Source organism: Lacticaseibacillus zeae subsp. silagei (assembly GCF_030770335.1).
GTDB classification, from domain to species: Bacteria; Bacillota; Bacilli; order Lactobacillales; family Lactobacillaceae; genus Lacticaseibacillus; species Lacticaseibacillus zeae.
The window spans coordinates 2,593,807-3,046,355 of sequence record NZ_CP132484.1 but is presented as its reverse complement, the minus strand read 5'-3'; the positions used below and the strand labels follow the sequence as shown (position 1 = coordinate 3,046,355).

The following is a 452,549-nucleotide window of genomic DNA, read 5'->3' as shown; positions in this document are numbered from 1 at the left end:
AAGCGCCCCTCCTCTAAATAGCGGTTGTCATCAGCATCCAAAAAAGCCACTGATGACCAACATGTGATGATACGCGAACATCACATCAGCGCATAAAAAAACCACGGCAACTTCCATAGTTGTCAACAGGTGGATCAGCAAACGCTAAATGTGGTTTAACCTAAAATTGCCGACTTAAACACAGGCCGATCAAGATGGACAGGATTAAGTTCGGCTAACGAGTGGATATAATGGCTGGTTTTGGTTAGGTCGAAAAATGTTCTGCAGACATAAGTTTAGCATTGCGGAACTGAGTTTTCCACAGAAACCACAGTTTTCCACAAACAAAAATCCGCGAAATAAACAAGGTGCGAACAAATTATCCCCAGCCTTGAGGACACCCGCACCGAGCCAACAAGAAAAATGCAGTTATGCACATGATGTTTGTGGAACCAAAACCTTGTAGCAGTAAGTGTTTCACAAGATATGAACAGGCTTCTGACAGCCTGTGGATAACTATATTAACACCCATGTGATTCTGCGAATTAGCTGTGCGCTATTTGTGCATAACAATTAAAAGTGATTTTTGTGATACACAACTTATCCACAGGTCGACTAGCAACGGTGCGTAACCGTCAGAACAACGAAAAGTCCAAAAAAGATCCACCATGTCAGCGAAAAAACCTTGACGCAGCTTGCGTCCTCGTGTAAACTCGGATGATGTCTGATAATGCAAGTCATCTTAAAAAGATAAATCGGGTTTTATAGGAGGTGTCGTCAATGACAACCAAACGTACTTTCCAACCAAAGAAACGTCACCGCGAACGTGTTCATGGTTTCATGAAGCGAATGAGCACAAAAAACGGCCGCAAAGTTTTAGCACGCCGTCGCGCTAAAGGACGTAAAGTATTATCCGCCTAAGCCACTGACCGCGTCAGTGGTTTTTTTAAGAGCGCGAACAGGCCCGGTTAGAAACCGGAGCATAAGTGGCCTCGGACCTAAATGGCTGGGCTTTGGCCATTTAGGTCCGAGGTCCTTATGTGGAGGTTTCTGGGCCTGTGAGCGCGTTTCGGAGAGCATCAGCGAACGGGCTGGGCCTTGGCCATTTAGGCTTGAGGTCCTTATGTGCAGGCTTCTGGGCCTGTGAGCGCGTTTCGGAGAGCCTCGGCCACTCCCAATTAAGGTAGCCGCCGATCTTAACCGCAACGCCTCCCGAAACCAAACCCCACCAGCCATCCAATGAACGGCAATGACCCGATTGTTGGTCGTTGCCGTTCATTTTGTTCATCGCCTAATTCCCCATTTATCATATAAAATCGGCAGTCACCTGCTGATACATATAGGAAAACATCAAATCGTCTTGTATACTTAGAACCAGATTGTGAGGGAGCATCATTGCGCAAGTCGTATCGGATCAAAAAAGAAGCTGAATTTCAAAATGTGTTTGACCACGGCGATTCGGTTGCCAACCGCAATTTTGTGATCTATCACATGAAAAGGGATCAACCCCATTTTCGGGTGGGGATCTCTGTGGGCAAAAAAGTCGGTCACACCGCCGTGATGCGAAATCAGATTAAACGCTATATTCGCCAAAGCCTGCTCGAGTTAAAACCCGACATTGATCCGCAGACCGATTTTCTGGTCATTGCGCGTAAGTCCGCTAACCAGCTTGATATGGCTGAAACCAAGAAGAACCTGATTCATGTCATGCGCTTGGCGGGCATCCTGAACGAAGATATCGAGGTCATCTGACCATGCTTAGGTTAAGAGAGGGATTATTTGTGAAAAATCGTCAAATCAAACGCCTGCTTGTCATTGTGAGCATGCTGAGTCTGGTTTTCATTCTGACCGCCTGTGGCACGGCGCCAGTGTCAGAACATAGTACCGGATTCTGGGATCGTTATGTGGTTTACACGGCCGGCCAATTTGTTATCTGGCTGGCAAATCTGTTTGGCGGCAACCCCGGTGTCGGGATTATCGCCTTCACCCTGATCATCCGGATTTTGATTTTCCCGTTGAGCTACCTGTCCATCAAGAGTATGGCCAAGCAACAGGAACTCGCTCCGCAGATGAAAGAGCTGCAACAAAAATACAGTTCTAAGGACACGGAAACCCAGACCAAGCTGCGTGATGAAACCCAGAAACTTTATGCTTCTGCGGGCGTTAACCCAGTGATGGGCTGTTTGCCAATCGTGATTCAGATGCCATTTCTGATTGCGCTGTATCAAGCGATTCTGCGAACAACATCGCTGCAATCCGGAACGTTCCTATGGATGAACCTGTCCAAACCCGATCCATGGTGGGTGATGCAGATTCTGGCGACCTTATTTACGTTAGGCACCAGCATTTTATCCATGATGGCTCAACCAACTCGTAATTCAAGCAGTTGGATTATGATGATCATTTCGCCGCTGATGATTTTTGTTTTCTCAGTAACCTTACCAAGTGCGCTGGCCATTTACTGGGTTGTTACCAACGCCTTTTCAATGGTTCAGCAGTTACTGATTCAAAACCCATTCAAAATTCGGCGCGAGCGTGAAGAAAAAGCGCGGGCAGAGAAAGAAAAAGAACGGGCACTCAAAAAGGCGTATAAGAAAGCGACCAAACGGCGTAAATAACAACGGGAGGAAGCAAGATGCCAACCTTTCAAGGCAGTACGATTCAAAAAGCCATCGAAACCGGGCTGAAGCAACTTGGCCTACCACGTGATGCGGTTAGCGTTCAAGTCGTTCAGGAAAATAAGAACGGCTTCCTAGGCTTCATGCGTAAACCGGCCATTGTCAATCTAAAACCACTGGAGCCGCCTGAAGATCCTGCTCCTGATCCAAAAACCGACCATGATCCTGCAGGTAAATCAAGTCCGGGTAAACTTGCAGTGGCATTAACCGACACTGCCGGTAAAAAAATTGCCAGTGCGTTTAACGATATCACCACTAAAAAGCGCGACAATCAAACTGCGCTGGCGATGGTGCAAAGCTATTTGGAAGACATCACCACTGGCATGGGAATCAAAACGCAAGTCACCAGCGAACGTCAGGGCAACACCGTTACCTTCCAACTCAAAACCGATGAGGAAGGGTTGTTAATCGGCAAACACGGTAAGATTATCAATGCCATTCAATACTTAGCCCAAACCGAGTTCAACCATTATGCCAAAAGCAAATGGACGATCATGTTGGATGTTGGCGATTATCGCGAACGCCGCCAAGCCACCGTTACGCGCTTAGCCGAACGCACCGCGCGTGAGGTTTTGGCAACCGGCAAAGCGATCTACTTAGATCCAATGCCATCATTCGAACGCAAAGCCATTCACACGACCCTAGCCGACAATCAATACGTTGACACCCATTCCGAAGGCGTCGACCCCCGCCGCTACGTCGTGGTCACACCAAAACGACCGTAACTAACTTTTGACAAGTAGCCTTCATTTAAGTATGATGGTCACAGTTTAATAACGATGAAGTAGTCAAAGTGCTTTATCCAGTCTCTCCCAAACAAGGGCAGAGACTGGATTCGGCGCTTTTTTTGTGAAGTGAGCGTGAGCCAGCCCGGTTAGAAGCCGGAGTGTAAGTGGCCTCGGGCGTGATGGCGGTCTTTGCCATTGCGACCGAGATCCTTACACGCAGGCTTCTGGGCTGGGGAGCGCGTTATGGAGAGCGTCACGCGGGCTGGGCCTTGGCCATTTAGGCTTGAGGTCCTTACACGCAGGCTTCTGCGCCGGGGAGCGCGTTATGGAATGGCACAGTAAAAAATTCCCTCCGCAGCTTCACCGTCAACCATCCAAAACCTACCCAACACACAAACTATCAAAAAAGGAGTCGTCCGTTATGTCTACATCTATCACTGCTTACGACACCATCGCAGCGATTTCGACACCGCCTGGCGAAGGTGCGATCAGCATTGTCCGGCTCAGCGGCGAAACCGCCGTCACAACCGCCAACAAAGTCTTCAAAGGCAAAGACCTCACAAAAGTCAAAAGTCATACGATTCATTACGGCCACATTGTCGATCCGGAAAGCGGCGACTTGATTGATGAAGTGATGGTGAGTGTGATGTTGGCGCCAAAGACGTTCACCCGCGAAGATGTGGTTGAAATCAACTGTCACGGCGGCATTGTTGCGACTAATCGCATTTTGCAATTACTACTTGGCGAAGGTGCCCGCATGGCCGAGCCAGGCGAATTTACCAAACGGGCCTTTTTAAATGGCCGGATTGATCTCACTGAAGCCGAGTCGGTCATGGATTTGATTCGGGCAAAAACGGATCGCGCCATGCAGGTCGCCGTTAATCAGCTGGATGGGAATCTGCACACGTTAATTAAACGGCTGCGGCAGGAGATTCTCGAAGTGTTAGCGCAAGTCGAGGTCAATATCGACTATCCCGAATACGATACGGACGAAATGACGACCAAAATGCTGCTTGAAAAAGCGCAAACCGTCAAAAAAGCCATTGAACAGCTGCTGACAACAGCCAGCCAAGGAAAAGTGCTACGTGAAGGCCTGGCGACGGCGATAGTCGGGCGCCCGAATGTGGGTAAAAGTTCGTTACTGAACCATATGTTGCACGAAGACAAGGCCATTGTGACTGATGTTGCCGGCACCACGCGGGATGTGCTAGAGGAATACGTTAATGTGCGCGGCGTTCCGTTGAAGTTGGTCGACACTGCCGGCATTCATGACACCACCGATAAAGTCGAAAAAATCGGCGTCGAACGTTCGCGGCAAGCCATTACACAGGCGGATTTGATTTTACTGGTATTAGACCAAAGTCAACCGCTGACAGCCGAAGATCGCGAATTGGTCGCGGCCACCGCAGACAAAAAACGTATTATTGTCCTGAATAAACAAGACCTACCAAAACAGCTCGATACAGATGCTCTGTACAAGTTAGTAAAACCGAATGAAGTCATCAAAACGGCCATTCCTACCAGTGATGGGATGGACGAACTTGATGAGCGCATCGCTAAACTCTTCTTTGGCGGCATTGAAAACAGTCAGGGTACCGTCATGGTCTCGAATGCACGGCAAATCGGCTTACTGCGCCAGGCTAGCAAAAGTCTGGACGCGGTCATTGCCGGTATCGATGCCGGGATGCCGATCGATTTAGTGCAAATTGACATGACTGCGGCGTGGGACAAACTCGGTGAAATCACTGGTGAAAGTGCCCCGGATGAATTGATTACCCAGTTATTCAGTCAATTTTGCTTAGGTAAGTAACCTTTAATGTGATGAGAAACAGATTCGTGGAGGAAAACAGATGCCAGAAGTAAAGAAGTTTGAAGCCGGTAAGTATGATGTGGTGGTTGTCGGCGCCGGCCATGCCGGTTGTGAAGCTGCCTTAGCCGCGGCGCGCATGGGTCAAAAAACATTGTTGCTGACGATTAGCCTGGAAATGTTGGCATTTATGCCATGTAATCCCAGTCTCGGCGGTCCGGCCAAGGGAATCGTGGTCCGTGAAATCGATGCACTTGGCGGTGAAATGGGTAAGAATATCGACCGCACCTATATTCAGATGCGGATGCTCAACACCGGTAAGGGCCCGGCTGTGCGAGCATTGCGGGCGCAAGCAGATAAAGCTGCCTATCATCGCAGCATGAAGCATGTCATTGAAGACACGCCTAACCTGGATTTACGCCAAGGGTTGGCAACCGAAGTGCTGGTCGAAGACGGCAAAGCAGTTGGCATCGTGGCCGCAACCGGCGCGATTTATCGGGCTAAAAGTGTTGTGCTCACGGCAGGCACTAGCTCCCGCGGCAAGATTATCATCGGTGAGCTGATGTACAGTTCCGGTCCTAACAACAGTCTGCCAAGCATCAAGTTGTCGGAGAATCTGGAGCACCTTGGTTTTAAATTTCGCCGGTTTAAAACCGGAACACCGCCACGGGTTAATGGCAACACGATTGACTTCAGCAAAACCGAAGAACAACCGGGCAACACCACGCCGAATCATTTTAGCTTTACCACGCCTGATTCGGTCTATCTCAAAGATCAGTTAAGCTGCTGGATGACGTATACCAACGCAACGACCCACCAAATCATCCGCGAAAATCTGGATCGCGCACCGATGTTTTCTGGCGTCATTAAAGGTGTCGGTCCGCGTTATTGCCCATCCATTGAAGATAAAATCGTGCGCTTTGCGGATAAGCCACGCCACCAGCTGTTTCTGGAACCTGAAGGCCGCGACACTTCCGAGTATTATGTCGGCGACTTTTCCACGTCCATGCCTGAAGAGATTCAATTAAAAATGCTGCATAGTGTGGCGGGCTTGGAAAAGGCCGAGCTTATGCGTCCGGGGTATGCGATTGAGTATGATGTGATTGAGCCGTGGCAGTTGAAGGCGACGTTGGAGACCAAAATCGTTGAGAACCTGTACACTGCCGGCCAGATGAATGGTACCAGTGGTTATGAAGAAGCGGCTGGCCAGGGAATCGTGGCTGGCATCAACGCGGCCCGCCGTGCTCAAGGTAAAGGACCGTTCACCTTGAAGCGGTCCGATGCTTATATTGGCGTCATGATTGACGATCTGGTTACCAAAGGCACGAATGAACCTTATCGATTGCTGACTAGCCGCGCAGAGTATCGGTTGTTGTTGCGCCACGACAATGCTGACTTGCGACTCACGCCAATGGGTCACGAGCTGGGCTTAATTAGTGATCAGCGGTACGCTGACTTTTTGGCAAAACGCCAGGCCATTACGACGGAATTGAAGCGACTGGCGACAACGCGATTGAAGCCCAAGGATGTTAACCCGTGGCTTGAAGCCCATCACTTTGCGCCATTGAAAGATGGTGTTCTCGCCAGCGATTTCCTGAAGCGGCCGGAAATTGATTACCCAACCATGGCACAATTTTTACCCGACAATCCGGAACTGGATCATCGGGTCATCGAACAAGTCGAAATTCAAGTTAAATATGCCGGCTACATTGCCAAGGAAGAAGCCAGCGTTGCCAAGTTGAAGCGGCTTGAAGGGAAAAAGATTCCGACACGCATTGATTACGATGCGATCAATGGTTTAGCAACGGAAGCGCGGCAGAAACTGGTTAAAATCCAACCGGCAACCATCGCCCAAGCCAGCCGAATCAGCGGGGTTAATCCAGCCGATGTTGCGATTTTGTCGGTTTATATCGAACAGGGACGTATTAGTAAGGTGGCGCAATAGAAGCGTGGCCAGGAAACCTGAAGTTAAAGGTTCCCTGGCTTTTTTGATGCGAGCGAGAACCGAGGCAACCAGAAATCAAGGAACGCGCGTGATGGTATTGAGTAAAGAAATTGATGGATTGAAACTGTTCAAATAAATAAATTTATATTATGATAAGAACCATTAACCTGTAGATGCTTTGAAACTGACCTTGGATAAAACTGTCCCTCCCTCAATAAAGGAGTTTTAACTTATGAAGCAAAACCTGATCCAATCGTTGTGGTTTATTTTTCTGTTGTTTTTGGCATTTGTGGTACCGGTGTTCGGTCTTCTGCCGGCTATTTATTTATGGACAACGATGAAAAAAGTACCTGACTTGGCAGCCATGCGGGGATGGACAATGGGGGCGCTTGTGGTGCAGGGTTGCTACTTGCTCGCATTGGTCTTGATTTTTCTGTTTTTTGTCCCGGCATAAGTGGTACCCGCCAACATGCGATTGAAGCATAGACTTTGTGTTGAGGCAAAAACATTGATATTCTAAAAGCGGTCAGCGATGATCAACCGCGATCAATGGCTGATACATTAGCGTGAGGTATACCAGATGGATATTCTTTTGCCGCGGCTGCTACTAATCTTTTTGCTATTACTGATCTGTGTCATGTTGGTACTGTCCCTGATTGCGATTTTGTGGAAGAGCAAGTTTTCCAGATTGCTCAAAAGTTTGCTGGCAACACTTATTGGCGGTGCCTTAATTTTATTGGTTTATGGATCGTTATTTATTATTTTCTTTGGGGTTAATACGCCTTAATGTGAAGTTTAATGCGTGCAATAAGTGCACGGCTGAAAAAAGTGTCTGCTGCAGCGGGCGCTTTTTTCATTGGTTAAGCTGGGCAACTGATGAAAACTTGTTTTAGACACGATATGCTGTTTTTAAATGACTATTTTATGGCGGGTTGCTTGCCACTGGCGCTAAAAAAGCCGACAATTAGTAAAACGCAATGCGATAAGGAGCAGAAGCATGAGCCAACCGGATACAGAAGAAATTTTAGAAGTTTGCGGCAAGGTCGGTGAGATTTTGCTGAATGCGGGTGCGGAGACTTCGCGCATCGAAACGACGGTTGAATATATCGGGCATGCTGCCGGAGCGCGGGTTGCCTGTTATGCTACGATCACCGCGGTGTTTGTCAGTCTGGAAAATGAGAGCCGGACGCGGTTGATTAAGTCATCGTTAGGCGGGTTCAACTTGCAAAAGGTCGATGAGCTGAATCAGCTTTCGCGAGAGTTCGTCGCGCACCAAATTACGTTTGCTGATTTGAAGCGCGAGGTGGCCCGGATCGAACGGCAGGTCATCAATTTTCCCTGGTGGGCGCGTATTCTTGGTGCCGGTTGGGTTTCGGTGGCACCGATGTTGCTGTTTAAAGCGACGAACGGTGATCTGGCCTGGGCATTTTTTGTCGGGATCTTTGGGTATCTCGGAGCGGAATTTGTCGGTCGGCGCACCACAACGCCTTATTTCAAAGAGGCGACCGGGGCGTTTGTGGTGGCGATTTTGGCAGAGTTGCTCATGAATATTGGCTGGGGCGATAATGCCGGCAATATTATTATCAGTGCGCTGATGCCGTTGGTGCCGGGGGTTGCGATAACGAACGCGATTCGTGAAATTCTGTCGCGGCAGATTATCAGCGGCATCGTCCGAACCGTGGATGCCATTTTTGTCGCTGGGGCAATCGGTTCCGGCGTTGTGATTGCGATTGTCTTGACGCAAGTGTTGGGAGGGCGTTAACGTGCGGTTACTGGTTGAATTTATTATCAGCATCTTATCGAGCATCGGCTTTGGCGTCATCACCAATATTCCCAAGCGCGCGCTGCTGCCGGCGGGGATTACCGGCGGCGTTTCGTGGTGTGCCTATTGGCTGATCAGTTTGCAGGATCACAGTCTGGTGCTGCCGAACTTTACCGCAACGGTGATCATCGGGTTATTAGGGAATTATTTTGCCATTCGCCATCGGGTGCCGGTGAATACGATTTACATACCTAGCCTTGTGTCGCTGGTGCCAGGTGGGATCGCCTATCTGGGTGCCCGCAGTTTTACTATGGGAAAAGCAGCCAGTGCCGCGCAGCAGATCTATAATGTTATTTTGATCGCGATGGCACTGGCGGTAGGGTTTGTGGTGGCAGAGGTTATTTTCAAAGCCATCCGCCCATTTTTGATTCGCTTGATCGCCAAACTGCCTGAGGCGCAGACAAAATCAGGTGGTGGAAAATCAGCATGAGGTCACATTAAAATACGCCGTTACTCAACGCGATAAAGTTGGGTAGCGGCGTATTTTTCCTAGCTAGTTCTTAAGCAGCAGCTTCGCTAGTAACTTGTTCTACTTTTTTCATAGCGGATACAATTTGCTGCGGCGTTAGATTCTTGTCGATTAAAATAAAGGTTTCCTCGGGTTTGGCAGCAAATTCAGCCACTTGCTGCATCTTCGGACCAATATTTTCGGTGACGTGCAGATCCTCGAGGTTTAATGGCAGGCCGATTTTTTCATAAAAAGGCATCAGGCTGCGAATTTCATCGTCATCCCCAGTTGTGGCGAGTTGCACCAAAATGCCGTAAGCCACTTTTGAGCCGTGGAGAATCGCGTGGGTTTCCGGCAGGTAGGACAGTCCGTTATGAACGGCGTGGGCACCCGCAGCTCGGCCATCAACGCCGCCGAAGCCGCCAACTTCTCCGGCTAAGCCAATGATCGTGTCGGCAACGGCTTCAAAGGCAGGCGTGTCCCGACCGGCATCCAGATCAGCCAAGGCTTGCTCGGCATTTTTGAAGAGAATTGCCTGAATCGTTTTGGCAGATGCACGACTTAGTTGACCATAGGCATTGAGCTGGTCAACCTTATTGCGGGTGATGCCGTCCATTTCGTACCACTTCGCCAGCGTATCACCAATCCCGGCAACAAAGAAATCATGCGGCGTGCTGAGCAGTAAGTTATAGTCGACCAAGGTGATATAAGCCGACTTTTTAAAATACTCAACGTAACTAAACGTATGTCCCTGTGCGTGGTAAATCGCCGCTAACGGGGTGAATGGCGCACAGTTGGAAGCCAGCGTCGGAATGCTAATCAGTTCGGCACCCAACGTTTCGGCGGCGACCTTAGCCGTGTCGATCAAGCGGCCGGCCCCGATTCCCAAGACAGCATCAGCCTGACCGATAGCTTCGGCCAAAGCATGACCGTTCTCATCACTGGCTGATCCGTCATAGTGATAAACCGGTAAGTCCAATGTGCCCGGATAGGCTTTTTCAAATGCTGCAAAACTCTTTTCGCCGGTAATGACGACCGGTTGGGTGAAATCCTTCAAAATGGTATCCAAATAAGCAAGCGCGCCGGCCTCACTGACAAACCGATTGGCTCCAGGGCGTAAATCAAATTCCAGCTCCATCGACAAAACTCCTCTCATGTAAATCTCATCTTATGTGATAATTGTTAACATACGCGCAGTGATAAGCGAAGTCAACCAAAAAATAAAAAATATCCGGTTTTCAGAAAAAAGCTGGCATAAACGGCGGCATATTCACGTGGACAACTGGCGAAACAAAACAGTTGACATTTAACCCAGATGCAGATAAACTGCTTTCAACTTTAAAAATAACTGATAAAATGATGAAATGTCATGAAGCGGAGAGTAGTCAGAAACGCAGCTTAAGCGAGTCGATGGGTGGTGGAAATCGATGCAGGCGTCTGGTGAAAATGACCGCGGAATGGATCCGGCGACAAGTCGGGTACGCACTAGGCCTGCGTTAGACGGTCTCGATGTCAACAGGCATCGTTAAGGTTACACAGTAACGAACCAGGGTGGTACCCCGACATTGTCGGCCCTGCTGAATCATTAAATTGATTCGGCAGGGCTGTTTTTTTTGAGCGTGAGCCAGCCCGGTTAGAAACCGGAGTGTAAGTGGCCTCGGGCGTGATGGCCCGGGTTTAGGCCATTGCGCCCGAGGTCCTTACACGCAGGTTTCTGGGCTGGTGAACGCGTTATGGAGAAAGCGTCAGTCTTGGCTCCTGCACCAGGGAGCACCTTACGACAGTCAGCTCCCTTCATGCAGCTCATCATTTATCAGCCAAACAACCCATAACAGGAGGATTCTTACATGAAAAAATGGTTGAAGTTAAGCTGGGCAGCAGTTCTCGCGTTAAGCCTTTTGGTCGTTCTAACCGCCTGTGGCAGCAGTAGCGCCAGCAGCAAGGCCTCGGCGAATCAGTTGTCAGACAAAACGATTACGGTCGGTGTTACCGCCGGACCGCACGAATTAATCATGAAGCAGGTCGCAAAGTTAGCTAAAAAAGATGGCTTAACGATCAAATTAAAGCAATTCACCGACTACAACAGTCCCAATGTGGCTTTAAACGATGGCGATTTGGGCGCGAATAGTTACCAGACATTGCCGTTTTTGAAAGAACAGATTGAATCCAAGAATTTCAAGATTACCCAGGTTTTCAAAACCGTGGCATTTCCAATGGGCGTTTATTCTAAAAAGATTAAGGACTTGAAGGCACTCAAAAAGGGTGATTCGATCGCGGTGCCGAACGATCCGTCAAACGAGTTGCGGGCGCTGCAGCTTTTCGAAGCCGCGGGCGTGATTAAGCTTAAAGCCGGCATCAGCCAAAAGGCCACGAAAGCAGATGTTGTCGAGAATCCGCTGGGACTGAAGATTGAAGAGTTGGAAGCTTCTCAATTGCCGACGCACTTGCAAGATGTGACGGCCGCCGCCATCAACACGAATTTTGCGTTTGATTCCGGCCTCACGATTAACCAAGATGCGATTTATCATGAGAAAACCAAGAACAATCCTTATCCAAACTACTTTGTGGTACAGACCAAGCATCAAAATGATAAGGTCATCAAGCAAATTAAGAAATACTATCAGAGCAAAACCATTAAGGATTATATTGCCAAGGAATTCAAAGGATCCATCGTGCCCGCCTTCTAAGTCAAAGGTGGACGTGATTAAAAAAGAGGGATTGAGATGACTCAGTTAACACTTGCTTTAGCGCAAATCGACATTGCTTTTGGGCAACCAGAGCGAAATTATCAAACGGTGGCCGATGCGGTGGCCGAAGCAGCCCAAAAAAAGGCGGATGTCGTCGTGTTACCGGAAATGTGGAATACCGGCTATGACCTTGAGCATCTGGAGACGCTTGCCGATCCGGATGGTTTGCAGACGCAGACTTTCTTAAGCGATCTTGCCCGCCACTATCACCTGACGATCGTGGGTGGCTCGGTCGCCACGGCGGAAAATGAGCATTTTTTCAATCGCAGTTTGACGCTGGATGCCCAGGGTCACTTGCTGGCGTCATATGCGAAGGCGCATCTTTTTCGCCTGATGAATGAAGAAAAGTTCATTACCGCTGGATCCGAAGCCGACCACTTTACGCTGACAGTGCCTGCCAGTGTGGCGATTTGCTATGACTTGCGGTTTCCGGAGTGGTTCCGGCGCATGGCCAGTGATGGCACGCAGCTGTTTTTCCTGCCGGCTGAATGGCCGACGCCGCGCTTGCCACAGTTTGCGGCGTTATTGACCGCTCGCGCCATCGAAAATCAGGCTTTTGTGGTGGCGGTGAATCGGGTTGGGCAAGATCCCGATAACGATTTTGGCGGGCAAAGCCAAGTGATTGATCCGTTCGGCAAGCGCCTGTTGCAACTGGACGATCAGCCGCAAGTCGGCATCGTCACCATCGACTTGGATCAGATTGCGGCAGCGCGTCAACAAATCCCGGTTTTCACGGATCGGCGGCCAGAACTGTATTAAGCAAGCCAGGCACACTCACCATGCAAACTCATTAAAAAGGGGAATCAGACCAGTGACATTTTCAGAATCAGCGGTGCTTCAAGCGCTGCCTAAGCAGTTTTTTGCCAGCCTCGTCAAACATGTCAGTGCACGGATTGCGGCGGGCCATGACGTGATCAATTTAGGCCAGGGAAATCCGGATCAGCCGACACCGGCCAACATCGTGCAGGCAGCCCAACAGGCGGTGGCCAAGCCAGAAAATCATAAATATTCACTTTTCCGCGGCTTACCAACGTTTAAGCAGGCTGCGGCCGAGTTTTACGAACGTGAATATGGCGTTCAATTGGATCCGGAAACGGAAATTGCGGTTTTGGGTGGCTCAAAAATCGGCTTGGTGGAATTGCCGCTTGCCTTGATGAACCCCGGGGAGACGATTTTGCTGCCGGACCCGGGATATCCGGACTATCTGTCAGGTGTCACGTTGGCACGCGTGAAACTGGCTTTGATGACGCTGACCGCGGACCATGACTGGCTTCCTGATTATGCAGCTATTGATCCAGCGGTGGCCGATGCTGCCAAACTGCTTTATCTGAACTACCCGAATAATCCCACAACCGCGGTGGCAACTCCGGCGTTTTATGATCAAACCGTCACTTTTGCCAAGGCGCATCACATCGGCATTGTCAGTGATTTTGCTTATGGCGCGCTCGGCTTTGATGGTCAGCGGCCGGTGAGCTTTTTGCAAAGTTCCGGTGCGAAAGAGGTGGGCATTGAGCTTTACACGCTTTCAAAGACTTATAACATGGCCGGCTGGCGCTTGGCTTTTGCAGCAGGCAATGCCGATATGATCGAGGCCATTAATCTGATTCAGGATCATCTATTTGTCTCGGTTTTCCCTGCGATTCAGGAAGCAGGCATCGAAGCACTGCTTGGCGATCAGACATCAGTGCCCAAACTGATTGACTTATACCAACAACGCCGCGATGCATGGTTCTCGGCGACAGAGGCCATTGGGTGGCATGGGAAAAAATCTCCCGGCACGTTTTACGCCTGGATGCCCGTGCCTGCTGGGTACACCAGCGAGTCCTTCACCGAACTACTTTTGGAGCGGGCAGACGTGGCCGTGGCTGCCGGTAACGGCTTTGGCGACCATGGAGAAGGCTATGTGAGAATCGGCTTACTCACCAGTCCGCAACGTTTAGAAGAAGCAGCCCAGCGCATCGGGAAGCTGGGGTTGTTTTAGAAACGAAGCTGCAGTATTTGGTCAAAATGACTGGATACTGTGGCTTTTTTGAAGCAGCAAAAAAGCGCTAGTCATTTGATCGCTAGCGCTTGTAGGTTGAACGAAACATTATGACTTCAAAATATCAATCAGATTCTTATTAGCCGCACTCTTCGCAGGCAATAAGCCAAACACAATGCCGACAATGCTTGAAATGGCAAAGGTGCCGATGACGGAGCCTAATGTGACGACGGGTTTGAATGGTAGGAACATCGCGATGATCCAAGCGGTTAACGCACCCACAATCAATCCGACCACGCCGCCAGTCAGTGTCAGCATGACCGATTCTAAAAGAAACTGTTTCATGATTTCCGCGGGAGTAGCGCCGACTGCCATTCGGATGCCGATTTCCTGCGACCGTTCCGAAGCGGAAATGTACATCATGTTCATGACGCCAACACCTGCAATCAGAAGGGAGATGCCGGCAATGGCACTGACAAACAGCGTTAAGGCACTGATGACATTACCAATGCCTTTCAGTAATTCGCCGTAATCAAAATATTCATACTGGCCGCTGCGCCGTTCGCTGCCGGATTTTTTTAGCTGGCGAACAACATTGTTGGTTAACTTGCTAACGTCGCTGCCGGTTTTATACGTGATCGCCAATTTTCGGCCTTCCTGAGAAAGTTGGCCCGCACGATAGGCTTTTTCCGGCACTAAGACATCAACGTCCAGCGCGGAATACGCGGTTTTGGGTGGGCTGAAAACGCCGATAATGTTGTAGTTTTTGGTTCCGAGTTCAAGGGAAGAATTTAATGCTGCGGTATTACCGTGGAAAACCTTTTTGGCGAGCTTTTTGGAAATTAATGCATCCTCGCCATCTGTCTGTAGCGATTCTTGGCTAAAACCATGGCCGGCGTTTAGCTGAATGTTGGGTTTCGCCTTATTGACCAAGGTGACAGACATCATGGTATCGGCATTTGCCAGCTGACCGTTGACTTGCAGCCGTTCTTTGTCATGTTTAATGACGACTTTTTTGATTTTATCCGGCGCTGTTTGCTTTGCCAGCGTGATGTCGCTTTCTTTAAAGCCGGCATCGGTTTCGCTGCTGCTGGTGGGATTGAAGGTGATTTCGGCGGTTTGCTGGCCTTGGGTGTCGGCTTGCAGATTCTTCACGGTCTCGGCCTTGATGCCATTACCTAACGAAAGAATTGTGACGACAGACGCAATCCCAATGACAATCCCGATCATCGTTAAGAAACTGCGGCGTTTGTTAGCCGCCAGTGCGCGGAAGGAGATTCTGATGAGTTCACTTAGTCGCATGGGCCACCTCCGTATCACTGATGATCTGGCCGTCGAGGATTTTAATCATCCGATCGCTTTGCTCGGCAACGTGCTCATCATGCGTGACCATGATAATCGTGCCGCCTTTTCGGTGTAATTCTTTGAAAAGTTGCATAATGTCTGCTGAGGTATGACTGTCCAAAGCGCCAGTGGGTTCGTCAGCAATCAGAAACTGCGGCGAATTCGCTAAGGCGCGGGCAATCGCTACCCGCTGTTGCTGACCACCGGATAAGTTACGCGGCAATTTATTTTCCATACCCGTGAGGCCGACTGACTCAAGTAACTCGGAGATTTTGCCACGCACCTCCGATCGCCGGTGTCCGCCATAACTTAACGGAATCAGGACATTTTCAAAAATATTCAGGTTGTGAATCAGACTGAAGTTTTGAAAGACAAACCCGACATGGCGGTTCCGCATACGTGAAGCTTTAGTCGCGTTGAAGTCGGCGACATTTTCGTCTTGAAAAAAATACTTGCCTTCAAATGCCGTGTCGAGAAAGCCGATAATATTAATCAAGGTCGATTTGCCAGAACCCGAAGGCCCCATGATCGCCACGAATTCACCTTGGTCAATGTGCAAATTGATGTCTTTGAGGACGTGAAAAGCGGTCGCACCTTGACCGTAACTTTTGTTAACATGCTGAAGATCAATCATCAACGGTCACCTTCGCTCCGTCTTTGGTTGACTTGGTAGGATTTTCCAAAATGCGGTCGCCGCTGCTGAGGCCTTTCGTGACTTCATACATGTCGTCTTTTTTGGTGTAAGTGATCTTGGTTCGCACTGCGCGGCCATTGACAACTTTGTAAACGGCGCCTTGACGTACTGCGGTTTTAGGAATCTGCAGGCCGCTTAGAGGGATGATCATGCTGACCGACTGACCGTTCAAGAAGCCATGATCTAACTTAGCGGTGACATCGTACTTCGCCAGATTCGGCTTGCTGGATTTTGCCGGATCGCTGCTGATGAAGTTAATGGAAGTTGTCTGTTTCGTTTTGGTCGACAGTGCCTGCACCGTTACCGACTGATCAACTTTAACATCGGCATAATCAAATTCGGAAACCTGACCGACTGCTTCCATGTCCGAGGAGGTTTCGGTGATCGATTGCTGGCCGTTTGCTTGATAGTCAATATACAGGCGACCGGCAAACGGCGCCTTAACAATGGTGTTGAGGTTTTGTTGCAGTTTAGCCACATCTTGGTTGGCTTGGTCAACAGCCGCAGCCGAATCCTGACGATTGCTTTGTGCTTCATCCAATTGCGACTGCAGGTCAGACTTTTGCGGATCGTCAGCTGCCAACTGATTGAGTGACGACTTGAGTTGGTTGATTTTGTCATCCAATTGCTTGAGACTGCGTTGTTGTTTTTGGAGTGACTGGTTAGCTGTCGTGATTTTTTCCTGAACGTCAGGGTGGTAGACCGTTAGCAGTTGTTGGCCGGCCGCCACGGTATCGCCGTTTTTGACCGATTGATTCTGCACCGTGCCTTCAGGAACCTCGATTTTTTGCGTGCGGGTTGCCTGAGCTTGGCCGGACAACCGCAATTCGTGGCGCTTAACCTGAAAAGTCGCCACCACGTTCGAAGCCGTTGACTGTTGGGGCTGCTTATGTTGGGTCATAAAGAAAACAATGGTTACAACAATGATGGCTAAAATTCCGATGCCAATGATCACCATTCGTTGGGAAATACCTTTGTGCTTCGCCTGTCGCTTTTTCAAACTTCCGCCTCCGTGTAAACGTATTTTTGCCGTGCCGTTGGTGCAAGTATACGGATTGAATTGGTTTACGTCCAATCATAGATTTCGCCGAATTTTGTTGGTTTTCCGATTAAGAAACGAACTTTTTAAAATAAATGACAGTTTAAAGCTGAGTGGACAGTTTGTTACAAATATTGGCATACGGCAGACGAAGTAGGTTGGGGAATTAGGTTAATTGTTAACATGAGATAACAAACGGCTTATTTTTCGTGTCTTTGAATTTTGTCAAAAAGTTTCACGTGAAACAGATTGCGCTTAGTGAGCATTTTTCTCCATAAGAAAAAGCCGGTTATTAGCCGACTTTCTTAGGTGAACTGTTTTTATTCAAAAAGCGTTCACCTTACAGTCATGAGCGTTATGACTGTAAGGTAACAAGTCTTTGAAAATGCCGCCTTTTAAAACGGCAGCCACATCAAATGGAGGACTAGCGAACCGTCAACAAGCTAATGCCAATGGCTAATAGCAGGATGGCGACAACGGATTGGACACTGATTTGCCATGTCTTGAATGTTTTGGTGCGCCATTCTGCTACGATCACCGCCAACGTGATGATGAAGGCGACAACGACCATGATTAGTAATTGAACGACCAGACTATCCATGTGAACACCTCTAAACTTCTAAATCGAAATACGGATTGATCTTCTTTTGAATATTGTGAATTTGGATGAGATCAATCTGCGGAAAGAGTCGATAGATGAACCCGGCGAAATTATCACGATGATATTTGTAGTTCATCCGCGCCATCCGATGCTGCCGATTTTCGGCGGTAATCTCCCAGACTTCTAAATTATAGTCCGCATTTTTAACGATACTGATATAAGTATGTTTGTTGATCCAAACTACAGGATGCATTGTCGATTGTTCTAACATAACGAGACCCCTCCATCAGCAGATTTTGCGATGCCGCAACGTTACTGATCAGTGACACGATCACGCCCAAATAACGTGCAACATGCCTTGAGTATAGCAGAAAATTTGCGCTACTGCGGTCTTGACTTTGCGCGGCGAACACGTTATAGGGGTCGCTGAAGATGCTGATGTAACAACGTTTTAGACGCAAAAATTAAATAATTTTCGGGCATGAGTTTTGGAGAAAATGATGAGAACACGTGTTTGTAAAGGGGTATCAATGCCGCTATCAAATTTTTAATAATCGCAATGCTTTTTGAGTCCCGAGTTTGGTATGCAGATCAATTAAATCAAATTGAAGTGGGCAAGTGCGTTGGGAATGCCATTTTTGCGGTAGTCATCGGTTTGATAATCGGCAATTGCGGCAACCTTGGGATAGGCGTTTCCCATCGCGATGCCGGTATCGGCGGCTTGCAGGAGCGGAATGTCGTTGTAGCCGTCACCAAACGCATAGGTAGGCACACCGCGCAAGGCAGGTTGATTCAACAGAACCGACATGCCACTGCCTTTTGAAATGCCATGATTGACGACATCAAAGGAAAAGTGGGAATTGCGATAGAAGGTTAATTCCGGAAAGTCTTGAATGAACTGCTTACCTAACTGATCGCCAGTCTGATTCCAAGGCAAAAAGATGAGCAACAGCGACAAGGCTGCTTCCTGATAATACTTAGGATTGATCGGCGGCGGGGTTTGGTGCACTTGCGCGTAATTGTCGGTGGTGAGTTGATCATAGCCGGTTAAAGCAGAGGCCTCGCTGGAGTACATGGCCACCTGAATATCCTGCGCCGCGGTTGCATTGAGAAACCGCACCAGCTGAGGTTCGCCGATGACGCTTTGAAAAATATGCTCGCCATTAAGGAAAACATCCCCGCCATTAGCCGTAATTGCACTACGAATGCCGGTAGCTGCCATAATATCGGCTAATTCGTAATAGCTGCGGCCAGTAGCAATGACCGGCAGCACATCATTGGCCTCCAACGCCTTAAGCGCCTTGACGTTTTCCGGCGGCACTTGCTTTTCATCGTTGAGCAGGGTTTGATCTAAATCAAAAAATACAACGGCTTTATACATAATTTCCTCCGATATCCGAGTTTGTGATGGCTTCATTTTACCATGAATCCAGAGTAAGAATAGAAGCGCTTGCAGAGTGTGAACGGTCTTATGCCATAACGCGTTCGCCAGCGCAGAAGCCTGCGTATAAGGACCTTGGTCGCAATGGCCAAGCCCGGGCCCATCACGCCCAAGGCCGCTTATACTCCGGTTTCTAAGCGCGCTGGCTCACGCTCACATCAAAAAAAGCAGGCAATCAGCCCGCTTTCGTGTGGTACGTTAACTCGTTTTACTTGTTGCTCAACTTACTTGCAGCCGCCTTGTCCAAGATGACAACAACATTCGGATGTTTCTGCAAAATAGATGCAGGCACGTCGTTGGTAACCGGGCCTTCGATCATCTTTTGAACGGCGTCGGCTTTATTTTCACCAAAGGCCAGAAGCAAAATCTTCTTGCTCTTCATGATGGAACCGATACCCATAGAATAAGCGTAACGCGGTACATCGTCCTTATTTTCAAAGAAGCGAGCGTTGGCGTCAATGGTGTTTTGGGTTAACGGAACCTTCCGTGTTTCTGCGTCAAACGGTGAGCCTGGTTCGTTGAAGCCAATGTGACCGTTGCGGCCAATCCCCAGAACCTGAATGTCGATTGGGTGATCGGCAATGACTTTGTTGTAACGCTTGGTTTCTTCTTCAGGATCCTTGGCAAGGCCGTTTGGCACGAAGGTTTCCTTAAATGGCTTCTTGTCAAAAAGGTGGCTCTGCATGAAGTAGCGATAACTCTGATCGTTATCCGGCGACATACCAACATATTCATCCAAGTTGATCGATGTCATGTTGCTGAAATCAACATCACTGTTCACCATTGCCTGATACATGGTGACAGGTGTGCTGCCGGTAGCCAGGCCGAGCACCTTGGCACCGTTGTCCATCCCTTGCTTAATCAGTTCAAATGCGTATTTACCTGCTTCTGTATCGTTATCAAAAACTTTAACATCCATAATTGATATCCCCCTTATCTGGTCTAGTCCAATATAGCATCAAAAAGTAACCGTGTCAACAATGGTCTATACCTAAATTTGAATTTTCTAAGAAAGCTTCCGCTAATTCCTCAAGACACTCTATATAGAAGAAAAACCGGCTTCTGAAGTCGGCACCCTTGAGAAATGTCGCTGAAAGGCAGCAATATTCTCTTTTTTAAGATAACCCATGAAACAGTTAACGAATACTGTTATCGTCTATTTGGCGCTGTTTTGGCAAATAAATGTTGGAAAAGGCTTGGGGTGAATATTTGGCACAGCCAACTGTGCCAAAGTAGCTTTTGTCAGCGATTACATGAAGCGGTTACAATAATCTCCGTAAACAAGGGAAAGGAGTGTGTTTGCTTTGGAAGCTAAATCAGCAAACACGCCGGTAGCGGAGAAGAAGAAATTCAATCTGAAGGCCGGTATGCAATCATTCGGGACCAAGCTTTCCGGCATGGTGTTGCCAAACATCGGTGCCTTTATTGCTTGGGGCCTTATTACAACCATCTTTGTTAAAGGTGGCTGGTATCCAAACGCTAACCTAGCAAAGATGATTACGCCAATGGTTACCTATTTGCTGCCACTATTAATTGCTTATTCTGGCGGTTCCATGGTGCATGGGCATCGTGGTGGCGTTGTTGGCATGATCGCCACAATGGGGGTTATTGTCGGAACCAATGTGCCAATGTTTATTGGTGCAATGGTGATGGGTCCACTGGCAGGCTGGTGTATTAAAAAATGGGACGATAGGGTCCAAGACAAAATCAGACAAGGCTTTGAAATGCTGGTTAACAACTTCAGTGCTGGCATTATCGGCATGTTGCTAACTATTGTCGGATTTCTTCTGATTGGCCCCATTATTTCTGGTCTAACTAATGTTATGGCTGCCGGTGTTGACTGGATCATCAGCCATGGATTGATTTGGTTAGCGAATATCTTCATTGAGCCAGCGAAGATCTTGTTCCTAAATAATGCGATTAATCAGGGCATTTTAACACCGCTTGGCATTCAAGCGGCCGCTGCCCATGGTAAGTCGATCTTGTTCTTGCTCGAACCAGATCCGGGACCAGGGCTTGGGGTTTTGCTAGCCTTTGCGTTATTTGGTAAAGGGACTGCTAAAGGATCTGCTCCATCGGCGATCATCATTCATTTCTTCGGCGGTATTCATGAAATTTACTTCCCATATGTGTTGATGAAGCCAGCGTTGTTCCTGTCGGTTATGGCTGGTGGTGTTACCGGAACCACATTGTTCTCTATCTTTAATGTAGGTTTGAAGAGTTCACCTTCACCTGGTTCAATCTTATCCTTATTCGCTATGTCGCCTGTTAACATTTGGAACTATCTCGGCTTGCTCATCGGTGTTGCCGGAGCCACGACTGTTTCCTTCCTTATCTCAGCAGTCATCTTACGCCGAGACAAGAGCACGACCGGCGATGAACTGGCTGAAAGCGAAGCCAAGATGAAGTCTATGAAGGCTGAAGCCAAAGGACAAAATGTCGAAGCCGCCAAAGACGTGATGAATCAGGCTAAGGGCATCAAACAAATCATCTTTGCTTGCGATGCCGGCATGGGTTCAAGCGCAATGGGGGCTTCGATTCTGCGTGATAAAGTCAAGAAGGCTGGATTGGATCTTTCAGTTACCAACACGGCGATCAGTAATTTGCAAGACAAGCCGGGACTGTTGGTTGTGACCCAAGACGAACTGGCGGATCGTGCCAAGAAACAGACGCCGGGTGCTGCTCACGTTGCGGTTGAAAACTTCCTGAATAGTCCGAAGTACGATGAAATCATTGCCAGTCTGAAAGCAGAAGCAGTTGGCGGTACGGACGAAACAGCCACTGCAGAAGCGCCGAAAGCGCAACAGGATACACCGGAAGACGAATTGAACGAGATTGATTTTGATAAGATTACGGAAGTTGACTTCCTGCATCATGATCAAAACATCGGCTCTGCGACGATGGCACAGGCAACTTTCCGTTCCGAATTGCGGAAACTCAACAAGGATGTCAAGGTACGCAATGTCGCGATCGGCGAGATTGAGGACAAAGACAACGTGTTGATTATCGCATCAAAGGAAACGGCACGCCGTGTTAAATTGCAATTTGCCAATGTCCAAGTCTATACCGTCGATGGTCTTTTGAACGCAACGAACTATGATAAACTTATTGATAAAATGAAATAGGCGAGGTCGAGTTGCGGCCGTCTGGGGCGAAAAACATGTTACTAACGAATCGTGAACAGGAAATGATCAAACTGATGATGAGTCAGCCCGCCGGTGTGAGCCGTGACGAGCTGCAACGACAGCTGGGTGTCAGCCGCCGGACCATTTACCGTGAACTTTCGCAACTGGAACATGATATTACTGCCTTGAACTTACAGCTCGACAAAGGTGATGGCAGTTCCTACCGGTTAAAGGGCGCGACAACGGATCTGGCAAAATTGTCGGAGACGTTGGCCCAGCAACAACAAAACCTGACGTTCGATCCCAGTCAGCGGCAGAGTGCCTTGATCCTAATGCTGCTGAATGCGGGCGCACCCAAAACCATGACGGCCTTAGCAACCGATGTGGATGTCAGCGTGACCACCATTAAACAAGACCTTGATATTCTGGAACCGGCACTCAATGAATATCATCTCAAGTTGAATCGCCAAAAAGCTGCCGGTATCTGGATTGAAGGGCAGGAAGGCGATATTCGGCGGGTGCTTGTCGGTGTCTTGAATGCCGAAATTAACCCGTATGTGTTCTTTCGTTTCCTAAATGATCCGCGGCAAACCTTTGATCCGGTGACAGATTACTTCGTCAAACGGTTACCGCAAGAAGAGCTACTAGCGGCTAATACCGCATTATCTCGAATCAAGGCGTTAGCTGACCTGAGTGACAATCAACGCAAAGCAGTGTTACTCACCGTTGCCGTTAACACGCATCGGTTGCGCGAAGATCATCATGTGAAGGCCCAACCCCATTTTGACCAGGAACGGCTGTTTCAGGATCAACAACTGGCGCTTCAGTTTTTGGCTGAAATGGATCCGACCATCCGGGAAAAAGTGCGCGTTGGCGACTATCAGTTTCTGGCGGTTGAACTCAGTAACATTCGCGGCGGCTTGGCTGGCGAACAGGTTGATCCATTCGATTTAACCATCAACCTGGAAGTTCAAGAATTAATACGCGAAGTGGCGCGGAAATTTCCCGGGAAATTTTCCGGAAATACGCAACTTTATTCCTCGCTGCTTGCCCATGTTCAGCGGACAACTGGTGGCGATTGGCTGCCAGGAGTCACGATGACGAATCCGGTGCTTGCCCATTTGCGTGATGACTATCCGGAACTTTATCAGGCCGTTCAACAAGCGGCCGATGACGTTTTCGGACGCGGCGCCTTTACCGGTAATGCATTAGGTTATCTGGTTTTGTACTTTGCTTCGGTTTTAGACCATACGCGAACCGATGCACCAGTTGCGGTGTTGCTGATCACAAGTGATGGTCCCGGAACCGGCAGTTTGATCGCCGGGAAATTACGGGTCCAGGTGCCTGAGATTCGCAAGATCAAAATCATTCAGGTCAGCGATTTACCTAAGCAGCAACTCGAACATTACGATTTGGTTTTGGCAACCATGCCGTTACCGGGCTTCAAACACCAATATCTGGTGATTACCCCGATCTTGGGGCGCGAAGAAATGGCCGAAATTCGCCGGTTAGTCCAAAAGGCCACGCCTAAACAGGTGCGACCGGCGAACCAACCGTCGCTGGATCAGACGGTCACGGCGTTTGAAAGTCTGAAAACAATGGTGATGGCGGCAGATGGTTTATTGCAACACTTTGCCGTAACTGACATGACGGCGCCAGTCACAACGATTGCGGCGGCGATTGACGCGATACTCAGCCGGTTACCGACCGTTGTTGCCGAAGCACCGGTGGTTAAAGAAGCTTTGTTAAAGCGGCTGGAGTTGGCCCCTGTCGGTATTCCGGACACTGGGCTGGCAATGATTCACACCAGCAGCCACGGGGTCACCACCCCGTACATCGGTGTCTTTGATCTCACTAGTCCGTTACCATTACCGGCGATGGACATGGGGACAATCCAGTTACAGCGCGTCCTGTTACTGCTAACTCCGAATCCTGTTTCACAGGAAACATTAACGCTTTTGAGTGCGGTTAGCGCCAAGCTAGTCGCCTCGCCAGCTGACTTACGGCTTTTTGAAAAAGGCAACTATAGCCAGTTATATCAAGTAATGACAGAAGTCTTTATGCACGAAATCCAAAAAATTGATCGAAGGTGACATGATGAAAGGACTCGACGTAAACACGATCAAGCTTGGTCAGGAAGCAAAGACCAGGGACGAAGCCATTCGTCAGGCCGGCCAACTCCTAGTCGACAATGGCAATGTTGAACCGGCTTATATTGATTCAATGATTGATCGTAATCGTGACGTTTCGGTATACATGGGCAACTTTATTGCGATTCCCCATGGCACTGAAGCAGGCATGAAATATATTAAAAAAACCGGGATCTCGGTGGTTCAATATCCATGGGGTGTTGATTGGTCAGAAGATCCGGCTGATGAGAACTTGGTCACGGTGGTGTTCGGCATTGCCGGATTAAACGGTGAACATCTCAAACTCTTGTCGCAGATTGCGCTGTATTGCAGTGATGTGGAGAATGTCCAGAAATTAGCCGACGCACAAACGCCGGAAGAAATCGTCAATTTACTGAAGGAAGTTGAATAAATTATGATGGAAGCAGTACATTTTGGTGCAGGTAATATTGGTCGCGGGTTCATCGGTGAAACACTTGCCGCGAATGGCTTCAAGATCAATTTTGTCGATGTTAACGAGACGATTATCAATGCGTTGAATCAGCGTGGTGAATATACAATTACGCTGGCGGCCCCAGGCGAGAAAAAGATTCACGTGGACAATGTTGATGGTTTGAACAATGCCAAGGATCCTGAGGCAGTTGTGAAGGCAATCGCCCAGGCAGATTTGGTGACCACTGCCATTGGCCCGAAGATTCTGCCAATCATTGCGCCGCTCATTGCGCAAGGGCTGCAGGCGCGTGCTGCGGCCAACAACCATCAACCGCTAGACGTGATTGCGTGTGAAAACATGATTGGCGGTTCTCAGGCCCTTAAAAAGAGCGTATATGAACATCTCGATGACGCCGGCAAAACCTTTACCGATACGTATATTGGCTTCCCGAATGCGGCGGTCGACCGCATTGTGCCGCAACAAAAGCATGACGATCCGCTGGCGGTCAGTGTCGAAGACTTCAAAGAATGGGTTGTTGACGAAAGCCAGATGAAGAACAAGGATCTGAAGCTAAAAACCGTTGATTATGTTCCGGATCTGGAACCTTACATCGAACGGAAACTATTCTCGGTCAACACCGGTCACGCCACAACGGCTTACACCGGCAAGTATCTGGGTTACACCACCATTGGCGAAGCAATCAAGGATCCGAAAGTCTTCAATCAGGCAAAAGGCGCACTGGCCGAAACCCGGTCATTGTTGCTCGCTGAGTTCAAGAACTTTAACGAAAAAGACCTCGAGACTTATCAAAATCGGGTGCTGCAACGGTTCCAGAATCCCTACATTTCCGATGATATTTCCCGGGTTGCCCGCACGCCGATTCGCAAATTGGGTTACAACGAACGTTTCATCCGGCCGATTCGTGAATTAAAAGAACGCGGCTTGGGCTACAGCGTTTTGATGGACACTGTTGGCATGATGTTCCATTACGTTGAACCAAATGATGCTGAAGCAGTTAAACTTCAGGCAATGCTGAAAGATCAGCCACTGGTTGACGTGATTAAAGCGGTCACCGGCTTGAAAGATGCGGCTTTAATTGATGAAGTCGAAGCCAGCGTTAAGTCGAAGGATCGTTAAAAATTACAATGAAAATAAACGATTAGGTTGTCAGGTGCGTCACTGACAGCCTTTTTGCGTTAATATGGGAATAACCTTTTTAATGCGATGGTGACGAAAAGAAATAGGAGGCAATCTTGTATGGCTGATGAAGATGCAATGTTGGCGAAGATTCAAGCAGTCTGGGCACAAACCGGTGCGCGGGACAAGGCGCGGTATGCCGAAGAGCGGGTGCCCGAAAATGTTCACTGGGAGACGGAATATCGGTATGAGAATTCGGCTGATCCCCAGCAGACGCTGAATCTGTATTATCCGGCGAAACGGCGGAATGCGACATTGCCAACTGTGATTGATGTGCATGGCGGCGGCTGGTTTTATGGCGATCGGAACCTCAACCAAAACTATTGTCGTTACTTGGCGAGTCAGGGTTACGCCGTGATGGGAATGGGTTATCGGCTATTGCCGGATGTTGATGTTCGCGGTCAGATTCAAGACATCTTTTCAAGTCTGCGCTGGTTGTCACATTATGGCCCTCAGCGCGGGTTTGACCTTGACCATGTCCTCTTGACCGGCGACTCGGCAGGCGGCCATCTAGCGTCCTTAGTTGCCTGCATTCAGCAAAGCGAGGAGCTGCAAGAACTCTTCGGGGTTAGCCGGGTTAATTTTAACTTCACCATGGTGGCTTTGGTCTGCCCCGTGGCTGAGCCAAGTAAACTGCCAGAAGCGGCCGGTGATATGAGTGAGATGGCGTCGTTTTATCTGGATAAGCTCAGCGGCGGTGATCAGGCATTAGCGGCACATTTGAATTTCTCGCAAGTAGTTAAGGGCTTGGACTTGCCGCCATTCATGCTCATCGGCGGCCAAAATGATAGTTTTTACTTACAAAGTCAGGCCTTGCTGCAAGTCTTCGATGCCAATAAAGTCACCTACACGACCAAGCTATGGCCTGCCAGTGCTGGACCGCACCTCAAGCACGTCTTCAATGTCCAGCACTGGGAATGGCCGGAAAGCATTGAAACAAACCTGGCAATGTTGCGGGCTTTTGATGACCTGAGCAAGCAACATGATGAAGCCGAGGAAAACGAATTTGATTAGGTAACGTTTAGCGAATTGGTGAATCACTGGCCAATAGCCACGAAAAAACGCTTGGATGAGATTACGGCATCCAAGCGTTTTTTGCTGCGCAGATTGATTGAATGGGCTCTAAAAGAAAATATCCAAGAACCGCTTGACGTGCGCCTGATACGCCGCCGGATTGACCCAGTAGCTTTCCGCATGTGCAGCGCCGGGAACGATCCACAACGCTTTGGGGCCAGCTGAGGCAGCATAATTCTGACGGCCCATTTCGGTTGGCACGTAAACATCATTAGCGCCATGAATGACGAAAAGCGGCAGATGATTGTGCGTCAACGCTTGGCGAACATTCACAACGCGCAGGGGATAGCCCAGCCGTCGGTAATTGATAAAGCTTGCCAACGGAACCAACGGCATCGGTGGTAAGTGGAACTGCTTTTTGAGCAAATACGCTAACTCGGTTTCGACATCCGTGTAGCCGCAATCTTCAATCACGGCCTTGACTTGCTTAGGCAGGCTAGGCTCGCTGGCGACTAACGAAACGGTTGCGCCGCCCATGCTGGTGCCAAACAGCAGTAACTTCGCGTCATTGCCCAAGCGGTCGAGAATGCGTTGCAGCCAGCCGAGGTAGTCAAGCCGATCCAACCAGCCAAAACTGATGTATTCGCCATCTGACTCGCCATGGCCGCGATCATCCGGCAACAAAACGTTGAAGCCTAGATCGTAAAACATGTGGGCAAAGTTACTCATGGTGATGCCGGTGCCCTTGTACCCGTGACCGATAATGACGGCCTTTTTACTGCCGGGATGTGGTAGCCAGAGTGCTTCGAGACGCTGGTTGTCCGGGGCCGTCATGTGCCAGGCTTCGATATGGCGCTGACTTTCAACCCAATGGACGTGACTGTAATATAACGGGGCGTATTTTTGCATGGAGCTGCGTGCGTCCGGAATATAATTAATTCGGCGAAATGCATATTGATAAAAACGCTCAGCAGTTGCTAAGGTGCCCGCTGACAATAACAACGGGGTTGCAAGGCCGATCAAATGGCTTTGTTTCATGATAAAGAGGCCTCCATTTCCAAGTCTTGCAGTTGGATCAAAGCATGGCAAATGCTAAAGCTAACGTTGGCTGAAGCCTTGCTTATGAATCTGCAAATGTTCTGCTATCACTTTAACTCATTAGATAACCAGTCGCAATTTCTTGTTTTTTCTCGTATAATGACGGTGCAGACCGTTAAATATGAACAAGGGAGAAATCGATGCACGAATTAAAGTTGTTCAGTCTCAATGGTAATCGTCCATTAGCTGAAAAGATTGCGGAAGAAGTTGGATTACCGCTGTCGCCCGCGAGCGTTAATCACTTTGCCGATGGTGAAATTCAGATCGAATTGCCGGAAAGTGTTCGTGGTGCTGATGTTTATGTGATCCAGTCAGTCTCTGATCCGGTTAATGAGAACTTTATGGAACTCATGATCATGGTTGACGCTTTGCGCCGCGCCAGTGCACACCATATTAACGTGGTCATTTCATATTATGGATACGCGCGTGCTGATCGTAAAGCGCGATCACGGGAACCGATCACTGCCAAATTAGTCGCTAACATGCTGGAAATGGATGGCGTCGATCGCATTGTGGCAGTCGAATTGCATGCCGACCAGATTCAAGGGTTCTTTGATATTCCGGTTGACCATCTCAAGGCCCACCGGTTGATCGGAGACTACTTCAAGAAGCTGAATCTCGGCGACAATGTTGTGGTCATTGCACCAGATCACAGCGGCACCAAGCAAGCGCGGGCGTTAGCAGAAGAGTTACATACGCCCATCGCCATCGTGGACAAGCGGGATCAGGATCACATCGGCGTCATCGGGAATGTTGAAGGCATGCACGCCATCATCATTGATGACCTGATCGACACCGGTGACCGGATCGTTGACTCCTACAAGGCTTTAAGCGAAGCCGGCGCCCTCGACATCTACGCCGCCGCAACCCATGGCGTCTTCTCACGCGGCGCGGTCGACCGAATCAAACACCTCGGCTTGAAAAAGGTCGTCATCACCGACACGATTCAACTCGACCCCAAGCACCAATTCGAAGGACTCGCCCAAGTTTCCGTCGGGCCAATGCTGGGCAAGGCGATTAAGTTGATTAATAGTAATCAGTCGATTCATGTTTTGTTTTAAAAAGGCTAAGCTATCGGTTTCAGGAGATGCGTCCCGTCTTGCTGAGACCGATTTTTTTGTGCAAGCGTTAGTTTTTGACGATTTAGGGTTAATCGACAACTAGGAAGCGCAAAAAGGTGCTGCAGCCACAGAATGGGGACTATTGCGGCCGGAGAAACAGGCATTAAAGCAATTTTCCTTCAAAAAAGTTTGTAAAACACTTGCGCCAGTAAGGGGTACATGATATTATATTTAAGTCGTGAAGCGCGACAGGCATAAGTCAATGGGTGGTTAGCTCAGCTGGCAGAGCAACGGACTCTTAATCCGTGGGTCCAGGGTTCGATCCCCTGACCACCCAGAATAGCGTTATCAACCAGTAGCAAACGTTGTCAAAACAGCGTCGTTACTGGTTTTTATTTTAACCAGATTGTCATTGGTTGTCATTGATTATCAATAAAAGAAAACCACGAGAAAACCACGGAATTCATTTCTGCTAGGCAGGCGGTGGCCGTCCATTATGGGCGGCTATTTTATTATCTCTTGTTGCTACTGTATGTTATACTGTGTTCGTCTATAGAGACAATATAACCAAAAAGGAGGAATTATCATGCATTTTCTTTGGGCTTTAATTGTTGGTGCTATTATTGGTGCAATTGCTGGTGCTATCACTAGCAAGGGCAAATCGATGGGCTGGTTTGCTAATATCATCGCAGGGTTAGTAGGTTCTGCTATTGGTGAAGGGCTTTTAGGCCATTGGGGGCCACAACTGGCAGGAATGGCTTTAATTCCGTCAATTATCGGCGCAATTATTGTTGTTGCCGTAGTCTCCTTTTTTGTTGGCAGATCAAAAGACTGATAGGAGGCCATCTTTATGGACGCTTTAAAAGCTGCATTTAAGTTTATGGTTGCTAGTACTCTCATCGTTGGCGGTGTTTTAGTTGCAGGTACAGTCTTCGCAGCTAAGGGCATTGATAGTGCTGGAGATAAACTACAAGAAAAGCTACATGACTAACACAAAATAGCCACTTCATTATGAGGTGGCTATTTTTGTGCCAGTAACTGGTTCTGATATTCGTTGTCTAGTTCAGCCACGACCGTACCTCAAGGAACAGTCGTTGAATTTGTGTCAGAACGCGTCTGCCAGCGCCGTATTAAAAGTGGGTTTGAGCCGCTTAAAACTTTTTCAGCACACAAAAAACGGGCATCTCTGCCCGCCAATTGAAAACGACAAGTCACGTAGTCAGCTTCCAAAGCAGAACGATCTGCTAAACAAGAAACTGGCTATTTTTATGACCAAAGAGGTTAGTGTAATGATGATACTGTACTGCCTGGATTTCAGCGAGGCAAAAAGTAACCTGGTCTATAAAATGCGCCACCGGTTAGCTATGCCGTGCGTCGGTTAAAACGGATCTACCCGCTTATCGCCTAGGACTGTCTTAATTATATCATAACCTTTTGGCTATTGATACTATACGTTTTCCGTAAACAGTCCTCTTAACTGCTGGATCATGCTAACCACTGAATAAGGTGGCTCTTGGCTTGCTGTGGTAACTGCTCCACGATTCTGATACCAGAATTCGGTCAACATGGCCACGGCAATATCAAACTGCGAGTACGCTTGTAACTCATCAATTGCCGCTGTGCTGTCAACGGCATTGTGAACATAGTCTTGCGCCGCTGTCAGGTAGTTGCTGATCAAACTATCATCAGTATTAGTTTGCACACGCAGGCTATTTTTAATGTCATTAGTAGTTACAGTCATGTGCTCATCTCCTTATAAAAATAGGGGCGTACCCTAAGGCACACCCCCCACTAAATTATGCTTTTGGCGTGGCTGCTACCGGTGTGATGTCAACAATTCGAGCAGCGTCTGGATCAACCACTTCATAGTCGTTGCGGATGACCACGGCCAGTCCCTGAGAATAGCTATCGAACCGTTCCCATTGAGTGTTGACTTCGTTCTTTTGGGCTAAGAAGATTGCTTGAGCAAAGTCACCAATGATGATCCGATAGGTGCCAGCCTTATCAGTAGGAAGCACCTTATTAGAAATGACGATCACTGGTGCCCCGAACAGTTGCTTGCCTGATGGTGCCGTGATTGAAGGTTGTAACAAGTATCGGCCTTCGCTGTCTTTCAGGGTATCAAGGTAGTTAAATGCGTCCTGATTGACGATGACGGACAGAGACAGTGCTGGATCTAACTCAATATTGAAGGTTTGCTTGATGTCATCGAGACCAGTACCCGTGATGTGCTTGAAGTTATCGTTGGTTCCCGTCTTGCCAGTCAGAACGCTGATAATGTTGCTATTGTCCGTGTTTTGTACCAGCTTCTTGAGTTGATTCTTAACCTCGGCAACAATATCAACTTCACTGTCTTCTACCAGTTCATTAGACAGATAGATCTTGCCAGCACGGGTAGCAACCTTATAGTCAACACCGCGGAATATAGTTGAATCGATCTCTGGAATGTCTGCGAGTTCTGCCTTGGTGGCTAAGATACCATTGTTAGTGAGGGCAATCGGATATGTGCCGACTGGGGTACCGACCTGCTTAACCGTGACGTATTTAGCCAGATCGTAATCAGATTCTTTTAGATCGAATACGTCTTCGATGACTTCTTTAGGAACGACTGCACCGGCAGTGGTTGTCGTTAAGCCGTCACGTTGTTCACCCATGCTGCGGATGTAGTCTTCGTAAGCGCGAGATTCGGTATGTTCTTTGTTGTCGATAATTGTCTTTTCAGTCATGGTTTTATCTCCTTTTTCTGGTTGTTCAGTATTAGTTTTTAGCCACTCAGTGTAGCTGCGTTTGTCCACTTGGACGTTGGTATCGTCATACGCTGGAATAGCTACCAGTGAGACGTCAAACAAGCTCTTTACTTGCTTGATGGTACGGATAACTTGCCCGCTGTCGTCTTTAGTGAATGTGTCACCGTCTGGCGCAGCATTGAAAGTAAAACTCATGGCTGACAGATTACCAGCTTGGACGTTGTTATAGGCATCGTTGGCTGTGGTCGTATCGGGTAAGGTTGCTTCAAATTGCAAGCCTTTATCATCCACGTTTAAGGTCAAGGTGCCAGCCTTGGTGCTGGCTAAGACTTGGCTAAAATCATGGTTAGAAACCATATAGACGTCTGACAAGTCCACATTGTCGAACGCGTGTGGGTCAACGACTTCTTTAAAGCCACCTAGGTCTTTACTCGGGCTATTGAAAACTACTGCATAACCACTTAGTTTCTTTGGACCGCTAGTGGTGTCGTTCTGTTGCTGTGTGTCTGGATTGTCTTGGTCTTGACTGTCGTCTGCTGTGGTAGGATCAGCGGCAGTTAGATCAGCGTCAGGATTCAGGCGCTTTTCTACGTCATCTTGATTCATTAGACGTACTTCCTTTCTGTTTATCTTGATAAGTGACAAGGTTGCTTAGTGGCGTGTAGTTCAGACTGGCCATAATATCATCTCCACCGGTAACTGGGGGTAGGTTTAACCTAGCTCGTGCTTCATTAGTGGTCAGAATACCGCCTTGCAGCCCCTTAACTGCTAGTTCTTGCATCGTTGCTGGGTCTGCACTGAACAGCTTGTCAGTGTTGAAACTGAATCGATTATCGCCAGTCGAAAGTTTAGCGTCCATCTCACTTGTGAAGCAGGTAAAATACTGGATCAGTGTGTTTTGCAGATAAACCAAATTCGACTGTATGGCATTAGAGTGCTCGCTTTCGATACCCAGCCGATCCAGTGGTAACCCGAACGCTTTGGCAATCTGTTTCGTTGTCCAATCGCTAGAATTGACTAGATTCAGCACGTCAGTATTAACTTGGAGTTGCTTGTAATCCATATCATTGTCTAGAATGATGGTCTTGAGGGCATTATCACCACTGTTGGCAGCTTCAAATTTATTGCGGATGTTTTCTTTGGCCTTGGTGTCTAACTGGGTCTTGTTGACCTTAAGAATGCCTGTCCCTTGGACACCGGAGTTAAAGAAACCTTTCAGCAACGCATGCCCAGACTTTTGTACCCCAACCTCATCACGGAGGCTATACAGTGGCGATAGTCCTTTGTAACCGTCTTGTGTGAAGCACTTGAAGTGTAATACCTCGCTGGCATTTAAACGCTGTGAGCGGCCACTGTCAGACGTGTATTCGTAGCTGATAATGCCGGTTGCATTATCTTGCTTAACCACCATTTGGCTGTTGGGGACTAACTCGAATCCAGTGACTTGTCCGCTAGGATTTTTGGTAACCCGTGCAAAGCTGTTACCATTCAGCAGCATGTTAGCAGCTAGGGCAAACTTGAATGCCCACGCGGTCATGTGGTCATTGGGTGCTTTGTTAAGGAGCACGCTGATGCGCTTGTCACTGTACTCAATCGGATTGGTTGCAAGATCACTGGCAATCACGCGCACGGCCGTAAACACGTCCGAATTACGTAAAGCACCAATTCCCACATATAAGCCGCTGTCATTACTGGTCATGCTGACAAGCGCATCTAAGAACGGGTCGCTGTTGTCATCGCGTGGTTGTGTTGTGTCATTCGTGAAAAAGCTCATTGTTTCACCTCCCTTTGTTGAAGTTGATAATGACTGCGACGGAGATCAGAGCCGTGCCGACTGCTAACATACCAACACCAAACCCGAACAGCCACCAGATACCGACAACCATACAGATCAGTCCCAGTAGTAACAGAACGGTCTGCACATTAAAAACTAAAGTCATCGCTCGAATAAAAGTCATTGTCTGCTACCTCGCTTTCCTTGCTTTGATTCATTGCAATTGTGTAAGCATTCATTAGTGCGGCTATTGGATCGATCTTCGTAGCGTTGTGAGCCTTATCGATCAGTGGGTTGTTGTTGGAATCGTATTTCAGAATAGCGTTGTTCACCGCATAGGCCAGTAGTTGGTTGTCTGCATGCTTGATGAGGCCGTTAAAGAGATCATCACGGAACCGCACCGTTGGTATTGACAATGTGAGCCTACCTTGGCGAACTTCGACCATTGGCATATCTCGTTTTTCAAACTCTGGCAGTAGGTAATTAAACGACCATGGATCGTAACAGATGGCGCGCACGTTCCACTGGTTCCGTTCGATCAGGTCGAGAATGAAGCGCAAAACTTCGTCATAGTCGATCATGCCGCTATCAAGTTTGGTAATGCTACATTCGCCACGACTGGCACCACTGATGTAATCGAACCCGTCACGCTTTATCTTTTCTTCCAGTCCGTACTTCGTTCCCACGAATGAGTGGCTGTCGGCATACAGGTAGCCATCTTCTGGAACCAGCCACGAGATACTAGTCAGGTCGCTAGACTTGGAAAGGTCAAGCCCGATATACACGTCCTTGTCTCTGGTGTCTGGTGGCTCGATAGTGGCTTTCTCCCAGTCGTCCAGACTGATGTAACTGTCTGCTCTAGCTGATTGCCACATGTTGAAGTTCTTGACGAGAACTGGCCTTAGGGTTCCTTGCTTGGCTGCTAGATCAACATCAGCTTGCAAGCTAGGCCGCATTGTCTTCGCTCTTTCAGCATTAGCCAGTAGTGGATTTGACTTCTCCCAAGTCTCTGGCGCAAAGGCTTCATCCCGGTTGTCACTTTCGAATATGGCAATAAAATACCGATCTGCTTGTTCGCGACCGGTTAAGACTTTGGAGACAAATTTATATTCTTTATACATAGGGCCATTCAGGTCTGGCCCCGTGGTCGAGATGACGGCTAGTAAACTGTTGTCGCTGTTGATCTGGCCTGATTTGAGTGTTCGCAGAATCTCATCATTACGAGCCAAGGCGAGCTCATCGATCACGGCCAAATCGCTCTGCATGCCATCTAGGCTGTGCAGATTAGACGCAATCGGAAAGGCTCTGCTGTTGCTCGGCAAGTCAATGATCTCGTTGCGGTTAATCTTCAAACGTTCTCGCACAGAGGTAGAAACTTTCCAAACTTGACGTAAGCCGCTAGACAACATATCGAATGCTAAGTGTGCTTGATCGAATGCGTTGGCTGTATAGACGATCTCTCGGTTCATGGCTGGCTTGTTCTCCATGAGGAGATACAACGCGCCGAGGCAGGCCATTAGGTACGATTTACCGTTCTTTCTAGCCATCGATATATAGGCTCGATCATAACGACGATTGCCGGTTGCCTTGTCTCTCCAACCGAACAGCTCTGATACCAAGTATTTTTGGAAAAGTTCTAGTTTGAGTGGTGACCCATCACGTGCCGGCATCAGTTCGATAAACTCAATGGCTTTGTTGGCAAAGTCCTCATCAAAGTAATACGGCCACGGATTCTTTTTGCGCTTGCTGGCTTTCAAGTCTCTGCGATAACGTCTCGCTGCTTGCTTAATCTTTTTACAAGCAACAATCTCACCGCTTAGTACCTTGTCTGTGTATTCAGTCGCATAGTTCATGATGACATCAGATCCGCGAACGGATCGTAAGGCTTCTTCTTAGTCTCATTCTTCACTGCCAGCTTTGCCCGACTGTAGACTGACAAGCCAAGCAAGTCATCAATGCGGATCATCTGATTAGTGGCATCAAGTTTCATTTTGACTGCTGGGTTAGCTTTCACACTATCGGCGGTGTCAACCATCATGCCTTGTTCTTGAACCAGCTTGGCAGCTTTCTGAATGTCAGAATAGGCTTGGCAATGACTGGCAATCAGAGCAGCATCTAGTTCACTAACTGGAATGTCTTTTTTGAGCAATGGCACAATACGCTGCCATTCAGTCACTGCATAGTCATCAAGCCATGCGGGGGGCTGGTCAACTAATTCTTGATAGGTGAATAGTGATTCTTCCATTTCGCGCCGGTCTGCAAGCTTCTTTTTGCTCATTGCGCCGCGCATTTGCGTAATAGATTTCAGTGGTGCTCCCATCTCGATCACGTCCTTTCATTATATTTACTATTAGACTTATCTAACTTAATTATAACACATAGTACCAAATACCCATGATATATTACGGTTATCACGGATTTTCAACAACGAAACTCCTATGCTTGGTTCCCAAGACTAGATGACCTAGCCCCCGTATTTATGTGGGGGTAGCGTGCCGCGTCTTCTACTTTCGTTTTGGTTCCGTGGCAGGCATTACACAGACTTTGTAAGTTGCTCTCGTCCAGTCTGCGGTTCCAGTCCACACGTATCGGCACAATATGATCTACCACGTCAGCTTGCACGTATAACCCCTTTGCTTGGCATCGTTCACACAGTGGATGTGCTAGACGATACGAGTAAGACAGCTTGCGCCACGCTTTGGACTTGTAGAACTTAAAGTAACGACCACCGATTGCTTTGCGATATGCATAGCGTTCGTTGTCGGACGCTCGTGGTTCTGGCTGGTGTTTATCACAGTACCGTTGATTGAACGGCACCATAGTGTTGCACCCAGCATGGTTACACAGCTTCATAATCACGCCAACACGCCTGCCGTTTCTGGGTTGTGCTTATTGTCTCGATATAGGATCCGGACAGTCAGCATGTCATCAGGTGCGTTGTAGACAACGAAGCGCTCTATATCGTGCTTGTGTAGCAGCATAAATATTGCCACTGCATGATTGACCGTTGTACTGATACCAGTGTACTCAAATTCTTTCATCGTTCTAAGCTCCTTTGGTTGTCTTCTTTAGTGTCACAACATCGAATGCATTGGGATCATCATCGTAGGCAATAGACTGAATCGCGTACAAGGTGCCATTGAGTTTTACCTGTGTGCTGTCATCTATCGCGTCAGTGTGGCGTACTACGATCGATATAGTGTCCGCTAGGTCTGTGCCCGTGATCTGGTATGTCTGTGTAACAGTGCGGTTATATGACCCATAGAACAGGGTGCCAGTCGGCGTAAATGTAGAGATGTTAATACCTGCGCCAGTCCTGCGACTAACTGTCTTGCCGATTTCAGCCACCTTATTCAGGCGGGCAATTGAATAGTTCTTCATGTGATTAACGCTCCTTAATATCTCTTATCCTTGACAAGATCAATCATGCGGTCAATTGAACTAATAGTGTCACTTGCTGAGGAGCAAAGTTCATGGTATGCAATGTGGCTAATGCTTCCATATGAAGATCGTGTCAATAGATTAACGTGTGAGAATTGAAAACCATCTGACATTTCAAACGTTGGATATACTTCAATTTCATAGCCTTCACGTTGCTTAACAATGATGAACCAATCTTTTGGTGTCATGCTACGAACTAAGTAGCGTTCTTTTACAAGCGCCCCAAGTTCAGCCCATTTGTCTCGATCGTGTTTAACGTCTACAAGTGCTGCTTTGCGATATGCTGTTTTTGCCATTTCAATTTCTCCTTGTAAGTAGTTTTAAATTTGTTTGTTTTTTAAGTGTCCCACGTGTCCCGGGCTTATAAACGTTGATTTATAGGAGTTTGTCTGGGACAGCAGACATGTCCCACATATGTCCCGAGCTGTCCCGCACATGTCCAAATTAGGACTTGGGACAGTAGTGGGACACGTTGGGACAGCACTGGGACAGGTGACTTGTCCCAATAAAACGTTGATATACAGGCATTTGTAGCACTGGGACAGGTGGGACAGTAGAAAAACAAACACTTTACTTCCTGACGTATCCTCTTGAACGCTGACCATTGATTCGCACTCGTTCACGATCCCACCCATCCATGTTATCCATGATGAGCTTGATACGTTTTGCTTCCGATCCAGTACGACCCATCAAATAACGGTCAACTGATTTGTCGAACACCACTTCCATGATCTCTCTGGTCGTGGTTTGTTTCAGTGGTTGTAATTCTCCAGCATCCAAGTGCTGTTGTAACCAAGTGGCCACCTCGCCGTTATGGTCAATATGAGTGTGAAAGAAGCTGGCCTTCAGGCTCAATGACAGCTTTTCCCAATTTGATGGTACTTTCATGTTGAGGAAGTCTTCGATGGCCTCTTTCATAGGATCAACGGTCTCAGCTTCTTGTTGATATGGTTTAGCCAGTTGCATCAGCTTATCATCAGCAAAGACACTCTCACCTGCATCCACCCATGTTTTGACCTCTGCCAGTATCTGATGGATATCGTGGTCAATCTTCGGTACGCTTTCTTCATTGCGCCATACGGTCTTTGTGGGCTTTGTAACACCGCATTTGATAGGGAAGAAACGCCGCTCACCAGTTGCGTCCTTCAAGTAGTCCTGTTGATTAGTGCTGCCAATGAACACGCACTTGCGTAAATGTGGGTAAACATAATGGCTGTAACTCCCTCGGTATGAATCAGACTGGGCGCTGACGAAGCTCTTAGCTGATTCAATCTCGGTCTTTTTCATAGCGGAAAGCTCGCCTAGTTCCATGATCCAGTTACCTTGCAGCTTCTTATAATCTTCGTCCGTTTTGCCCATTGATTTTAATGAATCGCTGAACTTTTTCGGGAATAAGTTACGAGCAGCCGTACTCTTGCCAAGTCCTTGTTTACCTTCAAGAATTGGAACGATTTCAAACTTGCAACCGGGCTGATAGACGCGTTTTACAGCCCCAGCTAACCATTTACGAGTAACGGCACGGGTATATTCATTGTCCTCGGCACCTAGATAGTCGATGAAGTAACGTTCTGCTCTAGGGGTACCGTCCCATTGTTCAGCTTCGATCCAGTCTTTAACCGGATTAATTGAATGTTCCTTGCCAACAACAACCATGGCATCTTGCTCATTCTGCTTGCTAAACAAGAGATTATGCTTACGCTCCATATATGATCTGACGACAGCGTCATCTTCATCAGTCCAGAAACCCTTACGAATCGGCAATCCTTTAACGCCTTTTGTCTTGATAAGCATCTCTGAAAAGTCGTCCCAAGCAACGACATTGGCGAAGACTGGATCATTATCAAGTAACAGTTGAATATTAACGACTGAGTCTTTTCTAATGCCACCATTGCCGTCAAGTTTAAGGTCATTGCGCCATTGCTCTTGGCCTGTAAAATCAACGTTGACCACTTTATTGGCTTCTTGCTTAATATCTTCGGGCATCGCTTTAACCAACCGCACGCCTCCTCTCTTCGGCTTTCAATACTGACTTGAAAATCTTATTAACTTCGGCTTCTGCCAGGGGTGTATCTAGATAGTTATCATTAGTTGTAAACAGCAGGTTATATACTGTCTGCGGTTCTGCACCAGTGAAAAACATTTTGCCAGCAATCTTGGTCAGAAAGTCATTGCGATTGCCGGTACTAGTGCCGTTCACTATTTCATCTAGCAGCTTTCCTGTCCATCGTTTGCCTCGATAAACTGTTGATCCACCAAACACTGGGTTAGGGTGGTTGACACGTTGGATTTCATCTAGTAACCACTGAGGCGCTGGTGCTAATTTGGTGATCTTGTGCCCTTTGAGTGGCTGATACATGCCATTCTCGCGAATGCTAGGGAAAACTGGTACACCAGTCGCAACATAGTCGAGGCCGGTTTTTTCGCCATTCTTAGAGAACAGATCTGATCGACTGGTTAGCTTCAATTCCTTGGGATAGGTGAAGAAGATATGGAGTCCACCGTTTGGCGTTGTTTCTATATAGGTAGATGGAATTTGATCAGCACGACCATCAGCGCTCAATTTAGCCAGCGTCTCATTGCCATTAGCCTCGCTTTTATGCCCCATATCAATGTCAAACACCAGCACACCATCAAGTCCCAAGCCAATATTGTAGTTAGGATGTTCGCCCCACCATTTCTTGGCCTGTTCTGGGTCTTTGGTGGCATCTTTGTACCCATGCGAACCAGCAAGTGGTGTTCGTGTCTCTGGCGCAAGTGGATAGACTGCGAAATTATGCTGCTGATAACCAAGCGCTACTTTAAGCACGTCTACCATCGGCCGCATCTCCCTCCATAAGTAGACGGCGAGCATCAATAATCATGTCAGCGACTGTGTCGGCCAGTGCTGATTGCTGTTCATCGTTGATCTGATGTCGCAAGATATTCACCATTGCACTTGTATCGCTCAAAAGTGCCTGTGCGGTTGTATAGTAATCTTTCTTCATCATTTGTCTGCCTCATCAATCGTTGCCAAGCTGCTATCAACGTATTCTTGAATTGGTCTCAGGAGTGCCATCCATGTATAAAATGATCGATTAGCCTCATACGCGAGTCGCAATGCCTCTGTTTGTGTATGATTTTTTCTATAGTAGCAAACCAGTTCTTCAATACTATCTAACTGATCACGAAGGGCTTCTAGAAGTCCTTTTGCAGTGCTGAGGTTCAAAGACGCCATATCTAAATCAGGCGCTTTGGTGCTATTTGAAACATTCTTCATATTAATGCCTCCATTTTCCTTGACAAAAACATCGAATCGAGGCAAGCTAAAAGTCGATATAGATTTTTTCGCTTGTCTTCTTCTCGCCTTGAGTTGTCGCTCTTGGCGATTTTTTTGTGGCCTCAATTAGTGAACGTTTTTCGGCTTTTTGAGCTTGCCAATACCGATCACAATCAGCATCAGCCTTTACAAACTGCGGCCACGTCCACCCGAACTTGCTATTTATCATTTTTGCCATGGTCATAGTCCTTTCTAAACTGTATAAACGCTCCCAGCACGCCACCGTTCATGAAAACCATCAGCATGACGGGTATAACTGTCGGATGGGTAAATATCCACGTAATAAGGCTATTCATCGGCATCGTCCTCGTTTTCATACAGCTTTAGGATCTCCGATACCCGCAGCAGCTCTTTTGCAGTCGTAACGGCCAACTCGCTATTGGGAATATACTTGCCATCAACCGTGACAGTACTGTCTTCTGCAATGCCATGAACGTTAAGCTGAATGTCGTCAATCAAATTTCCAAGCTCGTGATCTAGTGCTATCTCTTCTTTACTAAACAAATTCATAATGTTTCCTCTCTGGCTTTATGTGCCTGCCATAAGTTGCTTACAATTTTCCGCCTGCCCAGCGTGATTACTTGCCATGGTTATTCATGTAATCGTCTATGTCTGCGGTATTGATCCGCTTAACGCCACCAACCACTTGCATCGGCAAACCTTTTCTAGTCCAAGACAACAGTGTGTTACGAGCCACACCGGCATAAACCGCTGCTTGACCGATGTTCAGCTTTTTAGGCTCATCATGTTGTGGTGCAAGCTTACTAACCGCTTGGATCACTTCCTGATGAATACGATCTTGTAGTTGCTTGTCGAAGTCCTCGGACAACAATAGTTCTGCTTTCATTGAAGCCATATTTGTACGCCTTCCTTCTGATTAGTATAAAATGTTCAGACATTTGAACAAATCAAGTATATCACGTGTGCTTGATATTGCAATCAAAACTAGTTAAATGTTCAAGATTTGTTCAGAGTGTTGTACAATGAATTCAAATAGGGAGGAATACTATGTTAATGTCAAATTTGGCCATATTGCTTGCTGAACGGAAATTGAGAATATCTCGCACTGCAACAGATACCGGCATTTCGAGAACAACGCTAACAGCTTTGAGTCAAAACGATTTTAAGGGGATACAGGTTGATACAATGAACACTTTGTGCCAGTACTTGGCTGTAACCCCTGGAGAGCTTTTCGATTTTGTGCCTTTTGATTTGACTTTTTCTATTGATCAAGAGGGCATTAGATCCTCAGGATTGGGAGAAAAGGGTGATCTTATAGACAAAGTGATCATACAAAAGTCCGACATGGATGCTTTTTTAAAAAGAAGCTCGATAAATGAAGCTGTAGGAAGAAATGAAAAAACATTTGATCTGACCGTAAGAATAACTGATGATGTAACAATACCCACAAAAGGAGGGTCTACGTTTGATAGCTCCGTTACAGATAATGAGCCGGTTAATATACCGATTGAAGTCCTCTTGGGACATTCTGATGACACCAAAACTTTTGAGAGTGAGCATGATGGATTTAATAAAATGTGGATGGATGAGCTCACGCCAGCATTTAGAGCACAAATTTCTAACTCCATATGCCGAATCATTAAAAACACTATTTCTACTAACGTTCGTGAATTCTTTTATAAATTCATATCAGTGAATTTATACAATCCAGATTGGGATAGATTGAAATACGTGTTTAGTGTGTCATTTAATGACGCATACACAAAAGAAAAGAATGGAGATCTTTCTCTTAAAATTAAGGTAGACAAACTTCCGTTCTAACGTTGAAAAAAATACAGCTCTAAATATTTGAAGGCCGAATTTTAGGCCGCCACCTTTTCGCCATTTTCGGCGAAAACTCTCCAATCTAACACCGCCTGCCCAGCGTGACGGATAGGAGAAAGCAAATGGCATCAATTAAAAAGTACGCAACGAAAGACGGCAAAGAGTTCTGGCGCGTTCAGGTCTTTGCTGGTAATGATCCACAGACTGGCCACAAGAAGTACAAGGTGCGGCGAGGGTTTAAGACAAAAAAAGAAGCCACTGTTGCAGCAGCTAGACTTGAGCTAGCAATCAGCAACGGTGACTTAGAAGAAGAGAAACCAAAGCCCGTGTTCTTTCGGGATGTGTATGAGGAGTGGTATGGAAACTACATTAACACAGTAAGGGAATCAACGTGGGCTCGAACTGCTGGTATGTTCAATAATCACATCCTACCGGCATTTGGTGGTAAGCGGATCGCTACTATAACCACTAAGGACGTACAGAAGGCTGTTAAGAGGTGGTTTGAGTTCACCTCTGCTAACTATAAGCGCTGGTATAACTATGTTTCATCGGTTATGGACTACGCAGTCCGACAAGGGTATATGAGTAAGAATCCCGCCAAAGCCGTTGTTTTACCGCACCATGACGATCTGGCTGGTGATAAGCCTGAAAACTTTTGGACTAAGGAACAAATGAATCACTTCTTTGCCTGTATCGACCAAGCGAACCACTTCGATATCTTCATTATGTTTAGAGTTTTAGCCTTTACAGGCGTTCGTCGCGGTGAACTATTAGCGTTGACGTGGAATGATGTAAGTTTCAAAGAAAACAGTATCAAAGTGAACAAAACGCTAACGCAGGGTGACAAAGGCCATCAGATCGTTCAGGCACCAAAGACACGCGCTGGAAGGCGCACCATTCCGGTAGACGGTCAAACGATGGCATACTTGAAACGGTGGCGTAGAATACAGCAGGAAACATTCCTACAGCTAGGTATTAATACGATGCAACCTAATCAGTTGCTTTTCACTAATACTAAAAACGGGTATCAGTCATTAAATACACCGTCTAAGCGACTGCATAAGCTGCAAGATGACAATGGACTTACACCTAGAATAACCATTCACGGGTTCAGGCATAGCTTTATATCTAATTTACTGATTGCTGGTGTTCCTGTTACGTCAGTACAAAAGCTGGTAGGGCACACAGATCCGACTATTACGCTTGGTGTGTATGCTCACGTCAGTGCAAAGCAGGAATCAGAGGCCACCGCTGCACTTGCAAAATATATGCAAAATTGAATTAGAAAACCACAGAGAAAACCACGGTGGTTTTAAGGCTGGTTGATAACGGCTCTAGGGCGCATGGTTAAGGCGTTTCATGTGAAATAGTTACGTTTCCCCTGACCACCCAGAATATAAACGAAAACGCGGTTCACAAGCTTAAATAAACGCTTGTGAACCGCGTTTTTTGTTACTTTCAAGAATGGGAGAGTTGTCCACAAAATATTAAGGAACCACCATTTAAACAACCAAAGACGACCGAGACAACCATAAAAAGTAATACTGAATCTAATTTCGACGCACAAAGTGGTTATCCCAGATTCTTTCGAGACGAATAGTATCATCAGTGGCGAACTCCTCATCAACCATGGAATCTTGAATAATCCCGCCATAGGCATTAACCAAATCGTCAAAATCATACTTTGAGCACAACGACATTGTGACCCGATCACTCTCTATTGAGGCCGTAAGCATTTTTTCTAGAACGTTATCAAGTTTCCCCTTAAGATAAAGCCAATCATTTATTGAGATTGTAAATTTCATCCACTTTCACCCAGCCTCTTTAGAACAATAGCAGCAATATCGATAGTCTTTAAGTTTATATGAATTGATGTATTACTTGTATTGTACACGATCACACCTAATTTTTCGTAATGGAAAGTATTAACCTTACATCCCAACCTAAAGTGTTAAAAATTTCAAAATGGTTTTTTGTAAATTTTGCCGGTTATTATACCTCCTGCAGCCGAAGTATAATGCTTAGTAAGAAGAACATTCACGTCAATTTGGAATGATTAAACAGGAGGTCATTGAAAAATGGTTAAACGACTTTTGAGTGCCAGTACCAGTGAAGTGATGCAATTTAACGGTCAGGAGCTTAAGGAAAGTATTAAAGCGAGTGAAGGGCGCATTATTGTTAGCGAAAATATTGTAACGCAGGAGAATTTAGATAGTATTACCACTGCCGAGATCGCCGCGGCGTTTGGGGCGGATATGATTCTGTGTAATCGGCTCGATGTGTACAATCCGAAAATCTTCGGACTTTATCCCGGTGAACGCGATTTATATAGCGCACCTAAGCACGATGGTAAGGCGAGCATTGCGCGGCTTCAGAAATTGGTGGGGCGGCCAGTTGGCATCAACATCGAACCGATTGGCGACCATCCGAACATGATGGAGAATCAAATTTCCATTTTGCCAGGGTGTACAGCCAGCGAGGCGGTTATCAAGAAGGCCGAGGAGATGAGCTTCCAGTTTATGGTTTTGACCGGTAACCCGGGCACCGGCGTCACGAATGCGGAGATCGCCCACAGTATTGCTTTGGCCAAAATGTACTTTAGCGGCTTGATCATTGCCGGAAAAATGCATGCCTCGGGCGTCGATGAACCGCTGATGAGCGAGGAAACCGCGAAAGGATTTATCGACGCAGGGGCTGATGTTATTTTGGCGCCGGCCGTTGGATCGATTCCGGGATTTGATGAGGCTGCTTTGAAGGCGGTGGTGCAGGTGGTTCATCGCGCTGGCGGTTTGGTCATGAGCGCGATCGGGACGAGTCAGGAAGGCAGCGGCAGCCGTGTGCTTCAGGAGATGGCTATTCGTAATAAGATCTGCGGCGTGGATATGCAACACGTTGGCGATTCCGCGTGGGGATTTGAGTCGCCAGTTGACAATCTGTACGCCGTCAGCAAGGCCATTCGCGGGGAACGGCACACGATCCAACGCATGGCAAGATCGATTAATCGTTAGGGTTGACGAACCTTTTTATCGTGAAAAAACGCAACATCTGCCTTTTGTGCCCGGAAGTTCGAAGCGGATTGAGACAACATCTTCGACAGTATACTGCTGGCCGAGCTGTTTGATTCTTCTTTTTGTCATTAAATTGTACACTATAGGTAACGCAAGACGGCCACTCTAATGCGAAGGCTGGATTGCCGCGATGACAGAAAGGCCGTGAGAAAATGCACGAAGATCTGGGTAGTTATGCATATGTTCAGCGTGTTTACAATGCCAATATGCGTCTGGCTGATTATCGGTTGCCGGCAGCGGCTAAAGACGGGACCGTTAAGTTTTTTGATGACGGCTTGATTAAGCTGACGATGCAGATCGCCAACGGACGCGTGACCAAGATTACGATTGTGACCACCAATCCGCGTTCCTCGGCGTACATGCAGGTTTTTGAAGGCTTCGAGTTTGGCTTTGATGCTGTCAGCACGTGGATCCAAAATTACGAGGAGACCACGCGAACTCATGGCCCTTCTAAAGGAATTGTGAAGGGTATTCTAGCCTCTTACAACACGACGGCCGATAACGTCTTGACGGTCAGCTTGACGCGTGTTGCAGGCACGGCGCCGGAATGACTTTTGGATGCGTCGATAACAGGCGCGTTTGGAAAAAGGCAACTAAGCGTCATGAAGCCGCGAGCTTTGTTATTGAAATCATTTTGTGATCATGCTAGGTTAAGGCGTGCGAGCGGATTAATACTGATTTTAATCGCAAGCAGTTGATAAAAGCTTTTTTGGTGTCTGAGTTAGTCAGAAACGACCGTGTTTTTTATATGCCGTTTTCAGTGCGGCATGCTTTTGTAACGGGAAGGAAGAAAAAACATGAAAATAACATTTATTGGTGTTGGTGATATGAGGAGTCACATGGTACCGCATCTGGCAAAAGCCGGTTATGACCTGGTGATCTGGGATAAAGTGCCCGCCAAGATGGCAACTTTGACGGGAGAGCACGTGACGGCGGCAAAATCGTTGAAGGACGCGGTAACCGCATCGAAAGTCGTGATCACGTCGGTCATGTCTGATGATGTGCCAGCGTTGCATATCGGTACCCCTGAGCAGCCCGGAATTGTTCACTATCTGCAGCCCGGCAGCACGCTTATCGTGACGTCTACGCTGGATCCGCGTAAGATTGCGGCCATTCAGGCAGTCATGCCGGCAAACACTAAACTCCTTGACGTGCCAATGATTGGCGGCGTGAAATATGCCCGTGAAGCTGGCTTGGTCCTGATTGCGGCTGGAGACAAGCAAGCGGTCGACGCGGTGCTTCCGGTCCTGAAAACGTTCGGTACCGTTAAATACGTTGGCGAGCAAGGTAATGGCGCCAAGCTTAAACTGATTACGAATGTCGCGATTATGGCGGCAGAAGCAGGGATTCGCGAAACGCTGGATCTTGCCGATGCGTATGGCATTGACTACGCCACGACCTTGGACTTATTACAAATGGGCCCACTTAAGCCAGTCGTCATTCGCGCTTTAGACGAAAGCAACCCGCGGCCGCTTAAAGACTCCGTAGCTGATGAAGTCGAGCTGGACAATGCGACCAAGGACTTTGTCGACTTACCAATCGCCAGCGCAGCAATGCGGCGACTGCAAAAAGCCGTTGATTCTGTCGTCGGCGAAGCGCAGTTTATTGATATCACGAACAAGAAGACGGCGTTGCCGGACGCCTCGAAGAAATAAAAACACTACGATACAAAAATGGATCGATTCACGGCGATGAAGGCTGTGATCGATCTATTTTTATGGTCAAAAGGTGTTTCACGTGGAACCAGTGTGGTTTCTCTGAATAAACAAAGTGGTTAGCGTTTTTGAACGGATTGTTTATTTTCTCGCGAGCAATATATAAAATCGGAAAGATTGCGGTTGAAATCTTGGCTTGCTATACTGAAAAAATCCGGTACGGGATGATACGAGCAAAATAAGTCGGGTTCAGTAAAGGTTTTGCATAGACATATACTTGGCGGTGGGAAAATGATTAAGGTGGCAGTTTGTGACGACGCGCCTGAAATAACGGGGAATATCGAAGAAACGCTGAAAGCATTCGATTCAGCGTTGTTTGATGTTGCGGTATTCTTTCGTGCTGACGCGTTAATTTCATCACTACAAAAACAGCGTTATGACTTTTTTGTTTTAGATATTGAATTGCCGACGTCTTCAGGCATCGATATTGCTAAGGCTATCAGAGAACAAGACTTAAACGTCCCAATTGTCTTTCTTACCAATTATGTGGAATATATGGAAGATGTTTTCCAAGTGCAAACCTTTGACTATATTCTCAAGCCTATAACTAAAGAGAAAATCTTTCCCGTCCTTAGAAAAGTAGTTAAATATTTGGAATTGGATGATGAATATTTCTCGTTTTCACACAGGAAGAAGACGTATCATTTAAAGCTTTCTGATATTATCTGTTTTGAAAAGCAGAGACGTAATGTTATCATTCATGACAAGAAACAGCAATATCAGGTGATTATGTCAACGTCGGAGCTGCTGGGAAAGTTAAATGATAACTTTGTTCAGGTACATACATCCTATGTTATCAACACAAAGTTTATTAAAGAAATTGGCGCTGGCTATATCATTTTGTCTGAAACTTCAACATCTATGGAAGTCCCTGTCAGTAGGAAATTTCGTAACATCGCAAGGGAACAAATCATCATGCAAATGAGGAGCAAGCTATGATCGATGCTGTTATCAGAATGTGCAGTTTTCTAGTCTACGTGTTTCTTTTGAACTTCTTTTTTGCAAGTTGGTCGGTTTCCGAAAGACGATCACTTATCTGGATGATGACATTGGCAGGTTTGGCAGGGATTGTTGCAGTAAGCTCGTATGCTGTTCCGTCTAGTGTCGAACCCTTCATCAATCTCGTTGTCACGCTAATTGCAATGACCACCATTGCATTACACCATGAAGTAGCGATCAAGGATATGCTCTTTTGGTTTATTATTTTGCTGGCCATTAATTTCATCAGCGAAGCTTTGTCTTTAGCTGTTTTCAGATCAATCACAGCGGCATCTTATGGTCCTCAGAGCTTCATTTTTGCGATTGCAACGACGAGCATTTCGATGATGCTGGAAGTTTTAATGATTTTCGGACTTAAGTTGGTGGTTTTCCGGAACCAAATGTATCTGGAATCGTTAAAACTTCCGGTACTGCTGGCTTTAACGTCAATTCCACTTGTCTCGATAGGCGTTCTATTCAGCTTTTTAATGGCGAACATCAATACTTCCGTCCATTCACCTTATTTTGTATTAATGATTACAGTAGGCGTTTTGTACATGAACCTTTGTGGTCTATATTTATACGGAAGTTTGACGAAACACTTACGAAAAATCAATCAGATTACATTACAAAACAAGTCGCTTTCTTTTGAAAGAAAATATCTCACTGAATTGAAAAAGTCACAAAATCAGCTTGCGGCAATGCGTCATGATTTGAAAAATCAATATATCGTATTGCTTGGACTATTGGAGAAGAAGCGTGTTGGAGACGCAAAAAGATATCTTTCAAAGTCTACAGATAGGCTGAATATGCAACAAAAGTTTTATACACGCGATGTGGTTCTAAATTATTTATTAAACGACAAGCGAGACCTGGCTGACAAGGCGGGGATTAGGTTTGACATCAAGGTGTTGCTTGCCGAACAAATAAATGTCGATAACGATGTTTTGGCTATTTTGATTGGCAATCTGCTTGATAATGCTCTTGAGGCGTCTAGGAGATTAGGAGACAGCCGTTCTGCAAAAATCACACTGGTTATTAAGCAGTTTGACAATAAATTGCTAATCGATATTGAGAACATTTTCGACCCTGCCGAAGCAATGACGCGACAACGGCGAAAAATAGAAGGGCTTGGAACAAGTAATGTTAAGAGACTTATTGCCCGTCATAACGGCCTTTATCGGCAATGGATGGAAGAAAATAAGTTCTTTGTTAGCGTCATTTTACTTGATATCGTTAAAAAAACTGTCGGAGAGATTTGACCGACAGTTTTATTCTATTTTCTCTACTTGAATTGCCTGTGTGACACAATAGATGATGCGTGTGGGCATTGTATCCAAAACGACCGAGGTCAAATAATCAAAACGTTTGGCGACAACCATATCAAAGAACTTCATCGTTTTCAATACCATTTCCCATGGTCAGGCCAACCAGAATAACAATCACCATTGACACAACAGCGACGATTAGCGTTATAAACTTGGACGACATCATCGTTATCGCTGCAAGGTTAGAAAAGAGGACAACTAAAACGATGCTAGCAATCATTGATTTTACTTTTCCGTTCAGTTTAATACCAATAAAGCTGGACAACAAAATAATCGCGATCGTTAAAAAGGTTCCAGCGAATACTGAAGTTAGTAAGTCTAGAATTCCTGTCGGCTGTTCAGTCATCAATTGGAAGAGGGATTCTAAAATGTTGAAGACTAAATTCGCAATAAATAGACCAACGATCATTGCTGAAGCGACAACAAGCGAAAAAGCGGCGAGTTTTGTATAAAATAGTGACTTTCGACCAACAGGCAATAAGTATGTTTGACTTTTGTTTGTCCCAACATAATTGCCAACGAGGACTTGGCAGGCGACCACCGTACCATAAATTGCCAATGCACACATGGTTCCGGTTGTTGCCAAAGCAAGGATGACATTGGGATGGGTCAGTATATTGCTGTCATCGCTGCGATCAAAGCGGCCAACTAAAGCAAAGAAATATAAGAACAATAGTTGAAGCACCATTGTCGTTAAGTTCAAAGAGCCAAAGAATTTACTCAAACGTGAGATTTCAAAGTGTAAATTTCGCATCATTCGCCTCTCAATTAAGTGAATTGGTATGACGGACAAACTCGCGATAAAAGTCTGCCAGTCCGTCAGTGAAGTCCGAGTTGATTGCCGCAAGCTTCTTTACGCCACTCGTTTGTCCATGGGCGATCACAACTGATTGTGTCATGATGTCGTTCAAATCCGCGAACGAATGGCTTGTGATGATGACGACCTTGTCTTTTGCAAGGTCGTTGATTAACTTTTTCGTCAAGTTAACCCCATCTGGATCTAAACCATTGAAAGGCTCATCTAAGATTAAAATGCTGGGATCGTGCGAAATAGCAAGAGCAAGTAGTAATCGTTGGCGCATGCCTAGTGATAGACTGCCGATTTTTTGCTTAGGTGTGATCTCTAATGCAACGTTTTGAAGAAGTTCATGCCAATCTTTAGGTCTTTTAAGACAAAAATAGTGATAGTGTTCTGTCAGCAAGGTATCAATGGTTAAATCAAAGATGCTGTCAGATTGTGCAAAAACCGAACCGATGTGTTTTAGGAAAGTTGACCTAGTACGTCGATCCAATACTAATTCGTTCAGTTGGATCTCACCGCCATCGGGAATGATGAGCCCACAGATGCATCTCAGTAAGGTTGTTTTCCCAGCACCATTTGGCCCCACCAATCCATAAATTTCGCCGCTTTCAAAACTCAGATTTTCAACTTGCAAGATGTTTCGACCGGAAAGTGATTTAGTAAGATGCTCAATCGTGATTCGTGTCAAATGATGGTCAACTCCTTTTTGATAGCGCCAAAAGAGACAATGCGAAGGCTGTCGTCAGCCAGGTCAACAGTACGAGTAGGTTTAAGTAAGAAAAGGGGGCAGCGTGAAACAGAGTAGCCCTAATTAAATTGCTGGCTGGAACGAAAGGGAGTAACTCGTAGACGGAGGTCAGCCAAAAAGGAATTCGATCAGCCGGATAGGTAATTGGTGAAAACAATAAACCGCCAATCATAATGACCTGTGTTGTCAATGCCATCGCGTTAGCAGAAAGCCAGTACGCTAAGGAAAAGTCTATTAAAACCATCGTTATTTGCGCCAAAACGATTACAGTTATACTGATTGGGGATACGTAGAGATCAACATGAAAGCGACTGGTAGCGGCGATACAAGACATGATCACACCTGGAATTGAAGCAAGGCTCCAAATAATGACGTCAGCTAATATAATCTTTGTTCTGGCGACCGGAAGTGTCTTTTGATAAGCCACGACGCCATCTTGTTTCGCCGTGCTAACAATTTGGGCAGCCAGTACGCAACCCACCGCAATGATGCCGATGGTAATAGCGCCTGAGGAAAGGTATAGGGTATCGGTATGGCTCATATTTGGCATTAATAAAGCTAAACCATAGACGATAGCTAGTGCTAAAACAACTTGGGTCATGCTAAAAGTAGGGAGTAAAACTTTATGTCTGATTAAACTCCACCCGATGAGTCCCCAAAATTGGCGTACTTGTTGCTTTGGAATCTTATCTACAAAATAGTTATCTTTTATTTCCATCGGTTAGTCCTCCATACACATCATTCAACGATGCTGGCGATAAGCGATAGTTCCGGATTTCTTCTGTAGCTACTTTTGCAGCCAGCCAAGAGACGGCATCTGTCATGTCATCGGCTTTTAAAAAGAGATCATATTGGAATTCGTCACTTGTGACGATACGATCAGCTTGTGGCAGTTCATTGTTTTTAAATGCATGTTTGGCGTTAATCGTCAAAACCGCAGAACTTAGTCGATCATGAGACAGTATATTGACTTGTTCGTCCTTGATTAGGCGACCATGATGCATCAATAAATAGCGATCTGCATACTGTTCTACTTCAAGTAAATTATGGGTAACCACAATAACAATGTGGTCTTGCAGCGCTAATTTTCTAAGGCATTGCCAGAGTAGTTTTCGCCTGACCGGATCAACATCATTTGTTGGTTCATCAAATAAAAGAATAGGCGAAGGTCGTACAACTGTCATGGCAAATGAAGTTAAGCGGCGGAGCCCCCCGGAGAGCTTTTCTCCTGGCATATCCGCCCACTCGTTCATGTGTAAAGTGTCAAGGATCTTGTCCACTTCCGTTCTTAGTGCTCGACCATGAGCTCCACGTATTCGCGCAATGGCTGAAATTGCTTGACGTAATGTGACGCCTGCAATGGGTGCATGTAATTGTGGCATCATCGAAATGACGTTTCGGGCGAACGCAGGCTCTTGCGCCAAAGAATGGCCTGAAAATGTTATTGAACCTCTATTCGGCTTCACAGTGCCCATGATTTGATTTAATAAAGTGCTTTTCCCAGCGCCGTTATGTCCAGTTAAAGCGGTAACTTCACCTGGAAGAAACTGGGTTGAAATATTGTCGTTGGCAGTTACTTTATGATGGTTAAATGTTTTTGTGATTGAATAAATATTTAATGTTGCGTTCAATGATTCACCTTCTTTGCTGCCGAATTGAAGAACCCATTGGTCAATGTAGATGGGGACCTGTGCGAAGACGTTAAAGCATTTATAGTTTATTCGTTTGATGACTAAATCGGAGGAGTTCGTCATGATCAACCAGTTTGATGTAACAAATAACCTGGTTTTGAATGCGCAAATAAAAATCTCTATAGGCCAAAAAAGTTTTAGCAGAGTGTCTATCAAGATAGTCTCTATTGGACAATGTGTTTCACGTGAAACAAATGCTGATGCTTAATGACCTTTGGATATTCCACTAAAAACATGAAATTACCTTAACTTTTTGGCCCAGACTGCCTGAATGTGCATGCAAGAATTATGCTAAAAATAGTTGGAATTTTTAGCAACCAATGTAGTTCATAGAAAAGTTGGGTGGTCATTTTGAAAAGGAAACACCTAGTATCACTTATCCTGATCGTCAGTGTATTGGCGCTTGTACTTGTAACTTTTGTTAGTCTTCGTCACCAAGGTCCTAAAAACAGACGCGATCCCGGCGTTGATGCCGAGGGCTTTTTGATTAAGTTGCCTGGTAACATGAAAATCGTTAAGTCGGGTGTTGGGCCTTTTTTGATTGAGCGAATTCCTAAAAAGTTACAGACAACGACTGATGCCAACACGCTGCTTTACCATGTTCAAGCTGCTGGGTGGCATGGTCAGACGATGATTGTGAAGGCGAAGGAAGATGACAACTACGACTTCCTGAAGTCTGGTGTAAGCGGTGAGGGCTATGCATTGATTAACCTACATACAGGAAAGCGAGTGTGGGCGCATCAGTTGGCTTCGTTACATCGTCAGTATCCGGAAACCCGCCGAATTCGGGTGAAGTCGTTGGATCACTACCACTGGCGGAATCCTTCCAAGCAGCTTCCTAAAAGCGAGGATAATCGGGTGATTACGTCACGGGTTTTTACTAATATGGTGACTAGTCATTAAGTTCGGGAAAGTTTGTGCCTAAATGTAACGTTGTGCTTGTCTTTTGGCGTTGCAATCGCTAATCAAACAAAGAAAATCCGTTAGCATCGGCGAATTAGGCTGGTGCTAACGGATTTTTTGGTCTCGATCTTTAAATTGGTAAAGTCGTTAGTAACTGGTAGGTTTTAAACGGCCGTCCGGTTTTGCGATAGATGGTGTCGCTTTTCAGAAAACGACGGGTTTCCAGAAAGTTTAAATATTTGCGGACGGAGACGTGGGACAAACCGGTTTTGGTGGTTAACTGAGGCACCGTGAACGGTTGCGGGAGTTGGGCGATAGCCTCTTGGATGATTTTTAGGGTAGCCATGCTTAGTCCTTTATCTAGTTCGAGCGGGGCCGATGCGTGCGGTTGTGGTTCAAGGTAGGCATCGAGCTGGCTTTGATTGAGTTGATCGCTGTCAAACATGCGGTTTTTGGCGTAAAAACGGTGAATGCTCTTTTCGAAACGTTTCAGCGTGAATGGTTTGATGAGGTAGTCGATGACGCCTAAGTGTAGTGCATCGTTGACGATTTCAACTTCATTGGCTGCGGTGATTAAAATGACGTCAACGGTTTGCTTGGTACGTCGCAGTTTGGTTAGAAGGTCAATGCCGTTACCATCCTTGAGCCGAATATCTAAAAGAATGAGTTGGATGGATCGAGCTGCTAATAAATTCCGGGCTTCAGCAATGGTGTCTGAAGAGTAAATATTGGTAAATGTACCGATCTTTTCCAAATAGTTACGGTGAATGAATTGCACCATCGGATCGTCTTCAACAATCAGAATGTTTGTCATGTGTTTTTACCTCTTTTGGTTGGGAATAGGGTCGCCGCCGTGATAGTCCACAGCTAACTTCAATACTAGCGGGCCATCTTGGTTGAAGGTTATGCTCCCATGTAAATCAGAAAGCAATTGCTGGAAGTAAGCTTGATGAACGAATGATAAAAGTGCATCACGATTTGTTATGGTGCCTAAATGATAGGTGATGGTTAGTCGATTGTCCGCATAGTCCAGTTGAATGAGCATGCTGTCCGGCAGATCGTGCTGAAGAAGGGCAAAGTGCAAGTAGCGGCTGAGCGTTAGCAGCGTTTTCGTTTCTGTTACATTGCGATTGGCCGGTAGTTCCGGGAAAATTTCGTAGTCGAGGGTGGTCTTTCGCTCCGAGAATTTTTCCCGTTCACCGATCATAAAGCCGGCGATAAGTGGATTTTTCACGAGTAAGGCGAGGCGGTTGGCAAATTCCTGTTCCGGTTTCAGCAGATCTTGCAGATAGATCGCCAGTTCGTCGTATTGTTCGATAGCAACCAAGCCGTAAATCACATGCAGTTTGTTCATGAATTCATGGGACTGACTTTGTAAGGCGTTGGCGTAAGTTGTGGTGTTGGCCAGTTGGTCGGCAACGAAAATCGCTTCAGTCGCATTTCGCAAAAAGATCACGTAACCAATTTTTTGCTTTTTAACCATAATCGGGGCGACCGAGAAAAGGTAGTCCTGACCGTCTTGTTGGTAGAACTGTTCGGTTTTGACCGTCAGCTTAACGTGTTCGGGATGTGTAATCAGTGCGGTTAGTGGTTGACCGATAAATGCGTTTTGCGGGATAAGATGGTTTTGCAGCTTGCTGGCAGCTTTGTTGACCAACATGATCTTTTGGTTGAGACCAATCACGATGACCGGATCTTTTGTTTCTTCGAGCATGGCATTTCGTTCCTCAAGCAAACGAGCGATTTCTCGCGGCTCTAAGTCGTGAAGTTGCCGTTTAATATAATAGGCGACCAAGAAAGCGATCAGGATGCCCATGACCAGGCCGACAAGCAGTGCCAAACGAAAGCCGATCTGGGAGTGGTGGATAAGCGTTTGCAGCGCGGTCACTTTGATGCCTAACGCGACAACCCCGATCTCTTTACCATCTCGATAGACCGGAACGAAGCCGCGGAGTGAACGGCCTAACGTTCCCCGGCGTACCGAAACATGTTCATGCCCACGTAAAGCCGTTACTTCGTCGCCGCCTTGAAAATGACGATCGATCTGGCTGGGATCAGGATGGGTGAGGCGGATGCCTTGCATATTCATCACGACTACGAAGTCCAGATTGAAGTTTTTCGCCAGTGTATTAGTGTATGAGCGGGTTGCTTGATCCGCATGATTGGCTTCAAGTGCCGTTATGACCCGTGGTTCTCGGGCTAACTGACGACCAATCGCAAGTAACAGTTGGCCTTCGCGGGTTTCAAACTGCTGCCGGTTTTCCAGCATGGTTAAGCCATAGACCGTGAAAACCGTCACTAACAGGGTTGAGGTAAAAATGAGCGAAAGCCAGCCCCACAGACGCCATCCTTTTATCTTCACGTTTTTCATACTCCTAAGTGGGGAAATAGTTTGTGAACGAGTTACTGAAGGCTTAAACAAATGATTTTATGCTTTAAAAAGTTAAATAATCTTCCCCAAATGAAGCGCTTACATTAAGCTGTCAATAAATAAGCAGTTGAAGGGGGAGAAAACAATGGCAAACAAATCCGCGCCAGCTACGACGAGTTCAGGGACACAAGGAAAGTGGATGGGTTTTAAAGTCGGTTCGGTGCCGCTGCCGGTTTATCTTGTGATGGCAGCTGTTATTGTCCTTGCGGGAGTGATGCAGCAGTTGCCGGTGAACATGCTCGGCGGTTTTGCAGTCATTTTAACGTTGGGGTGGTTACTAGGAACGATTGGCGCTAATATCCCGGTTGTCAAAAATTTTGGCGGGCCAGCGATTTTATCATTACTTGTGCCATCGATTTTAGTCTTTTATAACGCGATGAATCCCAATGTGCTAAAAGCGACCGATATGCTGATGAAACAAGCGAATTTTCTTTATTTCTATATCGCGTGTCTGGTCTGCGGTAGCATCTTGGGGATGAATCGAAAGATCCTGATCCAAGGCTTAATGCGGATGATCGTGCCGATGATGCTGGGTATGATCCTTGCGATGGGTGTCGGCACCTTGGTCGGCGTGTTGCTGGGGTTGGAGTGGAAGCATACCCTTTTCTTCATCGTGACGCCGGTTTTGGCCGGTGGCATTGGTGAAGGAATTCTACCGCTGTCTTTAGGATACAGTACGATCACCGGGACGACCAGCGGCGCGCTTGTGGCTCAGCTGATCCCAGCTACGATTATCGGTAACTTCTTTGCGATCATGTGTTCAGGTCTGTTGAATCGGCTAGGAGAAAAGCGGCCAGAGTTGTCTGGACAGGGGCAATTAGTGCGACTCAATGGCGCAGAAGACGATCTCGCTGATGCCTTAAAAGATGATACCGGCCCACTTGATCTCAAAATGATGGGCGCTGGCGTACTCACGGCTTGCACGTTGTTCATTTTAGGGATGCTGCTGCAGTCAGTTACAGGCTTTCCCGGACCGGTTTTGATGATTGTGGCCGCGGCGATTCTGAAGTATCTCAATGTGATTCCCGGAGAGACGCAGCGTGGCGCCAAGCAACTCTACAAGTTTATTTCCGGTAATTTTACTTTCCCATTGATGGCTGGACTTGGACTCTTATACATTCCGCTAAAAGACGTCGTGGGCATGCTGAGCTGGCAATATTTTATTGTGGTAATCAGTGTTGTGTTTACGGTTGTTGCGACCGGATTTTTCGTGGCGCGGTTTTTGAATATGAATCCGGTTGAAACGGCCATTGTAACGGCGTGCCAAAGCGGGATGGGCGGCACTGGCGACGTGGCGATTCTGAGTACGGCGAATCGCATGAATTTGATGCCGTTTGCGCAGGTTGCGACGCGATTAGGCGGTGCGATCACGGTGATTACGATGACCGCTATTTTGCGGATGGTGTTTTAGACAGACGTTTTTTCAGAATTGAGGAGGAGAACGAACATGGCTAAGAAGGATTTCAATCAACTAGCACTGGCTCAGGCCAAACAATATGGTGGCAAACTGAGTGTAACGCCCAAGGTGCCGATTGAGACGCGGGATGACTTGAGCATTGCCTATACCCCTGGTGTCGGCGCGGTATCTTCTGCTATTGCCAAGGATTCGTCGCTGGTCTATGATTTGACGACCAAGAAGAACACTGTTGCCGTCGTCAGTGACGGCTCAGCGGTTTTAGGCTTAGGCAATATCGGGGCTGAGGCAGCGATGCCAGTAATGGAAGGCAAGGCGGCGTTATTTAAGCGTTTTGCTAAAGTGGATGCGGTGCCGATTGTGTTGGATACGCAGGATACTGAAGAAATTATTGCGGCCGTCAAAGCCATTGCGCCGACTTTTGGCGGGATTAATCTGGAGGACATCAGTGCACCGCGGTGTTTTGAAATTGAAGCACGCTTGATTGATGAACTCAATATTCCGGTTTTTCATGATGATCAGCATGGGACCGCCATTGTGGTGCTTGCTGCGCTGTACAATGCTCTGAAAGTTGCTGGTAAAAGCATTGGCGATATCAGAGTCGTTGTCAACGGTGGCGGCTCTGCCGGATTATCCGTTGCGCGTCGCTTCTTGGCCGCTGGCGTTAAGCACATTATGGTTGTTGATAAGGTCGGCATTTTGGCGGAAAAGAGTGCCAATCAATTGCCACCACATCATGCTGCTATTGCTAAAATCACGAACCGGGAAAATCGTACCGGTACCTTGGAAGATGCTTTGAAAGGTGCTGATGTTTTCGTTGGTGTATCGGCACCGCATGTTTTGAAACCAGAATGGATCAAAACAATGGCTGATAAACCGATTATCTTTGCAATGGCTAATCCAGAGCCGGAAATTTTCCCGGATCAGGCCTTGGCCGGTGGGGCTTATATTGTAGGGACAGGGCGTAGTGATTTTGCGAATCAAATCAACAACGTTCTGGCATTTCCGGGCATTTTCCGCGGCGCCTTGGATGCTAGGGCGCGCAAAATTACGATTGAGATGCAGATTGCGGCAGCTAAAGGGATTGCGAGTCTAATTCCGGACGCTGAACTGTCGACAACGAATATTATCCCAAATGCGTTTGACGGGGATGTTGCCAAAGTCGTGGCTGAAAGTGTGCGGCATGCGGCTAAGGCAACGGTTGAAGGGTAGAAGTTTTGTTGCGAACCTTCTGACAGGGTTGATGTTGTAGACTTTGTCAGGGGGGTTTTGAATAAACGCGAAATTAATAAAGTTATGCATTATATCATCTGTTAATCTTTCTTTACATGCATAGGTCGGTTGGTTAAAAAAACCTCTATTTGACACAAACCCATCAAAGTCAGACAATAACACTGCGTTATCAAAAACACGGTCTGGTTGGTAGTCCAGACGCGGCTTAGGTCGTCAGTATCCTTCCTCCTTGGATGTCCGGATTGCGTGAAAATCTTAAAGGAGGTGTTAGTTTGACGATTCAAGGCAAGCTAACAGTTTATTTTGAACAGCCTTTTTATCGGGGGCTATTCGAGCAAGTAGTGGGTGACACGTATCGTGTTGCCAAGGTTACATTTGGTACGCAGGTTCCGACAGCGAATGAGTTGTTGTGTTTGATTCAACAACGATGGGGCAGCTTGCATTGGGTAGCGGCCCAAGAGAGCACTCTTTCCGAAGCACCACTGACGATGAACCCGAAGAGGCGCAGTCGGCAAGCACGAAAAGAAGTTCAGGACTCCAGAAAAGGCCGAGCATCAACACTTTTGAAGTTAGAACACAAGCATAACTTGCAGTTGAAAAAACAACGACGAAAGCGGTTAAAAGATCAGCATGCTCGTGAAGTTCGTTTGAAGAAACAGACCAAACGTTTGGAGAAGCATCGCGGTCATTGACTGCTGACGCTTAATCAAATTCAGGTTCTACGTAAAGTTTCCCTATTTACGTAGAATTTTTATTATTGACGCAGGTCAAAAAATCAGTATGGGAAGCAGAAAAGTTGGTAAAAAAGATTGTTAATCATTTAGCCGTTACTAATCGTCAGCAGTTTAGAAAATGGCTAGCAACTCATTATCAAGATGCGACTGAATGTTGGGTGGATGTTAAACGTGGTGTGCCCAAACCGGATGGCACATTTTGGTATGTTGATGCTGTTGAAGAAGCTATGTGTTTTGGATGGATTGATAGTACATACAAAAAATTGGCTCCGGATCAACCAGCTTCACAAAGATTTGTTCCTAGACAAACTGGGAGTGTTTGGTCGGAGCTAAATAAAGAACGATGTCGACGTATGATTCATTTGGGCCGGATGACGCCAGCCGGGTATGCCGTGTTGCCAAATATGGATCCTAATAGTTTTAAAATTGATGCTAGCATCGTTTGTGCTCTTAAGAGGCGGCCTGGTGCCTGGGCTTATTTTCAATCATGTCCGGCATTATATCAACGTGTCCGCTGTGACACCATTCAAATTAAACGTAATCAGCCAAAGCTTTTTCGCCAACGGTTGACTAAGTTTGCCAATGCGTGTCAGGAACATCGAATGATCGGTCAGTGGAATGATGGGGGAAGATTGCCTGTGTCCGATGTTTGATCATGAAATTTGTGGTAATTTTTAAAGCATTGGTATACTTTTTACTGTTTTTGTCAGACTACCTAACACTAAACGTTGAAGCCCGTTGTGACACGCATATACTGATAACGTAAATATTGGTATATGAAAGGGAGTTCACAATGCGTATCGAGGAAGATTGTATTGGCAAGTTGGCAGTAGACGAGGATGTCTTGTACGGGATCCACACCACCCGCGCACTGGCGAATTTTCCGATTAGTCATGAACGGACCGATCCGTTACTTTTCAAGAGCTTGATTATCATTAAAAAGTCCGCGGCTCAAGTTAATGCGGCGGCCGGAACGTTGGCGGTGCCGAAAGCCAAGGCAATTATTGCGGCGTGCAATAGTCTGCTGATGGGTGAACATAACGATGCGTTGGTTGCCCCGGCTATTCAGGGAAGTGCAGGGACATCGGTGAATATGAATGTGAACGAGGTTATTGCCAATCTGGCGAGCCGCCATACGACCGAACGGGTGCATCCTAATGATGACGTTAATCAATGCCAGTCGACGAATGACACTTATCCGACAGCCGGGAAAATGGCGGCTTTGCAAGCATTGCCGCCGTTGCAGCAGGCTTTGACATTTTTAGTGAAATCACTGTTGGCTAAAGCTGATGAATTTGCTGATGTTGTCAAAGTCGGGCGTACCCAGTTGCAAGATGCGGTTCCGACAACATTTGGCCATACCTTCCAAGCATATGCACATTTGTTTCAGCGTGATCAAGTGCGACTAACGCGAGCAGCTGAAGATTTGCGGGTTGTCAACTTAGGCGGAACTGCGATTGGTACCGGCTTAAATGCTTCGCCGTATTACCGGGAACACATTGTTCGGCAAGTCAATCGCTTGATTGATTTAAGCCTTGAGCAAGCGGATGACTTGGTTGATGCAACGCAGAATTGTGATGTTTTGGTCGCTTTTTCCGGTGCGATGAAAGGGTTAGCGACTGATTTATCGAAGTTTGCCAACGACTTGCGCTTATTGAGCAGTGGTCCCCAGGCTGGGTTGAACGAGCTCCATCTGCCAGCCAAGCAGGCGGGGTCCTCGATTATGCCAGGGAAGGTTAATCCGGTGATTCCTGAAGTGGTCAATCAAATCGCTTTTCAGATCATCGGACAGGATGTAACGATCAGCATGGCTGCCGAGGCTGGGCAACTGGAATTGAATGCCTTTGAACCGATTATTTTCCGTGATTTGTTGCAGGGAGAGCGGTACTTGGCCCGCGGTATCGATACGCTGACCACCAACTGTGTGACTGGCTTAACGGTCAATCAACAGCAGTGTGCCGACAATGTTGAGCATTCCGCGATTAGTGCCACGATTTTAAGTCCATATATAGGCTATGAAGCAACGATGAAACTCGTCAAAACCAGTCTTGAAAAGCATGTGGCGATTCCGGAACTGCTTAGGCGCCACCATCAGTTACCCGATACGTTGATTGCCCAGCTCTTTTCACCGGCTGTGATGACCAATGAAGAACCGGTTCAGAAGGAGGCAGCTGGGGAAAAGCGCTAAGGTGGACGGTTCTGGGGGAGCTGGTTGTTCCACATGAAACAGTTGAATCAGTATCTTGTGTTTCATGTGGAACTTTGTGTGTGGGAATTGGCGTTTCACGTGGAACGTAGCCCACAAGTGGTCTCGGTTAGTTACCGGACAAATCAAAAAGACGCTTACGGCATTTTTACCGCAAGCGTCTTTTTCATGTCATCATCGGCAATTTCTGGCAAGTATTAACCCGAAACCTTGGTTCTGGTTGGCTGGTGTTCAATAATTGGCATCCACTGCGACACAATGTTTTCCGGACTAAAGTGACTGGCGCGTTCCAGACTTTGATGAGCGTAGTGCTGACGCAGCTCGGGTTGTGCCATCATTTTTTTGAGATTGGCAACAAAGTCAGGAACATCCTGGGCTTTGGTGAGCAAGCCATATTGGTTATTGCCAAGGTATTCACGTGATCCGGTGTTTTCCATGGCAACGACCGGTAGTCCAGAGGCCATGGCTTCACCGATGACAAGAGGCATGCCTTCCCAACGTGAGGTTGAGACAAAAATGGAGGCGGCGCGATAGTGATCTCGAAGCGCTTGGTCCTTTAACGGTCCCTGATAAATGAGTTTATCGCTCACGTGGAAGTAATCGATCAGATCATAAAAGTTTTTCATGTCTTCATCAGTACCGCCACCGGCAATGGCGATTTTCCAATCGTCAGGTAAGGATGCAGCGGCCTCTAACAGGAAGTCGATACCTTTGTGGGCGATGGCGATGCGGCCGGTGAACGCGATCCGGTGGGCATCGAGGTCCGCCTCACCAGTTGGCACTAAGGTGAGGGGATTGTAGATTTTCACGGTGCGCGGATTAAAGCGTTTGTACGAGTTCAGATCGCTTTCGGTCAAGGTCACCAGTGTGTCGACAGCTTGAAGACCGCCTTCAAACTCGGCTTGCATCTGGACGTAGTAATCTTCCATGTAAGTAGCATAATTGTTGTGCATCCAGCCAATCAGATTCACATCCGGCAAAGCCCGTTTAATCAACGGCGCAAAACTAGTGGTCAAACCTGCAGGCAAGATGACGGTTTGGAAATGCTGGTCACGAATCGTCGCGATGAGATCCTCGATTTGATCCTGGTAATGGGTATAAGGATCACTGCCAAAAAAATTCAGCAACTTAGGATCGGTTGGGCGCCGGGCAATAATCAAAGGCGCATCCAAGTCAAAGTAGGCAGGTGCATCCGCCAAGGTGTAGAAACTGACGTCGTACTGTTTAACGAGATCATTACCTAAAACCGTTGAAGCGCGTTTAACGCCATCCATCACGATGTTTTCAAGAACGATCATAACTTTCATAAGTGTTCGCCGCTAACGATCCTAACGATCAGCGGCTCCCCCCTTTCTTCTGAGTACGTTACGAACTGACTGCAGCGTCCAGTCGAAGTGGCACGACTACTAAAAATAGTAGCGGGGTCAGAACAGCTTTTTAAAGGATATTCAAAACTGTTTATATTATCATACGCGCTTTTTATTAGTAAGTGCAAGTTTTTTCGCTGCAAGGTTGATACAACAGGGGTTAGCGCAAGGTGTGCTCGTCGAAAAAGGGGGACCATGAGAGTTGCATTAATCGTTCGTGTTTTGTTTCACGTGAAAATCAGCGTAACGTTAAGGAAGCGCTTAAGCAATGTATAATTTATTTCACAAATTGGGAAACTTTGGTGCTTAAATTCGGGTAGAAACATGTAACATAAGCTATCTGGAAACAGCTTAGAAACAAAACCAAGGAATCAGTAGCTAGCGGCGAAACAGAAGACGTGATTGTTTTGCGCAAAATTTTACGGGGTTGACATGTTTTGATCAGTTTCACGTGGAACACATGAAATGATTCATGAGGTTAATGACGTTTCACGTGAAACTTTTTCTGCGTGTAAGCGATAAGTTGCCGACGGAGCGCCTCTAGAAGTGAGGCTAAATTCCCCGGATTTACTGTCATTTTGCCGAAGATCATTTGTTCGTAAGCTTGGGTTAGCTTAGACATATTAGTCTGTCCACCCAAACGTCTATCAATTATTTTGGCATACGCACTTAAGGCTTGGCTGGCAGGACGATGTTGAATTCGCCGCAAGCTCCAAAGCAATAGCCGATAGCGGCTCGGGAAGTTGGTTGCCGTAAGTCCAATGCCAATGAGCCAGGCGACAAGCGCCGGGAGTTGCCAGAATCCAAGTGCGGTCAGTAATAAAATGATGACAAGGAGTAAAATGCCGAGCCAGGTGACGTTGCTGAGAGACGATCGAGAATGCGTTTTCGTTGCGGATGGCGAACCAGTTGATGGTGTACGCGATATAGAGGCGGACGATGCCACACTTGATGATGATGGCATGCTATTAGAGACGCTGTTATTAGCGGATGAAGAGGGTATATTTTCTTCTGGCGTTGCGGGATCATTAAAGCCGGGGGTCGGTTCGAATGGCAGCCAACCTAAATTGGTGAAATAAACCTCGGGCCATGAGTGAGCGTTGCTGTTGCGGATCACATATTGTTTGTGTTGACCTGATCCGCCAATAAAAGTCCCAGTATTAAATCCCTTGGCCCATCGAGCAGGTAAGCCGATGCTTCGGCATAGCACAACCATTGTCGAGGAGAAGTTATCACAATAACCGATTGGTGAATCGAAAAGAAAGTAATCGACATAATCGTGACCCGGTGGTGTCCGCTGCGCATCGGTTTTGGAGTACGTGAATCGGGGGTCGGACTTGAGATAGTTTTGAATCGCGAGCACTTTTTCATAAGGTGTCGGTGCTTTGGCCGTGATTTTTTCCGCCAACTGCTTAACGCGTCGTGGCAAGGTCGATGGTAATTGTAAGTAGCGGCTGGCAACTTGCTGGCGACTGCTGGTTGCGGCGGTTAATTGTGCGGCCGTGATTTGTTTTGCCTGCACCTGGATGTCTATGCGTTGAAATCGGGATTGATCTGTCGTGCTGACGCGGCGGGTGGCAGCATGGAGCAGGAAGTCAGTCGTGGGATCGGGTTGACCGCCTGTAAAAGTCAGCTGCCCATAAGGAAGCGGCAAAAATGATTTGCTGCCGTTGAAGGTCAAGGTTGTGCTTTGAGCAGGGCCATAGTCAACCGAGGCGTTTGGATCGCGCATGATGGCGCCATCCAGCGGCACGGTCTGACTTTGATCGACGCCAGGTTGCCAACCAGTGCCGGTGTATGCAGCATCAACCGCCACGCGATAGTAACTGGCTTCGGCGCTGGTAGCCGTAAAAACAGGCGTCGGATCGTCATAAACCGGTCCGCCCAACACGCGGCTGTTTTCCGTATAGCCGGTTCGGCCGGGACCGTTGACGTAAGTTTGAATACCGGCATAAAATCCCCGTTGATTTAAACGATCGCGAAATGGAACGGACATATCGGCTAATTGTTCATTCAGGGACGTTGATGAAGACAGCCACGCCAAGCCGAGCGTGACCCCGCTGATAAGTGTGCACCCAATTAAAAGTGGCCACCAATGATTGCCATACAGATGCAGCATTGCCATCAAGCCGGTAAGTACTGCAAGTTGAATGAATTGCGCCGTGAGATCATTGCCGTTAAAAATATGAACGGCTAGTAAATAGCTGAGCACAATCGCAATGGCGCCGGGATAAAAGCGGACGACAACCGTCAAAAGCAGGAGAAACGCTACTAAAGTAATAATTAGCGTCATGCTAAGCACGGTCGGGACGTCGACACCACCGACACGTAAAAACTTTGAGGTCGCTGCGGAAAAAGTCTGTAGATAGGCGGTGAACCAAGAGAGGCCAAATGGTTGTTTTAGCGGCACAATGGCCCAAAGCCCACCGATCATGGCAGCGACTGTCATGACACTCCACAAAGGCCACCATCGCGGCCAGAACGTGGCGACATAAAGAATGAGGCTAATGCCGATGACATAAACCACCAGTGCGCGCGGGTGGCCGATCGGATTGATATCGGCAAATGGCTGCAAAAAAAGAAATAAGAGCCACCATGTCAATAAAACCATGATGAGTCGTTGCAACCACTTAGGCATGATCGCCACCTCCTGACAAAGAAATCAAAGTGGCAGCAGCAGGCGAGAGTGTCTGCAAAAACGGTTTGGCTGTAGCTGAGTCCGCCGCCATCACGAGATAAGCCCGATGATGTTGTGGCGATGCCAAGTTGACTAAAGCTGCGGGATCGGCGACACCTTCAGGATGAAACCCCGCTAGTAGCGCATCTTGTCGGCCGCGGGGAATACGGGTTAGCCGCTGATCCAGCAAATAGCCGTCACCACTGAAAATGCCGGTATCCAGCAAACTCGCAAAAAGGCTCAAGGCCGATTCAAGTGGCAGCGAAGGCGTTACAACCAGCAGCAGCGTCCAAGCGGTTTGGCCTTCATACTCATCATCATGAACAATCAATGAATCTGCATGGGCGCTAATTTTCCACGCGATTTGTTGGATATTATCACCCGGGAAATATTCGCGGAAATTTTTAATCCGGTCGCTGGGCAAACCGGCGTCGGCCGCCGCCATTTTTTGTGAAAAATCCGTGGCAATTTTGGCAGCAGTCTCGGGCTGGCGAACCGGACCAACTGTTATCGGGGTTGTGAGTTGCATGGGGAGAGTTTTGCGGAACCAGCCGAAAAAGTCGGTGACAGTCACGGTGAACGGCAGCTGATCATAAACGCCCCGTGGCAACTGCAAGGTAACTTTGGCGGTGCGTTGACCAACCGGCAGATGCCAAGTGCTGGTTTTGGCGGCATCTAGTAAAAACAGGTTTGGCAGCCATTTGCCTTGCGTTAACGTCAAATGGCGGGTGGTGGGACGTTCTGCGATCATCGTCGAGTGATTAGGTGTGAAGCGCAAATGACCGCGCATCGGCCAAAGCAGAGGTAGTGCGAGCAACAGCAGAAGCATCATGGCAAATTCACTTACAAACCAGCTGGTCGACGAGTTAAACGTCATTCCGAAGCCGACGAGTAGGCCGAGTGTGACGATAAGTGCACTATTGATAAAGAAATTGCGCCAATGCATGGTGTCACCCCCGTACTGGTGTAGCGGTGTTTTGCAGAATATCGGTTAAAATGTCGGTTGGTGAGACGGTCGGATCCTTCATGATCAAGCGATGGCCAAATACAGGAATCGTTAGGGCTTGAATATCTTCAGGGGTCACGTAATTGCGGCCATTGAGCATAGCGAAGGCTTTTGCGGCGCTTACCAAGGCAATGCCACCACGGGGACTGATGCCTAAACGAATGCGTTGGTCTGTCCGCGTCGCTTCAACAAGCGCAAGGACATAATTGGCGATTGCATCCGTCACGGTGATGGTTGTGACAAGCTTTTTGCTTTCTGCTAAAGTCGCGGGATCGAGTCGTGGTTTCAAGGCAGCAATCATGGTTTGACGATCAGGACTCAGAAGCAGACTTTTTTCCGCGGTGGCATCTGGATAGCCAAGCGATAGGCGCAACATAAACCGATCCAGTTGGGCCTCAGGCAAGGGGTAGGTTCCTGCATAGTCAGTCGGGTTTTCCGTGGCCATGACAAAGAAGTCGGGCGATAAAGGGTAGGTGTGTCCGTCGGTGGTGACGCGACGTTCGCCCATTGCTTCCAATAAAGCCGCCTGAGTACGCGGAGTGGCGCGATTGATTTCGTCGGCCAGTAAGATGCTAGTAAAAATCGGACCGCGTTGAAATTCAAATGCATTCGTAGCGCGGTTGAAAATGGACGTCCCGAGAACGTCGCTAGGCAACATATCCGGCGTGAATTGAATCCGGGAAAACGGCATTGCCAGCGTTTTGGCGATGGCTTGCACTAAGGTGGTCTTGCCGACGCCGGGAATATCCTCAAATAAGACGTGACCGTTGGCTAATAAAGCCGTAAAGGCCAGTTGGATCGGCATCGGCTTGCCAACCACAATGGTCGCGACTTGCTGCTGCGCTGCCGAAAAGATTGATTGCGCTTCATTGATTTCCATCGTGATCCCCTCCATGCCGCCATTATTCAGGAAAAAGCACCAAACAGCAAGTTTCCTGCCGTGTCGTAAAAAAATATGAATATATTGGTTGCAGACAGGGCGATGATTGGTACGCAGTTGACGAGCAGAGGTACTGCAGCCTTCATTTTGGCACCGGAATCTTCTCAATAGCGACACATTTTTGCTTGCGGTATACTGTGACCATAGCCGGTAACCATCCAATGAGTGGGGGCAAGCAAATGAAGAAAAGACTGAAGTATCATCTGAATGTGATTGGGCATTATCTATTGATTGGCTGGCTAATTTTCATCATGATGACGATCCTGGTTGGCCTGTTAAGCTATATCGTCATGAAATCGAATCCGCATTTTGTCCGCGGCCTCATGAGCGGGTTGTCCGCTAAGTTCCCTGGAGCGACTGATAATTGGCACGCTTTCTGGGCGATTCTGCTGAACAACGAGCGGGTCACGTTCACCATAATGCTAGTGGGCATGATCCCAATTCCATTCTTATACTGGATTTCGTATGTGGTTACGTGTGCTTCGGTCGGTCTGGTTCTTGGTATCTATGCGGCCAAACTTGGCATCAGCGGTGCTTTCGGTGCGTTTGTGCTGGGCATTTTGCCACATGGGATCTTTGAGATGAGCGCGATGATCGTCGCTGTGGCGCTGGCGGCGCAAGTCAACAAGGCGTTACGCCAATCGATCAAACGATTTTTTGCCAATCCCCACTATGAAAAGTCGCCGCTGGATGCCAAGGCCATTGCGGTACAGTATGTCGCCATCGTGGTGCCAGTGATTGCTTTTGCGGCAATTATCGAAGGCTTCATTACGCCGGTACTTTTACGGTTGGTCGTACATTGACCTGCTTGCAGTTGGCACATGTTAAAGCAAGAAACGGATGAGTCAAATTTCTGTTTTGTGCTTAACCTTTCAAACTCCGGAAAAAGCGGGGCAATGAGTTCCGTTCCGTGCCAAACTCCGCAATCTCCGGCCAGCTGGAGTGGCGACGCGAAGCTAGAGCGGAGACGGCTGCTGAGCCTCATCTGGCCTACGATTGCTCCGCTTTGGCACTAACATCTCGACCTCCCAAAAGAATTATTCTTAGAAAACAAAGGACGAACATCGCGCGTTTTGCATGTTCGTTTTTATATTGCCGTTGTGGATTATGACCCAACCACTTTACTGAGAACCGGCCTGACCACAAAAATGTTTCTCATGAAACATTATGACCATTCTGAGCGTAACAACGAGTATGTATTCACATCGAAAAACCCACCACGTGGATTCGGATCCTCTTGGCGCAGGATGCCGTCCAGATGGAAGCCGGCTTTTTCGGCGACGTGGTTGCTGGCGTCATTGGTGACGGCGGCGTTGATAATCAGTTTGTTCAGGTGATAGTCGTGGAAGGCGATGTCTGCAATGGCCTTGACGGATTTGTGCATGACGCCTTTACCGCGTGCCGGTGTGGTTAACCAGTAACCGATATCGGCTTTATGGTGGACGAGTTGGTCAATGGTGTTTAGGGTGATCAGACCAACGGGAGCGTCGGCTTGATGAATGACCAAGGTTAATGACTTTTGCTCGCCGAAGGACTTCAGCTCGGTTGTTAAAAAGTTAATCTCATCGTCAGCGGTGAGCGTCGCGTCCACCCAAGTCAGATAGGCTGATAAGGTCTCACGGCTGGTTTCGATCTGTTCAAATAAAAGTGGGCCGTCAATTTCCGGGCGTGGCAGTGCGAGTTTAAGATCGTAGTCAATTAAGTAGCTAAACATCATTTCATCCCATTTTCTTTTTAGTTTCTCTAAGTATAAAACAATCTTGCGTTCTGCGCGCGTAGACAAGCTCTCATAAAATCGGTAGACTTGTTACCTGTGAATGTTGCCGATGCGAACTGTATTGCCCACAGCTTGTGATGGCGGCTTCACATTGAATGGTTTAGCGTTGCATTAGGATTCGAATGAGAAAGATGGTGTTTTTATGAGACGGGTTTGGAAGTGGTGCGTCGCCGGGGTAGCAGCGTTGATATTGGCGATTGGCTTGACCATGCCGGTATCAACGCAGGCGGCGAAAAAAACATATGTGATCGGCACAGATGTCACTTATGCACCGTTTGAGTTTGCAGACAAGAACAACCGCTACGTCGGGATCGATATTGATCTCATGCAGGCAGTAGCCAAGGCGGAAGGCTTTAAAGTGGACATTAAGCCGCTGGGATTTAATGCCGCGGTGCAGGCGCTTGAAGCTCACCAGATTGACGGGGTCATTGCCGGCATGCAGATTACGCCGGAGCGCAAGCAGAAGTTTGCCATGAGTGATCCTTATTACAAAACCGCGGTGGCAATGGCCGTTGCCAAAAATAGCGGCATCAAAAGTCTTAAGGATCTGCGGGGCAAGCGGGTGGCTTTAAAGACCGGGACAGCCGCGGCAGACTTTGCGATGAGTCTAAAAGACAAGTATGGTTTTCATACCGTGACGTTCGATGATTCCACTAATATGTACCAGGACGTGATTACGGGGAACTCGGTAGCCTGTTTTGATGACAAGCCGGTGCTGCAATATGCCATTGCAACCGGGCTGAAGCTGAAGCTTGCCGGGCCTGAAAGCAAGGCGAGTTATTACGGCTTTGCCACGCAAAAAGGCCGTAGCGACCAACTGGATCAGCGGTTCAATGCCGGACTGAAAAAAGTGAAGGCTGATGGCACCTATGCCAAAATTGTCGCGAAATACTTAGGCAACGGGACGCAAGCAGCCCAAAAGGAAACCAGCGCCAAGACCCAGGATACGGATCGCAGTTTTCTCGGTTTGTTACGGGAAAACTGGGGGACCTTAATGAATGGGCTGCGGGAAACGATGGTCGTGACTTTGGTGGCCATCATTTTTGCAACCATTGTCGGGATTCTGGTCGGACTGCTGGGCGTTTTACCGAATCGCTTCGCCCGGGGAGTTGCCACGACGTTTATTTACATTTTCCGCGGCTTGCCGCTACTTGTATTGGCATTGTTCATCTACACAGGCATACCAAGTCTGATTGGTTCTAAGATTCCGGCATTCGTCGCTGGGATTATCACGCTGACGCTGAATGAAGGTGCGTACACGGCGGCCTTCGTGAAGGGGGGCATCCAGGCGGTCGATGCTGGCCAAATGGAGGCAGCGCGCAGCCTGGGACTTCCGTTTGGCAAAGCCATGCGGAAAGTGATTCTCCCGCAAGGCATTAGAATTATGGTACCGAGTTTCATCAATCAGTTCATTATCACCTTAAAAGACACCTCGATTCTGTCGATTATCGGCATCTTGGAGCTGACCCAAACCGGGAAAATCATCATTGCGCGTAACATGGAAGGCTTCAAAATCTGGACCATGGTCGCGCTCATTTACTTGATTATTATCACACTCCTGACCTGGCTCAGTAACTGGGTACAACGGCGCATGAAGGTCTAGTCCGCTTGCGTAAAATAATGTGACAAATGTCAGAAAAGCTAACATCAACGCTGGACAGTCGCTATTCCATTCCGCTAGCATAAACAGTAGATTTAAAATCGACCAAAATGCGAGGAGATGAGCTGCGCTTAGCCGCGTACTTGAACGAAGACGTGGTTGAATCAGACCCGTGTCGATCAGACAAGACGCGGGCTTAGCGCACAACCAGTTGATCATCAACTGGCGCATGCAATAACGGCCTAATGGGCTTGTAATCATTAGAAAGCGTGGTGTTTAGGTTGAAGCGAAAGTGGCTGCTAGGTTTGCTGATCGCCTTGCCTTTAATGCTTGGGGCATTACTCCCCGGCAAGACGGTGGCGGCAGCACAGAAGACGTATACGATAGGGACGGATGTGACCTTTGCACCGTTTGAGTTTGCGAACCAGGATAATAAGTATGTGGGTATTGACCTTGATCTCATCAAGGCAATTGCCAAGGAAGAAGGTTTCAAGGTCGAGGTCAAGCCGTTGGGATTCAACGCCGCGGTTCAGGCACTTGAAGCCAAGCAAATTGATGGCGTGATTGCCGGTATGTCAATCACACCAGAACGAAAACAGAAGTTTCTGATGAGCGATCCGTATTATAAGTCCGGCGTTGTGATGGCCGTGGCGAAGAAAAGTACGATCAAGTCATTGAAGGATTTGCGCGGCAAGCGGGTTGCTATCAAAACCGGTACAGACTCAGCGGATTATGCCAACAGCGTCAAGCAAAAGTACGGCTTTTCAACGGTTACTTTTGATGACTCCAATAACATGTATCAAGATGTGATTACCGGTAACTCGGCAGCTTGTTTTGAAGATCAGCCGGTGATGCAATATGGTATTAATAATGGCATGGCATTAAAGATTGTCGGGAAGCCGGCGCGTGAAGGTGCGTATGGGTTTGCGGTTTCTAAGAACAATCAGGCGTTGATGACCAAATTCAACGCCGGCCTTAAGAAACTACGGGCCAATGGTCAGTACGATAAGATTATCGAACGGTACTTGGGCAACGGCAGTGCAAAATCACAAAAGAGCGCTGCCGGTAACAGTCAAACGACAGACCGCTCGTTCATCGGGTTGTTGAAGGCCAACTGGTCAACCTTGATGGGCGGCTTGCGTGAGACCATGGTGTTGACAATTGTCGCGATCTTCTTTGCAACATTGGTCGGGATTCTGGTCGGACTTCTAGGGGTTATCCCGAATAAGTTATGCCAAGGCACAGCAACAACGTTTATTTACATTTTCCGTGGCTTACCGCTGATGGTCCTGGCTTTGTTCATCTATACCGGGGTACCGAGTCTGATCGGGTCAAAAGTCCCGGCATTCATCGCCGGCATCGTGACGTTGACGCTTAATGAAGGAGCCTACACAGCGGCCTTCGTTAAAGGGGGCATCCAAGCGGTTGATCCCGGACAAATGGAAGCCGCGCGCAGCTTAGGGCTGCCATTCGGGAAAGCCATGCGCAAGGTTATCTTGCCGCAGGGTATTAAGATCATGATTCCAAGTTTCATCAACCAGTTTATTATTACCTTGAAGGATACCTCTATCCTGTCGATCATCGGTCTGTTAGAGCTGACCCAAACCGGGAAGATCATTATTGCCCGTAACATGGAAGGCTTTAAGATCTGGACGATGGTGGCATTGATTTACTTAATTATTATTACGCTATTAACCTGGCTAAGTAACTGGGTTCAGAAGAAGGTGAAAGCATGAGTCAGTATCGAGTAGAAATGAAAAATGTCCACAAGAGTTTTGGTGACAACGATGTGGTCAAAGGCGTCAACCTGAATGTCGCCAACAATGAAGTCGTCGTCATGATCGGCGCTTCCGGTGCCGGGAAAAGTACCGTCCTGCGCATGATTAATGGTTTGGAAACCGTCACAAGCGGCGAGATTCTTGTCGACGGCGAAGATATTGCCCATAAAGGCACTGATATCAACAAGGTGCGTGAAAAGATCGGCATGGTGTTCCAGCATTTTAATCTTTTCCCGAATATGTCCGTGATGGGGAACATTACCTTAGCACCCACTGAGCTGGGCATTGCCAGCAAAGACGAAGCCGTCAAGCAGGCCAAGGAAATGCTTGAAGTGGTTGGTCTGACAGACAAGGCCGATGCGATGCCGGCGCAGCTTTCCGGCGGGCAGCAGCAGCGTGTTGCCATTGCGCGGGCGTTGGCTATGCATCCGGATATCATGTTGTTTGACGAACCGACCAGTGCGTTGGATCCGGAAATGGTCGGTGACGTTCTGGGCGTTATGCGGCGGCTGGCAAAGCAAGGGATGACCATGGTGATCGTGACTCACGAAATGGGTTTCGCTAAAGAAGTTGCCGATCGGGTGGTCTTCTTTGATAACGGCACCATCCTTGAACAAGGCAAGCCTGAAGATATCTTTGAGCATCCAAAAGAAGAGCGAACCAAGAACTTCTTGAATAAGGTCTTGAATGCTTAGAATTTAGTGTTATGGCAACGCTTTGCCGGTGACACGACAAAAACGGTTCAGTGAGACAAATCTGTCTCTTCTGAACCGTTTTTTGATTGGCAATTTTTGAGAATTTCCCGGGAAATAATGTGCTCACTAGACTTACTTACAGAATCGCAGCATAACGCTTCTTTAAGAAGGTTTCACTGCGCCAACAAAATATAAAACACTGATGGAATGTGACACAGAGGTGCCGCTTTCAACGTACAAATTCAAGAATGATATCCGCAAATGCCTAATCTCAGTACTCATATCGGAACCGACCACGATGAGCACTAAGATTAGGCTCTTTGCGTCCTCTCGTCTATACATCAATTAGATTGTTTAAAGCTAGTTTCTAGGAACCTGTTTATGTTCTGCAACAAGCCAGCATAAGATTTAATCTGATAGTCTGCCAGATCGTGTTGGATTTTGTTAAGGTCATCCATACCAAAACCATTCATGACCAACGACTTCAGATGAAGAACATATTTCGCAAGAATGTACTCTATTACCTATTGATCAGATCAGGGATCAATCTCAAACTTGTCTTTCCATTTTTTCCAAAAGCTGGGCTAATCAAAGACAACACATCCAGGAGCTGTTTTAATTCGTTTTGGTTTTTTGAGTCGTTGCTGAGTTTAATTTGACACTGTTTCTGTAAGAGCTCGATTTGTATTCGGATGTAAAAGTAATCATCAGGAAGTCCGTGCCTTTGTAATTGTGCCAAAGTCAACAAAGTTCGTTCGTAGTCTTCTTGGTGGTAAAACATCACAGCGGTATTATACAGTGCCTGGTAAAAAAATTTTGATGGACATTTTGATGCTTTAATGTAAAATGAATTATCAGTAATTTTTCGTACAGCTTTTCAAAATATTCGCTCTCCAAAAAAGGTATACAGTCAATATACAGTGTATACTCAAGCGAATACCAAAAGGATCGATTCATCAAATAATTTATAACCACATCCGAATCTTCTTTTGAAAGATGATCGGAGGTGCCTTGGGTGTCAATTTTTACTGCAGTGACAATAATAGAACGCAATTTGAACAAAATGTTACGAGTGGTTAAGAACTTCTGGATTAATTTCTGCTTGAGTCGTTGCAATTCTCTAATTTTTTTGCAAAGACAACTGTAAAAGTCTCTGGTCAAAATCACGCTGAGGTAAATCAGCGTCATCAATATGAGATCGGTTCCTTTTTTCGAGAAGCTCGAAAAACTCTGTTGGTTCAACGCAGATATTACGGAGAAGTTTGAAGAGATTTTCAGCAGAAATTTCCGTGAGCCCGTTTTCAAACTTCGAAACCGTACTTCTGTTTAAAGGTTCAGATATATCCGAAATGCGACGGTTCCGTGCGAATCTCTTTAAAAAGTTGTCCCAGCTCACAGTCTTTCAATATGCTCGCCCCTTTCTAATTTTATTATAATCAAACGGATGCAATTATGGTAAAATAATTTTAATTTACGAAAATGCTGTAAGTTTGCTTGTTTGCCTTGGTAACATTTTTCGATGATGATGAAGCCTTTGTAAAATCACTCTTCGGGATGCTGTTGGGAGCATTTTTAGTGATCACACAATTCCGTGTGGGTGCCGGTTATGATGCACGTAATCTTTAACTATTTGTCTAGCAATATTAACAAAAAATCATCAAGGAGTGATGCTGAATGACCTTACTGCGGATAGATCACGCAAAAAAAGTTTACAAGAAAAGGACGGCTATTTTCGATGTCAGCATGTCGTTTAACGGAAACGGACTGTATCTGATTGCAGGGCCAAACGGAAGCGGTAAGACGACTCTTTTGGAATCAATCGTTGGACTGAGACGGCTAAGTTCGGGAAGTATCGTTGTTGAGCCGAATAGTGCCAAAATTGCCTTCTTGTTTCAAGAAAACAATTTGAGGAAGCTAAATACAGTTCGTGAAGAATTTCAACTAGTTTTGAAGCTCTATCAAAGAAACATTTCCGAGCGGCAGGTGGCTGATCAATACCAACTAACCGAATTCCTAGATACACGTACTGTCAATTTATCAGGCGGTACTAAACGCAGAGTTTTAATTGCCATGACTCTGATGACAGAGGCCCCCATAGTCATTCTGGATGAACCCGCATCTGGACTAGATACGTTTATTCGGAAGGAAATTTGGAACTTGATTAAACAATATGGTAAAAACCACCTTGTAATAGTCTCGGATCACTATCTAAATCAAGCGGCCGATTATTGTGACTTTGTATATATGCTACACGCTGGAAGAATCGTTGAGTCTGGTTTAATTCCAGAACTTGAAAGCCAGTTGAGAAAGTTTGTTTACACACCAATTGACATCAATCAATTGCGGCCAATTGAGAGGGATCTGAAAGAACAAGGAATTGATTATATCTCAAGGTCAACAGGTAAAAACTTTTATTTATATACAGATAGCTCTGTAAGAACCTCAAATATCTTGAATAACCACCATGTTAGCATACACAGTCTAACATTCGAGGATGGTTATCTCATGTATACTGGAGATGACGTAAATGAGTAGGATTGATAAATACACACCATTCCTAAAAGTCGAATTAAAAGCACTTTTCCGAGAACATACGTCAATGTTCTTTATGATTATTGTTCCTATTGCATTAACTGTTGTCTTTGGCGGAACCTTTGGTGATAGCCCGACTATCTTTGGCAAAAATGTCCTAGGAATTGACACGGTAGTTCCGATAAATGTTGTTTTCCTTTTAGCCAACACAGGTTTGATGGGAATCTCAATTACTATTTTAGACATTAAAGGCCAGGGTGTACTTAAGAGGTACATGACGTACCCAGTTACTTACTGGCAATATTTTCAATCGTTATTTGCCGCATTTCTGTTCGTTAGCATGATTTCAACTGCGATTTTTGGAGGGATGAGCTTTGTAATATATCATGCGATATGGCGCATGAATGTGTGGCAAACGCTACTGTTTATAATTTTTTACCTCCTAACTGCATTAATTTTCTTCTCAGTGGGATATTTGATTTCACTATTCATCACATCATCCAGGACTGCTAGTTTAGTTACCTCAGGAATTTTCATGATTTTTATTTTTACATCCGGCATTGCGATTCCCACAGATTCATTACCTAAATTTGTCCAGAAATTTGCACACATCTTTCCAATGTATCACTGCATCCAAGTCATGCAATACCTTTGGGTGGGCGATTTTGAGTTATCTAAAATTGGCAATAACATTGTCTATGTGTTGATATTGAGCGCCTTAATGGTGATCATTTTGCAGAAGGTGAGAATACAATGGGACTCAAAATAACTGTTATCAATCACAGAAAGATTTCAGAACCACAGCTAACCGATGATGCAGATTTTTTGAACTATTAAGAAACGCTTGATTGCACTGGTTACTTCAATGTTAATTAAAAAGGTCGACCTAGTTCTCGCACCATCCTCTGAATTGCCCTTATTCAATTGGTAATTGTGGGTATTCTCACGTGATGGTATTCATACTCTGACCAGCAATTTATTGATATTGTGGACACATACAGCGAACTACCGTGCACGGTTTCTGCCACTTGCATGTGTCGCTGTTGACCAGCCTCGGTGAAAATCCTCTCCAGATCAAAGAACTCTTGGGGCATGAGGACATCGAAACGACGCTCGGCACATATGATCATCTTTACCCCAACAGCAACTTTGAAGTCGCAAAAAAGCTCAACGGGATATTCTCCAAAGAGGTGCCCGATGAGCCAAAATAATTTGAAAAGGGTCAAAACTGTGCCGCCGTAAAATTAGTGGTGCTAGAAATGTTGAGACCACGAGACGGCCGCGAAAGGTACCATTGTTCCCGGGAAATAATGGGTGCTTAGTCAAAATGTTTTCCCATTCATGTTGGCATGCTACTCGTTTCGTTCCTGATTCTCCGGCACGCCATGGTCGAGAATGCGATCCATGACCGCTGCCACGCTGCCGGCGTAGGCCATGCCGAATTTGTCGAGATGCACCATTAGGTAATACAACCGGTAGAAATCGAGGCGAAATGGGTAGCCTGGGTCGAGTGGATAGGTTTCTTGGTAGCCGGCGTAGAACTCTTGGTTGAACCCGCCAAAGACAGTGGTCACGCCGATATCAAGTTCGCGGTCGCCGTAAACTGCGGCGGGGTCGATGAGTGCCGGCTGACCGTCTGCCGTGAACATGTAGTTGCCACCCCATAAGTCACCATGGAGCAGGGATGCTTCGCTGTGATGCTGGTTGAGGGTCTTGCTGATAATGGTGCGAACCTGGTCAAACGTTGCTTGATCGTCGGCCTGCCACAGGCCCTTTTTCAGTATGTGAGCGGCCAGTTTATCGAGCCGTTGGTGAATGAACAGTTCCGCCCACGAATCGGTCCAGTCGTTGGAAAATGATACGCTCGTGCCAGCGTATGGATAGTCGAAGCCGAAGCGGCCGGCGGGTTCGTGATGCTGATGCAGACGGGCAACAAGTCGCCCGAGTTCACGTTGCGAGCCATGGCCACTGGTCAGGAAGCTTAGTAATAGGTAACCATCGCCGTCAATGCTGCCGTTAGCGATCACGCGTGGCGCTAACACCTGTGCGGCTTCAAAGGCTTTTAAACCGGCAATTTCTCCGGCATAGAAGCTGGCGGGGTAGCCAGGTTGAACGAGCAGAAAGTATGGTTTTTCAGACGTATCGACCCGATAAGCTTTATTGACATCGCCTCCGCCAACCGGGGTGATCGAGGTGATATGATCTAACGGTAATTGCTTGGTCCAAGCTGATGTAAGCATGCAAATCTCTCCTCTCACAGGCATTTCCGGCAGTCATCGGTGCAAAAAGGGCGATAAATTCCGGATTTTCCAATGCCAGACAATGCCCTAGTGCCACCTTAAAACATTTTTGCCGTTAATGACAATGATTCAATCGTGCAAAAGATGATAAACGAATCGCTGCGGGTCATCCAAAAAGCTGCGGAGGAAAGTGATGTGCTCAATCTGGTCGTATTGAATGGGTGCAAGCGTGTTACCCAAGGCCAGCAGCTGCGCATCTGGATAGGCCATTAAAATGGGTGAGTGGGTGCTGATGATGAATTGTGCGCCACTCGTGACCGCTTCATGAATCAAAGCTAGCAAACTCAATTGATTTTCCGGGGTCAATGGCGATTCGGGTTCGTCTAGCAAATATAGGGCGTTCGCGTGTAAGCGGGCGCGAAATAAGGCGAGAAAGGCTTGGCCGTGTGATAGGGTGTCTAAGTCGACTTTATAAAGGTGGTGGACTTCTGCCAGTGTATTCAGATACGGCAGACGTTCCAGACTTTTGGGCGCTAAGTGTTCAAGCTGAGCCTGGGCATATTTGATGCGGCCGCGGGTGGCGCGAATGAATGAAATGAAATCGTCGGCGCGAAATAAAAAGCCGGACTTGGTGCGATAAGTCCACGTTAACTTGAGCTGGCGCGCCAATGCCCGGCTATTGTCGTATTCAGGACCATCTTCAAGGGACGCGCCGCTCATCAAGATGGCGTTGTAGTTGGCGGCGATCGCGTTTAGCAACGTTGATTTGCCGCTGCCGTTATCACCGGTCAAAATGGTCACCGACTGCGTCAGCTTTAGTTCACGGAAATGCGCTTGCCAAGGGAGGTTGAATGGGTAGGATGTTGCTTGAAGTGGCGGCGTATATTGAATTTTATTCAGTAGCATGGCAAGCTCCTAACTTCATGTACCTAGACTAAGACAGCGGCTGATACCAACTTAAAATTTCCTTGGCTAAGTCAGCCTTCATGTAGCGGGACGTAATCGTTTGATCGCTATTGCCTTTCCGCACATGAATGTTTAAGTGCGCAACGCCGCGCGGTTTCATCCAGATGGATTGCGCTAAGCTCATCGCCTGGATGTCTTTTTTCCGGACATAGTAGCGCTGGCGGGTCCAGACTTCGCCGACTTGGATGACGAGTTGATCTGGCGGCGCAATGGCGATAGCAGCGTTTGTTGCGGCGTACTGGCCTTGGAGTGCCATGATGATCAGCCACAGTCCGCCAACCGGCAGCAACCAGACCCACCAGCTGACGTGCAACCACAAAACACTAGCCAAAATAATCGGTGCGACAATAAAAGCGAGATTCCCTAGTACCATGTTACGCACATAGTACCAGCGATTTCGTACCGGAATCGGTTGCAGTTCCGGTATTGTTGTCGGCAACCAGCTGATGAATTTGCGCATATCGGTCATGGCCGAGCGCTGCCGGATCACCGGCATCAGGACCAGATCGTTATTTTGCTCATCATCAGCTGCGCCGGAAGCCAGTAATGCCTGAACGGTGGTGAGATGAAACCATTGGCGGAGAATGCTTTGTTTAAACCGAACAGCTTGCACGCGGGATAGACGGGCGCTGACCGTGTTGGTTTGGAGAAAGCCGCGACTGGTGCGCAGTTCGTTACCCGTGCGATCGAGCGTGAAGCGATAATATTTTTGCAGGATGTTCAAATAAGAAACAGCAAATCCCAACACTAAAACGATGATGCTTAAGCCGATCAAAAGGTAAATGGCTAAACCTGTGATGGCGTGTTCAGCTTGCTGGTACCAGCTGTCCGGCAGGTATTCCTGAGCCTTGTCCAACACCCAAAGGATCCCGGTAATGATGGGGATGAAACCAAGCGATGTGAGCGCATATTGATTAAGGTCGTGGGAGTTGATTTTGTAGGCAGCGTCCGGGACCGGGTCCGCGTTGACGACGCGGGTCCGGGTGGCGGCATCGGCATCAGTCGTCTCTGTAGTAGTGGATATTGCCGATTCCGGCTCAATTCCTTGGCGATAACGATTGATCGTATCGGCAACGGCGGTCGGCACAGCTGCCAGTTGGCCTTCCGCTTTTCTGGTTTCTTTTCCGGCTGTTTCGATGGAGACCTGTTCCAGCCCAAGTGGCTTCAAGAAGAACCACTGCTGGCGCTGGACGGTTTGAATCCGGTCGTACGGAATATGGTTGGTCTTACGGATGAAGACGCCACTGCGAATGGTTAAGCCATCAGGTGCCACTAAATAGGTGAAACGCAAATAACGCAGGATTGACCACGCGAGCATTAAGATGACGCTCCCAAGAATCAAGGCTAGCCAAAACAGCAGTTCTTTAAAACTCATTTTGGAACCGAACATCGAAAATAAGCCGCCGACAAATATTGGCCATAAAGCGATGACATTTTTGACCCATAGTATCAGTAATGCGACAGGGGCAAGGCGGTGCGGTTGTTCATTCATCGCGCGCCTCCTGTGCCAGTGTCAAAATCCGGGTCCGCAACTGATCGGCAACGGCTGCCGTTACGCCGTCAATGACATGGGCCGTGCTGGCGGTTTCGATGTTGACCTGTTGCAATTGTTGCCACCGGAGAAGCGGTCCCTGTTCCAACGTCACATTTTGAATGCGAGCAATCGGGATCGCTTCATTTTTACGGAAGAAGAACCCTTTTTGAAGGAAAACTGCGGTCGGGGTGATGTTGTAGCGCAAAAATCGATAGCGATAAGGCACGAGGGCCCGCCGGATAATATATTGCAGCACCGTTAACCCAATGACGCCAAAACCTAGCCATGAAGGCCAATGCCAAAAATGACTGGCAATGAGCAAAAGTAAGCCGACAACAAAAAAATTGAAAGACCAGATGAATATATCGGCGCGCCAGACAAATTTGATATTGGGTGGCAGGGCATGTCCTGTTTCGTTCATTTTTTCGCCTCCGTTTTCGTCAGGATAGCAGAAAATGGCGACAAACGAAACTGTTGTTGTCATAAAAATAAACTTATCACGATGCTTTTGCCACACGGATACGATCGAAGCGAGTGCGTGCGTTTTGAAATGGCTGTCGCTTAACCATAACGCGTTCGCCAGCCCAGAAGTCTGCGTGTAAGGACCTTGTTCGCAATGGCCTAAGCCCGGGCCATCACGCCCAAGGCCGCTTACACTCCGACTTCTAAGCGCGCTGGCTCACGCTCACCATACATAACGCGTTCGCCAGCCCAGAAACCTGCGTGTAAGGACCTCAGGCGCAATGGCCAAGGTCGGGCCATCACACCTGAGGCCACTTACACTCCGATTTCTAACCGGGCTGGCACACGCTCACACTAAAAAAGCCCACCTAATCTGGGGCAGCATTGATTGCTGGCAGAGGGGCGGGCTTGTTAAAATGAAACAGCAGAAGCAGTTGGCGCCGCTGATTCAAACGGTCGGCGCATAAATGAATTCGATCAACTGCTTTTTCATCGCAACGTTGATGCCATTGATGGGCTGCTCGAGAATTTTTTGGTATTCTTCGAGAACATCGTATGGCAGCGGCGTGAGTAGGTTGAGATCGTCAATAACATCACTGACGCGGTCGGTGGTGCTGAGATCAACGAAAATATCGATCTTGTTGAGGCAGTCGATTAATAAATCGGTCATGCCGGCATCAGGCTTGCCGCTTTGGTCGGTGACGACAACCTGCAAGTGATTGACTTGCGCATGATCGATCTGGATAAACTTTAAAGCCGAATAGATATTCATTGGCACACCTCGTCTTAACTGACAGAATTGCATCGTGGTTCATTAAACCAATTTTAGGCATTTCGTTAAACTTTTACAAGCTGGTTGTATCCTAAGGCAATCCGTTCCATAATGTGGGCGACAAGGATTATTATACTTGTGGGGGTGAAATATGGAGCTTAATATATCTGCACAGGCAGCAGCACGACTAGCGCCGCTTTTACACGCAGATCGGGTGTTGGTTTTGGATTTGAATGATGGCATTGGGCCTTACTCGCGGCAGTATCATGATACATCGCAAGCTAAATTCAGTCTCCTGATATTGCCACGCCGTAATGTGCCGGATGTATTTGATGCGCACCTTGACTCCCCAGTAGGACCGGTTTTAATCAAAAGCTATGCGGCCGGATTCTTCGATTCGAAAACCGAGTTAACCATAAGCGGTGATGAGTTTACGCTTTTGCAAGCGAAGCCGCACCTTAATCCGAAGGTCCCATTCAAGTTTGTATAACAAAATACGCTTTTCTGTTATGATATTCCCAGCAACTGTATGAGGCAATCACAGTTAAGGGGGAGTTGTCTGTGGACCGGACATCGTTAAAGAATCAAGCCAAGGCGGAATTGAATCCCAACTTTAGCTATTATCTGCGCATTAGTTTACCGGCATTACTTTTGATGGCATTTGCGACACTTGTACCGTTTCCTTCTGTTCATGAAGTACATCGCGGGGCATGGCATACATGGCACATGGTAACGCAGGGCGGACCGATCACGGTCACAGGCGGCCGCGTGAATGAATATTGGCAGATGTGGCAGTCAATTGTTATCTTTTTGAGCCTGTTGGGTGTGTTGCTGATGATTGGCGTCATGTTTGCGATGATCGATGGTCTTCGCGGTCGGTCGGATCATCAGTTTAGTTGGTTGCAGATGTTCAAGATTTTTGAACGGGGCGAATATTTTCTTGGGAGCTTGTTGATTGGGTTATTGCAATGGGTCTGGATTTTTCTGTGGATGTTCTTGCTGATTGTCCCGGGGATTGTTAAGGCGATGGCGTATTCACAGGCGCAATGGATTTATCGGGATGCGATTGACAGCGGCCAACCGATTGGCTATACCGAAGCTGTGACCCGCAGCCGGGAGTTGATGTCTGGCCATAAGTGGGATTACTTTGTGTTATTGCTGAGTTTTCTAGGCTGGTGGCTGTTAGAGTTGATTACCATGGGGCTGGCTTCCATCTGGGTCATCCCGTACCGCAGTATGACATTGGCGAATTTCTATCTTAAATTAACGGAAGAACAAGCATAATACCGCATGTGCAAAAAGAAGGGTTAAGCATTGTGTTCTATGCCGTGCCAAACTCCGCAATCTCCGGCCAGATGGTGCTGGAACGTGGTGGGCACGACTTTGAGCCTCAGCAAAACCGGCTGAGTCTCAAAGATCGGCCTCATTGTAGGCGGTAAACCGCCAACAATGATTTCACCACTGAGCCCCATCTGGCCTACGATTGCTCCGCTTTGGCACTAATATTTGAGTATTTTCAACGAACTGACTTCCATTTTTTTGGAACTTGGTTCGTTTTTACGTTGCTACCGAAAATCATGTCCCATCCTTCACATAAATGCAAAAAGAAAGCAGAGCAGCTTTCTTTTTTTGCGCAAAAGATACCGCTTGCGGTAAGTATTGGTATACTGTATATAGTTTTAAAAAGATGTACTGACAGCCGGATGGGATCGGCGGTTTGCGGGTCTTGTCCACAACGACACGATGCGTTCACGACAATAATGGGGGTACATATGATGAAGAGACGTTGGTTGCTTGGCGTTGCGACTGCATTGATGGTCTTGTTGCTGACCGCTTGCAGCAGTGGTAGTTCGGCGCAGAAGACTTCCAAAGGACCGGTGACGATTACCTTTTGGCACCGAATGACCGGTAATTACAACAAGGCGTTGGAAGGGTATATCAAGACATTTAACAGTAGTCAAAAGCAATACAAAGTTGTCGCAACATCGCAGGGTTCGTATGACAATTTGCAGAAGAAGTACCTGGCATCGGCGAAGTCCAAAACCTTACCGACGATCGGGCAGGTGACGGATACGATCATTCCGGAATACGTCCATGACGGGATGCTGGTCAACATTGATAAGCAGGTAAAATCTCAGTTTTCCGCCGCTGAGCTGAAGTCGATTTATCCCGGCATTGCCACGAACCTGAAGTATCAGGGGAATTATTATCAGATTCCGTTTGCCACCGGGACGCGGCTCATGTTTTACAACAAGGATATCCTGGAGAAATATCATCTGACTGTACCGAAGACTTGGGAAGAACTGACCAAAATCGGGCAACAGCTTAAAGGTGATGGCATCACAGGCGTCGCGTTTAATAAGAGTTATGATTTTGAATTCGAAACATTAGCGTATGATGCCGGCAATCGGTTGATTACGCCGCAGTACAAGGCGAAAATCGATACGCCCGCTAGCATCAAAGCCATGACGGCGATCACCAGCATGCTGCAGGATAAGACAGCTGTCACAGCAGGACTGGATAATTACTTTAATGTGCCATTTGTTCAAGGTAAAATTTTTGCCGGCTTCGGCTCTAGCGCCACGATTCAGCAGATCGCATCAACGGCACCTAAGAGCATGCACTGGGGAACCGCGGTAATGCCGAGCTTCGAGGGCAAATCCAGTTCAGTTCTGGGCAACAACGGTATTTCTGTCTTCAAAGGAGCTTCCGCGGAGCAAATCAAGGGTGCGGTTAAGTTCATGAAGTTTCTGATGAGCACCAAGATTCAGACTCAGTGGGCTAAAGCCAGTGGGTACGTGCCGGTTGTGTCGACCGCCACGAAGTCAAGCGACTATCAAGCCTATCTAAAAGCCAACCCGAACTACCAGGCCGCGGTCGATGCTTATGATGATGCGTTCTCGTCGACACCATTCATTGGCTATAACACTTACCGCAACAACCTGCTGGATGCTGTTGACCAGACCGTTTCCAAAAAGGCCGAGCCTAAAACCGTGTTAACCAAGCTCCAAAAGCAAGCCGAAACCATTTTGAAAGATAACCGTTAATTAACCAAAAGAAAGCAGGCGCGTCCATGACGACATTCAAACGGATTTTAAAACGAACCCTTATTTACACCGTGCTGGTACTGGGCTTAGCGGTGTTAATGACGTTTGGCTATGTCGGCTATCAAGACGTCACCGCCGGAAAAGGCTACCTCGCCTTGCGCTACCTTTTGCTAACGGCAGAGTCCGTGGTCGGCGGCTTTTTCCTGTTTTTCATCGTGGTGAGTCTGGACACATGGCGCGAACATCGGGAAAAGAAGCGGGAACAGAAGCCGGACTCGAAGAAATAAACTAAGCCACAACAAATGCGTTAGGCGGTGGCTGACGGGTATCGGCAGTCGGCCAATTGCACAAAAATACGGACCAGAGGGGATGAATTCTCTCTTGGTCCGTATTTTTTCTGTTTTTTTGTTTAAAATCCTTAGCGTTTAAACCCGGTTCAAGTAACGCTTCAGGAATTCCTTGGTCGCTGTTTGTTGTGGATTGCCGAAGATTTGATCCGGCGTGCCGGACTCGGCAATGATGCCGTTGTTCATGAAGACGACGCGGTCGGAAACATCGCGGGCGAAGGCCATTTCGTGGGTGACGATGATCATGGTCAGGCCGGTGTGTGCCAGGGCTGTCATCGTGTTCAGGACATCATCGACCATTTCCGGATCCAGCGCACTGGTCGGTTCATCAAACAGGAGCACTTCCGGATCCATTGCTTCGGCGCGGGCAATGGCGACCCGCTGTTCCTGCCCGCCGGAGAGCTGATCCGGTTTAGCGGCAATGAAAGGATCCATGCCGACTTGTTTCAACAGTTCCAACGCGTGAGTTTTGGCGGCAGCAGCGTCGCGTTTTAAGACGGTTTGCTGCGGCACCATCACATTTTGCAAGACGGTCATGTTGTTGAACAAGTTGAAGCTCTGAAACACCATGCCGACTTTGGCGCGGTAGGTGCTTAACTTCACGTCTTCACCTAAAATGCTTTTGCCGTGAAAAAGAATATCGCCGCCAGTTGGGGTTTCCAACAGGTTGATGTTGCGCAACAGGGTCGACTTGCCGGAGCCGCTGCGACCGATGATTGAAACAACTTCGCCGGCTTGGACGTTAAAGTTGATGTCAGTCAGGACTTCGTGGTTCCCAAAACTCTTTTTGAGATTCTTAACTTGGATTAATGGTTCGCTTGCCATGAGCTAGTCCCCCTCTTTTGCGGTGCCGATTTTTGGCGTTTCAACCTGCATTTGATTGTTCATCACGTTGTAGTCTTTGGGTCCGTCGAGATGTTTTTCGATGAGCCGGAAGAGGCGGCTGATGGTGAAGGTCATGATGAGGTAGATGCCGCTGACGATCAGGTAAGTGTGGAAGAACTGGAAGCTTTGCCCGGCAATGGTTTCGCCGCTGAAGAATAGTTCGGAAACCGAGATAACCGACAGCACGGACGTATCCTTAATGTTCACAATGAACTCATTCGTGACCGCTGGCAGGGAGTTACGAACCGCTTGCGGCAGGATGACTTTCATCATGGTTTGCAGATGCGTCATGCCCAGCGCACTGGCCGCTTCGAACTGTCCTTCATCAACGGAAATAATCCCGCCACGGATAATTTCGGAAATGTAGGCGCCAGTGTTAATCGAAACAATCAAAAGCGCGGCGGTGGTGCGATCCATGTTCAGGTGCCAGGCTTGAGCGGCGCCATAGTACAAGACCGCGGCCTGAACAATCATTGGCGTGCCACGGAAGACTTCGATATACAAGGAAAGCAGCCAATTGATAACGGCTCGCAAACCGCGCTGTCCCAACTTCTTGGGTTTTGGCGTGGTGCGAATAATGCCGACTAACAAGCCGATGATGAAGCCGACAAGCGTGCCGACCAATGCCAGCAGCAGCGTCATACCGGTACCACGCAAGAGCATCGGTCCATACTGTTTCATAATGGCCATGAACCAGTTGCCGCTCTTTTCGGTCGAAGGCTGATTATCGACCGCTTCGTTCATCAGACGAGCCCGCTCCTTACTGGAAATCGTGGCGAGCAGTTCATTGATTTTAGCCTTATTGGGATCGTTTTTCCGCAAACCGATTGCTAGGTTGGTGTCACTGGCATCGGTTTTAAACCCCTGACCCTTCGCAAAATGGATATACATCAGGTTCGGATTGGCGCGTTCTGCCGTGATCCCTTCAGGAACTTCGGAAACGTAGCCGTCAATGGTGCCGGACTCCAAGGCCACCCGCATCGCCGGAAAATCATTCATGGCCGGTTCCTTGACGACTCCCTTGATTTGGTTAATCGCCTGATAGTGATAAGTACTGAGTTGAGCTGTCACTTTGGCGCCTTTAAAATCAGCAATGCTCTTGGCTTTTGCATATTTGCTATCTTTGCGGACGACCATAGTCAGGTTGGAAATGTAGTACGGATTGGTAAAATCGATCGTTTTGCGCCGATCCGGTGTTGGTGACATCCCGGCGATAATGGCATCGATTTTGCCGGAAGTTAAAGCAGGTGGCAGGCCATCCCAAGAGGTTTTGACCACGACGACTTTCTTGTGCAGTGCCTTAGCAACTTTCCGCGCAATCTGAACATCGTAACCATTAGCGTATTCATGACTGCCTTGAATCTTGACCGCGTTATTGGCATCTGTGTTCTGTGTCCAATTGAACGGTGCATAGCCGGCTTCCATACCGACTTTGAATGTGTTGTCGTCGCTCGCAGCATTAACCGGCTTAGCGGCAAAACCGCCAAGCAATAGGCTCAATACGAGCCCCAGAACACCCAAACGTGCAACCCAGTGTTTTTTCATAAAATGACATTCTCCCTTCTTGTAGTGGGAAATAGAGCTGGAACCAAAAAATCGACCTTTATTGAACAAGCAATAAAGGTCGATTCCATCGATTTTAGTCATAAACCAGAATCATAGCGCCCCGAAGCAACTTGCTTCGACAGTCCATGAGTTATGTGCTCATGGCCCAATGCGGATCGTCCGAACACGGCCCGACATTTCGGCGGTGGCACTTACGACTGGTTCAACATGATCCGGCACTCCCCAGTTTTCGTTGCCCACCGCAACCTCTATTTCTTGGTGGTGTATTTAAATGTCAAGATCGAGTGTAGCGGAATGGGAGGTGGATGTCAATTGGATGTGAGCGTGAATTGGCGCGGTTAGAAGTCGGTGTGTAAGTGGCCTCAGATGTGATGGCCGGTTTTTGAACATTGCGCCTGAGGTTCTTACACGCAGACTTCTGCGGCAGTGAACGCGTTATGGTGGGAGAAGATTATATTTGCAGGCATACTTACGAGAAGCATTTTTGAACCTCTGTCAAAACATAGAGACAAAAGCTAAGACGTTATTAAGGATGTGCAGTGCGATGCTATAGCGTAAATCCCCAGTAAGCGCGTAAACGGAACCAAATAGCCATCCCATGGTGCAGTAAACTAAAAGATTGACGGTGAAATGAGGTTCATGAAGCAACCCAAACACAAAGCCAGAGACTAAGACAACGAAAATTTTGCTCATAATAGTGTTCTTGTTGAAAAAATAGTTAAAGAAAATACCACGTAATATAAATTCTTCAATAATTGGGGCCGCTAATACAGCGTCAACACTAGCTAATAGTGGCGCAGTTCGAATGAATTTGTTAACAAGCACCTGATTCGTGGCATTGTCCGCGTTGAAAGGCGTGAGAGATTCAACACACAGAAACCCGAAGAGAGACGCAACCCCAATGAGAAATATAAGCACGTTCTTTCTCGAAAGTGGCTTTAGGCCATAACCATTTGGATTAAAACGTTTTAATTGCCGGAAATACAGCCAATGAAGAAACCAAATGAATGCCCCCTTTAATATTAGTTCAATCACTAGAACTTCATATTGGTCTTGCTGCAATTTGCTGATTGTAAAAAAATCATGGAATTCGGTTAAGATATCAAGCAGTAAGATGCCTGTGAGGAGAAGAGAGTGCTTTAGCAGTGAACCGCCAATGGATATTATTTTCCCCAATTATCTGTCCTTCTTTAGACTTTTGAATGCTCTAAAAAACTGGGCTACATAAATACGCGCCCATTGTAACAATTAGCGTTAATGGTTAACAAGTTTAAAAATAGGCACAGACTAAAAATAAAAACATACAGATTAACAAATGCAAAGCACAGAAAAATATTTCGATTTTGAAAAAATGACAAAACGTGTTAAATTTGTCTAATAAACTTCTCATAAAAAGGGGCGGGTGCTGATGGCGGAGGAGCCTGTCAAAGTCGGGGCCTATTTACGGGCGTTGCGTCTTGAGGAAAATGACTCATTGGAAGAAATTGCGGCCGGGATTACGACAGCCGCTACTTTGTCACGCTTTGAACGGGGGGAGACCCAGCTCAGTGCAGCCGTTGTTTTAAAACTGTTAACGCGCTTTGACCAAGATGTTGAGTTGATGCAACAAGGCTATCGGGCATTGAATCCGGAGAATTTTTTCCAACAGGTTAATCGGGCCACGGTTGCCGGTAAGTCAGCGTTGCAGGCGTTAGCACAAAAGCAGTATCGCTTGTGGCGGCAAACCGGCCTGATTTTTTACCGACTGAATCAGATTAATATTCTGGCCCACAATGGATTTACGGACCCGAGTTTTCAGACAACGCCGCAGATGAAAGCCGATGTCATCAAGTATTTGAAACGGATTCGGTACTGGGGATTGTACGAGCTTGATCTCTTTGCCGCCACCTTGGTGATATACGACCATGAGCAACTGATGAGTTTGGTCATGGAGCTGGTTTTGGACTGGCCGGATGTGAAGGGCCATCCAACCCGGAACCAGTATCTGTGGGCGATTTTGACGAATAGCATCGCCTTGCTGATTCATCGTCGGGAGTTTGTGGATGCTGTGCGGCTGCTCAACGTCGCCAAGAACTTACCCATTCCGGCCGATGATCTCTATGCGCGGATCATGTTGCGCTATCAAGAGCAGCTGCTGACTTATCATCGCGGCCAGCATCGGGCGGCCAAAACTGCGGTTAAAAACTTACTTGCAACGCTAGCGTTATTGGACTCACCGTTTTTTGCCCAGTTATTGACGAAAAGTTGGCGACGATTCCTGAAGGAGGAGGCGCAGGCAAAATGACGATCGGTGAACAATTCAAACGATTGCGTAAAGAACGGCGGCTGACGTTAAAAGAAGCTGCTGGCGACATTGTTTCGGTATCAAGCCTTTCAAAATTTGAAAATGGCACCTCGCAGTTGGCCGCTGATCGCTTTTTCCTATTGCTGGATCGATTAAATCTGGACTGGGATGCGTTCACGCCTTCACGCTCGGATGCACCATTACCATTTTTGCACCGTTATCTGGTGGCGGCACAGCAGGCAGATGTTCAGGCGTTGGCAGGTATCTTACGCCAGTTGCCGCTGGCGAATACTAATCAACGGTTGCTGTTGCATTTGACGCTGCATAACCATGCGCCGGAACGCTTTTCCGTGTTGGCACGTGAACGTAAACAGGCGTGGTCGTTGTTGACGCATACAACGGAATGGTCGCTGTTGTTGCGGCTGATTGCGCTTCAATTAACCGGCATCATTGCGATGAAGGATTTGGAAGGGCTGGTCAAGGCTTTTGCAAACCAAGTGCAAACACCCAACACGCCACAGGATCATTTGAATCTGGCCAATCGCGCTTTTTTAACCGCCTCGCTTCGGTACATTGCTGCAGGGCAGCTGGACAGCGCACAGGAAACGCTCGCGTTAATTCGGCAGGCCACGGTTGGTGACATGGGGGTTGAGTTTCAGATTGCCTGCACCAAGCGTTTAGTGATGATTTATTCACCGGATAAAAGCATGGCAGTGCGCGGTTGGCAAGAGCTTGCCCAACTGAAGGCGTTGTTGAATGAGGTTGCGGCACCGGACTGGACAGCAAGTTGGCTGCCGGCTTTGGAGGCCTTGGCTGAGGCAAAGCGGTGTGGGAAGGAAGCCTGAGTTCGGTTTTTGGAAATTTAGGATAGTAGCAGTTTGTAACGGACTCGTGATCAGCGAAAATAAGTTGATTGTGGGTCCGTTTTTGTTATGTTCCACGTGAAACGTCCTGAGCCAAGAAAGCGGGGGCACCTTTTCTGACGCGATAAAGGGCTCTTAGTCAGAGAAAATATGCGCCACTCTGCGGATCTTTGATATTGATGCGGACGACTTTTAATAAGTACCGCAGCCACCGCTCTTGCGTCGGTTGGTCCAAAATATGCTCCAAACTGATGGCTTGTTGGCATAACTCATAGCCGGCCGTGGTTTGGCCGATGACGGCTTGGTACCAGCCGCGGAGAAATAAGAGGAGGGCGGAGTTTGAGAGGTCGTTTGTGTCATGCAAAATTTTTTCCGCAGTGGTGAGGACTTTCTTGGCATCGGTTAGGTGGCGTGTGTTGATGAACACGGTGAAGGCGGAGAAGAGCGTCTGAATCCGCAGATTGCCGATTTGATTGAAGGCGCGATATTTTTCCGAACGCTTCATCGCTATTGGCAACAAGTTTTGAATGGTTTCAGCAGGTAAGGCGACCATGAGATGACGGAACCAATAAAGTTCAAAGTAATTCCAGGTTTCAACCGAGTAGAGATAGCTGACCAGTGGTTTGGCGCGTTCCTGCAATTGGGCCATGGCGTCGGTCACATTTTTGAATGGTGATGGCTGGTCAGGCGGCTTGACGCGATCAATCATGGTGAGACGGAAAATCTGGATGCTAATGAGTTCAAATTGGGTTTGGCGGTTGTGGTCGTGCTCGTATCGTTTCTGCCAAACCTTTTCTTGCTTCAATAAATATTGATAGTCTGCTAACGTGGGATTTTCAACGTTAAAGCGATCCTGATAGGCGATAACCTCTTCAAAGTCGCGGTGAACTAAAGTGTTGTAAACAAACCGTGTGTGAGTCGTTGGCGGTACGGCGCCTGCCTGAAGATCGCGAATGAAGATGAATTCTTCCACCGAAATATTGATGCGGAAGAGCAGATGACTTAGGCGGGCAAAGCTGATATTGGAGCGGCCTTGTTCGAACTTACTAATGAAAGCAATGGAATTATGCGCATCGGCTACCTGTGCCAAGGTCAGATGATGGTTGCGCCGGAGTTGGCGGAAGACGGCGCCGTCAGTAGGATTGATTTTTTCTACCATAGTGGAATTTCACCTCGCCTTGAGTGTAGCCTGCTTACACTCAAAGTACAAACCAAGTACGAATCGAAAATGACATGCTTGGCTGCAGGGAGGTAGCAACATGCATGAATATTTCAATAATCGGGGTTATCGCGCCATTTTAAATGCCAGTTTGTTAAGCGGGATTGGCGATAGCCTGTATAACATCGTGTTTATCATTTACGCGGCCACGATGCCGTTTAAAAGTCTGGCCGTCACATTGGCAGCGATGGCCACCAGCTTGCCAACAATGCTGTCACTGGTGACTGGCAGTCTGGCCGATCGAACCCAGGCCAAAACCAGCCATATGGTGGCCACGCGCATTGGTCAAACATTGCTTTTCCTAGGGTTGGCAGGGATGATTTTGCTGCCTGCCAGCTTGCCATTGTTTTTGCTGTTGCTTGGCATCAATATACTTTCTGACACCCTGGGACAATATGGGAATGGTCTGGTGCTGCCACTGTTGCATCGGCTGATTCCCGCTAAAGAATTGAACACGGCGATTAGTTTTCAAAGCGCGACCGGTACGACAGTTCAAATGGTTTTTCAGGCAGTCGGTGCGAGCCTGATTGTGTTACTTAACCACAATTATGCGCTGTTTGGCGGGATTAATGCTGTTACGTTTTTACTCGCAGCTTGGGTTATAACCCGGGAAAAGAGTCGCTTAAAACAGGCCGAGCCACCAGTTGTTGCGCATACGCATCAGCCGATTCTCAAAAATATTGGCAATGTGCTCAAATTTCTTGCAACCAACCGTTTTCTTTTAGCAGTCATCATTTTCGCAATGTTTGTCAATACACTGGGCTCATCGGTGGATGGCTTAATGTCGGTATCCCTGGTCCAGCAACCTGGCATGTGGCTGCGTGATTTTGGTACGACAGTTGCGTTGTTGAACATCGTCTTCTCGGTAGGGCTGATTTTAGGCGCACTGTTTGCTCAGGATGGCCTGCAGCGGCTCAGTACGTTCAAACTGCTGAGTCTTTTGACAGCGGCGATGATTGGGCTTAGTTTTAGTTTCTTTCTTTTCCGTTCGCTTGCTGCCGTCATGGGATTTAGTTTTCTGACATCCTATCTCATGGGCAAAATCAACCCGCGGGTGTCGACGGTGATGATGCGGCTCGTTCCTGAACAGCAGATGGGGACAACAGCAGGAGTCGTTAACCTAGTGGCACTTTTAGGTATGCCGGTCGGTCAAGTGGTTTTCTTCACATTGGCAAATGTCGTGAGCGCTGCGGCAAGCTGGATGCTCATGGCGGCGTTGTCAGCCGTGTTATTATTAGTGCTCTTATTGGTAGGAACGCGCATTGCCGATCCAGTCTTTACCGATTCCGAAGGCCAGTCAGAAAAGGCTTAGTCAGACTTTAAATTAATTGGTATCGACCAATATACCAATTTTGATAGATACCAATTAGAAGTGCGTACTGAATGTATGCGCTTCTTTTTTTAAATTTCATTTTAAGTGAAAATGCTTGCATAGCGGCGCGGAGGAAGTCATACTAACTTATTGGGAAGCCTTGTATTTTTGATTATTTTTGTTTTTTGCAGATATTATTTTCGAGGCAACCACAAATTTTTAGGAGGCGTAATAATGGTCGGAATCATTCTTGCTAGTCATGGCCAATTCGCTGCTGGCATCAAGCAATCCGGTCAAATGATCTTCGGTGAGCAAGAAAAAGTCGAAGCTGTGACCTTCATGCCCGATGAAGGCCCGGATGACTTGCACAAGCACCTCGAAGATGCGATCGCTAAGTTCGACCCAGACGATGAAGTTTTGTTTTTGATCGATTTGTGGGGCGGATCACCATTTAACCAAGCGAACACGATTTATGAGGAACACAAGGATAAATGGGCGATTGTGACCGGACTGAATTTGCCGATGCTGATTGAGGCTTATGGCTCGCGGCTGTCAATGGATTCTGCACAAGACATTGCCGCACATTTACTTGAAGCCGGACGTGACGGTATCAAGATTAAGCCAGAATCACTGGACAAGGTGAAGAAGCCAGCTGCTCAAGCTGCCGCACCAAGTACAGCCAATGCTGGCCAACCGGGATCATTCCAGTATGTTCTGGCCCGGGTTGATTCACGTTTGTTACATGGTCAGGTTGCAACCACTTGGACTAAGACCACGAACCCGACGCGGATTATTGTTGTCTCTGACACAGTGGCAAAAGACGAGCTGCGGAAGAACCTAATTAAGGAAGCGGCACCATCTGGCGTCAAGGCACACGTTGTTCCGATTGATCAGATGATTAAGTTGGCCAAAGATGATAAGCATTTTGGCGGTCAACGCGCATTGCTATTATTTGAAACCCCTGAAGACGCATTACGCGCCATTCAGGGCGGTGTTCCGATTAAGGAGCTTAACATCGGTTCAATGTCGCATTCAGTCGGTAAGGTTCAGCCTAATAAAGTGCTGGCCTTTGACCAGAAGGACATCGATACCTTCCACGAACTGGCCAAAGATGGCGTCAAATTCGACGTTCGTAAAGTGCCATCCGATCATCCGGATGATATGAACGCGATTTTGAAGAAAGCTCAAGACGAACTGAATGCGCAGAAGTAATTTTTGAAATGGAGGAAGAAGACTTATGACTTTGAATTTTATTCAAATCATTCTGGTCCTCATCGTGTCATTCCTTGCTGGTATGGAAGGTATTTTGGATGAATTCCACTTCCATCAGCCAGTTATTGCGTGCACGTTGATCGGACTTGTGACCGGCGACTTGACCCCTTGCTTGATGCTTGGCGGGCAGTTGCAGATGATCGCCTTAGGCTGGGCCAACATTGGCGCGGCCGTCGCACCCGATGCTGCATTGGCATCAGTTGCATCAGCTATTATTCTTGTTCTTGGCGGTCAGGGCACTAAAGGCATTAGCTCAGCGATCGCGATTGCGGTTCCACTGGCCGTTGCCGGTTTGTTGCTGACCACTTTGGTTCGTACCTTGGCAACCGCGATTGTTCATATCATGGACCGCGCTGCTGAAGAAGGTAGTTTCCGTAAAATTGATTTCTGGCAATGGGTTGCGATCTGCATGCAGGGCTTGCGGATTGCCATCCCAGCCGGCTTGATCCTTGCCGTTGGTGCCGGCCCAGTGCGGGCATTGCTTGAACAAATGCCTGATTGGCTCACCAAAGGTCTTGGCATTGGCGGGGGCATGGTTGTTGCCGTTGGGTATGCCATGGTTATTAACATGATGGCGACCCGCGAAGTATGGCCATTCTTTGCTATTGGTTTTGTTCTGGCGACTGTCAAAGAAATTACCTTAATCGGCCTTGGTGCTATTGGTATTTCCTTAGCACTGATTTACTTGGCACTGTCCAAGCAAGGCGGCGGTTCAGGTAATGGCGGCAGCTCAAATAATAGTGGTGCCGGTGATCCTGTCGGCGACATTATTGACAATTATTGAGAAGGAGGTTGACAAACATGGCTGAAGAAGTTCATATCACAAAAAGCGACCGAATTAAGGTTTGGTGGCGGTCAACCTTCCTTCAAGGTTCTTGGAACTACGAACGTATGCAGAACGGTGGCTGGGCTTACACCTTAATTCCTGCGCTGAAACGTTTGTATCACACCAAAGAAGACCGCGCAGCTGCTTTAAAACGGCATCTGGAATTCTTTAACACTCACCCATATCTGGCATCACCGATTCTGGGTGTTACGATGGCGCTGGAAGAAGAACGTGCCAATGGCGCCCCGATTGATGACAAAGCCATTCAGGGTGTCAAAGTCGGGATGATGGGTCCGCTAGCTGGTGTCGGCGATCCAGTGTTCTGGTTCACGGTTAAGCCAATTATCGGTGCGTTAGCCGCATCGCTGGCGATGGCCGGCAACTTAATGGGGCCAATCCTTTACTTCGTACTTTGGAATGCGATCCGTATGGCGTTCCTATGGTACACTCAGGAATTTGGTTACAAAGCCGGGAGCAAGATTACCGAAGACCTTTCCGGTGGCTTGCTACAGGAAGTTACGAAGGGTGCCACAATCCTAGGTATGTTCATTCTGGGATCACTGGTCAATCGATGGGTTTCCGTCAAGTTCACGCCAGTTGTTTCGGATGTTCCGAACCAGAAGGGTGCCTACATTGACTGGAGTTCATTGCCAAGCGGTAAGGCAGGCATCCAAAAGGCTTTGGAATTGCAATCTCAAGGACTGTCACTAACAAAGAATAAAGTGACAACGTTACAAGATAACTTGGATATGCTGATTCCAGGCTTAATGGGCTTACTGCTCACCTTGTTCTGCATGTGGTTACTGAAGAAGAAGGTTTCTCCAATCGTCATTATCCTTGGCCTGTTCGTCGTCGGGGTTGTCTTCCACGTCATCGGTTTGATGTAAGACAAATTACCAAAATCGAACAAAACGCCCAAAAGCTCAGACACAAAGTCTGGGCTTTTGATTTATAATGGAAGAGCGTGAACAGGCCCGCTTAGAAACCGGAGTGTAAGCGGCCTCAAACCTAAATGGCTGGTCTTTGGCCATTTAGGTTTGAGGTCCTTACACGTAGGTTTCTGGGCCTGTGAACGCGTTTGTGGCGTTTCGGGCAACCCGCGTAAGATTTAGGCTCCAGACTCCCACACAGAACTTCTAACCACACCAAACAAGATCAGTCTAAAAGGATGGCAAAAAATGGTTCAATCAATCAACACCAAATCAGAATTAGTGATGGAAGGCACAGCCTTTATGGGAATGCCGGTCTACGGCAAGATCATGATCGGCGATAAAGGCTTCGAATTTTTCAACGAAAAAAATGTGCATGACTTTTATCAAATTCCTTGGGATGAAGTTAACTGGGTCATTGCGTCTGTCATCTTCAGGGGCAAATGGATTCCGCGTTTTGCCATTAAAACCAAGAAGAACGGGACGTATACGTTTGCGGCAAAAGATGCCAAGAAAGTCTTGCGCGCCATTCGTGAGCACATTCCTGCCGATCGGATTGTCAAGTCACTGACTTTCTGGCAAGTCGTGAAACGAGCGTTTACCCGCAAAAAATAAATTGCGTTTTCTATCAGAAGGCATCAAGAAAAAGCAGCCTGCCATTCCGGAGCAACGGAAATGGCAAGCTGCCTTTTTGCATGCTTAATATTTGTAGCGCGACATCGACATCAGTCTTGACCGCTAACGTTACTTAGGGCGAAATTCTTTAAACAGTTCATTGATAGAACCATATTCTGGATCGCGCAGTTGAACTTTCAAAGCGTCGGCGTTGCTAGCGGCTTGTTCCGGCAAGCGTGCGCCGGGGATGACCACGGCAATATCCGGATTTTTCATATACCAGGCCAGCATGATCTGGGCAATGGTTGCCTGATGCGCGTCCGCGATGCCGTCGACTTCGCGTAAGGGCGGCCAGAATCGTCTTGAACTGGGAAGCGGAAAAACGGCCGCTGAACTTTTCGGCGTCATTCGGACCATACTTGCCAGTCAATAACCCAGAGGCAAGCGGGAAGTACGGAACGAAACTGATGTGTTGTTCCCGGAGATAAGGGAACAGGGTGGTTTCGGCATCGCGGTGCACAAGACTGTAATTGTCTTCTACAACATCAACTTGCTGATCCTGATTCGCTTCTTTGATTTGATCAAGTGAAAAATTGGAAACCCCAATGGCGCGAACTTTTCCGGCTTTGCGGGCATTAGCGACAGCATTGACCGCTTCGGCTTTATCGGTTTTTTCATCAGGGAAGTGAATATAGAAAATATCGAGGTAGTCGGTTTTGAGCCGCAGCAACGCGTCATCAATTGCTTGGGTCAAAAACTTGGGGTCGTTGTTGGGCTTCAGATCTTGATGGGGGTCTTGTGCTGCTTTGGTCGCCAAAATAATTTTCGCACGATCATAACCTTGAATTGCCTGACCAATCAAGGTTTCGGATTGGCCCAGGCCATACATATAAGCAGTATCGAGCATGTCGATGCCGTGATCCAACGCTGTTTTCACAACTGCCAGTCCGTCTTCGTCATGTAAGTTGGGGAAAAGATTATGCCCGCCAACCTTATTAGTGCCCAACCCGAGCTTGCCGGTAACAACATTGCTTTTTCCGATGGTTGTTGTAAGTGCCATTTAGTAATCTCCTTATTTTTGAGTGAGCGTGAGTCGGCGCGGGTACATGCAATCTCCTGCGCCAGCGAGCGAATTAATATGAGCCTAACATAATGCCAGTTTAGAAAAAGTAAGCCTAATGTGCAAACGCTATTTTCGATCTGAAGAGCTGAAAATGCTGGGAGTTGCATTGATGACCAGCCCAACCACAAACATGATCAGGGTTAAGACCACGGTGACCCACAAAAGCAGATTCCACGATCCGGTGAGCGTCTGGATAAAGCCGTAAAGCATCGGACCCACTGCCGCGAATAAGTATCCCAAGCTTTGGGCGAAGCCGGATAGACTGGCAGTTTCGTATGCATCGGCCGTTTTCTTTTGGAAGAAGACGATGCAGATGGCAAATGCTGCCCCGGACGCAACGCCCATCAGCAGGGAGAAAATCACGTTTAAGCCGAAGTTAGCGCCGGGAATAAGAATACCCAAGGCGCCTAGCGCAAAGCCCAGCATAATGCCCCAGACGCTGTAAGCAAGGCCGTGGCGCCGTTCGGCAATAAATGGAATGGATAATGTCGCCGGCATGCCGCTCAACTGAAAAATCGTAGCCAGATTACCCGCGGTTAGTTGCGAGAAGCCGGCAGCCTGCCACAGACTCGGCAACCAGGTCAGGAGGGAGTAATAGAGAAAACTCTGTAGGCCGAAAAATAAAGCAATCCACCAAGCCAACAGTGAATGAGAGACAGCCACGTTTTTGCGGGCACTGCCTTGCCAGGTTTTGACCGGTGGCAAAGTGCGCAACGCCAATGCCCAGATCACGAGGCCGGCCACGCCGACGAGTGAAAAAGCCGCCATGGTCAGCTTCATATGAAATTGCTGGTTTAAGAGGCCAGCCAAGCCGGTCCCCAGCGAAGCGACCAGTCCCATGGTCACGGTATACAAGCTGGTTTTAGCGCCGATTGACTGCGGAAACTGATCTTTGATAATCGCCCGTAATAAGACATTCCCACCAGAGATCCCAAAGCCGATCAGCAACGTGCCAACGATTAAAGCGATTAAACTGGGAATAATCCGTAACAAACTGCCGAGTAACAAGATCACGAGCGCAACAAGCAAACTCCACTCGTTACCGCGGCGATTCCCCATTTTGGCGATAACAGGCGATGCCAAGGCAAACATCAGCAGCGGAATCGTCGTTAATAAACCGGCCATAGAAGCCGGTAACCCCAGCGTATGCTCAATCGTCGGCAGCAGCGGCGGAATCATGGTAATCGGCAAGCGCAAATTAGCCCCCACCAAAAGAATGCCCCATGTAAGCAAGGTGGTCGAATGATGCTTCTCCATGTGTCAAGTTCCTCCTCGAAAAGTGCTTAGCAGTCTAATGCTAGCACTTTTCCGAAAGAGCGTGAACTGGCGCGGTTAGAAACCGAAGAGAAAAGTATTGTAAGAACCTCAACCATCAATTCTTCTCATGTACCTGCCACGGCTTAATCGTCAACCCAATCGCAATGGCACCCAGCAATGCCAGTCCTGCAGCAACCAACATGGCGATCTGAAGGCCAGTGATAAAGTATTCCGGATGGTTCGTCGGATAAGTGGTGACCCGACTACCGGCCAGCTGGCTCATTGTTCCAAACAAAACTGTTGTCGCCACCGCGGTACCGCTGACCATGCCAAGGTTACGGGCAAGCGCGTTGAAACTGCCGGCAATGCCCAGCTGATCTTTTGGCACCACTGACATGACCACGTCGCCGATGGGAGATTGGAAGAGCCCACTGCCGATGCCGATCAAAAGGGTGCTGATGATATAAACCATGAGCGGTGCATCCAATTTTAAAAATGCACCGACAATGCTGCCGGCCGCAATGAGCAGGCTGCCCAGCAATGCAACAGCCGGTACCTGCCACTTATCGGCCAACCAGCCGCCGAATGGTGCAAAGAAGACCATCATCAATGGATAGAGTGACAGCAAGGTGCCTGCCGCGCCTGGCGTTAAACCGCGCGCATCTTCGAGGTAGAAGGGCATTAAAACGGTGCTGAAAAACTGAACCATGAAAATGAAGAAGACGGTTAGAACCCCTAAAGTGAAAATGCGAACCCGGAAAATACTCATTGGCAACAACGGCGTCTTCTGATGATTTTCAAAAATCAGGAATGCCGCCAGACTGATGATGGCCAAAGCAAAGGTCGCGAGTACAACCGGATCGCCGAAGCCGCTTTGCTGAGCCAAATTCAGTCCCCAGAAACCGCTGGCGATGGCTGTGGCTTGCAGTACCATTCCCCACTTGTCATACGTGCCGGGTTGCGGTTCTCCGTTATCCATTGACCACAGCGAGATCCCCAATGCGACAACGCCGATCGGCACATTGATCAGAAAAATCATCGGCCAACTAAAATGCGCCAAAATGAGACCGCCGAGACTAGGACCGGCCACACCGCCAAGCGCCACAAACGTGCTAACAACGCCCATAGCGCGCCCGCGTTCGGCCAGGGCAAACGTCGATGTCACAATCCCGTAAGTGTTTGCCAAGGTCATCGCACCCCCGATGGCTTGCACCATGCGGCCCACCATCAGAAAATTGAAACCAAGATTAATGCCAGCCATCAATGACCCGACCACGAAGGTACCGGTGCCCCACTTGAAAATCCGGCGTTTGCCAATCCGGTCGCCAAGTTTGCCAAACGGCAGCAGTAAGGCACTTAGAACAATCAGGTACAGTGAGACTGTCCACTCCATGCGGCTCGCCGAAACGTCCAGGTTCTTCGCCATAATCGGAATCGCAATATTGACGATCGAGCCATCAAGATTTGTCATAAAAGCGAAAAAACCTAATGCTATCAGTAACCACCAACGCTTGGATCCAGTTGAAAAACGCTGCATATAAATTCCCCCAAAATGCGTTCTCTGGCGCAGAAGTCTGCACATAAGAACCTCAGACCTAAATGGCCAAAAGACCAAGCGCCGAAGTTCTCCGATGCTAAACGCGCTCACAGTCGCAGAAATCTACGTGTAAGGACCTCACGCCTAAATGGCTAAAGACCAGCCATTTAGGCGTGAGGCCACTTACACTCCGATTTCTAAGCGCTCCTGTTCGCGCTCTTGAAAATCATAGGGGCAATGGCTAAGCACGCCATTGCCCCTAAGGACATTAATATTCGATTTTAAAAGACATCAACTGCTGTTGGCGTTAACCGCATCGTTTAAAAAAGATTAAGCGCCTAAGTTGATGAAGTCACCGTTTTCGAGCAAAATTTTAACGAAATCCGGCAAAGTATCGGTCCGGTTCCAGTCACGTTGCTACTCGCAAGCTAACTGGGCATTGGTAATCAGCTGCGCGCCAGCCTGTTCAACCCGTCGCAGCGTCGTTTCGTGGGCAATCTTTGAAGTGCCGCCAACGGCATCGACAACCGGATAAACCTGGAAGCCTTCCGCTAACGCATCAAGTGTCGGGAAGGTGAGACAGGCTTCGGTCCATAATGCGGCCATGACGAGCTTTTTCCGTCCGGTAGCTTTGACTGCTTCAACAAAATCCTGATCCTGCCAGGCATTAATCGAAGTTCGATCGATACTTGGTTGGTCGCCGAGAACTTTTTTCAGATCAGGAATCGTGTCCTTATTCCGACCACTTTTGACATTAACTGTTGAAAGCACGATCGGGACTTGATAAATTTTAGCCAATTTAGCGGTCATCACCACGTTCTGAATAAGCGCATGATGATTCATGGAGCCGATCGATTCGACCTGCGTTGGTTGATAGTCAATCAAAATCAACGCTGAATTTTCTGGTGTCAGTAGCTGATCTGTGACAGGATCACGCCGTGGATAACTTGTCATTTAAAATCACTCCTAATCTTAGTGAATGACGAATCTGAAAGTATCTCTACCAGATCATTCTAGTCCCATCTTGATGAAATCTGTAATATTTTGCCCAGAGCGTGAACTGGCGCGGTTAGAAGTCGGAGTGTAAGTGGCCTCAGGCGTGATGGCCTGGGCTTGGCCATTGCGCCTGAGGTCCTTACACGCAGACTTCTGCGCCAGTGAACGCGTTTTGGAAGAGCGTGAGCGTGGCCGGTTAGAAACCGGAGCATAAGTGGCCTTGGGCGTGATGGCCGGTCTTTGGCCATTGCGACCAAGGTCCTTATGTGCAGGTTTCTGGCCACGCGAACGCGTTTATGGAACAGCGTGGCCAGTTAGAAACAGGAGTGTAAGTGGCTTGAAACACTTTCAACTATTAAGATCAGCCAAAATATGCCCAACCACATCATCCTGTGACCAACTCGCAGGAATCGTCTGTTCACCTGGAACACCCAACAAGTCATGGGGCTGGAACCAGCGGCGCATGCTAGCGGCACCAAACTCATTAGCTTTAGCGCGACCGGCATGGCGATGAAGGGTTTCTTCAAATGGCAGATCATAATAGTAGATGAAACTACGATCGGCTGCGGCAATTAATCCTTGTAACATCTGGCCGTAACGCGACGCACTCAGAATGCCTTCAAGGATGACCACTTTTTCATGCTGCAGGCCGAAGCGAGCGATGAGTTCAATTAAGGCAATATTCGGGCTGTTAGGCTTATCTTTTTCCGCTAACATGTCGCGGCGGATGACATCTTGGGAGATCAAAAGTGTGTCAGTGAGGTGTTCACGCAAGACTTTAGCAGTGGTTGTTTTGCCACTACCGGAATTGCCGCGGAGAATGACGAGTTGATGCATCAGTCAAAATACCCGCTTTCTCCGGCGATGAAATGGGCGAGGGCCTCACGATGTTGTTGGTTAAACAAACGCGGGGCCGCTGCAGGATCGAAAAACTTTAGCGCTTCGGTTTCGTCATTATCGCTATTCAACTTGCCGCTTAATTGTTTCACGAGAAACACTGGACACAGCCACTGCGCAACATCGCCATTTGGATAGGTGAGGGTCAGATTGCCATTGACGCCGAGCAAGGAGACAACCGCGACCGTTAAGTTGGTTTCTTCTTTGAACTCGCGAACCATTGTCTGCGCAGGCGTTTCCCCATATTCAATTGTGCCGCTGATGAGCCCCCATTCACCGGTAAAATCGCTTCGCTGCTGAAGCAAAACGCGGCCAGCGTCGTCAGTTAAAATACCGATCGTGCCAGCCATAATCAGCGGCATATGCCCGACTTTTGCACGAACCTGCTTAATATAGTCTGCCAAAAAAATTCCTCCCCGAAAAATGAGTACTACCGTTTTAGATACGACAAAAGGCATGCTATGATTTAGGGTAACATAGTTGTCACTTAGATTATTTCCTGGGTAATAATTGTGGTATGTTTTAGACAAACATAAAATGCAAGCAGGAGCGTTTAGAAATTGGTGAATCAGTGGCCAGTAACCGCGTTTAGGAAACATAATGCGGCCTTTTACTTAAAGCTCCGCAAATCCCGTAACCAAATCAAGAAAGAGAGCGTGCCCGAACATGACAGTAACGTTAAAACATTTTCAAACTGAAGATCTCGAGACATTGTGGAAAGTTGCCTTTTCTGACCCTAATGCGGAATGGCACAAGTGGAATGGGCCTTACTTTAATGACGACATTCCTACGCTGAAACAAATGCAGGAGGATCAAGCTAATCAGACCGGCTATCAATGGGTTGCCAACCCCTTTGTTAACGGCATTTGGGAGGATGGCATTTTAATCGGCGATGTCTCCGCGCATTATGAAGACGGGGATTTGCAACGGTGGCTGGACTTGGGCATCGTGATTTACGATGAGAGCTACTGGGGTAAGGGCATTGGTAAGCAGGCGCTGGATCAGTGGATCGATCGGATTTTTGGTCTGATTGACTTGCCGCATCTAGGCATCACGACTTGGTCCGGGAACGAGCGGATGATCGGTCTGGCCAAAGCAGTAGGGATGAAGCAAGAAGCCCGCGTGCGCCAAGTTCGTTATTATCAGGATCGCTACTGGGATTCCATTAAATACGGCATCTTACGTGAGGAATGGCAAGCGTTGCGGCAACAGCAATAAGTTAAAGACCAGCAAAAGAGGCGGCTTAATCAAGTCGCTTTTTTGCTGGCCTTTTTAGGATTTGAATGCGTCAGCAGAGCAGTGGGGGGAAACAAAGAAAGCTTCACTGAAGCATAAGGAGCCGCATTTTTACCACAATAAGCCTTGGCCGGTTCACGTGACTGGCAAGGGTTTATTTATTTGGCTTCTTGGGCACTTAATCGCTTATAAAGTGCCACCATTTCGCCAGCTAGGTCGCAAAAGGTGATGGCGTTCATCAAATGATCCTGACTATGCACCATCAATAACGTGACCTTGGCGTGATCGCCTTGTGCTTCTGCCGTTAGCATGCCGCTTTGGACATTGTGGGCTTGGGTTAAGAACTGATCGGCTTCTTTAAGTTTCTCATCAGCCAGTTTGAAATCGCCGTCCTTAGCTGCGTGAATGGCTTCGAAAGCTGAACTTTTTGCATTCCCGCCATTGATAATCAAGCCCATGACGGTTTCTAGGCTTTGGTCTTCTTCACTCATGGGCTGCTCCTTTGCTGTCATCAATCGCCTTTAACGAGGCTTTTAATACTTTTTCGCCGTTCATTAAGCCATAGTCCTGCATATTAATGACGCTGACTGGGATGTCTAAATCTTTCTTGAACTGACCTTCAAGGTAGCGAACTTGTGGGCCGAGCATTAAAACATCTGGCTTTTCTGCCGCAAGTTTGTTGTCGGCATCGGAAGCCGAAGTGGCAAAAATGTTAACGGTGATGCCGTCTTTTTCGGCGGCTTTTTGCATGCGGGCAACCAGCATGCTTGTTGACATACCGGCAGCGCAGACTAACATAATTTTTTTCTCTGTCATTTTTATGACTCCTTTTTTAAAAAGTGTAACCGTTTTCTGTTTCTTGTGCTATTATAATTCGTAGGTACAAATTTTACAAGCGTTTTCAGGATTTGAAATTGGGGGAGGTTGTCGATGTATCACGATATTGCAGAGCAACTGATTCAAGATATTCTGGCAGGACAGTATCCGGTCAAACTGCCAACCGAGCAGGTGTTGATGGATCGCTATCAAGCCAGCCGCAACACGATTCGTAAAGCATTGGATGTGGTGTTTGCCCACGGACTGGTGCGCCGGGTTCAGGGCAGCGGCTATTACGTCATTGATCATTCGGCGCAGTCGGACGCGGTGCTTAATATGTCAATCGGTTTTGATCAGACAGCCATGGTAAAAGGTGGCCCGCTGACATCTAAAGTCGTCAAGTTTGCGTTGATCCCCGCAACGGCTGCGTTGGCTCAACGCGGTAATGTCACCCGCGGCGATCCGGTTTACCAAGTCGTGCGACTGCGGTACTTAAAGAAGCAGCTGTATGACTTGGAAGAATCGTATTTTCCGCAAGCCATTGTGCCGCATCTTTCGGCTGAAATTGCGCAGGGATCGATCTTTGCATACTTGCGCAACACGTATCACATGGTCGGCAGTACGACTGAGAACTATATTCAAACCTTGCCACTGCCGGCTGACTATGCTGACTTGATGGGGCTGCCGGTAGAAACCAATCATCTTTGTCTCGATGGGATTAACTATTTAGCAAGCGGCAAAGTTTTCAACTTTTCACGAACTTATTTTGTTTATCAGGGTCTGACACTGTATTACCACACGACGAATATCGATTTGGAGCGGTAGGGCTGGGCTGGCTCACGCTCAAAAAATTTGAGGGGTGTAAATAATGAATAAGCTTATCAATTGGCTCAATAAACATGTTGTCCCAATCGCGGCGCGGATCGGGTCGATTCGCTGGCTGGTCGCTTTGCGTGATGCGTTTATTGCTATCATGCCGGCGATGATGGCCGGAGCGATTTCGACTGTGTTGAATGCGTTGATTCGGGATATTCCAACGCAATTCGGCTGGACCGGATTCGTCAATTCGATGCAGTGGCTGATCGGGATTAACGCGGTTGTCTGGACGGGAACGTTGGCCATTCTCGGATTGATTTTCTCGTTTACGTTCGGTTATCAACTGGCGGTTCAATATAAGGTCGAGCCGGTGACGGCAGGGATCGTAACGCTGGGTACGTTCATTATGAGCCTGCCGCAAAACTTTACCCTGACCTTGAAAGCCGGCTTGGCAAAAGGGGCTGTCAAAACCCTGACCGATGCCGGGGCCGTTGTTTCCGGTAAAGACGTCAGCATGTGGGGCTTCTTCAACTTTGGTAAATTCTTTGGCGCGTACGGTTTCTTCACCGTCATGCTGATGGGCGCCATTGCTGCAACGATTTATATCTGGCTCATGAAAAAGCACATCACGATTAAAATGCCGGATTCGGTTCCACCGGCTGTTGCCAATGCTTTCACCGGTATTGTACCTGCCGCAGTCGCACTTTACGGCGTTGGTATTATCAATTATCTTTTCACCCAGTTTGGTACCACGGTGATCGAGTTTATTGCTAAAGTCTTGCAGGAACCGCTGTTGGGCTTGAGTCAAGGCTATGGCGCTGTGCTGCTGATGACCATTTTGGTTCAGGTTTTCTGGTTCTTCGGGATTCACGGGACCAATGTGTTGGGGCCGGTGCTTGATAGTATCTGGTTGACGGCTCAAATTGCCAACATCAACGCATTCTCAAAAGGGCAAGATCTACCATATTTATGGACCCGTAACTCCTTTGATCTGTATGCTTGGATTGGTGGCGCCGGTTCAACATTGCTGCTGTTAATCGCCATCCTGATGTTTTCAAAACGTGATGATCAACGGGCAGTGGCCAAGTTATCTATTGCCCCTGGGTTCTTTAACGTCAACGAACCAGTCATGTTCGGGATGCCAATCGTGCTTGATCCGATTTACTTCATTCCGTTCATTTTGGCGCCGGTCGTGATGGTCTCAATCGCTTATGGTGCTGTTGTCAATGGGCTCGTCTCACCAATTAAAGCGCAAATTGTTTGGTCCTTGCCGCCATTTATAAATGCTTTAGTGGCAACCATGGATTGGCGGTCAGTAGTCTTGCAGCTGGTTAATATGGTGGTCGGCTTCTTAATCTACGTGCCATTTGTCAAGGCCGCCAACCGCATCAAACCCGCGCAAATTGATGATTGATTTAACAAACACGTCATGGTGCTCAGAGAGGTGATTTTTAATTGGAAATTCAAATGATGTTCAAAGTGCCGGCAGCGTTCATGTACGGCCAGCTGATTCGGTCCGTTCAGGCAGATATCAAAACGCACACCGGCCGGGAAGTTCTGCCAGGCAGTCTGGATGGCTTTACGTATCAGAAAAAGTGGGCCAATGGCATGACCGGCAAGCTGACGATCACACATGCCATCGCCAATCAGCGTTACGCGTATGAGCTTGACACCGAACGCGATCATTATCAGGTGGATTATCAATTACGCGATCTCGGTGATCACAAGACAATGCTGCACTATACTGAAACAATTGAGGGTAAAACCGCTAAAGGCAAAGCTAATAATCGCACAGCCGGGTTTTTATTAAACTGGCAACGCAAGCATCGCTTTAAAAAGATGTCGCGCCAAATGGCTGCACAATATTTTAGCTAAGAAGGGATTTTTGTGAAATGAAACGATTAGGTATCTCGCTTTATCCGGATCAAAGCAGTTTCGAGGCGAACAAAGCCTATCTCGATCTGGCCCATCACTATGGCTATAGCCGCATTTTCACCTCGCTTTTGCAGCTTTTGGGCGAAGACGGGGAGGATTTGTTGGCGAAGTTTAGCCAAACGATTGATTATGCTAACCAGCTTGGGTTTAAAACGATCGTGGATATCAATCCGGCGTTGTTCAAGGAACTGAAGATCAGTTATGATGATCTCAGCTTTTTCAAGAATCTCCATGTATGGGGACTGCGACTGGATGAAGGTTTTACCGGGGCAGAAGAGGCGCGGATGACGCATAATCCCTATGGCTTGAAAATCGAACTGAATATGAGCCGGGGGACCAATTATCTGGCGAGTATCATGGCCTATGATCCTGATCGCGATAACCTAATCGGCTGCCATAACTTTTATCCGCAAGCCTTCACCGGATTGAGTGATGCCATTTTCGGCGAATATTCGCAGCAATACCGCCATTACGGACTGCACACAGCGGCATTTGTGTCGTCGGCTAACGGAAAAATCGGGCCGTGGCCGATTCATGACGGGTTACCAACGATGGAAAGTGACCGGCATCGGGATATTGCCAGTCAAACCAGTCATTTGGTGCTGACGGGTCAAATTGACGATGTGATCATCGGCAACGCCTTTGCCAGTGAGGCGGAACTTAAAGCAGTCGCCGCAACCTTTTTGGCGCCGTATCCGGTGCTGCATGCCGATATGCTGGCTGGCATGACGCCAATTGAGGAAAAGATTGCCTTTGCTGCGCCACATCTTTATCGCGGAGATGCTTCGGCTTATCTGTTGCGGGATACCAAGACACGTATTACGTACAGCACGGCAGATATTCCCGCTCATGACAATGGTCAAGCATTTGAGCGCGGGGATATTCTGGTGGTGAATTCAGCTTATGGCCGGTACAAAGGCGAGTTGCAAATCGTTTTGACCCCATTCAAGGATGACGGCCAGCGGAATCGGATTGGCCGTATCTGTGCGGATGACCTCGGCTTTTTGGAGCTGGTTAAACCTTGGTCGACTTTTGTGTTGGAAAAACGTGAATTGAGTGATTGAAGTAAAAACGTTTAGTTATAACTTACAGCAATACTATAAAAATAAGGATGAGACATAATCCACAACCATAAGAAAATGGCGAACATCAATTCCAATAGTGGGATTTTTGCTCGCCATTTGTTTCGTCATGGACAATTCATCAGAAGTCTTAAGATTTTAGTGCCAAAGCGGAGCAATTGTAGGCGGGGACGGGCTCAGTGGTGAGATTGTACTAGCCGGGTGGTCTTCCCGGCGTAGTACAAGGCCGAGCTTTGAGACCCTGCCGGTTTTGCAGAGGCTCAAAGTCGTGCCCACCACGTTCCAGCCCAGTCCCCGCCGGAGATTGCGGAGTTTGGCGCGGCAGAGAGTTGATTTCCTAAGACTGCTGTATCGTACTTATTTAAAAATAAAAGTCATGTAACAACTCATTGCGACGCTTGCTCCTTCTCATGCGCCGCGATAATTTTTTCATCTCGGGCCACTTCTTTCAAGACGTTGCTGACGGCGGTGCCGCCTAGTGACGTGCGGCGATTGACAGCGGCTTTGGAGGTGAGTTCGGCGTAGACGTCGTTTTCGATTTGCGGTGCGGCCTGCTGGAGTTCGCTTAGTGGCATTTCCTGCAGGGCGGTACCGGATTTGATGCCTTTTAGCACGAGTTCACCGACGATGGCGTGCGCCTGGCGGAAAGGAACGCCTTTTGTGGCCAGGTAGTCGGCGAGTTCGGTCGCGTTGCTGAAGTCATGCGTGGTGGCTTGAGCCATGCGCTTTTCGTGCACGGTGAGATCGCTGAGCATGCCGGTGAAAATATGCAGCGAACCGAGAATGGTGTTGTAGGTGTCAAAAATCGGCTCCTTGTCTTCCTGCATGTCCTTGTTATAGGCCAGCGGGATCGCCTTCATGGTGGTGAGCAGTCCCATTAGAGCACCGTACACCCGCCCGGTTTTGCCACGAATGAGTTCGGCGAAGTCCGGGTTTTTCTTTTGGGGCATAATCGAACTGCCAGTGGAAAAATCATCGCCGAGTTCGATGTAGTTAAACTCAAACGTGGACCACAAGATCAGTTCTTCGGCCATCCGACTTAAATGCTGCATCAAAATAGCACTGTTGCTGAGGAATTCAAGCGCGAAGTCCCGGTCGGATACGGCGTCTAGACTGTTATGGTACAGCTGATCAAAGCCGAGTTCCTTGGCGACCAATGTGCGATCGATCGGGAAGGTGGTGCCAGCCAGTGCGGCCGCACCTAATGGCAAGATGTCGGTGTGCTTTTGGGTAAAGTCAAAACGTTCCCAGTCACGCTGGAACATTTCGAAATACGCCAACAAATAATGGCCATAGGTGATTGGCTGGGCGTGCTGCATGTGGGTGTAGCCGGGCATGATCGTGGCGGCGTGGACTTTGGCTTGACCGACCAAAACCGTTTGTAAATTGGTCAAGGCTTCTTTGATTTCCGGCAGGCGATGTTTGAGCCAGAGGTGCAAATCGGTGGCAACCTGGTCATTGCGTGAACGGGCTGTGTGCAGCTTGCCGGCAACCGGACCGATTTCAGCAGTGAGCAACGCCTCCATGTTGAGGTGAATGTCTTCATTTTCCACGGTAAAATGCAACTTCCCGGCGGCCAGTTCTTTTTGCAGATGATGCAGGCCGGCAGTAATCTTGTCAGCATCACTTTGTGGGATGATGCCGGTTTTCCCTAACATTTTGACGTGGGCCAAGGAACCTTCCAGATCTTCTTTGGCCATTTGTTGGTCAAACCCGATGGAGGCGCCGAAAGCATCGACCCAGTGCGCGGCTTTTTCGGTGAAACGCCCGCCCCATAGCTTATCAGTCATGTTGCTTTTCCTCGGAGTGAACGTGGTTGACCTGCTCGAAAACGGTGGTCGGCAAGGTCCAGAGTTTGATGAAGCCGGCTGCTGCTTCCTGATCGAAGGAGTCGGCACTGGTGTAGGTGGCCAGATCTTCATCGTAGAGTGAGTTGTGCGCGGACTTGCGGGCAACAGCGACGGCATTGCCTTTGTACAGTTTCATTTTAACTGTCCCGTTGACAACCGCTTGCGTCTGATCGATGAAGGCCATTAAGGCGTCGAACAAAGGTGAAATCCACTGGGCTTCGTAAATCATGTTCGTGAGCTTGTTTTCGATCGTTGGCTTGAAGTGTTGCACGTCGCGTTCGAGCGTCAGATTTTCTAGGTCGTGGTGGGCGGCCATGATGACGGCAGCGGCCGGGGCTTCGTAAACTTCGCGGGACTTGATGCCCACAAGCCGGTTTTCGATTTTGTCAATCCGGCCGATGCCGTTTGCGCCGGCAATTTGATTGAGCTTTTTGATCATGGCGGCTAGCGGCATGTGCTCGTCATTTAAGGCAACCGGCACACCTTGTTCGAAGGTCAGATCAAGAAAAGTCGGTTCGTCAGGTGCTTCTTCTGGAGCGACAGTCATGCCCCAAGCATCATCAGGCGCCTGATTCCAAGGATTCTCGAGAATACCGGCTTCATTGGCGCGGCCCCAAAGATTGGCATCAATTGAATAGGGGGATGCTTTGCCGATCGGTACCGGAACGTTGTGCTCTTTGGCGTAGTCAATTTCCTCTTCACGTGACCAGTGAAAATCGCGAATCGGGGCCTCGATTTTCATATCGGGATCCAAAGCGTGAATCGCCGCTTCAAAACGGACCTGATCGTTGCCTTTGCCGGTGGAACCGTGGGCAATCGCGGTGGCGTTTTGCTGGTGGGCAATTTTGACCAAGTGTTCAATGATCAAAGGACGGGATAACGCTGAGACAAGGGGATAGTCGCCTTCATATAATGCATTAGCCTTGATGACCGGTGCGACATAGTGATCGGCAAATTCGTCTTGCGCATCAACGACGATTGAATCAATCGCGCCGACTTTAAGCGCCTTTTGCTGAATCGCGTCAAAATCGGCATGCGGCTGGCCGACGTTTAAAACCACGGCGATGACCTCGTATCCTTTATCCATCAACCAAGGAATCGCAACGGACGTGTCAAGGCCGCCTGAGTAAGCTAATACAATTTTTTCTGTCATAAATGAATATCTCCTTTTTTAATTCTAATTGAACCGCTTTTCGATTAAACGTAACAAACGCGACAAGGTGAAGGTCATGATGAAGTAGAAAATGGCGACGACAACCAGCGGCAGGAATGGCTTGAACGAAGCGCCTTGAACGACCGTGCCTTCAAACATTAATTCGGTGGCGCCAATGACGGACAGCACTGAACTTTCCTTGATATCGGTGACAAATTCGTTCCCGAGCGCTGGCCAGATGTTCTTCATGGCTTGCGGTAAAATCACGTAGCGCATCGCCTGGCGTTGGTGCAGCCCCAGCGAACGAGCTGCTTCGGTTTGACCAACCGGGACAGAGTTGATCCCACCCCGGATGATTTCAGCAACATAAGCGCCGGAGTTGATGGCCATCGCAATCGCACCGGCAATAAAGGCGCTAAGGTCCAATCCGAGAATCTGCGTGCCGAAGAAAACGATGAACGCTTGAACCAGTAATGGCGTGCCGCGAATGAATTCGATGTAGACATTGGCGATGGCCTTGGCGAGCCAATTGCGGCTGAGCTTCATCAACGCCAGCAAGGTGCCGATGATGGTGCCGAAGAAGACGGTTAACGCGGCGAAAATTAAGGTATAAATCGCGCCGCGGATGAAGTAATTCCCGTATTTAGCCCAGAAGCCCTGATTCTGATCCTGCAGTTTGTAGGCGGCTTGCAAATACTGCTTATACTTGGCGCCTTTGACCTTGCTGATGGTTTTGTTGACTTGCGCAAGGAGTGCCGGCGACTGCTTGTTAACCGCAATGGCAGTCGGCGCTTTGTCGGTGGCAAAATGCGGATCCAACACCATTAGGCTCGGCGTACGGGCCACATATGAATCGGCAATGGTGCTTGCCATGACGCCGGCGTCCAGTTTGTTGTAAGAAATCTGGGCGATGACGTCATTGGCCTTGTCGAGACTCGTGACTTTTGCGCCAGGCAGTTGGGTTTTGGCTAACTGCTCCTGCGTGGTTTGTTTCTGCGCGCCAACCCGCTTACCGGAAAAGTCGGCGATTGATTTGTACTTGGCTTTGTCGGCTTTGCGAATCACCATGACCTGAGTTTCGTATAGGTATGGTTGCGAGAAATTAACTTCTTTCTCCCGTTCCGGCGTTTTGGACATACCGGAGACAATCAAATCGATTTTGCCGGTTTTCAGTGCGCCGATCAGGGCAGTGAAGTTCATTTCTTTAATTTGCAGCTTCACGCCCATATCCTTGGCAATCTGCTTGGACATGGAAATATCCGCGCCGACGATGGTATCGGCTCCATTCAATGTCGCATGGAACTCCAAGGGGGCATAATCGGCAGACAGGCCAACGATCAGATAGCCGCGCTTTTGGATCGCTGCCAGATCATCGCTGGCAGCTGCAGTTGGTGTCGGTTGCTGAACGGTGAAGCCAATGAGCATGGCTAAAAGTGCAATGATGGCAACTGCCCAATGTTTGATTCCCCGCATATGACTCACTCCTCGCTAATGATTATGGACTGAATATATACTCATTTCAATGAATATGCAAGGAAAATGTTAAATATGCAAAATTAATTCATTTTTAGTCAGTTGCGCGAAGTCCGGCCAGGAACGGAGAGATGAGGTGCCAAAGCTTGGTATTATCGCGAATGTAGGAGTTGTGGGTTTCGCCGGGGAGGATATGCAGCTCGGCATTTTGAATATGCGTGGCAATGGTGAAGGTTTCTTTGCGGGCAATCAAGTCGCGACTTCCGGCCAGCACCAGCGTCGGCACGGAAATGGTGTGCAACATAGCTGGCGTGATTTGCGGTTCATGGAGCATCATGGCAAGCTTAGGCGAAGGTCGGTGTCCGGCAGCAATCCGAAAAAGAATCCGGGAATACCACCGCAACCCCTGAGGCGTCAGATTGGCACCGGCCACAATCAAGGCACCCGCCAATTCCGGATGCCGAATCGCCAGCAGCAAAGCGACAATGCCGCCATCCGAAAACCCAAGAATAATCGGTCGCTGCAGTGCCAACTCGCTGATCAACGCGGCGACATCTTCCGTCATGGCATCATAACTAAGCTGATCCGTGCGGGCACTCTGGCCGTGGTCACGACTATCAAGCGCAATCACGGTATAATGCGGCGCCAGGTAAGTGATCAAGTCGCTAAAAATCGTATGATCCTCGCCATTGCCATGCAGCAAAACAATCGCCGGCCCGTGCCCGCTTTTGTGATAGTAGAGTTTTAGATCGTTGTGATAGAAGAACATAGGGAACCTCCTAAAGAAAGTGAGCGTGAGCCGGCGCGGTTAGAAGTCGGAGTGTAAGCGGCCTTGGGCGTGATGGCCCGGGCTTAGGCCATTGCGACCAAGGTCCTTACACGCAGGTTTCTAGGCTGGGGAACGCGTTATGGTGAGCGCGAGCCGGCGCATTCCTCCTAAAACAAGGGGCAGACGTCAACTTTTGCGAAATTTAAAAATAGGGCAAAACAAGCGACAGAAGCGGCTTTGACGCGAGTTGCCGCTGCCACACAGCAGGCGGGTCGCACTCGTCTTACAAAACCGTTATACTATAGAAGAGTATCTTAAACCAAGGAGGGCCGATGATGGCGAAAAAAATCTTGGTCGTTGACGATGAGAAGCCGATCTCAGATATCGTCAAGTTTAATTTGGATAAAGAAGGTTACGATGTCGTAACCGCTTATGATGGCGAAGAAGCCTTAAAGAAAGTTGAATCAGAATCACCCGATTTGATTTTACTTGACCTGATGTTACCGAAAATCGATGGGCTTGAAGTCGCCCGACAAATTCGAAAAGAACATGACACACCGATTATTATGCTGACTGCAAAAGATTCCGAAATTGATAAGGTCTTAGGACTGGAGCTTGGTGCGGATGATTATGTCACCAAACCATTTTCCAATCGTGAATTAGTCGCGCGCGTGAAAGCCAATTTACGGCGAACCTCAGCATCAAGCGCCGCCAATAACGAAGAGGATGAGGCCAATCGCGAACTGCAAGTCGGCGATCTGACGATTCATCCGGATGCCTATACGGTTTCGAAACGTGGCGAAAATATCGAACTGACGCACCGCGAGTTTGAATTGCTGCACTATTTAGCGCGCCATTTGGGTCAGGTCATGACCCGGGAGCATTTACTGCAAACCGTCTGGGGTTACGATTATTTTGGTGATGTCCGGACAGTTGACGTGACCGTTCGGCGGTTGCGCGAAAAAATCGAGGATAATCCGTCCCATCCGGAATGGCTGGTGACCCGGCGCGGCGTTGGCTATTATTTGCGGAATCCTGATGCTGAATAATTAGGAGCACCACTCTTGAATAAAAAGATTCGCTTCTTTCAGTCGATTCATTTTAAAATCGCGATCGTCTTTATTCTTTTGCTGGTCGTGACGCTGGAAATGATCGGGGCCTATTTTGTGAAGACCCTGGAGCAACAAAACATCGAGCAGTTTAAAACAAGTGTGAACGTGGACAGCTATATTCAGGATAAGCTGGCCGCGGATTTGTTGCGCACTGATACGGATAATGCCAATGATGATATCAAAAGCACGCTGAGCCAAGCAGATATTGCCAACTCAGCTGATTTACAGGTGGTGGATTCAAAAGGGACGATTCGCGGCGACAGTGACATTAATGCCCAAACCAATGTGGGCCAGAAGTCAGCTAATTCCAACATTAAAAATACGTTGTACTCAGGTCAGCAATATGAAGGCTACGAGTATCGGGATCGAACCGGTTCGACTTATTACAAAGTGATTCCGATTAAGAATCCGAATGCCACCGGTGACAACAACTCGGTTATCGGCGCGATTGCGATTTCGGCATCCATGGAACAGGCCTATGACAGCATCAATAAGATTGTCGGCATTTTCCTGATTTCCAGTCTGGTTGCCGGGTTACTGGGTACATTGCTTTCGATTGTCATTAGCCGGGCGATTACGCGGCCGATCGACGAAATGAAGAAGCAGGCGATTCGCATGGCCCGCGGCGACTATTCCGGGCAAGTGCGCATTTATGGTCAGGACGAACTCGGTCAGTTGGCGGTTGCGGTCAATAATCTGAGCGTCCGGGTTGAAGAAGCCCAGGAAGCATCTGAGGCGGAGCGCCGGCGCTTGGACAGTGTGCTGGCGCATATGACCGACGGCGTGATTGCGACTGATCGCCGTGGTAACGTCATTATCATCAACCAGACAGCCTTAAACTTCCTCAACACCAAAAATGAGGATGTCATTGGCGTCTCGATTTTGAAACTGCTCAACATTGCCAAGGATTACACCTTACGTGATTTGCTGGAGCATCAAACCGAGTTGTTACTCGATTTTTCAGAAAAAATGGATCATGACCTGATTTTGCGGGTGGATTTTAGCCTGATTCAACGCGAAACTGGCTTTATTTCCGGCTTAGTTGCGGTTTTGCATGATGTTACCGAGCAGCAAAAGATTGATCGCGATCGGAAGGAATTTGTCTCGAATGTCTCGCACGAGTTGCGGACGCCGCTGACGTCGGTACGCAGTTACATTGAAGCTCTGAGTGATGGTGCCTGGAAAGATCCGAAGTTGGCACCGCGTTTTCTGAACGTGACCCAAGAGGAAACGGATCGCATGATTCGGATGATTAACGATCTGCTGAGCTTGTCCCGGCTGGATTCCGGCACCAGTAAGTTTAATCTGGAAACCGTTAATCTCAACGAATTCTTCAATTATGTACTGGATCGGTTTGACATGATGCTTAAGACCGACAACGAACACACTGGTGAGGCGCGCACTGCCCAGCCGTTGCCGCAACCTGATGGTCATAAGAAACGCTATTCGATTAAACGGGAAATTACCAATGAAGATCTTTGGGTTGAAATTGATACCGATAAGTTTATGCAAGTGATCGATAACATTATGAATAACGCGATTAAGTACAGTCCGGATGGCGGTGTGATCACGGCTCGGCTGTTCCAGACGCATGACCACGTGATTTTGTCCATCAGCGACCAGGGTCTGGGTATTCCGCGCCAGGATCTGGGCAAAATTTTCGACCGCTTCTATCGGGTCGACAAGGCGCGCTCACGCAAACAAGGCGGCACCGGCTTAGGCTTGGCGATTTCCAAGGAAGTTGTCGAAGCCTTGCATGGCCGCATCTGGGTTGATTCCCAAGAAGGTCGCGGCAGTACCTTCTACATTTCATTGCCTTACGAACCGATCACAGACGGAGGGGATGACTGGGATGAAGCTTAGTAATTGGATTTTGCGGGTCAGCCTGATTGCCATGGTCATTTTGAGCTTCGTCTTCACGTCACTAATTTGGCGGAACCCTTCACGGCAAGAACGGCGCAATACATCGAATGTGCAGGTGACAACCGAGAACGACCCGAACGTTAAAAAGCTGGAAGGAACTGTTTATCTGCCGAATCAGGTTTACTACACGCATGGTGGTCAAAAGCAGTTGCTGATGGAAGCCAATGCCAATATGAGTCGTCAGGTACGCCAAACCATGGCTGATTGGCACATGACGAAAATCAAAACGATTGGCAAGGTTTCTTCGACTAATTATGACAATTATTTGCAGCAGGACGACAGTTTACAGCTGATTTACCAAGACGTGATGAGTTTTAAACAGTTTGAACAGTGGTATTTCAACAAACAGCCAAAGCTAAGAGCGAGTGATTTTCATTTTAATCGCATCTTGCTGAATCTGGAGACTGGCGCTAATCGCCTGACGTTCATTAATGATGCAACGCGCACGGTTTATGAAGCAAAGTTGACGAATGTGACGACCGGACAGTTAGAAAATCTAGTTAAAAGGCGGAGCACCAAGGCTTTTCCAATTGAAGAAAAACGCCTGAGCGGTAATGAGGTTGCCTTTTTCACCCAGCCGATTAAATTGCAGCCGTATGCGTATCTGATGGATCAGCAAAGTGCTAATTATTATGTTTCCTTATTGATGCCGTCTAAAACTGCCAGCAATGTGGATGCCCGTGAAATCGGTGATAGTACGCTGTATACGGCCGGGTCGACTCGCCGGATGACCGCTGATTCGACGACCGGTGCCATTGAGTTTGAAAATTATGCGGCAGCTTTTCCCAATAATGGCCTAGCTAATTTCTTCCATGCGACGTTCAAAGGGCTTAGTGCCTTGCAGATGACGAATCTGTCCAGCATGCGGTATTTCCAGTATGATGCGAGTCGCGGCTCTGTCATTTATAAAACGTATGCGCAAGGGTTTCCGATTTTTAATGCCGATCAAAAAGGCGACGTGACGGTTCGGTACACGCAGACGTCTGAGGAGATTAACTTTTCCAATACCAATTTGACGGTGCCGATTCCGACCAACCAGCCTGCGCAAACCTTGCCGGCAACTGCTACGGTTGTGAATCAGTTGGTGGCGGCAGGTTACCACGCGAGTCAGATCACGGATATTCTGGTTGGGTATCAGTGGACTGGCAGCAGTAATGATCAGCAGGTGGTTGATTTGCAGCCAACGTATTATGTCGAGATGAAGGGCGAGTATCGCGACTATCAAAGTTGGTTGAATCATAGCAGCGCATCTTCTTCTAGTGCTGCTAGCAGCCAAACGGCAACCCCAAGTAATGATGCGACAGCTGGCAGTTCGAGTGATTCGGGGGCGTCGCAGTGACTGAAGGCTTACACTCCGGTTTCTAACCGCGCCGGTTCACGCTCAGCTCAGGAGGTGAGTACTGTGGATTTTCGACGAATTGAATGGATCTTTCTGGTTGTCTTTGTTGGCTTGAATATTTTTTTGGGCATTAGTTATTTTCAGGCCCAACAAGTCGATCTGGCGACGATTAAGAGCGGGGATGCGGCGACGATTACCGATATTACCCGCGATCAGATTAAGTTGCCGCATTTAAGCAAAAAGACACCTCAAGGCGATTATCTTGCCAGCCAAGCCAACACCGCCTTGTCAGCGGCGCGCAGTCTGCTGGTGAAGCAGCAGGTAACAATTAGCGAAGGCGACTATCAAGAGCTGCAGGCGAGTTTGGATGAGCCGATTACCCTGAAGAAAAACCAGGAACAACAGCAATTGGCAACATTTGTTAAAAACAACGTCTATCACGGCAAAGAGTATGAATATGCGCCGGCGCTTTCTAATGATGAGCGGGTCGTTTTTGCCCAGCATCCTAAAGCCGGATTGATTTATGATCGGCGCGCATCGGTGATCTTGCATGTTAACGATAATCGCCTCGTGAGTTATACCCAAACGTACCTGTCTAAGTTGAGTGTGTTGCGGGATCGCCTGAATTTAATGAGTGAGCAGGACGCCGTAATCGCCCTATATCGGGACAACGATATTCCAAACAATTCGGCGATTGTGTCGACTAAGTTAGCCTATAGTTACCTACTCGATGCAAAAGGCAGCACGGTTTATGTGCCTGCTTGGTATATCGGGGTTAAAAATCGGGCAACCGGAAATGTGACGGTCAAACGCGTCAACGCGATTACGCGGACAGTTATGAAGAATCGCAGTGACAATTAGTGTTAGAATGTAAAGCGATAACGGCTGGTTGCCAAAATAGGTAGTCAGCTGAATGGTAAAGTTGGGAGATGTTGATCGTGGGCGAAGATTTTGGGATGCGTGTCAGTGTCCTTGCCAGCAGCAGTTCCGGTAACGCAACCTACATTGAAACGCCTGGTCACAAGGTGCTGGTTGATGCCGGCTTGTCTGGTAAGAAAATTGAGAAGCTTATGCAAAGCATCGGGCGGGATCTGACCGATGTGGACAGTGTTTTCATCACGCATGAACATAGCGATCATGTGCGCGGTGTCGGCGTTTTGGCGCGACGTTATCCGCAAATTAGTGTGTACGCCAATGCCAAGACGTTTGCGGCGCTACCGAAAAGCGTCGGCAAGATTCCAGAAGATCAGTTGCGGCTCTTTGATATGGGGGCCACGCTGACTTTAGGCGATCTGGATGTTGAAAGCTTTGGCGTTTCGCATGATGCTGCGGCGCCACAGTTTTATCAGTTTCACCATGATGGCAAGACTTTCACGATCCTGACTGATACCGGTTATGTGTCGGATCGGGTGGCCGGGACGATTCGCGATGCCGATGCTTATGTGATGGAATGCAATCATGACCTTGAAATGTTGCGGACCGGTCCATATCCATGGCCGTTGAAGCAACGGATTCTGAGCGATCAGGGGCATTTGTCTAATGAAGACGGTGCCGATGCGCTGATGGATGTGATTGGCTTGCGCACCAAGCGAATTTATCTCGGACATCTATCGCCACATAATAATAATAAACCGCTGGCTCATTTAACCGTTGCCTCGTTATTGGCACAACAAGGGCTCGCGGTTGATCACGATTTTCATCTTTATGATGCTGATCCGGCCATCGCTGATCCGTTGTTCGTTGTGTGAGATGATTGGTGCAGTGTTTCGGATAGCAGTTGGTAAGAAAAAGCAGACGACTTGTGCAGGGTTGGCCGCTTTTTTATTACCGGTCTGCGTTGATTTAAAAAAGCCCTATGTTGTTCATAATTTCGTCAAAATCGCCACTTACAATAATGATTGTAAACAGGGTGAGTTAGAATTGCCCACAAGGAGGATCAAGTTATGGATAATGGAAGTCATAACTTTCAAGAGACACCGCAAGATCAGCAACCGCAACGGGGGCCGAAGAAGCCGAAGAATAGCGGCTGGAAACTGATTGCGATTGTGGCGGTTGTTGCTGCTTTGATCGGTGGCGGTGTTGGTGGTGGGACCGCCTACTGGGCGATGAACCACAATGCCAGTCTTGGCGTGACCGATACTTCCGGCAAGGCAGGGACGACAAAAATCTCTAATGTCTCGGTTAACCAAAGCAGCGCCTCGGAGCAGGCCTTTGCTAAAGTCAAAGGTGCCGTTGTCTCCGTTGTGAATATGCAAAAAGCCGAAAGTAACAGTGATGGCCTTGATACTTTTGGCGGCCTTGAAGGTATTTTTGGTCAAGGTAACCAACAGAGCAGCAGTTCGAGTAACAGTTCTTCAAGCCTGGAAGAAGCCAGCGAAGGTTCCGGTGTGATTTACCAAAAGAAAGACGGCAAAGCCTATATTGTCACGAATAATCACGTGGTTAGCGGCTCGGATAAACTTGAGGTCATTTTAAGCGATGGCACCAAGTTGACGGCTAGCTTAGTCGGCACCGATTCGACCTCTGACTTAGCAGTTCTGACGATTGATGGCAGCAAGGTTACCACCGTTGCAAGTTTTGGCGATTCAAGTAAGATTTCAGCCGGGCAGACCGTCTTAGCGATTGGCTCGCCGCTGGGTTCACAATACGCGACCAGCGTGACCCAGGGGATTGTCAGTGCCAAGAGCCGAACGATTGATGTCACAGATAGTAACGGCAACACAACCGGCCAAGCAACGGTTATTCAGACCGATGCCGCGATTAACTCAGGGAACTCCGGTGGCCCGCTGATTAACTTAGCCGGCCAGGTCGTTGGGATTAACTCGATGAAGCTATCCGGCAGTTCCAGCAGCAGTTCCGACAGTGCCACGATCGAAGGCATGGGCTTCGCGATTCCAAGTGACGAAGTGGTTTCGATCATCAACCAGCTAGTGCAAAACGGCAAAGTCGTTCGGCCGGCGCTTGGCGTCGAGGTTCGCGACTTATCCACCGTTTCAGCCACGCAGCAAAAGTCAGTCTTGAAACTGCCATCTAGCATCACCGGTGGCGTCGTGGTTGCCGGCTTTACCAGTGGCAGCAGCGCCAAGACGGCAGGGATGAAGAAGTATGATGTCATTACCGCACTGGATGGCGTCAATGTTACCAACACAGCTGAGTTACACACGCAACTGTATAAACACAAGGTTGGCGATACGATTAAGCTCACCGTGTATCGCGAAGGTCAGCAACAAACCGTTTCATTTAAGTTGACTCAGACGACCAGCGATTTAAAGAATTAAATTAGAAAATCCCCGATTGAGAATGTTCGGTTCTTGATCGGGGATTTTTTCGACTCATTTGCGTAGTTAGTCGGAAGCGGTTTCCCCAAATTTTAACGAAAGTTTAGCGAATAACCTGTGGAAAAGTTCAAGAAAAAGTTTTGTCAAGAGTGGGTAACTTTTTGGTAAAAGTGCCTGTCAACCTGTGGATAACTCTGTGGATACTGTTCATAACTAAGATTTTCGGGTGTGATTAAGTTGTCCACCGATCTGGGGATAACTTGTGGATAAACTTTTTTGACTTGTGACAAAACGTTTGTTCCCAGCCGTGGGAGCGGGATTGGTGCGCTGAAGTTTGTGAAATCGAACGATTAAAAACTGTGGATGACTGCGTTCGAAAAATTTTTTACTTGAATTTTTCGAATCGTCTATTTGGTGTCAATTTCAGTTCTTCATACTATATTTTGGGTGTCAAGTTGCGCACATGTGGATAACCCGTGTGGACAACCTGTTGTTGATTGCGAAAAACTCCGAATTTGACTTTGGGTGACAAACTGGCTACGATAAAGATGGTAAATAAGTTGTGCACAATGTATTTGAAAGGATGGTCCAACATGAAGATCACGATCAAACCAGCTGCTGTGACTTATTTGAACAACCATGTTGCCAAGGATCAACATTTGTTCCTGGCATTGGATGATGGTTCGAGTAAGTATTCCAAATTAGGCGGTTCCTGTGCCATTGGCAATAAGTACCAAATTGTCGTGACGGATACGGACGATCAGGATTATGCACTGCCGCTAGAAAACGACGCCGGTTTCAACTTAACGACCGGTGATCCGGAGACGGATTATTTCGGCAGCGGGCTAACACTTGATTTCAAGAATGCTTCGTTAGCCTTGCGCGATGATAGCGGCATTTTGGACGGCGCGGTAACGCTGAACCACGTGACGGCAAAACCGCAAACCGATGACAAGCGGCGTGAAGAAATGAAATCTTTGGGCGGCAAGATTTGCTAAATAGCGAATCGTTGTTGCGAGTACCAAGAGCAGAAACTGTGAGTTAGCAAAGGTTAGAAGAACAAAATTAGCACTCGGACATGACGAGTGCTAATTTTTGTGTTATACTTTAGGTGTTCTAAGGGAACAGTAATGATGTCAATGTCCATAACGCGTTCGCCAGCGCAGAAGCCTGCGTATAAGGACCTTGGTCGCAATGGCCAAGACCGGGCCATCACGCCCAAGGCCGCTTATACTTCGGCTTCTAACCGCGCTGGCTCGCGCTCACCTTTACTAAGAAAGGAAGTTTTCGATGATGGCTAATGATCTTATGCGGCGCAATGATTGGTTGGATGATCCATTCTTCAATGATTTAGGGCGGCATATTTTTGACAGCTTCACGCCGAGTCGTGGTGGTGATAGCAGTCGCCTGCTGAAAACGGATATTCAGGAAAATGACAAGTCATATGTTGTGAAGGTGGATGTTCCCGGTATCGAGAAGCCAAACATTAATCTGAGTTACGATCATGGCGTTCTGAGTGTTGCGGTTAAGCATGAAGAGCAAGCCGATCATTCAGACAACGAAGGCAACATGCTGATGTCTGAACGCAGCTATGGTCGGATGAGCCGCAGCTATCGGTTGCCAAATGTTGATGAGGGTAAGATCAGCGCTAAAGTCACTGATGGTGTCTTGACGATTGATCTGCCTAAGTTGACAGGTGATCAGGAAGGCAACCATCAGATCACGATTGACTAATTCGGATCTGTTTGCCTAGCAACACGATTCACACCAAAGGTTCCCATCGAAAAAATCGGTGGGAGCCTTTTTTTGGTGTGAGCGCGAGCCGGCGCGCTTAGGGGTCGGAGTGTAAGTGGCCTCAGGCGTAATGGCCCGAACTTAGGCCATTGCGACTGAGGTCCTTACACTCCGACCCCTGCGCCGGGGAGCGCGTTATAGCAAACAGAAGCGGCAGGCGTAAGATTCAGCGACCATCTTGGCAGCGGATTCTTTCAAATCATTCCCAATCCCATGTGAAATTGACGCACAAATAAGCTTAAATCCGCGAATCTTTCACCTGCAAAGGCGTATAATGGAAGTTAAATAGTAGGGATGCCAAAAAATAAACCATGTTCATCATTGCCGTTAAAACAGCAATAGGACGCGGTTTTAACGCGGATCTTTCCAGTAAGTTAGTCCAAACTGAATTGAACGTTGCATGAAAAACATTTTCCGAGCCAGATTATATTCGTTCTAAAAAAGATTGCTTTTTCAGATTGTAATGGTTATAATTAAGGTACTTAGGAAAAGGGAGTGGCAACAATGAAGAAGAACTGGCAGTTAATGATGGTGCTCGCTGTAAGTGCCGTTGCGCTGGTCTTTGCGTTCGTATTAAAACAGCCATTGATTGCTCAGGGGCTAATCACGGTGATGGGGTCGATTATCGCCTTGATTATGTTCGGGGGCATGGTGAAAACAATTCGGTCCGGTAACTTTGGGGTGGACTTATTAGCCATTACGGCAGTTGTCGCAACGTTGGCAGTCGGGCAATATTGGGCATCGATGATTGTGTTGCTCATGTTAACCGGTGGCGATGCGTTGGAAGATTTTGCTGCGACAAAAGCCAGCAGCGAATTGAAACAATTATTGGAAAATGCGCCGACAACGGCTCATCGCATGGTTGATGGTCACGTTGAAGATGTTGATGTTGATGCGGTCCAAGTCGGTGAAACGATTTTGGTTAAGCCGCGGGAAGTTGTTCCAGTCGATGGTACGGTTTTGGCAGGCGAGAGTTTGGTCGATGAAGCCAGTTTAACCGGTGAGTCTAAACCAGTTGCCAAAAACGCAGGTACTGATATCATGTCCGGGACAATCAACGGTGATGCTGCATTAACCGTTAAAGTTACCCAACGGGCCGAAGATAGTCAGTATCAAGGAATTATCAAATTAGTTAAGGAATCAGAAGCACGGCCGGCGCATTTTGTTCGGATGGCCGATCGCTATGCGGTACCGTTCACGTTGATCGCTTATGTGATTGCCGGTCTGGGCTGGTACTTGTCAGGCGATCCGGTTCGGTTTGCCCAAGTGCTGGTTGTTGCTTCGCCATGTCCGCTGATTTTGGCGGCACCGATTGCGATGGTCTCCGGCATGAGTCGCAACAGTCGTAACGGGATTATCGTCAAGTCAGGCACCACGCTTGAAAAGCTAAGCGATGCCCGGACGTTTGCTTTTGATAAAACCGGTACGGTGACGCGCGGTATTTTAAAAGTGGCGGCGATCTTGCCACAAGCAGGTTTTTCACAAGATGAATTGTTGAATTTGGCGGCTAGTGCAGAAGGTCAGTCAACCCACATTTTGGCACGGTCCTTGACCGACGCTGTGCCGGTGGCTGATCGTCTGCCAGCAACCGATGTTTCCGAAGCTACCAGTTTCGGGGTGAATGCGACGGTTGATGGTCACAAGGTTAAGGTCGGTAAAGCAGAGTTTGCCGGGACAACGGATACGATCAATACGACGGCGGTTTATGTCAACGTTGACGGTAAATACGCCGGTGCCATTACCTTCTCTGACCAGATTCGGCCAGAAGCAAAGGAAACAATGTCCAAGCTGCACGAATTGAATGATGCTAACTTGATCATGATTTCCGGTGACCAGCAGTCGATTGCCGATAAAGTCGCTGAAGAAGTCGGCATTGACCAGGTTTATGCAGAACAGTTGCCACAACAAAAAATTGAAGTTTTGGACAAGTTGCCAAAAAATGGCCGGCCGGTTGTCATGGTTGGCGATGGGGTTAACGATGCACCTTCATTGGCGATTGCCGATGTCGGGATTGCCATGGGCGCACACGGCGCAACGGCAGCTAGTGAATCTGCCGATGCCGTTGTGTTACGTGACGATTTGGCTAAGGTTGCTGCAGCCACTTTGATCGCTAAAGAAACGATGGTCATTGCCAAGCAGTCCGTGCTCATCGGGATTGCGATTTGTACCGGTTTGATGGTCATCGCCAGTTTCGGGGTTATCCCGACGATCATTGGCGCGATGCTGCAGGAAGTCGTTGATACGGTGACCATTTTGTACGCGCTGCGTGCTCGGAATGGCTTGCATCGTCAGGCTTTGGTCGATCCGGTTCGGGCAGAAGCTCGGGCTTGATGGTTGTTTGATAGGAAAATATAGATTTTAGCAGTATGTATACGGTGAAAGGCCAATCGGTTTCGCGATTATTCGCGGAGGCGGTTGGCCTTTTTTGTTTTGGGGTTGGTTTTTACGTTAGCGGGCGAGAAGGTTTGGAGGGAGGGGCAAGTTGGGGGCAGTTTTTTTCTATTGTTGGAAGTTAGGTGTTGAACTGTCGTGTTCTATAACGCGTTCGCCGGCGCAGGGGCCTATGTGTAAGGACCTTGGTCGCAATGGCCAAAACCGGGCCATCACGCCCAAGGCCACTTACACCACGGCCCCTAAGCGCGCCGGCTCACGCTCACCAACAGTAACTAGTTCAATGGTTGCAGAAAGTAGTTTATTGGAAGCGGTTACTGCAAGCGCTACAATCATCTTGTAATTAAGGTTCTAATATATCAGATCGCAGAAGTTGGCGAGTGCCTTATGACAACGGGTGCTTGCAGTATTGAGTTTCTTTAGCAGGTTTTACCGAGAGAAGGAGTTGTGTATGGCAAAACAAACATTTGTTATTTCCAGAAACACAAGTGTCATTACGGACAATATGGCGGATCCGGTTTTGAAAAATGCCGTCGATATTTTGCAGCGTGATATTCAGCGGGTCACAACTGATCAAGCTGATACAAATCAGATTGACTTGGTCTTGCAGCCTGATGCAGATCAAAAAGTCCCTGACGCGTTTGCAATTCATGATGTCAGTCCGCGAAAAGTTGAAATCACCGCAGCAACAACCCGCGGCTTGATGTATGGTGCGTTAGCTGTTTCCCGTGAGGTTCTGGGCATTGATGACTTTTGGTATTTTATGGATACACCAATTCAAAAGCAGCCAACTGTCATCTGGTCAGACTTCAGTCAACATTTACCGGACTTTCAAACCAAGTATCGTGGTTGGTTTGTCAATGACGAACTTTTAATAGCTGATTGGCAGGATCATGAGTCAAAGGCATATGTGTGGGATCGGATTTACGAAACGCTGCTGCGGGTCGGCGGCAACCTGATCGTACCCGGTACTGACAAAGAGAGTCGGTTCCATCGTGCCGGTGCGCGGGATATGGGCTTAATTATTGCGCATCATCATGCTGAGCCACTTGGCGCGGAGATGTTTGCCCGGGTTTATCCAAATTTGGAAGCTTCATATCTGAAGTATCCCGATCTCTTCAAAAAGCTCTGGCGCGACAGCATTTTAGAACAACGCGGCCATGAAGTTGTTTACGGTTTAGGGTTCCGTGGCCAAGGCGACCGGCCATTCTGGGCAGACGACACAACGCACGAGTGGACAGACGAAGAAAAGGCGAAAGTCATCAATGACACCATCAAGCTTCAATATGATATGGTGCAGGAACTTGATCCAGGCGCTCAATGCTCTGTCAGCATCTATGGTGAGTTAACCGGATTGTTCAATAAAGGTTTGCTGAAGTTGCCACAAGATGTCATTGAAATCTGGGCCGACAACGGCTATGGCAAAATGGTGTCGCGGCGGCAATGGGATGATGATCCACGGTCACCGGTTTTGACGATTCCTAACAAAGCGCATCGTGCCCGCGGGATTTATTATCATGTTACCTTCCATGATTTGCAGGCATCCAGCTTTTTGACATTATTGCCGAACAGTCCGCATTTTGTCGGGGAAGAGATTGCCAAAGTCAGAAAAGCGAACATGGATACGTTGGAATTGATCAATGTCGGCAATGTTAAACCGCATATTCTATTCATCCGCGAAATTGCCCGCTCCTGGCGCCGTGATTTTCAGGTTCGCAGCGAAGATGAGATCATCAAAGACTATGTCAACCATTATTATTCCGAGGCGCAAAAAGAGATTGCAGACATTTATCAAGATTATTTCAAGTCGCCTATTCAATATGGTCCGCATGATGATCAAAAAGCCGGCGACGAATTCGCAACGTATCTGATCCGAAAGGTTGTTAAAGCATGGATGGGTCATTACCCGCAACTTGAACAGATGGTTTGGTTGACAGGTGATGTTTCATTAGATGATCAACTGACCAAAGTCACGCAATTAATCGACACTAAGTACGCAGCATGGGATCGGTTGTATCGTCGCGCGGTTCAGGTTTACGCCGACATCATGGGTCAACAGCCGCAGCGGCTTTTCTATAATGACATGCTCATGGGAATCGCCGTTCACGCTTGCTCGCTGCATGCCTTGCGTGCCAGCATTGAAGCTTATCGTCACTACCAGAAGGCTGAGATTGTTCATGCGTTCTTGGGTGCTGATGAAGCGGTTCGGGCCAACGATGAAATCATGCGGTTGCGGCGTGACAATCCGTCTCCTAAGTGGGTTGATTTCTTCCACAATGACGCATACTCCAATATCGAGTTAAACGCCGTCAAGTTACGCCGCCTACGTTCGTATCTACGCGTCTTGGGTGACGGTCCGGACGAAGATCAATGGGAACGCAAGTACTTGATGGAACCGGCAGATGCACGGGTTATGCTGCTGTCCAATACGCACCTGGCGCTGTCGGATGACCAAATTGCGAAGAAGTTACGCGAACAATTGATTGATGAAAAATAATAAATTGAAAGTGTGAAAGAGGAAAAAACAATGGAAAATAAAAAAGCCGTTGTCCACGATGGTTGGGACGAATTCGCCTCGAAGAAAATTTACCATTCGCGTGGCAAAAAGATCGGTATCGGCCGGTCACTAGGATTCGGTGTTTTTTCGATGTTCAGTATTTCCATGCAGGGACTGGTTGGTGCATGGCTACTGTTCTTCTATACCACGTTTTGCGGTTTGTCAGCAGGCCAAGGTGCGACCATTTTCCTGATTGGCCGTGTTGCTGATGCGATTGCTTCTCTGGTTATGGGTAATATTTCCGATAACATTTACAAGTTCAAGATTGGCCGGAGGTTTGGTCGGCGTCATATCTTCATTCTAGCTGCAGCGCCCTCCGTATTATTCGCGATTACGCTCTGGGTTGCCGGAATGAGTTACTGGTACTATCTGATTACTTATGTGATTACTACGATTTTAATGTCAGTGCTCCAGATTCCTTGGGAAACACTGCCAAACGAGATGACCAAGGATTATAACGAGCGGACAACGATGTCAACTGTCCGGATGGTCATTGCCGGTTTGGGCAACATGTTAACCCAATTCGTTCCTGCTCAGTTGTTCCGGTTCTATCCAAAAACCTCACCGGTACCATATCTGATTATGCAAGTGATGTTCTCGGTTGTAACCTTTTTCTTGATCGTCATTACTTATAAAACTACTTGGGAACACTTTGTCACTAAAAAGGAAGCCAAGAAATTACAAGCTCAAGCACTTGAAGATAATGGCGGCAAGAAGAGTTCGCTCAAGTCGGAACTTCGTAACTACTTCTCCACATTTAGAATTAAAAGTTTCCGGACGCACATGGGCATTTATCTGAGTTCTTACTTTGCTGCTATTGTTTGGTCCACTACGTTTGTTTATTACATCGTCTTTGTGGTTGGCAAAACAACAAGTGTTTCCGGGATGTTGCAATCGTTGAGTATCGTCTCGGTGCCAGTTACGATTTTAGCGGGTTATATTGTTACAAAGATTTCACCGCGAGCTCTATACCTGTTCGGTTATTCGCTGATTTTGATCAGTGCTATTGACTGGGCGTTCATCGGCTTAGCCAAACCAGCAGGGGTCATGATCTGGTTGATTGTTGGTACCCTGCTTTATGAAATTGGTTTGTATATTCTCTACTTTGTTCCGTGGAATGTCTTTCCATTCATTCCTGATGTTGATACTTTGGTTACAGGAAAGAATCGTGCCGGACTATTTGCCTCGGTCATGGTCTTCATCAACCAAATCAGCCAAGGTTTAGCTTCAGTGATTGTGGGTTATATGCTTGATTTTTCCGGCTTCCGTCAATCCACAAGCGGTGCGGTTTCACAGCCGGCAAGTGCCACCAACATGATCTTATTCATTGTTTCTGGCGGCGTTGGTATTATGATCATCATTGCAATGTTATTTGCAAGTCGGTTCCACCTCAGCAAGAAGACATTCAATGTTTTGGCTGCTGAATTAACCCGTTTGCAAAAAGGTGGCAGTATGAAAGATGTCAAACCCGACACCAAACGGATTTGCGAACAGTTGACCGGTGTGCCATATGATTCCATTGAATTCTGGCGTCGCAACGATCAACAGCCAACAACACCGAATGATTCATCAACTAAAGCTTAATAGGATTTGAAGTTGGCATCCTTTAAGGAGGTGGTGTTGTCCAGCAGAAGCCATTTTTCGAGCTCATTGAATTCGCTTAAATCGTTATCGATGCCTAACAACTTTCACTCCCATGGTTGTTGGACATTTTTTGTGAGTGAGCGCGAGCCGGCGCGCTTAGAAGCCGGAGTATAAGTGGCCTTGGTCGCAATGGCCCGGGCTTAGGCCATTGCGACCAAGGTCCTTATACGCAGGCTTTTGCGCCGGGGAGCGCGTTATAGAACGCGACAGTCGAAGTCCAATTTACCCAAAATAGAACAACCCCACTCATCAACGCCACACAACAACCAAACAGAAAGGAAACCCAACATGCAAGATCCCCTTAATAAAAAAATGTTATACGCTTTTGGAACCAGTATCGTCGAAGGCCATGCTGCCCACGAAAGTTTTGTCGATGACATCGCCAGAGCCCACCACATGATCTATCACAAGTACGCCATTAATGGTGCCACGATGCGCGTGGTGCCCAATGAGGATCCAGTCATCAACATTGTTCATCAAGTCGAGCAGGCACCCAAAATAGTACCGGACTTGATCGTGTTTGACGGTATCGCTAATGACGCTTATGCCAGTGTGACTGATGATCCGAAAGTTCTTGGCAGCATCAGTACCGGATTTGCCGATGAGCTGGACACGGCTACTTATTGCGGTGCGTTCGAGACAGTATGCCGCATGTTATTGACCAAATACCAAGGGGCGCATCCGCTTTACATCACCACCCATAAAACGCCGGCGCGCACATTGGCGACTCAAGAAAAACTACATGACGTTTCACTTGCGATTTGCCGCAAATGGAGCATTCCTGTCGTGGACCTCTACACACAAAGCGGGTTTAACGCCTTTATTCCGGCTTATCAACATGATTATTCCTATGACAAAGTTGACGCTGACGGGCATAATCGCAATGCCGTTGGTGGAACGGGAACGCATCCTAATGCTGATGGATATCGGTTGTTTTACGAGCCGCGGATTACTGCGGCACTTGCAGCGATGTGTTAAGTCAGCGGTTAAAAACGATTAAAACACAGAGACGCCTTTTAAATGCCGGCCAGCATTTAAAAGGCGTCTTTACTATAGATTGATTTTAAAACAAACCGTGAAGAAGAAAGCGTGTCAGTAAAAAACTCATGAAGATAACTGCGCTGGGGATGGCCTGACGTCGCGTTAAACTCACAACCGTCCATGCAAGCCATTCTACCACCCAGACCACGATACTGATCCAAACAACGCGATTGGCGCATAAGATAAGGACATAGCCTTTGAGCGCGAGGAAAGGCAAAAAATAGCGCCAGGCCAACCGCCAGTAACTCGCGACAATTGGTTTAAACCGCGGCGTGCGTATGTGGACTAAAGTTTGAATTTCCCGGTATTCGGTTTGCGGCATGACCCAGGATAGATAGTCAAAAAAGAAACTTCCTGCGCTGACAAACATTAGTAGAAGCGGTTTTTGTTGATAGGCTACCAGCAAACTAGCCAGTTGTTGTGGTGAAAGCTGCGGAAATGAAGCAGGCACAGCCATGAAAACGAGTAAAATGACCAGGAAGTAAGCGGTGAAAATTAAGCCCTTACGCATTGGCAAGTTGCCCGTCTTTTAGGACTAAGGACTGATCATAATCGAGACCGGCGACGTGGTCATGACTTGCCACGATCACGGTTTTTTGCTCATGTTTTAGGGTTGTCATCAAATTGATGAACTGGTGGATACTGTCTGGATCAAGGCCGCGAGTGGGTTCATCAAGCAAGATGACCGTCTGATTTTCCATGATCGCTTGAATGATCCCGACCTTTTGGCGCATGCCGACTGAATATTTGCTGACTGGTTGGCGGCTGGCAGGATCTAAGTGGAACTGGGTTAATAATGCCTTAATACGATCGGCGTCAAAGCGATGATTCAATTCGGCTAGGAAGCGCAAATTTGTCATCACATTTTCGAATTCCAAAAATCCTGGGTTTTCAATTAAGGCACCGATAACGTCATCAGGATCGTGTTTGACGGTACCGTGATCTGCAGTTAGAAGGCCAGTAATAATTTTAAATAAAGTTGACTTTCCCGAACCGTTCTCACCGGCAATATGAATGAGTTCGCCAGGCTCAGCCTGAAGCGAAACATCGGTCAAAACGGGGGTGTGCTTAAACGCTTTGGCAAGATGGTTGATTTTCAACATGTGGCTTTCCTCCTTAGCCTTCGTATAGATGGTGAATTGCGCGATATACCGGATCGTAAATCGGACTGTACATGATCAATAGGACCTTCATTTCCAGCAAATAGTGGTAGGCGAAATTTCCCAGTAACGCAAGGGTCAAAATAGCTCCGACATGCCGATGCTGATAAGCAGCAGCGATCATAATCGCTAAGATGGCAATGAGTAAGAAACGCAGCAGTAAAATGAGGCTGCCGATCATTGCCGACCCGTCAATAAATGGGTTAATGCCACTGAAAACAAAAGTGACGGTGTAAATTGCAAAATAAAAAGTCGATTCAGTTAAAAGCATGAAGATGAGGTATCGTTGAATTTTTTCTGACTGCTGTCTGATCCCGACAAGTGGCGCAATTGGCTGGCATTGGGAAATTTGCCACGTGAAAAAGACTAACAAGAATGATTGTGAAATCAGAACCGGAAGATTGGATCGAATCAAGCTACCGATGATGTCTTTATGGGAATGATTCATTAATAAGCAAGTAACACAACTGGCAAAAGCCAACACCGCTACGACTAAAACTTGCCATTGGGGGATAAGCTTTACTTGTTTGCGCGTTAATTGCATCTTACTCAGCAACCTTCCTTCTTTTAAGCCATAACTGCATGACTAACCAGCTCATGCCAGCATACGCTAAAGCTGCCAAGAGAAAACTAATATAAACATTCGGTTGGTGATTTTGGAAAATATTAAGGCGAATTTGCCCAGGCGCGATTAAGGTTGGCAGAAAGATCACATAAAGAACGTGCGATACGATAAGATTTAAATTGCCGAGCAGTGCGATGCCGGTAATGAGGCCAATGCCAAGCACCGCACCGAGGACAATATAGATGCTATTTTTACGAACAAATAAGCCAATCGCAAAAATGAAGATTGCATAAATGCCCCAGCCAATGCTGGATAAAAGTACGAAGATGGCAAAGCTTAATAATGTGTTGTCATCGAAAGGACCATTACCAAATCGTGCGATTTTTGGCAAAACGACATTTGATGGTAGACGTCCTGCTGCAATGATGATGACAGTCAATTCATACAGCTTGGTGATGATTGAAAGCCCAAACGCGCTTAAAAAAGATGCGATCACGGCACGTTTGAGAAAAGCGGTATAGCCGATACGCTGTTGAACCATGTAAAAAGCGCGATTGTTTTTGATGTAAATAAATAAAAAAGCACCTGCACCTGTTAACAACATCATTGTTAGACTATCGAAAAGGACAGAGCTTTGTGAACCACCGAACTGCATATACAAAAAATCTGTTAAAGGTGTGTCACCGTGAATGCCGACGCCTAGGTTACTAGTAACGACCTGTACAGCAACCCACGTCACGACTGCGAAGTAAGCAATCAGCATAAACCCCACTATCTTCTTGCCGTTAGTTAAATACATGTCATCGCCTCTTTATAAAAAAAGGGCACACATGGTCTGCGGTCGGCCCTGTCAAGTTGACAGATGAAATAATATAAAATTTTGGTAGCTTTTAGACGGCCTTATTCCAGTATTCTTCTGGGGTAAGGCCGTCTCTTTGTCCTGAACGGTTTTCGTGATTGAAATAGTGGATCCCGTCTTCAACGAGCTTGACGAATTCCTTGTAAGTCTTTGCCATTGGATGACGATCCATCCACCGCAGTTTAAACTCGTTCCACCAGCGCTCTATCGGTGCGTTGTCATAGGGCGTTCCCGGCCGTGACATACTTCGTGTGACTTCAAATTGGTTGAGGTAGCGGTTGAATGCCTTGGATGTATAGGCGGAACCACGATCAGTATGAATGAGCGGATGGACGTTGCCAGCGCGAGTGAAAGCGCGCTGGAAGACCTGAATCTCGGCAGCGGTTGTTTCGGTTGCACTCAGGTTGTAAGCCAACAGATTGCGGCCATAGAGGTCAAGAACGCCACTGAGGCGCATCTTGTACTCGCCGTTGATACCGTATTTCAACTCGGTTGAGTCGGCTAGCCAGACTTGATTAGGGCGTTCCACGTAGAAGCATTGATTGAGCACATTGTCTTGCAGGTACTGTTCAGATTGCTTGACGCGCCTATGCCGTTTTTGGCGGATCTGACATCGAATGCCAAGCTCGCGCATGACGCGACGAACTTGTTTGATCGTGACCGGAAAGTCAATCAGCTCATCTTGTTGTAAGTTGATCAGGAGATTCCCAGCACCAATGCCTTGGTGATGAAAATCAAACCAATATTGAGTCCGCTCCTTAAGCCGTCGATCGTGGGCCTCCCACACTGTTTCCTCCCGCCTTAAGCCTTTGTAATAAGCTTGACGGCTGATGCCAATAACGTCCAATAACTTTGTGACAGCGCCATGTTGGCCTTGACTAACTTCTTCGATGGCACGGTAAGCTTGTCGGTGTTGTTTGATCACTCCTTGTGCTGGATTTCCAGTAATTTTTTTACAAAGGCCTCCACTAGCTCTTTGTCCTTGAGCTCAGCTTCTAGTTGACGAATGCGCAGTTTGGCCTTGTCTAATTCGGTTAGATCACGCTTGTCTTTGTGGTGACCACGGTTATCTACCAGCGCCTCATAACCGCCTTCGCGAGCCTTGATCACCCAAGACCGTGCCTGTTGATAAGACACATCAAAATGGGCTGCCGCTTCAGTATAGGAGTGCTTACCCTTAGTGACATATTCAACGACTTTAATGCGTTCTTCGAAGGTGGTTGTACGACTCATGGTGGGGACCTGCTTTCTAGACGGTGAAGCCGTCAAAGATTGATGATCCCTATTATACATGGCTATCCATCTTTGCAATTGTGTTGATGAGCGCAGACCAAATTGCATCGTGACTTCGGCTAATGACCCTTCACCACTGAGATAAGCAAGTACTGCTTCAAGCTTTTGTTCCTTGGTATAATGTTGATTCTTTCGAGCTTCCTCTAATCCCTTAATCCCATCGCGTTCATAGCGCGCCTGCCAACGTTGTAATGTACGATCACCAAGACCGTGTTGACGGGAGAAACTACTGATACTTATATTCGAATGTCTGAACTCCTCCAATATGAGTAACTTTTCTTGAGCTGTATGCTTAGATCTGGGCATAGAAAATCCCTCCATGATCATCAGATGAATTATGATATTTCATCTGACAACCATAAAGGGATTATCGCAGTCTGCGCCCTCTTGGATTTTGTGGTTGGTTTATAATTCGTCAGCACTAAAATGTAGTTTTACCGTTGACTGGTTTGGTTCATAGTATTGTGAACGAACATCAGCATAGTAACTGTAACCAGCTAGTCCACTGTTATTATCAGCATGCGAGGTTGAATTGACATACAGCCCCACCTGGTCTGATCGGAACTCACCAGCATTATTAATAAGACGCACATTATAGCCGAGACTATTAGGCAGTGCATCTCCATTAAATGATGCAACATTCGAATTGGTCTGTTTAACATTAGCCGACCCAAACTCGCTCCAGTCGCCATACGCAGACACACGTTCTTGGGATATTGTCCAATACCCCCCAGCAGCAGAAACCGTGGTCGCGCCTGTCAGAGCAAATAAAGCCAGACCAGTTACGAATGTTTTTGTCCAGACGCTTTTAAAAAGATACTTCTTCATGTGGAAATCTTCCTTTAAAAGTGGCAAAAGTGATATATCAGCATGGCCAAAGAATACCGGAAAGCGATTGTACCGTCAAGATAAAATAAACAAAAAGATTAAAAACAACAAATAAAAGTTTCAAATAAGCGGCACATCCGTTTTTTAACTATCAAGCGAATCATGGTATTTAGTGATGAAATCTCCTCTAAGTTGAATTGACTTGTAGTCGATGTATTGGGATTTGCAAACGTATAAATTATTACAACGAGTTAATTCTTCGGGCTTGAAATGTAAAATTAATCTAGTTATTAAAAATAACTGAATTTATAAAGGCCATTTGCTTAAATTTGTCAGAATTAATATAGACCAATTTGACGTGTAGTGCCATAATCGAGCTTGAAGGTTACTGAAACTCAATCTGAAGACCCGCATAAGCAATCAATAGTACGTATTTTCCAGCTCGATTATTCGGTATTGCAGCTGTCTTTCCTCCTGCATTATCTCAACGAAAAAAGCCCTGACACACTTCAGGACTTTCGATAAATATCTAACGTTGAATTAAGACCGCAACTGATGGGCAATCGTCCGAAACTCACCCGGCGTCAAGTGTTCCTGCCGTTTAAACGCCCGAATCATGTAGGTTTCGGAATGAAACCCTGATTGGCGGGCAATTTGGGAAAGCGGTAAATCAGGTTGTTCAATGAGTAGCTGTTTGGCCTGAATGACCCGATAGATCGTCAAAAGCCGACGTGGCGTGGTTTGGTACAAATCATGAAACGTTTGGAGCATGTATTGCACACTGTAGTTGGTCATTTCGGCCAGATGCTCGTTTGTCAGGTTTTCTTGAAAATGTTGTTGCAACAGGTTCAGTGTTTGTTCAGCCAGCGCTTGCTTGTTCGCATCTGATTTTAAACGCGCGGTGTAAGGTTTTAATTTGGTTAAAAAGTTTTGGACAATCGCGGCATTCTGATCGTCTTGATAGCGATGTGTCTGTTGATAACGCGTATGTTCATGAATGAAGCCTAGTACTTCTGTTCCTAGTACCGGAAAGAAAAGCGTGTTGGCGGTTTGCAGGCCAGGGATGAGATCATCGAGAATCGTTCCGCTGAAACTAAGATAGCTCGTCTGCCAAAGCGACGTTACTGGATGATAAGCGTAACTCGTATTCAGATTAATCAAAATGCCTTGCCCCGGGCGCAAATTAATTTGCTGATCGCCGATGGTCAGTTCGCCTTCACCAATATCACTTTGTAACCATTGGTAATCGCCGCTGCCCTCAGGTCGGGCTATCGCTGACTGAGCCCAGTTAAATCCGATTTTATTAAGCGTGAATGGTTGCTTGCTAGCATGATATGTAATGACGGCTTTTGGATGCTTGTTTGTGGGATGGTCAATATGATAGCCAGTGATGGTCACACGATTACCATTGCTGCCATAACGGCGGCGCGCTTTATCATACCAATCGCCGTGTGCACCGAGCGCTTCGATGGTTAGTTCATAGTGACCAAGTGGTTCTGTTGGTGACCGGTAGCACGGTGCATCCTCATGCAGGAGGCTGTAAAAATCCGTGTACACTTGAGTTTTGACTTGGCCAGCTTCATCACGTAACGTTATTTTGGCAAAACCGCCGTGCGTACCAGTTTGTCCGGTCATCGTAATGCCCGTGCCATGGAATTTGAGCGTCATCCTAGCGTCATTGGTCTGTCCGGTCCAAGCCAGTGGGGTCAACGTCAGCGGCTGTTCGCGTTGCTGGTACCAGTCCCACGCAGGCCAGTAATGGGGAACGGACAATGTGGTTTCATGAACACTCAAAGGTAACCAGACGTGAGTGCTATTTTCCAGTTGCGGGTAAGTATGGCGATCACCTAAGTACAAAGGAACGGTACCCTTGGCAGTGGGCAGAAGCGCGACATCGGCAGTTTGGGAGTTATACGTCAGCGTTCCCGGCGGACAAAATGGGCCATGTGCTGTCCATGGGCCGGTTAATTGGTCGGCAGAAAAATAAACGTTGTCGTTGTGCTCCCAGCTGGTCTTTTGGGATGCCAACAAGAAATAATGATCATGAAAGCGAAACATCGCCGGTGCTTCGGTTCCGGGTGCGATGTTGCTGATGATTTTGGCCTCCGCGGTTGTACCGTCAGCTGCTAACCGATAGATATCGCCTTCATGTGTTAGCAAATAATTCGTACCATCATCGTCGGTGAAACTGCCAATATGCCACATACGAATGGATTGGTTGTTGAGAAGCAGTGGACCCTTAAAAGTGAACGTGTCGGTTAGCTGATCAGCCGTGGCATACGCGACAACCGGATCGAAAGTACGTTCATCATCGGTGTGCATGAGCATGATGTACTGACCGGTTTGGGCGCGGACAACCTTCACCCGATCGCCGACTCGATGCGGCCCTAATAGACCAGACGGCTGAACCGGCAAAGCAAGTCCCGTGAAGGTCCAGTTTTCTAGATCGGTTGAAACATAGCGCGAGAATCCGGCGAATTCCGTCGATTCCGCTTGCCGATATTCACCGAATAAATAAAACTTGCCACTTTCCTGAATCAAACAACCGCCAACAGCATTAACGACTTGCTGGTGTTGATCATACCAAGGAACCCCATTGAAAATGGTTGGCATTGACGCAACCTCCTTGTCTTGACGAATCCCCACTGCACCAATCATAACAGACGTCATGAATGATATGCTACGTCGCTTATGGGAAAACTCGCGGAAGAACATGGCGGTTTGTCAGCGAAGATGTTGGCAGTGGATGATGCACACAAAAAAACTGAAGTCCGCGTTTTGGGACTCCAGTTCGCTCAAAAAATATTAAGATTAATTGTTTTGGCTAGATGATTGGGCATTATCAGAACTTGTGGTTGGTGCAGAGCTGCTGGTGCTTGAGGAAGAACTTGTCTTACTGCTGCTGCCACTGTCACCATTTGGGCCCCATGTCCACTGATAAGAACCATCACTCATCGTTACGGATTTTACCGTCATATCATCAACAGACTTACCTTGAACTTTGATGGCTGCGACAGCGTCATCATAAGTCTTATACAGGCCACCACTGAGAACCGTCGTCATCGGTTCCAAGCTACTAGAAGCAGTCGGAGCAGATGATGGTTGCGGCTGATTGTCTGACTTGCTTGAGGAACTGCTACTTGTCGCCGCGGAGGAGGACTGATCGGTTTGGTTTGACTGACTGGCGCTGCTGGTCGGTGCCTGACTAGATGAGTTATCCTTCTTGCCGACGCCACTCGCCGGTTCCGAACTGGTGGTAGTTGCGTCTTGTTTTTGCGTGCTTTGACCGCTTGATGTCGTGTTACCCAGCGCAACGTTCGAGTCGTTGCTTTCCTGTGACTTACGGGCAACTTGAACTAATGGCAAAACATTCTTGGCAAAGTCCTGGTTCTCGACATTTTCAACAGCGTTAACGGCTAAGTCGACACTACTACTGCTGAGGTCGGACTTAGGGTGCTGCAGGTTTTGATCCTTATAGAGTTTCTGAATCTGGGAAATTGCCAGCGACTTTCTGTAAAGTTGACTGACTGATTGCTGGTAATCAGCAGCAAATTCAGGCTTAGTCGACGCAATGGCCTTGTAAGCCTTATTGGCCTGCGAACCATCTTGGGCAATTTGCGCCAGATTGCTGCTCTGAGCCTTCGTGGTTTCTTCAATCGTCAGCATGTAACTGGCTGCATCAGCGTCTTGTTTATCTTTCAGAATCGTTTTCTTTTGCTTGCGATCATCAACATTGTTGGCCAGTTGCTTCAACTTTTCTTGAGTTGAAGTTACCGCGGCCCTAGACAAATGTTTAGCTGGAAAAGTTCGCTTTGCGGATGTGTATAGTTGATTGGTTTGTTGCGTTGCCGCTTGAACCGCGTGTTGCGCAAATGAGGTATCGATCGTGCTCCGCATCCCGTAGAAAACGGTCAGGTACCCAGCGATCAAGGTGCCGACCAGGATTTGGAAAATATGTTTCTGTTTCATTGATGCCACCTCCAATAACCTAATGGTACGGGCTGGACTTAACAGGACCATTGCAAACAGGTCACGAATTGAATCTTTTTTGTTACACATTAATATATTCGTAATATAAGGGGTTTACTAAATGAATGCAACCCCTGCCAAACCGAAAAGACGCCGCGGTGACGATAACAGCAACAATGAGCGCCGATTAAGATTATTTTTGCCTGTTTGGTTATTTAATGACGAGATGCTTGACAAATAACCGAGCAGTCGGTTAACGTTGGTGTCAATCAAATAAACCGTTCATGCAAACCTTTGAAGTGGAGATCAAGCTGATGGTGCACGCACAGAGAGCCGGCGATGCTGAGAGTCCGGCCGAACGCAAGTCAGTAAATGGACCACTGAGGGTTCCCCCGAAAGATCATCGAGTACGGGGAAACGTGTTGGCATACGTCAGTTGTCGCCGGGGTGTTGGCCCCGGGCTAAGCGTGATCATCAACTGCCAAGGGCAAAAACCCTAGGCGCAGTCTCATGATCAAACTAAGGTGGCACCGCGGGAAACCGTCCTTAACAAGAATGTTTGTTATGGACGGTTTTTTTGTGAGCGTGAACTGGCGCGCTTAGGAGCCGGAGTGTAAGTGGCCTTGGTCGCAATGGCCCGGGCTTAGGCCATTGCGACCAAGGTCCTTACACGCAGGCTCCTGCGCCAGTGAACGCGTTATGGAGTGCAACAGCATCGGCCAAATTTCCCTTTCTCCAACTCCAACGCCAAGCCCTCCAACCAAAAATACTCTCACGAGGTGGCACAAAATGAAAAAGTATAACTCCCTGGGACTAACCTGCATAACCCTAACCTTGCTCCTAGCCGCATGCGGCCAATCAACCAAAGCGGCAACTAACCAACGTACCCTAAACGTTGCCGTCAGCACCGAGGCCAGCTCCCTTGATCCGGCCCACGCAGTCGATGCAACCAGCGGCGCCATCCTGCAGCAAATCATGACGCCATTGTATGACCATGACAAATCCGGCAAAATCATTCCGGCCATGGCCACTAAGGTCGTGAAACCAACCGACAATGGTAAAACCTACACGCTCACACTGCGCAAAGATGTCAAATGGAGTGATGGCACCCCGGTAACGGCCAAGGATTTTGTCTATTCACTCAAGCGAATTGTGGATCCAAAAACCAAAACCGAATTCGCCTACCAGTATGACGCCATTGCCAATTATCAGGATATCGTGGATGGTAAAAAGTCGCCCGATACGCTTGGCGTTTCCGCTCCAAGTAAATATGTCCTGAAAATCCAACTCAGTCAGCCGACGCCCTATTTTTCCAGTCAGATGACCGGTTATTACCCGACCAATGAAGCAGCGGTTAAACGCTATGGCAAGAAATTCGGTTCAAGCGCCGACAAAATTGTGACGAACGGCGCGTACAAAATTAAAAACTTCAGCACCACCAGTGATAGCTGGGACTATGTGAAAGATCCAAACTTCTACGCGGCTAAAACCGTCAAGATCAATCACGTTCACGTCAATGTTTTGAAAGATTCCAGTACAGTCGACAACCTTTTTGCGACTGGCAAGTTAGACGATGCGCCGCTATCTGGCAACTTGATTCAAAAAGAAGCGCAAAACCCAGCCTTGACGAAGACACCGGCCGCCAATATGAACTATCTGCAACTCAATACCAAAAATCCGCAGCTTAATAATGTGAACTTACGCCGTGCCATTTCGGCTGCACTCGATCGGCAGGCGCTTACAAGGAAAGTTCTGCAGGATGGCTCCCAACCGGCCAAAGCCTTTGTACCTAAGGGCCTTAAAACCAATCCGACGACCGGCAAAGACTTTACTGAAGATGCCAAGACGCCGCTGACATATTCGCCAACCAAGGCCAAAGCGTATCTCAAGACGGCATTGAAGGAGCTGAACACTGATAGTATCAGTTTCTCGATTCTCACTTCTGATGTCGATACAGATAAGCAGGTCGGTGAATACATTCAGAGCCAGCTAACCAAGGTATTGCCACAGCTGAAGGTCACAGTCAGCAGCCTGCCAAAAATGACGCGCATTCAGCGATCGCTTGATGGCAAGTTTGACGCGGTCTTGATGGGCTGGAACTCAACGATTCAGGATCCGTCAGATTATCTGAACACGGCGACGGCGGATAACATTTCGAACTTTTCGAAGTTTAGCGATGAGCAATTCACCGCGTTGATGAAAAAGGTCAACACCACCACGGGTCAAAGTGCCACCGCCCGCTATCAGCAAGAACTAGCCGCTAATGCCCGCGTGATTGACGTAGCTGGCTACATTCCGGTCTTCCAAAGTGCCAATAGTCGCTTGATCAACACTAAGGTCGGCGGCTTGCACTACAGCATGTTGCAACCGGCCGAATATCGCTATGCGTATTTCAAATAAGGTAATAAGAAAGCAGGCTTGAAAATGAATCTTCCGATGCAAGCATTTTTAACTCAATATCTGAAGCTGCGTTCGGTTTCGTTGGCTGCCGACAATGAGATTGATGAAACGGCTGCCTTTTTGAAGGAACAATTTACTAAACTTGGCGCGACCACCAGTCGGATTTTAACCACCGACGCGGCGAATCCAGCGGTTTACGCGGTTTTCCCAGCTCAATCCGCGGATGCACCGACGTTACTTTTCTATAATCACTATGACGTTCAGCCGGCTGAACCCTTGGATTTATGGAAAAGTGATCCATTCAAATTAAAAATGACGGACACTCACCTGTATGCTCGCGGGATTAATGATGACAAAGGCGAGTTAGCTGCACGGCTGGCCGCGATCCAACGGTTACAGGCGCAAGGTGGCTTGCCTTGTACGATTAAGTTTCTTGTTGAAGGTGGGGAAGAACAAGGCAGTCCGCACTTGGAAGACTTGTTGAAGCAATATGCTGACTTGCTGGCGGCGGATTTCTGTTTGTGGGAATCCGGCGGGCGCAATGAGCAAGGCAAGTTTCAAATTTCGCTCGGCGTCAAAGGTGGCGTGGCGTTTCAGCTCAGTGTCAAGACGGCCGATTTTGATCTTCACTCCAGCTTAGGCGCGATCACCGAGAATCCGGCATGGCGCTTGGTGCAGGCGCTGGCGACCTTGAAGAATGCCAATGATGAGATCACGATTCCGCATTTTCTTGATTCCGTGAAGCCTCTGACCACCACCCAAAAGCAGTTGATCGACAGTGCGGTTTTTGATTACGCGGCATTTGCCAAGAATTATGGCATCACCCGTCCGGCAACGGTGCCTGCAGACGAGATTAAAGAAGCGTTGTATAACCGACCGAGCATGACGATCAACGGTTTTTCAAGCGGGTATGAAGGTCCGGGGATCGGCAAAACGATTCTGCCGCATACCGCTCTGGCCAAGATCGATCTACGGCTGGTTCCGGACCAAACGCCAGCCGAGACTGTGCGCCTAATCAAAGCGGCATTAACAGCCGGCGGTTATGATGACGTCACGGTGTCGGACTTTCTGGGCGAACCACCTTTCCGAACCGATCCGGACGACCCGCGCGTGCAAGAAGCAGTGGCGCTGGCAAGGAAGACTTATGGGGATGACGATGTTCAGGTCGAATTAAACTCGCCCGGCAGTGGTCCAATGAAGTATTTTTATGACATCAATCACGCCCCGATCATCTCCTGTGGCATCGGCAATGCCAACTCAGCAGCGCACGGGCCCAATGAGAATGTGGCGATTGCGGATTACTTGAGTTTTATTGATTATCTGACGCAACTGGTGGGTGAGTTGGCGGCATAAAGCAGAGAAACTAACGAATCCCCCCTATTTGGCCTAAAAAGGAAGCTCAAGTTCCGGGACAATCTTGCTAAAAAAAGAAGTTATAAAAAGCTTTACTCTAAAGTGAAAAATATAGCTGGATACCCAGAGCGATTTTGAAATAATAAAGCTCAAAGATCTGATATATTAGTTTATGACGGCGATGTAGTATGTACATTTGAACTTGAATTCTTAAAATCTTTTCCAAATGCCGGAAAAGATTTTTTGATTGTCGCTGTTATTCTATAACAAACGTTTCAAAAAAGTGTTGACTGGAAAACTTTTGGCCCTGTACACTGTTACCACATCTGGTATACGTACAATATCACAAGAAGAACATGTTCTTTAGATGAAGGAGAGACATGATGGCCAAAGTTATCTACCTGGGATTAATCGCTTTTTTTCGACAAAAGTTCCATCATTCCAGGCTTCTTAGCTTACGATAAGCTCTTAACACCGTATGACGAAGACAATGTAAAATAATCTCGGCAAAAGAGGTGGAAATAATATGTCTTTTGGGAACTCAATTAAACAAAAGCGTGAAGCAATGGCCTTAAGCAGATATCAGTTAGCGAAGTCAATTCATACGACGGTGACTCAAGTTGCGATCTGGGAATCTGGACGCAAATATCCCAACATAAAACAGCTCATCATGATTAGTGATGAATTGAGACTAACTTTAGATGAATTGATAAAAGGAGATCCATCCTTTCAAAAGAAGATTATGATAGACAAAAATAATCATGATGCTGATATAATTGTTAGGTTTTCTATAATTCTCGAAGTTATCTTGTTTGTTGTGGGTCTTCTCCTTATTTTTCATTTTGCTTAATAGTTTAAGAGATCCAGCAATTCCAAACGCAAAGCAAAAAGAAAGAGGCCGCACGCTATTTTACGCGCAGCCTCTTTCTTTTGGAACAGCTTAACCTTGCGAACTCGAAGAACTAGCAGAACTTGCCGACGATGAGTTGCTGGACTCCTGCTGGCTTTGATCAGATTCATTGCTGGTACTTGAACCGGAAGATGTCGACTGACTGTTCGTGGCAGATGACTCGGAGCCACTTGCTGAGGAACTTGGTACCGTCGAGGACGGTACGCTTGCCTCAGCGCTGGAAGTATCATCCGAAGCTGCTTGTTGGGCGGTGGCGATCGCCGGCAGCATTTGGTCAGCCAACTGCTGGTTATCAATATGTTTGAGTGCTGCCAAGGCGGCTTGAATCTCGCTGGTACTCAGGCCGGATTTGGGTTCTTTAAAATCAGCGTCAGTAAATAAGCTGGCAACTTTAGCCACGGCCGCTTCTTGATCGGATAGCTGGGCAACCTGTTTTTGATAAGTCTGAACGAACGTCGGCTTTTGTTTGGCCAGTTTGGCTAATGCTTGCTGCGATTCGCTCGTTAACGTCTGCAACTCAGTCAATTTGGTTGGTTTTTGTGCCACTGCGTTTTTGACAGTTAACATTTGCTTGGCGGCATCGACGTCTGCTTGGGCGCTGGCGAGCTGGTTAGCCTGCTCTGGCTCGGTGAGTTTGCGGCGTGCTGCTTGTAAACTGGCTTCAGCGGCAGCGATTTTTTCCTGACTAAGTTCCGCGGCAGGCAGTTGATGCGATGAGTCTTTGAACAAGGTATCAACTTGATTGGTAGCCGCTTGAACGGCATGTGCTGATTGGGTGTCGGTCCAGGTGCTGTGCGCGCCATAAAAAAGCGTGAAACAACCTGCGACTAGCGTGACGACGATGATCGAAAACAACGTCCTGCGCTTCATAAATAAATTCCTCCTGGTGAGCGTGAGCAGGAGCGCCTAGAAATCGGAGTGTAAGTGGTCTTGGGCGTGATGGCCCGGACTTAGGCCATTGCGACCAAGATCCTTACACGGAGATTTCTGCGACTGCGAACGCGTTAATGTGCGTAAGAATATGAAAGTTCAACTGAAAATCGCTGCGTCCAAGACACATGACCATGAAACCCAAGTATCATTGAACAACAGCTGTCCAGTTACAAAAGTTTTGTTTAAAAATACGTAATCTCTTTAGCAAAGCTTAATTCTAGCACGTTCCGGAAGAAAAGCAATGAAAACGGATACATAATTGTAGCGGCGGGATTCACACCCCCAAAAGAGCCCTCAAATTGCCAAATAAATCGCGCAATTTAAGGGCACTTTTCGAAAGCTAGGAAAAACAAAGCTTCATTTCAGAACGATCATGATTTATTCGACATTGACGTGTTCATGCAAAGCATCAGCGTTACTGGTGTCATCACGTTTAGCTAATTTCAACGTCAGGGCATCCAAGGTGATGTGGACGGTCTGGTCGAACAAAGTCGATAAGAGCTGGATTGATTTAACGCCGGCGCCGGTTTTGGTTGCACCGGGAACGATCACGACCGCATCGGCGAGTTTGGCCAGTGGCGAGTCGACCGCACTGGTAAAGGCCACAATGTTGAGGCCGAGTTTCTTGGCTGCCTCAGTATCGGCGACGATGCTTTTTGTGGTGCCTGAGCCGGAAACCGCCACCCAGGTATCGCCTTTTTGAATGGACGGGGTAATGGTTTCGCCCATCACATAGTCGGTGTAGCCAATGTGCATGAGGCGCATGGCGAAGCCTTTTGCCTGAAAACCGCTGCGACCGGCGCCGATGACGAAGATGCGTTTATCCTTAGTCAAGTACGGCATGGCCGCGTCTAATTGACTTTCATCGACGAGCGCCATGACTTGGTTGATTTCTGCCATAATATCCGGAATGACTTTCATGCGTTTATTGCCTCCATAAATTGTTGTGCCGTTGCGACTGGATCGGCTGCCTTGGTGATGGCGCTGCCGACGATGGCAATTTCGGTCAATCCTTGTGCAGCCAGCGCCGTTGCCCCGGCTAAATCAATCCCGCCGGCAATCGCCAGTCGCTTGAGTTGCGGAAAGGCGGCGTGAAAATCGGCCACCGTTGCGGTCGGGTCCAGGTGATCTTGGCGGTCAGTGCTATGGTGCAGCGCATAAATCGCATTTGGGAAAATACTGATGGCTTGCTGCTTGGCTGCATCAACCTCCATCAAGTCGATCATCATTTCCTTTTTTGCCGCATCCGTCGCCGCTGCCGTTGTTTTCAGAGTTGCCAGTGACGCCGCACCCATCACGGTTAAAATGTCGGCCCCTGCCGCAAAGCCCTGTTTGAATTCGTAGCCACCCTCGTCAATCGTTTTTAGATCAATGAGCAATTGTGATGTGCGAATCGCCGCACGCATTGCGCGAAAACCGGCGAGCCCGTCATCCTTCACTAGGCTAGTGCCCATTTCGATAATCGCTACTTTGCCATCTAATTGTTGCGCTAATGCAACCGCATCGGCTAATGGTACCCGATCAATTGCCACCTGTAATTTCATTAAAAATCGTCTCCCGTCACAGCCAGATTTTTGTCCAAAAAGGCTTGCAGTTGCTCAGGCGTTGGATAACCATCATTATCGCCAGGCGCCTGAACCGCGAAAGCGCCAATTGCGTTTGCCCGGATGACCGCGTCACGCTGGGTTTTACCTTCCATCAAGGCGGTAATCAATCCCAAGGCAAAACCATCGCCGGCGCCAACCGTATCAACCACCTGCGCTACCTTAAAGCCCTTCACCCAATAACCGGCTTCACCTTTATTTTTAACATACGCACCTTTAGGACCGACTTTGACGACCACCGTTTGCGTGCGCTCGCTTTGATTGAGGTAAAAATCGGCAATCGTTTCCGGATCGCGCGAGCCCACCAAAAGTTCCCCTTCGTTGTCGCCAGGCAAAATAATCTCGGCTTCTTTTGCCAGCTCATTGAGTGTTGCCGCCATTTTTTGCGGGCTGGACCACAACTGCGGGCGCAAGTTCGGGTCGAAGGTCGTCCGGATATTGTGTTCATGCAGCAGGTCAATTAAGTGACGAAAAGCAGCCAGTGCCTGTTCCGAAATCGCCGGGAAAATGCCGGAAAGATGGGCAAATTTCACCTCCGAAAAGTCAATGCGATCGAGCGTTTTGGCATCGAAGTGGGCAGCGGCAGAACCCCGCCGGAAATAGAAAATATCCGGATCGCCGGTTGAAACCTTATTTTTAAGCTGGAACGCGGTCCAATAATCAGGCGTACTATCAATATAATCGGTTTGGATATGATTTTCACGCAACTGGTCCTTGATGAAATCACCAAACGGATCTTCGCCCAGCCGCGTGATATATTGCGCCGAGTGGCCTAAACGTGAAACTCCGACAGCCACATTGACCTCGGCTCCGGCTAAATATTTTCGGAAGTTCAAGGCGTCCTTGAGTGATTGATCTGTATCCTGTGAAGCAAAAAGCGCAATTGGTTCTCCGATGGTAAGAAATTCTGACATGGTATGTTCCCCCTCTTTAAATGAACGCAGATATTACAACAACACATAAGCCGCCAACAAATTCAAAATCGTCGCAATCCAAGCCCAAGGCAGTCCGGTTAACAGAAATGTTTTGGTATCAAGCTTGGCATATTCAACCGACCAGAGATTCCAGGACTGGGTGATGTCGGCTGATACCGCCATCATGGTCGGGACAACGAGCAGACCGTATAAGAAGTAAGGCGGAAATAAGCCGGTGGCGGTAAAAATCGCCGCAGTCGCCGCGCCTGCTCCGTAAAGCATTAACGGGCCGCGGAAGTAGGACAGTGGTGCGATGACCATCATGATGAACACCATCAGCAAGCGGCTGTCAGGGATGATGTGTTTGAAAATCGTGGTGAACTGGCCCATGGTGTGGACAGCCGCGCTTTGAAACATGGTCAAGACCAGTAACATGATCAGCAAACCAGCGATATCACCAATAGCCGTTTTGGTCGTCGTGTTCATCATCTGGACAAAATGCACGTAAGATTTCATATTGCCGGTCATCGCAAACGCCAGGATCGTTGCCAGCAATAACGCCGGAATCGCATCCCATTTGAAGAAAATGCTCATGGCCACGGGCAACACCGGCAACAGATACGTGATTGGATTCACGTCAGGCGGCACGCTTGTTTCCGGCGTCTCTGACTCAACGACGAAAGGCTTGCCGTTCCTGATTTTCCGGGCATAGAAAAGGATCATAGCGATGACGACCAGCATCTGAATAGCCATGGCGACAAAGCCAAATCGCAGATAGTGATCGCCCCAGACAACGCCTTTGAAGAAAACGGTGAATTGGTTAAACAAAACCGGATTAATATACATGGCGGCGCCGATCGACAACGTGAAAATCGAGACCGCAATATTTTTTGGGACACCCATTGAAAACATAATCGGGAAAAGAATGACCCCGACTGCAATCGCTGAACCCACGCCATAAGCACTTGAGAAGATCAAGGCGGTGATAATGGCAATTAAAATGGTGGCAATCACCGGTGCCTTACTGCCAACGCTTTGGGTACGCCGGCTGATCGACCCGGCAATGCCGGTGTCCACCAGCACGCGGCCAAACCAGGAACCGAGAATGATATACAAAGCGGTTTTGCCATAATTCAGCACGGGATCGGTGAAAATTTCTTTAATCGCGACGTTGAGCGGTATCAGTCCGATGATGGTCCACACAATCGCCATGACGAAGAACCCGACCGTCAAGTTGCCACCGCGCATCGCAAACGTAATGAATAAAACGAAAGTCAAAACAAGTAAAATACCGGTTATTAGACTCCCCATGTGAAGCGCCCCCTCAATACTTGTTCAACTCGCTTAAAATGCGTTGGTAACTAGAACGAATGCCGCTTTGATCAGGATCCTCAAAGAACTTATTCTCAGTCGAGTTAAACCGCTCAGCGAGATAAAATGCCGACAAATACGCAGCTAAAGCTTCTTTACTGGCTGCTTCAATATCCACTTTTTCCGGGGATACCTGGATATTTAATGACTTGATGAAATTCAAGGCGAATTGTTCCGGATCAATTTGCAAACGTTGGTTATTCATGTGCGTGACCCCCTAGCTTGCTCATCTTGCAGCAGTTTTTTGCCTGCCAGGATGATGTCGTGATGTGCGGTCGGATATTCCAAGGCGATAGGCACTGTGTCTGGCAAGATCGTCAAAATATCGCGCCACGGCAGATCGCCTTGATCTAACGGAACGGTGAATGGATTTTCGCCGCCGGTCAGGTCGTCTTTCACGTGGATGTACCGCGTATACTGACGCAAAGCAGTTGCAGCCTTCAATGGATCTTCGCCAACGAACGGCCAGTTGCCTAAATCGTAAACATAGCCGATCGGAATATTCGCCGCCGTAACGGCCTGAAGAAATGTCAAAACCGGCTGTAAGCGGCCGCTTGTGGTGGTTTGATCATTTTCGATATTGATTTCGATGCCTTGCTGCGTGAGCGGAAGCAAAGCGCTGGCCAGATCACCGGAAAACTCGGCAAAAGCGCCAATGTTCCACTTGATCTTGGTCACACCCATGGCTTTTGCTTCATCCAAGTAACCTTGAAGTTTTGGATTAATCTGACCCCCAGCAACGAAAATTTCGTCTGGAACACTGTAGAAAAGCGTCAGCGAGTGATTCTTGGCAAGTTCGGTCACTTGTGGCAGTTCCCGGGAAATATCGCGAAAATATTCCCGCCTGACTTCAATGGTCGAAAAGCCCAAGTTGACCAACTCTGACACAAGATCAGCCTGTGATTGGCCGGCCTGCCATTCGGAAGCGAGCAATAAAAGATTGGCAACGATTGGTGCTGGCATGTTAAATCCCTCCCTAATGTGTGAGCGTGAGCCGGCGCGGTTAGAAGTCGGAGTGTAAGTGGCCTTGGGCGTGATGGCCCGGTCTTGGCCATTGCGACCAAGGTCCTTACACGCAGACTTCTGCGCCGGGGAACGCGTTAATGTGTGAGCGCGAGCCGGCGCGGTTAGAAACCGGAGTGTAAGTGGCCTCAGGCGTGATGGCCCGGTCTTGGCCATTGCGACCAAGGTCCTTACACGCAGGTTTCTGCGCCGAGGAGCGCGTTAATGTGTGAGCGTGAGCCAGCGCGCTTGGAAGTGGGAGTGTAAGTGGCCATTGCGTCCAAGGTCCTTACACGGAGACTTCTGCGCCTGCAAACGCGCTAATGAGTGACAACGATGTATTTGGGAAACCGGTTTCCTGAAAGGGTACATCGTCACTATACAAGCGCTTACAATCACGGTCAAGTAAAACGCCCGTTTTGTTTTGATTAAAATGTGCGGTCGAGGTAACACAGCCTAGGAACGCAAAAATCGCCCCTAGAGATTCCATTCATCTCTAGAAGCGATTTACTTTGGTGTCAATTTTCAGAATCAAAATGATGAGCGAATGCGCACTTCGGCGGGAATCTCCAGACGTTGAACCGCAACCGGTTCGCCGGCGATTTGTTGTGCCAGTAGTTGAGCTGCCGTTGTGCCGATGACATCGGGATGTTGTGAAACTGCGGAGATGCCCGGCGTGACCAACTCGGCCCAATCCCAGTCGTCATAGCCGCTGATGGCAATATCTTGAGGGATGCGCAGGCCTTTTGCATGCAGCCAGCGCAGCGTTGCCATTAACAACCGGCCGTTCGCGGCAAAAACCAGTGGATGTGTTTGGGGATGTGCTTCGAGCCAGGTGGCCAGCGGTGCGACACTATCGTTTTCGGTTTCCAATAATGTCACCGTGGTCGCCGTATTTTTAAACGTGTCCAAAAAGGCTTGGTAACGGGACTGGCGTGTGGAAACCTGGGCGATCGGATTGATAAGGATCAGGATATCCCGGTAATGACTTTTGTGGATGGCTTGTGCCAGTTTAGTGGTCGAGCGGTAGTCGTCGGCGGTGACAGTTGGCCAAGCGAGCGGTCGGGTCAAGCGGTCAACCAGAACCATGGGCGTCTGACTGTCACGAATCAGATCATAATGATGGGCCGCGGCGCTCAGCGGCTGCATGATAATCCCGTCAACATTCATACTCAGCAGCATTTCCAAAGCTTTTTCCTCGCGCTTCAAGTCATTGGCCGCGTCATTGATCAGAATCTGATCCATCGACTGCTGCGTAACCTTGTTGATGCCGCTGATGAGTAAAGTCGAATAAATGTTGGAGATATCGGCAACGACCACACCGATTAAGTGGCTGCGGTGGGTTTTCAGCGAGCTGGCTTGGCGGCTGGGGGTATAGTTGAGCTCCGCAATCACCGCAGCAATGTGTGCCTTGGTGGCGTCCGACATATGTTCAAACCGCCCATTCAAATAGCGGGAAATCGTTGCCTTGGACACACCGGCTTTTTGCGCCACATCTGTGATGGTGAATTTCAATCGGGCCACCTCCGTTTGCTTTTCATTATACGACGATTAGCGGACGGTTAACCAATAGCCGGCACATCCCAAAATGACCAGTGCAACCAAATTGAACACGGTGAACCCGACAAAGAAACGTGCGTGTGGGCGACTGCCGTAAACCAAATATTGTTTGAAAACCAGCAAGTTAGCCATCGAACCGACCAACGTACCCACACCGCCGATATTGGAACCATAAAACAGCGCTTCAACATAGCCGGTAAATCGGGCCAACAAAACGGTGGACGGAACGTTGGAAATAACCTGACTGGTCAGGACCCCGCTTAAGTAAACCGAATCTTCTGAATTTTCAAGACTGGCAATGAAGTGGGTGACCCATGGAATCTGACCGACTACGCTGACGATCACGAAAAAACCGGCGAAAGTCAAAACAACCGCATAGTCCACATCTTTCATGTCTTTTGGATCGAGCGCTACTGACAGCAGAATCGCTAATACCGCGCCGACCCAAGCAGGCACGATGCCAATGACTCCGGCGAAAACGACGCACGCAACGATGACGGCAAAAATTGTCGGCCGGATTTGGATATGAATATGTTCAGTGGGCACATTGGGTACTGGGACGTTGCGCAAAAATAGGCTCAGTAACACCAACACCAGGAAACTGCAGGCCAGCAACGGGATTGACCAGCTGAAGAATTCTTTTAGATTAATCTGGAATTGATGCATCAGGAAAATATTGTGGGTGTTACCGAACGGGGTGAAGGCGCTACCAAAGTTGGCAGCCATTCCGATCAAGGTTACTGGGAGAATTTCCGGCAGCTGATATTTCTTGGCCACGCGTAGATATAACGGTATCAGCGTTAAAACCGTAACATCGTTGGAAAGAAACATACTGGCAAAAATGGCAAGGAAAATAAACCACCACGTTAACTGGCGCGTGTTGTTCGCCCGGGACGTTAACCGATATGCCCAGTAATCAAGAATATGTAGGTGTTCGAAGATTTGAATCACCGTCATCATGGCAAGAATGGACCATAATGTGGCAAAACTTATGTCGCTTATTTTAGGCCGGCCTATGAATAGACTTATGACGACCAACAAGCCGGTGATCTGCAGGACCCGATCTCTGATCAGACGCCGAATAACAATCATCAATTTACCTCATTTGAAAAAAACTCAACCTGTACATTTTGCGCTAAAAACCGAACGATGACAATAGCTAAACCCAACAGAACGTCTGGTATACTTGAATTAAACTAAGATTGTGGCAAAAGCATGATGACGGGAGTAGCAAGCAGCGTGAATATTAAAATCATTGGTGTCGGTAAGTTGAAAGAAAAGTACTTTCGTGAAGGCATCGCGGAGTACTTAAAACGGATGGACAAGTTCGCCAAAGTCAAGATTGTCGAAGTGGCGGATGAAAAAGCACCGGAGAATCTTTCGGAAGCCGAAATGGCGGAGGTCAAGGACAAAGAAGGTAAACGTATTTTGGCCAAAATCAAGGACAAGGAATGGGTGATTGCCTTAGCAATTGAAGGTAAACAGCGTCCTTCCGAAGCTTTTGCCAAAGAAATTGCCGATCTTGGTACATATGGCCACTCGGATATTACCTTTGTGATCGGCGGCTCGCTTGGCTTGTCGCCGGCGGTCATGAAGCGCGCCAACGACACCTTGAGCTTCGGTAAATTGACCATGCCGCACCAGTTGATGCGCTTGGTGTTGATGGAGCAGATTTACCGCGCATTTATGATAAATATTGGTAGTCCGTATCATAAGTGAGGTAGTGCTAAAGGCAAGCATGCGTGGTTGCCGATAAGCGAAATCTTCAAGTTGGCAAAACAGCAATTAATCAGGTATGCTCAATCTTGAAAATATTTCTTCAAATTTTGGCCATTTCTAGCAGAAATATTTGCTTTGAAGTCATCTTCTCGGAGGATTAACAATGGCATACAAAACTTTGCGCGTTCTAAGCTATAGCCAAAGTATACCGAATATATCAGAAGAATATGAACGGCGTTTTAATGGAGAAAGTGCCGTTAAAACTAATTTATGGATGAGCCCCAATGAACGTGATCATAAGTCAATCGCATCGCACCAGATTTTTTGCGTTTTGACGCCGGATATATATAAAATGACGATCTCAATGATGCAACGTTCAGAAACCATTAAACGCCTGATTAGCGAGCTTCCTGACGTCGCCAGTGATCAGTTCTTTTTAGAGACGTTGGTCAACGAACTGATGAGTACAAATGAAATCGAAGGTGTTAGAAGCACACGCAAAGAACTTTATAGTGCGGTTATGAGTGCGCTGAAAAAAGAGAAAACGCCAATGCGCTTCCGTTCGCTTGCCAATATTTATCTCGGTATTTGGCGAAACCGTTCCATCAAGATTAATGACGTTACTCAAATTAGGACGGCCTGGGAATACGTCACGGCGGGAGAGATCAAAAAGTCCGATCTACCTGATGGCAAAGTTTTTCGTTCGAAAGAAGTTTATATCAATGACGCTGCTTCTGGTCAAGCAATTCACTGGTCATCGCCTGACGAAGAACAAGTTAGACAAGACATGGAAGCACTCATTCAATTCATGAACGATAACGAAACACCTTTTATCTTGAAAACACTGATTTCACATTTTTTCTTTGAATACGTTCATCCTTTTTACGATGGCAATGGACGAACCGGTCGTTACCTGGCGTGTGCGTACCTCGGGAAGAAGCTTGATTATCTGACCGGCATTAGTTTTTCAAACAGTATCAGCAAAGCAAAGAAGAAATACTATAAGGCATTTGCGGAAGTCGAGCATCCTAAGAATTTTAGCGATGTCACTTTCTTTGTCGAAGCGCTTATGCATATCATTGAAACAGGCCAAAAAGACATCATCGCGGCGCTTAAACAAAGCCAAGTTAAACTTGAGGACTGGTTTAAGCGAATTTTGGCAGCGGATTTTACGGACCATCAAAAAGCAATTTTGGCTTACTTGATTCAACCATACTTATTTGGATCAAGGGAGAATTCAACGATGGACGATAATGCCCTGAAAGAGCTTCTTTCAAGGCAAGGGTTTAACGGTCGCACCTATAGTCAAGTCAGTATTAAGAAAAGCATTGACCAGCTTGAGAAAGACGGCTGGATCGAACTGGTCAAACATCGTCCAAAGATTCATGCGGTGAGTCAGCGTTTTATTGCATATATGACCGAGAACCATAAGTTGCAGTAACAACTTTATATGCAATTGAATGCGCACAGCTAGTTTGATTTTGGTATTGCGTGGACAAATGTTTTGAATTAAAGAATTTAAGATGATTGTTCATCAGTTCACAATTTTTAGGCTACTTGAAAATATTTCTCTTAATTTTGGCCATTTCTAAGAGAAATATTTTTTAAGGCGGCTGTTTCTTCAAATCTTCGAGATATATTGGCCAAAATCGGCAAGTATTCGTCCGATTGAACCATCTAAACAAGGAGCAAGATAATGACACCAGAAACTTATTTCACCCAGGCAAAGCAGGCGTTGGATCTGCCGAGATCCACACCGTTACAAAGCGCCTATCAGTTTGGCGCTGAAGCAGATACATTGGCAGCGCTCGTGCTTGCCGGCAAAAAAACGGCAACGGCAAGTGCGCGTGATCTGTATGCTGTCGATGAACCGTTGCCGCAAGCAGGCGCGTATGATGTGATCTTAAATGCATCCAACGAGCCTATTTGCGTGACCTACACGGATGCTGTTGAAGTCCAGCCATTTTTAGCGGTGACTGCTGATCATGCGTTTCGTGAAGGTGAAGGGGATCGCAGCCTAGACTATTGGCGGCAGGTTCATGAAGCATTTTTCAAAGCCGAGTATGCGGAAGCAGGTAAACCCTTTGACCCAGCGACAGCGCGAATCGTTCTCGAATCGTTTCATGTTGTGTATCCGGTTTGACGATTAGTACGCAACAACATTTTGGCATCATCAAAAAGTCTCCGATATTGGAGGCTTTTTCTGTAAGTAAATATTCGTAAGTCAATAAATCTTAACTGCGGGCAGATCTAACTTTTTGCCCTCGATAATCTTCTGATCGATCAAGCAGTTGAAGACTTGGTTACCAAAGAACTCGGCGCTTTTGGCATCAAAATGATAGGCGTCCAGCAAGGTGCCGTTTTGCATGTCGATCATGTGGATGTTGGGGTCTTCCGATGCCAGTTGAATCATGCTCTTTTCGACTTGCGGGTCGTATTGTTCGGAGTGATGGCTGACGGTGCCGCAGATGATCGGTAAGGTAGCGTTGCCGACTAACTGGCGGCAGTAGGTGAAGACAGCCTTGAGATTGTCGTAGTAATGATCGGCGGCAACTTGCGAATAGGATCCGCGGTCGGCTTCGCCTTGATGCCACAGCATGGCCTTGATATCGAGGTGCTGCTGGCTCGCCGCAAGACACTGTTTGATGAGATGGGTGAATGCCAGCAGCAAGGAGTCATCAGGTGAAGCGAGTTCGGCAAAATGCGTGGTCCAGTGACGATCACCATCACCGGTTGGGTCGATCGATGTCCCGCCTTCGGAACATTTGATGACGTACAGACCTTGATAAGGCGTCCGCTGCAAAATGTTGTGATACGTCACCAAGTCGAAGCCCCAGCGATCCTGAGATAAATCGCTGGTCTTCAAACTGGGTTGAAAGACACCTTTATCGTGATTAGGGGTGTAGTTGCTGCAATAGTGGCAATCCGCCAGCGGCAAATGAATGTCGGCTGGCAGTTCCGCCACGGGTACCCGCCCGTCAATGTTGGATTGGCCGGCAGAGATAAGGGTGATCGGCGCTAGGTCTTTTTCCAAAATAATCGCTCCATTCCTAAAATTTGAATGTGGTCGAGTCGTTGCATCGAGCAGTTTTTACTGTCGCCGCGTTGTTTTTGGCCCGAGACAACAAAGAGCACTTCTATGGATTCGGTTTTAGAGCGAACAAAATCCATAGAAGTACTCCCGCGATTAAAGTACAACAAAAGGAACTGTATGGCAAATCGTTGAGCATCTACAAGCGTGTGGTATGTCACAACTAAGGCGATGTGGCTGAAGTCAAGCCCAGAGAAGGCCATTATATTGAGCGAGATCAAAGACAAGATACTTCACTGCCTTAGCAATTGATCGCGAGCAACACTTATTGAACAGAAAGATACCGGCTATCTTGGTTGGATCTCATCGCTCATAGATTTGGCCACGTTTGCCAGTCTTGACGACTAAGACGAGGAATTTTCCATCTCGGATATCTGCAATCACCCGGTAGTGGCCAACGCGATAGCGCCATAATGTGCCGAGTTTGCCTTCTAAAGCCTTTCCCCATGCACGTGGGTTATTATAGCCTTCGATATGGTCGTCCAGCCAACGAACGATCCGGCGCTGAACGGAGCGATCCAGTTTGCTAAATTCCTTGGCAGCTTTCTTATCGAATGCCCAATGATAAGACGGGGATACCATCAACTTAACCCAAGACGCTTGCGGATCTCAGCGCTAGAGACAGTTTCACCGTGGCTTGCGTTTAGGTTGGCCATTGCGTCATTGTAGTCTTCTTCATCTTCCATTCGTTCAAGAACGGCTTCACGCATATACTTCGTGACAGAGACGCCATGAAAGTCAGCCAATTCTTTAACTTTTTTGTACTGGTCATCTTTGAATCGCAATGAAGTTACAGTTGTAGCAGTCATTTTGATCATCCTTCCTTATTTCTAAAAACATTATACCACAAAAAGGCTTCATTTGAAGTCTAATGCCTGCAAGCATAACTGACCAAACCAATTTTTTGGACGCGCTGTAACAAAATTGCTGTTGAGGAAAATAAAAGAGCGGAATCACCTAGATGCAGTCAAAACTTATTCTGGATGTCATTATCCAATCTTATCTTCTTGTAAGATATCAAGTGAATTTGGGGTATGGGAGGCTCCTCATTGTGTTAAATTAGTAGCAAACCCTGATATTGAAGGCGGATCGAGGTGAATCGGATGAATGAAAAACGCGAATTGCAAGTCAAAGCGGCCATTGCTGGCGCTTTAGACGCCGAAGACTGTCTCCTCAGCTTTTATTGTGCGCGGAAAAGTCAATCAATCTATGTGATTCTGGGTCGTCCTATGAGCCAGTACTTGGCCATCCGAATCAGTAACCACCGGGCTTTCAGCGGGTTTCAAAAAGTGCCGACATTTTTCTTGCGTTCACAGGAGCAGCTGACTGAAGAGCTGACTGAATTTTTAAAGACGGCGAATTGGCTAACGTTTGATTATCAGGATTTCTTTGTGCTGTCACTGATTAAATACGGGCACCATCATGGGACAACGTTTCAAATTGATGATAGTTACGCGACCTTTTCCGAAGAATCGCAGGCTATGATTTTTTACCAGCTTATCCATTTAGGCAGGCGGCAGCAGGTGATGATGAATGCCCTGCCTGAGGATCTGAATCATGCGCTTGCTAAGCTTTATGCGTCGGATTTGATCGGCAGCTTCTCTAATCAGCAGTCGCTGCTGGTTTATCTTTCTGAAGGCGGTCGGCGGCTTTTGGACTTACATGCCGGTCAGTATATAGCCCAATTTATGGAAGATTATGAGCAAGTGAATTGGCGCAATTTGAATTTACCAGCGGTTGGGTCGTCGAATGAACAGCAGCAGGATCAGGCATGATGCTGGGTATCTTATTTTGACAAAGGCGATCGCAATGCAGCAAAGAATCCCGATTCAACGCAGCGACGTTTTTGGCACAAGGGGATGTGAACTTGAAAAAAATCACAAACTTCCGCGAACTTGGCGGTTATCGCAACAAGAACAAGCAAATGGTCAAAAAAGGGTTGTTGTATCGTTCCGGACAGCTTTTTGAATTGGATGATGCTCAGAAAAATTATCTAACCGCAACGGTAGGCATCCAGCACATCATTGACATGCGCAGCGAAGACGAACGTGCGCAGTTTCCCGACACGACCCTGCCAGGTGCGGCATACACGGTGTTGGATATTTTGAAAGACGCCACCACCAACGACGCCAGCTTGGGTCATATGATAACCGAACAAGGTGATGTGCGTGAAAACATGCTAGCGACTTATGAGCAGTTGGCGATGAGCGACTCGGCGCAGGCGGGCTACCACGCGTTTATCCGCGATTTGCTGGCAGCACCGGAACCTACTGTTTTTCACTGTTTTGCGGGAAAAGATCGCACCGGCGTCGGCGCCGCGATCATCTTGAAGTTGTTGGCAGTTCCCAATGAAACGATCATGGCAGATTATTTGTTGACCAATCAAGAGCGCAAGACCGCGAATCAGGTGATTCTGGCTGATTTGAAAAAGCAAGGCGTTCCGGTCTCGCAACTGCAGACCATTGCGGTGGCGCTGAAGGTGGATGCTGCGTATCTGGCGCACTATTTTCAGGTGATTGATACGAAATTTGGCAGCTTTGATCAGTATTTGCGGCAGGGATTGCAATTGACAGATGCGGATGTGGATACGTTCCGAGGGTTGTATTTGCAGGGTTAACAGGCCAATCTTTCGCTTCTTATTCGGTGTTTCTATTTATGAAGGGGCGCTACTTAATGCCGATAAATATTGTTTTCGTTGATCGTGACGGGACGATTGGCGGGGATGGCCACTTTACGCCTATAGCCGAATTTGTGCCATATGCTGGCAGTGTGGAAGGCATTCATGCTTTGCGTGCAGCGGGACTTCAGGTTTTTGCCTTAACCAATCAAACGCGGATCGCGGCTGGTGAGCTGGACGAGGCTGAATTGCGGCGCTCGTTCCTTGAACTGGGCTGTTCAGACGCTTTTATCTGCCCGCACGCTGAAAATGCCAACTGTGATTGCCGCAAACCGAAAACCGGACTCGTGACTCAGGCACACTTAAAGTATCATTTTTCTAATCAGGAAGCTGTGATTATCGGTGACAGTTATCAGGCTGATATGCAATGTGCCAATCGCGCCGGCATTTTGGGTATCCATGTTGCAACCGGTCGCGGAGCTGCGGGCCGAGCTGATGTTAGCGGTACATGGGTTGAATGTGCAGATTTAGCCGCTGCGGCAGATTGGATCTTAAGACATAATCGGCGGGAAAAAGAAGGTGACTAGGCATGGTGAGCATTCGCATTGTTAAAGCAACGCCGAAGACCGATTTTGCTGCCGTCAGCCAGGTTTATTACGACACTTGGCAGTCGGCTTATCGCCATCTGATTCCAGCAGATTTTTTAAAGCAACTCACACCATCATCGTGGCATCCCGAAGAACGGTGGCAGAACACGTTTTTGGCAATCACTGGATCTGAAGAGATTGTCGGTGTTTGCAGCTTTGGTCGTGCGCGCATGGCGGATTATGCAGGCTGGGGTGAATTATATTCGTTGTATGTTTTACCGCAATTCCAGCGGCAGCAGGTCGGCAGTCAGCTGATGGATCAGGCGCTGAAACGACTTAGCCAAACCTATGAAAACAATTATGTGCGGGTGCTGAACAATAATCTTGCGGCCCAAAAGTTTTACCTAAAGTTTGGTTTTATGAAGACCAACACGGTGCTGGAAGATGTGACCAGATTTGGCACGATTCGCGAATTGATGATGATTCGGGAAGGGTAGAATCAATTAGTGAGGACACAGTATGTCATTGATCACGACCCAGTTAGGACTTGATTTTCAATTGTCGGCGGCAGAACTGGAAGGTTCACGGAACCTTTTTATGGCTAAGCCACCTCAAGTTGCGGCACGTTTTTGGGCACGCGATGAAGGCGACATTGTGATTCGGGACAATCGCTTGTTTGTGCGTGTGATAAATCCAGAAGCCGCAACAGCTTTGAAGCAGGCATTTGGTGAAGAGGATGGCGCGTGGTTTTTGTCGATGGCCAATTTAACTAAATTGACAACAATTTTAGGCGGTTTTGGGCTAAAGGCGAGCAACATGGGCCCTTTTTTCGTGCCGAGTCAGCGGTTTGCGCCAAACCTCATGCCGGAGATGCATCTGATTGAAGCTAATGAAATTCCCGCTTATCGAGCAAATAAGGCAATCTCAATGGTGTTCGGTTATGATCGCCATTACCCGGATCAATTGGGCATTGCTTACCGCATTGATGGAGAATTAAAAGCCATAGCCGGTGCGAGCCAGAATGGGGATACTTGCTGGGAGATCAGTGTCGAAATTCTTGATCCGCGATATCGACATCGTGGCATTGCTGCTCAATTGGTTAAACAACTAACCGCTACTATTCAGAGTCGCCGGCCGGATATTTTGCCCGTCTATGGCACGCAGTTTTCACATGTTCAGTCAATGAATGTCGCGATTCGGGCAGGATTCGTATTTGGATGGACAGAATTAATGATCGGGAAATGTTAATCCGGTGTTGGAGCTATATGATGTGCCAGCACCGGGAACACTAGAAGTTTATGCAATGTCATTGAAAGAGGGGAAAATGTCATGTCTGATCTGCCGATTTCACCGCAAGTCATGGCCAGTCTTGACGCAGTTTGTTGATTTTATGACAAAAAGCAACTACATTCGGCCAGTTATTGGTAAACGTGTCCACGATGCCATTGCTGAAGCCGCGCCAAAGATGGTTGCATTGGCGCAAGATCCGGAAAACTATGGACCAGCTAAGAAGTTTGGCCTTGCCATCAAGAAAGCCGGTGTTGATCCCACTGATCCTGATGCGTTTGAAGCGTTTCAAGATAAATACAATGAGATTGAACAAACAAAACGAGCAGCACAAGGCTTATTTTATCGAAAAGAATTTGTCTACGAACCTGATGAAGCATATCGCACCCAAAACCATGTTGAGGAAATTGGGGATCGCCACTGGCAATTGGCAACAGCGACTAGAAATCACAATCAGGTGCTCAAGTTCAGTCGATTGACGTGGGCCGACGACGATAATCAAGACCTGCGTGACGCTTATACCCAAGAACTAGTAGTTAATGAGGTTGTGAAGATGGGCGATGCCTTGTACGCGCAATACTTAGAGACGCTCAAGAGATGGGAACCTAAGCATTTTTACAACTACATCAACGATAGCATTAAGCAGCAACCCGTATTTCGAGCACAGGCGCTTGTCACTAGTCTGACAGAGTTGCTTAAATACTTGATTCAAAATAAGAAGATCACAAGCAAGCGTGGCCATGAACTGTTAGCAGCGGTTGCGGAGGGGGCCGCGTTATTACCCAAGCCTGCTAAGCCAAAAGGTAGAACGATTTCGTTGTCTGATTATAAGCGGGGCAAGCGGAAGAATTAAGAAGCGTAGGAAGAAACGTTAAAAAGACGAACGGCGCATTCCCACTGCAGGGGAATGCGCCTATTTGTCTGGTGTTCACTGATTTGGAGCAGCAATTTTGCTTCCGACTTTCGCAGCTAACCATGCAATAAAAATGATGCTGCCAAAACGGAAATAAGGAGTTAGTTGACCAAACCAGCTACTTACGATATAGGCGATCGGACTACAGATGATAACAACCAGCAAAACTATGAACCAGTATTTTAAATTTACTCGATAATGCCATCGCATAATTGTCCTCCGAATACATGACTAAGAATAAACTTGTTATAGATCGTCCTTAGTAAGAAGCAATTCGATACTCAACATAGTTTGTGCCTGCAGTCGGATTTGTAACATCGACTTCTGTGACAACATAAACACCACGGTTTAAGGCTGCTGCCTTTTTAAAAGGGGTCATGTAGTCAGAAAAGATAGCTGAATAAAGCATATAAGCCGTGACGTATTGGCCTGCGCCTATATGGTTCGCAATTGCCTGGATTGCGGCGTCGATCCCCATTTTTGTAACATTATCAGTCGCTAAGAAATCTGGAAGGCCACCGATGTTTGCAATGTTTTGTACGTCACTAGGTGTTATATATTGAGCGAAATACCACTTGTTGCCTTCTACATAGCCATAATTTGCATTTGGGAGATCATCTGTTTGCAATTGCGCTGGACGATTTGCCATGCTTGTAACTTGATACTGAGATCCCTTTGTAGTACTTGCCGCACCGACACCGAGCGATGGCGTTATAACTGTTGCGAGTAGAACAGTAGCAACTGAAATTAATGCTACATAAGATATCTTGTGATGGTTAAAAGAATTCGGTTTTATCATTGATGAAGCCTTCTAGAATTAGCTTTTTAAAATTTTGATTATTTTAAATTAACTTAAATGTAATGATATTGCAAGGAAAAATTAAATTTTTAATTTATAACATCGGAATTTTGCTCTTATAAAGCTAGGCATCGAATTCTTCTTATCGGGTTTCTTGAGCTATGAAATTGACTGTTAGGCTCGCACTCATATCTATCTACAAGTCATGAACGCTATGTCTAATTTGACACCGCGGCAAATATGTGAAAAGATACCTAACAACAGCAATTTAAATAACCAGTCACTGCCGGGTGACAGTATCGCAACCGCATTAGGTCAATGTAGCGGTTGCGGGTACTGTCACCCTTTTTTGTTTGGCTGTGATGGTTGATGACTGGCATTTAATCACAGGAGGAAAAGAACATGCAGTGGTTTTATTTAGTTTTAGCGGGCGGTTTTGAAGTCGTTTGGGCAACGTTTATGAAGTTGTCGCACGGTTTTTCCCGATTAGGTTTTACCTTAGCTACGTTGGCAGGGATGATTTTAAGTTTTGGCTTTCTTGCGTTGGCGGTCAAGCATCTGCCGTTAAGTCTGGCATACCCGGTTTGGACTGGGATCGGTGCGGTTGGCTCGATCATTGTTGGTGTAATTTTGTTTAAGGATCAACTGCAGCCAGCAACTTGGCTTTTCATCGCATTGTTAGTGATCGGGATCGTCGGCATTAAAGTGACCAGTGGCGATTAGTCGCCAAATGAACCTTCTGAAATGATAAACTTAAGTCACATTAAAGGTGTGGTGTGCAGATGTTACCAGATCGTATCGTGTGAAGGCTGTAAGCATCCCTTGTCTGAGATATGGTGAAAGTAGCAGATTGGGTGGCAAACCATTATTAAGCGTGACATATATAACGGCTTTTGCGGAAAAGCTTGGTAATACAATCGAATCGGCTGAAAGCGATAGTGTAAAAGACAATGAATCAAAATGAAGAGGCTTGGATTGAAGAAAGTCACCAAGCGATGCATGGCTGGGATTTTAGCCACTTAAAGGGTCGCTGTGAGACTGCCGCTTTGCCATGGGATTATCGAGATTTGGTGAGACAGCATTTAAAACCGGCTGATGAATGGCTAGACATGGACACCGGCGGCGGGGAACTGATGAGTTCGTTTGAGCATCCCGTTGAAAAGACTTCGGTAACAGAAGGTTGGCAGCCGAATATTGATTTGTTGAAACGTACACGGGTACCACAGGGAATAACGTTGTATGCCGATCCGGAAGGCCAAATGGCGCAGGTGCCTAGTGGTCATTTCGAAGTGGTGACGAATAGTCATGGTGGATTACCGATCGCTGCAATTGCGCGTGTCTTACGTCCTGGCGGTATTTTTATTTCACAACAAGTGGGGGCAACTAATAATTACTCGTTATCGCGATTCTTGAATGAGAAGTACGCTCCCGCATTCCCTGACAACAATCTGTTGCAAGTTTTGACGCAATTACAGAACGACGGTTTCCGGATTCTAAAAGCAGATTCATCTTTTGTTAAAATGCGCTTTACGGATGTTGGTGCCATTGTATACTATGCGACGGTCATTCCGTGGGAGTTTCCTAACTTTGACGTTAACCGAGCCATGACGAAACTTCACCAATTACAGGACATCATTGCAAGTGTCGGTGCCATTACAACTTTTGAAGATCGCTTTATCATTGTGGCGAAGAAGGATGAAGACTGAGGTAGAAACGGCGACTTGCGATTAGCACCAGTCGCAGTATGCAAGTAATAAGTGAAGAAGGCTTAAAATCCGATCTAGTTTCGGATTTTAAGCCTTCTTTTACTTATTAAGCTGGTTAGCCTCAAACACGAGGTGGAATGTTTTCAAGACAGTTGCTTCAACAACCGGGTGCTTTATCAACTCGATGAGAAATGCCTTATTCTTTTTGTTAGCGAGTACTTTTAGAGTTTCCTCATCTTCCATGAAAGTTATTGTTGCGCTAATTCCTGAGTAATTGCCTGCACTTCAGCAAAATTATCTGCCACGGCGCCGCTTGCTAAAGGATGGCCACCGCCGCCATGGCGCACGGCTAATGTGTTGATTTCCTTGGTTTTACCCCGCAATTCAACGCGATATTTACCATCTTGACGTTCCGTGAACACTACCCAGCGGTCGATGCTGGCGAGCTTGCCGATATTGCCGACTGCGCGCTGTTCTTCGCCGTAAGCTAAGTCGAATTGCTGCAACACTTTTTGCGTGATGAGCAGTGATCCGGCACCGTTTGCAGTTATTTTAACATGCTCCAGCGCCCAGCCGATGAGTCGACCGACCTTTTCCGGGAACTGGTCTTCGCGGCGGCCGATCGCCGGTGCGTCAATGCCGGTCGCAAGCAGATCGGCAGCTGCCAGATGCGTGCGGGCTGTGGTTAAGTCGTAGAGGAAGCGGCCGGTGTCACCGATCATCCCCGTGTAAAGCGCCGCCGCAGCCGGTTGATTGAGCGTCAGGCGCTGGCTGTGTTGCACCAGCTCCCAAACCATTTCCGAAGCACTTGACGCGTTGGTGTCGACCCAACTGATGGCACCGAGTTGATCTTCATTCAGGTGGTGATCGATTTTAATCAGCATGGCGCCTTGGTCAAAATGCGTCCCGGCGATGCGCGAGCGATTGGCGGTGTCGATCACCACCACCAGTGCGTCCTTATAAGCAGCTGCTGGCACATCTTGCTGCGGCCCAATCCAAGCCAAGTCAGGCGCGGCCGGTCCGGCAGTGTAGACTGTCTTTTGCGGATAAGCTGCCCGCAACAGCAGCGCCAGCCCGGTTTGTGAACCGATGGCGTCTGGATCGGGATTGATATGACGATGAATAATAATGGTATCGAATTGATCAAAAGCGGCTAAAATGTGCTCGATTTCGGCTGACATAACAGGTTCCTTTCAATGCTAGGTTATGTAAAGTTGTGCATCCTGCTTGCGAAAATGGCCGGCGTGTACACATACTTAATCGTACCGGTCTCTGATGAAAAGACAACTGTTATAATGATTGAAACCAAACTTAATGGGGGAATATTGGTGAAACGCTTATTGAAATGGATTGCCATTGTTGTTGGCACCGTCCTGTTGGTCGCAGGTGGTTACCTGATTTATCTTTTCACGACTTATTATCGATTGCCGGATAATCAGGCGCTGAAAGTCAAAAATCAGCAAGATGCCCAACTCAAGCCAGGTCAGACGTATACGGCCATGACCTATAACATCGGGTATGGCTCTTATCCGCCGAGTTATAGTTTTTTCATGGACGGCGGCAAATATTCGCGGGCTTATAGTCAACAAGCGGTGCGTAAAAGTATCAATGGTGTCATTAAGACCACGCAGGCGCAAGATCCGGACATTGCCTTTTATCAGGAAATCGATCCGGATGGCGATCGTTCCCGTCACGTGAATGAAGTGAACATGGTAACGCAGGCGCAAAAACAATACGCCAATGTTTACGGTCAAAATTACGATTCCGCCTATTTGTTCTATCCGTTTACCCAGCCGATTGGGAAGGCAAAATCGGGGATTTTAACCCTGAGCAAGGCTAAAGTCGACAGTTCCCGCCGTTACAGTTTGCCAGTTGATACCGACTTCAACAAGATTATTGACTTGGATCGCGCCTTTACGGCCACGAAAACGACGGTCGCGAACGGCAAACAGTTCATCATGGTCAACATCCATATGTCCGCCTTTACCCCGAATGTAAAGGTGCAGCAGGCGCAATTTGCCAAATTGTTTAAGTATATTGATCATGCCTACAAGCAAGGCAATTACGTCATGGTCGCTGGCGATTATAACCACCGACTATTGAAAAATACCGCCGAAATTTTCCACACCAAAAATCTCGAAGAAACCTGGACGCATCTGTTTCCTAAGGCGAAATTGCCTGCCGGGTTTCACATCCCGACCATGGGCTTGGCTGAAGCTAAAGTGCCTTCCGTCCGCGCCCTTGATCAGCCGTATCGACCCGGAAAAAGTTTTGTGACGTTAATTGACGGCTACATTCTGTCCCCCAATATCAAAGCGGAAAGTGTACATGTGGTATCAACCGGCTTTCAGTATTCCGATCACAATCCGGTCGTGCTGAAGTTCCGGTTGCAATAGTCCGAACATCCTTAGTGGCCTGAAAATGGGGCCACTTTTTTATGCCTTCATTCGTTGCAGTGTCAGCGTGAAACACACCATTTCTTTGTACACGCTCATGCAGATACAGATGCAGCAATCTGTTTTGCTGGCAAACCAACCCGCAATTCCTTAATTGGTACACGTGACACTTTCCTGTTCCAAAAGAAACTGTATTTCAATGTTAACTTTTATAACGCAAATACTTGAAATACAGTTTCATAAGGCGCCATAATCAGGTTGATCGATGAAATCTTATTAGGGAGGGGAAACATCATGTCGATATCTGCTTTTGCACTTATTTTTCTGACGATCTATGTGGGCTTGGCACAACTCGATGCACTCTCACTGAAGATCGGATTATTTTCACCGGTGTTTGGTGGTGCGGCAACTGGTCTAGTCATGGGCAATCTCAAAACCGGCTTGATTGTCGGTGCGACTTTGCAGTTGGCAACGTTGGGGGTCGCGACTTATGGCGGCGCAACGGTGCCGGACTTTCTTTCCGGTTCGATTATGGGCAGCGCGTTTGCGATTATGTCCGGACGCGGGGCTGCTTATGGGATCGGGTTGGCGATTCCGATTGGCTTGTTACTGACGCAAATGGATATTCTGGCGCGGATGACGAACACGATTTTTCAGCATCATGCTGATCGCTTGGCACTCAAGGGTGATTATAAAGGCGTTGAGCGGAACAACCTTTACGGGATCATTCCGTGGACGGTTTCACGTATGTTACCGGTTTTTGTGGGTTTGTTCTTCGGCTCGGCGGTTGTTAAAGCCATCAATGCCTGGATTCCGGCGTGGCTGATGGTTGGCTTGAAGACGGCTGGGATTATTTTGCCTGCGATGGGGATTGCGATCCTGATGCGGTACCTGCCGATCAAGCGGTATTACCCTTATTTCATTCTCGGATTTGTCCTCATGGCTTACTTCACGAAGTCCTTCTCCTTGCTGGGCACAGCGCTGGTCGGCTTCGTCTTTGCGGCCATTCACGTGATGGAGGCCAACGAACGCAAGCACAATGGCGGCCACGGCAATGGCCCAAGCAAGCCTGACAATGGTGGTAACGACAGCGGCAGTAGCGACGACGAGGAGGTCGAGATCGATGTCTGACTTGAAATTAAACAAAATAACCAAAAAAGATCTCAAGCACATCTTCATTCAAAACGTCTTGGGATTGCAGTTGGGTTGGAACTACGAAAAGATGCAGGGCTTAGGCTACGCGTATTCAGTGATGCCCGCTTTGAAACGGTTGTATAAAGATGATCCTGCCAAAATGAAGCAAGCGCTGAACATGGAGATGGGCTTCTTCAACACCACCCCGCAAATGTCGCATCTGATTGTCGGCGCGGATGTTGCCTTGCAGGATCAATTGGGGATGAACGATGAAAATGAAAAAGCCATTGCCGGATTGAAAACCGGGTTAATGGGTCCTTTCGCCGGCGTTGGGGATACCATTTTTGTTGCGATTTATAATGCGATTATTTACTCCATCACGGCCTATATGGCACTTTCGAATCAACCAATCGGCTTATTGATTCCGGTGGTCGGCTGCCTGGCCATTTTATGGGTACGCTGGAAGTTGTTTCAAGTCGGGCTTGCGCAAGGCACGCGATTGGCAACGACCTTCGCCGACAGCATGGCGATTTTTACGGAAGGCGCTTCGATTCTTGGCTTAACGGTTGTCGGCGCCATGATTCCTGCCGTCATTAATTACAAACTTGATTTGACCTATAAAGTCGGCAAGGTCACGATGAATGTTCAAACCATGCTCGATAAAATTATGCCGGCGTTGATTCCGCTCGCGATTGCCTTGTTCTCGTACTGGATTCTGGGGCGGAAGCATATGAATTCCACGCGGCTGATTTTCGTTTTGATTTTGATCGGCATGGTGCTGGGCAATCTCGGGGCGATTTTTGGCTGGATTGGCAGCTTAGTATAATGACAGTGCTTTACTCTAATATGAGGAGAGGATTCCAATGACAATTGTGGCAGCACGGGTTGACGAGCGGATGATTCATGGACAGGTGGCGATGGTGTGGACGAATACGGTCGGCGCCAATCGGCTGATGGTTGTCAACGATGAAGTCGTACACGATGACATGGCGATTCAAGGTTTGAAAATTGCCCGGCCGGCGGGGAAAAAATTGGCCATCAGCTCAGTGGCCAAAGCCATCGAAAATCTGCAAAATGGCAAATTCGCCGCGGATCAAGTGTTTGTGATCACCCGCAATGTTCCGGACATGGCGAAGTTGATTGACGGCGGCGTGCCGATTAAGTCGTTTAATGTCGGCAACTTGTCTGAAAAACCCGGCACCAAGAAAATCAAGCCGTCTGTGGCGTTGTCGCCTGATGATATCGCGATTATTCGACGTTTGCTTAAACAAGGGGTAACCATTACTGCGCAAATGGTGCCCAACGAAAGCAAAACGTCGATCGCCACGTTTATTGACAAGGCCGAATGACGCCGCTTTTAACGAGAGTGGAGGCGCGGCTTGCGCAGTTGAGCCCGGTTAACCGCGCCTTGGCTCGCCATGTACTCACCGATCCAGAGGGTTTCGTCGCCGAGACAACGGCGCAGATTGCTCAAGCTAGCGGCGTCTCGGCGGCTTCCGTCATTCGATTTGTGCGCCTGTTTGATTTTGATGACTTACAATCGTTTAAGCTGGCTTTGGTGCGCGAAACCAAGACGGCAGACGATCCGCAACCGCTTGATCCGCTGGTACAGGACGACGATGATTTGCTGACGATGATGCGCAAACTCAGTCAAACAGCGATTGCGGCGGTGCGGGATTTGCCGGAAGCATTGGATCAAGATGCGGTTCAATCGGCGATCACCACGTTGCGGCACGCCCGGCATATTTATCTGGTTGGCATCAGCGCGTCGGCACTTGTGGCGCAGGATTTGTATTTAAAATTGATCCGGGCGGGCTATCTGGCCATTTTTGATCATGATGCGCACACAGCGTTGGAGCGGATGTATTATACGACTTCGGCTGATGCAGTGGTCGCCTTTTCCTACAGTGGCATCACCAAAGAAGTTGTTTTGGCAGCGCAACAGGCCCGGCGTAATCATACCCCGGTGATCGCAGTGACCCGTCATGAACCAAGTCCGTTGCGGGATGTGGCAAGTTGCGTGATTGCCTTGCCGCCGACGGAACCGCTCTTGCGAATCGGTGCCGTGACGTCTATGTTTACGGAAACCTATGTCGCCAATATTCTATTTTTAGGGGTGGTTCATGGCGAGATTAAGCGCACAGAGCAGAATTATCGCGCGACATCACAATTAACCGGGAAATTGAAAATTCGAGGTGAGGAAAATGGCAATCGCAGACCTAACAACCGAACAAAGAAATCCGGCCAGCATGCACATCGACACGATGACGACGCCTGAGATTGTGGCCTTGATCAACCATGAAGATGCCAAAATTGCACCGGCGATCGCTAAGGAAGATGCGCATATTGCCGCGGCCATTGATGAAGCCAGTCAGCGTTACAATCGCGGCGGGCGGCTGATTTACGCCGGAGCAGGCACATCTGGGCGTCTGGGTGTTTTGGATGCAGCCGAGCTGGTGCCGACTTATGGCATTCCACCAGAGCGGGCAGTGGGCTTGATTGCGGGCGGTATGTCGGCGATGTTCAAATCTGTGGAAGGGGCCGAGGACTCGGCTGAATTGGCCGAACATGACCTGAAGCAGTTGAATTTAAATGCCAATGACACGGTGATCGGCATTGCTGCGTCCGGCCGCACGCCTTATGCGATTGGTGCTTTGACCTACGCGCAGCAGATACATGCACTGGCCGTCTCCGTGACCTGTGTGGCCGATAGTGAGTTAGCCACTCACGCCGACATTGCGATTGCGCCAGTGGTTGGACCGGAAGTGATTACCGGCTCAACCCGTATGAAAGCCGGCACCGCCCAGAAAATGGTCTTGAACATGTTGTCGACGGGTGTGATGATTCGCGCCGGAAAAGTGTTTGGCAACTTGATGATCGATGTACTGCCGACTAATGCTAAGCTGGTCGATCGCGCCGAGCGGATTATCGTTGAAACCACTGGCGTTACCAAGTCCCACGCCGCTTCCTTATTGAGGGCAGCGGCGCATAAGGTGCCGGTAGCAATCGTCATGGCCAAAACCGGCATGGATGCCGCGACCGCCACCCAAGTGTTGGCTGCGCATGATGGCGTCGTGAGTGCGGTTTTAACGGCATGGGAGGCTGAGCATGGGCGACAATCCTGATTTAGTGGCGCCGATCACCCAAGCCATTCACGCGGGTGCCGTCTTTGGTGCTTCGTTTAGTTTGGTTGCGCCGGATGAAAATGCGTTATATTTTCTGGGTTATCAAGGTGCCGGCGCCGATCATCTACCGTTAATGCCACAGGACCGCTATGACTTGGCTTCGCTGACTAAAGTGGTGGGGACGACGACGCGGTTATTGCAGCTGCTGGTGGCGGGAGAAATCCACCTGAATCAGCCGATCGGGTCACTTGTAGATGGCTTGCGATATCCGCAACTGACGATTGAGCAGCTCATGTTACACCGCAGCGGGCTGCCGGCAGATGTGGCAAACGCGCACGATCTTGATCGCGACGGCTTGATTAATGCTGTAAAAACAATGCCGGCAGTTGCGCCCCCGGACACGACCACGATTTATTCAGATTTGAATTATATCTTACTGGGCTGGGCGGTGGCTAAAATGGACGGGTCATTAGCGGCCAGTCTGCAGAAGCACATTTTTGCGCCGTTGGGGATGACGGCGACGGGTTATCAACCCCACGGTGTCGCGGCACGCGATTTTGTTCCAACCGAAAAGGTGCCCGATCGCGGCGGTGTGTTGCGGGGGGCGGTTCACGACCAGAAGGCCTTTTTGCTAGATGGCGTTAGCGGGCACGCCGGGTTGTCTGCGACGTTAGGTGACTTGACGACGTTCACGCGGCTGTCGGCAGGGTTGCCTGTGCCAAACGGTGAGACGGTATTACCACCTGCTGCCTTTTCCTTACTGGATCGTTTCTGTGTCGGCGGACGCACGTTGGGATGGCGTTGCTGGTCGGCCAATCGCCACCAGTATTGGCACACCGGCTTTACCGGCACTTCCATTGCTTTTGATCGCGATACCCAGCGCGGATTTGTTTGCTTGACGAATCGGATCTATCCCAGTCGGACTAACCGTGCTTGGGTCAGCATTCGGATGCAACTGCTCACCCGGTTTTTCGGGCTCGCCACCTCATGGCCTGATGAATGACAAGCAGCGGTCGTGTTATCTTTTCTCAGCGAGGGTCATTGGCACGGCGAATGGGTGTATGATCGAAAGTAACTTGAGCTGAGTGTCTAGCTAATGCTTGTCTGGCGCTTGGTTTGCGATCGGAGATAGGTCTAGATGAAGCATGCCCATTTAGTTGAACAACTTAACCAATTGCACCGCCACTTTGCCGAGCCGCATGCGCTGTTGCTGGCGGATGACCACCACCTGCTTTATGGCGCAAAGACTGACACGTTGTTTCCCGCGGCAAGCTTGATCAAACTCGGCATTGCTGCTTACGTGAAAAAACGTGCTGAGGCGGATCCTTTTCAGTGGAATCGAATGGTTGAATTACCAGCAACTGTTGGTGGCGCAGGGGTGCTGCGCTTCATGACGGCGTCGTCTTGGTGCGTGCGGGATTTGGTAACGCTGATGCTAATGGTGTCTGATAATTTGGCGACGAATGCGCTATTGAAATTATATGGATTGCCGACCATTTCACGATGGCTGGCCGAACATTTTCCCGGCACCCGATTAAACCGAGCGTTAATGCAGTCGCATGCGGACACAGATAACTGGATCACGGCGGAAGCAGCTTGGCGGCTGTTGCGCGCTTTGTTAACGCCGACCCACCAGTCAGCCGACGGGGATTGGTGCGCGCAGGCGTTACGGCACCAGCAAAATCGTACGAAACTGTTGCTCGCCCCAACGATGCGGGCTTTTGTGGGTTGGACGGCCGGTAAAAGCGGTGAATTGTCAAACTGTGAACACGACGCGGCATGTTTTGCGGCAGAAGGTGAGCAGCTGTATGCCGTGGTGCTCACTACGTACAATCACCGGCGAGAAGACGCCATGCGTTTTAATCAGCAGGTTGGCGAGTTAATCGTGGACGACTTCCAGCAGCGGCGGGATCGGCTGTTGTGATTGGTCGCAAAGGTCGGATTCCTTAAGAGTTTCTAAGAGAGAATAGTTTGATGGACGCGAAAGTTGGTGAAAGCCAGTTTCGCGTTTTTTTAACGGTCTCGATGCTTGATCTGAGTTTTTTCTATGCGTGAAAAATTGACCATTTCAAAGTATCCCCAAATATTATAAAATGATTAATATTGTTAGAGAAAGATGAGCTAAGAAAAGAGACGATGATCGTTCATGCAAGCAGCACACGCCACTCACCCTGTCATGATTACGGACCGGGAATCGAATCGCCAAATTACCAAGGACTTTACCAGCAACCTGATCGGCGCATTGAGCGGCGGGATGTTTTCGTTCGGCATGGGGTTGATGTTGCTGAATCAAACTCATTTAGCTATTAGCTTTGGCCTCTCGACGATTGTCGGGCCGCTTGTCAGTCTGCTACTTTTTGTACCGATGGGAAGCATTGTCGATCGCTACCCGCATCGGTCGATTCTAATCGTCAGCAATCTTGTCAGGCTGCTCGGACTGGCGGTGTTCGCATGGGCCTTGCCTAACTTTTCCGGGGTGCAAAAGCTTATCCCCGTGGTGCTCTTTGCGATTATCGATTACATGTGCAGCGACTTCAGCTCGACCGCGTACTCATCTTCTGTACACGAGCTGGTGAACGAACAGAAAATTCAGAAACTGAGCTCACTGACGTCAACGGCTAGTTCGATTTCCTCGATTTTTTCACCGATGTTGGGGCTGGCGTTATACTCGTTGGTCGGATTTGAAACGTTTATTTTCATTGAAATCGTTGCGTCGTCGCTTTCTTTTTTCATCATGCTGATGATGAAATTCCACGTGACGCCGCGCCGTGTAAGTACCGAAACAGATGAGAGCGGCCGTTCACTGGCGATGTTTAAGGCAGGCATTGGGTATATCAAGACCCGGCCGTTGGTAAAAGGCGCCATCATGGTGGGCGTTGTGTTGAATTTTAGCTTCACCAGCGTGACGGTGGGGATGCCTTTCATCATTACCAACACGCTTCATTTCGGCAGTGCGCCGATCGGTTATCTGGAGACAGGCTCGGCGGTTGGTATTTTAATCGGCAGCCTGTTTATGAGTACCTTAGCCAGTCAGCGCCATATTCGCTTTAAAATGCTCGGCCCGGTGATCGCCGATTGTGGGTTGCTGGTGGTGCTGGGTGGCATCTTCAATATTGCCAAAACAGCAAGTGACGTGTCCATCAGCGGCACCATCCTCATGACCGTGCTAGGCTTTTTAATCGTGATTCCTAACATTGTCATGCAAGTGGCCATCCAAAAAACCGTCCCAACCAGCTTCCTAGGCCGCGTCAACACAACCTTGATGACCATCAACAACTCCGTCACGCCCCTCGCCACGTTCTTTTACACGTTCCTCTTCCAAAATATCGCCCAAAACTACCTCGTCTTTGTCGTCAGCGGCGTCGTGGCACTACTATACATGCTGGCCATTTTGCCACGAATTCTGCAGTTCTTTAAACAGGAAGAGATTGAGTAAGATTAAGATAGTACTCAAACTGAAACAAAGTCTCATGCTTGAAGCTAGATTTGTAGTGCCAAGGCGCAGCAATCGTAGGCCAGATGGGGCTCAGTGGTGCCCACCACGTTCCAGCCCCAGCTGGCCGGAGATTGCGGAGTTTGGCACGACAGTAGAACATTGTCCATAACCATTGATACTCTGGTTCTACAGCACCGCAAAATGCTATGTTTCATTTCACAACGTCTGTTTTTACAGAACACTTACATAATTAATACACCGGGTTGACATCGATCTTTACAAAGGCTTGTTAGGCTTTGTGTAAGGAGTTGATGAGGAATGAGTATTCGATTAGCGAATGTGTCAAAGGCTTTTGGTAACACCAAAGTACTTTCCAATATTTCCGTCGAGATCGAACCCGGTGAGTTTTTTGTCATGGTCGGGCCGTCTGGTTCCGGTAAAAGTACGCTCTTGCGGATGATTGCCGGCTTAACCAGCGTGACAGATGGGCGCATCTATTTTAACGAGCGCGACGTCACCGACTTGCCACCCAAGGATCGCAAACTGGCGATGGTCTTTCAAAACTATGCGCTGCTGCCATTCATGAGCGTGGCGCAAAACGTTCGGTTCGGCTTGGAAAACCAAGACCTGTCCGACGATGAAAAGACCAAGCGGGTGGACTGGGCACTGGATCTGGTTCACATGACGGATTTACGTGACCGGAAGCCAAAAGAGCTCTCCGGTGGCCAACAGCAGCGGGTCAGCCTGGCGCGTGCTTTGGCAACTAAAGCCCCGGTGGTTTTGATGGATGAGCCGCTATCGAATCTCGATGCGCAACTACGAACCGAAATGCGTGAAGAAATTGCCCGCTTGCATCGTGAAATCGGCATGACGCTGATTTATGTCACGCATGACCAGGTCGAGGCCATGACGATGGGCGATCGAATTTTGGTGTTGGATGATGAAAAAATCCAGCAACTCGGCACCCCGCTTGATTTATATAATCATCCGGCCAACGAGTTTGTCGCAAAGTTTATCGGCAGCCCGGAAATGAACCTGTTACCGATTACGGTCAATGACGAAGGCGATCGCTTCAGTATCGGCAATGCCTTTTGGACCGATAATGCCTTTGTCCTGCCATTCGATCTGCCAGCCGGTTCTTATCATCTTGGCATTCGGCCAGAGAAACTGGTGCCGGTTTCCATTGCCAATCCGGATACCATCACAGCGAAAGTCAAAAGTTTGCAGCAGCTTGGCAACGACACCTTGATTTTCTGCGATTATGACGGCCAGCCACTCGTGAGCCGGGTACCGGAACAGTTCACGGTCGCAGTGGGCGCTGAACTCAATCTGCTGCTTCCAGCCAGTGCCGATGAATGGCACCTTTTCAACGTTGACGACGGCGAACGGATTGTTGCGGCACCGGTAAAGGAGGCGGCAGGTTATGGAGCTTAATAAAGAACTCAATAAAACCACAACCGAATCAAAAGGCAAAGTGGTTGCGACGCTTCGCGAAAACAACAAGCCGGCCTTTTGGTTCTTAATGCCATCGCTGTTGATCCTGACCTTATTTACGTTTTATCCGATGATCATGACGGTTTACAACAGTTTCTTTGCGACCAACATTCGCGGTGAATCAGCTAAGTTTGTCGGACTCGGCAACTATCTCGATATTTTCAAAGATCCATTATTCCTCAAAAGCCTAGCCGGCACCTTAGTGTATGTCGTTGCGTTTGCATTGGTAACTATTATTCTCGGGGTTGTCTTGGCCCGGTTGGCGACGATGAAATTGCGGCGGATTAGCTGGTTCCAGACCGCCTTTGCTGGCACAATGGGCACCAGTGCCGCTGCGGCTTCGATTCTGTGGCTGTTCCTGTTCAACCCATCTGTGGGCCTTGCAAGCTTTGCCTTGAAGGCGATGGGCGTCACGAATGCCAACTTGTTAGTTGATCCGACCGGCGCCATGATTGTCATTGTGCTGGCTAGTGTCTGGATGGCGTTGGGCTTTGCCTTTCTGATTCTGCTCAGTGCCTTTCAGAGTGTCCCGCCTGAATACTATGAAGTGGCCGATATTGCCGGCTGGTCGCAGTTTAAGCAGACGTTGAAAATTACGGTGCCGATGATTTCGCCAACCTTGTTCTTCCTATTTGTTGTCGAAATTATCGATGGGTTCAAAATGTTTGCCCAGATTGACCTGATTACCGGCGGCGGCCCTAACAACGCGACGAACTTTTTGGCCTATAAGATTTATCAAGATGCGTTTGCCTTCCATAACTTCGGGACCGCAAGTGCAGAGTCGATTGTCTTAACTGTGATTATCGCGTTGGCAACCTGGGTTCAATTCCACTTCACAGAACGGAAGGTGTATTACGCATGACACATGTCAAAAATGGGACACGCTATCTGTTGTTGACCGTTGTGGCGGTGGTACTCCTGTTCCCGATCTTGCTGGGAATCTGGGCGTCATTGCTGCCGACCAAAGATATTGCGGCGGGGAACTTCTTATCGACCAATATTTCGTTAAACAATTACTGGCAGGCATTTGTGACCACGCCGATTATCCGTTACATGATCAATTCGTTTGTCACTGCCGGACTGATCACGATCGGCCAGCTGGTTTTATGTACACTGGCGGCTTACGCGTTTGCGTTCATGAATTTCCGGTATAAGAAACAGTTGTTCTTTGCCTTTTTGATCACGATGATGCTGCCGTTTGAAGCGCAGATCATTCCTAATTTCCAGACGGTGAAGGCGTTCGGTTGGTTGAACAATTACGCCGGCTTGACGATTCCATTCTTCACATCTGCCTTCGGGGTCTTCATGTTGCGGCAGGCCTTTTTACAGATTCCCACGGACCTCGTAGACTTTGGGAAGTATCTCGGCCTCAGTCGTTTGCAGTTTCTTTGGAAAATCGCGATTCCATACAGCCGCAGCATGTTGATTACCTTTTCGCTGTACACGTTCCTGACGCATTGGAACCAATACCTGTGGCCGTTGATTACCACGTTCTCGGACGACTTCCGGCCAGTGCAGGTTGGCTTGAAACAGTTACAGTCTGAAGACACCTTCGCTAACTGGGGCATGGTCATGGCCACGGCGATTATCGTCCTGTTGCCAACCTTGGCGTTGCTGCTGATTGGCCAGAAGTTCTTCAAGCGTAATTTGAATGCAGGGGGGACGAAGGGGTGAAAACCACATACAAGAAAATTATCGCGTTGATCGCGGCGCTTGCGGTCATTTTAGGCCTTGCCTTTTTCCTGACCGGGCAACAAAAAACCGCTGCGGCGTCGGATAATGGCCGGACCACTATCACGTTTTGGCATTCGATGAACGGTCCGAATGAAAAAGTACTGGAAAAGTTGGTCGATCAATTCAACAAAAGCCAAACCAAGTATACGGTTAAGCCGATTTACGCCGGCAGTTATGAATTGTCGATTATGAAGTACGCCAATACGGTCGGCAGCAATGTCTCGCCTGACTTAATTCAGAGTGACCAGGCCAACCAGTCGATGATGATCGGCCTCAACTCGACCGTGCCGGTGCAAAAGTTCATCGATCGCGATCATTATGATCTGAGTCAACTGTATCCCGGTGTGACGGCAGCCTATAAGATCAATGGCAAGCTAGCTTCCATGCCGTTTAACTCGTCCAGCTCGGTCATGTACTATAACAAGGCGCTGTTCAAGAAATATGGCATTGCGGACTTGCCGCTGTCGCCATCCTATAGCGACATCACCAAGGCTGCCGTTGCCTTAACCAAGAAAAGTAAAGGTGCCGTTAAAGGGATGACCATGCAGATCTATGGCTGGCTGCCGGAAGAATTGGTTGCTAACCAGAATTCGCTGGTGGTCAACCATGATAACGGACGTCAGGCAATGGCCACCCAAGCAACGTTGAATTCGCCAGAAATGGTCAAAAGTATGAACTGGCTGCAGGATGTCATCAAGCAAGGCGCTTTCCAAAACTTCGGTACCGGATCAGCTGCTGCTAACAACCAAAGCGCAGCATTCTTGGCGCAAAAGGTCGGTATTTTCATGCAAAGCTCGGCAATGCTGGGGCAGCTGCAGAAAAACGCCAAATTTGACTACGGCGTTACGTTCACACCGCATCCGGATGATACCAAGGCCAATGGGGTTGCAATTGGCGGGGCCAGTCTCTGGATCACCAAGAACAAGCCGACAGCCGTTCAAGAAGGCGCCTGGCAGTTCATGAAGTACCTCATGACGCCAAAGGCTCAGGCAGCTTGGCAACTCGGTACCGGTTACTTCGCGGTCAACCAGAAAGCCAACAAAGTTAAGACACTGGCCAATGCGATCAAGAAGAATCCTGCCTTGGCAGTGCCAATTGAGCAACTCAATCAAGGTAAAATCAATGCCGCCACAGCCGGCGCCTTTTTCAGCAATATCCAGGAAGAACGGCAAAATGTCGAGTTGGCCATGCAGCAGATTTACGGTGGAGCAGATGTCAAGAAAGCCTTAGATGAGGCCGAATCAAGCACCAATACCGCAATTTCCAAGACCAACTCTGTCAGCGGTAATTTGTTGGATTACAAACGCTGATCGTAAGTTTTAACAACATTGCCGAATGCATGGCGGACGCGTATGATCAAGACAATATTAATCGTCCTATTTTGAGGAGGTTGCGATCATGCCAAAAGTCTATTTTCTTTGTACCGGCAATGCCTGTCGCAGCCAGATGGCAGAAGGGTTTGCAAAAAGGCTGCTGGGTCAGCAGTGGCAGGTAAGAAGCGCCGGACTTGAAGCGCATGGACTCAACCCGTTTGCTACGAAGGTGATGGCAGAAAAAGGGATCGATATCTCCAGACAGCAGTCAAAAGTTATTGATAACGCCGCGTTGCAACAGGCAGATCTAATTGTGACATTGTGCGGAGATGCGCGTGATCGTTGTCCGTGGACACCGCCGTCGGTTCGCCGTTTGCATTGGCCGTTGCAAGATCCTGCTGCTGCAACTGGTTCACCGGCAGAAGTGTTGCAGGAATTTCGCAATGTGCGTGATGCAATTGAGATCCGTGTGCGTGCGTTGGCAGCTTCTGCCGATAACAAACAGGATCAGAATTGAATGTCATTAGGGATCAATGAACGGAGGGTAAGCATGACAGTAGCAATTTATGGACATCGCGGGTACCCTGCCCGTTTTCCGGAAAATAGCCTGCAAGGATTCGAATATGCCTGTGAGCATGGGATTGACGGCATCGAAACCGACGTGCAGATGAGTGCTGACGGTCACTTGGTCATCATGCATGATGAACGCGTCGATCGCACCACAGACGGGACTGGCTGGATCGCCGATTTGACCCGAACCCAGTTGAAGGGGATGCGGCTGGCCAATGGCGAACACATTCCGTCACTGCGGGAAGCACTCACGGTTTTGAGCCGTTATGACGTGATGGTCAATATTGAATTTAAGACCGGCAAAATCCGGTACCCGGGAATCGAGGCACTGACGCAGGACTATGTCGAGCAGTTCGACATGCAGGATCGCGTGATTTACTCTTCGTTTAATCACGACAGCATCAATGTGGTTCACACACTGGCCCCAAAGATGAAAACCGCTTGGCTAACCAGCCGGGTACTTATGGGTGCCACTTTACCATCCTACTTAGAAGCCGTGCATATTGAGCACTATAATGCCCACCTCGACAAAGCCCAGCGCGTCTGGACGGTTGACGACCCGCTGCAAATGAAACAACTGATGCGCGAAAAGTACGTTGTCGGGCTCATCACCAACCGTTTTGAGGAAGCCATGGACATGCGCGAGTTGGTGGCGAAAGAGAGTAAATCGCCGGTGTGAAGGGACAGGATAATCGATGTTATTTTCTCTGTGTCTATGCGTCGAGTTTTCAAAAACTAGCTAAGAGACATGAGCACAGTCTCGATCAAAATAAAGCACCTTGGGAATCTGAACTTCATCTGACTTCCAAGGTGTTTTTGTATGCGAACTGAAAAATCTGGTATGGTAATAGCATAGTCAAGGGTGGTTCGCTGGATAGAACACGAAGAACACCTTTGAACAACATCGACTTATAATAATCGCATGCAAAAAGTGGGTGCCAAAATGAAGAAAAAGTTTTTGGGAAAGCTCAATAACCCGGCTATGGGAATATTAATGGTCATACCGTTAATGTTTGCTGACGAATTTATTCACAACAAGACTGCAGAGTTTATAGTGGATGTTCTTGTCATTGTTGTGTGGTTTACTGGCATGATCTTAATTGGTAAACATTTTTACAAAAAGAATTCCAAATAAACCTCAACGTGTTGATGGGCGCTTTGGGAAACAAAATCATTATAACAACCGTGATTAATGCGTCGCGTTAGACACATGCGTATAATGGCGATTAAGGAGGCGAGGAAAGTGGCAGACACCCGAGTTCAAGTGAATAAGCGGCTAATTGACTGGGCATTGGCGACCACTGACTTGCCCAGTGACGTTTTAGCGGACATCCAGCAGCGCAATAAGTGGTTACAAGTCGACTTTAAACATTATTTACAGCCGACCGTCAAGCAGCTGGGGTTATTTGCGCGGCGCCTTCATGTGCCATTTGGTAATCTGCTTATGGATGAACCGCCCAAAGAGGAAGACATTCGTTTAGCTTTCCGAACCCGGGAAAAGGTGCCAGCGCAAGTCAGTCTCACGTTACGTGACATTATATATGAAATGCAACGTAAACAAGACTGGTTCAAACACGAGAGCGGCGTAGCTAATCAGCAGCTAACCTTTGTGGGCGCTGCTCGTGGTGCATCGGCATCAGAGACACAACGGATGATGGCTCGTTTCATTGCATTGCATCATGCTGAATCGCCAAGACATCTTTACAAGGATCAGCGTGCTCAGTTGTCCCAACTGGGTGTCTTAAATATGCAAAAAGGCGGTGCTGGTTTTGGTACTAACAGACCGCTGGACGTTTCTGAAGCCCGTGCCTTTGTCCTTCTCGATGACTATGCTCCCTTGATATTCATTAACCAAAAAGACAGTTACACCGCCCGTATTTTTTCACTTATTCATGAGTTTGGGCATATTTTACATGGCACTGACGAGCTGCTAATGAATCTTGATAGTAATAAACAGGAAGAACAGCTCATTAACAAGGCAACTACTGCATTTTTGATGCCTGAGCAAGACTTCATTCTTCGCGTTAAAGAATATAATATTCGTAAAGCCGCCCGTTTTTTCAATGTTAGTCCTTTAGCAGCCGCGATTCGTGCGCAAGGCTTAGGTCTTATTGATCATATTGTGCCCGAAGATTTTACGGAACAACCCGTAGCCAGTATGGATTCGACTGGGGGTAACCCATATAATAACGCACTGAGCTTAAATGACAATCGGTACATGAATACCTTGATCGCCGCTCAGGAACGTGGTGCAGTGCAGCCAACTGAGGCCGCTAGCTTGATGGGTATCAGTTATAAGATGATGGATCGTACTAGTCAAATGTTCATTGCTGAATGAACATTTTCACCCAAAATATCCCCTCAGAATTGGCAATGCCAAATTCAAAGGGGTATTTTTGTATTTGAAGCCGCGGTTTATCAGCGAATGACATGGAAGTCAAATCTACTGGCATCATTTAACCGCTGCTTTCAGAACTACCACTTTCAAAACGAGGAGATGACGCTATGGCCGATGAATTTGTCGCGCACCCACTAATTACCATAACCAATGTAATTTGGAGCTTTTCCCGCACTACGCATCAGTTGCAGATTTTGCTGATTCACCGGGCTGATGAGCCGTTTGCCGGATACTGGGCGCTTCCGGAAACCACACTACGAGTGAAAGAAAGTGCCGATGCGGCTGCGATTCGCCTTATTCGCGATAAAATCGGCATCCATGTCAATCGCGGCTCAACCGAGCAACTCGCCACGTTCACTGATCCGGCGCGCACGCCGGGTGAACGGGCGCTGGCACTTACCTATATGACGTATCTGCCGACAATGCCAAAATTACGGCCCGGCTATGGCGCCACCGATGCGCGTTGGTTTGCCTTCAATGCTGTGGCGGGGGATGAGCAGCTGCAAAATGGTCGACTCACGTTTCACATGAAACCGGAAGCAGCTGATTTAGCTTTTGATCATGCGCGTATTCTCAGCGTCGCCATTGGCCGGATCCGCAACAAACTCGATTATCAGCCGACTATTTTGCAAGTCCTCGGGCCGACGTTTACCTTAAAAGAAGCGCGCGAAGTTTATGCGCCGTTTCTCCATACCACTGCCGCAGCGATCGACAACTCGAACTTCAAAAAAACCCACCAGCGGCTGTTTATCGAAGTCGGGGTTGCCCATGACCGCAGTCGCAGCGGCCGGCCACCGAAACTTTTTAAGTTGGCATAGTTGAAAAAACCAACCAGACCGCGTATCGTTGTCACCAAATAAAAGTCTTCTGTACTTTTATGCAACCTTAGTTTAAGTAAAAAGTACTTTAATTAGAAAGGAACGTTTTTGATGGCACATTCAAATGAAGCACTGCTGATCATTGACTACACGAATGATTTTGTGGCAGAAAAAGGCGCCTTGACTTGCGGAAAAGCCGGGCAGGTACTTGCCCCTACGATTGTTGCTTTGGCTGATGAATTCTTGCAACAGGATGGCTGGGTCTATTTACCGACTGACGTGCACACGCCGCATGATCCGTATCATCCGGAAAGCAAGCTGTTTCCGCCACATAATGTTCGCGGTACTTGGGGACGGGAATTTTACGGGCCACTGGCTCCCTGGTATGCCGCGCATCGTGATGAGGAGCGCGTCAATATGTTTGATAAAACGCGTTATTCCGCGTTTGCCGGCACCCCGCTGGATCTGCGGTTGCGGGAGCGTAAAATCGACACGATTCATCTAGTTGGCGTCTGCACCGATATTTGCGTGCTGCACACGGCAGTCGATGCTTACAACCTCAATTACCAAATGGTGGTTCACAAAAATGGCGTGGCAGCGTTAACTCCGGCTGGGCAAGAATGGGCATTGGATCATTTTGCTCATGTGCTTGGTGCTACTGTTACTGAATAAAATCGCTCATGAATCAAAAGAAGGCTTATTAAATTATGAATATGAATCCGGCAATGTTGACAGATCTTTACGAATTTTCGATGGCGAACGGGTATTGTGCTGCCTTGCCGCACGAGGATCAAGCGGTTTTTGATCTTTTCTTCCGCACCGTTCCGGATCACGGCAGCTTTGTTATCGCAGCCGGCTTGCAGCAAGTCGTTGAGGCGTTGCGCAACTTTCACTTTGAGGATGCAGATATCAGCTACTTGCGGTCGCTGAAACTTTATTCCGAAACCTTTTTGGACTATTTGAAAAAGATGCGCCTGGACTGCACGGTGTTGGCCTTACCTGAAGGTACACCGGTCTTTCCGCGTGAGCCGTTATTAACCGTTCAGGGACCGCTGATGCAAGTGCAACTACTGGAAACATTACTGCTGAACATTGTCAATCACCAGTCGCTCATCGCCACCAAAGCACGGCGGATCACGGCAGCCGCAGAAGGCCGGCCGGTCATGGAATTCGGGGCGCGGCGGGCGCAAGGCCCTGATGCGTCGGTCTACGGTGCGCGCGCCGCGGTTATCGGCGGGTGCAGCAGTACCTCCAATGTGTTGTCTGCCCAGCAATTCAACATTCCGGCTGCCGGAACGATGGCCCACAGCTGGGTCGAGGCTTTCCCTGATGAGCTGAGTGCGTTTCGCGCTTGGGCAAAAGTCTATCCAGACAACAGCGCCTTGCTGGTCGATACGTATGATGTCCTAAAGTCCGGTGTGCCCAACGCCATCACGGTATTCAAGGAACTAAAAGCGGCCGGTCATCATCCGGTGGGCATTCGCATTGACTCCGGCGATATCACCCAGCTCGCCAAGCAAGCGCGCCAGATGTTAGATGCGGCCGGCTTCCCGGATGCCAAAATCACAGCCTCCAATGCCCTAGACGAAACCGTGGTGCAGTCCTTGCTAAAAGAAAGCGCGCCAATTGACAACTTCGGAATTGGTGAAAACCTCATCACGAGCGCGTCGTCACCGGTGCTGAGCGGCGTTTATAAAATGGCAGCCTTGCAAGCAAATGGTCAGTGGCTGCCGAAAATCAAAGTCAGCGCCAGTCGCGAAAAAACGACCTTACCGAGCCACAAACAGGTTTATCGACTGTACCACCACAACAGCAAGCAAGCCTTTGCTGACGTCATTGCCTTAGCCGATGAAACCCTGCCGCAAACAATTGCAGCAGTCAGCGCGAACCCACTGGCAACGCATCCGCAAGTTACTCTGAGCGACTTCTTCGCCCGTCCACTTCTGAAACCAGCTTTTAATCCTGGAAAAGAATTGTCAGTAACAACTGATGTCTTTGCGATTCAAAAATACGCTCGTCAAGAATTAGCCCAGCTGCCTGAAGCCACACAGCGGCTCGTCAATCCTGATCTTTACCCAGTCTACCTGACACCTAAGCTGGCAACTTTGCAACAACAACTCATTGATGAGCATCATCAAAATAGTCAAAAATAATTAGCATAAACTGATTCTTTGAACGTCATCCGCTCTAAGTTGGATGACGTTTTTTTTCGTCGGTTTAAGATAACGTTGGTGGCGTTAATGAATTGTAAAACCATGAAGTCTTAGATTGACTATGTGTTATTTTATTAGCGCTTTATGGAGGTCTGGACAATTCTGCTAGCACGAAGATTCCGTGAACATAGTGAACCAAATCGGACGACAAAAAGTGGCAAAAAAGTTGTCTCTTGTTGTTCTCTTAACAATTTGTAAGTAGATGCGCCAAAAATAAAAAGGCCTGTTTTTAGGCCATATTTTAGAGGCCGATGTCCTTTTTATGTAAAATAAATTAAATGATATTGTAATATAATTATTTAGATGTATACTAAATATGGATTCAAGATTTATGCGCTTTCTACCAAATGGGTCGTATTGATAAGTGGTCAACTTGTTTTGGCAGGAAACGTGTGGTTGTTACAATATGGAGGGGATACAAATGTGGAAACAGGCCAAGCTATATGTTTATAGCGCAGCTGTTTTATGCATGACAACCATTGCGTTGTTATGTGTGCCTGGAACCAGCGTGTCGAATGCGGCAAGCAATTCCAGTACCGGATCCGGTTCCGATCATGTTGCCACTCAGTTGAAGACAACGCAGGACAACAGTGTTACCAATCTAATACCGAATCCTACCAATGATAATTCTTCGAATGAGCGAAATGGTGTGGCGTTTAGCACTCAGTTCCAGACGACTTATAAGAATGGTACGAGTGTGATCACACCGGTATCCACTAACTCAAACTCAATCACAAACTTTACAGATTTGAGCAAAGTGGATGAAATCAGCACCTTGAAGAACAGCAATTCAACAGCTGAGAATATCAATGTTATTTTCGAAACACCTGATTTTAAAGGTGTCGATCCAAACAATATTGAAGCTGATGTTGCAGACGCACCGACCTTTAGTCAGGACATGGCTAAAGCGGGCTTGAAGGTGCTCTATAGTGGCAAGCCTGGCGTGTATGATTCACAAAGCGATTTTCTGAGTCAGTATAAGTGGAGCCAATTGATCGCCGTTCAAGTCATGGGTGATTTGCCAGCTAATAGCAAAATTACCATGACCATGCCGCTTACGTTGAGCAATACCACAGATAAAACGATTGGCGCAGGCGACTACAATCGTTCGACTTTGTTCGTTCAGACCTTGGCGTTTGGCGACAAGGGCTGGGGTTCAACGACAACGACTCGCTTCTCTGAACCTTACGATATGAACTTTACCGGATACTTTGCAGCCAAGAGAGATTCGGCGACACAATATACCGCTTTACCTGACTCAATTCAGAAATTGATGCCAACGACAACCCCTAATGCAGATTTCACCGCGTATAACTTTTCGAATCTGCTTGATCAACCGGATAAAACCGGCACTGTTTACAAGGGTGGCCTTATCAAACATGATTTGACGCGGATCATGAACGCGATCAAGGATCAGGGACTTTCCGTTGACGTTGGTGCGGATGGTCAATTCGTGAAGAGTTATCTGTATGATACCGTGTCTGACACCAAGGTTCAGATTGTTGATGAAAATGGTAAGCCGATCAGTATTCCTAAGACTGATTGCTACGTTGAAATCCATCAAGTGATTGATACCAAAGATACAACGATTAAAGAAGGCAGCACTTGGAATCCTAAAGACAATCTTGTATCGGCAGTTTCACCGAAGGATAGTAGCGACATTTCATCACAGATTAAGACAGATGGCACAGTTGATACTAGCAAGCCAGGTACTTATGCCGTTAAATACAGCTACACACTCGGCGGCGTGACGATTTCCAAGACCGCGCATGTCACGGTTACTGCGCCAGCTCCTGTTAAAGGCGGCAACGTCACGGTTTCTTACGAGACAACCGATGGCACCAAGTTGGCACCGGACGTTACCTTGAGTGGTAATGTCGGTGACACGTATACGGCAACTCAGAAGCAGTTTGAAGGTTACGAGTTTAAGTCAGTAACCGGCCAGCCTACAGGTAAGTTCACCAGCGATCCACAAACGGTCGTCTTCGTTTATGAAAAGCATGGGGTTCTGCCAAGCACTGGCGGCAGTGGCAGCAGCTCAACCGTTCCAAGCTCAGGTTCTAGCTCAAGCTCAGCTTCCAGCGAGAGCAGCAGTTCGAACGTTCCGAGTTCCAGCTCAGCTTCCAGTGAAAGCAGCGGTTCAAATGTACCAAGCTCCAGCTCAACACCTAGCGAAAGCAGCGGTTCAAATGTACCAAGCTCCAGCTCAGCTTCCAGCGAGAGCAGCAGCTCGAATGTACCAAGTTCCAGCTCAACTTCCAGTGAAAGCAGCAGCTCCAACGTACCAAGCTCTAGCTCAAGTGCCAGTGAGAGCAGCAACTCGAACGTACCAAGTTCCAGCGCAAGCTCAAGCAGCAGCTCGAACGAACCAAGCTCAAAAGCAAGTTCCAGCGAAAGCAGCTCAGTTGCCCCAAGTGCTAGCGACAATGGCAGTTCCAGTGCTTCCGGCGCCATCACCCCGGGCACCGGTATCAATGACAACAACAACGGTAACGGCGGCAATGGTGGTAACGGCTCGCAATTACCTAATGTGACAGGCAATGACAATGGCACCAACAACCATCGTTTGCCACAAACCAGCGATGCGGTCAACGCATTGGTTGGCATTGTCGGCGCCATGATCGTACTGACAGGCATTGTTGGCCTCGCAGCACGGCACTTAGCACATCAAGCAAAATAATGCGGTAGTTAAGATATGGTTCCAAAAGTAGCTTTTGGAATCGTGTTGATACGAGCTTCAAAGAAGAACGCGTAGACATTTAATCTGCGCGTTCTTTTTGTGCGCTCAGATGCCAATGCTTACATCCGTGAATGAAATGAGTCTGACTCTCATGAATATAAAAATTATAATTGAAAAAGTTCAAGAGCATTTTCTCAGTGGCCAAACCTAGCTGAAGCCGCTTGATATATAACGCGTGTTGCGACAAACTTAAGATAAATATATTTTTATTTTCAGAAAAATAATTCAAGAAACTGCTTTTTCCTTCTCATCGAAAGAACTTTCCAGTTGAAAGTAACTCATGAATGCGGTTACAATTCGCTCAGGTGGTACCAACCACCGAAATAATATGTTGTGCGAGGGTTATGCAAACGTTGAGGGGGAGTTTCTCGATGCACCAAGGGTTAAAGAAGCGGCAATATCGGGTTCCACGTTCACTGTTATACAGCAGCGCGGTTTTATCACTCACGGCCACGGCCGTTTACTTCACCAGCACGATTCCGGTGTCGGCGGTTAAGGCGGATCCAGGCACTAGCAAGGCGACGACCAAGGCAGCTACAAGCAACCTGCAAATCGTCAGTGTCACGAAACAGGCACATTATTTTGAAATTACTTATTCGAATAATCTCAAGGCGCGGTTATTTATTTTGGCTGACAATCAGTTTCGCTTTTATGCCGATCCGACCGGTAAGTTTGATGCACCGGCGCAATCCGGCGATGGGCTGAATGCAAAAATTTTCACCAAAACTGTCGATACCTCCGCCGCTAAACCATTTGACGCTGCTCAGTTGGCGAATGCAACGAAGGGCTGGCAGATTCAAACCAAGGCGATCACGATCGACTTTGATAAAGCCGCCGCGACGTTACAGGTTTTGCAAGGCAATAAAGTGGTCATGGCCGAACAGCAACCGCTGGAAATAACAGCCGATTACACGACGCAGATCTTGAAGCGCAGCGGTCAGGATCATTTCTTCGGCGGTGGCACACAAAACGGCAACTTCACTTTGACCGGCAAAAAGATCAAAATTCAAAACACCAACAACTGGGTGGACGGCGGGGTGGCGTCGCCTAATCCGTTTTACTGGTCCACAGCCGGTTACGGGGTGGTACGCAACACCTTTACGCCGGGAGCGTATGATTTTGATGCGGCTGGGGATGGGCAGGTTAAGACTACCCATCAAGAAGAGCGCTTCGATGCCGTGTATTTCTTTGATGCGAAGCCGGCTGATTTGTTGAAAGACTATTATAATCTCACCGGTGCACCGGCGATGATGCCGCGGTACGGCTTTTATGAGGCGCATCTGAATGCTTATAATCGCGATACCTGGGTGCCAGTCAGTGCTGACACGCCGGGTGCGATTAAGTTTGAAGACGGCAAGTATTACAAAGAGTATCAGCCAGGGAAAGTGCCGGCTGGCCAAAGTGGTATCAAGGAGTCACTGAATGGTGAACTGAACAATTACCAATTCAGCGCCCGGGCCGTGATTGACCGGTATGCCAAGAACGACATGCCATTGGGCTGGCTGCTGCCTAATGATGGCTATGGAGCCGGCTATGGGCAAACCGATTCGTTGGCGGGTAATCTGGCCAACCTCAAGGAATTTGCCGATTATGCCGACAAACATGGCGTCGCAACCGGTTTATGGACCCAGCAAAATCTGTCACCGGTCGATCCGGCGCATCCAAAACCGGATGATCGCGACTTTGCCAAAGAAGTGGCGAATGGGGTCAAAGCGTTGAAAACGGATGTTGCCTGGGTCGGCTCCGGCTATTCATTCGGCTTGGATGGCTTGGAAAAGGCCAACCAGATGCTGACTAAAGTCAAAGGCGATGACTTACGGCCGTTTGCCATTACCTTGGATGGTTGGGCCGGCACCCAGCGCTACGCCGGCATTTGGACCGGTGATCAAACCGGGGGCCAGTGGGAATATATTCGCTTTCACATTCCAACGTACATTGGCACCAGCTTATCCGGCCAGCCGTATGTCGGATCGGATATGGACGGCATTTTCGGCGGCGGCAATCCGATTGTCAACGCCCGCGATTTTCAGTGGAAGGCGTTCACCCCGATTCAGCTGAACATGGACGGCTGGGGCAGTAATCCCAAGACGCCATTTTCATTTGATGACCAAACGACCGCTATCAATCGGGCCTATAACAAGCAGAAAACGATGTTGATGCCATACAATTACACGGCTTCGGCGCAAAGCGTTTTCGATGGCAAGCCAATGGTGCGCGGCTTATTCCTGGACTATCCGGAGATTCCTGAAGCGTACACGGACTTGGTGAAGTATGAATACCTGTGGGGCGACAACTTCCTAGTGGCGCCGATTTACCAAAACACGGCTGCCGACGATAAAGGGAATGACGTCCGCAATGGCATTTATCTGCCGGATAAAAACCAGGTTTGGGTCGATTATTACACCGGCAAGGAATACCGTGGCGGGCAAGTGTTAAATAATTTTGACGCGCCGATCTGGAAGCTGCCGGTCTTCGTCAAAAAAGGTGCCGTGATCCCGACGATACCGGCGCACAATACGCCAAAAGCGTTTGATCAAACCAAGCGGCAATTCCAGATTTTCCCGGCAGCCGGCAAGAATGATTTTACCGTTTACGAAGACGACGGGATTTCGCAAAAATATTTGAAGGGTGCCCACGCCCAAACCAAAATCACGAGCGAACTGCAAAAGGATCAACTGGAAGTGACCGTTGATCCGCTCACTGGTGATTACAGCGGGCTGGATCCGGAACGCACTAGCGAGTTTGCCATTCGCACCAGTGGGCAACCGAAAAAAGTAACCGCGATGGTTGGCGGCAAGGCGGTCACGCTAAAGGCAGTTGATAATCTTCAAGACTATGAAGCCGGCAGCAATGTTTATTTTGTCAACAAACAGTATCATACCAACACCTACCTGGAAAAACTGGCAGATAAAAGCATTGACCAAAACTTCCTGCAGGTTAAGCTGGACAAGACCAATGTGAAAACCAATGCGATTAAGTTAACCGTATCAGGCATCGACGCTACCGATGATCCGACAACTGGCGACTTGCCGGAAAGCGATCAGGTTCCGGTACCGACCGACGTGAAGCAAGACGACAAAACCACCACGGACACGGCTGTCGGCATTAACTGGAGTCCAGTGAAAGACGCGGCAAGTTACGACGTGAAAGCAGATGGCGTCATTTATCGCAATCTGAACAAGCCAGCGTTTGTGCTGGATCAGGTCAAAGACAACTCGAAGCACACGTTCCAGGTCCGGACCGTCACGACCAAGGCCGTTTCAAAATGGAGCACCGAGCAGACGTTCAGTTCTAAAGAAAACCCGATGCGCCTAGCCGTGAAGATGCGCAATCCGAAAGTGACCTCGCCGATCAAGGACGCCCCGGTTTGGCAGGGTGACGATACCGTCGACAATCTTTTTGACCAGGATCTAGACACCATGGCGCACAGCAATTGGTTCTCGGACACGCCAAAACAGTCGCCGACACCGATGACGATCACCACCGAATTGGATGGCGTGTATGATTTGGATCACGTAACCTATGTCCCACGCGAAAACGGCGGCAACGGCAATCTGTCAGCGTTAACCGTTGAAACCAGTTTGGACGGCATTCATTGGCATCAGGCCGGCGAAGGCAAGGGCTGGAAATGGGACAGCACCGACAAAACCATTAACTTCAGCGAGAAGGAAAAAGCCAAGTATGTCCGATTTGTCATTCCGGAAAAGTCAACGGTCGGCGATTTTGTCTCCGGTCGCGAACTTCTGCTTTTCAAACGCGATGGCACGAACAAGGCGACGCTCGGCGATATTACCAATGACGGTCAGGTGAATGATGACGATAAAACGTCATTGATGAACTACGCTGGATTAACCGCCAATATCGACAGCGATTTTAACGGCTATGTTCAAAATGGCGACTTGAATCGTAATGGGGTGATTGATGCGTTTGATATCAACTATGTCATGACCAAGCTGGGTAAGCAGCCGGTGACCAAACCGGACGAAACGACGCCAGCGGGCACATTGGCCTTGCAGACTGACAAGCCGACTTATGTACCGGGCGATACCATCACGTTATCCTTAGTCGGCAATCATCTAGACAAGGTGAACAGCCTATTTGCCCGCCTGCCGTTGACCAATCCGAATGTGGACTTGGTCAAAGTCGAACCGACTAAAGCGACCGCCAACATGGTCAACTTCAGCAAAATCCGGACCCATGGCGACAACAGTCGGGATGTTTATCTGATTTTTGCCAATGAAGGCCAACAACCACGCTTATCTGGCGACCAGAAATTGGCAACGATCACGCTGAAAACCAAAACCCAGATGACCAAAGCCGACTTGCAGTTTGCGTTACGCGACCTGATGTTGACCAATCAATGGGGACCGGAAGCCTTGCCGCAAGACCCTTCACCTGTGACCGTGCAACAGTCAGCAAGCGAACAGGCGCAAGCGAAGACTAAGTTAACGGCACTGCTGGATGCGGTTCATGCCTTGGATCCTAAGCTGTTTACCACTAGCAGTTGGCAGGCAGTCGCAACCGCCAGTGACGCGGCCGCGCAGCTTGTGAAAGATGACAATGCCTCTACCGAAGCCCTCACGAAGGCGTATACCGATCTGCAAAAGGCTTTGCAACAACTGGAAGCCGACCGCGGTGTGACCCAGGCGCAGTTGAAAGGGCTCATCGACGCGGCGGAAGCATTGAAACCAGACGCCTACACGGAGGCCAGTTTCGCTAAATTGGAGGCTGCAGTTGCTGCGGCTAAGCCAGTCAACGCTGACGAACACGCGACCCAAGTGCAAATTCAATCGGCCATTCAGGCCATCACCGCTGCTTGGGTTGCGTTAGAACTCAAACAGCAACCAACGCCGGTCACCGATTTGGCGCAGTGGCTTCAGGTAGCGGCAACGCTTAAGGCAGACGACTATACACCTGCCAGCTATGCCAAACTAACCGATGCGATTGCCGCTGGTAAAAAGGTCGCGGCAGATCCAAACGCATCGACTGCTGCACAACAGGCGGCCGTGGATCAGTTAAAGGCCGCGATTGACGCGCTGGTGCCACGCGCCAACAAACAGTCGCTGGAGGCGGTCATTGCAACAGCCGACAAGTTAAGTGCCAGCGCTTATACCGCCAGTTCTTACGCGAAACTGCAAGCCGCATTGAAAGCGGCCCGTCCGCTTTTAACCGACCTGAACGCCACGCAGGCAGCAGTCGCGGAGCAAACTAATGCTGTTTTGACGGCACTTCAACAGCTCGTCAAACTGCTGGATAAAACCGAACTGGTCAAGCTGATCACGCAGGCGGCCGGACTTAAAAAAGACGCCTACACAGAGGCAAGCTTTAACGACTTGCAAACGGCTTTAGCGCAAGCCCGCACCGTCCAAAAAGACCCTGAGGCAACGGAAGCACAGGTTGCCAAGGCAGTCGCCGACCTCAAAAGCGCGATCGATCACCTTGTGAAGGCGGCGCCAGAGCCAGACAAGAAAGATCCGGCAACACCGCCAGCACCTGCACCAAAACCAACACCAGGCGGCGGGTTCCAAGGCGGGCAGCCAACGCAATCCGGCAAAACACCATCATCCGGGAAAGAAACGAATGATGCAAACGCCATTCCTAAAACGGGCGAGCAAACGCAGTCAGTCTTGGCTGTTTTGGGAGCTGCGTTAATTGGATTGCTGGGGTACGTTAAGTTGCGTAAGCATAAGCATGAATAGTCGATTGTAGTATTTAGTTGTGCGGCACCAATAGGCCGACATCTCCTGCGAGGTGGCGGCCTATTGTTTCAATTAAGAAGGGCACCATTTAGGCACCTTCTCGTAACGAAATTCAAATGGAGGTAGGCAAATTGAAGCATAAAATACTTTGGCTAGTAAACGGTATTTTGGCAATTGCAATAGTTGGTCTAACCATCACAGTCCTAGTGCGTCAAGTTGATGGGACGGGTCATGTGGAGACAATGCAGTCACGTTTAGCGTCACTGGCAGTCTTGGGGGTCGTGATATTAGTGATTGCTCTTGTGGAAGGGATTTATTTGTTGGTTTCCAACCGTCATTCATGAACAACGCTTACTTCAATAACGAGATTTATTTATTAAGTGTCTGTCTTTAGAAAAATCGCATTCTATGGAAATTAAAAAACCCGCGATATGATTGGTCGCGGGCGTAGCATCTGATAAGCTATGAATAAGCAGAAAGTTAAATAAGCGGTGGCGCTTCGCAATCGAAAGAAGGTGATGCCGATGGTTTTAGGACTATCGAACCACATTCCAACGAAAGGAGGTGCCAGTTTGTCGTCTGTGATTGACGCCTTTGCGGCAATCACGGCTGGCCTCGGCTCGGCCATTGTCATGGTCAACGTGTGTACACGTTTGATCAAGGCTTTGGAAAAACTGTGTCATGCAGTTTACGAGCTGAAGCAAGTGCTCGGAAAATTCCGAGGAAAGTAGGCAGACTAAAAGCCGCGTTGACTTTGGCAAGAAATCGCGGCTTTTAGTTGCGTAATATGCCACCGTGCTTTTAACGGTTCTGCTGTACCACAAGGGGCGTCTTGTTAGAGCAAGGCGCTCTTTGCTTACACATTTATTATAACAGGTTCAAATTCATAGTGGAACCCGTTTTTAACGATTCGGATACCGTGCTTGTCATCGAAAAGCAACGCCTTCAACTTTGCTTAAATTCATCACTAAATACGTTAGTCATGAAATGTCATCAACTACAATAGTAAGTGAGGTGATAGGGATGGCAACGAAGGACCTGAATCTGTTAATTGCGCAGCTGCAAGCGATTGCGCAGTCCGGGCGCTACTACACAAAGGATGTTTTTGACCGCGAACGTTACGATCAGCTGGCGGCGATCACCAAGCAGCTGGTGATGTTGCTAGGCGATGCGACTCCCGAACAGGCACGATTGTTTGTAGATCAGGATATTGGCTACGTAACGCCCAAAGTTGATGTGCGGGCCGTCACGTTTATCGATGATCGCCTTTTGATGGTTCAGGAGCGCGCGGGCAAAACGTGGTCCATTCCCGGTGGCTGGGCCGATTTGGGCTATAGTGCCAGTGAAATTGCGGTTAAAGAAACACGCGAAGAGGCAGGCTTGACGGTTAAACCCACTCAGCTTCTGGCGGTCTATTCGGTCCGCAAACGCGACTATGCGCCGCAGAGTACCCGTGACGTGTACAAGTTTTTCATTGCTTGCAAACCTGTAACGAACGTATTAAAGACAGGAATCGAAACTGAAAATGTCAAAACTTTCAGTCGTGAAGAAGCGCTGGCACTGCCGTTATCGTTGCAACGTAACCTTCCCGCTGATATTGCTATGGCGTTTGCGGCACACGTGGCTGAGCATTGGGAGACGCGGTTTGATTGATCGTTTGCTAATTAGTACGATAATTAAGCCTACCTGGGTATGTTGATACTCTTTAAGTGATGTCCAAACAAGCCTAGTCATACTTTCCTTCCAGATCGAGCAGTCAACTGGATTTCTTATTTGGACAACGCGCTGACACAAGTATAATTAAATAATTAATCTTCTTGTTTTTATATAATCATTAACTGTAAATTAGCCAAACAAGTAGAATTAAGTTGACTAAAAGAGAATTATGAGAATATACTAATCTTACGTTGTTTGCAAGCAGAGAATCAGTGCTGGCTAAACGGCGGGATTATGCTAATAGCCTCCATGTTGTTCTGTCTGTTGAGCGTATCTCATGACTTCTGGCACCTAGTTAATCGAAAAATAAGAACAAAGAAGACATCTAACGAGTGTCAGCCACTCAGAAATGTTAGGCGTAGGATGTCTGTTATTTTCTAAGTCAAGATGTTCACACAACGCTCTGCGGAAACTGATATCCCGATTCAAATTCAAGGCTTTTAAAAAAGGAGGTAAACACATAGAGTGAAAAAGTTGACCAATAATACAGTGGAAGCTCTTTATACTATTGGATTTGTAGGCGCATCGATACTGGTTGTAGTCCTGACTTTATGGTGGACTTCATACCGAAATGGCGGTGTGAACTACTACATGAAGGTGGACCAATCTGTTGGTGAATACGCTGTTGCCGTTCCTATTAATTTAACAAAGAAAGGTTACATCTATTGTGGAACAGCGAAAAATGCCGATGGCGTAAAGAGGGTACTTAAGTTTAAAACCGCTGCGCATGATCTTGGTCCTTTTTCTAGAGGACAAATGGTACGACTTGTGTATAACAATCGCTATGGCATTACCCATTATGAGAGGGTTTCGATCGAGCAAGTTCCACCTAAGGCTAGACACTAAATAGCCGAGTTGTTATTAAAAAAGTATTCTCAGTCAATGGAAACAGTTCGATTAATTATTTGCCAGCAAAATGGGTAAGATCGTTGAAATAAGAAGGTATTTGTAGATGCACTTAATTTCAACTGTGCATGATGGAATGATGCCAAGCTATTTGAAACCATGCAGATGGTACCCTGTAGCCTGGCTTTTTTATTGCCGTTTCACTGAGGGCGGTTTGCGGCAGTCGCCAAGCAAAAATTGCTAGGGGATCTATATGTATAAGAATGAACAGATTAAACGATTTCAACTGTTCAAGCAGCAGTTGGCGATTGCTGATAAGAAACCCTTTTCACAGCCGGCACTTTTCACGTTGCTAGGGAAAATCGGCTACATTCAACTTGACAGCATCAACGTCACCAACGCCAGAAGCCAGGACATCTTTTTGTGGTCCCGGTTTAAGAATTATCGGAACACAAGCTATGTCGACTCGTATACCAAGGGTGGTGCGGTCGAGGTTTATTTAAATGCCCTTTCGCTGATGTCAAAAGATTCGCAGTTAGTGAGAAATCTGTACAGAATGAACTTAGCCAAGCTTCAAAACGATGTCAATTACCCCGACTACATAAAGATATATCGCCAGCTAATCCAAGTCGGAAGGGTTTATAAAAAGGACTTTGTCTCCAATCACAATTTACCGCAGTGGGAAATGTCGAAAGAAGATAACGCAATCGACAAACTTTGGCGCGCGGGACTCATTGATATCCAGCGGGACCGCTCGTTTCGGAAAATATTGATCGCCGCTAAGGATGACTTCGCCGATTCTCCCATTGATGTTAACGAACTGGAAAAGCAGGTATATGCGGACTTGATTCTGTTAACATTCAATAATCTTGGGATAGCCACTAAAACAGACGTATTTAACGGAGCGCATTTTCGAAAGCGTTTATTCGATAGTGTTTTTGACGAGTTGCTCAAAGAAAAGCAGATAACAAACATCACGGCTGAAGGACAAGACCATTACATCTTGGCGTCTGATCTAGATGCCTTTCATCACAACGATATCTTTCCAAACATCGCCACTTTGTTGACGCCTTTCGACAATCTTATTCGTGACAGAGCTAGAACGTTGCGGGTATTTGGCATCAACTACAAGTTAGAAAGTTATACGCCGGCTGCTTATCGGAAGCTCGGCTATTTTGCGCTACCCATCCTGATTCAGGATGACATTGTCGGCACGGTTGATCTTCGATTTGACAGAGCCCGCAAACAACTTGGCGTGAACCGACTTGTTTGGAAAAATGAGAAGGTAAATAATCGAGCCAATAGCGCAATCTTGGACGATATTTTGCAGCGCTTCACTGAGTTTATCATGCATTAAGATTATTCACCTCATTGTGTCAAGAAGGCTGGCTGTAAACATTATCGCTGATACCAAAATATTATAATCTTGCAAGCCTAACCAGCAGCATAAAACCTACATTCACAACAAAATTTGCAGTCTGCTCCCGATAAGCATATAAATAACGGTGAAATGCTTAATAAACAAATCAATAGCAAGTCGGGAAGCCAGCTGGCCAAGAATGATGAAGTTAATGTTGTGTCTGTGTACGGCGGCAAATGCCAACGTCACGGCAGAAACTAAGGAGCAGGGTTTGAAATGAAAAAGTTGAAGGTCCGTCTTGATGCATTCAGCGATGCGGTGATTGCCATTATTTTGACCATCATGGTGCTGGATCTGACGCCGGTTATGAAGGATAACTGGGCGAACTATTTGGTGTTGTGCAAGGAGCTGGGGGTGTATTTGATCAGTTATGCTTTTGTGGCGAATATGTGGTACCAGCACAGCACACTGTTTAACGAAATCGATGACATGAGTTACCGCATCATGTTGTATGATTTTCTTTTTCTGATTCTGTTATCGCTTACGCCGCTGGCAACCAACATGATGGCGAGCAACACGACGCAGGTGACAGTGATGGGATATGGCGTCTTGCTGGCAGTTGTGTCGTTCTCTTTTCGGCTTTTGGCCCGCGCCATCATTCATTTTCAATACACCGCGGCTTCAGACATGCGGCAAGTTTATGGGAAAATTTTTGGTGAACACAATCGCATTTATACGCTGTTTAATTTTATCTTGATTGGGTTAGCTTACTTCTTCCCGCATTTTGTGATGTGGTTTTATTTGCCGTATCCGCTTGTTTATCTGTTACTTAGCAGCCGTGATCGCCAACAAATGTACGATGTCGCCCAGTTGACCCCATCACAGCGGGCAGACTATTTGAAACTGCCGCGGGAAAAGATGGCCGCTTTTCGGAAAATGATTGCCGATCAGGCTGCGACGGAAACGGGTAGCACCACCTCGCGCCCAGCCGATAGTGGCTCCCGGCCGGTACTCCCCTGGCTCGATCGGGTGGTAGGAAACGGTATCGAAACTGCCGCGCCACGCACGCCTGGTGGCCGTATCGATGTCGAGCAATTACGGGCATTGCGCCGGGAACAGTGGGCAACATTTTTGATGCAGCAAAAATCCCAACGCGCCAAGGGAAAAGATAGCCAACATGCTGACCATCACGAACAAGAAGATGCTGATAAAGCAGCAGCGCAACAGCTTGAGTTGAAAAAGAAGGCGCAGAAGCAGGCGGACAAAGAGCAGGAGCAGCAACAAGAACGCCAGGCCGATGCGGCCAAACAAGCGGCAAAAGAGCGTGAACGGCAACAAGAAATTGATGAAGATACCCAAGAAGCAGCCAGACACGATTTGGCAAGACGACAAAAGTTAGCCCAAGAAGCTAAAGAACATGAACAAAAAATGGCTGCCAAAGCTGCAGAGCAGGCCTTGGACTTGCAAAAACAACAGCTGCGGTTGGATCGGCGAACACAAAAGGCACGGCTCAAAGCCCAGCGAGAAGAAGTTAAGGCACAAGCGCAGCGGGCAAAGATAGCCAGGAAAGCTGGTATTCCGGTCGAGAAATCTAAAAAAGGAATGCCGACTTCGAAAGAGCAGGGAGAATCCACACATAGGCAAGATTAGTGTTTCTAGGCGATGCAATCATTTGGTTTGTAACTATCGGCAATGCCGGAAATTACATTTGCAACGAATCTTTTGTTACAATTGCTGTACACAGTCCTAAATTTCCTTTATACTTTTGTTATCGACGCAACAATCGTAGCCAAGGAGGACACTATGATTAAACTCATCGGTTTTGAAATATCCGGACATGCGTTGTTTGAAGATGGTACAAAGTTTTCAATTCAGGCAATCGGACAAAATAATGGTGCGACCGCTAATCGTGTCATTGATTATGGTTACGCATTGTATCTCAACAGAACTATTGGTGTTGTTGGTGTAAATGCTTCTGGTAAGAGCACACTTTTCAATTTATTTGATGGGTTGAGTGCCTTTTATTTAGAAGATCAATCAATTGATCAGACGGCATTACAGTACAGTTTACGCGGTACGGGCGATGTTACAGTGATCGCCGACATTGCTCTTACAAGCGGCGTTCGGTATCAGGTTCAAACCATTTTTACACAAGATAAAGATGGCCAGTGGGTTGTTGGTGAGGAGGAAATATACAGAAAGAAGCTAGGGATTTCGGCTCGAAAAAAAGATCAATTCGATTTTAAGGCTTCCCATTTAATACAGAAACGATCTGATTTGAGTGCTGATGTTAGCGCAATGCTTAGCCCTAAAGATTCTTCTTTCCGTGCGTTTAAGGGAGATGAGAAGGTTTCAGAGGTCATTTCTATGGTCAGTGAAGTCGACACAAATCGCGTTATGACGTTTATTGATGTGACGCCAATGAGTTTAATTCAGTATCTAGATGATTCAATCGAATATTTGCATTATAAAACCGACAAAAAAACGCACAGGGTGATTGATGTCCAGTTGAAGTTCAAAGGGCAAAAAGAGCCTTATGTTGCGCCTACCTTTCAGGGCATCATGCATTATTTGTCTTCAGGTACGGTTCGTGGCATTACCTTGTTTTATCAGATGTACAACGCAATCAGGTTTGGGGCGACTTTGCTCATCGATGAAGTCGAGCTACACATTAATAGACGTATTGTTGAAGACTTCATTTCCTTTTTCCAGAATCCGCGGATTAACATTGCAAAAGCAACGCTGGTATATTCAACACATTATCTTGAATTGATTGACGATTCAGAGCGTAAAGATGAAAATTATATTTTGGCGCGAAAACAACGAACACATGTTTATAGATACAGTGACCTCGATATTCGCGGAGATCTAAAAAAGAGCGAAGTGTTCAAGTCGAATTATATTGGTGGAACCGCGCCTAGCGACGAACATCTTGCTGCGCTTAAGAAGGAACTAGTCAAAAAGATGCCTTTCGAGGTTTCTTTGAGGGCTGCTAAATGACACGATCATTGATTGTTGCAGAAGGGACTGCCGAAACAGCAATCTTAGAAATTCTTTTGGAAAATGATTGCTTAACTGTCACACCGGATGATCTGATCTCGGATGAATGGGTTGTTCCAAGATTATTAAAGGGACAATTATTAGCAGAAAAATATTTACAAAGAGACTTTGGAGGGTTCTGGTGCAAAGTTTACTCAGGGAGAGTGCATCCTGTATCATGAATTGAAACTGGAGGTTTTCAGATGACTGATCATTTTAAAGGACGGCAATTCAATCAATCAGTGATTACTTTTGCCGTAGGCTACTACTTGCGTTACAACATCAGTTATCGAGATCTAGTTGAAATGATGCGCGACCGTGGTATTTTCGTGCATCACACAACCCTCATGCGTTGGGTACAACATTACTCACCGATTATGCGGGCTCTATGGCGTAAGCGCCATCGGCGCACTTCCAAAAGTTGGCGTATGGATGAGACCTATATCAAGATCAAAGGTCAATGGAATTACCTCTACCGTGCCATTGATGATCAAGGTCTTACGCTTGATTTTCAACTGCGCAAGAAGCGTGACTTTAACTCTGCCTATCGTTTTCTCAAACGCCTTTTAAAGACCTATGGTCTTCCACATCGATTAGTGACTGATCAGTACGGAGCGACCCTAAAGGCAATTAAAAAGCTTACTAGGGAAGGCTATCTGCACAAAGGTGTGCATCAGTGCTCCAAATATCGCAATAATCTGATTGAGCAAGATCACCGTTTTATTAAGCGGCAACAAGTTCGTTCCGCAAGTTATCAGAGCACTCGGACAGCAGCTAGGACATTATACGGCATTGAAACCATGCATGCGATACACAAAGAAAGCCGAAAGAAGCTAGGCCTCTTCGGCTTTTCAGGGTATCAAGAAGTCGACCAATTGTTAGCGGCATAGGCTACAACCACTAAACACAGTCACTTTGATCTACGCTTAATTTCAACTTTGCACCAGAACCATCATAATTATACTTCTGGAAGCGCTTTATTTCAAGCTGTTTGCTTGGTGAATTTTGTTCAAGGATATAAGTGCGAGGTTTTAATGGGGTCTAGAAGCCATAATTGATGGGCTTTTGATGAACTAGGGCGCAAAAAATAGCTGCCTAAAAGTTATTTCGAAAAATCTTCACATAACAACGGTCGGGGGACAAAAAAATCACTTGATTCCGCCGATTCTGAATCAAGTGATTTTTAAATTAAAGGTGGTTCCTAAATCTCATTGAAGTTTGAAATAAGTATGCACTTCACGTGGATTATTCAGCATTGTCAATAAAGGATATATCAGCCAAACGCATTTGTTGGGCGACTTTCTCATTGATCAAATGGTCTGTAATGACAATATCAACGTTCTGAACATCTGTGGTTTTATAAAGAGCGGTAAGTTCAAACTTGGTGTGGTCAGCAAGAACAATCTTTATGCGACAGTGGTCCATCATTTTCTTGGAAACATCAACCTGGGCGATGTAATGGTTAGTGATTCCGGTCTTTAAGGTGATTCCGCCAACGCCAAAAAATCCAATGTCACAATAAATGTTAGAAATGTTGTTGATTGTTAAAGGACCAGAAACAGCGCCTTCGCTTTGACGTAGGTTTCCGCCAAGAAAAATGATCTGAATGCCTTTCTGATATTCAAGAGATTTTAAGACATTTGTCGAATTAGTCACTACTGTGAGGTCTTTAAAATTTGCTTTCTTAATGGCCTCAGCGACTTCGTAGTTCGTTGTTCCGTAGTCTAAAAAAATAGAAAACCCGTCTTGAATGAAGTGTAACGCCATATTCGCGATTTCCTTTTTTTCCGCTACGTTCATTTTTTTGCGCTTGTCATATTTAGTTTCTTTAACGCTGATGGGCAAGACTGCTCCGCCACGAACAGCATTAACTAAGCCCCGTTGATTCAATGAGTAGATGTCTTTCCGAATAGTTTCTCGCGATATGCCAAGTTCTTCGCTGATTTTGGAAATTCTGACATTTCCATTTCGGTTCAGCTTGTCAACGATCCACTTCTGACGTTCCGTTATGTCCATTTGGAATACCCTAACCTTCCTAAATTCAAGAAAACAGCGCAGGTGTGAAGCTAGATAAGATATATTAACGCAATTGTAATAGAGATGGATTTAATTTGCAAAAAGTTTTTTTGACAATATTTGCAAAGGGCGCAGAGAACCCTCTTTTTTTAAAGTTCGTTTTTGGGCTGATGACGAATATCCATTAGTACATGTAAGCGAACTAACCAGAAAGAAAAAACAAGCCTAAAAGTAAATAAAATAACAATTAGGGATCGCGGACAGTCTGAAAAGTGCAGGAGCTCAAGAAGACGAGTGATGGAACTCGAAATAATGATTTGGCCGGTAAAAATAAAAGGTTCCTCAAGTCGTGGACTTTGCAAAACGCGTGAAACAGCAAACCGAATATTTATATTGAAAACATAGAAATCGATGATGATAAGGAGGCCTTCTAGCCAATCTAGTTCGGATATAAGGTCATATCATCGAGTCTAAACGAATCACAACAATGTATATATGAATTTAGTTCGTAAAAAACAATATAGGTCAAATTGTCAATAGGAATCAGGCGTAAGGGTTCACTAAAATTTTGAGATCCTGATCGGAACGTATCGAGGGGAGAGTTTGGCGTTTGTTCGTAAATAAAAATATTTGCAATGTTATGTTTGTCAGAAATGTAAAAAGCAAATGTCTTGCAAAGTTAAATATTCGTGATAGAATGGCTCTGTTGAAAACGTTTGCAAGACCTGCGTACCGTTTTTAAACTTTGAGACAGAATGGAAGGTTGATATCTTGACTGAGAAGACGGTTAAAGTGTCGGACTTTTTAAATGACAAACTAATTTTCTTGAATCAAACATTTAAAAATACCGATGAGCTTTTTGAAAAGGTGGCAGAAGTTGCCAAAAATTCGCAAATGGTAACTGAAGCTTTTCTGCCAAAAATTAAGGAACGAGAAGCGACATTTCCAACAGGCTTAGAACTCGAAGATAGGGGGGTGGCTATTCCGCACACTGATGCGGACACGATTAAAAGTGAATTCGTTGCTGTTATCACGAATCAGGAGGGCATTCCCTTTAAGAGAATGGACGACCCTAATCAAGATGTGTCAGCAAAGATTATCTTTGTACTAGGTTTAAATCAACCACATGCACAACTTGAGATGCTACAGGCTTTAATGGGCGTTATACAAGATACGTCAGTGTTAAATCAGATCCAGAACGCAACATCGGTGGACGAAATCAAAGAATTACTCAAATAAGAGGTGCTTGTCATGAAAAAGTTAAATGTATTAGTTGCTTGCGGTGCTGGAATTGCAACATCAACTGTTGTAATGAGCAAAGTAGAAGAATTGTTCAAGAAAAATAACATTGATGCTAACTTAGATCAGATAAAGATCGCCGAAGCCTCCTCAAAGCAGGATGGAGCTGACATGTTGATCTCTACAACTGTTTTACCAACAACGTATAAAATTCCGACAATCAAGGCTATGGGATTTTTAACGGGAATTGGTATGGACAAGTTGGAACAGCAAATTGTTGACACCGCAAAAGATATTCAATCAAAGAAATGACCACTTTAATACAAGACAAACGACTTAACATTTTGGAGGTTCCTTATGAAAACGGTTAGCGGAGTTGTTCAATACATCCTAAACATGGGTCCGAGCGTCATGCTCCCGATTATGATATTTATTATTGCGCTTATTTTCAGCGTGAAACCTGCAAAGGCAATACGTTCAGCTTTGACGATCGGCATTGGGATGGTCGGTATCAATCTTGTCATTGGTTTGTTAACTTCCAACATTGGGCCTGCTGCTAAAGCAATGGTCAAAAGATTTGGGTTCCATCTGACGATCATTGATGTTGGATGGCCTTCAGCTGCTGCAGGGGCTTGGGGGCAGCCGATTTCCTCAATATTGATTCCAGTGCTATTGGTAACCAATATCATTTTAATCATGTTGAAAGTTACAAAAACCTTAGACATTGATATTTGGAATTACTGGCACATGGTCGCTGCTGGATCTGTTGCCTTTATTGTTACGCAGAATTGGTGGTTCAGCATCTTATCAGCGATTATCTATATGATCTTCTGCTTGGTCATCGCTGACTGGACAGCAAAGGATGTACAAGAATTTTACGGATTAGAAGGAATTAGTTTTCCAACAGGTTCAAGTGACGCGTTTGGCCTTTTGGGAATTCCAATTTCAGCAGCTATTGCAAAGATTCCTGGAATTAAGAACCTGCATGCTGATTCTGAAACAATTCAAAAGCGTTTTGGTATCTTTGGTGAACCAATGGTAATGGGGATTATTATTGGCGCCGCCATTGGTGCACTTGGCGGTTACGATATTGCTGGTATTTTAAAACTTGGTATCAACATGGGAGCTGTTATGATGCTGATGCCGAGAATGGTCAAGTTGCTGATGGAAGGCTTAATGCCAATTTCTGAGTCTGCACGAGAGGTTCTTCAAAAGCGTTATGGCAAGGATCGTGAGATTTATCTTGGTATGGATGCAGCCTTATCAACAGGAGCACCAGCCACATTAGCGACAGGCTTGTTGTTGGTTCCTATTACTTTGTTTATAGCAGTGATTCTGCCTGGAAATAGGGTGCTGCCGTTTGGAGATTTAGCGACAATTCCATTTTATGTATCCCTTATCGTCGCTAGGAGGCGTGGCAATATTATCCATTCAGTCTTAGCAGGAGCCGTTGTCATCACATTGGCATTGTTTATGGCTACTGACTTTAGTCCTGTGCATACGGAGATGCTACGCGGAGTTGTGAAATTCCCTGCTGGTTCAGCACAAGTTTCTTCCCTCGATATGGGCGGTAATTTCTTAAACTGGATTCTCCTTAAATTCTCAGAGCTGGTAAAAGGATTCATTTAATGAGAGAGGTAAATTTCATTGAAAGCATCAATGTTGGAAGATCTAAATAAATTCTTGGTAAAAGAAATTGATATTCCTAGTCCAAAAAAGGACGAAGTTGTTGTTAAAGTCATGGCTGCTGGTACATGTGGATCCGATAGCCATAAGATGATTAGCGGATGGAAGTATGGCTATCCGGCCGTTATGGGCCACGAGTTCTCAGGTATTGTTACGCAATTAGGGGAGAATGTTTCAAATGTTTCAGTAGGTCAACATGTAGCTGTAGCCCCTTTTATACCATGTTTTAAGTGTCACTATTGTCAGATTGGCCTTTTCCAGATGTGTGAAAATTACTCAATGCTGGGGCAACAAAAGTTCGGTGGTTTTGAACAATATGTTAGTGTTCCTGCCAGAAACGTTCTTGATATCGGAAAGATGAGTTTTGAAGAGGGGGCGTTAATTGAACCAATGGCTGTAGCGGCTCACGCCGTAATGGGAATTAAGCCAGAATTGGGCGATACCGTTGCTGTCTTTGGACTGGGTACGGTTGGCGATTTAGTGGTCCGCTTATTAATTTCTTCAGGGGCAACTAATGTGATTGGAATTGATATCGATGATCAAAAGTTAGAAAAGGGCCTAGATGAAGGTTGCACCCACGTCATTAATTCTGCAAAAGAATCTTTAGAAGAAAAGATTATGGAATATACTGACGGTCTTGGCGTTGATATATCAATGGAGTGCGCTGGGTCAAAGATTACGGAAGAGCAAACATTGCTTTTTACAAAAAGACGCGGCAAGGTTGGGTTTGTTGGAATTGCCTACTCAGATGTTTTGTTACATCAAAGGGCTTTTGAAAACATCTTCCGACATGAATTAACTGTAACAGGTTTTTGGAACTCGTATTCTGCTCCGTTCCCTGGTAGGGAATGGACTAATTCAATTCAATTGGTGAATAGCGGTCGGATAAAAATCAAAGATCTCATAACTCACCGATTTGAGTTAGAAGATATGCAGAAGGCTTTTAACATGATTACGACTCGTTCGGAATCCTTTAATAAAGTGATGTTTTTTCCGAATGGCATAAATTGATGTTGTTTATATTTTGGTGAAATTGGAGGCATTTTATAATGGATGCAGTGAAAACTAAGACAATGAAAGCAGTAGTCAAATCAGAACCTGGATACGATCACATGAGTTTGAAGAATGTAGCAGTTCCAGAAGTTACAGGCAATCATGTTTTAATGAAAGTTGCATATACAGGAATCTGTGGCACTGACATTCACACTTTTAAAGGCGAATATGCTAATGCAGTGACACCTTTAACTTTGGGGCACGAATTTTCCGGTAAAGTTGTTGCCGTTGGTGACCAAGTTACCAAGGTACGTCCTGGCGACCGTGTAACTAGTGAAACGACATTTTCAACTTGCGGCCATTGCGTTTACTGTAAAGCGGGTGAATACAATCTTTGCGAAGAACGCGTTGGAATTGGCACAAAGGCAAATGGAAGCATGGCTAATTATGTTTTAACTCGCGAAGAAAGTGTTCACATCTTGCCTGACAATGTTAGTTATAAAATGGCTGCACTTTCAGAACCATTAGCTTGCTGCGTTCATGCTATGTATCAAAAGACGCCGTTTACTCTGCATGACAAATTGTTGATTATGGGCCCTGGACCAATGGGTTTGCTTTCTTTGCAAATTGCCAAGGAAATTGGCGCATTCACTATTGTGTCAGGAATCACTAAGGATACAGAGAGATTGCAAATTGCCAAAGAACTCGGCGCAGACATTGTCGTTGATACTCAAAAAGAGGATTTAGCTAAAGTAATCATGGATGCGACTGACGGTGTTGGCGTAACCAAAGTTTATGATTGCTCTGGTGCCATCTCCGCAGTTAACAGTGCCTTGCCGCTAATCCGTAAAGGTGGGACATTCCAACAGGTTGGACTCTTTGCAAAGCCGCTAAATGCTCTTGATGAGCGTACGATCATTCAACACGAAATCAATTACATTGGTTCTCGTTCGCAAAACCCATATGACTGGCCAATTGCGCTTCATTTAGAGAGCAAAGGTGCTATTGACCAAGACAAGATGATTACTAAGGTATTTGATCTTGATCATTGGCGTGATGCACTTGAAGCAATGATGGCAGGACAAGAACTTAAAGTCATGATTGCCTCAAATCCAGATGATCCTGATTTTGAAAATTGATTGCTAGACACTGATGCTTTTCACATGTTGAAGTCCTTCTTTAATATGTGATTGAAAAGGCCAAGAAATTCTGAAGTCAGAATTTCTTGGCCTTTGTCTTTGAAATAGAGACTTTGAACACTGGCTCTTGTCGAGTGAAAAAATGTAAATTGTTTTGTGAAAAGGGTTTCAATTATTGCCATTTGTGGTACTATGGTTTTGGAAACTAATGCAAAGAAATGCAAAGGAGATTGCCAATTATGGACCAAACAATTGAAAAAACCACCGACTATTCATCAAAAGAATATCTGGCTGAAGTCGATAAGTATTGGCGGGCGGCTAACTATCTGTCAGTCGGTCAGCTTTACTTGAAAGACAACCCGCTGTTGAAGCGGCCATTGAAGGCATCAGATGTTAAAGTGCATCCGATTGGTCACTGGGGAACGATTTCGGGTCAAAACTTTATTTACGCCCATTTGAATAGGGTCATTAACAAGTACAATCTGAACATGTTTTACATTGAAGGTCCGGGGCATGGCGGTCAGGTGATGGTCTCCAATTCCTATTTGGATGGCAGCTATTCGGAACTGTATCCGAAGATTGAACAGAACGCCCAAGGTTTACAACGACTGTTCAAACAGTTCTCGTTCCCTGGTGGGGTGGCGTCACATGCCGATCCAAAGACACCAGGTTCCATTCATGAAGGTGGCGAGCTGGGATACTCTATCCTTCATGGGGCCGGTGCCGTGCTGGACAACCCAGGTTTGATTGCGGCGGTTGTCGTGGGTGATGGCGAGTCGGAAACTGGTCCGTTGGCAACTTCTTGGCAAGTCAATAAGTTTCTCAATCCAGTAACCGATGGGACAGTTTTGCCGATCTTGAACCTGAATGGTTTCAAGATTGCCAACCCAACCGTTTTGTCACGTGAATCACATGAAGAGCTGGAAGACTACTTCAAGGGCTTGGGCTGGGATCCGCATTTTGTCGAAGGCAAGGATCCTGCTAAAATGCATGTGCTCATGGCAGCCGAAATGGACAAGATCATCGAAGAGATCAAGGCGATTCGGAAGAACGCTAAGGACAACGATGATGAAAGCCGTCCGGCATGGCCGATGCTGGTCTTCCGCGCCCCTAAAGGTTGGACGGGTCCGAAAGAATGGGACGGCGAACCGATCGAAGGTTCCTTCCGTGCCCATCAGATTCCAATTCCGGTGGACCAAGGCGATATGCAACATGCCGATCAACTCGTTGACTGGTTGAAGTCCTACCGTCCGGAAGAATTGTTTAATGACGATGGCACCCTGAAAGCTGACATTAAGGCAATCATTCCTAAGGGTGACAAACGCATGGCGATGAATCCGGTGACGAATGGTGGTCAGTTGGCCAAGCATCTGGAGAAGCCAAATCCATCGGATTACGCCCTGGATAACAAGGATCATGGCGCCATCGAAGGTCAGGACATGATGGTGCTCGGCGCTTACATTCGTGATCTGATCAAACTCAATGATAAGAACAAGAACTTCCGCGGCTTTGGACCGGATGAAACCTTGTCCAATCGGTTGAATAAGGTCTTTGAAGCCACGAAGCGGCAGTGGATGGAACCGACCGACCCGCCATATGATGCCCTGCTGGCATCACATGGCCGCATTATTGATTCGATGCTTTCCGAGCACATGGACGAAGGTATGTTAGAGGCCTACACCCTGACCGGCCGCTATGGCTTCTTTGCCAGCTACGAGTCCTTCCTGCGGGTGGTTGATTCCATGCTCACTCAGCACTTCAAGTGGTTACGCAATGCCCATGAAGAAGCTGACTGGCGTGCTGATGTGCCATCTTTGAACGTCATCGCTTCTTCCACGGCGTTCCAGCAGGATCACAATGGCTACTCGCATCAAGATCCTGGTGTCATCAACCATCTGGCGGAAAAGAAGACTAAGTACATCCGCGCTTATCTACCGGCCGATGCCAATACGTTGGTACGGGTCTTCGACAAGGCCGTTGATTCCAAACAACTGATTAACCTGATCGTTTCCAGCAAGCATCCGCGTCCGCAGTGGTTTACGGACACCGAAGCCAAGGATCTGGTTGAAAAAGGACTGGGGATCATTGATTGGGCCAGCACCGATCAAGGCACTGAGCCGGATCTGGTCATTGCGGCTGCCGGTTCGGAACCAACGCTGGAAAGTCTGGCCGCCATCTCCATCCTGCACAAGGCCTTGCCGGACCTCAAGATTCGCTTCATCAATGTCGTTGATCTGCTTAAGCTGAAGAAAGACGATCCACGTGGCTTGTCCGATGACGAATTCGATATGTACTTCACCAAAGACAAACCGGTCATCTTCGCTTATCACGGCTATGACGACCTGATCAAAGACATCTTCTTCGATCGGCATAACCACAACCTGCATGTTCACGGCTATCGTGAAGAAGGCGACATCACGACCCCATTTGATATGCGGGTACGGAACGACTTGGATCGCTTCCACTTAGTTAAGGAAGCGGTCCTGGATATGCCGGACTTCACTGAAAAAGGCGCTCATCTGATGCAGGAAATGGATGATCTCCTGCAGAAGCACCACGACTACATTCGTGAAGCCGGGACCGATCTGCCGGAAGTCGAAGAATGGCAATGGGAACCGTTGAAGTAAGTTTTATCCTCCTTGGGAAATAAGTAAGTATTCAAAAGGACGTCCTCTTGCGGAAGGGGACGCTCTTTATTCAAAAAACTTTAAAAACCTTTGTGCGGACTTTTCAGCACTTACCGGTTACAACACTTTACTTGACAAACCCAAATTTCCGCGTAAGCTGACAATTAAATTAATATTTCATGACAAGATGAGTAATCGTCTAACCGAAATACAGAGAATTGTCAGTTGGTGGAAGGCAGTGTGAAGTTGGCGATGAATATGGTCTTGGTATTGTAAGTGTGATTGCGGTCGAACGTTGGTAAGGCGGCAACGGAAACTTTCGTTAACAAGTAAGGATATTGATTTTGATGTATCCGGAGTGAGACATTTTGTCTAATCAAGGTGGTAACGCGGCTTATGGTCGTCCTTGTCGAGTGATCGGCAAGGATAACATAGGCCGCTTTTTTGTTTGGTTGATGATGGTGTTGTCGCAAGAGGCTATAGGAGGAGATTTTCATGAAACGAACGCAGCGGGTGGTTCATCTTTTCATTGTTTTGGCGGGATTATTTTTGGTTCTGGTCGGCTGCCAGAAGACCAGCAGTCAGCAAGCTTCAAGTAGCACGAGTAACGTTAAGCAGGAGCTTTTGGATCATAAGACGTTAACGGTGGGACTTGAAGGGACTTATGCGCCATTTTCGTATCGAAAGAATGGCGAGCTTGCAGGTTTTGAAGTCGATCTCAGCCGCGATATTGCCAAGAAACTTGGGGTCAAGGTGAAGTTTGTGCCAACCAAGTGGGATTCACTGATTGCCGGTTTGGGGGCGAACAAGTTCGATGTCGTTTTGAACAACATCACTAAGACACCGGAACGGGAGAAGGTTTACGACTTTTCAACGCCGTATATTTATTCGCGCTATGCGTTGATTACGCCCACGGCAAAGGCCGGCACGATTACAAAGTTGGCGGATATTAAGGGGAAGACGGTTGTGGAAGGTACTGGCACGAGTAATGAAGTTTTGGCCAAGAAGTTGGGCGCCGCTAAAATTCTTCCGTCAGGCGACTTTGCGACAACACTGGGACTTTTACGCCAGAATCGGGCGGACGCGACGATCAACTCCACGGCTGCTTGGTATTCGTTTGCTAAGAGCAATAGCACCAAGGGGTTGAAGTTCAGAGCGGTGCCTGATGCTCAGCAGAAGCCAGATGAAGTTTCGGCTTTGCTGACGAAGAAAACGCCTAAGCTTCGTAAAGCGATTAATCAAGCGATTCACGATTTACGTGCGGATGGCACGCTTAAGAAACTTTCCGAGAAATATTTTGGCGGGGACGTTACGACCAAGTAGTCGCCGTTCTTGAAATTAGAGCTTCTTTTATAGTCAGGAGGATCACGATGACAGATTTTAATACCAAGCTTGTCCATGGCATACCCGTTGGCGATAACCAAACCGGGGCAGTGGTGCCGCCGATTTATCAAAGTACCACCTTTGCTTATCCGCAAGCAGACGCTAAGGTGCGCTGGGATTATACCCGAAGCGGCAATCCGACCCGTGAATATTTGGAAAAGGAAATTGCTTATTTGGAAGATGGCGATGCCGGGTTTGCGTTTTCAAGTGGATTAGCGGCGATCTCAACCGTCTTTTCGATTTTTGACCGCGACGATCATATTATCATTGGTGATTCGGTTTACGGCGGGACTTATCGTCTGTTGAACGATTATTTTACCAAGCATGGCTTGTCGTTTACGACGGTGGATACGCGTGATCTGGATGCGATTGAAGTGGCTATTCAACCGAATACCCGCGCGATTTATTTTGAAACGCTGTCGAATCCGCTGCTAAAGATGACGAGCGTTAAAAAAGTGAGCGCGTTGGCTAAGGAGCACGGCCTTTTGACGATTGTAGATAATACCTTTTTGACGCCGTATCTTCAGCAGCCGCTTAACTTGGGTGCGGATATCGTGATTCACAGTGCCACTAAATATTTAGGTGGGCATAGCGACGTTTTGGCGGGCTTGGTGGTGACCAAAACGCCGGCGTTGAGTCAACAAGTCGGTTATTTGCAGAATGCGTTGGGGCCAACGTTGGCGCCTGAAGCGGCTAACTTGGTGCGGCGCGGGATCGAAACCCTTAGTTTGCGCATGGATCGGGAACAGCAAAATGCGCTGGCCATCGCCGAACACCTGGAGGCATCGCCGCTGGTTTCAAGCGTTCATTATCCTGGTTTGAAACAGGATCCAAATTATCAGATAGCGCAGGAAGAACTCAACGGAGCAGGAGGCGTCTTGTCCTTTGAATTGGCCGATAACGTTGATGCCGATCGCTTTGTGAACCAGCTGAAATTATTTACGTTGGCGGTTTCGTTGGGATCGGTGGCCAGTTTAGCAGAGTTGCCTTGGACAATGCCCCACGCCGAGCTGCCGGTTGCTGCGCGCAAGGCAAGTGGGCTTTCGCCGCAACTTATTCGGTTGGCGATTGGCGTGGAAAGTGTGCGGGATCTTATTGAGGATCTTGATCAGGCGTTGGCACAGGTGGGGTGAGGCGTGTTGGCTGATGGCAGGTGTAACGTTAGGAAAAAATCTTGATACAGTATAATTGCAAAGTAATCATCTTCATGTAAAAATGAGTAAGTCAGAGTTCGATGTTCCGTCACCAGGCCGTGATTGACTGCAAGCATCACGGCCTTTTTAAATACATTTGAACTTCGCCTGAAAAAGCTTGTGCAAGCGGTGTCGGTTTTGACATCATATGATCGGTCGAAAAAGTCAGCATGATAGCACAATGGTCACTTCCTCTGCTAGGGAAGTGGCTGTTTTTTCGCCCAATCACGCTTGGTCAGTGGGAATGATTGACCTGCAAAGTTTGTGGATAAGGCTTGTATAGAGCGTGTTGACTATGATATTATACAGGTAATCAAAGAAATCGCCATAACGGCACAATAGCCGCTTCCCCGGCCAGGGAAGCGGCTATTTTTTTCGCCCGGGCAGCGAGCCCCAACTGACCAGACGTGTGGGTTGACGACAACCGCGAGATTATCGCTGATCATTCAACCAATGATCAAGTAACAAGAGTATTACTCCCACAATGAGCGGGGCGATAATCAAATCAAAGAAATCACGCATAACGGCACCTCCCTTTTAGGCGGTTGCCTGTTACCAGTATATCAGAAATCAAAACTAAATAGGAATGGGTTTGTAGAAAAAGCAGCCAATATAACCCCCATATTTATTTTTAAAAGACCTCCAACTGAACTATATGCGCTTTATTAATCTTTTTAATAAAAATATTATTACTTTTGACAATGGTATGTGCAATAAAATAAAAAATATGAAAATGGAACAAATTTTGTGATCCACTTTTTATGCTGGCCTAATCAGAGAGCTGATTAAAGATACTGATAATGTGAGATTAGTTTTGAGACTGTGCGCAACTTTTTAATAATTGTGATCGCTCTATACTATGACCGGTACCAGTGGAGTGAGGGAACAAAAAACTCTGGACTGAATCACAAAAAAACAGGTAACGCACCAGCTGCAAAATGCCTGCCGGTACAATACCTGTTTCTTTGTATACATAAACGTTATATCTAGAAATGCCGAAATGAGAACCCGCCATCACCCAAGTTCATGAACGGTGCTTCTCATGCAAAACCTCAAGCTGATACCCATGCTGTTTGAGAGCCTCCGCATAGTTGTCAGGCAATTGCTGATCAAACCGAAAGCGGATGAGCGGTTTGAATTCACCGTTGTCTGTGCGGGTGCCGAAGATGTGGTCGGCGCCTGGTTCGCTAGGCACGCGTTCAACAACGGTTTGTTGGAGTTCGCCGCGTTGACGCGCCTGAATCAAGGCGGTTAAGAGCCGATCGAGATTCGTAATGGTCACTGGCTGCATCGGGCTCATCTCCTTCGATAGACAACATACTCTGTACTTCTAGCATTAGTCTAGACGCGTTTCTTCCGGGATGCAAAGCCCATGAAACTAAAGATGCTGACGATGGCGAGACCGATGACAGCTAACGGGCTCTGGGATTCACCGGCTTGTGGCATGGTTTTGCCGGTTGCAGCTTGTTTGGTGCCGTTGGCTGTCGTGCCATTCTTGGCAGCAGGCGTCTTGGTTTGGTCCTTAAGCTTGTTGTCAAGCGTCACTAACTCTGGACTCTGCTGACGGTTGTTGCCGTTACCGCCGTTAGTACCAGTGCCGGTTGTTGGCGTCGTCGGTGTGCCGTTGCCGGTAGCCGGGGTTTGGCCGCTACCGTTTCCACCTTGAGTACCACCGTTGTTGCCTTGATTGCCAGCATTGCCGCCCTGATTACCGGCGTTACCACCAGTTCCTTGCTGATTCGGGTTACCATTGCCTGAGTTGTCGGTACCCGAGGTGTTGCCATTATCACCAGGCGTTGGTGTTGGCGTTTTAACCTTAACGACATGGAAGACTTTGGTGACTTTATTGCCGACCATATCGACGGCTGTCACTGTGAAGTAGTTATCGCCGTCTTTGAGGGTGTAAGTCTGGTTGAAATCAGCGGCACCGTATGGGTTAGAGGTTGTCGATTGCGGATCGAGATGGTTGTTGAAGCCAGCCAGATTCTTTTGGTGGACAACGTTATCGCCATTGGTGTAAAGCCGGTAGCCGTTGATGTTGTCGTTAACCGTGCCGGAAACCGTGAACGTGTCACTGGTTGTCGTGATATCGTAGTTGCCTTGATCATCAACTTTCAACGTATCGGCTTGTGGCAGGTCGAGTGTCGGGAAGATGGTGTCGAGGTAGATTTGCAGTTCGCCATAAGCGGTTTTCGTTGATTTCGAGCCATCCGTGGCTGGTTCGGTCAGCCGGTAGCCAACCGATTGCTGTTCGGCGGCTTTGAATGGTACGGTGAAGCTGAACTTGCCATCTGCGCCGATTGCAACGGTTTTAGCCGGTTCGGTGGCATCCGTGACAGTTAACGTTTTACCAGCCGGGTTGTCAACGTGGCCGGTAATAGTTAGCTGGCCGGTTTGGGCATTGTAGATATCGGCGACTTGGTCAGCGCCAACCAGCGTGAAGGAATTGTCGTTGAATTTATCAAACTTCAGACCGGCAGTTGGCTGGGCGTGCGTCGTGATTTGGGAAAAGGCGCGGCCACCCAGTACTGGCGCACCACTAGTTTTGGTCGCGTTAGCCGCAGCCTTGGCGTTGTCTTGCAACGGAACGACAACGTGCACGTTCTTTTGGCTGAAGTGGCCGTAGCCAGCAGTGCCGTTAGCATCCAAAAAGACAATCATTTCATCGCCGTCTGCACGACCGGCTTCTTCATAAGTCCCGAAGTCTGCGGTCGGTGACAGGACGGTGCCGACAAAGTCTCCATATGGTGCGGATTCAGTCAAGTTGAAGGTGACTGTCCCGGTTTTGGTGTCGACCGTGCCTGGGAAGACTTTGCCGGTTTGCGCATCCGTGGCATAGACGATCCAGTCCACGCCAGCCGGTACCTGAGCGTATGCGGTAAAGCTGGTTTGGTCGGAAACCGCTTGGACGAAGCCTTCAGAACGCCAGAAGTTGTGCGGGCCATCGCCGACTTTCCAGGTGAATTGCGGGGCAACATCGGATGTTGGCGTGGTTGTATCGGTTTGATGTGTGCCAGCGGTTGCTTGTAGGCTGGCGCTGGTTTTATTACCGGCGACATCGGTTAACGTCAGGGTCAGGCTGCCGTCACTATTTTCCAGTGCGGCTTTTTGGGCGGCGGTTAATTCAAAGCTTAACGTGCCGTCGTTATTTTGGCCGTTGTTGTTTAAGTTGACGCCGTATGCCTTGTTACCGATTTTCAATGCCAAATCGCTGAACTTGGTGAAGCCAGCGCCTTGATCATCGTAATGAACGGAGACGCGGCCGTCTTGATAGCTTAGGCCGGTTAGCGTTGGCGCAACGGTGTCGACGGTGACCGGTAAGTCATAATCCTGATTCTGTTGGGCGCCTGTGTTGTATTGCTCGGTCACCAGTCGGTACGTGTACTTGCCATCCGGTGCGGTGACGTATTTGCCGGTTGCCTGATCGTAAACCTTGCCGTCCCAAGTGAAGGCATTTGGATCAAGGCGCATGTCGGTACTTAAGCCGAGATCGGAGTTAAAGCTGTTGCCATTTTGCAAGTAGGACTTGGAGGTGTTGTTTTCCTTATCCAGGATCCGAACAACATGGCCTTGAGCGTCAAGAATCTGGATGGTGACCGACTTCAGGTTTTGCTTAGAAAAGACGTATGGGAAAACCGTGTCGCTGGCGCCATCGCCGTTGGGTGAGAATGAGACTTTTTTGTTGTCGACGTAAGTGGGTACCAACGTCCATGTGTATTTACCGGTCGTGTCCGTGTTGACCAAGTTACTCAGCGATGCGGCGTCGGTGACACCAAGCGGATTGTTATTGTTATCCACCAGATAGCCGCCATTGAAAATGGACTCGCCGCTGTTGGCCGGGGCGTCGATGACCTGTTCATCAGTGAGATCACCATAGTAGCCGAGATACGGAACGCTGATGGTTTGCGCGGCATCGGTTGCTTTAAAGGTGAGGTAGCCTTCAACTAGTTGGTTGGCAGCAACGGAATCATCGAGTGAGAGTTTGAAGGTGACTTTCTTGGTCTCACCGGCTGCTAAAGTGAAGTTGGCGGTATCGGTGTTGACGGTTGCTCCGACAAGCGTTTCATCATGGACGGTGTTGCCGTTACTTGCATCGCGAACCTGGGTGAGCGGGCCACCATTGGTATCAACGGTATAGTTTTGCGCGGTTTTGCCGTGGTTCGTCAGGGTCACGGTGAATGTCGTGGTTTTGCCGATTTTTCCGAGTGAAACGGAACCGGCGTCGTTGCTGCCTTCAGCAGTGACGGTCAAATCGCCGGCTTTGGCGACATCGATTTGGCCAGCGCCTTGACGCCGTGGGGAAATGTAGGTGTCTGGATAATTGATATCTTTCATCGGTTCAGCCGCGTTCATGAGGGCTAACTTAACGGCTTTGACGAGATCAGCCCCAGTTAAGTCAGGCTGGGTTGCTTTGATTTTTTGCATAACGAGCAACGCCGCACCAGCGTTGAACGGGCCGGCCATGGACGTGCCGGACTCGACGGCATATGTTTGTGTGTTGGTGGCGGGGTCGATCGCGGTGGACGTGACGTTGTCGCCAGGCGCAGAAATGTCTGGCTTTAAGGTGTAATCGGCCATCGGTCCCCAAGATGAAAAGCCGTCCATCTGGGAATCCGCACCAGTGGCACTGGTTTCTGCGGCGACGGTCATGGCTGATGCAGCGGCACCGGGATCACCAATCGTTGAGTCGTTTTTGGGTGCATAGGCGGTGGAGATATCATTCGGCGTTTTAGACCCTATGATGCTACCGGCGATGGCGTTGTTACCGGCGGAAATCGAGACGAAAACGCCGTGCTCCGTGGCGTATTGCACCGCTGCTTGCTCTTCATCGGTTAAATCCTGTTCGGTAACACCGATGCCCAGTGACATTTGAATGGCATTGGCGCCGAGTGCCACCGCATCGCGAATCGCCCGAGAGATGTCGTTGGCATTTTCATCCGGAAATTCATCGATGACCTGCATGGCGAGAATCTGGGCTTCAGGCGCGACGCCTTTGACGTAAGTGGATGCTTTTTCTTTGCCGGTTGCGCCGTCTGCGGTGGTACCGTTAGCGGCAATGATCCCGGCAACGTGTTCGCCGTGGGTCGATCCGGCAACCGTTGTGCCAGTGTTCACACTGTCGTTGTTTACATAATCATAGGCAAATGGAATTTTACTGTTGACGTAGGTGCCATAGCCTAGTTTGGCGATGGCTGCTTCGGCTTTTTCTTTGGTCAGCGTAGCGGTGCTATCGTCACTAAGGCGCAAATCGGCATGCGGTTGCACCCCGGAGTCAATGACGGCCACGACCATGCCCTGGCCTTGGTAGCCTTCGTCCCATAGCCCTTTGACGTTGCCCTTGGTCAGGGTATCTTGGTTAGCTGGCCCGGGATCGGTTGTGGCAGCAGAACTGGCTTGGCTTTGATTGTCAGCTGTAGCCGTGCTGGTTGCAGTCGCCGCGGCGCTTGCTTGGCTAGTAGCCGTTGTTGCCGTACTTGTTGTTGCTTGGCTGGCAACGCTGCTGGTGTTTGTTTGCGTGGTTGCACCAGATGCCGGTGCGGTTGTTTTTGCTGTTGCAGATGAGGCTTGCTGGGTCGCGGCTTGCGGTTGACTAGCACTGCTTTGCGTATTCTGAGCAGGGGCTGCCTGTGTCTGCGCCGTGCTGCTTTTGGCGCTATTAGCCGCTGCAGTTTGCGTTGCGCTGCTAGTAGCATCGCTGGCTGTCGCCTGACTGGTCGTCGTTTGTGCGGCAGGCTGCGATTGCGCACTAGTTGACTGAGCCGTTTGACTCGTCTTTTCTGTCGGTGTTGTCGTTGTATCGGCGGCAACGGACTGGGTGGCGGTGCCGCCCAAGACAATCAAACTCGTACCAAAAGTAATGATCGCGGCAGTCATCCACTTGGAGCCTGCCTTATACATCTTGTAATGTCGCTTCATTTCGGTCGTCGAATTTTTATTCATGTACGCCCGTCCCCCTTAGATTTTGTATTAAGAAAAATGAGACTTAAAAGAAATGTCCAAAATACCCAAATTTTTCACATTTTAAAAACAATTTCTTCTCATTTATTCTTAATAGCAAAAAGCTTATAACCCGAGGTGGCTTCTGTCAAGACACTAGCCAGGTTTTTGGCAATGAAGCCATAGATTTTTCCGGCGTTTTTATTCTATGGAAGATTATTTTTCTTTTACTGACAGCAAGCAGAAGGAGAACATTTGTGGCTTTGTTAAACGCTTAAAAGGCCCGATATTGCGTGGTTTGAACGCAAGAATATCGGGCCTTTCAGAGGTGAACCATTCAGAAAAAATATTTTTTAAGCATTCCTAAATCATGAAGAAGAAACAAGATGCGTGAAACGACTACAGCTTGAACTGTTAACCCAATCTATTCTTATAACCGAATCGCGGTTGGACTGATCTGGAAGTAATCGACTAAGTAACTTGCAACCCCATCATCATCGTTGGATGGCACGGTAATATCGGCAATCTTCTTGATGGACGGGATGGCATTGCCCATGGCGACACCGATGCCGGCGTATTCGATCATATCCTTATCGTTTTCCTCATCGCCAAAAGCAGCAAGCTGTTCACGCGGAATTCGATAGAAGTTGAGCGCTGCTTTTAAGCCATTCATTTTGTTGACGTTTTCCGGCATGATTTCCAGCAACGTCCGGCGTGAACGGGCCACGTTGAGATTCTTCAGCGATTTTGCAGCAGTCGCGGCGGCGTCAACCATGTCAGGGTCACCGGCGATCACGACTTTGAAAATCGGCAACTTAGCCGGAACCTTATCAAAGGTCGTGTCTGTAAAAGGCATCAGCTTAGGAATTAGCGTTTGGTAACTTGATTTACCAAACTCGGTCAGTGAATAAACTTTATCTTCGCCGACAATATCCAGTTTGAAGCCATTTTCTTTAACCAGATCATAAACCGGTTCGACTTGTTCCTTGGTCAGGGCCGTTTCCTTAATCACGGTATGCTCGCGCACCAGTCGGACTAAGCCGCCATTGAAGCAGACGCAGACATCGTCATTTTTGGTGACATGCAGTTCCTCCAGAAATGGTTTCAAGGTGGCAAAAGGCCTGCCTGAACAAAGAATGATGCGGATACCTTTACGATTCAGGTAACGAAGCACGTCGCGATTTGTGACGCTGAGTTCCTTCTTGCTGTTAAGTAACGTGTTATCCATATCAAGTGCGATGGCTTTAAGCATAATTAACTCCCTTTCCAACTTTACGTGGTTAATCCTTATTATATCAGAGTTTCAAGTTCTAAAAGCGGTTTCAGAACTGACTAGGGGAAAATTACTTCTGGCCGGTTCTTTTGTTTACGCAAAAATGGTATGGCAATAGATTTTAGCCGATGCGTTGTGAATTTTTGACAAGTTGAAAAGTCCTTATACTAGTGTTCCTACATAACCTAACACACAATGTCTCCTACCATGGTGCACGATTTTTCATCCACAACGGAAAATCACTGGATTAAGATGCGTTCAAGTAACCGCTACCATGAGTATCGAAAGATGAAAAGGAGCGATATTTATGACTGATTGGTTAGGCTTGGACGGTAAGACGGTTATTGTGACAGGCGGTTCATCAGGAATTGGCGCTGCCATTGTTGAAGAGTTGATTCACAACGGGGCTAACGTCGTCAATGGCGACCTCAAGGAAGGCGACTTCAAAGATCCAAAACTGACTTATGTTGCGACCGACGTGACTGACCCGGATGAAGTTGAGAAGCTGGCAGCAACTGCCGAAAAGATCAACGGTGAGATTTGGGGCGTTGTCAATAATGCCGGCATTAATAAACCGCGGGTATTGGTTGATCCTAAAGCGCCGCATGGCAAATACGAGTTGGATGTGCCGACATTTGAACAAATTTTCAGCGTCAATGTCAAAAGTGTGTTTCTGGTCTCACAGGCAGTGGTGCGGCGGATGATCAAACAAGGTCATGGTGTGGTGGTCAACATGTCATCTGAAGCTGGCTTGGAAGGTTCTGTTGGCCAAAGTGTTTATGCTGCCAGCAAGGGTGCAATTAACGGATTTACCCGTTCTTGGGCCAAAGAGCTAGGCAAGTATCACATTCGGGTGGTCGGCGTTGCGCCAGGCATTATGGAAGCAACTGGCTTACGAACCCCTAGTTATGAGGAAGCCTTGGCCTACACCCGAGACACAACGGTGGAAGCAATTCGGGCAGGTTATAGTTCCACTACAACCACCCCACTTGGGCGCAGTGGCAAACTGAGTGAAGTAGCTGATTTGGTTAATTACTTCTTGTCGAACCGCGCCAGCTACATCACCGGCGTAACGACCAATGTTGCAGGAGGCAAATCCAGAGGGTAAGCATTTGTTAGGAGGAGGTAAACCTGATTGAATAGTTTGGATTATCGACTTTTGCGCTATCTTCTGGCAAATGGCACCTCCAGTTTGGATGAATTGGCTGAAAGCGAAAATGTTTCAACCCGAACGATGCAAAAATATATTCATGAACTCGGCGAGTCACTAGGAGACGCAGCGGAAATCCGCATCAACAAAAGCGGCTATTTTCTGCATATCCTGAATTATCGCAAATTTTCGCTCATTCAATCAGGCGTCTTCAAACAAAATATTGACAATAACGACAAGCAAAAGCGGCAGGCAGAAATCTTGTTTCGGCTGATTCAAGAGCGCGAGTTTGTACCAATGGACGACATTGCCGATCAACTAACGGTAAGCCGCGGGACTCTGCTGAAGGATTTAACGGCATGTCGTATGTGGTTGAAGCCTTATGATCTCAGCATCGAAAGCGCTACCAGTCGTGGAATTAAGCTTCGGGTTGGTTCGACCGTTGATTTAACGATGCTGATTTATAATCGGTTGTTTGACTATGTGCAGGCGCGGCTGTTCAGTGATCAAACGCTGGTGGCAGTCGTCATTGATCGTTTGAACGCAGCCAAAATCAAAACAAGTACCACCCAGATCTTTGAAAAGGTGATGCAAATTGTTGTGTTTCTTAAACAACATCATTATAAACTCAGCGGTATCAGTCCATACTATACGAACTTAATGGAAGCATCGCCGTTGTTCATTAATATCCTTGAAGATATCGAAGATCGTTGTCACGTGACGTTTACCCAAGAAGAATACAATTTTCTGGCTTTCCCATTTAACCTTTATGCCAACAAATTGCTGTCAGCGGAAAAGTTAAAGCAAAAAGTTGAGGCTAACAAAGTGATTTTCGATCAGGTTGCTGACGAGATCCGCAATTTGGTCGATGCCAAGATCGATTATGAGCAGTTTTATCAAGCAACCAAGTATCATCTAATCTTTTTGATTAATCGCGGCATTTTCCATATTTCTCCGTCTGACTATTTAACCAATAAAATGTTGCAGCGGTTTCAACTAGCGGCGGATATGGCGATGGTGATGATTGATAAGCTGGAAGAAATTCTAGGGATTCATATTGCCGATGTCGAGATTAATTATCTGACGGTTTACTTTGAAATGGCGTTGCAGCATGCGGATAATGTGTCGCCGGATCAGCCACAGGTCGGATTCTTTTCCAGTATGGGGCAAAGTGTTTTGCGCTATTTACAAAATCAACTGGATACGATGTTTGAATCCAAGGTGCGCATTCGCACTTTTCAGGATGAAACCGATATTTTGACGCATCAGGATCAACTGATCATGGTTTTTACCGATCGACCGCTGGCATTCCGGCTGAAGATTCCGGTGGTGATGATGGGCGATATTTTCCGCGATCGAGTGTTGGAAACGAAGGTGCGGGCTTCGGCGGTGCAACATGAAATTGATGCCGGGCGGATTATCTGGCGAGCGCAGACGTATGCGAACCAACAGAATCAATCCTATGAAGCGGTCTTACGCGCGACGTTGAAGGCTGACAGTGAAGCTGGTTTGGTCGACGCCGGGTTTATTGATCGTTTGATTCAACATGAATCCACAACGAAATTTGTGTTGGATAATGGTGCGGCTATTCCACATGCCATCGCTGACATTGATCAAAATCGCCTGTTTTTGCATCTGAGTGTGTTGACGCATGCGATGACGATTGGCGGAAAGTCTGTGAGTTACATTTTTGTAATTGGTATTCCCCGCGTGTTAGGCAAGAAGGCTTTGGAAGATTTATCGATGCTTTATGATTTACTTTTTTTGCTGGCAGTCAATGAAACCGCAATGGCAAATCTACGCAAGATTTCCGATAGCCACGATCCTTTAACCGTTGTGACGGAGGGCTTATAAAATGAATATTTTAATACTTGGTATTTTCGTTGCCGCAGCGTTCTTGTTGCAAGCTTTGATGGGTTATTTTCAAATTCGCAACTTTGCCCATAACTATCATGAGGTGCGCCAAGGCGGTCGCGTGTTGATCGGCAAAAATCCGCGGCGGTTTCGGCAAGGCAGCTTGATGTTAATCGGACTGGATCCTGATGATCGGATTCAGGAAATTCGGATTATGAAGGGGCTCACGGTTTTCAGTCGATTTCGCGAGGTCGATCGGTTCGATGGCGAATCGGTTGCTGAAGTCGGTGCCGATTACGCGACGTTGCATAAGCTGAGCCGCACCGAACGAGAATGCTTTCTAAACGCGTATCGCAATTATGTGAACTATAAAACGAATAATCTCAGTTTTGAAGACTTTGACACGAGTCGCGTCAGCATGTTTTCGTTGCCGATTTTTAGCGAAATCAGCATGAAAATGAAAGCGATTCCGCAGACGCTGACGCATGTATTCAAGAAAAAGATAATTTAGGGGGATGACATCATGCAATATATTTCTGATTTTGCCGCTGGCTTCATGAAACTGTTTCAAACTGGTGGGAAGACGTTTATTAGCTGGATGACCAGCATTGTGCCAGTGGTTTTGCTGCTGTTGGTTCTGATGAACACGATTATTGCGTTTATCGGGGAAGCACGTATCGAACGATTTGCGCAAAAGGCTAGCCGTAATGTGTTGATGCGCTATCTGGTTTTACCGTTTCTGGCGGCGTTTATGTTGGGCAATCCGATGTGCTTTACACTGGCCCGTTTCTTGCCGGAATATTACAAGCCAAGTTATTACGCAGCCCAAGCACAGTTTTGCCATACCAGTAATGGCGTCTTTCCCCACATCAATCCAGGTGAATTATTTGTTTGGTTGGGGATTGCGCAAGGCGTGCAGAAACTTGGCTTGAATCAAATGGACCTTGCCATTCGCTACATGTTGGTCGGCATTGTCATGAACTTCATCGGCGGTTGGGTCACTGATTTCACAACAGCCTATGTATCCAAGCAAACCGGAATTACGCTCAGCAAGACGGTTGACTTGTCAACGAGAGCATAAACGCGGCAATTACAATAGCACTTTCAAATCAAGGAGGCTTTATGAATTATGGCCGAACAAAAATGGCATAGCATTCAAGTAGTCAAAGGATCAGGTGGTTATGGCGGTCCATTGACGATCACACCGACTGAACAAAAGCATAAATTTATCTATGTAACCGGTGGCAACCGCCCCGCCATCGTCGATAAGATTGCGGAATTAACCGGGATGGAGGCCGTGGACGGATTCAAAACGTCCATCCCTGAAGACGAAACAGCATTAGCAATCATTGACTGCGGCGGTACATTACGTTGCGGTATTTATCCAAAGAAAAATATTTTAACGATTAATGTTTTACCGACTGGGAAATCCGGTCCGTTGGCAAAGTATATTGTGCCGAAATTGTATGTTTCAAACGTTGATGTCGATCAGATTACGGCATTGCCTGATGATGCTGTTCCTGATCAGTCCCTGAACGGCGTGCCGCTTGATCAACGCGCCGAAGCAGGTAAGCAACAGGAAGCCGCTGCTGAATCAATCGCCTCACCTTCTTCGACGAATACCACGTCAGAAGCAAAGGCAAACGAAGCGGCCGCTGAAGCCCGCGAAGCCAAGTTTGATACGGACAAGACGATTACGGCGCAAATGAAAAAGCCTAATTTCATCGCGCGAATCGGCATTGGCGCTGGGAAAGTAATCGCAACTTTTAACCAAGCCGCTAAAGATTCAGTTCAGACGATGTTGAACACGGTTATTCCATTCATGGCCTTTGTTGCCTTGCTTATTGGGATTATTCAAGGATCAGGCTTAGGTAACTGGTTTGCTAAGCTGATGACACCGCTAGCTGGCAATATTTTTGGATTGATTGCGATTGGCTTTATCTGCTCATTGCCATTTTTATCACCGATTCTCGGTCCGGGCGCAGTTATTGCCCAAGTTATCGGAACGCTTATCGGGGTCGAAATTGGCCGCGGTAACATCCAACCGCAATATGCGCTGCCAGCTTTGTTTGCGATTAATACGCAGAACGCGGCGGACTTTATTCCCGTTGGACTGGGACTTGAAGAAGCAGATTCAAAAACGGTTGAAGTTGGCGTTGTTTCCGTTTTGTATTCACGCTTCCTAAACGGCGTGCCACGTGTTGTTGTTGCGTGGCTAGCAAGTTTCGGGCTGTATGCAAAGTAAGCAGTATTTTTGAGAGGTGAGGATAGTGTCGTCAGTAGCAGAAAAAACAAAATATGAAACAAAGATTCTAGAGGTTGGTTCAGACGCGCGGGGGTTCAAAGATATAAACATGGCTATTCTTTTCGGTGATGAGGCGCCGGATGCGTTGCGCTCGTCTTGCTTCATCATTCAAGTCACCAAAATTCTAGAACCGATCCAGACGGGAGACGTGATGGTATTTGGTGATCAGGCTTATACTATTACGGCAGTTGGTGATGAGGTGAATACAAATCTAGGCAACCTTGGTCACACAGCAGTGGTATTTGATGGCTCAACCACCCCTGAGCTTGCCGGGTCGCTTTATTTGGAATCCAAACCGTATCCACAACTAGACGTGGGCACTGTCATCAAAATTATGAAGGGGGCCTAGGCCATGTTCATTGATACAGCCAATCTCGCACAAATTAAGGAAATGTTGAGCTTTAATCAGTTTGAGGGCGTTACCACAAATCCCAAGCTACTTCTAAAAGAAGGCAATCCACGATTTGAACAATTGACTCAGATTCGAGCGTTAAAACCGGGTGTTCTTTTTGTCCAGTTGGTAGGAGATACTGAAGCAGAATTATTGGCAGATTATCACGAATTACGTAAACGTTTTCCAGACACTGACGACACGCGAATGGCGTTTAAGGTGCCATTATTTGAACCGGGATACAGAGCGATTTCGACAATCCGCTCTGAAAAACCGGATGAGTGTCTATTAGGCACGGCCGTTTATTCCGTTCGCCAAGGTTTCATGGCATGCGTGGTTGACTGCGATTACATTGCCCCGTACGTGAACCGCATGGAGCAGTTGGACATCGATCCATATCGCATGATTGCCGAGACTCACGCTTTTTATCAGAAAACCGACACGCACATTAAGATTATGGGTGCAAGTTTTAAAAATGCGTCACAGGTGATGGCGGCAATTAAAGCTGGTGCAGAGAATGTTACAATCAGCTATGATATTTTCCAACAGTTGATGACCAATGCTGCAGCAGATGATGCCATCAGGGTCTTCAATGAAGAAGGCCGGCAGCTTGATCAAAAAGCAGGTGTCTAAAGCATAGACAGATGCGCTAAAAGAAAAAGGATTAAGCACCTGCAAGCATAAGAAAGCGCCGTGAAGTTCCGAGTAGTTGGGACTGCATGGCGCTTTTTGCGTGCCAGCATCAAGTTTAAATGGTCGGATCATATGGGAAGCGAATGGCGTTACCACCTTTGATAAACCAAATATTGACAACTACTCGATGGATTATAATTGTTATTTTATAAAATTAAAGCAAAAATTTTGCACGAATTGAACGGTCGCATTGTGAAACCGACAAAGCTGCCAATTTTTAATGTCCCAAAACAAAGACAATTCCGCCAACCTGTTATACGCCGGTTAAATGCCTATTTATAAGCATCTTAATAATAAACTACCGAACCATAATCAGACAGCTACTTTCATAAATGGAACAGACCAATCAATTTCTTGTTGACCCGATCACATATTCTTGCACGATTAATCGTGCAAACATTTCCTGTTGTTTCGTTTGAGAAAGCGCTTTACAGTAATGATAGACATTAACAACGAAGGGGGTGAACAGATGCCATTAAGTAACCGGCAGCGACAACTTGTTTTGCAGTTGTTGAATGCCGAAGGGGCGGTGACCGCTAAGCAACTAGCTGAATCGGCGGGGGTCAGCGTCCGGACCGTGAAGTATGATTTGGCCGACATTCGCGAGTGGCTGGCGGCGAAGGGCTCGGCGTTAAAGAGTGCGCCACGCAAAGGGATTTGGATTGAAGCCGGTGATGCTGCCAGAGTGGCCTTGCGTGAGAAAATCGATGAACAAATTGCCGATCATTATTTAGCGCCGAATGAACGTATCATCCGCATGGTTTTGATTCTTGCGCAAACCGGTGATTACACGACTCAGCAGCAGTTTCAAGCGCGGGTGAACGTCAGCCAGACAACGGTTAACAACGATCTTAAGAAACTGGCGGTTTATCTCCAACACTTTAACGTGAAGCTGACCAGTAAGAACTACTATGGCTACAGACTTAATGGCACCGAATTGGACATTCGCCGCTTGTTGGAGCAGTTGATCACCCAGCAGCTGAATCGGAAGACACTCATGGCGGAACTGGTTGATAGCCTGAGCACGCAAACCGAACCGAAACGGGCGATAATTTTGACCGGCGAGGCGACGTTTGACCACGCATTTAACACGATTTTGAAAGAAGCCATTCGTTTAGGCAAAACGGAAACACACATGCCTGATCCGAGCGAGCTGATTGCGACGATCATTCGGTTGACGATCGGTGTGATTCGTCAAGGTTTTAATCAACTGGTGAATAGTTATCACCGCGTTGCCCAGTCCCAAGCTGAGCAAGACTTCACTGGCAAGTTGATGATGAGCACGCTAGCCTTTTATAATCTACCGGCACTGACAGATGATATCGCGTATTACCTTGGCCAACGCGATCACGATCAGCCGGCTGCTCAGGATCACAACCTAGTGGCGATGACGCATCGCATCATTTTGGCGGTTGGCGCGTTGGTCGATCATGATTTCAGTCATGATAGCCAGTTGCAGGAGAATTTGTACCTGCACCTGAGCCAGTCGTTAGGCAAGCATAGTCAGCTTCTGGAATACAGTCCGTTCACGCAAGACATTAAGCAAGAATATCCGGATTTGTTTGCGGCCATTGAAAAGACCGTCAATAAGGAATTGGCCAATGATCAAGCCGTGTTGAGTGAGGCGTTTGTTTCTTTCGTTGCCTTGCATTTCATGGTTTCGCTTAATCGCGACAGCCAAATGCGGACGGTGCGGGTTGCGTATGTCTGTGCGACAGGTATCGGGATTACCAATCTGATTCAGCAGCGGATTGCTTCGGCCATTCCGAACATCGAGCTGGTCGGCTTTGCTTCCATTGATGATGCGCGGGCCTTGATTGCACGCGAACAACCGGAATTGGTCATCAGCGTTTTTCCGCTTAAGAATGTAGATGTTCAGGTGATCGAAGTGCAGCCGTTGCCTAATGCCACCGACATTGCGGCGATTCGCCAGGCAGTCGCCAAAAAGTTACAGGTACCGCTGGCACAAATCAAATCGCAGCATCCCGTCGTACCGATCAAACCGAAGCCAAACTTGGAGCAGCAAACGCAACAGACGATTTTGACCATGTTCAGCATCTATTCGGAACTCAAGCTGCAATTGCCGACCAAAATTGATCCGTATTACGGCGATGCGTTCATGATGCACGTTTTTCTAGCGGTGCAACGCATCATGTTTAACAAACAGTATCAAGGCAAGCCGAATCATGATGATCTAAGACTGGTCGGAACCGTTGAGCATGTCTTTTCGGATCATGGGCTGGCGATTAATCGGGCTGAGGTGCATGCGATTCTGGAATATTTGAGCTTAAGTCACGCAACATCAGAGAAAGGGGATGACACCACTGGAAGCCAACGATGAATTACCGGAAGAAGTTCAAACGATGATCCAACAAAGCAGTGATGCTCAGGCGGCAGAAGCGCTCGTTCGTTATGTTATTGGACTCGCGGCAGCCGCTGAGATTCGCTTTACCGATGTTCAGCTACAGGTGCTCACGAATCACTTAATCGAAATGCTGAACCGTTCTCAGTCTGGTGAACAACTCCCAGCGGTCGATCCGCAAATGTTTGCCGACGTTTCCCAAAAGTCGCTTGACTTGGCGGATCAGGTTGTTCGGCACATCGGGCATTTGGCCGTCGCCGAGAAGTATATTTTATCGATTCATTTTGAAGCAGCACAAAACAAAATTTGAAGACAGCAAGTTAACTTATTAGGAGGAATTTACAATGGTTAAAGTCGTTATTGCAGATCGAATGGGCAAAGGTCAAAACGTTGCTAAAGGTGTTGAAGCCGCTGGCGGTACTGCTGTTGTCGTACCGGGCATGGGCGCTGATATGCGTTTGGGGCAGGTCATGGACAAAGAAAAAGCGGATATGGGCATTAGTTTCTGCGGTTCCGGTGGTGCCGGTGCGATCACCGCGCATACACAATATGGCTGGCCGGAACGTCATGGCATGCGCTCGATTCAAGAAGGCGTGACCGCGATTGAAGAAGGCACCAAGGTTCTCGGCTTTGGGTTTATGGATCAGGAAGCATTGGGGAAGGCCTTGGTCGAGGCGTGGAACAAGAAGTATCCGGAAGCTTAAGGAGTGAGTAAGATGACGGTCGTGAATGAAACCAAACGTCAGGTGGTCACCGTTTCCGGCAAAGGCGAAACCAAACAACAGGCGTTTGCCGCCGCTTTTAGCAGCATCCAAAAGCAACTGGTTGGCAACGGCGATGAAGCCATTTTACGGATTATTCCGGAAAAAGTTGAGCCGCTTAAGTTAGTTAAATCCAGTTATACCGAGAAGTTCCTGTTCTTCTTTTTCAAGCGAACGCGAACGACTCATGCTGTTACGCTGGCCGTGACGGTTGCCGTGAGTGCGATTGATCTTGACGCTTTGACGTTTGAAGACATCACGACGCCGTCACCGGATGCACTTTCATTGCCAAACTTGAAAAATATGTTGAAGGGTGTGAAATGAATTGCCAATATTAACAATCTTATTCCAGTCGATCATTATTGGTGGACTGGTAGGTTTTGCGGCAGGCGTTGGGGCAGCGCGAATGTTTACGGCACCGAAAACCCAAGCCTTGGGCGCATTCCGTACCTTGGGGGAAATGAATGCGGCAGAAGGCGATCCGGCTTCGCATTTTAGCTTTGGACTTGGATTCTTCTTCAATGCGTGGGCATCAACGGTTGGTGCCGGCGCGTTTACCCAGGATATTACCCACCGTGTGATTCCGAACTGGGCAGCGGCGGGCTTGTTGTTGAAGAATCGCAATGTCGAGCAGACCATGCATAACCCGAAGAAAATGGGGATTGCCGGGGCGATTGTCGGCGCAGTGGTTGTGGTGTTCCTGAATGTCACTTCCAGCTCGATTCCGGAATCGTTGCAGGTGACGGCGGTTAAGGTGCTGGTACCGGCCGCCAACCAGCTGATTAATCTGATCATGCCAATTCTTTTCTGGCTGGCTGCAATTGATGCCGGCCGCCGCTCCGGATTATTCGGGACGGTCTTTGGCGGACTGTCCGCAATGATCATGGGCAATGCGGTGCCAGGCGTGGTGCTGGGCATTTTAATTGGAAAAGGGGTCGACGAACTCGGCTGGACGCGGATTACGAAGTCCATTTTGGCAGCGGCGATTCTGCTGTTCGTCTTGTCCGGCTTCTTCCGCGGCTTTGATCTTAACTTGTTGAAGTCGTTTAACCTGAATGCGCCAGGCTGGTTGTCGAATGTCCATCAAATGATAGGCGGAAAGTAGAGGTGTTGACGTATGGCGGATAAACAAACCACCGCAACTGCGGATGAAGAATTGAAGGCAGTTGCCAACGAACATGACTTTTGGCACGCAGACTGGGGCTTCGTTGTGATTGTCGCGTTGATGTCGGCAGGGGTCTTTGCCGGGACGTCCATGTATTACAACTATGGGGTCGGTGCCTTCAACGAAGTGGCGATCGTGGCGATGTTGAAGGCGGGGATGACAGGCGGTTCTTACGGTGCCGCCGCGGCGTTTGGCGCCAGCTTCCTGTTCGCCCGGATTCTGGAAGGCTCGCTGGTCGGAATTCTGGATCTCGGCGGCTCGATTCTAACTGGGGTCGGCATCGGGATTCCGGCCATCCTGCTTTCCGTTGGGGCTAAGCCTTTGGTTGCCAACTTCGGACTGGCGCTTTTAACCGGCGCTGTGTTGGGCATTATCATCGGGGTCATCATTTTCCTGGTTCGGAAATTTACCATTAATCAAAGTAATGCCACATTTGGCGCGGATGTCATGATGGGCGCAGGGAACCAAACCGGTCGTTTTCTCGGTCCGCTGATCATCCTGAGTGCCGTCACCGCCAGCATTCCGATCGGGATCGGCAGCACAATCGGCGCAGCACTTTTCTACGCGTGGAAAAAGCCAATTCCGGGCGGTGCGATTATTGGGGCTATGATTATGGGATTCTTTTTTCCGGTCAAACTTTAGAAAAAGTTTTAGAAAGGCAGGTCTTCACTTGTGTTTGATGTTTTAATCAAGAACGGCAAAACAGAACGCGAACAGCCGATTGAAGTCGGCATTAACGGCAATCGCATCGCGGCGATCGCGCCAAAGCTCGCAGGCGCCAGCGGGCAGAAAGAAATTGACTTGCATGGTCAGTCGTATGTCAGTGCAGGCTGGATTGACGATCATGTGCATTGTTACGAAAAACTGACCTTGTATTATGACGATCCCGATGCCGATGGTTACAAATCCGGGGTGACAACGGTTATCGACGCCGGGTCAACCGGTGCGGACAATATTCGCGATTTTTACAACATTACCCGCGACAAAAAGACCAACGTTTACGCTTTGATTAATATCGGGCGGACCGGCATTTTAGCGCAAGACGAATTAGGCGATATGGAGAAGGTCAGCAAAGAAGCCTTGTTTGATGCAGTGGTTGATCTGCCTGATTTTATCGTCGGGATCAAGGCACGGGAAAGCCATTCGGTGGTGATTGACAACGACATCAAACCGTTGCTGGCGGCACGGTCGTACGCGGCACTGCTCGGGCATCTGCCAATTATGGTGCATGTCGGTGCGAATCCGCCAGAGCTTCAGGACATTTTGCAGGCGATGGGTGCAGGCGATGTCTTGACCCACGCATACAATGGCAAGCCGAACGGGATGATTGACGAAAACGGCGAGATCAAGGATTTTGTCTACGATGCCTACGATCGCGGCATAGTCTTCGATGTCGGCCACGGAACCGATTCGTTTAATTTTAAAACCATGAAAATTGCCCGCGACCATGGGCTGGATCCAAAGTCGCTGAGCACCGATATTTATCACCGCAATCGGGAAAATGGGCCGGTTTATGACATGGCAACCACCATGGAAAAAATGCTTCAAGTTGGCTACACCTTGCCGGAAGTGATTCGGATGGTCACGTTTGCGCCGGCTGATACTTTCCACCTGCTGAACAAAGGGCGCCTGCGTCCGGGCAAAGATGCTGACATCACCATTTACAATGTCACGCCGGGTGATAAAGTATTAACGGATTCTAATGGCAATACGGAAACCGGCCATCAATTGATCACCCCGATCTGCACCATTGTTGGCGGGACAGTATATGACTTGGAGGCACAGCGAGCATGACAGATTATTACAGCACTTATGATTTAAAACACGTGATTAACGCCAGTGGCAAAATGACCATTTTAGGCGTTTCCAAAGTTCCGGAAGCCGCGATTCAGGCGCAGCAATTTGGCGACACCCACTTTTTTGAAATGAAGGATCTGACCGACAAAACCGGCGCCTTCATTGCCAAAAAGTTAGGGACAGAAGGCGCACTGGTGGTGAACTCGGCGTCTGCGGGGATTGCGGAAGCTGTGGCCGGGATCATCGGCCAAGGCAGCAAGTATCACGCCTACCATCCGTTTTCACCGCGTTATACCAAGCGCGAGATTATTCTGCCAAAAGGCCAAAATGTCGACTACGGCACGCCGGAAGAAGTCATGATCGAACTCGGTGGTGGCCAGGTGGTTGAAGCTGGCTATGCCAACATGTGCACGCCAGAACACGTGGAAATGATGATCAATGAAAACACCGCGGCTATTTTTTACGTGAAGAGTCACCACGCTGTGCAAAAGAGCATGTTGACGATTCAAGAAGCACTTGAAGTGGCGCATAAGCATGAGCTGCCGTTAATTCTTGATGCGGCGGCGGAAGAGGATCTGAAGAAGTACGTCGACATGGGCGTTGATGTGGTTCTGTTTTCCGGTGCCAAAGCGATTGAAGGCCCCGCCTCCGGTCTCGTTTTCGGCAAGGAACCGTACATTAGCTGGACCAAGTTGCAAGGACTGGGGATTGGCTGTGCGATGAAGATCGGCAAGGAAAACATTCTCAGCTTCACCACCGCACTCATTCAGTATCTTGACAATGGTCCGGAAGCCGGCGAAGCGATGAAAGCCCGGTTGCACCCATTTGTGGCGGCGCTTAATGACGTGCCACATCTGAACGTTAAGGAAGTGCAAGACGGTGCCGGACGGCCAATTTTCCGCGCGGCAGTGACCGTCGAAGCCTCCAGCCCGAAAGATGCCAAGCAAGTCACTGCCGAACTCAAAGCCGGTAATCCAGCAATTTACACCCGCGAATATCGCGCCAATGAAGGCATCATCGAGTTCGACATTCGTGCCGTCGATCAAGCCGAAATGGACTTGATTGTCAATCGCCTCAAGGAAATTCTCGCCTAGAAAGGATCGTTCCCATGAATCTAATCCCAAACTATTACAAAAATCGTGTTGCCCTGAACGTTTTAGCCGGCTCCGTTGAAAACGCCAAAGCGATCTACGAAGCCGCAGAAGGCCATGTGGTCGTCGGCGTTTTGACCAAAAACTACGACACCGACGAAGCCGCGATTGAAGACATGAAAAAATACCAGGAAGTCACCGCCAATGGCTTGTCAGTTGGCCTCGGCGCCGGCGACCCAAACCAAAGTGCCATGGTCAGCCGTGTTTCTAAGGTCTTGCAGCCGCAGCACGTCAACCAAGTCTTCACCGGCGTCGGCACCAGCCGGGCACTTTTGGGCCAAGCCGACACCGTGATTAACGGGTTGGTTTCGCCAACCGGCAAAGTCGGCGTGGTCAACATCGCCACCGGCCCAAAGAGCAGCCAAAAAGCGGCAGCCGAAGTGCCGGTTGAAACCGCCATCGCCTTGTTACAAGACATGGGCGGCACCAGTTTCAAGTTCTTCCCCATGGGCGGCTTGAAACATGAAGCCGAATTCCGCGCCGTTGCCAAAGCCTGTGCGGCGGAAGGCTTCAACCTCGAACCGACCGGTGGTATTGATTTGGACAATTTTGAAGCGATTCTTCAAATCGCGCTGGATGCTGGTGTTAAGCAGATCATTCCGCATGTTTATAGTTCGATTATCGATAAGGCGACTGGTTTGACGCGTCCGGGGGATGTCGTTGCGTTGTGGCGGATTACCAAGCGGTTGGTGGATGCGAGTGAGTTGGTGGCAGCGGAGTAGGAAGTTTTTATTTAATCATTAGAGAAAGTTAAAAGCCTACAGACCAAAAAAGCGGTCGGTAGGCTTTTTATCATGTTGATTTTTGAACATTGTCAGCTCACCTGTGAATGGACGGTGTGGTATCGATACCACACTGGCTGGAAAGTTTTAAGCAAGGCGACATTTTGTTCCATATCTGCTAAGGACAAATCCGGCACTTTACGAAGTGATGGAAATTTTCAATTTGAGCCCGAGTCCCTCTGCATAACGATTAAGGGGCGTAAACGAGGGCACAGAGTCAAGCAATTCAATCTTGGCTAATTGGGGTTGCGTCATACCAATCTTTTTTTTGCAAGCTCGCGTTGAGAAATGCCACGACGGATGCGTTCACTGTGCAACTTGGTGAGTGTATTGAGGATGAGTGATTCCTGTGGAGGTAGTGTTGCGTTCATTTTCTTTTCGAAGTCGGTCCAGGTTGGCATGGTTTGCGCTCCTTTCAGGGTAACTGATTGATACAAAGACAGTTTTAGTCATGGGGTGCATGCTTATCTTACCAATATCCGACGCCAAAGCACATTGATTTTCTGCATAAAAAAAAGCCGCCCCGCAAACGGCTAGCTTCCTTGGTGATGGCTTGTCCGCCTTCAACAAGTTAATTTTAACCTGTCAGCGAGCTCTTTGACAAATGGTTTGCTGGAGCGGAAGAACAGAACAGGCAGCTACAAATCCTCGTTTAGAGAAATTAGATCAATAAAAAACAATCGTTTCTATAAGAATTATACCATGTATAGCATGCTATCTGGTAGACTTAAAGGCGGTAGCGGCTCCGCTACTGCGTCCGCTGCCGGTGACCCATAATGGTACGCGACACAATTTCATCTTGGATTGCCGAGGTCATCACCAAGGCAATCATTACCGTTGCTGCCGCAGCAATTATCGCGACAGTTAAATATGCTTATAAGCGCGCTGCAAGGCGTTTGCGCAAGCGTAAAAAGCGGTAAGCTGTGCAGAGTTCTAGTGCTGACTACATTAGAACTCTGTTTTTATGAAATAAAAAAACGGCTCCCTTTCAGGGAAGCCGCCACCGTTCGAACGATCTTTTAACATGCGGTTGACTAGTCCGCGATGACCGTTAAATGGTACGCTTCAATTTCATCCTACAAAAAACTTATCACGTCTCAGCACTCTTGTCAATTACAAAGGAATTGACGTATTTGTCAAAAAGAACGGCTCCCTTTCAAGGAAGCCGCCACCGTTCGAACGATCTTTTAACATGCGGTTGACTAGTCCGCGATGACCGTTAAATGGTACGCTTCAATTTCATCCTACAAAAAACTTATCACGTCTCAGCACTCTTGTCAATTACAAAGGAATTGACGTATTTGTCAAAAAGAACGGCTCCCTTTCAAGGAAGCCGCCAACCGTTCGAACGATCTTACTTAATGCAGGTGGTTAATCTGCGGTGACCGTCAAATGGCGCATTTCATTCTCATCCTATAAAGAACGTATCATTTGCAACGCTTATTGGCAACCATAACTTAAGAATGGTATGTGGTGGTGTTAAATATATATGTGGTAGGTAAGCAGAAGAAAAAAGAAGCCGCCCCGCACGGCAGACTTCTTTAGGTGATTATAATGAGTGAGTTCGACCAAAAAAATCATAGCCTGTTTGCCGTCTTTTTGCAATAACATAATCTCGGAGATATGTGCTTTGAACATAGAATTAGGCGATGCAAAAGCAATGTAGCCACTTGGACTTTTCGTTGAGAAATCACCTATTAGCGTTTTTTGGGTCGCACTCAGATGTTAGTTGTTAGTAAGTTCTCATCATTAAAGTCATTTGGTTTTGCGTTCTCCATTCGGTTCATGACAACGGCCAACGCGTCTGTTCGGTGTAAGAAGTCCAATTCTTCCAGTTTTCTGTAACGATCTTTGCTGATCAAAATGACACCCTTATTGGAGTCGGAAAATCGATTGAGAGGCACCTCTATCTTCTCGTCGTCATTTGCCACTTTGTTCAGTAATTCAAATAAATTTTTTCGCAGAGCTTAGGGGGTATAATTCTTCATAATAATCCTCCTGGTTTGTCGACTTAGGGAGCTAGTATGGCATCAATGTTACGGGAATGTGAGCTGATCATCAATTTAAATGTACTGTAAACCGAAAAATTCTGATAAGATTAAAGAGGCAGGTAGCTCGATGTTGCACTATTACATTGACAGAGTGGAGAGAACCGGCGTATTCTACCTATTGTAGAGAGTAATGGTTACTATTTAATTGCTCAGAGTTGAACGCTTTGAAGACGCCCAACTCTAATGGTTGTTTCTGGCGTAAAAGCAGCTAACAAAGCGAGGGTGTTAAAAATGAAGGACTTATTAATCAGGCACCAACTGGAAGAAAGTCACCCGATTCGTGAATATAAGGCACAGATGATTCTTAAGGCATTAACAGCAACTGCAACAGTGTCCGAACCCAATGCAAAACTCGAAGCATTGCGTCAAGCCAATCAACGCACTAATGCGGTCATCGAGAGAGTTGTAGACGAAGTTAAAAAGGACCGCACCGTATTTTGTCGTGAACAATGTGGCCTTTATCAGCTGCGGGAACAGAAGGTTAATCGTATTCTTGATGACCTTACGGCGGAATCAAAGTAACCTGCATTGAGTGCGTTGTGTATTCTAGACGAGGAAAAGCAGCAGTCGTGCATACTTACATACACTGCTAGCTGGATCCAATTTAGAATTAAGTACTTAAATAGTTGCATTGAGGTGAACTTTATGGCGACTGCGAAACAGACTGCCATGACCATCCGACTTGACGCGACAACGAGAGACGCAGCTGAACAGGTGTTTGACGCGTTAGGCATGGACTTGAACACAGGCATCAATATTTTCTTGAAGCAAGTTGTTCACGATCAGGCTTTGCCTTTCACGCCGACAATGGGAGACTCGCTTGATCGAGCGACGGAGCAGTCGATTCAGGATTTAAAGGTTGGCAGATATCAGGACTTTGACAACTTGGGGGATCTTTTTGAAGATCTACACAATGAGAATTAACGAACGGATTAGCGGAGTTGTGCGAAATGCGCGACTCTTTTTTTTAAAATTCTGAATTAACTGAATCAAAATAGCGGCGAATCATTCCGGCGGTCGGCAGGGGCTATTTGAGCGTAGTGACAATGAAAGGGAAAAGACGATCGACTATTTTTTGCCAGTCAGCTGTTGAATGGAGGCGCGTTCGACAATTTTGGGCGGAAATTCAATGCTGTCAACTTTTTGATGGGCAATTTGCTTCAACAGCATTTCAGCCGCGGTACCTCCCATTTTACGTCTAGGGTGACTAGCTGTCGTCAGCTTGGGGGTAATATACGCTGACATGGTGTAATTGTCGAAACCGACAATTGAGATATCTTTTGGAATCGCATAGCCCTGGTCTTGCAACCAAGCGATCAATTGAATGGCTAATTGGTCGTTATAAGCGGCAATGGCCGTGGGTGGGTTGGTAGCATTGAGGAAACCCTGCAACTTGAGGGTGAGGTTTTCAAATGATTCTTCTGACTGGTAAAGAATCAGGTTGCTGAAGGTGGCTAACTCAGGATGGTCTTGATAGGCTCGGACAAAGCCGTGCATGCGGTCAACTCCTTGTTGATCATCAATTTGGAACATGCCGAGAATGTATCTGTGGTTGGCGTTAAAAAGCAGTTGTAATAGATCATACTCAGACTGTTCGTCAGCCGTTTTGATGACTGGCACATCTAGCTCGGGATATTTTGCATGAATAAAGATGATGGGGATGCGACGACGTAACAGTTCTCGATAGATATCGAGATTCGGACTTGGCGTCGCACTTTTGGTTGGTTCAACGATCAGGCCATTAATCGGACTATCCAGAAAAGTCATTAAACTTTGACGTTCACGGGCAACGTCATTATGGGTGTTGCTCAAGATAATCGAATAATCTTGTTTAGATAGAACCTGATCGATCCCGGAAATGATTTTAGGAAAGATATAATCGGCTAAATGTGTGGTCAAAACACCAATGAGCTTTTGGCTACTGGGCGGGACAATCGGTTGACTAGGATCTCCAACATAGAATCCACTCCCTTGACGGGAAACAATGTAACCTTCAGCTCTCATTTTCTTTAAGGCTTGTCGTAATGAATAGCGCGTCACTTTGAACATGCTTAACAGCTCATGTTCAGTTGGCAATTTGTCTCCAACTTGATAGTCACCAGAAAGAAGTTTTGCTTTTAGCGCTTTTTCGACCTTTGTGATATCTGATTTCATGATTTGATCCTTTCGGAAAAGGTTTATTTTTTGATTAATTCGAATTAATTTTAACACAATAAAATAATTCAATAAAGTTGTTGGGCTTTGTAAACGGTTACGTAAAATGTTTATATGAGAACGATGTTTCCTGAAGAGAAATAGGGGGATCTATTTGATTGAGATGGTGGGAATCGACGAGCGACTTGTTTACGGTCAGGTGGCGCTTGTCTGGAGTCGCAATTTGGGCGTTGACCGTATCTTGGTGGTTAACGATAAAGCGGCAGCCGCTCGGGTTCAAACTGCTACTTTCAATCACTTGGCCATGATCTGGCAGTCTGCCAGTGTCCGGAAGTTACACGATTGACTTTGCAAGGCTTTCAGTGGGCTGCGCGGTAATTACCTCGCAGCTACACTTAAGTTTTTGTTTTTGCAAATTTATTCGAATTAATATTAAAAATTATATTTGATTCGAACAAAAAGCTGCGTTAGGATAAATGAAAGTGCTTCAATATTTTTAGTGATGTAGCAGAACCATTGAGTATAGTTGCACTTTGATGAACACTGTCGAACGTTTTTCAGGCAAGTTCCGGTATACAGATGTCAATGACTAACGGCAACAATTTTCACGTTGACTGGAAATGTGTACGGCAGCTTGCAAAGGCTCGCGTGTAAAGGCTAACTGACCAAAGATCCACCATAAAATTGCCGAGTTACATACATTCCGTTACCTAAACATCCTGATTTGCGTTCTAAAAAATGGAGGTTTTCAGTATGATGACATTATCGCAAAACTATGAATTCTGGTTCGTTGTTGGCAGTCAGTCGCTTTATGGCGAAGAGACCTTGCGTGAAGTTCAATCTGATGGTCAAACGATTACAGATCGGTTAAACAGTGAAGGCAAATTGCCTTATCCGGTAGTCTTTAAAGGTGTCATGACAACGGCTGACGGCATTACCAAGTTTATGAAAGAAGCTAATTATCACGATGAGGTGGCCGGTGTGATCACGTGGATGCACACGTTCTCTCCTGCAAAAAACTGGATTCGCGGTACGGAGTTACTTCAAAAGCCGCTTTTGCACTTAGCGACGCAGTTTCGTAACAACATTCCTTATAGCACGATTGATTTTGATTATATGAATCTTAACCAAAGTGCTCACGGTGATCGGGAATACGGCTATATTAATGCTCGTCTCGGTGTTCATAACAAAATTGTTTATGGTTATTGGGATGATCCTGAAGTTCAGGAAGAAATCGGTCAATGGCAAGACGTTGCCGTGGCTTATGATGAAAGCTTCCATACTTCAGTTGCCCGATTTGGCGATAACATGCGTCACGTCGCTGTCACTGATGGCGATCGGGTTGAAGCCCAGATCAAGTTGGGATGGACCGTTGACTATTATGGAGTCGGTGATTTGGTTCAGGTTGTGAATGCGGTGAGCGACAAAGATATTGATGATGCTTATACCAAGTTGGCTGCTGAATATGACTTTGTACAAGGCGATAACAGTGCTGACAAGTTTACGCATTCGATTAAATATCAGTTGCGGGAATATCTGGGGATTAAAAAATTCCTGGATGACCGCGGCTATAACGCATTTACAACGAACTTTGAAGATTTGTGGGGTCTGGAACAGCTGCCGGGGCTTGCTGCACAGTTATTGATGCGAGATGGTTATGGTTTTGGCGCAGAAGGTGATTGGAAAACTGCCGCTTTAAGTCGCATTATCAAGGTCATGGCCCATAATGAGAAGACATCGTTTATGGAAGACTACACGCTTGATCTGCGCAAAGGTCATGAAGCTATCTTAGGCTCGCATATGCTGGAAGTTGATCCGACGATTGCCAGCACTAAGCCGCGAGTTGAGGTTCATCCGCTCGATATTGGCGGTAAAGCTGATCCGGCACGTTTGGTCTTTGATGGTTCTGAAGGGGACGCCATTGATGTGACGCTATCTGATTTTCGTAGTGGCTTCAAGCTAATCAGTTACCCCGTCAATGCACACAAGCCTGAAGCTGAAACTCCACACCTGCCAGTGGCAAAACAGTTATGGACACCCAAAGTCGGGTTGAAAAAAGGCGCCACGGACTGGATTCAAAATGGTGGTGGTCACCACACAGTTTTCTCGTTTGGCATTAATGAACAACAGATTCAGGATCTAGCAACATTGTATGGTATTGATTCGGCTGCCATTGATTAAGCCCAGAGCTTTTGCAACGTTTGTTGGATAGGCGTGTCGACGGCAACATGGAGCGGTTTAATGATGTTGAAGATAAAACCATCCACTAACATGCGGTGGCAGTCCACGCACATTGTAAGCGTCACATAGCACCGGTACCTATAACTGTTGGAATCCTCCATCTATACTTGGTTTATCAAGAAGATTGGAGGATTTTTTATGACCTAACCCAACGATATGGTGCCGATCCAAATGGTGAACCGCGATGGTGTCTCGGTTGTCGTAAAGCCAAAACTTGGCGCTAAGGTTAAACTCAAAGAAGCTGAGGTTCTTTTTTAAAACGGCATTAATAAGGTGATGGCACGCATTATTCTGCAGGAGTTGATGACCCATGATTCCCGCCCTGTCCAAAGCTAATAGCTACATCGTTTGTGGTCGCACTGGCTTACGCAAAGGCATTAACGGTTTGGCGGCGTTGATTACAGAAGAGTACAACATGTATGCTGCGGAGTTGTGCGAAATGCACGACTCTTTTTTCATTTCCAATATGATGTGTGGAAAAAACTCCGAATCTTTTCAAGGCAGCCGATAACCGTGAGAAGTGAACTATCCATCAAGTAATTTGTAAATTAATCAAGCAAATAAAAAAATTGATTTATATTTTCGCCAGCCGATGCAATATTAAAGGGGTTTTAAATCAACACTAGCATCCATATTGTTTGCGCTTTCAACATCTGCATGTTAACCTCACAAAGGTTATTTCATGACGCTCTCGGTGAATTCAACAGGTGATTCTTACCCCGAGATTGTCGTGAAGTAAGATGCTTTTGAAGGACAATAGGTGGGGAGAGGGCTATGAGAAGATACATATTGAGCATAAGTGTGGTGGCACTTACGCTGGGTTTGATTGGAATGCAACCTAGCCAAGCCAGCGCCAGTGACACGCTTGATCAGCAGTCTGCGGTGAATGTTAGCGACGACAATGGCCAGGGCACGAAAAAACTGGATCCGAATGTGGCAACTGAATTGCCAAAGCAGACAACAGTTACCACGAGCGATGAGCAGACTACGCGACCAGAATATGCTTTGATGCGGACACGTTGGCGGGATCGATTGATGGCGGCACATCCGGATTTGAACAATCCTAATGTTACTGCCTATTTGACCGATTTGGCGAAGCAAAGCCAAACCTTATGGGACACGATGGATCGCAGCACCAGCCGAACACGGTTGTGGCCCAAAAAGGCTGCCGATACAACGTCGGCGGATTACACAACGACGTTTACTAACCTCAAATTGTTGACGCTGGGGTACTATAATCCGTTGAGTGCCCAGTACCAAAAGCCGGAAGTTTACCAAGCCATTCTTGATGGTATCGATTTTATGATCACGGTTAAGAAGTACAATGGCGTATATTCAACCGGCAATTGGTGGGATTGGCAGATTGGCGCGGCTCAACAACTGGATGATACGTTGATCTTGTTATATGACGACCTGCATCAACAAGATCAACAAAAATTAGTCAAATTTGTGCAACCGTTGCTAGGCTATGCCAAAGATCCCAATATTCAATGGCCAAAATATACCGCAACCGGTGCGAATCTTACCGATATTTCAATCTCAGTGTTAGCTAGTGGCTTGCTTTTGGAAGATGATACGCGCGTTGCATTGGTCCAAAAGAATTTGCCTAAAGCGATGGGGTTAGTGACGTCTAAAGATGGTATTTATGCAGACGGTTCTTTTATTCAACATACTTTTTTCCCATACAACGGCAGTTACGGGAATGAAATGATTAAAGGCATTGCCCGTATCTCGTCCACACTTGTCGATACGCCTTGGGCCATTAGTGAAGTTCAATTTGCCAATGTTTTTAATTTGATTGACAAAGGCTTTTTGCAGCTAATGGTTAATGGGCGGATGCCGTCGATGGTTTCCGGCCGGAGCATTTCGCGAGCACCCGGAACCAATTCGGAAACAACTGAGTTAGAGACCGGTAAGGAGACGCTGGCGAATCTAACATTAATTGCCGATGCCGCACCAGCCACACTAAAGCAGAAAATTTATCAGGCAGTCGCAACGTGGGTAGGGCAAGTTGGAAAACAGTATAATTTTTATCACAATCCGCGTGATTACGCTGCCCTTAACGGGTTGCAGACAGCACTGAGTCATGCCTCTGCGCAACCTGACGATGTGAGTTCGTTGAATGTTTATGGCTCGATGGATCGCGTGATGCAGAAAACGCCAACCCACTCAGTCGGCATCGCGATGTACTCCCAGCGGATCGCCAATTTTGAGTTTGGCAATACTGAAAACGGTCACGCTTGGCACACAGCTGACGGGATGCTTTATCTATACAATCGCGATTTGAATCAATTTGGTGAAGGCTATTGGACAACAGTCGATCCTTATCGATTGCCGGGAACTACAGTTGACACCATCAAGCTTGCAGACGGAGCCAAGTCATCGTCGCGGAGTCCGGAATCCTGGGTTGGCGGCGCGACGGATGGACATACCGCCAGCATCGGCATGTCCTTGAACAAAGTAAATGAAGGCCAAAATCTCAAGGCTAAAAAATCTTGGTTCTTACTGAATGATCAAGTGGTGAACCTGGGTGCCAATATTACCGGCACCACCACAGCCGATATTGAAACAATTCTTGATCAGCGACAAATTGATCCGGCGACCACGAAGATAACGGTAGACGGTCGCAGCTATACGAACCAAAAAACAGTGGGGCAGTGGGCCAATTTGAATACAGCCGATCCTGCCAATAATGTCGGGTATATCGTGGCGTCCGGTAATAGTCCGGTTAACATCAGCCAGGCAACACGCACCGGAACGTATAAGGACATTAACGGCTATTTTCCATCCGACACCGTTTATCGACATCATTATGTCACATTGGCCGCCATGCACGGCTCAGTTGTTAATAACGGCCATTACGAATATGTCACAGTACCTGGTGCGAGTGATGCCAAAATCGCAGCCCTAGCCAAAGACCCAACCTATCAAGTCCTGGCCAACACCGGCGATGTTCAAGCCATTAAAACGGGAAATCAACTGATGGCTAACATCTGGACCAAAGTTTCACAACTGGATGGCTTGGTTTCTGTTGAGCAACCGGCTGCACTTGTCATTAAGAATCTTGGATCAAATCGTTATCAACTCACGATTGCGGATCCGCAACAAACCAATCAGCCGATTCACCTTGATTTCAATTATCCTGTACAAATTGACGGAAATGATGCAGTTAACTTTTTTACGAATGGACATCGGCTCGTTTTTGAAACATCAGGTTTGGCCGGTGCGAGTCGTACCGTGACATTCACGCTGGATGTGCCTGCCGATAAAACCGATCTGGATAACGTGATTAAGCAGGCTGAACAGATGAAAGCGGCCGATTACACGAAAACCAGCTTTGCAGCGTTCGCATCGGCATTAACAGCGGCCAAAGAGGTTCAGTCATCAGACAATGTTTCCCAAAAAGTCGTGGATGCGGCAAAGGCAAAACTAGTCGATGCCATGAACGCATTGGTCGAGGCTGCTGATAAGCACGCACTTGCAGCAGCTTTGGCAGATGCCGCGAAGTTGAATGAGAAAGACTATACCGACGATACATGGCAAAACCTAAAAATTGCTATTGCTGCTGCCAAACAGGTGCTGAGTCAGTATGAGCCGACGCAAACTGAAGTAGATAAGGTCACCCAACAGCTGAGGGATGCACAGGCCAACTTGGTGAAAATTGGAAAAGCCCCTGATATTGAACAAGAGCCTGGAGGGCAGGCAACATCAGCAAAATCGCATGCCTCTCAAAAGGGCCAACATCAACCGAAGAATGGCGATGAAATGCCGGAGACAGGGGAAACAAGTAGCGTGAATATGAGCTTTGTCGGCGTGGCAATTCTCGGGTTGATTGCCGGTGCGATGCTATGGCAAAAGCAGCGACGGGTATGAGCGGGTCAATATTGTTTGAATATCGGAACATTTCCGCATAACTGGTTAAAGAAAATTAGTACGCTCACGCGAGACAATCCTTGTGAGTGAAAAAACAGACGGTGCCACTTCATAAAAATGGAGGGTGCCGTTTTTTAATGCCAAATAATGCTGAATAGCCTATTATAACGGATCTTAGCGAAAACGTTGGTGCTCAACCAATAAGATTAAAAATAAAGATAGAAAGACGCAATTAGCACTCGTAAAAGTCGGCACATAATGTGTGTTGTTTCCTAATAAGAAATCCCATTACTAGATTAGACCAGTTCAACTTAACACGAAAACAGAAAAATGTAAGTGCCAAAATTTAGCATGAATTTGCCCTTGACATTATGTATGCGTTTGCAATAATATCAAGATGTTTGATAAATAAAAAACGTTATTTCTTTTTAGGAAATAAAGGCTCCTGCATTTTTAAAAATAAAAGGGGGCGTTTAGCTTTACTTGTGAAAAAATTATCAAATCAACACTGGCCAGTGTGTCGATAGACAGCTAAAGGAGGTTCCAAAACAGATGGGTGCATATACCAAGAATCAGCTAGAGACAAAGATTGATTTACTAATTGACAACGAGATCCATCTAAGCGACCCAACAGGTGAGTTCTTTGTGAAGGTTGCGGATGGTTCCCTAATTGACAACAAGAGCTTTAACTTCTGGGAATGGACGTCAGGAGTTGGATTGTACGGCATGATGAAATACTACCAGCTTAGTCGCAAACCAGAGGTGCTTAAAGTCATTAAAGACTGGTTTGACAGCCACTTTAAAGAAGCACCTGTTGAAAAGAATATCAATACCATGGTTCAAATGTTGACATTGGCATACTTATACGAAGAAACCGGAGATCGAGCCTATTTGCCTCATTTAGAAGCTTGGGGTGATTGGCTGTATTACCGACTGCCGCGAACAGAAAAAGGCGGGTTTCAACATGTCACATATGGCGACTTAAATCCGGGAGAAATGTGGGCAGACACTTTAATGATGAGTGTTTTAACACTTACGAAACTCGGAAAGGTGTTGGAGAAGCCCGAGTACATTCAAGAAGCCAAAAAACAAGTTTTATTGCACATTCAGTTTTTGCAGGATAAGCGGACAGGGCTTTGGTATCACGGCTGGTCATTCAAACGGCGTGATAACTTTTCTGGAGCTTTTTGGGGACGAGGTAATTCATGGATTACGATTGCTTTTCCGGAAATCTTGGAGCTACTGAATTTGCCTGAAGGTGATGCTTTCCGTGAGTTTGTCCGAATGAATCTTCAATATCAAATTGATGCATTGAAGAAGTATCAAGACAAAAGCGGACTTTGGCACACGCTGATTGACGATCCGACTAGCTATCTGGAAGGGTCAGCAACAGCAGGCTTCACTTACGGTATTTTGAAAGCGGTTCATAATCATCTGATCGATAACAGTTATCGAGAAGTGGCGCTTAAGGGTATTGATGCACTTTTCGCTAACATTGACGAAAATGGTGCGCTTGCGATGACGTCTGGCGGAACACCGATGGGCGAAACAAAGGATTTCTATAAGCAGGTCAAAACTTCAGTAATGCCTTACGGACAGTCGATGGCGGAGTTGGCACTGACTGAATATCTGAAGGAATTCTACTAAAAATTTAAAAGTGAGTTTTGCCTGATCTATTCATAATGACCAGACAAAACGGATGGTAAAGGAGCGTTTAATGATGAAAGCATCTTCGATTGACACACCGGCTGATGCGGCGTCTGGGCTTGAAATGGTGCAAACGCATGCCCACAGCTTTGATTGGCGCGACAAGATCGGCTACGCATTTGGTGATTTAGGCAATTGTTTTATTCTTGGCTTGGTTAACAGTTTTTTGACCATCTATTATACGAATGCACTCGGTATTTCTGGTGCGATCGTGGGTGGCTTATTTCTTTCGGCGCGTTTTATTGATGCCTTTGCCGATGTTACAGTTGGGCGCATAGCTGATATTACGCCGTTGACCAAAAATGGCCGGTTCCGTCCCTGGATTAAGTGGGTTAAATATCCGTTTTGCGCGATTACTGTCATCCTTTTCCTCCCGTTTGTCTCGAACTGGCCGATGATTTGGCGGGTCGTTTATATTTTCGTCACGTACCTAGTTTATGGGATCTTAAATTCTTGCATCAACATTCCTTATGGCTCAATGGCCAGCGCTATTTCGGAAAACCCTGATCATCGGGCATCATTGTCTACTTCTCGTTCAGTGGGTGCAGCGATTGGAGGCGCAGCAACTGGATTCATCATTCCGTTACTGGTTTATCAAACGGCTGCAAATGGCCAAAAAGTAGTTTCAGCGAATCGCTTCTTTATGGTTTCAATCATGTGTGCCGTCATTGCGTTCGCTTGCTACAACGTGATTTATCGGATGACCACGGAAAGGGTTCAGGTCAAGAAAACCGAGCGTGTTTCTGCTTCTAAGCTCATCAAAGGCTTGTTTACAAATAAAGCTTTGATGGCGTTGGTCTTCGCCGATTTCTTCCTAGTCATTAACCAAAACTTGTCCGGCACGTTGGCAACCTATCTCTTTACTGATTATTTCCAGAACAGCACGGCACTTTCGATTGCTTTGCTCTTCACTTATGGCACAGTGGTTGTACTGGCACCGTTTGCGACAAAGCTTATTAAGAGTTTTGGTAAAAAAGAGGCAAGTATCGCCTGCTTAGCGTTTGGTACCTTCATGTACCTACTGATGTATTTCTTACACCTCACGAATCCTTGGATCTATCTCATCCTTTTGTTCTTGGCAACACTTGGTTCCGGGATGTTCAACTTAATGGTTTGGGCTTTTATTACTGATGTTATCGACTATCATCAATACTTAACCGGCTTTCGTGAAGATGGTACCGTTTATGGCGTTAATTCATTTGCGCGAAAGTGTGCGCAAGCTGTCGGTGGCGGTCTTGGCGGATTCATGCTGACGGCAATCGGGTATATTTCTTCAACAACCGGCGGAGCAACCCAAAGTGCTGTGGTTATTAATCGTATATACGCGATCGGTAACTTGATTCCCGCTGCCTGCATGTTACTTGGCATGCTGACATTGATTTTCTTCTACCCACTTAACAAGAAAAAGATTGATGCTGTCGATGCAAAATTAGCCGCACGGCGCGCTGAGGAATTGAACGCTCAAGACCAAGAAGCTTAATGAGCTCAAGGAAAGAGGAACTGATGACGATGGCAAAAGATAAACTACAAATTGATCGAGAAAAATTTGCCTACGCGGTTGTTGCAAATTATCAACCGAATGAAAAGACTGATTTGAAGGCTTCAAAGGCTGTCCTTAGACGCTTTTTGATCGCATATTATTTGGCAGACCAGTTCAACACTTTGGAAAGTAATCATTTTGATCAGGATAAAGGCTGGGATTTCAGCTTACTGGCAAAAGGATTAGACCAAATCAGTTTACATTGATATTTAGAAATCAGAGGATAAGCTCCGATTTCTTTGCGTTAGGAAGGAGTTTATCATGCGAAAAGATTTTGCAGTTCGTGCTCACGACATTCCCGGAACAGATGATCTTGAATTGCTAACCCGAAATGTTAAAAAACGTCACATTCACACCTTGGCGTTTGCTCCGGCCATTAGTTTAGCGGCGACCACTCAAGGAGGTGATAAAGTCAGTACAGGGCTGGCTAATTACGTCCGGCGCTCATTTGCTGCAGACGATATTGAGATTGGCACCTTGAGTTGTTATGTGAACCTGATTGATCCTGACATTAATAAACGTACCAAGGTTATTAATCGATTCCAACATTACTTACAGTTGGCGCCGAGTTTTGGTACAAACATTGTTGCGACCGAAACCGGCTCCGTGGATCCCGCGTTTGCGTTCACCAAAGCGAATTTTGAACCAGGGCCGTTTGAAACGTTACTTGATACGGTTTCTCAACTATTGCCGGTTGCCCACGAATTCGGCACCTTGATTGCTTTAGAACCAGGCGTCAATCATCCACTGTATTCGTTGACGCGAACGGAGCAGCTATTGTCGCATTTCAACCACGATCCGGCATTAACGCTGATAATTGACCCGATTAACCTGATTTTGCCAGACAAAGATAATGTCAAGGCAATTTTAAAGGAAGCATTTGAACGGTTTAATTCGAGAATTGTTGCTGTTCATTTAAAAGATTACGCATGGACACCTGATGCTCCCCGTCTGCTTAAAACGGTTGTTCCTGGTACGGGTCAGGTTGACTTCCGGCAGTTGCTTGAGATAGCCGAGCACTATCAGCCATTCGGATTAAAATGTTTAGACGAATTACCAAACAGGCACCGGAGATGAGGATTATCTCCGATGCCTGTTGTCTATTTGTAATAAGGAACCAATCAAGTTGTGTGTTTACTTTGAAAGGCTGAAAGTTAACGGGTCAGATAACCACCATCAACTGGAATGATCGCACCGTTGATATAATTAGCAGCGTCACTCGCCAAGAAGACGGACACACCCATTAATTCATAAGGCTCAGCCCAGTGTCCAGCCGGGATGCGGTCGAGGATTTCTTGATCGCGGGCTTTGTCGGCGCGGATTGGGGCGGTGTTTTCGGTCTTAATGTAGCCTGGGGCAATGGCGTTGACCTGAACGTTGTAGGCACCCATTTCGGAAGCAAAGGCTTTGGTTAAGCCGGCCACACCGTGTTTACTTGCTGTGTAGGACGGAATGTATTTGCCGCCTTGGAAGGAGAGCATGGAGCCGATGTTGATGATTTTGCCGGATTTTTGCTTGGCGAAGACTTTTGAAGCGGCTAAAGACATGTGATAAACGGCGCTGAGGTTGATTGCAATGACTTGATCCCAGTCTTTATCTTTGGATTCGAGAAGGGGATTGCGCCGAATCATCCCGGCGTTGTTGACCAAGATATCGATGTGGCCCATTTTGTCGACGGCCTCGGCAACGACTTTGTCGGCGATGCCCGGCTCGGTTAAGTTGACCTGCATGAATTCAACTTTGTGGCCGCGTTTTTCGATTAGGCGGCGGGTGTTGTCCCACTCTGCTGTGCCGAACGTCGGGATGAAAATATCGGCGCCGGCTTCGGCCATCGCAACAGCGTAACCTTGGCCAAGGCCGGTATTGCCGCCGGTGACAATGGCAACTTTGCCGGTCAGGTCGAATTGCTTCATTTTAAAATGATCGAGTTCGGCTTCGTGTCGTTTGATTTCTTCTTCGGTTTGATGAATTTCTGCCATTTTTTAAACGCTCCTTTAATGAGTTTAAATGTTAACGTAATTCTGACATTGGTACCTGATCCATATCATCGTAGGTTTGGTTTTCACCGCACATTGCCCAAATGAAGGCATAGTTGGTGGTGCCGACGCCGCAATGAATGGACCAGCTTGGGTTGACCACTGCTTGTTCGTTAAATAGTGCGATGTGCCGCGTTTCGTCAGGTTCGCCCAGGAAGTGGAAAACGCGGGTATCAGGCTCAGCGAATTCAAAGTACATATAAGTTTCCATCCGTCGTGCGTGGGTATGTGCCGGCATCGTGTTCCAGGAAGATCCGGGTTCGAGGACGGTGTAGCCCATCTGCAACTGGCAGGTATCCATTTGCGAAGCGTCAATGTATTTGTAAATCGTGCGCTTATTCATGTGCGCCTGATCGCCCATCGGTTTTGCCAACGCATCGGCAAACGGCAATTTTTTATTCGGATAGGTTTTGTGTGCCGGAGTCGAAACGACATAGAACTTAGCTGGGTTAGCCGGATCGTTTGATTTGAAAATAACATGCTTGGTACCCATGCCCACATAGTAACCGTCGTGAGTCGTCATTGGCTCTTCGGTTCCGTCGATGGTGATGCTACCTTCACCGCCAATGTTGATGAGCCCTAGTTCGCGGCGTTGTAAGAAGAAATCAACCCCTAATTCTTTTGATAGCGCAATCTCCAGTGGCTGATCAGTTGGGGTTACTCCGCCAAAAATCATCCGATCGTTGTAAGTATAGGTGAGTAAAATATCGCCAGGCGCAAAGATCTTTGGCATCAAAAATTCCTCACGCAGCTTATCAGTATCGTAATGTTTAATGTCTTCAGGGCTATGCGCGTAACGCGTGACCATATTGAATGACAATGAAAAAGCCTCCATTTCTTTTAAAGAAACAATGTTTATTGTTTTGCACAAGTCCAATATAGCATGACTGGTTTAAAATGCAAGCGCTATTATGAAATTTCGGGCAACGTTTGACAGCGCATATTCACTTGCCATACGATACAGTTGCCTTTTGGTAAAAATGATCTTTCTTAATCGGAAATGTCGAGATGGCAAAAGGACGTGGCTTGCTGGACTTAACGTTCGGTTGCCCAGTTAACGGTTAATAACTTTGAGGAGGATACTATGACTGAAATAACCTTGCAATTAAGGCACGAAGATCAAACACTTAAAACTGCAACAAGTGAGGCTAGAACCTATTTGGCTTATCACAAACAATACGCATTGGGCGATTACTATCAGGTTCGGGTTGGGAAGGCACCCGCTTATGTCTGGGTGCAACTGGATGCGAGTGTGGCACCATCGCTGGTGTATCTGAAGCAGGCCACGTGGGATTTTCGGATTCCGTTTAACTTGCAGAAGGAATGGCCATATCCGGATGGAACATTTTTAGGAACAAACCACTATGCTTGGGTGCGAGTGGCTAATGAAGATGAGCTAACTGTTTCACGCAATTTGGCACTGAACACCTATGACCAGCATGAAGCAAGCGGTGCCTATCCCCATGCATCAGCCAATGCGGAGACGCGGGATGAACTCGTTTTTTATGCCAAGAATGTAATTGATGGGGTGATTGCTAACGAAAAGCATGGCAGTTATCCGTTTCAGTCGTGGGGAATTGCCGAGCGCCCTGACGCTGAATTGACATTGGACTTTGGTCGGGAAGTTTCGGTGAATCGCTTGGTGCTGATCTTACGGGCCGATTATCCGCATGATAGTTATTGGCAGGAAGTTACCGTCGAATTTTCCGATGGCAGCAGCGAAAAGCTTGAACTTAAGAAGACGGCAGCACCGCAGCAGTTTAACATCACGCCGCGTAAAGTGACGTGGCTGAAACTTACGCACTTGGTGAAGGATCAGGATAGCTCGACTTTTCCGGCGCTTACTGAGTTGGAGGCTTGGGGTAAAGAGGCGTTTGCAAAATAGTGGCGATCCAGAATATTCGGCATGAAAAATGGCAGTCGCTTTGCTTATGGTGATAAGCAAGGCGACTGCCATTTTTGCATCTTTAAAGTTCTTAGCTGAAATCTACAGCGTTTGTTCAATTGCATGCTGCGTATTCAGCAACAACCGAATGAAATTGGATTGGCGTTCTTTGTTAACCCGGTATTTAGGTGAGCTGATACTGAAAGCACCGTAAATGCGACCGGCTTTCATGATCGAGGCGCCGAGGCAAAGGACTTCCGGCTGATTTTCCTCGTTGTCGATGGACACGCCCATTTCCTGAATGGTTTTCAGGTTCTGACGGAGTTTCGGCAGGCTGGTGATTGTATTGGGCGTTAGCGGCTTGAGTTTATGCGTCTCAAGATAATCGTCTAAATGCTCGCGCGAATAGTTGGCCAGTAGCGCCTTGCCCATCGCGGAAGAATACATGTTCATGGTACCACCGATGATGGATTCTAGCTTGATGCTATTAGGACTTTCGAGTTTTTCAACCAAGACAATTTTGTCATTGCGCACAATGCCGAGATTAATGGTCTCGTTAGTTTCGTCGCGCAGATTCTCAAGAAACGGGCGCGCGACTTTGGCAATATCAAAACTGTCGAGTGCCTTTTGCGCATACGGGATCAGTTCGGTACCGAGATAATAGCGTTTGGTGCTTTCATCGCGGCGAACGAAGCCAATCATGTCAAGCGTGTTGAGAATTTTCAAAATCGTGGGCTTCGACGAACTTAACGCCGCGCTCATGTCTGCCAGTGACGGCGGATCGTCAGCTTTCATGAGATAGTCTAAAATATCTTTAGCTTTGATAAGCACCGTGCCATAAGGTTTTTGCTGTTTTGATTTTACTTGTTCCAATGCAAGGCCTCCAAACGAAATTTTTGCGAAGTTTATTATATAGAAATATACAATGATGAAAATGGTTTGTCCAGTTTTGATCCCGCGTAACTCAGACGAAATTGTGTAAAGTTGTGACCACCAATCACTGACATGCTGGCGCTTACATGATAAGTTAACAAAACCACGGGACTTTTTAAAATATTTTGTTTCATTTTTGGAAATCGGTAGACTGTTATAGGAAAAAGCCCTCAAGAAAAGCAAAAAATAATCGTTCAATTTGCCGACAAGTCTTGTGACCACCCGCTCATCTTCAGGGGAATCAGATATAATAGAGTTATTAAGCGAAAAGGATGGTTGGCCATGGATCAGAACAAGTTGAAGCAGGAAGCCGCTCAAAAAGCAGCTGAGTTTGTTGAAGATGGCATGACGATTGGCTTGGGCACCGGTTCAACGGTGTATTACCTGGTTGAAGCGATTGCGCAGCGGGTCAAAGAAGAGCATTTGAATCTGACTGGCGTTGCGACCAGTGTGCGGACACGCAAGCAAGCAGAATCACTCGGCATTCCTATGAAGGATCTGGATGAAGTTGCCCAGATCGATTTGACGATTGACGGCGCCGATGAAGTGGATAAGCATTTTCAAGGCATCAAAGGCGGCGGGCGTGCGCATTTGATCGAGAAGATCGTAGCGATTAATTCTGCGCGGAATATCTGGATTGTGGACGAGACCAAGTTGGTGGATACACTAGGTAAATTTCCGTTGCCGCTTGAAGTCATTCCGTTCGGCAGCGGCAAGTTGTTGCAACGGCTAAGGGATGAAGGCCTGAAGCCGGCTTACCGCTTAAATGACGATGGCACCAAGGCACTGACGGATTCAAAGAATTACATTATCGACCTGCATCTTGGCCGGATCGAGCATCCGCATTTGCTAGCAGAATGGTTGAATAAGCAGGTAGGCGTGGTCGAACATGGCCTGTTCCTTGATCTTGTCAAAACCGTGGTGGTCGGCACCACGCATGGTCCGGAGATCCTGGATGCGCACCGCGGCTGATTATTAGCTAAAGTAAGAAGTTGACAAGTTGAATAATCTAAATAGCGTCAATGCAAAACCTTCAAAGTTGCAACCTGACTTTGAGGGTTTTTCGTTGGCGTTTTTTGCTGGCATCATCAGTTTGCCTAAAGGGCGAACATCGATAACTGGCTTAAAAGTGATTATGAATGTTTATATTTGTCGCTTGTAAATCCCTATAAAAATAGCGTTTACAAGCCCTTATCGGTTTTTGAAGCTGTTAATTTGGGGAAAATTGTTCGTAAATGATTTACATTAAAGCGCTTGCATGTTATGGTCTCTTTGTAAATAAAAAGAAAGGACGTTTATTATAAAGAAATAAATGAACGGTTCAACAATGTCCTTTGCTTTTAACAATTTTATGAAAAAGGTTAGGTTTCCTTTGGTGACGCACGATTGATACATAGAATGAGTTTTTATGAATTTGGCGTTTCCTTGAGCCCTTATTTCTTAGAAACCCAATTTCCAAAAAGTACACTTTTCTTATACGTAGCTACGAGCCAAGGACAACTAACTAAAAGGCACCAGGGAGGCAAATATTGAAAATTGAAAATTTAACGAGTGCCCAGCGATTTTTCAACGCCGGGATTGTCGACAAGCGCATGGTGACCACGGCGTTGGATAATGCCGTTGCGCATCTTGATTTAAACATCAAGGTGTTCGGCGAGAATTTTCCCGAGCCGTCAACGGTCAACAATCGCTATGCACCGATGAAAAACACGGAATGGACCAATGGCTTTTGGACCGGGATGTTGTGGTTAGCTTATGAGTACACAGGCGAGCAAAAGTATCGCGCACTGGCCGAAAAGAATGTCGCCAGTTTTGCCGATCGGATTGACCGCAAGATTTCCGTTGATCATCACGATTTAGGCTTTCTGTATTCGCCGTCAGTGGTTAGCGCGTATCGACTAACGAACAGCCAGCTGGCAAAAGACACCGGGATCAAAGCGGCGGATCAATTGTTAACCCGTTTCCATGAAAAAGGCGGCTTTATCCAAGCCTGGGGTGCAAAAGGCGCTAAAGATGAAAATCGGCTCATCATTGATGCGTTGCTGAACATTCCGTTGTTGTACTGGGCAACGTCTGTGACTGGGGATGCCAAGTATCGGCAAGTTGCCGATCAACATTATCAAACGGTATTGAAAACGGTATTTCGTCCGGACGGCTCCACTTTTCATACTTATTTCTTTGACGATACCGGCAAACCATTGCGCGGGGCGACAAAGCAAGGGTACGCCGACGATTCCGACTGGGCGCGCGGGCAGGCATGGGCAATCTACGGAACAGCCTTGCATTACTATGACACGCATGATGCGGCCGCTTTTGACAGTTTCAAAGCCGTGACCAACTTTTTCCTGAATCGGTTGCCGCAAGATGATGTGCCGTATTGGGATCTTATTTTTCAAGAAGGCAGCGATCAAAGTCGTGATTCTTCTTCGGCGGCGATCGCGGTGTGCGGGTTGCATGAGATGCTGAAATATTTGCCGGAGTCAGATCCGGATAAGCCGGTTTATCGCGCGGCCATGCATGCTCAGCTGAAATCGCTGATTCAACATTATGCGACGCCGGTGGATGGCAAAACCGCCGAGCCGCTATTGCTTCACGGTGTTTATTCATGGCATTCCGGTCATGGCGTGGATGAAGGCAATCTATGGGGCGACTATTTCTACATGGAAGCGTTGATCAGGTTTTATAAAGATTGGCAATTATATTGGTAGGGGGCTTTTAAAATGACGGAACCAAATATTAAGGCAGTACGTCTGGATGAGCGGTTGATTCATGGACAAGGACGATTGTGGATTTCCAACCTTGGCGTCAACTTGGTGATTGTTGCCAACGATGAGGTCGCGAAAAGCCATATTCAGCAACAGTTGATGTCATCGTTAATGCCGGAGTCGGTGGGTATTCGTTTCTTTTCACTTCAAGAGACGATCGATAAGATTTTCAAGGCTTCGCCGCGGCAGACGATTTTCATCATTGTGAAAACGGCACAGGATGCGTTGACGTTGGCAGAAGGCGGCGTGCCGATCAAGGAACTGAATGTGGGCAACATTCATATGAAGGAAGGCAAAACGCGGCTGACGAATTTTATTGCGGTGGATGCTGACGACCTGCACGCGTTGAAGACGTTGCATGAAAAGTATCACGTGGATCTGAACACGCGCACGACGCCGTTGGGTAACGATGTTGGTTCGGATTTTGATCTGAATGATTATGTTGCTAAGCACTAACTGACACTAACGATAACGCGTTCGCCGGCGCAGAAGCTTGCGTGTAAGCACGCCGGTTCACGCTCAAAGGGGAGGAAAAGCATGACCTATTCTATAGTTCAAGCACTCTTGGTGGGTCTCTGGGCGGCATTTTGTTTTGCCGGTCAACAATGGGGCATTTATACCAACCGGGCATTATTTATTTCATTTGGTATCGGTTTGATTTTGGGTGATTTGCAAACGGCGGTTGTCTTTGGGGCAACGGCTGAACTGGCCTTCATGGGCTTTGGTGTTGGTCCTGGTGGCTCAACACCGCCTAATCCGTTGGGCCCCGGCGTGGTCGGCACGATTATGGCCATTTCGATTCATGGATTGAAACCAGCTGCAGCCTTGTCGCTATCTTATCCATTTGCGATTTTGATTCCATTCGTCATTACCTTTATCTTCTCCGTGAATGCCAATAACCTGGCTTGGTCACGAAAAGCGATTGAAGAAGGCAAGTATCGGCGGTTCCATTTCTTGGCAAACACGACCTTGTTAGGCTTCATTTTATTCGCCTTTTGCTTCGGTTTCGCCGCGACCTTGAGTACTTCGGCGTTGAAAGTGTTCGTTCAGGCGATTCCGCAATGGCTGATCAGTGGTTTGACCGTTGCCGGCGGGTTGCTGCCAGCAGTCGGGTTTGCGTTGATCATGAGCACGATGGTCAAGAAGGAATATATTCCAGCGCTGATTTTAGGTTACGTCTGCGTTGCCTATCTGAAGATGCCAGTCATCGGGTTAGCCTTCGCCGGCGCCGTACTGGCGTTCAACAATTACTACAATGGTCGCCGTGCCGATAAGAAGGATCATGGCACCAACGGCAATGATGACGGCAGTAACCAGGATGAAGGGGGTATTGAAGATGGCATCTAGTCGCAAACCGGTTTTAACCAAAAAAGATTATTTAAACTCCATTCTCCGTTCGTATGTTCTGCAAAATGCCCAAAACTACGGCACGATGCAGGGAACCGGGATGGCTAACAGCATCATGCCGCAGTTGCGGAAAATTTATAAAGACGATGACGCAGAATTTAAACGGGTCACAACATCTAACCTGGAATTCTACAATACGAATCCGCAACCATATCCATTTGTGACCAGCATCATGCTGGCGATGTACGACAGTGGTCAGGATGAAGACGATGTCCGGGCGATCAAGTTTGCTTTGATGGGACCTTTGGCCGGGATTGGCGATGCCCTTTCGCAATTCGGCTTGGCGCCGTTGTTCAGTTCGATTTTTGCCTCCTTGGCACTTCAAGGGATGACTTGGGCACCGATTCCATTCATTCTCTGCCTGTTCGGAATCACGTTTGGCGTCCGGATGCTGATGGGGTACTTAGGCTGGAAAGTTGGCACGAGCATCATCGATACGTTGTCGGATCGGATGGCAGCGATTGCCGATGTCGCCAGTATGTTGGGTTTGACTGTAATCGCCGGGCTGTCGGTTTCCTTTGTGAAAGTCAACCTTGCATGGCAGTATACGCAGGTCATTAAAGGCAAAACCCAAGTCGTCGCGATTCAGACGATCCTGGACAAGATCATGCCATACATGCTGCCGATTGCACTCACGTATTTTGTTTATTGGCTGATCACCAAGAAAAAATGGACCATTTACAAGATTGTTATTTTGCTTTTTGTCGCCGGGGTACTGCTATCAGTGCTGGGGATCTTAAAGTAATCAGATGATGAATTCGGCCGTCGCAAACCTTTGTCGACGGCTGTTTTAGAAATAAGCATGGCAAAAAATGGAGGATTTGAACACATGAATTATGCAATGGCAGTTGTTGGTCACGGGCGTTATCCAGAAGGGGTATTGTCCGCCTTGAAGTTGTTGATCGGAACCACAGATGGCATGACTGCGTTTAATCTGGATGAAACGACGACCCACGAGCAATTCGAGCAACGATTAAAAACTTTTCTTGATGAAAATGACCATGTTTTAGTCTTTGCCGACATGACCGGTGGCGCGCCGCATCAAATCGTTGCGCGGTTGATGCTGGAACAAAATCGGCCGCACCAATACATTATCTCCAGTGCGCCGTTGAACTTGATTTTGGATCTGTATGCCAAAAACATGGGCGGCTTTGACGATGCCAGCGTTGATGAAACACTCCGGCATACGGTTACCTTGTCAAAAGACTTGATTGAAATTTTGCCAGACAGGATGAAGACCAACTCTGACGAAGTGCCGGTGCCGGATATTAAGCACGAAGATGAAGGAGATGGCATCTGATGACAATATGGCAAATTGCATTGATTGTTCTGTTAGTCATCGTGTGTGCACTGTACCTGGTCGCAATTCCGTTGGCTAAGCGGTCGGCGATGCGCAAACAGGCCAAGATGGTTGATCAGATGCACGCAAACCTGAAACCCGGCGATCAGATTGTTTTGATTGATGGCATTATCGGTAAAATCAAACATTTGAATCAGGAAGACGTTCAAGTTGAAATTGCGGCGAATACCGTGATTACGGTCAAGCGGATGGGAATTGCTGGTGTTGTGAAGGAGGCGGCGACAGGTGACAGAAACGAGTTGGAGCACGTACATTCAGCAGTTGAGTCAGCAACAGCATCTCACGGATGATGCCCGCAAAAATGCCGACCGATTATTAAAGAACCAATTTTTATTTGATAGCCCCTATGCGATGGAGCCGACGCAGGTGAGTTACACCATGAATCCGATCACGTGGCAGCAGACGCCGAATGGTGATCCGGAGTGGTTGTACATGTTGAAACGTCAGGAATATTTGCTGGATCTTTTGGAAGCTTATTACGAAACCGGTCGAAGTGACTATCAGGCTAAAATGAAAGCTTTGCTGTTCAGCTGGATTGATGAAAATCTGGCAGTGCCGGCGACATGGCGGACGATTGATACCGGCATTCGGTTGCTGAACTGGACGGCCGTTGTGGCAAATCTGCTGGAAGATCAGCAGTTAAGCCGGGAAGAGCAAGCCCGCATTGAAGAAGCGGTCAATGTTCAGGCGACGTACTTGCAGCAGAACTATACGGAAAAGTTTGATATCAGTAACTGGGGCGTGTTAATCACCACGGGCATCTTGGTATATGCGGCACGCTTTTCCAAGGTTTTGCCCCCAGCAATTGTCCAGTGGGCGCAGCAAAAGTTTGAGACCGAATTGGATTTGCAGGTTGATGCGCAAGGGATGCAGTGGGAGCAGTCGCCGCTTTATCTGCTTGAAGTTTGGCGAAGCACCCTAGCTGTGATTGCCGCGCAACAGCGAGCCGAGGTGGCAGTTGCGCCGATTGTACTGACAAAAGCCCGCGCCATGCAGCAGATGATCACGCAGTATGTGAAGCCGGATTTATTGTTACTGCAGCAAGGCGACACTGATGCCATTCGGATTGACAGTCTGTACAATGCGTCAGCGGCTATTTTGCAGCAGGCGTCGCCGTTGGAGCAACGATTAGCGCCGATTGTTGATTTTGGATTATTGGAACTCGCTCATCAGCAGTGGCAGCTGCCAGCCAAAACCGAAACTAAAACACCGCTGCCGAAAGAGTTTGCCGCACCTACCAGTGGTAATTACTTTTGGCGCTCTGATTGGGGCGAGCATGCGGATTATTGGCATGTCTTTAATGGCGATTTAGGCAGCGGTCATGGACATGCGGCGCTGGGACATGTGGATTTGACGATCGGCGGTCAGGATGTCTTAGTTGATCCGGGTCGCTACACATACGTCGATGGCACTGAGCGGCGGCAGCTCAAGTCGGTGGCCGCGCATAATACGGTGATGCTTGACCATCGGGCGTTTAGCTTGCCTAATGATTCGTGGAAGTATCGGTACGTTGCAACACCGTTGAATCATGCGCTAGTGGATTTTGCCGGTGGTCAGGCGGTTAAGCTAACGTTTCTTGATCACTCGCAGACAGTTCCGGCGGTGGTCACCCGCTTGTTTATTAGCTTAAGTCAGGAGCGGCTGTGGCTGATAGTTGATATGATTCATCATCCCGGTCAGCATTCCCTCAAGCGTTTTTGGCAAGTAGCCCCGCAGTTAACCGTGACACAGTCCGACACTGTGTATCAATTAGGCGATATCGCGAATTTTGCGCTGACAGATGATCAGGTTTGGGCCAGTCAGCAATTATTTTCACCGCGGTACAACACGCTCGAACATTTGACGCGGCTGGAAAGTGAAACGATTTTTACTGATTTCACGGTTCAAGCAGCGGTTTTGTCACCACGGCAACAGCCTGTCACCATCACGCCGATCGCGGCACAGCAGTCTGGTGATCGCGATGCCGTGGTACCGCAGCGGTTGGCGACTGGGTTCCGGGTAGATTTGGACAGCGAGCGTAACTTTTTAGTGACGTTACAGCCGGAAAACACGATCGTCGGCCGCAAGCTTTACTGGTTCGACGGGACCGAAGCCTATGGTAGTTTGAACATTTTGGAACGGCAGGGGCAGCAGGTAGCACAACATTTTCAGGTGTTTTAGCAATGAAAAAGATGAAAGCGAAGCGATGGAAGTGGGTGCCGCTTTTTCTACTCGGCATCCTTGCCAGTTTAATTGGTGGTTGCCAGGCGCTTAAACCAGCCGACGCGCTATCCGTAGCGGGCACACCGATGTCGGCAAAAGTTTACCGCCTCTTTTTACAGAATGAAAAAGCGCTGACGGTCAATCGTTATGTGACGAAATATCACGCTAAGTACAACGCACAATTTTGGCAGACTAAGTACGGACGCCAGACGCCGCAGCAGGCCGCGCAAGCACAAGCGATGAATAAACTGAAGCAGTTTGTGATTGAGGATCAGGCGCTGGTGAAAGCCAAACTGCTGACGAAACCGTTGGCGGAGTTTGATGGCTTGAAGAAGACGCAAGGCACCGGTGCCGATCTGACGGGGATGGCGGCAGCGCAGAAACAACATCGCGAGTTGATGCTCAAGCTGCAGGCGCAATACGTCAAGACGCATCGCAAGTCGGTGACGAGTCAGCAGCAAACTGCTTTTTATCGGCAGCATAAAAGAAAGTACTGGGCGCGGCCTGATCTGATTCATTATGAGACGCTGACTTTTGAGCCCGGGAAGATCAGCGACCTTAGTGAGTTCACGGAATTGGTTCAGCGGTTTAACGGGCAGCAAACCGATTTGGCTAGTGTGCAAAAAGCGTTTGGCACAGCAGGTTTTCATGGCCAGCTTGGGCAAAATGACTCGCTGCATGATGCTGACCAATACTATGGTGCCTACTTAAGGGCCACCAATGATCAGACCGGTCATGTCGGGCAGATTTTTGCGGCGTGGTTGTCGGATCAAAAAATGAGTTTGGTGCGGGTCACAGCCTCAGCAAAGGGTGGATTTGTTCCTTTTTCTGATGTGAAAGAAGATGTGACGGCTAAGATTTTACAAGCGCAACTGGCGAAGACGTTAGAAAAGCGAGCTAAACAAGCCGAAGTGCAAGGCGATCCGGCGCAGCTTGCCAAGGAAACCTTTGCCTGAAATGGAGGGACATCATGAAACGATGGCGGGTGACACAAGGAAAAATTTTGGCTTTTTTGCTGGCGTTGCTGGGGTTGGCGGTGATGATCAACGGGCAGGCGCCGCAACGTTCGTTAGCTGCCGGGCCGCGAACATTTTATGTGGCCAACAACGGCAGTGACAGTCATGACGGGCTATCTGCCGATCAGCCGTGGCAATCGCTAGAGAAGGTAGCGGCGACGAAATTTCAACCGGGCGATCGCATTCTTTTTGATGCCAATGGTGTTTGGAATGGCCAGTTGATCCTGGATGGCGCCAAGAACGGTGATGGCACTAGCACAGCGCCGATTACCATTGGTAGTTACAACCAAGGCAGCACAGGCAAAAAGGCGATTATCAATGGCTTAGGGACAACAGCCAACAAAAATCCCTATCACGAGCGTAAGTTGAGTAATCTTAATTTAATGACCGGAACCGTTGAGCTGTGGAATGCGAATCACTGGACGATTTCTGACTTGGAGGTGACGAATGCTGCGGGCGACGGAAATCGGCAAGGAATGCGGATCGGTATTTTGGTTGCGTCAGATATTCAGACCGCATATCCGAGTGGAAACGATGCGGCGGCAGTTCAGCAAAAGTTGGCGATTTTTAAAGCATCACACCGCACGGGCATTACGATTACCAATAATAATGTGCACAACGTCGATGGCGCTTATCAAAGTGACTTGATTCCTGATCAGACGGGGAAAATGGTGGCGGCCGGTAAAAATTCCGGGGGTATTATTATAGTCGGCAATACCGATGCGACCGCAACCCATAACGTGATCACGGACGTTGCCAATGAAGGTTTACGTAACGATGCCAATGCCTCGGTCTTACCCGGCGGTTGGGATCAATACTCTTTTCAGGCCAGCGCCAAAACCATTTTTAGACATAATTACATCCGCAACAGTGCCGGTGACGGAATTGTCATTAGTTCCAGTGAAAATGGGACCGCCGAGTATAATACGGTGCAAGCTGCCAATAGTATGCCGAACTCCAAAAACGCAGCCGGTGCCAGCAAAAACTTTGCCGGATTGTGGTTCATGGGCGGGGAATACAATTTAGCCCAATATAATGAAGTGTTTGACATTCCCAACCATTACCTCGATGGTGCAGCGTTTGATTTTGATGGGTTTGCATCCAAAGGGGTCTATCAGTACAATTACTCGCATGACAATTCTGGTGGGTTCACGCTCTTTATGGGCGACCACCAAACGGACAATGTTTTTCGTTATAACCTCAGTGTGAACGATGTGAAGGACGTGCCATCGCCTGCATTGAATCATCTGATTTTCGTAGTTTCAGGTAAGGCTGATGGCATCAATGGCTTCCCGCTGTTCAACAACAACACGTTTATTGTCGGCAAAGCCGTGAAGAACCTGATGATTTCCAACAATGGCCAGACCGGAATTCGATTCGTTAATAATCTGGTTTACGCACCGGGTGGCAATGTGCCGCGCTTTGTGGTGAACCAAAATGGCACCAAACGACCGGTCTTTACCGAAGGACGTTTGGATCACAACCTGTTTTACCCACAGGCGCTGATGGACGAGAGCCATGCCGGAACCGTTGATGTGAGTGGCAATATTTTTGCCGATCCGCAGTTGGTGGATGCCGCGGCTAAGCCAAGCGGGGTGATTCAGCAGGTAGACGGCACTTTTGATCGCACTGGGTTGGCAGCTTTTGTTCCACAAGCCAAATCGCCGGCCGCCAATGCCGGGATCAATGTCGATGAACTGACGCCAGCGGCAGTGAAGGAGAAATTCCCGATTCGCCAAGACTTTGCCAGCAAAGCGATTGATTTCCAACACCCGACAATCGGTGCGTTTGAAGCAACAAAGGCGGTTCCAGTGGTGCAAAAAGATGATTTAAAAACGCTAATCGATCAGGCGCTTGATGCTAAGAAGACCGATCGTTATTCGTTGGCAAGCGTGGCCAAAAAGCAGGCGTTCGATCAGGCGTTACAGGAAGCTCAGCGGATTTTAGCCGATTCGCAGGCCAACCAGTCGGCTGTTGATCAGGCAGTAGACGCATTGCAAACCGCCTTTGATCAGCTTGACGGTCACAAAGCTGCGGAAACTTCGTCAGCCTCTCAGGAAGTGCCTTCTGGGCGGAAAACGGACGATGATAAAAAGTCGAAGCAGGATCACGAAGACCAAGTGTTACCGCGAGCTGGCGACTTGATCTTTGGGAGCCTACCGATCATTGGTGGCGTGATCCTCATGAGCGTCGTGATCGGCGGCCTGTATTTTAAGCATGTTAGAGAAAAGTAAAACCGCAAAATTGCGGTGAATAAAAAACGCCTGTAACCTTTGCGGCTGTAGGCGTTTTTGCAATTCATATGATATGATGGCTGTAACAGAGAAGTTAATATGACGGTTTGGCAAATCCAACGTATTGTGAGGTGGTCGCCTATGCGCGATGATCAAAATCTATACGGAAGGAGGTGCCCTGTTGTCCGTTGCTGACGCATTAATGCTGATGCTAACCTTTGCTATGTTTACGCTAGCACTGGCTGCATTCATCATTGATGTTGTGAAAGCGATTTTAGGCGATCAAAAAGACCGTCACTAAAACTTTTGGCGAAGTTTAACGGTCTTAATGGATTGTTCAACTAAATGCCAACCGTCGAAACGGCTCTGCCAGAGGAGTACCGGGTGGAAACCGGTGCTCCTCGTCTTTTTTATTTTAGCATGAAAAACAATTTAGTCACAACAATTTTTGACCATGATGTTGTAAAAGCAATTTTAGGCAATCAAAAAGACACTTCGATTTCTTAGCGCTCCTACTCACGCTCACACAAAAGCCCGCTGTCTCAGCAAACAGCGGGCTCTGTTATGTATTGGCCGACCGGCTGGGAGACCGGTCGGCGATTTCTACTTTGGAGGAGTAAAAATGAAAAAGTTGGGTTGGGGTTTGTAGGAATGAGTGGGTGGCTCATTTCTATGTTGTTAATACTACCGAGCAGTTGTGACGAAATTGTGACGTTGTTATGTTGTTTATGTTATTCATGTGGGGTGAAAGCGTGACGTTATGTGAGACAGCTTGTCGCGCCCGTGTTTTCGCCTTCAAGATCATTTTTTGCCCAGATATGCCTTAACTTCATAAGGCCGTAACGTATCACCGGCGTCATCAGCATAATTGCTTAGTAACAACTGGGCAGCTTGCGGCTGGCGGTCGGTGATGTTCCGCGTGAGTGTCTGGTCAGTGAAGTTGCTGACAACCAACAATTCCTGATCAGCGGCGTGACGTTGATACATATACACCTCGGCGTCATCCGGATCGAGTAAGGTGTAGTCGCCATAAACGATCAAATCCGGATACTGTTTGCGCAGACGATTGAGTTTTTGGTAAAAGAAGAACACCGAGTCTGGATCGGCTAAGGCCGCAGCAGCATTGATCGTGGTGTGATTCGGATTGACTGCTAGCCACGGGGTGCCGCGGGTGAAACCGGCCTGATTTTCCGCCGTCCATTGCATTGGCGTACGGGTATTATCCCGCGAACGGCGGTGGATTCTTTTCAGCATGTCGTCCGGCGCCAAGGCGTGTTGCTGTTCAACGAGTTCATGCCAGGCATTCAGTGTGTCAAGGTCGTGATAATCGTGAATGGACGGAAAAGCAACATTGGTCATGCCGAGCTCTTCGCCTTGATAAATGTAAGGGGTGCCTTCGAGAAAATGTAATGTGGCGGCGAGCATTTTGGCGGAATGTACTCGAAAAGCCGGGCGATCATCGCCGAAGCGGGAAACGGCGCGGGCTTGATCGTGATTGTCCCAGTAGAGGCTATTCCAGGCTTTCCCATGCAAGGCGGTTTGCCAATCGGACAAGACGCGCTTGAGGTCAGTCAACTTTGGCCGATGCAGCGACCACTTACCGAACTGCGGATCATTATCGAGGCCGACATGTTTGAATTGGAAGACCATCTCCAGTTCGTGGCGGTCAAAACCGGTATACTTGAGCGCCAGTGCCGGGGTGACACCAGGCGCTTCGCCAACTGTCATGAGGTCATACTTGCTCAGCACCTTTTGATTCATCGCCCGCAAATAATCGTGTACGTGTGGGCCGTTGGCAATCAGGCCGAGCGAGTTGCCATTGGGCTGTTCAAAGAGGTGCGGATCGTCTTCGAATACGTCAGGTTTGGAGATCAGATTAATGACGTCCATCCGAAAACCGTCAATGCCTTGTTGGCACCACCACGTCATCATATTGAACACGGCGTCACGGACGGCTGGATTTTGCCAGTTGAGGTCGGGCTGTTTGACGGCGAAAAGATGGAGGTAATACTGACCGACCTCCGGCACATAGGTCCATGCTGAGCCGCCGAAATCCGCGCGCCAATTGGTTGGGGCATGCCCATCAACCGGATCGCGCCAGATATACCAATCGTGGTGGGGATCCGTGCGGCTTTGTTTGGCCGCTTGAAACCAGGGGTGTTCGTCGGACGTGTGGTTGACAACCAAGTCCATCATGATTTTCAAGCCGCGCGCATGGGCTTCTTTCAGCAACCGCTTAAAGTCCGCCATCGTTCCAAACTCCGGCATGATCTGCTGGTAATCCGCAATGTCATAACCATTATCGGCATTGGGTGATTTGTAAATCGGGTTAAGCCAGATCACATCGGCACCGAGCTGTTTGATGTAATCCAGATGTTGAATGATCCCCGGCAAATCGCCGATACCATCACCGTTGCTATCCTGAAAACTACGCGGATACACCTGATAAACCACGGCTTCCTGCCACCAACTTTTATGCATGTAAGAGTACCTCCTGAGCGTGAGCCAGTCCGGTTAGAAACCGGAGTGTAAGCGGCCTTGGACGTGATGACCCGGTTTTGGTCATTGCGACCAAGGTCCTTACACGCAGGTTTCTGGACTGGCGAACGCGTTAATGTGAGCGTGAGCGTGAAACGGCGCGGTTAGAAGTCGGCGTGTAAGTGGCCTCAGGCGTGATGGCCCGTTCTTGGCCATTGCGCCTGAGGTCCTTACACGCAGACTTCTGCGCCGTTGAACGCGTTAATATGTTCTCAATTTCAGTATAAGGGTTTCATTCACCAACGCAGGTAAAAATGGTGTAAAACCAGCAGACTCAAGGAAGTTGCGCCCAGTCCCGTCCAAATCTTTTCAAAAAAAATCCGGCAAGCAACTGGTTAAAACCAGTCCTTGCCGGAACGTTACTTTGATAATTGAGGGGGGCATGCGGCGGGGCGTGACTTGACCGGGCTGAAACAAACAGATAAAACAGTCGGCACCGTCTTAATCACAGGTCTGCGCAGTTTGCATGCTAGCAGGTTTTTGTTTCAGCCACCGATCTTAGTGTTTAAGGAGCGCTTGATCAGATTATCCTTGATCGTTATGGAGATGCGGATCAGCCGGTTTGAATGTCGGCACACCGCCCATGGCTTCAGGATCTTCTTGGTAGGTGAACTTTTCGCCGTCTTTGGCGACTTGACCTTCAAAGGCCTTTGAGCCGTCACCGTCCGAGAAGTTCATCAACACGTGTGAGTACTTGGTGTGTTCGATGTCTTTCATGTCACCTGGTACGACGACACCGTACTTGTCCTCCAGCTCTTCCTGTGCCTTCATAAATTGCAGCTGATGCTGGGTTTCGCGGGCCAAAAGGAACTTGAGCATGTCGCGGATCCCTTCATCGCGGGTCATGTAATACAGGCGGCTGACTTGCAGGCGGGCTTCGGATTCACGGACAACGTTGAACCGCATATCCGCCACCAAGTTACCGCTGGAAGTGGCGTAACCCGCATTCCACGCAGCACCATTGGGGTTGTTCAAACTAGCGGTCATCCCATGCACAATGGCGTGCTCAGGATCCATGCCACCCATGACCGCAGCCAATGCGGGATCAGACTTGTACGCATCGGCTTCCGCATAAATCGGGGCGCCTTCCAGCAGCCGCGCGATCATTGTCGAAATCATTTCGACGTGGGCGATTTCTTCGGTACCGGTATCCAGCAGCAGATCCTTATACTTTTCACTGCCGGTAGACGACCAGCCCTGCGACAGGTACGACATCATCCCTGTCACTTCGCCCCACTGGCCACCGAGTGATTCCTGCAGCCGGCGAGCCATCAATGGATCCGGACGATCTGGTTTCGCGTTGTATTGCAACTTTCGAGTGTGCTTAAACATGAAATACCCTCTTTCTTGAAAGACCAAGGCAAATGTGAAAAATGTTTTGCACGACATCACGCGCATGCGATTTTTCATTGCCAAGATGACAGTTGCGTTCAAAAGAAAGCGAAAATTTCCCCGCCACATCATGCACAACGTTTACGCCATTAACATTGTACACAATTAAATATAGCACGTCATATTATGATGTCAATAAGGAAATTATTCATGGAAAGCTGAAAAAAGGCGGTGAAGCTTGTCAATTCGGCATCGGTTTGAAAAAGTTAAAAATATCTAAGGAAGCTAGAGAGACGAAAAAAGGCGAAGACATTTTTTGCCTTCGCCTTGTGTGTTCTCTTGAATATTTCGGAAACTTACCCCTCAGCATAATAGTCAAGCACTTTCTTTGTGCTGAGAAACATAGGATATTGTTGTAAGTCTGGGCCATTCTCAAAATCTATGCCATTAAGCACCCTAAAACCGGACTTTTGGTAAAAAATTACCGCATCTGGTAAAGCATATAAAAACACTCCACTAAAACCTAATCCATGATCGAGATACGCAGCTGCAATTTCGGATAAAAAGGTCCGCATCATTATTCTACCTAGACCGTTCCTCTGTCGATTTTGATTAATTGCAAAATACTGCAAATTAATTGCTGGATAGGAAAGCTCGTCGCCAGTCTCCATTGCGTCTAACTCTTCAGGTCTAAGCATTTCCTCACGAACAAAATCTTTAAAATCAGGGTATCTGATTTCAAAGGTTCTAACGCTGGATGAGTAGAATCCAACCAAATTGTGGTCAGCAAACATTAACGTTGTTTGTGTGTGGAACTCAGCATCAGACTGTTCTGCTTTTTCGTGAAAAAAAGCATCAATCACTGGCTCGCCGCTTGAAAACTTACGGTTATCAGCAATCGATGATAAAAGTGCGTTTGTCTCAAATTTACAATGATCAGCATCCAATTATTTGCTCCTGCCTCGGCGGTTGACCACAGTTACCTTAGGTCCAGCATTTAGAAAAGCTCGCATGCTTTTCACGGATTCCTTGTATTCGCGAGTTTCAGTTGGGTGAATTATTTTAATTGCATCTTCAAAAGACTGCCTGTCTTTGAACTTTAAAACGTGATTCACTGGTGTTCCTGCCATAGTCAAAACCTCCTTTGCAAACATTATACCATTTCAGATGTCAAGCATGTGGATAAGCCCTGTTGATAAGTCACATTGGTGCCAGTTTAACGGCATTTACACGATAGAGCTATTTTTATGGACATTGTTCTAAAACATTGATGCGATAAGGTTCTTCGATAATCTGCCAAAAACAGCAAAATGAGAGCATTCTAATGATAAGGGTGCTATGCTTTTGTAATTAGGCGAATGTTTTATTTGAAGTCGCACACAAATACCAGATCGTACTATACATCTAAGACCGTCCACATAGCGTCAGAAGTGCTATACTTCTCTAGTTTATCTGGGGTCTTCGCTTCTTTAAATGCCTGCAGAGTTTCGGCTGGTAAGCTGGTTGGCGTAAATGGCAAGGCGTGGTCTTTGACCATTTTGGCAAGAAACATATTAACGGCAGTGGATAAATCCATGCCCTTATCGTTCGCGACGTTTTGGGCAGCTTCCTTTAATGCCGGATCAATTCGGATGCTTAATCGAGTTTCTCTTTTTTCGGTCGACATAGGTGGTTGCCCCTTTCTGCCTGGTAGTCGTATTGCATCATCCGCATATGCCATCGCAAAGCAATTAGATGTGACAACTTCGCAATTATCAGGGAAGATTAATTCATCTGTGCAACATGGTGCTATCCCAAAAGGCGAAGATTTAGCGAAACCCAGGTCGCCACTACTTATTAACAAACTTGCTAACATAAGCCGTCACAAACAACAAAACCAAAAAAATCAAACCTAGCACCAAATCCCGCTTCAGATTAATCTTTTTCCCTGGTGTAAAGACGTGCGCGTCATAAGCAAAATAAGCGACGAAAGCCAGTCCTGAAATCACTAGTAATCGATATATGTATTGCAACATGGTTAAGCACCTATACCAGTTTTGTGCGAGGCGGCAAAACTGGTCTTCTCAGTGAACAATTGGTGAACTTCGAGCCTTACATTAGTTAACATAAATCATTGCCTCCGTTAATAAACAAAATTAAAATATTGAACCGATACTAACAAACGAAAATTATAAATGTCAACCGAATCCGTTAAATAAAAAAGGAAATCGAGTCACTTAAATTGACAAAATGAAAGCGCTGTTATAAGCTTCAATTGGTTAGAGAGAAGAAGAGAGATAACCGCTGGTATTTCGTGTATACCAGTTTTGGTTACCTCTCTTTTTTAATGAGCGCGAACCGGCGCGGTTAGGAGCCGGAGTGTAAGTGGCCTTGGGCGTGATGGCCCGGGCTTAGACCATTGCGACCAGGGTCCTTACACGTAGGCTCCTGCGCCGGTGAGCGCGTTAATGCCAAAGGTTTAAGAAAGAGGAGGATGTTAACCATGGCTAAGTTCAGTAAGGATACCAAGCTGTCGGAACTGTTGGCTGATAAGCGGTACATGAAGGTTGTCGATAAGTATGTTGCCGGCGCATCAACCAACCCTGGTGTTGTAATGGTGAAGAATCTGTCGCTGGAGCAATTGATTGCCATTCCGCAAGTGCACAGTGACGAAGCAAGCATGAACAAATTGATTGATGAACTCAACGAGACGTTTGGCTGATTCAGGAGGCGCGGATGATGCAAATCGATTTGCCGAAGATTTTTATCAGTCCATCGAATTATATTCAGGCTAAGAACATTTTGTTTAACGCGGATCCGTATTTAAGCCGGTACGGTTCCAAAGCGGTGATTGTCGGTGATGAGAATGTATACGGCTTGGTCGGCGATCGGTTCATTGACTATCTGAAGGACAATGACTATACCGTGACCAAGTTGATGTTCGGCGGTGAGGCTTCACCGGAAGAGATCCAAAAGGCGATTGATGAAATCAAGGATCCACCGGACTTTGTGATTGGCATTGGCGGTGGCAAAACGCTCGATACTGCCAAAGAGATTGGCCAGCATTTGAACATTTACACCGTGATTATCCCGACACTGGCGTCAACGGATGCGCCGATTTCCCGATTGTCAGTGCTGTACAACGAAGATGGTACGTTTAATGCCTACCAGTTCCACACCAAGAGTCCGGATTTGGTGTTGGTTGATCCGGCCGTTATCAGTCAGGCGCCTCCGCGGTTCTTGGCTTCCGGCTTTGGCGATGCGCTGTCGACTTATGTTGAAGCTAAGGCAGTTGGCGACATCCACGGCTTTACCAATGCGCAAGGCATCGGCACGATCACGGCGATGAAAATTGCCCAGGCGTCAACGGATACGATTTTTGAGTTTGGCGCCCAAGCCTTTGAAGCCAACAAAGCCAAGGTGGTCACACCGGCGCTGGAAGCGGTCATTGAAGCCAACATTTTAATGAGCGGCTTAGGCTTTGAAAGCGGCGGTACCAGCCTGGCACATGCTTTGCAAAACTCATTCCCGGCATTGAAGAAGGGCAAGCATTTGATGCACGGGGAAAAAGTGGCGTATTCACTACTGACGCAACTGCTGATGGAAAATGCCGAGACCGCTGTGATTAATCATTATTTGCACTTCTTCTTGCAGGTTGGCCTGCCAACCACGTTAGAAGATCTTGGTTGGGAAGATGCGACCGATGATGAGTTGATGCTGGTGGCCAACGACGCCGCAGCAGCTTGGACTGGCATTGATCAATTGCGGTTTGATACGTCACCGGAAGCAATCGTTGCGGCCATGCGTGCGGTGGATCAGTATTCCAAGGATTATCAGGCCCACGCATTAGCAGAGTAACCGCAGTCAGTCATGGGGGAAAGTTTAGCAACGTGGGGTATGCCATTTGGTGGCTTGAAGAAGGAGTAAAAGATGCAACTGCAAGATGTTGTCGCGGCTAATCCGGTGATTGCCGGGATTCAGGATGATAAAGGCTTAAACGCTGCCTTGACCGCAGATGTCAAAGTTGTCTTTACCTTGTATGGGTCAATTCTTAACATTGGGGATATCGTGGCGCAGCTAAAAGCAGCCAAGAAGATCGTGTTTGTCGATGTGGATCTGGTTGAAGGGCTGGCCAGCCGCCCCAGTGCCGTTGAATTCATTGCCAAAACAACCGATGCAGATGGCATTTTGAGCTCCAAGGGCCACTTGCTGGCCGTGGCGCGGCAGAAGAAAATGTTGACCGTTCACCGTTTCTTTTTAATCGATTCGCGGACGCTGTATACGATGCAGCGGCAGTATGATGTCGGGCATGCCGATATGATTGACGTGATGCCGGGCATTATGCCTCAGGCGGTTTCCTGGATTACCCATGAAACCGACGTGCCGCTCATCAGCAGTGGTTTGATCAGCACAAAAGAAGCGATTATGGCCGACTTGGCTGCTGGAGCAACGGGCATTTCCACCACGAATACCACCTTATGGCAAAATTAGCGCAGAGCAAAAAGAGCGCGCAATCCTTGAAAATAGGGAGGCGCGCTCTTTTTACGATTAAAAGCCGAAACGGACTGGCGGATTTGGTAATTTTTACGAGGCGTTTGCTACCGACCGAACATGTTTCGGCTATATCCGAAAGGGGCGAGTTGAATGGATCGCTATATACTGGCCATTGATCAAGGAACGCAGAGTAACAAATTGACGATTTTTGATTTGCAGGGAAATGCATTGTGGCAGGAACATCAGCCGCTAAAACCGTTGCATACCGCAGCTGGCGGGGTAGTTGAGCATCCTGATGATGATTTGTGGACGTCGCTGCAAGCCGCCAGTAAAGCATTGATGGCGAAGTTTGACGGGGACGTGAATGAAATTCTGGCGATTGGCTTAGGCAGCATTCGCTTTAATCGGTTGGTTTTAAAGGCAAATGGCGATTTGGCGCAACCGGCCATTAGCTGGATGGACGACCGGGCACATCAGATCTATGAAAAGACGACCGACGATGCGGTGTATGTAACCGCAAGTACCGGCTATCTGGCTTACCGACTGACCGGAAATCGCATTGATACGGCGGCCAGTTATATTGGCACGTGGCCAATTGATATGGACAAGTGGGACTGGACCGATGAGGACATGATGTTTGATTTCCTTAATCTACCGCGGTCTTCTTTGTTCAAACTGGTTAAGCCCGGCGGCATTTTAGGCAATGTGACGGAAGAAGCAGCCGCGGCAACCGGTTTGCCAAAAGGCTTACCGGTGATCGCCACCGCCAATGATAAGGCGGTGGAAGCACTTGGCGCAGGGCTAAAGACCGGTCCGGATCTCTTGCTGTCACTAGGCACCTATACCACTTCCATGTTGCAAGGCAATGAGAACCATCCGTTCGGGACAACCCGCTACTACTGGACCAATTTTGCGGATGTGCCAAATGAATATTTGTATGAAAGCAACGGCGTTTATCGCGGCATGTGGACGGTCAGCTGGTTTGCCAAGCAATTTCAGGGGATTGGGGATGCAACCCATGAATCTACCTTGGACGTGCTGACGCGCGAGGCGGCCACGGTTCCGCCTGGCAGTGACGGGTTGTTGACCATTTTGGACTGGCAGCCGGCTGCGGATCGCCCGTTTAGAAAAGGCGCGTTTATCGGCTTGGATGAACGCCATAACCGGGGGCACATGTTCCGTTCGATTCTTGAAGGACTTGCCTTTAATCTACTGGATTACTCAACGGCAATGCTGAAGGAATTGGATCGCAAAGTTGATCGGCTGGTAGTCACAGGCGGTGGCGCGCAGAATGACATTTTCATGCAGCTCATTGCCGACATTTTCAACTTACCAGCGCAGCGCAACGTGATTACTGACGCTGCTGGCCTAGGAGCGGCGATCAATGCGGCGGTCGGCATTGGCGAATATCGCACGTATGACGATGCCATTGCGGTGATGGTGAAGCCGGCCGACAGCTTTGTACCGCAAGCAGATGCAGTCGCACAATATGCCAAAGTATACGAAAAGTACAAGAATCTGCATCAATTAACCGATCCGGTGTTTAAAGACCTTCAAACCATTAACGGCGTTGCCGAACGCGGCAAGGTCGGCGAACCGTTGATTGCCAGTTGGGATTGAAAGTAGACGAGGTGAATCTAATGGATACCGTTACAAAAGATGCAATTGTGCAACAACTGATCCAGTTAACCAGCCGTGATCAGGTCAATGTGGATCCAGACCAGCTAAACTATGCCAGCCTTGACTTTTACCGGAAATATCCCCGGGCCCGAAAAATTTACCAGGCACCGATCCCGGTCGCGATTGTTTATCCGGAAAATGTTGCGCAGGTGGCGGCGGTGTTGAAATATGCCAACGACACAGGCGTCAACGTGATTCCGCGTACAGGCGGGTCAGAGATTGAGCGCGGATTGGAAAGTGCCCGCGAACCCCACATCATTGTGGATGGATCGCGCTTAAATCAAATTTTGAAGTTCGACCCGGAAGATATGCAACTAACCGTTCAGGCAGGAGTACCCTTAAAGCAGGCCGAAGATTGGCTGAACGAAAAAGGCTACACCACCGGCCACTTGCCGCAGTCGCAGCCGTTAGCCGATTTTGGCGGTTTGGTTGCCACCCGCAGCATTGGGCAACTATCGACCTTGTATGGCGGGATCGAAGACATGGTGGTCGGTTTGGAAGCCGTCATGCCAGATGGCCGCATCGTGCGGATTAAAAATGTCCCACGTCGGTCAGTCGGTCCCGACATTCGCCACGTGTTTATCGGCAACGAAGGCAGCATTGCGTTCATCACTGAAGTCACCGTCAAGCTGTTCCCGTATTTACCGGACACGTATCATTATCTGGCCTATACCGTCGACACCATGCGCGAAGGTTTTCGCTTGTTGCGCGACATTGTAGCAGCCGGCTATCGGCCATCGGTCATTCGCCTTTATGATGCGCAGGATTGGAGTCAATTTTATCCAAAACACGCCGAAAAGCCGGTGTTGATTTTCCGAACAGAAGGCCCACAACCACTCAGCGACGCCACGGCTGGCGCTATCAAGGCAATGGTCGAAGCATCCAGTCAGACGCAGCCATACGAACCGCTTGATGAGATCATTGACTGGTTCAAACATTTAACCTGGACGCAAAAAGAAGTCGACGCTGAAGTCAACCAGCTTGAAAAAACGCCATTCGTCGGCTTCACGACCGAAGTTGCTGCTAACTGGCATGAAATTGCCAACATTTTTGAAGCCGTGACAGCGCGAGTGAAAAAAGAAATCCCGAACCTATACGGCATCGGCGGTCACTCGTCGCACAGCTACGTCAACGGCACGAACCTGTACTTTGTCTATGCCTTCATCGATGCAGAAGACGACCCCGCCGGCGAAATGGCCCGCTACCACGATCCGATCAACAAAATCATCGTGGAAGAAACCCTCAAACGCGGTGGCACCATGTCCCACCACCACGGCGTCGGCAAAGCCCGCGCCCCATTCATCAAAGAAGAATACGGCAGCTCCTACTGGGTTCTTAAAACACTCCTAAAGAGCTTCGACCCCAAAAATACCATGAACGCCGGCAACATCATTCCACTAGAATTCTGGGATGAGCCGGATTAAGTTCATAACTAGAAAAATTAGAACAAAAAGCCTGTCATCTCGCAAAAGAAGATTTGCGAACATGACAGGTTTTTTGATTGGATTTGGATGAGGGGTAAAAATACAAGGATTAAATGTCTTCGCAGAAAGCTAAGAAACTTATCTAAAAGCCCAAGCGCCAAAGCGTAGCAATCGGAGGCGGGGCGGGCTCAGTGGTGAGATTGTACTAGCCGGGCGCTCTTCCCGGCGTAGTACAAGGCCGAGCTTAGAGCCTCTGCCGGTTTTGCAGAGGCTCTAAGTCGTGCCCACCACTCTAGCTTCGCGGTCGCCAGCCCTAGGCCCCGCCGGAGATTGCGGAGTTTGGCGCGATGATAGAACTCATAGCCTGATTTTTTACAGATTGGAGCGAGCCTTACTTCCCAGGCACATAATCCTTATCAATAATCAGCACTGGCTTGATCGTCTTACCAGAACGAGAATCCGCATTAGCTTCGTTGATCTGATCGAATGAATAGAACTTCTCGGTCTTGTCAAAGTCAAACATGCCTTGCTTGTAGAATTCAATCAACCGCGGCACATCAATTTGCGGAATCGAATCACCCATGTTAACGCCGACAATCTTCTTGTCATTAACGCACAGATCGTTCCAGGTATCCACATCAATATGGTGCGGCGTAACCGCAATCGTTGCTGTGGTACCACCTTGAGCCAGCATCTGGATCGTATCTTCCATAACCGCCTTAACACCAGTCGTATCAACAGCCCAGTCAACCCCGAGGCCGCCAGTCAGCTTCTTAACGGCTTCAACCGGATCTTCTTCTTTACTGTTAACAACATCCGTCGCACCCAGCTCTTTAGCCAGCTGCAACCGCGAATCAACAATATCGATCGCAATAACCTTGGTGCAGCCGGAAATCTTACCGGCCATCATCGCAGCCAAGCCAACCGCACCAGTACCGGTAACCGCAATCGTATCACCAGGCTTTGGTTTCAACGTGTTCAAAACGGTACCGGAACCAGTCACATAGCCGCAGCCCAACGGTCCAAGCTTACGTAAATCAAGATCCTTGTCGACTTTAACAGCGTTCCGTTCGCGAACAACGGTCGTGGTGGTGAAGGAGCTTTGGTCGAACATGTCAGCCACCGGTTTGCCATTTTCCGTAAAGTGCGCCGAACCGTCCGGACGGGTACCGGAAAGGTTGTTATGCGCATAATTCAAGCACTGCGTTGGAATGCCGCGTAAACAGTTCTTGCAGTTACCGCAAGCGTAGAAACTCAAGACAACGTGATCGCCCGGTTTAAACTGGGTGACTTCCGGGCCGACTTTCTCGACAATACCGGAACCTTCATGGCCTAGGACGATCGGATAGCCGATGACCGCGTCACCAATTCGCAACGCTTCGTCAGAATGGCAAATGCCAGTCGCAACCATGTGGACTTGCAAATCGTCGGGACCCATCGGCGCTAATTCGACATCATCCCGAATTTCAAAATCGGCACCTTTTTTATCAACAACAGCTGCTGTGATCTTCATAAAAATCGCTCCTTCAATCGCTATAAATTGATTACACGTTCATTCTTTCACAATTCATTTTTTTATCAAGAGCAACATCTAAACATATGAGAATATGTTCCGGAATTTAGTTGACTTTTTTCGTTTCACGGTGAAAACGGTTTATTTCAGGCTTTGTGGTGCCAAAATGTGAAACATTTCGGAACATATTTACAGAATGGTTAACGGTGGGTTGGTGTGGCTAGGTGAGATGTAGCCGTTGGTGTGCTGCCGATCATCTTTAGGCGTATTCCCGAAAAGATCATGGTACTTGTGATAAAAGAAGCTCTTGTTGCTGATGCCGACTTCGAGGCAGATTTCACTGATCGGCTTCTTGGTATTTTGAATAAGGCGCCGAGCATTGATTAGCCGTTCTTGAGTCAAGGCTTCGGAAAAAGTTTTACCGACTTCTTTGGAGAATAAGTTGCCTAAATAGTTTTTGTTATAGGCATATTTATTGGCAAGATCTTCTAGCGACAAGTCGCGGTAATGCTTGTGGATGTCATTAAGCAGCTTAACCGCTAGCTTTTGGGCCGGCGATGGGTCATCGATGGTCGGTTCATTGCCGCGAATCAATTCGGCAATCAGCACGGTTAATTCTGCTTGAATAATGGTGTCGGAAAATGGTCGCGGACGGAAGTATTCCTCGATGATGCGTTCCAGTGACGTGCGAATATCATGCATGCCGCTGCGGAAAACCATGTAGCGTTTCTCGGTTTTCTCTTTTCGTAAATGGTTAATCATGAAGTCATAAAGGACACTTTGCTGACTTTGGATTTGGTTAAGAAAGTCGAGCGAGATGTTGCGGTCACGGAAAAGGACGTTGATGAGGATGTCATTTTCCCCAAGCGCATCAATCGAGTGCTCGCTACCGATATCCAATAGGAGCAAATCACCTTGTGACAAGTGAACCCGATCGCCGTTGACGGTTTCGTTGGCGTTACCTTGCAACATATAATTCATTTCAAAAAATTGATGGGTGTGCATCGGATATGGGGCAAAGCGATTGTGCTTGCTGACGTAAATGGCGTGGTTGCGAAAAAAATAATCGTTTAAAACCGGAACATTAAACTCTTTTGACTCCTGCAGGTCGATGGCAGTCGGCGGGATATCGTCACTGAAGATCTGCCGGTTTTTTTGCTGCTTTTCGATTGTCGTTAGGCTTTCCAGTTGCTTTAAGACTGATAGTTCCATGATGGCCTCCTGTGTTTATGTTCCACTCCTGATATTTATCTGACATTGTGACCATACCATGTAAGCGGTTAAATGTTAACTGTAAGCGATGACAAAATTATAAATGTTCAGGAGGTAACACAATGGCTTCAGAGAAAAGCTCGTTAAAATCCACGGTTCGTGTTTCGATTACGAACTTCCTGGATTCTGGCAGCATCGTGGCCGGCGCCAGTGGCTTGACACTGTGGACCCAACATTTTGGGCTAAGCAGTTTTCAAGTCGGCTTGCTCGGGGCACTCTCGGCGAATGCGTTCGGGGCGGCACTAGGCGCGCTGATCGGCGGTCCGCTGTCAGATAAGTTTGGGCGTAAATTAATTTACACCTATGACATGTTGGTTTACATGCTTGGAACGATTTTAGTGATGTTTGCAGTTAGTTTTCCAATGTTGCTCACTGGATTTCTGATTACTGGTTTAGCAGTTGGTGCCGGTGTTCCTGCTAGTTGGACGTATATTTCCGAAACATCGCAAAATGATAATCGTGCTAAGAACATCGGGGTATCACAGTTTGCTTGGTCGTTAGGACCAGCCGTTATTTTCATTCTTGGAACCATTCTTGCACCAATGGGTCTTTTAGGTAACCGGATATTGTTTGGCTTGCTAACGGTGATTGCATTTGTTGCTTGGTTATTACAGCGTGGTCTTGGCGAATCCAAGGCATGGCAGGATCGCAAGGCATTTGAAAAGTCTTCCGGTCAAAAATCACATCCATATCGGACCTTGTTCTCCAATAAAACTTCGCTTAAGTGGTTGTTCTTCTTAATCGGTGTTTACATGTTCTGGAACTTGGTTGCCGGCGCGATGGGCTTCTTCATGCCGTATGTTTACGAAACGGCTGGCGGCTTGTCTAACCAGGAAGCCAACATGTTACAGGCAGTTCTATGGATCCTGACCGCGGTAGCAACCTACTTCGGCTTTGCTAAGTATGGCGACCGCGCTAACCACCGAATCTTCTTCTTCGTTGGTGCGGCAATGGCTGCCGCTTCATGGATTATCCTGACTTATGCCGGCATGGCACAGTCATGGAGCTTATGGGCATTCGTTGCTTTATGGGGCATCAGTGCCGGCATTGGTGCTCAGGCATGGTACGCACTGTGGGCAACCGAGCTCTTCCCGACCCAGTTCCGGGCAGGTTCACAAGGTGTGATGTTCTTCGTTGTTCGGGCGAGCGCCGGTGTCTGGTCCATTATTTTCCCGGCCATTCTCAGCAGCTTAGGCTTCACCGTCGCTGGTACTTTCATGATCGGTCTGTTGCTCGTCTCCTTGGTCATCGGGACGATCTGGACGCCCAAGACGCGGGGCAAGAGCCTTGAAGAAATCACCCGTGAACAATACGGTGATAAGTTCCTCACCGATGACGAGAAGTCCAAGGCTGATCGCGATACCGCAGCCAAAAATAAAGCTGCCGGCAACTCGGTCGCTCAGCAGATAATGAATCCAGACAAATAGTTTTGAAAAATGAACGCGTGCCGTATCAAGAAACGCGGTCGTCAATGTTGTTGGTAAGAGAGGTGCAATTTTATGAAAGCATACGTCGCAGTTGACATCGGTGCTTCAAGCGGACGCCTGATGCTCGGTGCTGTCGTTGACGGACAATTACAAATTAAAGAGGTCCACCGCTTCAAGAACGGTTTTAAAAAAGAAAACGGGCATGACCGGTGGCAAATTGATCACATTATCGATGAAATCTTTGCTGGCTTGGAGAAAGTCAAAAAGATGGGTTACACGCTGATTGATATGGGCATTGATACCTGGGCCGTTGATTACGTCTTGGTTGGTGCTGATGGTAAGAAGATGCACGATCCGGTAAGCTACCGGGATGCACGCACCAATAGCGCCATCAGTAAGCTCACGTCAGAATTGCCAAAGTCGTATATTTACGAAAAAACCGGCATTCAGTTCCAGAATTTCAATACGCTCTATCAGCTATACACCGAAGAACGTGATGATCTGGCCAAAGCCGACAAGATTTTGATGATTCCGGATTATATCGGGTACGTGTTAACCGGTAATGCGGTCACTGAAGTCACCAATGCGTCAACCACGCAGATGCTCAACTTGCGCCAAGGCCTGTTCGACAAGGATTTGCTAAAAGAAGTCAACGTCGCGCAAGATCAGTTCCCTGAATTGGTCGAATCCGGCACCCCGCTGGGCAAGATCAGTCACAAGTGGCACATGAAGTATGACATTCCAGACACGGATGTTATTACGGTTGCCACTCATGACACCGCCAGTGCCGTTGTTGGTACGCCAGGTCTTGGTGATCACTGGGCATTCTTGAGTTCCGGCACTTGGTCCTTACTCGGGGCGGAACTAAACACCCCAGAAAATGGTCAGGATGCCTTCAAAGAAAATTACACCAACGAATGGGGCGCCTATGGGACGTACCGATTCTTGAAGAACATCATGGGCTTGTGGATCGTGCAGTGCATTAAGCGTGAACTCAAGGATCAATATAGCTTCAATGAATTGGCGGAAATGGCTGATAAAGTCGCGCCATTCCGGGTCTTCATTGATGTCAACGACAAGCGCTTTGAGAATCCGAAGAGCATGATCAAAGAACTGCAGCAATACGTTGCCGAAACCGGTCAGGCTAAGCTTGAAACCCCTGGCGAACTCACCCGGGCGGTTTATGAAAACCTGGCACTGTACTATGCCAACGAGATTCAAAAACTCAGCACCATCATTGCCGATCCGATCGATACCCTCAACATTGTCGGCGGCGGCTCAAATGTCACCTTGATGAATCAACTGACGGCTGATCTTGCCGGCATCAAAGTAGTCGCCGGCCCTAGTGAAGCAACTGCGATCGGTAACTTGCTGGTTCAGATGATTACAACCGGTGCGGTTAAGGACGTGGTCGCAGGTCGCAAGTTAATCAGAGAATCCTTTGACTTGAAGACTTATCAGCCGAATGCGACTGCCTATCCTGATGTGTTGACGAAGTACAAAGCGTTTATGAAGACAGCAAAGCCGACAAAGGCAGCTGAAAAATCTAAGGAGGCGGTTTGATCATGGCACGCATTGGCCAAGTCATGTATGTCTATCCTGACAAGTACGATGAATACGAAAAGCGGCACCATGAGTTGTGGCCGGAAATGAAGGCAGCACTCAAGGAATACGGCGCCACCAACTATTCCATCTACCTGAACAAAGCAAACGGTGAATTGTTTGCTTATCTGGAAGTACCGGATGTTGATAAGTACAACCAGATTGCCAACACCGATATTTGCAAAAAGTGGTGGGCTTACATGGAGCCACTCATGAAGACCAATCCGGATAACAGTCCGGTAGCCGTTGATCTGCATGAAGTTTTCCACTTGGATTAACTCGGTTTTTCATTTTGGTAACAAGTAGTTTCAAATTATTTTCAAAAAAGGAGCGTTTATCACATGGTTAAACCAGAAGAAGTCGATAAGGCATATGAAGTTGCCAAGCAACGTTACGCAGAAATCGGTGTCGACACAGACGCCGCTATGAAGGAATTGGAAAAGGTACCTTTGTCAGTCCATTGCTGGCAAGGCGATGATATTCATGGTTTCTTGTTCCCGAACCAGGCACTGACCGGTGGCATCGGGGTTTCCGGTAACTATCCTGGCATCGCCCGCACCCCGGATGAACTGTCCGGCGACTTACACGAAGCTCTGAGCCTGATCCCAGGCAAGCACCGGGTTCAATTGCACGCTATCTATGCCGTTACCGACAAGAAGCGTGACTTGGATACTTTGGAGCCTGAAGACTTCGATTATTGGATTGACTGGGCAAAGCAAGAAGGCATCGGCCTTGACTTTAACGGCACCTTCTTCTCCCACCCAATGGTTAAAGACAACATGACCGTTTCATCCCCGGATCCTAAAGTTCGTGATTTCTGGATCCGTCATGGCAAGATCAGCCGGGAAATTTCAAACTACATCGGTGAAAAATTAGGCAGCCAGGTTGTCAACAACTTCTGGTTCCCAGATGGCTTCAAAGATAACCCAATTGACAAGAAGACTCCTCGTCTGCGCTTGATGAAAGCTTTGGATGAAATTATCAAGGACCCACTTCCGGAAAAGAATACGATTGAATCCTTCGAAGGTAAGCTGTTTGGTACCGGGATTGAATCCTACACCACCGGCTCACATGAGTTCTATCAAAACTACGCGATCAGCCGCAACAAACTCTGGACCATCGATGCCGGACACTTCCACCCAACAGAAGATGTGTCTGACAAGTTCAGCGCATTCTTCCCATTCGGCAAAGGTTTGTTCATGCACGTTTCGCGTCCGGTTCGTTGGGACTCTGACCACGTTGTTATCATGGACGACGCTTTGATTCGGATTACCCGTTCCTTGGTTCGTGACGGTTATCTGGATCGCACCCACATCGGTCTTGACTTCTTTGATGCAACGATCAACCGGGTTGCTGCTTGGGTTGTCGGCGCTCGCGCAACGCAAAAGAGCTTGCTGCAGGCAATGTTGGCACCAATCGATCAGTTGAAGAAGGACGAACTCAATGCGGACTTCACCACCCGTTTGATTGAAACCGAAGAATTGAAGTCCTTCCCATTCGGTGCTGTTTGGGACAAGTTCTGCCAGGATCACAACACCCCGGTTGGCTTCGACTGGATGAACAACATCCATCAGTATGAAAAGGACGTTCAGTTCAAGCGCGACACCAAGTTGGTTCACTAATTCAGCAGATTCTGAAAGGAATACCTCTAATGGATAATAAGAAACAATTTCTGAATCCGGAATATACCCAAAGTTTTACAGAATCCCCTTATGTGACACAGATGCGTAAAGTGACTTGGAATCTCTACCAACACGGCTGGGACGAACGCAATGGCGGTAACGTCAGCTATCGTCTAACTGAGGCCGAGATTGCTCCTTATGGCGATGTTCACGAGGTCAAGCGCAACATTCCGATCAAGTTTGATGCCAGCAAACTTGCCGGCCAGTATTTTCTGGTTACCGGAACCGGACGCTACTTCAAGAACGTGAAGGACTTCCCGGCACGTGATACCGGACTCGTTCAGATCGCCCAAGATGGTCACAGCGTTAATCTGTTGTGGGGTTTCAATGACGGCGGGCAACCAACCAGTGAGTTCCCGGCACACTTGATGACGCATATTCAGCGCCTCAAGAATGATCCTAACCAGCGCATCGTGATGCACTGCCACCCAACCAATCTTGTGGCCATGTCCTTTACCCTGCCGCTAGAAGAGAAACTGTTCTCCCGCATTCTGTGGAAGATGCAAGCCGAATCCATCGTTGTGTTCCCCGAAGGCATTGGCGTCTTGCCGTACATGACCCCGGGAACCAATGAAATCGGGCAGGCTACGGCTGATAAAATGGCCAAATTCCGCCTCGTGATGTGGCCACAGCACGGCATCTTCGGTGCTGGCGACTCCATCGACGAAACCTATGGCCTGATCGAAACTGTTGAAAAAGCGGCAACCATCTACACCGCCATTCAGGCACAAGGCGGCCGCATCATCAACGAAATCACGGACGAAAATCTGGAACAGTTGGCCAAACGTTTTGACCTTACACCAAATCCAGAATTTCTCCATGGTGATACCTTGATCAGCAAGGTGACACTCAAAGTCTGAACCAACAAGTTTATTTGCGATACCTCCCATGATCGTAAAAGGAAAGCACCTCGTAACCGCCATTTTAGGCGTGGTTGCGGGGTGCTTTTTTGTTGAGCGTGAACTGGCGCGGTTAGAAGTCGAAGTGTGAGTGGCCATTACGCCTGAGGCCCTTACACGCAGACTTCTGCGCCAGTGATTACTAATGATCGACGCTTAATGATGCTGCTCCGAATAGGTGAGCTGAATATGGTAGTTTTCAAACAAAGTTCGATAGGCGGCTGACGGCTGCTTGTCGGTGACGATTTCGTTGATTTGATCCATGTTGGTAATGCGGATGTAATCACTTTGGTCGAATTTGGTTGAATCGATGCCAAAAATCACACACTTGGCAGCATCAATCATGGCTTCTTTGACTGCTGCCTGTTCCGGATCGGCGACGTAAATGCCCTCTGCATCAATTGAACTGGTTGATAGCAGGGCAAAATCAGGGTGAAAACTTTGAATTTCGCGAACAGTGGTCGAGCCAAGTGTTGTGGCCGTTCGTGGCACCATTTTACCGCCAGCAATGATAGTCTCGACATTATTCAGCGAATTGAATTGGAGACCCATGTTGACGTTATTAGTGATGACGTGAAGACCAACCTGTTCATGGAGTAACTCGGGCAGACTGAAGAAGGTTGAACTGCCATCAATGAAAAAAGCGGCATTGCTGGGGATTCTGGCAGCAATCTGCCGACTAATCGTTCGTTTAAGACGCGCGTTTTCGTTGCGTCTTTTTTCATACGTAAATTCAAGGTTATTGCCTTGCAGCAGTTGAATCATCCCGTACTGCCGGCGAATGATGTTGCTTCTTTCAAGCTCGATCAGATCGCGGCGCAGTGTTGATTTGCTGGTGAACATTTGCTTGCTGAGATCAGCAATGCTAATTTGCGGCGTATCACGCAAAATTTGAATAATTTCGTTTAACCGCTCAAATTTAGCTGGAGTTTGTGACATGGTAAACGCTTCCCTCAATTGATTTTTGTTGAATCATTTTGGACCAGTTTGGCTGAGTTTCGTGAACGATTCTCAACCTCAGTGAACCTTGCTAAATACCGTAGACATAGGCCTGTAAGCGCTTTAGCATTAATAATGTGATGAGGGGAAAGATTCAAGAAGGTTCAAAACAATTGATTCAATTTTTCATATTGAGGGGAGCTAGTTATGGATTATAGCACAATGATTCACAAAGACTTGATTTTTTTGAATGAGGATGCTGCTGATCGCAAAAGATTGTTCAGAGATGTGGCGAAAAAGATTCAAGCCGCTGGTTACGTCAAGGATACGTATGAAGCGGCCTTGAACCGACGGGAGGACGCTTTTCCGACCGGCATTGTTTTTCCGGAAATATCCGTGATGTTGCCACATGCCGATCCCGAAAACGTCAACCGGCCGTTCATGGCGATTGTCAAAAATGCCCAGCCGGTGCGAGTTTTACAGATGGGCTATAACAAGCCGGAAGATGCGACGGCGATGTTCTTTCTAGGTATCACGGATTCAAGCCAGCAAGTCGGACTCTTGCAGATCTTCATGGATTTGTTACAGAACGGAAAATTTGTCGCCAAGTTCAAGGCGATCAATGATCCGGAAGCAATGTACGAGTTCTTTGTTAACACGTTTAAAGCACAAGTCGCAGGAAAATAATTTAAAAAGGAGCGTAATTATTATGGCAAAGATTGTTGTTGCATGTGGATCAGGCGTTGCATCAAGTGAGGCTACGGCCAGTCGAATCAAGGACTTCTTTGAATCGCATAATGTCAAAGGTGTGTCAGTTGACGCAACCGATTTTAAGCAGTTACCTGAAGTGTTGCACAACTATGACGTTTACGTTTGGATCGCCAAGCCGAATCAGCAATTAGAGGACTTAGCTAAAGAAAACCATATTGCAGTGGTTAATGGCATGCCGATCTTTATGAATATGAATCCGGAGAAGTCGTACAAACAAATCATTCAGGCTTTGAAGAATATGCAAAATGCTGGCAAGTGACGTCTTATGTCACGCACACCGGTGCAGCAGGTTTTGGCCTTTTAAGTGAAACCGTTACCTGCATCGCGGGTTAAGTTCTGAGGAGGTAAAAATCGTGACGATTCTAAAAGACGTCGTTAATTATATCCTGAACCTTGGGGGACCGGTGTTTGTTCCCTTAATCATGCTGATTCTGGGATTGATTGCTGGGTTGAAGTTCAAAAAGTCGATTGTGGCTGCGTTGACATTAGGGGTTGCCTTTTCCGGGATGACCTTGGTTGTGAACTACATGATGGATGCCATCTCGCCAGCTGCTAAATCCATGTCCAAGCTTTTCCACCTGAGTCTTAATGCGATTGATGCAGGGTGGACAGGCGTAGCGGCGATCACATGGTCGTATAAATCAGCTTTTCTGTTTTTCCCGTTATTATTAGCAATTAATTTTGTCATGTTGACCTTTAACTGGACCAAAACGTTAAACGTTGATATGTGGAATGTCTGGAACAAAATTTTCACTTATGTTGTCGTATTGTACTTTACGCATAATGCCTTCTTTGGTTTCCTGGTTGCTGGGATTCAGATCGTATTTGAATTGAAAGCCGGCGACATGTGGCATCGGCATATCGAGGATCTGACAGGGATGCCGGGAGTCACGGTGCCACATTTCATCACATTGTTTGCGGTGATCTTACAGCCGCTGAATAAATTGCTTGATTTTATTCCGATTATGAACAAGCCGTTTGATGCTGATGCTCTGCAGAAAAGAATCGGTGTCTGGGGCGACAACACCGTGATGGGTGCGTTGATTGGGGTGCTGCTTGGATTTGGTGCTGGGTATTCCATTTCCGGCTCACTCAACTTAGCGGTTAAAGCGGCAACCGCCATGACACTGTTCCCGATGATTTCCAAACTTTTCATGACGGCGTTGCAACCCATTGCCGATGCGATGAGTGGCTTCATGCAAAAGCATTTTAAAGGCCGTGAAGTTTATATCGGGCTTGATTGGCCGATTCTTGCCGGGCGCAATGAGCTTTGGGTCACCGTGATTATCCTGGTGCCGATTATGTTGATTTTCGCCATGATCTTACCGCATAACACAGTGTTACCATTTGCCGGCATCATCAATCTATCCTTTGTCAATGCGGCGCTGTTACTGACAGGGGCGAATCTGTTACGCATGATTACGCTGGGCATCATTACAACACCGATTTTCCTGTATGGCGCCACCTATTTTGCCCCGGTAATCACGAACCTAGCGAAGACAACCGGAACAGTTAAGGTTCAAGCTGGACAGCAGTTGTCATGGTCGACTTTTGAAGGGCCTGATTTCCGGCTCTTCTTTGCCCAAGCCTTTAATGGCAAATGGTGGGCGATCGCATTAGCAATTCTGTGGACACTCGGTTTCATCTGGTTGTATCGCGATCAAAATAAAATCAAATTGCCTAGTCAACGTTATGGCACCTTGGCCCCGGCTACTGCAGCGGCAGCGCCAGCAGGGTCAGATACGAATGACAATGCCGATGATGTTGATTTGAATGACTTGAGCGGCTTGGACTTCAGCGATGCCAAAGCTTCTAACGAAAGCAAGAAAACGTCATCCCCGCAAAATAATGAAGCAGACGATGTTGATTTAAATGATCTTAGCGGTTTGGATTTCAGTCAAACCAGTCACGAGAAGAATAAGGGTGATAAGCATGAGTAAAACCTCTGCGTCATTACTTGTTTTCCTAGATACAATTGGCGTCTCAATTGCCCTGTTAGGCGGCAATACCGTGTTATGTCTCTTGATGGGCCTCATTACTTTGATTCTGTACAGAAAAGTCAATCCAATCCTGTTCGGTGATTATGATCGAAAACGGGAAAAACGGTTGGCACAGCGCCGCAAAGTTTTGTTGGCGCAACGTACGAATAATGGAGGAAATACAAAATGACGGAACAATATGTATTTGAAGAAGAACGCAAGGATTTAGCGGCAGTTGCGCGGGAAATGTTTGTCCGCAAAAACACTAATGTGGCTGGTGGCAATATTAGTGTCCGGATTACTGCCGACAAGGATTTTGATTATGGCCAAATTCATATTAAAGCAGGCAAGAATTATCTGATCATGACGCCAACAATGATGTCAGAAGCTTGGTACGCAAAGCTTCAACCGACTCAGATTTTGGTGGTAGATCTTGAAACCGGCCAGCAAATTGATGGCGTTGGTCGCTTAACCCGCGAAATCAATATGCATGAAGAAGCTTATCGGGCTAATGACAAAATCCGCTGCGTGTATCATTCACACGCTGAAGAATCGATGTTCTGGGCAACGGCTGGATTGGACATGCCGAACGTTACCGAGGTCACCGGAGAAGTCGGGCCGATCCGCGTATTACCGTACGCGCCGGCCTGCTCCAAGGAACTTGCCGATACCGTTTACAATGGACTCAAAGAGATTGGAGATGCGGCAAAAGAGCATATTTTCCTGCTAAATAGCCATGGTGTCCTGATTACCTCTGAAGACTTGCATCACGCCACCGAAATCTTGGAGACCGTCGAATGGAACGCAAAGATTGCGTATCAACAAACCGTCTTCATGAAGTTGGGCTTGCTGGATAGCTATCAATCCTGCGGTAAGCCAACTGATGGGATGCTGAAGCAGCCGTTAAAGGCTTAGCTTTTTAAAATAAATTGGATAAATTAAAAAAAGCGCAGTCACAATACAGAAGCGGACATACTCTCTAACAAACTGGAGTATGTCCGTTTTTAGTTTTCCTAGAAAAATTGGCTAGAAGTATTCAGATGATAGTGCCAAAGCGGAGCAATCGGAGGCCAGATGGGGCTCAGGGGTGAAATCATTGTTGGCGGTTTACCGCCTACAATGAGGCCGATCTTTGAGACTCAGCCGGTTTTGCTGAGGCTCAAAGTCGTGCCCACCCCGTTCCAGCCGCAGCTGGCCGGAGATTGCGGAGTTTGGCACGGCTTGGAACTAATTGCCTAAGGTTTTTTATCGTTCGGAATTTATTAGTATATGAGCGTTATTACCGAATTATGGCTCAGATTGTTTTTGGCTTCTTTGAAGTGGCGTCATAATGGGACACCTATTCGACAAACTGTGACCTCAAACAACAGTATCACCCCAAAAAATCCGGCAATTTTCGGTGAATGTTTAAAACAAACCGGGAGTGATCGTGAATGAACCGCGAAACCGAGTATTCGAATGCGTGGCCTTTTTGGTCGTATGCTGTTTGTTCAATGACGAGTACCGGGCTGCCTTTTTTGATATCAAGGGCGTCGGCGGTTTCGGTGTCGGCTTCGGTGGCGTATAGAATGCGGCGGGCATCGGTTAGCTGGATGCCGCGGTTGCCGAGATAGTCGTAAATAGAACCCTTTAGGATATCCTCGTCTAACGGCGCGATGCTGGCGGGCATGATCGTGTGTTCAAGACTATAGTATCGGTCATTGATGAGGCGAACCCGTTTGATGTCATAAACGGGTTCATTACTTTTAATGGCAAGATTTTTCTGCTCGGTTTCATTGGGCAAGCGCGCATCAAAATACAGCAGTTTGCTGGAAATATTTTGATCGCGGTGGGAATAGGTCGCCCCAATTGGCGCATCGAGCGGCAGCAGTTCCTTGTCGTCTTCAGTTGTCCGGGCGCGCACAAAACTGCCTGATCCTTGTTGACTGTAAATCAGGCCTTCATCCTGTAAGAGTTTTAGCGCTTTTTTAATGGTTAACCGGCTGGTGTGGTAAGTTTCCGCCAGCTTTTTTTGCGTGGGCAGCGGCTTACCGGCGCGATAGTGGTTGGTTAAAATGTCTTTTTTAATGTCGGAATAAATTTCTGAATATAGATACAACACCGTCACCTCAATGGCTTACTTGTTAAGCGATTATAACATAAGCGAATGATTTGATAAGCCATATTTTCAAGCTAGTCAAGATTGAGCTAGCGTTATCTGACAACATCGTAAAATTTGTATATACAAAATATAAATAAGGCTTTACAAAAATTAGGGAAACCGGTAAACTGACGATGTTGGAAAACGTTTTCTTTTCAAAACTACTTAGGGGTGATGCATGATGAAGTTCAATGTGGATAAGCTTCAGGAGCCGTTACTGAAGGCTTCGATGTGGGTGCAGAACAACACGATTCTCCAAGCTGTTAAGAATGCTTTTGTTCGGACGATTCCATTCACGGTGATTGGATCGTTTTCGAACCTGATCAAGATGCAACTGGATGCGTTGATTAAGTCACAACATTTAAATTGGGGTTGGTTGACGAGCCTGAGTCAACTTTTTGGTTATCTCGGCGTCGCCACACTGGGGATTGTCGGCTTGATTGTGGTGGTTTCCAGCGCCTATTCCTACGCAGTTGAGTTAAAGCGGCGTGATGAAAACAAAGGTATGAATGTCATTATTGCCACCTTGTTGGCCTTTTCCGCCTATTTTGTCATGGTACCGAACAACGTCAACTTTGCCGATCCTAAAGCTAAAGTCATTGAAGGATTCGCGGCGTCGCTGTTCAGTTATGAAGGAATGTTTACCGGCTTGATTGTCGGGATGTTAGCTGTTGCGCTGTTTGCTTCCTTTAGCCGGTCCAAGTTCACCATCAGGATGCCGGGAAGTGTCCCGCAAAATGTGTTTGACTCGTTTTTTGCCTTAATTCCAATGTCCGAAGTGTTGCTATTGTTTGGATTGGCCCGGATCGGTCTTCAGGCGATGGGCTACACCAGTTTAATTCAGCTGATTTCAACGGTCATCATTAAGCCGTTACTGACTGTCGGCACCGGATTACCAGCTATTATTGTCGTCATTTTATTAGAACAGATCCTGTGGTTCCTTGGGTTACACGGTTTCAACATTGTTTGGGGGATTGTTTCCGCGTTCTGGCTACCGTTATTCCTGCAGAATGTGGCTAAGTTTGCGGAAACCAAAAGTTTTGCCGGTATCTCGATTGCGCCGAACACGATGACCAACGTTTACGCGATGATCGGCGGTTCAGGGGCAACATTTGGCCTCATCATCGCCATGCTGATTTTTACCAAAAAAGGTGAGAAAGAACGGGAAGTGGCCAAGTTAGCCTTGGTGCCGGGGTGCTTTGGTATCAACGAACCGGTTATCTTTGGCTTGCCGATTGTCTTGAATCCGATCATGTTCATTCCGTGGATTTTCGTGCCGCTATTTAACGCGATTGTGGCTTATGTGGTGACTTCGATTGGCTGGGTAGCGCCGCTCGTGGTTTTAAACTCGGGCAATGAGCCGATTTTTGTCAGAACTTGGATCCTTGGTGGGTTGCATATGAGTCCGGTGATTCTGACGGCCGTTTTGGTTGTCATCGATATTTTCCTTTACGCACCGTTTGTCATTATGAATCAACGCAGTGAACGACGACTAGCTGCGGCATAGTTGGTAGACACGGCATGAAGACAGAAAGAAGAATTTGATTAATGCAAAAAGTTCACGTGATTGCGCACACACATTGGGATTTTGAATGGTATTTCACGCGGCAGCAGGCCCGGGTTCAGTTTGCTTATCACATGGCAGAAGTGTTTCAGGCGCTCGAGACGAATCAACTGGATGCCTATTTACTGGATGGTCAGATGGCGATTGTCGATGATTATTTGCAGACCAATCCTGAACAACGCGCTCAGATGCGCAAATTTATTCAGGCGCGGCGGCTGTTCGTCGGTCCCTGGTATACGCAAATTGACGAGATGGTCACCAGTGGCGAATCGATTGTGCGGAATCTGCAACTTGGCCACAAACTGGCTGCTGATTTAGGCGGCGTGATGAAAGTCGGCTATCTGCCTGATTCGTTCGGGCAGGGGCAGGACATGCCGAAGATTTATCACGGCTTTGACATCAGGTCGACTGTCTTTTGGCGCGGCATGCCGCATGAAAAGAATGCGCGTTACTTTTACTGGACCGCCAATGATGGCTCCAAAGTGTTGGCGGCGAATATTAAAAACGGTTACTACGCTGGCGTTGAGCTGATTGAAAATGACGATGTGGCGAGTTTGCTCCACCGCATTGCCACGGATACGCAGGCACATGATTTGGTTTTGCCAGTGGGCGGTGATCAGCGCGCGGTTGATTTCAATTTGAAAGATCGGCTGCAAATCGCCAATGCGCAACAGGATGACTTTGACTTAGTGGAAGACAACTACCCGGACTTTTTCAAGGACTTGGCCAAAACGCCGGACTTACCAACTTATCAAGGTGAGTTTGTGGATCCGTCCGCCTCAAAAATTCATCGCGGCATTTACTCGTCACGAGCTGATTTGAAGACGCTGTATGATCGGCTCGAACATCTGATGGTTGATGTCGTTGAACCGCTGATGGTTGTTGCGGCGCACCACGGGATTGAAGCCCAGTCCGGCATCGTTGAGACCATCTGGAAAAGCATTGCCCGCGGTCAGGCGCATGATTCTTCCGGCGGTTGCAATTCGGATGAGACAAATCGCGACATTGCCCAGCGTGGCGCCGATGCCTTACAGTTGGCGGAATCGCTTCGTGACTATTTATTACGCAAGTTGGCTAGCAATGCCCCGGATTCATTGAATGTTTTCTTTTGGAACCCGACGATTCAACCGGTTCACCAGACTGGCCAGATCACGGTGGCAACGCGCGAACCGCATTTTAACCTGAAAAATGAAGCCGGCGAACCGGTGGCGTTTGAGGTGCTGAAGCAAGAGCAAGTCGATAATGCCGTTTTGCGCGGCGATCCCGCTCAAGAGACGCCGGACATCTATTATCGCACGACCATTGCGGTATCAGTGACCATTGACGCGCTAGACTGGGTGGGCTTGACGCTTGAGCCGGCGCACCAGCCGCTGCTGTTGCGAACCAAAAGTACCACGATTAGCAACGGTGTTTACACGCTGACTTTTGAGGATGGCAAGCTCTTGTTGACGGATCACCGTACGCAGCAAACCTTTGTTGATCCGCTTCACTTCGATGATGGCGGCGATGCCGGGGATACGTATGATTACTCGCCACCTGATCAAGACTGGCTGCTTGACTTGTCACTTGCGCAGGCCGAGGTGACCGGTCATCAAGGCAAGCTGATGAGTGAGCTAGTATTCCACGGAAGCTGGCAGTTGCCAGGCAAATTGGCCGATCGCAAGGCGCACAAGGCCGACGTCGTGATGCCATATACGCTGGTGTTGCAACTGGCCGCTGATGATCCCGTAATCCGATTTGATTTGACGGTCGAGAATACGGTACGCGATCACCGGCTGCGGCTGGTGCTTAAGACGCCGGTTAAGGCAAAAGATAGCTATGCCGATACGCCCTTTGGAGTCGCCAAGCGTCCGGTTGTTGATCCACATCTGAAGGACTGGCAAGCCATCGGTTATCACGAAGAGCCCACTGCGCTACGACCGCTGATTCATTTTGCCAATAGCCATGACCAAAAGACCAGCTGGACCTTCCTTGGCTTAGGTGAAAAAGAGTGCCAAATTGTCGGCGAGCAGTTTGATCAGTTAGCAGTGACGATGTTTCGTGGTGTCGGTTACCTCGGTCGGCCAGATTTGAAGCGCCGACCGGGGGATGCGTCTGGCTTGCAAACCCGGTATGTGCCAACGCCAGACAGCCAGCTGTTAGGAACACGACACATGTGCGGCGGTATTTGTCTGGACGCCACCTTTGATCCGGCTGAATTGCAACGCCGAGTGCAGGCACTGGCCATTGGCAGCCTGGCTTACCAAAACCAGACAATTGATCGCTTTACCACGCCGTTGCAATACTTCCCGATTAACGCGAATCAAACGTCACTGCGGCATCATTCAGCGATTGAGTTAAGCGGTTCGGGATTGGTTGTGTCCAGCGTGAGCGCCACTGCGGATGGAACCGGGTATTTCGTCCGACTTTACAATCCAACCGATCAAACTGACACGGAAGCAGCGACGCTTCATTTTGCCCAACCCGCCAGTGTTCGCTTGTTGAATCTCAATAACGAGGTTCGGCAAACAGTCGCAACCGATGCAACGATATTCGAATTGACTGCATTTAAGCCTGGTGAGATTCGGACTTATGGTATCTACCCGCGCCAATCGCCATCAGTGGCAGAAAGGGAGCACGCATAATATGGAAGAAAAGTCAGCGTTGGCAACAGCATTAATGGAATATGCTCAAGCCCATCCATTACCGGATGCCGCAACCCAGACAATGTTTCGGACATTATTACCCGATGCGCTGGTTAAAGCGACCCGCCGTCAGCCTGATGGTACGTATTTTGTTGCGACTGGCGATATTCCGGCAATGTGGCTGCGGGATGCAACGTTTCAGGTGCTGCCGTATGTGCGGCTCATCAAGGACATTCCTGACTTGAAGCCGATACTTGAAGGGGTGCTGCGTCGTGAACTGGCTTTTGTGCGGCTTGATCCTTATGCGAACGCCTTTAATGAAACGGCTAGTGGGGCGCATTGGCGGGCAGATGACGAAAGCGATCGGCCGATGTCGCCACAAGTTTGGGAACGAAAATTTGAAATCGATACTTTATGTGCGCCATTGCTGTTGGCGGTGAATCTTTACGCCGAAACCGGCGATGCCAGCATTTTTGACATCGACTTTTGGGCTACGTTCACGTTGATCCTGACGATTTTTGAACAGGAACAGCATCATGAGCGGTCGCCATATTTCTTTCGGCGGTCGGACACAGATGAAAACGATACGCTGCCCAACAACGGATTAGGCAATCCGATTGGCGATACCGGCCTGATCTGGGACGGTTTTCGGCCCAGTGATAATCGGTGTGAATATGGGTTTCATATTCCGGCCAACCTGTTAGCCAAAACGGTTTTGAACCACTTATTGCCGTTAATGCCAGTTGATGAGCGGTTACTGGCCAAGCGGACACAGACGTTGGTGGCAGCGATTGAGCAAGGCGTCATGACTTACGCGATTCAAACCTTGCCGAGCGGGGAACAGGGCTTGGCCTATGAAGTCGATGGTCTTGGACACGCTCGTTTCATGGATGATGCCAATGTACCAAGCTTGTTGAGTCTGCCATTTTTAGGTGCCATCGCCGCAGATGATCCGCTTTATCTGGCTACAAAGGCGTTCGTCCTCAGTCCGCAGAATCCTTATTACTATGAAGGAAAAATGTTGTCCGGCATCGGTAGCGAGCATACGCCGCCAGAATATGTCTGGCCAATCGCCGTGGCAATGGAAGGCTTGGTTGCAACGACAGCCGCGGATAAAATGGCCAAGCTGTTATTGCTGGTTGCGACAACTGGCGGAACCGGTCAATGTCACGAAGGTGTTCAAAAGGATGATCCGCTGCAATATACCCGCACGTGGTTTTCGTGGGCGAATATGACCTTTTGCCAATTGGCGCTTGATGTGATTCAGCAACAGGAACAGGAAGGATTGCGATGAGTTTAGCAGTGATCGATATTGGCGGGACCACGATTAAGTTTGGTGGCTACAGTGCCGAAACCGGCCTTTTTCAGCAAACCAAAGTTGCAACGCCGAAAACGTTGGCAGCTTTTTATCAATGCCTGCAACAACAGGTGGCGGCGTTGCAGCAGACGAGCGAAGTGACTGGCGTGGCGATCAGTAGTCCCGGCGTCGTGGATCAAGCGGCCGGCATCATTCAGGGTGCTAGTGCCGTGCCTTATATTCATCATTTTCCGATCGTGGCCGAGTTAACCAACCGCTTGAAGCTGCCGGTCACAATCGAAAATGATGCGAACTGCGCAGCGTTAGCCGAAGTGCAGGCAGGTGCGGCTGCCGATGTGCGCGATGCGATTTTTCTGGTGCTTGGAACCGGCGTTGGCGGGGCGGTAATTCTGAATGGTCAGCTGCATCGCGGCCGCCATCTGATGGGTGGGGAATTCGGTTATATGTGGCACGGCGATGACGATACTGTCAGCCATCTTGGCACGCTGGTGAACACGGTGGCGCGTTACAATCGGCGCCACGGGACCCACCTGGATGGCAAAACGCTATATGAGCAGGCGCGAAAAGGTGGCCAAGAAGCCAAAAAAGCCGTTCAGCGGATGTTTCATGTCCTAGCTACGACCATTTTCAATTTGCAGTATAGTTTTGATCCGGACTGTTTCGTCATTGGCGGCGGGATTTCCCAAAATCCACATTTATTGGCCGATTTGGAAGCAGCGCTGGATACCGTGATGGCGCAAACCGAATTGACGCCGGTGCGGCCGGTTATTCGGATCGCCAAGTTTCAAGCCGATGCCAATCTGTATGGCGCGGCGGTTCATTTTCAACAACAAAGTCAAGCCGGTTTGAGCCGCTTAGAAAGGAAGTGATGGTTATCCAATTTGCAGCTGATTTTACCTGGGGTGCAGCTACAAGCGGTCCCCAAGCAGAAGGCACGTTTCACAAAAAGCATGAAAATATCTTCGATTATCATTACCACACGCGGCCACAGGATTTTTATCACAATGTCGGCCCGGATGTGGCGTCAAACTTTTATAACGATTATGAACAGGATCTGAAATTGTTGAAGCAGGCGGGGGTTCAGGCGCTGCGGATTTCGATTCAATGGACGCGGTTGATTGATGATCTTGAAACGGGCACAGTGGATCCGGCAGGCGCTGATTATTATCGGCGCGTATTTGACGCGATGCGAGCGCTGGGGATCACGCCGTATGTGAACCTGCATCATTTCGATCTACCTATTACCTTGCAGCGGCGTTATGGCGGCTGGCAGTCCAAGCACGTTGTCGATCTGTATGTGAAATTTGCCCGGCGGTGTTTTGAGCTTTACGGCGACCAGGTGACGCACTGGTTTACGTTTAATGAGCCCAAGGTGATTGTGGATGGACAGTATTTATATCAATTTCACTATCCCAATCTGGTTGATGGTAAGGCGGCGGTTCAGGTTGCGTATAACCTCAATTTGGCCAGTGCCAAGGCGGTAGCGGCATTTCGCGAGATCAATCAGCATCCGGATGCGATCATCGGCACGATCATCAACTTGACGCCGGTTTATCCGGCTACCCAGTCTGATGGCGATCGGGAAGCGGCCCGGTTTGCGGAGCTGTGGGCCAATGACCTGTATTTGGAACCGGCCATTCATGGGCGTTTCCCGGAGGCGCTGGTCGAACGATTGAGGCAGGATCACGTTTTGTGGGCGTCAACGCCTGAGGAATTAGCGGTCATTGCGGCCAATCACATTGATGTGCTCGGCGTGAATTATTACCACCCCTGTCGTGTGCAGGCGCCCGATGTGGCACCTGACAGCCTGCAGCCGTGGTTGCCGGACATTTATTTTGACGAATACGATATGCCGGGACGCAAAATGAATCTCGATAAAGGCTGGGAAATTTATCCCGATGCACTTTATGACATTGCGATGACCATTAAAAATCGTTATGGCAACATCGACTGGTTTGTGGCGGAAAATGGCATCGGCGTTGCTGACGAGGAGCGCTTTTTGCAAGACGAGGTGGTGCAGGATGATTACCGGATTCAATTTATGACCGATCACCTACGCTTCCTGCACCAGGCGATTGAAGCCGGCGCCAACTGCCATGGCTATTTTGTCTGGACCGGCATTGATTGCTGGTCGTGGCTCAACGCCTATAAAAATCGGTACGGCTTGATCCGCAATAATTTGCGCAATCAAACGAAGTCGTTGAAGAAATCTGGCTACTGGTTCCGCCAAGTTTCCGCCACCGGTCATGTGCCGGATGCTGATTCCTGCTCGGTGCACGTTGAAAAATCAACCCAATAGAAAAGAGGAACTTGATCATGGCTGAAGATCCGAAAACCATCATGCTGGTTTGTGCGGCAGGGATGTCGACCAGTATGTTGGTTAGAAAAATGATGGATGCTGCTGAACAAACCAAGGCGAACGTCAAAATCTTCGCAGCCTCGGCAGCAGATGCGAAAGACAAGCTGACAGCCGAGCATCCTGACGTTTTACTGCTCGGTCCCCAGGTACGCTATTTGGAAGGCGACTTTAAAGCAGCCTTGTCGATACCAGTCGCTGTCATCAATATGTCTGACTACGGCCTAATGAAAGGTGATCGGGTCTTGCAGACAGCGCTTGATTTAATGGCTTAAGTGGACTGAGAAAGTTCCGAGCCGTGCCAAACTCCGCAATCTCCGGCGGTTTGGGGCTGGAACGCTGTGGGCACGACTTTGAACCCGCAAAGTGCGCGGTTTCAAAGCTCGGCCTTGTTGTAGGCGGGGCAAAAAGCGCCCCACCAACAACAATTCCACGGCTGAGCCCCAAACCGCCTCCGATTGCTCCGCATTGGCACTAAGATCTTAAGAGATTCGATCAATTATTCATGAAGAAAGAAACGAGAATTAAATCCATAGACCTGTGACCTATGCTTGTCGATGTTTTGATCATAAATTTTGAGCCATTAATGTTCAATAAAATAAAAGTAGTTATCTAGGGAAGAGGGGGACGAGGCTCATGGACGAACAACAACAACTGGTCGTGATGCAGCTGATTATGGCTGGTGGCAATGCGAAGAATGCCGCATTTGAAGCAATTAGAGCCGCGAAAATTAGCGACTTTAAACAGGCAAAGGCCAAACTTAAAGAAGCCGATCACTTCTTAGCCGACGCACATCAAGCCCAGACAAGCATGTTGACTGCGGAAGCAAACGGGCAGCATCAACCCGTGTCACTTTTGATGGTTCACGGCCAAGATCACGTCATGACAGCCATTACGTTTCGCGACTTGGCTGAGGAAATCGTGGCGTTGTATGAACGGTTGGGTGAGAAGTCAGCAAGCTGATTTTGCTTGATTGGAGGGTCATGACAATGAAAAAGGGTTTTAAGCTACGGTGGGTAGGCTGGCTGATCATCGCCAGCGGGATCTTTTTAAGTATGATGGTGAAGCCGCAGTCAGTGAGTGCCTCAGCGGAAACGCCGCAAAAGACGTTTATGGTTTATTATCGCGCGTGGCGGGACCAAGCCATGCACGGGGTTAATACAACAATTTTGGATCCAAATCCGCAAAGTATGCTGGACTTGCCATACGGGATTGATATTATCAACGTGTTCAGCTATGTTCCGGCCGGTCAAGAGGCCAAGGCGCAACCGTTTTTCGATAAGTTGAAAACCGTCTATGCACCGGAAATGCATCGTCGGGGCGCAAAACTGGTTCGTGCTTTGGATTATGGGCGCATGGTCGATGGCTTAATTCAGCAATATGGCAAAAATCCAACCGCAAGCGAGATTGATGATTATGTGCAGACATTGATCTATGAATTGTCCGGTCAATGGGGACTGGACGGCATCGATATTGATATGGAACAGTACCCTGACGCCGAAAAAGTTGCGTTGTCAGACCGTATTATTCAGACAATGGGGCAGTATTTAGGACCAAAAGCGGAAAATGGTACCTTATTGATTTATGACACCAATGGCAGTTATCTTGCTCCATTTGAAAATGTGATGGGTTACTTTTCCAATCTCGGTTATCAACAATATGGCAGTGGGCCAAATCGAACCGAGAAAATGCGTCAAACGTATACAGCAGCTGGCTTTCCACAAAATCGGTTGCTGGCAGGCTTAACCTTTCCGGAAGAGGGCGATCAGAATCGCTGGTATGACACCGATCCCAATCATTTTCTACGCTCAAATATGCATACTGTTGCAACGTTTGCGCGTGAAAATTTAGGCGGCATGTTTGTCTATGCCGTTGATCGCGATGGCCGAACTTATGAGGAGCCGGATTTCAGCCACATTCGCAAGACGACCTATCGCTGGACGAAAACCGCCATTCTAGAAACAAAGGGCTATCCGTTAAATGAGATTAAGGCAGCGGCATATCGCCACTTGAGAAAGATAGCGCCACAAATATCACCGATACAATATCAATTGCTTCACCGGCAAATTAACCAAGCAACCAATGCTTTTGAAGTCAACAGCGTCTTCATGAAAGATGACTTTAATGGTGCGGTTGATCCTACCTTTGATGCTGTGAAGGAGATGCAGACGGGCATGTGAATGCTTAGATAACTGTATCCAAGATTACATTTTCAATAGCGCAGAGTTATTGACGAGAATAGCGTTACATTTGCGTTGGATCAATAAGACGAGTGAATTTTCTGTAGATCGGAAAATTCACTCGTCTTTTGTTGTCTTAGAGGATATTTGGTCAACTTTTTTAAAGCAGTAAGTGCCAAGGCGGAGTAATCGTAGGCCAGATGGGGCTCAGGAGTGAAATTGTTGTTAGTGGGGCGTCTTTTGCCCCACCTACAACAAGGCCGAGCTTAGAGACTCTGCCGGTTTTGCAGAGGCTCTAAGTCGTGCCCACTCCGTTCCAGCCCCAGCTGGCCGGAGATTGCGAAGTTTGGCATGGCAATTCACATTCTCTGTCTCTTTTTCCACCCAAGCAAAAACCGATAACCACGCGCTTGATGCAGGCATAAGTTCACCTTGAACATTCCGGATCCGAATAGGGTGGACAAAAGCCGGAATGAAAGCGCCGTCATACGGGCGTTTTGTCCCGTACAATTGACATTGGACCTGGAGGTGAGGGTTGAGTGAAAAAACGCAACTTGCAAATCCTTTCAGAAATTATTCGGCATCCTAATTTGAAAAGTGGTGATTTGGAAAAACAATTTAAAATTACGCGGCGCCAACTTGCTTACGCCTTGGCTCAAATTAATCAGGAGCTAGTGGATCATCAGCTGCCGAAAATTACCCGGACCCCGCGCGGTGAGTTTGTCACTCCGAGCGAAGTAGCTGACTTTTTCAATGTCCAGGCAACTGAAGCGCCGCAACCTTATGTATATCGCGAAGAAGACGAGCGCATCTTGCTCATTTGCCTGTATTTACTGGTCAGCGACGAGTTGTTATCGCTGGTGCACATCTATGATTTCAGCGGCGTGAGTCGGACAACCACGTCAGCTGATTTAAAAGCAGTTGGCCGATTCCTCGAAGAGCGCCAATTGACGCTGAAGTACACGCGGCAAGCAGGCTATTTTATTGCCGGTTCCGAACAGGTGATGCGTAACTTGCTGAATTATCTGGTCACCCAGCTGCTGACCTATGACGATGGCCGCAGTTCAGTCGAGCAGCTAGGCAAGGTGCCCACAGAGCAAGTCATTCATTTTATTCACAAAATCGAAAATGTCCGGAATGTCACGTACTCTGATGAGTCGTTTAGCTTTTTAATGCTGGCGGTGTTGATGAACGTCACGCGCAACCTGTCGCACCGCGCCAAAGATACACCATACTTTGAGCATCAGATCAGCGATACGCAGGAGTTTGCCCAGCTAAAACCGCTGATTCCCCAGTCGTGGCTAACGAGTGATTCGGATGCGGAGTGGTTGGTGATTCTGCTGTTATCGGCCAACACAATTCGCGGGGATGTCGGGGTCGCGGATCAAGCGTTGGTTGCGGCGATTCGCACGATGGTTGCCAAGTTTGAACAGCAGACGTTCATCAAAGTGGCGGATCAGGATGACTTTGTGAAACGGCTCCTCGCCCACTTGCGACCGGCGATCTTCCGCGTGCGCTATGGCTTGCATCTGCGCGACATCGGCATCGGGCAGGTGATGGCCGCCGATCCCCGTCACCGGTTTCTGGTCGACACCATTGACGCGATTATCGAACCGCTCGAGAAGTTGACGGGTAAAACTATTCCCGAAGATGAACGCAACCTCATTGCCTTTTATTTCGACGGTGAACTGGAAAAGTCAGCCGATCTACATGTCAGCAAGGAGCGCGCCGCAGTGGTTTGTACCAACGGCCTGATTGTTTCCAAATTGATGATTCAGAATCTGCGCCGGCTTTTTCCGGAAATTAGCTTTTTATCCGCCACCTCGGCGCGCGAATTTGAACACTTTTCCGGTGACTACGATCTGGTTTTCACCACGGTACCGTTAAAAACGTCGGCGCGGCAATATATCATCCACCCGTTGTTAAGCGAAGATGAGCAAGTTCAGTTGCGGTACCGCGTGTTGAATGATATCGGCGTGAAAAATATCCAAACAGGCATTTCGGCGTTGACCGCAATTGTGCGCAAACATGCCAAAATTACGGATTCCGCCGGTCTGGATCATGCGTTGCGCCGGTTTTTAGCCGATCAAGGGGTTGAGGATCTGCCGGAAGTCCACCAGCCGCGCTTGTCAGCGTTGACGGCGCCGAATCTGATTCAGATCGGTCAAAGCCGTGATTGGCAAAACGCCTTGCAGCAAGCAATTGAGCCGTTGGAACGATTGGATTATGTGACCGATCCGTTTCGCCAAACGTTAATTGACGAGACGGCAGCTGCGGATAATTACAGCTTCATTGGAACGGAGGTCGCCATTCCCCACACAGTTCCGGAAAACGGGGTGCTCAACAATGGCTTTGCCTTTTATATTCTGAAACAGCCGGTGATTTATCCAAACGGGTTTCACATTCGCATGATCGTGCCGATTGCCGTTAAAGATACTGATCAGCATTTGCAAGCGATTCAGGAACTATCGGAGATCATTGCCGACACTACCACTTTGAAGCAGTTGTTGAACGCTAAAAGTGGCCAACAGGCTTACGAAATCTTGCAACGTTACGAAAGCAAATCAGGCGCAAACCTGAAATAAAAAATCAAGCAGCACGTTACGAAACACAAGGAGGGCACCATGGAATTATCTGAATATCCAACTTTTACCGTGATTATGCGCGGTTACACGCCGGAGCAGGCCGATGCGATCATGCAGGCCATGGCCGGTTTTGAAAATCAGTTCGGTGTTGAAGTCACGATGAATACGCCACATGCGCTCGACATTATTGAAAACGGCAATGCTGAGTATGGCGATCGTATCCACATCGGGGCAGGAACCGTCACAACGCTGGATGAAGCAAAGGCAGCGATTGCCAAAGGCGCCAAGTTTATGCTGAGTCCGATCAAATTCACGGATGACATTTTCGCTTACGCCAAAGCGCATGACGTCATCACGGTGCCGGCAGCGATGACCCCGACCGAAGTACACGACATGTTTGAAAAAGGCGCCGACATTGTCAAAATTTTCCCGGCAACCACGGTCGGGTCAGACTTTTTCAAAGCGATTCAAGCCCCACTCGGCAAGTTGCCATTAATGGCGGTTGGCGGTGTATCGCTGGCAAATGCCAAAGACCTGTTGACGCATGGGACTAGTTACCTGGGCATTGGGTCCAAGATGTTCAACGCTGAAGATTTGGCTAACCGGAATGTGGACGGGTTGGCGGCTTCTATGCAAGCCTTTGTCGATATCAAATACGCACTTTAGAAAGGGGCTTGGATCTGTGGCAGTTGATTTAGTCATTGATAAAAAATTATTACTGCCTCACTTGGAGGCAACGGACAATCTGGACGCTTTGAGTCAGATTGCCGACAACTTGTTTGCGCAAGGTTATGTCAAGGAAGGGTATAAACAGGCGATTCTTGATCGGAAAGCGACATATCCGACCGGCCTGCCATCACCGCGACCGACCGTAGCGATTCCCCACGCGAATTATCAGCTGGTGAAAAAGACCACCATTTCGGTCGCCACCTTGGCGCATCCGGTTAAGTTTCACGATATGGGGGATGTCGACAACGTCTTGGACGTGGACGTCATCATCATGATGGCCATTGGCGAACCGCATGGGCAAGTCGAGATGTTGCAGAAAATTGTCGATGTCATTCAAGACGATCAGTTACGCCACGCCATTGCAGACGCAGCGGATGTGGATGGTTTGTATCAATTATTGGCGAAAACATTTGAATAAAAAATGGAGGTACGGAAATTATGGCTGCTCATATTTTAGTTGCATGTGGTAATGGTATCGCGACGTCAACGGTGGTTGCGTCGAAGATTAAGAGTTTTTTGGCAGAAAAAGGGGTCGACGTTGAAACGACCCAGACAAAGTTAATGGAAGTGCCCGGCAAAGTCGAAAACTACGACTTGCTGGTGACGACTGGCCAGTTTGAAGGGCAAACACACGGGGTTCCGTATATTCATGGCCTGCCACTGTTAACCGGTGTTGGGGCGCAAGAGACCCTCAACCAGATTTACGAAACGGTTAAAGACAAGTGAGTAGGTGCGTCAACAAGGTCAGGGGAGCCTGACCGAATTGGAGGGATAACGTTTTATGAATATCGTAATGGACGTCTTTAACTGGTTGATTGCCGCCGGTCCAACGGTGTTATTGCCAGTTATCATCACGATTATCGGCATGATTTTTGGCCTGCGCATCGACAAAGCGTTTAAATCCGGGCTGACGTTGGGAATTGGTTTTGCCGGGATCAAATTGATTCTGGACTTCATGACTACCAATGTCGGACCGGCTGCCAAAGCCATGGTTGAGCGAACCGGTGCCCATCTGACCGCACTTGATGTCGGCTGGGGTTCCATTGCCGCTGTGACTTGGGCATCACCGATTATCGCGATTCTTATTTTTGCTATTTTGGCCGTCAATATTGTGCTTTTGATCATCAAGCGCACGCATACGCTTGACGTTGATATTTGGAACTATCACCACATGGCCATTGTCGGCGTCATGGTTTACTTCGTCACGAAGAACATCGCGCTTGGCGTGGGTTCATCGATTGTCATGGCACTGGTCACTTTCAAGCTGGCTGACTGGTCACAGCCGATGACCGAAAAGTTCTTCGGTATGCCTGGCGTGTCCTTGCCGACCGTCTCGGCGCTGTCGTCATTGGTGATCGCGTGGCCGTTGAATTGGTTACTGGATCGTATCCCATTTATGCGGCGCAATAAGTTTTCCATTCGTGATGCCCAGAAGTATTTAGGTTTCTTCGGTGATTCGATGATCATGGGGCTGTTAATCGGGATGGCCATTGGCTTTTTCGCCGGGTATAACCTCATGAAGATTATGCAATTAGGTGTGTCAATGGCGGCGGTTTTGGTCCTGATTCCAAAAATGACCTCGCTGTTCATGGAAGGCTTGATGCCAATTTCCGACTCCGCGCAAAAATGGTCAGAAAAGCGGTTCAAAGGCCGCAAGCTGTTCATCGGCTTAGACGCCGCCGTGGTTGTCGGCAATGCCGACGTTATCACGACCGCGTTGATCATCATTCCATTGACCATCCTGATGGCATTGGTTTTGCCAGGCAACCAGGTCTTGCCATTTGCTGACTTGGCAGTTGTGCCATTCCGAGTGGCCTTGGTTGTGGCACTGACAAACGGCAATTTGCTGAAAAACATCATCATCGGCTTGGTCGTCACCGCTTCGCTTTTGTGGTGCGGGACTTCGACAGCGCCGGTTTTGACGGAAATTGCCAAATCAGTCGGCATTAAACTTGGTGCCAACTCGCTGTATATTTCATCATTTGCGGCCACTTCGATGATTCAAAGCTTTGCGGTTTACTTCGCATTCACTTGGCATCCGCTGATTTCGATTCCGGTATTGTTAATTATTTTCGCCGGTGTCTGGTACTTCTTTGACGGGATCAAACATGTCAATGCGGCGATGGACGCCCAGAATCAGAAAAGTGCCCAAGCTTAATCGTTAACGTCGCTGAAACTGTTTTGAAGGGAGCATTTTTGAATTGAAACTGTCAGATATTAAAGTTTACAAAGTTAAGCCACGATGGATTTTTGTTAAATTGTCAACCGATGAAGGCATCACGGGCTGGGGTGAAATGATTTCCGGAACCAAAACGGAAACCGTTGTCGCGGGCGCCTATGAAATGGGGAAAAAGTTGATCGGCCGCGATCCGTTCGAGATTGAACGGCTGTGGCAGGAGATGCACCGCTCCTTCTTCCGCGGTGGCCCGATTAACGGCACCATTATTTCCGGTCTGGAGATGGCGCTTTGGGATATCAAAGGCAAAGCGCTTAATCTGCCGGTGTATGAACTGCTTGGCGGGGCGGCGCGCGATCGCATTCGGGTGTACTCCTGGATCGGCGGCGATCGCCCATCCGATGTTGCCGAACAGGCGCAAGCACGGGTCGACAAAGGCTTCACCGCGATTAAAATGAACGCAACCTCAGAACTACACTACATTGATTCCTACAACAAGGTTCAGGCCGTCGTTGATCGCGTCGCTTCCATCCGTGATCAGGTCGGCGATAAGCTGGAAATCGGCATCGACTTCCACGGACGGGTTCACCGGCCAATGGCAAAAGTGCTGGCGCATGCGCTGGAACCGTATCACCCGATGTTTCTCGAAGAAGTCGTGTTACCGGAAAACTGGGATTCTTTTGATGACATTGCTCGCGAAGTTTCCATTCCGCTGGCAACCGGCGAACGGCTTTACACGCGCTGGGACTTTAAGAATCTATTCCGCCAAGGGGCCATTGATATCGTGCAGCCGGATGTGGCGCTGTGTGGCGGCATTTTGGAAACCCGCAAAATTGCCGCGATGGCCGAAGCCTTCGACATGGGCGTCGCGCCGCATGCACCGTATGGACCGGTGTCACTTGCCGCAACCCTGCAAGTCGACGCCTGCACGCCAAATGTGTTCATTCAGGAACAAAGCCTAGGGATTCACTACAATCAAGGCTTTGACCTGCTCGACTTTGTGAAAAATAAAGAAATTTTCCAATACAAAGACAGTTATGTTCAACTACCAAAAGGCCCGGGTCTCGGCATTGATATGGACGAAGACAAGATCAAAGAAGTTGCCCAGGAAGGCTTGGTTTGGAATAATCCGTCTTGGAAGAATTATGACGGCACGATTGCCGAATGGTAGAAGTCGCGGATTGAAAGCTAGGGGGCATGTGAGATGACAGATGTAACGGCAACGGCACTCTTGTTAGGCGGATTGCTTTACCTTGAGTGGCAGCAGCAACGACAGCTGCAAATCAAAACCAAGTCCTCTTGGCTTAAAGTCGTGGTCGCCATCGTCGCAGCGCTGTTAATCGTTGCGCTGTTCTGGTCGGCAAACACCATCAGTAACCTCCGCCTCGTGATCTTGGCGATTCTGGTGGCCAGCGTCGGGCTGTATCGCCAAGGGTTAGGCAAAACCAAAGTCATCACGTATGGCTCGGTCGCGCATGCAAGTGACTACCAACGCTACGATCGGGTTATCACTGAAACCATCAAGCAAGGTACCATGGTCACCTTTTGGTCCAAAAAAGGCGGCAGCTATTCCTTGATGTTTGATCAGCCCGAGGCCGACATTCGCGAGTTCTTCAAGGAAAACTTGCCGCAAAACGTGGCACTGTTAACTGCAGAAGAATGGGCCACGTTGGAAAACCGCGACGCTCAAGATGATCGCCAGCGTCAGGCAGACATGTTGGCCGCGATTCGTAATCGGCCACAGCGCAATCGTTTGCCGTGGCAGAAACGAGGACGGCGGTCTGAGGTAACGCGTAAAGGTTAATAAACAAAGAAAGTCCTGAGCGATCGGGGCTTTTTGCTACGTTCAGTTTTCTTTACTTTACATTCAAAATGTTATATTGTCAGTGCATAAAAATCCGCCGATTAATGGTTTTTCCCCAGTAAAAAGCGAGACTTGTGGTCTGAAGTCAAGGGAGTGATTCAAATTATCTAGACTTGTTTCATTTTTCAGAGGGTATACTTCCCCCAGCCCAGGGATTTAGTAATTTCTCTAGGTGAATCTAAAGCCCTAACTTGACGCTTGGCGCGCTAGACCGCTTTGGCTGGTTTATACAACTCGTGGTTTTTAAGTAATGCATAGATCACGCGTACCAGCTTTCTTGCAGTCATGACACAAGCACGTCGGTGTTGATATTTTGGCACCTCCCGGTATTTCTTGTCGTAAAATCTGGCAAATGTGGGATCATGCGCTCTTACCGAGTTGGCAGCTTCAATTAGGTAATAGCGTAAGTACTGATCGCCGTTATGCGTGCGCGGCGTTAGTTGCCGCTCACCGTTTCCGGATTGACTTCTGCGCCAAACCAGTCCGGCATAGCTTGCCAAACTAGCTTCACTCGGAAACCGTTCAATCTGACCAATTTCAGCCAGTAGTCCAGCCGAGTAGACTGGGCCAACGCCTGGAATACTTTGCGTTGACTGTGAGCCATCAATGACGGCACACAGGTCGGTGATGCTCTTGTCTAGGGCTTTTAGTTGCTTTTGTAACATCCGGATCTGGTTGATGTAAATCGCCATGACCTGGTCAACAGAATCGGCAACCGTCTTGCTCAAGCGATAAGAGCTACGGATGGCTTTTTGTAAGGCCTTAGCGATCGCCTCTGGGTCACCAAAGCGACCGTGGGACAATTGGTTAAGATCTTGAGTAAGCGTCTGTAAGGGCATCTGAGCGATTTCGTCCAGTGTGTACTTTTCACCGCTAAGCACCGTCATCATCGTGTTTCCGAACACAGAAGTCGGTAGCTCAGCTTCCAGTGTGTTCAATCGGAAGTACAGATTGTTGAGGAAGTGGTTTTTGCCATCTGTAATTTGTTTGACGATGTGATACCGTTCGCGGGTGAGCCGCTGTAAGGCAATGTGTTTCTCGTCGCGGGTCACTGGCACTTGATACCGGCCAATGCGCAGAAAGTCTGCGATGTGGAAGGCATCAATGGTATCAGTCTTGTCGTCATCAAACAATTGGCTGTAACGATGAGTCATCTTGGGGTTCAACGTGACGACAGTGGCATCCAACGCACTGAGCGCTGAGCTTTGTTCAAAGTAAAGTGTGGGGTGGATGTTGTACACCGAGGTGGCTTCCATGCCAATCACGATCTTTAGTGAATCATCTTGGCGTTTAGCCCATTCCAGGATTAATTTCTCAATTTGGCCGGCCCCGTCAGGGGTATTCGTGGTCTTGTCCTGGAAAATAACCTTCTTGGCAGAATCCAAGCCACAGTAATCAAGCTTTGCTTTTGAAACATCAATACCAACATTCAAGTTCATCGAATTGGACCTCCTTTCTGTTCTGATTTATGGATAGGCTTGGGCGCTGCGCGATATTCCCTAATTATGAACCTACAGTACTTCCTCGCAGTATGAGCAGTCTGTCTGAGGATCAGTAGCTGCTCGGTGAAACGCGAGTCACCGAACTGATCTCCAGCCCCCGCAGCTTGTGGTTTGTGCTTGTTCGATTCATCTGGGCGGCAGTCTCGGGGTGAAGTCTAGCAATAGCTAGCAACAGGAGGGAAAAGCCTATACCAGTTGGACCCAAATCCAATGAACAACTAGAGAATATCACGCAACATCCAAGTACGGAGCTATCCAAGAACTTGGTTGTAATTTAAATATACGAGGAGGATGTAGCATGACGCTGCTTAGAAAAGTCATTTGGGTAGTCGTGTTTGTTATTTACGGTTTCGTGCTTTTTGCGGCTTCTTATTATGGCAACAGCGCTTTTCTTTTACCGGTGATCGTCGTTCCCGCTATTTTTTCGGGGATTTTTTGGCTGATTGAAAATGCTAAGAAAAATAAGAAGTAAGGATTGTGAGCTGCTGAAAAACGCAATAAAAGCAGGTATCATATCAGCAAGCTAATTCTTGAATTGGTATGATGCCTACTTTTTGATATTTTTGAAACTAGCTTAAATACCGTTGGAATGAAAAATCTTTTTATCGCCTTTTTAATGCCATCCATGTACAATTAAACTGCAAATGTTTTTCAGTTGGCTTCATTTTAGTGACACTCGATCAATTTTTGTAAGAGCTAACAGTGCAGACCTTGTCGATTAAGGAAGCTGTTGTTTCTATGCTTGGGTGACGACTTGGAATGTCCATGAATGATGTCGGAATTTGAACTGAGCTTTCGATCTAATAAACTGGAGAGGGATGGGGTCCTTGAAGAAACTTTTTATTGCCGTGTTTGCTTATATTGTTGTCATTGCGCTGAGTGTGCTTGTACAGGTCGTCATTAAAGTTCCTAACTTGCTGTTCTACATTGTCCTTGTTGCTACCTTCGTGCTGTTTACGTACATCACACGAAACGTAACTAAGGCGAAAAATGCCGTGAAATAAATGACATGCTGGATTCATACATAATGCATGAGCAGTTTGATCGGCGAATTTAAGGGCTCTGAAATTCCGGATCTAACGGGCTTTCGGGGCCTGTTTTGGTGGGAAACTTATTCCAGCAACAGCGAATATTTCACATAATGATTCGATTCCGGCACTAAAAAACTGAATCTCATCTTCTGATTGCGTAACGCATAATTTTCTTGCCTTGTCGTGAAATGCAACGTAATGGGTTGCTTAGCAGCTAAAAGATGCTCGGTTTTATGAATACGTTGGTTGTCTTTATCCGTGACATCAGCCGTTGCAGTGCTGATGCTATAGGGGGTGTTCAGCCACATGTTTTCCAAAAAATTGGGGTTATTTTTCTTATACCCATAATCGGCCGGGCCGGTTTGTTTGATTGTCAGTTCAACCGGTACCAAGATTTGGTCTTTGCTTCTTGAGACATGGGCGCTGCGAATCATGAAGTCGACGTTCTTGGCATGGACGAGTTGATTTTGATGAATGAAGACTTCTTTGGTAACGCCGAGTGATTTGGGGTTTGCATTGACTTCGTGGTAACGGAAAATACCGATTGACATCACTAAGATTAAGACCAGAAAAGTAATTATCAAAAGTTTATGTTTAGTGCGCATCACTGATCGTCCCTTCCTTCACCAAAAGCTTTTGCGTCGCCACCTCCTCCACAAAATCGTGGTCATGCGAGGCGATGATGAAAGTGGCACCTTTGGCATGATAATCATGAATGAGCTGGACTAACTTACCGATGGCGTCATGATCTAACGCATTGGTGGGTTCGTCCAAGACGATCAGCGGATAGCCGCCTAAAAACGCCTCCGCAATGCCCAGTTTCTGCTTCATACCTAAAGAAAACTTGCGTACTTTTTGCTTGGGAAATCTTGCGAGGTCAAAATAAGTCAGCAAATCCTGAATTTGCGATGATTGGATATTGGGATCCAGTCTAGCCAGTAGTTCCAGGTTTTTAGCCGCTGTGAAGTCCTCGATCAGGCTGGGGTTTTCGATTAAGATACCGGCTTTAATCGGGTAAGCATCTTGCGTCCGCACGGTTTTACCGGCGACTGTTACATTGCCGGTAACGGAAATGAGGCCCAGCAACGCTTTTAAAATCAACGTTTTGCCAGAGCCGTTGATGCCTTCAAGTGTTGCAATGTTGCCGCGGTCAATTTTGGCATTGACTTGGTGCAAGAGTTGCCGATGCTTGATGACTTTAGCTACCTGATGTAATTCGATAAATGTCATAAGGCCCTCCTCAAGCTAACTTGATGTTGCGGTCAATGATGATGTAACTTAGCGTCATTACAATGGCGATGCCGAGCCAAATTAGGATAGCGTTCCAAGTTCCTGTGGTTGGGGGTCGGCTGAGCATCAGGAAACTGAATGGGTTAAACCGATTTTCTGTATAGGCTGTCGCGATTAAGATGGTGGCAGGAACGACCAAGGCGAGTGGCGGATTGAATCGATTGCCAATGGCTTGAATCAACAGGAGCATGAAAACACCTAGCCAAGTGAGGCAAAGAAGTTCGCTGAAGGCCACTGGGGTGGTGGCATGCGCCGCTCGCGATGTTGCGATTGAGGCTAGAAACATTGAGGTCATTGTCGACGCACAATAGGACGTTGTGATGAAACCCAGCAATAGCAAATTGACATTGGCAAACTGCCGCGGGGGTATTTGTAATCCACGCAGGTGTATCGTGCGCGCCTGCCACAGCTGCTTGAAGCTGTTGAGCGAAATTAAAAGCGGGGCAAAGAAATAAACAAACCACAAGACCGGCAAGACAACATGATGGGTTTCAACCATGGCGTAACTGGTACCATCAAAAAACAGGTTGATGACGGATGTGTGGGGATTGTCAGCGATCTGGAAAGTGAGCGTGATGATGGCGAGATTCATAAAGATTAGCCAGAAAAGCAAGCGAATCCGAATAATGTGCCAGTAAAAGAGAAACTGATTTTGGAACAGTCGCCACACTATAAATCCCTCCTCCCGATAATCTGCGTCATGACCGTGACGAACAGCAAAGTAGCGCCTAACATGATGGCTTCTTTGCCAATCAAGACGATGTTTGTATCTGCACTGCCAAAGTCGAAGAGCAAAGAAGGTATATGGGCGGTGGCAAGGTAAAAAGATAACGCGCTAATGGAAAAGCTAATGAAAAATGCGATTAACTTGCTTTTGGTTGCGAATGTGAGTGTGGTCGCAATCAGTCCCAGTAGAAAACATGCCGTTCACAAGCAAACTGCGCGTACTAAGATTGCGAACCAGGTTGCCACTAAAAAGTAAAAGTGGTGGTTGATGGTAATTGTTAAAACGGTGCCAACAGTCCAAACGCCAGCCATGATGATGGTGATTAAGCAAAGCCGATAAATCACTTGAAGAACGACCACTTTTCGCGATTGATAAATCAGAATATCTTGCGAACGAATCTGAGTGGTGGCAAGTAATGCGAGCAGGTAGGTCGGAATCAGTCCGCAAAAGATTAAGTAGCGAGGGAAAATAATTACGATCAGATTCTCTGTTGACATGAGTTCTTGTTTTAAGCTGTTGCCATCGATTAAGCTGATGATGAATATGATCACCGCACAGACAACATAAATTTTGAGAAATGCATACGTGAGTAGATTCTGTTGACGGATGACATTACGGTACAAGATGCTTCACCCCGATTTGGGAAACGACAATGCAATAGATCAGCATCAGCAAAGTGACAATGCCAGTGACCGCGAGACTGACATTGGTTGGGGCCATTTCATGTAAAAAGTCAGCGGGAGAGTAACTGACAGAATTAGGTAACTTGATGAAGCTATTGAGCATCAACACAACAATTTGCGCAACCAGTCCTAGACTCATGGCAACAAAGGCGTTTTTGATCCAAATCGCCGTCACCGTAACAAAGACAGAAAAAAGGCCCGCCCAAGCGCTTGCAAAAAGAATCGAAATGGCAACGTGTAATAATGGGTGGGCATAATAAAGGCTGACCAACATCGTGTTTTGGTTAATTAACAGGATGTTACTGTTCAACAGGTTGTCTGGTTTTATGTTGGGTAAAACGGTAAAGTAGAACGCAAAATTAAGCAACAATGCCAATGCAATGATGGCAAAACCGGTTAAAAAGGCAATGCCGATATAGGACCACATAACTTTGTGCAACGAAGATTGCAATTTGACTTTTGCAAATAAACCGGAATCAACATCGTTTTTCAACAAGGTTCCGGCGGGGATGCTAGCGATCAAAGGCAACAAAATGAAAAAGATGATCGGTAAAAAACTGAAGGGGTCAATTGACAGCCAACGGGTATAAGGAGAATTGCCGACCGGGATCGGTTTTAGTAGTTGAATCATCTGTAATACACAGATCGATAAAGCGATGACAACGGCTAAAACCACTCGTTTCTTGGGTAAACGCAGCCATAAAAATGCCAATGTATAAACACCTCGTTAGGAACAAACAACGCTCGGCCGAACATTTTGATGAGATCTTGTCCGAGTGCCACTTGCCTAGGTTTTAGATTCACTTGTCGCGGTCTTTCTGCTCGCAAATTTCTTCATTGAAGCGTACGTTTATTGTGAAACGGGTAAATTTTCACTTATCATCAACACGTCCGCGATGCTAAAAGCATACGATGGGGCAATGACGATGACAATTTTTTTGGAGCTTCACTTGCATATATGAAAATCTGAAGAGGTGAATGCCGTGATAGATACATTTGCAAATTTGGGATTGTTGCTGGCAGCTATGCGCAAACGGCGACAGCTGCGGATGGCAGACATTGCCGACACCACCAGTTTGAGCACGATTTCGCGATTTGAACGAGGCAGTCAGACCATTTCGATTAAGCTTGCCAGCGACTTGTTCCGACGCGTTCATGCTTCATTGCCGGAAACTGCAGAACTTGTGGATGGTTCAACCGAAATTCCCGAGATGTGGCAAACATTAGCTGAGACTGCGCTTACCGAAGACACTCGCGAGTTAGACAAAGTGATTGTTGCGTTTGAAGAAAAGCCGGATACTATCAATGCAATGATCGTCACCGTTCTCAAAACTTATCGCAGCATGTTCAAACACGAAAAGTCGGATCGCGGTCACGCAATTGCGCCGGTGATTCATTATTTGCTCGGCAATGGCCGGTGGTTCCTGCTGGAGTTTCAACTGTTTGCGGCTTCAATTTACTTAGCCAATCCTGAAGACAGCAGGCATTGTCTGATCAGGGCCATTCATGAAATTGAACATGCTCATGCCCATATTTTTCTCGAACCATTCACCAGCGGCTTGTTCTACGCGGCAGTTGCAGCCATTGAGAAGCATGATGTACCAACGGCAAACGTCTTGTTAGGTAACTTGCGCGGACTGGTTGCCACCGCCGATACGATTTTCCTCAAATACCGCATCAGGATGATTGAGGCAGCATTACGGTGTTCACTCCGCAACGAACCGCACGAGTATCAACACATCGTGGAGATGCTCACTTTTCTACATACCATCGGCGCCGATAACTATTGTGTGGCCGATCGCCATTGGCTACGAAAGATGGGGATTGAGGTTCATTTGAGCTTTGATTAGTGGGTTGGCTTGGTTTAACGGCTTGTACCTAGCTGTTTCGGCATGCAGCACTGCTGACGCTAATCAATCGATTAAGTTCGACAAAAAAGGACACATGCACAATCCGAATGGGAGTGGATGCATGTGTCCTTTCATTGTTTTCAGCTCTACGATCAGCGAGAAACAACTGATAAATAAATTTTTTTCCGAGCCTTGTTACGAGATTGAGAGTCACCGATGTGGTTCTCAATCTGATGAGGACGCTTGGTCAGGCCGTTCTCTGTCTTTTCTTTGCAGAATGACGAACGCAAGCACAATAACTGCAACAAGATGAGCGATGATTGAAACGCTACTTCGCTCGATGCCAAAAAGTCCTCCTGTCAGCATCTGGGCAGTTGTCGTATTGTCAGATTTGATGATCAGTCCCACATTCGGTAAGCCCGAAACGACAGTGCCAAAGATTGTTCCTTCGGCAAAATTCCAAGCAGCATGTACAGCACCGCTTAGCCAAATATTATGGCTAAGGAGGCGTAGTTCAGACATCAAAATCCCAAATAAGAAAAGACCAATGGCAGCATACCAATCAAAATGCGGGTTGGCGATATGTAAGAAAGCGAAAAAAGCCGAATTGATGACAACTGCCAACAAAGGCCGCTTCTCTTTCAGAAAGTAGCCCATAACATAGCCGCGACACAGTAGTTCTTCAAACATTGACTGCACGCCATAGCCAAAAAGAAATAAAAGAACCAGAACGATGCTATTGTTACTGAAAACAAAATGAAGCTGATATCCACCTAGACCGGTAATCACTCCCCAGATCGCTGAAAAGAAGAGCAGACCGAGCAGCCAACCCAAGAGATAGCTTTTCAAGGGCCTTGCACTAAGTAACGGGATTAAGGCGTTGTCTTTGTGATAGTAAAGGTACATGCCGGAAATTCCAATCGCTTCAGCATATAAAAATAATACTTGATACCAGGGATTTCCAAGCAAAGCATCATTGTCCATACCGAACATGACCATAAGCGTTGGGACAATTTGTGCTAGGAATGACCAGCCGAATGCAATGACCAATACAACAAAGACTTGTGAGGCTAAGGGTTCTTTTTTCATTTGCACTCCTATGCTTTTGTGCTGACGATTATGTGCTCTGTGAAAGTTTGAATGTTCGCCGAGTTCCTTAGATTTGTTTGCAGCAATTGTTAGTTAAAGAAGTATGGCTAACACCGCGACCAGATTAGTGAGCGCATGCAACGCCATCGAATTTTGCAGTTTGCCACTTTTCCAATAGACAAATCCAAGGATGATGCCTATAAATGCATAGGTCAAGAAACTGAAAATTGTATTGCTTTGATGCGCGGATGAAAATAAGACGGCACTCAGTAGTATCTTTAGCCAGACTTGGTTCGAATTGAAAAATAAGTTAAAGGCCATTCCTCGATAGATCAACTCTTCCACGATGGGAGTTACAACAATCAGATTGATGATAAGAACAGCAACCATTAGCTGATGGTGGTTGAGTAAAGATTTCTCAATGGCCAGATTGTTTGGTGATTGTACCCGGTTATATATTGCATGATTCAAAAAGGTTAAAATGCCATTACTTATCAGAATCGTTGCATAGCCCCCGAAGACATATAGAAGGTCGCTGAGGTTTGCTTTTTGTAGAATGGGCTTTTGCGTGTATCTACAAACGAGTCGATATGCAATATATATAACGGCAGCATTTGCTAAAACCCAGGCTACTGTGAGTGCAATTAGTGTCACGATATTCTTTTTATAAGACATGATTAATACAAAGGACAGCGGGAGCGGTCCTATAAAGTACATTATTGCCATATAAACAATTCGCTTAATCAAAGAATCTTTTTTAATAGTCACAGGGTATCACCTTTCCTCATGTTTAATTGATTCTTTGGAAATGAACACCGATTAAATAAAGTTAACACTCTTGAAAGGCAAAGGAAAGGGTGGACTTATGGCTTTTCACCGTAAACGTTCCCTTTGGTATACCCACCTTAACGAAGAAATATTCACAAGCTTGATGAACTATGACGAAAATTGGCGCTTTTTTTGACGAAGTTTCAATCATTTTGCCAACCCTTGGCGCGTGGAATGAAAGCGCTTATCATAAAAGCCGTAGTCAGCTGATGAAATTAACGAGATGGTAACTAGACAAGCAGCACATTTGGAGGCAAGACAAATGACAAACATGACATTCCCGAAGATTGGTATTCGTCCGACGATTGATGGTCGGCGGCGTGGCATTCGTGAATCATTGGAAGATCAAACGATGAAGATGGCGCATTCGGTGGCGGATCTTTTGGCGGCGACGCTTAAATATCCTGATGGCTCGCCGGTGCAGACGGTGATTTCCGACACGACCATTGGCGGCGTTAAAGAAGCCGCAATGTCGAAAGAAAAATTCGATCGCGCCGGAGTTTGTGGCACGATTACGGTGACCCCATGCTGGTGCTATGGCAGTGAAACGATGGATATGTCACCGGATCTGCCGCATGCGATTTGGGGCTTCAATGGTACCGAGCGTCCAGGCGCCGTTTATCTGGCGGCCGTGTTAGCGGCGCATGCCCAGAAAGGGATCCCGGCGTTCGGTATTTATGGCCATGATGTTCAAGATGCCGATGATACCAGCATTCCGGACGATGTCAAAACCAAACTGATTCGGTTTGCCAAAGGTGCGCTGGCGACCGGCATCATGCGCAACAAGAGCTATCTGTCGATCGGTAGTGTTGCGATGGGAATTGCCGGTTCGACCGTTGACCCTGATTTCTTCCAGGAATACTTAGGGATGCGCAACGAATATGTGGACATGACGGAAATTGTTCGCCGCTGGGACGAAGGCATTTACGATAAGGAAGAATTTGAAAAGGCCTTGGCCTGGGCCGAAAAGAATACCCCGATTGGCCCGGATCTATACAACGAAGACGATCCGAACAAATTTACCGACGAGCAAAAACATGAGCAACTCGTTGCCTGTGTGAAAATGACCATGATTGCCCGTGACCTGATGGATGGCAATAAGAAACTTGCCGACATGGGCTTTAAGGAAGAAGCAGAAGGGCACAACGCGATTGCGGCTGGGTTCCAAGGGCAGCGGCAGTGGACAGATCATTTTCCAAATGGTGACTACATGGAAGCCTTCATGAATTCCCAGTACGACTGGAATGGCATTCATCAGCCACATGTTTTTGCAACTGAAAATGATTCGTTGAATGCGACCTCCATGTTGTTCAACTACCTGTTGACGAACACACCACAGATTTTTGCCGATGTGCGGACATACTGGAGTCCTGAAGCTGTTGAGCGCGTCACTGGCACCAAACTTGAAGGGTTAGCCAAGAACGGCTTCTTGCATCTTTCTAACTCTGGTGCCCAAACGCTTGATGCCACCGGTCAGGAGACGATTGACGGCCAGCCGGCGATTAAACCGTTCTATGACTTAAGCGAAGAAGAAGCCCAAGCCAATCTTGACCATACCCGCTGGATTCCGGCTAACATTGGCTACTTCCGTGGCGGCGGCTTCTCATCCAACTATGTGACCCGCGGCGGTGAAAAGGGCATGCCAGTCACCATGGCCCGCCTGAATCTGGTCAAAGGTGTGGGTCCGGAATTACAGGTGGCAGAAGGATATGCCGTTGATTTGCCGGAAAATGTTTTCGATATCATCAACAAACGGACCGATCCGGGTTGGCCATCAACATTCTTTGTCCCGATTTTGACCGGACATGGCGCGTTCAAATCGGTTTATGACGTGATGGACAACTGGGGTGCCAATCATGGAGCCATCAGTTATGGGCATATCGGTGCTGATTTGATCACCTTGGCTTCGATTTTGCGGATTCCGGTAAATATGCACAATGTTCCTGAAGCCGACATTTTCCGGCCACGGGCATGGTCGTCACTAGGCACGGAGAATCTCGAAGCGGCAGACTTCAATGCCTGCAAGAACTTTGGCCCGTTGTACAAATAGCTGGGAAATGAGTGATAACCATGGCAATAACAAATTTAATTGCCGTCGATCTGGGCGCGAGTTCCGGTCGCTTGATTTCCGGCCAGTTTGATGGTGACCAAATTCACTTAAAAGAGCAGTTTCGCTTTTCCAATCAGCCAGTGGCGGTGAATGGCCATCTGTATTGGGATTATTTGAAAATTTTCCAGGAAATCAAGTATGGCCTGGCCATTGCGCGGCGGGATCTCGGGCGGATCGACGGCATGAGTATTGATACCTGGGGCGTTGATTATGGCATTCTGAGTCAGCGCGGTGAGCTGTTATTTGCCCCGCACAGTTACCGAGATTCGCGAACCGACGCCGTCAAAAAGGCATTTTACCAGCGCATGAGTCCGTGCAAGCTGTTTTTGGAAACAGGCAATCAGGCGGCCATGATCAACACCAATGTGCAACTTTTTGCCGATGTGACCCGTTATCCGTTTTTGCTGACGGAAGGCGCGGATGTGTTGATGATGCCGAATCTGATTGGGTATTTCTTTACCGGTGTCAAACAGACTGATTTTACGATTGCCAGCACCAGTGGTTTGCTTGATGTTGCCAATCGTGACTGGGATGAAGCGGTTTTGCACAAACTGGGTATTCCGCGGAGCTGGTTTGGTCAGCTGGTGACAGGCGGCGCCGTTCTGGGACCATTGCGGCCGGAGATTCAGGCGGAGTTGCAGCTGAATGAGGAGATGCAGGTCATCAATGGTGTCGGGCATGATACCGCCGCGGCGGTGTTAGCACTGCCGTTGACGCCGGAAGATTGGCAACAAACCGCATTTATCAGTTGCGGTACCTGGTCCATCATTGGCCGCAAAACCGTCAAGCCGATTGTGTCACTGGCAGCAGCCGATGCCGGCTTGACCAATGAGGGCTGCTTTGACGGCAGCAATCGCCTCCTGCAAAATGTGACCGGCCTGTGGATCGTGCAGGAGTTACAACGGGAATGGTCGTATCAAGGTGAGATGGTTGATTTTGGCAAAATGACGGCAGAAGCGCAGGCGGCTCAATCCCTGCACAGCTACATTGACCCGAATCATCCGTTGTTCACCGGCCCGAGTCGGATGGAAGAAAAGATTGAAGCTTTCCTGCACCAAACCGGTCAGCCGGTGCCGCAAAGTCGCGGTCAGCTGGTGCGTACCGTTTTGGAAAGTCTAGCCATGACGTATCGGCAAACTATTTTCAACTTGGAACAGGGTGCGGAAATGCCACTGACGAAGATCCATATGTTTGGCGGCGGGATCCAGAATCAGTTGTTAGTGCAGCTAACGGCGGATCTGACCCAAATGCCGGTCAGCGCCGGGCCGATCGAAGCCAGTGTGACCGGGAATATTGTGTCACAGCTGCTGGTGCTGAAAAAATTAGCGCCGGAGGACGTGGCCGCAACCATGAAGCAGTCGTACACCGTTGCGACGATCCAGCCGCAAGTAGTGCCGGATCTTGACGCCCAATTCAAGGCGTTTCAACAGATGGTGGAAAAAGGCAAGGCAGTAGCGGCTGAGTTACCACCAAAAATGGAGGCGAAGTGATATGGGGACGACATCGAAGCAACCTGTTACCAAACCGGCAACGAAACCGATTGTGTACCTGTTTGCCATTCTGGGCGGTTTTGCCGGGCTGTTATATGGTTACGATTCAGGCGCCATTTCGCTGGCCTTGCCGTCGATTACCACCGCATTCGGCTTAAATTCAGCAGAAAAAGGCCTAGTTGTTTCGTTTCTGCTGTTCGGCGCGTTGCCGTCGATCGTTGTTTTTACCGCGATGGAAAAGAAAATTGAACGCCGCAATGTTTTAGTCCTCGGCGGGATCATTTTCATTGCCGGAAGCATTTTCAGCGCGTTATCAACGGATACGGTGATGTTGATGATTGCCCGCTTTGTCCTCGGGGTTGCGGCCGGGATCGCCAATATGTATGGTTTGATCTATCTTTCCGAATTGGCACCGGCGCATATTCGCGGATTAATGTCGTCGCTTTATCAACTAAGCGTCAACGTCGGGATTCTGGCGGCTTATGCTGTTGGTGCCTATAACCTGCCGACTGATAGTTGGCGGTGGACGCTGGGACTCGGGGCAGTACCGGCAGCGGTTTTTGCGATTGGTATGATGTTATCGCCGCAAAGTCCGCGTTGGTTGATTCGGGATCAGCAGGTTGGCAAAGCGCGTCAGGTTTTAAAACGGGTCCGTGCCACTGACGATGAAGTCGAATCGGAAATTCAGGATATTCAAGATAGCTTGAAGTCCCAAGAAGCGGGGATGCGTGAACTGTTTGGGGCTTTTAGACCGGCGATGTTGTTGCTGTTTACCTTGACCTTTTTCCAAGTGTTTACCGGTATCAACGCCGCGGTGTATTATGCCCCTGAGATTTTCCACAACTTAGGGATGGCCAATGCTAGTATCATTGCCGATTTTGCAGTCGGCAGCGCATTGGTGATTTCAACGTTGATGTCGCTACCGTTTATTGATCGGTTGGGGCGGAAGAAGTTGCTGGAAATCAGTCTCGCCGGTCAAGTGCCGCCTGCCATTGTGTTGTGTCTGTGGTCTAACGATGCCACGATTGCGATCATTGCGATCTTCGTGTATGTCTTTGCTTTCGGGTTCGGATTAGGACCGGTCTTTTGGTCATATGTGCCGGAGATTCTTCCATTAAAAGCACGGGCGTTGGGGATGGGGGTCATTACGTTTACGCAGTATTTGTTTAATGGCCTACTGTCGTTGATTTTCCCGATGATGCTGGAAGCGTTAGGGATTAACGTCTTTTACATTTTTGCGGCGTTGTCGGCGCTGGCGGTAGTTTATATTCATCGGAACGTCTTGGAGACCAAGGGGCGGACGTTGGAAGATATCGAACATTATTGGGAAACGAAGCATGCGTGAGAGGGTGAAGTGATGCTGAAGCATATTCCAAAACAGTTGTCACCGGCGCTGGTTGAGGCGTTGATGGAGATGGGGCATGGCGACGAGATTTTGTTGGCGGATGCTAATTATCCGGCGCGAACGAATAATGCGCGGGTGATTCGGGCTGATGGCTTGACGATTCCGACGCTGTTGCAGGGCATTTTGACGCTGATGCCACTGGATCCGTACGCGGATTATCAGGCGGTGGTGCAAGCGGTTGTGCCGGGTGACAAGAATGTTCCGGAAGGTGAGCCGCCGATCTGGCACGACTATCGCGCCGAGCTCGCCAAGGCGTTTCCGGACTTTCACCTGAAGTCGCTGGAGCGGTTTGACTTTTACGATCATTCCAAGCAGTGCTTCGCCATTGTGCAGACTGGTGAGCAGGCATTGTACGGGAATTTGATTTTGAAAAAGGGTGTCATTGCGTAGCACAAAAGTGGTGTACTGAAAAGTGTAGGCTATGGATTGCTTGCCGTGCCAAACTCCGCGATCTCCGGCCAGCTTGGGCTGGAACGTGGTGGGCACGACTTTGAGCCTCAGCAAAAATCGCTGAGTCTCAAAGCTCGGCCTTGTTGTAGGCGGGGCAAAGATCGCCCCACCAACAACAATTTCACCACTGAGCCCATCTGGCCTCCGATCGCTTCGCCTTGGCACTGCTTGATCTTTCTAGCTTCTTGAATTAGCAAGTGAAACTTTTGATAGATAATCAAAATAGCCGAACATTTCCATCTGGGAGTGTTCGGTCTTTTTGCGGCTTAGCCTAACTGAAGTATTAACCGTGAACAACAAAAAAGCCGCTTCATCCTAGTTGTCTTTTGATACAACTGGGATAAAGCGACGTTGGGTCTGGATCACAGCCTATTTTACGGTGCTGGCTGGTGCGACTTCGCCTGGCTGCATTTCGTTGGCTGGGCGTTGGGGATTTTTGGGTAATGGGACTTGCTTGGCTTTGATTGGGATGCCGGGGACGGCGATGGGTGGGACTTCTTTGTAGGGTTTTTGATAATTTTGGCCGCAGGAGTGGTAGTCGTCGAGTAGGCCTAGTTTGATGAAGATGGCTTGCTGATAGGCGATGCGGGCGTTCCATTCCAAGGTTTCCATGATGCGGGCCGCAATGTGGAGATCGGTGCTGGTGATGAGGATGCCGTGGCTGTCTAATAGAAAGACATTTTCCATTGCCTTATCGCCGATTTCTTTCAACGCCGTGTAGACGGTGTTGGCGAGTTCCATGGACGTTGCCGGGGCAAATGGTAGCACGCGGATACGGCCTAGCTCGCGGGTGGCTTCGGTGACGTTGGGCATATCGAGTCCGGCAGTGGCCCAAAACATGGACTCTTCTGCGTGCGAGTGATAGACGCAGCGAATGCCCGGGTGTGCGTTGTAGGCTTTTTCGTGCATGTTGACTTCGCGCGTCACATCGCCGACACCATCGATTTTTTGGCCGGTCTCGGCATCGATGACCAGAATCTGCGCCGGATGTAGTTCGGAGTAGTAAGTTTCGGACATAAATGTCGGGGTCATGAGGATGTAGGGATGTTCCTGTTCGTCAAAAACCTTGACCGACATGTTGCCGCCTGCGACGTTGGTATCTTTGCGATCGAACATGACTCTGACTGTATGGGCAAGATCGTCACGTTCCGCCTGAAACATCATTTCCATTTTGATTAACTTCCTTCCATGATTGATTACCGTCATTATAGTTGAAAACGCTGTCGTAGCGGCGCTTGGCGAACATTCTGGCTAAAGCGCGGGAAACGCGGCAAAGAAGCTTCATAATTCGCCACAAAGCGTCATTTCTTGCAACCGCTTTCTCAGCCCTTTAAACTGTGTAAGGGTGAATAGGGGGACGATATTGTGTTTAAAAATGAAAGGCTCAATCGGATCATGACGATTCTGGAGCATAAAAAAGTGGTCAGTACGACGGATTTGGAGAAAACGTTATTTGTCAGCAATTCCACATTGCGCCGGGATTTAATGACTTTAGAGCGACTGGATAAGGTGCACCGCAGTTTTGGTTATGTTGAGTTGGTGAAGGCAGACAATCTGGAATTGCCGTATCTGTTTCGGGGACAGGAGCGAGCGCCGGAGAAGCACCGAATTGCCGCCACGGCGAGCGTGTTTCTCGGCGATAATCAGGCTATTTTCATTGATTCAAGTTCAACGGCTTCTTTTCTGGCACCATTCCTTGCCAAGCTGAACCATGTCATCGTGATTACCAATGGATTGCGGATTGCGGTTGAACTTGACGGCTTGCCGAGTATCAAGACCTTTGTCACTGGCGGCCGGTTGCGCAATGGTGCCGGTTCGATTATCGGGGATGATGCGATTGGGTTTCTCAATAATTTTCGGGCGAACCTGTTCTTCATGTCGTGTGTCGGCTTAACCAACGATGGCGTCTTCATGTCCAGCCAGGAGCAGTCCAGCGTGAAGCGCGCCATGATGCAACATGCGGAAAAAACGATCCTGCTGTGCGACCACTCAAAATATAATGTGAAAAGTTATTACCGCCTGTGTCACGAAGATGAGCTGGAGGCCGTTGTTTCTGACGCGCGACCGGATCAACCACTGGCGACGAGTTTGGAAAAAGCAGGCGTTGAGGTGTTGGTTTAAAGGCGCGTTAAAATGGCTGCCAAGCGAGCTGTTTGCTTGAATAATCCTTATCATTGAATAACAATGATTGTGCACAATCTAATGACTGAATAATAGCGTCTAACCGGTTTCTAACCGGGCTGGTTCACGCTCAGGAGGGATTTTCATCATGACAGATAAATTAACCACAGGCGAAGGTCAGGCGTGGGCGGATAACAATCATAGTTTGACCGCTGGCGAACGCGGGCCAGTGTTGTTGCAGGATTATCAATTGCTAGAGAAACTGGCCCATTTTAACCGGGAACGCATTCCGGAACGTGTTGTGCATGCGAAAGGTGCAGGTGCCAAGGGTGTGTTTAAGCTGACACATAACATGAAGGCGTACACAAAGGCGGACCTGTTTAATGGCGTTGGCAAAGAAACGCCGATTTTATTGCGGTTCTCGCAGGTTGCCGGTGAAAGCGGGTATCCCGACACGATTCGTGATGTTCGCGGGTTTGCGCTGAAGTTTTACACGCAAGCTGGTAATTATGACATCGTCGGCAACAACACGCCGGTCTTTTTCGTGAACGATCCGTTGAAGTTTCCTGATTTCATTCATTCGCAAAAGCGGGATCCGCGCACACATCGGCGGGATAATAACATGCAGTGGGATTTCTGGGCGCATTCACCGGAAAGTACCCATCAAGTGACTTATCTGATGGGCGACCGCGGCAATCCCGCGAGCTATCGCACCATGAATGGTTATGGCAGCCACACTTTTAAGTGGGTCAATGCGCAAGGCGAGGCTTACTGGGTTAAGTATCACTTCATCAGCCAACAAGGGGTTCAGAATATGACCGATGAAGTAGCTGCAAAAATAGCCGGAACCGATACTGATTATCTGCAAAATGACTTGTTTAGCGCCATTGAAACGGGCAACTTCCCCAAGTGGACAGTCTACGTCCAGATTTTGCCGTATCAGGAAGGCTTGGATTATAAGTACGATATTTTTGATGTCACCAAAGTGGTTTCTCATCACGACTATCCGCTGATTGAAGTTGGTGAGTTTACTTTGAATGAAAATCCGGAAAACTATTTTACCGATGTCGAAGAAGCGGCTTTTTCGCCAGCTAACTTTGTTCCGGGGATTGAAGCATCTCCGGATAAGTTGCTGCAAGGGCGATTGTTTGGCTATAAGGATGCGGAGCGCTATCGACTCGGCGCCAATTACGAGCAGCTGCCGGTCAATCGGCCATTGAATCCGGTGCACAATTATGCGCGTGATGGTTTCATGGCTGCCAAGCAGGATCGGTCAGTTAACTACGAGCCTAATTCACACGGCGGCCCTGAAGAAGACCACAGCGCTCGAATCCATCAAGATGCTGTCAATGGCAAAATCGGCAACTATAAACCTTACGACGAAGATAACTTCTCGGCAGCCGGTCGTCTGTATCGGGTCATGAGCGAAGACGAGCGCACCCGGCTGGTCACCACGATTGTCAATAACCTCAATCAGGTAACGAGCCAGGAAGTTCGCATCCTCGCTGCGCATAATTTCTACCAAGCTGATCCTGAATATGGCAGTCGCATTGCGGAACAGCTCGGGCTGCGGATTGAAGACGTGAAGGCGGGAAAAGCCGAAGCCTAAAGCCAGGATTTACGCAACCAAGTGTCAGCGAATGATAGCAAAAGAAAAAGCTGAGATAAAAAGTCACACCTGCTCAGTTTCGACAGGGAGACTTTTCATCTCAGCTTTCTTTAGGTTTCGAGATTAGCCGCTATGACGATTAAGCATCGTGACTTGCGACCTGGTTTTGGGCATGTCTGGTTTTTAAGCCGATCGCAATTGCAATATCGCCCATGATGGCTAAGATCAGCAGGAACCAAAAGGCGTGCTGGGCGCCAATAGCTGTACTATGGGCAGTGGCTGTCGGAACCTGCGCCAGCGCAACGATTAAAGAAACGCAGGCCGTGCCTAATGCAGCGGAAAACTGCTGCATGGTGTTGAAAATCGCATTGCCATCGGTTGTTTCCGTTTGAGTTAGCTGGGCCTGGCCGCTTGTCATGATGTTCCCCATGGCAAAGCCAGTGCCTAGCATGACCGCTGCATAACCTAACATCAAGATGACCGGCGTTGCGGTTAAGGCGGTGGCCAGTAACAACAGAATACCGACCAGTTGTAAGGCTAAGCCAATAAAAATCGGCTTGCCGGGGCCTAGATTGTCATACAACTTGCCGCTCATCGGTGCCATACAAGCGCCTAATGCCGCACCGGGTAGCAGTAGCAAGCCTGCCGTAAATGAACTCGTATGGTTGACGAGTTGCAGATAGTTCGGCAAGACAAAGGCAAAGCCGACGTTGATGATCTGAATGATAAGGAACGTGACAACGTGCCAGTCAAATGACCAGTTTTTCAACAAACGCAGATTGATTAAAGGCTCTTTGACATGCAATGACCGCCATGCATAGCCAACGAGCCCCAAGACGGCAACCACACCGTAAATTGCAGCCTGGCCTGGCGCGTTTTCGATGCGATTAAGGCCTAAAATGGCGCCGGCAAAAAAGATCGCGATCAAGAGCCATGCGATAACGTCTAGATGAACATGGACCGGCTTGGTGACTTGCGTAATCGAAAACAGCCCGAGAAACAAGGCAATCACCATGACGACTAGCAGGAAAATAAAGATGAGATGCCAATTTAGATCCACCAAAACCCCGCCATAAGTTGGCCCGAGTGCTGGCGCAATGGCCGTTACCAACGTGCCAATGCCCATCAAAAACCCGATTTTATCCAGCGGTGCCTGTTCCAGAATAATGTTGAACATTAACGGCAAGGTAATTCCGGTGCCGCAGCCTTGAATCAACCGACCAATCAGTAAAAGCGCAAAATCATTTGCGACACTACAAATGGCTAGACCGAGGATGAAAAAAGCTGTTGCGGTTAAGAAAAGCTGCTTGGTGGTGAAGCGGCGTTTTAAGAATCCGGAAATAGGGACGATGATTGACACGACTAACAAATACCCAGTGGTTAGCCATTGAATCGTGCCTGTATTGACCTGAAATTGTTTCATTAAAGTCGGGAAGGTGACATTCATGGCGGTTTCGATGAGGACACCGCAAAACGCCATGAGGCCAGTGGCGAGAATCGAGAGATACAATTTAGCTGATACTTTTCTTGTCATAAAAACCTCCGTTGTGTATAGTTCTATATAGAACTATATGCTACTATAGCGACTTATTTTTCTGAAAGCAAGTTATTTAAGCAGATGGCTGGTTTTGGACCAGCAGTAATTCAGATAATGGAGGATATAATGACTGATTCGATAGGTATCTTGGTCAAGAAACTGAATAACGATCTGCAACGATATGCAGATCGCGAGGCCAAGCAAATGGGATTGACGCAGGTACAGATGAGCATCATCGATTTTTTGGCACGCAACGATTCGCACCGCAGTCTTTACCAAACCGATGTTGAGCGGGAATTCAATATTCAAAAGTCATCGGCGACGGCACTGCTACAGCTCATGGAACGTAAGGCGCTGATCGTTCGAACGCCTTCAAAAGAGGACGCTCGGTATAAAGCGATTCAGCTTACCCCTAAGGCGCAACATGATGCGGCGCATATTCGTGCGTACTTTGAACAGAATGATGCTTTTTTGCGGGAAGCTTTGGGTGAGAATGCGGATGTCGTGATGACGGCGCTAGTGCAACTGCAGCAGGTGATGGCAGGCAAGCTTGCGCAGGGGGACGGGTGATAACCTGAGAGCAGCAGGTGAAAGTTATCAAAAGGCTAGTTCACGGCAGATGCTTTTGTCGTATTTTCATCTATGCAAATAACGGGTCAAAAAATTGCAATTATCAATCAGCCATCATAGAATTTTAACAATAAGAAACTGAACCAAGTTTACGGACATGGTGGTATTTTGCGATGGTTACTGATTGGAAAAGGGGGACAATGAATCATGACGCGTACGAAGAAAATGCTAGTCGTTGTTGGCGCACTCATTGTTATGGGTGTGGTAGGGCTGCTTTCAGTCCACAATGAATGGACGGACCGAATCAATCCGTTTATCAGTGAAGAAACAAGTTATGCTAGGGTACCCGAAGACCCAGACCTATCAGGACGTTAAGATTTACTCGAAAACGGGCCAAAAGCTTTCTTATACGCTGAAGCATGTCAAAGGCTATGATGCCACGCAGCAATATGCTGCCATCCAACACAAAGGCCAGTATGTGAAGCATCTTTCGTACGTTGCTAAAGCGCCGTTCGTCGAGTGATTAAAGCAGCCACCTTGAAATGAAACAAGCCCCTTGGTCGAGTGCCGTTACGGCATCTCGATCAAGGGGCTTGTTGCGTTACTTATGGAGAATTTTCAGTTGGCCTGACTTTACACTTTAAGAACGTTTGCGTTTTTTGCCTGTCAGCGTAAAGCCGAACATGCTTAGGATAAACGCACCCAGGGCAGCTAAGCCGGTTGCTGGTTTATCGCCGGTTCTTGGCAATGAGGAGGTTGGCATTTGCGATGTTGACAGTGAGTGGGTTGTTGTTGGCCGTGGCGAAGTACTCATTGGATCTGGTTTAGGAGTGGGGGTTGGTGATTTTATTGTACCTGGCACGTACTGGGCGTCGATTTTCTTGATACCGTCAGCTAGTGCTGCATTTAAAGCGTCGGCGTTAACCGCTTTTGCTAGGGCTTCTTTAGCCAGTGTTGCTTCGTGATCCACCTTAGCTTTCTGGTCGGTTTTTTCCGTATCGGTCAGCAACGGGTCGTTGTCGATTTGCTGTTTGACTTTAGCCGCTTCTTTGTCAACTTTGGTAGTGGCAGTCGAGCGTTGATCGGCTAAAGATTTGCCAGGTTGGTGCTGGGCGTCGATGTTAGCTTTGCCAGTTTCAAAAGCCTGATTAACTTCATCAGGGGTTGTGGCAGCGTCAATGGCGGCCTGGCCGTCTTTGCGCGCCTTGTCAACGTTGTCGGCTTGTTGTTGTTTTTCAGTAGTCGTCAGCGTTGGGTCATTTTGGATGTCCTGCTTAACTTTGGCTGCTTCCTCATCCAGTGATTTCTTTTGGACGGTTTTTTGCTCATCAAGCGTTTTGCCCGGTTGATGGGCGTTATCGATGTTCACTTTGCCGGTTTCAAAAGCCTGGTTGATGTCGTCGGCATTGGTCGCGGCATCAATGGCAGCTTGACCATCTTTGTGGGCTTTATCAACGTTTGCGGTTTGCTGCTGCTTTTCAGCGGTTGTCAGGGTCGGGTCGTCTTGGATATCCTGTTTAACTTTGGTCGCTTCCTCATCCAGTGATTTCTTTTGGGCAGCTTTTTGCTCATCGAGCGTTTTGCCCGGCTGATGAGCGTTGTCGATGTTGATTTTGCCGGTATCAAACGCCTGGTTGATATCATCGACACTAGTAGCGGCATCAATGGCAGCTTGGCCATCTTTGCGCGCCTTGTCAACGTTATCGGCTTGTTGCTGCTTTTCAGTAGTCGTCAGCGTTGGGTCATTTTGGATGTCCTGCTTGACTTTGGCGGCTTCTTCATCAAGTGATTTCTTCTGGGCGGTCTTTTGATCATCAATCAGTTTGCCCGGCTGATGAGCGTTGTCGATGTTGGTTTTACCAGTGTCAAAGGCTTTGTTAATGTCGTCGGCGGTCGTGGCGGCGTCAATGGCGGCCTTGCCATCTGTTAATGCCTTGTCGACATTGGCACTTTGTTGCGTCTTTTCCGCGGCCATGAGTGTCGGATCATTTTGAATGTCCTGATTAACTTTGGCTGCTTCTTCATCGAGCGCTTTCTTGCGAGCGGCCTGCTGCTCATCAATCGCGGTGCCCGGTTGATGAGCGTTGTCAATGTTGACTTTGCCGGTGTCAAACGCCTGGTTGATTTCGTCAGTATTCGTAGCGGCGTCAATGGCTGCTTCACCGTCCTTGAATGCCTTATCGACATTTTCGGACTGTTGCTGCTTTTCGGCAGTCGTTAGCGTTGGATCATCTTTGATGTCCTGCTTCACTTTAGCAGCTTCATCGGCTAGTGACTTCTTTTGAGTAGCTTTTTGATCATCGATACTGGTGCCTGGTTGATGGGCGTTGTCGATGTTGATTTTGCCAGTGTCAAAGGCCTTGTTGATGTCATCGGCATTGGTGGCGGCGTCAATGGCGGCCTCGCCGTCTTTGAGTGCTTGATCAACATTGACGGCTTGCTGGTTCTTTTCCGCTGTCGTTAGGGTAGGGTCGTCTTGAATATCCTTTTTGACTTTGGTGGCTTCATCGACCAGTGACTTCTTTTGAGCGGCTTTTTGATCATCGAGACTGGTACCCGGTTGGTGAGCGTTGTCAATGTTCACTTTGCCGGTGTCGAAGGCTTGATTGATTTCGTCAGCAGTCTTAGCCGCATCAATGGCCGCTTCACCATCTTTCAGCGCTTGATCAACGTTTTCGCTTTGCTGCTGCTTTTCAGCGGTGGTCAGCGTCGGATCATCTTGAATGCCCTTTTTGACCTTAGCAGCTTCATCGACCAGTGACTTCTTTTGAGCGGTTTTTTGATCATCGATACTTGTTCCTGGTTGGTGGGCGTTATCAATATTGGTTTTGCCGGTGTCGAAGGCTTGATTGATGTCGTCGGCATTCTTGGCGGCGTCAATCGCAGCCTTACCATCTTTGAGCGCTTTATCGGCATTTTCGGTTTGTTGTTTCTTCTCAGCAGTGGTCAAGGTTGGATCGTCTTGAATCGCTTGCTTGACTTTAGTTGCTTCATCATCGAGTAGCTTCTTCTTAGCGTCTTTTTGGTCATTGATGTCCGTGCCGGATTTGTGGGCCTGATCAACATTGTTCTTAGCATCCGTGAACGCTTTGTTGATCTCGTCCGTGTTGGTTCCGGCGTCAATCGCAACGCCGCCATCCTTGACTGCTTTATCCACCTCAGCAATTTGCTGGTTTTTCTCGGCTGTCGTCAACGTCGGGTCACTTTGAATCGCCTGTTTGACTTTCTCGCCTTCTTCTTCGAGCGCCTTCTTTTGATCCTTCTTTTGCTCGTCAAGCGTTCGGCCCGGCTGATAGGCATTGTCGATATTCGTTTTGCCGTCTGAAAATGCCTGGTTGATGCTGTCGGCATCTTTGGCAGCGTCAATGGCGGCTTTGCCATCCTTCAGCGCCTTGTCAACGTCAGCGGTTTGTAGCTTTTTCTCGGCAGTGGTCAAGGTCGGATCGCCTTGAATATCCTTTTTAACTTTGGCGGCTTCATTGTCCAGCGCCGTTTTCTTGGCGTCCTTTTGGTCATCAAGCGTTTTGCCGGACTGATGGATCTTACCGATGGCGGTGATCGCGGTGTCCGCGGCAGTGTTGATGGCATCCGCATTGGTCGCGGTGTCAACAGCCCTTTTGCCGCTTTCGGCAGCTTTATCAACTGCATCAGATTGCTGCTGTTTTTCAGCAGTTGTTAAAGTTGGGTCGTCTTGAATGGCCTTTTTTGCATCGGTTGCAGCATTGTCAATGGCCGTTTTCTTATCCTTTTTTTGGTCATCAAGCGATTTGCCCGGCTGATGCGCGTTATTGATGTTGGTAATCGCGGTTTCAGCCGCAGTGTTCACGTCATCGGCGTTGGTTGCGGCATCGATAGCATCTTTGCCGACCGTGGCGGCCTTATCAACCGCATCAATTTGCTGCTGCTTTTCGGCGTTGGTTAAGGTTGGGTCATCTTGAATGTCTTTTTTAACTTTAGTCGCGGCATTGTCAATAGCCGTCTTCATGGCGGCTTTTTGCGCATCAAGCGGGGTGCCGGGTTGGTAGGCCTTATCAATATCAGTGATACCAGCGTCAGCAGCGGTGATAATGGCATCAGCGGTTTTAGCGTCATTGATATTTTTTAAGCCGTCTGTCAGGGCCTTATCAACTGCCACAGTTTGTGCGGTCTTTTGCGCTTTTGTCAGCGTGACATCATCTTGAATCTTTTTCTTGACTGCAGTGGCTTCATCCGTCAGCCGTTTTCGTTGGGCGTTTTTTTGATCCTCAAGTGGTTTGCCGGCTTGATGGGCGTTGTCGATGTTAGCTTGACTGGTTGTGGCTGCCTGATTAATTGCATCAGCTGTAGCGGCGTTATCAATATCTTGGTTACCTTGATTAAACGCATCAGTGGCATTCTTAATTTGTGGTTTTTTCTGTGCGGTCGTCAAAGTAGGGTCATTATTAATGTCATTAACAACTTGATCGTACTTGTCCTTCAAGGCTTTCTTTTGAGCCTTTTTCTGTTCTTCCAAGGAGAGGCCAGGCTGATGCGCTTTTTGAATATTGTCCAAGCCAGTGTCGGCAGCGGTATTGATGGCGTCAGCGGTATCGGCCTTATCAATCGCGTCTTTACCAGTGGTTAAGGCTGTGTCAACGTTATCGGTTTGGTCCTTCTTCTTGGCAGTCGTTAAGGTTGGATCGTTCTGAATGTCTTGTTTAACTTTTGTTGCCGCGGCTTCTAATGCCTGCTTTTTTGCGGTTTTTTGCTCATCAAGCGTGGCGCCGGGTTGATGGGCGTCGTCAATCGCTTTTTTGCCATTTAAAAATGCTTGGTCAATTTGGTCCGCATCAGTTGCAGCATCAATCGTAGTGTTAGCGTTGGCTAGCGCTGTGTCTGCGTCGCCAACTTGCTTCGTCTTTTGTGCAGTGGTTAGTGTTGGATCTTTGTTGATGTCAGCTACGATTTTGTCGTGCTCATCCTGTAACTGTTTCTTTTTATCAGCTTTTCGTTGATCTAGTGGTTGTCCGGGTTTATGCACGGCCTGGATCAGAGGTTTGTTGGTATCAAAAGCGTGAACTGCATCAGGCGTCGTGGGGGCGGCATCAATCGCATCCTGTCCGGTTTTGAGAGCAGTGTTAATGTCGGTGACTTGTTTTTCGCGTTCCGGAGTCGTTAACGTCGGGTCGGTATTTACTGCTGTTTTTTGAGTATCTGCTTCAGTTACTAATCGGTTTTTCAAATCAGTTTTAACCGCGTCCAGTCCTGGAGTGTACGTGAATGATTCAAAGTCGAACAGATGCTGATTGGACTTTTCGCCGGTTGAACCAATAATAAACATGGAGAGCTGATCGTTTTGAATATATGGCTTAGCATCAAATGAAAGTGATTTGTTACCATAAGCAACCGTCAACCGCTTAGAATCGCCATCGTAAGCGACGAGCAATGGTAAATATTGGCCCTTTGGATCCTCGAGTTTTTGATAAAATTCGCCTTCTGCTCCTTCGATGCTTTTAACTTTACCTAGTGTGCCTACTGTTTGAATAACGCGCATCTGAGGATAGTCCGTTTCAACACCTGGGTCTTTGAAATAAGCGCCGGTGTCTTCCTGGCCATTGTAATACTCGTCGAACTTGACCCCAAATGCGTTCTTCAATGTGCCGATGCCAAATGCGTTCCCGGCCTTACCGGTTACACCCGGGTCTGCATCAGCAAAGCCGAATGCAACGCCATCTGCCGCGTTAGCTTTGGTGCCAAGGAAAAGTCTGCCTTGAAATTTAAAACTTTTATTCATATCGATTCTCGTCTTTAACGCGGCAACTCCTATTTGGCCTGGTGCATCAGGGGTTAACTGAACCTGAAAACCTAATTGACCTGATGGATAGGCAATGGCGGAGCCTTGGCTTGGATCCGTGCCTCCTCCCAATTGGAAAAAGTTCAAGAACTCATCAGGTTTAACAGTAGCGGTAATATCAGTCGGTGTGGTATCCGCGTACACCGGTACAGCTTCAAAAATCTGCGGAATGGTGATAACCCCAAACGTTCCGAGTGAAATCGAAATCAAAGCGGTAGCCCAGAACTTACCACTCTTGTAGCGTTTATAGTGCACTTTACTTTCCATTTTTTCTACCCCTCATTAAAATTGTGATAATGCGTTGCTGTCTGTTTTTATACAAGTAGAATAGCACACATTATTTTTATATGGAAGCGCTTTATAATATAAAATATTATTAAGTAGTATATTTAGGAAACTATATTATGTGCTAATTTTCAATTAGATTATTTTGAAAACTGATATATTATAAAATACTCACAAGGGATTCTATTAATGTATATAATGAATAACTATAATTGAATACTGATTAACTGAGTTGCTATAAAATAGCTACAAGAATTTGGATAATAGGCGAGGTAAAGTTTTCAGAGTTGTTGGTGAAAATTTGCAGTCATTCACGATAATGGCCAGTATGCGAGGCATATTTCGTACGTTGCTAACGCGCCGTTTGTCGAATGATTGAGGCAGCAACTTGGAATGAAACAAACCCTCTGGTCGAGCGCCGATACGGCATCTCGATCAGGGGGCTTGTTGCGTTACTTATGGAGGATTTTCAGGTTACCTGACTTTTCTTAAGAACGTTTGCGTTTTTTTCCGGTCAGCGCGAAGCCGAACATGCTTAGGATGAACGCACCCAGTGCAGCTAAGCCGGTTGCTGGTTTATCGCCGGTTCGCGGCAATGGGGAGGTTGGTGCTTGCGAGGTTGACAGTGGCTGGGTCGGTGTCGGGCGTGGGTCGACTGTCATTGGCCCCGGCGCTGGATCGGGTGCTTGGGCTGTGCCCGGCACGTACTGGGCGTCAATTTTCTTGATGCCGTCAGCGAGTGCAGCATTTAAAGCGTCCGCATTCGTTGCTTTTGCCAATGCATCCTTCGCCAGTGCTGCTTCGCGATCCACGTTGGCTTTTTGCTCGGCCTTCTGTGTATCGGTCAGCAGCGGATCGTTGTCGATTTGCTGTTTGACTTTGGCCGCTTCTTTGTCAATTTCGGCTGCTGATGCCAAGCGTTGATCAGTTAACGATTTACCCGGTTGGTGCTGCGCATCGATATTGGCTTTGCCGGTTGCAAATGCCGTGTTGACGCTATCGGCATCCTGAGCTTGATCGATTGCCTTTTGGCCGTCTACCAGTGCTTTGTCAACATTCTCTGACTGTTGCTGTTTTTCCGCGGTCGTGAGGGTTGGATCAGCTTGGATTTCCTTTTTAACTTTGGCAGCTTCATCGGCCAGCGATTGTTTCTGGGCGGCCTTTTGTTCATCAAGCTTAGTTCCCGGTTGGTGCGCCTTGTCGATGTTGATTTTTCCGGTAGCGAACGCTTGGTTGGCTTCATCGGCATTGGTGGCGGCGTCAATGGCAGCAGTGCCATCTTTGAGCGCCCTATCGACGTTTACGGTTTGCTGTTTCTTTTCCGCGGCGGTCAGGGTTGGGTCATTTTGAATGTCCTGCTTAACTTTAGCGGCTTCTTCATTAAGTGACTGTTTCTGCGCGGCTTTTTGGTCATCGATCGTTTTGCCTGGTTGATGAGCGTTGTCGATGTTGATTTTACCGGTATCAAACGCTTTGTTGATGTCATCAGCGTTTGTCGCCGCATCAATGGCTACCTTGCCGTCCTTGAGCGCCTTGTCAACATCGGCGGTTTGTTTCTGCTTTTCAGCGGTCGTGAGTGTTGGGTCGTCAAGGATCGCCTGTTTAACTTTGGCAGCTTCCTCATCAAGGGCTTTCTTCCGGGCGGCTTGCTGATCGCTCACAGCGGTGCCTGGCTGGTGGGCGTTGTCGATGTTGATCTTGCCGGTGTCAAAAGCTTTGTTGATGTCATCGGCGTTCGTTGCCGCATCAATCGCCGCTTCGCCATCTTTGAGGGCTTTATCGACATTCTCTGACTGCTGTTGTTTCTCCACAGTTGTGAGCGTTGCGTCATCTTGGATATCCTGCTTAACCTTAGCGGCTTCATCGGCCAGTGACTTCTTTTGGGCTTCTTTTTGGCCATCGAGACTCGTGCCTGGTTGATGGGCGTTGTCGATGTTGGTTTTGCCAGTGTCAAAGGCCTTGTTGATGTCATCAGCATTGGTGGCGGCGTCGATCGCAGCGTTGCCGTCTTTGAGTGCCTTGTCGACGTTTTCGGTCTGTTGCTGTTTCTCGATAGCGGTTAAGGTTGGATCGTTTTGAATGTCTTGCTTAACTTTGGCAGCTTCTTCATCTAAAAGCTTCTTCTGGGCATTCTTTTGATCATCGATAGACTTACCCGGTTGATGAGCGTTGTCAATGTTGATTTTGCCGGTCTCAAACGCCTTGTTGATGTCATCGGCATTGGTCGCAGCGTCAATGGCGGCTTCACCATCTTTGAACGCCTGGTCAACGTTGGCAGTTTGCTGGTTCTTCTCCGCTGTGGTCAAGGTTGGATCATCTTGAATCGCTTGTTTAACTTTGGCTGCTTCTTCAGCAAGTGACTTCTTCTGGGCTTCTTTTTGGTCATTGACTGCTGTGCCTGGCTTGTGAGCATTGTCGATGTTGATTTTGCCGGTGTTAAAGGCCTGGTTGACTTCATCAGCGGTGGTAGCCGCGTCGATAGCAGCCTCGCCAGCTTTGAGAGCGTCAGCAACATCCTGTATCTGCTTTTGCTTTTCAGCAGTTGTCAAAGTTGGGTCGTTTTGAATTTCCTGGGTCACCTTGGCGGCCTCGTCGTTCAACGACTTCTTCTGAAGGGTTTGTTGTTCATCAATCGTTTTGCCTGGTTGGTGGGCATTATCGATATTGATCTTACCCGTGTTGAAGGCGTCATTGACTTCATCGGCGTTAGAAGCCGCGTCAATGGCCGCTTCACCATCTTTGAGCGCTTGGTCAACATTGGCAGATTGCTGATTCTTCTCCGCCGTGGTCAGGGTCGGATCGTCTTGGATTTCCTTTTTAACCTTGGCAGCTTCATCGGCCAGTGACTTCTTCTGGGCGGCCTTTTGATCATCGAGACTGGTACCCGGTTGGTGAGCGTTGTCAATGTTCACTTTGCCGGTATCGAAAGCTTGATTGATTTCGTCCGCATTCTTGGCCGCATCAATGGCCGCTTCGCCATCTTTGAGCGCCTTGTCCACATTGTCGCTTTGCTGCTGCTTTTCAGCGGTGGTGAGCGTCGGATCGTCTTGAATCGCTTGTTTAACCTTGGCAGCTTCATCGGCCAGCGACTTCTTCTGGGCGGCTTTCTGATCATCGATACTTGCGCCTGGTTGATGGGCGTTGTCGATGTTGGTTTTGCCATCAGAAAATGCCTGGTTGACGCCATCCGCATTCGTCGCGGCATCAATCGTATCTTCAGCATCCTTTAGCGCCTTGTCAACGTCTGCTGTCTGTTGTTGTTTTTCGGCCGTTGTCAGGGTTGGGTCATCTTGAATCGCTTTTTTGACGGCGTCAGCTTCGTCTTCAAGGGCTTTCTTTTGCGCAGCCTTTTGGTCTTCGAGCTTTTGGCCAGGCTGGTGGGTCGCATCAATGGCGGTTTTGCCATCAGAAAATGCCTGGTTGATGCTATCGGCATCTTTGGCGGCGTCAATCGCATCCTTTGCATCCTTTAAAGCCTTATCAACATTGTCCGTCTGCTGTTTCTTCTGAGCAGTCGTCAAAGTTGGGTCATCCTGAATGGCTTTTTTGACAGCAGCAGCCTCGTCTTCAAGTTTCTTCTTTTGATCAGCCTTTTGGTCGTCAAGCGAGATGCCCGGCTTGTGGGCGTTGTCGATGTTGGTTTTACCGGTGGCAGTGGCGGTGTTGATCTCGTCAGCGGTCGTGGCCTTATCAATGGCAGCTTCAGCGTCTTTTAGCGCGTTATCGACGTTATCGGTCTGCTGTTGCTTTTCGACCGTCGTCAAAGTCGGGTCATTTTGAATGGCCTCTTTGACGGTCTGGGCTTCCTTTTCAAGTGCTTCTTTCTGTGCCTTTTTCTGGTCGTCAATTGAAGTGCCAGGTTGATAGGCATTGTCAATGTTGGTTTTAGCAGTGTCAGTGGCCGTGTTGATGTCATCGGCGTTAGTGGCAGCGTCGATCGCCTTTTTACCAGCATCGAGAGCCTTATCAACCGCATCGAGTTGCTTGTTCTTTTCATCGGTGGTCAACGTCGGGTCGCCTTGAATCGTGGTTTTGATCTTGGCAGCTTCATTGTCAAGTTCCGTCTTCTTGGCGTCCTTTTGTTCATCGATGGATTTCCCAGGCTGGTGGATTTTGCCGATATTGGTAATGGCGGTGTCGCCAGCCGTGTTGATGTCATCCGCGTTGGTAGCGGCGTCGACAGCCTTTTTACCGGCATCAGCAGCGTTATCAACGGCATCGTTTTGCTGTTGCTTTTCAGCCGTCGTTAAGGTTGGGTCGTCTTGAATGGCTTTTTTGGCATCGGTAGCAGCTTTATCAATGGCCGTCTTCTTGGCGTCTTTTTGTTCATCGATGGATTTACCCGGCTGATGAGCCTGATTGATGGTGGTGATCGCCGTATCGGCCGCTTTGTTGACGTCATCCGCATTGGTAGCGGCGTCGATAGCTTTTTTACCGTCTGTGACAGCTTTGTCAACCACGGTGAGTTGCTGTTGCTTTTCGGCCGTTGTTAAAGTTGGATCGTCTTGAATGGCTTTTTTGGCAATGGCGGCCGCGTTATCAATCGCCGTTTTCTTGGCGGTTTTTTGGTCATCAAGGGGTGTGCCGGTTTGATAGACCTTATCAATAGCAGCAATTCCGTCATCGCCGGCTGCAATGATGCTGTCAGCGGTGGTCGCGTCATTGACGGCGTTTAAACCGTCTGTCAGTGCTTTATCAACGTTAGCGGTTTGTTGGTTTTTTTCCGCAGTTGTCAATGTGACATCATCTTGAATCTTTTTCTTAACCGCAGCTGCTTCATTGTTCAGACGTTGTCTCTGCGCGTTTTTTTGATCCTCGAGCGGTTTTCCGACTTTATGCGCATTGTCGATGTTTGCTTGGCTAACAGTCGCTGCCTGGTTGATCGCATCAGCTGTGGCGGCAGTGTCAATAGCGGCATTGCCATCGGTGAGGGCCTGATCCGCTTTAGTGATCTGCGTTTTCTTCTCGACCGCCGTCAATGTTGGATCTAGGGTAATGTCATTGACAACCTGATCGTGTTTAGCTTTTAACGCCTGCTTTTGGATGGTGCGCTGGTCAGCCAAGGACGGACCCGATTTGTGCGCATTTCTAATATTGGCTAAACCAGTATCCGCAGCGGCGTTGATCGTGTCAGCTGTTGTGGCATTGTCGATGGCGGATTTGGCATCGGTCAAGGCCTTATCAACGGCGTCTGACTGTGTTTTCTTTTCGGCTGAGGTTAGGGTGGCGTCGTCTTGAATGGCTTTTTTTACTGTCGCTGCCTCGGTATCTAGTACTGCCTTTTTAGCGGTTCGTTGCGCATCAAGAGTAGCACCTGGCTTATGGGCGGCATCAATCGCAGCTTTTCCATTCGAAAATGCTGAGTCAACATTATCCGCATCGGTAGCAGCATCAACTTTTGTGTTGGCATCGATTAACGCTGCATCAGCATTTTGGATTTGCTGAGTCTTTTCTGCAGAGGTCAAAGTTGGATCTTTGTTGATGTCAGCTACAATTTTGTCATGCTCGGCCTGTAACTTTGTCTTTCTGTCCGCTTTTCGATCCGCTAATGGTTGACCGGGCGTGTGTATAGCCTGGATGAGGGGCTTGTTGGTATCAAAAGCGGCGATTGCATCGGGGGTCTTGGTTGCTGCGTCAATTGCAGCTTGTCCAGTATTAAGCGCATTGGTGATCGCGGTGACCTGATCCTGACGTTCCTTTGCCGTTAAGGTCGGGTCAGCGTTAACCGCCGTTTTCTGTGTGTCTGCTTCAATGGCTAGGCGGTTTTTAAGGTCGGCTTTGACTGCTCTTAGTCCTGGTGTATATTCAAACGATTCAAAATCAAAGACATGTTGATTGAACGAGCCACCGGTAGAGCCAGTAAGGAACATGGCTAATTGACTGTTTTTAATGTACGGTTTTGCATCAAACGAGATAGTTTTATTGCCGCCGTAGGTTATTGTCATCTGATTGTTTTCGCCATTATAAACAATAACCAGATCTGAAAATGTACCATTCGGCTTGGGTAAAGTTTCATAAACTTCGCCTTTGTTTCCGTCCACACTCGTAACTTTACCCACTTGATCATCAGATGTTTGAACGAGTCGCATTTGAGGATAGTCGTTTTTAGTTCCAAGATCGGGTCCAGCAACGCCGTCTCCAGTGCCATTGTAATATTCATCGAATTTGACGCCAAATGATCTCGGCAATCCACCTATACCGAATGCATTACCAGATTGCCCCATCTTTCCAGGCTCGGCATCAGCGAAACCGAAAGCAACGCCATCTGCCCCAAACCCGTTTCTGCCGAGGTAGAGACGGCCTTTGAGCGTGAAACTTTGAGTCATGTCAATTTTTGTGAGTAATGCGACACTCCCTGTTTTAGATGCCACATTAGGTGTCAGTTCAACCTGAACACCCTTTGCTGGTTGCCCATCTGGTGAGTTGGTGAGGACTTTTGCGACACCGAACAAGCCGAAATATTTTGTGAGCTCATTCGGTCTGACCATGACGGTGACGTCAGTCGGACTGGAATCCGCATAGACCGGTACGGCGTCAAAAATCTGTGGAATGGTGATAACCCCAACCGTTCCGAGCGACACTGAAATGAGGGCGGCAACCCAAAACTTGCCACTCTTGTAGCTTTTATAGTGTACTTTTTTCTCCATTTTTCTTCTCCTTGTTTAAAGCGAGGGACAATGTTCATCTATTCACTTTCTCACAAGAAGAGTATCATGTTTCATTCTTTTGGGTAAAGTAATTTGCATCATAAACGATCTAAAATAGTACTATACAGAAACGCATTGGTATCCTAGGTTAATCAAAGTGGTAATTGTTAATAATGTAGCAGCCTAATTGTTCTAAAAGCTCATCATATTATTAGTTAACTATAAAAACAAGAGTGCCCATTGTTAGAAAACTTGACATTGACACATAAAAACGATTCCACGCATTTTGGCTAATCGTGCAAAGTGAGTAGAATCGTTTTTAGAAATTTGATGATTTACGGCTAATATTCGAGAATTTAAGACTTACCAATAATCCCGAAAGCACCTAAAACGATACCGAGAATCAATACCAAAACAATAAGACGCGTCGAGTTCATTTTTTTCTTGCCAAGCAACCAGTAACTTAACGCAACCAACGCCACCGGAACCAGCGACGGCATGATTTGGTTGAGTACCGTCTGTGCCTTCAAAACGACTTTGCCGGTTTTGAAAACAAGTGGCACGTTGGCGGAGACGACGGTGGGGATTAAGGCCCCGACAACGGTGACACCGAGGAGGATCGCTGCATCGGTGATGCGATTGAGCTTATCGCCAGCTGCGTAAATTAATTTTTCACCTTGCGAATAGCCCAGCGGCAGTAGAAAGAAACGGAGGATCAGAACGGCGAAGTTAACCAGTAACCATAAGATCGCACCGGTCGGGTTGCCTTTTAGACCCATGTAAGCACCGATGGAACCGAAAATGGTTGGTAGAATGACGCCGACAATGGTATCACCCACGCCAGCGAACGGACCCATGAGTCCAGCTTTCAGCCCGGCGACAGTTTCTTCGGCTTTGCGGCCTTTCTTTTCCTCAATGGCCATGTCCATGCCAACAATGAAGCCGCCAACATAAGCATTTGTGTTGAAAAATTGATTGTGCATCTTCATCATTTCGATGAGATCCTGATCATTTTTGTACAACTTCTTCAGCGTTGGCAGCATGGTAAACAGATAACCGGTTGACATCATCCGTTCGTAATTCCAACAAATCTGGCTGCTCCATAGCCAGCGCCAGTTCGCCTGAAAGAGATCGTGTTTGGTTAGTTTGACAGGCTGATCAGTCTTCGTATTCGCCGATGGCATTTTCAAAACCTCCTTTGTGTGTATCGTGTTGATCGTGATCGTTGCTCGCTGAATGACCGCTTTGCTTGTAGTAAATAATCGCTAACGCCAAACCGAGCAAGGCCACGCCGAGCATTGGAATTTTGAGATAGGCTGCGGCAAGGAAGCCGATCACTAAGTATGAAATGAATCTTTTTGTCGGCAAGAATCGTAGAAGAATGGCAATGCCGACCACCGGTAAAATACCGCCCGCAGCGGTTAGACCTTTAGAAAGCCACTCCGGCATGGCATTGACCACTTTTTGGACGACACTGTTGCCAACCAGCAACATCACGAAGACCGGAATCGCACGCGACAAGCCCCAAGGGAAAACCCCGTAGACAATATTCCGGGCAACGCGTTTCGTGTCGCCTTTTTCAATGTAGCGATCCACACGGTGCAGGAAGAAAGTGTTCGTGAATCGGGCAAGAACGTCTAGTTGAACCATTAATAAGCCAACCGGAATAGCGAGGCCGATGGCAAAGTTGATTCCTTTGCCGGAAATGACGGCGTAGGCGGTACCGATGATGGCGCCAGTCATGAAGTCTGGCATGCTGGCACCACCATATGTACCGACGCCTAACACCATCAATTGCAACGTTGCCCCGACAACGAGGCCGGTTTTGACATCTCCCATGATGATACCGGCAACAAAACCATAAAGTAGGGGATAGTTAGTTAAAATCCCAACCGTTATCTGATCAATGATCATCCAAAACGCGAGCATTGTCAGTAATAGAATTTGCCACCATGCGATTGCCATGTGGCTCACACTCCTTTTTTAAGTAATGGCATGAAATCAACTTTTGGATCATTGGGAACCATTTGGTGATAGAGTTTGACGCCATGAGCAGCCAGGTAATCGAATACGGTTGTATCTTCAGCAGTCACTGCGACACTTTTGGCAATTTGCTTGGCACCTGCAGCCATAGAGAGATTGCCAACATTGACGCTATCGAGCTTGACACCGGCCGCCACCATTTCTTGTAGAGCCTTGGGGTTGCGCACGATTAGAAAGACGCGTTGTCCTTGATATTGATCCGCCAAAATGCGTTTTGCAGCTCCGGCTGGCGTCAGGATGCTGAGATGAACGCCGCCGGGAACTGCGGTTTTCAGAGTCATCTTTTGGACCTCACTTTTGACGATCTGGTCATCAACGACCATGATGCGCGTGGCGTTGAGTGTTCGCGTCCACATTGTTGCAACCTGCCCGTGAATGAGTCGAGCATCGACGCGAATATTGATTAATGGGTTGACGGTCTCGTTGGCTACTTCGGCCGGATTGGCGGGCGTTTGCTTCAAAACATCGGCGCGATCGTTGTGCAGCGAAAGTTCTTTGATAATTGCCCTGGACTGTTCAAGTGCTTCTGCAATAGGCGTTCCAGTTGCCAGTGCCAGCAAAAGTCCTAACGATAATCCTGAAAAAACATGAATTTCAGGGTGCTGGTGCTTGAACTGTAAAGCGGCGTTCGCAGGCGAGCCGTTTGGAATATCTGTCACGATAATAAAGTCAGCAGGATCTTTTACTTTGGAAAAAGCGTTAGCGTATGCCGCGATTAGATCTGCTACACCCATTGGATCGTGAAAAGAAATGGTTGTGAAATTAGGCAGTTTGCCTGCAATTAGTTCACAACTTGCTAAAGTGGCTTCAGCGTAATTGCCATGACTCACAAGAACATACATATTGATCACCTCGTTTTACTTAATGTGTTAAGTCTGACTTACGCGCAAATCGTAGCATATTAATTTGCCGACTTCAATACTTTGGACTTGCAGTTAAAATACTAAATTTTAGGCAATGCAAGCGATTAACCCTAACAAAGGCATAATAGAACAAAAGCATTAAAAAATTCAACCTAATGTGTTAGGATATGTACCAAGGAAGACAAATGAGGTGACAAAATGACAGAACCATTACCACGAATCAAACGTTATGAAGATCTTGGTTTAGGGCTGTTTATCCACTGGGGGCTCTATTCTCAATTGGCAGTTGGCGAATGGACTGAATTCATTCATCAACGGCCGCAACCCGACTACGAAAAATTGAAAAGCAGTTTTACAGCAAATGAGTTTGACCCAGAAAAGATTGCCCACGCCGCCAAAATGATGGGGGCGAAATACATTGTTTTGACAACAAAACACCATGAAGGCTTTTTCCTATATGACACTAGAGGCTTGAGCGATTTTGATGTCATGCATACGCCAACAAAGCGAGATTTAATCGGTGAGTTCGTGACAGCGTGTCGAAAAGAAGGGCTATTGCCATTTTTCTACATGGCAACGTATGACTGGCATTCACCTTTATACGAAAAGGATTTTTCGGCGTATTTGCAGTACTTACAGTCTTCTGTCGAATTGCTTTGCCAAAACTATGGACTGGTTGGCGGCTTTTGGTTTGACGGCAACTGGAATAAGAAAGATGCAGACTGGCACTTACCCGAACTTTATGGCATGATTCGCAAATATCAGCCAGATGCCATTATCGTCAACAACACCGGACTCAAAAATCGTGGGCAAGTAAGCGATCCCGAAATTGACGTGGTGACGTATGAACGGCGAACGCCTGATGAGATTTATCATGGTGCGCCTAACGAAAAATATGTCGCGGGGGAGATTTCAATCACGTTAAATCAACACTGGGGCATTGCCGCGAATGATCTGAATTACAAATCACCGGCGGAAATCATTGAAACAGTCGCCCACGCACGACACATCGAGGCTAACATTCTGGTTAATATCGGATTGACCGGTCAGGGTGCCATACCAATGACTGCCAAAACATACATGGCGTTGTTGGGACGCTGGACAGCGATGGCGGCACCGGTTTTATACCGGGGACGTCCCACTGAAATTACCTCGGGACATGGCACACGAGATTTTGTTTTGAGAACGCATCAGCATGACTATCTTTGCGTTTTTGATTTGCAGGTTGTGGGGAACGACAATGTGGTTCTTGGTGGCGAAGGCGTTAATCCGCGGTCATTTGTTGGCGTTACACGACCTATCAAAGCCATTCACTGGCTGGATAACCAAGAAAAATTGACATTTACGCAGGATCTAAACAAAAAGGTTCTCACCGTTGATGCGACAGGGTATCCTTATGGCAGTGACTGGGTTATTAGAATAGCGCAAATCGATTATGCCGACAGATAGGTAAATTGAAGTGATTAGCAGGCAATGGGTTGGTCATTCTTTGCGTTCTAATTAATTTTCAAATCACTCAGTCCGAAACTGATAGGTTGAAAGGATGCTTATGTGTGGCTAAACCAAAGTATCAGGAAATTGTGGACGAATTGATCAAAGAACTTAATCGCGGCCGGTTGAATCAAGGCGATCGGTTTTATAGCGAAGCGGAAATTAAAGAGCGTTTTGGAGTCAGTTCAACAACTGCCGTTAAGGTGCTTAATCTGCTTCAATCGGAGAACTGGGTTACCCGAATTAAGGGACGTGGGACTTTTGTCGCCAAAGAGAACCATCGCCGCGTTGTTTATTTAATTGATCTCAATATGGCCAAAACGCAGCCAGAATGGACCAAGGTTTTAAGTGTCGAACTCGGGGACGACCCAGTGGTAAGAAAAAAGATGCAACTTGGTGACGATGACGCTTATATCGTGATTCAGCGGCTGCGGATGATTGGTGATCAACCGGTTCAATACACGATTAATAACATCAATGCTGCCTATCTTAAACAAGAATGGCTGCAGAAACTTGATGCGTTTGTATCGGTATATCAACGAATCCGCGATGACAGTGGACTGGATCCGTATAAGTTGCCGTATGCACAACGTAACTTGGCGGGCCCGGTTGATGCGGCGTTGGTGAAGCAATATTTTCCTCAACGTCCGATGAACCAAACCTTCATTCAGCAATTTCGATTAACGTATTTGCCTTTTGATCGCCCGGGTTTGTTAGAATACGCTGTTAGTTACAAACTACCGGAGTTTTGGGGGTTACAGACGGATTCGACTTATGGGTTTGTTGGTCTGGATGAGTAGTTGGCAGATCGTAAGCTATACAGTATTTTAGAAGGTGTAACAAGGTCAACGCACGCAAACAAAAGAAGCCTTCAGTCACGAACTGTTGCCAGTTCCGATTGAAGGCTTCTTTGTTTGGATGAAAAATGTTGACCGACCTTATGCTGTCACAATTTACACACGTTTGCGCTTTTTGCCGGAGGTTGTCATGCCTGCAATGCCTAAGATTAGGGCACCCATGACTGCTAACCCATGGGACTTGTTGTCGCCGGTTTGTGGTAAGGACGCGTCCTGATTTGTTGGTTTGGCCGGATTAACAAGTTCTGGGGATTCTTGAACAGGGAGCCGTTTAAGCTTCGAAAGGTTACGTGCTTTGTCGGTCTCAATCTCGGTTTTATGGTGCTTGGTGCTTTTGGGGATGTCTGTTTTCTGGTTTGTTTGACGTTCTTTTATTTCTTCTTGTACCTCTGTCAGCAACGGATTGGTTTTGAGCTGTTTCTTCTTATTGTCTGTTTCAGAATCAACTGTTTCTCCAGGATCGTGTTGTTTATCAGTTGAGGTCTTATCTAGTGAAGACTGATTAGCAAGCAAGATTTTAGCGGATGTTTGATTTTCGTGGTTCTGAACCGTATCATCTGTGATCCGTTCAGTGACTTGATCGTGTTCGGACTGTGTTACCTTTTCTTCAGCGGTTTTTTCAGGGGTTGATGATGCGTTCGGCTGATGCGGCTTATCCGGTGACGCTTCACTGACTGCTAGTGCTTTGTTGATGGCATCGGCTGGCGGTGTTGCGTCGATAGCGGCTTCAGCTTGTTGGACGGTTTGATCAACAGCACTAGGCTGTTCTGACTTCTCTGAAGCCACTAAAGTAGCGTTATCTGCAATGGCTTGATTGTCTGTGGCGATCGTTGCCACATCAGGCGCCGATGGTTGTGCCACTTTTTGATCGGCGATCGGCGTGCCGGCTTGGTGGATATTGTTAATGGCGATGATGCCAGCATTGGCTGCAGTTTTGATTGTGTCGGCGGAGGTGGCTGTGTCGATCGCATTTGCAGCAAGTGTTGCTGCATCGCCAACAGCCGCAATTTGTTGCTTTTTATCTGCAGTCGTGAGCGTTGGATCGCTTTGGATGGTTTGTTCAGCGTTATTCGCGGCATTTGCTACTGCTTGCTTTTGATGCGTCTTTTGGCTCTCCAACGGCTGGCCAACTCGGTGCGTGCTGTTAATACCGATTTTACCGATCGCAAAAGCTGCGTTGATGGCGTCGGCTTTCCTTGCTGCGTCGATGGCTGCTACGGCTATTTGAGTAACCTTATTAACATCGTCGGTTTGTGCTTTTTTCTCCGTTATGGTTAAAGTAACGTCGGCTTGGATGGTCTGAACGGCTTTTGCTGTCACAGCGTCTAGCTCTCGTTTGCGTTGCACTTTTTGATCGGTAAGAGAGAGACCAGCTTGATAGGCGTTAGTGCAGTTGGTTATACCGGCGGTGGTTGCTGTGTGCACGGCATCGGCTGTAGCGGCAGTAGTGAGAATGGCTTCAATGACGTGATCAATATTGTCAACAGCCGCGGTTTGTTGCCGTTTGTCCACCATTGTTAAGGTGGCGTCGTTTTCGATGCTTCGTTTGATGCGATCCACCTTTGAAACCAGCAGTCGTTTCATGGCCGTTTTCTGATCGGCGAGCGGGGTGCCAGTCTGGTAACTATTGGTGATCGCAACCTTGCCGGCAGCAAAAGCGGCCTTGATAGTATCTGCTGACTTGGCAGCATTGATAGCAAAAAGAGCCGTTGCCACCGCTTTGTCGACAGCAGTCAGCTGCTGCTGCTTCTCCGATGTGGTTAGTGTCGAATCAGCTTGAATGGTCTTTTTGACTTTAGAAGCTACGACACTGATGGCCTTCTTTTGGGCTGTCCTTTGCCCGTCAATGGAAGGTCCACTTTGATGTACCTTGGCTGCAGCGGCTGTTCCGGTTGTAGCGGCAGTGTTGATTTCGTCCGCGGTGGTTGCGACCTTGATGGCGGCCTGCGCTTTCTTTTCAATCTGATTGATTGCCGCTGTTTGCTGGCGTTTTTCCACAGCTGTGAGGGTGACGTCTGCTTGAATGGCTTGTTTGATAGTTGCGGCTTTATCAGCGAGTGCCTGCATCTGGGTGGTTTGCTGCTGGTCAACCGCAGTGCCGATTTGATGGGCATTGTTGATGGCGGTACGGCCAGCAACGGTTGCTGCATTGATCGCATCGGCGGTTTTGGCGCCCATGATGGTGGTTTGCGCCGTTTTCTGAGCATTGGCGACTGCAGCAATTTGCTGGTGCTTTTCTGCAGTTGTCAAAGTAGGATCTGCTTGAATGGCCTGCACAGTTTTGGCGGCTACCTGAGCCAGCGCTTGGATTTGCGCGGCTTGTTGATCGGCGATGGCGGTACCAGGTTGATGAGTTTTGGCGATGGCCATTTTGCCAGCAGCAAATGCGGTATTGATGGCATCGGCAGTTTTGGCCGCCTCAATGGTCTTTTTGGCCGTTTCTCCGGCTTTGGCAGCGGCATTGGCTTGCTGGCTTTTCTCGGTAGCCGTCAAGGTTGGGTCGTTTTGAATGGTTTGGGTAACTTTAAGAACCTCACTGGCTAGTGAGTACTTGCGGGTTACTTTTTGGTCAGCTATGGGTTTACCGGGTTGATGCGCTTGGGCAATGGCCGTCTTGCCGGTGGTAAACGTGTTGTTAATATCATCAGCGGTTTTGGCGGCATCAATGTTAGCTTGGGCAGCTTTATTGGCCGTGGTAACTGCCGCGGCTTGCTGCTTCTTTTCAGCAGCCGTTAATGTGGCATCATGCTGAATGGCTCGACGCGTGTTGGTCGCTTCATGATCTAACGTTTGCTTATGGGTGGCTTGTTGCGCGGCAATCGGGCTGCCAGATTGATGAACCCGGGTGACGGTAGCTTGGCCTGCAACGAACGCTGCCTTGATATCATCAGCGGATTTTGCCGCGTCAATGGTAGCTGCCGTTGTTTGTGCGGCCTTGGACGCGGCATTGGTTTGTTGTTGCTTTTGGGCAGCCGTTAACGTGGCGTCGCCTTGGATCGCTTGGATGACTTTAGCAGCTGCGTTATCTAGCGCTTGCTTTTGCGCCGCTTTTTGATCGTCCATGGCTTTGCCCGGTTGATGCGTCTTTTTAATGGCAGCTTGGCCACCGTTAAACGCAGCGCTGATTGTGTCGGCTGTTGTGGCAGCATTGAGGCTTGTTGTCGCGATTTTGCCGGCGTTATCAGCTGCGGCGGTTTGCTGCTGTTTTTCGGCAGCAGTTAGGGTAGGGTCATGCTGAATGGCTTGCTTGATTTTGGCGAGCTCACGATCCAGTGCCTGCTTTTTGGCTGCCTGCTGATCGGCAATTGCGGCGCCGGGTTGGTGAGTGGTGACTAGGTTGGCTTTGCCGGCGTCAAACGCGGCGTTGATCGTGTCGGCGGACTTGGCATTGTTAATGGCAGTTGCAGCTGTCGTTTTAGCTGCCTCTGCATGATCGCTTTGCTGCTGTTTATCGGCAGTGGTTAAGGTCGGGTCGGCTTGAATGGCTTGCTTAACCTTGGCGAGTTCATTAGCAAGTGCCTGCTTTTGGGCATTTTTTTGATCAGCTAACGGCGTGCCGGATTGGTGGACTTTTTCAATGTTAACTTTGCCAGTGTCAAAAGCGGCGTTGATAGCATCCGCGGTTTTAGCGCTATCGATTGCATCGCCAACCGTTTTGGCGGCATGGTCAACCTTGTCGAGTTGGTGCTGCTTTTCAGCAGACGTCAACGTCACGTCAGCCTGGATGGTTTGTCCCGCTTGGGTGACGGTGTCGTTGAGCTGCTTCTTTTTGTCGTCTTTTTGAGTATTCAAAGGGAGGCCGACTTGATACGCTGCTGCGATGTTGTTCTTGCCAGTCGCGGTCGCAGCGTTGATCTGGTCGGCGGTGGTGGCAGCATCGATGGTGTTCAGTCCGCTCGTTAAGGCTTTGGCAACTGCGTCAAGTTGGGTAAACTTTTCGGCAGTGGTCAAAGTAGGCGCATCTTTGATGGCTTGTTCAATTTGCTTGGCATGGGTAGTAAGCTGGGTCTTTTGTGCCGCTTTCTGATCGTCGATTGCCGCGCCGGATTGATGGGCTTTGTCGATGTTATCCTGACTGACGGTGGCGGCTTGCTGGATCGCATCAGCGGTCACCGCCGCGTCAATGGCATGCTTGCCAGTTAAAAGAGCCTGATCAACGAGCGCGGTCTGAGTTTTCTTTTCCGTGGCTGTCAATGTTGGATCGTGAATGATGCGATCGATCACGGCAGTTTGTTTGGCTTGTAGTGCCTGTTTTTGGCGTGCTTGTTGAGCAGCAATGGCAGCTCCAGATTGGTGGGCGTTGGTGATGTTGGCCTGACCTGCCGCTGCAGCTGTGTTGATAGTATCAGCGCTGCTTGCAGCGTCAATGTTGGCTTCGCCAGTAGCTAGGGCAGCGTCGAGGTTAGTAAGCTGTTGTTGTTTTTGCGTCGCGGTCAAGGTCGGGTCATTTTGAAGGCTTTGTTTGGTTTTATCGGCTACATTAACCAGCATCTTCTTTTGCGCCGCTTTTTGATCAGCCAGTGGCGTGCCCGGTTGATGAGCGAAAGTAATCTTTTTGCGTCCACTATCAGTCACTTGGTTAATGGCATCTGCATCGACAGCAGCATCAATGGCTGCGTTGGCATCGGTTAGCGTTTGATCGGCTTTGCTTATTTGACGCTTCCTTTCTTTGTTCGTTAATGTGAGATCTTTGTTGATAATGTCAGTAATTTCAGCATGTTTGGCGGTTAACGCCTGCTTCTGCGTCGTTTTTTGATCAGTGATGGGGGTGCTGGATTGGTGTGCATGACTGATCGTCGTTTTGCCAGCAGCCACGGCCTTATTGATGGCATCGGCTGTTTTCGCTGCGTCAACCGCGGTTGCGCTATCAGCCAAGGCGGTGTCAACGTTGGCGGCTTGCTGGTTCTTTTGCGCGGTTGTCAACGTTGGGTCGTTTTGAATAGCTTGCTTAATATTGGCGGCGGCGTTTGCCAATGTTTTTTTTTGCGCAGCTTTTTGGTCGGTCAACGGAACGCCGGGTTGATAGGCCGCGGCAATTTTTTGGAGGCCGTCTGCGGTTGCTTGGTTGATTGCGTCCGCACTCGCCGCGGCATCAACGATTGTGCTGGCATCGGTCAACGCTTGATCGGCGACACTGATTTGGTGATTCGTTTCGGTCATGGTTAATGTGAGATCCTTGTTGCTGACATCGGCGATCCGATCGCGTTCAGCTTTGAGTGCTTGTTTCTGCGCAACTTTTTGGTCAGCTAACGGTTTGCCCGGTTGATAGGCTGCGGCAATCGTCTTTAAGCCATTCTCGGCAGCTTGATTGATAGCATCTGCATCGGCAGCTGTATCAATGGCCGCAGTGGCATCAGCAAAAGCCTGATCAGCTTGGCTAATCTGGTGCTTCATGGCGTCACTTGTTAGCGTTAGATCCTGATTGATGACATCAGTGATTTTATCGTGCTTGGCTTGCAATGCTTTTTTCTGCGCCGCTTTTTGATCGGCAACGGCAATCCCGGATTGAGGGACTTTGTTGATCTTGGCTTTGGCGGCTGCTGCAGCTTTGTTGATCTTGTCGGCATTACCGACTGCATCAATGCTCGCTTCACCGTCTGCCAGAGTGGTATCAACGCTCGCAAGTTGGGTTTGCTTTTCAGCGGTTGTCAAAGTCGGATCGGCTTGAATCGTTTGCTTCGCGTTGGCGGCTTCGGTTGCCAGCATTTTTTTCTGTGCGGCTCTTTGATCGGCTAACGGGATGCCAGGTTGGTAGGCCGCCGTGATTTTTTGTAAGCCGTCATCGGCTGCTTGTGCGATACCATCCGCATCATTGGCAGCATCAATGGCCGTTTCGGCAGTTGCCAATGCCTGATCGGCCGTATCCGTTTGGCGGGTGGTTTCGGCCATCGTTAACGTCAAGTCTTTAAAGCTGATGTCCGCAATCTTATCACGCTCGGTTTTCAATGCCTGTTTTCGGGCGGTTTTTTGGTCGGCGAGGTCGGTTCCGCGTTGATGAACATTTAAAATAGCAGACGCACTGGTTGCTTCGGCTTTGTTGATTTTATCAGCAGTATTGGCTGCGTCAATGGCAGCTTCTCCATCTGTCAACTTGGTATCAACGCCAGCAAGTTGGGTCTTCTTTTCGGCCGTTGTCAAAGTTTGATCACTTTGAATGAATTGCTTGGCCTTGGTAGCTGTGTCTGCTAATGCTTGCTTTTTCTTGACTCTTTGGTCTGCTAAGGGAACGCCAGGTTGATAGGCAGCAGCGATTTGCTTCAACCCACTTGCCGCCGCTTTGTTGATCGCATCTGCGCTTGCTGCTGCATCAACGGCCGCACTGGCATCGGCTAATGCTTGATCGGCAACGCTGGTTTGTTGCTTCGTTTCCGCAAGCGTTAGCGCATAATCGTTATAACTCACATCCGCAATTCGGTCGCGTTCGGTTTTTAGCGCTTTTTTCTGCGCCGCCTTTTGGTCAGCTAAAGGAGCTCCCGGTTGATAAGCAGCGGTAATCTGTTGCAGCCCATCTGCGGCCGCTTGATTGACGACATCTGCTTCGGTCGCGGCATCAATGGCAGCATTAGCCGCTGATAGTGCTTTGTCGGCTTTGGCAATTTGATCGTTTGTTTCTTGAATCGTTAATGTCAGATCTTTAGTGCTAGCCTCGGCAATTTCATCGCGCTTGGTTTTCAATGTTTGCTTCTGAGCGGCTTTTTGGTCGGCTAGGGGTACGCCGGATTGATGCACTTAATTGACACTGGTTTTTCCGGCAGCAAGGGCTTTGTTGATTTTGTCGGCAGTATTGGCGGCATCAATGGCGGTTTCACCATCAGTCACGGCATTGTCAACCAGGCCGAATTGCTTCTTCCTCTGTGTAGTTGTCAAAGTCGGGTCATTTTGAATGGTTCGCTTAGCGCTAGCTGCTGCATTTGCGAGTGCTTTCTTTTGGGCAGTTTTTTGGTCAGCTAAAGGCACGCCTGGTTGATAGGCCGCAGCAATTTTTTTCAAACCGTTTTCCGCAGCCTGACTAATGCCGTTTGCATCGCTGGCCGCATCAACCGCCGCTGTTGCGTCTGCCAAGGCCTGATCAGCAGCGAGCGTTTGTTGCTTCGTTTCAGCCATCGTTAACGCATAATCTTTATAACTCACATCGGCAATCTGATCGCGTTTGGCTTTTAACGCCTGCTTTTGGGTTGCCTTTTGATCGGCCAGTGGCGGACCGGACTTGTGAATATCGTCAATTTTGGCTTTTGCCGTATCAAACGCCGCGATGGCATCGCCGGTTTTAGTCGTTTGATCAATTCGGGACCGTCCTTTCTGAAGGGCCTGATCAACCGCATCACATAATTGCTGGCGTTGCGCAGTCGTTAATGTCGGGTCTTGATTAATGGCATTTTTCGGCGCAGCGATTGTGGCGCCAAGATCGTTTTTTAACTTGTCTTTCACTGTGTCCAATCCCGGCGTAAAGCTAAACGATTCAAAGTCAAACATGTGTTGGTTCATTTTGCCACCGGTTGACCCAGAGATGAACATTGATAGTTGTCCGTTTTTGATATAAGGGGCCGCATTGAATTTAATTGTTGCGCCGCTTCCGGTGACGGTCATGAAATGATTGTCGCCATTGTAACTGACAATCAATTCGGAGTACTGACCGTTTGCGCCCTGAATTTTAGCGTGGGTGACCCCTTCGCCACCGTCAACGCCGACTACTTGATCACCTTTGGCAGGATCCGTGTAGATAACGCTCATTTCGTTGGCACGATAGACATCCGGTAAAGCGCTCTCTGTATGCACGCCGTTATAATACACATCGAACTTAACCCCAAAAGCACTTTTAAGTCCGCCTAGGCCAAAAGCATTTCCGGCACCACCAAGTACACCGGGTTTCGTATCGGCGAATCCAAAAGCCACGCCGTCAGCACCGTCCGGGTCGTCGCCCAGATACAACCGGCCCTTGAGTGTGAAGCTTTGACTCATATCAATCTTGGTGTTTAAGGCAACGCTCCCTGTCCGATCGGGTAAGTTAGGCGTGAGTTGCACTTGGGTCTTTGAATCTTTGGGATAAAAAGAGGCTGAACCACTGAGTTTAAAATACTGGGCAAACTCATTGGGTCCAACCTTAATTGAAACATCTGTTATTGAAGTTGCGTAAACGGGAACGGCTTCGCAAAGCTGCGGAACGGCTAAGCTGCCGATGATGCCAAACGAGACTGAGATCAGTGCGGTTATCCAGAACTTACCGCTTTTGTAGCGTTTGTAATGTACTTTCGAGTCCAACTTTTCTTCTCCTGAATGGTATTTAGGTCTGCCACATTTTCGCGTTACAACCTGATTTAGAAATTAGCATAGCATATATTATCAGTTGAACAAGACAAATTTTGCAATTGGTCGAGGATTGTTGATTAACAAACTTATGTTATTTTAAAACGGTTCGCATGTCTGGTATAAAAAGTGGTCCAACCGAATTTTTAGTCTGTAAAATGTTCAGTTCTTAACGCGACAAGATGTGATTAACGCGCCTCCTTACGCTTACGTACCACATAACTATCCAGTAAAATCCGACTCATCACCTGCAGTGGCAGACGCGAAGCTACCTCATATTTGTCGAAATAGGCGGCTTTGGATTTATAGCCCACAAATAATTCATCAGCGTATTTGACGATGGGCGCTTCGGCGTTGGTTGTCAAAATAATTTGCGGAATGTCGCGTGCTGCCAGTGTTTTAGCAGCGGCGACGAGTTCAGGCGTTTCACCATTCAACGTGATTGTGAGTGCGACTGCTTTCGGACTGATTTGGCCGGCAATGGTTTGAATAATGTTGGGATCGCTGAAAAATTCGGCGTACTTGCCAAGCAGCTGAAGCTTTAGCGTGATCTCGGAAGCGATTGTTTCTGACAAGCCGCGGGCGAGCACCAGGACGATCTCGGCTTTGGCGAGCAATTGCACCGAATCTTCAATCACGGAAACTTTTAAGTTGTCGAGGGTGTTGTGAACCTCGATTTGATTTTGCATGATCACTTTTTTAATTTGATCGTCCACCTGATCAAGAATGCCAAAAGGTTCAGCGTCGCCAATGCGTTTCAACAAGTCATGCCGAAATTCGGTGTAGCCGTTGAAGCCTTTTTTCTTCATCGTGCGGACAATGGTGGCAGGCGATACATTAGCAGCGGCGCTTAATTGCGTGATTGAGGCGTTGACGACTGTCTGCTGGTGGTTTTCGATGTAATCCCAAAGATACGCTTCTGTTGGACTGAGTGTAGCCATAAACAACCTCCTGAAAAACATTTTCGATCAGGTGACAAAATCGCTGAAAGCAGAAAACTCTTTTCAAATGAAAGCGGTTAACATGGAGATAAGCAAAAACGAATGACATGAAGGAGCGGTTAATTTGATTTATACCCTGACGTTAAATCCGGCCATTGATCTTTTTATTAAAACCCAGACAATGGCGCCCAATACGGTGAATCGGACAGATAGCTATGATATTCAGGCAAATGGGAAAGGCGTCAATGTCAGCTGTATCTTGAAGCGGCGCGGTGTAGATAACGTCGCGCTCGGCGTGGGTGGTGGTTTTACGCTGGATTATATCGCCGATTTTTTGACGCAGCAGGGCATTCGCAATCATTTTTATAAAGATGCGGGATTTACCCGGATTAATGTGTTTACGCGGGTTGTGAGTGACAACACCGAATACAAACTGGTCAATCCCGGTCCCGAAATTAGCCCGACAACATTAAAACAATTATATCAACAACTGACCACGCTTGGCGGCGAAGATTGGCTCTGCGTCTCGGGCAGTTTTGCGCAGGGCATTGAACCGAGCTTTTTGCTGAAGCTGGGTGCCTTGAGTCAGGAGCGAGGTTTTCAGCTGATCATCGATAGTGCCTATCCTGAAGCCGTCAAAGCTTTGGCGTATCGGCCACTGTTAGTGAAACCAAATGATGAAGAGTTGATGAGCTGGTTTGATCAATCCGGCGCGGCTGATCTATCGACCATGGTGGCCTTGGGTCATCGCGCACTGGACGCCGGTGCACAGAATATTCTGGTTTCATTGGGTGCTGCCGGAGCTTTGTTCATGAATCATGAAGTTACGCTGGTCGGTAACGCCCCTAAAATTGACGTGCTCAACACGGCAGGCGCTGGTGACACCATGCTCGGCACCTTTTTAGCCGGGTTGTATCAAAAGCAGGATTTGGCCGCCACTTTGAAATTAGCGATTGCGGCTGGCAGCGACACGGCCCGGCGCGCGTGGATTACGGATTTTACCCAGACAGATGAATTATTGACGCAAATTGAAATCAAGCAACTGGAGGGCTAGAGAATGGCAAAATATGATTTGATTGCGGCAACCGGCTGTGCGACCGGCATCGCGCATACTTATATGGCGCAAGAAGCGTTGGAACAGGCTGCCAAAAAGATGGGCCTAACAATCAAAGTGGAAACACACGGGCAGACTGGCGTGGATGACCCGTTGACGCCGGCTGAGATCTCAGGGGCCAAAGGGGTTGTCATCGCTTCGGACATTGATGTCGACGCCGATCGGTTTGCCGGTAAGCCGCTGGTCAATGTTCCGGTGGCAGCGGGCATCCGCGAGCCGGACAAACTCATCAAGGAAGCTTTAAGTGACAGTACACCGGTTTATATGCCAAAAGGCGGGACAGCCAAGGCTAGTGCCGATGAAAATGTTGAAACCAGCACTGCCGGCATTGGCAATAAGATTTATACCAGCTTAATGAACGGGGTTTCGCATATGCTGCCGCTGGTGGTAGCCGGTGGGGTGTTGATCGCCGTTTCATTTTTCTGGGGGATTTACTCGGCTGACCCGAAGAATGCCGAATACAACCAATTCGCGGCCATGCTCAATGCGGTCGGTAGTGCGGCGATGGGTTTGATGGTGCCAGTCTTAGCGGCATACATCGGTGAAGCCGTGGCGAAGCGGTCTGGCTTGATTGTCGGCATGGCAGTCGGCATGATTGCGTACAACGGCGGCAATGGGTCCGGATTCCTAGGCGCGATTGTCGGTGGCTACATGGCCGGACTGGTTATTCTAATGTTACAAAAAGTGTTTGCCTTTATGCCTGACAAGGAATTTCGCGGCCTAAAAGCAATTTTCCTTTATCCAGTATTAGGGGTCTTCATCGCCGGTTCGATTATGTATCTGATCAACACGCCAATGAAGGCGATGAATCTCGGCTTGATGGCGTGGTTAAAAGGGCTTGAGAGTTCCAGCCCGATTATTTTAGGCGTTGTGGTCGGCGTCATGTGTGCTGCCGACTTTGGCGGTCCGATTAACAAAGCTGCGTATCTGACAGGCACCGCGCTGCTGGCCCAAGGTAATTACTTTTTCATGGCGGGTGTGTCAGCCGCCTGCATCGCACCGCCACTGGCAACCACGATTTCGGTTTTGCTGAATCCTAAAGCTTATAATCGGGATGAGCGCAGTGCCGGTTACGTCAATGCTTTGTTAGGATCGACGCATATTACCGAAGGCGCGATTCCGTTCGCTGCCAAAAATCCACTGATGAACATTCCTGCCTTTATGGTTGGCTCGGCGATCGCGGCAGTGTTGACGTACATGTCGCGTATCCAGGTGCCAGCACCCCACGGCGGGTTCATCGTTTTGCCACTGGTGAACAAACCGTTTCTCTGGGTCGCCTGGATTCTGGTTGGTGCGGCTGCATCAGGCGTTCTTTTAGCCATGATTGCCGGCCGTTCTTCTAGAAAACGCGGCGTGAAAACCGGCGTGGTTGAAGCGGCTTTGGCAACAGAAGGCGCTGCAGACGATGCGACGGCGGCACCGGTGAAGGTTGATTCGGCACGCAACCAGCCGGCGCCGGTCGATGATCAGGCTGATCAGACTTTTGATCCGAGCGATATTTTGAGTAAGGAAAATATTGAAGTTGATGTACCTGCTAAAACGCGTGACGATGTCTTACACTATTTGGCGGACATGGCGGTTAAGAACGGCCTTGCCACAGATGCCGATGCGATTTTCAAGAAGTATGTTGCGCGGGAGGTGGAAGGTTCGACTGGGATGGAAAAAGGCATCGCCATTCCACATGCACAGGATGCCACGATTAAGCAGTCGGCAATGCTGGTGTTGCACTTGGCGCAGCCGGTTGACTGGAAGACCTTTGATGGTAAGCCGGTGACAGCCGTGATTTCGTTTTTGATTCCGGAACATGATAGTGGCGGTCATTTGAAGTATTTGTCGAATACGGCGAAGTTGCTGACGCATGAAGATTTTGTCAAGGCGTTTCAGGCGGCACGGACGCCGGATGCTTTGTATGCGTTGTTTAAACGCTAGGGTATGTTTGTAGGCGTGAGAAGTCTCCCGGTGTGGGGGCTTTTTTTTGCGTTAGAGGATGTTCTATTTGAGGCAAATGTGAGGGGCGGGCTTTCGTGTTCTATAACGCGTTCGCCAGCCTAGAAACCTGCAAATAAGGACCTCGAGCCTGAATGGCCAACACTGACTGAAGATCGTTCTATTGGAGGCAAAAAGCCAATTTATTTCCGCTTTCTATAACGCGTTCGCCAGCCCAGAAACCTGCACATAAGGACCTCGAGCCTGAATGGCCAAAGCCCAGCCATTCAGGCTCGAGGCCACTTATGCTCCGGTTTCTAACCGGGCTGGCTCACGCTCACACAAAAAAAGCAGACCGCTGGGTGGGCGGTCTGCTGGGGGTGTCTGATCGTTTGGGGGACGATCGACGATTTCTACTTTGGAGGAGTAAAAATGAAAAAGTTGGGTTGGGGTTTTAGGAATGAGTGGGTAGCTCATTTCTATGTTTCTTATACTACAGACAGGGTGTGAATGAAATGTGAAGGCAAATGCAATATTCTATTATATCTTTGTGGTGATTGTGTTCACATTTGAATTCACCGCTTGCGTCGCCGAGGTTGGTTAGTTTGGCGGAGGGTTAATTAACGAAACAAACGTTCTTTATGCAAATCCGAACATTTCGTGTTAAACTTTTTTCAGCAGTACAAGTCGCCTTAGGGGCCAAGGTAAGTGGGGTGGTAACATGAAGAAGCAACATATCGTTGTACGGGTTCGCCGTCCGGATGGGTTGGTTTTGGACTTCCGGTTACCAAAAGATGTTACGCATGCAATTAAGGTAAGTCCGCAAACTGACTGGTTTGAGCGGCTTCGCGGTGGACTGATTGTCGCACCAATGGCGCCATATGTCGGCAAAGGGCATACCGCGTTTTTCATCGGTCGGATTGAACGGGTTTATTATTCAGGACGGCAGTTAAAACGCTTTACGCGAAGCCAGTTTCTGTTGCCAGATGTCTGGCGCGAGCAGGATTTACTTGAGAGCTTCACATTCTTACGGCACGATCATGCATGGTTGAATCGTTTGTACATTAAAGACGATCTGCGCTATTGGTATCACGATGCGAATTCGCGCATTTTGACCAAAATCCGTGATTGGCATTGTAAAGTGGTTTATCGGCGTTTTCAAAGCGGCCGGCAAGGATTGATTCCTAATTTCTGATCGGAGCGCAAAAATAGTAATAGGTAACAGACTATTAAAAAGCAGGTCAAGGCGCGGCCTGCTTTTTAGATGCCTAATTTATAGAAAATACTGACCAGTCAGAATTGCCAGGAGAACGAGTAACCCTGGCAAAAGATTGGAGATCCGAATTTTGGTGATGTCCATGAGATTCAAGCCGATGCCCAGAATCATCAAGCCGCCAATTGCGCCGATTTCGCGCAAGGACGTCGCCAACAAGGTTTTGGGAATGAACTGGACTAGGAAACTGGCTAACAATGTGATGGTACCTTGATATAAAACCACGGGGATGGCGGAGAACATAACGCCGACGCCAAGTGAAGCGGTCATCATGATGGCCATGAAGCCATCCATGACTGCTTTCGTGTAAAGTGTGGCGTTATCACCGGACACGCCGGCCTGGATCGCGCCCAGAATGCTCATGGCACCGATGACGGCGATTAACGTCGCGGTGACGAAACCCTCTGCAAAGTGGCTGTTGCCTTTTGCAAAGCGTTCCTGCAGTTTGAGGCCGAGATGATTCATGCCGTCTTCGATATGCAGCCACTCACCCAACAGGCCACCAAGACACAGGCTAATGATGATGACAATGAAGCTTTTGGTCTGCAACGCCATCTGAATGCCTAGCGCAAACGTGCCAAGCCCTAGACTTTTGGTGATCGTATCCTTGGCGTTATCGCTAATATTGTGCAAGACCAGCCCAAGCAGACCGCCGCCGATAATGGTTAAGCCGTTGACAATGGAACCCATGAACATCATTGTTTTTCTCCACCTTGTGTGTATGATTGCCATCACTGACCGAACCATCATAGCATGTTTTCAACAGAGCGTGAGCAGGCCCGCTTAGAAACCGGAGCATAAGTGGCCTCGAACCTAAATGGCTGGGCTTTGGCCATTTAGGTTCGAGGTCCTTATGCGTAGGTTTCTGGGCCTGCGAGCGCGTTTCAGAGACGCAGTAGAGAACTTTTGTCTAGAGGCCTTTACACGCAAACTCCTGCGCCAGCGACCGCGTTTTCAGCCCATCAATAACAGCAGGTTTTTCCCAATCGCCCGGTTGCTTCAGGTAAAATAGAAGGGAAAACAATTTGGCACGCAGAAAAATCCGTTTTGTTGAACGAAAAGCTTGCAAAAAACAAACGCATGTTCGATAATGTAACTAGTGTATTTTAAGCGCTGTGTGCGCGTAATTAAGGAGACAAATATGGCGAAAAAAACGACCACAAAGAATGCTAATACAAAATCTGATACCACAGATCGCGAAACCGAATTAGAAAAGGCGCTGCAGAAAATCAAGAAGGCGTTTGGTGAAGGCGCCGTGATGAAAATGGGTGATCGGCCGGAACTGAAGGTTGATGTTGTTTCGACTGGCATTCTTTCATTAGATTTGGCACTTGGTGTCGGCGGGTTGCCACGCGGCCGGATTGTGGAAATCTATGGTCCTGAAAGTACCGGGAAAACCACAATTGCGTTACAGACGATCGCCGAGTTGCAAAAATCCGGCGGCAAGGCAGCTTATATTGATGCCGAAAACGCGATGGATCCAAAATATGCGGCTGAATTGGGGGTTAACATTGACGACCTTCTGTTATCCCAGCCAAACTCGGGTGAACAGGGATTGGAAATTGCCGAAATGCTGATCGAATCCGCCGCCGTTGATATTGTCGTGATTGATTCCGTTGCCGCTTTGGTTCCCAAGGCTGAAATCGAAGGCGCCATTGGTGACAGTCATGTCGGTTTGCAGGCGCGGCTAATGTCGCAAGCGCTGCGTAAAATGGCCGGGTCGATTAACAATACCAATACATTGGTCATCTTTATCAATCAGTTGCGGGAAAAAGTCGGCGTGATGTTTGGTAATCCGGAAGTTACGCCGGGTGGACGCGCCTTGAAGTTTTATGCCTCGGTTCGTATTGAGGTCAAAAAAGGCCAGCAAGTCAAAGATGGTAAAGACGTAATCGGTTTTGCCAGCAAACTGAAGGTTACCAAGAACAAGGTGGCACCACCATTTAAGACGGTTGAAACCACGATGTCATTTGGCCATGGGATTGAGCACAACACCGACATGATCAACTTAGTGACGGAAAAAGACAGTAAGTTTGATGTCATCACTAAGTCAGGATCCTGGTACAACTATGGCAAAGAGCGTCTGGGCCAAGGCCTTGTGAACGCCTCCCATTATCTGGACGAACATCCGGAAATTTCCAAGGAAATTGAAGCCAAAATCCGCGAACAGGCTGCACCTAAGAAGCCGGAAGAAACGGACGACGACAAGAAGGACGCTAAAAAAGACGTCAAGTCAACCGACGAAGCTAAGACTGAAAAGCCAGCTGAGGCCGATGACAAGCAAGAGGACAAGAAAGACGATCCGTCAAGCTTTGGTGTTGACCGCTTAGTTTAAGCAGCGCCGACATTAGTTTTCAATAGTTTATAAGTCCACAACAAAAGGCTCGCTGCCAAACGCAGCGGGCCTTTTTTGGGGTGATGATCGGATGGGGGCCAATCATCTTTTTTTTGGAGGAGAAAAATGAAAATTAGGTTGGGGTTTAGGAATGAGTGGGTGGCTCATTTCTATGGTGCCAATACTACTGGCAAAGTTTGACGAAAATGTGATGGTTACTTTGTCATTTTGTAAAGTTTACCACCTAAGCAATACGGTTCGTCAGGGAACTAAGCCCGCTCGGCAACCAAGGTAGGTTGGTGCAATGCCATCTTCAAAGCATCGCCTAATGCTTTGATACCGGTGTCGATCTGATCCAAGGTCGGACCGGTGAAGTTGAGGCGGGCGCCGTTGACCTGTGCGGAGGTCGCATATAGATTGGCCGATGGCACATAGGAGATGTTGTTTTCCGGCAATAGATGTTGCTTCATGAAGGCACCCATGTCAAAACCGGCGGGCATGGTGAGCCACAGGAAGAAGCCGCCGTCAGGATTGTTGAAGTGGGCTTCGGCTGGCATGTAGCGGGTCATGGCGTCAACCATCGCGTCTTTCTTCTCACGGTAACGATCCTGAATCTGCTTGATGTGCGCATCCAGATCGTTTTCTTCCATGTAATCATTGATCCCGTGCATGGTCAGGTTGCTGGATTCCAGGTCACTGCCGCCTTTTAATGCAATCAGCTCTTTTAAAAGCTCCGGCGCAGCAACTAACCAGCCCATCCGCAAACTAGGCGAGAGGATCTTGCTGAAACTGCCGAGATAGATGACCCGACCTTCTGTATCCAAAGACTTAATGGTTGGCAACGGCTTGCCGTCGTAGCGAAGGTCACGGTAAGGATTGTCTTCAAGAATCATCACATCGTATTGATTGGCCAGGCGAATCAGGGCTTTCCGTTTGGCGAGCGACATCACGATGCCGGTTGGATTTTGAAAATCCGGAACCGTGTAGATGAACTTGACGGAGCGGCTCATCAAAACCCGTTGCAAAGCGTTGATGTCAATGCCGTCGTCCTGCATCGGCACCTCGTAGTAAGTTGGCTGATAAGCATTAAATGCAGCCAAGGCGCCTAAGTAAGTTGGCGCTTCAACCACCAGGCCGTCGCCAGGATCAAGCATTAACCGCGCAACCAGATCGATGCCTTGCTGGGCACCTTGCGTCATCATGATATCGGCCGCACGTGTCGGCATACCGGTGGCTCGCAGCCGCGCCGCAATCTTTTCCCGGAGTGGCAGGTAACCTTGCGTGCTGGCGTATTGCAGCAACTCGGTATCGCCACTGGTGAAGCTGTGCTTAAAAGCGCGGTTGAGCTGCTGTGTCGGGAACAGGCTGCGATCCGGATAACCGCCGGCAAAGGAAATGACATTCGGGCCGGAAGCCGCGAACAGATCCTCTAAGCCTGATTTACCGGTTTTTTGTGTACGTTTTGCGAATTTCATGATGAAAATCCCCCTTTGGTATCGATGCAAGAAGCGGCGCGATACCTTCGTCGCGCTGGTTCGAAAATCCGATCAACGCTTTCTTATTGACACTAGTGTAAAACGGCTCGTATGATTGAGTAAAGCTCAACTATTTCAGGTTAAGTTGAATACTGTTCATGTTAAAAAGAACGAACACACTTAGTGACTGATGTGACGGGATTTGTCTTGCTGAAGTGACAAGCGCTGTCACTTCAACTTCGCGGTGAAAGGGAAGAAAAAATATCATGGGTAATTTTTCGTATGAAGTTTTTAGCAAAGTCGTCGAACGCGGGACACTGGCACAAGCGGCGGCGGAATTGAATGTCACACCGAGTGCGGTCAGTCATAGCATCAGCCAGCTGGAGAGCGAGCTAGGCTTTCCGCTGCTGATTCGCAATCGGACCGGCGTGACCCTGACCGAAGACGGTGCGCAGGTGCTGCCAATTATTCAGAGTATTCAGAATCTTGAGGAGCAACTGTCACAAGTGGCCGATAACATCAATGGTGTCAATACCGGCCGTATTCGCATCGGCGCGTTTTCGTCGGTGTCGACGAACTGGCTGCCCACGATTATTCAGCGGTTTAAGAAGCGATATCCGCACATTGAAATCAGCGTGGTTCAAGGGACTTTCAATCGCATTGTGGACGCTGTGCGATTGGGAACGGCTGATTTAGGGTTTTCATCACTGCCAGTTGGCCCGGGCGTGGTCGTGGAGCCGTTGTTGAAGGATCCGATTTACTGTATCACGCCGAAAAGCTTCAAGCCCAAGAATGGTAAAACGGTGACGCAGGCGGATGTCGAAAAGCGGAACTTTATTCTTCAACAAATCGACTATGATCGCGACACCAAGCGCGCATTGGACCGTTATCATGTGTCAACGAACACCATTAATTACTCAATTGACGACCAAAGCATTTTGTCGATGGTCGAGTCGGGCCTAGGGCTTGGCATTTTACCGAAACTGGCCTTGCAGAAGCTGGTGGGTGATGTTAATGTTTATCCGTTTTCTGAACCATTTTCCCGGACGTTATGTTTGGTGATTAATCCGACCATTAAAAAATCACCTTCTGTCCAAAAGATGCAGCAGGTGATTAATGGGTTCTTGGCTGAGACCTATGGAGAAGCTTTTTTAGGCCATCAAGGGTAAAATAATCAGGAGCGATCATCGAGCCGATCCATGGTTTGGTTCAACGCCTCATCGACGCGATTGTTGTTATGATTGGTGGCGTGGCCTTTCACTTTATGAAACGTCACGTGATCGAAGCGGTTAACTTGATGTAGCAGTGCCTGCCACAGCTCGGCGTTTTTAACCGGCTTGCCGTGGTTGCGCCAGCCGTTTTGTTGCCACTTGATCCACCAGCGCTGTTGCATGGTGTTGATCACGTATGCAGAATCGGAATAGACGTCCACCGGAATATCCGTGCGTTTGATCGCTTTTAATCCTTGAATCACCGCCATAATTTCCATATAATTATTGGTTCGGCCGTAATCGCCTTCAGAGAGCATTTTCTCATGCTCCCCGTAGATCAGTAACGCGGCCCACGCGCTTTTATCGGTGGGCCGGACTGAGCCGCCAGCGTGATTGCCGGTGTTGCGATTGCCGCCGTCTGTATAAAGTACAATTGATTCAGCCATCTTGTCCTCGCTTTCTAACTACCTATTGTAGGGGAATGGGTTGCAGATGGCTATCCTTGATCGCTTTCGAAAAAAATTGAAAAGAGGCTGCTGCATGAATCGTTATCTTATCGCACTGGATCTGGATGGTACGACCTTGAACGCTGATGGCCAGTTGAGCGCTGGCACGATCGCTGTTTTGCAGGCGGCGCAGGCAGCAGGCCATTTGGTGGTCATTGCAACCGGCCGTCCGGATGCTATTTCAGAACAATTTTATGATGCTTTAAAGCTACAAGGGCCGATGATCAATTTTAATGGTGCCTTGATTCACATGCCGCACCGCCACTGGCAATATGAAAAGGAAGTCACGATTCCGATTCCGGTGGCCTTATCCTTGCGCCAGTTGAAGCAGGCGTTTGCGTTTAAAGTGATGGTGGCAGAAGGCAAGCGCTTGTTGGTGGCGGATCGGCCGTACGCCAACATTCCGTTTTTGCCGGATCGCTTACACCCCGATGCGTTGTTAGATGAGCAGGGGCTGCGGCAGGCACCGATTTCGGTCACCATGTTTATGGAAGCCAAGATCTTCAAGCCGGTTGCCAGGCAGGTCGCGGCATTGTATCCGCATCTGGCTGCCAAAACTTGGGGCGCCTGGAGCGGGGAATACACGGCGCTGGAAGTCACAAGCCGCAATACAAGTAAATCCCGGGCATTGGCTTATGTGGCGGGATGTTACGGCATTGATCAGTCGCATATCATTGCATTTGGGGATGATATGAACGACTTGGATATGCTGCAATTTGCCGGCCATGGGGTGGCCATGAAAAATGCGCGTCCGGCCATTCTTGCAGCAGCCGACGCGCATACGCCAAGCGATAACGAGCACGATGGCGTTGCGGATTATTTAGCGGATTACCTGAAACTGGCTTAGTGACAAGTCAACAATGAAAATAACGCGTTCGCCAGCCCAGAAACCTGCGTGTAAGGACCTTGGTCGCAATGGTCAAAGCCCGACCATCACGCCCAAGGCCACTTACACTCCGGTTTCTAACCGGGCTGACTCACGCTCACAGAAAATAGGGGATTGTAATCATGACAACGCTTTATCTTGTCCGTCACGGGCAAACTGAATTTAATGTTCAAAAACGGGTTCAGGGAATGGCTGATTCTGCCTTAACTCCCAAAGGCATTGCAGATGCCAAAGCATTGGGATTGGGGTTTAAGACAGCAGATATTCGATTTGATGCAGCATTTGCGAGTGATTTGACCCGCGCGATCGACACGGCGCATTTTATTTTAAGTGGACTAGGTGAACCGTTGCCGGTCACAACGCTGATGGGCTTACGTGAAGAAAATTATGGCAAGTTTGAAGGGCAGCTGGCAAATGATTTTTCATTAGCGACCATGGGCGTTGCCAATTTTCACAAAGCCTTGGCCAATCGCGAAATTACCTTGGCGCAAACGGCTGATGCGGCGTTTGCGGCTAATATGGATCAACATCCGAATACTGCCGAGACGAATCGCATGGTTCAGGAACGGCTCAATCGGACTTTGCGCGCAATTGCAGTGGAAGCCGAGACGAAAGATTGGCAGCGAGTTTTGGTGGTGACCCACGGAACTGCTGCGTTGATGTGGTTGAACTACATCCACTACAACATTGATGGACGGGAAATGCTCGACAATGCCAGTGTGACCAAACTGTCGTGGACTAACGAGCGTTTTCGGGTCACCGATTTTAATGACTTAGGCTTCCTGCATCAGGGCCAGAAAGTGGCTGGGGAAGCCAGCGCTTAATGCAGTTTAATCTGGTCTTGCCAGAAAATGCCGTCAATGGCGATTAGGCATAGTGCCGCGCCGGCCAAAGCATAGGTACCGATATAGTGAGTCAGGATGCTGGTGATACCAGCGCCGGCCGCAAAGCTCAAAATAATGGTACCGATCACAGCTGCGGATTCGCGGCTTTTTTGCTGGCCGCGAATGAAGCCATCATAGAGATTCTGAGCAGCTGTCCGGAGATTGCCGGTCATCATTAATGAAGTAAACGGACCCCCGCGTAACCGGCGGAACTCCTGAAGTTGAGCGGCAGCAATGAGCGAGACCATGGCGCTGGCGACTAAGTCAGGTAGCCAGCGGCCTAGCAGACTGACGAGCAAAATTAATCCGATTTCGTAGCGAACGATCCAGCGTTGTTCGCTTAAGGGATGCTGACGTTTATCGGCTTGCAGCTGAATGGCCCGTGCCGCCATCGTGCCGAACATGAAGGCCAGGATCGGTACGACATAGCGAATCGCCGTATACCATTGCGCCTGACTAAGATGCACACCTAATAGAATGACATTCCCGGTCTGCAAGCCAGCAAAAACTTCGCCATGCAGCAAATAGGTAAACGCATCAAAGCTGCCAGCAGCGCCGGTCAGCAACGTGCCGATTAATAGACTTTCGTGGATGGGTTGATTTTTGGTTTGCATATGGATTGCCGCCTTTTAATGATAATGTGTGAACCGCGCAACTTATTGTACCCAAATTCGCCATCTTGACAACGAAAATGCCTCGTTGGCCTAGCTATTGGTGAGAATTGCAGGTGTTTCTTAAATCAGACATGTTGGGGGTTACGCCACTAAAAACCCCGGCTAGCCGAGTTTGCTGGCTGCCGGGGGTAGTTTGTTCTATTGGGATGCGACTAAGTAAATAATAACAACCGGCATGACAACAGTGTTAGTGAGCCATGCTTGGTTGATCATTATCGGATGATTATTTTTTATGGTCCTCGGCGGATTCTGGGGGGAATGCCAGGACAGTGCCACCACCAAGGTTTTTAGTCATGGCGTGGAAATTTGTAACAATTTTAAAATTCAGCTCCGAAGCATTCTGTCGGTCTTGCTCTGCATAGTCAGTAATGGTCAGTAGCGCAGAGTTTTCGTAAACTTTTTCGATTTTCCCGGTGAAAGGCGCTTCCATGTCTTCCTTAACCTGACAAACAACAGCGTCTCCGAGATGTAATTTTTCTTTTTCCATAATGCCTCCAGCCTTTCAAAAATTCCCAACATAAGTGGCATATTATAACATTCGTTCTCCAATAGCAAGGTACTAGAGGCGGAAAGTTTCAAAATCCTAAAAATATTTCTTGATTTTTTGAAAATGACCGCGCCGCCAGCAGAGGGCTTTTCAAAAACGGCCTAAAAGTGGTTATAATGGAATAAAATAGAAAGGACGAAATTAGTCATGGCAGCTAGCAACACAACGATCGATCAACTGAATGAGGCGGCACAACAAACCGCATTGGAAACTTTTGCAAAATTTTACCTTAACCGGTTCTTTGGAGCGGGGTTAGACGTTTTCTCCCAGCTTGATAAGCAAGGTGATTTGGCCGATATTAACCATTATCTCCTCGACAACCGTACTTTGACGCGGGAGGAATTGACGAGCGGCTTGTTGACGCATCGGTCAGGTAATCTGCTGGATCTTCTGAAGCAAGTTAAGGTTAAGTACAATGCACAAGGCGCTCCGGAAACACCATGGCAAGAATGGTATGCTGCGCAGATTGATAAGCTGCCGCAGGGACTTTAGGCAACGATTGCGATAAGCGCTAATGAGAATCGGTCATAGAAACTTGTGATGTTTCTATGGCCGATTTCATGTAAGAGCAGTGGAGTTGCGCTCGCGATAACGCGTTCGCAGTCGTAGAGGAAAGGAACGATTATGTCTAAATACTTAATCGTAAGTGATATTGACGGGACGTTAACGGCCAATCATCATGATGTCACAGTAAACACAGCTCAGGCATTAGAAAATGCAGTGGCGGCCGGCGCGGCTTTTTATGTTGCGACCGGGCGCATGCATGCGCTGGCGGAAGTTGTCGCCAAACAGTTTCAGCCCGACGCCAGCATTATCGCTTCTAATGGTGCTGTGTATGATTTTTCCGGTGAACGGGTGCATCACACACTTGGCGAAGACGCATTGACGGCAGTTGAAGAAGTCAGTGCCGATTTGAATCTTAACGCCTTGTACTTTAGCGATGATACCGTTTATTTCACCGGAACACTGCCGCCCGCCATTGAAGCAGCCGCCCGCAAGTTTGCGCCTAAATCGGTTGAAATTAAGGTGGTCGGCGTGCCATCGATAAAGGAACTATTGACCCACGCCGCGGTGATTACGAATGGCATTATTTTTGGACCCAATGATACGAAAGCTTTGGATGCCGGAAAAACGGCCTTGGAGGCGCGTGATGTTTTGCATGTCTCGGCCTCTGAGCATACTAACTTGGAATTAATTCCCAAGCATGTCGACAAAGCCAATGCTGTGCGCGAATTACAGGAAAAGACCGGCATTGCGCCGGACCACACAATTGCTTTTGGCGACGGCCTTAATGATTTAGGAATGTTGCAGGCCGCTGGTGTGAGTGTGGCGATGGGCAATGCCGTGCCCGAAGTCAAGCGCGTTGCCCGATATGTGACCGATACCAATGTCGATGACGGCGTGGCGCATTTTTTGACGGAATTTTTTGAAAAATAAATTTTTATGGAGAAAACAGGGTTTCCAGTTGCTTGTTTGTTGAACGTTTGCCACGATAGAGATAGTGGCAAACGTTTTTATTTTGTAACTGTCTATCATTAACGCGTTCGTCGGCGCAGGAGCCGGCGCACGCTCACTATAACGCGTTCGCCAGCCCAGAAACCTGCGTGTAAGGACCTTGGTCGCAATGGTCAAAGCCCGACCATCACGCCCAAGGCCACTTACACTCCGGTTTCTAACCGGGCTGGCTCACGCTCACTAACAACTAGGGGGGCTTTGTTCATGTATCATGCAGCGACTGATCGTTATGCGAAGATGCCGGTTCGTCATGCCGGTAAGACAGGTTTGATGTTGCCGGCAATTTCTTTAGGATTGTGGCAGCATTATGGCAATCTGGATCCGTTTGATTCGCGGCGTTCGGTGATTCTGGATGCGTTTGATCATGGTGTTTTTCATTTTGATGTTGCCAATCATTATGGTAACGGCGATGTTGATCCGGGATACGGTTCGAGCGAAACGCTGTTGGGACAGATTCTGGCAACTGATTTGAAGGATTATCGCGATGAACTGGTGATTAGCACGAAGGTCGGCTATGAAATCCACCCAGGCCCGTATGGCATCGGCACTTCACGCAAAGCCGTCATTCAAGGCCTGAATGACTCCCTCAAACGGTTGCGTCTGGATTATGTCGACATTTATTATGCACATCGTTTCGATGACACGGTGGCGTTGGAAGAGACTGTCAATGCGCTTGATCAAACCGTGCGGGATGGCAAGGCTTTGTATATCGGGATTTCCAATTATGATACGGAGCAGACCAAAGAGGCCATTGCGATGTTTAAAGACCTGCATACCCCGTTTGTCTTGAACCAGTTCAGTTACAACATGTTCAATCGCGAGGCCGAAACTTCCGGCCTGACGGATGCCTTGAAGGCGAATGGCGCCGGGTTGATTGCGTATGGTCCATTGTCAGAAGGGTTATTGTCCGATCGTTATTTGAACGGCATTCCGGATAGCTTCCAGATCCATCGCACCAACAAAGGCACTTTTGCAAAAGGTAAGGATGCCGTGGTTAAGAAGCTCAATGACTTGAACAAGATTGCCCAAGGACGTGGCCAGACGTTGTCTCAGATGGCGTTGGCATGGCTTTTGCGTGATCCGGTCGTGACGAGTGTGATTATCGGTACGACATCGGTTGAGCATCTGGAAGATAACCTCAAGGCGACAGAACATCTGACGTTCACGGCTGAAGAGGTTCAGCAAATTGATGATATTTTGAACGCATAAGGCGCGAGCAGGTTGCGCTGGATATAAAAAATCGGCTCTAGAGATGATCTCCGGAGCCGATTTTGTTTCTTCTCATTTAACCTGAAAAGCCGCCAGATGTGCCGCTAAGTATTTGGCGGTTTCGCCGTGGCCTTGGCGGGCGATGGCTTGTGGCGTGCCGGCTGCCATGACTTGGCCGCCTTCAGCCCCGCCTTTTGGTCCTAAGTCCAAGACGTAATCGGCATTGGCAATAACATCTAGGTCGTGTTCAATGGCAATGACGGTTGCGCCGGTTTTTAAAAGGCGCTGGAAAACTGCCACTAATGTTTGAACATCAAGGGGATGCAGCCCAACGGAAGGTTCATCGAAGACGAATAGCGTATCTTTTTGGGACCGGCCCATGTGTGCGACCAGCTTAAGTCGTTGGGCCTCGCCGCCGGATAGCGTCGGTGTGCTTTCGCCTAAATGCAGATAGCCCAGTCCCATGTCGTGGAGTGTCTGCAAGGTATGGGCGATTGCCTGTTCGTCCTTGAACACCTTGAGTGCGGTATCGACGTCGAGATCCAGCAGGTCGGCAATGCTGCGGTCGTGCCACTTGATTTTTAAGACTTCGGGGTTGTAGCGGCGACCATGACAGGTAGGGCAGGTTTGCTGCATATCCGGCAAATACTGAATGTCCAGATTAATCACACCAGTACCGCCACAGGTCGGGCAAGCACCCGCCTTGACGTTATAGGAGAAGTGACTGCTGGTATAGTGCTTGGCTTTGGCGTCTGGCAAAGCTGCGAACAGATGGCGCAGGTGATCGAGAATATCAGTGTAAGTGGCAACGGTTGAACGGACGTTTTTGCCAACCGGCGTCGCATCAATGGCAACCACATGCCGAATGCCGCCATTTTTGAGATCGCGGACAAAAGTCGGGCCGGGTTGATCTTTCGTTGCCGACAGTGCCGGGACTAATGCATCGAAAATGAGCGTCGACTTGCCAGCGCCGGAGAAGCCGGATACGACGGAGAAGCAATTAATCGGGAAGGCGACATGCAAATTGTGCAGGTTGAAGCGATCCGTCACGGTTAGCTGCAATTGCTTGGCCTTGGCAACTGCTTCGGCACCAGCTTGCGGGCGGACAATGAGTTTGGTTTTGCCGGTTAAAAATGGGGCAATTAACGAATGCGGATTGCGGCTAACGGTGGCGGGATCCCCCTGATCGAGAATGCGACCCCCGTCAACGCCGGCACCCGGGCCGATTTCGACAATTTGATCCGCTGCGTTGATGATCGCCGTGTTGTGATCCACGACCACCAGTGAGTTGCCTTGATCAACCAAGCCGTGCATCACTTCCAATAAACCGGCAACATTGGCTGCATGTAACCCGATAGAAGGTTCGTCGAGGACATACAGAACGCCGGTTGTTTCGGTGCGTAGTGTTCGACTGAGCTGAATCCGTTGCAATTCACCGGTGGACAACGATGCAGCAGCCCGGCTTAACGTCAGGTAGCTCAGGCCCAAATCCATGATCGGCTTAAGCAGCTGCGTCAATTCTTTAATGATGTCGTGCGCCAATGCCTGCATATTTTCCGGCAACCACTGGTAGATTTTCGGGATAAAGGCAGAAAGCTGCGTCAGGGTCATGTCGCTGACTTGCGCGATGTTTTGATCAACCAAAAGTTGTGACAACAGTTTTGGTGCGAACCGGCTGCCATGACAGGTCGGGCAAACGCCGAACTCATAGAACCGATTCAGACGCTGGATCGCGCGTTCATTCTTGGTGGTGGCTAAAGAGTCTTCGACCGCATTGAAGGCATTTTCGTATTGTGCGTGATCCATATGGAAAACTCTGCCTGTTTTGCTGGGGATGTTGATGGCGTATTTTTTCCATTGACCATGCCAAACTTGTTCCTGTTGGTCCTTGGGCAGATCCTGGAAAGGGGTATCGATGTCAATGCCAATTGCCTGGGCAACGTACGGCATGAAGTTACGTCCGGGCAGCCGCCATGAGGCAACCGCCCCTTGACGAATCGTCAGCGTTTGATCGGGGATGAGGCGATTGGCCGCCAGCGTCCGCGCTTGACCCGTGCCGCCACAGGTTGGGCAGGCGCCAGTCGAATTGAAGGCAAAATCTTCTGCCGCAAAGGCCATAAAGTGAACCCCACAAGTCGGACAGGTAATCATGCCCATCCCGCTTTCGCCGTCATTTGGTAGATCCATGGCCTTGGCAATATCAAGTGTCGGCGGAACGCGGTGGCCATTTGGACAAACCGGTGAGCCGAGACGCGAAAACATCAGGCGAATCACATTTAAGGCTTCCGTGGCGGTGCCAACGGTTGAGCGAATGCCAGGCACAACCGGCCGCTGTCTGAGGGCGATCGCACTGGGAATATGCTTGACTGAATCGGCCGCCGCCGGACTCGTTTGCCCTAATCGCCGGCGCGTATAAGTCGACAAAGCGCTCATATACCGCCGCATGCCTTCCGCGTACAAAACGCCCATCGCCAGCGAACTTTTACCGGAGCCTGAACGACCGGTAATCGCCACGAGTTTGTTTAAGGGGATATCCACGTTAAGGTGTTTCAAATTATTGACATAGGCACCGCGAACACTGATATGATCTGGAATTGCCATCGAATCGAACTCCTTTGCCAAAATTAGTAAACTGTTTAAGGTTGAGTGATATGTCACTATGGGTTTATTGTAACGCAGTTGAGAAAATACGAAAAAGGCCTCACGCAAGCACTGCGTAAGGCGGATTGCCGAACATGACCGATTGGCTTATTCTTCGACTGCGACACCGGTGGCCTGGCTGAGCAGTTTAATGAGCTTGAGGTATTTCTTTTCACCCAATTCGTTGTACAGGCGCTCAAGGTTCCCCATATATTCAGGCCCCAGATCCTCGACGGCGTCTTGTCCCGGTTCGCTGAGGACGAGTTTGAAGCTGCGGTAGTCGTCCGGGTCAGGCTGCTTGTCAAGCAACCCGCGGTCAAGCAACGGCCCGCTGGCTTTGGTGATGGCAGCTTTGGTGACATGCATCTCCTTGGCAAGACTCGTCGGCGTTTTTGGTGTCAGATCCGTGGCCATCCAGAATAGTAGATTTTGCTGATTCAATGGGATGTCCGAAGATGACACTGGCGAGAAAAGTCGGTGGAATTGGTTAACCGATTGACTCGCCGACAAACAATGCTTTTTCATTTTAAAGTTCCCCCTTTTACATAACCTCTTTATACTTTAAGTATGAACTCTCGAGGTTAAGCCATGCAACAAATAGGGTAGCTTATCGGTTAATTAGTTCAGGTAATCACATTTGAAAGATTGGAAGGTACGTTACATGATTGATTGGCAGGCGTTGACAGCCTATGCGCGCTCCGTCTCCGCACAGGATCACAGCGGTCACGGCTTCGACCATATTGAGCGGGTGGTCGCGATGGCCAAGCGATTGGCCGCCAAAACTTCAGGCGTTGATTCGGCTGTCGTTGTCGCGGCAGCAACGATGCATGACACTTATGACGACAAACTGGTTAACGATGTTGCAGCGGCAAAATCAGCGGCACGTCATGCGATGGCTGCGGCTGGATTGACGGACGAACAGATTCAAGCAGTTATCGCAATTATTGACCACATGTCCTTTAAAGCTAATTTAGGGAAGCGCCAGCCTTTGTCCCTGGAAGGTCAGCTGGTGCAGGACGCAGACCGATTAGATGCCATTGGGGCAATCGGCATTGGCCGCGCCTTCATGTACGGCGGTGCGCATGGTGGTCGCATGTATGATCCGGCACTGGCGCCGCGTACAGTATTAACCTCAAGCTCCTATCGCGCCAAAGAAGGCACCGTCATCAATCATTTTTATGAAAAGTTGCTGAAGCTAAAAGATCAATTGAATACCCCAGCTGCCAAGCAACTTGCTGAACATCGGCAGCGGGTGATGGAAGATTTTTTGGCGGAATTTAAGGCCGAGTGGGACGGCGAGCGGTGAGCAAAGGGATGTAGTGTGAACAAGTAACCAAATAATAGGTTGGCAAGAAATAAAACGTGGCAGAGGACTAAGAAGACCTACTTCCTGACCACAGCATATAAAAATCCTCCAAATATAATGGAAAATCATATTTGGAGGAACATCTTTGCTTTTCAGTTCTTATTTCTTTCCCATTTCGGCCAAAAGACTCAACGTTCCGAACGAGTATTGAACGGTCTTTTTACGAGAAAGCATGGCAATACACCTAGTTATTACTGAACTTTCTGACTTTCTTGTTGTAATAAATGAACCAGACAACGGTTAGCAGAGAAAAAAGGGCAGATAACAGAGCAAGTAGCTTATTACTGCTGTTAAGTAGATCCAATCCAAGAAAAAGGATGGTCATCACTAAAATGATAAAGCCGGTGACTCGATATTTTATCAACAAATATTCCTCCTTTGGTAACAGCATCTGAATGTCACAATAAACGGCACAGTTTTCGTGGTAATTGCAACGATTAGTCTTATAAGATGGGACTCATTTTATGTAAGGGGGCAGACTTAAACTTAGAACCGTGATGAGGCTACCTGATTGATTGCTAGTGACTGATAAAAGTGCCCTTATACCTTATAACGATCGTTGCTAACCGACAATAATGGCATTATGTACCTCATGCAGGTATAGGTCAAGGCAGGATTTCTACATATAAACTAAAACGTTAAAGTCGAATATCCGCTAAAATCCCCATACATTGGGATCCTTTAGTATCAAAACAAACACAAACTGAACCGCGGCGCATAGTTGAGCCGACCCAAAATATACGAAGAAATGTTTATGTTCACGTCAAATCTACAACAGATGCGTCATGACATTCACCTAAAAACCCAACACCCTTTAAAATTGGTTCATCGTTCTAACGCCCAACGTCAGGCAAATGCGCAAAAACACAATAGCATACGGAAATAATGAGCAGCGATTGTTATTATGAGAATTCGATGCTATTATTTGTTTATTCTAATATTACGACGAGCTGATTGCGACACTGCTCGGTGTGCCAATTAGTATTTCTGACATAGACGGATAGTGTCACATATGAAAAGAGGCCTTTTCAGTGACTTTTCGACAGTATCTTTTCCGACTAAAATGGCGGTTTGGTTTGTTTATCTTAATGTATGGCGTCATGATTGCTGCACTGACTGCGGTATCGGTTTTTACCGGGAACATGATCACGGCCTTGACGCAATTTAAGGTCAATGCGTTCGTGACTGCGGCAATCGTGATGGTCGTAGCGACTATTTTGCAACTGGTGATGCAGACGTTGGTCAACATTTACCAGATCTCGCTCCAACGTCGACTGAACAATGACATTCGCACGGAGATCACCAAGAGCATTGCGACGATGCCGTTTGAGCAGTACCATTCCCGGTCAGATGCGGTTTATACTTCGTGGATGACCAATGATGTCAACACCATTAATACGCAGGGGCTGCGCAATGTTGGGTATCTCATTCAAGCCAGTTGGCAGGTGGTTCTCAGTATCTTCGTCTTGTTGACGTATCATGCCTCGCTGTTTGTCACGACACTGGTTTGCGCCGTGCTCTTAATTACGGTGCCGATGATTTACCGCAAAAAGCTAAGCGCCGCAGCGGCAACGTGGAGTCAGGAAAACGAGAAGTTGACCAATCGTCTGACCGATATCCTTGAAGGGTTCAATACCCTATTCATGGCCAATCGGCGCCACGTCATGGTGGAGCGGGTGCAGCAAGCTTCGGATGACGCGGGCCATGCGCAGGTCGGCTACATTCAGTTCAATATGGCCACTCAGTTTTTGATCAATTTGGTTAACTTGGGGAGCCAGCTATTTTTACTGATTCAGGCCGGGTTACTTGCTTACAATCACATCATTCCGGTTGGCGCGGTGGTGACGATTCATTCTGTCGCAGGAACGACTTTTAGCGGCTTGACGTTGATGAGTTTTGCCCTGACCACCGTCAAGTCAGTTGCCCCGATTTTCGATAAGTTTGCCAAGGCAGCGCCGGCTCCGCAAAAGGCGAAAGCACCTGTGACACCGTTGACCGACGCAATCAAGCTGCAAAACGTGACTTTTACATATCCGCATAAAAAAGAACCGGTCATTAACGATCTGAGCATGACGCTGCAGGCTAATCAAAAAGTGGCGCTTGTCGGGCCATCCGGGCGGGGGAAAACCACGTTGTTGCGACTTATTAGCGATGTGCTGGCCGATTATCGCGGTGAGATCACCTGGGATGGGCAGGATTACCGGCAGCTGGATTCGCATTCTTTACGGGATCAGATTACTTACATCGAGCAGGCTCCGTACATTTTTAACGACACGCTGCGGTTTAATTTAACCCTGGGACGACAAGTGGATGACAACGTGTTACAACAGGCCATCAAAGGTGCGCAATTGACTGAATTTATGAAACACCAAGCGCAAGGGCTAGATACGGTGTTGGAACACAATGGCGGTGATTTGTCAGGCGGGCAGAAACAGCGCATTGCCTTGGCGCGGGGACTGATCAGGCACAGCCGACTCATCATCAGTGATGAAGGCACTGCAGCACTGGACGCCAAAGCCGGGATCTCCATTGAAAAGCTGCTGGTATCACTGCCGAAAACCACATTGATCATGGTGACCCATAATCTGCGTCGTGAAATTAAAGATCAACTTGACCGTGTGATTACGGTTTGAGGTGAGTGTGTCGGGGTGGGAATTAAGGTGTGTCCGTGCCCATTGCGATGCTCAACGAGTTCATTTAGGAATTTCAGCCATCCGCCAAGTATTGCTTACATGCACATTTAATTGCACAATTAATTCAGCAAGTTCTCACGCAATGAATTCCAGAAAGGGGGCTGATCTCGTGGATGCTGTTTCCTACTCAGTTTTCCGCCGCAATCTCAAGCACTACCTTCAAGTAGTCAATGACACCTCCACGCCACTCTTGATTACTAGCCGTGATAATGCGGCTGATACTGCCGTCTTGATGAATAAACGTGATTTTGATGCCATGCAAGAAACGATGAGGATTTTGTCGAATCCTGAACTCATGGCCAAAATCCGCCGTGGACAAGCCCAGATCGCCGCTGGAAAACCCGCCAACATGATTTGAAAGATGCCGGGGATGGGGATAATTGAGCGCTAGACTGACGATGCCTGGCGCGACTACATCAGTTGGTTTGAGCAAGGTGATAAAGCCACGGTCAGAAAAATCAATCGACTTATCGCGTCGATCGATCGGACACCGTTTGATGGCCCAGGTAAACCAGAACCATTGAAACACGGCTTGTCTGGCATGTGGTCGCGCCGAATTACGCAAGAACACCGCCTGATTTACGAAATTGAGGCAAACACAATGACAATCATTTCTTGTCGCGATCTTTACAGAAAGCAGATGGCATTCGGATGACTTACGGGAAGGTCTATGGTTACACGGATACGGATGACGTCCCGATCGAAGGGAAAGCAATCGTCTGTTTATTTTCAACATGGAGATCACCTGATTCCTGACTGCAACAAAAGCGCTGGCGGCCGACAATCCAGACGACTTTTTCCAAAAAAGGCTTGCGAGTGCTGGAGATTTAGTGTACATTAATTAGGCAGTTGTTTTTAAACAACCGAAACATTTGCCGTCTTAGCTCAGTCGGTAGAGCGCATCCATGGTAAGGATGAGGTCGTCGGTTCAAGCCCGATAGACGGCTGCAAATGACGTTGCCTGACAGGTCAGTTGATCTGTTGGGCTTTTTTTTCTGCATTTAAACGGGTGGAACGCGAACGAGCCTTATAACAATCTGTGTGACCAACGAAAGCCCAAGATTTTGGTGCTCGAGAAATTATTGGTATGATGAAACAGTAACGACTCTCCCTTGAAAGGACGTTAACTTTGAAAATATTCCATTCTTTTTTACAGGTATTAGGTGTCGGCATTGGGTTTATCTTATACTCGTTTGCTGAGTTGGCACTGGTTCGTGGGGAAGCGGCTTGGGGTGCTTATGGCGCGATTGGCGCGTTTGTCATTTCGTTTGGGGTATTGATCGGGTTGTTAATGCTGGTCTATCGCCGGTTGTATCGGCAGCAAGGTCCCTTGACGGTGAAGCATCCGGCAGCCGTTATTTGGCAGGGAATCGGCTTGCTTTTCGTCATTCAGTTAACCAATTCGTTACTGATGCATTTGTTACATACCCCGCAAGCAGCGAATCAGAGCAATTTACTTCATCTGGTGAAAACTTATCCTTGGGGCATTAAGTTACTGGCCGTGGTCGGAGGTCCGATTGTTGAAGAGTACCTTTTTCGCGGCTTGTTGATGAACAGTTTCGGCTCATTACGACAGCGCAAGTGGCAGTGGGTCAGCATTTTAGTCAGTGCTTTTACGTTCGGCTTTGCCCACGTTGTCGGGTCACGGATTGACTACAACCTCTTCATTTACGCCGCGCTTGGTGGCGTCTTGGCCTGGACCTATCTGCGAACCCGCGACATGCGCTATTCGATTGGGTTGCACATGCTTAACAATGCCACGATCCTGTTAGTTTAAATCGTGTGCGGACTGAAAAACGTTGACGGTCGGCTTTGCGGCTGACTGTCAACGTTTTTTAAGTCTCATTCAATTTCTGAATATTATCGATGCAATACATTCATTTAGCTATTGCCAATCATTCTTGTTAGACTCAATGGCATGCGAAGGAGGCTGACATGACAACATTTTTGAAAAAAGTACCGTTACCAATGGCCGGCTTGACACTGGGTCTGGCATCGTTAGGGAACTTATATAAATTAGCCGGATGGCAACTGGCGGGAGATGTCACCGGCATTGTGGCGCTTTTGCTGTTTGCGGTGATCTTACTGAAGCTTTGCCTGACCCCTCTTCATGCTGCCAAGAGTTTACAGGATCCGATCATCGCTTCGGTGTCGCCGACATTTTCGATGACGCTCATGATTTTGTGCACCTACTTCACCGCTTGGGGGATGCCGGTGCAAGTGGCGACCGTTGTGTGGGTGATGGCGGTGCTCATTCACTTTGGCCTGATGGCATTCTTCCTTTCCCGGCACTTGCTCACGCAACAAAAAATCTGGCACATGATTTACCCAAGTTGGTTCGTCACGTTTGTCGGATTAGGTGTTATTCCGGTGACCAATGCCCAGTTTGTGCCTGCTTTGGGGCAGCCGCTTTTCTGGATCGCATTTGTCTTGTATGCCGCGTTGTTTCCCGTGGTCGTGCATCGCGTGCGGGTGGTGCCATTACCAGAGGCCACCCAGCTACTGCTGACCATCATGGCAGCACCGGCCTCGCTGTGCCTGACCGGTTATCTCGCCAGCTTCAATCAGCCTAATTTCTGGTTTGCGCTTGGTATGTTGATCTTTGCCCAGAGTTTATATTTTGGCACGTTGTTCAGCATCCGCCAGTACACCCGGTTGTCGTTTTATCCAAGCTTTGCGGCGTTTACGTTTCCGCTGGTCATCTCCGCAACGGCGTTAACGCGCTTTATCGGCATTTTTGCCAAAACCGGTGTTGCCCATAACCTGTTAAGCGTGGTGCAGTGGAGCGAATGGTTGGTTGCCACGTTGATGTTGATATTCGTCACGGGTCATTACCTGCGCTTTTTGCATCTGAATGTTCGCGCCAGTTGGCAGACCCAGCAAGCGCCGAGTGATACGGCTGATTAATTAGCTGATGGTGATGTTGATGATTTAGTCGGCTTTGTTGGCTAAATGCTGGATCGTGTCCACCATGGCTTGCTTGTGCGGCCAGTGAACATCGGGATTTTGCAACAGGTAAAAATGCCGACGAAACTTTGCGCCGATGGTTTGCTGTGGCACTTCTTGGGGGACGATTCGATCCGAAAGCAACGCCTGACCGACCTTGTTTTGCACCAGCGCTCGGAGCATGCTGTTGTTGTTAACGGTCATGAGATGATCGGGGGTGATGCCGGCTTCTTGTAGATAGGCAGTTGTGTAGTAGCGCATGCCGGAGCCTTCCTCGCGCGTGAGCCAGGTACCGGTAGGCCAGCCTGCCACCACCAGTTGATCGGCGCAAAGCGTGGTTCTAACCGCACCTTTTAGCGTCAACGGTTGTTCGATGAATCCTAGATCAAGCCGCCGCGCCTCCATCTGCTTCACCACCTGGAGCGAATTCAAAACGGCAACATTGAATTCCAGAAAAGGAAAGGCTGCTTTCAATCCGCGTGCCAAACTCGGGAACAAAACAACGGCAACACTTTGCGAAATGCCGATATTCAATTCGACCGATGCAGCTGCAGCGGTGTTTTGCATCGCCTGTTTGGTTTTATCCCAGTCAGCAAGCATGTTGGTGCTAAACTCATAGAGAATATCAGCCGCTGCTGTTGGAATAGTGGCACTGCGTTTGTTCCGCTCAAAAAGGGAAACATTCAGCTCATGTTCCAGTTGGTGAATGTGATGCGAAACAGTCGGCTGACTGGAAAACAGCTGCTCGGCGGCCAAGGAAAAGCTGCGGGTTTCATAAACCGCCATGAAGGTTCGAAGGAGATTGAACAAGGTTTTGCCTCCAGGTCTTTCATTTAGAAAGTTGATTAAAAATACTTAGCTGATAAACTATCACAATATTAATAACAAAATCAAATCGGCACTAACGAAGTATGATGCGTATCGTTAGTGCCGATTTTTGTGAGTATTACAGAATTGGTGTAACAAGAGAATAGTGCCAAAGCGGAGCAATCGTAGGCCAGATGGGGCTCAGCTCGTGCCCACAGCGTTCCAGCACCATCTGGCCGGAGATTGCGGAGTTTGGCGCGACATGGGACTAATTGCAGTCGAAGCAACTAAACCCTTGCCTCCGAAGCATCGCCAGCGTGCCGATAGAGATTAGTCGGCAATGCCGTGATCAGCGGACTAGGCTCGTCCAGCGCAACCAGATTCAAATGGTGTAACGCGCGGGAGCACAGGGTGTAGAGAATATCGCGATCAGCTTCATTTTGGTAGGTTGACGCGGAGACATCCCAACCCACGACCGCATCGAATTCAAGTCCCTTGGCCAGGTAAACCGGCAGAATGACACAACCGCTTTTGAGACTGTGATCGTTAGCGGACAATAACGTGACCGGAGTGTCGAGCTTGAGCGTCGCGTAAAGCTGATCCGCAGTCTGGGCATCTTTGGTTAAAATCGCCACTGTGCCATCAGCCGTCAACAGCCGCGTGACCAGCTTGGACAGGGCCGCGGCCGCATTCGCGCGCGGAACCGTTAGAACTTCCGGCTTGTCGCCAGCGCGATTGAAGGCTTGGATATGGTCGTGTTCAGGCAACAGGGCTTTGGCAAAATTCGTAATCGGCTGCGTCGAACGATAGCTCTTGTTTAACGTAATAAGCCGAATTTTGTACCCCGCAAAGACGTCTTTGATTTCATGAATGAAGTCACTAGGCTGATAGTTGCTAGTAAAAACGTCCTGCTTGGCATCCCCGAGCAAGGTTAACTTGGCTTTAGGGAACGCGTGCTTCAGGTACAACAATTGCGCCATGCTGAAATCCTGCATTTCATCGACAAAAACGTACTGAATCAGGCTGTTTTGCCCGCTGCCCGTACTCAGATCGCGTAGATACAGCAGTGGCGCGGCATCCTCCAGACGCAGGTGATGCGATTCAATCCCGTCGGAAAAGGCGGTGATCATAGTCTGCCAAATCGAGTCGCTGACCGGGGCATCTGCTTGAGCCATGAAGTGTTGGTAATCCTGGAACACATCATAGAAGTGATCATTGTAAAGCGCGTCGTAAATCGGGGCAAACGCCTTGGAGACAATGGCCTCTGAGACGAATTGCTGCTCGTCTTCACCGGTCGCAAATTCATGATCGGCGGTTAAGGTTTCCAATTCACTTTGCGATAAATCCGAAACCTGCAATTGGGCCCAGTCCTGCTTGGCTTCCATATGAATGCGGGCATTCAAGCGCTTGATCAAAGCATTTTTAGTGGCTGTAAACTTGTCGACTGGCTGCATTAGCGCTGGTTGCGACTGGTAAATCTTGGCAATATTAGCAGCGGAAAAGAAGGTTTCACCATTAAATTCAACATCGATGAAATGCGGCGTGCGGTCCGGGTTTTTGGCAAAGTCATAGATGGCTTCCAAGTAACTTGGGGCTTCTTTGAATCGGCGAATGGTTTCGGCAGCTTTTGGCAAGCCCGCCGCGTCGTGTTCATAGCGTTCGAACAGGGTTTCTACGTGGAGGCCAGTGAAGCGGTTGGCCAAAAATTCAAATAACGTGGCCTGCCGCATGTTCTTTTCACCAAGACTTGGCAACACTTGGGAAATGTAATTGGCAAAAAGTCTATTTGGCGAAAAGAGCACCATCTGATCGGCATCTAGATCGCTGCGGCTGTGATACAGCAGGTAGGCAACGCGCTGGAGCACGGCACTGGTTTTACCGGAACCGGCAACCCCTTGCACCACCAGCAAATCACTGGACGTGTCACGGATAATGTCGTTTTGTTCCCGCTGAATCGTCGCGACGATGTTTTTCATGTATTCGTCGGATTGATCGCCAAGAACCGACTGCAGGATTTCATCGCCCACAGTTTCGTTGGTATCAAACATGGTTTTGATATGACCATGTTCAATTTGGAATTGGCGCTTATTTTTCAAAACCGCGTGTTGTTCTCCGGCCGGCGTTTCATAGGTGACGTCACCCAGCGTGCCATTGTAGTAAATGGAACTAATCGGCGCGCGCCAGTCATACACCAGAAAATCGCCATTTTCATCAATGAACGTCGCCGTCCCGATATAAAGGGTATCTGGCTCACCATCTTCATCGATGTCAATACGGCCAAAATAAGGATTGTCCGCCAGTAGCGTCAGGCGATCACCTTCGTGTTTGAGGATCGTTTCGTTTTCAACGGCCCGCGCGACCATGACTTTCTGTTGCTGAACGGCGGCGTTGGTTTCCATTTGGTCATCGACTTCGGTGACGTTGACTTTCGTGTTTTCACCGTAAGCCCGTTCAATGCGGCTGGTTTCGCGGTGCGCCGCTTCGATTTGCTCATGAATAGCCGCTAACCTTGCCTTCAGCTTCTCGATAACCGCCGTGACGCGTGCTTGTTCTTCTGCTTTGGTTGCATTCTCCATAATAGCGGCGCTCCTCTCGTGTTTAAAATAGTGTCAACAATCTTAAGCCCAGCGGCCTGAAAAGTAAAGCAATGCGACATAACGCTTGTTGTTGCATCGGAAATCAAGGTGGTACACTTATGAATAATTAAAGTAAATGGAGGTTTGACATGGCTGATTTATGGCGGACGGTTTCCGAGCGCCACGTTGAATTGCTCAATGCCTTAGGACAACATATTGAAATATCGCTGATTGCGCTTGTTTTGGCAGTTATCATTGCCATTCCGCTTGCTGTTTGGGTACAGACGCATCCCAAAGTAGCGGCAGTTTTACTTCAGGTAACCGGCGTTTTGCAAACAATTCCTTCATTAGCCTTGTTAGGGTTGTTGATTCCATTCGTCGGTATCGGCACGGTGCCGGCGATCATTGCGTTGGTTGTTTACGCACTGCTGCCGATTTTTCAAAATACTTATATCGGACTGCAGGATATCGATCCGTCGTATGAAGAAGCCGCCGATGCATTTGGCATGAGCCGACTGCGCAAATTGTTCAAAGTCGAATTGCCGATTGCGTTGCCGGTCATTTTATCCGGTGTGCGCACCGCGATGGTTTTGATTATCGGGACCGCCACTTTGGCAGCGTTGATTGGCGCCGGCGGACTGGGGACGTTTATCCTGCTAGGCATTGATCGCAACGATGCTTCATTGACCTTGATGGGTGCGCTGGCGGCGGCGTTGTTGGCGATTGTCTTTTCGTGGCTACTGAATTTATTGCAAAAAGTCAATTGGAAGCTGAGTGTCAGCGTGGTTGGTATTGTATTACTGGGCTTTGCTGGCACCCAGGTTTACAACTGGGCGACCGCACCTAAAGAAACGATCACGATTGCCGGCAAATTAGGTAGTGAGCCGGACATTTTAATTAGCATGTATAAGGAATTAATCCAAAAAGCCGACCCTGATGTGAAGGTGACGCTGAAACCGAATTTTGGTCAGACGAGCTTCTTGTACAATGCGCTGCGAACCGATAAGATCAACATATACCCTGAGTTTTCCGGAACCGTGCTGGAAAGCTTGACGAAGCCGACTGCCGCCCAACAGAAACAAGTGGCGGCAGGCAAAAACAACTATCCGCTGGCCCAGCAACTACTGGCGAAGCAAGGACTGCGTTATCTGAAACCCATGGCGTACAACAATACTTACGCGCTGGTTGTCAAAGCCAGTTTCGCCAAGCGCTACCAGTTGAAGACAATCAGTGATTTGGCCAAAATTGCCCCGTCGATTCGCGCCGGCTTCGACTTGGAATTCATTGATCGCCAGGATGGGTATAAAGGCATCAAGCAGAAATATGGTTTGCAGTTCAAGGTCGACTCGATGGATCCGTCGCTGCGGTATCAGGCATTGGATCGGGGACAGATTAACCTGACTGACGGCTATACGACAGACGCGCAACTGCGGCAGTATCACCTTGTCGCTTTGAAGGATGACAAAGGCTTGTTCCCGATTTATCGCGGCGCGCCACTCATGCGCAACAGTTTTGCCAAGCACCATCCGCATTTGGTCACGGCGTTAAATAAGCTGGCGAACCACATCACCGAAAAACAGATGCAGGATATGAACTATGCGGTCAGTGTCCGCCGCGAAAAAGCCGCAACAGTGGCGCATCGTTACCTTGTCCGGCATGGTCTGCTAAAGGAGGCGCGCTGATGGCACTGATTAGCTTGGAAAATGTGACCAAAGCCTATGATGGCAAGCCAGTGGTTGACGACTTGAGCCTGAATGTGGAGCAAGGCGAATTGTTTGTTTTAGTCGGGACATCCGGCAGCGGCAAAACCACGACGCTGAAAATGATTAATCGCTTGGTTGAACCAACTAGTGGCACCATTAAATTTGCCGGTAAGCCGCTCACCAGTTACCGAGTTCGTGATTTGCGGTGGAATCTCGGCTATGTGTTGCAACAAATTGCGTTGTTTCCGACCATGACCGTTGCGCAAAACATTGCCGTGATTCCGGAAATGAAAGGCTGGTCGCGGCAAAAAATTCGTCAGGCAACTGATAAGCTGTTGACAATGGTTGATTTACCGCCGGCCGAATACCGTGATCGCATGCCTAGTGAACTTTCAGGCGGCCAGCAGCAGCGGATCGGCATTTTACGTGCGTTGGCATCACGGCCTAAAGTCGTGTTGATGGATGAACCTTTTTCCGCCCTTGATCCGATTTCGCGAACCCAACTGCAGGATATGTTGCTGCAACTGCATCGTGCTATGAAAACAACCGTGATTTTTGTCACGCATGACATGGCGGAGGCAATGAAGCTAGGCGATCGGATCGGCGTGATGCACAGTGGAAAGCTTTTGCAGGTCGACACACCGGAAGCGATTGCGACTCAGCCGGCGAATGATTTTGTGGCCGATCTTTTCAAGGGCGCACAGGCCAATCAAGGGTTGCAGGTGACCTTAAGCCAGCTGGCCCCGTTTGCGGTTGCCGAGTCAGCGCGGCATGCGGTGGGTGGCAACTTGACGCTGGCGGAAGCATTGCCGCTGTTAGACGCACATGAAACGTTGCAGGTGAATAGTGACCATGGCACGTTTGTGGTTAATACTCATAGTGTGGTTGCTTATCTGGCAAGTGCATTTGTTGATCAAAATACAGAAACGGAGTGATCGTGATGGCATATGATTATGACACGATTGTGATCGGTGGCGGCCCCGGTGGCTTAGCTGCTGCTTATGGTCTCGCGGCGCAACAGAAGGTATTGGTCATTGAAGGCGATCTGTGGGGCGGCACCTGTCCCAACTACGGCTGTGATCCGAAAAAGATGCTGTATCGCGGTGTCGAAGTGAAAAATGCCGCCTTGCGGATGAATGGTTTTGGCATTAGTGGAACGGCTAAAATCGATTGGCCGTCCTTGATGGCATTTAAACGTGGTTACACCAGCGGCATTCCGGCGGGGACATTGAACGGTTTGACCCGTACCGGTATTAAAACGTTATATGGCCGGGCACAGTTGCTCGGCGAACACGCGGTTAAAGTCGGTTCGCAAAATGTCACAGGTGAACATATTGTCATCGCGACGGGTCATACACCGCGCTTTCCGGATATCCCCGGCGCCAATTTGTTGAAAACGAGCCGTGATTTTCTGGATTTAGATGAACTGCCGACCAGTATCGCGTTTATCGGTGCCGGCTACGTCAGCGTCGAGCTCGCCAATATTGCGGCCGCTGCCGGCGCAGAAGTGCATATCATTGGCCACTCCGATCGCTTGTTGCGAGCCTTTCCAAAAGTTGCCACCGAAGCATTGAAGCAGTTGTTGATTAAGTCCGGCATTCATTTCCACCCTAATGTTGAACTCACGAAAATCAGTCCGCTCGGTACGATGACGCATCTGCATGCAGATGATTTTGACATAAATGTCGATATGGCGATTACGGCTATGGGTCGCATTGCCAATGTCGCCGACCTCGGTCTCGCTAATGCCGGGATTAAGGCGGACACCCGCGGGATTCCGGTGGATGATCATTTGCGCACGGTCGTTCCTAATATCTATGCGCTGGGTGACGTGAACTTGAAGCCGCAACCGAAACTAACACCGGTTGCCGGATTTGAAGGGCGCTATGTGGCCAGTCAGATTCTGGGCGATCAGGAGCCGATTCATTATCCGGCGATTCCCACGATTGTCTTTGGACCGACTGAGCTTGCCAAAGTCGGCGTGGCACTGGAAGACGCAGAAGCTGCGCCTGATCGCTACAAGGTGGTCCATAACGATACCACCGAATGGTACACCTATCACCGCCTGCAGGATCCGGACGCACAAGTGTGGACGATTGTCGACAAAACATCCGGTAAACTGGCCGGTGCCGTTGTACTCGCCAGTTTGGCCGAAGACCTGATCAATACTTTCGCAGCAGCCATTGATGCAGGTAAAAAGCCAGCCGAGCTTAATCAAATCTATGCGTATCCGAGTGCGCAGAGTGATTTGCAGTATTTGTTTTAAACTGAGTGAAGGTTAGCAAGTTGGATTGCGCGCTGAAGGTTGACATCACTTCGTTAGTTAGCTAACCTAAACTCATATTCACCCAAGCGATGAGTAGTCTATCCAAGTGGTCGCAAGAGAGCCGGTGGCGCTGTGAAGCCGGTGGCCGGGATAGGTGAAGTTGGGTCGTTTGGGTTATGTTCGGTGGGTGCGCCTTAAGCCAAGAGTGGTCCGCAAGTCGGACAAATTAGGTGGTACCGCGCGCAGGCGTCCTATGTTGCAATGACATAGGGCGCTTTTTTAATTAGGAGGGAAATAAGCATGGCAAAAAAAATAATTTTAACCGGTGATCGGCCAACAGGACGGTTGCATATTGGCCATTACATTGGCTCATTGAAGAATCGGGTTGAATTGCAGAATTCAGGCGATTACGAGACTTTTGTGATGATTGCGGATACACAGGCATTGACCGACAACGCGAATGATCCAGAGAAGATCCGGCATTCACTGCTGGAAGTGGCGTTGGATTATCTGGCGGTCGGGATTGATCCTGACAAAACAACGATTCTGGTCCAGAGCCAGATTCCGGCACTGTTTGAGTTGACCGCTTACTATCTTGACTTGGTGACCGTCAATCGCTTGGAACGCAATCCGACGGTGAAAGCAGAAATTAAGCAAAAGGCGTTTGGTGACAGTGTTCCGGCCGGCTTCTTCATTTATCCGGTCAGTCAGGCAGCCGATATCACGGCGTTCAAGGCGACAACCGTGCCAGTCGGCGATGACCAGGAACCGATGCTGGAACAAACCCGCGAAATCGTGCGTACGTTTAACCGCACTTATCACAAAGACGTGTTAGTCGAACCAGAAGGCTATTTCCCGCCAAAAGGTTTAGGGCGCCTTCCCGGCATTGACGGTAATGCCAAAATGAGCAAGAGCCTCAACAACGGTATTTATTTGGCGGATGATGCCGATACCGTTAAGAAGAAGATCATGTCAATGTATACCGACCCTAACCACATTCATGTGGAAGATCCAGGCAAGGTTGAAGGCAATGTCGTGTTTACTTATCTGGACATTTTTGATCCGGATAAGGCGCAGGTGGCCAAGTTGAAGGAGCAGTACCAACACGGCGGCTTAGGGGATGTCAAAATCAAACGCTACCTGATCGATGTTATGGAGGCTGTGCTTGAACCGATTCGCACGCGGCGGGCCCATTACGCAGAAGATATGGGGGCGGTTGCGGAAATGCTCAAACAGGGTTCGGCCAAGGCCAATGTGGTCGCCAATCAAACCCTGCAGGAAGTTCGCGATGCCATCGGGTTCAACTACTTCAAATAATCAGATCCGTCTTTAGCCGGATGCTGATTGGTACCGGCATGGTAAAATAAAAAGGAAGTGAAAAACTTGATTACGGACGCGAATTGGCCTAGCAACGATTTTTGCTGCCGAGGTGCGTCCCAGAGGAGAATTGATGATGAAAACGAAACGACTAAGTCCAGTTGCAGTTACAAGCATTGTGCTCGGCGTGATTGTGGCGATCTGCCTGATTTTTGGCATTGGCACCTATAACTCATTAGCGAAGCAGAATCAGGCAGTCGAAGCACAATGGAGCCAGGTTGAAAACGTCATGCAGCGCCGGGCTGATTTGGTACCTAACCTGGTCAATGCCGTTAAAGGCCAGATGGGTCAGGAACAAAAGGTTTTTGGTGAAATTGCCGAAGCCCGCAAGTCCTATGCGAATGCGAACACAACGACTGGCAAGGCTAAAGCCGATGATCAGTTGAATAAGAGTGTGGGTACCTTGATTAACGTCATCAAGGAAAACTATCCGAGTTTGCAAAGCAGCAATCAGGTGAACACATTGATGACGCAGCTTGAAGGCAGTGAAAATCGGATTGCGGTTGAACGCAAGCGCTATATTGACCAAGTGCGTGATTACAATCAAAGCGTTGTGACGTTCCCGAAGAACATTTTTGCCAGCATGATGGGCTTGGGCAAGAAGGATACCTTTAAAGCCACCCCGTCAGCCCAGACAGTACCAAGCGTTGATTTTTCAAGTAATAGCTCCAGCTCCGGGAAGTAGGTGGCGCCATGCGCAGGCATTTAGCGTGGTTATTCGCCGCGCTGACGGGCTTGCTGCTGTTTGCCGGTGCAACCCATCCGGTGGCAGCGGCCGAGGATCTGCCGGCCCGACCGACTGACCATTACTACCTGGATCAGGATCAATATCTTGACAATGCTACCAAGCAATTAGTCGACCAAAAGAATCGCTACTATCAGGGAACCAAGCAGCAGCCGCAAATTGCAGTCGCTGCTTTGAAGTCCACCCACGGCGATCCGTTGTCAGATTATGCCCCAGACTTATTTCAAAAGTGGGGCATTGGTAAAAAAGGCACCGATAATGGCGTCCTGATTCTGTATGCCGACAATAATGGTAAGCAAAATCTGCGAATCGAAGTGGGTTATGGTCTTGAAGGCGATTTGCCGGATGCCTTGGCCGGACAGATTCTAGACAGCAATCTGAAATCGATTAAGTCACACAACAAGGCGGATTTAAACCGAGCGTTGCGCAAGGTGTTTAATGCCGTTGCGACCGTGATTGATAAGAAATATAAGTTTCCTAAGGACCAGAACACGGTGCCTGATGAAACCATGAATCAGTATCGCAGCACAGGCCACAGCCAAGGTGGCAGCTTATTAGGAAAAATCATTTTAATTTTCCTGGCGGTTGTCGTCGTTGCAGTCATCTTCGGTGGCCGTGGCGGTGGTGGCCGCGGTGGTCGCCGCCGTGATGGCGATAGCGGTTTCTGGCTATGGCTGATCATTGATGCCTTGCTTTCCGCAGGCCGAAGAGGCGGCGGAGGCGGTTTCGGCGGTGGCTTTGGCGGCGGATCCGGAGGCGGCTCAAGCTGGGGCGGCGGCAGCTCCGGTGGCGGTGGCGCCGACGTTTGATTGCAAATATGTTTCATTTACCAGACAGTTATTCAGCTGTCTGGTTTTTTGTGCTATGGTGGTGGAATTGTTGAGCGCGAACCGGCGCGGTTAGAAGCCGGAGCATAAGCGGCCTCGAGCCTAAATGGCTGGTCTTTGGCCATTTAGGCTCGAGGTCCTTATGTGCAGGCTTCTGCGCCGGTGAGCGCGTTATGGGAGTAAGAAAGAAGCTTTGCCTTCCCCACCCGCAATCACACAAACATTACAAATTTTGGAGGTTAGATATGCGCAATTTAACAATTGGCAAACCATTAAAACTCATCGTGTTGTTTACGATCCCACTATTAATCGGGAATCTTTTTCAACAACTCTACAGTTTTATGGATGCGCTGATTGTTGGCCGGACGATTGGCAAAGATGCTTTGGCAGCTGTCGGTGCAACATCTAGTATTGTTTTTTTAATTATCGGCTTTGCCCAAGGAACAACGGCAGGATTGTCGATCTTAACGGCGCAAGCTTATGGTGCCCATGATTATCGGCGGGTGCGGCGGAGTTTTGGGACGAGTGTCTGGATTACGCTTGGCATTTCCCTGATTCTGACCGTTGGCGCGGTCACTATGACCCGGCCGTTACTTGTGGTGATGCAGACACCACCGGATATCATGGATGATTCGATTGCCTTCGTGCGCGTCATTTACTTTGGCATTATTGCGTCAATGCTGTTTAATTTGCTGAGCAATATGTTACGGGCATTAGGTGATTCGCGCACACCGCTGATTTTCCTGATTATCGCGACCATCATCAATATTGCGTTGGACTTCTGGTTCATCCTTGGTTTTCATTCAGGGGTCGCGGGTGCCGGCTACGCAACTGTCAGCGCTCAAGTCATTGCGGCATTGCTGTGCTGGGTGTATATTCGCATGCGGATCCCGCTGCTGGTGATCCGGCGTCGGGACTTGCGAATCGATTGGCAGGATATTTTGCGCCATCTAAAAGTGGGCCTGCCAATGGGCTTTCAAATGTCCATCATTGCCATTGGGGCGGTGATCTTACAGGTCATGCTCAATACGCTTGGAACCAACGCGGTTGCGGCGTACACGGCAGCCGGGCGGATTGACCAGCTGGCGACGTTGCCTTCTGCTTCTTTCGGAGTGGCCATGGCCACGTTTGCAGCCCAGAATCTGGGGGCAAAAGCCTATGGCCGCATCCGCCGTGGCGTTTATCAAACGCTGATTGTCAATGTCGGTTTGTCACTTGTTCTAGGTGCCTTGATTATTGTCTTCAGCAAGCCGCTTGTTAACTTGTTTCTAGGCCCAAATCAACCAGCCGTCACGGCTTTGGCCCAGACGTATTTCCATTACAATGCCAGCATGTATTGGTTGTTGGCGATCCTGTTCACGATTCGCAATTTGCTGCAAGGATTAGGCCAGACACTGGTACCGACCGTTGCCGGATTCTTTGAACTCGGCATGCGGGCGTTTGCGGCAATTTTCCTAGTCGTCCCATTCGGTTTTGCCGGTGCGTCCGCCGCCAATCCCTTGGCATGGTTCGGCAGCGTGTTAGTGCTGGTCAGCTCATACGTCCGCACCATGCGGCGTATCAGGCAACAGGAAGACACCCTTGCCGGTGAGCAAGAGTGAGTTGCCGCTATTCAAGGTTACAAAAAAACAGACAAATGAGTTTCGCAAATACTGCGGCGGAAACTCATTTGTCTGTTTCTATTTACTGGCCTATATCCCAAAATGCTTACCATAAACTTCCAGATCCGCGTGGCCTTCTGGCAAGGTTGCGATCGCCGGTAAGTGGCCCCAGTGGTCGTAGCCAAATTTTTGAAATAAGTGGCGGCTTGCTTGGTTGTGGCCGAAGATGCGGGCAATAACGGTGGTCAGGCCGTGGGCAGGGGCTTCGTGATCAACGAAAGCCAGCGCGGCGGTGCCGACGTGATGGCCGCGGGCGGCTTGGTCAAGGTACAAGCTGATTTCAGCTGTCTGGTCATACGCCGCACGATCGCTATAGGCCGAGAGCGTCAGCCAGCCGACTGTCTCGTGGTGGTTTTGGATCACCCACGCCGGAAAATGAGCATTGTGCGCGGCAAGCCACGCGGATTTCTGCGCCACGGTTTGCGGTTGTAAATCCGCGGTTGCACGATGCGTCGGAATGGTTTCGTTGTAAATCGCGACTATTTTTGGCAAGTCGGCGGCAGTTGCCGGTTTAAATTCGATCATTGATCATCATCGACTTTCTTGGCAGTTAAAACGTGATGCGGCCGGTAAAAGTTGGCAGAGTAGCGGTCCCGTTGTGGTGCATCGCTTCCAGCTGCGGCTTGACGCGATCACGCAAATTGGTACTTAACTTCAGCTCTGTCAGCAAGGCATTGGTAGTCGCGATTTCCCAGCGGGCATCATCCAAATCCGGATCCTCAATGAGTTGCCCGGGGGTGTACGTCCAAGTATGATCGTGAGCTATTTGGGTCAGGGTGTCCGGCGTGATCAACGTGCGAATATTGGCGACATCACTGGGCGCGATCGCATACAGCAATCCCTGAATCATCGCCGCCTGCAAGTGACCGATTTGATTAAGCGCCGTGGGCTGAAGTGACCATTCGGCAACATCCACAAAATCACCAATCGCACGCAAATTGTTTAACATCAGCGCCAAAGCATTGGCCGATTCAAAATACCAAAGGCTATGAGCCATAACGATCCGGTCAAAATGCTGATCCGCCAGCGTGCCGAGACTGTTCGTAAGATCTGTATTAAAATGCACCGTTAACCGACTGGCGAGCGGACCATTCAACAAGTGATCCCAAGCCTGTCCCAGTGTCAGTGGTGCCCCATAATCGCGGGAGGCAATATCGACACCGGTAACGTGGCCGCTGGAACCAACACGATCAGCCAAAACCGCACTCAAGTCGCCTTGGCCGCAACCGATTTCCAGAATATTTTCACCGGCTTGAACTTGCCACGCGTCGGCAATGGCAATGCGATGAGCAGTTTGGCGACGTTGAACGGCATAACTATCAGCGGTAGGTCCAAGCGCCATAAGTTTGGTGATGTCATCAAGGTGATTCTTCATGAGAGACTCCCTTTATGTAAAGTTAAATGTGGACAATGCAGTCAGTCCCTTTTTATAAGGAAAAAGTACGGCCGATATTGCCTTTTCCAGAGTGGCGAAGGTTGATCAGCGGAAAAAGTGAGACTTCCTTCAGCGTCGCTTCATGATGGTCTAAGATTATCACAAAAATATTGGCGATTGCGCAAAAAGATGGCGGCAATCGCATATTTTTATATAAACCGTGGTCATGCTGGGTCGCATTGGCCTAGCTTCCATATGGTAGCGAAATAATTGGAAGAAGTTGTGAATCTACGCCAAATTCGGCGAAGTATCGGCTAAATATTTGGTAAACTTAAATTGGAGTGGCTGAGCAGATAAATAAGGCTTGACTAAAAACTCATGCAACCAAAATATGCCGTGCTATGATGGCATTAGGATGAACGGTTCGGTTTTGGTGAATTTAAAAAGAATGGACGGAACGGACATGGCAAATAATATACAGGGATTCGCGATGATCGGTGCACAATCCATCGTTTTTAGCATCACGAATTTAAGGACACTTAAAACAATTGAACGTGGTAAATATCCAGTTGCCATCGGGGATGATTTTTATGCCGAACACGAAATTCTCCCTGAAACCGTTGATACCATTGTGCAGGCGTTTGATGCCATTAATCAGATTTTCAAGGACTATGGCGTGACGACGGTTAATGTTTATGCCAGTACCAGCTGGGCTGAAGCAGATAATGCCGAGTTTGTTCGAGACCAACTTTACACCCGGACCGGCTGGTTGATTCAAACGACCTCATTATCAGAAGAAGCCTTTTTCCGGACGCAGGCGATTATGGTTAAGTTCCCGCAATTTGCCACGATTACCCAAAAAGGAACGGTGTTAATCGATATCAGCTCGGGATCGGTCGAATTGACGACGTTTTGCCATGGGACGTTCGGTTTTTCCCGTAATCTGTCGTTAGGGCCGTTGCGGGTGTATGAGATTATGAGCGATGTTCAACGCTCGGTGACGAATTATGTCGAAGTCATGCGTGATTATATCGACAGTCGGCTACTTGATTTCATGCGGTTGCTGCCGCAAGGGGTTAAGTATACCAACATGATTTTGATGGGCAGCAGTTTGTCGATTTTTCAAAATTTGATTCCAGAAGGCAAACGGCAGGTCGAAACCGATCGGCCAGGCTTTGACATGCTTTACGATGAAGTGACGAAAGCGTCCGACCAGTACCTAGCCGATACTTATGATCTGACCTCAAATCAAACATCGTTGGTGTTGCCAACGGTTTTGCTTGTGTATCGTCTGATCGAAACACTGAATAGCCAATCAATCTGGATTTCGGATCTCAAAGCCATTGACGGTCTCGAAGTCCACGCGGCGCATGCTGGCGGGTTTAAAAAACTCGGATTCGATCCTGATGAGGAAATTGTCATCAGTGCTAATAATTTAGCCAAACGTTATCAGGTTGACGACAAACATATGGAGGCGACGCGCACGTTTGCGTTGCAGCTTTTTGATCGGCTCAAGAAACTGCATGGGATGGGCAAACGCGAACGCCTGTTGCTGGAAGTAGCGGCGACCGTGAGCGATATTGGCAGTTACATTGAAACCCACAAGCATTATGCCCACTCGAACTATATTATTATGGCTTCGGAAATTATGGGCTTAAACGAGTTAGAAGTGACGATGGTGGCAACGATTACCCGCTTCCACAGCTCGGTGACGCCACAGTCAGACTTGAAGAATTTTCCGATGATGTCAACCGAAAACCGCTTAGTTGTCGCCAAGCTATCCGCCATTTTACGCGTGGCCGACAGCCTCGATGCCTCCCGCCAGCAGAAAATTCAACAACTGCGCGTCTCAGTGAAGCCAAACAAAGTCTTGTTGTCGGCTAAAGTAAACGATGACATTGAGTTGGAACGATGGACATTGGCACGAAAAGGCAAATTTTTCTCAGAAGTTTTCGGAGTAGGGCTTGAGTTGAAAGGACGAAACACGCTATGAAAAAGCTCGATTTTTCCAAACCACGCTATTTTAATAACCGCGAGCTAAGTTGGCTTGCGTTTAACGATCGAGTGTTAGAAGAAGCTCGGGATAAAAATAATCCGCTTCTGGAACGCGTCCGCTTTCTGGGCATCACCCAAAGTAATCTGGACGAGTTCTTCAACATTCGGGTTGCTTCATTAAAGAAAATGGTGACAGTCAATTATGATAAACCTGACGCAGCCGGCATGAAGCCGCAGGAACAACTCGATGCGATTTCCAAAAGGGCGCACGCGATGGTTGAAAAGCAATACAATACGTTGGTGCGATCGTTGACCCCAAAATTAGCGGCAGTAGATATTCAGTTACTGCATCCTAGCGATTTGAATCAGAAGCAGCGGGATTTTGTGTCGGATTATTTTCACTATGAACTTTATCCGGTTCTGACGCCGATGGGAGTCGACCCGACTCGGCCGTTCCCATTCTTGGGTAACAACAGCCTAAACTTGGCGATTCGCCTGGTTCGGCCAGAAGATAGCGAAGACGATAAGTCACGTTCGTTTGCCATGGTTCAGGTACCGGATGTGTTCCCGCGCGTTTTGCGGCTGCCCGGCGGCGACAACGTGTTTATTCTGCTCGAGGAAGTTATCCGAATGTTCGTCGGTGAGTTGTTCGTCGGCGCCGATATCAAGGAAACCGCGACGTTCCGCGTGACCCGCGATATGGATATGGATGTGGCTGAAGAAGATGCTTCCGACTTGATGAAAGAGATTCAGTCACAACTTAAAAAGCGTCAGCGCGGCAAGGTAATGCGCCTGGAAATTGAGGCAGGTATGGGCAAACACTTGCGGAAGCGGCTGACCAAGGCGATGAATGTCAAAGATGAAGATATTTACGAAATTCATGGGCCGATCGATCTGAATTTTCTCAGCAAGCTTGTGAAGCAGGTTCACGGCCATAAAGAGCTTTTGTTCAAGCCATTCACGCCGTATATGGATCCGGCATTTGAGCGCGAATCAATTTTTGACGTCATCAAGGAACGCGATGTGTTCATGCAGCATCCTTATGACAGCTTCCAGCCGGTCATTGATTTTATCCGCGAAGCTGCCCAGGATCCGCAAGTCTTAGCGGTGAAAATGACCTTGTATCGCGTGTCGAGCAAATCGCCGATTATTCGTTACCTCAAGCAAGCTGCCGAAAATGGTAAGCAAGTCACCGTCTTGGTCGAATTGAAGGCCAGGTTTGATGAAGAAAATAACGTACACTGGGCGCAAGAACTCGAACACGCCGGCTGCCACGTCATTTATGGTTTGGTTGGCCTCAAGACCCACTGTAAATTGGCCTTGGTTGTGCGGCGTGAAGAAGAAGGCATCAAACGTTACATGCACATGGCGACCGGGAATTACAACGACGTTACTGCCCGGCTTTATACCGACATGGGATTGTTCACCTGCAACAACGAAATCGGGGAAGATGCTTCGAACATTTTCAACATGCTGTCCGGCTTTTCGGAGCCACCGTACTTCCACAAACTGGTGATCGCGCCACTGGGCATTCGCGACTATTTGATGGATCGGATCGATGAGGAAATTACCGCTGCCAAGGCCGGTCGCAAAGCCTTAATTCAGATGAAGATGAATTCGCTGTCTGACACTGCCATGATCGAGAAACTTTATGAAGCCTCGCATGCCGGGGTCGAAATCCATCTGCTGGTTCGCGGCATTTGCAACTTGAAGGTCGGGATACCCGGCGTTTCGGATAACATCACGGTTCATTCGATTGTTGGCCAGTTGCTGGAACACATCCGAATTTATTACTTTTATGCTGATGGTCAAGAAAATGTCTATCTTTCCTCAGCCGATTTGATGAATCGCAATTTAAGTCGCCGCGTGGAGCTGCTTTTCCCGATTCTGCAAGACGATATTCGCGAACGCATCATCAAAATCTTCGGGATTATGTGGGATGATAATGTTAAAACCCGCGTTCTCCAGCCAGATAGTACCTGGACCCGCGTGCAATTGCGCGGCGTGACCAAGCTCAATGCACAGGCTTATTTCATTAAACACGCAGTCGCCATGGGTGAAGCGTTGCGCCGTGAAGAAATCGATCAGGCACCAGAGGATTTGCACGCGACCCACACGTTTATTCCTATGACGGCACCAAAGGAGGATGATGATGCATGACGCATCACTTCGCAGTAATTGACCTTGGTAGTAACTCTGCCCGCATGACGATCTGGTCAATTGATCAGGAAGTCGTGAAGCCGGTCAAGCGACTCAAGGAAATGGTGCGCTTGTCTGAAGATATGGGAACGTCGCGAACCCTTCAGCCAGCAGCCATGGATCGAACATTGAAGGCGTTACAAGGGTTCAAAGCCGAGCTTGATAAGTATGACGATATTTCCTTAAAAGCCGTTGCCACAGCAGCAGTTCGTCAAGCCAAGAACCAAAAGGCCTTCCTTAAGCGGGTCAAAAACGAGGCCGGCTTGACGATTAGTGTGATTCCCGGCACCCGCGAAGCCGAGTATGACTTTTTAGGGGTGGTCAATACGCTGCCGATTCAAAATGCCTTAATCATGGATACCGGCGGCGCATCGACTGAACTGGTTTTGGTGCAGAATCGTAAGCTTCAGCATCTGGTATCGATTCCATTCGGGTCGGTCAATTTATCCGAACGCTTTTTGAGCCCGGATGTTATTTCAGCTGCAGAATATTTTTATTTGAGCACATTCATTCACCAGACCTTCAACAGCGTGTGGTGGCTGCGGCGGGCCCAGAATTTGCCGATTGTGGCGCTGGGCGGAAGCAATCGGACACTGGCCAAAATCGAGCGCCGCAAAGAAAAGCTTGCAGATTTCGAAGCAATTCACGGGTATCGGATGCCTACCCAGCAAGCGAACAATATTTTTAAAGAGATTCTGAGTTCTGACCTAGCAACCCGGGAAGCCATTCCCGGATTAGCGAAGTATCGGGCGGACATTATTGTGGGCGGCTTAGTGCCAGTGATTTCCATGATTCGGTATCTTGATTCCGATCGGTTGACCTTTTCCCAGTTTGGGCTACGTGAAGGGGCACTTTATGATCACCTCAACAGCCGGGCCGTGGCCCAGCGAGAGCATTAATTAATCATTGCTTAAAAAGCATGCTGATTTGCTGACGGAACGCGTCCAAACAGCGATAATGAAAGTACCAATCTAAAGGATGGTTTTGAGCTATGAAAAAATTGATCAAATGGCTGGGGTTGGCTGCAGCCGGTTTGGCACTATTAACGACAACGCCGCGAGTCGTGCGGGCGGATAGCTGGTCGCGACCGGTGGCCACGCTCGGCGCCTCGTTGACGAGTGATCAAAAAAGCGGCACGCTGAGCACGCTGCAAAATGCCGCGGGGGTTTCCAACGCCAGTCAACTGACGGTCAATGGCGCGACTTTAGTGAAGTATCTCAATCCTTCGGGCAGCTCGTTTACCGAGAACTCCGGCGTCTGGTCCAGTGCGTTAGTGCAGAAAACCAATAACGGTGGGATTAATGTCACCATTGTGCCGTATAACGGTACGAATAACATTACGACCATTACGGCTGACCAATATCGCAATGCTGCGTTAACGGCTGGCGTCAGCAACGCCAACCTGTATATTACCAGTGCCGTTAAAATCGACGGCTCCGGTGCGTTAGCTGGCGTCTATGCGGCATTTGCCCAAAATGGCGACAACCTCAATAATCAACAAATCAATGCTGCCCAGCAGGAAGTTAACACGCTCAGTTCGATTACCCAAGCCAACAAAGACAAAGACGGCTATTCGGACAAGCAGCTCAATAATGCCGTTGCCGGCGCCAAGCAGCAAATGGCGACCCAAAGTAACAATGGTCAGCAAACCTTATCCCAGAACCAAATCGGCAATATCGTGGACAGTCAGCTCAAGCAGAACAACTTAACGACCATCATCAACAATAACCAACGTCAATTGATTATTAACTTGCTGGTGAATGTGCAAAAAGCCGGTTCCTTGAAGAATACCGATTTTAAGGCACAAGCAAGTAAGCTGGCAAATTCGATTCAAGATTCGGCAAAAGGGCTATTTGATAAGCTGAATAAAAGCCTGAACACTGAAGAAAACCGGAATTTCCTGCAGAAAATCTGGGATGGCATCGTTAGTTTCTTTAACGGCATCGCCCAGTGGATTCGGAATCAGTTTTAATAATTGCAACTTGGTAAGTTAGAAACGAGGTGGCCTCATGTTGCCTAGTATCTTAGTAAGTGATCAAACCGGACAAAGCAGTCACTCGTTGACAGGCGCCATCACAATCGGCGCTATTGTAGCGGTGATCATCATCTTATTTTTAGTGATCAAATTATTGGGTGCAATTTTGCGCCACCCGTTTATCAGCTTGGCACTCTTTGCACTCGGCGGCTTCGCCATTTTCAAATTTGCGTTAGTCGGCATCATCGGCATCGGCCTGCTGGCTGCAGTTGGCGCCGGTGCGTTGTGGATGAATACTGGTGACGGCGGGTGAAAAAACGACTTATTCGGCTGGAATTCACTTGTTCAAAAAGAAAATGAGACAAAGTTTTGATAGAGTAGCTTTACTTTACTGAACTCTGTACAATACAGAAACTTACTCATTGAGTTCAGGGCCGTGCCAAACTCCGCAATCTCCGGCCAGCTGGGGTGGCGACGCGAAGCTAGAGCGGAGGGCACGACTTCGAACCCGCAAAGCCCGCGGTTTCGAAGCTCGGCCTTGTTGTAGGTGGGGCAAAGAGCGCCCCACCAACAACAATTTCACGGCTGAGCCCCATCTGGCCTACGATTGCTCCGCTTTGCCACTACAATATTAGCCATAGCCACTAATTATCCATGATGACACAAAAAACGGGCATACTTTCCACACGCGATTTGCAGTGCAGAAAGTATGCCCGTTTTTATATTGTGTTTGTGAATGGTGTCTTAGCATCTGAACACGGTTGCCACAGGCAGTCACTTAAACCCGTGACGGCAAATCAATTTCGGCTTTAGCCAAAACATGACCTTTCATTGCATGGCGGGCTTCATTCAACCAGAAACCGGGCTGCAGTGGTAACTTGGTGTCTAAAGCAAAGATCATCAGCGTATAATCATGATTCTTGTCGGGCGGTTGCGGCCCCACGTAACCTTGCTGGGTGAATGGATCAGTATTGCCAACCAAGTGGCCTGCAGAAGCATTTTTGCCTTCAACCATTGGAATCTGATCGCTGTGACTCGCGCCAACCGGGATCGACGTGACATTGGCAGGAATGTTTGCCGCATTCCAGTGAATCCACGGCAGTCCGCCGACTGGAACCGCGTCATAGTCGAGGAGCCAAAGTGCGAAACTGACGGTGCCTTCCGGAGCATCTTCAATCGTAAATGGAAAACTCGTGATCGGATAGCCATTCTTGACGTCGGCACCAGTGGCATACTTGCCATAACGATCGGCCAGCATTCCATTGACAAGTGGAACGGATAGTTTCATTTGAATTTCCTCCCTTTTATCGCTACCTTTATGATAGTAGATTGAAATTACGAAAGCCAATTTCGGATTAAAAATATTTTTATTGCCACAAGAAGATCAAGCAGATCGAATTGAGCATAACAAGGAGTTTTGAATAAACATGCAAAAGGATGTCCAGGCATTACTTGATGAAGTGAAAAGTCACTACGATCACCCGCTGGAAGTGGCGATTAACGGTGAAGCAAGCGGCGTGCTGACCCATGATCAAAGCCATCAGCGCCTGAAAAAAGATGGTACGCTAGAGGTGGTTGTGACTGATACAACAGACGTGGCGTATACATTAAGTCACGAACTGCTGCACTTATTGTTCCAGATGAAAGGCTATCCCCAGTTGCAATTTCATTTACTGAGCGGCGATCCGCAGGTGGATGATCAGCTTTATGCTACCAGTACGGCCTTGTATAACGCTGCAGTGCACATGCTGGTGGTGGCTTGGCAACGCGAACATGGCCTGCTGACAGACAAGGTAGTTGCGCAAGTGTTGGCAGGCTTCAAGCAGAATGTGCCGGCCGAGGCGGACGATCAGCTGGTGATTTACCGCATTCTGTCGTTGCTGGATCTTTTAGGCTTTTTGGAAGGGCAGCTACCCGATGAGTTGGCAAGCGCCTATCCACAAGCGTTGCCGTATGCCCAAGAACTATTCAGCTTACTAGATGACCAGAAACTTGCCTCACCATTTGGCCTGCGCCGGGCGATTGTGCACCTGTTTGAGCGTTTCGATGCCCAAATTGAGAAGTTAGGCTACCAGCCGACCAACGACCATGAGTTTGCCACGGTGTCGCCGGTTTTATCCAAGCGGCAATTGCGGCTCACACTCGATCAGGTTTACCTCATCAAACACAGTAGCTATCGCGATCGGGACACGAAACAACCTGCCTATGTCGCAATGGGGCGCAGCGACGACCAAAATGCCTTCGTGCTACCACTACCTGAAAAAGAAACAACGCCAGAAGCTTTCCAACAGCTGTATCAACAGCCGCTGGACAGCGTTCTGACGAAGTATGGTCTCGATTTTACCATCCGTTAATGCCGGCCAAAATTAATGAAGAAGCCGTTCGTCACGGACTGAATACCAAGCATCACAACCTGGTAGAAGACGAAAAGGAAGAAAATGAGGACTAGGACCATAAACAAATAACTAAAAAAGTGCGACCACCGAAAGGACTTCATGGTATTAAGACCCCTTTCTACAATGTTTCTTATAAATAATATTACACCTTTTACGCCTAGGGTGACGAATTTGTTCCAAATCATCCAGCGCGATAGTGACAGTTTCACTAATTGGTGACTGGCGGGCAAGCTAAGCGTTTTGCCTAGTGTGAGGTGAATTTTTCTTTAAGAATGTTGCGCTGTTCAGCGTGTTAGGAGATGGAAGCAATGTTTGATTTGCAAACCGCGATTGATCAAGCCAAACGGATCACGTTTATGACCGGGGCTGGCGTTTCAACGGCTTCGGGAATTCCGGATTATCGATCAAAAGGCGGCTTATATGCCGATAAGGTTGACCCAGAGTATGCATTATCAATTGACAATCTGCAGGCCCATCACGAGGACTTTCATAAGTTTGTCGTCGAGAACATGTACTATCCCGATGCCAAGCCGAATGTCATTCATGAAAAAATGGCGGCCATCACCAACCAAAAAGGTACGATTGTCACGCAAAATGTTGACGGACTTGATCGTAAGGCCGGCGCCAAACATGTGGTGGAATTTCATGGCAATCTTTATCGGATTTATTGTCAAATCTGTCGCAAACAATTTGACTATCAGACGTATTTGAAAAGTGACGTACATGCAGCAGACGGTGGTGTTTTACGGCCGGATATTGTCTTATACGGTGAACCGATTAATCCGGATACGGTTAATGCTGCCATTAATGCAATTGCGCAGGCAGACTTGCTGATTGTCGTGGGGACAAGTTTTGTCGTGTATCCATTTGCCGGGCTTATCGGCTATGCGCAGCCGGATGCAACGATTGTGGCCGTGAACCGCGAACGGATTGCTTTGCCGGAAGGGGCGCAAATGGTCTTGGGGGATGCGGTTGACGTTTTTGCCAAGTTGCACGTCTAGTTACGGACAATCATGACGAAAAGGGGATTTGACGGTGAGTAAAGGACGCTTGGAGGCATTTACCGATGCGGTCATCGCGATTATTTTAACGATCTTGGTGTTGGAATTAAATCCACCTCACAGTGGCTCACTGGCGTCGCTTTGGGCGTTACGAGGAAGGTTTGGAATTTATTTAGTTTCATTTCTGACGCTGATTGTTTATTGGAACAATCACCACCATTTGTTCCAGTTGGTGAATCGGATCGACTGGCGCGTGATGTGGGCGAATTCGTTTTTCATGCTGGCTATTTCGATGTTCCCGTTTGCCACCAGTTGGGTCGGTGAAGGACATGTGGACGCGTTCGGGCCGGAGCTGATTTATGGTTTTGTTGTGTTCATGTCGAATGTCAGTTACCTTCTTTTGGTCGTCACCCTGCGGCATGTTAACGGTCCGACCTCGGCGTTGGTGAAGCTATACGGCCATCAGCATGACTGGAAAGCGGTCGGTTCGATTGCCATGGCGTTTGTCGCGATGATTTTGGCTTTGCTTTGGCCGCCATTAACGATCATACTGGACTTGTTAATGTTATTGTTGTGGGCAATTCCGGACCAACGCGTTGAGCGACATCTATTACGTGGTCCAAAAGAGTGAGTGAGCGTGAGCAGGAGCGCTTAGAAATCGGAGTGTAAGTGGCCTTGAAGCCTCAATGGCTGGGCTTTGGCCATTGAGGCTTCAAGGTCCTTACACGTAGATTTCTGCGACTGCGAACGCGTTATGATGAAAGGAGATTTTTTAATATGGCAAGAACGATTGGTATCATTGGCATCGGCCATGTCGGTGTGACGACGGCATTCAATTTGGTTAGCAAAGGTGTTGCGGACAAACTGGTGTTAATTGACCAGAAAGCCGAATTGGCGGAAGGCGAAAGTTATGATTTGAAAGATGCGTTAGGCGGCTTGCCAACGTATACGGAGATTGTGGTCAATGATTACGATGCGTTGAAAGACGCGGACGTGGTGATTTCTGCAGTCGGCAATATTGGCGCGATTTCAAATGGTGATCGGATCGGCGAGACCAAAACGTCCAAGGCGGCGTTGGATGATGTTGCACCGAAGCTGAAGGCGTCCGGGTTCCATGGTGTTTTGCTGGATATTACGAATCCTTGCGATGCGGTAACCAGCTACTGGCAGTATTTGCTTGATTTGTCGAAGTCCCAGATTATCGGCACGGGCACATCGTTGGATACTTATCGGATGCGGCGCGCGGTTGCCGAGACGCTGCATGTGAATGTTGCGGATGTTCGCGGTTATAACATGGGTGAACACGGTGAGTCTCAGTTCACGGCATGGTCAACGGTTCGGGTCAATAATGAACCGATCGCGGAGTATGCCAAAGTGGATTATGATCAGTTGGCTGATGCGGCGCGGGCTGGCGGCTGGAAGATTTACAATGCGAAGCACTACACCAGTTATGGCATTGCAACCATCGCAACTGAAATGACCCAGGCCATCATCAGCGATGCCAAGCGGATTTTCCCATGCGCCAATTACGATCCCGAATTCGGCATTGCGATCGGCCATCCCGCAACGATCGGCAAACTCGGTGTCGTCAACACCCCGGAATTGAAATTGACCGATGACGAGCGGGCGAAGTACGTCCATTCGGCAGGCATCATCAAGGACACGCTTGAAAAAATGAAATAACTCATTTCGGTAGCAATACCGAAGTCTGTAAAAAGACGCCGTTTCGGCGCCTTTTTGCTTCAACTGCCTTAAGCAGATCATTTTTGAAAAGGGGATGCACATGGTCAAGAAATATACATTGGTGACGGTCGAGACGCCAACGGGGTGGCTGTTGATCAACCGCACGAATCCGCCTTATCGCGGCATGTGGAATACACTCGGTGGTAAGTTTTTGCCTGACGAGACGCCGGCTGCCTGTGCTGCGCGTGAGTTGCAGGAAGAAAGCCATATTATTATCCCGGCGCACGAATTATGTGGCGTGGGGCGGGTATTTTGGCATGTTGACGGCAAACTTCGCGGTGAGCTTTATGCCTTTCTTGGAAAAACGCCTGACCGACTTCAGATGCCGCAAGCCACTCGTGAAGGCATTCTGGCGACCTTTTCCAAGGAGTGGTTGTTGGCGGATAATCCGGGGTTGGTACCGGATTTACAGCCGCTGTTGCGATACGCTTTAAAAGGCGAAAAGCACGATTACGCGTCGTATTTTACCGGCGATGTGCTGCAGAAATTTCAGATTACGGACGGTGAGGACCATGATTAACGTCGGCTTAACCAGTGTGGCCGATCATCCTAGCATTGCGGCAAATGGCAAGCGCAGTACCTTTGCGGATTATGCGCAGTATTTTCCGGTGATTGAGCTGGATACGACTTTTTATGGGCTGAAAACGGTGGACCAGATTCGGCGATGGCAGGCGCAGGTGCCGGCGAGCTTCCAGTTTATTGTGAAGGCCAGTAAGCTCATGACTAAACACGAAGCCACGCAGGATTTGGTGGCGGAATTTTCGCGGTTTAATGATATGGTGGCGCCGTTGGTTGCCGCACATCAGCTGCAGGCAGTGCTGTGCCAGTTCCCGCCTTATTTTGGTGTTACCGCAGAAAATGTCCGGTATCTGCAAAACCTCAATCAGTGGCTGCCGGATTTGCCGATTGCGGTTGAATTCCGGCATGCGAGTTGGTATCTGCCGGCCTATCGTGATGCCACGATCAGCTTGTTGCAGGCGGCAGGCGATATTCATGTCGTGGTGGATGAAGCTCAGACGGTCGGGGGATCGGTGCCGCTGGTGCCAATTGCCACGAATCCTGACTTAACGATTTTGCGCCTGCATGGCCGTAATCAGGCATGGGGTCAGAGCGGTGCCAAAACCACAGAACGGACGAATTATCGCTATAGCCAAGCAGAATTGCAACAGTTTGCCACCACTGTGCATCATCTCAAAAGTAAAAATGTGACCGTTATTTTCAACAACAATGGCGGACATGATGCCGCCGCAAATGCCCAAGCGTTCATTGACATACTGGGATTGGATTTTCCCGGATTGGCGCCGCGGCAGCTGGATTTGTTTTAGATTTTGTGAGGTAGCGTCGAATTCGGTCTGACAGTCTGGTAATGGTGTAGTACAATCACGGTAAACACATTGTTTTCACCAAAAAAGTTCAGCATTTTTTAATCGCTGACTTTGGTGCATCGTTGTTTCGAAAGGCGGATTGCTATGAAGATTAAAGAAGGCTACATGCCGTTTCATGAGTACAAAACGTATTATCGGATTGTGGGTGAACCCAGTGCGGATAAGGCGCCGCTGTTGTTAATTCATGGCGGGCCCGGTTCCTCGCATAATTATTTTGAACTCATGGACGATTACGCTGCGACCGGTCGACAACTGATTATGTATGATCAAGTCGGTTGCGGTAAGTCGTCGCTGCCAGAGGATCCGGCAGTTTACGTCAAAGAGACATGGGCCGAAGAACTCATCGCGCTGCGCAAATTTTTGCACTTGGACGAGATTCATATGTTGGGGCAGTCATGGGGCGGCATGTTAGAGATGTACTATCTGACAAGCTTTGACCCGCAAGGCATTAAGAGTGTCATGATTGACGGTTCGCCAGCATCGATTAAACTGTGGGTGCAGGAGCAGCATCGGCTGATCAAGTATCTGAGTTATGAAGACCGGGAAGCGATTGCCGAAGCTGAACGGACCGGAGACTTTAGCAACGTCAAATATCTGGCCGCCAATGACCGCTACATGGAAAAGTATTGCTGGGATGACCCGGACGAGAACTCGCCTGAGCCACTGCGGCGCCCAACTAACGGCAAGCGCGCCAGTTTGATTGCTGAAGGGCCGAATGAGTTTACCGAAAACGGGACGATCAGCGATTTTGATGATCACTGATCAACTTCACAAAATTCACGTTCCGGTCTTGGTCACCAGCGGCACGGATGATCTTTGCACACCGTTAATTGCAAAAACAGTGGTGGATCACATTCCAGGGGCAAAGTGGCATCTGTTTGCGAACAGTCGGCATTTGGCGCTGCTGGATCAACACGATGAGTTTATTGATGTGCTGGATCATTGGCTGGCGGCGAATGATTGATGGTGGTTGTGAGACAGCCACTTATTCGCCATTTTTGAGCAAGTCTGCTCATACTCTGTTATACTGGAATCATTCTGAATTAAAGTACGGGAGGCACTTGCATGGCAAGCAAACCAACTTTTTATGTGACGACACCGATTTATTATCCATCTGGCAAACTACATATCGGCAATGCGTATACCACGATTGCGGCGGACGTTTTGGCGCGTTATAAGCGATTGATGGGTTATGATGTTTTCTTCCTCACCGGGACAGATGAGCATGGCCTCAAGATTGAGCAAAAAGCCGATAAGCTGGGTGTGACACCGCAAGCTTATGTCGATGGCATGGCGGCGCAGATCAAACAGTTGTGGAAGACTCTTGAGATCACCAATGACAAATTCATTCGGACAACAGATAAAGCCCACGTTGAGGCGGTTCAGGCAATTGTCGAACGGCTTATTAAGCAGGGCGACGTTTACCTTGGCGAATATACGGGCTGGTACTCGGTTGAAGACGAGGAATATTTCACCGAATCGCAACTGTCAGAAGTCTATCGGGATAAAGACGGCAAGGTTGTTGGCGGGAAGGCGCCATCCGGTCATGAGGTTCAGCTGGTTCATGAGCCAAGCTACTTCTTCAAGATGAGCAAATATACGGATCGCTTGCTGAAGTATTATGATGAGCATCCTGATTTTGTGCAGCCGGCTTCGCGTAAAACGGAAATGATCAACAACTTCATTAAGCCGGGCCTTGAGGATCTGGCAATGAGCCGGACGAGCTTCAACTGGGGCGTTCAGATTCCGTCTGATCCGAAACACGTGGTTTATGTTTGGGTTGACGCCTTGCTGAACTATATCACGGCACTTGGCTATGGCAGCAACGACCACGCCTTGTTTGACAAGTATTGGCCGGCCAATGTGCAGCTGATCGGTAAGGAAATTGTTCGCTTCCACATCATCTACTGGCCGATCATTTTGATGGCCTTGGGCCTGCCTTTGCCGAAGAAAATTTACGCCCATGGCTGGCTGGTCATGCGCGATGGGAAAATGAGCAAGTCAAAAGGCAATGCCGTTTATCCGGATATGATTGTGGAACGTTATGGCTTGGATGCGTTGCGGTATTACCTGATGCGGGCGATTCCGTTTGGCAACGATGGTCTGTTCACGCCTGAAGACTTCATTGACCGCATCAACTATGATCTGGCCAATGACCTCGGCAACTTGCTGAATCGCACCATCGCGATGATCAATAAATACGAAGACGGTATTTTGCCAGCCTTCAAGCCGGACGTGACGCCATTCGACAAAGAGCTTGGTGATGTGGCCGAAGCGGCTTTGACCGAGTATCACAAGCTGATGGACGAATTGCGCTTCTCGGATGCGTTGGATCAGGTGTGGAAGATCGTTTCCCGCGCCAACAAGTACATTGACGAAACCGAACCTTGGAAGTTGGCTAAGGATCCGGCCAAAAAGGATCAACTTGATTCCGTCATGGCACATCTGGCCGAAAGCTTGCGGCTGATTGCCTTATTGATTCAGCCGGTCATGACCCATGCACCACTGCAGATTTTTGGCCAACTGGGCTTAGATCACGAAAACGATGATCATAAAATCGTCAAGTGGGGTGCACTGCCTGCTGGCGCCAAAGTGGTTGAACAAGGTACACCGATCTTCCCACGGCTGGATGCTGAAGAAGAAGTTGCCTATATCAAGAGTCAAATGACACTAGGCACGGCAAAAGCAGCAGTCGATGAAAAGAGCCGCAAGCCGGAAATCGAGTTCAAACAATTCGATAAGAGTGAAATCCGAGTTGCAGAAATCCTCGATGTTGAACCGGTCAAGGGTGCAGATAAGTTGCTGAAGTTCACCCTCGATGCCGGCGATAAGGGCACGCGCCAGATCCTATCAGGCATTCGTGAATTCTACCCTGATTACGAGAAGTTGAAGGGCAAGAAAGTCATGGCGGTGGTGAACCTGAAGCCGCGGAAAATGAAGGGTGAGATTTCCGAGGGGATGTTGTTATCAGCTGAAAGCTTGGATGGTAAGAAAATCACCTTGCTGGAAGTTTCCGAGAATTTACAAAACGGCAGCTTGGTTGGTTAGACAAGATAATTTAAAAAGGGCACGCGGCAATTTTTTGCCGGTGTCCTTTTTGCATGCTTTGCTAATCCGCCACTGCCGTCGTAGTAGCGGCAACCTTCTTCCGAGCCGCTTTGATGCGGTCTTCCGTGTAATATTGCGCCTGGGCGTTGAATAGGTCCCGGTAAATGCCCGGATGCGCCATGAGGCTGGCGTGGGTGCCGTCTTGGACGATTTGACCGTGATCAAGGACCACGATGCGTTGTGAGAAGCGGGTGGAGCTCATCCGGTGTGAGACATAGATGGCGGTTTTGCCTTCGATGAGTTCGTCAAAGCGCTGGTAGATTTCATATTCGGAAATCGGGTCAAGCGCTGCCGTGGGCTCATCCAGAATCATGATTGGCGCATCTTTGTACCAAGCGCGGGCGATGGCGATTTTCTGCGCTTCGCCACCGGAAACGGTCACACCATCATCGCTTAAGGCTGTGGTGATCGGCGTATCGATAGTTTTCGGCATCCGCTTGACGCGATCGGCGACATCCGCAACCTTCAAGGCTTCCCAAACGCGTGCCCGATCTGGATCGGTCGTGGCGGCCACATTTTCCGCGATGCTGTAAGCAAAAAGGCGGAAGTCCTGGAAAACGACGCCTAACAGACTGCGGTATTCGTCTTCGTCGTATTTCTGGATGTCAATGTCGTTTAACGTGATGGTGCCTTCAGTGGGCTTAAACAGGCGCACCAGTAGTTTGATTAACGTCGTCTTGCCGCTGCCGTTGCGGCCGACCAACGCGAGTCGTTCGCCGATGTTCAGCGTTAGGTTGACGTGACGCAAGGCCCACTGGTCGCTGCCGGGATACTTGAAACTGACATCGTGAAATTGAATGGCAAATTCGTTGTCGTTGCGCTTTTCAACCGGAAGTGTTCCGGATTTATCGTGATCCGGCAAGGCGAGAAAATCAGCGTAAAATTGCAGGTAATCGACCATGTTGACGTACATGCCGACTTGCTGCAGAAATTGATAGGCGGCGGTCATCAGTTGCTGAAAGTACCCGACGGCGATCATCACGCTGCCAATGGCGATAATGCCCATTAACGCTTTAGCGCCAACCAGGATGTACAAGCCAATGACCGACAGCGCTATGGCTAGGTTTGGCCAGTGACCGAACTTGGCCATTTGCCAATAACCTTGGCTAAGTTGTCCAAAGAATTCGTTGTTGTCATTGCGTTCATTGTTCATGACTAAGTGGCTTGCTTGATAAAGGCGAATCATTTCATGATTATCCATATTTTCTGTGAAGTGGTAAAAGTACGTAAATCGGCGATTGCTTGGGATGATTTTTCTGATCAGTTCTTGTTGAATCTGATTACTGTGGTGAATACTCCAGCTGCCAACGACAATTGGGAAGATTAGTAGCGCCAAAATCAATAGTGGATAGCGAAAGTCGTTCAGCCAGGTTGTTGCGTGGTTAGTTGCCCGTGCCAGACTGATCAAAGTGGCAACACCGAAGCCAATCGCAATGATTAGCGAAAAGAAATCCTGCATGCCGTCTTTCATGAGCGATGTCATACCGCCATTAAAAGTTTGCCCGGCTTGAGCACCGGCATACTGTTTACGCATATCGGGATCCTGAAGGGTGGTATAACTCACCGTCAACAATTTCTCGGTTGTTGCGCGGGTGAGCCGCCTGTTTACGCCGCTTTCATGATCTTCGGCTAATTTAGCAAACCATTGACTCGACAGTTGAAGCAGGTAACGAATGGCTAGAAACAGACCGACAAGGAGCACCATTTGCGGGAGCGTTGCATGTTGCTGTAACTGATTAAGCACCAAGCCGAGGAAGGCGATGTTTAGGTAAGGGATGCCGACAGTCGTCAACGCGCGGAGAAATTCGACCGGAATCGCAAGTGGATCGAGACTTTGAATCACGTGAACCACCCGCAAGGCCCGATGAACGGTTTGTTTTGGCATGGCTTTTTCTGAACTTTTAGAAGTTGCCATCAGCAATGACCTCCTTTGCGTCCGGTTGATAATACTTACTTTGGATTTGATACATTTGGGCATAACGGCCGCCTTTGGCCATGAGCTGTTCATGAGTTCCGGATTCGAGTACCTGCCCATGATCCATAAACAAGATGCTGTCACAAAAGCGGGTCGAGGCTAGTCGATGGGAGATGAACAGTGACGTTTTACCAGCCGCCAGCTGCGCATAGTCTTGGTAAATCTCATTTTCGGCAATCGCATCCAGTGCGGCGGTTGGTTCGTCCAAAATCAAAACGGGTGCGTCTTTATACAGTGCCCTTGCCAACATGAGCTTTTGTGCCTGACCACCGGATAATTCAACGCCGTCATCTCTGGTATAACGGGTCATGGGCGTGGCAGTTGTTTGCGGTAGCGTTTTGACGAAGGTTCCCAAGCAAGCCTCGGCTAATGCAGTTGTGACCCGGTTTAGATCCGGATGTTCGGTCATCGCAACGTTGTTGGCTAAACTCTGGGCCAGGATAATGGTTTCCTGAAAGACGGGGGCAAATAAGGCAAAACGTTCTGCTAGTGGTAAAAGATTGGCATTTAGCCCGTTGATGGTGATGGTGCCGCTGGTTGGATGCAATAGGCCCATCATGAGGCGGGCGAGCGTTGATTTGCCGGCGCCGTTAATGCCGACGATCGCCAATTTCTGTCCAGCCTTTAGTGTGAAGCTGACGTCTTTAAGACTGGCACTTTTAGCTCCTGGATATTGATAGGTGACGTGCGAAAACGTGATGGTGACAGGGCGTTTTGCTAACTGCTTCTGCTCCGTTTCCGTGAGTGTGCGGGTTGGCGTTTGCGGTTGAAGATTCATAAACTCGCGAACTTCCTGCAAGTCGATGCTGGCATTTTGCAGCTTGCCGAAGTCGTCCAAAAGTTGATCCAATAAGATGACGAAACTATTGGTCATCCCGAACATTAAGGTGAACTGAGTGATGGAAAGACTGCCGCGCATGACTGCCACAATCAAGGTGCCGTAAACAATGGCGTCACGTAACAAGCCGGCAAGTTGACCGATTTGCTCTCCGAGAAACCGGCGCAGCGAGTTACGGCGCTGCCAGGCATCTTGTAACTGAATTAAGCGATCAAGGTGGCGATGGTACCAGTTCGCCATGCCGAACATGCGAATGTCTTTACCATTTTCCAAGGCATAGGCATTGCGGGTGATGTAATCTTGCTGACGGCCTAACTTGTTCCATTTGACGTTGTTTTGTAGATACCAATGGCGGTACCAACTCATGCCGGCGTAACTGATGGCGGCACTGACTAAGACCAGTGCAAAGACCCACGGAACGGCAAATGATAGTGTCGCTAGGAACACGATCAGCGTTGTGAGGTCTACTAGTGTTCCACGGCCATACAGATAGATAGCTTCGGCGCCGGCATATGTGTTGCTCAGCCCTTTTTCGAATGCGGTGTGGGCAAGGCCCTGGAGTTCGCCGCTACTGATCTGATCGTAGTCAAGATCCCATTGCTTTTGGTGAAAATCCATTTCGATAGCGCCACGTAATATGGAGCTGGCAACGTTGTCATGAGTTAGCAACAGATAATTAACTTCACTGGTCAGCGCGAGCCCCAGTCCGGTTAATGTTGCCACCCAAGCAAATTGGCCTAATGTCGCGTGTCCGGTAATGGCCCCGACCAACAGTGCCGGCGTAAAAACGCCTAGCAAAGCGGCTGCGGCCTTATCAATGGCTAGGCCGCTTGCTGTCCAGGCTAAGGAAGGTTTGTCTTTACGCAGATACTTGATGTACCAGCGGAGATTGTTCCATAAACTATATTTTTTCATCCCACTCACCTCGTTGATCTTAACCTACCAAAAAACCGACGCGCTGACGCAAATTATGCGTGAGTGGTCGGTTTGACTGCGTGAATGGGAATCGCAATTTCGGTGACGAATACTTCATCCTCATATTGGCGGTTGATCATCCCGTCGTACTTGGCGACGAGCTTATTCACCCGCCGAATCCCGAGGCCGCGTTTATCGCTTTTGGTGGAGGCGTATTGATAGTCAATGACTTGGTCAGCCGGCCGGGTATTGGTGACGGAAATGTAAAACTGTTGCTTCACAATGCCGATATAAAGTCGTAGCTGGCGCTTTTCATCAGCTGGTTGTTCACTGATGGCTTCAATGGCATTATCCAGCAAGTTGCCTAAAATCACCACCAAGTCCACGTCTTTGATAAGCGGCGTGTTACCTACGATCACTTTTTCATTAACCGGGATCTGCAGGCGTTCTGCTAGTGTGAGTTTCGCGTTGACAATGGCATCGAGCATGGCATTGCCGGAGTGGACGAGCGGATCGACGGCGTCCAATTTATCTTCCAGTTCATTCAAATATTGACGCGCACCGGTCGTGTCTTGATTGTCTAGATAAGCTTTTAGTGCCTGTAGGTGGTCATGATAATCGTGCCGCCAGCCGCGCATGTTAGCGTACAGCTCCTGCACTTCCTGTGAGTACTGAGCCATCATTTTATCCAGACTGCGCGCAAACACCGCGTCCTGATCACTTAGAAACTGGCGAATCAAGACAAACTCTAAGCTACCTGCCAGAACCGTGCCGACGAAAAGCAAGATGCGCACGATTGGCTGCGGCCAAAGCCACCAGCTGCCGAGTGCAACGGCGACGATAGCGAGATTCAACCAGCGGACTGGCCAATTTTGCTGGCGGCGAAAGATCCACCATAGCTGCCAGCAACAGCTCACTGTCAGTAACAGAAACGCGACGAGGCCGATCCAATCATTCACTGTCATCTGTCAGCCCCCGGAAATGTTTGAAAAAGGCTTGCTTAACCACCGGCGCCTGTTGTCGGGAAACCGGATAAGACGTCCCATCGGCCATCACAACGGTGTGGTGATCGAGCTGGGATAAAAAGTTAAGGTTGATGACGATGGACCGGTAGATTTGAATAAAGTTGTCGTCCAACTGGGGCAATAAGTCTTTTAACTGGCCGCTCACGGTGTACGTCGTTTTTTGGGTATGGACCTGCAGCCGATGGTCGGTCACTTCGATAGCGCTAATGTCGTAAAGCGGCACCCGGGTGAGACCGGTGGACGTTTGCAGCGGCAGCAATTTAGGCTGTGTCCGAGCCGCAGTTTTGTCGATCAGATGCTGCAGCTTCTCTTTGGTGAGCGGTTTGATGATGTAGTCAATGGCGTTGACATCATAGCCGTCAAAAACGAACTCGTCATAGTTACTGACAAAAGCGATGGCGGTGTCGGGATCGTGTTGGCGGATTCTTTTGGCAAGCGTCATGCCGTCCATCCCCGAGCCAAGCTTGATGTCCAGCAAAAGAAGATCCGGCGTCTGTTCGGCGAAAAGAAACTGTTCCGCACTTGCATAAGCCGCCACTTGCAACGGCTGCGATGGCTGAGCCAATTGTTGAATCAATTTAACGGTTGCTTTGCGGGTCGCCGCTTGATCATCAATAAGTGCAATGTGCATCTGGAATCATCCCTTTCGCCAGTATGCTTTTATTTTACCGCAACTGTGCTAATGTTCTGGTGCATTTGGCTAAATTTCGACAGCGGTGGTGGAAATAGCGGAAAGTGTGAAACTTGAAAGAAGTTCGGTCACGATCCACATCCATAAGAAAAGGGCGAACAAAATTCCGTTATCAGAATTTCGTTCGCCCTTTGTCTCTTCATGGGCAATTCGTCAGAAATTTTAAGATATGAGTGCCAAAGCGGAGCAATCGTAGGCCAGAGGGGCTCAGTGGTGAGATTGTACTAGCCGGGCGATCTTCCCGGCGTAGTACAAGGCCGAGCTTTAAGACTCAGCCGGTTTTGCTGAGGCTTAAAGTCGTGCCCACCACTCTAGCTTCGCGGTCGCCAGCCCTTGCTCTGGCCGGAGATTGCGGAGTTTGGCACGACATGGAACTAATCGCCTAAAGCTGGGGTATCGGTTAGAGCTCAGTGAATCAAAAGCATTCAACAAGCATGATAACTCGAACGCTAAAAATAGATGTTTACTTTAAAGCAATCTTCAACGCCAGCTGCTTATTGGCACCTGCCGACAGCGTGGTGTTGCCAAGCTTGGTGTACCAGTCGGATGGTTCGCCGGCTTGGTCAGGCAGACCGTCAAATGGCTCAACGGCGATGAACGGTGCCTTTTTATGTTCAGGGCTCCAGATGGTGAGGTAAGGGAAGTCGTTGATATCAAGCGTGACGCTGTGATCATGGTGCGGAGATGCTAAGGTTGCTTTCATGATTTCGCTGTTGGCCAGAATGACCAAGCCGCCATCTAGCAACTCGTGCGTCAATGGCAACTTATTGCCTTCTGCGCCGGGGATATCCTCGACGTCGCCATTTCGGAACGGCACTGGGCCGATGCCGAACCGCTGCAAGGGACTATTCAGCGGTTCAACCGTGAGATCATAATCATCAAAGCTGCCATCGGCCTTCAACGCCACATTGAAGGCCGGATGGAAGCCAAGTGCGAACGGCATTGAATCCTTGTCGTCATTGGTCACGGTGTAATGAATACTGAGCCCGTCTTTGGTCAACATGTAAGTCACCGTTAACGTATATTTAAACGGAAACTTTTTCAACGTCTCGGCGTTTTGATGTTGCGTAAAGGTCACTGCTGAATCACTTTGATCGCTGACGTCAAAATCGTAATCCCGGGCAAAGCCATGTTGGCTCATCGGGAATGTTTTTGCGCCCAGCCGATACTGATCCTCATTTGATTTGCCAATTGCGGGGAAAAGAATCGGGGCATGGCGATTCCAAAAAGTTTTGTCACCATTCCAGATGTATTCGTAATTGTCACTTTTGTTGACTAATGACTGCAACTCGGCACCGCGCTCGGCAATGCCTGCTTTGAATTGATTATTTTCAATTGTGATCAAACCATATTACCTCCTAGTATAAGAAACCGCATTCATTATCAGTCTACCACTGTGTCAATGGGCTGCAATGGTTAGTGAAAATTTTCGTAAATGTGATCGTTCTTTTGCAATGAAAAAGGCTGACCTCAATGCGGCCAGCCTTCTCGCTTACTTATTTATCAGAACTAACCTTCAACCTTGTCCGTCCAAGGAGTGGCAGTTTCAGCCAAAACCTTGTTCAAACGATCAATGTTAGCTTTGCCATCGGTTTCCAGCCACTTCTTGCCGGCAGCTTCGCCTTCAGCAGCAAATGGCTTAACACCTGGCTTCCAGGTTGCCCGGCCGCAAAGGACACCGTTAAAGGTTGAACCTGCTTCCTTGGCAAATTTGAGTTCTTCAAGGAACAATTCGTTGGAAACACCGGCAGACAAGAAGATGAATGGCAGATCCGTTGCATCGGATTGTGCCTTGTAGTACTTAGCAGCTTCTTCTTTGCTGTAAACCGGGGTCACACCTTCGTCGGTATAGCCTTCAACAAACTTCTGGTCAACCGGAACTTCAAGCTTCAAAACGGAAACGTTGTATTGCGGCTTGCTGAATTCCTTGGTGATCTTGATAACTTTTTCCGGCTTAGCCTTAGCCCATGCAGCGGTTCCGGTTTCGTTGGTCTTACCATCGTAAGAAACCAATTCAAGGAACAACGGCAGGTCGTTGGCTTTAGCTTCGGCACCGACACGTTCAACAAAGGCGTACTTGCGATCGTTGATGCTGTCAGGTTCGTCTGGATCAATGTACAGCAAGAACTTAACCGCGTCGCCGCCTTCGTTCTTGATGCGCAGTGCACTCTGGTTGTCGATCAAATCAGGGAAGCGGCCAGGTTCGGTGGCATCGTAGCCGGTCTTTTCATAAGAAAGTAACAGACCAGACTTAGGATCGCGCACCTTGGCAGCCGGTAAGCCATATTCTGGATCGAGCAGAATGGCACTGGCATACTTGGTTAATTCTTCAGAAACAGCCTTTTTGAAATCAACGATGGTGGTTTCGTCAGCCGGCTTGTTGGCAGCGGCCGCAAGCATCTTCTTCAGGGAACCGCGTTGGTCGATGGCCAAAGCGGAAATCACATTGTCATCATTGGACAATTGCTTCAAATGTGCTAACTGACCAGCAGTAAGTTTAACAGACATGTAAAAATACCTCCTAGGTAATCCTTAAATGTTCAGTACAAACTCAGTATAGAACAAAATGACAACAATAAACATTTTTCGCCGAGGATTTTCATGAAACTCCAAGAAAATGGGTGAATAATAGAAACTTTAACCAAAAGTGGAACCGATCATGAGGTGCGGCAAGCGGCGTGCTATACTCTAACCATATCGAGTTTATGAAAAGATAGGTGAAAGGCTTGGCTGAATTTAGCACAACCCCGTTGGTTTATTTTTTAAACACGCCGACGCAAGAAGATTTTTTTAATGTCATCAGTCACGAGCTCGTGGCCCAAAAGGTGATGCTGCCAGCAGGCAAAGCGGCGCTGATCGCCCGGGAGCAGACGTTTCCATCCGGCATGCAGCTGAATCAGATTGCCGATCGGCTGCCTAACATTGCGATTCCGCATCTGGAAGGCGATTTAGTGCAGCAAGAGCGATTGGTCGTGGCTCATTTTGAAATTCCTATTGCGTTTAAAGATCTGGCAGACGTTAGCCGCATACTGCCGGTTGAGTGGGCCTTTATGTTGATGAATCCCGTCGCTAAGGAGCAGCCAATGCGCATCGCCCAGTTGATTCGCGCGTTGACCCAGTCACCGGTGGCACAGTTGCAACACTTGTTTGCCGCTAAGAAGCCGAGTCAGGTGATCCGTTTGTTGCCGCCATTAATGGCAGAAGCAGAAAGAAAGCAGTGATTGCATGGATATTTTTGATTCACATACCCACTTAAATGACACGCCATATCGCGGCAAGGAAGCCGACTATATTGAAGCGGCGCGGCAGCTAGGCGTGAAAAAGATGGAGATTGTCGGCTCCGACACAGCGTTAAATGCCGGCGCTTTGAAGTTAGCCCATGAGTATCCCAATTTATACGCCATTGTCGGTTGGCATCCCGAGTCGAGTCAAGATTACGATGAGGCGAAAGAAGCGCTGCTGCTAAAGCAGTTGGCGGATCCTAAAGTGGTGGCGTTAGGGGAAATCGGACTAGATTATCACTGGGACACCTCCCCGCGCGAGATTCAACGCCGCGTGTTTCGCCGTCAGCTAGAATTGGCTCGTTCCCTGCACATGCCGGTGTCGATTCATAGCCGCGATGCGTTTGAAGATACTTATGCGATTTTGAAAACAGCGCATGTCGACCAATTTGGCGCGATCATGCATAGCTTCACCGGTGACGCGGAATGGGCGCACCGCTTTTTGGACTTGGGATTGTATATTTCTTACTCCGGCATTGTCAGCTTCAAGAACGCGCCGGAAGAGCATGCCAGTGCCAAAATCATTCCCAGTGACCGCTTATTGGTAGAAACCGATGCGCCATACTTGACGCCGACACCGTACCGCGGCCGGCAGAATCAACCGGGCTACACGCGGTATGTGGTTGAAGCTTTGGCAAAATTACGTGGCACCACCCCAGATGTGATTGCCCAACAGACTTGGGACAATGCCCACCGAATTTTCAGATTAAAGGAAGACGCATGACAACCATTAAACAAATTGTGGTCGTAGAAGGCCGCGATGATACGAAAAGATTAAAGGAAACTTTTGGCGATATTGATACCATTGAAACCCGCGGGAGTGCGATTGATGACGCCACTTTGGTGCGCATTCGGCAGGCTCAGGCTAAACGCGGGGTGATTGTCCTTACCGATCCGGATTTTCCGGGTGAGAAGATTCGCAAAACGATTTCCCGGGCCGTTCCCGGCGTGACCCATGCTTTCCTGCCGCGGGCGGAAGGCATCCCGGCACATAAAGGGTCGCTGGGCATCGAACATGCAACGCCGGCAGCATTGCGGGCAGCGCTTCAGCATTTATTTACCGAAGTACCGGATGCACCGCAAGTCATCAGCCAGCATGACTTACTAGCCGCGCATTTGATCGGTGGCGCAGGTTCGCGGCACCGTCGTGAGCAGTTGGGCGAGTTGTTGCACATCGGCTATACAAATGGCAAACAGCTATTACGCCGCTTGACGGAGTTTCGTATCAGTCGGGCTGCCTTTTTTGCTGCGCTGGATCAAGTGAATGGAGGCCAGGATGACCATGCATGAAAAAGTCGCACAACCAGCAGTGACCAATGCCATTTTAAAGCGCCACGGGTTTCGCATGCGCAAAGGCTTAGGCCAGAACTTTCTGACCGATCCGCATATTTTGCAAAAGATTGTCGCGGCCGCCGATTTGTCGCCACAGGATGATGTGATCGAGATCGGCCCAGGGATCGGCGCCTTGACCCAGTTTCTTGCCGACAGCGCCCATCAGGTGGTGGCGTTGGAAATTGACGAGCGCCTGCTGCCGATTTTGGCCGAAACGCTGGCCGATTATCCTAATACCGCCGTGGTGAATGAAGATGTTTTGAAAACTGATTTGAGCGCATTGGTGGCTGAACATTTTGACGGGAAGCATACCCTGAAGGTGGTTGCCAATTTACCGTATTACATCACGACACCTATTTTACTGCACCTGCTGCGGGCACGGTTGCCGCTGCACAGCATGACCGTGATGATGCAAAAAGAAGTAGCAGCGCGGCTGAGTGCGACGCCAGGGTCAAAAGATTACGGCAGCTTGAGCATTGCCGTGCAGCTGGTGGCAGATGTGGCGACGGCGTTCACGGTCAGCCGTCATGCCTTTGTCCCGGCCCCTAACGTCGATTCGGCGATTGTGACGTTGACCCAACGATCCGAGCCATTGGCAGCCGTCACGAACCCGGACAGTTTCGAGCGCTTGGTACGCGGCGCCTTTGCGTCCCGCCGGAAAACGCTTTGGAACAACCTTGTTGCCTTATTTGGCAAGGAAAACAAGCCGGCGATTCGCACAGCGCTGGCAGCTGCAAATATTGCGCCGGAAACGCGGGCCGAACAGTTGGAAATTGTCGACTTTGCACGGCTGGATACGGTGTTGCGAGGAGAAGGGCTCGGCGTGCGCGCTGACGCCTGACGCGCCGCATTTGCTAGCGTCTATTATTGCTTGCGATTAATAAGAGTGCGTGGTATAATTGCAAATTTCTTGCTTTCGTGATAGAATGATACTTAAGAGGTGAAGTGCATGCCAATCACACTAGCAAGCATCAAACGGAAGCTCGATGGGAAAATCGGTGAGAACTTAACGGTCGTTGCACAAGCTGGACGCAAAAAAGTGACGCGGCGGCGGGGGACCTTGAAGGAAACCTATCCGGCTATTTTTGTGGTCGATCTTGACCAAAGTGAGAATGCGTTCGAGCGTGTCTCTTACAGTTACGCAGATCTTTTGACCAAGTCAATCAAGATCACTTTCGAAGGCGAAGAGAAAGCGTCATAATTTCAGATAGTAACCGACGATTAAATCGTTTATTTCGGGAGGCCGCGATGCAAACTGCATCGCGGCCTTTTGTTTGGTGTTAACTTCTAACGGCGTTTTTACAATCTGGCAATGAAAATCACAACGCAAAACAGTATACTAAAAATAACTATACGGTGGATGCATGCAACGGCGCTTGTAGCTAGACTTTGGTAGCTATAAAGGTATGCATCACCAAAGACTGGTGGTTAGCATGGAACTAATCGAAAAAGCACCCGCCAAGATTAATCTCAGTTTGGATGCCTTGTATCGCCATGCTGACGGCGAACATGAGTGGCAGATGGTGATGACATCAGTCGACTTGGCTGATTATGTGACGATTCAGCCGAGCCGCACGATCAAGGTTTCTACGGACAGCGGCTTTTTACCGGAGGATCCGCGCAATCTGGCGTATAAAGCGGCACTGGCGTTACAACGTCATGCCAATATCCGCCAAGGTGCGCGGATTCATATCGAAAAACATATTCCGGTTGCGGCTGGACTGGGTGGCGGATCGAGTGATGCGGCAGCTGTGTTGCGCGGTCTGAATTCACTTTGGGAGTTAGGCTATAGTCGTTCGCAATTGGCACGTATCGGGTTGAGCGTCGATAGCGATGTCCCGTACTGTGTTTATTCAGAGACGTCGCTGGTTACGGGACGCGGGGATGTTGTGACGCCATTGGGAAGTCTGCCCAACTTTTGGGTCGTGTTAGCCAAGCCACGCGTATCAGTGTCAACCCCAACTATCCTCAATGCCATTGACTATCAAGCCGGACTTGAACATCCGGACACGCAGCGTGTTGTGGCTGGGATTCAGAATCATGATTTTAATCAAATGATCAGCGGTATGGGGAATACTCTGGAGAAGATTACGGCTAGTCGGTACCCCGAGATGACGGCGCTTAAACATCGGTTAGAGAAGTATGGTGCCGAGATTGCCCAGATGTCCGGCAGCGGCCCGACCGTGTTTGGCCTTTGCCAGAAGCATTCGCGGGCGATGCGCGTTTACAACAGCATGAAAGGCTTCTGCCGCGAGGTTTATTTGTTGCGGCCGTTTTGTCTGCCCGCAAATGGTCGTGGGCTTAGGGGTTGATTTTTAGGGATCACTAAACCATGATGGATGAAGAAATGAGGCATTGACGATATGGAACAGGTTCAGCCAAACAAGGCGTTTTTTTGGGGCATTCTGCTTAATCTGATTTATATTATTGCTGAAATTGCTTTTGGGATCGGGATCGGCTCGGTTGCGTTGGTCGCGGATGCGATTCACAATATGAGCGATGTTTTAGGCTTAGGGTTGGCGTGGTTTGCCGAGTGGCTGTCGAATCGCCATCCGACGGTACAGCGTACATACGGTTACAAAAGTTCATCGATTCTGGCCGCTTTGGCAAATGCCGCCTTTTTGTTAGTCGCAATGGGCGCGATCATTGTCGAAGCGATTACCCGGCTGTCGCAAAATGCACCGGTTGAAGGCGGCTGGATGATGCTGGTTGCCGGTGTGGGGATTTTGGTCAACGGCGCAACCGCAGGACTTTTCCACAGTGGCTCGCAGCACGATTTGAATATTCGCGGTGCGTTCATGCACATGGCAGCTGATGCCGGCGTTTCGCTAGGTGTTGTGTTAGCCGGGGGTTTGATTATGCTGACAGGCTGGGAATGGCTTGATCCGGTCATGTCGATTCTGGTTGCCATTGTGGTGTTGATTGGCACTTGGAACCTGTTGCGGGATGCGGTCAACCTGGCCATGGCGGCTGTTCCCAAGGAAATCGATCCGATTGCCGTCAAGACACTGGTCGATGCGTACCCGACCGTTGCTTCGTGTCACGACCTGCACATCTGGGCACTTAGCACAACCGATGTGGCGCTGACGGTCCATGTGGTTCGGACGACACCGGAAGGCAACGACGCCTTTCTGGACGCCTTGAGCCTGTCGTTGCGGGAGAGCTTTGACATCGCGCACACGACCATTCAAGTCGAATACGGTCCGTACTTGCCGGATAACAAGATGGAAAATCCTTACTGAGAGCTCAGCATTTTGGAATTAAAAAAGTTGCTGCAGAAGTAATTTGACTTTACTTCTACAGCAACTTTTTACGCTGATTCTACGCGAACTAGCTGATGACTATCGTAACTGCTTTTGCTCATTATAAAAGCGCGAATAACTGCGATAAACGGCAATGAAGCTGCCGAGGCTTGTGGCACCCAGTAACATGAAGGTGACCATGATCTGGTACATGATGGCTTTTGTTGGATCAATGCCGGCAAAGATCAGACCGGACATCATGCCGGGTAAGCTGACGAGTCCGACTGTTTTTGCCGAGTCGATGGTAGGCGCCATTCCGGTTTTGATCGCATTGACGATGAGCTTTTGACTGGCCTGTTTGAGGGTGGCGCCTAAAGCCAGGCGTTCAAGGACTTGCGGGCGCAAATCCGTGAATTCGGTGTTCAGACTGCGATATGCCAAGCCGGTTGCCACCATGACATTACTGGCAATCATGCCGCTAATCGGCACGATCTGGGCGGGAATGAAGCGGATGGCGCGGACGGAGACTAGCATGATCAGCGTGAGCCCGGTTGCGGTGGTGACGGCGAGCAAGCTGGTGACAAAGGCCTCGGGAATAGTGCCTGCACGCTTTTTGGCGTTCCACGCGGCGTTGAAAATAATGATGGCAACCATAGCTAACGTTAACCAAACCGTGTTGACTTTAATAATATAGGTCAAAACAAAGCCGACAACGGTTAGCTGGATGACGGCGCGCACGACACCAACGATTAAGTCTTTGGTCATCCCCAACTCTTCTTTTAAGTTGATCGTTAACGCAATGACCACCAGGATAAGCGCCAGTAGCAGTGCCAGAGGTGATACAATTAACTGACTATTCATGCGGTCGGCACCTCCTCAAATTGGCCGTCTACCAGCGTCATGAGGTTCTTTGCCATGTGCAGTTCGCCTTCGTCATGGGTCACGCTAACGAGGGTGATCCCCTTTTTGTTTTGGCGGTCCAACAGGTCGTGAATCACGGCTTTTGTGTCCGGATCCAATCCGGTCGTGACTTCATCCAGCAGCAGAACTTTAGGCGGAAAGAACAGATGGCGCAATAAGGCAACGCGCTGACGTTCACCGCCGGACAGGTTTTGCGTCGGTGCGTCAAGCATGGTTTTAGCCAGATCGACGCTTTCCAGGGCGGCTTCAGCCTGTTCACGTGGCATCTCGGTGTTACGAATCGCAAACGGAAAACGCAGATCGTCGGCAACGGTGGCGCCAAACAAGGCAGGTTGCTGGGCGCAATAAGATACTTCCCGTCGATACAGAATTGGATCGTAATCAGACTGAGGCTTGCCATTATACAAAATCGTGCCGCTTGTCGGCGTCAGTAACGTGGCAAGCAGGCGCAGCAAGGTACTTTTACCCGACCCGGAGTGCCCGGCAATGGTAAGATCAATCCCCCAAGGAATGTCTAGATTGATATCATTCAGGATAGCCGTTTTTGTCGGCGCAAAAGTCATGTGGTGTAATTCAAAAGCATTCATACTTTTCCCTACCCTTCTTTGTAACCATTCTAATATAGAATTGGGTGGGAGGCCACTGATACGACTCGTGAGGCGGCAGGGGTAAAAATGAACAAATGCGAACGTTCGGTGAGAAAATCGAGTTAAAGGGTCGAAATTTTCGGCAAAAGCATTTATACTGGGTAAGATTATCACGGAATGTTAGCATAAGGCTAAATATTCGGAGTTAGGAGCGGAATAAATGAAAGTAAGACGCAGTGATCGCTTGATCGATATGACCCGGTACTTGTTAGAACGGCCGCATACGCTGATACCGCTGACTTTTTTTTCTAAACGGTATGAAAGTGCCAAATCCTCGATTAGTGAAGATCTGGCAATTGTAAGACGGACCTTTGCGCAACGGCAAACCGGGATTCTTGAAACGGTTCCGGGAGCGGCAGGCGGTGTGCGGTACATCCCGATTATGGGGGAAGATGAGGCAGAGAAGTTTATTGCTGCTATGGCTAAGCGGCTGTCGGAAACCGATCGCCTTTTGCCAGGTGGCTATGTTTATCTTTCGGACTTGCTCGGGACGCCAAGTGTGTTGCGGCAAATTGGCCGGTTGATTGCCACTCAATATCGCGATGCTAAGGTCGACGCGGTGATGACCGTTGCCACCAAAGGCATTCCCATCGCCCAAAGTGTCAGCCAGTATCTGAATGTGCCGTTCGTCATCGTACGGCGCGATTCCAAGATTACTGAAGGCTCGACAGTCTCGGTCAACTATGTCTCCGGATCATCGGCGCGGATCGAGAAAATGGAGCTGAGCAAGCGTAGTCTTCCGGCAAATTCGCGGGTACTGATTGTCGACGACTTCATGAAAGGCGGTGGCACGGTCAATGGCATGAAGGCGTTGATTGACGAATTCAATGCTGAAATGGTTGGCATTACTGTCTTTGCGGAAGGCAAGTTTGATGGCGATCGGATGGTCAATGAATATACATCACTGATTCGGGTTGATAAGGTCGACACCAAGGCAAACACCCTTCATGCCACTGCCGGGAACTTTCTTAGTCAGAATCAGCAGCTGCTTGAGGTGAGCCATCAATGAGTGCTTACCTCGGGCCGGTTAAAACGGCACTGGTCACGTTTCCGTTTTTAGCATTGGTGCTTGCGCTACCGTTTCTGGTGATTGTTTATCGGCGCTACGGTGCGTTTAGCTGGTGGCGGGCGATTGTGATCTATTCGTTCATATTTTACCTGCTATCGGCTTATTTCCTGATTATCTTACCGCTCCCGTCGCGCGAGGCAGTTGCGCAGTTTACCGGGCCAAAATATAATCTGACCCCGTTGATGGCGTTACGCTACTTTATTCACACGACGGTCTTTTCCCCGACCAACCCGTACACGTGGTTGGCGGCGTTGAAACAATCCGCGTTTATCCAACCCTTCTTTAACGTCGTTTTGACGATCCCATTTGGCTTTTACCTGCGCTATTATTTCAAGCGCAGTGTACCGCAGATCATCATGATGAGTTTTGGCTTGAGTCTTTTCTTTGAACTGACTCAATTGTCAGGGCTATATGGCATCTATGTGCGGCCGTATCGACTGTTTGATGTGGACGATTTGATTCTTAACACCACCGGCGGCTTGATCGGCGGCGTTTTGGCCCCGATTCTCATGCGGGCGTTACCGTCTCGGGATACGATTGATGCCAAAAGCCAGGTGCGCGGCGTTCGAGTGACATTGATGCGCCGCCTGGTGGCTTTTTTCATTGATTTTATGATATTAAGCACCATCGTTGGCTTGATGATCAGGTTCTTATTCCATTTGCTGGGGCTAGCGCAGTTACCGGATTTCTTGAGCGAAATGGTGTTGCCACTGCTTTTTGTTTTCGTTATCTGGCCTGCCTTTAATGACGGGCAGACCCTCGGCAAGAGCCTGGTTCGGATTAAAATTGTTCGCACAGATGGCCGCCCAGTTGGTTTTTGGCGGCTACTGTTGCGGGAAGGCTTGCTATATGGTGTGGCCTATTCAAGTTTAATTGGGTTCAGCAACTTTCTCATCGAGTATTTTGGAGAGGGACAGCGAACCGAAATCAATCTTGCTGCGCTGGGATTTTTCGGCATTTTGGCAATATTGTTTATTCTCAACTTCATTTGGGAAACGATCACTCGGCATTATCGGTTCTTCTATGATGCTTGGGCGGATACGACCCAGATTAGTACGTTAAAAGTGTCGGATGATGTTAAGCAACGTGCGGCTGAGAATGAGCAGTAAGGGTAGTTTTTTAGACAGATTCGTCGTGAGGCGGGTCTGTTTTTGTTTGGGCTTTGAGGGTGTGGAAGGGGGGCAGTTGCAAAACAGTGTTCACTGGGTTTGGGTAACCTTGCAGAAACATTACGTTAAAGGTTACTCGCGTTCTCTGCGGCTCTCTCAAACGCGTTCGCAGGCGCAGAAGTCTGCGTGTAAGGACCTCAGGCGCAATGGTCAAGCCCAGGCCTGAGTTTTCCGATACAAAACGCGCTCGCAGTCGCAGAAATCTCCACATAAGTGGCCTCAAGCCTAAATGGCTGGTCTTTGGCCATTTAGGCTTGAGGCCACTTATGCTCCGATTTCTAAGCGCTCCTGCTCGCGCTCTCCCCCAAACGCGCTCACCGGCGCAGAAGTCTGCGTATAAGGACCTTGGGCGCGATTGCCTAAGCCCGGGCCATCACGCCCAAGGCCACTTATACTCCGACTTCTAACCGCGCCGGTTCACGCTCTACATGTTGTCTCCCTTGCCGCGCTGGTCTATTATGAAATAAGACAATTAGGAATGGAGCTTTAGCATGTCAAAGAAATTCACCATCATTCTTGCGGCCGGTAAAGGGACGCGGATGAAGTCGAAGTATTATAAAGTTTTACAGCCGGTTTGTGGTAAGAGCATGGTTGAACATGTGGTGAGTCAGGTTGAGGCGATTCATCCGGACGCCATTGTGACGATCGTGGGCCACGGTGCCGAAGCAGTTGAAAAAACGCTTGGTGACCGGACTAAATTCGTTTTACAAGAAGAGCAACTTGGTACTGGCCATGCGGTTTTGCAGGCTGAGCCTTTGCTAGGGCAAAAAGACGGTGCCACACTGATTATCAGTGGGGACACGCCATTGTTTACCGCGAAGACGTTAAATGATTTATTTGCCTATCATGAAGCCAAAGGGGCTAAGGCCACTATTTTGACGGCCAATGCTCCTGATCCGACGGGTTATGGCCGGATTATTCGCGACGCTGACGGCAATGTCATCAAGAACGTCGAGCAAAAAGACGCCACCCCGGAAGAGGCGCTTATTTCCGAAATCAACACAGGCGTTTACGTTTTTGATAATCAGGCGCTGTTTAAGGCTTTGCATCAGGTCAAGAACGACAATGCCCAAGGCGAATATTATCTGCCGGACGTCCTCGGTATTTTGCGTGAAGCCGGTGAAAAGGTGGCCGCTTATCAAATGCCGGATTACACCGAATCGTTAGGCGTTAATGATCGCGTTGCATTGGCCAAAGCGACACGCATCATGCAACAACGGATCAACGAACAGCATATGCGCAATGGGGTTACCTTAATCGATCCGGCAACCACCTACATTGACACGGATGTGCAAATTGGTGCCGACACGGTCATTGAACCCGGCGTCTATCTCAAAGGTAAAACCGTCATCGGCGAAGATTGCCACATTGGTACGCATTCCGAGCTCGTCGATGCCACTTTGGAAAATAATGTGACCGTCACGAGTTCGACGATCGAACATGCCATCATGCGTGCCCACAGTGACATCGGCCCTAACTCGCATTTGCGGCCAGATGCCGATATCGGCGAATATGTTCACCTAGGCAATTTTGTGGAAATCAAGAAAGCCAAAATCGGGGCGCGCACTAAGGTCGGCCATCTCACGTATGTCGGCAACGCAACGCTCGGTACTGACATTAACGTGGGATGCGGCGTGGTATTTGTCAACTATGACGGCGTGAAAAAGTGGGAAAGTACCATCGGCGATCATGCGTTCATCGGTTCTAACTCGAATATTGTTGCCCCGGTTGAAGTGGCAGACCACAGCTTTATCGCGGCTGGATCCACCATTACCAAAGACGTACCGTTTCACGCTATGGCCATCGCCCGTGCCCGGCAAACGACCAAAGCGGATTACTGGAAACGCTTGCCGGTCGCGAACGATCCAGATTGGAATTAGGTTATAATTCGTCTCATGTGCTTGCTTTTTTTCGTCAATCCGCTAAGCTTTTTGTGGAACAATTTTTCGCAGCCTATAATATTTCGTGGAGGAACATATGTCTGAGCAATACGGTGACCCGAGATTAAAGATTTTTGCCTTGAATTCGAACAAGCCGTTAGCAGAAAAAATTGCTGCTGAGGTTGGTGTCAAGCTGGGGAAGTCCTCAGTGAAACGTTTTAGCGATGGTGAGATTCAGATCAACATCGAAGAAAGTATTCGTGGGGATGATGTTTATCTGATCCAGTCGACATCCAGCCCAGTGAATGATAACTTGATGGAATTGCTGATTATGATTGATGCGTTGCGGCGGGCATCTGCCCACACCATCAATGTCGTGATGCCTTATTACGGTTACGCGCGGCAGGATCGCAAAGCCCGTTCACGTGAACCGATTACGGCAAAACTGGTAGCCAACATGCTTGAACGCGCGGGCGCAACCCGTGTGCTGGCACTTGACTTGCACGCTGCCCAAATTCAAGGCTTCTTCGATATTCCGGTGGATCACCTTGTGGGCGCGCCTTTGTTGGCTGACTACTTCTTGCGTAATCATTATGACGGTGCCGACACCGTTGTGGTTTCACCTGATCATGGCGGGGTGACGCGCGCTCGCAAGCTAGCAGAATTCCTTAAAGCACCTATCGCCATTATCGACAAGCGGCGTCCGCGGCCAAACGTTGCCGAGGTTATGAACATTGTCGGTAATGTAACCGGGAAGCAATGCATCATCATCGACGATATGATCGATACTGCCGGTACCATCACGCTGGCGGCTCAAGCCTTAAAAGATGCCGGTGCAACTGAAGTTCTGGTTGCTGCAACCCACGCCATTTTCTCTGGCCCGGCGGTTGAACGCTTGACCCACTCGGCCATTGAAAAGGTCGTTGTCACTGACTCAATCAATTTGCCAGCTGACAAGCACATGGACAAACTCGACGTTGTTTCCGTGGGACCGTTGATGGGCCGCGCCATCATGCGGATTCAGGAGAACCGTTCCGTTACGCCGTTGTTTGAGAATCGGTTTACGAAATAGTCTAAAAGATTTGATGCTTGTCGAGGCATCCGTTTCGACAAGCGGGATATTCAGTAAAATAAGCATTTTAAAAGTGGTCGGCACAACCTTAATTTTGGTTGTGTCGGCCACTTTTGCTATCTTCAGCTAAAGTCGTCGTTTATATATGTGTCATCAATCTTCAAAGTGCCGGCGTTAAAGCAACTTTAGGAAGATCGTCGCGATAATGACGGATGCGACCGAGACCGTGGCGAATCCGCCAACTAACATCTTTGGCATCATTTGTTGTGTTAAGTATTCTTCCTCATCTTCAGTAGTGGCAACCGCGCTGGCCACTTCGGAAGTCAAGATATAATCGGCAGGAAACCCGAACAGCGCCGTCAACGAGCATGAAAAGGCCATCTGCCACGACATACCGAATGGCTTAGCCAATACTCGGGATGCTAAGAACATGCCTAGAACGCCTAAGACAATGAGCACTGCGATTTGCAGCACAATGCTGGCCAGAACAGCGGGGGTGGTTGCGCTGAGTTGACCGAAGACATAAGCAAGCAGGCCGTACATCAGCCAATTAAAGACGCCCGCTTTATTTAACGCATTATCTTCCAGAAAACCGATTTGGTGGGCAATGACGCCAAAGATCAGGCAAACCACATTTGAATTAATGACATTGTGGGTTAAAGTGCCAAAGCCCATCGCCAGTAAGCCGACAAGGGCAACCCGCGCCATGATGAAAGCACTGGTTTGATATGGGGTAGGTAGTTTCATCATTTTCGGACGGTTATCCCCTTTTTCTTCAGCACCGCGGCGCATTTTGGGAATGGATGGATCCAGCTTGCTACCGTTAGCGCGGAATTGCTTAAGGAGTCGGTGACTTTCCTGCTTCAACAGCACGGAGGTTAAAGGATAACCAACGACCGAATGGATGACGAACATCGCAACCGGTAAGGCGACCAACGTTGTCAAGCCTTGAGCCTTCAAGCCACTGGACATAAGTAAAGCAGAAACGAGTCCGCCGGTTAACGGTGGTACCGCAGCGACAACGGTTTTCCAGTTAAAAATAAGTGTTCCCAATGTTAACGTCAGCAGTAAAGTTCCGCAAACACCGAGCAACGCAATGCAAACGGCCTTCCATTGGGCAAGAAGCTCGCGCAGATTCATCAGTGTTCCGAGATGAACCAACAAGAGTGCGATGCAGATGGTGATGAATCCCGAGCCAAAAGAAGCCGTTGCCACAACATTTTTAGGTAAAACGGTCCAAAAACCGATGACGAACAGAACCGCAGTGATGAAGACAGATGGAATGAAGGCTCTAGTGGCGGCGGCAACCCACTCGCCAACTGTCATAAAGACCATGACAACTGTAAACGCAATTAAGAAATTCATAAGCATCCTCCATTCGATTTATAGATTATAAAAAGATTATAATATGGGGAATACTTTAACCTTAATTGTGCTGATGTCAATAACTTCTTGTGTGTGGCTCTCATTTTTGCATAAACAAAAACGCCGACACACTGCTTTATTTGCCGATATTCAACTTTTTTAAATGTGATTAAAATTATAAAACGATGTTGACGTCTTTATGAATGAGAACTATATTGAAAATTAATAACATCATAAGGAGGCGGCTTGATGAACGAACAAAAATCGATCGAAGAATTTGCGTTAGCTTATTTGCCATCGTTGGAGGACTATTTACGCATTCCAACGATTTCAGCCCAAAACAAAGGCATCCGCAAAACAGTCGATTGGGTGAAACAGGTATTTAAAGATTTAAATGCCGACACGGTTGAGGAGTGGACTGACCAAGGTGGCAATCCAGTCGTCTTTGCGGAACTAAAGGGGAACTCTAACCAAACAGTCCTGTTTTATAATCACTATGATGTTCAGCCGCCAGAACCCTTGGCAGAATGGCGAACCGAACCGTTTGAGCCGACTGTCGTGGACGGAAAACTCATTGCGCGCGGTGTGGCGGATGATAAAGGCGAGTTGATGTATCGACTGACAGCACTGCGTTGGCTGAAAGATCATGGTGGTTTTCCGGTGAACATTAAGTTTTTCATCGAGGGTGGCGAAGAAGTCGGCAGTCCGCACGTTGGGGATTATGTCAAGGCTCATCGCGACCGGTTGACGGCGGATGCGTGCATCTGGGAAACCGGCGGCAAGAACGAAGCTGATCATTTTCAGGTTATTGCTGGTCTGAAAGGGATTGTTTCGTTTGATCTGCATGTCAAAACGGCTGATGCTGACATTCATTCTTCACTGGCTGCCTATATTGACAACGCTGCTTGGCGCTTGGTTCGTGCCTTGTCATCGTTAACGGATGACAAGCACCGCGTCCTCGTCGATGGCTTTTACGACGGCATCGAGCCGTTGGACGAAGCGTCGGAGAATGCGATTGCCGACATGGATTTTGATGGTGACAAGATTAAAAAAACATATGGCCTCAAACGACCGTTTACAAGTGATGATCCCAAACGCGCTGTTGTCACGGCACCAACCATTACAATTAATGGCCTTTCCGCCGGCTATGAAGGTGAAGGGGTTAAAACAATTATCCCGAAGGAAGCTAAGGCTAAGCTTGATTGTCGGTTATTGCCAGGACAGGATCCCAAGGAAATTGCCCAGCTCATCCAGGCGCAGTTGGATAAAAACGGCTTTTCCGATGTGCAGTTACACTATAATCTTGGCGAGGATGCGTTCCACTCCGATCTCAATGACACGCATTTGCAACTGGCAAAAAGTGTCGCCGAGCAGGTATACGGTGCCGGCAAAGTCCGCTTCGTCCCAATGATGCCTGGCGGTGGTCCGGCTAAATTTTTTGTTGATGCGTTGCATTTACCGGTTATTTTAATTGGGGTGAATTACGCCGGATCGGGACCACATGCGCCTAACGAGAATATTCGGTTACATGATTATCAGCAAGGCGTGGCTTACTTAATTCAACTTTTACGGGCGTATGCACAGCCAAAGGCACAATAGTCCAGGTACGCTGGACAATCAGAATTAACGAATGGAGGTTTTATGATGGCAACAACTTTTACAAATTGTTCCTTATTTACTGGCACTTCAGAAAAAATTCTTAAAGATGCCTGGTTCACGGTTGATGACACTGGTAAAGTTGCTGAAGTAGGGAGTGGACAGGCTCCTTCGACAAACAAAACGGTAGATCTCGGTGGTCAATACGTGACGCCCGGACTAACTAATGTCCATACACATATCACCATGGATCCTTTAACCGGCGATGGCGGTACCAGTCGCGGTGTCGTAGCTTCAACAGTTGGTGCTGTTGATCATTTACATCAGCTATTAAAGTCCGGTGTTACTTATGTTCGTGAATGTGGCAGTAGCTTTGACATCGACATTGCGCTAAAGGCATTGAAAGACCAGGGTCAACTAAAACAGGTACCGCAAATCATGCCATCTGGTAAATTTTTTTCAATGACAGGTGGTCATGGCGACATGCCAAATGCAGCCTATGTTGTTGATTCGCCGGATGAGATGCGCAAGGCGGTTCGGACCGCATTGAAAAAAGGTGCTAAGGCCATTAAGGTGATTGCAACCGGCGGGGTTATGACCCCTAACGACTTTATGGATGATCCGCAGCTGAGTGTGGCAGAAATGCATGTTGCGGTTGAAGAGGCGCATCATAAAGGTCAGATTGTTGCGGCGCATGCTGAAGGCAATCCCGGCATTATGAATGCCATTCAGGCCGGGGTTGATTCAGTTGAACATGGTTTTTATGTAAATGATGAAGAAATCGATCTCATGTTAAAGCAAGGCACATACTTAACCCCAACGCTTGTGGCCGACTGGGCAATTCCAACATTTGCCAAGGGTAAGATTCCGGATTGGGAAGTTAAAAAAGCTGCAGATGCGTTAGATGACCTGTACAAGAACATCATGCATGCCTTTCATCGTGGGGTACCGTTGACATTAGGCACCGATGCCGGCACGCCATTCAATGACTTCACCATGGCGCCGGTTGAACTGCAATTAATGGTTGAGCAAGGTATGACACCGTTTGAAGCCTTTTCGACGTCGGTTAATGGCACCAAGTTGATGGGCGTTGACGACCAATATGGTACGCTTGAAAAGGGGAAGTTCGCGGACTTCTTGGTCTTGGAAAACGATCCAATGGCCGATGTGAAGGCTTTCCAACAAAAAGATAAGCAGGTTTATCAAGGTGGTAAGCGGCAGTATTAATTGTAAGCCGTTAAGTGAACACTATTGTCTGAATTCAAAAGGTGGGCGTACGCGTAATGGCGTGCGACCATTTTTTAAAATGAAGGAGCACTGGGGATATGAAAATGGGGCTCACGCATGAACAATTTGAGCTGGTACGAGAAGGTAGTAAAACTATCGAAATCAGATTGAATGACCAAAAACGCCAACAGTTACGGGTGGGCGACCCGATTGTATTTGAAGATTTGACGACACAACAGCGATTAAGCAAACAGGTTGCTAAACTTGAAAAATTCGCCAGTTTCGTGCAGTTGTATGATCATTATCAAGGAATCGTCGTAGGCAGCGCCCCAACTGACTCGGTGGCTAAGATGGTTAGCGATACTTACCGGATTTATTCGAAACAGCAGGAAGCCGAACATGGTGTTTTAGCGATCCACTTGGAATAAGCAGCATGATGATGTCTTTTGGCGTATGCTAATAGCAAAAATATGGACCTGTGCAGCCTTGATGTCAGAGATAGGATTGTTGCCTATGCAAAAACGGATCAGATTATTTGCGGCATATGCCTTATTAACGCTATTTTTCCACTTGAAAAAGACGAGTGGACTTAATTTCGGATTGACACTCGGCGACGTTTATTTATTAGTAAGCTGGTTAGGCGCGGTTCCGAATTTTCTCGATAAAATCGAACGTAATGCGCAACGATTGGCGGCGACTGGCCGATCGACCAAAGATTACGTCGCAGAAATGAAAAAGGACATGAATGTCTATCAGAATTTCATTTACAGTACCACGCCTGTCATGGCATCAATACTAGAAAGCGGCGGTATGGATCGTGTCGGTGCAGTCATCGTTAGATTTGCTTTTCAGTTATTTCTGGTTTTGACTGCCCCGGTGATTTGGATCGGAGTGCTGCTCATCAAATGGTTTAAGTACGTTTGGCAGCGACTCAATTGAGACACTTTTTGCAGAATAATAGTGAAGATCAAAAAACCGATTCAAGTGAGCTTTTTTGTAACTCACCTGAACCGGTTTTTGTTTTACTAACGAATGCTCATATGATCAGCCGTTAATCTTTAGTCTTAGCATCCTGGTCTTTCAAGAGATCACGAATTTCTTCAAGCAATTCGGTTTGTGTCGGGCCAACTGGTTTTACCGGCTTGGCCGGGAGGAAGCGATTGACGCTGCGCACGATTAAGAAGACGACAAACGCAATGATCAAAAAGTTGATCACATCGTTCAGAAAATTGCCGTATGTAAACTTGGCACCTAATAGCGTGAACGACAAACCGCTCAAATCGGTTTTGCCGGCAAACATGGACAGAATCGGGTTAATCAGATTCTTTGTCAAAGACTTGACTAAGCCGGTAAAAGCACTCCCGATGATAACCCCGACAGCAAGATCCAAGACGTTACCGCGCATGATGAATTTCTGGAATTCTTTTAACATCGCTCACACTCCTCATGGTTTGAAACATGTTACGGTCAAGTTCAGTATATCGAAATGACCCGCCTTTCTGCACGTGAATGGCTCGCAGTGGTTACCATGCCCTCAGTAGCTGAGCAAGGGCCATGATCACAATAATGCCAAACGCAATGGCATGCCGCCGTTTGTACAGCACAACCAAGGCGAGATATTCGCGGATGACTGCGTTAGGCAGAAAATAAAAGGAGGTGTTACCGCCAACACCATTGGCATCAATGCCCGCCATGCGCGCGTAAATACCGGCACGGAAAAGGTGATAGTTGTTGGTAAAGAAGCTAGCTTTATACGGCGCTTCGCCGACTTCCTGCGTAATCAGGCGTTTGGAGAAGGTCATATTTTCCAGCGTCGTCGTTGACTTGTCTTCTAACAAGGTATCTTTTTCAGGGATGCCTTTTCCTAAAGCATAGCGCTGCATGGCCAGTGCTTCGGAGATTGTCTCATCGCCACCTTTGCCGCCGGAAAAAATAATCCGCGGCGCCGGGCGGCCTTTTTTAATCTGCTTATGATAAAACTTGATGGCTGTGTCGATGCGGCTGGCGAGCAATGGCGAAACCTGGTCACCATGCAGCAGGCCAGCGCCCAACACAATGAGAAATGTGCGATTGTGCGGCTGGGGACGCAGATTGTACAGGACTAGTACTGTCAGGAAGTTATAAAGTGTCAATAAGACATACAGGCCGCCGAAGCTGAAGAAAACAGCTAAAGTGATGTAGATCGGCTCTGGAATAAAACGGCGCCCGAATGAAGCGGCGATTTCCAGCAAAAGTAATCCGATGGCGATGTAAAGCGTTAGCATGTTGCTCAATGAATGGCCTTCACGCCGCCAAACCAAGATGGCGTTCCACAACAGCCAGAACAAGTGTAAGGTGAATATGAGAATAACGATCAACACTGTGATGATAAAGAGGGTACCCGTAACCGAAATCAACAGTAAATTGCTGGATCCTAAAATAGCTAAGGCGAGCGCGAATAGAAAGGCAACAGCAAACAGATTGAACAGCCAGCCATTAATCAGGCGGCGCGGCTCAACCGTAAAGCTGATGGCGAAGATGATTCCCAGCACGATGGGGATTGAAAAAACAAATAATGTTTCCTGAACAGTCATCGAAAGGACTCCTTGTGTAGAGGTTAGAAATTGATTAGGGTATAATGTGATCAAGAGCGGAGGGATGCCATATGATTGATCCAGTGTTTGGTCGAAAAGATCCTAAGTTAGATTATCACACCCGAATTGGCGCGTATGGCGTGATTCCGGACCACAGCGGTGCACGATTGCTGATTTTACAAGCCCCGAACCATGCGTTGTTTTTACCTGGTGGCGGGGTTGAAAAAGGCGAAACGCCTGAAGCAACTTTGGCGCGCGAGTTGCTTGAGGAATTTGGTGCAACGGTTCACGTGACTAAAGAACTGGGCAAGTCGTCGGAATATTTTTATTCCCACCATCGGCAAACTGCGTATTATCATCCGGCAACCTTTTTTGCCTGTGATGAGCTGGCATTTGTCCAAGACCCCTTGGAAACGTTCAATACGTTGATGCTGATGCCCATCGATCTGGCACTGGCGGAACTCAAGCGCCCCACGCATCGCTGGGCCGTTGCCAAGTGGTTGGCACAACAGCCCAAACGCTGAAGGCGAAAAGACTAGTCGTGCAAGTGGGGGTCAATAACGCCGCCATTTAGTAGGTAACGTTGAAATTTTTCATAAATCGATGAAAAGAGATTGCTGTCTTCAGTGGCAAGCATTTCTTTTGGAAAATAGAATCGTTTATCACCGGTAGCCCGACCACTAAGCGCCGCCACCAACGGGGATAAAGTCGACAACTCCTCGAGGGTGCCGTCTTTTTGCATGATTTCGATTTGGGTTTTGGGATTGGCAGAGGCAGGATCGTATTGATCGTATGGTAAATCGAAGCTGTCATTTTCCGCCGTGTAGTATTGGGCATCAAAGCCGGCTTCTGTCACTAGGTGGCGCAGTTTCGGCAGCAGTTCAGCCGTTTGATCGGTGAAGGTGACTGACTTAAGCGGCCGCCGGTTCAGAAAGCGATCGGCAAAGTCGCTTAAAATGCTGTCTGGATAATCAAGCCAGTAAGTGAAATAGGTATTGAGCACGCCGTCATCCAACTTGAGGTAATCGCTTAAGGTAAATGACTGTTCAAAGAATGGCACTAATAATCGTGGCGAAAAACCCGGTTCGAACTGGCCAGACTCATAAAGAAACTTGGCGCGTTTCAGCAAGTGGGACAAGATAACTTCCATCCCGCGCGATACCGGGTGGAAATAGACTTGCTGATACATTTGAAAGCGACTGACAACATAGTCTTCAACCGCATGCATCCCATTAGCTTCGTAAGCAATTCCGTCTGAATAAGGCCGCATGACCCGCAAAATGCGAGATAAATCGAACAAACCATATTTAGTTCCGGTATAGTAAGCATCATGCAACAGATAATCCATCCGGTCGGCATCGATTTGACTGGAAATCATCTGGACGACTTGCGGATTCGGATAAGTATGGTTGATGACCGAAGCCACGCGCTCTGGAAAATCGGAACTAACACTGCGCAAAATACGGTTGACGTTGGTATGCGGATCCGTAAGAATGGCGCGGGTAATGGCTTCGTGATCAGTATTGAAGATATGCTCAAAAGTGTGGGAATAGGCGCCGTGGCCGATATCATGCAACAACGCGGCACACAGAACCACTGGGCGTTCTTGATCATCCCAAAGACCGTCTCCCGGAATTTTGCTAGGGTAATTCGTGACAAAATTGTCGCACATTTCCCGAGCAATCTCATAAACCCCTAACGAATGCGCAAACCGAGTATGCTCGGCACCTTGAAACACATAGTCCGAAACGCCTAGCTGCTTAATCCGGCGCAGACGCTGAAACTCCGGCGTATTGATTAGGTCAAGAATCACGCGATGCTGCACGTGAATATAATTATGAACCGGATCGCGAAAGACTTTTTCACGCGGTAATTTTTCAAATTGCATGGTATTCCCCCATTTTCCTTAAATGAGCGTGAGCCGGCGCGGTTAGAAGTCGGAGTGTAAGTGGCCTTGGGCGTGATGACCCGGGTTTAGGCCATTGCGACCAAGGTACTTCTGCGCCGGGGAGCGCGTTATGATAAATGACGATTGCGATTGCGCAGATCCGCAGTGGCCGCAGCGAGTGCCTTGTGGTAGGCAGGATCACGTAAAATCGCCGGCATTGAGTTCATATCGGCAGCAATGCCATTAGCAGCCAAAGCATTTAACAGTGCTAAAATGGCTTCGTTGCGGGTCAGCGGACGACCCAGCAAATCGCTGAGCGTGGTCATGGTTTCAGAACGAATAATTGGAAACTTGAAGTGCGGACTGGCGCTGGCATGTCCTGCCCGATAGAAGCGGCGTAATAAGTCGCATCGGGCGTTTTGATCACCGAAGATGCTGCAATACAGCATGACCACCACACCGGCATGATTGCGCCGCTGAGCCATGCCGGCGAATTTTCGCCCGTGAACACTGAGGTCGTATTTGCCAGGACAATAAGAATGAAAAATTTCGCTAGTGGCAATGGGCAGGCTCGGAAACGCCGTTCGAAAAAGGGCGGTCATCATATCGTAGGCAGTATCGATGGAGAGATTGTCTTCATTAGGTAAAAAAAGCGAGACATTCAAGACGCCGCTGTCAGCAATCACTGCCAAGCCGCCGGAATTACGAACAAAGACGCCGTAATGATCGCTGGCCAGAACCGGCAAGGCATGTCCGAATTGCGGTAATTTTAAATCCTGCATCCCAAGAATCACGGTCTGTTCTGCCGTCCAAAAGTGCAACATTAACGGTGGGTGCAACTCAGGATGTGCTAACAGGGCGTTGGTATGGGCAAAGCTGAGCGGAGCTTCTTCTTTGGTGAAATCCTGTTGGAAAATGGCGGCTTGTTGTCCAGCCAGCGACGTCAGGTCCATCGTGCGCCCTCTTTCTTAATAGTAGATTACTTATATTATAGCGAAGGTGGCAGGGCGCGTCAGTCACAAAGACATTTTCCCTGCTTAAACTCGACCGGGTTGACCCGTGAGCGTACAATACGTTATAGAAAGGATTGACATTATGGATCTTTCACAAGGAGTGCCGATTCAAATTCACCTTGAGACGTTTGTCACACAAGGTGATGACACTGAGACACATGTTTTTGACGAACCCGGGACGTTGGTTCAAATGGGCAACGCACTTTACATTCGGTATCAAGAAGTCGATGAAGATGCTGGAACCAGTATGCCAGTGACCATGAAACTGCGCGATGACGGCGATATTCAGCTTTCACGCGGCAGCAGCAATGGCGATACGCAATTGAAGCTTTTCTTTGCCAACGAAAAACGGGTTTTGACGCGCTATCGAACACCATACGGCATTATTCCGGTGGAAACAGTCACCCCGCGTATTGATGCCCGCATGACAACCGATCCGGTGGCAGGGGAGATTTACGTTGAGTATGAGTTATTCGCGAACCATCAACATCTGGGAAATTATCGGTTAAGATTGCAATTCAAGGCATGAGCGTGTACTATAAGAAACAGACTGTAAAGACTTGGAAAGGGCGTGTATCGGTTGAAACTCAAAGCATTTGCCAATGCCGATAAATCAGAATTATCAATGATCGAAGTAGCCCATGAGATCCTCGAAGAAAAAGGGGATACCATGGCGTTCGTTGATCTGGCCAACGAGATCCAGACTTATCTCGGCAAGAGTGACGAAGAAATTCGTGAACGTTTGCCGCAATTTTACACGGATCTGAACGTGGATGGCAGTTTCATTTCTTTAGGCGATAACGTTTGGGGCCTGCGCGCTTGGTATCCATACGATTCCGTCGATGAAGAAGTTAACCATCCGGAAGATGAAGAAGAAGTACCACGTCGCAAGAAGCGCAAGAAGGTTAATGCCTTCTTGGCTGACGTAGCCGATGACGATGATGTCATTGATTACAACGACGATGATCCCGAAGATGAAGATCTCGACGCCGATAGCGATGACGATGATTTTGACGACGATGATCATACCGGCTTTCATGATAAAATCGGCAAAGCTGCCGCAACTGACGATGACAGCGATGATGACCCTGACGACGGGTTGCCAGATGGCATTGAAGGCCAGCTAGCCGAGTTCGGAGACAATGACAGCGACGATGATGACGATAACGACGACATCACGGCTGACTTCTCCGGCGATGATGACAGCGATGACGATGATAGTGATGATGACGACAGTGACAGCGACAAGCACTAGTCGTTTTGGCCGTGCCTTTTTAAGAAGGTGCGGCTTTTTGTTTCGGTGAGCGTGAACCGGCGCGCTTACACGCAGACTCCTGCGCTGGCAAACACGTTATAGATCGATCGCGCCAACCTTGATTTTACTCAATTCACTTTAATGCTTGACGAACCTCTTACAATTGGTTAATATACGTTTTGGGCGCTTTACAAAAGTGTAAAGCCAATACGGTTCAAGCTCCCTATTCGCATGAATAGGGAGCTTGTTTTTGTTTTTTCCCGATTATTAAAAAAGGAGATTGACTATGACCAAGTATATTTTTGTTACCGGTGGGGTCGTATCGTCATTAGGTAAAGGGATCGTTGCTGCATCCCTAGGTCGTTTGTTGAAGAATCGTGGTTTGAAGATCACCATTCAAAAATTCGATCCGTACATCAATGTTGACCCAGGCACCATGAATCCTTATCAGCATGGTGAAGTGTTCGTCACCGATGATGGCGCCGAGACTGACCTCGACCTTGGCCATTATGAACGGTTTATCGATATTAACCTGAATAAGTACAGCAACGTCACAACCGGGAAAATTTATTCTGAAGTCTTGCAACGTGAACGCCGCGGTGAATACCTTGGTGCGACCGTTCAGGTAATCCCCCACATCACCAACATGATTAAAGAAAAAATCATGCGTGCCGCTAAACACAGTGACTCCGATGTGATCATCACGGAAATCGGCGGAACGGTTGGCGATATCGAATCCTTGCCGTTCCTCGAAGCGATTCGGCAGATGAAGCGCGATGTCGGCTCGGATAATGTTTTCTACATCCATGCCAGTCTGGTGCCTTATTTGCGGGCAGCCGACGAAATGAAGACCAAGCCGACCCAGCACAGTGTTAAAGAGCTGCGCAGCATCGGCATCCAGCCAAACATGCTCGTTGTTCGGACCGAAAAGCCAATCACGGAAGACATGAAGAAGAAAATCGCGTTGTTTACCGATGTGCCGGAAAATGCCGTGATTGAATCGCGTGACGCCAAGACACTTTACTCCGTTCCGTTAGCATTGCAGGCGCAAAAAATGGATCAGATCGTCGTTGACCATTTTGGCTTTGATGTGCCGGTCGCTGATATGACCGAGTGGATGAAGCTTGAGCATAAGGTTCAGCATTTGACCCACCACACTAAAATTGCGTTGGTCGGTAAATATGTCGCCTTAAAGGATGCCTATATTTCCGTTGCCGAAGCGCTTAAACATGCTGGCTATTACTGGGATTCCGATATTGATTTGGAAATGTTTCAAGCAGAAGATGTCAATGATGATAACGTCGAAAGCTTGTTGCAAGGCTTTGATGGCATCTTGGTTCCTGGCGGCTTCGGTGATCGCGGCTTAGAAGGCAAAATTGCAGCCATTCGTTACGCACGCGAAAATGATATTCCATTCTTGGGCATTTGCCTTGGCATGCAGATGGCGTCAATCGAATTTGCCCGGAACGTTTTGGGACTTAAAGATGCCGGTACGACTGAAACCCATCCTGATGTCAAGGATCCGGTTATTGACTTGATGCGTGACCAGGTTGGCGTGAAGAACCTCGGCGGGACGTTGCGGCTTGGCCTTTATCCATGTGTGTTGAAACCTGGCTCCGTTGCAGCGAAGGCGTACGACAATGTTCATGAAATTCAGAAGCGTCATCGTCATCGTTATGAGTTCAACACCAAGTATCGCAAGCCGATGGAAGACAAAGGCTTGGTATTTTCCGGTGTTAGCCCTGACAACCGCTTGATGGAAATCATCGAATATCCGAAGAACAAATTCTTTGTTGCTTCCCAGTATCACCCGGAATTCCAATCACGTCCGAATAAACCTGAAGGCTTGTTTAAAGCCTTTATCCAATCGGCTGGGGATTTTAAAAATTAATGGTTGATCGTTGCTGCCTTGAAGCGGGATGCTTTGGGGCGGCTTTTTTGTTGTGGGGGATTGGTCAAATCCTAGCGCAGAAGTCTGCGTGTAAGGGCCTCAAGCCTAAATGACCAAAGACCCTGGCTGTAACGTTGAGAGTCACTAACATTCTCTGCAGCGTCTTCAAAACGCGTTCGCAGTCGCAGGAATCTACGTGTAAGGACCCCAAGCCTAAATGGCCAAAGACCGGCCATTTAGGCTTGGGGCCACTTACACTCCGATTCCTAAGCGCTCCTGCTCACGCTCTCTCCAAACGCGTTCACTGGCGCAGAAGTCTGCGTGTAAGGACCTCAGTCGCATTGGCCAAGACCGGGCCATCACGCCTGAGGACACTTACACTCCGACTTCTAACCGCGCCAGTTCACGCTCTCATCTTTTTACTCAGTTCACGCTCTCATCTTTTTACTCCTTGTTTTTTCCTCTGGGATTCATTAAACTTGTATATTGAGTGCATGGCGGATGGGTCATGGCTTGCCTACCAGAAATCGCGTTTTATATTTGAAGCATAAGATGCAGGTCAGCTTCAGCCTACTTGAAATGAACGACCTTAAGCGAGGATTTAAGTCAAATGGAAAAAATGCTGATCCACGGCGGAAAGAAATTGTCCGGTGAAGTTGTGATCGGCGGTGCGAAGAACAGCACGGTTGCTTTAATTCCGGCTGCAATTTTGTCGCGCACCCCGGTGACACTCGATTCAGTGCCGCACATCCAGGATGTCTATAATTTGATGGCCATTTTGGATGATATGAACGTCAAATCTGATTTTACCGAAAATGTTTTGACGATTGATCCAACAGAAATTCACGATGTACCGTTGCCAAACGGTAAGATTAAGAGTCTGCGCGCTTCCTATTATTTTATGGGGGCGTTATTAGGGCGGTTTGGAAAAGCCATTGTTGGATTGCCCGGCGGCGATGATATCGGTCCGCGGCCGATTGATCAACATATTAAGGGGTTTGAAGCGTTAGGTGCTTCCGTGAGTAATGAACATGGTGCCATGGCGATTAAAGCACCTGCTGAAGGCTTACACGGCGCCCGGATTTTCTTGGATATGGTTTCTGTCGGCGCCACGATTAACGTGATTTTGGCGGCAGTGACGGCGAAAGGTCGCACAGTGATTGAAAATGCTGCCAAAGAGCCGGAAATCATTGACTTAGCGACTTACTTAAACAACATGGGCGCCAAGGTACGGGGTGCCGGTACGGATGTGATCCGGATTAGCGGCGTGCCAACACTTGAAGCGCATAACTCGCACACCATCATTCCTGATCGCATCGAAGCCGGTACTTATTTGGCCATGGCCGCAGCAGTTGGCGAAGGCGTGAAAGTCAAGAACATCATTTCGGAGCATTTAGATGCCTTTTTGGCTAAGCTGGAGGAAATGGGTGTCGTCATGGACGTGGGCGAGGATAGTATTTTCGTCTATCCGTCAGGCGATTTGAAAATGGTTCAAATCAAAACGATGCCCTATCCCGGCTTTGCGACCGACTTGCAACAGCCAATTACACCATTGATGTTAAAAGCACATGGCGAAGGACTCATCATTGATACGATTTACCCTAAGCGTGTCCGCCATATTCCGGAATTGTTGCGGATGGGCGCGGACATTACGATTGAAAATGATGTGATCATCTTGCATCATTGCGATCATCTGCAGGGAACCGAGGTCGCAGCTGAGGAAATTCGTGCCGGGGCCTGTCTCATGATTGCCGGGCTGATGGCTGAAGGGACAACGACGATTACCAAAGTTGATAATATCTTGCGTGGCTATGATCGGGTTGTGATGAAACTGCGCGGTTTAGGCGCGGATGTCGAATTGATTGATTGAGATGTCAAGCGATTTTCGACTTTGACAGTAAATTCCATAAAACATGCGTCCGAAAACTGGACGCGAGATGATCCTGATTAGACTTGAATCGCTTGTGAATTCTTGTATGGATATCGTTCGGCGACCAACTGTTTAACCCTTGTACTGTTAATGCCAAGAGAATCAAGGTAATCGCGATAGTTAGCACGGCGCCACGGATGCGTAATTGCCGGGATTTTCTTGGTTCGTTTAGGAGTTGGTGCCGCGGCTGGCGTAAGATCGAATTTAGCTGACATGAACTGTTCTTTTGGCACACAGGAAAGGTCGTACACCTGGTCGTCATCAGTGGTCATATAAAGTCTGCCAGTGAAGCTTTTGATGACTAAGACCTTTGTATGCGGCGGTAAGTAAACCAATTCGCCATTTCGATGTGGCAGATAGCGCTTGTTGTCAAAGCGAACACAGTGTCCGTGGCCGATGCTGCGTTCATTGGCAATGATCAAAATATTGTCAATTTCCTTGGGTGTTAGTTGCTTATCAAACACCGACATGCTACTTTTGATGGTAGATGCGAAGCGGTCATTGTAACGCTTGATAAAGCCGACCAAAAACCGATTGGCATCTGCGATTGTGGTGATGTTATGCAACCGCAGTTCACTTGTGAGCCGATCTTGAAAAGTCTCCAGAAGACGTTCTATGCGGCCTTTGGCTTGCGGAATACTGGTGACCGAAAGTTCTGTTCCAAGTGTCTGGCAGGCATAACCGAAACGTGTGAGAGGGTTCTCGGTCGAAGGTGAGCCCTCTTTTTTGTTGCTATTAAACACGGTGCGCCGATCCGTTAGGAATTCTGCTGGAGCGCCATAATCGCGAAGGACTTGGGCAAACACGTGATAATAGCCGCTGAGTGTTTCCTGTTTGGCAAAGTAGCCGCCGACAACGTTCCCGGACTGATCATCAATGGCTGCGTGTAAGGTGGTTTTTTGAGTACCAAACCAATACTCCCATGAAGCATCCATTTGTACCTGTTCACCAGAATAATGTTTCCGAGGACGTTCTGGATGGGCTTTGATGTTTTCAACGACTTCGATGGCTGACAAGGTGGCTTCATCACGTTTGGATAGGAGCTTGGCCTTCTTTTCTTTTTCTTTTAACTCACGCTTGACCCGACGCTTGGTGGCTTTATGGGCTTTGGGTGACAGAATGTGGTGGTGTCTGAATAAGAGCCGAAGTGAGGATTCGGAGATAGCGATTTGTTCGGCAGTGGTTAAGAACTCGTGGAAATGAGCGATGTTGAAACCGGCATACTTGTTGGTGTACAGATGAATGATCCGACGTTCGAGTTGCGCGTTGCGTTTGTTGGCAGGCTCACGGCCGGCATTACCATGGATAAAGCCGTCTTTGCCTTGTTGCTTGTAAAGCTTGATCAGTCGGTAGATGGTTCGTTCGGAGCGCTTGAGCTTAACGGCTGCGCGTTGCACGGAGGTCTTACCATTGACCACTGCTTTGATGACTCGGTAACGTTCTTCTTCTTTCATTGTTAAGACAACCTTCTTCATGTGATTCCTCCTAGATGTATCTTCTAAGAGGTTACAGTTTTTGTGACACTTTGGCTAACTGCTTACTTAAGACAATATCGCTTGCGGTCGACAGCGCGGATGTCGAATTGATTGATTGAGATTGCGTTTATGGGTTGCGCGTGATAGACTATTAGAGTTGTAGTCATAGTATCTCTAGATCAGGCAATGATTTAGGGCAAAAGGAGTAATTGATTATGAAGCAAGGCATCCATCCAGATTATCATCCAGTTGTTTTCATGGATTCAGCAACTGGTTTTAAATTTATTTCCGGTTCCACCAAAACTTCCAAAGAAACCATCAAGTGGGAAGACGGCAAAGAATACCCGTTGGTTCGGGTAGAAATTTCGTCCGATTCTCATCCGTTCTACACCGGCAAGCAGAAGTTCACGCAGGCCGATGGACGGGTTGATCGCTTCAACAAGAAATACGGCTTGGATAAGAAATAATAACAAAAAGCAGTCCGCTTGGGCTGCTTTTTTGTTAGCTATAACTTATAATAATATAAGTCGATTTATTAATTAAAGGGATAACTTGTCGAAAATGGAATCACGGAGTCGTTAAGAAGTTGTTATACTGATGTCAATGAGGCGGAGGTATTTCTGCCTTAGGCTTACACATTAACTTACACTCCCAAAAAAGTTCCCCCAAACTTTTCCACCGTTATGGTGGTTTTTTTATTGGAAAAAATGGCGCCAACCCATGTCTGGTCTTGTGCTAGCGGTGCCTCGGGCTGCCAATATTAGTAAGCAATAATAAAAAGCAGCCAGACTTGGCCACTTTCGATTTTGTCTTCTTAGACTTATTTGGCGTTGGGAATGACGTGCTCGATCAAGTCCTCGACTTCAGGGCCTGATAGAATTTGTTGTTCTAGCTTGAGGTTTTGAACGACTTTGCCATCGTGAATAATAATGAGATAAGAATCTTTATATCCGTCATTCAGATAAATAAATGTGATGCCGGCTGCTACAACGACTTGCGCCGATGCGGCACCACCCATAATCGGGTCAGCATCCGCATCACTGTAAAAACTAATCGTGCGATCAGGGTCGGAATCATTTAGCAGCGTGAGTTCGAATTCGAGCTTGGTTGCAGTGTGATCGGTGTCAAAATTTGCGTCATGCGTTAAATCATTGACATAATAAGGGAAGGCAAACGCTTTGGCGACTTCTTTGACGACGGTCTGACTCATGGCGACCAGTTGATCTTCAGGCAACGTTTTGATTGGCATGGGACCACCTCCTAAAACTGAGTCTACACCAAGCGCTTACAAAAATATAATAATTGCATCGATGCCTAGAACCCTTGAGGAAAAGAGGAAACATCATGACTAAACGATCGAATTTTTTATATTGGTTAAATATTGGTGGCGATCTGCTTTACCTGCTGATTGTCGGCGGGCTTTTCATAAGTGGGCGGCCCTTATTCCATGGACAGGCAATGTTGCTGGCCCAAGTTGCGTCAGGAATCTTAATTGTCAGTCTGCCTAGGTTAATGGAACACTGGTGGCATTTTCGCTTTCCGCCGCTTTTGATTTACTTATTTGAAATCTTTATTTTGTTGAGCGTTTTGTTAGGCACGGGGTTGCAGTGCTACAGCGTGCCATATTGGGACAAGTTCGAGCATCTCTTCAGTGCAGCCATGTTAGCGGGATTGGGCTTTGCCATTTTTGCTGCGTTGACACCGGCAAAACGCTTAGCGACGACGAGCCCATTGTTGATGGCGTTATTTGCACTCGCATTTGGTACAACCATCGGCGTTTTGTGGGAATTTTACGAATTTACGTTTGACGGCTTGCTGGGCATGAATATGCAACGGTATATGGCTGCAGGCGGCGTGTTGCTGCGCGGGCGGGCCGCGTTGATGGATACCATGGGCGATTTGTTCATGGACTTCTTTGGCTCGCTAGGCTTGGCTTTGTTTGGGTATTTTGGGATTAAACGCGACTTGCGGTGGTTAGATACGTTTACATTCCTACCTGAAGATCGCGGCACGCGAGAATGAGGGAAAATAACTCAGGACAACAATTTTCGCAATTCGATTGTTGTATTCGGCGTCAGAAAGTTTGGCTGATAACGGCTGAGAAAATGATATTCTTCGGCGGCGGCTTGACGTTTGGCTGAGTCAGCGGAAGTTGCCAGCCAAATGAGCCACGGGCCGATTTCCGCGCCGGTCATGAACGTCCGCGCATGGTCGAATAAAGCCGGCCAGTCATCGGCGGTAGCAATGACCGCCATGTGGCCAAAGACTTGTGGCTCGACGGGCAGTTCAGGCAAACGGACAGGGTGTGGCTGCAACTGTTTGAGGAACGTATCAAAATCCGGTGCAACGGTGAGCCATTGGTCGACTTCGGTATCAATGTAACGAATCCGTCGCGGGTCATGACTCAGATCAAAGCCGAAGTATTGATGACCGGTATGAGCGAAAGGCAAAAAGTCTGCTGGTAGATCGTCTGCAGTGATGGCGGCTCCCGGTGTTGCGAAGGCGTGAATACCAACACCGTCCAGGCCATCACTGGTTGGTTCCGAAGTTGGCAACCACCATCTTTTTGGCAGGCAACCGGTTTTAATCGTGGAAAAATAAGTCGAAGGTATGAGGTCAGTATGCGGAATTGTTGGTAAATTAGGTTGTGGGATCTTGTTTGGCCAGGGTAACATGTGCAGAACTCCTTTTTTGATTGGAAGGTCAAGAATGCCGCTGAAAGTCGTATAATGGTTGTGGGAGTTATAAGGGGTTTTAATCATGCGAAACGCAATGATTTATGTTCATCACGAACCGTTGGCACATTTATTTTTGACTTATGGTATTTCGGCAAGTGATTTGCTGAACAGTCAGCAAAAAATCCCAAGTCATTTGCTGTTATTGCCACCGATTAACGAACAGGAACAGATTGATCCACATACTTGGTTTAATATTATTAACGGACGGGATCAAGTGCGTGAGTTTCTGCGAAGTAAAGAGGGTCAGACTCGTTGCTGGTTAGATTATGCCCGTCCGCGTTTTTTGCAGGAACTGACCCCTAACGAGATTGCAGAACTGCTATACTTAGGCCATGTCAAAACGCATCTCAGTTCACCTTTTTATTATAAACTACAAAATGAATTGGTTTACTTGCCGTTGCGTAATGGCATGGTGAACATGTATTTGCGGCATGAGGCGTTGTTTGAAGCCTTTTTGGCCGCAGCGATTAACAAATATTTGCGACGCATTGCCAACGAGCAGCCGTTTTGGTTACGGTTGAGGCAGCAACACTTTTCGCCTTTGTCAGATGAAGCCTATACCCAGCTATTCCCATTAATGGAGGATGGGGTGCTTTTTGATTTTCGCAATGTGCGGTTTTCCCGTGAACAAATCAGGATTCCGTTACTGGAGCCAAGCAATCGGTTTATTCCGGATAACGCGTTTCCTGACAATGCCGTTCGGAAGCTTGGTAAATTGGTCTTGATGCGCCAGAAAAATCAGTGGCAGATGGTGCCGACTGAAACTGCTAAAAAAGCGTAACTTTGAGAAACTGCCTGCAAAAGGGCAGTTTCGTGCTTATAATGAATATGTTTGACTGGAAAAAGGTAGATTTGGCCTTTTTTCTGTATGTTGAAACGCGTTCGCTGGGCCAGAAACCTGCACATAAGGACCTTGGTCGCAATGGCCAAAGTCGGGCCATTACGCCCAAGGCCACTTATGCTCCGGTTTCTAACCGGCCCAGCTCACGCTCTTGTTGAAACGCGTTCGCTGGGCCAGAAACCTGCACATAAGGACCTTGGTCGCAATGGCCAAAGTCGGGCCATTACGCCCAAGGCCACTTATGCTCCGGTTTCTAACCGGCCCAGCTCACGCTCTTGTTGAAACGCGTTCGCTGGGCCAGAAACCTGCACATAAGGACCTTGGTCGCAATGGCCAAAGTCGGGCCATTACGCCCAAGGCCACTTATGCTCCGGTTTCTAACCGGCCCAGCTCACGCTCTTGTTGAAACGCGTTCGCTGGCGCAGGAGTCTGTGTGTAAGGACCTTGATCGCAATGGCCTAAGCCCGAGCCATCACGCTCAAGGCCACTTACACTCCGACTCCTAAGCGCGCCAGCTCACGCTCTATGTTTAAGAATTGGAGTCGAGTTAATGATGAAAATGACATTGGCAGAGGTTGCGCGTGTCGTTAAAGCACAGCCGCTTTCTGAAGCGGATGGTTCGCGCGTGGTCACCGGACTGACCTTTGATTCGCGTCGATTGAAGCCAGGGATGTTATTTGTTCCCTTACAAGGTGAACGTGACGGTCACGAGTTTATTCCGGCTGCCGCTGCTGCGGGGGCGGTGGCGACGTTTGTTGCGGCGGATCATGCACCGATCAAAACTAAATTGGCCGCCTTGGTTGTTCCGGATCCGCTGACGGCCATGCAACAGCTGGCCCAGTATTACTTGTTGATGAAGGTCAATCCCAAAGTTGTTGCCATTACCGGTAGCAACGGGAAAACAACGACTAAAGATATGACGGCGGCGATTTTGGCGACACAATATCATGTTGTGAAAACGCCAGACAATTATAATAACGAAATTGGCGTACCGATGACGATTTTGAGTATGGAGCCTAATACCGAAGTGCTGGTCCTTGAGATGGGCATGGATCATCCGGGCCAGTTGCACGCGTTGTCATCTTTGGCCGAACCGGATGTTGCAGTTATCACCATGATTGGCGAAGCACATATCGAGTTTTTCAAAACCCGCGCTAAAATTGCCGATGCCAAAATGGAAATCACCGATGGACTGAAAGAAGACGGTACTTTTATCTATAACGGGGATGAGCCATTGCTTGTGGAACGTGCCAAAAAGATTACTCAAAAGCAGGAGACTTTTGGGTTGCATCCGGAAAATACCTTGTTTGCACATTCCATTAACGGCCATCGCAATCATACCGAGTTTACGGTTGAACAGTGGCCGGATCTGACTTTTTCGATTCCGATTATGGGCGAGTATAACGTAGTGAATGCATTGGCCGCGCTGCTTGTCGGTCGGCAATTTCATGTGAAGCCCGAGGTCATGCAAAAAGCACTCGCGCATTTTCAGGTGACTGCCAATCGGACGCAGTGGCTGATCGGCGATGCCGGCGAACAAATTCTCAGTGATGTTTATAACGCCAATCCAACAGCGATGCGGGCTGTGATCCGCGATTTTAGTGAATTTACGGCAACCGGCCGCCACATCGCAGTGTTAGGCGACATGCTGGAACTTGGTGAACAAAGTAAGGCACTACATGCAGGCTTGGCCGATGCGCTTGATCCTCATGAAGTGCAAGTTGTTTACCTATATGGGTCAGAGATGCACGCACTGGCCGATGCTTTAGCCGATAAATATTCGCCCGATAACCTGCATTATTACCCGCTGTCAGCCAAAGACCAGATGATTCGCGATTTGCAAAATGACGTCGGCCATGATGACATGGTGCTGTTAAAAGCAAGTCATGGCTTGCATCTGGAAACGGTTTTGGCCGCGCTGATCGCTGGAGGTCACGCTTAGAACAGGTCCTTTTTTAAAAGAAAATTTAATTGCGTTGGATTGAGGCGAACACCAGCTAAGATGTTCGTCTTTTATTATCTTGTAAATTTTCATGAAATAAGCAGTCGCACCTCAGTATCAAAGCGCTATCATCGCGACACCCCCGCATTTGACCGGAGATTGTAAGCTCATCACCGCCACCATCCTGCAATGACACTTGTTCTTGTTTTTCGATTGTGTTCGTGCTATTGTTGTTGAGATATGTTTTTTTGTCATTTACTGAAAATGCACGTGATGCCCGCGGATTCCTTGAAAACACGCTTGGGTAAACGCGTGCAGGAATTCTCAAGGAGGAACTCATTTGAAGTTTAAAGAACTAGGTTTGGATCATGATCTCTTAAAGGCAATCGCACAGTCAGGTTTTGAAGAAGCGACCCCGATTCAAGCAGAGACGATCCCACTGGTTCTGGAAGGCAAAGATGTGATCGGTCAAGCACAGACCGGTACCGGGAAAACGGCAGCATTTGGCTTGCCGATTCTGCAACACATCGATAAAGCTGACCGGAGTATCCAAGCACTGGTCATTTCCCCAACCCGGGAATTGGCGATTCAGACCCAAGAAGAACTTTATCGTTTAGGTCGCGACAAGAAGATCAAGGTGCAAGCAGTTTATGGTGGTGCTGATATTCGCCGCCAGATTCGTCAGCTTGCTGACCACCCACAAATCGTGGTCGGAACCCCAGGACGGATTCTTGATCATATCGGGCGTCACACCTTGAAACTGGAACATCTTGATACCTTGGTATTGGATGAAGCCGACGAAATGCTCGACATGGGCTTTATTGACGATATTGAAAAGATCGTTGAACAGATGCCGACAGAACGGCAGACATTGCTGTTTTCTGCCACCATGCCGGCAGCCATCATGCGCTTGACCAACAAGTTCATGAAGAGCCCGGTCGTTGTTAAGATTAAGGCTAAAGAGCTGACCGCTGACACCGTTGAACAATATTATGTTCGGGCAAAGGACTATGAAAAGTTTGATGTCATGACGCGCTTGTTTGACGTTCAGGATCCGGATCTGGCATTGATTTTTGGCCGGACAAAACGGCGCGTTGATGAATTAACCCGCGGCTTGAAAGCTCGTGGTTATCGGGCTGAAGGGATTCATGGTGATTTGACGCAGCAAAAGCGCATGAGCGTTTTGCGCCAATTCAAGAGCGGCCAATTGGACTTTTTGGTAGCGACGGATGTTGCGGCGCGTGGATTGGACATTTCCGGCGTGACGCATGTTTATAACTATGACATTCCGCAAGATCCTGATTCATATGTGCACCGTATCGGTCGGACCGGTCGTGCGGGCCACAAAGGGGTTTCGGTAACATTTGTCACACCAAATGAAATTGAATACCTGCACACGATCGAAGACTTGACGAAGAAGCGGATGTTGCCGATGAAGCCGCCAACCGCTGAAGAAGCGTTGATGGGCCAGATTTCCAGCGGCTTATCCACGATCAAAGAACAAGTCGAAGCCAACGACACTGAAAAGTATGAAGCCATGGCGGAAACGCTTTTGGAAAACTACACCCCGCTGCAATTGGTTTCTGCATACCTCAAAGCAGTCAGCCCGGATGATGCCAGCGCGGTTCCGGTCAAAATCACACCAGAACGGCCACTGCCACATCGCGGTCGCAACAATCATGGTCACGGCAATCGTGGCGGCGGTTATAAAGGCGGCTACAAAGGTAAGCGGCGCGAAGGCGGCTATCAAGGTAATCGCGACGGCCGGCGCAGCTATGACAAGAAGCGCAACTTCGGCGACAAGCGTAAGAATGTTAAGCGCAACTTCAAAATTCGTTCAGGCGAATAAGTTTCCACCCGCCAAAAGTAGTCGCACGAAATTTGACGGTT

Annotated in this window: 409 protein-coding genes, 2 tRNA genes, 9 pseudogenes, 1 riboswitch and 2 other annotated features; of the genes and pseudogenes, 268 read left to right on the top strand and 152 right to left on the bottom strand. The window is 48.2% G+C overall.

Annotated elements, in window-relative coordinates:
• Positions 1–759: 759 nt before the first annotated feature.
• The 10 genes from rpmH (at position 760) to LACZS1_RS14100 (ending at position 9,389) form a co-directional block, all read left to right on the top strand.
• Complete coding sequence (gene rpmH / locus LACZS1_RS14145) at positions 760–900, top strand: 50S ribosomal protein L34 (protein ID WP_003568442.1); 141 nt, start codon at positions 760–762, stop codon at positions 898–900.
• 474 nt (positions 901–1,374) lie between these two features.
• Positions 1,375–1,731 (top strand): ribonuclease P protein component, encoded by a 357-nt coding sequence (rnpA, locus tag LACZS1_RS14140; RefSeq protein WP_010490327.1) that lies wholly within the window; start codon positions 1,375–1,377, stop codon positions 1,729–1,731.
• Positions 1,732–1,760: 29 nt separating this feature from the next.
• Positions 1,761–2,597, top strand: a complete 837-nt coding sequence (gene yidC / locus LACZS1_RS14135) for a membrane protein insertase YidC (RefSeq protein WP_010490329.1) — start codon at positions 1,761–1,763, stop codon at positions 2,595–2,597.
• A 17-nt stretch (positions 2,598–2,614) separates the two neighbouring features.
• Positions 2,615–3,382: an RNA-binding cell elongation regulator Jag/EloR gene (gene jag, locus LACZS1_RS14130; RefSeq protein ID WP_093997734.1), complete on the top strand. Its 768-nt coding sequence runs from the start codon at positions 2,615–2,617 to the stop codon at positions 3,380–3,382.
• A 424-nt stretch (positions 3,383–3,806) separates the two neighbouring features.
• The gene (gene mnmE / locus LACZS1_RS14125; protein ID WP_010490333.1) at positions 3,807–5,195 is read left to right on the top strand and encodes a tRNA uridine-5-carboxymethylaminomethyl(34) synthesis GTPase MnmE; all 1,389 of its coding nucleotides are present in this window, start codon (positions 3,807–3,809) and stop codon (positions 5,193–5,195) included.
• A 40-nt stretch (positions 5,196–5,235) separates the two neighbouring features.
• The gene (mnmG, locus tag LACZS1_RS14120) at positions 5,236–7,137 is read left to right on the top strand and encodes a tRNA uridine-5-carboxymethylaminomethyl(34) synthesis enzyme MnmG (protein ID WP_070651050.1); all 1,902 of its coding nucleotides are present in this window, start codon (positions 5,236–5,238) and stop codon (positions 7,135–7,137) included.
• 232 nt (positions 7,138–7,369) lie between these two features.
• Complete coding sequence (locus LACZS1_RS14115; RefSeq protein WP_070651051.1) at positions 7,370–7,591, top strand: hypothetical protein; 222 nt, start codon at positions 7,370–7,372, stop codon at positions 7,589–7,591.
• Positions 7,592–7,717: 126 nt separating this feature from the next.
• Positions 7,718–7,924 carry a hypothetical protein gene (locus tag LACZS1_RS14110; RefSeq protein WP_070651053.1) on the top strand — a complete coding sequence of 69 codons (207 nt, stop codon included), beginning with the start codon at positions 7,718–7,720 and terminating at the stop codon, positions 7,922–7,924.
• A gap of 210 nt (positions 7,925–8,134) precedes the next feature.
• Complete coding sequence (locus LACZS1_RS14105; RefSeq protein ID WP_070651055.1) at positions 8,135–8,899, top strand: threonine/serine exporter family protein; 765 nt, start codon at positions 8,135–8,137, stop codon at positions 8,897–8,899.
• A 1-nt stretch (position 8,900) separates the two neighbouring features.
• Positions 8,901–9,389, top strand: coding sequence for a threonine/serine exporter family protein (locus LACZS1_RS14100; protein WP_070651057.1), 489 nt, complete (start codon positions 8,901–8,903; stop codon positions 9,387–9,389).
• A gap of 70 nt (positions 9,390–9,459) precedes the next feature.
• On the opposite strand, the gene LACZS1_RS14095 is transcribed toward LACZS1_RS14100, so the two are convergent.
• Positions 9,460–10,545 (bottom strand): iron-containing alcohol dehydrogenase family protein, encoded by a 1,086-nt coding sequence (locus LACZS1_RS14095; RefSeq protein WP_010490346.1) that lies wholly within the window; start codon positions 10,543–10,545, stop codon positions 9,460–9,462.
• A 222-nt stretch (positions 10,546–10,767) separates the two neighbouring features.
• Positions 10,768–10,986 (top strand) — a binding site (T-box leader).
• A 268-nt stretch (positions 10,987–11,254) separates the two neighbouring features.
• On the opposite strand from LACZS1_RS14095, the gene LACZS1_RS14090 reads away from it, so the two are divergent.
• The 3 genes from LACZS1_RS14090 to LACZS1_RS14080 are packed head-to-tail and all read left to right on the top strand — an operon-like array spanning position 11,255 to position 14,135.
• Complete coding sequence (locus tag LACZS1_RS14090; protein ID WP_070651059.1) at positions 11,255–12,094, top strand: MetQ/NlpA family ABC transporter substrate-binding protein; 840 nt, start codon at positions 11,255–11,257, stop codon at positions 12,092–12,094.
• Positions 12,095–12,130: 36 nt separating this feature from the next.
• Positions 12,131–12,913, top strand: a complete 783-nt coding sequence (locus LACZS1_RS14085; protein WP_070651061.1) for a carbon-nitrogen family hydrolase — start codon at positions 12,131–12,133, stop codon at positions 12,911–12,913.
• 52 nt (positions 12,914–12,965) lie between these two features.
• Positions 12,966–14,135, top strand: a complete 1,170-nt coding sequence (locus tag LACZS1_RS14080; protein ID WP_070651063.1) for a pyridoxal phosphate-dependent aminotransferase — start codon at positions 12,966–12,968, stop codon at positions 14,133–14,135.
• Between the two features lie 108 nt (positions 14,136–14,243).
• On the opposite strand, the gene LACZS1_RS14075 is transcribed toward LACZS1_RS14080, so the two are convergent.
• From LACZS1_RS14075 to nagB, 7 genes are all read right to left on the bottom strand, one after another.
• On the bottom strand, positions 14,244–15,437 hold the full coding sequence (locus LACZS1_RS14075; RefSeq protein ID WP_070651064.1) for an ABC transporter permease: 1,194 nt from the start codon (positions 15,435–15,437) through the stop codon (positions 14,244–14,246).
• Positions 15,424–16,113: an ABC transporter ATP-binding protein gene (locus tag LACZS1_RS14070; protein WP_070651065.1), complete on the bottom strand. Its 690-nt coding sequence runs from the start codon at positions 16,111–16,113 to the stop codon at positions 15,424–15,426. Before LACZS1_RS14070 ends, LACZS1_RS14075 begins: the two co-directional genes overlap by 14 nt.
• A complete protein-coding gene (locus tag LACZS1_RS14065; protein WP_414973795.1) occupies positions 16,106–17,131 on the bottom strand; it encodes an efflux RND transporter periplasmic adaptor subunit in 1,026 nt (341 codons plus the stop codon). Before LACZS1_RS14065 ends, LACZS1_RS14070 begins: the two co-directional genes overlap by 8 nt.
• A 505-nt stretch (positions 17,132–17,636) precedes the next feature.
• The gene (locus LACZS1_RS14060) at positions 17,637–17,813 is read right to left on the bottom strand and encodes a hypothetical protein (RefSeq protein ID WP_047106760.1); all 177 of its coding nucleotides are present in this window, start codon (positions 17,811–17,813) and stop codon (positions 17,637–17,639) included.
• A gap of 10 nt (positions 17,814–17,823) precedes the next feature.
• Complete coding sequence (locus LACZS1_RS14055; protein WP_010490365.1) at positions 17,824–18,084, bottom strand: hypothetical protein; 261 nt, start codon at positions 18,082–18,084, stop codon at positions 17,824–17,826.
• 324 nt (positions 18,085–18,408) lie between these two features.
• Positions 18,409–19,194 (bottom strand): Cof-type HAD-IIB family hydrolase, encoded by a 786-nt coding sequence (locus LACZS1_RS14050; RefSeq protein ID WP_047106761.1) that lies wholly within the window; start codon positions 19,192–19,194, stop codon positions 18,409–18,411.
• A 268-nt stretch (positions 19,195–19,462) separates the two neighbouring features.
• Positions 19,463–20,173 (bottom strand): glucosamine-6-phosphate deaminase, encoded by a 711-nt coding sequence (gene nagB / locus LACZS1_RS14045; protein ID WP_070651070.1) that lies wholly within the window; start codon positions 20,171–20,173, stop codon positions 19,463–19,465.
• A 385-nt stretch (positions 20,174–20,558) separates the two neighbouring features.
• On the opposite strand from nagB, the gene LACZS1_RS14040 reads away from it, so the two are divergent.
• From LACZS1_RS14040 to LACZS1_RS14020, 5 genes are all read left to right on the top strand, one after another.
• Positions 20,559–22,379, top strand: a complete 1,821-nt coding sequence (locus LACZS1_RS14040) for a PTS mannitol transporter subunit IIBC (RefSeq protein WP_070651071.1) — start codon at positions 20,559–20,561, stop codon at positions 22,377–22,379.
• A 35-nt stretch (positions 22,380–22,414) separates the two neighbouring features.
• Positions 22,415–24,472, top strand: a complete 2,058-nt coding sequence (locus tag LACZS1_RS14035) for a BglG family transcription antiterminator (RefSeq protein WP_070651073.1) — start codon at positions 22,415–22,417, stop codon at positions 24,470–24,472.
• 4 nt (positions 24,473–24,476) lie between these two features.
• On the top strand, positions 24,477–24,920 hold the full coding sequence (locus LACZS1_RS14030; protein ID WP_047106766.1) for a PTS mannitol transporter subunit IIA: 444 nt from the start codon (positions 24,477–24,479) through the stop codon (positions 24,918–24,920).
• Positions 24,921–24,923: 3 nt separating this feature from the next.
• Complete coding sequence (locus LACZS1_RS14025; protein ID WP_083311591.1) at positions 24,924–26,078, top strand: mannitol-1-phosphate 5-dehydrogenase; 1,155 nt, start codon at positions 24,924–24,926, stop codon at positions 26,076–26,078.
• 120 nt (positions 26,079–26,198) lie between these two features.
• Positions 26,199–27,152 (top strand): alpha/beta hydrolase, encoded by a 954-nt coding sequence (locus tag LACZS1_RS14020; RefSeq protein WP_070651075.1) that lies wholly within the window; start codon positions 26,199–26,201, stop codon positions 27,150–27,152.
• Between the two features lie 108 nt (positions 27,153–27,260).
• Here the strand turns inward: LACZS1_RS14020 and LACZS1_RS14015 are convergent, their stop codons facing one another.
• Positions 27,261–28,190: an alpha/beta hydrolase gene (locus LACZS1_RS14015; RefSeq protein WP_010490385.1), complete on the bottom strand. Its 930-nt coding sequence runs from the start codon at positions 28,188–28,190 to the stop codon at positions 27,261–27,263.
• A 200-nt stretch (positions 28,191–28,390) separates the two neighbouring features.
• Between LACZS1_RS14015 and LACZS1_RS14010 the strand changes: the two genes are divergently transcribed.
• The 5 genes from LACZS1_RS14010 to LACZS1_RS13990 all read left to right on the top strand — a co-directional run bounded on the left by LACZS1_RS14010 (position 28,391) and on the right by LACZS1_RS13990 (position 30,693).
• Complete coding sequence (locus LACZS1_RS14010; protein WP_047106768.1) at positions 28,391–29,311, top strand: ribose-phosphate diphosphokinase; 921 nt, start codon at positions 28,391–28,393, stop codon at positions 29,309–29,311.
• 264 nt (positions 29,312–29,575) lie between these two features.
• Positions 29,576–29,648, top strand: a tRNA-Lys gene (locus tag LACZS1_RS14005).
• Between the two features lie 249 nt (positions 29,649–29,897).
• Complete coding sequence (locus tag LACZS1_RS14000) at positions 29,898–30,146, top strand: GlsB/YeaQ/YmgE family stress response membrane protein (protein WP_003568375.1); 249 nt, start codon at positions 29,898–29,900, stop codon at positions 30,144–30,146.
• A 15-nt stretch (positions 30,147–30,161) separates the two neighbouring features.
• Positions 30,162–30,302 carry a hypothetical protein gene (locus LACZS1_RS13995; RefSeq protein WP_101512320.1) on the top strand — a complete coding sequence of 47 codons (141 nt, stop codon included), beginning with the start codon at positions 30,162–30,164 and terminating at the stop codon, positions 30,300–30,302.
• Between the two features lie 37 nt (positions 30,303–30,339).
• The gene (locus tag LACZS1_RS13990) at positions 30,340–30,693 is read left to right on the top strand and encodes a hypothetical protein (RefSeq protein ID WP_306402887.1); all 354 of its coding nucleotides are present in this window, start codon (positions 30,340–30,342) and stop codon (positions 30,691–30,693) included.
• 65 nt (positions 30,694–30,758) lie between these two features.
• Here LACZS1_RS13990 and LACZS1_RS13985 read toward each other — a convergent pair whose 3' ends face one another.
• The 17 genes from LACZS1_RS13985 to LACZS1_RS13905 all read right to left on the bottom strand — a co-directional run bounded on the left by LACZS1_RS13985 (position 30,759) and on the right by LACZS1_RS13905 (position 41,445).
• A complete protein-coding gene (locus tag LACZS1_RS13985) occupies positions 30,759–31,052 on the bottom strand; it encodes a head-tail connector protein (protein WP_003574397.1) in 294 nt (97 codons plus the stop codon).
• Positions 31,053–31,107: 55 nt separating this feature from the next.
• Complete coding sequence (locus LACZS1_RS13980) at positions 31,108–32,664, bottom strand: phage major capsid protein (protein ID WP_306402886.1); 1,557 nt, start codon at positions 32,662–32,664, stop codon at positions 31,108–31,110.
• Positions 32,651–33,832 (bottom strand): phage portal protein, encoded by a 1,182-nt coding sequence (locus LACZS1_RS13975; protein ID WP_306402885.1) that lies wholly within the window; start codon positions 33,830–33,832, stop codon positions 32,651–32,653. The genes LACZS1_RS13980 and LACZS1_RS13975 overlap by 14 nt, the downstream gene beginning before the upstream one ends.
• A 4-nt stretch (positions 33,833–33,836) precedes the next feature.
• Positions 33,837–34,016 (bottom strand): hypothetical protein, encoded by a 180-nt coding sequence (locus tag LACZS1_RS13970; protein ID WP_003604811.1) that lies wholly within the window; start codon positions 34,014–34,016, stop codon positions 33,837–33,839.
• Positions 33,982–35,685 (bottom strand): terminase large subunit, encoded by a 1,704-nt coding sequence (locus LACZS1_RS13965; RefSeq protein ID WP_306402884.1) that lies wholly within the window; start codon positions 35,683–35,685, stop codon positions 33,982–33,984. Before LACZS1_RS13965 ends, LACZS1_RS13970 begins: the two co-directional genes overlap by 35 nt.
• Complete coding sequence (locus LACZS1_RS13960) at positions 35,682–36,152, bottom strand: phage terminase small subunit P27 family (protein ID WP_306402883.1); 471 nt, start codon at positions 36,150–36,152, stop codon at positions 35,682–35,684. Before LACZS1_RS13960 ends, LACZS1_RS13965 begins: the two co-directional genes overlap by 4 nt.
• A gap of 116 nt (positions 36,153–36,268) precedes the next feature.
• Positions 36,269–36,691, bottom strand: coding sequence for an HNH endonuclease signature motif containing protein (locus LACZS1_RS13955; RefSeq protein ID WP_260367041.1), 423 nt, complete (start codon positions 36,689–36,691; stop codon positions 36,269–36,271).
• On the bottom strand, positions 36,688–36,873 hold the full coding sequence (locus tag LACZS1_RS13950; protein WP_306402882.1) for a hypothetical protein: 186 nt from the start codon (positions 36,871–36,873) through the stop codon (positions 36,688–36,690). The genes LACZS1_RS13955 and LACZS1_RS13950 overlap by 4 nt, the downstream gene beginning before the upstream one ends.
• Before the next feature lie 4 nt (positions 36,874–36,877).
• Positions 36,878–37,213, bottom strand: coding sequence for a phage head closure protein (locus LACZS1_RS13945; protein WP_126353041.1), 336 nt, complete (start codon positions 37,211–37,213; stop codon positions 36,878–36,880).
• Between the two features lie 14 nt (positions 37,214–37,227).
• Positions 37,228–37,569, bottom strand: coding sequence for a hypothetical protein (locus LACZS1_RS13940; protein WP_306402881.1), 342 nt, complete (start codon positions 37,567–37,569; stop codon positions 37,228–37,230).
• 274 nt (positions 37,570–37,843) lie between these two features.
• Positions 37,844–39,268 carry a virulence-associated E family protein gene (locus tag LACZS1_RS13935; RefSeq protein WP_306402880.1) on the bottom strand — a complete coding sequence of 475 codons (1,425 nt, stop codon included), beginning with the start codon at positions 39,266–39,268 and terminating at the stop codon, positions 37,844–37,846.
• A complete protein-coding gene (locus LACZS1_RS13930) occupies positions 39,261–40,088 on the bottom strand; it encodes a bifunctional DNA primase/polymerase (protein ID WP_306402879.1) in 828 nt (275 codons plus the stop codon). Before LACZS1_RS13930 ends, LACZS1_RS13935 begins: the two co-directional genes overlap by 8 nt.
• The gene (locus tag LACZS1_RS13925; protein ID WP_005690510.1) at positions 40,072–40,260 is read right to left on the bottom strand and encodes a hypothetical protein; all 189 of its coding nucleotides are present in this window, start codon (positions 40,258–40,260) and stop codon (positions 40,072–40,074) included. The genes LACZS1_RS13930 and LACZS1_RS13925 overlap by 17 nt, the downstream gene beginning before the upstream one ends.
• Positions 40,257–40,529 (bottom strand): hypothetical protein, encoded by a 273-nt coding sequence (locus LACZS1_RS13920; RefSeq protein WP_306402878.1) that lies wholly within the window; start codon positions 40,527–40,529, stop codon positions 40,257–40,259. Before LACZS1_RS13920 ends, LACZS1_RS13925 begins: the two co-directional genes overlap by 4 nt.
• 46 nt (positions 40,530–40,575) lie before the next feature.
• Positions 40,576–40,767, bottom strand: a complete 192-nt coding sequence (locus tag LACZS1_RS13915) for a hypothetical protein (RefSeq protein ID WP_306402877.1) — start codon at positions 40,765–40,767, stop codon at positions 40,576–40,578.
• Positions 40,768–40,877: 110 nt separating this feature from the next.
• On the bottom strand, positions 40,878–41,099 hold the full coding sequence (locus tag LACZS1_RS13910) for a hypothetical protein (RefSeq protein ID WP_306402876.1): 222 nt from the start codon (positions 41,097–41,099) through the stop codon (positions 40,878–40,880).
• Between the two features lie 67 nt (positions 41,100–41,166).
• On the bottom strand, positions 41,167–41,445 hold the full coding sequence (locus tag LACZS1_RS13905; RefSeq protein ID WP_010489235.1) for a helix-turn-helix domain-containing protein: 279 nt from the start codon (positions 41,443–41,445) through the stop codon (positions 41,167–41,169).
• A 152-nt stretch (positions 41,446–41,597) separates the two neighbouring features.
• On the opposite strand from LACZS1_RS13905, the gene LACZS1_RS13900 reads away from it, so the two are divergent.
• A complete protein-coding gene (locus LACZS1_RS13900; protein ID WP_270766638.1) occupies positions 41,598–42,371 on the top strand; it encodes a helix-turn-helix domain-containing protein in 774 nt (257 codons plus the stop codon).
• A 125-nt stretch (positions 42,372–42,496) separates the two neighbouring features.
• Positions 42,497–43,654 (top strand): site-specific integrase, encoded by a 1,158-nt coding sequence (locus LACZS1_RS13895; protein WP_306402875.1) that lies wholly within the window; start codon positions 42,497–42,499, stop codon positions 43,652–43,654.
• A 270-nt stretch (positions 43,655–43,924) separates the two neighbouring features.
• Here the strand turns inward: LACZS1_RS13895 and LACZS1_RS13890 are convergent, their stop codons facing one another.
• Positions 43,925–44,179 carry a hypothetical protein gene (locus LACZS1_RS13890; protein ID WP_070651668.1) on the bottom strand — a complete coding sequence of 85 codons (255 nt, stop codon included), beginning with the start codon at positions 44,177–44,179 and terminating at the stop codon, positions 43,925–43,927.
• 273 nt (positions 44,180–44,452) lie between these two features.
• On the opposite strand from LACZS1_RS13890, the gene LACZS1_RS13885 reads away from it, so the two are divergent.
• The 5 genes from LACZS1_RS13885 (at position 44,453) to LACZS1_RS13865 (ending at position 49,397) form a co-directional block, all read left to right on the top strand.
• On the top strand, positions 44,453–45,382 hold the full coding sequence (locus LACZS1_RS13885; RefSeq protein ID WP_070651666.1) for a DUF7916 family protein: 930 nt from the start codon (positions 44,453–44,455) through the stop codon (positions 45,380–45,382).
• A 212-nt stretch (positions 45,383–45,594) separates the two neighbouring features.
• Positions 45,595–45,993 (top strand): hypothetical protein, encoded by a 399-nt coding sequence (locus tag LACZS1_RS13880; RefSeq protein WP_070651664.1) that lies wholly within the window; start codon positions 45,595–45,597, stop codon positions 45,991–45,993.
• A gap of 246 nt (positions 45,994–46,239) precedes the next feature.
• Complete coding sequence (locus LACZS1_RS13875; protein ID WP_306402874.1) at positions 46,240–47,097, top strand: NAD(P)-dependent oxidoreductase; 858 nt, start codon at positions 46,240–46,242, stop codon at positions 47,095–47,097.
• Positions 47,098–47,388: 291 nt separating this feature from the next.
• On the top strand, positions 47,389–48,096 hold the full coding sequence (locus LACZS1_RS13870) for a LytR/AlgR family response regulator transcription factor (RefSeq protein ID WP_070651661.1): 708 nt from the start codon (positions 47,389–47,391) through the stop codon (positions 48,094–48,096).
• Positions 48,093–49,397: a sensor histidine kinase gene (locus LACZS1_RS13865; protein ID WP_070651659.1), complete on the top strand. Its 1,305-nt coding sequence runs from the start codon at positions 48,093–48,095 to the stop codon at positions 49,395–49,397. Before LACZS1_RS13870 ends, LACZS1_RS13865 begins: the two co-directional genes overlap by 4 nt.
• A 121-nt stretch (positions 49,398–49,518) precedes the next feature.
• Here LACZS1_RS13865 and LACZS1_RS13860 read toward each other — a convergent pair whose 3' ends face one another.
• The 4 genes from LACZS1_RS13860 to LACZS1_RS13845 are packed head-to-tail and all read right to left on the bottom strand — an operon-like array spanning position 49,519 to position 52,644.
• On the bottom strand, positions 49,519–50,220 hold the full coding sequence (locus LACZS1_RS13860; protein WP_141753074.1) for a hypothetical protein: 702 nt from the start codon (positions 50,218–50,220) through the stop codon (positions 49,519–49,521).
• Between the two features lie 7 nt (positions 50,221–50,227).
• The gene (locus tag LACZS1_RS13855; RefSeq protein WP_070651655.1) at positions 50,228–50,953 is read right to left on the bottom strand and encodes an ABC transporter ATP-binding protein; all 726 of its coding nucleotides are present in this window, start codon (positions 50,951–50,953) and stop codon (positions 50,228–50,230) included.
• A gap of 7 nt (positions 50,954–50,960) precedes the next feature.
• Entirely contained in the window at positions 50,961–51,731 is a 771-nt protein-coding gene (locus LACZS1_RS13850) for an ABC transporter permease (RefSeq protein ID WP_070651653.1), read from the bottom strand.
• A complete protein-coding gene (locus LACZS1_RS13845; RefSeq protein WP_070651682.1) occupies positions 51,715–52,644 on the bottom strand; it encodes an ABC transporter ATP-binding protein in 930 nt (309 codons plus the stop codon). The genes LACZS1_RS13850 and LACZS1_RS13845 overlap by 17 nt, the downstream gene beginning before the upstream one ends.
• 411 nt (positions 52,645–53,055) lie before the next feature.
• Between LACZS1_RS13845 and LACZS1_RS13840 the strand changes: the two genes are divergently transcribed.
• Positions 53,056–53,607 (top strand): hypothetical protein, encoded by a 552-nt coding sequence (locus LACZS1_RS13840; RefSeq protein WP_070651680.1) that lies wholly within the window; start codon positions 53,056–53,058, stop codon positions 53,605–53,607.
• 130 nt (positions 53,608–53,737) lie between these two features.
• Here LACZS1_RS13840 and LACZS1_RS13835 read toward each other — a convergent pair whose 3' ends face one another.
• Both LACZS1_RS13835 and LACZS1_RS13830 read right to left on the bottom strand, forming a co-directional pair.
• Positions 53,738–54,421: a response regulator gene (locus LACZS1_RS13835; protein ID WP_070651651.1), complete on the bottom strand. Its 684-nt coding sequence runs from the start codon at positions 54,419–54,421 to the stop codon at positions 53,738–53,740.
• Positions 54,422–54,427: 6 nt separating this feature from the next.
• Complete coding sequence (locus LACZS1_RS13830; RefSeq protein WP_070651649.1) at positions 54,428–55,969, bottom strand: Spo0B domain-containing protein; 1,542 nt, start codon at positions 55,967–55,969, stop codon at positions 54,428–54,430.
• A gap of 208 nt (positions 55,970–56,177) precedes the next feature.
• Between LACZS1_RS13830 and LACZS1_RS13825 the strand changes: the two genes are divergently transcribed.
• The 5 genes from LACZS1_RS13825 to LACZS1_RS13805 all read left to right on the top strand — a co-directional run bounded on the left by LACZS1_RS13825 (position 56,178) and on the right by LACZS1_RS13805 (position 61,607).
• Positions 56,178–57,449, top strand: coding sequence for a 2-hydroxycarboxylate transporter family protein (locus tag LACZS1_RS13825; RefSeq protein ID WP_231956507.1), 1,272 nt, complete (start codon positions 56,178–56,180; stop codon positions 57,447–57,449).
• A gap of 36 nt (positions 57,450–57,485) precedes the next feature.
• A complete protein-coding gene (locus LACZS1_RS13820) occupies positions 57,486–58,664 on the top strand; it encodes an NAD(P)-dependent malic enzyme (RefSeq protein ID WP_070651645.1) in 1,179 nt (392 codons plus the stop codon).
• A 293-nt stretch (positions 58,665–58,957) separates the two neighbouring features.
• On the top strand, positions 58,958–59,377 hold the full coding sequence (locus LACZS1_RS13815) for a YjdF family protein (RefSeq protein ID WP_070651643.1): 420 nt from the start codon (positions 58,958–58,960) through the stop codon (positions 59,375–59,377).
• Between the two features lie 104 nt (positions 59,378–59,481).
• Complete coding sequence (locus tag LACZS1_RS13810) at positions 59,482–60,072, top strand: YdeI/OmpD-associated family protein (RefSeq protein ID WP_070651640.1); 591 nt, start codon at positions 59,482–59,484, stop codon at positions 60,070–60,072.
• A 140-nt stretch (positions 60,073–60,212) separates the two neighbouring features.
• Positions 60,213–61,607: an aspartate ammonia-lyase gene (locus tag LACZS1_RS13805; protein WP_070651638.1), complete on the top strand. Its 1,395-nt coding sequence runs from the start codon at positions 60,213–60,215 to the stop codon at positions 61,605–61,607.
• Between the two features lie 215 nt (positions 61,608–61,822).
• Here the strand turns inward: LACZS1_RS13805 and LACZS1_RS13800 are convergent, their stop codons facing one another.
• From LACZS1_RS13800 to LACZS1_RS13785, 4 genes are all read right to left on the bottom strand, one after another.
• Positions 61,823–62,932, bottom strand: a complete 1,110-nt coding sequence (locus LACZS1_RS13800; RefSeq protein ID WP_070651635.1) for a glycosyltransferase family 4 protein — start codon at positions 62,930–62,932, stop codon at positions 61,823–61,825.
• Positions 62,933–63,470: 538 nt separating this feature from the next.
• On the bottom strand, positions 63,471–65,630 hold the full coding sequence (locus LACZS1_RS13795; protein ID WP_070651633.1) for a DUF4129 domain-containing transglutaminase family protein: 2,160 nt from the start codon (positions 65,628–65,630) through the stop codon (positions 63,471–63,473).
• On the bottom strand, positions 65,623–66,615 hold the full coding sequence (locus LACZS1_RS13790; RefSeq protein ID WP_306402873.1) for a DUF58 domain-containing protein: 993 nt from the start codon (positions 66,613–66,615) through the stop codon (positions 65,623–65,625). Before LACZS1_RS13790 ends, LACZS1_RS13795 begins: the two co-directional genes overlap by 8 nt.
• Before the next feature lie 4 nt (positions 66,616–66,619).
• A complete protein-coding gene (locus tag LACZS1_RS13785; protein WP_070651630.1) occupies positions 66,620–67,555 on the bottom strand; it encodes an AAA family ATPase in 936 nt (311 codons plus the stop codon).
• A 239-nt stretch (positions 67,556–67,794) separates the two neighbouring features.
• Here LACZS1_RS13785 and LACZS1_RS13780 point away from each other — a divergent pair, with 239 nt between their 5' ends.
• Complete coding sequence (locus LACZS1_RS13780) at positions 67,795–68,418, top strand: stage II sporulation protein M (protein WP_070651628.1); 624 nt, start codon at positions 67,795–67,797, stop codon at positions 68,416–68,418.
• Positions 68,419–68,780: 362 nt separating this feature from the next.
• Here LACZS1_RS13780 and LACZS1_RS13775 read toward each other — a convergent pair whose 3' ends face one another.
• Positions 68,781–69,329, bottom strand: coding sequence for a GNAT family N-acetyltransferase (locus tag LACZS1_RS13775; protein WP_010490427.1), 549 nt, complete (start codon positions 69,327–69,329; stop codon positions 68,781–68,783).
• Between the two features lie 205 nt (positions 69,330–69,534).
• Between LACZS1_RS13775 and LACZS1_RS13770 the strand changes: the two genes are divergently transcribed.
• From LACZS1_RS13770 to LACZS1_RS13760, 3 genes are all read left to right on the top strand, one after another.
• Positions 69,535–70,995 carry an amino acid ABC transporter substrate-binding protein/permease gene (locus LACZS1_RS13770; protein WP_070651626.1) on the top strand — a complete coding sequence of 487 codons (1,461 nt, stop codon included), beginning with the start codon at positions 69,535–69,537 and terminating at the stop codon, positions 70,993–70,995.
• Positions 70,996–71,273: 278 nt separating this feature from the next.
• A complete protein-coding gene (locus tag LACZS1_RS13765) occupies positions 71,274–72,728 on the top strand; it encodes an amino acid ABC transporter substrate-binding protein/permease (protein WP_093997748.1) in 1,455 nt (484 codons plus the stop codon).
• Positions 72,725–73,465, top strand: a complete 741-nt coding sequence (locus LACZS1_RS13760; RefSeq protein ID WP_010490433.1) for an amino acid ABC transporter ATP-binding protein — start codon at positions 72,725–72,727, stop codon at positions 73,463–73,465. Before LACZS1_RS13765 ends, LACZS1_RS13760 begins: the two co-directional genes overlap by 4 nt.
• Before the next feature lie 520 nt (positions 73,466–73,985).
• Here LACZS1_RS13760 and LACZS1_RS14170 read toward each other — a convergent pair.
• Positions 73,986–74,653, bottom strand: a pseudogene (locus LACZS1_RS14170) (Rgg family transcriptional regulator).
• Complete coding sequence (locus LACZS1_RS13755; protein ID WP_231956471.1) at positions 74,586–74,861, bottom strand: helix-turn-helix domain-containing protein; 276 nt, start codon at positions 74,859–74,861, stop codon at positions 74,586–74,588. Before LACZS1_RS13755 ends, LACZS1_RS14170 begins: the two are co-directional and overlap by 68 nt.
• Before the next feature lie 278 nt (positions 74,862–75,139).
• Between LACZS1_RS13755 and LACZS1_RS13750 the strand changes: the two genes are divergently transcribed.
• The 3 genes and pseudogenes from LACZS1_RS13750 to LACZS1_RS13740 all read left to right on the top strand — a co-directional run.
• The gene (locus LACZS1_RS13750) at positions 75,140–76,000 is read left to right on the top strand and encodes an ATP-binding cassette domain-containing protein (RefSeq protein ID WP_070651618.1); all 861 of its coding nucleotides are present in this window, start codon (positions 75,140–75,142) and stop codon (positions 75,998–76,000) included.
• Entirely contained in the window at positions 75,993–76,766 is a 774-nt protein-coding gene (locus LACZS1_RS13745) for an ABC transporter permease (RefSeq protein WP_083311609.1), read from the top strand. Before LACZS1_RS13750 ends, LACZS1_RS13745 begins: the two co-directional genes overlap by 8 nt.
• A 244-nt stretch (positions 76,767–77,010) precedes the next feature.
• Positions 77,011–77,181, top strand: a pseudogene (locus LACZS1_RS13740) (site-specific integrase); the annotation flags it as partial.
• Between the two features lie 168 nt (positions 77,182–77,349).
• On the opposite strand, the gene LACZS1_RS13735 reads toward LACZS1_RS13740, so the two are convergent.
• The 5 genes from LACZS1_RS13735 to LACZS1_RS13715 form a co-directional block, all read right to left on the bottom strand.
• Positions 77,350–78,237 (bottom strand): fructosamine kinase family protein, encoded by an 888-nt coding sequence (locus tag LACZS1_RS13735; protein ID WP_070651614.1) that lies wholly within the window; start codon positions 78,235–78,237, stop codon positions 77,350–77,352.
• Between the two features lie 129 nt (positions 78,238–78,366).
• Positions 78,367–79,143: an AAA family ATPase gene (locus LACZS1_RS13730; RefSeq protein WP_070651612.1), complete on the bottom strand. Its 777-nt coding sequence runs from the start codon at positions 79,141–79,143 to the stop codon at positions 78,367–78,369.
• Between the two features lie 28 nt (positions 79,144–79,171).
• Entirely contained in the window at positions 79,172–80,695 is a 1,524-nt protein-coding gene (locus tag LACZS1_RS13725; protein ID WP_070651610.1) for a PH domain-containing protein, read from the bottom strand.
• Positions 80,688–81,158, bottom strand: a complete 471-nt coding sequence (locus LACZS1_RS13720; RefSeq protein ID WP_070651608.1) for a PH domain-containing protein — start codon at positions 81,156–81,158, stop codon at positions 80,688–80,690. The genes LACZS1_RS13725 and LACZS1_RS13720 overlap by 8 nt, the downstream gene beginning before the upstream one ends.
• Before the next feature lie 489 nt (positions 81,159–81,647).
• On the bottom strand, positions 81,648–81,971 hold the full coding sequence (locus LACZS1_RS13715) for a hypothetical protein (protein ID WP_010490443.1): 324 nt from the start codon (positions 81,969–81,971) through the stop codon (positions 81,648–81,650).
• A 151-nt stretch (positions 81,972–82,122) separates the two neighbouring features.
• Here LACZS1_RS13715 and LACZS1_RS13710 point away from each other — a divergent pair, with 151 nt between their 5' ends.
• The 4 genes from LACZS1_RS13710 to LACZS1_RS13695 all read left to right on the top strand — a co-directional run bounded on the left by LACZS1_RS13710 (position 82,123) and on the right by LACZS1_RS13695 (position 85,305).
• Positions 82,123–82,461, top strand: a complete 339-nt coding sequence (locus LACZS1_RS13710; RefSeq protein ID WP_010490446.1) for an iron-sulfur cluster biosynthesis family protein — start codon at positions 82,123–82,125, stop codon at positions 82,459–82,461.
• Between the two features lie 71 nt (positions 82,462–82,532).
• Entirely contained in the window at positions 82,533–83,255 is a 723-nt protein-coding gene (locus LACZS1_RS13705; protein WP_047106794.1) for a DUF975 family protein, read from the top strand.
• 488 nt (positions 83,256–83,743) lie between these two features.
• Entirely contained in the window at positions 83,744–85,018 is a 1,275-nt protein-coding gene (locus LACZS1_RS13700) for an ABC transporter substrate-binding protein (protein WP_070651602.1), read from the top strand.
• 26 nt (positions 85,019–85,044) lie between these two features.
• Positions 85,045–85,305, top strand: a complete 261-nt coding sequence (locus LACZS1_RS13695; RefSeq protein ID WP_010490452.1) for a hypothetical protein — start codon at positions 85,045–85,047, stop codon at positions 85,303–85,305.
• Positions 85,306–85,443: 138 nt separating this feature from the next.
• Here the strand turns inward: LACZS1_RS13695 and LACZS1_RS13690 are convergent, their stop codons facing one another.
• The 3 genes from LACZS1_RS13690 to LACZS1_RS13680 form a co-directional block, all read right to left on the bottom strand.
• Positions 85,444–86,190, bottom strand: coding sequence for an amino acid ABC transporter ATP-binding protein (locus tag LACZS1_RS13690; protein ID WP_010490455.1), 747 nt, complete (start codon positions 86,188–86,190; stop codon positions 85,444–85,446).
• Positions 86,191–86,193: 3 nt separating this feature from the next.
• Positions 86,194–87,795, bottom strand: coding sequence for an ABC transporter permease subunit (locus LACZS1_RS13685; RefSeq protein ID WP_070651601.1), 1,602 nt, complete (start codon positions 87,793–87,795; stop codon positions 86,194–86,196).
• A 106-nt stretch (positions 87,796–87,901) separates the two neighbouring features.
• Positions 87,902–88,075: riboswitch (Lysine riboswitch) on the bottom strand.
• Positions 88,076–88,311: 236 nt separating this feature from the next.
• Positions 88,312–88,992, bottom strand: coding sequence for a CPBP family intramembrane glutamic endopeptidase (locus LACZS1_RS13680; protein ID WP_070651599.1), 681 nt, complete (start codon positions 88,990–88,992; stop codon positions 88,312–88,314).
• 232 nt (positions 88,993–89,224) lie between these two features.
• Here LACZS1_RS13680 and LACZS1_RS13675 point away from each other — a divergent pair, with 232 nt between their 5' ends.
• On the top strand, positions 89,225–90,100 hold the full coding sequence (locus LACZS1_RS13675) for a helix-turn-helix domain-containing protein (RefSeq protein WP_070651597.1): 876 nt from the start codon (positions 89,225–89,227) through the stop codon (positions 90,098–90,100).
• Positions 90,097–90,945: a helix-turn-helix domain-containing protein gene (locus tag LACZS1_RS13670; RefSeq protein WP_070651595.1), complete on the top strand. Its 849-nt coding sequence runs from the start codon at positions 90,097–90,099 to the stop codon at positions 90,943–90,945. The genes LACZS1_RS13675 and LACZS1_RS13670 overlap by 4 nt, the downstream gene beginning before the upstream one ends.
• A gap of 157 nt (positions 90,946–91,102) precedes the next feature.
• On the opposite strand, the gene LACZS1_RS13665 is transcribed toward LACZS1_RS13670, so the two are convergent.
• Positions 91,103–92,122 (bottom strand): helix-turn-helix domain-containing protein, encoded by a 1,020-nt coding sequence (locus LACZS1_RS13665; protein ID WP_070651593.1) that lies wholly within the window; start codon positions 92,120–92,122, stop codon positions 91,103–91,105.
• Positions 92,123–92,222: 100 nt separating this feature from the next.
• On the opposite strand from LACZS1_RS13665, the gene LACZS1_RS13660 reads away from it, so the two are divergent.
• From LACZS1_RS13660 to LACZS1_RS13640, 5 genes are all read left to right on the top strand, one after another.
• Positions 92,223–93,494, top strand: coding sequence for an MFS transporter (locus tag LACZS1_RS13660; RefSeq protein ID WP_070651592.1), 1,272 nt, complete (start codon positions 92,223–92,225; stop codon positions 93,492–93,494).
• Positions 93,495–93,728: 234 nt separating this feature from the next.
• Positions 93,729–94,706, top strand: coding sequence for a mannose/fructose/sorbose PTS transporter subunit IIA (locus tag LACZS1_RS13655; protein ID WP_010490470.1), 978 nt, complete (start codon positions 93,729–93,731; stop codon positions 94,704–94,706).
• A gap of 25 nt (positions 94,707–94,731) precedes the next feature.
• Complete coding sequence (locus tag LACZS1_RS13650) at positions 94,732–95,550, top strand: PTS mannose/fructose/sorbose transporter subunit IIC (RefSeq protein ID WP_025013158.1); 819 nt, start codon at positions 94,732–94,734, stop codon at positions 95,548–95,550.
• A 17-nt stretch (positions 95,551–95,567) separates the two neighbouring features.
• Positions 95,568–96,479 (top strand): PTS system mannose/fructose/sorbose family transporter subunit IID, encoded by a 912-nt coding sequence (locus LACZS1_RS13645; protein WP_070651590.1) that lies wholly within the window; start codon positions 95,568–95,570, stop codon positions 96,477–96,479.
• A gap of 291 nt (positions 96,480–96,770) precedes the next feature.
• Positions 96,771–97,136: a DUF956 family protein gene (locus LACZS1_RS13640; RefSeq protein ID WP_010490477.1), complete on the top strand. Its 366-nt coding sequence runs from the start codon at positions 96,771–96,773 to the stop codon at positions 97,134–97,136.
• 129 nt (positions 97,137–97,265) lie between these two features.
• Here LACZS1_RS13640 and LACZS1_RS13635 read toward each other — a convergent pair.
• The 6 genes and pseudogenes from LACZS1_RS13635 to LACZS1_RS13610 form a co-directional block, all read right to left on the bottom strand.
• Positions 97,266–98,196, bottom strand: a pseudogene (locus tag LACZS1_RS13635) (aldo/keto reductase).
• Between the two features lie 129 nt (positions 98,197–98,325).
• Positions 98,326–99,516, bottom strand: coding sequence for an MFS transporter (locus LACZS1_RS13630; protein WP_070651587.1), 1,191 nt, complete (start codon positions 99,514–99,516; stop codon positions 98,326–98,328).
• Between the two features lie 115 nt (positions 99,517–99,631).
• On the bottom strand, positions 99,632–101,053 hold the full coding sequence (locus LACZS1_RS13625; RefSeq protein ID WP_070651584.1) for an MFS transporter: 1,422 nt from the start codon (positions 101,051–101,053) through the stop codon (positions 99,632–99,634).
• Between the two features lie 330 nt (positions 101,054–101,383).
• Positions 101,384–102,007: pseudogene (locus LACZS1_RS13620) on the bottom strand (hydrolase).
• Positions 102,008–102,397: 390 nt separating this feature from the next.
• Positions 102,398–102,886 (bottom strand): kinase, encoded by a 489-nt coding sequence (locus tag LACZS1_RS13615; RefSeq protein WP_070651582.1) that lies wholly within the window; start codon positions 102,884–102,886, stop codon positions 102,398–102,400.
• Positions 102,886–103,350: an NUDIX hydrolase gene (locus LACZS1_RS13610; RefSeq protein WP_070651580.1), complete on the bottom strand. Its 465-nt coding sequence runs from the start codon at positions 103,348–103,350 to the stop codon at positions 102,886–102,888. Before LACZS1_RS13610 ends, LACZS1_RS13615 begins: the two co-directional genes overlap by 1 nt.
• Before the next feature lie 262 nt (positions 103,351–103,612).
• Here LACZS1_RS13610 and LACZS1_RS13605 point away from each other — a divergent pair, with 262 nt between their 5' ends.
• Positions 103,613–104,164, top strand: a complete 552-nt coding sequence (locus LACZS1_RS13605) for a GNAT family N-acetyltransferase (protein ID WP_010490492.1) — start codon at positions 103,613–103,615, stop codon at positions 104,162–104,164.
• Positions 104,165–104,340: 176 nt separating this feature from the next.
• Here the strand turns inward: LACZS1_RS13605 and LACZS1_RS13600 are convergent, their stop codons facing one another.
• Both LACZS1_RS13600 and LACZS1_RS13595 read right to left on the bottom strand, forming a co-directional pair.
• Positions 104,341–104,673 (bottom strand): PTS lactose/cellobiose transporter subunit IIA, encoded by a 333-nt coding sequence (locus tag LACZS1_RS13600; RefSeq protein WP_070651578.1) that lies wholly within the window; start codon positions 104,671–104,673, stop codon positions 104,341–104,343.
• Entirely contained in the window at positions 104,666–104,998 is a 333-nt protein-coding gene (locus LACZS1_RS13595) for a PTS sugar transporter subunit IIB (RefSeq protein ID WP_047106810.1), read from the bottom strand. Before LACZS1_RS13595 ends, LACZS1_RS13600 begins: the two co-directional genes overlap by 8 nt.
• Before the next feature lie 114 nt (positions 104,999–105,112).
• On the opposite strand from LACZS1_RS13595, the gene LACZS1_RS13590 reads away from it, so the two are divergent.
• Genes LACZS1_RS13590 through LACZS1_RS13575 form a run of 4 tightly spaced genes read left to right on the top strand, consistent with a single transcriptional unit; the run spans position 105,113 to position 108,813 of the window.
• The gene (locus tag LACZS1_RS13590; RefSeq protein ID WP_070651576.1) at positions 105,113–105,823 is read left to right on the top strand and encodes a GntR family transcriptional regulator; all 711 of its coding nucleotides are present in this window, start codon (positions 105,113–105,115) and stop codon (positions 105,821–105,823) included.
• Between the two features lie 43 nt (positions 105,824–105,866).
• Complete coding sequence (locus tag LACZS1_RS13585; RefSeq protein ID WP_070651574.1) at positions 105,867–107,228, top strand: PTS sugar transporter subunit IIC; 1,362 nt, start codon at positions 105,867–105,869, stop codon at positions 107,226–107,228.
• A gap of 41 nt (positions 107,229–107,269) precedes the next feature.
• A complete protein-coding gene (locus tag LACZS1_RS13580; RefSeq protein WP_070651572.1) occupies positions 107,270–107,689 on the top strand; it encodes a DUF3284 domain-containing protein in 420 nt (139 codons plus the stop codon).
• Between the two features lie 17 nt (positions 107,690–107,706).
• Positions 107,707–108,813, top strand: a complete 1,107-nt coding sequence (locus LACZS1_RS13575) for a DUF871 domain-containing protein (RefSeq protein WP_070651571.1) — start codon at positions 107,707–107,709, stop codon at positions 108,811–108,813.
• Between the two features lie 404 nt (positions 108,814–109,217).
• On the opposite strand, the gene argH is transcribed toward LACZS1_RS13575, so the two are convergent.
• The 4 genes from argH to LACZS1_RS13555 all read right to left on the bottom strand — a co-directional run bounded on the left by argH (position 109,218) and on the right by LACZS1_RS13555 (position 114,076).
• Positions 109,218–110,621, bottom strand: a complete 1,404-nt coding sequence (gene argH / locus LACZS1_RS13570) for an argininosuccinate lyase (protein WP_070651568.1) — start codon at positions 110,619–110,621, stop codon at positions 109,218–109,220.
• Positions 110,614–111,834: an argininosuccinate synthase gene (locus tag LACZS1_RS13565; RefSeq protein WP_070651566.1), complete on the bottom strand. Its 1,221-nt coding sequence runs from the start codon at positions 111,832–111,834 to the stop codon at positions 110,614–110,616. Before LACZS1_RS13565 ends, argH begins: the two co-directional genes overlap by 8 nt.
• A 24-nt stretch (positions 111,835–111,858) precedes the next feature.
• The gene (locus LACZS1_RS13560) at positions 111,859–113,307 is read right to left on the bottom strand and encodes an ABC transporter substrate-binding protein/permease (protein ID WP_010490508.1); all 1,449 of its coding nucleotides are present in this window, start codon (positions 113,305–113,307) and stop codon (positions 111,859–111,861) included.
• Positions 113,308–113,401: 94 nt separating this feature from the next.
• Positions 113,402–114,076 (bottom strand): alpha/beta fold hydrolase, encoded by a 675-nt coding sequence (locus LACZS1_RS13555; RefSeq protein WP_047106818.1) that lies wholly within the window; start codon positions 114,074–114,076, stop codon positions 113,402–113,404.
• A gap of 335 nt (positions 114,077–114,411) precedes the next feature.
• On the opposite strand from LACZS1_RS13555, the gene yycF reads away from it, so the two are divergent.
• The 12 genes from yycF (at position 114,412) to LACZS1_RS13495 (ending at position 131,092) form a co-directional block, all read left to right on the top strand.
• Entirely contained in the window at positions 114,412–115,125 is a 714-nt protein-coding gene (gene yycF / locus LACZS1_RS13550; protein WP_049169559.1) for a response regulator YycF, read from the top strand.
• Between the two features lie 15 nt (positions 115,126–115,140).
• Positions 115,141–117,051: a cell wall metabolism sensor histidine kinase WalK gene (walK, locus tag LACZS1_RS13545; protein ID WP_010490516.1), complete on the top strand. Its 1,911-nt coding sequence runs from the start codon at positions 115,141–115,143 to the stop codon at positions 117,049–117,051.
• The gene (locus LACZS1_RS13540; protein WP_070651564.1) at positions 117,041–118,450 is read left to right on the top strand and encodes a YycH family regulatory protein; all 1,410 of its coding nucleotides are present in this window, start codon (positions 117,041–117,043) and stop codon (positions 118,448–118,450) included. The genes walK and LACZS1_RS13540 overlap by 11 nt, the downstream gene beginning before the upstream one ends.
• A gap of 63 nt (positions 118,451–118,513) precedes the next feature.
• Complete coding sequence (locus tag LACZS1_RS13535) at positions 118,514–119,311, top strand: two-component system regulatory protein YycI (protein ID WP_070651562.1); 798 nt, start codon at positions 118,514–118,516, stop codon at positions 119,309–119,311.
• 68 nt (positions 119,312–119,379) lie between these two features.
• Positions 119,380–120,198 carry an MBL fold metallo-hydrolase gene (locus tag LACZS1_RS13530; protein ID WP_070651560.1) on the top strand — a complete coding sequence of 273 codons (819 nt, stop codon included), beginning with the start codon at positions 119,380–119,382 and terminating at the stop codon, positions 120,196–120,198.
• Positions 120,199–120,393: 195 nt separating this feature from the next.
• Positions 120,394–121,728, top strand: a complete 1,335-nt coding sequence (locus tag LACZS1_RS13525; RefSeq protein ID WP_070651558.1) for a S1C family serine protease — start codon at positions 120,394–120,396, stop codon at positions 121,726–121,728.
• A 593-nt stretch (positions 121,729–122,321) separates the two neighbouring features.
• Positions 122,322–122,726, top strand: a complete 405-nt coding sequence (locus LACZS1_RS13520) for an iron-sulfur cluster biosynthesis family protein (RefSeq protein WP_070651556.1) — start codon at positions 122,322–122,324, stop codon at positions 122,724–122,726.
• A gap of 295 nt (positions 122,727–123,021) precedes the next feature.
• The gene (locus LACZS1_RS13515) at positions 123,022–123,462 is read left to right on the top strand and encodes an Hsp20/alpha crystallin family protein (RefSeq protein WP_010490528.1); all 441 of its coding nucleotides are present in this window, start codon (positions 123,022–123,024) and stop codon (positions 123,460–123,462) included.
• 564 nt (positions 123,463–124,026) lie between these two features.
• Entirely contained in the window at positions 124,027–125,853 is a 1,827-nt protein-coding gene (locus LACZS1_RS13510; RefSeq protein WP_010490529.1) for a heavy metal translocating P-type ATPase, read from the top strand.
• A 511-nt stretch (positions 125,854–126,364) separates the two neighbouring features.
• Complete coding sequence (locus LACZS1_RS13505) at positions 126,365–128,410, top strand: glycosyl hydrolase 115 family protein (protein WP_070651554.1); 2,046 nt, start codon at positions 126,365–126,367, stop codon at positions 128,408–128,410.
• 30 nt (positions 128,411–128,440) lie between these two features.
• On the top strand, positions 128,441–130,054 hold the full coding sequence (locus tag LACZS1_RS13500) for an MFS transporter (protein WP_306402872.1): 1,614 nt from the start codon (positions 128,441–128,443) through the stop codon (positions 130,052–130,054).
• 348 nt (positions 130,055–130,402) lie between these two features.
• Positions 130,403–131,092, top strand: a complete 690-nt coding sequence (locus tag LACZS1_RS13495; protein WP_070651552.1) for an SGNH/GDSL hydrolase family protein — start codon at positions 130,403–130,405, stop codon at positions 131,090–131,092.
• Between the two features lie 85 nt (positions 131,093–131,177).
• On the opposite strand, the gene LACZS1_RS13490 is transcribed toward LACZS1_RS13495, so the two are convergent.
• The 9 genes from LACZS1_RS13490 to LACZS1_RS13450 form a co-directional block, all read right to left on the bottom strand.
• Positions 131,178–131,672 carry a hypothetical protein gene (locus tag LACZS1_RS13490; RefSeq protein WP_143450880.1) on the bottom strand — a complete coding sequence of 165 codons (495 nt, stop codon included), beginning with the start codon at positions 131,670–131,672 and terminating at the stop codon, positions 131,178–131,180.
• A complete protein-coding gene (locus LACZS1_RS13485) occupies positions 131,659–132,258 on the bottom strand; it encodes an ATP-binding cassette domain-containing protein (RefSeq protein ID WP_070651548.1) in 600 nt (199 codons plus the stop codon). The genes LACZS1_RS13490 and LACZS1_RS13485 overlap by 14 nt, the downstream gene beginning before the upstream one ends.
• A gap of 13 nt (positions 132,259–132,271) precedes the next feature.
• Positions 132,272–132,859, bottom strand: a complete 588-nt coding sequence (locus LACZS1_RS13480) for a hypothetical protein (protein ID WP_070651545.1) — start codon at positions 132,857–132,859, stop codon at positions 132,272–132,274.
• 1 nt (position 132,860) lies between these two features.
• Positions 132,861–133,679 (bottom strand): hypothetical protein, encoded by an 819-nt coding sequence (locus LACZS1_RS13475; protein ID WP_070651543.1) that lies wholly within the window; start codon positions 133,677–133,679, stop codon positions 132,861–132,863.
• 91 nt (positions 133,680–133,770) lie between these two features.
• Positions 133,771–134,664, bottom strand: coding sequence for an IS3 family transposase (locus LACZS1_RS13470; RefSeq protein WP_070650228.1), 894 nt, complete (start codon positions 134,662–134,664; stop codon positions 133,771–133,773).
• A complete protein-coding gene (locus tag LACZS1_RS13465) occupies positions 134,661–135,338 on the bottom strand; it encodes a helix-turn-helix domain-containing protein (protein WP_070650229.1) in 678 nt (225 codons plus the stop codon). Before LACZS1_RS13465 ends, LACZS1_RS13470 begins: the two co-directional genes overlap by 4 nt.
• A 99-nt stretch (positions 135,339–135,437) precedes the next feature.
• Positions 135,438–135,860 carry a choline-binding protein gene (locus LACZS1_RS13460; RefSeq protein WP_070651129.1) on the bottom strand — a complete coding sequence of 141 codons (423 nt, stop codon included), beginning with the start codon at positions 135,858–135,860 and terminating at the stop codon, positions 135,438–135,440.
• Positions 135,861–136,400: 540 nt separating this feature from the next.
• Positions 136,401–138,473 (bottom strand): helix-turn-helix domain-containing protein, encoded by a 2,073-nt coding sequence (locus tag LACZS1_RS13455; protein ID WP_093997780.1) that lies wholly within the window; start codon positions 138,471–138,473, stop codon positions 136,401–136,403.
• Between the two features lie 198 nt (positions 138,474–138,671).
• Positions 138,672–139,829, bottom strand: a complete 1,158-nt coding sequence (locus LACZS1_RS13450) for a FliK family flagellar hook-length control protein (RefSeq protein WP_070651133.1) — start codon at positions 139,827–139,829, stop codon at positions 138,672–138,674.
• A gap of 789 nt (positions 139,830–140,618) precedes the next feature.
• Here LACZS1_RS13450 and LACZS1_RS13445 point away from each other — a divergent pair.
• The 3 genes from LACZS1_RS13445 (at position 140,619) to LACZS1_RS13435 (ending at position 144,432) form a co-directional block, all read left to right on the top strand.
• Positions 140,619–142,229, top strand: coding sequence for a peptide ABC transporter substrate-binding protein (locus tag LACZS1_RS13445; protein WP_070651135.1), 1,611 nt, complete (start codon positions 140,619–140,621; stop codon positions 142,227–142,229).
• Positions 142,230–142,253: 24 nt separating this feature from the next.
• Positions 142,254–143,582 (top strand): M20 family metallopeptidase, encoded by a 1,329-nt coding sequence (locus LACZS1_RS13440; RefSeq protein ID WP_070651137.1) that lies wholly within the window; start codon positions 142,254–142,256, stop codon positions 143,580–143,582.
• A gap of 526 nt (positions 143,583–144,108) precedes the next feature.
• Positions 144,109–144,432, top strand: a complete 324-nt coding sequence (locus LACZS1_RS13435; RefSeq protein ID WP_070651139.1) for a helix-turn-helix domain-containing protein — start codon at positions 144,109–144,111, stop codon at positions 144,430–144,432.
• A 90-nt stretch (positions 144,433–144,522) separates the two neighbouring features.
• Here LACZS1_RS13435 and LACZS1_RS13430 read toward each other — a convergent pair whose 3' ends face one another.
• From LACZS1_RS13430 to LACZS1_RS13390, 9 genes are all read right to left on the bottom strand, one after another.
• Complete coding sequence (locus tag LACZS1_RS13430; RefSeq protein WP_070651141.1) at positions 144,523–145,362, bottom strand: hypothetical protein; 840 nt, start codon at positions 145,360–145,362, stop codon at positions 144,523–144,525.
• A 441-nt stretch (positions 145,363–145,803) separates the two neighbouring features.
• Complete coding sequence (gene hxlB, locus LACZS1_RS13425) at positions 145,804–146,346, bottom strand: 6-phospho-3-hexuloisomerase (RefSeq protein ID WP_070651143.1); 543 nt, start codon at positions 146,344–146,346, stop codon at positions 145,804–145,806.
• Complete coding sequence (locus LACZS1_RS13420; protein ID WP_070651145.1) at positions 146,343–146,969, bottom strand: orotidine 5'-phosphate decarboxylase / HUMPS family protein; 627 nt, start codon at positions 146,967–146,969, stop codon at positions 146,343–146,345. Before LACZS1_RS13420 ends, hxlB begins: the two co-directional genes overlap by 4 nt.
• Positions 146,969–147,943, bottom strand: a complete 975-nt coding sequence (locus tag LACZS1_RS13415; protein ID WP_070651147.1) for a sugar kinase — start codon at positions 147,941–147,943, stop codon at positions 146,969–146,971. Before LACZS1_RS13415 ends, LACZS1_RS13420 begins: the two co-directional genes overlap by 1 nt.
• 33 nt (positions 147,944–147,976) lie before the next feature.
• Positions 147,977–149,254, bottom strand: coding sequence for a gluconate:proton symporter (locus tag LACZS1_RS13410; protein ID WP_070651149.1), 1,278 nt, complete (start codon positions 149,252–149,254; stop codon positions 147,977–147,979).
• A 13-nt stretch (positions 149,255–149,267) separates the two neighbouring features.
• Positions 149,268–149,519: a hypothetical protein gene (locus LACZS1_RS13405; RefSeq protein WP_010490551.1), complete on the bottom strand. Its 252-nt coding sequence runs from the start codon at positions 149,517–149,519 to the stop codon at positions 149,268–149,270.
• Positions 149,516–150,277 carry a sugar phosphate isomerase/epimerase family protein gene (locus LACZS1_RS13400; protein WP_070651151.1) on the bottom strand — a complete coding sequence of 254 codons (762 nt, stop codon included), beginning with the start codon at positions 150,275–150,277 and terminating at the stop codon, positions 149,516–149,518. The genes LACZS1_RS13405 and LACZS1_RS13400 overlap by 4 nt, the downstream gene beginning before the upstream one ends.
• Positions 150,278–150,847: 570 nt before the next feature.
• Positions 150,848–151,831, bottom strand: coding sequence for a LacI family DNA-binding transcriptional regulator (locus tag LACZS1_RS13395; protein ID WP_168165303.1), 984 nt, complete (start codon positions 151,829–151,831; stop codon positions 150,848–150,850).
• Positions 151,832–151,867: 36 nt separating this feature from the next.
• Positions 151,868–152,968: an SLC13 family permease gene (locus LACZS1_RS13390; RefSeq protein ID WP_070651155.1), complete on the bottom strand. Its 1,101-nt coding sequence runs from the start codon at positions 152,966–152,968 to the stop codon at positions 151,868–151,870.
• 147 nt (positions 152,969–153,115) lie between these two features.
• Here LACZS1_RS13390 and rlmH point away from each other — a divergent pair, with 147 nt between their 5' ends.
• The 3 genes from rlmH (at position 153,116) to LACZS1_RS13375 (ending at position 155,738) form a co-directional block, all read left to right on the top strand.
• A complete protein-coding gene (gene rlmH, locus LACZS1_RS13385) occupies positions 153,116–153,595 on the top strand; it encodes a 23S rRNA (pseudouridine(1915)-N(3))-methyltransferase RlmH (protein ID WP_010490555.1) in 480 nt (159 codons plus the stop codon).
• 163 nt (positions 153,596–153,758) lie between these two features.
• Positions 153,759–155,036 carry a Fic family protein gene (locus tag LACZS1_RS13380; RefSeq protein WP_070651156.1) on the top strand — a complete coding sequence of 426 codons (1,278 nt, stop codon included), beginning with the start codon at positions 153,759–153,761 and terminating at the stop codon, positions 155,034–155,036.
• Between the two features lie 255 nt (positions 155,037–155,291).
• Positions 155,292–155,738, top strand: a complete 447-nt coding sequence (locus LACZS1_RS13375; protein ID WP_070651158.1) for an ASCH domain-containing protein — start codon at positions 155,292–155,294, stop codon at positions 155,736–155,738.
• Positions 155,739–155,819: 81 nt separating this feature from the next.
• On the opposite strand, the gene LACZS1_RS13370 is transcribed toward LACZS1_RS13375, so the two are convergent.
• From LACZS1_RS13370 to relB, 4 genes are all read right to left on the bottom strand, one after another.
• Positions 155,820–156,629: a sialate O-acetylesterase gene (locus LACZS1_RS13370; RefSeq protein WP_070651160.1), complete on the bottom strand. Its 810-nt coding sequence runs from the start codon at positions 156,627–156,629 to the stop codon at positions 155,820–155,822.
• Positions 156,614–156,766, bottom strand: a complete 153-nt coding sequence (locus LACZS1_RS13365) for a hypothetical protein (RefSeq protein WP_168165304.1) — start codon at positions 156,764–156,766, stop codon at positions 156,614–156,616. The genes LACZS1_RS13370 and LACZS1_RS13365 overlap by 16 nt, the downstream gene beginning before the upstream one ends.
• A 223-nt stretch (positions 156,767–156,989) precedes the next feature.
• Entirely contained in the window at positions 156,990–157,268 is a 279-nt protein-coding gene (locus LACZS1_RS13360) for a type II toxin-antitoxin system RelE family toxin (RefSeq protein WP_070651164.1), read from the bottom strand.
• Positions 157,268–157,495 carry a type II toxin-antitoxin system RelB family antitoxin gene (gene relB / locus LACZS1_RS13355; RefSeq protein ID WP_070651166.1) on the bottom strand — a complete coding sequence of 76 codons (228 nt, stop codon included), beginning with the start codon at positions 157,493–157,495 and terminating at the stop codon, positions 157,268–157,270. Before relB ends, LACZS1_RS13360 begins: the two co-directional genes overlap by 1 nt.
• A gap of 294 nt (positions 157,496–157,789) precedes the next feature.
• On the opposite strand from relB, the gene LACZS1_RS13350 reads away from it, so the two are divergent.
• The 6 genes from LACZS1_RS13350 to LACZS1_RS13325 all read left to right on the top strand — a co-directional run bounded on the left by LACZS1_RS13350 (position 157,790) and on the right by LACZS1_RS13325 (position 162,030).
• Complete coding sequence (locus LACZS1_RS13350) at positions 157,790–158,461, top strand: hypothetical protein (protein ID WP_070651521.1); 672 nt, start codon at positions 157,790–157,792, stop codon at positions 158,459–158,461.
• 86 nt (positions 158,462–158,547) lie between these two features.
• The gene (locus LACZS1_RS13345) at positions 158,548–159,303 is read left to right on the top strand and encodes a tyrosine-protein phosphatase (protein ID WP_172493511.1); all 756 of its coding nucleotides are present in this window, start codon (positions 158,548–158,550) and stop codon (positions 159,301–159,303) included.
• A gap of 56 nt (positions 159,304–159,359) precedes the next feature.
• Positions 159,360–159,890 carry a D-glycero-alpha-D-manno-heptose-1,7-bisphosphate 7-phosphatase gene (locus LACZS1_RS13340; protein ID WP_070651170.1) on the top strand — a complete coding sequence of 177 codons (531 nt, stop codon included), beginning with the start codon at positions 159,360–159,362 and terminating at the stop codon, positions 159,888–159,890.
• A gap of 2 nt (positions 159,891–159,892) precedes the next feature.
• On the top strand, positions 159,893–160,387 hold the full coding sequence (locus tag LACZS1_RS13335) for a GNAT family N-acetyltransferase (protein WP_070651172.1): 495 nt from the start codon (positions 159,893–159,895) through the stop codon (positions 160,385–160,387).
• Positions 160,388–160,409: 22 nt separating this feature from the next.
• Positions 160,410–161,138 (top strand): GNAT family N-acetyltransferase, encoded by a 729-nt coding sequence (locus LACZS1_RS13330; RefSeq protein ID WP_070651174.1) that lies wholly within the window; start codon positions 160,410–160,412, stop codon positions 161,136–161,138.
• Between the two features lie 76 nt (positions 161,139–161,214).
• A complete protein-coding gene (locus LACZS1_RS13325; RefSeq protein WP_070651176.1) occupies positions 161,215–162,030 on the top strand; it encodes a hypothetical protein in 816 nt (271 codons plus the stop codon).
• A 75-nt stretch (positions 162,031–162,105) separates the two neighbouring features.
• On the opposite strand, the gene LACZS1_RS13320 is transcribed toward LACZS1_RS13325, so the two are convergent.
• Both LACZS1_RS13320 and LACZS1_RS13315 read right to left on the bottom strand, forming a co-directional pair.
• Entirely contained in the window at positions 162,106–162,300 is a 195-nt protein-coding gene (locus LACZS1_RS13320) for a hypothetical protein (RefSeq protein WP_047106861.1), read from the bottom strand.
• A gap of 49 nt (positions 162,301–162,349) precedes the next feature.
• Positions 162,350–162,889 carry a hypothetical protein gene (locus LACZS1_RS13315; RefSeq protein WP_070651178.1) on the bottom strand — a complete coding sequence of 180 codons (540 nt, stop codon included), beginning with the start codon at positions 162,887–162,889 and terminating at the stop codon, positions 162,350–162,352.
• A 402-nt stretch (positions 162,890–163,291) separates the two neighbouring features.
• Here LACZS1_RS13315 and LACZS1_RS13310 point away from each other — a divergent pair, with 402 nt between their 5' ends.
• Together LACZS1_RS13310 and LACZS1_RS13305 are read left to right on the top strand one after the other, a co-directional pair.
• Complete coding sequence (locus LACZS1_RS13310; RefSeq protein WP_070651180.1) at positions 163,292–163,612, top strand: DMT family transporter; 321 nt, start codon at positions 163,292–163,294, stop codon at positions 163,610–163,612.
• Positions 163,613–163,839: 227 nt separating this feature from the next.
• Complete coding sequence (locus LACZS1_RS13305; protein WP_070651182.1) at positions 163,840–164,595, top strand: class I SAM-dependent methyltransferase; 756 nt, start codon at positions 163,840–163,842, stop codon at positions 164,593–164,595.
• Positions 164,596–164,843: 248 nt separating this feature from the next.
• Here the strand turns inward: LACZS1_RS13305 and LACZS1_RS13300 are convergent, their stop codons facing one another.
• Entirely contained in the window at positions 164,844–165,776 is a 933-nt protein-coding gene (locus LACZS1_RS13300) for a DHH family phosphoesterase (protein WP_070651184.1), read from the bottom strand.
• Positions 165,777–165,923: 147 nt separating this feature from the next.
• Between LACZS1_RS13300 and LACZS1_RS13295 the strand changes: the two genes are divergently transcribed.
• The 30 genes from LACZS1_RS13295 (at position 165,924) to LACZS1_RS13150 (ending at position 201,516) form a co-directional block, all read left to right on the top strand.
• Positions 165,924–166,991: an endonuclease/exonuclease/phosphatase family protein gene (locus tag LACZS1_RS13295; RefSeq protein WP_070651186.1), complete on the top strand. Its 1,068-nt coding sequence runs from the start codon at positions 165,924–165,926 to the stop codon at positions 166,989–166,991.
• Positions 166,992–167,285: 294 nt separating this feature from the next.
• A complete protein-coding gene (locus LACZS1_RS13290) occupies positions 167,286–168,122 on the top strand; it encodes a PTS mannose/fructose/sorbose/N-acetylgalactosamine transporter subunit IIC (protein WP_070651188.1) in 837 nt (278 codons plus the stop codon).
• On the top strand, positions 168,115–168,951 hold the full coding sequence (locus tag LACZS1_RS13285) for a PTS system mannose/fructose/sorbose family transporter subunit IID (protein ID WP_047106871.1): 837 nt from the start codon (positions 168,115–168,117) through the stop codon (positions 168,949–168,951). The genes LACZS1_RS13290 and LACZS1_RS13285 overlap by 8 nt, the downstream gene beginning before the upstream one ends.
• 37 nt (positions 168,952–168,988) lie before the next feature.
• Positions 168,989–169,474 (top strand): PTS sugar transporter subunit IIB, encoded by a 486-nt coding sequence (locus tag LACZS1_RS13280; protein ID WP_010490599.1) that lies wholly within the window; start codon positions 168,989–168,991, stop codon positions 169,472–169,474.
• Positions 169,471–170,403 (top strand): MurR/RpiR family transcriptional regulator, encoded by a 933-nt coding sequence (locus LACZS1_RS13275; protein WP_070651190.1) that lies wholly within the window; start codon positions 169,471–169,473, stop codon positions 170,401–170,403. The genes LACZS1_RS13280 and LACZS1_RS13275 overlap by 4 nt, the downstream gene beginning before the upstream one ends.
• The gene (gene murQ / locus LACZS1_RS13270; RefSeq protein WP_083311594.1) at positions 170,330–171,250 is read left to right on the top strand and encodes an N-acetylmuramic acid 6-phosphate etherase; all 921 of its coding nucleotides are present in this window, start codon (positions 170,330–170,332) and stop codon (positions 171,248–171,250) included. The genes LACZS1_RS13275 and murQ overlap by 74 nt, the downstream gene beginning before the upstream one ends.
• Positions 171,234–172,253: a serine hydrolase domain-containing protein gene (locus tag LACZS1_RS13265; RefSeq protein ID WP_070651192.1), complete on the top strand. Its 1,020-nt coding sequence runs from the start codon at positions 171,234–171,236 to the stop codon at positions 172,251–172,253. The genes murQ and LACZS1_RS13265 overlap by 17 nt, the downstream gene beginning before the upstream one ends.
• A 135-nt stretch (positions 172,254–172,388) precedes the next feature.
• Entirely contained in the window at positions 172,389–173,174 is a 786-nt protein-coding gene (locus LACZS1_RS13260) for a serine hydrolase (RefSeq protein WP_306402871.1), read from the top strand.
• Positions 173,175–173,396: 222 nt separating this feature from the next.
• Positions 173,397–174,686 carry an MFS transporter gene (locus tag LACZS1_RS13255; protein WP_070651195.1) on the top strand — a complete coding sequence of 430 codons (1,290 nt, stop codon included), beginning with the start codon at positions 173,397–173,399 and terminating at the stop codon, positions 174,684–174,686.
• Positions 174,687–175,004: 318 nt separating this feature from the next.
• On the top strand, positions 175,005–176,120 hold the full coding sequence (locus LACZS1_RS13250; protein ID WP_047106881.1) for an ABC transporter ATP-binding protein: 1,116 nt from the start codon (positions 175,005–175,007) through the stop codon (positions 176,118–176,120).
• Positions 176,110–177,042 (top strand): carbohydrate ABC transporter permease, encoded by a 933-nt coding sequence (locus LACZS1_RS13245; protein WP_070651197.1) that lies wholly within the window; start codon positions 176,110–176,112, stop codon positions 177,040–177,042. Before LACZS1_RS13250 ends, LACZS1_RS13245 begins: the two co-directional genes overlap by 11 nt.
• Entirely contained in the window at positions 177,039–177,854 is an 816-nt protein-coding gene (locus LACZS1_RS13240; RefSeq protein ID WP_070651199.1) for a carbohydrate ABC transporter permease, read from the top strand. Before LACZS1_RS13245 ends, LACZS1_RS13240 begins: the two co-directional genes overlap by 4 nt.
• Complete coding sequence (locus LACZS1_RS13235) at positions 177,851–179,224, top strand: ABC transporter substrate-binding protein (protein WP_070651201.1); 1,374 nt, start codon at positions 177,851–177,853, stop codon at positions 179,222–179,224. Before LACZS1_RS13240 ends, LACZS1_RS13235 begins: the two co-directional genes overlap by 4 nt.
• Before the next feature lie 88 nt (positions 179,225–179,312).
• Positions 179,313–179,744: an arsenate reductase (thioredoxin) gene (gene arsC / locus LACZS1_RS13230; protein ID WP_070651204.1), complete on the top strand. Its 432-nt coding sequence runs from the start codon at positions 179,313–179,315 to the stop codon at positions 179,742–179,744.
• Positions 179,745–179,777: 33 nt separating this feature from the next.
• Positions 179,778–180,476, top strand: coding sequence for a glycerophosphodiester phosphodiesterase family protein (locus LACZS1_RS13225; RefSeq protein ID WP_047106888.1), 699 nt, complete (start codon positions 179,778–179,780; stop codon positions 180,474–180,476).
• 564 nt (positions 180,477–181,040) lie between these two features.
• A complete protein-coding gene (locus LACZS1_RS13220; RefSeq protein ID WP_093997778.1) occupies positions 181,041–182,135 on the top strand; it encodes an ImmA/IrrE family metallo-endopeptidase in 1,095 nt (364 codons plus the stop codon).
• 167 nt (positions 182,136–182,302) lie between these two features.
• A complete protein-coding gene (locus tag LACZS1_RS13215) occupies positions 182,303–183,013 on the top strand; it encodes an NUDIX hydrolase (RefSeq protein ID WP_070651208.1) in 711 nt (236 codons plus the stop codon).
• A gap of 111 nt (positions 183,014–183,124) precedes the next feature.
• A complete protein-coding gene (locus tag LACZS1_RS13210; RefSeq protein ID WP_070651210.1) occupies positions 183,125–183,685 on the top strand; it encodes a cysteine hydrolase family protein in 561 nt (186 codons plus the stop codon).
• A gap of 35 nt (positions 183,686–183,720) precedes the next feature.
• Entirely contained in the window at positions 183,721–185,166 is a 1,446-nt protein-coding gene (locus LACZS1_RS13205) for a nicotinate phosphoribosyltransferase (protein WP_070651212.1), read from the top strand.
• 481 nt (positions 185,167–185,647) lie between these two features.
• A complete protein-coding gene (locus LACZS1_RS13200) occupies positions 185,648–187,906 on the top strand; it encodes a MucBP domain-containing protein (RefSeq protein WP_306402870.1) in 2,259 nt (752 codons plus the stop codon).
• Between the two features lie 431 nt (positions 187,907–188,337).
• Positions 188,338–193,665, top strand: coding sequence for a TIM-barrel domain-containing protein (locus LACZS1_RS13195; protein WP_274804413.1), 5,328 nt, complete (start codon positions 188,338–188,340; stop codon positions 193,663–193,665).
• Positions 193,666–193,781: 116 nt separating this feature from the next.
• Complete coding sequence (locus LACZS1_RS13190) at positions 193,782–194,009, top strand: DUF3923 family protein (RefSeq protein WP_231956465.1); 228 nt, start codon at positions 193,782–193,784, stop codon at positions 194,007–194,009.
• A gap of 180 nt (positions 194,010–194,189) precedes the next feature.
• Positions 194,190–194,396: a hypothetical protein gene (locus tag LACZS1_RS13185; RefSeq protein WP_070651220.1), complete on the top strand. Its 207-nt coding sequence runs from the start codon at positions 194,190–194,192 to the stop codon at positions 194,394–194,396.
• 292 nt (positions 194,397–194,688) lie between these two features.
• Positions 194,689–195,318: an NUDIX hydrolase N-terminal domain-containing protein gene (locus LACZS1_RS13180; protein WP_070651222.1), complete on the top strand. Its 630-nt coding sequence runs from the start codon at positions 194,689–194,691 to the stop codon at positions 195,316–195,318.
• A gap of 528 nt (positions 195,319–195,846) precedes the next feature.
• Complete coding sequence (locus tag LACZS1_RS13175; RefSeq protein ID WP_070651224.1) at positions 195,847–196,227, top strand: YxeA family protein; 381 nt, start codon at positions 195,847–195,849, stop codon at positions 196,225–196,227.
• 253 nt (positions 196,228–196,480) lie between these two features.
• The gene (locus LACZS1_RS13170) at positions 196,481–197,584 is read left to right on the top strand and encodes a DNA glycosylase AlkZ-like family protein (protein WP_070651226.1); all 1,104 of its coding nucleotides are present in this window, start codon (positions 196,481–196,483) and stop codon (positions 197,582–197,584) included.
• A 279-nt stretch (positions 197,585–197,863) separates the two neighbouring features.
• Complete coding sequence (locus tag LACZS1_RS13165; protein ID WP_070651228.1) at positions 197,864–199,237, top strand: TMEM175 family protein; 1,374 nt, start codon at positions 197,864–197,866, stop codon at positions 199,235–199,237.
• Positions 199,238–199,390: 153 nt separating this feature from the next.
• Positions 199,391–200,587 (top strand): AAA family ATPase, encoded by a 1,197-nt coding sequence (locus LACZS1_RS13160; protein WP_070651230.1) that lies wholly within the window; start codon positions 199,391–199,393, stop codon positions 200,585–200,587.
• Positions 200,584–200,808, top strand: coding sequence for a hypothetical protein (locus tag LACZS1_RS13155; protein ID WP_093997777.1), 225 nt, complete (start codon positions 200,584–200,586; stop codon positions 200,806–200,808). Before LACZS1_RS13160 ends, LACZS1_RS13155 begins: the two co-directional genes overlap by 4 nt.
• A gap of 21 nt (positions 200,809–200,829) precedes the next feature.
• Positions 200,830–201,516 carry an IS6 family transposase gene (locus LACZS1_RS13150; protein WP_070651234.1) on the top strand — a complete coding sequence of 229 codons (687 nt, stop codon included), beginning with the start codon at positions 200,830–200,832 and terminating at the stop codon, positions 201,514–201,516.
• Between the two features lie 355 nt (positions 201,517–201,871).
• On the opposite strand, the gene LACZS1_RS13145 is transcribed toward LACZS1_RS13150, so the two are convergent.
• Positions 201,872–202,642 carry a DeoR/GlpR family DNA-binding transcription regulator gene (locus tag LACZS1_RS13145; RefSeq protein ID WP_070651236.1) on the bottom strand — a complete coding sequence of 257 codons (771 nt, stop codon included), beginning with the start codon at positions 202,640–202,642 and terminating at the stop codon, positions 201,872–201,874.
• 771 nt (positions 202,643–203,413) lie between these two features.
• Between LACZS1_RS13145 and LACZS1_RS13140 the strand changes: the two genes are divergently transcribed.
• The 8 genes from LACZS1_RS13140 to LACZS1_RS13105 all read left to right on the top strand — a co-directional run bounded on the left by LACZS1_RS13140 (position 203,414) and on the right by LACZS1_RS13105 (position 212,842).
• Positions 203,414–203,881 carry a PTS sugar transporter subunit IIA gene (locus LACZS1_RS13140; protein WP_070651238.1) on the top strand — a complete coding sequence of 156 codons (468 nt, stop codon included), beginning with the start codon at positions 203,414–203,416 and terminating at the stop codon, positions 203,879–203,881.
• 12 nt (positions 203,882–203,893) lie between these two features.
• Complete coding sequence (locus LACZS1_RS13135; protein WP_010490631.1) at positions 203,894–204,193, top strand: PTS sugar transporter subunit IIB; 300 nt, start codon at positions 203,894–203,896, stop codon at positions 204,191–204,193.
• Positions 204,194–204,238: 45 nt separating this feature from the next.
• Entirely contained in the window at positions 204,239–205,510 is a 1,272-nt protein-coding gene (locus LACZS1_RS13130; protein ID WP_070651240.1) for a PTS galactitol transporter subunit IIC, read from the top strand.
• Between the two features lie 18 nt (positions 205,511–205,528).
• Complete coding sequence (locus LACZS1_RS13125; protein ID WP_070651242.1) at positions 205,529–206,578, top strand: galactitol-1-phosphate 5-dehydrogenase; 1,050 nt, start codon at positions 205,529–205,531, stop codon at positions 206,576–206,578.
• 38 nt (positions 206,579–206,616) lie between these two features.
• A complete protein-coding gene (locus LACZS1_RS13120; protein ID WP_070651244.1) occupies positions 206,617–207,699 on the top strand; it encodes a zinc-binding dehydrogenase in 1,083 nt (360 codons plus the stop codon).
• Positions 207,700–207,938: 239 nt separating this feature from the next.
• Complete coding sequence (locus tag LACZS1_RS13115; protein ID WP_070651246.1) at positions 207,939–210,326, top strand: phosphoketolase family protein; 2,388 nt, start codon at positions 207,939–207,941, stop codon at positions 210,324–210,326.
• A gap of 170 nt (positions 210,327–210,496) precedes the next feature.
• Positions 210,497–210,737: a binding site (T-box leader), on the top strand.
• Positions 210,738–210,821: 84 nt separating this feature from the next.
• Entirely contained in the window at positions 210,822–211,649 is an 828-nt protein-coding gene (locus LACZS1_RS13110) for a transporter substrate-binding domain-containing protein (protein ID WP_070651248.1), read from the top strand.
• Positions 211,650–211,696: 47 nt separating this feature from the next.
• Positions 211,697–212,842: a trans-sulfuration enzyme family protein gene (locus LACZS1_RS13105; RefSeq protein WP_093997776.1), complete on the top strand. Its 1,146-nt coding sequence runs from the start codon at positions 211,697–211,699 to the stop codon at positions 212,840–212,842.
• A 492-nt stretch (positions 212,843–213,334) separates the two neighbouring features.
• Here the strand turns inward: LACZS1_RS13105 and LACZS1_RS13100 are convergent, their stop codons facing one another.
• The 4 genes from LACZS1_RS13100 to LACZS1_RS13085 all read right to left on the bottom strand — a co-directional run bounded on the left by LACZS1_RS13100 (position 213,335) and on the right by LACZS1_RS13085 (position 220,091).
• Complete coding sequence (locus LACZS1_RS13100; RefSeq protein WP_093997775.1) at positions 213,335–213,424, bottom strand: type I toxin-antitoxin system Fst family toxin; 90 nt, start codon at positions 213,422–213,424, stop codon at positions 213,335–213,337.
• 502 nt (positions 213,425–213,926) lie between these two features.
• A complete protein-coding gene (locus LACZS1_RS13095) occupies positions 213,927–214,193 on the bottom strand; it encodes a hypothetical protein (protein WP_070651252.1) in 267 nt (88 codons plus the stop codon).
• Between the two features lie 50 nt (positions 214,194–214,243).
• Positions 214,244–218,842, bottom strand: a complete 4,599-nt coding sequence (locus LACZS1_RS13090; RefSeq protein ID WP_070651254.1) for a S8 family serine peptidase — start codon at positions 218,840–218,842, stop codon at positions 214,244–214,246.
• 427 nt (positions 218,843–219,269) lie between these two features.
• The gene (locus LACZS1_RS13085) at positions 219,270–220,091 is read right to left on the bottom strand and encodes a Cof-type HAD-IIB family hydrolase (protein ID WP_070651256.1); all 822 of its coding nucleotides are present in this window, start codon (positions 220,089–220,091) and stop codon (positions 219,270–219,272) included.
• 328 nt (positions 220,092–220,419) lie between these two features.
• Between LACZS1_RS13085 and LACZS1_RS13080 the strand changes: the two genes are divergently transcribed.
• The 16 genes from LACZS1_RS13080 (at position 220,420) to dagF (ending at position 234,463) form a co-directional block, all read left to right on the top strand.
• A complete protein-coding gene (locus LACZS1_RS13080) occupies positions 220,420–221,220 on the top strand; it encodes an SDR family oxidoreductase (protein WP_070651258.1) in 801 nt (266 codons plus the stop codon).
• Positions 221,221–221,247: 27 nt separating this feature from the next.
• Positions 221,248–223,116, top strand: a complete 1,869-nt coding sequence (locus LACZS1_RS13075; protein ID WP_070651260.1) for a BglG family transcription antiterminator — start codon at positions 221,248–221,250, stop codon at positions 223,114–223,116.
• Between the two features lies 1 nt (position 223,117).
• Positions 223,118–223,627 carry a transcriptional regulator GutM gene (locus LACZS1_RS13070; RefSeq protein WP_070651262.1) on the top strand — a complete coding sequence of 170 codons (510 nt, stop codon included), beginning with the start codon at positions 223,118–223,120 and terminating at the stop codon, positions 223,625–223,627.
• A gap of 12 nt (positions 223,628–223,639) precedes the next feature.
• Complete coding sequence (srlA, locus tag LACZS1_RS13065) at positions 223,640–224,197, top strand: PTS glucitol/sorbitol transporter subunit IIC (RefSeq protein ID WP_047106950.1); 558 nt, start codon at positions 223,640–223,642, stop codon at positions 224,195–224,197.
• A 48-nt stretch (positions 224,198–224,245) separates the two neighbouring features.
• The gene (gene srlE, locus LACZS1_RS13060) at positions 224,246–225,361 is read left to right on the top strand and encodes a PTS glucitol/sorbitol transporter subunit IIB (protein WP_070651264.1); all 1,116 of its coding nucleotides are present in this window, start codon (positions 224,246–224,248) and stop codon (positions 225,359–225,361) included.
• Between the two features lie 25 nt (positions 225,362–225,386).
• Positions 225,387–225,770 (top strand): PTS glucitol/sorbitol transporter subunit IIA, encoded by a 384-nt coding sequence (locus tag LACZS1_RS13055; protein ID WP_070651265.1) that lies wholly within the window; start codon positions 225,387–225,389, stop codon positions 225,768–225,770.
• Positions 225,771–225,773: 3 nt separating this feature from the next.
• Positions 225,774–226,445, top strand: coding sequence for a transaldolase family protein (locus tag LACZS1_RS13050; RefSeq protein ID WP_070651267.1), 672 nt, complete (start codon positions 225,774–225,776; stop codon positions 226,443–226,445).
• A 529-nt stretch (positions 226,446–226,974) separates the two neighbouring features.
• A complete protein-coding gene (locus LACZS1_RS13045; RefSeq protein WP_070651269.1) occupies positions 226,975–228,846 on the top strand; it encodes a BglG family transcription antiterminator in 1,872 nt (623 codons plus the stop codon).
• Positions 228,821–229,177 carry a transcriptional regulator gene (locus LACZS1_RS13040; protein WP_047106955.1) on the top strand — a complete coding sequence of 119 codons (357 nt, stop codon included), beginning with the start codon at positions 228,821–228,823 and terminating at the stop codon, positions 229,175–229,177. The genes LACZS1_RS13045 and LACZS1_RS13040 overlap by 26 nt, the downstream gene beginning before the upstream one ends.
• Before the next feature lie 34 nt (positions 229,178–229,211).
• Positions 229,212–229,571: an SFCGS family glycine-rich protein gene (locus LACZS1_RS13035; RefSeq protein ID WP_005687737.1), complete on the top strand. Its 360-nt coding sequence runs from the start codon at positions 229,212–229,214 to the stop codon at positions 229,569–229,571.
• Between the two features lie 12 nt (positions 229,572–229,583).
• On the top strand, positions 229,584–229,952 hold the full coding sequence (locus tag LACZS1_RS13030; protein ID WP_070651271.1) for a DUF4312 family protein: 369 nt from the start codon (positions 229,584–229,586) through the stop codon (positions 229,950–229,952).
• A gap of 1 nt (position 229,953) precedes the next feature.
• Positions 229,954–230,733: a DUF4311 domain-containing protein gene (locus tag LACZS1_RS13025; protein WP_047106958.1), complete on the top strand. Its 780-nt coding sequence runs from the start codon at positions 229,954–229,956 to the stop codon at positions 230,731–230,733.
• A gap of 12 nt (positions 230,734–230,745) precedes the next feature.
• The gene (locus tag LACZS1_RS13020; RefSeq protein WP_070651273.1) at positions 230,746–231,435 is read left to right on the top strand and encodes a DUF4310 family protein; all 690 of its coding nucleotides are present in this window, start codon (positions 230,746–230,748) and stop codon (positions 231,433–231,435) included.
• A 30-nt stretch (positions 231,436–231,465) separates the two neighbouring features.
• Positions 231,466–232,587: an amidohydrolase/deacetylase family metallohydrolase gene (locus LACZS1_RS13015; RefSeq protein WP_070651275.1), complete on the top strand. Its 1,122-nt coding sequence runs from the start codon at positions 231,466–231,468 to the stop codon at positions 232,585–232,587.
• Complete coding sequence (locus LACZS1_RS13010) at positions 232,584–233,684, top strand: DgaE family pyridoxal phosphate-dependent ammonia lyase (protein WP_070651277.1); 1,101 nt, start codon at positions 232,584–232,586, stop codon at positions 233,682–233,684. Before LACZS1_RS13015 ends, LACZS1_RS13010 begins: the two co-directional genes overlap by 4 nt.
• Before the next feature lie 14 nt (positions 233,685–233,698).
• Positions 233,699–234,463, top strand: a complete 765-nt coding sequence (gene dagF / locus LACZS1_RS13005; protein WP_070651278.1) for a 2-dehydro-3-deoxy-phosphogluconate aldolase — start codon at positions 233,699–233,701, stop codon at positions 234,461–234,463.
• Between the two features lie 198 nt (positions 234,464–234,661).
• On the opposite strand, the pseudogene LACZS1_RS13000 reads toward dagF, so the two are convergent.
• Positions 234,662–234,924 (bottom strand): annotated as a pseudogene (locus tag LACZS1_RS13000) (helix-turn-helix domain-containing protein).
• A 1,881-nt stretch (positions 234,925–236,805) separates the two neighbouring features.
• Here LACZS1_RS13000 and LACZS1_RS12995 point away from each other — a divergent pair.
• Positions 236,806–237,096 carry a hypothetical protein gene (locus LACZS1_RS12995; RefSeq protein ID WP_070651525.1) on the top strand — a complete coding sequence of 97 codons (291 nt, stop codon included), beginning with the start codon at positions 236,806–236,808 and terminating at the stop codon, positions 237,094–237,096.
• Positions 237,097–237,219: 123 nt separating this feature from the next.
• Entirely contained in the window at positions 237,220–237,498 is a 279-nt protein-coding gene (locus LACZS1_RS12990) for a type II toxin-antitoxin system RelB/DinJ family antitoxin (protein ID WP_070651280.1), read from the top strand.
• 144 nt (positions 237,499–237,642) lie between these two features.
• Here the strand turns inward: LACZS1_RS12990 and LACZS1_RS12985 are convergent, their stop codons facing one another.
• Positions 237,643–238,728: a substrate-binding domain-containing protein gene (locus LACZS1_RS12985; RefSeq protein WP_070651282.1), complete on the bottom strand. Its 1,086-nt coding sequence runs from the start codon at positions 238,726–238,728 to the stop codon at positions 237,643–237,645.
• A gap of 163 nt (positions 238,729–238,891) precedes the next feature.
• Between LACZS1_RS12985 and LACZS1_RS12980 the strand changes: the two genes are divergently transcribed.
• The 9 genes and pseudogenes from LACZS1_RS12980 to LACZS1_RS12940 all read left to right on the top strand — a co-directional run bounded on the left by LACZS1_RS12980 (position 238,892) and on the right by LACZS1_RS12940 (position 249,166).
• The gene (locus LACZS1_RS12980) at positions 238,892–239,074 is read left to right on the top strand and encodes a PTS sugar transporter subunit IIB (protein ID WP_231956505.1); all 183 of its coding nucleotides are present in this window, start codon (positions 238,892–238,894) and stop codon (positions 239,072–239,074) included.
• Between the two features lie 410 nt (positions 239,075–239,484).
• Positions 239,485–240,909, top strand: a complete 1,425-nt coding sequence (gene araA, locus LACZS1_RS12975) for an L-arabinose isomerase (protein ID WP_070651527.1) — start codon at positions 239,485–239,487, stop codon at positions 240,907–240,909.
• A 216-nt stretch (positions 240,910–241,125) separates the two neighbouring features.
• A pseudogene (locus LACZS1_RS12970) lies at positions 241,126–241,305 on the top strand (hypothetical protein).
• A complete protein-coding gene (locus LACZS1_RS12965; RefSeq protein ID WP_168165306.1) occupies positions 241,280–241,480 on the top strand; it encodes a transposase in 201 nt (66 codons plus the stop codon). The pseudogene LACZS1_RS12970 and the gene LACZS1_RS12965 overlap by 26 nt, the downstream one beginning before the upstream one ends.
• Positions 241,481–241,800: 320 nt before the next feature.
• Positions 241,801–244,842, top strand: coding sequence for a polysaccharide lyase family 8 super-sandwich domain-containing protein (locus LACZS1_RS12960; RefSeq protein ID WP_420889570.1), 3,042 nt, complete (start codon positions 241,801–241,803; stop codon positions 244,840–244,842).
• A gap of 552 nt (positions 244,843–245,394) precedes the next feature.
• Complete coding sequence (locus LACZS1_RS12955; RefSeq protein ID WP_070651286.1) at positions 245,395–246,489, top strand: glycoside hydrolase family 88/105 protein; 1,095 nt, start codon at positions 245,395–245,397, stop codon at positions 246,487–246,489.
• 124 nt (positions 246,490–246,613) lie between these two features.
• Positions 246,614–248,029 carry an MFS transporter gene (locus LACZS1_RS12950; RefSeq protein WP_231956503.1) on the top strand — a complete coding sequence of 472 codons (1,416 nt, stop codon included), beginning with the start codon at positions 246,614–246,616 and terminating at the stop codon, positions 248,027–248,029.
• A gap of 29 nt (positions 248,030–248,058) precedes the next feature.
• Positions 248,059–248,295, top strand: a complete 237-nt coding sequence (locus LACZS1_RS12945) for a hypothetical protein (RefSeq protein WP_231956461.1) — start codon at positions 248,059–248,061, stop codon at positions 248,293–248,295.
• A 55-nt stretch (positions 248,296–248,350) separates the two neighbouring features.
• The gene (locus LACZS1_RS12940; RefSeq protein ID WP_070651291.1) at positions 248,351–249,166 is read left to right on the top strand and encodes a sugar phosphate isomerase/epimerase family protein; all 816 of its coding nucleotides are present in this window, start codon (positions 248,351–248,353) and stop codon (positions 249,164–249,166) included.
• 77 nt (positions 249,167–249,243) lie between these two features.
• Here LACZS1_RS12940 and kduD read toward each other — a convergent pair whose 3' ends face one another.
• Positions 249,244–250,068 (bottom strand): 2-dehydro-3-deoxy-D-gluconate 5-dehydrogenase KduD, encoded by an 825-nt coding sequence (kduD, locus tag LACZS1_RS12935; RefSeq protein ID WP_047106980.1) that lies wholly within the window; start codon positions 250,066–250,068, stop codon positions 249,244–249,246.
• Between the two features lie 31 nt (positions 250,069–250,099).
• Entirely contained in the window at positions 250,100–250,945 is an 846-nt protein-coding gene (kduI, locus tag LACZS1_RS12930; RefSeq protein WP_025013746.1) for a 5-dehydro-4-deoxy-D-glucuronate isomerase, read from the bottom strand.
• A 264-nt stretch (positions 250,946–251,209) separates the two neighbouring features.
• Here kduI and LACZS1_RS12925 point away from each other — a divergent pair, with 264 nt between their 5' ends.
• Positions 251,210–252,010 carry a hypothetical protein gene (locus LACZS1_RS12925; RefSeq protein ID WP_070651293.1) on the top strand — a complete coding sequence of 267 codons (801 nt, stop codon included), beginning with the start codon at positions 251,210–251,212 and terminating at the stop codon, positions 252,008–252,010.
• Between the two features lie 102 nt (positions 252,011–252,112).
• Here LACZS1_RS12925 and LACZS1_RS12920 read toward each other — a convergent pair whose 3' ends face one another.
• On the bottom strand, positions 252,113–252,883 hold the full coding sequence (locus LACZS1_RS12920; protein ID WP_070651529.1) for an IclR family transcriptional regulator: 771 nt from the start codon (positions 252,881–252,883) through the stop codon (positions 252,113–252,115).
• A gap of 342 nt (positions 252,884–253,225) precedes the next feature.
• On the opposite strand from LACZS1_RS12920, the gene rpiA reads away from it, so the two are divergent.
• The 12 genes from rpiA (at position 253,226) to LACZS1_RS12860 (ending at position 264,434) form a co-directional block, all read left to right on the top strand.
• Positions 253,226–253,915, top strand: a complete 690-nt coding sequence (gene rpiA, locus LACZS1_RS12915; protein WP_070651295.1) for a ribose-5-phosphate isomerase RpiA — start codon at positions 253,226–253,228, stop codon at positions 253,913–253,915.
• Between the two features lie 557 nt (positions 253,916–254,472).
• Positions 254,473–255,651 (top strand): glycoside hydrolase family 88 protein, encoded by a 1,179-nt coding sequence (locus LACZS1_RS12910; RefSeq protein ID WP_070651297.1) that lies wholly within the window; start codon positions 254,473–254,475, stop codon positions 255,649–255,651.
• Positions 255,652–255,663: 12 nt separating this feature from the next.
• Positions 255,664–256,164, top strand: a complete 501-nt coding sequence (locus LACZS1_RS12905) for a PTS sugar transporter subunit IIB (RefSeq protein WP_010490713.1) — start codon at positions 255,664–255,666, stop codon at positions 256,162–256,164.
• 81 nt (positions 256,165–256,245) lie between these two features.
• On the top strand, positions 256,246–257,055 hold the full coding sequence (locus LACZS1_RS12900) for a PTS mannose/fructose/sorbose/N-acetylgalactosamine transporter subunit IIC (RefSeq protein WP_070651303.1): 810 nt from the start codon (positions 256,246–256,248) through the stop codon (positions 257,053–257,055).
• The gene (locus tag LACZS1_RS12895; protein ID WP_010490717.1) at positions 257,045–257,860 is read left to right on the top strand and encodes a PTS system mannose/fructose/sorbose family transporter subunit IID; all 816 of its coding nucleotides are present in this window, start codon (positions 257,045–257,047) and stop codon (positions 257,858–257,860) included. The genes LACZS1_RS12900 and LACZS1_RS12895 overlap by 11 nt, the downstream gene beginning before the upstream one ends.
• Before the next feature lie 84 nt (positions 257,861–257,944).
• The gene (locus LACZS1_RS12890; protein ID WP_047106987.1) at positions 257,945–258,415 is read left to right on the top strand and encodes a PTS sugar transporter subunit IIA; all 471 of its coding nucleotides are present in this window, start codon (positions 257,945–257,947) and stop codon (positions 258,413–258,415) included.
• Positions 258,415–258,765, top strand: a complete 351-nt coding sequence (gene yajC, locus LACZS1_RS12885; RefSeq protein WP_070651304.1) for a preprotein translocase subunit YajC — start codon at positions 258,415–258,417, stop codon at positions 258,763–258,765. Before LACZS1_RS12890 ends, yajC begins: the two co-directional genes overlap by 1 nt.
• The gene (locus LACZS1_RS12880; RefSeq protein ID WP_070651306.1) at positions 258,701–260,635 is read left to right on the top strand and encodes a heparinase II/III domain-containing protein; all 1,935 of its coding nucleotides are present in this window, start codon (positions 258,701–258,703) and stop codon (positions 260,633–260,635) included. The genes yajC and LACZS1_RS12880 overlap by 65 nt, the downstream gene beginning before the upstream one ends.
• 2 nt (positions 260,636–260,637) lie before the next feature.
• Positions 260,638–261,633 carry a hypothetical protein gene (locus LACZS1_RS12875; RefSeq protein WP_083311597.1) on the top strand — a complete coding sequence of 332 codons (996 nt, stop codon included), beginning with the start codon at positions 260,638–260,640 and terminating at the stop codon, positions 261,631–261,633.
• Positions 261,634–261,647: 14 nt separating this feature from the next.
• On the top strand, positions 261,648–263,927 hold the full coding sequence (locus LACZS1_RS12870) for a right-handed parallel beta-helix repeat-containing protein (protein ID WP_070651309.1): 2,280 nt from the start codon (positions 261,648–261,650) through the stop codon (positions 263,925–263,927).
• Positions 263,928–264,108: 181 nt separating this feature from the next.
• Positions 264,109–264,228 carry a putative holin-like toxin gene (locus LACZS1_RS12865; RefSeq protein WP_070651311.1) on the top strand — a complete coding sequence of 40 codons (120 nt, stop codon included), beginning with the start codon at positions 264,109–264,111 and terminating at the stop codon, positions 264,226–264,228.
• Between the two features lie 44 nt (positions 264,229–264,272).
• Positions 264,273–264,434, top strand: coding sequence for a hypothetical protein (locus LACZS1_RS12860; protein WP_168165307.1), 162 nt, complete (start codon positions 264,273–264,275; stop codon positions 264,432–264,434).
• Positions 264,435–264,728: 294 nt separating this feature from the next.
• On the opposite strand, the gene LACZS1_RS12855 is transcribed toward LACZS1_RS12860, so the two are convergent.
• The 6 genes from LACZS1_RS12855 to LACZS1_RS12830 all read right to left on the bottom strand — a co-directional run bounded on the left by LACZS1_RS12855 (position 264,729) and on the right by LACZS1_RS12830 (position 269,812).
• The gene (locus tag LACZS1_RS12855) at positions 264,729–266,408 is read right to left on the bottom strand and encodes a glycoside hydrolase family 13 protein (RefSeq protein WP_306402869.1); all 1,680 of its coding nucleotides are present in this window, start codon (positions 266,406–266,408) and stop codon (positions 264,729–264,731) included.
• 582 nt (positions 266,409–266,990) lie between these two features.
• A complete protein-coding gene (locus tag LACZS1_RS12850) occupies positions 266,991–267,797 on the bottom strand; it encodes a manganese catalase (RefSeq protein WP_047106992.1) in 807 nt (268 codons plus the stop codon).
• A gap of 356 nt (positions 267,798–268,153) precedes the next feature.
• Entirely contained in the window at positions 268,154–268,744 is a 591-nt protein-coding gene (locus tag LACZS1_RS12845; protein WP_070651315.1) for a GNAT family N-acetyltransferase, read from the bottom strand.
• Positions 268,745–268,927: a hypothetical protein gene (locus LACZS1_RS12840; protein ID WP_070651318.1), complete on the bottom strand. Its 183-nt coding sequence runs from the start codon at positions 268,925–268,927 to the stop codon at positions 268,745–268,747.
• A gap of 266 nt (positions 268,928–269,193) precedes the next feature.
• Positions 269,194–269,463 carry a type II toxin-antitoxin system RelB/DinJ family antitoxin gene (locus LACZS1_RS12835; protein WP_070651320.1) on the bottom strand — a complete coding sequence of 90 codons (270 nt, stop codon included), beginning with the start codon at positions 269,461–269,463 and terminating at the stop codon, positions 269,194–269,196.
• A 163-nt stretch (positions 269,464–269,626) separates the two neighbouring features.
• A complete protein-coding gene (locus LACZS1_RS12830; RefSeq protein WP_010490732.1) occupies positions 269,627–269,812 on the bottom strand; it encodes a hypothetical protein in 186 nt (61 codons plus the stop codon).
• A 467-nt stretch (positions 269,813–270,279) separates the two neighbouring features.
• Between LACZS1_RS12830 and LACZS1_RS12825 the strand changes: the two genes are divergently transcribed.
• The 5 genes from LACZS1_RS12825 to LACZS1_RS12805 all read left to right on the top strand — a co-directional run bounded on the left by LACZS1_RS12825 (position 270,280) and on the right by LACZS1_RS12805 (position 275,374).
• Entirely contained in the window at positions 270,280–270,498 is a 219-nt protein-coding gene (locus tag LACZS1_RS12825; RefSeq protein ID WP_010490734.1) for a hypothetical protein, read from the top strand.
• Positions 270,499–270,512: 14 nt separating this feature from the next.
• Complete coding sequence (locus LACZS1_RS12820) at positions 270,513–271,634, top strand: glycerol dehydrogenase (RefSeq protein ID WP_306402753.1); 1,122 nt, start codon at positions 270,513–270,515, stop codon at positions 271,632–271,634.
• Positions 271,635–271,706: 72 nt separating this feature from the next.
• Positions 271,707–272,267, top strand: a complete 561-nt coding sequence (locus LACZS1_RS12815) for a glycerol-3-phosphate responsive antiterminator (RefSeq protein WP_047106995.1) — start codon at positions 271,707–271,709, stop codon at positions 272,265–272,267.
• 153 nt (positions 272,268–272,420) lie between these two features.
• Positions 272,421–273,890 (top strand): FGGY-family carbohydrate kinase, encoded by a 1,470-nt coding sequence (locus tag LACZS1_RS12810; protein ID WP_070651322.1) that lies wholly within the window; start codon positions 272,421–272,423, stop codon positions 273,888–273,890.
• A 20-nt stretch (positions 273,891–273,910) separates the two neighbouring features.
• On the top strand, positions 273,911–275,374 hold the full coding sequence (locus LACZS1_RS12805) for an FAD-binding oxidoreductase (protein WP_070651323.1): 1,464 nt from the start codon (positions 273,911–273,913) through the stop codon (positions 275,372–275,374).
• Between the two features lie 391 nt (positions 275,375–275,765).
• On the opposite strand, the gene LACZS1_RS12800 is transcribed toward LACZS1_RS12805, so the two are convergent.
• On the bottom strand, positions 275,766–276,887 hold the full coding sequence (locus LACZS1_RS12800) for an NAD(P)-dependent alcohol dehydrogenase (RefSeq protein ID WP_047106997.1): 1,122 nt from the start codon (positions 276,885–276,887) through the stop codon (positions 275,766–275,768).
• A 189-nt stretch (positions 276,888–277,076) separates the two neighbouring features.
• Positions 277,077–278,099: an AraC family transcriptional regulator gene (locus LACZS1_RS12795; protein ID WP_049172776.1), complete on the bottom strand. Its 1,023-nt coding sequence runs from the start codon at positions 278,097–278,099 to the stop codon at positions 277,077–277,079.
• Between the two features lie 122 nt (positions 278,100–278,221).
• On the opposite strand from LACZS1_RS12795, the gene LACZS1_RS12790 reads away from it, so the two are divergent.
• From LACZS1_RS12790 to rhaD, 5 genes are all read left to right on the top strand, one after another.
• Complete coding sequence (locus LACZS1_RS12790; RefSeq protein ID WP_070651325.1) at positions 278,222–279,586, top strand: MFS transporter; 1,365 nt, start codon at positions 278,222–278,224, stop codon at positions 279,584–279,586.
• 72 nt (positions 279,587–279,658) lie between these two features.
• The gene (gene rhaB / locus LACZS1_RS12785) at positions 279,659–281,149 is read left to right on the top strand and encodes a rhamnulokinase (RefSeq protein WP_070651326.1); all 1,491 of its coding nucleotides are present in this window, start codon (positions 279,659–279,661) and stop codon (positions 281,147–281,149) included.
• A 2-nt stretch (positions 281,150–281,151) separates the two neighbouring features.
• Entirely contained in the window at positions 281,152–281,466 is a 315-nt protein-coding gene (gene rhaM, locus LACZS1_RS12780) for an L-rhamnose mutarotase (RefSeq protein ID WP_047107002.1), read from the top strand.
• A 63-nt stretch (positions 281,467–281,529) separates the two neighbouring features.
• Positions 281,530–282,810: an L-rhamnose isomerase gene (locus tag LACZS1_RS12775; RefSeq protein WP_070651328.1), complete on the top strand. Its 1,281-nt coding sequence runs from the start codon at positions 281,530–281,532 to the stop codon at positions 282,808–282,810.
• A gap of 29 nt (positions 282,811–282,839) precedes the next feature.
• Positions 282,840–283,730: a rhamnulose-1-phosphate aldolase gene (rhaD, locus tag LACZS1_RS12770; protein WP_070651330.1), complete on the top strand. Its 891-nt coding sequence runs from the start codon at positions 282,840–282,842 to the stop codon at positions 283,728–283,730.
• Between the two features lie 195 nt (positions 283,731–283,925).
• Here rhaD and LACZS1_RS12765 read toward each other — a convergent pair whose 3' ends face one another.
• Positions 283,926–284,708 (bottom strand): DeoR/GlpR family DNA-binding transcription regulator, encoded by a 783-nt coding sequence (locus LACZS1_RS12765; RefSeq protein ID WP_047107005.1) that lies wholly within the window; start codon positions 284,706–284,708, stop codon positions 283,926–283,928.
• A 207-nt stretch (positions 284,709–284,915) separates the two neighbouring features.
• Between LACZS1_RS12765 and LACZS1_RS12760 the strand changes: the two genes are divergently transcribed.
• The 5 genes from LACZS1_RS12760 to LACZS1_RS12740 all read left to right on the top strand — a co-directional run bounded on the left by LACZS1_RS12760 (position 284,916) and on the right by LACZS1_RS12740 (position 288,373).
• Positions 284,916–285,395 (top strand): PTS sugar transporter subunit IIA, encoded by a 480-nt coding sequence (locus LACZS1_RS12760; RefSeq protein ID WP_070651333.1) that lies wholly within the window; start codon positions 284,916–284,918, stop codon positions 285,393–285,395.
• A 22-nt stretch (positions 285,396–285,417) separates the two neighbouring features.
• On the top strand, positions 285,418–285,738 hold the full coding sequence (locus tag LACZS1_RS12755) for a PTS sugar transporter subunit IIB (RefSeq protein ID WP_025013320.1): 321 nt from the start codon (positions 285,418–285,420) through the stop codon (positions 285,736–285,738).
• Between the two features lie 94 nt (positions 285,739–285,832).
• Complete coding sequence (locus LACZS1_RS12750; protein ID WP_070651335.1) at positions 285,833–287,419, top strand: PTS galactitol transporter subunit IIC; 1,587 nt, start codon at positions 285,833–285,835, stop codon at positions 287,417–287,419.
• Positions 287,412–287,648 carry a hypothetical protein gene (locus LACZS1_RS12745; RefSeq protein WP_070651337.1) on the top strand — a complete coding sequence of 79 codons (237 nt, stop codon included), beginning with the start codon at positions 287,412–287,414 and terminating at the stop codon, positions 287,646–287,648. Before LACZS1_RS12750 ends, LACZS1_RS12745 begins: the two co-directional genes overlap by 8 nt.
• On the top strand, positions 287,645–288,373 hold the full coding sequence (locus LACZS1_RS12740) for a class II aldolase/adducin family protein (protein WP_070651339.1): 729 nt from the start codon (positions 287,645–287,647) through the stop codon (positions 288,371–288,373). The genes LACZS1_RS12745 and LACZS1_RS12740 overlap by 4 nt, the downstream gene beginning before the upstream one ends.
• A 457-nt stretch (positions 288,374–288,830) precedes the next feature.
• Here LACZS1_RS12740 and LACZS1_RS12735 read toward each other — a convergent pair whose 3' ends face one another.
• Positions 288,831–289,556 carry a GntR family transcriptional regulator gene (locus tag LACZS1_RS12735; RefSeq protein WP_070651341.1) on the bottom strand — a complete coding sequence of 242 codons (726 nt, stop codon included), beginning with the start codon at positions 289,554–289,556 and terminating at the stop codon, positions 288,831–288,833.
• Between the two features lie 223 nt (positions 289,557–289,779).
• On the opposite strand from LACZS1_RS12735, the gene LACZS1_RS12730 reads away from it, so the two are divergent.
• The 15 genes from LACZS1_RS12730 to LACZS1_RS12660 all read left to right on the top strand — a co-directional run bounded on the left by LACZS1_RS12730 (position 289,780) and on the right by LACZS1_RS12660 (position 306,934).
• Positions 289,780–291,105, top strand: coding sequence for a PTS sugar transporter subunit IIC (locus LACZS1_RS12730; RefSeq protein ID WP_070651343.1), 1,326 nt, complete (start codon positions 289,780–289,782; stop codon positions 291,103–291,105).
• Positions 291,106–291,146: 41 nt separating this feature from the next.
• Positions 291,147–293,786: a glycoside hydrolase family 38 N-terminal domain-containing protein gene (locus LACZS1_RS12725; protein ID WP_070651345.1), complete on the top strand. Its 2,640-nt coding sequence runs from the start codon at positions 291,147–291,149 to the stop codon at positions 293,784–293,786.
• Position 293,787: 1 nt separating this feature from the next.
• Complete coding sequence (locus LACZS1_RS12720; protein WP_070651347.1) at positions 293,788–295,080, top strand: glycoside hydrolase family 125 protein; 1,293 nt, start codon at positions 293,788–293,790, stop codon at positions 295,078–295,080.
• Positions 295,077–295,973 carry an ROK family protein gene (locus LACZS1_RS12715; RefSeq protein WP_070651349.1) on the top strand — a complete coding sequence of 299 codons (897 nt, stop codon included), beginning with the start codon at positions 295,077–295,079 and terminating at the stop codon, positions 295,971–295,973. The genes LACZS1_RS12720 and LACZS1_RS12715 overlap by 4 nt, the downstream gene beginning before the upstream one ends.
• Positions 295,973–297,403: a glycoside hydrolase family 1 protein gene (locus LACZS1_RS12710; protein WP_070651352.1), complete on the top strand. Its 1,431-nt coding sequence runs from the start codon at positions 295,973–295,975 to the stop codon at positions 297,401–297,403. The genes LACZS1_RS12715 and LACZS1_RS12710 overlap by 1 nt, the downstream gene beginning before the upstream one ends.
• 17 nt (positions 297,404–297,420) lie before the next feature.
• Positions 297,421–297,735: a PTS sugar transporter subunit IIB gene (locus tag LACZS1_RS12705; protein ID WP_070651353.1), complete on the top strand. Its 315-nt coding sequence runs from the start codon at positions 297,421–297,423 to the stop codon at positions 297,733–297,735.
• Between the two features lie 361 nt (positions 297,736–298,096).
• Complete coding sequence (locus LACZS1_RS12700) at positions 298,097–298,423, top strand: PTS lactose/cellobiose transporter subunit IIA (RefSeq protein ID WP_070651355.1); 327 nt, start codon at positions 298,097–298,099, stop codon at positions 298,421–298,423.
• Between the two features lie 26 nt (positions 298,424–298,449).
• A complete protein-coding gene (locus LACZS1_RS12695) occupies positions 298,450–299,640 on the top strand; it encodes an EndoS/ChiA family endoglycosidase (RefSeq protein ID WP_070651357.1) in 1,191 nt (396 codons plus the stop codon).
• Between the two features lie 539 nt (positions 299,641–300,179).
• The gene (locus LACZS1_RS12690) at positions 300,180–302,225 is read left to right on the top strand and encodes a BglG family transcription antiterminator (RefSeq protein WP_070651359.1); all 2,046 of its coding nucleotides are present in this window, start codon (positions 300,180–300,182) and stop codon (positions 302,223–302,225) included.
• A gap of 39 nt (positions 302,226–302,264) precedes the next feature.
• Positions 302,265–302,891 carry a bifunctional 4-hydroxy-2-oxoglutarate aldolase/2-dehydro-3-deoxy-phosphogluconate aldolase gene (locus LACZS1_RS12685; RefSeq protein WP_070651361.1) on the top strand — a complete coding sequence of 209 codons (627 nt, stop codon included), beginning with the start codon at positions 302,265–302,267 and terminating at the stop codon, positions 302,889–302,891.
• Between the two features lie 16 nt (positions 302,892–302,907).
• Positions 302,908–303,372: a PTS sugar transporter subunit IIA gene (locus LACZS1_RS12680; RefSeq protein WP_274804409.1), complete on the top strand. Its 465-nt coding sequence runs from the start codon at positions 302,908–302,910 to the stop codon at positions 303,370–303,372.
• A 20-nt stretch (positions 303,373–303,392) separates the two neighbouring features.
• Positions 303,393–303,680, top strand: coding sequence for a PTS sugar transporter subunit IIB (locus LACZS1_RS12675; RefSeq protein WP_047107024.1), 288 nt, complete (start codon positions 303,393–303,395; stop codon positions 303,678–303,680).
• A gap of 55 nt (positions 303,681–303,735) precedes the next feature.
• Positions 303,736–305,112 carry a PTS galactitol transporter subunit IIC gene (locus LACZS1_RS12670; RefSeq protein WP_010490819.1) on the top strand — a complete coding sequence of 459 codons (1,377 nt, stop codon included), beginning with the start codon at positions 303,736–303,738 and terminating at the stop codon, positions 305,110–305,112.
• Positions 305,113–305,155: 43 nt separating this feature from the next.
• Complete coding sequence (dgoD, locus tag LACZS1_RS12665) at positions 305,156–306,301, top strand: galactonate dehydratase (RefSeq protein WP_025013330.1); 1,146 nt, start codon at positions 305,156–305,158, stop codon at positions 306,299–306,301.
• A gap of 33 nt (positions 306,302–306,334) precedes the next feature.
• Positions 306,335–306,934: a hypothetical protein gene (locus tag LACZS1_RS12660; protein WP_070651366.1), complete on the top strand. Its 600-nt coding sequence runs from the start codon at positions 306,335–306,337 to the stop codon at positions 306,932–306,934.
• A gap of 266 nt (positions 306,935–307,200) precedes the next feature.
• Here the strand turns inward: LACZS1_RS12660 and LACZS1_RS12655 are convergent, their stop codons facing one another.
• Positions 307,201–308,433, bottom strand: a complete 1,233-nt coding sequence (locus tag LACZS1_RS12655; protein ID WP_070650064.1) for an IS110 family RNA-guided transposase — start codon at positions 308,431–308,433, stop codon at positions 307,201–307,203.
• 361 nt (positions 308,434–308,794) lie between these two features.
• Here LACZS1_RS12655 and LACZS1_RS12650 point away from each other — a divergent pair, with 361 nt between their 5' ends.
• Both LACZS1_RS12650 and LACZS1_RS12645 read left to right on the top strand, forming a co-directional pair.
• Positions 308,795–308,968, top strand: coding sequence for a hypothetical protein (locus LACZS1_RS12650; protein WP_010490824.1), 174 nt, complete (start codon positions 308,795–308,797; stop codon positions 308,966–308,968).
• Positions 308,969–309,323: 355 nt separating this feature from the next.
• Positions 309,324–309,500 (top strand): hypothetical protein, encoded by a 177-nt coding sequence (locus LACZS1_RS12645; protein WP_168165308.1) that lies wholly within the window; start codon positions 309,324–309,326, stop codon positions 309,498–309,500.
• Between the two features lie 107 nt (positions 309,501–309,607).
• Here the strand turns inward: LACZS1_RS12645 and LACZS1_RS12640 are convergent, their stop codons facing one another.
• From LACZS1_RS12640 to LACZS1_RS12620, 5 genes and pseudogenes are all read right to left on the bottom strand, one after another.
• Complete coding sequence (locus tag LACZS1_RS12640; protein WP_070651367.1) at positions 309,608–310,132, bottom strand: hypothetical protein; 525 nt, start codon at positions 310,130–310,132, stop codon at positions 309,608–309,610.
• Entirely contained in the window at positions 310,122–310,757 is a 636-nt protein-coding gene (locus LACZS1_RS12635) for an ATP-binding cassette domain-containing protein (protein WP_070651369.1), read from the bottom strand. Before LACZS1_RS12635 ends, LACZS1_RS12640 begins: the two co-directional genes overlap by 11 nt.
• Positions 310,758–310,767: 10 nt before the next feature.
• Positions 310,768–311,487, bottom strand: coding sequence for a rhodopsin (locus tag LACZS1_RS12630; protein ID WP_083311601.1), 720 nt, complete (start codon positions 311,485–311,487; stop codon positions 310,768–310,770).
• Positions 311,487–312,167, bottom strand: a pseudogene (locus tag LACZS1_RS12625) (hypothetical protein). The gene LACZS1_RS12630 and the pseudogene LACZS1_RS12625 overlap by 1 nt, the downstream one beginning before the upstream one ends.
• Complete coding sequence (locus tag LACZS1_RS12620) at positions 312,157–312,939, bottom strand: hypothetical protein (RefSeq protein WP_070651372.1); 783 nt, start codon at positions 312,937–312,939, stop codon at positions 312,157–312,159. The pseudogene LACZS1_RS12625 and the gene LACZS1_RS12620 overlap by 11 nt, the downstream one beginning before the upstream one ends.
• A 271-nt stretch (positions 312,940–313,210) precedes the next feature.
• Here LACZS1_RS12620 and LACZS1_RS12615 point away from each other — a divergent pair, with 271 nt between their 5' ends.
• Complete coding sequence (locus tag LACZS1_RS12615; RefSeq protein ID WP_070651374.1) at positions 313,211–314,077, top strand: helix-turn-helix domain-containing protein; 867 nt, start codon at positions 313,211–313,213, stop codon at positions 314,075–314,077.
• Between the two features lie 225 nt (positions 314,078–314,302).
• Here the strand turns inward: LACZS1_RS12615 and LACZS1_RS12610 are convergent, their stop codons facing one another.
• Both LACZS1_RS12610 and LACZS1_RS12605 read right to left on the bottom strand, forming a co-directional pair.
• Entirely contained in the window at positions 314,303–315,166 is an 864-nt protein-coding gene (locus LACZS1_RS12610; RefSeq protein WP_070651377.1) for a CPBP family intramembrane glutamic endopeptidase, read from the bottom strand.
• Positions 315,167–315,259: 93 nt separating this feature from the next.
• A complete protein-coding gene (locus LACZS1_RS12605) occupies positions 315,260–315,934 on the bottom strand; it encodes a CPBP family intramembrane glutamic endopeptidase (RefSeq protein WP_231956459.1) in 675 nt (224 codons plus the stop codon).
• Positions 315,935–316,256: 322 nt separating this feature from the next.
• On the opposite strand from LACZS1_RS12605, the gene LACZS1_RS12600 reads away from it, so the two are divergent.
• The 4 genes from LACZS1_RS12600 to LACZS1_RS12585 are packed head-to-tail and all read left to right on the top strand — an operon-like array spanning position 316,257 to position 321,389.
• Positions 316,257–318,044, top strand: coding sequence for an L-fucose isomerase (locus tag LACZS1_RS12600; protein ID WP_047107040.1), 1,788 nt, complete (start codon positions 316,257–316,259; stop codon positions 318,042–318,044).
• Between the two features lie 20 nt (positions 318,045–318,064).
• The gene (locus LACZS1_RS12595) at positions 318,065–319,594 is read left to right on the top strand and encodes a rhamnulokinase (RefSeq protein WP_274804408.1); all 1,530 of its coding nucleotides are present in this window, start codon (positions 318,065–318,067) and stop codon (positions 319,592–319,594) included.
• A gap of 1 nt (position 319,595) precedes the next feature.
• Positions 319,596–320,939: a sugar porter family MFS transporter gene (locus LACZS1_RS12590; protein WP_070651380.1), complete on the top strand. Its 1,344-nt coding sequence runs from the start codon at positions 319,596–319,598 to the stop codon at positions 320,937–320,939.
• Positions 320,940–320,951: 12 nt separating this feature from the next.
• The gene (locus LACZS1_RS12585) at positions 320,952–321,389 is read left to right on the top strand and encodes an RbsD/FucU family protein (RefSeq protein ID WP_070651382.1); all 438 of its coding nucleotides are present in this window, start codon (positions 320,952–320,954) and stop codon (positions 321,387–321,389) included.
• 429 nt (positions 321,390–321,818) lie between these two features.
• Here the strand turns inward: LACZS1_RS12585 and LACZS1_RS12580 are convergent, their stop codons facing one another.
• Positions 321,819–322,619 (bottom strand): class II aldolase/adducin family protein, encoded by an 801-nt coding sequence (locus LACZS1_RS12580; protein WP_070651383.1) that lies wholly within the window; start codon positions 322,617–322,619, stop codon positions 321,819–321,821.
• A gap of 195 nt (positions 322,620–322,814) precedes the next feature.
• Between LACZS1_RS12580 and LACZS1_RS12575 the strand changes: the two genes are divergently transcribed.
• Positions 322,815–323,570 carry a DeoR/GlpR family DNA-binding transcription regulator gene (locus LACZS1_RS12575; RefSeq protein WP_010490856.1) on the top strand — a complete coding sequence of 252 codons (756 nt, stop codon included), beginning with the start codon at positions 322,815–322,817 and terminating at the stop codon, positions 323,568–323,570.
• Between the two features lie 148 nt (positions 323,571–323,718).
• Positions 323,719–325,179, top strand: a complete 1,461-nt coding sequence (locus LACZS1_RS12570; RefSeq protein ID WP_070651386.1) for a catalase — start codon at positions 323,719–323,721, stop codon at positions 325,177–325,179.
• 139 nt (positions 325,180–325,318) lie between these two features.
• Here LACZS1_RS12570 and LACZS1_RS12565 read toward each other — a convergent pair whose 3' ends face one another.
• On the bottom strand, positions 325,319–326,713 hold the full coding sequence (locus LACZS1_RS12565) for an MFS transporter (protein ID WP_274804407.1): 1,395 nt from the start codon (positions 326,711–326,713) through the stop codon (positions 325,319–325,321).
• Between the two features lie 129 nt (positions 326,714–326,842).
• On the opposite strand from LACZS1_RS12565, the gene LACZS1_RS12560 reads away from it, so the two are divergent.
• Both LACZS1_RS12560 and LACZS1_RS12555 read left to right on the top strand, forming a co-directional pair.
• A complete protein-coding gene (locus LACZS1_RS12560; protein WP_070651391.1) occupies positions 326,843–327,286 on the top strand; it encodes a MarR family winged helix-turn-helix transcriptional regulator in 444 nt (147 codons plus the stop codon).
• Positions 327,287–327,620: 334 nt separating this feature from the next.
• Entirely contained in the window at positions 327,621–327,809 is a 189-nt protein-coding gene (locus tag LACZS1_RS12555; RefSeq protein ID WP_306402751.1) for a hypothetical protein, read from the top strand.
• Positions 327,810–327,926: 117 nt separating this feature from the next.
• Here LACZS1_RS12555 and LACZS1_RS12550 read toward each other — a convergent pair whose 3' ends face one another.
• From LACZS1_RS12550 to LACZS1_RS12530, 5 genes are all read right to left on the bottom strand, one after another.
• Positions 327,927–333,365, bottom strand: a complete 5,439-nt coding sequence (locus tag LACZS1_RS12550; protein WP_093997767.1) for a DUF1542 domain-containing protein — start codon at positions 333,363–333,365, stop codon at positions 327,927–327,929.
• A 506-nt stretch (positions 333,366–333,871) separates the two neighbouring features.
• Positions 333,872–340,030 carry a DUF1542 domain-containing protein gene (locus LACZS1_RS12545; protein ID WP_070651395.1) on the bottom strand — a complete coding sequence of 2,053 codons (6,159 nt, stop codon included), beginning with the start codon at positions 340,028–340,030 and terminating at the stop codon, positions 333,872–333,874.
• A gap of 356 nt (positions 340,031–340,386) precedes the next feature.
• Positions 340,387–341,214, bottom strand: coding sequence for a PTS system mannose/fructose/sorbose family transporter subunit IID (locus tag LACZS1_RS12540; RefSeq protein WP_070651396.1), 828 nt, complete (start codon positions 341,212–341,214; stop codon positions 340,387–340,389).
• Positions 341,189–341,995 (bottom strand): PTS mannose/fructose/sorbose/N-acetylgalactosamine transporter subunit IIC, encoded by an 807-nt coding sequence (locus LACZS1_RS12535; RefSeq protein WP_070651398.1) that lies wholly within the window; start codon positions 341,993–341,995, stop codon positions 341,189–341,191. The genes LACZS1_RS12540 and LACZS1_RS12535 overlap by 26 nt, the downstream gene beginning before the upstream one ends.
• A gap of 5 nt (positions 341,996–342,000) precedes the next feature.
• Complete coding sequence (locus LACZS1_RS12530) at positions 342,001–342,915, bottom strand: PTS sugar transporter subunit IIAB (RefSeq protein WP_070651400.1); 915 nt, start codon at positions 342,913–342,915, stop codon at positions 342,001–342,003.
• 219 nt (positions 342,916–343,134) lie between these two features.
• Here LACZS1_RS12530 and LACZS1_RS12525 point away from each other — a divergent pair, with 219 nt between their 5' ends.
• Complete coding sequence (locus LACZS1_RS12525) at positions 343,135–344,385, top strand: alpha-L-fucosidase (RefSeq protein ID WP_093997766.1); 1,251 nt, start codon at positions 343,135–343,137, stop codon at positions 344,383–344,385.
• Positions 344,386–344,489: 104 nt separating this feature from the next.
• Positions 344,490–345,227: a GntR family transcriptional regulator gene (locus tag LACZS1_RS12520; RefSeq protein ID WP_274804405.1), complete on the top strand. Its 738-nt coding sequence runs from the start codon at positions 344,490–344,492 to the stop codon at positions 345,225–345,227.
• A gap of 153 nt (positions 345,228–345,380) precedes the next feature.
• On the opposite strand, the gene LACZS1_RS12515 is transcribed toward LACZS1_RS12520, so the two are convergent.
• The 3 genes from LACZS1_RS12515 to LACZS1_RS12505 form a co-directional block, all read right to left on the bottom strand.
• Complete coding sequence (locus LACZS1_RS12515) at positions 345,381–351,959, bottom strand: DUF1542 domain-containing protein (RefSeq protein ID WP_070651406.1); 6,579 nt, start codon at positions 351,957–351,959, stop codon at positions 345,381–345,383.
• Positions 351,960–352,013: 54 nt separating this feature from the next.
• Positions 352,014–353,543, bottom strand: a complete 1,530-nt coding sequence (locus LACZS1_RS12510) for a lectin-like domain-containing protein (RefSeq protein ID WP_093997764.1) — start codon at positions 353,541–353,543, stop codon at positions 352,014–352,016.
• Between the two features lie 233 nt (positions 353,544–353,776).
• Entirely contained in the window at positions 353,777–354,529 is a 753-nt protein-coding gene (locus tag LACZS1_RS12505; RefSeq protein ID WP_070651411.1) for a MurR/RpiR family transcriptional regulator, read from the bottom strand.
• Between the two features lie 124 nt (positions 354,530–354,653).
• Between LACZS1_RS12505 and pfkB the strand changes: the two genes are divergently transcribed.
• The 3 genes from pfkB to LACZS1_RS12490 all read left to right on the top strand — a co-directional run bounded on the left by pfkB (position 354,654) and on the right by LACZS1_RS12490 (position 358,764).
• On the top strand, positions 354,654–355,583 hold the full coding sequence (gene pfkB, locus LACZS1_RS12500; RefSeq protein ID WP_070651413.1) for a 1-phosphofructokinase: 930 nt from the start codon (positions 354,654–354,656) through the stop codon (positions 355,581–355,583).
• 3 nt (positions 355,584–355,586) lie between these two features.
• Complete coding sequence (locus LACZS1_RS12495; RefSeq protein ID WP_070651415.1) at positions 355,587–357,572, top strand: fructose-specific PTS transporter subunit EIIC; 1,986 nt, start codon at positions 355,587–355,589, stop codon at positions 357,570–357,572.
• Between the two features lie 718 nt (positions 357,573–358,290).
• Complete coding sequence (locus LACZS1_RS12490; RefSeq protein ID WP_010490873.1) at positions 358,291–358,764, top strand: DUF7679 family protein; 474 nt, start codon at positions 358,291–358,293, stop codon at positions 358,762–358,764.
• 78 nt (positions 358,765–358,842) lie between these two features.
• Here LACZS1_RS12490 and LACZS1_RS12485 read toward each other — a convergent pair whose 3' ends face one another.
• On the bottom strand, positions 358,843–359,541 hold the full coding sequence (locus tag LACZS1_RS12485) for a DUF554 domain-containing protein (protein ID WP_047107059.1): 699 nt from the start codon (positions 359,539–359,541) through the stop codon (positions 358,843–358,845).
• Between the two features lie 442 nt (positions 359,542–359,983).
• Here LACZS1_RS12485 and recA point away from each other — a divergent pair, with 442 nt between their 5' ends.
• Entirely contained in the window at positions 359,984–361,177 is a 1,194-nt protein-coding gene (recA, locus tag LACZS1_RS12480) for a recombinase RecA (protein WP_047107063.1), read from the top strand.
• Positions 361,178–361,446: 269 nt separating this feature from the next.
• Here the strand turns inward: recA and LACZS1_RS12475 are convergent, their stop codons facing one another.
• Entirely contained in the window at positions 361,447–362,652 is a 1,206-nt protein-coding gene (locus LACZS1_RS12475) for an aminotransferase-like domain-containing protein (protein ID WP_070651417.1), read from the bottom strand.
• A gap of 266 nt (positions 362,653–362,918) precedes the next feature.
• Between LACZS1_RS12475 and LACZS1_RS12470 the strand changes: the two genes are divergently transcribed.
• Complete coding sequence (locus tag LACZS1_RS12470) at positions 362,919–363,821, top strand: LysR family transcriptional regulator (RefSeq protein ID WP_010490878.1); 903 nt, start codon at positions 362,919–362,921, stop codon at positions 363,819–363,821.
• A 5-nt stretch (positions 363,822–363,826) separates the two neighbouring features.
• Here the strand turns inward: LACZS1_RS12470 and LACZS1_RS12465 are convergent, their stop codons facing one another.
• Positions 363,827–364,309, bottom strand: coding sequence for a ribonuclease H family protein (locus LACZS1_RS12465; protein WP_070651419.1), 483 nt, complete (start codon positions 364,307–364,309; stop codon positions 363,827–363,829).
• Between the two features lie 94 nt (positions 364,310–364,403).
• Between LACZS1_RS12465 and LACZS1_RS12460 the strand changes: the two genes are divergently transcribed.
• Both LACZS1_RS12460 and LACZS1_RS12455 read left to right on the top strand, forming a co-directional pair.
• Positions 364,404–365,216, top strand: coding sequence for a Cof-type HAD-IIB family hydrolase (locus tag LACZS1_RS12460; RefSeq protein ID WP_010490880.1), 813 nt, complete (start codon positions 364,404–364,406; stop codon positions 365,214–365,216).
• A 161-nt stretch (positions 365,217–365,377) separates the two neighbouring features.
• On the top strand, positions 365,378–366,079 hold the full coding sequence (locus LACZS1_RS12455) for a histidine phosphatase family protein (protein WP_070651421.1): 702 nt from the start codon (positions 365,378–365,380) through the stop codon (positions 366,077–366,079).
• Here LACZS1_RS12455 and LACZS1_RS12450 read toward each other — a convergent pair.
• A complete protein-coding gene (locus LACZS1_RS12450; RefSeq protein WP_047107068.1) occupies positions 366,076–366,753 on the bottom strand; it encodes a YoaK family protein in 678 nt (225 codons plus the stop codon). The two genes, LACZS1_RS12455 and LACZS1_RS12450, sit on opposite strands and share 4 nt — an antisense overlap.
• Before the next feature lie 283 nt (positions 366,754–367,036).
• Entirely contained in the window at positions 367,037–367,300 is a 264-nt protein-coding gene (locus LACZS1_RS12445; RefSeq protein WP_010490883.1) for a hypothetical protein, read from the bottom strand.
• Positions 367,301–367,507: 207 nt separating this feature from the next.
• Between LACZS1_RS12445 and LACZS1_RS12440 the strand changes: the two genes are divergently transcribed.
• The 3 genes from LACZS1_RS12440 (at position 367,508) to LACZS1_RS12430 (ending at position 370,084) form a co-directional block, all read left to right on the top strand.
• Complete coding sequence (locus tag LACZS1_RS12440) at positions 367,508–367,852, top strand: hypothetical protein (RefSeq protein WP_010490885.1); 345 nt, start codon at positions 367,508–367,510, stop codon at positions 367,850–367,852.
• Positions 367,853–367,984: 132 nt separating this feature from the next.
• Positions 367,985–368,797, top strand: a complete 813-nt coding sequence (locus LACZS1_RS12435) for a Cof-type HAD-IIB family hydrolase (protein WP_070651423.1) — start codon at positions 367,985–367,987, stop codon at positions 368,795–368,797.
• Positions 368,798–369,079: 282 nt separating this feature from the next.
• The gene (locus LACZS1_RS12430) at positions 369,080–370,084 is read left to right on the top strand and encodes an aldo/keto reductase (protein WP_070651426.1); all 1,005 of its coding nucleotides are present in this window, start codon (positions 369,080–369,082) and stop codon (positions 370,082–370,084) included.
• Between the two features lie 72 nt (positions 370,085–370,156).
• Here LACZS1_RS12430 and LACZS1_RS12425 read toward each other — a convergent pair whose 3' ends face one another.
• Both LACZS1_RS12425 and LACZS1_RS12420 read right to left on the bottom strand, forming a co-directional pair.
• Entirely contained in the window at positions 370,157–372,685 is a 2,529-nt protein-coding gene (locus LACZS1_RS12425) for an excinuclease ABC subunit UvrA (protein ID WP_070651429.1), read from the bottom strand.
• Positions 372,686–372,832: 147 nt separating this feature from the next.
• Positions 372,833–373,249, bottom strand: coding sequence for a MarR family transcriptional regulator (locus LACZS1_RS12420; protein WP_070651430.1), 417 nt, complete (start codon positions 373,247–373,249; stop codon positions 372,833–372,835).
• Positions 373,250–373,385: 136 nt separating this feature from the next.
• Between LACZS1_RS12420 and LACZS1_RS12415 the strand changes: the two genes are divergently transcribed.
• From LACZS1_RS12415 to LACZS1_RS12385, 7 genes and pseudogenes are all read left to right on the top strand, one after another.
• The gene (locus LACZS1_RS12415) at positions 373,386–374,030 is read left to right on the top strand and encodes an HD domain-containing protein (RefSeq protein ID WP_070651432.1); all 645 of its coding nucleotides are present in this window, start codon (positions 373,386–373,388) and stop codon (positions 374,028–374,030) included.
• A 1,091-nt stretch (positions 374,031–375,121) separates the two neighbouring features.
• Positions 375,122–376,723, top strand: a complete 1,602-nt coding sequence (locus LACZS1_RS12410) for an ABC transporter ATP-binding protein (RefSeq protein WP_070651435.1) — start codon at positions 375,122–375,124, stop codon at positions 376,721–376,723.
• Positions 376,724–376,892: 169 nt separating this feature from the next.
• The gene (locus LACZS1_RS12405) at positions 376,893–377,141 is read left to right on the top strand and encodes a type II toxin-antitoxin system Phd/YefM family antitoxin (protein ID WP_093997762.1); all 249 of its coding nucleotides are present in this window, start codon (positions 376,893–376,895) and stop codon (positions 377,139–377,141) included.
• Positions 377,142–377,174: 33 nt separating this feature from the next.
• Positions 377,175–377,438 (top strand): annotated as a pseudogene (locus LACZS1_RS12400) (Txe/YoeB family addiction module toxin); the annotation flags it as partial.
• A gap of 219 nt (positions 377,439–377,657) precedes the next feature.
• Positions 377,658–377,730, top strand: a tRNA-Thr gene (locus LACZS1_RS12395).
• A 182-nt stretch (positions 377,731–377,912) separates the two neighbouring features.
• Entirely contained in the window at positions 377,913–378,560 is a 648-nt protein-coding gene (locus tag LACZS1_RS12390; protein WP_070651442.1) for a CPBP family intramembrane glutamic endopeptidase, read from the top strand.
• A gap of 158 nt (positions 378,561–378,718) precedes the next feature.
• The gene (locus LACZS1_RS12385) at positions 378,719–379,690 is read left to right on the top strand and encodes a TDT family transporter (RefSeq protein ID WP_274804402.1); all 972 of its coding nucleotides are present in this window, start codon (positions 378,719–378,721) and stop codon (positions 379,688–379,690) included.
• 24 nt (positions 379,691–379,714) lie between these two features.
• Here LACZS1_RS12385 and LACZS1_RS12380 read toward each other — a convergent pair whose 3' ends face one another.
• Positions 379,715–380,539, bottom strand: coding sequence for a LysR family transcriptional regulator (locus LACZS1_RS12380; RefSeq protein ID WP_070651446.1), 825 nt, complete (start codon positions 380,537–380,539; stop codon positions 379,715–379,717).
• 284 nt (positions 380,540–380,823) lie between these two features.
• Positions 380,824–383,112 (bottom strand): RNA polymerase recycling motor HelD, encoded by a 2,289-nt coding sequence (gene helD / locus LACZS1_RS12375; protein ID WP_070651448.1) that lies wholly within the window; start codon positions 383,110–383,112, stop codon positions 380,824–380,826.
• Between the two features lie 149 nt (positions 383,113–383,261).
• Here helD and LACZS1_RS12370 point away from each other — a divergent pair, with 149 nt between their 5' ends.
• From LACZS1_RS12370 to LACZS1_RS12340, 7 genes are all read left to right on the top strand, one after another.
• Positions 383,262–384,794 carry an ABC transporter permease/substrate-binding protein gene (locus LACZS1_RS12370; RefSeq protein ID WP_010490910.1) on the top strand — a complete coding sequence of 511 codons (1,533 nt, stop codon included), beginning with the start codon at positions 383,262–383,264 and terminating at the stop codon, positions 384,792–384,794.
• Positions 384,794–385,750 carry an ABC transporter ATP-binding protein gene (locus LACZS1_RS12365; RefSeq protein WP_070651450.1) on the top strand — a complete coding sequence of 319 codons (957 nt, stop codon included), beginning with the start codon at positions 384,794–384,796 and terminating at the stop codon, positions 385,748–385,750. The genes LACZS1_RS12370 and LACZS1_RS12365 overlap by 1 nt, the downstream gene beginning before the upstream one ends.
• Positions 385,751–385,755: 5 nt before the next feature.
• Positions 385,756–387,081: a dihydrolipoyl dehydrogenase family protein gene (locus LACZS1_RS12360; RefSeq protein ID WP_070651451.1), complete on the top strand. Its 1,326-nt coding sequence runs from the start codon at positions 385,756–385,758 to the stop codon at positions 387,079–387,081.
• Positions 387,082–387,381: 300 nt separating this feature from the next.
• Entirely contained in the window at positions 387,382–388,398 is a 1,017-nt protein-coding gene (gene trpS / locus LACZS1_RS12355) for a tryptophan--tRNA ligase (protein ID WP_070651453.1), read from the top strand.
• A gap of 136 nt (positions 388,399–388,534) precedes the next feature.
• The gene (locus LACZS1_RS12350; RefSeq protein WP_010490914.1) at positions 388,535–389,143 is read left to right on the top strand and encodes a LemA family protein; all 609 of its coding nucleotides are present in this window, start codon (positions 388,535–388,537) and stop codon (positions 389,141–389,143) included.
• An 8-nt stretch (positions 389,144–389,151) separates the two neighbouring features.
• On the top strand, positions 389,152–390,012 hold the full coding sequence (locus LACZS1_RS12345) for a TPM domain-containing protein (RefSeq protein ID WP_070651455.1): 861 nt from the start codon (positions 389,152–389,154) through the stop codon (positions 390,010–390,012).
• Between the two features lie 263 nt (positions 390,013–390,275).
• Complete coding sequence (locus LACZS1_RS12340) at positions 390,276–391,631, top strand: MATE family efflux transporter (protein WP_070651458.1); 1,356 nt, start codon at positions 390,276–390,278, stop codon at positions 391,629–391,631.
• A 90-nt stretch (positions 391,632–391,721) separates the two neighbouring features.
• Here LACZS1_RS12340 and LACZS1_RS12335 read toward each other — a convergent pair whose 3' ends face one another.
• Positions 391,722–392,216 (bottom strand): GNAT family N-acetyltransferase, encoded by a 495-nt coding sequence (locus LACZS1_RS12335; protein WP_070651460.1) that lies wholly within the window; start codon positions 392,214–392,216, stop codon positions 391,722–391,724.
• 25 nt (positions 392,217–392,241) lie between these two features.
• The gene (locus LACZS1_RS12330; RefSeq protein ID WP_070651462.1) at positions 392,242–393,066 is read right to left on the bottom strand and encodes a class I SAM-dependent methyltransferase; all 825 of its coding nucleotides are present in this window, start codon (positions 393,064–393,066) and stop codon (positions 392,242–392,244) included.
• 463 nt (positions 393,067–393,529) lie between these two features.
• Between LACZS1_RS12330 and LACZS1_RS12325 the strand changes: the two genes are divergently transcribed.
• From LACZS1_RS12325 to LACZS1_RS12305, 5 genes are all read left to right on the top strand, one after another.
• Positions 393,530–395,059 carry a Ppx/GppA phosphatase family protein gene (locus LACZS1_RS12325; protein ID WP_070651537.1) on the top strand — a complete coding sequence of 510 codons (1,530 nt, stop codon included), beginning with the start codon at positions 393,530–393,532 and terminating at the stop codon, positions 395,057–395,059.
• The gene (locus tag LACZS1_RS12320; RefSeq protein ID WP_070651464.1) at positions 395,056–397,221 is read left to right on the top strand and encodes an RNA degradosome polyphosphate kinase; all 2,166 of its coding nucleotides are present in this window, start codon (positions 395,056–395,058) and stop codon (positions 397,219–397,221) included. The genes LACZS1_RS12325 and LACZS1_RS12320 overlap by 4 nt, the downstream gene beginning before the upstream one ends.
• Positions 397,218–398,159, top strand: a complete 942-nt coding sequence (gene ppx, locus LACZS1_RS12315; protein WP_070651465.1) for an exopolyphosphatase — start codon at positions 397,218–397,220, stop codon at positions 398,157–398,159. Before LACZS1_RS12320 ends, ppx begins: the two co-directional genes overlap by 4 nt.
• A gap of 92 nt (positions 398,160–398,251) precedes the next feature.
• Entirely contained in the window at positions 398,252–399,232 is a 981-nt protein-coding gene (locus LACZS1_RS12310) for a DUF1002 domain-containing protein (RefSeq protein WP_070651466.1), read from the top strand.
• Between the two features lie 37 nt (positions 399,233–399,269).
• Complete coding sequence (locus LACZS1_RS12305; RefSeq protein WP_070651468.1) at positions 399,270–399,548, top strand: hypothetical protein; 279 nt, start codon at positions 399,270–399,272, stop codon at positions 399,546–399,548.
• Between the two features lie 465 nt (positions 399,549–400,013).
• Here LACZS1_RS12305 and LACZS1_RS12300 read toward each other — a convergent pair whose 3' ends face one another.
• Positions 400,014–400,523, bottom strand: coding sequence for a YbhB/YbcL family Raf kinase inhibitor-like protein (locus tag LACZS1_RS12300; protein WP_010490934.1), 510 nt, complete (start codon positions 400,521–400,523; stop codon positions 400,014–400,016).
• Between the two features lie 139 nt (positions 400,524–400,662).
• Between LACZS1_RS12300 and LACZS1_RS12295 the strand changes: the two genes are divergently transcribed.
• The 8 genes and pseudogenes from LACZS1_RS12295 (at position 400,663) to metG (ending at position 408,808) form a co-directional block, all read left to right on the top strand.
• A complete protein-coding gene (locus LACZS1_RS12295; RefSeq protein ID WP_070651469.1) occupies positions 400,663–401,589 on the top strand; it encodes a hypothetical protein in 927 nt (308 codons plus the stop codon).
• 350 nt (positions 401,590–401,939) lie between these two features.
• Positions 401,940–402,632: an NAD-dependent protein deacylase gene (locus LACZS1_RS12290; protein ID WP_010490937.1), complete on the top strand. Its 693-nt coding sequence runs from the start codon at positions 401,940–401,942 to the stop codon at positions 402,630–402,632.
• Positions 402,633–402,666: 34 nt separating this feature from the next.
• On the top strand, positions 402,667–403,263 hold the full coding sequence (locus LACZS1_RS12285) for a TMEM175 family protein (protein ID WP_070651471.1): 597 nt from the start codon (positions 402,667–402,669) through the stop codon (positions 403,261–403,263).
• A gap of 146 nt (positions 403,264–403,409) precedes the next feature.
• Positions 403,410–404,315, top strand: a complete 906-nt coding sequence (locus LACZS1_RS12280) for a lactate/malate family dehydrogenase (RefSeq protein WP_070651473.1) — start codon at positions 403,410–403,412, stop codon at positions 404,313–404,315.
• Between the two features lie 100 nt (positions 404,316–404,415).
• The gene (locus LACZS1_RS12275; RefSeq protein WP_070651475.1) at positions 404,416–404,895 is read left to right on the top strand and encodes an NUDIX hydrolase; all 480 of its coding nucleotides are present in this window, start codon (positions 404,416–404,418) and stop codon (positions 404,893–404,895) included.
• The gene (locus LACZS1_RS12270) at positions 404,888–405,700 is read left to right on the top strand and encodes a DUF72 domain-containing protein (RefSeq protein ID WP_070651477.1); all 813 of its coding nucleotides are present in this window, start codon (positions 404,888–404,890) and stop codon (positions 405,698–405,700) included. Before LACZS1_RS12275 ends, LACZS1_RS12270 begins: the two co-directional genes overlap by 8 nt.
• A gap of 144 nt (positions 405,701–405,844) precedes the next feature.
• Positions 405,845–406,724: pseudogene (pepI, locus tag LACZS1_RS12265) on the top strand (proline iminopeptidase).
• Positions 406,725–406,825: 101 nt separating this feature from the next.
• The gene (gene metG, locus LACZS1_RS12260; protein ID WP_070651479.1) at positions 406,826–408,808 is read left to right on the top strand and encodes a methionine--tRNA ligase; all 1,983 of its coding nucleotides are present in this window, start codon (positions 406,826–406,828) and stop codon (positions 408,806–408,808) included.
• Between the two features lie 61 nt (positions 408,809–408,869).
• Here the strand turns inward: metG and LACZS1_RS12255 are convergent, their stop codons facing one another.
• The 6 genes from LACZS1_RS12255 to LACZS1_RS12230 form a co-directional block, all read right to left on the bottom strand.
• Positions 408,870–410,783: an ABC transporter ATP-binding protein gene (locus LACZS1_RS12255; protein WP_070651481.1), complete on the bottom strand. Its 1,914-nt coding sequence runs from the start codon at positions 410,781–410,783 to the stop codon at positions 408,870–408,872.
• A complete protein-coding gene (locus LACZS1_RS12250) occupies positions 410,770–412,596 on the bottom strand; it encodes an ABC transporter ATP-binding protein (protein ID WP_070651483.1) in 1,827 nt (608 codons plus the stop codon). The genes LACZS1_RS12255 and LACZS1_RS12250 overlap by 14 nt, the downstream gene beginning before the upstream one ends.
• Before the next feature lie 53 nt (positions 412,597–412,649).
• Complete coding sequence (locus LACZS1_RS12245; protein WP_070651485.1) at positions 412,650–413,561, bottom strand: sensor histidine kinase; 912 nt, start codon at positions 413,559–413,561, stop codon at positions 412,650–412,652.
• Positions 413,548–414,252, bottom strand: coding sequence for a LytR/AlgR family response regulator transcription factor (locus tag LACZS1_RS12240; RefSeq protein ID WP_070651486.1), 705 nt, complete (start codon positions 414,250–414,252; stop codon positions 413,548–413,550). Before LACZS1_RS12240 ends, LACZS1_RS12245 begins: the two co-directional genes overlap by 14 nt.
• Positions 414,253–414,775: 523 nt before the next feature.
• On the bottom strand, positions 414,776–415,657 hold the full coding sequence (locus tag LACZS1_RS12235; RefSeq protein ID WP_070651488.1) for an aldose 1-epimerase family protein: 882 nt from the start codon (positions 415,655–415,657) through the stop codon (positions 414,776–414,778).
• 164 nt (positions 415,658–415,821) lie between these two features.
• Positions 415,822–416,820: a tagatose 1,6-diphosphate aldolase gene (locus LACZS1_RS12230; RefSeq protein ID WP_047107117.1), complete on the bottom strand. Its 999-nt coding sequence runs from the start codon at positions 416,818–416,820 to the stop codon at positions 415,822–415,824.
• A gap of 218 nt (positions 416,821–417,038) precedes the next feature.
• Here LACZS1_RS12230 and LACZS1_RS12225 point away from each other — a divergent pair, with 218 nt between their 5' ends.
• The 7 genes from LACZS1_RS12225 to LACZS1_RS12195 all read left to right on the top strand — a co-directional run bounded on the left by LACZS1_RS12225 (position 417,039) and on the right by LACZS1_RS12195 (position 422,167).
• A complete protein-coding gene (locus tag LACZS1_RS12225) occupies positions 417,039–417,533 on the top strand; it encodes a PTS sugar transporter subunit IIA (protein WP_070651539.1) in 495 nt (164 codons plus the stop codon).
• Between the two features lie 4 nt (positions 417,534–417,537).
• Positions 417,538–418,317 (top strand): TatD family hydrolase, encoded by a 780-nt coding sequence (locus LACZS1_RS12220; protein ID WP_306402868.1) that lies wholly within the window; start codon positions 417,538–417,540, stop codon positions 418,315–418,317.
• A complete protein-coding gene (gene rnmV, locus LACZS1_RS12215; RefSeq protein ID WP_070651492.1) occupies positions 418,314–418,883 on the top strand; it encodes a ribonuclease M5 in 570 nt (189 codons plus the stop codon). Before LACZS1_RS12220 ends, rnmV begins: the two co-directional genes overlap by 4 nt.
• Positions 418,870–419,766, top strand: coding sequence for a 16S rRNA (adenine(1518)-N(6)/adenine(1519)-N(6))-dimethyltransferase RsmA (gene rsmA / locus LACZS1_RS12210; protein WP_070651494.1), 897 nt, complete (start codon positions 418,870–418,872; stop codon positions 419,764–419,766). The genes rnmV and rsmA overlap by 14 nt, the downstream gene beginning before the upstream one ends.
• Positions 419,767–419,874: 108 nt before the next feature.
• Entirely contained in the window at positions 419,875–420,126 is a 252-nt protein-coding gene (locus LACZS1_RS12205) for a Veg family protein (RefSeq protein WP_010490958.1), read from the top strand.
• A 232-nt stretch (positions 420,127–420,358) separates the two neighbouring features.
• Positions 420,359–421,237, top strand: a complete 879-nt coding sequence (gene ispE / locus LACZS1_RS12200) for a 4-(cytidine 5'-diphospho)-2-C-methyl-D-erythritol kinase (protein WP_047107122.1) — start codon at positions 420,359–420,361, stop codon at positions 421,235–421,237.
• A gap of 51 nt (positions 421,238–421,288) precedes the next feature.
• A complete protein-coding gene (locus LACZS1_RS12195; RefSeq protein ID WP_070651496.1) occupies positions 421,289–422,167 on the top strand; it encodes a cation diffusion facilitator family transporter in 879 nt (292 codons plus the stop codon).
• Between the two features lie 99 nt (positions 422,168–422,266).
• Here LACZS1_RS12195 and LACZS1_RS12190 read toward each other — a convergent pair whose 3' ends face one another.
• Both LACZS1_RS12190 and LACZS1_RS12185 read right to left on the bottom strand, forming a co-directional pair.
• On the bottom strand, positions 422,267–423,028 hold the full coding sequence (locus tag LACZS1_RS12190; RefSeq protein ID WP_070651498.1) for an ABC transporter permease: 762 nt from the start codon (positions 423,026–423,028) through the stop codon (positions 422,267–422,269).
• Positions 423,025–423,675 (bottom strand): ABC transporter ATP-binding protein, encoded by a 651-nt coding sequence (locus LACZS1_RS12185; protein ID WP_010490962.1) that lies wholly within the window; start codon positions 423,673–423,675, stop codon positions 423,025–423,027. Before LACZS1_RS12185 ends, LACZS1_RS12190 begins: the two co-directional genes overlap by 4 nt.
• 220 nt (positions 423,676–423,895) lie before the next feature.
• Here LACZS1_RS12185 and purR point away from each other — a divergent pair, with 220 nt between their 5' ends.
• The 4 genes from purR to LACZS1_RS12165 all read left to right on the top strand — a co-directional run bounded on the left by purR (position 423,896) and on the right by LACZS1_RS12165 (position 428,925).
• Entirely contained in the window at positions 423,896–424,744 is an 849-nt protein-coding gene (gene purR, locus LACZS1_RS12180; RefSeq protein ID WP_010490963.1) for a pur operon repressor, read from the top strand.
• Positions 424,741–425,913, top strand: a complete 1,173-nt coding sequence (locus tag LACZS1_RS12175) for a VanZ family protein (protein ID WP_306402867.1) — start codon at positions 424,741–424,743, stop codon at positions 425,911–425,913. The genes purR and LACZS1_RS12175 overlap by 4 nt, the downstream gene beginning before the upstream one ends.
• A 551-nt stretch (positions 425,914–426,464) precedes the next feature.
• Positions 426,465–427,853 (top strand): bifunctional UDP-N-acetylglucosamine diphosphorylase/glucosamine-1-phosphate N-acetyltransferase GlmU, encoded by a 1,389-nt coding sequence (gene glmU / locus LACZS1_RS12170; RefSeq protein ID WP_070651501.1) that lies wholly within the window; start codon positions 426,465–426,467, stop codon positions 427,851–427,853.
• Between the two features lie 97 nt (positions 427,854–427,950).
• A complete protein-coding gene (locus tag LACZS1_RS12165) occupies positions 427,951–428,925 on the top strand; it encodes a ribose-phosphate diphosphokinase (protein WP_003567718.1) in 975 nt (324 codons plus the stop codon).
• A 174-nt stretch (positions 428,926–429,099) separates the two neighbouring features.
• Here the strand turns inward: LACZS1_RS12165 and LACZS1_RS12160 are convergent, their stop codons facing one another.
• Positions 429,100–430,290, bottom strand: coding sequence for a hypothetical protein (locus tag LACZS1_RS12160; protein ID WP_070651503.1), 1,191 nt, complete (start codon positions 430,288–430,290; stop codon positions 429,100–429,102).
• Positions 430,291–430,539: 249 nt separating this feature from the next.
• Between LACZS1_RS12160 and LACZS1_RS12155 the strand changes: the two genes are divergently transcribed.
• From LACZS1_RS12155 to LACZS1_RS12140, 4 genes are all read left to right on the top strand, one after another.
• Complete coding sequence (locus LACZS1_RS12155) at positions 430,540–431,889, top strand: M20 family metallopeptidase (protein ID WP_070651505.1); 1,350 nt, start codon at positions 430,540–430,542, stop codon at positions 431,887–431,889.
• 45 nt (positions 431,890–431,934) lie between these two features.
• The gene (locus LACZS1_RS12150) at positions 431,935–433,113 is read left to right on the top strand and encodes a metal-dependent hydrolase family protein (protein ID WP_083311605.1); all 1,179 of its coding nucleotides are present in this window, start codon (positions 431,935–431,937) and stop codon (positions 433,111–433,113) included.
• Between the two features lie 98 nt (positions 433,114–433,211).
• On the top strand, positions 433,212–433,541 hold the full coding sequence (locus tag LACZS1_RS12145; RefSeq protein ID WP_047107134.1) for an ASCH domain-containing protein: 330 nt from the start codon (positions 433,212–433,214) through the stop codon (positions 433,539–433,541).
• A gap of 85 nt (positions 433,542–433,626) precedes the next feature.
• Positions 433,627–434,052, top strand: coding sequence for a hypothetical protein (locus tag LACZS1_RS12140; RefSeq protein WP_070651509.1), 426 nt, complete (start codon positions 433,627–433,629; stop codon positions 434,050–434,052).
• Between the two features lie 112 nt (positions 434,053–434,164).
• Here the strand turns inward: LACZS1_RS12140 and mscL are convergent, their stop codons facing one another.
• Together mscL and LACZS1_RS12130 are read right to left on the bottom strand one after the other, a co-directional pair.
• Complete coding sequence (gene mscL, locus LACZS1_RS12135; protein WP_070651511.1) at positions 434,165–434,545, bottom strand: large-conductance mechanosensitive channel protein MscL; 381 nt, start codon at positions 434,543–434,545, stop codon at positions 434,165–434,167.
• 91 nt (positions 434,546–434,636) lie between these two features.
• Entirely contained in the window at positions 434,637–435,686 is a 1,050-nt protein-coding gene (locus tag LACZS1_RS12130; RefSeq protein ID WP_070651513.1) for a YdcF family protein, read from the bottom strand.
• 71 nt (positions 435,687–435,757) lie between these two features.
• On the opposite strand from LACZS1_RS12130, the gene LACZS1_RS12125 reads away from it, so the two are divergent.
• The gene (locus LACZS1_RS12125) at positions 435,758–436,210 is read left to right on the top strand and encodes an NUDIX hydrolase (RefSeq protein WP_010490975.1); all 453 of its coding nucleotides are present in this window, start codon (positions 435,758–435,760) and stop codon (positions 436,208–436,210) included.
• A gap of 11 nt (positions 436,211–436,221) precedes the next feature.
• Here the strand turns inward: LACZS1_RS12125 and LACZS1_RS12120 are convergent, their stop codons facing one another.
• Positions 436,222–437,574, bottom strand: coding sequence for an HD domain-containing protein (locus LACZS1_RS12120; RefSeq protein WP_070651515.1), 1,353 nt, complete (start codon positions 437,572–437,574; stop codon positions 436,222–436,224).
• A gap of 128 nt (positions 437,575–437,702) precedes the next feature.
• On the bottom strand, positions 437,703–438,527 hold the full coding sequence (locus tag LACZS1_RS12115) for a lipoate--protein ligase family protein (protein ID WP_070651517.1): 825 nt from the start codon (positions 438,525–438,527) through the stop codon (positions 437,703–437,705).
• A 142-nt stretch (positions 438,528–438,669) separates the two neighbouring features.
• On the opposite strand from LACZS1_RS12115, the gene LACZS1_RS12110 reads away from it, so the two are divergent.
• From LACZS1_RS12110 to murA, 4 genes are all read left to right on the top strand, one after another.
• Positions 438,670–439,116 carry a YwiB family protein gene (locus tag LACZS1_RS12110; protein WP_010490984.1) on the top strand — a complete coding sequence of 149 codons (447 nt, stop codon included), beginning with the start codon at positions 438,670–438,672 and terminating at the stop codon, positions 439,114–439,116.
• A gap of 51 nt (positions 439,117–439,167) precedes the next feature.
• Positions 439,168–439,842, top strand: a complete 675-nt coding sequence (gene rpoE, locus LACZS1_RS12105) for a DNA-directed RNA polymerase subunit delta (RefSeq protein ID WP_010490985.1) — start codon at positions 439,168–439,170, stop codon at positions 439,840–439,842.
• 286 nt (positions 439,843–440,128) lie between these two features.
• Positions 440,129–441,733 carry a CTP synthase gene (gene pyrG, locus LACZS1_RS12100; protein ID WP_070651519.1) on the top strand — a complete coding sequence of 535 codons (1,605 nt, stop codon included), beginning with the start codon at positions 440,129–440,131 and terminating at the stop codon, positions 441,731–441,733.
• Positions 441,734–442,343: 610 nt separating this feature from the next.
• Positions 442,344–443,603 carry a UDP-N-acetylglucosamine 1-carboxyvinyltransferase gene (gene murA, locus LACZS1_RS12095; protein ID WP_010490988.1) on the top strand — a complete coding sequence of 420 codons (1,260 nt, stop codon included), beginning with the start codon at positions 442,344–442,346 and terminating at the stop codon, positions 443,601–443,603.
• Between the two features lie 77 nt (positions 443,604–443,680).
• Here murA and LACZS1_RS12090 read toward each other — a convergent pair whose 3' ends face one another.
• Positions 443,681–445,138 carry an ISNCY family transposase gene (locus LACZS1_RS12090; protein ID WP_115656745.1) on the bottom strand — a complete coding sequence of 486 codons (1,458 nt, stop codon included), beginning with the start codon at positions 445,136–445,138 and terminating at the stop codon, positions 443,681–443,683.
• 215 nt (positions 445,139–445,353) lie between these two features.
• Here LACZS1_RS12090 and LACZS1_RS12085 point away from each other — a divergent pair, with 215 nt between their 5' ends.
• Positions 445,354–445,605, top strand: a complete 252-nt coding sequence (locus LACZS1_RS12085; RefSeq protein WP_025013790.1) for a type B 50S ribosomal protein L31 — start codon at positions 445,354–445,356, stop codon at positions 445,603–445,605.
• 353 nt (positions 445,606–445,958) lie between these two features.
• Here the strand turns inward: LACZS1_RS12085 and LACZS1_RS12080 are convergent, their stop codons facing one another.
• Positions 445,959–446,387 carry a hypothetical protein gene (locus LACZS1_RS12080; protein ID WP_306402866.1) on the bottom strand — a complete coding sequence of 143 codons (429 nt, stop codon included), beginning with the start codon at positions 446,385–446,387 and terminating at the stop codon, positions 445,959–445,961.
• A gap of 95 nt (positions 446,388–446,482) precedes the next feature.
• Here LACZS1_RS12080 and LACZS1_RS12075 point away from each other — a divergent pair, with 95 nt between their 5' ends.
• Positions 446,483–447,160 (top strand): DUF2238 domain-containing protein, encoded by a 678-nt coding sequence (locus LACZS1_RS12075; RefSeq protein ID WP_070650656.1) that lies wholly within the window; start codon positions 446,483–446,485, stop codon positions 447,158–447,160.
• Positions 447,161–447,171: 11 nt separating this feature from the next.
• On the opposite strand, the gene LACZS1_RS12070 is transcribed toward LACZS1_RS12075, so the two are convergent.
• A complete protein-coding gene (locus tag LACZS1_RS12070; RefSeq protein ID WP_010491226.1) occupies positions 447,172–447,813 on the bottom strand; it encodes an SMI1/KNR4 family protein in 642 nt (213 codons plus the stop codon).
• An 85-nt stretch (positions 447,814–447,898) separates the two neighbouring features.
• Between LACZS1_RS12070 and LACZS1_RS12065 the strand changes: the two genes are divergently transcribed.
• From LACZS1_RS12065 to cshA, 3 genes are all read left to right on the top strand, one after another.
• On the top strand, positions 447,899–448,657 hold the full coding sequence (locus LACZS1_RS12065) for a hypothetical protein (protein ID WP_010491228.1): 759 nt from the start codon (positions 447,899–447,901) through the stop codon (positions 448,655–448,657).
• Between the two features lie 613 nt (positions 448,658–449,270).
• Positions 449,271–450,659, top strand: coding sequence for a UDP-N-acetylmuramoyl-tripeptide--D-alanyl-D-alanine ligase (locus tag LACZS1_RS12060; protein WP_047107207.1), 1,389 nt, complete (start codon positions 449,271–449,273; stop codon positions 450,657–450,659).
• A gap of 340 nt (positions 450,660–450,999) precedes the next feature.
• Positions 451,000–452,508, top strand: coding sequence for a degradosome RNA helicase CshA (gene cshA, locus LACZS1_RS12055; RefSeq protein WP_047107145.1), 1,509 nt, complete (start codon positions 451,000–451,002; stop codon positions 452,506–452,508).
• The last annotated feature ends 41 nt before the right edge of the window (positions 452,509–452,549 follow it).

Bases quoted from the DNA above. Each gene is read 5' to 3' on its own strand.
- rpmH (WP_003568442.1), top strand. From the start codon at position 760: ATGACAACCAAACGTACTTTCCAACCAAAGAAACGTCACCGCGAACGT.
- jag (WP_093997734.1), top strand. From the start codon at position 2,615: ATGCCAACCTTTCAAGGCAGTACGATTCAAAAAGCCATCGAAACCGGG.
- mnmE (WP_010490333.1), top strand. From the start codon at position 3,807: ATGTCTACATCTATCACTGCTTACGACACCATCGCAGCGATTTCGACA.
- mnmG (WP_070651050.1), top strand. From the start codon at position 5,236: ATGCCAGAAGTAAAGAAGTTTGAAGCCGGTAAGTATGATGTGGTGGTT.
- LACZS1_RS14115 (WP_070651051.1), top strand. From the start codon at position 7,370: ATGAAGCAAAACCTGATCCAATCGTTGTGGTTTATTTTTCTGTTGTTT.
- LACZS1_RS14110 (WP_070651053.1), top strand. From the start codon at position 7,718: ATGGATATTCTTTTGCCGCGGCTGCTACTAATCTTTTTGCTATTACTG.
- LACZS1_RS14105 (WP_070651055.1), top strand. From the start codon at position 8,135: ATGAGCCAACCGGATACAGAAGAAATTTTAGAAGTTTGCGGCAAGGTC.
- LACZS1_RS14095 (WP_010490346.1), bottom strand. From the start codon at position 10,545: ATGGAGCTGGAATTTGATTTACGCCCTGGAGCCAATCGGTTTGTCAGT.
- LACZS1_RS14090 (WP_070651059.1), top strand. From the start codon at position 11,255: ATGAAAAAATGGTTGAAGTTAAGCTGGGCAGCAGTTCTCGCGTTAAGC.
- LACZS1_RS14085 (WP_070651061.1), top strand. From the start codon at position 12,131: ATGACTCAGTTAACACTTGCTTTAGCGCAAATCGACATTGCTTTTGGG.
- LACZS1_RS14075 (WP_070651064.1), bottom strand. From the start codon at position 15,437: ATGCGACTAAGTGAACTCATCAGAATCTCCTTCCGCGCACTGGCGGCT.
- LACZS1_RS14070 (WP_070651065.1), bottom strand. From the start codon at position 16,113: ATGATTGATCTTCAGCATGTTAACAAAAGTTACGGTCAAGGTGCGACC.
- LACZS1_RS14065 (WP_414973795.1), bottom strand. From the start codon at position 17,131: ATGGTGATCATTGGCATCGGAATTTTAGCCATCATTGTTGTAACCATT.
- LACZS1_RS14060 (WP_047106760.1), bottom strand. From the start codon at position 17,813: ATGGATAGTCTGGTCGTTCAATTACTAATCATGGTCGTTGTCGCCTTC.
- LACZS1_RS14055 (WP_010490365.1), bottom strand. From the start codon at position 18,084: ATGTTAGAACAATCGACAATGCATCCTGTAGTTTGGATCAACAAACAT.
- LACZS1_RS14050 (WP_047106761.1), bottom strand. From the start codon at position 19,194: ATGTATAAAGCCGTTGTATTTTTTGATTTAGATCAAACCCTGCTCAAC.
- nagB (WP_070651070.1), bottom strand. From the start codon at position 20,173: ATGGATGTTAAAGTTTTTGATAACGATACAGAAGCAGGTAAATACGCA.
- LACZS1_RS14035 (WP_070651073.1), top strand. From the start codon at position 22,415: ATGTTACTAACGAATCGTGAACAGGAAATGATCAAACTGATGATGAGT.
- LACZS1_RS14030 (WP_047106766.1), top strand. From the start codon at position 24,477: ATGAAAGGACTCGACGTAAACACGATCAAGCTTGGTCAGGAAGCAAAG.
- LACZS1_RS14025 (WP_083311591.1), top strand. From the start codon at position 24,924: ATGATGGAAGCAGTACATTTTGGTGCAGGTAATATTGGTCGCGGGTTC.
- LACZS1_RS14020 (WP_070651075.1), top strand. From the start codon at position 26,199: ATGGCTGATGAAGATGCAATGTTGGCGAAGATTCAAGCAGTCTGGGCA.
- LACZS1_RS14015 (WP_010490385.1), bottom strand. From the start codon at position 28,190: ATGAAACAAAGCCATTTGATCGGCCTTGCAACCCCGTTGTTATTGTCA.
- LACZS1_RS14010 (WP_047106768.1), top strand. From the start codon at position 28,391: ATGCACGAATTAAAGTTGTTCAGTCTCAATGGTAATCGTCCATTAGCT.
- LACZS1_RS14000 (WP_003568375.1), top strand. From the start codon at position 29,898: ATGCATTTTCTTTGGGCTTTAATTGTTGGTGCTATTATTGGTGCAATT.
- LACZS1_RS13995 (WP_101512320.1), top strand. From the start codon at position 30,162: ATGGACGCTTTAAAAGCTGCATTTAAGTTTATGGTTGCTAGTACTCTC.
- LACZS1_RS13985 (WP_003574397.1), bottom strand. From the start codon at position 31,052: ATGACTGTAACTACTAATGACATTAAAAATAGCCTGCGTGTGCAAACT.
- LACZS1_RS13980 (WP_306402886.1), bottom strand. From the start codon at position 32,664: ATGAATCAAGATGACGTAGAAAAGCGCCTGAATCCTGACGCTGATCTA.
- LACZS1_RS13975 (WP_306402885.1), bottom strand. From the start codon at position 33,832: ATGAGCTTTTTCACGAATGACACAACACAACCACGCGATGACAACAGC.
- LACZS1_RS13970 (WP_003604811.1), bottom strand. From the start codon at position 34,016: ATGACTTTTATTCGAGCGATGACTTTAGTTTTTAATGTGCAGACCGTT.
- LACZS1_RS13965 (WP_306402884.1), bottom strand. From the start codon at position 35,685: ATGAACTATGCGACTGAATACACAGACAAGGTACTAAGCGGTGAGATT.
- LACZS1_RS13960 (WP_306402883.1), bottom strand. From the start codon at position 36,152: ATGGGAGCACCACTGAAATCTATTACGCAAATGCGCGGCGCAATGAGC.
- LACZS1_RS13950 (WP_306402882.1), bottom strand. From the start codon at position 36,873: ATGAAAGAATTTGAGTACACTGGTATCAGTACAACGGTCAATCATGCA.
- LACZS1_RS13945 (WP_126353041.1), bottom strand. From the start codon at position 37,213: ATGAAGAACTATTCAATTGCCCGCCTGAATAAGGTGGCTGAAATCGGC.
- LACZS1_RS13940 (WP_306402881.1), bottom strand. From the start codon at position 37,569: ATGGCAAAAACAGCATATCGCAAAGCAGCACTTGTAGACGTTAAACAC.
- LACZS1_RS13930 (WP_306402879.1), bottom strand. From the start codon at position 40,088: ATGGTAGACGTGCTTAAAGTAGCGCTTGGTTATCAGCAGCATAATTTC.
- LACZS1_RS13925 (WP_005690510.1), bottom strand. From the start codon at position 40,260: ATGATGAAGAAAGATTACTATACAACCGCACAGGCACTTTTGAGCGAT.
- LACZS1_RS13920 (WP_306402878.1), bottom strand. From the start codon at position 40,529: ATGAAGAATGTTTCAAATAGCACCAAAGCGCCTGATTTAGATATGGCG.
- LACZS1_RS13915 (WP_306402877.1), bottom strand. From the start codon at position 40,767: ATGGCAAAAATGATAAATAGCAAGTTCGGGTGGACGTGGCCGCAGTTT.
- LACZS1_RS13910 (WP_306402876.1), bottom strand. From the start codon at position 41,099: ATGAATTTGTTTAGTAAAGAAGAGATAGCACTAGATCACGAGCTTGGA.
- LACZS1_RS13905 (WP_010489235.1), bottom strand. From the start codon at position 41,445: ATGGCTTCAATGAAAGCAGAACTATTGTTGTCCGAGGACTTCGACAAG.
- LACZS1_RS13900 (WP_270766638.1), top strand. From the start codon at position 41,598: ATGTTAATGTCAAATTTGGCCATATTGCTTGCTGAACGGAAATTGAGA.
- LACZS1_RS13895 (WP_306402875.1), top strand. From the start codon at position 42,497: ATGGCATCAATTAAAAAGTACGCAACGAAAGACGGCAAAGAGTTCTGG.
- LACZS1_RS13890 (WP_070651668.1), bottom strand. From the start codon at position 44,179: ATGAAATTTACAATCTCAATAAATGATTGGCTTTATCTTAAGGGGAAA.
- LACZS1_RS13885 (WP_070651666.1), top strand. From the start codon at position 44,453: ATGGTTAAACGACTTTTGAGTGCCAGTACCAGTGAAGTGATGCAATTT.
- LACZS1_RS13880 (WP_070651664.1), top strand. From the start codon at position 45,595: ATGCACGAAGATCTGGGTAGTTATGCATATGTTCAGCGTGTTTACAAT.
- LACZS1_RS13875 (WP_306402874.1), top strand. From the start codon at position 46,240: ATGAAAATAACATTTATTGGTGTTGGTGATATGAGGAGTCACATGGTA.
- LACZS1_RS13870 (WP_070651661.1), top strand. From the start codon at position 47,389: ATGATTAAGGTGGCAGTTTGTGACGACGCGCCTGAAATAACGGGGAAT.
- LACZS1_RS13865 (WP_070651659.1), top strand. From the start codon at position 48,093: ATGATCGATGCTGTTATCAGAATGTGCAGTTTTCTAGTCTACGTGTTT.
- LACZS1_RS13860 (WP_141753074.1), bottom strand. From the start codon at position 50,220: ATGATGCGAAATTTACACTTTGAAATCTCACGTTTGAGTAAATTCTTT.
- LACZS1_RS13850 (WP_070651653.1), bottom strand. From the start codon at position 51,731: ATGGAAATAAAAGATAACTATTTTGTAGATAAGATTCCAAAGCAACAA.
- LACZS1_RS13835 (WP_070651651.1), bottom strand. From the start codon at position 54,421: ATGACAAACATTCTGATTGTTGAAGACGATCCGATGGTGCAATTCATT.
- LACZS1_RS13825 (WP_231956507.1), top strand. From the start codon at position 56,178: ATGGGTTTTAAAGTCGGTTCGGTGCCGCTGCCGGTTTATCTTGTGATG.
- LACZS1_RS13820 (WP_070651645.1), top strand. From the start codon at position 57,486: ATGGCTAAGAAGGATTTCAATCAACTAGCACTGGCTCAGGCCAAACAA.
- LACZS1_RS13805 (WP_070651638.1), top strand. From the start codon at position 60,213: ATGCGTATCGAGGAAGATTGTATTGGCAAGTTGGCAGTAGACGAGGAT.
- LACZS1_RS13800 (WP_070651635.1), bottom strand. From the start codon at position 62,932: ATGAAAGTTATGATCGTTCTTGAAAACATCGTGATGGATGGCGTTAAA.
- LACZS1_RS13795 (WP_070651633.1), bottom strand. From the start codon at position 65,630: ATGCCTAAGTGGTTGCAACGACTCATCATGGTTTTATTGACATGGTGG.
- LACZS1_RS13790 (WP_306402873.1), bottom strand. From the start codon at position 66,615: ATGCATTGGCGCAATTTCTTTATCAATAGTGCACTTATCGTCACACTC.
- LACZS1_RS13785 (WP_070651630.1), bottom strand. From the start codon at position 67,555: ATGGAAATCAATGAAGCGCAATCAATCTTTTCGGCAGCGCAGCAGCAA.
- LACZS1_RS13780 (WP_070651628.1), top strand. From the start codon at position 67,795: ATGAAGAAAAGACTGAAGTATCATCTGAATGTGATTGGGCATTATCTA.
- LACZS1_RS13775 (WP_010490427.1), bottom strand. From the start codon at position 69,329: ATGTTTAGCTACTTAATTGACTACGATCTTAAACTCGCACTGCCACGC.
- LACZS1_RS13770 (WP_070651626.1), top strand. From the start codon at position 69,535: ATGAGACGGGTTTGGAAGTGGTGCGTCGCCGGGGTAGCAGCGTTGATA.
- LACZS1_RS13760 (WP_010490433.1), top strand. From the start codon at position 72,725: ATGAGTCAGTATCGAGTAGAAATGAAAAATGTCCACAAGAGTTTTGGT.
- LACZS1_RS13750 (WP_070651618.1), top strand. From the start codon at position 75,140: ATGACCTTACTGCGGATAGATCACGCAAAAAAAGTTTACAAGAAAAGG.
- LACZS1_RS13745 (WP_083311609.1), top strand. From the start codon at position 75,993: ATGAGTAGGATTGATAAATACACACCATTCCTAAAAGTCGAATTAAAA.
- LACZS1_RS13735 (WP_070651614.1), bottom strand. From the start codon at position 78,237: ATGCTTACATCAGCTTGGACCAAGCAATTACCGTTAGATCATATCACC.
- LACZS1_RS13730 (WP_070651612.1), bottom strand. From the start codon at position 79,143: ATGCTACTGAATAAAATTCAATATACGCCGCCACTTCAAGCAACATCC.
- LACZS1_RS13725 (WP_070651610.1), bottom strand. From the start codon at position 80,695: ATGAATGAACAACCGCACCGCCTTGCCCCTGTCGCATTACTGATACTA.
- LACZS1_RS13720 (WP_070651608.1), bottom strand. From the start codon at position 81,158: ATGAACGAAACAGGACATGCCCTGCCACCCAATATCAAATTTGTCTGG.
- LACZS1_RS13715 (WP_010490443.1), bottom strand. From the start codon at position 81,971: ATGAATATCTATTCGGCTTTAAAGTTTATCCAGATCGATCATGCGCAA.
- LACZS1_RS13710 (WP_010490446.1), top strand. From the start codon at position 82,123: ATGGAGCTTAATATATCTGCACAGGCAGCAGCACGACTAGCGCCGCTT.
- LACZS1_RS13700 (WP_070651602.1), top strand. From the start codon at position 83,744: ATGATGAAGAGACGTTGGTTGCTTGGCGTTGCGACTGCATTGATGGTC.
- LACZS1_RS13695 (WP_010490452.1), top strand. From the start codon at position 85,045: ATGACGACATTCAAACGGATTTTAAAACGAACCCTTATTTACACCGTG.
- LACZS1_RS13690 (WP_010490455.1), bottom strand. From the start codon at position 86,190: ATGGCAAGCGAACCATTAATCCAAGTTAAGAATCTCAAAAAGAGTTTT.
- LACZS1_RS13685 (WP_070651601.1), bottom strand. From the start codon at position 87,795: ATGAAAAAACACTGGGTTGCACGTTTGGGTGTTCTGGGGCTCGTATTG.
- LACZS1_RS13675 (WP_070651597.1), top strand. From the start codon at position 89,225: ATGGCGGAGGAGCCTGTCAAAGTCGGGGCCTATTTACGGGCGTTGCGT.
- LACZS1_RS13670 (WP_070651595.1), top strand. From the start codon at position 90,097: ATGACGATCGGTGAACAATTCAAACGATTGCGTAAAGAACGGCGGCTG.
- LACZS1_RS13665 (WP_070651593.1), bottom strand. From the start codon at position 92,122: ATGGTAGAAAAAATCAATCCTACTGACGGCGCCGTCTTCCGCCAACTC.
- LACZS1_RS13660 (WP_070651592.1), top strand. From the start codon at position 92,223: ATGCATGAATATTTCAATAATCGGGGTTATCGCGCCATTTTAAATGCC.
- LACZS1_RS13655 (WP_010490470.1), top strand. From the start codon at position 93,729: ATGGTCGGAATCATTCTTGCTAGTCATGGCCAATTCGCTGCTGGCATC.
- LACZS1_RS13650 (WP_025013158.1), top strand. From the start codon at position 94,732: ATGACTTTGAATTTTATTCAAATCATTCTGGTCCTCATCGTGTCATTC.
- LACZS1_RS13645 (WP_070651590.1), top strand. From the start codon at position 95,568: ATGGCTGAAGAAGTTCATATCACAAAAAGCGACCGAATTAAGGTTTGG.
- LACZS1_RS13640 (WP_010490477.1), top strand. From the start codon at position 96,771: ATGGTTCAATCAATCAACACCAAATCAGAATTAGTGATGGAAGGCACA.
- LACZS1_RS13630 (WP_070651587.1), bottom strand. From the start codon at position 99,516: ATGGAGAAGCATCATTCGACCACCTTGCTTACATGGGGCATTCTTTTG.
- LACZS1_RS13625 (WP_070651584.1), bottom strand. From the start codon at position 101,053: ATGCAGCGTTTTTCAACTGGATCCAAGCGTTGGTGGTTACTGATAGCA.
- LACZS1_RS13615 (WP_070651582.1), bottom strand. From the start codon at position 102,886: ATGCATCAACTCGTCATTCTCCGCGGCAATTCCGGTAGTGGCAAAACA.
- LACZS1_RS13605 (WP_010490492.1), top strand. From the start codon at position 103,613: ATGACAGTAACGTTAAAACATTTTCAAACTGAAGATCTCGAGACATTG.
- LACZS1_RS13600 (WP_070651578.1), bottom strand. From the start codon at position 104,673: ATGAGTGAAGAAGACCAAAGCCTAGAAACCGTCATGGGCTTGATTATC.
- LACZS1_RS13595 (WP_047106810.1), bottom strand. From the start codon at position 104,998: ATGACAGAGAAAAAAATTATGTTAGTCTGCGCTGCCGGTATGTCAACA.
- LACZS1_RS13590 (WP_070651576.1), top strand. From the start codon at position 105,113: ATGTATCACGATATTGCAGAGCAACTGATTCAAGATATTCTGGCAGGA.
- LACZS1_RS13585 (WP_070651574.1), top strand. From the start codon at position 105,867: ATGAATAAGCTTATCAATTGGCTCAATAAACATGTTGTCCCAATCGCG.
- LACZS1_RS13575 (WP_070651571.1), top strand. From the start codon at position 107,707: ATGAAACGATTAGGTATCTCGCTTTATCCGGATCAAAGCAGTTTCGAG.
- argH (WP_070651568.1), bottom strand. From the start codon at position 110,621: ATGACTGATAAGCTATGGGGCGGGCGTTTCACCGAAAAAGCCGCGCAC.
- LACZS1_RS13565 (WP_070651566.1), bottom strand. From the start codon at position 111,834: ATGACAGAAAAAATTGTATTAGCTTACTCAGGCGGCCTTGACACGTCC.
- LACZS1_RS13560 (WP_010490508.1), bottom strand. From the start codon at position 113,307: ATGCGGGGAATCAAACATTGGGCAGTTGCCATCATTGCACTTTTAGCC.
- LACZS1_RS13555 (WP_047106818.1), bottom strand. From the start codon at position 114,076: ATGTTCTTCTATCACAACGATCTAAAACTCTACTATCACAAAAGCGGG.
- yycF (WP_049169559.1), top strand. From the start codon at position 114,412: ATGGCGAAAAAAATCTTGGTCGTTGACGATGAGAAGCCGATCTCAGAT.
- LACZS1_RS13540 (WP_070651564.1), top strand. From the start codon at position 117,041: ATGAAGCTTAGTAATTGGATTTTGCGGGTCAGCCTGATTGCCATGGTC.
- LACZS1_RS13530 (WP_070651560.1), top strand. From the start codon at position 119,380: ATGTTGATCGTGGGCGAAGATTTTGGGATGCGTGTCAGTGTCCTTGCC.
- LACZS1_RS13525 (WP_070651558.1), top strand. From the start codon at position 120,394: ATGGATAATGGAAGTCATAACTTTCAAGAGACACCGCAAGATCAGCAA.
- LACZS1_RS13520 (WP_070651556.1), top strand. From the start codon at position 122,322: ATGAAGATCACGATCAAACCAGCTGCTGTGACTTATTTGAACAACCAT.
- LACZS1_RS13515 (WP_010490528.1), top strand. From the start codon at position 123,022: ATGGCTAATGATCTTATGCGGCGCAATGATTGGTTGGATGATCCATTC.
- LACZS1_RS13510 (WP_010490529.1), top strand. From the start codon at position 124,027: ATGAAGAAGAACTGGCAGTTAATGATGGTGCTCGCTGTAAGTGCCGTT.
- LACZS1_RS13505 (WP_070651554.1), top strand. From the start codon at position 126,365: ATGGCAAAACAAACATTTGTTATTTCCAGAAACACAAGTGTCATTACG.
- LACZS1_RS13500 (WP_306402872.1), top strand. From the start codon at position 128,441: ATGGAAAATAAAAAAGCCGTTGTCCACGATGGTTGGGACGAATTCGCC.
- LACZS1_RS13495 (WP_070651552.1), top strand. From the start codon at position 130,403: ATGCAAGATCCCCTTAATAAAAAAATGTTATACGCTTTTGGAACCAGT.
- LACZS1_RS13485 (WP_070651548.1), bottom strand. From the start codon at position 132,258: ATGTTGAAAATCAACCATCTTGCCAAAGCGTTTAAGCACACCCCCGTT.
- LACZS1_RS13480 (WP_070651545.1), bottom strand. From the start codon at position 132,859: ATGCAATTAACGCGCAAACAAGTAAAGCTTATCCCCCAATGGCAAGTT.
- LACZS1_RS13475 (WP_070651543.1), bottom strand. From the start codon at position 133,679: ATGTATTTAACTAACGGCAAGAAGATAGTGGGGTTTATGCTGATTGCT.
- LACZS1_RS13465 (WP_070650229.1), bottom strand. From the start codon at position 135,338: ATGCCCAGATCTAAGCATACAGCTCAAGAAAAGTTACTCATATTGGAG.
- LACZS1_RS13460 (WP_070651129.1), bottom strand. From the start codon at position 135,860: ATGAAGAAGTATCTTTTTAAAAGCGTCTGGACAAAAACATTCGTAACT.
- LACZS1_RS13455 (WP_093997780.1), bottom strand. From the start codon at position 138,473: ATGCCAACCATTTTCAATGGGGTTCCTTGGTATGATCAACACCAGCAA.
- LACZS1_RS13450 (WP_070651133.1), bottom strand. From the start codon at position 139,829: ATGAAACAGAAACATATTTTCCAAATCCTGGTCGGCACCTTGATCGCT.
- LACZS1_RS13445 (WP_070651135.1), top strand. From the start codon at position 140,619: ATGAAAAAGTATAACTCCCTGGGACTAACCTGCATAACCCTAACCTTG.
- LACZS1_RS13440 (WP_070651137.1), top strand. From the start codon at position 142,254: ATGAATCTTCCGATGCAAGCATTTTTAACTCAATATCTGAAGCTGCGT.
- LACZS1_RS13435 (WP_070651139.1), top strand. From the start codon at position 144,109: ATGTCTTTTGGGAACTCAATTAAACAAAAGCGTGAAGCAATGGCCTTA.
- LACZS1_RS13430 (WP_070651141.1), bottom strand. From the start codon at position 145,362: ATGAAGCGCAGGACGTTGTTTTCGATCATCGTCGTCACGCTAGTCGCA.
- hxlB (WP_070651143.1), bottom strand. From the start codon at position 146,346: ATGAAAGTCATTCCGGATATTATGGCAGAAATCAACCAAGTCATGGCG.
- LACZS1_RS13420 (WP_070651145.1), bottom strand. From the start codon at position 146,969: ATGAAATTACAGGTGGCAATTGATCGGGTACCATTAGCCGATGCGGTT.
- LACZS1_RS13415 (WP_070651147.1), bottom strand. From the start codon at position 147,943: ATGTCAGAATTTCTTACCATCGGAGAACCAATTGCGCTTTTTGCTTCA.
- LACZS1_RS13410 (WP_070651149.1), bottom strand. From the start codon at position 149,254: ATGGGGAGTCTAATAACCGGTATTTTACTTGTTTTGACTTTCGTTTTA.
- LACZS1_RS13405 (WP_010490551.1), bottom strand. From the start codon at position 149,519: ATGAATAACCAACGTTTGCAAATTGATCCGGAACAATTCGCCTTGAAT.
- LACZS1_RS13400 (WP_070651151.1), bottom strand. From the start codon at position 150,277: ATGCCAGCACCAATCGTTGCCAATCTTTTATTGCTCGCTTCCGAATGG.
- LACZS1_RS13390 (WP_070651155.1), bottom strand. From the start codon at position 152,968: ATGATTGTTATTCGGCGTCTGATCAGAGATCGGGTCCTGCAGATCACC.
- LACZS1_RS13380 (WP_070651156.1), top strand. From the start codon at position 153,759: ATGGCATACAAAACTTTGCGCGTTCTAAGCTATAGCCAAAGTATACCG.
- LACZS1_RS13375 (WP_070651158.1), top strand. From the start codon at position 155,292: ATGACACCAGAAACTTATTTCACCCAGGCAAAGCAGGCGTTGGATCTG.
- LACZS1_RS13365 (WP_168165304.1), bottom strand. From the start codon at position 156,766: ATGGATTTTGTTCGCTCTAAAACCGAATCCATAGAAGTGCTCTTTGTT.
- LACZS1_RS13360 (WP_070651164.1), bottom strand. From the start codon at position 157,268: ATGGTATCCCCGTCTTATCATTGGGCATTCGATAAGAAAGCTGCCAAG.
- relB (WP_070651166.1), bottom strand. From the start codon at position 157,495: ATGACTGCTACAACTGTAACTTCATTGCGATTCAAAGATGACCAGTAC.
- LACZS1_RS13350 (WP_070651521.1), top strand. From the start codon at position 157,790: ATGAATGAAAAACGCGAATTGCAAGTCAAAGCGGCCATTGCTGGCGCT.
- LACZS1_RS13340 (WP_070651170.1), top strand. From the start codon at position 159,360: ATGCCGATAAATATTGTTTTCGTTGATCGTGACGGGACGATTGGCGGG.
- LACZS1_RS13335 (WP_070651172.1), top strand. From the start codon at position 159,893: ATGGTGAGCATTCGCATTGTTAAAGCAACGCCGAAGACCGATTTTGCT.
- LACZS1_RS13330 (WP_070651174.1), top strand. From the start codon at position 160,410: ATGTCATTGATCACGACCCAGTTAGGACTTGATTTTCAATTGTCGGCG.
- LACZS1_RS13325 (WP_070651176.1), top strand. From the start codon at position 161,215: ATGTCATGTCTGATCTGCCGATTTCACCGCAAGTCATGGCCAGTCTTG.
- LACZS1_RS13320 (WP_047106861.1), bottom strand. From the start codon at position 162,300: ATGCGATGGCATTATCGAGTAAATTTAAAATACTGGTTCATAGTTTTG.
- LACZS1_RS13315 (WP_070651178.1), bottom strand. From the start codon at position 162,889: ATGATAAAACCGAATTCTTTTAACCATCACAAGATATCTTATGTAGCA.
- LACZS1_RS13310 (WP_070651180.1), top strand. From the start codon at position 163,292: ATGCAGTGGTTTTATTTAGTTTTAGCGGGCGGTTTTGAAGTCGTTTGG.
- LACZS1_RS13305 (WP_070651182.1), top strand. From the start codon at position 163,840: ATGAATCAAAATGAAGAGGCTTGGATTGAAGAAAGTCACCAAGCGATG.
- LACZS1_RS13300 (WP_070651184.1), bottom strand. From the start codon at position 165,776: ATGTCAGCCGAAATCGAGCACATTTTAGCCGCTTTTGATCAATTCGAT.
- LACZS1_RS13290 (WP_070651188.1), top strand. From the start codon at position 167,286: ATGTCGATATCTGCTTTTGCACTTATTTTTCTGACGATCTATGTGGGC.
- LACZS1_RS13285 (WP_047106871.1), top strand. From the start codon at position 168,115: ATGTCTGACTTGAAATTAAACAAAATAACCAAAAAAGATCTCAAGCAC.
- LACZS1_RS13280 (WP_010490599.1), top strand. From the start codon at position 168,989: ATGACAATTGTGGCAGCACGGGTTGACGAGCGGATGATTCATGGACAG.
- LACZS1_RS13275 (WP_070651190.1), top strand. From the start codon at position 169,471: ATGACGCCGCTTTTAACGAGAGTGGAGGCGCGGCTTGCGCAGTTGAGC.
- murQ (WP_083311594.1), top strand. From the start codon at position 170,330: ATGGCAATCGCAGACCTAACAACCGAACAAAGAAATCCGGCCAGCATG.
- LACZS1_RS13265 (WP_070651192.1), top strand. From the start codon at position 171,234: ATGGGCGACAATCCTGATTTAGTGGCGCCGATCACCCAAGCCATTCAC.
- LACZS1_RS13260 (WP_306402871.1), top strand. From the start codon at position 172,389: ATGAAGCATGCCCATTTAGTTGAACAACTTAACCAATTGCACCGCCAC.
- LACZS1_RS13255 (WP_070651195.1), top strand. From the start codon at position 173,397: ATGCAAGCAGCACACGCCACTCACCCTGTCATGATTACGGACCGGGAA.
- LACZS1_RS13250 (WP_047106881.1), top strand. From the start codon at position 175,005: ATGAGTATTCGATTAGCGAATGTGTCAAAGGCTTTTGGTAACACCAAA.
- LACZS1_RS13245 (WP_070651197.1), top strand. From the start codon at position 176,110: ATGGAGCTTAATAAAGAACTCAATAAAACCACAACCGAATCAAAAGGC.
- LACZS1_RS13240 (WP_070651199.1), top strand. From the start codon at position 177,039: ATGACACATGTCAAAAATGGGACACGCTATCTGTTGTTGACCGTTGTG.
- arsC (WP_070651204.1), top strand. From the start codon at position 179,313: ATGCCAAAAGTCTATTTTCTTTGTACCGGCAATGCCTGTCGCAGCCAG.
- LACZS1_RS13225 (WP_047106888.1), top strand. From the start codon at position 179,778: ATGACAGTAGCAATTTATGGACATCGCGGGTACCCTGCCCGTTTTCCG.
- LACZS1_RS13215 (WP_070651208.1), top strand. From the start codon at position 182,303: ATGGCCGATGAATTTGTCGCGCACCCACTAATTACCATAACCAATGTA.
- LACZS1_RS13210 (WP_070651210.1), top strand. From the start codon at position 183,125: ATGGCACATTCAAATGAAGCACTGCTGATCATTGACTACACGAATGAT.
- LACZS1_RS13205 (WP_070651212.1), top strand. From the start codon at position 183,721: ATGAATATGAATCCGGCAATGTTGACAGATCTTTACGAATTTTCGATG.
- LACZS1_RS13200 (WP_306402870.1), top strand. From the start codon at position 185,648: ATGTGGAAACAGGCCAAGCTATATGTTTATAGCGCAGCTGTTTTATGC.
- LACZS1_RS13195 (WP_274804413.1), top strand. From the start codon at position 188,338: ATGCACCAAGGGTTAAAGAAGCGGCAATATCGGGTTCCACGTTCACTG.
- LACZS1_RS13190 (WP_231956465.1), top strand. From the start codon at position 193,782: ATGGAGGTAGGCAAATTGAAGCATAAAATACTTTGGCTAGTAAACGGT.
- LACZS1_RS13185 (WP_070651220.1), top strand. From the start codon at position 194,190: ATGGTTTTAGGACTATCGAACCACATTCCAACGAAAGGAGGTGCCAGT.
- LACZS1_RS13180 (WP_070651222.1), top strand. From the start codon at position 194,689: ATGGCAACGAAGGACCTGAATCTGTTAATTGCGCAGCTGCAAGCGATT.
- LACZS1_RS13170 (WP_070651226.1), top strand. From the start codon at position 196,481: ATGTATAAGAATGAACAGATTAAACGATTTCAACTGTTCAAGCAGCAG.
- LACZS1_RS13165 (WP_070651228.1), top strand. From the start codon at position 197,864: ATGAAAAAGTTGAAGGTCCGTCTTGATGCATTCAGCGATGCGGTGATT.
- LACZS1_RS13160 (WP_070651230.1), top strand. From the start codon at position 199,391: ATGATTAAACTCATCGGTTTTGAAATATCCGGACATGCGTTGTTTGAA.
- LACZS1_RS13155 (WP_093997777.1), top strand. From the start codon at position 200,584: ATGACACGATCATTGATTGTTGCAGAAGGGACTGCCGAAACAGCAATC.
- LACZS1_RS13150 (WP_070651234.1), top strand. From the start codon at position 200,830: ATGACTGATCATTTTAAAGGACGGCAATTCAATCAATCAGTGATTACT.
- LACZS1_RS13145 (WP_070651236.1), bottom strand. From the start codon at position 202,642: ATGGACATAACGGAACGTCAGAAGTGGATCGTTGACAAGCTGAACCGA.
- LACZS1_RS13135 (WP_010490631.1), top strand. From the start codon at position 203,894: ATGAAAAAGTTAAATGTATTAGTTGCTTGCGGTGCTGGAATTGCAACA.
- LACZS1_RS13130 (WP_070651240.1), top strand. From the start codon at position 204,239: ATGAAAACGGTTAGCGGAGTTGTTCAATACATCCTAAACATGGGTCCG.
- LACZS1_RS13120 (WP_070651244.1), top strand. From the start codon at position 206,617: ATGGATGCAGTGAAAACTAAGACAATGAAAGCAGTAGTCAAATCAGAA.
- LACZS1_RS13115 (WP_070651246.1), top strand. From the start codon at position 207,939: ATGGACCAAACAATTGAAAAAACCACCGACTATTCATCAAAAGAATAT.
- LACZS1_RS13110 (WP_070651248.1), top strand. From the start codon at position 210,822: ATGAAACGAACGCAGCGGGTGGTTCATCTTTTCATTGTTTTGGCGGGA.
- LACZS1_RS13105 (WP_093997776.1), top strand. From the start codon at position 211,697: ATGACAGATTTTAATACCAAGCTTGTCCATGGCATACCCGTTGGCGAT.
- LACZS1_RS13100 (WP_093997775.1), bottom strand. From the start codon at position 213,424: ATGCGTGATTTCTTTGATTTGATTATCGCCCCGCTCATTGTGGGAGTA.
- LACZS1_RS13095 (WP_070651252.1), bottom strand. From the start codon at position 214,193: ATGCAGCCAGTGACCATTACGAATCTCGATCGGCTCTTAACCGCCTTG.
- LACZS1_RS13090 (WP_070651254.1), bottom strand. From the start codon at position 218,842: ATGAATAAAAATTCGACGACCGAAATGAAGCGACATTACAAGATGTAT.
- LACZS1_RS13085 (WP_070651256.1), bottom strand. From the start codon at position 220,091: ATGCTTAAAGCCATCGCACTTGATATGGATAACACGTTACTTAACAGC.
- LACZS1_RS13080 (WP_070651258.1), top strand. From the start codon at position 220,420: ATGACTGATTGGTTAGGCTTGGACGGTAAGACGGTTATTGTGACAGGC.
- LACZS1_RS13070 (WP_070651262.1), top strand. From the start codon at position 223,118: ATGAATATTTTAATACTTGGTATTTTCGTTGCCGCAGCGTTCTTGTTG.
- srlA (WP_047106950.1), top strand. From the start codon at position 223,640: ATGCAATATATTTCTGATTTTGCCGCTGGCTTCATGAAACTGTTTCAA.
- srlE (WP_070651264.1), top strand. From the start codon at position 224,246: ATGGCCGAACAAAAATGGCATAGCATTCAAGTAGTCAAAGGATCAGGT.
- LACZS1_RS13050 (WP_070651267.1), top strand. From the start codon at position 225,774: ATGTTCATTGATACAGCCAATCTCGCACAAATTAAGGAAATGTTGAGC.
- LACZS1_RS13045 (WP_070651269.1), top strand. From the start codon at position 226,975: ATGCCATTAAGTAACCGGCAGCGACAACTTGTTTTGCAGTTGTTGAAT.
- LACZS1_RS13040 (WP_047106955.1), top strand. From the start codon at position 228,821: ATGACACCACTGGAAGCCAACGATGAATTACCGGAAGAAGTTCAAACG.
- LACZS1_RS13035 (WP_005687737.1), top strand. From the start codon at position 229,212: ATGGTTAAAGTCGTTATTGCAGATCGAATGGGCAAAGGTCAAAACGTT.
- LACZS1_RS13030 (WP_070651271.1), top strand. From the start codon at position 229,584: ATGACGGTCGTGAATGAAACCAAACGTCAGGTGGTCACCGTTTCCGGC.
- LACZS1_RS13020 (WP_070651273.1), top strand. From the start codon at position 230,746: ATGGCGGATAAACAAACCACCGCAACTGCGGATGAAGAATTGAAGGCA.
- LACZS1_RS13010 (WP_070651277.1), top strand. From the start codon at position 232,584: ATGACAGATTATTACAGCACTTATGATTTAAAACACGTGATTAACGCC.
- dagF (WP_070651278.1), top strand. From the start codon at position 233,699: ATGAATCTAATCCCAAACTATTACAAAAATCGTGTTGCCCTGAACGTT.
- LACZS1_RS12995 (WP_070651525.1), top strand. From the start codon at position 236,806: ATGAAGGACTTATTAATCAGGCACCAACTGGAAGAAAGTCACCCGATT.
- LACZS1_RS12990 (WP_070651280.1), top strand. From the start codon at position 237,220: ATGGCGACTGCGAAACAGACTGCCATGACCATCCGACTTGACGCGACA.
- LACZS1_RS12985 (WP_070651282.1), bottom strand. From the start codon at position 238,728: ATGAAATCAGATATCACAAAGGTCGAAAAAGCGCTAAAAGCAAAACTT.
- LACZS1_RS12980 (WP_231956505.1), top strand. From the start codon at position 238,892: ATGGTGGGAATCGACGAGCGACTTGTTTACGGTCAGGTGGCGCTTGTC.
- araA (WP_070651527.1), top strand. From the start codon at position 239,485: ATGACATTATCGCAAAACTATGAATTCTGGTTCGTTGTTGGCAGTCAG.
- LACZS1_RS12965 (WP_168165306.1), top strand. From the start codon at position 241,280: ATGATTCCCGCCCTGTCCAAAGCTAATAGCTACATCGTTTGTGGTCGC.
- LACZS1_RS12960 (WP_420889570.1), top strand. From the start codon at position 241,801: ATGCAACCTAGCCAAGCCAGCGCCAGTGACACGCTTGATCAGCAGTCT.
- LACZS1_RS12955 (WP_070651286.1), top strand. From the start codon at position 245,395: ATGGGTGCATATACCAAGAATCAGCTAGAGACAAAGATTGATTTACTA.
- LACZS1_RS12950 (WP_231956503.1), top strand. From the start codon at position 246,614: ATGGTGCAAACGCATGCCCACAGCTTTGATTGGCGCGACAAGATCGGC.
- LACZS1_RS12945 (WP_231956461.1), top strand. From the start codon at position 248,059: ATGGCAAAAGATAAACTACAAATTGATCGAGAAAAATTTGCCTACGCG.
- LACZS1_RS12940 (WP_070651291.1), top strand. From the start codon at position 248,351: ATGCGAAAAGATTTTGCAGTTCGTGCTCACGACATTCCCGGAACAGAT.
- kduD (WP_047106980.1), bottom strand. From the start codon at position 250,068: ATGGCAGAAATTCATCAAACCGAAGAAGAAATCAAACGACACGAAGCC.
- LACZS1_RS12925 (WP_070651293.1), top strand. From the start codon at position 251,210: ATGACTGAAATAACCTTGCAATTAAGGCACGAAGATCAAACACTTAAA.
- rpiA (WP_070651295.1), top strand. From the start codon at position 253,226: ATGGATCAGAACAAGTTGAAGCAGGAAGCCGCTCAAAAAGCAGCTGAG.
- LACZS1_RS12905 (WP_010490713.1), top strand. From the start codon at position 255,664: ATGACGGAACCAAATATTAAGGCAGTACGTCTGGATGAGCGGTTGATT.
- LACZS1_RS12900 (WP_070651303.1), top strand. From the start codon at position 256,246: ATGACCTATTCTATAGTTCAAGCACTCTTGGTGGGTCTCTGGGCGGCA.
- LACZS1_RS12895 (WP_010490717.1), top strand. From the start codon at position 257,045: ATGGCATCTAGTCGCAAACCGGTTTTAACCAAAAAAGATTATTTAAAC.
- LACZS1_RS12890 (WP_047106987.1), top strand. From the start codon at position 257,945: ATGAATTATGCAATGGCAGTTGTTGGTCACGGGCGTTATCCAGAAGGG.
- yajC (WP_070651304.1), top strand. From the start codon at position 258,415: ATGACAATATGGCAAATTGCATTGATTGTTCTGTTAGTCATCGTGTGT.
- LACZS1_RS12875 (WP_083311597.1), top strand. From the start codon at position 260,638: ATGAAAAAGATGAAAGCGAAGCGATGGAAGTGGGTGCCGCTTTTTCTA.
- LACZS1_RS12870 (WP_070651309.1), top strand. From the start codon at position 261,648: ATGAAACGATGGCGGGTGACACAAGGAAAAATTTTGGCTTTTTTGCTG.
- LACZS1_RS12860 (WP_168165307.1), top strand. From the start codon at position 264,273: ATGCCAACCGTCGAAACGGCTCTGCCAGAGGAGTACCGGGTGGAAACC.
- LACZS1_RS12855 (WP_306402869.1), bottom strand. From the start codon at position 266,408: ATGCATAAAAGTTGGTGGCAGGAAGCCGTGGTTTATCAGGTGTATCCG.
- LACZS1_RS12850 (WP_047106992.1), bottom strand. From the start codon at position 267,797: ATGTTTAAGCACACTCGAAAGTTGCAATACAACGCGAAACCAGATCGT.
- LACZS1_RS12840 (WP_070651318.1), bottom strand. From the start codon at position 268,927: ATGGCAGGAACACCAGTGAATCACGTTTTAAAGTTCAAAGACAGGCAG.
- LACZS1_RS12835 (WP_070651320.1), bottom strand. From the start codon at position 269,463: ATGTCGACCGAAAAAAGAGAAACTCGATTAAGCATCCGAATTGATCCG.
- LACZS1_RS12830 (WP_010490732.1), bottom strand. From the start codon at position 269,812: ATGTTGCAATACATATATCGATTACTAGTGATTTCAGGACTGGCTTTC.
- LACZS1_RS12825 (WP_010490734.1), top strand. From the start codon at position 270,280: ATGGCTAAGTTCAGTAAGGATACCAAGCTGTCGGAACTGTTGGCTGAT.
- LACZS1_RS12820 (WP_306402753.1), top strand. From the start codon at position 270,513: ATGATGCAAATCGATTTGCCGAAGATTTTTATCAGTCCATCGAATTAT.
- LACZS1_RS12815 (WP_047106995.1), top strand. From the start codon at position 271,707: ATGCAACTGCAAGATGTTGTCGCGGCTAATCCGGTGATTGCCGGGATT.
- LACZS1_RS12810 (WP_070651322.1), top strand. From the start codon at position 272,421: ATGGATCGCTATATACTGGCCATTGATCAAGGAACGCAGAGTAACAAA.
- LACZS1_RS12805 (WP_070651323.1), top strand. From the start codon at position 273,911: ATGGATACCGTTACAAAAGATGCAATTGTGCAACAACTGATCCAGTTA.
- LACZS1_RS12800 (WP_047106997.1), bottom strand. From the start codon at position 276,887: ATGAAGATCACAGCAGCTGTTGTTGATAAAAAAGGTGCCGATTTTGAA.
- LACZS1_RS12795 (WP_049172776.1), bottom strand. From the start codon at position 278,099: ATGGAACTATCAGTCTTAAAGCAACTGGAAAGCCTAACGACAATCGAA.
- LACZS1_RS12790 (WP_070651325.1), top strand. From the start codon at position 278,222: ATGGCTTCAGAGAAAAGCTCGTTAAAATCCACGGTTCGTGTTTCGATT.
- rhaB (WP_070651326.1), top strand. From the start codon at position 279,659: ATGAAAGCATACGTCGCAGTTGACATCGGTGCTTCAAGCGGACGCCTG.
- rhaM (WP_047107002.1), top strand. From the start codon at position 281,152: ATGGCACGCATTGGCCAAGTCATGTATGTCTATCCTGACAAGTACGAT.
- LACZS1_RS12775 (WP_070651328.1), top strand. From the start codon at position 281,530: ATGGTTAAACCAGAAGAAGTCGATAAGGCATATGAAGTTGCCAAGCAA.
- rhaD (WP_070651330.1), top strand. From the start codon at position 282,840: ATGGATAATAAGAAACAATTTCTGAATCCGGAATATACCCAAAGTTTT.
- LACZS1_RS12765 (WP_047107005.1), bottom strand. From the start codon at position 284,708: ATGTCACAAACTCCAGCTAAATTTGAGCGGTTAAACGAAATTATTCAA.
- LACZS1_RS12760 (WP_070651333.1), top strand. From the start codon at position 284,916: ATGGATTATAGCACAATGATTCACAAAGACTTGATTTTTTTGAATGAG.
- LACZS1_RS12755 (WP_025013320.1), top strand. From the start codon at position 285,418: ATGGCAAAGATTGTTGTTGCATGTGGATCAGGCGTTGCATCAAGTGAG.
- LACZS1_RS12745 (WP_070651337.1), top strand. From the start codon at position 287,412: ATGAGTAAAACCTCTGCGTCATTACTTGTTTTCCTAGATACAATTGGC.
- LACZS1_RS12740 (WP_070651339.1), top strand. From the start codon at position 287,645: ATGACGGAACAATATGTATTTGAAGAAGAACGCAAGGATTTAGCGGCA.
- LACZS1_RS12730 (WP_070651343.1), top strand. From the start codon at position 289,780: ATGAAGTTCAATGTGGATAAGCTTCAGGAGCCGTTACTGAAGGCTTCG.
- LACZS1_RS12725 (WP_070651345.1), top strand. From the start codon at position 291,147: ATGCAAAAAGTTCACGTGATTGCGCACACACATTGGGATTTTGAATGG.
- LACZS1_RS12720 (WP_070651347.1), top strand. From the start codon at position 293,788: ATGGAAGAAAAGTCAGCGTTGGCAACAGCATTAATGGAATATGCTCAA.
- LACZS1_RS12715 (WP_070651349.1), top strand. From the start codon at position 295,077: ATGAGTTTAGCAGTGATCGATATTGGCGGGACCACGATTAAGTTTGGT.
- LACZS1_RS12710 (WP_070651352.1), top strand. From the start codon at position 295,973: ATGGTTATCCAATTTGCAGCTGATTTTACCTGGGGTGCAGCTACAAGC.
- LACZS1_RS12705 (WP_070651353.1), top strand. From the start codon at position 297,421: ATGGCTGAAGATCCGAAAACCATCATGCTGGTTTGTGCGGCAGGGATG.
- LACZS1_RS12700 (WP_070651355.1), top strand. From the start codon at position 298,097: ATGGACGAACAACAACAACTGGTCGTGATGCAGCTGATTATGGCTGGT.
- LACZS1_RS12695 (WP_070651357.1), top strand. From the start codon at position 298,450: ATGAAAAAGGGTTTTAAGCTACGGTGGGTAGGCTGGCTGATCATCGCC.
- LACZS1_RS12685 (WP_070651361.1), top strand. From the start codon at position 302,265: ATGGAATTATCTGAATATCCAACTTTTACCGTGATTATGCGCGGTTAC.
- LACZS1_RS12675 (WP_047107024.1), top strand. From the start codon at position 303,393: ATGGCTGCTCATATTTTAGTTGCATGTGGTAATGGTATCGCGACGTCA.
- LACZS1_RS12670 (WP_010490819.1), top strand. From the start codon at position 303,736: ATGAATATCGTAATGGACGTCTTTAACTGGTTGATTGCCGCCGGTCCA.
- LACZS1_RS12660 (WP_070651366.1), top strand. From the start codon at position 306,335: ATGACAGATGTAACGGCAACGGCACTCTTGTTAGGCGGATTGCTTTAC.
- LACZS1_RS12655 (WP_070650064.1), bottom strand. From the start codon at position 308,433: ATGAACTTGAATGTTGGTATTGATGTTTCAAAAGCAAAGCTTGATTAC.
- LACZS1_RS12650 (WP_010490824.1), top strand. From the start codon at position 308,795: ATGACGCTGCTTAGAAAAGTCATTTGGGTAGTCGTGTTTGTTATTTAC.
- LACZS1_RS12640 (WP_070651367.1), bottom strand. From the start codon at position 310,132: ATGCGCACTAAACATAAACTTTTGATAATTACTTTTCTGGTCTTAATC.
- LACZS1_RS12635 (WP_070651369.1), bottom strand. From the start codon at position 310,757: ATGACATTTATCGAATTACATCAGGTAGCTAAAGTCATCAAGCATCGG.
- LACZS1_RS12610 (WP_070651377.1), bottom strand. From the start codon at position 315,166: ATGAAAAAAGAACCCTTAGCCTCACAAGTCTTTGTTGTATTGGTCATT.
- LACZS1_RS12600 (WP_047107040.1), top strand. From the start codon at position 316,257: ATGACAAACATGACATTCCCGAAGATTGGTATTCGTCCGACGATTGAT.
- LACZS1_RS12595 (WP_274804408.1), top strand. From the start codon at position 318,065: ATGGCAATAACAAATTTAATTGCCGTCGATCTGGGCGCGAGTTCCGGT.
- LACZS1_RS12590 (WP_070651380.1), top strand. From the start codon at position 319,596: ATGGGGACGACATCGAAGCAACCTGTTACCAAACCGGCAACGAAACCG.
- LACZS1_RS12585 (WP_070651382.1), top strand. From the start codon at position 320,952: ATGCTGAAGCATATTCCAAAACAGTTGTCACCGGCGCTGGTTGAGGCG.
- LACZS1_RS12580 (WP_070651383.1), bottom strand. From the start codon at position 322,619: ATGGAAATGATGTTTCAGGCGGAACGTGACGATCTTGCCCATACAGTC.
- LACZS1_RS12570 (WP_070651386.1), top strand. From the start codon at position 323,719: ATGACAGATAAATTAACCACAGGCGAAGGTCAGGCGTGGGCGGATAAC.
- LACZS1_RS12565 (WP_274804407.1), bottom strand. From the start codon at position 326,713: ATGACAAGAAAAGTATCAGCTAAATTGTATCTCTCGATTCTCGCCACT.
- LACZS1_RS12560 (WP_070651391.1), top strand. From the start codon at position 326,843: ATGACTGATTCGATAGGTATCTTGGTCAAGAAACTGAATAACGATCTG.
- LACZS1_RS12555 (WP_306402751.1), top strand. From the start codon at position 327,621: ATGCTAGGGTACCCGAAGACCCAGACCTATCAGGACGTTAAGATTTAC.
- LACZS1_RS12550 (WP_093997767.1), bottom strand. From the start codon at position 333,365: ATGGAAAGTAAAGTGCACTATAAACGCTACAAGAGTGGTAAGTTCTGG.
- LACZS1_RS12545 (WP_070651395.1), bottom strand. From the start codon at position 340,030: ATGGAGAAAAAAGTACACTATAAAAGCTACAAGAGTGGCAAGTTTTGG.
- LACZS1_RS12540 (WP_070651396.1), bottom strand. From the start codon at position 341,214: ATGCCATCGGCGAATACGAAGACTGATCAGCCTGTCAAACTAACCAAA.
- LACZS1_RS12535 (WP_070651398.1), bottom strand. From the start codon at position 341,995: ATGGCAATCGCATGGTGGCAAATTCTATTACTGACAATGCTCGCGTTT.
- LACZS1_RS12530 (WP_070651400.1), bottom strand. From the start codon at position 342,915: ATGTATGTTCTTGTGAGTCATGGCAATTACGCTGAAGCCACTTTAGCA.
- LACZS1_RS12525 (WP_093997766.1), top strand. From the start codon at position 343,135: ATGACAGAACCATTACCACGAATCAAACGTTATGAAGATCTTGGTTTA.
- LACZS1_RS12505 (WP_070651411.1), bottom strand. From the start codon at position 354,529: ATGGCTACACTCAGTCCAACAGAAGCGTATCTTTGGGATTACATCGAA.
- LACZS1_RS12495 (WP_070651415.1), top strand. From the start codon at position 355,587: ATGGCAAAATATGATTTGATTGCGGCAACCGGCTGTGCGACCGGCATC.
- LACZS1_RS12490 (WP_010490873.1), top strand. From the start codon at position 358,291: ATGAAGAAGCAACATATCGTTGTACGGGTTCGCCGTCCGGATGGGTTG.
- LACZS1_RS12485 (WP_047107059.1), bottom strand. From the start codon at position 359,541: ATGATGTTCATGGGTTCCATTGTCAACGGCTTAACCATTATCGGCGGC.
- recA (WP_047107063.1), top strand. From the start codon at position 359,984: ATGGCGAAAAAAACGACCACAAAGAATGCTAATACAAAATCTGATACC.
- LACZS1_RS12475 (WP_070651417.1), bottom strand. From the start codon at position 362,652: ATGAAATTCGCAAAACGTACACAAAAAACCGGTAAATCAGGCTTAGAG.
- LACZS1_RS12470 (WP_010490878.1), top strand. From the start codon at position 362,919: ATGGGTAATTTTTCGTATGAAGTTTTTAGCAAAGTCGTCGAACGCGGG.
- LACZS1_RS12465 (WP_070651419.1), bottom strand. From the start codon at position 364,309: ATGGCTGAATCAATTGTACTTTATACAGACGGCGGCAATCGCAACACC.
- LACZS1_RS12460 (WP_010490880.1), top strand. From the start codon at position 364,404: ATGAATCGTTATCTTATCGCACTGGATCTGGATGGTACGACCTTGAAC.
- LACZS1_RS12455 (WP_070651421.1), top strand. From the start codon at position 365,378: ATGACAACGCTTTATCTTGTCCGTCACGGGCAAACTGAATTTAATGTT.
- LACZS1_RS12450 (WP_047107068.1), bottom strand. From the start codon at position 366,753: ATGCAAACCAAAAATCAACCCATCCACGAAAGTCTATTAATCGGCACG.
- LACZS1_RS12445 (WP_010490883.1), bottom strand. From the start codon at position 367,300: ATGGAAAAAGAAAAATTACATCTCGGAGACGCTGTTGTTTGTCAGGTT.
- LACZS1_RS12440 (WP_010490885.1), top strand. From the start codon at position 367,508: ATGGCAGCTAGCAACACAACGATCGATCAACTGAATGAGGCGGCACAA.
- LACZS1_RS12435 (WP_070651423.1), top strand. From the start codon at position 367,985: ATGTCTAAATACTTAATCGTAAGTGATATTGACGGGACGTTAACGGCC.
- LACZS1_RS12430 (WP_070651426.1), top strand. From the start codon at position 369,080: ATGTATCATGCAGCGACTGATCGTTATGCGAAGATGCCGGTTCGTCAT.
- LACZS1_RS12425 (WP_070651429.1), bottom strand. From the start codon at position 372,685: ATGGCAATTCCAGATCATATCAGTGTTCGCGGTGCCTATGTCAATAAT.
- LACZS1_RS12420 (WP_070651430.1), bottom strand. From the start codon at position 373,249: ATGAAAAAGCATTGTTTGTCGGCGAGTCAATCGGTTAACCAATTCCAC.
- LACZS1_RS12415 (WP_070651432.1), top strand. From the start codon at position 373,386: ATGATTGATTGGCAGGCGTTGACAGCCTATGCGCGCTCCGTCTCCGCA.
- LACZS1_RS12385 (WP_274804402.1), top strand. From the start codon at position 378,719: ATGACAACATTTTTGAAAAAAGTACCGTTACCAATGGCCGGCTTGACA.
- helD (WP_070651448.1), bottom strand. From the start codon at position 383,112: ATGGAGAATGCAACCAAAGCAGAAGAACAAGCACGCGTCACGGCGGTT.
- LACZS1_RS12370 (WP_010490910.1), top strand. From the start codon at position 383,262: ATGGCTGATTTATGGCGGACGGTTTCCGAGCGCCACGTTGAATTGCTC.
- LACZS1_RS12365 (WP_070651450.1), top strand. From the start codon at position 384,794: ATGGCACTGATTAGCTTGGAAAATGTGACCAAAGCCTATGATGGCAAG.
- LACZS1_RS12360 (WP_070651451.1), top strand. From the start codon at position 385,756: ATGGCATATGATTATGACACGATTGTGATCGGTGGCGGCCCCGGTGGC.
- trpS (WP_070651453.1), top strand. From the start codon at position 387,382: ATGGCAAAAAAAATAATTTTAACCGGTGATCGGCCAACAGGACGGTTG.
- LACZS1_RS12350 (WP_010490914.1), top strand. From the start codon at position 388,535: ATGAAAACGAAACGACTAAGTCCAGTTGCAGTTACAAGCATTGTGCTC.
- LACZS1_RS12345 (WP_070651455.1), top strand. From the start codon at position 389,152: ATGCGCAGGCATTTAGCGTGGTTATTCGCCGCGCTGACGGGCTTGCTG.
- LACZS1_RS12340 (WP_070651458.1), top strand. From the start codon at position 390,276: ATGCGCAATTTAACAATTGGCAAACCATTAAAACTCATCGTGTTGTTT.
- LACZS1_RS12335 (WP_070651460.1), bottom strand. From the start codon at position 392,216: ATGATCGAATTTAAACCGGCAACTGCCGCCGACTTGCCAAAAATAGTC.
- LACZS1_RS12330 (WP_070651462.1), bottom strand. From the start codon at position 393,066: ATGAAGAATCACCTTGATGACATCACCAAACTTATGGCGCTTGGACCT.
- LACZS1_RS12325 (WP_070651537.1), top strand. From the start codon at position 393,530: ATGGCAAATAATATACAGGGATTCGCGATGATCGGTGCACAATCCATC.
- LACZS1_RS12320 (WP_070651464.1), top strand. From the start codon at position 395,056: ATGAAAAAGCTCGATTTTTCCAAACCACGCTATTTTAATAACCGCGAG.
- ppx (WP_070651465.1), top strand. From the start codon at position 397,218: ATGACGCATCACTTCGCAGTAATTGACCTTGGTAGTAACTCTGCCCGC.
- LACZS1_RS12310 (WP_070651466.1), top strand. From the start codon at position 398,252: ATGAAAAAATTGATCAAATGGCTGGGGTTGGCTGCAGCCGGTTTGGCA.
- LACZS1_RS12305 (WP_070651468.1), top strand. From the start codon at position 399,270: ATGTTGCCTAGTATCTTAGTAAGTGATCAAACCGGACAAAGCAGTCAC.
- LACZS1_RS12300 (WP_010490934.1), bottom strand. From the start codon at position 400,523: ATGAAACTATCCGTTCCACTTGTCAATGGAATGCTGGCCGATCGTTAT.
- LACZS1_RS12295 (WP_070651469.1), top strand. From the start codon at position 400,663: ATGCAAAAGGATGTCCAGGCATTACTTGATGAAGTGAAAAGTCACTAC.
- LACZS1_RS12290 (WP_010490937.1), top strand. From the start codon at position 401,940: ATGTTTGATTTGCAAACCGCGATTGATCAAGCCAAACGGATCACGTTT.
- LACZS1_RS12280 (WP_070651473.1), top strand. From the start codon at position 403,410: ATGGCAAGAACGATTGGTATCATTGGCATCGGCCATGTCGGTGTGACG.
- LACZS1_RS12275 (WP_070651475.1), top strand. From the start codon at position 404,416: ATGGTCAAGAAATATACATTGGTGACGGTCGAGACGCCAACGGGGTGG.
- LACZS1_RS12270 (WP_070651477.1), top strand. From the start codon at position 404,888: ATGATTAACGTCGGCTTAACCAGTGTGGCCGATCATCCTAGCATTGCG.
- metG (WP_070651479.1), top strand. From the start codon at position 406,826: ATGGCAAGCAAACCAACTTTTTATGTGACGACACCGATTTATTATCCA.
- LACZS1_RS12255 (WP_070651481.1), bottom strand. From the start codon at position 410,783: ATGGCAACTTCTAAAAGTTCAGAAAAAGCCATGCCAAAACAAACCGTT.
- LACZS1_RS12250 (WP_070651483.1), bottom strand. From the start codon at position 412,596: ATGAAAAAATATAGTTTATGGAACAATCTCCGCTGGTACATCAAGTAT.
- LACZS1_RS12245 (WP_070651485.1), bottom strand. From the start codon at position 413,561: ATGACAGTGAATGATTGGATCGGCCTCGTCGCGTTTCTGTTACTGACA.
- LACZS1_RS12240 (WP_070651486.1), bottom strand. From the start codon at position 414,252: ATGCACATTGCACTTATTGATGATCAAGCGGCGACCCGCAAAGCAACC.
- LACZS1_RS12230 (WP_047107117.1), bottom strand. From the start codon at position 416,820: ATGTCTGTTAAACTTACTGCTGGTCAGTTAGCACATTTGAAGCAATTG.
- LACZS1_RS12220 (WP_306402868.1), top strand. From the start codon at position 417,538: ATGGATATTTTTGATTCACATACCCACTTAAATGACACGCCATATCGC.
- rnmV (WP_070651492.1), top strand. From the start codon at position 418,314: ATGACAACCATTAAACAAATTGTGGTCGTAGAAGGCCGCGATGATACG.
- rsmA (WP_070651494.1), top strand. From the start codon at position 418,870: ATGACCATGCATGAAAAAGTCGCACAACCAGCAGTGACCAATGCCATT.
- LACZS1_RS12205 (WP_010490958.1), top strand. From the start codon at position 419,875: ATGCCAATCACACTAGCAAGCATCAAACGGAAGCTCGATGGGAAAATC.
- ispE (WP_047107122.1), top strand. From the start codon at position 420,359: ATGGAACTAATCGAAAAAGCACCCGCCAAGATTAATCTCAGTTTGGAT.
- LACZS1_RS12195 (WP_070651496.1), top strand. From the start codon at position 421,289: ATGGAACAGGTTCAGCCAAACAAGGCGTTTTTTTGGGGCATTCTGCTT.
- LACZS1_RS12190 (WP_070651498.1), bottom strand. From the start codon at position 423,028: ATGAATAGTCAGTTAATTGTATCACCTCTGGCACTGCTACTGGCGCTT.
- LACZS1_RS12185 (WP_010490962.1), bottom strand. From the start codon at position 423,675: ATGAATGCTTTTGAATTACACCACATGACTTTTGCGCCGACAAAAACG.
- purR (WP_010490963.1), top strand. From the start codon at position 423,896: ATGAAAGTAAGACGCAGTGATCGCTTGATCGATATGACCCGGTACTTG.
- LACZS1_RS12175 (WP_306402867.1), top strand. From the start codon at position 424,741: ATGAGTGCTTACCTCGGGCCGGTTAAAACGGCACTGGTCACGTTTCCG.
- glmU (WP_070651501.1), top strand. From the start codon at position 426,465: ATGTCAAAGAAATTCACCATCATTCTTGCGGCCGGTAAAGGGACGCGG.
- LACZS1_RS12165 (WP_003567718.1), top strand. From the start codon at position 427,951: ATGTCTGAGCAATACGGTGACCCGAGATTAAAGATTTTTGCCTTGAAT.
- LACZS1_RS12160 (WP_070651503.1), bottom strand. From the start codon at position 430,290: ATGAATTTCTTAATTGCGTTTACAGTTGTCATGGTCTTTATGACAGTT.
- LACZS1_RS12155 (WP_070651505.1), top strand. From the start codon at position 430,540: ATGAACGAACAAAAATCGATCGAAGAATTTGCGTTAGCTTATTTGCCA.
- LACZS1_RS12150 (WP_083311605.1), top strand. From the start codon at position 431,935: ATGGCAACAACTTTTACAAATTGTTCCTTATTTACTGGCACTTCAGAA.
- LACZS1_RS12145 (WP_047107134.1), top strand. From the start codon at position 433,212: ATGAAAATGGGGCTCACGCATGAACAATTTGAGCTGGTACGAGAAGGT.
- LACZS1_RS12140 (WP_070651509.1), top strand. From the start codon at position 433,627: ATGCAAAAACGGATCAGATTATTTGCGGCATATGCCTTATTAACGCTA.
- mscL (WP_070651511.1), bottom strand. From the start codon at position 434,545: ATGTTAAAAGAATTCCAGAAATTCATCATGCGCGGTAACGTCTTGGAT.
- LACZS1_RS12130 (WP_070651513.1), bottom strand. From the start codon at position 435,686: ATGACTGTTCAGGAAACATTATTTGTTTTTTCAATCCCCATCGTGCTG.
- LACZS1_RS12125 (WP_010490975.1), top strand. From the start codon at position 435,758: ATGATTGATCCAGTGTTTGGTCGAAAAGATCCTAAGTTAGATTATCAC.
- LACZS1_RS12120 (WP_070651515.1), bottom strand. From the start codon at position 437,574: ATGCAATTTGAAAAATTACCGCGTGAAAAAGTCTTTCGCGATCCGGTT.
- LACZS1_RS12115 (WP_070651517.1), bottom strand. From the start codon at position 438,527: ATGGACCTGACGTCGCTGGCTGGACAACAAGCCGCCATTTTCCAACAG.
- LACZS1_RS12110 (WP_010490984.1), top strand. From the start codon at position 438,670: ATGGATCTTTCACAAGGAGTGCCGATTCAAATTCACCTTGAGACGTTT.
- pyrG (WP_070651519.1), top strand. From the start codon at position 440,129: ATGACCAAGTATATTTTTGTTACCGGTGGGGTCGTATCGTCATTAGGT.
- murA (WP_010490988.1), top strand. From the start codon at position 442,344: ATGGAAAAAATGCTGATCCACGGCGGAAAGAAATTGTCCGGTGAAGTT.
- LACZS1_RS12090 (WP_115656745.1), bottom strand. From the start codon at position 445,138: ATGAAGAAGGTTGTCTTAACAATGAAAGAAGAAGAACGTTACCGAGTC.
- LACZS1_RS12085 (WP_025013790.1), top strand. From the start codon at position 445,354: ATGAAGCAAGGCATCCATCCAGATTATCATCCAGTTGTTTTCATGGAT.
- LACZS1_RS12080 (WP_306402866.1), bottom strand. From the start codon at position 446,387: ATGCCAATCAAAACGTTGCCTGAAGATCAACTGGTCGCCATGAGTCAG.
- LACZS1_RS12075 (WP_070650656.1), top strand. From the start codon at position 446,483: ATGACTAAACGATCGAATTTTTTATATTGGTTAAATATTGGTGGCGAT.
- LACZS1_RS12070 (WP_010491226.1), bottom strand. From the start codon at position 447,813: ATGTTACCCTGGCCAAACAAGATCCCACAACCTAATTTACCAACAATT.
- LACZS1_RS12065 (WP_010491228.1), top strand. From the start codon at position 447,899: ATGCGAAACGCAATGATTTATGTTCATCACGAACCGTTGGCACATTTA.
- LACZS1_RS12060 (WP_047107207.1), top strand. From the start codon at position 449,271: ATGAAAATGACATTGGCAGAGGTTGCGCGTGTCGTTAAAGCACAGCCG.